General features: G+C 38.7%; 478 protein-coding genes, 2 tRNA genes, 1 other RNA gene, 2 pseudogenes, 2 riboswitches and 3 other annotated features. Of the genes and pseudogenes, 355 read left to right on the top strand and 128 right to left on the bottom strand.

The features are described 5' to 3' along the window. Nucleotides 1-93: 93 nt before the first annotated feature. The 3 genes from AC6CHS_RS14805 to erm all read left to right on the top strand — a co-directional run bounded on the left by AC6CHS_RS14805 (nt 94) and on the right by erm (nt 1,971). Nucleotides 94-489: a VOC family protein gene (locus AC6CHS_RS14805; protein ID WP_498237231.1), complete on the top strand. Its 396-nt coding sequence runs from the start codon at nt 94-96 to the stop codon at nt 487-489. A 344-nt stretch (nt 490-833) separates the two neighbouring features. Next, nucleotides 834-914, top strand: coding sequence for an RAxF-45 family protein (locus AC6CHS_RS14800; RefSeq protein ID WP_498237363.1), 81 nt, complete (start codon nt 834-836; stop codon nt 912-914). A gap of 202 nt (nt 915-1,116) precedes the next feature. Next, a complete protein-coding gene (gene erm / locus AC6CHS_RS14795; protein WP_498237229.1) occupies nt 1,117-1,971 on the top strand; it encodes a 23S ribosomal RNA methyltransferase Erm in 855 nt (284 codons plus the stop codon). Nucleotides 1,972-2,039: 68 nt separating this feature from the next. Here erm and AC6CHS_RS14790 read toward each other — a convergent pair whose 3' ends face one another. Next, on the bottom strand, nt 2,040-2,417 hold the full coding sequence (locus AC6CHS_RS14790) for a PH domain-containing protein (protein WP_498237227.1): 378 nt from the start codon (nt 2,415-2,417) through the stop codon (nt 2,040-2,042). A 322-nt stretch (nt 2,418-2,739) separates the two neighbouring features. Here AC6CHS_RS14790 and ahpC point away from each other — a divergent pair, with 322 nt between their 5' ends. From ahpC to AC6CHS_RS14770, 4 genes are all read left to right on the top strand, one after another. Beyond that, nucleotides 2,740-3,303 carry an alkyl hydroperoxide reductase subunit C gene (ahpC, locus tag AC6CHS_RS14785; RefSeq protein WP_498237225.1) on the top strand — a complete coding sequence of 188 codons (564 nt, stop codon included), beginning with the start codon at nt 2,740-2,742 and terminating at the stop codon, nt 3,301-3,303. A gap of 14 nt (nt 3,304-3,317) precedes the next feature. Then, on the top strand, nt 3,318-4,889 hold the full coding sequence (gene ahpF / locus AC6CHS_RS14780) for an alkyl hydroperoxide reductase subunit F (protein ID WP_498237223.1): 1,572 nt from the start codon (nt 3,318-3,320) through the stop codon (nt 4,887-4,889). Nucleotides 4,890-5,022: 133 nt separating this feature from the next. Next, nucleotides 5,023-5,961 carry a hypothetical protein gene (locus AC6CHS_RS14775; protein ID WP_498237221.1) on the top strand — a complete coding sequence of 313 codons (939 nt, stop codon included), beginning with the start codon at nt 5,023-5,025 and terminating at the stop codon, nt 5,959-5,961. A gap of 159 nt (nt 5,962-6,120) precedes the next feature. Further along, a complete protein-coding gene (locus AC6CHS_RS14770) occupies nt 6,121-8,052 on the top strand; it encodes a fructose-1,6-bisphosphatase (protein ID WP_498237219.1) in 1,932 nt (643 codons plus the stop codon). A 387-nt stretch (nt 8,053-8,439) separates the two neighbouring features. Here AC6CHS_RS14770 and AC6CHS_RS14765 read toward each other — a convergent pair whose 3' ends face one another. Continuing rightward, nucleotides 8,440-8,763: a nucleoside triphosphate pyrophosphohydrolase gene (locus tag AC6CHS_RS14765; RefSeq protein ID WP_498237217.1), complete on the bottom strand. Its 324-nt coding sequence runs from the start codon at nt 8,761-8,763 to the stop codon at nt 8,440-8,442. A 204-nt stretch (nt 8,764-8,967) separates the two neighbouring features. Between AC6CHS_RS14765 and AC6CHS_RS14760 the strand changes: the two genes are divergently transcribed. The 8 genes from AC6CHS_RS14760 (at nt 8,968) to AC6CHS_RS14725 (ending at nt 16,878) form a co-directional block, all read left to right on the top strand. After that, nucleotides 8,968-9,840, top strand: coding sequence for a nuclease-related domain-containing protein (locus tag AC6CHS_RS14760; RefSeq protein WP_498237216.1), 873 nt, complete (start codon nt 8,968-8,970; stop codon nt 9,838-9,840). 185 nt (nt 9,841-10,025) lie between these two features. After that, nucleotides 10,026-10,730 carry a response regulator transcription factor gene (locus tag AC6CHS_RS14755; RefSeq protein ID WP_498237215.1) on the top strand — a complete coding sequence of 235 codons (705 nt, stop codon included), beginning with the start codon at nt 10,026-10,028 and terminating at the stop codon, nt 10,728-10,730. Next, nucleotides 10,727-11,728, top strand: coding sequence for a sensor histidine kinase (locus tag AC6CHS_RS14750; RefSeq protein ID WP_498237214.1), 1,002 nt, complete (start codon nt 10,727-10,729; stop codon nt 11,726-11,728). The genes AC6CHS_RS14755 and AC6CHS_RS14750 overlap by 4 nt, the downstream gene beginning before the upstream one ends. A gap of 82 nt (nt 11,729-11,810) precedes the next feature. Further along, entirely contained in the window at nt 11,811-12,575 is a 765-nt protein-coding gene (locus AC6CHS_RS14745) for an ABC transporter ATP-binding protein (protein ID WP_498237213.1), read from the top strand. Beyond that, a complete protein-coding gene (locus AC6CHS_RS14740) occupies nt 12,550-14,445 on the top strand; it encodes an ABC transporter permease (protein WP_498237211.1) in 1,896 nt (631 codons plus the stop codon). Before AC6CHS_RS14745 ends, AC6CHS_RS14740 begins: the two co-directional genes overlap by 26 nt. A 260-nt stretch (nt 14,446-14,705) precedes the next feature. Further along, the gene (locus AC6CHS_RS14735) at nt 14,706-15,299 is read left to right on the top strand and encodes a TetR/AcrR family transcriptional regulator (RefSeq protein ID WP_498237209.1); all 594 of its coding nucleotides are present in this window, start codon (nt 14,706-14,708) and stop codon (nt 15,297-15,299) included. Between the two features lie 2 nt (nt 15,300-15,301). After that, nucleotides 15,302-16,225 carry a CPBP family intramembrane glutamic endopeptidase gene (locus AC6CHS_RS14730; RefSeq protein ID WP_498237207.1) on the top strand — a complete coding sequence of 308 codons (924 nt, stop codon included), beginning with the start codon at nt 15,302-15,304 and terminating at the stop codon, nt 16,223-16,225. 17 nt (nt 16,226-16,242) lie between these two features. Further along, a complete protein-coding gene (locus AC6CHS_RS14725; protein ID WP_498237205.1) occupies nt 16,243-16,878 on the top strand; it encodes a hypothetical protein in 636 nt (211 codons plus the stop codon). Between the two features lie 100 nt (nt 16,879-16,978). On the opposite strand, the gene AC6CHS_RS14720 is transcribed toward AC6CHS_RS14725, so the two are convergent. The 5 genes from AC6CHS_RS14720 to AC6CHS_RS14700 all read right to left on the bottom strand — a co-directional run bounded on the left by AC6CHS_RS14720 (nt 16,979) and on the right by AC6CHS_RS14700 (nt 20,555). Further along, on the bottom strand, nt 16,979-17,581 hold the full coding sequence (locus tag AC6CHS_RS14720; RefSeq protein ID WP_498237203.1) for a class I SAM-dependent methyltransferase: 603 nt from the start codon (nt 17,579-17,581) through the stop codon (nt 16,979-16,981). Nucleotides 17,582-17,626: 45 nt separating this feature from the next. After that, nucleotides 17,627-18,526 (bottom strand): NAD(P)/FAD-dependent oxidoreductase, encoded by a 900-nt coding sequence (locus AC6CHS_RS14715; protein ID WP_498237201.1) that lies wholly within the window; start codon nt 18,524-18,526, stop codon nt 17,627-17,629. A 161-nt stretch (nt 18,527-18,687) separates the two neighbouring features. Next, entirely contained in the window at nt 18,688-19,089 is a 402-nt protein-coding gene (locus tag AC6CHS_RS14710; RefSeq protein WP_036574439.1) for an Rrf2 family transcriptional regulator, read from the bottom strand. A 108-nt stretch (nt 19,090-19,197) separates the two neighbouring features. Continuing rightward, on the bottom strand, nt 19,198-19,365 hold the full coding sequence (locus tag AC6CHS_RS14705) for a hypothetical protein (RefSeq protein WP_182858822.1): 168 nt from the start codon (nt 19,363-19,365) through the stop codon (nt 19,198-19,200). A 338-nt stretch (nt 19,366-19,703) separates the two neighbouring features. Then, nucleotides 19,704-20,555: a DegV family protein gene (locus AC6CHS_RS14700; protein WP_498237199.1), complete on the bottom strand. Its 852-nt coding sequence runs from the start codon at nt 20,553-20,555 to the stop codon at nt 19,704-19,706. A gap of 315 nt (nt 20,556-20,870) precedes the next feature. Between AC6CHS_RS14700 and AC6CHS_RS14695 the strand changes: the two genes are divergently transcribed. The 9 genes from AC6CHS_RS14695 (at nt 20,871) to AC6CHS_RS14655 (ending at nt 31,367) form a co-directional block, all read left to right on the top strand. Beyond that, nucleotides 20,871-21,683, top strand: a complete 813-nt coding sequence (locus AC6CHS_RS14695) for an alpha/beta fold hydrolase (RefSeq protein WP_498237198.1) — start codon at nt 20,871-20,873, stop codon at nt 21,681-21,683. Nucleotides 21,684-21,791: 108 nt separating this feature from the next. Beyond that, nucleotides 21,792-22,538: an SDR family NAD(P)-dependent oxidoreductase gene (locus AC6CHS_RS14690; RefSeq protein WP_498237196.1), complete on the top strand. Its 747-nt coding sequence runs from the start codon at nt 21,792-21,794 to the stop codon at nt 22,536-22,538. Between the two features lie 128 nt (nt 22,539-22,666). Beyond that, nucleotides 22,667-23,317 (top strand): SDR family oxidoreductase, encoded by a 651-nt coding sequence (locus AC6CHS_RS14685; RefSeq protein WP_498237194.1) that lies wholly within the window; start codon nt 22,667-22,669, stop codon nt 23,315-23,317. Between the two features lie 351 nt (nt 23,318-23,668). Then, nucleotides 23,669-24,526, top strand: a complete 858-nt coding sequence (gene licT / locus AC6CHS_RS14680) for a BglG family transcription antiterminator LicT (RefSeq protein ID WP_498237193.1) — start codon at nt 23,669-23,671, stop codon at nt 24,524-24,526. A 211-nt stretch (nt 24,527-24,737) separates the two neighbouring features. Beyond that, nucleotides 24,738-26,666: a beta-glucoside-specific PTS transporter subunit IIABC gene (locus AC6CHS_RS14675; RefSeq protein ID WP_498237191.1), complete on the top strand. Its 1,929-nt coding sequence runs from the start codon at nt 24,738-24,740 to the stop codon at nt 26,664-26,666. A 62-nt stretch (nt 26,667-26,728) separates the two neighbouring features. Then, complete coding sequence (locus tag AC6CHS_RS14670) at nt 26,729-28,162, top strand: glycoside hydrolase family 1 protein (protein WP_498237189.1); 1,434 nt, start codon at nt 26,729-26,731, stop codon at nt 28,160-28,162. Between the two features lie 67 nt (nt 28,163-28,229). Then, nucleotides 28,230-29,672 (top strand): 6-phospho-beta-glucosidase, encoded by a 1,443-nt coding sequence (locus tag AC6CHS_RS14665; protein WP_498237187.1) that lies wholly within the window; start codon nt 28,230-28,232, stop codon nt 29,670-29,672. A gap of 210 nt (nt 29,673-29,882) precedes the next feature. Further along, a complete protein-coding gene (locus tag AC6CHS_RS14660) occupies nt 29,883-30,527 on the top strand; it encodes a hypothetical protein (RefSeq protein WP_058951293.1) in 645 nt (214 codons plus the stop codon). Between the two features lie 330 nt (nt 30,528-30,857). Continuing rightward, complete coding sequence (locus AC6CHS_RS14655; RefSeq protein ID WP_498237185.1) at nt 30,858-31,367, top strand: YehS family protein; 510 nt, start codon at nt 30,858-30,860, stop codon at nt 31,365-31,367. Nucleotides 31,368-31,433: 66 nt separating this feature from the next. On the opposite strand, the gene AC6CHS_RS14650 is transcribed toward AC6CHS_RS14655, so the two are convergent. From AC6CHS_RS14650 to AC6CHS_RS14635, 4 genes are read right to left on the bottom strand one after another with little or no spacing between them, the layout of a single operon-like run. Next, a complete protein-coding gene (locus AC6CHS_RS14650; protein WP_498237184.1) occupies nt 31,434-32,009 on the bottom strand; it encodes a Maf family protein in 576 nt (191 codons plus the stop codon). A gap of 51 nt (nt 32,010-32,060) precedes the next feature. Further along, entirely contained in the window at nt 32,061-33,341 is a 1,281-nt protein-coding gene (locus tag AC6CHS_RS14645) for a beta-ketoacyl-[acyl-carrier-protein] synthase family protein (protein ID WP_498237182.1), read from the bottom strand. A gap of 26 nt (nt 33,342-33,367) precedes the next feature. Beyond that, nucleotides 33,368-33,817, bottom strand: coding sequence for an acyl-CoA thioesterase (locus tag AC6CHS_RS14640; RefSeq protein WP_498237180.1), 450 nt, complete (start codon nt 33,815-33,817; stop codon nt 33,368-33,370). A 34-nt stretch (nt 33,818-33,851) separates the two neighbouring features. Next, complete coding sequence (locus AC6CHS_RS14635) at nt 33,852-35,600, bottom strand: class I adenylate-forming enzyme family protein (protein ID WP_498237179.1); 1,749 nt, start codon at nt 35,598-35,600, stop codon at nt 33,852-33,854. Nucleotides 35,601-35,840: 240 nt separating this feature from the next. On the opposite strand from AC6CHS_RS14635, the gene AC6CHS_RS14630 reads away from it, so the two are divergent. Together AC6CHS_RS14630 and AC6CHS_RS14625 are read left to right on the top strand one after the other, a co-directional pair. Next, nucleotides 35,841-37,664 carry a M3 family oligoendopeptidase gene (locus tag AC6CHS_RS14630; RefSeq protein WP_498237178.1) on the top strand — a complete coding sequence of 608 codons (1,824 nt, stop codon included), beginning with the start codon at nt 35,841-35,843 and terminating at the stop codon, nt 37,662-37,664. Between the two features lie 281 nt (nt 37,665-37,945). Next, a complete protein-coding gene (locus AC6CHS_RS14625; RefSeq protein WP_498237362.1) occupies nt 37,946-39,136 on the top strand; it encodes a DUF4317 domain-containing protein in 1,191 nt (396 codons plus the stop codon). Between the two features lie 184 nt (nt 39,137-39,320). Here the strand turns inward: AC6CHS_RS14625 and AC6CHS_RS14620 are convergent, their stop codons facing one another. After that, entirely contained in the window at nt 39,321-40,220 is a 900-nt protein-coding gene (locus AC6CHS_RS14620) for a 3-hydroxyacyl-CoA dehydrogenase (RefSeq protein WP_498237177.1), read from the bottom strand. Between the two features lie 192 nt (nt 40,221-40,412). Here AC6CHS_RS14620 and AC6CHS_RS14615 point away from each other — a divergent pair, with 192 nt between their 5' ends. The 3 genes from AC6CHS_RS14615 (at nt 40,413) to AC6CHS_RS14605 (ending at nt 42,935) form a co-directional block, all read left to right on the top strand. Beyond that, nucleotides 40,413-41,057, top strand: coding sequence for a YczE/YyaS/YitT family protein (locus AC6CHS_RS14615; protein ID WP_498237176.1), 645 nt, complete (start codon nt 40,413-40,415; stop codon nt 41,055-41,057). A gap of 23 nt (nt 41,058-41,080) precedes the next feature. Further along, nucleotides 41,081-42,067 (top strand): cation diffusion facilitator family transporter, encoded by a 987-nt coding sequence (locus AC6CHS_RS14610; RefSeq protein WP_498237174.1) that lies wholly within the window; start codon nt 41,081-41,083, stop codon nt 42,065-42,067. Between the two features lie 187 nt (nt 42,068-42,254). After that, nucleotides 42,255-42,935, top strand: coding sequence for a DUF7986 domain-containing protein (locus AC6CHS_RS14605; RefSeq protein WP_498237173.1), 681 nt, complete (start codon nt 42,255-42,257; stop codon nt 42,933-42,935). A 111-nt stretch (nt 42,936-43,046) separates the two neighbouring features. On the opposite strand, the gene AC6CHS_RS14600 is transcribed toward AC6CHS_RS14605, so the two are convergent. After that, the gene (locus tag AC6CHS_RS14600) at nt 43,047-43,217 is read right to left on the bottom strand and encodes a hypothetical protein (RefSeq protein ID WP_498237171.1); all 171 of its coding nucleotides are present in this window, start codon (nt 43,215-43,217) and stop codon (nt 43,047-43,049) included. A gap of 260 nt (nt 43,218-43,477) precedes the next feature. Between AC6CHS_RS14600 and AC6CHS_RS14595 the strand changes: the two genes are divergently transcribed. Then, nucleotides 43,478-44,938: a SulP family inorganic anion transporter gene (locus AC6CHS_RS14595; protein WP_498237169.1), complete on the top strand. Its 1,461-nt coding sequence runs from the start codon at nt 43,478-43,480 to the stop codon at nt 44,936-44,938. Nucleotides 44,939-44,977: 39 nt separating this feature from the next. Continuing rightward, nucleotides 44,978-45,394, top strand: a complete 417-nt coding sequence (locus AC6CHS_RS14590; RefSeq protein WP_106898483.1) for a universal stress protein — start codon at nt 44,978-44,980, stop codon at nt 45,392-45,394. Between the two features lie 389 nt (nt 45,395-45,783). Here AC6CHS_RS14590 and AC6CHS_RS14585 read toward each other — a convergent pair whose 3' ends face one another. Both AC6CHS_RS14585 and AC6CHS_RS14580 read right to left on the bottom strand, forming a co-directional pair. Next, on the bottom strand, nt 45,784-46,926 hold the full coding sequence (locus AC6CHS_RS14585) for an NAD(P)/FAD-dependent oxidoreductase (RefSeq protein ID WP_498237167.1): 1,143 nt from the start codon (nt 46,924-46,926) through the stop codon (nt 45,784-45,786). Next, nucleotides 46,910-47,362, bottom strand: coding sequence for a DinB family protein (locus AC6CHS_RS14580; protein WP_498237166.1), 453 nt, complete (start codon nt 47,360-47,362; stop codon nt 46,910-46,912). Before AC6CHS_RS14580 ends, AC6CHS_RS14585 begins: the two co-directional genes overlap by 17 nt. 126 nt (nt 47,363-47,488) lie before the next feature. Here AC6CHS_RS14580 and AC6CHS_RS14575 point away from each other — a divergent pair, with 126 nt between their 5' ends. From AC6CHS_RS14575 to AC6CHS_RS14565, 3 genes are all read left to right on the top strand, one after another. After that, nucleotides 47,489-48,043, top strand: a complete 555-nt coding sequence (locus AC6CHS_RS14575) for a hypothetical protein (protein WP_498237165.1) — start codon at nt 47,489-47,491, stop codon at nt 48,041-48,043. A gap of 16 nt (nt 48,044-48,059) precedes the next feature. Continuing rightward, entirely contained in the window at nt 48,060-48,626 is a 567-nt protein-coding gene (locus AC6CHS_RS14570) for a hypothetical protein (RefSeq protein WP_498237164.1), read from the top strand. Nucleotides 48,627-48,697: 71 nt separating this feature from the next. Then, nucleotides 48,698-49,630 (top strand): manganese-dependent inorganic pyrophosphatase, encoded by a 933-nt coding sequence (locus tag AC6CHS_RS14565; RefSeq protein ID WP_498237162.1) that lies wholly within the window; start codon nt 48,698-48,700, stop codon nt 49,628-49,630. Nucleotides 49,631-49,747: 117 nt separating this feature from the next. On the opposite strand, the gene menC is transcribed toward AC6CHS_RS14565, so the two are convergent. Then, the gene (gene menC, locus AC6CHS_RS14560) at nt 49,748-50,866 is read right to left on the bottom strand and encodes an o-succinylbenzoate synthase (protein WP_498237160.1); all 1,119 of its coding nucleotides are present in this window, start codon (nt 50,864-50,866) and stop codon (nt 49,748-49,750) included. A gap of 111 nt (nt 50,867-50,977) precedes the next feature. Here menC and AC6CHS_RS14555 point away from each other — a divergent pair, with 111 nt between their 5' ends. From AC6CHS_RS14555 to mscL, 3 genes are all read left to right on the top strand, one after another. Beyond that, a complete protein-coding gene (locus AC6CHS_RS14555; RefSeq protein ID WP_498237159.1) occupies nt 50,978-52,327 on the top strand; it encodes a dihydrolipoyl dehydrogenase family protein in 1,350 nt (449 codons plus the stop codon). 61 nt (nt 52,328-52,388) lie between these two features. Further along, complete coding sequence (locus tag AC6CHS_RS14550; RefSeq protein ID WP_058949927.1) at nt 52,389-52,541, top strand: small acid-soluble spore protein P; 153 nt, start codon at nt 52,389-52,391, stop codon at nt 52,539-52,541. Between the two features lie 245 nt (nt 52,542-52,786). Continuing rightward, nucleotides 52,787-53,182, top strand: coding sequence for a large conductance mechanosensitive channel protein MscL (mscL, locus tag AC6CHS_RS14545; RefSeq protein ID WP_498237157.1), 396 nt, complete (start codon nt 52,787-52,789; stop codon nt 53,180-53,182). Between the two features lie 601 nt (nt 53,183-53,783). On the opposite strand, the gene AC6CHS_RS14540 is transcribed toward mscL, so the two are convergent. The 5 genes and pseudogenes from AC6CHS_RS14540 to AC6CHS_RS14520 form a co-directional block, all read right to left on the bottom strand. After that, nucleotides 53,784-54,416, bottom strand: coding sequence for a type 1 glutamine amidotransferase family protein (locus AC6CHS_RS14540; protein WP_498237155.1), 633 nt, complete (start codon nt 54,414-54,416; stop codon nt 53,784-53,786). Between the two features lie 74 nt (nt 54,417-54,490). Next, complete coding sequence (locus tag AC6CHS_RS14535) at nt 54,491-55,453, bottom strand: helix-turn-helix transcriptional regulator (protein WP_498237154.1); 963 nt, start codon at nt 55,451-55,453, stop codon at nt 54,491-54,493. A gap of 63 nt (nt 55,454-55,516) precedes the next feature. After that, a pseudogene (locus AC6CHS_RS14530) lies at nt 55,517-55,918 on the bottom strand (recombinase family protein); the annotation flags it as partial. Between the two features lie 112 nt (nt 55,919-56,030). After that, complete coding sequence (yidC, locus tag AC6CHS_RS14525) at nt 56,031-56,798, bottom strand: membrane protein insertase YidC (RefSeq protein WP_498237153.1); 768 nt, start codon at nt 56,796-56,798, stop codon at nt 56,031-56,033. Beyond that, nucleotides 56,735-57,118, bottom strand: a complete 384-nt coding sequence (locus AC6CHS_RS14520; protein ID WP_498237152.1) for a hypothetical protein — start codon at nt 57,116-57,118, stop codon at nt 56,735-56,737. The genes yidC and AC6CHS_RS14520 overlap by 64 nt, the downstream gene beginning before the upstream one ends. Nucleotides 57,119-57,243: 125 nt before the next feature. On the opposite strand from AC6CHS_RS14520, the gene AC6CHS_RS14515 reads away from it, so the two are divergent. The 22 genes from AC6CHS_RS14515 to AC6CHS_RS14410 all read left to right on the top strand — a co-directional run bounded on the left by AC6CHS_RS14515 (nt 57,244) and on the right by AC6CHS_RS14410 (nt 72,356). After that, nucleotides 57,244-57,822: a GNAT family N-acetyltransferase gene (locus AC6CHS_RS14515; protein ID WP_498237150.1), complete on the top strand. Its 579-nt coding sequence runs from the start codon at nt 57,244-57,246 to the stop codon at nt 57,820-57,822. Between the two features lie 310 nt (nt 57,823-58,132). Continuing rightward, the gene (locus tag AC6CHS_RS14510) at nt 58,133-59,110 is read left to right on the top strand and encodes an ABC transporter ATP-binding protein (protein WP_498237148.1); all 978 of its coding nucleotides are present in this window, start codon (nt 58,133-58,135) and stop codon (nt 59,108-59,110) included. Beyond that, a complete protein-coding gene (locus AC6CHS_RS14505; RefSeq protein WP_498237147.1) occupies nt 59,097-59,870 on the top strand; it encodes an ABC transporter permease in 774 nt (257 codons plus the stop codon). Before AC6CHS_RS14510 ends, AC6CHS_RS14505 begins: the two co-directional genes overlap by 14 nt. A 138-nt stretch (nt 59,871-60,008) precedes the next feature. Further along, nucleotides 60,009-60,422 (top strand): CotD family spore coat protein, encoded by a 414-nt coding sequence (locus AC6CHS_RS14500; protein ID WP_498237146.1) that lies wholly within the window; start codon nt 60,009-60,011, stop codon nt 60,420-60,422. A 91-nt stretch (nt 60,423-60,513) separates the two neighbouring features. Continuing rightward, nucleotides 60,514-61,068, top strand: coding sequence for an SLOG family protein (locus tag AC6CHS_RS14495; RefSeq protein WP_498237144.1), 555 nt, complete (start codon nt 60,514-60,516; stop codon nt 61,066-61,068). 223 nt (nt 61,069-61,291) lie between these two features. Further along, nucleotides 61,292-61,666 (top strand): DnaJ family domain-containing protein, encoded by a 375-nt coding sequence (locus AC6CHS_RS14490; RefSeq protein ID WP_498237142.1) that lies wholly within the window; start codon nt 61,292-61,294, stop codon nt 61,664-61,666. A 149-nt stretch (nt 61,667-61,815) separates the two neighbouring features. Beyond that, nucleotides 61,816-62,310, top strand: coding sequence for a GNAT family N-acetyltransferase (locus AC6CHS_RS14485; RefSeq protein WP_498237140.1), 495 nt, complete (start codon nt 61,816-61,818; stop codon nt 62,308-62,310). 142 nt (nt 62,311-62,452) lie between these two features. Continuing rightward, on the top strand, nt 62,453-62,815 hold the full coding sequence (locus AC6CHS_RS14480; RefSeq protein WP_498237139.1) for a hypothetical protein: 363 nt from the start codon (nt 62,453-62,455) through the stop codon (nt 62,813-62,815). A gap of 12 nt (nt 62,816-62,827) precedes the next feature. Then, on the top strand, nt 62,828-63,004 hold the full coding sequence (locus tag AC6CHS_RS14475) for a hypothetical protein (protein ID WP_498237137.1): 177 nt from the start codon (nt 62,828-62,830) through the stop codon (nt 63,002-63,004). 9 nt (nt 63,005-63,013) lie between these two features. After that, nucleotides 63,014-63,460, top strand: a complete 447-nt coding sequence (locus AC6CHS_RS14470; protein ID WP_498237135.1) for a YrvL family regulatory protein — start codon at nt 63,014-63,016, stop codon at nt 63,458-63,460. Beyond that, nucleotides 63,460-63,819: a cupin domain-containing protein gene (locus tag AC6CHS_RS14465; RefSeq protein WP_238018765.1), complete on the top strand. Its 360-nt coding sequence runs from the start codon at nt 63,460-63,462 to the stop codon at nt 63,817-63,819. Before AC6CHS_RS14470 ends, AC6CHS_RS14465 begins: the two co-directional genes overlap by 1 nt. 20 nt (nt 63,820-63,839) lie before the next feature. Further along, nucleotides 63,840-64,364, top strand: coding sequence for a GNAT family N-acetyltransferase (locus tag AC6CHS_RS14460; protein ID WP_498237133.1), 525 nt, complete (start codon nt 63,840-63,842; stop codon nt 64,362-64,364). After that, a complete protein-coding gene (locus AC6CHS_RS14455; protein ID WP_498237131.1) occupies nt 64,361-64,765 on the top strand; it encodes a VOC family protein in 405 nt (134 codons plus the stop codon). Before AC6CHS_RS14460 ends, AC6CHS_RS14455 begins: the two co-directional genes overlap by 4 nt. A gap of 184 nt (nt 64,766-64,949) precedes the next feature. After that, on the top strand, nt 64,950-65,657 hold the full coding sequence (locus AC6CHS_RS14450; RefSeq protein ID WP_498237130.1) for an aspartate/glutamate racemase family protein: 708 nt from the start codon (nt 64,950-64,952) through the stop codon (nt 65,655-65,657). Next, nucleotides 65,650-66,078, top strand: coding sequence for a VOC family protein (locus tag AC6CHS_RS14445; protein WP_498237128.1), 429 nt, complete (start codon nt 65,650-65,652; stop codon nt 66,076-66,078). The genes AC6CHS_RS14450 and AC6CHS_RS14445 overlap by 8 nt, the downstream gene beginning before the upstream one ends. A gap of 24 nt (nt 66,079-66,102) precedes the next feature. Beyond that, nucleotides 66,103-66,828 carry an alpha/beta fold hydrolase gene (locus AC6CHS_RS14440; protein ID WP_498237126.1) on the top strand — a complete coding sequence of 242 codons (726 nt, stop codon included), beginning with the start codon at nt 66,103-66,105 and terminating at the stop codon, nt 66,826-66,828. Nucleotides 66,829-66,865: 37 nt separating this feature from the next. Next, nucleotides 66,866-67,270, top strand: coding sequence for an NUDIX hydrolase (locus AC6CHS_RS14435; RefSeq protein ID WP_498237125.1), 405 nt, complete (start codon nt 66,866-66,868; stop codon nt 67,268-67,270). Nucleotides 67,271-67,413: 143 nt separating this feature from the next. Further along, complete coding sequence (locus AC6CHS_RS14430) at nt 67,414-67,824, top strand: DUF4181 domain-containing protein (RefSeq protein ID WP_498237123.1); 411 nt, start codon at nt 67,414-67,416, stop codon at nt 67,822-67,824. A 270-nt stretch (nt 67,825-68,094) separates the two neighbouring features. Continuing rightward, nucleotides 68,095-69,246: an IS200/IS605 family element RNA-guided endonuclease TnpB gene (tnpB, locus tag AC6CHS_RS14425; protein WP_498237121.1), complete on the top strand. Its 1,152-nt coding sequence runs from the start codon at nt 68,095-68,097 to the stop codon at nt 69,244-69,246. A 110-nt stretch (nt 69,247-69,356) separates the two neighbouring features. Further along, complete coding sequence (locus AC6CHS_RS14420; RefSeq protein ID WP_498237120.1) at nt 69,357-69,776, top strand: GNAT family N-acetyltransferase; 420 nt, start codon at nt 69,357-69,359, stop codon at nt 69,774-69,776. Next, nucleotides 69,773-70,720 carry a phosphotransferase gene (locus tag AC6CHS_RS14415; protein WP_498237118.1) on the top strand — a complete coding sequence of 316 codons (948 nt, stop codon included), beginning with the start codon at nt 69,773-69,775 and terminating at the stop codon, nt 70,718-70,720. Before AC6CHS_RS14420 ends, AC6CHS_RS14415 begins: the two co-directional genes overlap by 4 nt. A 259-nt stretch (nt 70,721-70,979) precedes the next feature. Beyond that, nucleotides 70,980-72,356: an alkaline phosphatase gene (locus AC6CHS_RS14410; protein ID WP_498237116.1), complete on the top strand. Its 1,377-nt coding sequence runs from the start codon at nt 70,980-70,982 to the stop codon at nt 72,354-72,356. 68 nt (nt 72,357-72,424) lie between these two features. Here the strand turns inward: AC6CHS_RS14410 and AC6CHS_RS14405 are convergent, their stop codons facing one another. Continuing rightward, nucleotides 72,425-72,877 carry an ASCH domain-containing protein gene (locus AC6CHS_RS14405; RefSeq protein WP_498237114.1) on the bottom strand — a complete coding sequence of 151 codons (453 nt, stop codon included), beginning with the start codon at nt 72,875-72,877 and terminating at the stop codon, nt 72,425-72,427. A 149-nt stretch (nt 72,878-73,026) separates the two neighbouring features. Here AC6CHS_RS14405 and AC6CHS_RS14400 point away from each other — a divergent pair, with 149 nt between their 5' ends. From AC6CHS_RS14400 to AC6CHS_RS14390, 3 genes are read left to right on the top strand one after another with little or no spacing between them, the layout of a single operon-like run. Beyond that, complete coding sequence (locus tag AC6CHS_RS14400) at nt 73,027-73,776, top strand: phosphorylase family protein (protein ID WP_498237112.1); 750 nt, start codon at nt 73,027-73,029, stop codon at nt 73,774-73,776. A gap of 9 nt (nt 73,777-73,785) precedes the next feature. After that, a complete protein-coding gene (locus AC6CHS_RS14395) occupies nt 73,786-74,415 on the top strand; it encodes a YgaN family protein (protein WP_498237110.1) in 630 nt (209 codons plus the stop codon). A 13-nt stretch (nt 74,416-74,428) separates the two neighbouring features. Beyond that, complete coding sequence (locus AC6CHS_RS14390) at nt 74,429-74,728, top strand: hypothetical protein (protein ID WP_498237108.1); 300 nt, start codon at nt 74,429-74,431, stop codon at nt 74,726-74,728. A 51-nt stretch (nt 74,729-74,779) separates the two neighbouring features. Here the strand turns inward: AC6CHS_RS14390 and AC6CHS_RS14385 are convergent, their stop codons facing one another. Further along, nucleotides 74,780-76,279: a DHA2 family efflux MFS transporter permease subunit gene (locus tag AC6CHS_RS14385; protein WP_498237360.1), complete on the bottom strand. Its 1,500-nt coding sequence runs from the start codon at nt 76,277-76,279 to the stop codon at nt 74,780-74,782. Between the two features lie 304 nt (nt 76,280-76,583). Between AC6CHS_RS14385 and yxzF the strand changes: the two genes are divergently transcribed. From yxzF to fosB, 4 genes are all read left to right on the top strand, one after another. Then, nucleotides 76,584-76,685 (top strand): small protein YxzF, encoded by a 102-nt coding sequence (gene yxzF / locus AC6CHS_RS14380; protein ID WP_498237107.1) that lies wholly within the window; start codon nt 76,584-76,586, stop codon nt 76,683-76,685. A gap of 107 nt (nt 76,686-76,792) precedes the next feature. Then, a complete protein-coding gene (locus AC6CHS_RS14375) occupies nt 76,793-77,176 on the top strand; it encodes a phosphotransferase (RefSeq protein WP_498237106.1) in 384 nt (127 codons plus the stop codon). Nucleotides 77,177-77,251: 75 nt separating this feature from the next. Next, on the top strand, nt 77,252-77,554 hold the full coding sequence (locus tag AC6CHS_RS14370; RefSeq protein ID WP_498237358.1) for a phosphotransferase family protein: 303 nt from the start codon (nt 77,252-77,254) through the stop codon (nt 77,552-77,554). A gap of 46 nt (nt 77,555-77,600) precedes the next feature. After that, complete coding sequence (gene fosB / locus AC6CHS_RS14365; RefSeq protein WP_498237104.1) at nt 77,601-78,020, top strand: metallothiol transferase FosB; 420 nt, start codon at nt 77,601-77,603, stop codon at nt 78,018-78,020. Nucleotides 78,021-78,197: 177 nt separating this feature from the next. Here the strand turns inward: fosB and AC6CHS_RS14360 are convergent, their stop codons facing one another. Next, complete coding sequence (locus AC6CHS_RS14360; protein ID WP_498237102.1) at nt 78,198-78,347, bottom strand: hypothetical protein; 150 nt, start codon at nt 78,345-78,347, stop codon at nt 78,198-78,200. A 155-nt stretch (nt 78,348-78,502) separates the two neighbouring features. Next, nucleotides 78,503-78,913, bottom strand: a complete 411-nt coding sequence (locus AC6CHS_RS14355; RefSeq protein WP_498237100.1) for a DUF6376 family protein — start codon at nt 78,911-78,913, stop codon at nt 78,503-78,505. A 274-nt stretch (nt 78,914-79,187) separates the two neighbouring features. On the opposite strand from AC6CHS_RS14355, the gene AC6CHS_RS14350 reads away from it, so the two are divergent. Both AC6CHS_RS14350 and AC6CHS_RS14345 read left to right on the top strand, forming a co-directional pair. Then, complete coding sequence (locus AC6CHS_RS14350; protein ID WP_498237098.1) at nt 79,188-79,919, top strand: hypothetical protein; 732 nt, start codon at nt 79,188-79,190, stop codon at nt 79,917-79,919. A gap of 432 nt (nt 79,920-80,351) precedes the next feature. Next, nucleotides 80,352-81,785 (top strand): MDR family MFS transporter, encoded by a 1,434-nt coding sequence (locus tag AC6CHS_RS14345; protein ID WP_498237096.1) that lies wholly within the window; start codon nt 80,352-80,354, stop codon nt 81,783-81,785. A 129-nt stretch (nt 81,786-81,914) separates the two neighbouring features. On the opposite strand, the gene AC6CHS_RS14340 is transcribed toward AC6CHS_RS14345, so the two are convergent. Both AC6CHS_RS14340 and fbpA read right to left on the bottom strand, forming a co-directional pair. After that, nucleotides 81,915-82,220 carry a MerR family transcriptional regulator gene (locus AC6CHS_RS14340; RefSeq protein ID WP_498237095.1) on the bottom strand — a complete coding sequence of 102 codons (306 nt, stop codon included), beginning with the start codon at nt 82,218-82,220 and terminating at the stop codon, nt 81,915-81,917. A 157-nt stretch (nt 82,221-82,377) separates the two neighbouring features. Next, entirely contained in the window at nt 82,378-82,536 is a 159-nt protein-coding gene (gene fbpA, locus AC6CHS_RS14335) for a Fur-regulated basic protein FbpA (RefSeq protein ID WP_081779371.1), read from the bottom strand. Nucleotides 82,537-82,871: 335 nt separating this feature from the next. Here fbpA and csaA point away from each other — a divergent pair, with 335 nt between their 5' ends. From csaA to AC6CHS_RS14305, 6 genes are all read left to right on the top strand, one after another. Then, on the top strand, nt 82,872-83,201 hold the full coding sequence (csaA, locus tag AC6CHS_RS14330) for a chaperone CsaA (RefSeq protein ID WP_106896151.1): 330 nt from the start codon (nt 82,872-82,874) through the stop codon (nt 83,199-83,201). Beyond that, the gene (locus AC6CHS_RS14325) at nt 83,201-83,896 is read left to right on the top strand and encodes a Dph6-related ATP pyrophosphatase (protein ID WP_498237094.1); all 696 of its coding nucleotides are present in this window, start codon (nt 83,201-83,203) and stop codon (nt 83,894-83,896) included. Before csaA ends, AC6CHS_RS14325 begins: the two co-directional genes overlap by 1 nt. Nucleotides 83,897-84,148: 252 nt before the next feature. Further along, nucleotides 84,149-85,096, top strand: a complete 948-nt coding sequence (locus AC6CHS_RS14320) for a DUF4349 domain-containing protein (protein WP_498237092.1) — start codon at nt 84,149-84,151, stop codon at nt 85,094-85,096. A 421-nt stretch (nt 85,097-85,517) separates the two neighbouring features. After that, a complete protein-coding gene (locus AC6CHS_RS14315) occupies nt 85,518-85,733 on the top strand; it encodes a YdbC family protein (protein ID WP_498237090.1) in 216 nt (71 codons plus the stop codon). A gap of 33 nt (nt 85,734-85,766) precedes the next feature. Then, entirely contained in the window at nt 85,767-86,195 is a 429-nt protein-coding gene (locus AC6CHS_RS14310; protein WP_498237089.1) for an RDD family protein, read from the top strand. A gap of 105 nt (nt 86,196-86,300) precedes the next feature. Continuing rightward, the gene (locus tag AC6CHS_RS14305; protein WP_498237087.1) at nt 86,301-87,671 is read left to right on the top strand and encodes an FAD-binding oxidoreductase; all 1,371 of its coding nucleotides are present in this window, start codon (nt 86,301-86,303) and stop codon (nt 87,669-87,671) included. Between the two features lie 337 nt (nt 87,672-88,008). Here AC6CHS_RS14305 and AC6CHS_RS14300 read toward each other — a convergent pair whose 3' ends face one another. Continuing rightward, entirely contained in the window at nt 88,009-89,100 is a 1,092-nt protein-coding gene (locus AC6CHS_RS14300) for a branched-chain amino acid aminotransferase (RefSeq protein ID WP_498237085.1), read from the bottom strand. 145 nt (nt 89,101-89,245) lie between these two features. Here AC6CHS_RS14300 and AC6CHS_RS14295 point away from each other — a divergent pair, with 145 nt between their 5' ends. Continuing rightward, nucleotides 89,246-90,046: an HAD family hydrolase gene (locus tag AC6CHS_RS14295; protein WP_498237084.1), complete on the top strand. Its 801-nt coding sequence runs from the start codon at nt 89,246-89,248 to the stop codon at nt 90,044-90,046. Nucleotides 90,047-90,369: 323 nt separating this feature from the next. Here AC6CHS_RS14295 and serA read toward each other — a convergent pair whose 3' ends face one another. Further along, complete coding sequence (serA, locus tag AC6CHS_RS14290) at nt 90,370-91,956, bottom strand: phosphoglycerate dehydrogenase (protein ID WP_498237083.1); 1,587 nt, start codon at nt 91,954-91,956, stop codon at nt 90,370-90,372. A 20-nt stretch (nt 91,957-91,976) separates the two neighbouring features. Beyond that, nucleotides 91,977-93,122 (bottom strand): pyridoxal-phosphate-dependent aminotransferase family protein, encoded by a 1,146-nt coding sequence (locus AC6CHS_RS14285; RefSeq protein WP_498237081.1) that lies wholly within the window; start codon nt 93,120-93,122, stop codon nt 91,977-91,979. Nucleotides 93,123-93,430: 308 nt separating this feature from the next. On the opposite strand from AC6CHS_RS14285, the gene AC6CHS_RS14280 reads away from it, so the two are divergent. The 17 genes from AC6CHS_RS14280 (at nt 93,431) to AC6CHS_RS14200 (ending at nt 107,427) form a co-directional block, all read left to right on the top strand. After that, nucleotides 93,431-94,870: a carbon starvation CstA family protein gene (locus AC6CHS_RS14280; protein ID WP_498237080.1), complete on the top strand. Its 1,440-nt coding sequence runs from the start codon at nt 93,431-93,433 to the stop codon at nt 94,868-94,870. Between the two features lie 208 nt (nt 94,871-95,078). Next, nucleotides 95,079-96,146, top strand: a complete 1,068-nt coding sequence (locus tag AC6CHS_RS14275) for a YkvI family membrane protein (protein WP_498237079.1) — start codon at nt 95,079-95,081, stop codon at nt 96,144-96,146. Between the two features lie 141 nt (nt 96,147-96,287). Next, entirely contained in the window at nt 96,288-97,196 is a 909-nt protein-coding gene (locus AC6CHS_RS14270) for an aldo/keto reductase (protein WP_498237356.1), read from the top strand. Nucleotides 97,197-97,400: 204 nt separating this feature from the next. Next, nucleotides 97,401-97,814: a hypothetical protein gene (locus AC6CHS_RS14265; RefSeq protein ID WP_498237078.1), complete on the top strand. Its 414-nt coding sequence runs from the start codon at nt 97,401-97,403 to the stop codon at nt 97,812-97,814. Between the two features lie 73 nt (nt 97,815-97,887). After that, nucleotides 97,888-98,427, top strand: coding sequence for a P-loop NTPase family protein (locus AC6CHS_RS14260; protein ID WP_498237077.1), 540 nt, complete (start codon nt 97,888-97,890; stop codon nt 98,425-98,427). Between the two features lie 51 nt (nt 98,428-98,478). Further along, nucleotides 98,479-99,015 (top strand): helicase, encoded by a 537-nt coding sequence (locus AC6CHS_RS14255; protein ID WP_498237075.1) that lies wholly within the window; start codon nt 98,479-98,481, stop codon nt 99,013-99,015. A gap of 167 nt (nt 99,016-99,182) precedes the next feature. Further along, nucleotides 99,183-99,842: an HAD family hydrolase gene (locus AC6CHS_RS14250; protein ID WP_498237074.1), complete on the top strand. Its 660-nt coding sequence runs from the start codon at nt 99,183-99,185 to the stop codon at nt 99,840-99,842. Nucleotides 99,843-99,883: 41 nt separating this feature from the next. Continuing rightward, nucleotides 99,884-100,171, top strand: a complete 288-nt coding sequence (locus AC6CHS_RS14245; RefSeq protein ID WP_498237073.1) for a TIGR04104 family putative zinc finger protein — start codon at nt 99,884-99,886, stop codon at nt 100,169-100,171. 356 nt (nt 100,172-100,527) lie between these two features. After that, nucleotides 100,528-101,238 (top strand): CBS domain-containing protein, encoded by a 711-nt coding sequence (locus AC6CHS_RS14240; RefSeq protein ID WP_498237071.1) that lies wholly within the window; start codon nt 100,528-100,530, stop codon nt 101,236-101,238. 14 nt (nt 101,239-101,252) lie between these two features. Then, the gene (locus tag AC6CHS_RS14235) at nt 101,253-101,864 is read left to right on the top strand and encodes a 3'-5' exonuclease (protein ID WP_498237069.1); all 612 of its coding nucleotides are present in this window, start codon (nt 101,253-101,255) and stop codon (nt 101,862-101,864) included. A 351-nt stretch (nt 101,865-102,215) separates the two neighbouring features. Then, nucleotides 102,216-103,808 (top strand): fatty acyl-CoA synthetase, encoded by a 1,593-nt coding sequence (locus AC6CHS_RS14230; RefSeq protein WP_498237067.1) that lies wholly within the window; start codon nt 102,216-102,218, stop codon nt 103,806-103,808. Between the two features lie 124 nt (nt 103,809-103,932). Continuing rightward, nucleotides 103,933-104,073 carry a small, acid-soluble spore protein L gene (sspL, locus tag AC6CHS_RS14225; protein ID WP_081779369.1) on the top strand — a complete coding sequence of 47 codons (141 nt, stop codon included), beginning with the start codon at nt 103,933-103,935 and terminating at the stop codon, nt 104,071-104,073. A 24-nt stretch (nt 104,074-104,097) separates the two neighbouring features. Further along, nucleotides 104,098-104,334, top strand: a complete 237-nt coding sequence (locus AC6CHS_RS14220) for a sporulation protein (protein WP_498237065.1) — start codon at nt 104,098-104,100, stop codon at nt 104,332-104,334. A 111-nt stretch (nt 104,335-104,445) separates the two neighbouring features. Next, a non-coding RNA gene (ssrS, locus tag AC6CHS_RS14215) (6S RNA) lies at nt 104,446-104,632 on the top strand. Between the two features lie 223 nt (nt 104,633-104,855). Then, on the top strand, nt 104,856-105,227 hold the full coding sequence (locus AC6CHS_RS14210) for a VOC family protein (RefSeq protein ID WP_498237064.1): 372 nt from the start codon (nt 104,856-104,858) through the stop codon (nt 105,225-105,227). A gap of 82 nt (nt 105,228-105,309) precedes the next feature. Then, nucleotides 105,310-105,411, top strand: a riboswitch (purine riboswitch). A 136-nt stretch (nt 105,412-105,547) separates the two neighbouring features. Then, nucleotides 105,548-106,135, top strand: a complete 588-nt coding sequence (locus AC6CHS_RS14205) for a xanthine phosphoribosyltransferase (RefSeq protein WP_498237062.1) — start codon at nt 105,548-105,550, stop codon at nt 106,133-106,135. After that, the gene (locus AC6CHS_RS14200; RefSeq protein WP_498237060.1) at nt 106,132-107,427 is read left to right on the top strand and encodes a nucleobase:cation symporter-2 family protein; all 1,296 of its coding nucleotides are present in this window, start codon (nt 106,132-106,134) and stop codon (nt 107,425-107,427) included. Before AC6CHS_RS14205 ends, AC6CHS_RS14200 begins: the two co-directional genes overlap by 4 nt. A gap of 186 nt (nt 107,428-107,613) precedes the next feature. Here AC6CHS_RS14200 and AC6CHS_RS14195 read toward each other — a convergent pair whose 3' ends face one another. Then, on the bottom strand, nt 107,614-109,383 hold the full coding sequence (locus AC6CHS_RS14195) for an ABC transporter substrate-binding protein (RefSeq protein WP_498237059.1): 1,770 nt from the start codon (nt 109,381-109,383) through the stop codon (nt 107,614-107,616). A 99-nt stretch (nt 109,384-109,482) separates the two neighbouring features. On the opposite strand from AC6CHS_RS14195, the gene AC6CHS_RS14190 reads away from it, so the two are divergent. The 3 genes from AC6CHS_RS14190 (at nt 109,483) to AC6CHS_RS14180 (ending at nt 112,900) form a co-directional block, all read left to right on the top strand. Beyond that, nucleotides 109,483-110,073 (top strand): non-canonical purine NTP pyrophosphatase, encoded by a 591-nt coding sequence (locus tag AC6CHS_RS14190; RefSeq protein ID WP_498237057.1) that lies wholly within the window; start codon nt 109,483-109,485, stop codon nt 110,071-110,073. After that, nucleotides 110,070-111,290 (top strand): MFS transporter, encoded by a 1,221-nt coding sequence (locus AC6CHS_RS14185; RefSeq protein WP_498237055.1) that lies wholly within the window; start codon nt 110,070-110,072, stop codon nt 111,288-111,290. The genes AC6CHS_RS14190 and AC6CHS_RS14185 overlap by 4 nt, the downstream gene beginning before the upstream one ends. Before the next feature lie 170 nt (nt 111,291-111,460). After that, complete coding sequence (locus tag AC6CHS_RS14180; RefSeq protein ID WP_498237053.1) at nt 111,461-112,900, top strand: MDR family MFS transporter; 1,440 nt, start codon at nt 111,461-111,463, stop codon at nt 112,898-112,900. Nucleotides 112,901-112,958: 58 nt separating this feature from the next. Here the strand turns inward: AC6CHS_RS14180 and AC6CHS_RS14175 are convergent, their stop codons facing one another. After that, entirely contained in the window at nt 112,959-113,906 is a 948-nt protein-coding gene (locus tag AC6CHS_RS14175; protein ID WP_498237052.1) for a DMT family transporter, read from the bottom strand. Between the two features lie 151 nt (nt 113,907-114,057). Here AC6CHS_RS14175 and AC6CHS_RS14170 point away from each other — a divergent pair, with 151 nt between their 5' ends. The 4 genes from AC6CHS_RS14170 (at nt 114,058) to AC6CHS_RS14155 (ending at nt 116,391) form a co-directional block, all read left to right on the top strand. After that, nucleotides 114,058-115,044 carry a phosphotransferase enzyme family protein gene (locus AC6CHS_RS14170; RefSeq protein WP_498237050.1) on the top strand — a complete coding sequence of 329 codons (987 nt, stop codon included), beginning with the start codon at nt 114,058-114,060 and terminating at the stop codon, nt 115,042-115,044. Nucleotides 115,045-115,094: 50 nt separating this feature from the next. Further along, complete coding sequence (locus tag AC6CHS_RS14165) at nt 115,095-115,487, top strand: hypothetical protein (RefSeq protein ID WP_498237048.1); 393 nt, start codon at nt 115,095-115,097, stop codon at nt 115,485-115,487. A gap of 59 nt (nt 115,488-115,546) precedes the next feature. Beyond that, the gene (locus AC6CHS_RS14160) at nt 115,547-116,029 is read left to right on the top strand and encodes a hypothetical protein (RefSeq protein ID WP_498237047.1); all 483 of its coding nucleotides are present in this window, start codon (nt 115,547-115,549) and stop codon (nt 116,027-116,029) included. 131 nt (nt 116,030-116,160) lie between these two features. Further along, nucleotides 116,161-116,391: a hypothetical protein gene (locus tag AC6CHS_RS14155; RefSeq protein WP_498237045.1), complete on the top strand. Its 231-nt coding sequence runs from the start codon at nt 116,161-116,163 to the stop codon at nt 116,389-116,391. 295 nt (nt 116,392-116,686) lie between these two features. Here the strand turns inward: AC6CHS_RS14155 and AC6CHS_RS14150 are convergent, their stop codons facing one another. Further along, nucleotides 116,687-117,622: an NADP-dependent oxidoreductase gene (locus tag AC6CHS_RS14150; RefSeq protein ID WP_498237043.1), complete on the bottom strand. Its 936-nt coding sequence runs from the start codon at nt 117,620-117,622 to the stop codon at nt 116,687-116,689. An 81-nt stretch (nt 117,623-117,703) separates the two neighbouring features. Between AC6CHS_RS14150 and AC6CHS_RS14145 the strand changes: the two genes are divergently transcribed. From AC6CHS_RS14145 to AC6CHS_RS14045, 21 genes are all read left to right on the top strand, one after another. Beyond that, the gene (locus tag AC6CHS_RS14145) at nt 117,704-118,207 is read left to right on the top strand and encodes a DNA-deoxyinosine glycosylase (protein WP_498237041.1); all 504 of its coding nucleotides are present in this window, start codon (nt 117,704-117,706) and stop codon (nt 118,205-118,207) included. 850 nt (nt 118,208-119,057) lie between these two features. Beyond that, nucleotides 119,058-119,329 (top strand) — a binding site (T-box leader). 59 nt (nt 119,330-119,388) lie between these two features. Then, complete coding sequence (locus AC6CHS_RS14140; protein WP_498237040.1) at nt 119,389-120,243, top strand: SAM hydrolase/SAM-dependent halogenase family protein; 855 nt, start codon at nt 119,389-119,391, stop codon at nt 120,241-120,243. 27 nt (nt 120,244-120,270) lie between these two features. Then, entirely contained in the window at nt 120,271-120,819 is a 549-nt protein-coding gene (locus AC6CHS_RS14135; protein ID WP_498237038.1) for an ECF-type riboflavin transporter substrate-binding protein, read from the top strand. A 54-nt stretch (nt 120,820-120,873) separates the two neighbouring features. Next, the gene (locus AC6CHS_RS14130) at nt 120,874-122,577 is read left to right on the top strand and encodes an ABC transporter ATP-binding protein (RefSeq protein ID WP_498237036.1); all 1,704 of its coding nucleotides are present in this window, start codon (nt 120,874-120,876) and stop codon (nt 122,575-122,577) included. Next, nucleotides 122,568-123,398, top strand: a complete 831-nt coding sequence (locus AC6CHS_RS14125) for an energy-coupling factor transporter transmembrane component T family protein (protein WP_498237034.1) — start codon at nt 122,568-122,570, stop codon at nt 123,396-123,398. The genes AC6CHS_RS14130 and AC6CHS_RS14125 overlap by 10 nt, the downstream gene beginning before the upstream one ends. A 238-nt stretch (nt 123,399-123,636) precedes the next feature. Next, complete coding sequence (locus AC6CHS_RS14120) at nt 123,637-124,941, top strand: M20 family metallo-hydrolase (protein WP_498237032.1); 1,305 nt, start codon at nt 123,637-123,639, stop codon at nt 124,939-124,941. 2 nt (nt 124,942-124,943) lie between these two features. Continuing rightward, complete coding sequence (locus tag AC6CHS_RS14115) at nt 124,944-126,029, top strand: sensor histidine kinase (RefSeq protein WP_498237030.1); 1,086 nt, start codon at nt 124,944-124,946, stop codon at nt 126,027-126,029. 11 nt (nt 126,030-126,040) lie between these two features. Next, the gene (locus AC6CHS_RS14110) at nt 126,041-126,676 is read left to right on the top strand and encodes a response regulator transcription factor (protein ID WP_498237028.1); all 636 of its coding nucleotides are present in this window, start codon (nt 126,041-126,043) and stop codon (nt 126,674-126,676) included. Between the two features lie 192 nt (nt 126,677-126,868). After that, a complete protein-coding gene (locus AC6CHS_RS14105) occupies nt 126,869-127,801 on the top strand; it encodes an ABC transporter ATP-binding protein (protein WP_498237026.1) in 933 nt (310 codons plus the stop codon). A gap of 10 nt (nt 127,802-127,811) precedes the next feature. Further along, entirely contained in the window at nt 127,812-129,065 is a 1,254-nt protein-coding gene (locus AC6CHS_RS14100) for an ABC transporter permease (protein WP_498237024.1), read from the top strand. Continuing rightward, the gene (locus AC6CHS_RS14095) at nt 129,062-130,180 is read left to right on the top strand and encodes an ABC transporter permease (RefSeq protein ID WP_498237023.1); all 1,119 of its coding nucleotides are present in this window, start codon (nt 129,062-129,064) and stop codon (nt 130,178-130,180) included. The genes AC6CHS_RS14100 and AC6CHS_RS14095 overlap by 4 nt, the downstream gene beginning before the upstream one ends. A gap of 144 nt (nt 130,181-130,324) precedes the next feature. Beyond that, nucleotides 130,325-132,544, top strand: a complete 2,220-nt coding sequence (locus tag AC6CHS_RS14090; protein ID WP_498237021.1) for a YhgE/Pip domain-containing protein — start codon at nt 130,325-130,327, stop codon at nt 132,542-132,544. Between the two features lie 468 nt (nt 132,545-133,012). Further along, a complete protein-coding gene (locus tag AC6CHS_RS14085) occupies nt 133,013-133,495 on the top strand; it encodes a DinB family protein (RefSeq protein WP_498237019.1) in 483 nt (160 codons plus the stop codon). A 150-nt stretch (nt 133,496-133,645) separates the two neighbouring features. After that, nucleotides 133,646-134,611, top strand: a complete 966-nt coding sequence (locus AC6CHS_RS14080) for an alpha/beta hydrolase (RefSeq protein ID WP_498237354.1) — start codon at nt 133,646-133,648, stop codon at nt 134,609-134,611. Between the two features lie 186 nt (nt 134,612-134,797). Further along, nucleotides 134,798-135,838, top strand: coding sequence for an N-acetyl-gamma-glutamyl-phosphate reductase (argC, locus tag AC6CHS_RS14075; protein ID WP_498237017.1), 1,041 nt, complete (start codon nt 134,798-134,800; stop codon nt 135,836-135,838). A gap of 13 nt (nt 135,839-135,851) precedes the next feature. Continuing rightward, nucleotides 135,852-137,078: a bifunctional glutamate N-acetyltransferase/amino-acid acetyltransferase ArgJ gene (gene argJ, locus AC6CHS_RS14070; RefSeq protein ID WP_498237015.1), complete on the top strand. Its 1,227-nt coding sequence runs from the start codon at nt 135,852-135,854 to the stop codon at nt 137,076-137,078. Nucleotides 137,079-137,087: 9 nt separating this feature from the next. Next, complete coding sequence (argB, locus tag AC6CHS_RS14065) at nt 137,088-137,909, top strand: acetylglutamate kinase (RefSeq protein ID WP_498237013.1); 822 nt, start codon at nt 137,088-137,090, stop codon at nt 137,907-137,909. Next, a complete protein-coding gene (argD, locus tag AC6CHS_RS14060; protein ID WP_498237011.1) occupies nt 137,884-139,086 on the top strand; it encodes an acetylornithine transaminase in 1,203 nt (400 codons plus the stop codon). Before argB ends, argD begins: the two co-directional genes overlap by 26 nt. Next, nucleotides 139,083-140,177 carry a carbamoyl phosphate synthase small subunit gene (locus tag AC6CHS_RS14055; RefSeq protein ID WP_498237009.1) on the top strand — a complete coding sequence of 365 codons (1,095 nt, stop codon included), beginning with the start codon at nt 139,083-139,085 and terminating at the stop codon, nt 140,175-140,177. Before argD ends, AC6CHS_RS14055 begins: the two co-directional genes overlap by 4 nt. Beyond that, on the top strand, nt 140,156-143,359 hold the full coding sequence (carB, locus tag AC6CHS_RS14050; protein ID WP_498237007.1) for a carbamoyl-phosphate synthase (glutamine-hydrolyzing) large subunit: 3,204 nt from the start codon (nt 140,156-140,158) through the stop codon (nt 143,357-143,359). Before AC6CHS_RS14055 ends, carB begins: the two co-directional genes overlap by 22 nt. 184 nt (nt 143,360-143,543) lie before the next feature. After that, entirely contained in the window at nt 143,544-145,079 is a 1,536-nt protein-coding gene (locus tag AC6CHS_RS14045) for an FAD-dependent oxidoreductase (protein ID WP_498237006.1), read from the top strand. 108 nt (nt 145,080-145,187) lie between these two features. Here AC6CHS_RS14045 and AC6CHS_RS14040 read toward each other — a convergent pair whose 3' ends face one another. Continuing rightward, the gene (locus AC6CHS_RS14040) at nt 145,188-145,529 is read right to left on the bottom strand and encodes a SpoIIAA family protein (protein ID WP_498237004.1); all 342 of its coding nucleotides are present in this window, start codon (nt 145,527-145,529) and stop codon (nt 145,188-145,190) included. Between the two features lie 167 nt (nt 145,530-145,696). Here AC6CHS_RS14040 and AC6CHS_RS14035 point away from each other — a divergent pair, with 167 nt between their 5' ends. The 5 genes from AC6CHS_RS14035 (at nt 145,697) to AC6CHS_RS14015 (ending at nt 149,043) form a co-directional block, all read left to right on the top strand. Next, nucleotides 145,697-146,158, top strand: coding sequence for a GNAT family N-acetyltransferase (locus tag AC6CHS_RS14035; RefSeq protein ID WP_498237002.1), 462 nt, complete (start codon nt 145,697-145,699; stop codon nt 146,156-146,158). A 56-nt stretch (nt 146,159-146,214) separates the two neighbouring features. Beyond that, nucleotides 146,215-146,631 (top strand): cytidine deaminase, encoded by a 417-nt coding sequence (locus AC6CHS_RS14030; RefSeq protein WP_498237352.1) that lies wholly within the window; start codon nt 146,215-146,217, stop codon nt 146,629-146,631. 46 nt (nt 146,632-146,677) lie between these two features. Further along, nucleotides 146,678-147,466 carry an aminoglycoside adenylyltransferase domain-containing protein gene (locus tag AC6CHS_RS14025; protein WP_498237000.1) on the top strand — a complete coding sequence of 263 codons (789 nt, stop codon included), beginning with the start codon at nt 146,678-146,680 and terminating at the stop codon, nt 147,464-147,466. Between the two features lie 64 nt (nt 147,467-147,530). Beyond that, nucleotides 147,531-148,472 carry a DUF2268 domain-containing putative Zn-dependent protease gene (locus tag AC6CHS_RS14020; RefSeq protein ID WP_498236998.1) on the top strand — a complete coding sequence of 314 codons (942 nt, stop codon included), beginning with the start codon at nt 147,531-147,533 and terminating at the stop codon, nt 148,470-148,472. A gap of 106 nt (nt 148,473-148,578) precedes the next feature. Further along, the gene (locus AC6CHS_RS14015; RefSeq protein WP_498236997.1) at nt 148,579-149,043 is read left to right on the top strand and encodes a VanZ family protein; all 465 of its coding nucleotides are present in this window, start codon (nt 148,579-148,581) and stop codon (nt 149,041-149,043) included. Nucleotides 149,044-149,126: 83 nt separating this feature from the next. Here the strand turns inward: AC6CHS_RS14015 and AC6CHS_RS14010 are convergent, their stop codons facing one another. Both AC6CHS_RS14010 and AC6CHS_RS14005 read right to left on the bottom strand, forming a co-directional pair. After that, nucleotides 149,127-151,130: a S9 family peptidase gene (locus AC6CHS_RS14010; RefSeq protein WP_498236995.1), complete on the bottom strand. Its 2,004-nt coding sequence runs from the start codon at nt 151,128-151,130 to the stop codon at nt 149,127-149,129. Nucleotides 151,131-151,210: 80 nt separating this feature from the next. Further along, nucleotides 151,211-151,723 carry a DNA topology modulation protein gene (locus AC6CHS_RS14005; RefSeq protein WP_498236993.1) on the bottom strand — a complete coding sequence of 171 codons (513 nt, stop codon included), beginning with the start codon at nt 151,721-151,723 and terminating at the stop codon, nt 151,211-151,213. Between the two features lie 160 nt (nt 151,724-151,883). On the opposite strand from AC6CHS_RS14005, the gene AC6CHS_RS14000 reads away from it, so the two are divergent. The 3 genes from AC6CHS_RS14000 (at nt 151,884) to corA (ending at nt 154,254) form a co-directional block, all read left to right on the top strand. Then, entirely contained in the window at nt 151,884-152,504 is a 621-nt protein-coding gene (locus AC6CHS_RS14000; RefSeq protein WP_498236992.1) for an NUDIX hydrolase, read from the top strand. A gap of 162 nt (nt 152,505-152,666) precedes the next feature. Then, nucleotides 152,667-153,254 carry a hypothetical protein gene (locus AC6CHS_RS13995; RefSeq protein ID WP_498236990.1) on the top strand — a complete coding sequence of 196 codons (588 nt, stop codon included), beginning with the start codon at nt 152,667-152,669 and terminating at the stop codon, nt 153,252-153,254. Between the two features lie 43 nt (nt 153,255-153,297). Continuing rightward, a complete protein-coding gene (gene corA / locus AC6CHS_RS13990) occupies nt 153,298-154,254 on the top strand; it encodes a magnesium/cobalt transporter CorA (RefSeq protein WP_498236988.1) in 957 nt (318 codons plus the stop codon). A gap of 150 nt (nt 154,255-154,404) precedes the next feature. On the opposite strand, the gene dat is transcribed toward corA, so the two are convergent. Beyond that, nucleotides 154,405-155,277 (bottom strand): D-amino-acid transaminase, encoded by an 873-nt coding sequence (gene dat / locus AC6CHS_RS13985; RefSeq protein ID WP_498236986.1) that lies wholly within the window; start codon nt 155,275-155,277, stop codon nt 154,405-154,407. A 435-nt stretch (nt 155,278-155,712) separates the two neighbouring features. Here dat and AC6CHS_RS13980 point away from each other — a divergent pair. From AC6CHS_RS13980 to murG, 9 genes are all read left to right on the top strand, one after another. After that, nucleotides 155,713-155,786 (top strand) — tRNA-Gly (locus AC6CHS_RS13980). A gap of 144 nt (nt 155,787-155,930) precedes the next feature. Next, nucleotides 155,931-157,634, top strand: coding sequence for an ABC-ATPase domain-containing protein (locus AC6CHS_RS13975; protein WP_498236985.1), 1,704 nt, complete (start codon nt 155,931-155,933; stop codon nt 157,632-157,634). 16 nt (nt 157,635-157,650) lie between these two features. Next, a complete protein-coding gene (gene queG / locus AC6CHS_RS13970; RefSeq protein WP_498236983.1) occupies nt 157,651-158,799 on the top strand; it encodes a tRNA epoxyqueuosine(34) reductase QueG in 1,149 nt (382 codons plus the stop codon). 67 nt (nt 158,800-158,866) lie between these two features. Beyond that, nucleotides 158,867-159,715 (top strand): amidase domain-containing protein, encoded by an 849-nt coding sequence (locus AC6CHS_RS13965; protein ID WP_498236981.1) that lies wholly within the window; start codon nt 158,867-158,869, stop codon nt 159,713-159,715. Between the two features lie 68 nt (nt 159,716-159,783). Beyond that, entirely contained in the window at nt 159,784-160,257 is a 474-nt protein-coding gene (gene trmL / locus AC6CHS_RS13960) for a tRNA (uridine(34)/cytosine(34)/5-carboxymethylaminomethyluridine(34)-2'-O)-methyltransferase TrmL (RefSeq protein ID WP_058950763.1), read from the top strand. A 433-nt stretch (nt 160,258-160,690) separates the two neighbouring features. Beyond that, nucleotides 160,691-163,558, top strand: a complete 2,868-nt coding sequence (locus AC6CHS_RS13955) for a 2-oxoglutarate dehydrogenase E1 component (protein ID WP_498236979.1) — start codon at nt 160,691-160,693, stop codon at nt 163,556-163,558. Then, nucleotides 163,545-164,849: a 2-oxoglutarate dehydrogenase complex dihydrolipoyllysine-residue succinyltransferase gene (gene odhB, locus AC6CHS_RS13950; RefSeq protein ID WP_498236978.1), complete on the top strand. Its 1,305-nt coding sequence runs from the start codon at nt 163,545-163,547 to the stop codon at nt 164,847-164,849. Before AC6CHS_RS13955 ends, odhB begins: the two co-directional genes overlap by 14 nt. A 251-nt stretch (nt 164,850-165,100) precedes the next feature. Continuing rightward, nucleotides 165,101-166,285: a NupC/NupG family nucleoside CNT transporter gene (locus tag AC6CHS_RS13945; protein ID WP_106896219.1), complete on the top strand. Its 1,185-nt coding sequence runs from the start codon at nt 165,101-165,103 to the stop codon at nt 166,283-166,285. 185 nt (nt 166,286-166,470) lie between these two features. Next, nucleotides 166,471-167,544, top strand: coding sequence for an undecaprenyldiphospho-muramoylpentapeptide beta-N-acetylglucosaminyltransferase (murG, locus tag AC6CHS_RS13940; protein ID WP_498236977.1), 1,074 nt, complete (start codon nt 166,471-166,473; stop codon nt 167,542-167,544). 100 nt (nt 167,545-167,644) lie between these two features. Here murG and AC6CHS_RS13935 read toward each other — a convergent pair whose 3' ends face one another. Genes AC6CHS_RS13935 through AC6CHS_RS13925 form a run of 3 tightly spaced genes read right to left on the bottom strand, consistent with a single transcriptional unit; the run spans nt 167,645 to nt 171,406 of the window. Continuing rightward, entirely contained in the window at nt 167,645-168,784 is a 1,140-nt protein-coding gene (locus AC6CHS_RS13935) for a Ger(x)C family spore germination protein (RefSeq protein WP_498236975.1), read from the bottom strand. Beyond that, the gene (locus AC6CHS_RS13930; protein WP_106896222.1) at nt 168,774-169,895 is read right to left on the bottom strand and encodes a GerAB/ArcD/ProY family transporter; all 1,122 of its coding nucleotides are present in this window, start codon (nt 169,893-169,895) and stop codon (nt 168,774-168,776) included. The genes AC6CHS_RS13935 and AC6CHS_RS13930 overlap by 11 nt, the downstream gene beginning before the upstream one ends. An 8-nt stretch (nt 169,896-169,903) precedes the next feature. Continuing rightward, nucleotides 169,904-171,406, bottom strand: a complete 1,503-nt coding sequence (locus AC6CHS_RS13925; RefSeq protein WP_498236973.1) for a spore germination protein — start codon at nt 171,404-171,406, stop codon at nt 169,904-169,906. A gap of 877 nt (nt 171,407-172,283) precedes the next feature. On the opposite strand from AC6CHS_RS13925, the gene AC6CHS_RS13920 reads away from it, so the two are divergent. The 6 genes from AC6CHS_RS13920 to AC6CHS_RS13895 all read left to right on the top strand — a co-directional run bounded on the left by AC6CHS_RS13920 (nt 172,284) and on the right by AC6CHS_RS13895 (nt 179,546). Further along, a complete protein-coding gene (locus tag AC6CHS_RS13920) occupies nt 172,284-174,032 on the top strand; it encodes an ABC transporter ATP-binding protein (protein WP_498237350.1) in 1,749 nt (582 codons plus the stop codon). Continuing rightward, nucleotides 174,032-176,065 (top strand): ABC transporter ATP-binding protein, encoded by a 2,034-nt coding sequence (locus tag AC6CHS_RS13915; RefSeq protein WP_498236971.1) that lies wholly within the window; start codon nt 174,032-174,034, stop codon nt 176,063-176,065. Before AC6CHS_RS13920 ends, AC6CHS_RS13915 begins: the two co-directional genes overlap by 1 nt. Before the next feature lie 28 nt (nt 176,066-176,093). Next, nucleotides 176,094-176,912, top strand: coding sequence for a S1C family serine protease (locus tag AC6CHS_RS13910; RefSeq protein ID WP_498236970.1), 819 nt, complete (start codon nt 176,094-176,096; stop codon nt 176,910-176,912). Between the two features lie 66 nt (nt 176,913-176,978). After that, nucleotides 176,979-177,695: a PRC-barrel domain-containing protein gene (locus tag AC6CHS_RS13905; protein WP_498236969.1), complete on the top strand. Its 717-nt coding sequence runs from the start codon at nt 176,979-176,981 to the stop codon at nt 177,693-177,695. A 355-nt stretch (nt 177,696-178,050) separates the two neighbouring features. Then, complete coding sequence (gene sigI, locus AC6CHS_RS13900; RefSeq protein ID WP_498236967.1) at nt 178,051-178,782, top strand: RNA polymerase sigma factor SigI; 732 nt, start codon at nt 178,051-178,053, stop codon at nt 178,780-178,782. Then, the gene (locus AC6CHS_RS13895) at nt 178,779-179,546 is read left to right on the top strand and encodes an anti-sigma-I factor RsgI family protein (protein ID WP_498236965.1); all 768 of its coding nucleotides are present in this window, start codon (nt 178,779-178,781) and stop codon (nt 179,544-179,546) included. Before sigI ends, AC6CHS_RS13895 begins: the two co-directional genes overlap by 4 nt. An 89-nt stretch (nt 179,547-179,635) precedes the next feature. Here the strand turns inward: AC6CHS_RS13895 and AC6CHS_RS13890 are convergent, their stop codons facing one another. Further along, the gene (locus AC6CHS_RS13890) at nt 179,636-179,872 is read right to left on the bottom strand and encodes a YhdB family protein (protein WP_498236963.1); all 237 of its coding nucleotides are present in this window, start codon (nt 179,870-179,872) and stop codon (nt 179,636-179,638) included. 191 nt (nt 179,873-180,063) lie between these two features. On the opposite strand from AC6CHS_RS13890, the gene AC6CHS_RS13885 reads away from it, so the two are divergent. The 8 genes from AC6CHS_RS13885 to AC6CHS_RS13850 all read left to right on the top strand — a co-directional run bounded on the left by AC6CHS_RS13885 (nt 180,064) and on the right by AC6CHS_RS13850 (nt 186,923). Beyond that, nucleotides 180,064-180,753, top strand: coding sequence for a YhcN/YlaJ family sporulation lipoprotein (locus tag AC6CHS_RS13885; RefSeq protein WP_498236961.1), 690 nt, complete (start codon nt 180,064-180,066; stop codon nt 180,751-180,753). Nucleotides 180,754-181,017: 264 nt separating this feature from the next. Then, complete coding sequence (locus AC6CHS_RS13880) at nt 181,018-181,659, top strand: class I SAM-dependent DNA methyltransferase (protein WP_498236959.1); 642 nt, start codon at nt 181,018-181,020, stop codon at nt 181,657-181,659. Nucleotides 181,660-181,673: 14 nt separating this feature from the next. Beyond that, nucleotides 181,674-182,135, top strand: coding sequence for an S-ribosylhomocysteine lyase (locus AC6CHS_RS13875; protein WP_498236957.1), 462 nt, complete (start codon nt 181,674-181,676; stop codon nt 182,133-182,135). A 41-nt stretch (nt 182,136-182,176) separates the two neighbouring features. Next, entirely contained in the window at nt 182,177-183,097 is a 921-nt protein-coding gene (locus AC6CHS_RS13870) for a PLP-dependent cysteine synthase family protein (protein WP_498236956.1), read from the top strand. Nucleotides 183,098-183,108: 11 nt separating this feature from the next. Next, the gene (locus tag AC6CHS_RS13865) at nt 183,109-184,242 is read left to right on the top strand and encodes a bifunctional cystathionine gamma-lyase/homocysteine desulfhydrase (protein WP_498236954.1); all 1,134 of its coding nucleotides are present in this window, start codon (nt 183,109-183,111) and stop codon (nt 184,240-184,242) included. Nucleotides 184,243-184,559: 317 nt separating this feature from the next. Beyond that, nucleotides 184,560-185,930: a dipeptidase gene (locus tag AC6CHS_RS13860; RefSeq protein WP_498236952.1), complete on the top strand. Its 1,371-nt coding sequence runs from the start codon at nt 184,560-184,562 to the stop codon at nt 185,928-185,930. 21 nt (nt 185,931-185,951) lie between these two features. Further along, nucleotides 185,952-186,707 (top strand): (S)-benzoin forming benzil reductase, encoded by a 756-nt coding sequence (locus AC6CHS_RS13855; RefSeq protein ID WP_498236950.1) that lies wholly within the window; start codon nt 185,952-185,954, stop codon nt 186,705-186,707. Nucleotides 186,708-186,794: 87 nt separating this feature from the next. After that, entirely contained in the window at nt 186,795-186,923 is a 129-nt protein-coding gene (locus AC6CHS_RS13850) for a YjcZ family sporulation protein (RefSeq protein ID WP_081779363.1), read from the top strand. A gap of 40 nt (nt 186,924-186,963) precedes the next feature. On the opposite strand, the gene AC6CHS_RS13845 is transcribed toward AC6CHS_RS13850, so the two are convergent. Both AC6CHS_RS13845 and AC6CHS_RS13840 read right to left on the bottom strand, forming a co-directional pair. After that, nucleotides 186,964-188,607 carry a putative ABC transporter permease subunit gene (locus AC6CHS_RS13845; RefSeq protein WP_498236949.1) on the bottom strand — a complete coding sequence of 548 codons (1,644 nt, stop codon included), beginning with the start codon at nt 188,605-188,607 and terminating at the stop codon, nt 186,964-186,966. Beyond that, a complete protein-coding gene (locus AC6CHS_RS13840; protein ID WP_498236947.1) occupies nt 188,600-189,328 on the bottom strand; it encodes an ABC transporter ATP-binding protein in 729 nt (242 codons plus the stop codon). Before AC6CHS_RS13840 ends, AC6CHS_RS13845 begins: the two co-directional genes overlap by 8 nt. A gap of 141 nt (nt 189,329-189,469) precedes the next feature. Here AC6CHS_RS13840 and map (AC6CHS_RS13835) point away from each other — a divergent pair, with 141 nt between their 5' ends. After that, the gene (map, locus tag AC6CHS_RS13835) at nt 189,470-190,234 is read left to right on the top strand and encodes a type I methionyl aminopeptidase (protein ID WP_498236945.1); all 765 of its coding nucleotides are present in this window, start codon (nt 189,470-189,472) and stop codon (nt 190,232-190,234) included. A 20-nt stretch (nt 190,235-190,254) separates the two neighbouring features. Next, nucleotides 190,255-191,016 carry a cobalamin-binding protein gene (locus tag AC6CHS_RS13830; protein WP_498236944.1) on the top strand — a complete coding sequence of 254 codons (762 nt, stop codon included), beginning with the start codon at nt 190,255-190,257 and terminating at the stop codon, nt 191,014-191,016. 169 nt (nt 191,017-191,185) lie between these two features. Here AC6CHS_RS13830 and nhaC read toward each other — a convergent pair whose 3' ends face one another. Next, the gene (gene nhaC, locus AC6CHS_RS13825) at nt 191,186-192,562 is read right to left on the bottom strand and encodes a Na+/H+ antiporter NhaC (protein WP_498236942.1); all 1,377 of its coding nucleotides are present in this window, start codon (nt 192,560-192,562) and stop codon (nt 191,186-191,188) included. Between the two features lie 490 nt (nt 192,563-193,052). On the opposite strand from nhaC, the gene AC6CHS_RS13820 reads away from it, so the two are divergent. Together AC6CHS_RS13820 and AC6CHS_RS13815 are read left to right on the top strand one after the other, a co-directional pair. After that, nucleotides 193,053-193,736: an AzlC family ABC transporter permease gene (locus AC6CHS_RS13820; RefSeq protein WP_498237348.1), complete on the top strand. Its 684-nt coding sequence runs from the start codon at nt 193,053-193,055 to the stop codon at nt 193,734-193,736. After that, complete coding sequence (locus AC6CHS_RS13815; protein WP_498236940.1) at nt 193,733-194,026, top strand: AzlD domain-containing protein; 294 nt, start codon at nt 193,733-193,735, stop codon at nt 194,024-194,026. The genes AC6CHS_RS13820 and AC6CHS_RS13815 overlap by 4 nt, the downstream gene beginning before the upstream one ends. Nucleotides 194,027-194,061: 35 nt before the next feature. On the opposite strand, the gene AC6CHS_RS13810 is transcribed toward AC6CHS_RS13815, so the two are convergent. Beyond that, a complete protein-coding gene (locus tag AC6CHS_RS13810) occupies nt 194,062-194,928 on the bottom strand; it encodes a cation diffusion facilitator family transporter (RefSeq protein ID WP_498236938.1) in 867 nt (288 codons plus the stop codon). 249 nt (nt 194,929-195,177) lie between these two features. Here AC6CHS_RS13810 and AC6CHS_RS13805 point away from each other — a divergent pair, with 249 nt between their 5' ends. Continuing rightward, nucleotides 195,178-195,411: a hypothetical protein gene (locus AC6CHS_RS13805; RefSeq protein WP_106896241.1), complete on the top strand. Its 234-nt coding sequence runs from the start codon at nt 195,178-195,180 to the stop codon at nt 195,409-195,411. Between the two features lie 153 nt (nt 195,412-195,564). On the opposite strand, the gene AC6CHS_RS13800 is transcribed toward AC6CHS_RS13805, so the two are convergent. Continuing rightward, entirely contained in the window at nt 195,565-196,476 is a 912-nt protein-coding gene (locus AC6CHS_RS13800; protein WP_498236936.1) for a zinc dependent phospholipase C family protein, read from the bottom strand. A gap of 379 nt (nt 196,477-196,855) precedes the next feature. Between AC6CHS_RS13800 and fumC the strand changes: the two genes are divergently transcribed. Further along, on the top strand, nt 196,856-198,241 hold the full coding sequence (gene fumC / locus AC6CHS_RS13795) for a class II fumarate hydratase (protein ID WP_498236934.1): 1,386 nt from the start codon (nt 196,856-196,858) through the stop codon (nt 198,239-198,241). Nucleotides 198,242-198,396: 155 nt separating this feature from the next. After that, entirely contained in the window at nt 198,397-198,600 is a 204-nt protein-coding gene (locus AC6CHS_RS13790) for an alpha/beta-type small acid-soluble spore protein (RefSeq protein ID WP_058951323.1), read from the top strand. Nucleotides 198,601-198,689: 89 nt separating this feature from the next. On the opposite strand, the gene AC6CHS_RS13785 is transcribed toward AC6CHS_RS13790, so the two are convergent. Further along, nucleotides 198,690-199,790 (bottom strand): ABC transporter ATP-binding protein, encoded by a 1,101-nt coding sequence (locus AC6CHS_RS13785; protein WP_498236932.1) that lies wholly within the window; start codon nt 199,788-199,790, stop codon nt 198,690-198,692. 92 nt (nt 199,791-199,882) lie between these two features. After that, a complete protein-coding gene (locus AC6CHS_RS13780) occupies nt 199,883-200,782 on the bottom strand; it encodes a PucR family transcriptional regulator (protein WP_498236930.1) in 900 nt (299 codons plus the stop codon). A gap of 157 nt (nt 200,783-200,939) precedes the next feature. Here AC6CHS_RS13780 and AC6CHS_RS13775 point away from each other — a divergent pair, with 157 nt between their 5' ends. Together AC6CHS_RS13775 and AC6CHS_RS13770 are read left to right on the top strand one after the other, a co-directional pair. After that, nucleotides 200,940-201,299: a YlbF/YmcA family competence regulator gene (locus tag AC6CHS_RS13775; protein ID WP_036574100.1), complete on the top strand. Its 360-nt coding sequence runs from the start codon at nt 200,940-200,942 to the stop codon at nt 201,297-201,299. Between the two features lie 167 nt (nt 201,300-201,466). Then, the gene (locus AC6CHS_RS13770) at nt 201,467-202,279 is read left to right on the top strand and encodes an enoyl-CoA hydratase (RefSeq protein ID WP_498236928.1); all 813 of its coding nucleotides are present in this window, start codon (nt 201,467-201,469) and stop codon (nt 202,277-202,279) included. A gap of 48 nt (nt 202,280-202,327) precedes the next feature. Here AC6CHS_RS13770 and AC6CHS_RS13765 read toward each other — a convergent pair whose 3' ends face one another. Then, nucleotides 202,328-202,513, bottom strand: coding sequence for a YhzD family protein (locus tag AC6CHS_RS13765; RefSeq protein ID WP_498236926.1), 186 nt, complete (start codon nt 202,511-202,513; stop codon nt 202,328-202,330). A 371-nt stretch (nt 202,514-202,884) separates the two neighbouring features. Here AC6CHS_RS13765 and AC6CHS_RS13760 point away from each other — a divergent pair, with 371 nt between their 5' ends. From AC6CHS_RS13760 to AC6CHS_RS13730, 7 genes are all read left to right on the top strand, one after another. After that, the gene (locus AC6CHS_RS13760; RefSeq protein ID WP_498236924.1) at nt 202,885-203,784 is read left to right on the top strand and encodes an ABC transporter ATP-binding protein; all 900 of its coding nucleotides are present in this window, start codon (nt 202,885-202,887) and stop codon (nt 203,782-203,784) included. Then, nucleotides 203,777-205,027 (top strand): ABC transporter permease, encoded by a 1,251-nt coding sequence (locus AC6CHS_RS13755; RefSeq protein WP_498236922.1) that lies wholly within the window; start codon nt 203,777-203,779, stop codon nt 205,025-205,027. Before AC6CHS_RS13760 ends, AC6CHS_RS13755 begins: the two co-directional genes overlap by 8 nt. Before the next feature lie 291 nt (nt 205,028-205,318). Then, nucleotides 205,319-206,542, top strand: a complete 1,224-nt coding sequence (locus AC6CHS_RS13750; RefSeq protein ID WP_498236920.1) for a metallophosphoesterase family protein — start codon at nt 205,319-205,321, stop codon at nt 206,540-206,542. Between the two features lie 10 nt (nt 206,543-206,552). Next, the gene (locus AC6CHS_RS13745) at nt 206,553-209,513 is read left to right on the top strand and encodes an ATP-binding protein (RefSeq protein ID WP_498236918.1); all 2,961 of its coding nucleotides are present in this window, start codon (nt 206,553-206,555) and stop codon (nt 209,511-209,513) included. Nucleotides 209,514-209,566: 53 nt separating this feature from the next. Further along, nucleotides 209,567-210,118 (top strand): GbsR/MarR family transcriptional regulator, encoded by a 552-nt coding sequence (locus AC6CHS_RS13740; protein ID WP_498236916.1) that lies wholly within the window; start codon nt 209,567-209,569, stop codon nt 210,116-210,118. A 156-nt stretch (nt 210,119-210,274) separates the two neighbouring features. Beyond that, nucleotides 210,275-211,222, top strand: coding sequence for a 3'-5' exoribonuclease YhaM (gene yhaM / locus AC6CHS_RS13735; RefSeq protein ID WP_498236915.1), 948 nt, complete (start codon nt 210,275-210,277; stop codon nt 211,220-211,222). 71 nt (nt 211,223-211,293) lie between these two features. Continuing rightward, on the top strand, nt 211,294-211,491 hold the full coding sequence (locus AC6CHS_RS13730) for a sporulation YhaL family protein (protein ID WP_498236913.1): 198 nt from the start codon (nt 211,294-211,296) through the stop codon (nt 211,489-211,491). A gap of 68 nt (nt 211,492-211,559) precedes the next feature. On the opposite strand, the gene AC6CHS_RS13725 is transcribed toward AC6CHS_RS13730, so the two are convergent. Continuing rightward, nucleotides 211,560-212,444 carry a peptidylprolyl isomerase gene (locus AC6CHS_RS13725; RefSeq protein WP_498236911.1) on the bottom strand — a complete coding sequence of 295 codons (885 nt, stop codon included), beginning with the start codon at nt 212,442-212,444 and terminating at the stop codon, nt 211,560-211,562. 541 nt (nt 212,445-212,985) lie between these two features. Continuing rightward, nucleotides 212,986-213,534, bottom strand: coding sequence for a DUF3267 domain-containing protein (locus AC6CHS_RS13720; RefSeq protein ID WP_036574072.1), 549 nt, complete (start codon nt 213,532-213,534; stop codon nt 212,986-212,988). 149 nt (nt 213,535-213,683) lie between these two features. Here AC6CHS_RS13720 and AC6CHS_RS13715 point away from each other — a divergent pair, with 149 nt between their 5' ends. Beyond that, entirely contained in the window at nt 213,684-214,049 is a 366-nt protein-coding gene (locus AC6CHS_RS13715) for a DUF1878 family protein (protein ID WP_498236909.1), read from the top strand. 37 nt (nt 214,050-214,086) lie between these two features. On the opposite strand, the gene AC6CHS_RS13710 is transcribed toward AC6CHS_RS13715, so the two are convergent. Then, nucleotides 214,087-214,572: a GbsR/MarR family transcriptional regulator gene (locus tag AC6CHS_RS13710; protein WP_498236907.1), complete on the bottom strand. Its 486-nt coding sequence runs from the start codon at nt 214,570-214,572 to the stop codon at nt 214,087-214,089. Between the two features lie 347 nt (nt 214,573-214,919). On the opposite strand from AC6CHS_RS13710, the gene AC6CHS_RS13705 reads away from it, so the two are divergent. From AC6CHS_RS13705 to AC6CHS_RS13690, 4 genes are all read left to right on the top strand, one after another. Further along, entirely contained in the window at nt 214,920-216,122 is a 1,203-nt protein-coding gene (locus AC6CHS_RS13705; RefSeq protein ID WP_106896256.1) for a quaternary amine ABC transporter ATP-binding protein, read from the top strand. After that, a complete protein-coding gene (locus tag AC6CHS_RS13700; protein ID WP_058951206.1) occupies nt 216,112-216,963 on the top strand; it encodes an ABC transporter permease in 852 nt (283 codons plus the stop codon). The genes AC6CHS_RS13705 and AC6CHS_RS13700 overlap by 11 nt, the downstream gene beginning before the upstream one ends. A gap of 226 nt (nt 216,964-217,189) precedes the next feature. Beyond that, nucleotides 217,190-218,089 carry a glycine betaine ABC transporter substrate-binding protein gene (locus AC6CHS_RS13695; protein WP_498236905.1) on the top strand — a complete coding sequence of 300 codons (900 nt, stop codon included), beginning with the start codon at nt 217,190-217,192 and terminating at the stop codon, nt 218,087-218,089. A 113-nt stretch (nt 218,090-218,202) separates the two neighbouring features. Further along, nucleotides 218,203-219,135, top strand: coding sequence for a glycine betaine ABC transporter substrate-binding protein (locus tag AC6CHS_RS13690; RefSeq protein WP_498236903.1), 933 nt, complete (start codon nt 218,203-218,205; stop codon nt 219,133-219,135). A gap of 269 nt (nt 219,136-219,404) precedes the next feature. On the opposite strand, the gene AC6CHS_RS13685 is transcribed toward AC6CHS_RS13690, so the two are convergent. The 3 genes from AC6CHS_RS13685 to AC6CHS_RS13675 all read right to left on the bottom strand — a co-directional run bounded on the left by AC6CHS_RS13685 (nt 219,405) and on the right by AC6CHS_RS13675 (nt 221,003). Continuing rightward, nucleotides 219,405-219,770 (bottom strand): YtxH domain-containing protein, encoded by a 366-nt coding sequence (locus tag AC6CHS_RS13685; protein ID WP_498236901.1) that lies wholly within the window; start codon nt 219,768-219,770, stop codon nt 219,405-219,407. A 120-nt stretch (nt 219,771-219,890) separates the two neighbouring features. Next, nucleotides 219,891-220,412: a tryptophan transporter gene (locus AC6CHS_RS13680; protein WP_036574051.1), complete on the bottom strand. Its 522-nt coding sequence runs from the start codon at nt 220,410-220,412 to the stop codon at nt 219,891-219,893. Nucleotides 220,413-220,571: 159 nt separating this feature from the next. Next, nucleotides 220,572-221,003, bottom strand: a complete 432-nt coding sequence (locus AC6CHS_RS13675; RefSeq protein WP_498237346.1) for an HIT family protein — start codon at nt 221,001-221,003, stop codon at nt 220,572-220,574. Between the two features lie 533 nt (nt 221,004-221,536). Here AC6CHS_RS13675 and AC6CHS_RS13670 point away from each other — a divergent pair. Together AC6CHS_RS13670 and AC6CHS_RS13665 are read left to right on the top strand one after the other, a co-directional pair. Next, entirely contained in the window at nt 221,537-222,283 is a 747-nt protein-coding gene (locus AC6CHS_RS13670) for an ABC transporter ATP-binding protein (protein ID WP_498236900.1), read from the top strand. Further along, nucleotides 222,276-223,487 carry an ABC transporter permease gene (locus AC6CHS_RS13665; RefSeq protein ID WP_498237345.1) on the top strand — a complete coding sequence of 404 codons (1,212 nt, stop codon included), beginning with the start codon at nt 222,276-222,278 and terminating at the stop codon, nt 223,485-223,487. The genes AC6CHS_RS13670 and AC6CHS_RS13665 overlap by 8 nt, the downstream gene beginning before the upstream one ends. A gap of 71 nt (nt 223,488-223,558) precedes the next feature. Here the strand turns inward: AC6CHS_RS13665 and AC6CHS_RS13660 are convergent, their stop codons facing one another. Beyond that, nucleotides 223,559-224,731 (bottom strand): M20 metallopeptidase family protein, encoded by a 1,173-nt coding sequence (locus AC6CHS_RS13660; protein ID WP_498236898.1) that lies wholly within the window; start codon nt 224,729-224,731, stop codon nt 223,559-223,561. A 218-nt stretch (nt 224,732-224,949) separates the two neighbouring features. Then, nucleotides 224,950-225,387 (bottom strand): ferritin-like domain-containing protein, encoded by a 438-nt coding sequence (locus AC6CHS_RS13655; RefSeq protein ID WP_498236896.1) that lies wholly within the window; start codon nt 225,385-225,387, stop codon nt 224,950-224,952. A 101-nt stretch (nt 225,388-225,488) separates the two neighbouring features. Between AC6CHS_RS13655 and AC6CHS_RS13650 the strand changes: the two genes are divergently transcribed. The 7 genes from AC6CHS_RS13650 (at nt 225,489) to AC6CHS_RS13620 (ending at nt 231,028) form a co-directional block, all read left to right on the top strand. Then, nucleotides 225,489-226,139, top strand: a complete 651-nt coding sequence (locus tag AC6CHS_RS13650) for a phosphatase PAP2 family protein (RefSeq protein ID WP_498236894.1) — start codon at nt 225,489-225,491, stop codon at nt 226,137-226,139. 89 nt (nt 226,140-226,228) lie between these two features. Further along, nucleotides 226,229-227,473 (top strand): MFS transporter, encoded by a 1,245-nt coding sequence (locus AC6CHS_RS13645; protein WP_498236892.1) that lies wholly within the window; start codon nt 226,229-226,231, stop codon nt 227,471-227,473. 44 nt (nt 227,474-227,517) lie between these two features. Next, the gene (liaF, locus tag AC6CHS_RS13640) at nt 227,518-228,279 is read left to right on the top strand and encodes a cell wall-active antibiotics response protein LiaF (RefSeq protein WP_498236890.1); all 762 of its coding nucleotides are present in this window, start codon (nt 227,518-227,520) and stop codon (nt 228,277-228,279) included. Between the two features lie 12 nt (nt 228,280-228,291). Continuing rightward, on the top strand, nt 228,292-229,329 hold the full coding sequence (locus tag AC6CHS_RS13635) for a sensor histidine kinase (RefSeq protein ID WP_498236888.1): 1,038 nt from the start codon (nt 228,292-228,294) through the stop codon (nt 229,327-229,329). Nucleotides 229,330-229,352: 23 nt separating this feature from the next. After that, nucleotides 229,353-229,985 (top strand): response regulator, encoded by a 633-nt coding sequence (locus AC6CHS_RS13630; protein WP_498236886.1) that lies wholly within the window; start codon nt 229,353-229,355, stop codon nt 229,983-229,985. A gap of 129 nt (nt 229,986-230,114) precedes the next feature. Beyond that, nucleotides 230,115-230,549: a disulfide oxidoreductase gene (locus AC6CHS_RS13625; protein WP_498236884.1), complete on the top strand. Its 435-nt coding sequence runs from the start codon at nt 230,115-230,117 to the stop codon at nt 230,547-230,549. Next, nucleotides 230,549-231,028 (top strand): thioredoxin family protein, encoded by a 480-nt coding sequence (locus AC6CHS_RS13620; protein WP_498236882.1) that lies wholly within the window; start codon nt 230,549-230,551, stop codon nt 231,026-231,028. Before AC6CHS_RS13625 ends, AC6CHS_RS13620 begins: the two co-directional genes overlap by 1 nt. A 175-nt stretch (nt 231,029-231,203) precedes the next feature. On the opposite strand, the gene AC6CHS_RS13615 is transcribed toward AC6CHS_RS13620, so the two are convergent. Beyond that, nucleotides 231,204-231,698: an antibiotic biosynthesis monooxygenase family protein gene (locus AC6CHS_RS13615; RefSeq protein ID WP_379554377.1), complete on the bottom strand. Its 495-nt coding sequence runs from the start codon at nt 231,696-231,698 to the stop codon at nt 231,204-231,206. A gap of 294 nt (nt 231,699-231,992) precedes the next feature. Here AC6CHS_RS13615 and AC6CHS_RS13610 point away from each other — a divergent pair, with 294 nt between their 5' ends. The 4 genes from AC6CHS_RS13610 (at nt 231,993) to hemY (ending at nt 237,789) form a co-directional block, all read left to right on the top strand. After that, nucleotides 231,993-234,155: a transglycosylase domain-containing protein gene (locus AC6CHS_RS13610; RefSeq protein ID WP_498236880.1), complete on the top strand. Its 2,163-nt coding sequence runs from the start codon at nt 231,993-231,995 to the stop codon at nt 234,153-234,155. Between the two features lie 165 nt (nt 234,156-234,320). Next, a complete protein-coding gene (gene hemE, locus AC6CHS_RS13605; RefSeq protein WP_036576407.1) occupies nt 234,321-235,355 on the top strand; it encodes a uroporphyrinogen decarboxylase in 1,035 nt (344 codons plus the stop codon). 89 nt (nt 235,356-235,444) lie between these two features. Then, entirely contained in the window at nt 235,445-236,380 is a 936-nt protein-coding gene (hemH, locus tag AC6CHS_RS13600; protein WP_498236878.1) for a ferrochelatase, read from the top strand. Next, nucleotides 236,380-237,789: a protoporphyrinogen oxidase gene (hemY, locus tag AC6CHS_RS13595; protein ID WP_498236877.1), complete on the top strand. Its 1,410-nt coding sequence runs from the start codon at nt 236,380-236,382 to the stop codon at nt 237,787-237,789. Before hemH ends, hemY begins: the two co-directional genes overlap by 1 nt. A gap of 602 nt (nt 237,790-238,391) precedes the next feature. Here the strand turns inward: hemY and pepF (AC6CHS_RS13590) are convergent. Continuing rightward, on the bottom strand, nt 238,392-240,206 hold the full coding sequence (gene pepF / locus AC6CHS_RS13590; protein WP_498236875.1) for an oligoendopeptidase F: 1,815 nt from the start codon (nt 240,204-240,206) through the stop codon (nt 238,392-238,394). Nucleotides 240,207-240,744: 538 nt separating this feature from the next. Further along, on the bottom strand, nt 240,745-240,873 hold the full coding sequence (gene yhfH, locus AC6CHS_RS13585) for a protein YhfH (RefSeq protein WP_081779362.1): 129 nt from the start codon (nt 240,871-240,873) through the stop codon (nt 240,745-240,747). 99 nt (nt 240,874-240,972) lie between these two features. Here yhfH and AC6CHS_RS13580 point away from each other — a divergent pair, with 99 nt between their 5' ends. From AC6CHS_RS13580 to AC6CHS_RS13560, 5 genes are all read left to right on the top strand, one after another. Further along, entirely contained in the window at nt 240,973-241,704 is a 732-nt protein-coding gene (locus tag AC6CHS_RS13580; RefSeq protein ID WP_498236874.1) for an MBL fold metallo-hydrolase, read from the top strand. 74 nt (nt 241,705-241,778) lie between these two features. Further along, a complete protein-coding gene (gene lplA, locus AC6CHS_RS13575) occupies nt 241,779-242,774 on the top strand; it encodes a lipoate--protein ligase (protein ID WP_498236873.1) in 996 nt (331 codons plus the stop codon). A gap of 182 nt (nt 242,775-242,956) precedes the next feature. Next, entirely contained in the window at nt 242,957-243,091 is a 135-nt protein-coding gene (locus AC6CHS_RS13570; RefSeq protein ID WP_498236871.1) for a hypothetical protein, read from the top strand. A gap of 182 nt (nt 243,092-243,273) precedes the next feature. Further along, on the top strand, nt 243,274-244,812 hold the full coding sequence (locus tag AC6CHS_RS13565) for a long-chain-fatty-acid--CoA ligase (RefSeq protein ID WP_498236870.1): 1,539 nt from the start codon (nt 243,274-243,276) through the stop codon (nt 244,810-244,812). A 225-nt stretch (nt 244,813-245,037) separates the two neighbouring features. Continuing rightward, complete coding sequence (locus AC6CHS_RS13560) at nt 245,038-245,565, top strand: competence protein ComK (RefSeq protein WP_498236869.1); 528 nt, start codon at nt 245,038-245,040, stop codon at nt 245,563-245,565. Here the strand turns inward: AC6CHS_RS13560 and AC6CHS_RS13555 are convergent. Continuing rightward, nucleotides 245,513-245,902: a YhjD family protein gene (locus tag AC6CHS_RS13555; RefSeq protein WP_498236868.1), complete on the bottom strand. Its 390-nt coding sequence runs from the start codon at nt 245,900-245,902 to the stop codon at nt 245,513-245,515. The two genes, AC6CHS_RS13560 and AC6CHS_RS13555, sit on opposite strands and share 53 nt — an antisense overlap. Nucleotides 245,903-246,287: 385 nt before the next feature. On the opposite strand from AC6CHS_RS13555, the gene AC6CHS_RS13550 reads away from it, so the two are divergent. The 4 genes from AC6CHS_RS13550 (at nt 246,288) to addA (ending at nt 255,097) form a co-directional block, all read left to right on the top strand. After that, a complete protein-coding gene (locus AC6CHS_RS13550; RefSeq protein ID WP_498236867.1) occupies nt 246,288-246,944 on the top strand; it encodes a TVP38/TMEM64 family protein in 657 nt (218 codons plus the stop codon). 58 nt (nt 246,945-247,002) lie between these two features. Continuing rightward, on the top strand, nt 247,003-247,554 hold the full coding sequence (gene lepB, locus AC6CHS_RS13545; protein WP_498236865.1) for a signal peptidase I: 552 nt from the start codon (nt 247,003-247,005) through the stop codon (nt 247,552-247,554). A gap of 301 nt (nt 247,555-247,855) precedes the next feature. Further along, nucleotides 247,856-251,347, top strand: coding sequence for a helicase-exonuclease AddAB subunit AddB (gene addB, locus AC6CHS_RS13540; RefSeq protein WP_498236863.1), 3,492 nt, complete (start codon nt 247,856-247,858; stop codon nt 251,345-251,347). Between the two features lie 15 nt (nt 251,348-251,362). Continuing rightward, nucleotides 251,363-255,097, top strand: coding sequence for a helicase-exonuclease AddAB subunit AddA (addA, locus tag AC6CHS_RS13535; RefSeq protein ID WP_498236861.1), 3,735 nt, complete (start codon nt 251,363-251,365; stop codon nt 255,095-255,097). A gap of 70 nt (nt 255,098-255,167) precedes the next feature. Here addA and AC6CHS_RS13530 read toward each other — a convergent pair whose 3' ends face one another. The 6 genes from AC6CHS_RS13530 to AC6CHS_RS13505 form a co-directional block, all read right to left on the bottom strand. After that, entirely contained in the window at nt 255,168-255,386 is a 219-nt protein-coding gene (locus AC6CHS_RS13530; protein WP_106896281.1) for a spore germination protein, read from the bottom strand. A 90-nt stretch (nt 255,387-255,476) separates the two neighbouring features. Then, the gene (locus AC6CHS_RS13525) at nt 255,477-255,848 is read right to left on the bottom strand and encodes a spore germination protein GerPE (RefSeq protein WP_498236859.1); all 372 of its coding nucleotides are present in this window, start codon (nt 255,846-255,848) and stop codon (nt 255,477-255,479) included. Nucleotides 255,849-256,012: 164 nt separating this feature from the next. Beyond that, on the bottom strand, nt 256,013-256,189 hold the full coding sequence (locus tag AC6CHS_RS13520; RefSeq protein WP_058951230.1) for a spore germination protein GerPD: 177 nt from the start codon (nt 256,187-256,189) through the stop codon (nt 256,013-256,015). Between the two features lie 12 nt (nt 256,190-256,201). Beyond that, the gene (gerPC, locus tag AC6CHS_RS13515) at nt 256,202-256,759 is read right to left on the bottom strand and encodes a spore germination protein GerPC (protein ID WP_498236857.1); all 558 of its coding nucleotides are present in this window, start codon (nt 256,757-256,759) and stop codon (nt 256,202-256,204) included. Nucleotides 256,760-256,835: 76 nt separating this feature from the next. Continuing rightward, nucleotides 256,836-257,054: a spore germination protein GerPB gene (locus AC6CHS_RS13510; RefSeq protein ID WP_498236855.1), complete on the bottom strand. Its 219-nt coding sequence runs from the start codon at nt 257,052-257,054 to the stop codon at nt 256,836-256,838. Nucleotides 257,055-257,068: 14 nt separating this feature from the next. Beyond that, nucleotides 257,069-257,284: a spore germination protein gene (locus tag AC6CHS_RS13505; RefSeq protein WP_036573977.1), complete on the bottom strand. Its 216-nt coding sequence runs from the start codon at nt 257,282-257,284 to the stop codon at nt 257,069-257,071. A gap of 279 nt (nt 257,285-257,563) precedes the next feature. Between AC6CHS_RS13505 and AC6CHS_RS13500 the strand changes: the two genes are divergently transcribed. After that, on the top strand, nt 257,564-258,742 hold the full coding sequence (locus tag AC6CHS_RS13500) for a DUF418 domain-containing protein (protein ID WP_498236853.1): 1,179 nt from the start codon (nt 257,564-257,566) through the stop codon (nt 258,740-258,742). Between the two features lie 113 nt (nt 258,743-258,855). Here AC6CHS_RS13500 and AC6CHS_RS13495 read toward each other — a convergent pair whose 3' ends face one another. Continuing rightward, a complete protein-coding gene (locus AC6CHS_RS13495) occupies nt 258,856-260,049 on the bottom strand; it encodes an ornithine--oxo-acid transaminase (RefSeq protein WP_498236851.1) in 1,194 nt (397 codons plus the stop codon). A 204-nt stretch (nt 260,050-260,253) separates the two neighbouring features. Here AC6CHS_RS13495 and AC6CHS_RS13490 point away from each other — a divergent pair, with 204 nt between their 5' ends. From AC6CHS_RS13490 to AC6CHS_RS13465, 6 genes are all read left to right on the top strand, one after another. After that, on the top strand, nt 260,254-260,619 hold the full coding sequence (locus AC6CHS_RS13490) for a YisL family protein (RefSeq protein ID WP_498236850.1): 366 nt from the start codon (nt 260,254-260,256) through the stop codon (nt 260,617-260,619). 141 nt (nt 260,620-260,760) lie between these two features. Further along, nucleotides 260,761-261,201, top strand: a complete 441-nt coding sequence (locus AC6CHS_RS13485) for a hypothetical protein (RefSeq protein ID WP_498236848.1) — start codon at nt 260,761-260,763, stop codon at nt 261,199-261,201. A gap of 152 nt (nt 261,202-261,353) precedes the next feature. Further along, the gene (gene map / locus AC6CHS_RS13480; RefSeq protein WP_498236846.1) at nt 261,354-262,094 is read left to right on the top strand and encodes a type I methionyl aminopeptidase; all 741 of its coding nucleotides are present in this window, start codon (nt 261,354-261,356) and stop codon (nt 262,092-262,094) included. 74 nt (nt 262,095-262,168) lie between these two features. After that, nucleotides 262,169-262,597 carry a MarR family winged helix-turn-helix transcriptional regulator gene (locus tag AC6CHS_RS13475; RefSeq protein WP_498236844.1) on the top strand — a complete coding sequence of 143 codons (429 nt, stop codon included), beginning with the start codon at nt 262,169-262,171 and terminating at the stop codon, nt 262,595-262,597. A gap of 211 nt (nt 262,598-262,808) precedes the next feature. Continuing rightward, the gene (locus tag AC6CHS_RS13470) at nt 262,809-264,329 is read left to right on the top strand and encodes an MFS transporter (RefSeq protein ID WP_498236842.1); all 1,521 of its coding nucleotides are present in this window, start codon (nt 262,809-262,811) and stop codon (nt 264,327-264,329) included. Nucleotides 264,330-264,588: 259 nt separating this feature from the next. Then, nucleotides 264,589-266,076: an alpha-amylase family glycosyl hydrolase gene (locus AC6CHS_RS13465; RefSeq protein ID WP_498236841.1), complete on the top strand. Its 1,488-nt coding sequence runs from the start codon at nt 264,589-264,591 to the stop codon at nt 266,074-266,076. 67 nt (nt 266,077-266,143) lie between these two features. Here AC6CHS_RS13465 and AC6CHS_RS13460 read toward each other — a convergent pair whose 3' ends face one another. From AC6CHS_RS13460 to AC6CHS_RS13450, 3 genes are all read right to left on the bottom strand, one after another. Beyond that, the gene (locus AC6CHS_RS13460) at nt 266,144-267,016 is read right to left on the bottom strand and encodes an SDR family oxidoreductase (protein ID WP_498237343.1); all 873 of its coding nucleotides are present in this window, start codon (nt 267,014-267,016) and stop codon (nt 266,144-266,146) included. A 162-nt stretch (nt 267,017-267,178) separates the two neighbouring features. Continuing rightward, a complete protein-coding gene (gene yppF, locus AC6CHS_RS13455; protein WP_498236839.1) occupies nt 267,179-267,373 on the bottom strand; it encodes a YppF family protein in 195 nt (64 codons plus the stop codon). 258 nt (nt 267,374-267,631) lie between these two features. Beyond that, nucleotides 267,632-268,498, bottom strand: a complete 867-nt coding sequence (locus tag AC6CHS_RS13450; RefSeq protein WP_498236837.1) for a DegV family protein — start codon at nt 268,496-268,498, stop codon at nt 267,632-267,634. Between the two features lie 125 nt (nt 268,499-268,623). On the opposite strand from AC6CHS_RS13450, the gene AC6CHS_RS13445 reads away from it, so the two are divergent. Together AC6CHS_RS13445 and AC6CHS_RS13440 are read left to right on the top strand one after the other, a co-directional pair. Beyond that, on the top strand, nt 268,624-269,466 hold the full coding sequence (locus tag AC6CHS_RS13445) for a YitT family protein (RefSeq protein WP_498236835.1): 843 nt from the start codon (nt 268,624-268,626) through the stop codon (nt 269,464-269,466). Between the two features lie 15 nt (nt 269,467-269,481). Next, nucleotides 269,482-269,901 (top strand): putative periplasmic lipoprotein, encoded by a 420-nt coding sequence (locus tag AC6CHS_RS13440; protein WP_498236833.1) that lies wholly within the window; start codon nt 269,482-269,484, stop codon nt 269,899-269,901. Between the two features lie 95 nt (nt 269,902-269,996). Here the strand turns inward: AC6CHS_RS13440 and AC6CHS_RS13435 are convergent, their stop codons facing one another. The 4 genes from AC6CHS_RS13435 to AC6CHS_RS13420 form a co-directional block, all read right to left on the bottom strand. Further along, nucleotides 269,997-270,260, bottom strand: coding sequence for a NifU N-terminal domain-containing protein (locus AC6CHS_RS13435; RefSeq protein ID WP_498236831.1), 264 nt, complete (start codon nt 270,258-270,260; stop codon nt 269,997-269,999). Between the two features lie 204 nt (nt 270,261-270,464). After that, nucleotides 270,465-270,662 (bottom strand): DUF3813 family protein, encoded by a 198-nt coding sequence (locus AC6CHS_RS13430; RefSeq protein ID WP_498236829.1) that lies wholly within the window; start codon nt 270,660-270,662, stop codon nt 270,465-270,467. 1 nt (nt 270,663) lies between these two features. Beyond that, nucleotides 270,664-270,813: a hypothetical protein gene (locus AC6CHS_RS13425; protein WP_498236827.1), complete on the bottom strand. Its 150-nt coding sequence runs from the start codon at nt 270,811-270,813 to the stop codon at nt 270,664-270,666. 121 nt (nt 270,814-270,934) lie between these two features. Then, nucleotides 270,935-271,768 carry a Cof-type HAD-IIB family hydrolase gene (locus tag AC6CHS_RS13420; RefSeq protein ID WP_498236826.1) on the bottom strand — a complete coding sequence of 278 codons (834 nt, stop codon included), beginning with the start codon at nt 271,766-271,768 and terminating at the stop codon, nt 270,935-270,937. 137 nt (nt 271,769-271,905) lie between these two features. On the opposite strand from AC6CHS_RS13420, the gene AC6CHS_RS13415 reads away from it, so the two are divergent. Then, a complete protein-coding gene (locus AC6CHS_RS13415; protein ID WP_498236824.1) occupies nt 271,906-272,667 on the top strand; it encodes an alpha/beta fold hydrolase in 762 nt (253 codons plus the stop codon). 39 nt (nt 272,668-272,706) lie between these two features. Here AC6CHS_RS13415 and AC6CHS_RS13410 read toward each other — a convergent pair whose 3' ends face one another. Beyond that, a complete protein-coding gene (locus AC6CHS_RS13410) occupies nt 272,707-272,841 on the bottom strand; it encodes a hypothetical protein (RefSeq protein ID WP_498236822.1) in 135 nt (44 codons plus the stop codon). Nucleotides 272,842-273,054: 213 nt separating this feature from the next. Between AC6CHS_RS13410 and AC6CHS_RS13405 the strand changes: the two genes are divergently transcribed. Together AC6CHS_RS13405 and AC6CHS_RS13400 are read left to right on the top strand one after the other, a co-directional pair. Then, a complete protein-coding gene (locus AC6CHS_RS13405; protein ID WP_036573941.1) occupies nt 273,055-273,366 on the top strand; it encodes a metal-sulfur cluster assembly factor in 312 nt (103 codons plus the stop codon). Nucleotides 273,367-273,493: 127 nt separating this feature from the next. Next, nucleotides 273,494-273,652 carry a hypothetical protein gene (locus tag AC6CHS_RS13400; RefSeq protein WP_182858817.1) on the top strand — a complete coding sequence of 53 codons (159 nt, stop codon included), beginning with the start codon at nt 273,494-273,496 and terminating at the stop codon, nt 273,650-273,652. A gap of 45 nt (nt 273,653-273,697) precedes the next feature. Here AC6CHS_RS13400 and AC6CHS_RS13395 read toward each other — a convergent pair whose 3' ends face one another. Next, complete coding sequence (locus tag AC6CHS_RS13395; RefSeq protein WP_498236820.1) at nt 273,698-274,510, bottom strand: undecaprenyl-diphosphate phosphatase; 813 nt, start codon at nt 274,508-274,510, stop codon at nt 273,698-273,700. 358 nt (nt 274,511-274,868) lie between these two features. On the opposite strand from AC6CHS_RS13395, the gene AC6CHS_RS13390 reads away from it, so the two are divergent. Continuing rightward, nucleotides 274,869-275,219 (top strand): hypothetical protein, encoded by a 351-nt coding sequence (locus AC6CHS_RS13390; RefSeq protein WP_498236818.1) that lies wholly within the window; start codon nt 274,869-274,871, stop codon nt 275,217-275,219. A gap of 66 nt (nt 275,220-275,285) precedes the next feature. Here AC6CHS_RS13390 and AC6CHS_RS13385 read toward each other — a convergent pair whose 3' ends face one another. Then, complete coding sequence (locus AC6CHS_RS13385; RefSeq protein ID WP_498236816.1) at nt 275,286-275,462, bottom strand: YjzD family protein; 177 nt, start codon at nt 275,460-275,462, stop codon at nt 275,286-275,288. 115 nt (nt 275,463-275,577) lie between these two features. Between AC6CHS_RS13385 and AC6CHS_RS13380 the strand changes: the two genes are divergently transcribed. From AC6CHS_RS13380 to AC6CHS_RS13355, 6 genes are all read left to right on the top strand, one after another. Next, a complete protein-coding gene (locus AC6CHS_RS13380) occupies nt 275,578-276,201 on the top strand; it encodes a hypothetical protein (RefSeq protein WP_498236814.1) in 624 nt (207 codons plus the stop codon). An 86-nt stretch (nt 276,202-276,287) separates the two neighbouring features. Then, nucleotides 276,288-277,247, top strand: a complete 960-nt coding sequence (locus AC6CHS_RS13375) for a BMP family ABC transporter substrate-binding protein (RefSeq protein WP_498236812.1) — start codon at nt 276,288-276,290, stop codon at nt 277,245-277,247. A gap of 221 nt (nt 277,248-277,468) precedes the next feature. Then, entirely contained in the window at nt 277,469-278,407 is a 939-nt protein-coding gene (locus tag AC6CHS_RS13370) for a beta-ketoacyl-ACP synthase III (RefSeq protein WP_498236810.1), read from the top strand. Nucleotides 278,408-278,455: 48 nt separating this feature from the next. Beyond that, on the top strand, nt 278,456-279,694 hold the full coding sequence (gene fabF / locus AC6CHS_RS13365; protein ID WP_498236808.1) for a beta-ketoacyl-ACP synthase II: 1,239 nt from the start codon (nt 278,456-278,458) through the stop codon (nt 279,692-279,694). A gap of 365 nt (nt 279,695-280,059) precedes the next feature. Beyond that, a complete protein-coding gene (locus AC6CHS_RS13360; RefSeq protein ID WP_379554451.1) occupies nt 280,060-280,266 on the top strand; it encodes a YuzI family membrane protein in 207 nt (68 codons plus the stop codon). A gap of 80 nt (nt 280,267-280,346) precedes the next feature. Further along, entirely contained in the window at nt 280,347-281,108 is a 762-nt protein-coding gene (locus AC6CHS_RS13355; RefSeq protein ID WP_498236806.1) for a YjbA family protein, read from the top strand. A gap of 47 nt (nt 281,109-281,155) precedes the next feature. Here the strand turns inward: AC6CHS_RS13355 and trpS are convergent, their stop codons facing one another. Continuing rightward, nucleotides 281,156-282,151, bottom strand: a complete 996-nt coding sequence (gene trpS / locus AC6CHS_RS13350) for a tryptophan--tRNA ligase (protein WP_498236804.1) — start codon at nt 282,149-282,151, stop codon at nt 281,156-281,158. Nucleotides 282,152-282,204: 53 nt separating this feature from the next. Then, nucleotides 282,205-282,379 (bottom strand) — a binding site (T-box leader). Nucleotides 282,380-282,792: 413 nt separating this feature from the next. On the opposite strand from trpS, the gene AC6CHS_RS13345 reads away from it, so the two are divergent. The 9 genes from AC6CHS_RS13345 (at nt 282,793) to AC6CHS_RS13305 (ending at nt 289,071) form a co-directional block, all read left to right on the top strand. Beyond that, on the top strand, nt 282,793-283,053 hold the full coding sequence (locus AC6CHS_RS13345) for a metal-sensitive transcriptional regulator (protein WP_036573907.1): 261 nt from the start codon (nt 282,793-282,795) through the stop codon (nt 283,051-283,053). A 129-nt stretch (nt 283,054-283,182) separates the two neighbouring features. Then, nucleotides 283,183-283,662 (top strand): DsrE/DsrF/DrsH-like family protein, encoded by a 480-nt coding sequence (locus AC6CHS_RS13340; protein WP_498236802.1) that lies wholly within the window; start codon nt 283,183-283,185, stop codon nt 283,660-283,662. A 95-nt stretch (nt 283,663-283,757) separates the two neighbouring features. Then, nucleotides 283,758-284,057 carry a rhodanese-like domain-containing protein gene (locus AC6CHS_RS13335; RefSeq protein ID WP_498236800.1) on the top strand — a complete coding sequence of 100 codons (300 nt, stop codon included), beginning with the start codon at nt 283,758-283,760 and terminating at the stop codon, nt 284,055-284,057. A 14-nt stretch (nt 284,058-284,071) separates the two neighbouring features. Then, a complete protein-coding gene (locus AC6CHS_RS13330; protein WP_498236799.1) occupies nt 284,072-284,644 on the top strand; it encodes a sulfurtransferase TusA family protein in 573 nt (190 codons plus the stop codon). Between the two features lie 11 nt (nt 284,645-284,655). After that, a complete protein-coding gene (locus AC6CHS_RS13325; RefSeq protein ID WP_498236797.1) occupies nt 284,656-285,786 on the top strand; it encodes an MBL fold metallo-hydrolase in 1,131 nt (376 codons plus the stop codon). Between the two features lie 18 nt (nt 285,787-285,804). Then, nucleotides 285,805-286,032, top strand: a complete 228-nt coding sequence (locus AC6CHS_RS13320) for a sulfurtransferase TusA family protein (protein ID WP_498236795.1) — start codon at nt 285,805-285,807, stop codon at nt 286,030-286,032. A gap of 46 nt (nt 286,033-286,078) precedes the next feature. After that, nucleotides 286,079-286,864, top strand: coding sequence for a sulfite exporter TauE/SafE family protein (locus AC6CHS_RS13315; RefSeq protein WP_498236793.1), 786 nt, complete (start codon nt 286,079-286,081; stop codon nt 286,862-286,864). Nucleotides 286,865-287,115: 251 nt separating this feature from the next. Beyond that, on the top strand, nt 287,116-288,321 hold the full coding sequence (locus tag AC6CHS_RS13310; RefSeq protein ID WP_498236791.1) for a putative glycoside hydrolase: 1,206 nt from the start codon (nt 287,116-287,118) through the stop codon (nt 288,319-288,321). Nucleotides 288,322-288,477: 156 nt separating this feature from the next. Next, entirely contained in the window at nt 288,478-289,071 is a 594-nt protein-coding gene (locus AC6CHS_RS13305; RefSeq protein WP_036573890.1) for a GNAT family N-acetyltransferase, read from the top strand. A gap of 168 nt (nt 289,072-289,239) precedes the next feature. Here the strand turns inward: AC6CHS_RS13305 and AC6CHS_RS13300 are convergent, their stop codons facing one another. Both AC6CHS_RS13300 and AC6CHS_RS13295 read right to left on the bottom strand, forming a co-directional pair. Further along, on the bottom strand, nt 289,240-290,610 hold the full coding sequence (locus AC6CHS_RS13300; protein ID WP_498236789.1) for an ammonium transporter: 1,371 nt from the start codon (nt 290,608-290,610) through the stop codon (nt 289,240-289,242). A gap of 28 nt (nt 290,611-290,638) precedes the next feature. Beyond that, complete coding sequence (locus AC6CHS_RS13295; RefSeq protein WP_036573887.1) at nt 290,639-290,980, bottom strand: P-II family nitrogen regulator; 342 nt, start codon at nt 290,978-290,980, stop codon at nt 290,639-290,641. A 394-nt stretch (nt 290,981-291,374) separates the two neighbouring features. On the opposite strand from AC6CHS_RS13295, the gene spxA reads away from it, so the two are divergent. From spxA to pepF (AC6CHS_RS13275), 4 genes are all read left to right on the top strand, one after another. Then, nucleotides 291,375-291,770, top strand: a complete 396-nt coding sequence (gene spxA, locus AC6CHS_RS13290; protein ID WP_036573885.1) for a transcriptional regulator SpxA — start codon at nt 291,375-291,377, stop codon at nt 291,768-291,770. A gap of 388 nt (nt 291,771-292,158) precedes the next feature. Then, nucleotides 292,159-292,866: an adaptor protein MecA gene (gene mecA, locus AC6CHS_RS13285; protein ID WP_498236788.1), complete on the top strand. Its 708-nt coding sequence runs from the start codon at nt 292,159-292,161 to the stop codon at nt 292,864-292,866. A 109-nt stretch (nt 292,867-292,975) separates the two neighbouring features. Beyond that, on the top strand, nt 292,976-294,181 hold the full coding sequence (locus tag AC6CHS_RS13280; RefSeq protein WP_498236787.1) for a competence protein CoiA: 1,206 nt from the start codon (nt 292,976-292,978) through the stop codon (nt 294,179-294,181). A 135-nt stretch (nt 294,182-294,316) separates the two neighbouring features. Further along, on the top strand, nt 294,317-296,134 hold the full coding sequence (pepF, locus tag AC6CHS_RS13275; protein WP_036573881.1) for an oligoendopeptidase F: 1,818 nt from the start codon (nt 294,317-294,319) through the stop codon (nt 296,132-296,134). A 41-nt stretch (nt 296,135-296,175) separates the two neighbouring features. Here the strand turns inward: pepF (AC6CHS_RS13275) and AC6CHS_RS13270 are convergent, their stop codons facing one another. From AC6CHS_RS13270 to AC6CHS_RS13255, 4 genes are all read right to left on the bottom strand, one after another. Further along, a complete protein-coding gene (locus AC6CHS_RS13270; protein ID WP_498236786.1) occupies nt 296,176-296,454 on the bottom strand; it encodes a hypothetical protein in 279 nt (92 codons plus the stop codon). A gap of 248 nt (nt 296,455-296,702) precedes the next feature. Then, the gene (locus tag AC6CHS_RS13265) at nt 296,703-297,599 is read right to left on the bottom strand and encodes a ClpXP adapter SpxH family protein (RefSeq protein WP_498236785.1); all 897 of its coding nucleotides are present in this window, start codon (nt 297,597-297,599) and stop codon (nt 296,703-296,705) included. A gap of 17 nt (nt 297,600-297,616) precedes the next feature. Continuing rightward, on the bottom strand, nt 297,617-297,997 hold the full coding sequence (locus tag AC6CHS_RS13260) for a globin domain-containing protein (protein WP_498236783.1): 381 nt from the start codon (nt 297,995-297,997) through the stop codon (nt 297,617-297,619). Nucleotides 297,998-298,137: 140 nt separating this feature from the next. Next, entirely contained in the window at nt 298,138-298,716 is a 579-nt protein-coding gene (locus AC6CHS_RS13255) for a CYTH domain-containing protein (RefSeq protein WP_498236781.1), read from the bottom strand. Nucleotides 298,717-298,899: 183 nt separating this feature from the next. Here AC6CHS_RS13255 and yjbM point away from each other — a divergent pair, with 183 nt between their 5' ends. The 3 genes from yjbM (at nt 298,900) to AC6CHS_RS13240 (ending at nt 301,351) form a co-directional block, all read left to right on the top strand. Further along, nucleotides 298,900-299,508: a GTP diphosphokinase gene (gene yjbM, locus AC6CHS_RS13250; protein WP_498237341.1), complete on the top strand. Its 609-nt coding sequence runs from the start codon at nt 298,900-298,902 to the stop codon at nt 299,506-299,508. Nucleotides 299,509-299,540: 32 nt separating this feature from the next. After that, nucleotides 299,541-300,344 (top strand): NAD kinase, encoded by an 804-nt coding sequence (locus AC6CHS_RS13245; RefSeq protein ID WP_498236779.1) that lies wholly within the window; start codon nt 299,541-299,543, stop codon nt 300,342-300,344. Nucleotides 300,345-300,478: 134 nt separating this feature from the next. Further along, a complete protein-coding gene (locus AC6CHS_RS13240) occupies nt 300,479-301,351 on the top strand; it encodes an RluA family pseudouridine synthase (protein ID WP_498236777.1) in 873 nt (290 codons plus the stop codon). Between the two features lie 20 nt (nt 301,352-301,371). Here the strand turns inward: AC6CHS_RS13240 and prpE are convergent, their stop codons facing one another. Further along, the gene (gene prpE, locus AC6CHS_RS13235; protein WP_498236776.1) at nt 301,372-302,112 is read right to left on the bottom strand and encodes a bis(5'-nucleosyl)-tetraphosphatase PrpE; all 741 of its coding nucleotides are present in this window, start codon (nt 302,110-302,112) and stop codon (nt 301,372-301,374) included. Nucleotides 302,113-302,545: 433 nt separating this feature from the next. On the opposite strand from prpE, the gene mgtE reads away from it, so the two are divergent. Both mgtE and AC6CHS_RS13225 read left to right on the top strand, forming a co-directional pair. After that, complete coding sequence (mgtE, locus tag AC6CHS_RS13230; protein ID WP_498236774.1) at nt 302,546-303,928, top strand: magnesium transporter; 1,383 nt, start codon at nt 302,546-302,548, stop codon at nt 303,926-303,928. Between the two features lie 122 nt (nt 303,929-304,050). Continuing rightward, nucleotides 304,051-304,623 (top strand): CotO family spore coat protein, encoded by a 573-nt coding sequence (locus AC6CHS_RS13225; RefSeq protein WP_498236772.1) that lies wholly within the window; start codon nt 304,051-304,053, stop codon nt 304,621-304,623. A 42-nt stretch (nt 304,624-304,665) separates the two neighbouring features. Here AC6CHS_RS13225 and AC6CHS_RS13220 read toward each other — a convergent pair whose 3' ends face one another. Beyond that, nucleotides 304,666-305,124 (bottom strand): CotY/CotZ family spore coat protein, encoded by a 459-nt coding sequence (locus tag AC6CHS_RS13220; protein ID WP_498236770.1) that lies wholly within the window; start codon nt 305,122-305,124, stop codon nt 304,666-304,668. Between the two features lie 192 nt (nt 305,125-305,316). On the opposite strand from AC6CHS_RS13220, the gene AC6CHS_RS13215 reads away from it, so the two are divergent. The 3 genes from AC6CHS_RS13215 to AC6CHS_RS13205 all read left to right on the top strand — a co-directional run bounded on the left by AC6CHS_RS13215 (nt 305,317) and on the right by AC6CHS_RS13205 (nt 306,245). Continuing rightward, nucleotides 305,317-305,529 carry a hypothetical protein gene (locus AC6CHS_RS13215; protein ID WP_498236768.1) on the top strand — a complete coding sequence of 71 codons (213 nt, stop codon included), beginning with the start codon at nt 305,317-305,319 and terminating at the stop codon, nt 305,527-305,529. A gap of 167 nt (nt 305,530-305,696) precedes the next feature. Then, nucleotides 305,697-305,903: a hypothetical protein gene (locus AC6CHS_RS13210; RefSeq protein WP_498236766.1), complete on the top strand. Its 207-nt coding sequence runs from the start codon at nt 305,697-305,699 to the stop codon at nt 305,901-305,903. 87 nt (nt 305,904-305,990) lie between these two features. Next, nucleotides 305,991-306,245 (top strand): hypothetical protein, encoded by a 255-nt coding sequence (locus AC6CHS_RS13205; protein WP_106896329.1) that lies wholly within the window; start codon nt 305,991-305,993, stop codon nt 306,243-306,245. A 191-nt stretch (nt 306,246-306,436) separates the two neighbouring features. On the opposite strand, the gene AC6CHS_RS13200 is transcribed toward AC6CHS_RS13205, so the two are convergent. From AC6CHS_RS13200 to AC6CHS_RS13175, 6 genes are all read right to left on the bottom strand, one after another. Then, entirely contained in the window at nt 306,437-307,141 is a 705-nt protein-coding gene (locus tag AC6CHS_RS13200) for a YetF domain-containing protein (protein ID WP_106896330.1), read from the bottom strand. Between the two features lie 130 nt (nt 307,142-307,271). After that, on the bottom strand, nt 307,272-307,694 hold the full coding sequence (locus AC6CHS_RS13195) for a GNAT family N-acetyltransferase (RefSeq protein WP_106896331.1): 423 nt from the start codon (nt 307,692-307,694) through the stop codon (nt 307,272-307,274). After that, nucleotides 307,691-308,209, bottom strand: coding sequence for a YjcG family protein (locus AC6CHS_RS13190; protein WP_106896332.1), 519 nt, complete (start codon nt 308,207-308,209; stop codon nt 307,691-307,693). Before AC6CHS_RS13190 ends, AC6CHS_RS13195 begins: the two co-directional genes overlap by 4 nt. 128 nt (nt 308,210-308,337) lie before the next feature. Beyond that, nucleotides 308,338-309,063, bottom strand: coding sequence for an alpha/beta hydrolase (locus AC6CHS_RS13185; protein ID WP_498236763.1), 726 nt, complete (start codon nt 309,061-309,063; stop codon nt 308,338-308,340). 124 nt (nt 309,064-309,187) lie between these two features. Then, nucleotides 309,188-311,008, bottom strand: coding sequence for an ABC transporter ATP-binding protein (locus tag AC6CHS_RS13180; protein WP_498236761.1), 1,821 nt, complete (start codon nt 311,006-311,008; stop codon nt 309,188-309,190). Then, on the bottom strand, nt 310,998-312,728 hold the full coding sequence (locus tag AC6CHS_RS13175) for an ABC transporter ATP-binding protein (RefSeq protein WP_498236759.1): 1,731 nt from the start codon (nt 312,726-312,728) through the stop codon (nt 310,998-311,000). Before AC6CHS_RS13175 ends, AC6CHS_RS13180 begins: the two co-directional genes overlap by 11 nt. Before the next feature lie 187 nt (nt 312,729-312,915). Here AC6CHS_RS13175 and AC6CHS_RS13170 point away from each other — a divergent pair, with 187 nt between their 5' ends. Continuing rightward, a complete protein-coding gene (locus AC6CHS_RS13170; RefSeq protein WP_036573837.1) occupies nt 312,916-313,104 on the top strand; it encodes a hypothetical protein in 189 nt (62 codons plus the stop codon). A 13-nt stretch (nt 313,105-313,117) separates the two neighbouring features. Further along, nucleotides 313,118-313,369 (top strand): spore coat protein, encoded by a 252-nt coding sequence (locus tag AC6CHS_RS13165; RefSeq protein ID WP_036573835.1) that lies wholly within the window; start codon nt 313,118-313,120, stop codon nt 313,367-313,369. Between the two features lie 45 nt (nt 313,370-313,414). On the opposite strand, the gene AC6CHS_RS13160 is transcribed toward AC6CHS_RS13165, so the two are convergent. Beyond that, nucleotides 313,415-314,053 carry a hypothetical protein gene (locus AC6CHS_RS13160; RefSeq protein WP_498236756.1) on the bottom strand — a complete coding sequence of 213 codons (639 nt, stop codon included), beginning with the start codon at nt 314,051-314,053 and terminating at the stop codon, nt 313,415-313,417. A gap of 204 nt (nt 314,054-314,257) precedes the next feature. On the opposite strand from AC6CHS_RS13160, the gene AC6CHS_RS13155 reads away from it, so the two are divergent. From AC6CHS_RS13155 to AC6CHS_RS13140, 4 genes are all read left to right on the top strand, one after another. Further along, nucleotides 314,258-314,330: transfer RNA gene (locus AC6CHS_RS13155), tRNA-Val, on the top strand. Nucleotides 314,331-314,590: 260 nt separating this feature from the next. Beyond that, nucleotides 314,591-314,839 (top strand): hypothetical protein, encoded by a 249-nt coding sequence (locus AC6CHS_RS13150; RefSeq protein WP_498236754.1) that lies wholly within the window; start codon nt 314,591-314,593, stop codon nt 314,837-314,839. A 34-nt stretch (nt 314,840-314,873) separates the two neighbouring features. Then, on the top strand, nt 314,874-315,224 hold the full coding sequence (locus AC6CHS_RS13145) for a hypothetical protein (RefSeq protein ID WP_498236752.1): 351 nt from the start codon (nt 314,874-314,876) through the stop codon (nt 315,222-315,224). Between the two features lie 18 nt (nt 315,225-315,242). Continuing rightward, nucleotides 315,243-315,509, top strand: a complete 267-nt coding sequence (locus AC6CHS_RS13140; RefSeq protein WP_498237339.1) for a DnaA N-terminal domain-containing protein — start codon at nt 315,243-315,245, stop codon at nt 315,507-315,509. A 13-nt stretch (nt 315,510-315,522) separates the two neighbouring features. Here AC6CHS_RS13140 and AC6CHS_RS13135 read toward each other — a convergent pair whose 3' ends face one another. Continuing rightward, nucleotides 315,523-316,068: a GNAT family N-acetyltransferase gene (locus AC6CHS_RS13135; RefSeq protein ID WP_498236750.1), complete on the bottom strand. Its 546-nt coding sequence runs from the start codon at nt 316,066-316,068 to the stop codon at nt 315,523-315,525. Between the two features lie 706 nt (nt 316,069-316,774). On the opposite strand from AC6CHS_RS13135, the gene AC6CHS_RS13130 reads away from it, so the two are divergent. The 3 genes from AC6CHS_RS13130 to AC6CHS_RS13120 are packed head-to-tail and all read left to right on the top strand — an operon-like array spanning nt 316,775 to nt 318,875. Next, nucleotides 316,775-317,107: an ArsR/SmtB family transcription factor gene (locus AC6CHS_RS13130; protein WP_498236748.1), complete on the top strand. Its 333-nt coding sequence runs from the start codon at nt 316,775-316,777 to the stop codon at nt 317,105-317,107. A gap of 18 nt (nt 317,108-317,125) precedes the next feature. Continuing rightward, nucleotides 317,126-318,385, top strand: a complete 1,260-nt coding sequence (locus AC6CHS_RS13125; RefSeq protein WP_498236746.1) for an NAD(P)-binding domain-containing protein — start codon at nt 317,126-317,128, stop codon at nt 318,383-318,385. 7 nt (nt 318,386-318,392) lie between these two features. Then, nucleotides 318,393-318,875 (top strand): GNAT family N-acetyltransferase, encoded by a 483-nt coding sequence (locus AC6CHS_RS13120; RefSeq protein WP_498236744.1) that lies wholly within the window; start codon nt 318,393-318,395, stop codon nt 318,873-318,875. A 59-nt stretch (nt 318,876-318,934) separates the two neighbouring features. Here AC6CHS_RS13120 and AC6CHS_RS13115 read toward each other — a convergent pair whose 3' ends face one another. From AC6CHS_RS13115 to AC6CHS_RS13105, 3 genes are all read right to left on the bottom strand, one after another. After that, a complete protein-coding gene (locus AC6CHS_RS13115; RefSeq protein WP_498236742.1) occupies nt 318,935-319,750 on the bottom strand; it encodes a TraX family protein in 816 nt (271 codons plus the stop codon). Nucleotides 319,751-320,070: 320 nt separating this feature from the next. Beyond that, on the bottom strand, nt 320,071-320,373 hold the full coding sequence (locus AC6CHS_RS13110; RefSeq protein WP_498236740.1) for a hypothetical protein: 303 nt from the start codon (nt 320,371-320,373) through the stop codon (nt 320,071-320,073). 408 nt (nt 320,374-320,781) lie between these two features. Continuing rightward, a complete protein-coding gene (locus tag AC6CHS_RS13105) occupies nt 320,782-321,519 on the bottom strand; it encodes an SDR family NAD(P)-dependent oxidoreductase (protein WP_498236739.1) in 738 nt (245 codons plus the stop codon). 161 nt (nt 321,520-321,680) lie between these two features. On the opposite strand from AC6CHS_RS13105, the gene AC6CHS_RS13100 reads away from it, so the two are divergent. The 12 genes and pseudogenes from AC6CHS_RS13100 to AC6CHS_RS13045 all read left to right on the top strand — a co-directional run bounded on the left by AC6CHS_RS13100 (nt 321,681) and on the right by AC6CHS_RS13045 (nt 330,209). Next, complete coding sequence (locus AC6CHS_RS13100; protein WP_498236737.1) at nt 321,681-322,286, top strand: TetR/AcrR family transcriptional regulator; 606 nt, start codon at nt 321,681-321,683, stop codon at nt 322,284-322,286. 241 nt (nt 322,287-322,527) lie between these two features. After that, entirely contained in the window at nt 322,528-323,052 is a 525-nt protein-coding gene (locus AC6CHS_RS13095) for a sigma-70 family RNA polymerase sigma factor (RefSeq protein WP_498236735.1), read from the top strand. Then, nucleotides 323,042-323,893, top strand: a complete 852-nt coding sequence (locus AC6CHS_RS13090) for an LCP family glycopolymer transferase (protein WP_498236733.1) — start codon at nt 323,042-323,044, stop codon at nt 323,891-323,893. The genes AC6CHS_RS13095 and AC6CHS_RS13090 overlap by 11 nt, the downstream gene beginning before the upstream one ends. Before the next feature lie 139 nt (nt 323,894-324,032). Then, nucleotides 324,033-324,509 (top strand): GNAT family N-acetyltransferase, encoded by a 477-nt coding sequence (locus AC6CHS_RS13085; protein ID WP_498236731.1) that lies wholly within the window; start codon nt 324,033-324,035, stop codon nt 324,507-324,509. Between the two features lie 72 nt (nt 324,510-324,581). Next, a pseudogene (locus AC6CHS_RS13080) lies at nt 324,582-325,555 on the top strand (phosphotransferase enzyme family protein). Then, entirely contained in the window at nt 325,546-326,007 is a 462-nt protein-coding gene (locus AC6CHS_RS13075) for a GNAT family N-acetyltransferase (protein WP_498236729.1), read from the top strand. The pseudogene AC6CHS_RS13080 and the gene AC6CHS_RS13075 overlap by 10 nt, the downstream one beginning before the upstream one ends. Before the next feature lie 112 nt (nt 326,008-326,119). Further along, on the top strand, nt 326,120-326,557 hold the full coding sequence (locus AC6CHS_RS13070) for a VOC family protein (protein ID WP_498236727.1): 438 nt from the start codon (nt 326,120-326,122) through the stop codon (nt 326,555-326,557). 53 nt (nt 326,558-326,610) lie between these two features. Continuing rightward, complete coding sequence (locus AC6CHS_RS13065; protein WP_498236725.1) at nt 326,611-327,150, top strand: nucleotidyltransferase domain-containing protein; 540 nt, start codon at nt 326,611-326,613, stop codon at nt 327,148-327,150. 397 nt (nt 327,151-327,547) lie between these two features. Then, nucleotides 327,548-328,054 carry a GNAT family N-acetyltransferase gene (locus AC6CHS_RS13060; protein ID WP_498236723.1) on the top strand — a complete coding sequence of 169 codons (507 nt, stop codon included), beginning with the start codon at nt 327,548-327,550 and terminating at the stop codon, nt 328,052-328,054. Between the two features lie 74 nt (nt 328,055-328,128). Beyond that, nucleotides 328,129-328,923: a class I SAM-dependent methyltransferase gene (locus AC6CHS_RS13055; RefSeq protein WP_498236722.1), complete on the top strand. Its 795-nt coding sequence runs from the start codon at nt 328,129-328,131 to the stop codon at nt 328,921-328,923. Continuing rightward, entirely contained in the window at nt 328,923-329,570 is a 648-nt protein-coding gene (locus AC6CHS_RS13050; protein ID WP_498236720.1) for a uridine kinase family protein, read from the top strand. The genes AC6CHS_RS13055 and AC6CHS_RS13050 overlap by 1 nt, the downstream gene beginning before the upstream one ends. A gap of 117 nt (nt 329,571-329,687) precedes the next feature. Further along, nucleotides 329,688-330,209 carry a GNAT family N-acetyltransferase gene (locus AC6CHS_RS13045; RefSeq protein ID WP_498236719.1) on the top strand — a complete coding sequence of 174 codons (522 nt, stop codon included), beginning with the start codon at nt 329,688-329,690 and terminating at the stop codon, nt 330,207-330,209. A gap of 156 nt (nt 330,210-330,365) precedes the next feature. Here the strand turns inward: AC6CHS_RS13045 and AC6CHS_RS13040 are convergent, their stop codons facing one another. Beyond that, a complete protein-coding gene (locus AC6CHS_RS13040; protein WP_498236718.1) occupies nt 330,366-331,493 on the bottom strand; it encodes a CAP domain-containing protein in 1,128 nt (375 codons plus the stop codon). A gap of 448 nt (nt 331,494-331,941) precedes the next feature. Here AC6CHS_RS13040 and AC6CHS_RS13035 point away from each other — a divergent pair, with 448 nt between their 5' ends. The 11 genes from AC6CHS_RS13035 (at nt 331,942) to AC6CHS_RS12985 (ending at nt 345,454) form a co-directional block, all read left to right on the top strand. Next, nucleotides 331,942-332,451, top strand: a complete 510-nt coding sequence (locus AC6CHS_RS13035) for a DUF3231 family protein (protein WP_498236716.1) — start codon at nt 331,942-331,944, stop codon at nt 332,449-332,451. 140 nt (nt 332,452-332,591) lie between these two features. Then, nucleotides 332,592-333,386, top strand: coding sequence for a pyrroline-5-carboxylate reductase (gene proC / locus AC6CHS_RS13030; RefSeq protein WP_498236714.1), 795 nt, complete (start codon nt 332,592-332,594; stop codon nt 333,384-333,386). Nucleotides 333,387-333,523: 137 nt separating this feature from the next. Continuing rightward, on the top strand, nt 333,524-333,928 hold the full coding sequence (locus AC6CHS_RS13025) for a hypothetical protein (protein WP_498236713.1): 405 nt from the start codon (nt 333,524-333,526) through the stop codon (nt 333,926-333,928). A gap of 140 nt (nt 333,929-334,068) precedes the next feature. Next, a complete protein-coding gene (locus tag AC6CHS_RS13020) occupies nt 334,069-340,137 on the top strand; it encodes a lamin tail domain-containing protein (protein ID WP_498236711.1) in 6,069 nt (2,022 codons plus the stop codon). Nucleotides 340,138-340,361: 224 nt separating this feature from the next. Further along, a complete protein-coding gene (locus AC6CHS_RS13015) occupies nt 340,362-340,697 on the top strand; it encodes a hypothetical protein (protein WP_498236709.1) in 336 nt (111 codons plus the stop codon). A 48-nt stretch (nt 340,698-340,745) separates the two neighbouring features. Then, nucleotides 340,746-340,943, top strand: a complete 198-nt coding sequence (locus AC6CHS_RS13010) for a hypothetical protein (protein ID WP_498236707.1) — start codon at nt 340,746-340,748, stop codon at nt 340,941-340,943. Nucleotides 340,944-341,064: 121 nt separating this feature from the next. Next, a complete protein-coding gene (locus AC6CHS_RS13005; RefSeq protein ID WP_498236705.1) occupies nt 341,065-342,036 on the top strand; it encodes a peptidoglycan DD-metalloendopeptidase family protein in 972 nt (323 codons plus the stop codon). Between the two features lie 129 nt (nt 342,037-342,165). Beyond that, complete coding sequence (locus AC6CHS_RS13000; RefSeq protein ID WP_498236703.1) at nt 342,166-343,854, top strand: DUF2207 domain-containing protein; 1,689 nt, start codon at nt 342,166-342,168, stop codon at nt 343,852-343,854. A 528-nt stretch (nt 343,855-344,382) separates the two neighbouring features. Further along, a complete protein-coding gene (locus AC6CHS_RS12995; RefSeq protein WP_498236701.1) occupies nt 344,383-344,646 on the top strand; it encodes a YesK family protein in 264 nt (87 codons plus the stop codon). A gap of 30 nt (nt 344,647-344,676) precedes the next feature. Then, nucleotides 344,677-344,838, top strand: coding sequence for a hypothetical protein (locus AC6CHS_RS12990; protein WP_498236699.1), 162 nt, complete (start codon nt 344,677-344,679; stop codon nt 344,836-344,838). 13 nt (nt 344,839-344,851) lie between these two features. Continuing rightward, complete coding sequence (locus AC6CHS_RS12985) at nt 344,852-345,454, top strand: hypothetical protein (RefSeq protein WP_498236698.1); 603 nt, start codon at nt 344,852-344,854, stop codon at nt 345,452-345,454. Nucleotides 345,455-345,495: 41 nt separating this feature from the next. Here AC6CHS_RS12985 and AC6CHS_RS12980 read toward each other — a convergent pair whose 3' ends face one another. Continuing rightward, complete coding sequence (locus AC6CHS_RS12980; RefSeq protein WP_498236696.1) at nt 345,496-347,052, bottom strand: ABC-F family ATP-binding cassette domain-containing protein; 1,557 nt, start codon at nt 347,050-347,052, stop codon at nt 345,496-345,498. A 172-nt stretch (nt 347,053-347,224) separates the two neighbouring features. Between AC6CHS_RS12980 and AC6CHS_RS12975 the strand changes: the two genes are divergently transcribed. The 7 genes from AC6CHS_RS12975 to AC6CHS_RS12945 all read left to right on the top strand — a co-directional run bounded on the left by AC6CHS_RS12975 (nt 347,225) and on the right by AC6CHS_RS12945 (nt 355,009). Next, on the top strand, nt 347,225-348,829 hold the full coding sequence (locus AC6CHS_RS12975; RefSeq protein WP_498236694.1) for a BCCT family transporter: 1,605 nt from the start codon (nt 347,225-347,227) through the stop codon (nt 348,827-348,829). Between the two features lie 587 nt (nt 348,830-349,416). Then, nucleotides 349,417-350,169: a CPBP family intramembrane glutamic endopeptidase gene (locus AC6CHS_RS12970; protein WP_498236692.1), complete on the top strand. Its 753-nt coding sequence runs from the start codon at nt 349,417-349,419 to the stop codon at nt 350,167-350,169. Nucleotides 350,170-350,233: 64 nt separating this feature from the next. After that, a complete protein-coding gene (locus tag AC6CHS_RS12965; RefSeq protein ID WP_498236690.1) occupies nt 350,234-351,172 on the top strand; it encodes a WD40/YVTN/BNR-like repeat-containing protein in 939 nt (312 codons plus the stop codon). Continuing rightward, nucleotides 351,159-352,022: a hypothetical protein gene (locus AC6CHS_RS12960; RefSeq protein WP_498236688.1), complete on the top strand. Its 864-nt coding sequence runs from the start codon at nt 351,159-351,161 to the stop codon at nt 352,020-352,022. Before AC6CHS_RS12965 ends, AC6CHS_RS12960 begins: the two co-directional genes overlap by 14 nt. 23 nt (nt 352,023-352,045) lie before the next feature. After that, nucleotides 352,046-352,882, top strand: coding sequence for an alpha/beta fold hydrolase (locus tag AC6CHS_RS12955; protein WP_498236687.1), 837 nt, complete (start codon nt 352,046-352,048; stop codon nt 352,880-352,882). Nucleotides 352,883-352,935: 53 nt separating this feature from the next. Next, on the top strand, nt 352,936-353,802 hold the full coding sequence (locus tag AC6CHS_RS12950) for a thermonuclease family protein (protein WP_498236685.1): 867 nt from the start codon (nt 352,936-352,938) through the stop codon (nt 353,800-353,802). A 112-nt stretch (nt 353,803-353,914) separates the two neighbouring features. Beyond that, entirely contained in the window at nt 353,915-355,009 is a 1,095-nt protein-coding gene (locus AC6CHS_RS12945; RefSeq protein ID WP_498236684.1) for a glycerol dehydrogenase, read from the top strand. A gap of 48 nt (nt 355,010-355,057) precedes the next feature. Here the strand turns inward: AC6CHS_RS12945 and AC6CHS_RS12940 are convergent, their stop codons facing one another. Beyond that, a complete protein-coding gene (locus AC6CHS_RS12940) occupies nt 355,058-355,624 on the bottom strand; it encodes a cupin domain-containing protein (RefSeq protein ID WP_498236682.1) in 567 nt (188 codons plus the stop codon). A gap of 182 nt (nt 355,625-355,806) precedes the next feature. Between AC6CHS_RS12940 and AC6CHS_RS12935 the strand changes: the two genes are divergently transcribed. Beyond that, nucleotides 355,807-356,775 (top strand): MsnO8 family LLM class oxidoreductase, encoded by a 969-nt coding sequence (locus AC6CHS_RS12935; RefSeq protein ID WP_498236680.1) that lies wholly within the window; start codon nt 355,807-355,809, stop codon nt 356,773-356,775. A gap of 65 nt (nt 356,776-356,840) precedes the next feature. On the opposite strand, the gene AC6CHS_RS12930 is transcribed toward AC6CHS_RS12935, so the two are convergent. Continuing rightward, complete coding sequence (locus AC6CHS_RS12930) at nt 356,841-358,085, bottom strand: MFS transporter (RefSeq protein WP_498236678.1); 1,245 nt, start codon at nt 358,083-358,085, stop codon at nt 356,841-356,843. Between the two features lie 65 nt (nt 358,086-358,150). Beyond that, nucleotides 358,151-358,411, bottom strand: a binding site (T-box leader). Nucleotides 358,412-358,641: 230 nt separating this feature from the next. On the opposite strand from AC6CHS_RS12930, the gene AC6CHS_RS12925 reads away from it, so the two are divergent. The 6 genes from AC6CHS_RS12925 (at nt 358,642) to AC6CHS_RS12900 (ending at nt 364,872) form a co-directional block, all read left to right on the top strand. Continuing rightward, nucleotides 358,642-359,157: a hypothetical protein gene (locus AC6CHS_RS12925; protein WP_498236676.1), complete on the top strand. Its 516-nt coding sequence runs from the start codon at nt 358,642-358,644 to the stop codon at nt 359,155-359,157. A 559-nt stretch (nt 359,158-359,716) separates the two neighbouring features. Next, a complete protein-coding gene (locus AC6CHS_RS12920) occupies nt 359,717-360,742 on the top strand; it encodes a C45 family autoproteolytic acyltransferase/hydrolase (RefSeq protein WP_498236674.1) in 1,026 nt (341 codons plus the stop codon). A 66-nt stretch (nt 360,743-360,808) separates the two neighbouring features. Next, the gene (locus tag AC6CHS_RS12915) at nt 360,809-361,378 is read left to right on the top strand and encodes a nucleotidyltransferase family protein (RefSeq protein ID WP_498236672.1); all 570 of its coding nucleotides are present in this window, start codon (nt 360,809-360,811) and stop codon (nt 361,376-361,378) included. 274 nt (nt 361,379-361,652) lie between these two features. Next, nucleotides 361,653-363,482: a MotA/TolQ/ExbB proton channel family protein gene (locus AC6CHS_RS12910; protein ID WP_498236670.1), complete on the top strand. Its 1,830-nt coding sequence runs from the start codon at nt 361,653-361,655 to the stop codon at nt 363,480-363,482. After that, entirely contained in the window at nt 363,472-364,164 is a 693-nt protein-coding gene (locus AC6CHS_RS12905; RefSeq protein ID WP_498236668.1) for an OmpA family protein, read from the top strand. The genes AC6CHS_RS12910 and AC6CHS_RS12905 overlap by 11 nt, the downstream gene beginning before the upstream one ends. 168 nt (nt 364,165-364,332) lie before the next feature. Beyond that, nucleotides 364,333-364,872, top strand: coding sequence for a 3D domain-containing protein (locus AC6CHS_RS12900; RefSeq protein ID WP_498236666.1), 540 nt, complete (start codon nt 364,333-364,335; stop codon nt 364,870-364,872). Between the two features lie 120 nt (nt 364,873-364,992). Here AC6CHS_RS12900 and AC6CHS_RS12895 read toward each other — a convergent pair whose 3' ends face one another. From AC6CHS_RS12895 to AC6CHS_RS12885, 3 genes are all read right to left on the bottom strand, one after another. Beyond that, on the bottom strand, nt 364,993-365,484 hold the full coding sequence (locus AC6CHS_RS12895; protein WP_498236664.1) for a methyl-accepting chemotaxis protein: 492 nt from the start codon (nt 365,482-365,484) through the stop codon (nt 364,993-364,995). Next, entirely contained in the window at nt 365,474-365,905 is a 432-nt protein-coding gene (locus AC6CHS_RS12890) for a PAS domain-containing protein (RefSeq protein ID WP_498236662.1), read from the bottom strand. The genes AC6CHS_RS12895 and AC6CHS_RS12890 overlap by 11 nt, the downstream gene beginning before the upstream one ends. Before the next feature lie 304 nt (nt 365,906-366,209). Next, the gene (locus AC6CHS_RS12885) at nt 366,210-367,046 is read right to left on the bottom strand and encodes an aldo/keto reductase (protein ID WP_498236660.1); all 837 of its coding nucleotides are present in this window, start codon (nt 367,044-367,046) and stop codon (nt 366,210-366,212) included. A gap of 236 nt (nt 367,047-367,282) precedes the next feature. Between AC6CHS_RS12885 and AC6CHS_RS12880 the strand changes: the two genes are divergently transcribed. Then, nucleotides 367,283-368,062: a Cof-type HAD-IIB family hydrolase gene (locus AC6CHS_RS12880; protein ID WP_498236658.1), complete on the top strand. Its 780-nt coding sequence runs from the start codon at nt 367,283-367,285 to the stop codon at nt 368,060-368,062. Between the two features lie 205 nt (nt 368,063-368,267). Next, a complete protein-coding gene (locus AC6CHS_RS12875; protein ID WP_498236656.1) occupies nt 368,268-368,879 on the top strand; it encodes an HD domain-containing protein in 612 nt (203 codons plus the stop codon). 25 nt (nt 368,880-368,904) lie between these two features. On the opposite strand, the gene AC6CHS_RS12870 is transcribed toward AC6CHS_RS12875, so the two are convergent. Continuing rightward, the gene (locus AC6CHS_RS12870) at nt 368,905-369,525 is read right to left on the bottom strand and encodes a helix-turn-helix transcriptional regulator (protein WP_498236654.1); all 621 of its coding nucleotides are present in this window, start codon (nt 369,523-369,525) and stop codon (nt 368,905-368,907) included. Between the two features lie 167 nt (nt 369,526-369,692). On the opposite strand from AC6CHS_RS12870, the gene AC6CHS_RS12865 reads away from it, so the two are divergent. Together AC6CHS_RS12865 and AC6CHS_RS12860 are read left to right on the top strand one after the other, a co-directional pair. After that, nucleotides 369,693-370,313, top strand: a complete 621-nt coding sequence (locus tag AC6CHS_RS12865; protein ID WP_498236652.1) for a superoxide dismutase — start codon at nt 369,693-369,695, stop codon at nt 370,311-370,313. 223 nt (nt 370,314-370,536) lie between these two features. Further along, nucleotides 370,537-371,082 (top strand): NADPH-dependent FMN reductase, encoded by a 546-nt coding sequence (locus tag AC6CHS_RS12860; RefSeq protein ID WP_498236650.1) that lies wholly within the window; start codon nt 370,537-370,539, stop codon nt 371,080-371,082. A gap of 35 nt (nt 371,083-371,117) precedes the next feature. On the opposite strand, the gene AC6CHS_RS12855 is transcribed toward AC6CHS_RS12860, so the two are convergent. Further along, nucleotides 371,118-371,744 (bottom strand): metal-dependent hydrolase, encoded by a 627-nt coding sequence (locus AC6CHS_RS12855; RefSeq protein ID WP_498236648.1) that lies wholly within the window; start codon nt 371,742-371,744, stop codon nt 371,118-371,120. A gap of 68 nt (nt 371,745-371,812) precedes the next feature. On the opposite strand from AC6CHS_RS12855, the gene AC6CHS_RS12850 reads away from it, so the two are divergent. From AC6CHS_RS12850 to AC6CHS_RS12840, 3 genes are all read left to right on the top strand, one after another. Then, nucleotides 371,813-372,022 (top strand): hypothetical protein, encoded by a 210-nt coding sequence (locus tag AC6CHS_RS12850; protein WP_498236646.1) that lies wholly within the window; start codon nt 371,813-371,815, stop codon nt 372,020-372,022. Between the two features lie 160 nt (nt 372,023-372,182). Next, nucleotides 372,183-372,974, top strand: coding sequence for a YtvA family blue-light photoreceptor (gene ytvA, locus AC6CHS_RS12845; protein ID WP_498236645.1), 792 nt, complete (start codon nt 372,183-372,185; stop codon nt 372,972-372,974). Nucleotides 372,975-373,339: 365 nt separating this feature from the next. Continuing rightward, on the top strand, nt 373,340-374,479 hold the full coding sequence (locus tag AC6CHS_RS12840; protein ID WP_498236643.1) for a glycerate kinase family protein: 1,140 nt from the start codon (nt 373,340-373,342) through the stop codon (nt 374,477-374,479). Between the two features lie 450 nt (nt 374,480-374,929). On the opposite strand, the gene AC6CHS_RS12835 is transcribed toward AC6CHS_RS12840, so the two are convergent. After that, nucleotides 374,930-375,820, bottom strand: a complete 891-nt coding sequence (locus AC6CHS_RS12835; protein WP_498236641.1) for a TetR/AcrR family transcriptional regulator — start codon at nt 375,818-375,820, stop codon at nt 374,930-374,932. A 193-nt stretch (nt 375,821-376,013) separates the two neighbouring features. Between AC6CHS_RS12835 and AC6CHS_RS12830 the strand changes: the two genes are divergently transcribed. The 13 genes from AC6CHS_RS12830 to AC6CHS_RS12770 all read left to right on the top strand — a co-directional run bounded on the left by AC6CHS_RS12830 (nt 376,014) and on the right by AC6CHS_RS12770 (nt 391,736). Continuing rightward, on the top strand, nt 376,014-377,501 hold the full coding sequence (locus AC6CHS_RS12830; protein WP_498237337.1) for a DHA2 family efflux MFS transporter permease subunit: 1,488 nt from the start codon (nt 376,014-376,016) through the stop codon (nt 377,499-377,501). A 179-nt stretch (nt 377,502-377,680) separates the two neighbouring features. Further along, complete coding sequence (locus AC6CHS_RS12825; RefSeq protein WP_498237335.1) at nt 377,681-378,277, top strand: lysophospholipid acyltransferase family protein; 597 nt, start codon at nt 377,681-377,683, stop codon at nt 378,275-378,277. Nucleotides 378,278-378,448: 171 nt separating this feature from the next. Next, the gene (locus AC6CHS_RS12820) at nt 378,449-379,462 is read left to right on the top strand and encodes an NADP-dependent oxidoreductase (protein WP_498236639.1); all 1,014 of its coding nucleotides are present in this window, start codon (nt 378,449-378,451) and stop codon (nt 379,460-379,462) included. 487 nt (nt 379,463-379,949) lie between these two features. Beyond that, on the top strand, nt 379,950-380,669 hold the full coding sequence (locus AC6CHS_RS12815; protein WP_498236637.1) for a GntR family transcriptional regulator: 720 nt from the start codon (nt 379,950-379,952) through the stop codon (nt 380,667-380,669). 112 nt (nt 380,670-380,781) lie between these two features. After that, the gene (locus AC6CHS_RS12810) at nt 380,782-382,131 is read left to right on the top strand and encodes a M20/M25/M40 family metallo-hydrolase (protein WP_498236635.1); all 1,350 of its coding nucleotides are present in this window, start codon (nt 380,782-380,784) and stop codon (nt 382,129-382,131) included. A 37-nt stretch (nt 382,132-382,168) separates the two neighbouring features. Continuing rightward, nucleotides 382,169-383,707, top strand: coding sequence for an ABC transporter substrate-binding protein (locus AC6CHS_RS12805; protein ID WP_498236633.1), 1,539 nt, complete (start codon nt 382,169-382,171; stop codon nt 383,705-383,707). Nucleotides 383,708-383,758: 51 nt separating this feature from the next. After that, the gene (locus AC6CHS_RS12800; RefSeq protein WP_498236631.1) at nt 383,759-384,676 is read left to right on the top strand and encodes an ABC transporter permease; all 918 of its coding nucleotides are present in this window, start codon (nt 383,759-383,761) and stop codon (nt 384,674-384,676) included. An 11-nt stretch (nt 384,677-384,687) separates the two neighbouring features. Then, on the top strand, nt 384,688-385,629 hold the full coding sequence (locus tag AC6CHS_RS12795) for an ABC transporter permease (RefSeq protein ID WP_498236629.1): 942 nt from the start codon (nt 384,688-384,690) through the stop codon (nt 385,627-385,629). A 1-nt stretch (nt 385,630) separates the two neighbouring features. Further along, complete coding sequence (locus AC6CHS_RS12790; RefSeq protein ID WP_498236628.1) at nt 385,631-386,617, top strand: ABC transporter ATP-binding protein; 987 nt, start codon at nt 385,631-385,633, stop codon at nt 386,615-386,617. After that, nucleotides 386,614-387,627, top strand: a complete 1,014-nt coding sequence (locus AC6CHS_RS12785; RefSeq protein WP_498236626.1) for an ABC transporter ATP-binding protein — start codon at nt 386,614-386,616, stop codon at nt 387,625-387,627. The genes AC6CHS_RS12790 and AC6CHS_RS12785 overlap by 4 nt, the downstream gene beginning before the upstream one ends. Before the next feature lie 19 nt (nt 387,628-387,646). Continuing rightward, the gene (locus AC6CHS_RS12780; protein WP_498236624.1) at nt 387,647-388,774 is read left to right on the top strand and encodes an NAD(P)/FAD-dependent oxidoreductase; all 1,128 of its coding nucleotides are present in this window, start codon (nt 387,647-387,649) and stop codon (nt 388,772-388,774) included. Nucleotides 388,775-388,798: 24 nt separating this feature from the next. After that, the gene (locus tag AC6CHS_RS12775; protein WP_498236622.1) at nt 388,799-390,967 is read left to right on the top strand and encodes a malate synthase G; all 2,169 of its coding nucleotides are present in this window, start codon (nt 388,799-388,801) and stop codon (nt 390,965-390,967) included. 4 nt (nt 390,968-390,971) lie between these two features. Further along, the gene (locus AC6CHS_RS12770; protein WP_498236620.1) at nt 390,972-391,736 is read left to right on the top strand and encodes a fumarylacetoacetate hydrolase family protein; all 765 of its coding nucleotides are present in this window, start codon (nt 390,972-390,974) and stop codon (nt 391,734-391,736) included. A gap of 233 nt (nt 391,737-391,969) precedes the next feature. On the opposite strand, the gene AC6CHS_RS12765 is transcribed toward AC6CHS_RS12770, so the two are convergent. Beyond that, entirely contained in the window at nt 391,970-392,899 is a 930-nt protein-coding gene (locus AC6CHS_RS12765; protein ID WP_498236619.1) for an LCP family protein, read from the bottom strand. Between the two features lie 190 nt (nt 392,900-393,089). Between AC6CHS_RS12765 and AC6CHS_RS12760 the strand changes: the two genes are divergently transcribed. The 3 genes from AC6CHS_RS12760 (at nt 393,090) to AC6CHS_RS12750 (ending at nt 396,243) form a co-directional block, all read left to right on the top strand. Next, nucleotides 393,090-393,722: a DUF1232 domain-containing protein gene (locus AC6CHS_RS12760; protein WP_498236617.1), complete on the top strand. Its 633-nt coding sequence runs from the start codon at nt 393,090-393,092 to the stop codon at nt 393,720-393,722. Between the two features lie 12 nt (nt 393,723-393,734). Beyond that, nucleotides 393,735-394,907: a rod shape-determining protein RodA gene (rodA, locus tag AC6CHS_RS12755; RefSeq protein ID WP_498236616.1), complete on the top strand. Its 1,173-nt coding sequence runs from the start codon at nt 393,735-393,737 to the stop codon at nt 394,905-394,907. Nucleotides 394,908-395,070: 163 nt separating this feature from the next. Next, nucleotides 395,071-396,243 (top strand): hydroxymethylglutaryl-CoA synthase, encoded by a 1,173-nt coding sequence (locus AC6CHS_RS12750; protein ID WP_498236615.1) that lies wholly within the window; start codon nt 395,071-395,073, stop codon nt 396,241-396,243. An 89-nt stretch (nt 396,244-396,332) separates the two neighbouring features. Here the strand turns inward: AC6CHS_RS12750 and AC6CHS_RS12745 are convergent, their stop codons facing one another. Beyond that, the gene (locus AC6CHS_RS12745; protein ID WP_498236614.1) at nt 396,333-397,784 is read right to left on the bottom strand and encodes an aldehyde dehydrogenase family protein; all 1,452 of its coding nucleotides are present in this window, start codon (nt 397,782-397,784) and stop codon (nt 396,333-396,335) included. A 162-nt stretch (nt 397,785-397,946) separates the two neighbouring features. Between AC6CHS_RS12745 and AC6CHS_RS12740 the strand changes: the two genes are divergently transcribed. The 7 genes from AC6CHS_RS12740 (at nt 397,947) to AC6CHS_RS12710 (ending at nt 402,712) form a co-directional block, all read left to right on the top strand. After that, nucleotides 397,947-398,600 carry a YjbE family putative metal transport protein gene (locus tag AC6CHS_RS12740; RefSeq protein ID WP_498236613.1) on the top strand — a complete coding sequence of 218 codons (654 nt, stop codon included), beginning with the start codon at nt 397,947-397,949 and terminating at the stop codon, nt 398,598-398,600. A gap of 31 nt (nt 398,601-398,631) precedes the next feature. Further along, on the top strand, nt 398,632-399,132 hold the full coding sequence (locus tag AC6CHS_RS12735) for a GNAT family N-acetyltransferase (protein WP_498236612.1): 501 nt from the start codon (nt 398,632-398,634) through the stop codon (nt 399,130-399,132). 77 nt (nt 399,133-399,209) lie between these two features. Further along, nucleotides 399,210-400,067 carry an aminoglycoside phosphotransferase family protein gene (locus AC6CHS_RS12730; RefSeq protein WP_498236611.1) on the top strand — a complete coding sequence of 286 codons (858 nt, stop codon included), beginning with the start codon at nt 399,210-399,212 and terminating at the stop codon, nt 400,065-400,067. 59 nt (nt 400,068-400,126) lie between these two features. Continuing rightward, nucleotides 400,127-400,471 carry a DUF6176 family protein gene (locus AC6CHS_RS12725; protein ID WP_498236609.1) on the top strand — a complete coding sequence of 115 codons (345 nt, stop codon included), beginning with the start codon at nt 400,127-400,129 and terminating at the stop codon, nt 400,469-400,471. A gap of 79 nt (nt 400,472-400,550) precedes the next feature. Continuing rightward, the gene (locus AC6CHS_RS12720) at nt 400,551-401,297 is read left to right on the top strand and encodes a sulfite exporter TauE/SafE family protein (protein WP_379554669.1); all 747 of its coding nucleotides are present in this window, start codon (nt 400,551-400,553) and stop codon (nt 401,295-401,297) included. A 142-nt stretch (nt 401,298-401,439) separates the two neighbouring features. Beyond that, nucleotides 401,440-401,934 carry a DUF2243 domain-containing protein gene (locus AC6CHS_RS12715; protein WP_498237333.1) on the top strand — a complete coding sequence of 165 codons (495 nt, stop codon included), beginning with the start codon at nt 401,440-401,442 and terminating at the stop codon, nt 401,932-401,934. Further along, nucleotides 401,927-402,712, top strand: a complete 786-nt coding sequence (locus AC6CHS_RS12710) for a cytochrome c oxidase assembly protein (protein WP_498236607.1) — start codon at nt 401,927-401,929, stop codon at nt 402,710-402,712. The genes AC6CHS_RS12715 and AC6CHS_RS12710 overlap by 8 nt, the downstream gene beginning before the upstream one ends. 3 nt (nt 402,713-402,715) lie before the next feature. Here AC6CHS_RS12710 and AC6CHS_RS12705 read toward each other — a convergent pair whose 3' ends face one another. Then, nucleotides 402,716-403,372 (bottom strand): cupin domain-containing protein, encoded by a 657-nt coding sequence (locus AC6CHS_RS12705; protein WP_498236605.1) that lies wholly within the window; start codon nt 403,370-403,372, stop codon nt 402,716-402,718. Nucleotides 403,373-403,553: 181 nt separating this feature from the next. Between AC6CHS_RS12705 and AC6CHS_RS12700 the strand changes: the two genes are divergently transcribed. From AC6CHS_RS12700 to AC6CHS_RS12685, 4 genes are all read left to right on the top strand, one after another. Continuing rightward, complete coding sequence (locus tag AC6CHS_RS12700) at nt 403,554-403,769, top strand: hypothetical protein (RefSeq protein WP_036573662.1); 216 nt, start codon at nt 403,554-403,556, stop codon at nt 403,767-403,769. A 2-nt stretch (nt 403,770-403,771) separates the two neighbouring features. Further along, on the top strand, nt 403,772-404,089 hold the full coding sequence (locus tag AC6CHS_RS12695; protein ID WP_498236603.1) for a YolD-like family protein: 318 nt from the start codon (nt 403,772-403,774) through the stop codon (nt 404,087-404,089). A 74-nt stretch (nt 404,090-404,163) separates the two neighbouring features. Further along, a complete protein-coding gene (locus AC6CHS_RS12690; protein WP_498236601.1) occupies nt 404,164-404,955 on the top strand; it encodes an endonuclease/exonuclease/phosphatase family protein in 792 nt (263 codons plus the stop codon). A 209-nt stretch (nt 404,956-405,164) separates the two neighbouring features. Further along, complete coding sequence (locus AC6CHS_RS12685; protein ID WP_498236599.1) at nt 405,165-405,980, top strand: ZIP family metal transporter; 816 nt, start codon at nt 405,165-405,167, stop codon at nt 405,978-405,980. An 81-nt stretch (nt 405,981-406,061) separates the two neighbouring features. Here AC6CHS_RS12685 and AC6CHS_RS12680 read toward each other — a convergent pair whose 3' ends face one another. Continuing rightward, on the bottom strand, nt 406,062-406,661 hold the full coding sequence (locus tag AC6CHS_RS12680) for a hypothetical protein (protein WP_498236597.1): 600 nt from the start codon (nt 406,659-406,661) through the stop codon (nt 406,062-406,064). A 302-nt stretch (nt 406,662-406,963) separates the two neighbouring features. Here AC6CHS_RS12680 and AC6CHS_RS12675 point away from each other — a divergent pair, with 302 nt between their 5' ends. Continuing rightward, complete coding sequence (locus tag AC6CHS_RS12675; protein WP_036576358.1) at nt 406,964-407,221, top strand: transcriptional regulator SplA domain-containing protein; 258 nt, start codon at nt 406,964-406,966, stop codon at nt 407,219-407,221. Beyond that, nucleotides 407,214-408,242, top strand: a complete 1,029-nt coding sequence (gene splB / locus AC6CHS_RS12670) for a spore photoproduct lyase (RefSeq protein ID WP_498236595.1) — start codon at nt 407,214-407,216, stop codon at nt 408,240-408,242. The genes AC6CHS_RS12675 and splB overlap by 8 nt, the downstream gene beginning before the upstream one ends. 21 nt (nt 408,243-408,263) lie before the next feature. Here the strand turns inward: splB and AC6CHS_RS12665 are convergent, their stop codons facing one another. Both AC6CHS_RS12665 and AC6CHS_RS12660 read right to left on the bottom strand, forming a co-directional pair. Further along, on the bottom strand, nt 408,264-408,668 hold the full coding sequence (locus tag AC6CHS_RS12665) for a TIGR02328 family protein (protein ID WP_498236593.1): 405 nt from the start codon (nt 408,666-408,668) through the stop codon (nt 408,264-408,266). 113 nt (nt 408,669-408,781) lie between these two features. Beyond that, complete coding sequence (locus AC6CHS_RS12660; protein ID WP_498236591.1) at nt 408,782-409,303, bottom strand: hypothetical protein; 522 nt, start codon at nt 409,301-409,303, stop codon at nt 408,782-408,784. A gap of 122 nt (nt 409,304-409,425) precedes the next feature. Here AC6CHS_RS12660 and AC6CHS_RS12655 point away from each other — a divergent pair, with 122 nt between their 5' ends. The 5 genes from AC6CHS_RS12655 (at nt 409,426) to AC6CHS_RS12635 (ending at nt 411,938) form a co-directional block, all read left to right on the top strand. Further along, entirely contained in the window at nt 409,426-410,082 is a 657-nt protein-coding gene (locus AC6CHS_RS12655) for a DUF4396 domain-containing protein (RefSeq protein ID WP_498236589.1), read from the top strand. 88 nt (nt 410,083-410,170) lie between these two features. Beyond that, complete coding sequence (locus AC6CHS_RS12650; protein ID WP_498236587.1) at nt 410,171-410,335, top strand: hypothetical protein; 165 nt, start codon at nt 410,171-410,173, stop codon at nt 410,333-410,335. 46 nt (nt 410,336-410,381) lie between these two features. Then, on the top strand, nt 410,382-410,789 hold the full coding sequence (locus AC6CHS_RS12645) for an ATP-binding cassette domain-containing protein (RefSeq protein WP_498236586.1): 408 nt from the start codon (nt 410,382-410,384) through the stop codon (nt 410,787-410,789). Then, the gene (locus tag AC6CHS_RS12640) at nt 410,773-411,234 is read left to right on the top strand and encodes an AAA family ATPase (protein WP_498236584.1); all 462 of its coding nucleotides are present in this window, start codon (nt 410,773-410,775) and stop codon (nt 411,232-411,234) included. The genes AC6CHS_RS12645 and AC6CHS_RS12640 overlap by 17 nt, the downstream gene beginning before the upstream one ends. A gap of 17 nt (nt 411,235-411,251) precedes the next feature. After that, complete coding sequence (locus tag AC6CHS_RS12635; protein WP_498236582.1) at nt 411,252-411,938, top strand: hypothetical protein; 687 nt, start codon at nt 411,252-411,254, stop codon at nt 411,936-411,938. 19 nt (nt 411,939-411,957) lie between these two features. On the opposite strand, the gene AC6CHS_RS12630 is transcribed toward AC6CHS_RS12635, so the two are convergent. Then, on the bottom strand, nt 411,958-412,746 hold the full coding sequence (locus tag AC6CHS_RS12630; RefSeq protein ID WP_498236580.1) for a carbon-nitrogen family hydrolase: 789 nt from the start codon (nt 412,744-412,746) through the stop codon (nt 411,958-411,960). Between the two features lie 201 nt (nt 412,747-412,947). Between AC6CHS_RS12630 and AC6CHS_RS12625 the strand changes: the two genes are divergently transcribed. The 6 genes from AC6CHS_RS12625 to AC6CHS_RS12600 all read left to right on the top strand — a co-directional run bounded on the left by AC6CHS_RS12625 (nt 412,948) and on the right by AC6CHS_RS12600 (nt 418,728). Further along, entirely contained in the window at nt 412,948-414,132 is a 1,185-nt protein-coding gene (locus AC6CHS_RS12625) for a pyridoxal phosphate-dependent aminotransferase (protein ID WP_498236578.1), read from the top strand. Nucleotides 414,133-414,183: 51 nt separating this feature from the next. Then, a riboswitch (SAM riboswitch) is annotated at nt 414,184-414,287 on the top strand. Nucleotides 414,288-414,374: 87 nt separating this feature from the next. Then, complete coding sequence (locus AC6CHS_RS12620) at nt 414,375-415,388, top strand: methionine ABC transporter ATP-binding protein (protein WP_498236576.1); 1,014 nt, start codon at nt 414,375-414,377, stop codon at nt 415,386-415,388. Then, a complete protein-coding gene (locus AC6CHS_RS12615; protein ID WP_498236574.1) occupies nt 415,378-416,040 on the top strand; it encodes a methionine ABC transporter permease in 663 nt (220 codons plus the stop codon). The genes AC6CHS_RS12620 and AC6CHS_RS12615 overlap by 11 nt, the downstream gene beginning before the upstream one ends. A 21-nt stretch (nt 416,041-416,061) precedes the next feature. Next, a complete protein-coding gene (locus tag AC6CHS_RS12610; protein WP_498236573.1) occupies nt 416,062-416,895 on the top strand; it encodes a MetQ/NlpA family ABC transporter substrate-binding protein in 834 nt (277 codons plus the stop codon). 240 nt (nt 416,896-417,135) lie between these two features. Further along, nucleotides 417,136-417,795, top strand: coding sequence for a reverse transcriptase-like protein (locus AC6CHS_RS12605; protein WP_498236572.1), 660 nt, complete (start codon nt 417,136-417,138; stop codon nt 417,793-417,795). A 264-nt stretch (nt 417,796-418,059) separates the two neighbouring features. Further along, nucleotides 418,060-418,728 carry a LuxR C-terminal-related transcriptional regulator gene (locus AC6CHS_RS12600; RefSeq protein WP_498236570.1) on the top strand — a complete coding sequence of 223 codons (669 nt, stop codon included), beginning with the start codon at nt 418,060-418,062 and terminating at the stop codon, nt 418,726-418,728. 11 nt (nt 418,729-418,739) lie between these two features. Here the strand turns inward: AC6CHS_RS12600 and AC6CHS_RS12595 are convergent, their stop codons facing one another. Further along, nucleotides 418,740-421,781 carry a hybrid sensor histidine kinase/response regulator gene (locus AC6CHS_RS12595; protein WP_498236568.1) on the bottom strand — a complete coding sequence of 1,014 codons (3,042 nt, stop codon included), beginning with the start codon at nt 421,779-421,781 and terminating at the stop codon, nt 418,740-418,742. Between the two features lie 260 nt (nt 421,782-422,041). Here AC6CHS_RS12595 and AC6CHS_RS12590 point away from each other — a divergent pair, with 260 nt between their 5' ends. Further along, nucleotides 422,042-422,605, top strand: a complete 564-nt coding sequence (locus AC6CHS_RS12590) for a sigma-70 family RNA polymerase sigma factor (RefSeq protein ID WP_058950363.1) — start codon at nt 422,042-422,044, stop codon at nt 422,603-422,605. An 89-nt stretch (nt 422,606-422,694) separates the two neighbouring features. On the opposite strand, the gene AC6CHS_RS12585 is transcribed toward AC6CHS_RS12590, so the two are convergent. Further along, entirely contained in the window at nt 422,695-423,123 is a 429-nt protein-coding gene (locus AC6CHS_RS12585) for a S1 domain-containing RNA-binding protein (protein ID WP_119577925.1), read from the bottom strand. Between the two features lie 174 nt (nt 423,124-423,297). Here AC6CHS_RS12585 and AC6CHS_RS12580 point away from each other — a divergent pair, with 174 nt between their 5' ends. From AC6CHS_RS12580 to AC6CHS_RS12535, 10 genes are all read left to right on the top strand, one after another. Continuing rightward, entirely contained in the window at nt 423,298-423,621 is a 324-nt protein-coding gene (locus tag AC6CHS_RS12580) for a PadR family transcriptional regulator (RefSeq protein ID WP_036573624.1), read from the top strand. Continuing rightward, nucleotides 423,614-424,174 carry an HAAS signaling domain-containing protein gene (locus AC6CHS_RS12575; RefSeq protein ID WP_498236567.1) on the top strand — a complete coding sequence of 187 codons (561 nt, stop codon included), beginning with the start codon at nt 423,614-423,616 and terminating at the stop codon, nt 424,172-424,174. The genes AC6CHS_RS12580 and AC6CHS_RS12575 overlap by 8 nt, the downstream gene beginning before the upstream one ends. After that, entirely contained in the window at nt 424,167-424,967 is an 801-nt protein-coding gene (locus AC6CHS_RS12570; RefSeq protein ID WP_498236565.1) for a DUF4097 family beta strand repeat-containing protein, read from the top strand. The genes AC6CHS_RS12575 and AC6CHS_RS12570 overlap by 8 nt, the downstream gene beginning before the upstream one ends. 73 nt (nt 424,968-425,040) lie before the next feature. Beyond that, nucleotides 425,041-425,235 carry a CsbD family protein gene (locus AC6CHS_RS12565; RefSeq protein ID WP_498236563.1) on the top strand — a complete coding sequence of 65 codons (195 nt, stop codon included), beginning with the start codon at nt 425,041-425,043 and terminating at the stop codon, nt 425,233-425,235. Between the two features lie 188 nt (nt 425,236-425,423). Continuing rightward, nucleotides 425,424-427,805, top strand: a complete 2,382-nt coding sequence (locus tag AC6CHS_RS12560) for a polyprenyl synthetase family protein (protein ID WP_498236562.1) — start codon at nt 425,424-425,426, stop codon at nt 427,803-427,805. 310 nt (nt 427,806-428,115) lie between these two features. After that, nucleotides 428,116-428,406 carry a helix-turn-helix domain-containing protein gene (locus tag AC6CHS_RS12555; RefSeq protein ID WP_498236560.1) on the top strand — a complete coding sequence of 97 codons (291 nt, stop codon included), beginning with the start codon at nt 428,116-428,118 and terminating at the stop codon, nt 428,404-428,406. A gap of 44 nt (nt 428,407-428,450) precedes the next feature. Further along, complete coding sequence (locus AC6CHS_RS12550; RefSeq protein WP_498236558.1) at nt 428,451-428,822, top strand: hypothetical protein; 372 nt, start codon at nt 428,451-428,453, stop codon at nt 428,820-428,822. A gap of 165 nt (nt 428,823-428,987) precedes the next feature. After that, nucleotides 428,988-429,341, top strand: coding sequence for a VOC family protein (locus tag AC6CHS_RS12545; protein WP_498236556.1), 354 nt, complete (start codon nt 428,988-428,990; stop codon nt 429,339-429,341). Beyond that, nucleotides 429,338-429,538 (top strand): hypothetical protein, encoded by a 201-nt coding sequence (locus AC6CHS_RS12540; RefSeq protein ID WP_498236554.1) that lies wholly within the window; start codon nt 429,338-429,340, stop codon nt 429,536-429,538. The genes AC6CHS_RS12545 and AC6CHS_RS12540 overlap by 4 nt, the downstream gene beginning before the upstream one ends. A 457-nt stretch (nt 429,539-429,995) precedes the next feature. Next, entirely contained in the window at nt 429,996-431,246 is a 1,251-nt protein-coding gene (locus tag AC6CHS_RS12535) for a YeeE/YedE family protein (protein WP_498236552.1), read from the top strand. A 79-nt stretch (nt 431,247-431,325) separates the two neighbouring features. On the opposite strand, the gene AC6CHS_RS12530 is transcribed toward AC6CHS_RS12535, so the two are convergent. Then, on the bottom strand, nt 431,326-431,499 hold the full coding sequence (locus AC6CHS_RS12530; RefSeq protein ID WP_081779352.1) for a YjzC family protein: 174 nt from the start codon (nt 431,497-431,499) through the stop codon (nt 431,326-431,328). 251 nt (nt 431,500-431,750) lie between these two features. After that, a complete protein-coding gene (locus AC6CHS_RS12525; protein ID WP_498236550.1) occupies nt 431,751-432,515 on the bottom strand; it encodes a hypothetical protein in 765 nt (254 codons plus the stop codon). Nucleotides 432,516-432,671: 156 nt separating this feature from the next. Here AC6CHS_RS12525 and AC6CHS_RS12520 point away from each other — a divergent pair, with 156 nt between their 5' ends. Beyond that, entirely contained in the window at nt 432,672-433,451 is a 780-nt protein-coding gene (locus tag AC6CHS_RS12520; RefSeq protein ID WP_498236548.1) for a class I SAM-dependent methyltransferase, read from the top strand. A 62-nt stretch (nt 433,452-433,513) separates the two neighbouring features. On the opposite strand, the gene AC6CHS_RS12515 is transcribed toward AC6CHS_RS12520, so the two are convergent. The 4 genes from AC6CHS_RS12515 to AC6CHS_RS12500 all read right to left on the bottom strand — a co-directional run bounded on the left by AC6CHS_RS12515 (nt 433,514) and on the right by AC6CHS_RS12500 (nt 438,841). Beyond that, entirely contained in the window at nt 433,514-434,593 is a 1,080-nt protein-coding gene (locus AC6CHS_RS12515) for a glycosyltransferase (RefSeq protein ID WP_498236546.1), read from the bottom strand. 197 nt (nt 434,594-434,790) lie between these two features. Next, a complete protein-coding gene (locus AC6CHS_RS12510) occupies nt 434,791-435,981 on the bottom strand; it encodes an NTTRR-F1 domain (RefSeq protein WP_498236544.1) in 1,191 nt (396 codons plus the stop codon). Nucleotides 435,982-436,107: 126 nt separating this feature from the next. After that, nucleotides 436,108-437,109 (bottom strand): glycosyltransferase, encoded by a 1,002-nt coding sequence (locus tag AC6CHS_RS12505; RefSeq protein WP_498236543.1) that lies wholly within the window; start codon nt 437,107-437,109, stop codon nt 436,108-436,110. A gap of 16 nt (nt 437,110-437,125) precedes the next feature. Then, nucleotides 437,126-438,841 carry a nucleotide sugar dehydrogenase gene (locus tag AC6CHS_RS12500; RefSeq protein ID WP_498236541.1) on the bottom strand — a complete coding sequence of 572 codons (1,716 nt, stop codon included), beginning with the start codon at nt 438,839-438,841 and terminating at the stop codon, nt 437,126-437,128. A gap of 230 nt (nt 438,842-439,071) precedes the next feature. Here AC6CHS_RS12500 and AC6CHS_RS12495 point away from each other — a divergent pair, with 230 nt between their 5' ends. Genes AC6CHS_RS12495 through AC6CHS_RS12485 form a run of 3 tightly spaced genes read left to right on the top strand, consistent with a single transcriptional unit; the run spans nt 439,072 to nt 441,933 of the window. Further along, nucleotides 439,072-440,184 (top strand): DegT/DnrJ/EryC1/StrS family aminotransferase, encoded by a 1,113-nt coding sequence (locus tag AC6CHS_RS12495; RefSeq protein ID WP_498236539.1) that lies wholly within the window; start codon nt 439,072-439,074, stop codon nt 440,182-440,184. Continuing rightward, the gene (locus AC6CHS_RS12490; protein ID WP_498236537.1) at nt 440,178-441,236 is read left to right on the top strand and encodes a Gfo/Idh/MocA family protein; all 1,059 of its coding nucleotides are present in this window, start codon (nt 440,178-440,180) and stop codon (nt 441,234-441,236) included. Before AC6CHS_RS12495 ends, AC6CHS_RS12490 begins: the two co-directional genes overlap by 7 nt. Before the next feature lies 1 nt (nt 441,237). Further along, entirely contained in the window at nt 441,238-441,933 is a 696-nt protein-coding gene (locus AC6CHS_RS12485; protein WP_498236535.1) for an N-acetyltransferase, read from the top strand. A gap of 98 nt (nt 441,934-442,031) precedes the next feature. Here AC6CHS_RS12485 and AC6CHS_RS12480 read toward each other — a convergent pair whose 3' ends face one another. Next, nucleotides 442,032-442,784: a cytochrome c oxidase assembly protein gene (locus AC6CHS_RS12480; protein WP_498236534.1), complete on the bottom strand. Its 753-nt coding sequence runs from the start codon at nt 442,782-442,784 to the stop codon at nt 442,032-442,034. Between the two features lie 155 nt (nt 442,785-442,939). On the opposite strand from AC6CHS_RS12480, the gene AC6CHS_RS12475 reads away from it, so the two are divergent. The 11 genes from AC6CHS_RS12475 to AC6CHS_RS12425 all read left to right on the top strand — a co-directional run bounded on the left by AC6CHS_RS12475 (nt 442,940) and on the right by AC6CHS_RS12425 (nt 454,761). Beyond that, nucleotides 442,940-443,527 (top strand): DeoR family transcriptional regulator, encoded by a 588-nt coding sequence (locus AC6CHS_RS12475; RefSeq protein ID WP_498236532.1) that lies wholly within the window; start codon nt 442,940-442,942, stop codon nt 443,525-443,527. A gap of 14 nt (nt 443,528-443,541) precedes the next feature. Further along, entirely contained in the window at nt 443,542-444,324 is a 783-nt protein-coding gene (locus AC6CHS_RS12470) for a FixH family protein (RefSeq protein ID WP_498236530.1), read from the top strand. A gap of 134 nt (nt 444,325-444,458) precedes the next feature. Further along, nucleotides 444,459-445,034, top strand: coding sequence for a TetR/AcrR family transcriptional regulator (locus AC6CHS_RS12465; RefSeq protein WP_498236528.1), 576 nt, complete (start codon nt 444,459-444,461; stop codon nt 445,032-445,034). A gap of 38 nt (nt 445,035-445,072) precedes the next feature. Next, a complete protein-coding gene (locus tag AC6CHS_RS12460) occupies nt 445,073-446,461 on the top strand; it encodes an MATE family efflux transporter (protein ID WP_498236526.1) in 1,389 nt (462 codons plus the stop codon). 268 nt (nt 446,462-446,729) lie between these two features. Continuing rightward, entirely contained in the window at nt 446,730-447,842 is a 1,113-nt protein-coding gene (locus tag AC6CHS_RS12455) for an ABC transporter ATP-binding protein (protein ID WP_498236524.1), read from the top strand. Then, nucleotides 447,839-448,777, top strand: a complete 939-nt coding sequence (locus tag AC6CHS_RS12450; protein ID WP_498236522.1) for a carbohydrate ABC transporter permease — start codon at nt 447,839-447,841, stop codon at nt 448,775-448,777. The genes AC6CHS_RS12455 and AC6CHS_RS12450 overlap by 4 nt, the downstream gene beginning before the upstream one ends. A 2-nt stretch (nt 448,778-448,779) precedes the next feature. Further along, nucleotides 448,780-449,592, top strand: coding sequence for a carbohydrate ABC transporter permease (locus AC6CHS_RS12445; RefSeq protein ID WP_498237331.1), 813 nt, complete (start codon nt 448,780-448,782; stop codon nt 449,590-449,592). 20 nt (nt 449,593-449,612) lie between these two features. Then, on the top strand, nt 449,613-450,947 hold the full coding sequence (locus AC6CHS_RS12440; protein WP_498236521.1) for an ABC transporter substrate-binding protein: 1,335 nt from the start codon (nt 449,613-449,615) through the stop codon (nt 450,945-450,947). Nucleotides 450,948-451,198: 251 nt separating this feature from the next. Then, complete coding sequence (locus tag AC6CHS_RS12435) at nt 451,199-451,951, top strand: glycerophosphodiester phosphodiesterase (RefSeq protein ID WP_498236520.1); 753 nt, start codon at nt 451,199-451,201, stop codon at nt 451,949-451,951. Nucleotides 451,952-451,956: 5 nt separating this feature from the next. Continuing rightward, entirely contained in the window at nt 451,957-452,823 is an 867-nt protein-coding gene (locus AC6CHS_RS12430) for a glycerophosphodiester phosphodiesterase (protein ID WP_498236518.1), read from the top strand. A 915-nt stretch (nt 452,824-453,738) separates the two neighbouring features. Further along, the gene (locus AC6CHS_RS12425) at nt 453,739-454,761 is read left to right on the top strand and encodes an ion channel (RefSeq protein WP_498236516.1); all 1,023 of its coding nucleotides are present in this window, start codon (nt 453,739-453,741) and stop codon (nt 454,759-454,761) included. Nucleotides 454,762-454,803: 42 nt separating this feature from the next. Here AC6CHS_RS12425 and AC6CHS_RS12420 read toward each other — a convergent pair whose 3' ends face one another. The 4 genes from AC6CHS_RS12420 to AC6CHS_RS12405 all read right to left on the bottom strand — a co-directional run bounded on the left by AC6CHS_RS12420 (nt 454,804) and on the right by AC6CHS_RS12405 (nt 459,812). Then, a complete protein-coding gene (locus AC6CHS_RS12420) occupies nt 454,804-456,336 on the bottom strand; it encodes a multicopper oxidase family protein (RefSeq protein WP_498236514.1) in 1,533 nt (510 codons plus the stop codon). A 170-nt stretch (nt 456,337-456,506) separates the two neighbouring features. Beyond that, nucleotides 456,507-457,499, bottom strand: a complete 993-nt coding sequence (locus AC6CHS_RS12415; protein WP_498236512.1) for a sodium:calcium antiporter — start codon at nt 457,497-457,499, stop codon at nt 456,507-456,509. 157 nt (nt 457,500-457,656) lie between these two features. Next, nucleotides 457,657-459,207 carry a flotillin lipid rafts scaffold protein FloT gene (floT, locus tag AC6CHS_RS12410; RefSeq protein WP_119577888.1) on the bottom strand — a complete coding sequence of 517 codons (1,551 nt, stop codon included), beginning with the start codon at nt 459,205-459,207 and terminating at the stop codon, nt 457,657-457,659. 59 nt (nt 459,208-459,266) lie between these two features. Further along, nucleotides 459,267-459,812 (bottom strand): NfeD family membrane protein, encoded by a 546-nt coding sequence (locus tag AC6CHS_RS12405; RefSeq protein ID WP_498236510.1) that lies wholly within the window; start codon nt 459,810-459,812, stop codon nt 459,267-459,269. Between the two features lie 155 nt (nt 459,813-459,967). On the opposite strand from AC6CHS_RS12405, the gene AC6CHS_RS12400 reads away from it, so the two are divergent. Both AC6CHS_RS12400 and AC6CHS_RS12395 read left to right on the top strand, forming a co-directional pair. Further along, the gene (locus AC6CHS_RS12400; RefSeq protein WP_498236508.1) at nt 459,968-460,405 is read left to right on the top strand and encodes a CBS domain-containing protein; all 438 of its coding nucleotides are present in this window, start codon (nt 459,968-459,970) and stop codon (nt 460,403-460,405) included. A 137-nt stretch (nt 460,406-460,542) separates the two neighbouring features. Further along, nucleotides 460,543-461,100, top strand: a complete 558-nt coding sequence (locus AC6CHS_RS12395; protein ID WP_498236506.1) for a flavin reductase family protein — start codon at nt 460,543-460,545, stop codon at nt 461,098-461,100. Nucleotides 461,101-461,373: the final 273 nt, after the last annotated feature.

Genomic DNA, 461,373 nt, shown 5'->3' with positions numbered 1-461,373 from the left:
ATCACAAATAAGATAAAGTGTTTTAGACATATTGTAGAACACTTACTGGATTCGGAAGAGAATAATAAAACGTTTCATAATAAGGAGGATATCATGGGTAGATTAGTACATTTTGAAATTCATGTAGATGACATGGAGCGGGCAAAGAAGTTTTATGGCGAGGTATTTGGTTGGACATTTGAAGACTGGAGCGAATATGCTGGCATGCCTTATGCTGGTGCTGTAACTGGTGATGACAATGAGCTTGGTATTAATGGAGCGTTAATGCAACGTCAGGGGCCACCTCCAGAATCAAATCAAGCGGTGAACGGCTATGCTTGTACAATGAACGTGGAGAATTATGATTTGACTGAATCTAAAATTCTAGAGTACGGTGGCCAGGTAGCTCTACCAAAGTATGCACTCCCAGGCATGGCGTGGCAAGGGTATTATACCGATACAGAAGGGAATACATTTGGTATTCATCAACCAGATGAGAATGCGAAATAAGTTAAACGAAAAGCATGGCTGATTTTGTTATTAAAAACTAGCCATGCTTTTTTATTTATTGCAACCAACATACCAATTTGCATATCCTTCTTGCTTTCTCTAGTTCGTTTGTGGATATACAAATTATCCTTATGATGATTGTTACGATTATAGTAATAAACCATTATATCACCATAAAACTGATTATCACGTTTAAAACCATAATATTTTGATTTTTCATTCTGTTTTATTTGACTCACTTTAAGAAAGGGGGTAAAATGGAATTATAACTTACATTGAGGAGGATTATTAAAAAATGATCTATTTTATCAGACTTCGTTTCCCAACTTTGAACCAGTAATTAAATACGTTCAAAGGCTCTGTTTTTTGTTTGCAGAGTAAACGGGATAAGTCTGTCCTTTTTTAATAATCTTCATTCCATATAAAAAAATATGTAATGTTTAGAAAGGCAGATTGGTCTGCCTTTCTTTATTTTTGCTTAATTTAACCTTTCTTTGTTTATTTCAAAGACTGGTTTATTTGTGACGACTTCTCACAGCCCTCTAATTAAATAAGGATTGGGTCTCTTTCCCTTTACTCTCAAAACACAGGCAGATGCTTGTGACTTTTTTGAAAGGAAGATGGAATATGACTCAAAATAAGAGAATTAGAAAAATAAATCGAAGGAAGCCACCAAACTTTTCTGGACAACATTTGATGCATAATAAGAGACTAATTCATGAGATTGTAGATCAGGCAAAAATTAGCACACATGATTTAGTTTTAGACTTAGGTGCCGGGAAAGGGGCTTTAACATTGTCTTTGAGTAAAAAAGCAAAAAAGGTATTTGCTGTGGAATATGATAGTAAATTTGTTGCTATTTTAAAACAAAAATTTATTCATAGTCCAAACGTTAAAGTTATTCATCACGATATTTTAAAAATGCATTTGCCTAAGGAACCATTTATTGTTGTTTCTAACATCCCATACTCCATAACAACACCAATACTAAAAATGCTTCTAAATAATCCTACAAGTAATTTACAAAAAGGGATTCTTGTGATGGAAAAGGGGGCAGCCAAAAGATTTACCTCGGGTCTTGTGAAAGATCCACATGTGATTGCTTGGAAAATGTGGTTTGATATTCGATATGTAAAAGATATCTCAAGAACGAATTTTTCTCCACCACCAAGGGTTGATTCTGCTATGGTTACAATAACTAGAAGAGTTCAACCGATTGTATCTTGTAGAGATTATTTAATCCTTTGGGGATTGATCGATTATGTGCTTAAAAACCCCCAATTCTCTATCGATTTAGCATTAAGGGGTGTATTTACACCACCTCAAATTAAACAGTTAAAAAGGAATCTTCGAATAAAGAATGAGGTTTCAGTTGCGACTTTATCAGAACAGGAATGGGGACTCGTATTTGAAACAATGGTGAAGCACGTTCCAAAGTTCAGATGGCCGAAGATAAACAAAGCTAAAACAACCCATTTTTAAATTCTTAAACACTAAAAACATTAAAAAGGAGTGAGCATTAAACTCACTCCTTTTAATAAGCAAAAGTATTACCCACAAGCAGCGGCCAACACCTTTTGAATATCATAAATGCTGTCATCTTTCTTAAAATTCTTTGCAACGAGTGGCTCAGCGTTTCCTGATATCCATATTTTAAGCTCTGCATCCAGATCAAAAGTCCCCGCTGTCTCAATACTAAAATGTGAGATACTTTTATACAGAATGGAGTGGAATTCTGTTTTCTTCCCAGTTAATCCTTGCTTATCTACTAAAATAAGACGCTTATCCGTAAAAATAAATAAGTCTCTTAATACTTTAAATGCTACGTTTACTTCTTCGCCATCTATAAAGAGCTTGCTAAATTCTCTCTTTATTTCACCTTTGTCAACATTCGAAGCGTTACCCAATAACCCATCAAGAAATCCCATGAAATAACCTCCACTTTTTTATTTATACAGTCCTATAAATCCACATGATAACTACATTAATACGTATGTTGAAACTACACTCTCAGTATAACAATACGTCTACATTTCTGCATTTATTCCCTGTGAAGATGTAAGGATAAACAAATCAAATAATCTCAATTATAAACTCTAAATGATAACGGTTACATTATACAAAATTGACTATAATGTGAAATATAATAAGGGGTTTCGGATATCTCTTGCAATATGAGGTAATATATATTAGTGTATGCTTTATTAGAATAACTATTATTAAAATACAACTATAGGAGGAATTTACACAATGTCTTTAATCGGATCAGAAGTAAAACCATTTAACGCAAAAGCTTATTTCAACGGTGACTTTGTAGATGTAACAGAAGAAAACTTCAAAGGTCAATGGAGCGTAGTATGTTTCTACCCAGCAGACTTCTCCTTTGTTTGCCCAACTGAACTTGAAGATCTACAAAATGAATATGCGACTCTAAAAGACCTGGGAGTAGAAGTATACTCTGTATCAACGGATACGCATTTCGTTCATAAAGGTTGGCATGACACTTCCGAAAAAATCGGTAAAATTACGTATACAATGATCGGTGATCCATCCCAAACGATTTCTCGTAATTTCGAAGTACTAAACGAAGAATCAGGTCTTGCAGATCGTGGTACGTTCATCATTGATCCAGATGGTGTTATTCAAACAATAGAAATTAATGCTGACGGCATTGGACGTGATGCTAGTGTGCTTGTTGATAAAATCAAAGCAGCACAATATGTACGTAAAAATCCTGGTGAAGTTTGCCCTGCTAAATGGGAAGAAGGCTCTGAAACACTTACACCAAGCCTAGACCTAGTAGGTAAAATTTAAGGAGTGCGATAAGCATGCTTGAATCAAACATTAAAGCACAACTAGACCAATACCTGCAATTACTTGAAAGTGATATTGTACTGAAAGTAGATACAGGTGACGATGATGTATCAAAAGAGATGCAGGAGCTTGTTGATGAAATTGCTTCTATGACTTCGAAGATTACAATCGAAAAAGCAAGCTTGAAGAGAACACCTAGCTTTAGTGTGAACCGTGTTGGCGAAGACACTGGTGTAACCTTTGCTGGCGTTCCACTTGGACATGAGTTCACATCACTAGTGCTCGCTTTACTACAAGTGAGCGGAAGAGCTCCCAAGGTAGATCAAAGTGTCATAGACCAAGTGAAAAATGTTAAAGGTGAGTATCACTTTGAAACCTATGTAAGTCTTACGTGTCATAACTGCCCAGACGTCGTACAAGCACTAAATATGATGAGTGTTCTTAATCCTGGTATTACCCACACCATGATTGATGGAGCTGCCTTCAAAGAAGAAGTAGACAGCAAAAACATTATGGCTGTACCAACTGTAACCTTAAATGGTGAAGAGTTTGGTAGTGGTCGTATGACAGCTGAAGAGATGCTTGCCAAATTAGGTAGCGGACCAGATGCAGCCGAACTATCTGAAAAAGATCCATACGACGTGCTTGTTGTCGGTGGAGGCCCTGCTGGAGCTAGTGCTGCCATCTATGCTGCACGTAAAGGCATCCGCACTGGGATTGTAGCAGAACGCTTTGGTGGACAGGTACTAGACACAATGAGCATTGAGAACTTCATTAGTGTAAAAAGTACCGAAGGACCGAAGCTTGTTGCAAGCTTAGAAGAACATGTTAAAGATTACGGAATAGATGTTTTGAACTTACAACGTGTACGTCACGTAGAGAAGAAAGATATGTTTGAAGTAGAGCTGGATAATGGCGCTATTCTAAAAAGCAGAACAGTTATTGCTTCTACTGGTGCAAGCTGGCGTAAGCTTGGTGTACCTGGAGAAGAGGAGTTCGCTAACAAAGGTGTAGCATACTGTGCACACTGTGATGGTCCATTATTTGAAGGAAAAGACGTTGCTGTCGTGGGTGGAGGAAACTCTGGAGTCGAAGCTGCTATTGACCTAGCAGGTATCGTAAACCATGTAACAGTTCTTGAGTTCTCTGATGCCTTAAAGGCTGATGAAGTACTTCAAAATAGTCTAGCTAAACTCCCTAACGTAACCGTCGTTAAAAACGCTCAAACAACGGAAATCACTGGTTCAGACAATGTGAATGGGATCAAGTATCTTGATCGTGAAACAAATGAAGAGAAGCAGATCGATTTACAAGGTGTGTTTGTCCAAATCGGCTTGGTACCAAACACCGATTGGCTTGATAATACAGTTGAAAAGAACCGCATTGGCGAAGTCGTAGTCGACAATCATGGCGCTACAACAGTATCAGGTTTGTTTGCAGCAGGGGACTGTACAGATAGTGTGTATAACCAAATTATTATCTCGATGGGATCTGGAGCGACAGCTGCACTAGGAGCTTTTGATTATCTAATCAGAAACCCGATTGAAGCAGGTGCCGTTGAAGACGAACTTGTTAACCAAGATTAAATAATTCAATATGCTAAAATAAATGACCTTAGATGAGGACGTAGTCTTTATCTAGGGTCATTTTTTAGTGGCTTATCCCGTGAAACTTTTGTAAAAGACTTTTCGTAATAAATAACGGAGGGGGGAATGTATAATGGTAGATCGATTAAATGAAGAACTTATACAGGTGAAAGCAGATCTAAGAAAAAAGAATAAATGGCAGAATCAAGTGACGGATTATGAAAGGGAACGTACTGAGATTGATAGTATTATATCCAACCTAAAGAAACAGCTTGTTGAAGAGGAAAAGGATGTTGAAAAGTTAGAGGGATTTAGTATTTCTGGAGTATTCCTAGCACTAAAAGGAAGTAAAGAAGAAAAGATTGAAAAAGAGAAGCAAGAAGTAATTGCTATCCAGTTGGAATTGCAGGAAGCAGAGAAAACGAAAAAGGAATTAGATCAAGCACTAACCGAACTAAGATATGAACTGGAAAAGTTAGGGAACGTAGAGGCAAGGTATCAGCAACTGTTTGCTGAAAAAGAGCAATATATCAAGCAAAGTAACAATTCCTCAGCGGCTATGTTAGTCCAGTTAAGTGAGCAGGAAGGCGACATAAAATCGTACGTGGTTGAACTAAATGAAGCCATAAAAGCTGGATCCTACGTAGTAGATGACTTGGAAAGTGCGCATGCCTCATTAGATAGTGCGGCAAATTGGGGCACCTTTGATATGTTTGGCGGAGGAGCTATCTCTGGAATCGCAAAACATGGTCACATAGATGATGCTACAGCAGCGATCCACAAGGCACAAACAAGCATGCGACGTTTCCAAAAAGAATTACTAGATGTAGAGGAAGAATTAGATGTCCAAATTGATATCTCAGGTATGCTCAAATTTGCTGACTTTTTCTTGGATGGAATCTTTGTCGACTTTATGGTTCAAAACAGAATAAATGAAGCCAGAGATCAAGTAAGCTATAAACAGGCTGAAGTCGAAAGGATCATAAGGGACCTAGAAAGAGAAGCAGATGCAAACAAGAAAAAACTTGAAGAGATTAGACAAGATAGACAGAATGTAATTGAAAATGCGTAGCATAAACCTCTTTTAAAGAAGTTGAATAGGCTTGTCGATAGCAACTCATTATTTTCTAAATTTGTACGATCAAATCGAGTTCACTTAGCAGGCAATTTTCAGTTATACTAGTAATAATGTACATGATAGATTTAACTGTTAAAAGGGGATGCAATCGTTTTGAAAAACAAGTTTTTGGATTTACTTGCACAACGTTATGAAAGTGAAGAAAAAGTAGTAACCGAAATTATTAACCTCGAAGCCATCCTCGACCTGCCTAAGGGAACAGAACATTTTGTTAGTGATTTGCACGGGGAATATCAAGCATTTCAACATGTCCTACGAAATGGCTCGGGCAAAGTGAAAGAGAAAATAAGAGACCGTTTTTCCAATGAATTATCTGAAGAAGAGATCACAGAATTTGCGACATTGGTTTATTATCCAGAAGAAAAACTACAATTGATTAAGAGCCATTTTGCAAATAAAAAAGAGATAAATGAGTGGTACATAAAAAAGATTGAGCATTTGATTCAGCTCGTTTCCTATGCTTCTTCTAAGTATACAAGGTCGAAATTGCGTAAAGCATTACCAAAGCAATTTGTATATATTATTGAAGAGCTTCTATATAAAACAGACGATTACACCAATAAGAAAGCCTATTATAAAAAAATCGTGGAGCAAGTTATTTCACTCGACCAAGCGGATGAATTAATTATAGGGCTCGCTTATACAACACAGCGACTGGTAGTTGACCATCTTCATGTGGTGGGGGACATTTACGACCGTGGTCCGGAACCGGATAAAATTATGGATACGCTCATTAATTACCATTCTGTTGATGTGCAATGGGGAAACCACGATGTGCTCTGGTTAGGTGCTTTTGCAGGTTCGAAGGTTTGTTTAGCGAATATTATCCGTATCTGCGCTCGTTATGATAATTTGGATATAATTGAGGACGTTTATGGAATTAACCTTCGTCCACTACTTAATTTAGCGGAGAAGTACTATGAGGATAATCCAGCATTCAGACCGAAAAGACATTCAAATAAAAAAATATCGGATCAAGAACAATCACAAATCACGAAAATTCATCAAGCAATCGCGATGATTCAATTTAAGCTGGAGAGTCCAATTATCAAAAGACGTCCTAACTTCAATATGGAGAAACGGCTAATGTTGGAGAAGGTTGATTATGAGAAAAACGAAATCACATTGCGCGGGGAAACGTATCCATTAGATAACACCTGCTTTGCAACAGTGAACCCAGAACAACCGGATCAATTACTAGAGGAAGAACAGCAAGTAATAGATAAATTATTATTCTCTGTCCGGCATTCCGAAAAATTAGGCAGACATATGCGATTCCTGATGAAGAAGGGAAGCCTTTACCTCAAATATAATGGAAACTTGTTAATACATGGCTGTATCCCGATAGATGAGCAAGGAAATATGGAAGAGATGAAGATTGAGAACAAAACTTATGCAGGCCGTGAACTGCTTGATATCTTTGAACATTATTTACGCTATTCCTTTGCCCATCCGGAAGAAACAGATGACCTTGCGACAGATATGGTCTGGTATTTGTGGACAGGTGAGCATTCCTCCTTATTTGGAAAAAGAGAAATGACGACCTTTGAGCGATATTTTATTACAGATAAGAAAACACATAAAGAAGTGAAAAATCCTTATTATTACATGCGTGAAAATGAGGAAATCTGCCACAAGATTTTAAAGGAATTTGATCTCGACCCGATGCATGGTCATATTATCAACGGCCACACACCAGTCAAAGAGATCGAAGGGGAGAACCCAATAAAAGCAAATGGAAAAATCGTCGTAATTGATGGAGGATTCTCCAAAGCTTACCAACCGACAACAGGAATCGCCGGCTACACATTATTATACAATTCCTATGGCATGCAGCTTGTCGCCCATAAACATTTCAATTCCAAACAAGAAGTATTACACAATGGAAACGATGTTTTATCTGTAAAGAGGTTAGTGGATAAGGAATTGAAAAGAAAAAAAGTGCGTGAAACCAATGTTGGTGAGAGCTTATTACAGGAGATTTCTATGTTGAAGGGTCTTTTGAAATATCGGTATATGAAGTAATGGATCTAGTAGGGGCATAATTGACAGTATATATAAATAAAATTATACTAATAATAAGAAAAAGGTATCGCGTAGCGCGAACTACCCGATACCACAACTACATCCGCATAAAGAGCGGTTAACCAAATGTTAGATATTCTAAAAAGAAGTAGCCGATACCTTGGTCAGAGGGCGGTTACTTCTTTTTGTTTAGAAGGATGATGAATGTGGCGATTAGTGTTATTCCTGCTTTTATACTCCTTGGGAAAACACTTTTTCAATTTTTTAGAAGATCAAAAATCATATCCATACTAGATGTATGTAATAGTAGAGGAAAAAATAGATGTACTTTTAATATCTAGTATTATCTGTATATGCCGATTCTAGTAAATAAGGGAATTTCATTCATCAATCCTCAACCTCAATTAGAAAGATTCTGTCAGTAAAGCCTCCTCTTTTAGCAGCTTTTTCTTTTCGTACTTTTTCTATTTCTTCAAAAGAAGCTCCATGGACACCAGCAAGTGCATGCATTAACTCTAAAACATCTGCAAGTTCTTCTAGTGCATCGGTATCTGTAGCCGATTCTTGATATTCGGTTATCTCTTCGTTTAGCTTTGTTTTCAGCTCTTCTATGTAACGATCATTTGATAAGATTTCTGTTTTGAAGTCTTTCCCAGTGTTTTTGATAATCTCTGGAATTTTGTCCCGGACTAGTTTGTTATAGGTTGGCATGGTATATCCTCCTTGTAGTGTCTATTTACTAAGTATTCTATTGAAAAAGATAAAGGGGAGCAACTGCAGTCGCCTTTTATAAATTAATAGCTAACTATGTTCATATTTACCTTGGAAAAGACGATAAAAGGAAATGACTAGATTAATATGGTTATCAGGGGTCTCCCCATAAGTAGAATATCTAAAAGATAAAGGAGTAATTGCATGCTGTTTAACATATTTAAGGGAAAAGATAAAGTAGAGAAGAAAAAGAAAAGCACCGTTAATGAGAAGAAACATGTTGATAAGAGAAAACAGAATAATGAGAGCGATAGAAAGAGAAACAATAATCAAAGGGTAGCCACGCGCAAAGGGGAAATTGGCGAACACAAAATAGATATCCAACTTTCCCAGCTTCCAAAAGATTATAAATACTTAAATGACATCATGATTGAAAATCCAAAATCCATATCTGGTTATTCTCAGATTGATCATCTCGTTATTACGCCGTTTGGCATATTCGTAATTGAAACGAAGAACTATCAAGGAACAATTTATGGCGGGAAGAATAGAAAAACATGGCTAGTAAATGGTAAATTTAAGATGTTAAGTCCTATCGTACAGAATTACGGGCATATAGAGGCATTAAAAAAGTATGTTGATGAGCAATATCACAATAAGTTTTTTTCTATTGTCTCTTTTACGAAGCGTTGTACGTTGAAAATTGATTCTGAACTAAGAGATATTCATTCTGATGAGCTGGTAATATATGATCTTTACCTATCTGAGTCCATCCAAAGAAAAGTGTCTATTAATAAATTGAAATTTAAAGAAGCTTTATTAACCGAACAAGACCAATCAGCAGTTTGCAAGGAATTTACTGAGGCAAACATTACAGATCCGAAGATTAGAGAAATGCACACAACTCGAATTAATGAAAAGAAAAATACAGAAAGAACAGAATCTCAAAAAATTGACTCGAAATGTGAGGTATGTCGGAAAGCCGTTTCTAATAAGGTAGCTACATACTGCTTATCAAATAAGAAGTTTAATGGAAAAATATATTGTTATGAACATCAAAAAACAAGTGTTAAATAGTCATTCTTATATTCACTGCTTGCCACATTTTTAGCAGGCGCAGACGAATTGTATGTTTTTTGTAACGGGTTAGCTTCCAACAAGCTCTCCCGTTTTTTTTGTCTTCATTTCCCTCATCATGGTATTTCCCGGAATTGTTATGTAAAATTGAACATGAATGAAATATGGAGCTAGGAGACATAAATATGAAAAAAATAATGATTGTGGAAGATGATATGAAAATTGCAGAATACTTATCTTCTTATATAAAAAAATACGAATATGATGTGACGGTTGCCACCAACTTTTCAGATATCATGGGCACATTTCGAGAAGTGCAGCCTGATCTTTTGTTACTGGATATCAATCTTCCTAGCTATGATGGGTATTATTGGTGCAGACAAATCCGAAAAGAGTCCATTTGCCCGGTCATCTTTATTTCTGCACGGACAGGGGAGATGGACCAAGTTATGGCAATTGAAAATGGCGGAGATGACTTTATTACAAAGCCGTTCCATCCTGATATCGTGATGGCCAAAATTAGAAGTCAGCTCAGGCGCGCTTACGGTGAATATGCGGTTAAGAATGAGGAAAGAGTGTTGGCCCAAGCGGGATTAAGTCTATATCCTGAACGGTTAGAATTACGTTATAAAAATGAAGTAGCGCAATTAACTAAAAAAGAAACAGATATCACAGAAAGTCTACTTGATCGTTATCCTCGAATTGCTGGTAGACAGGATCTGTTAGCAAAACTATGGGATGACGAGGCATTTGTTGATGAAAATACGCTGAATGTGAATATTACGCGTGTTCGAAAAAAATTTCAAGAGCTTGGGATAGAAGATGCGGTGGAAACCGTTAGAGGTGCGGGATATCGCCTACGCATTACATGGGGAGAGGAGAATGCATGAAGCTATTTCTTCGCGAAAACTTACTACTTATCGTTACGCAGCTCAGCCAATGTGTCATGATTTCCGTATTATTTTGGCTAGACGGCTATCGAGGGAAGGGTGTCATTACCTATGCAATTCTCCTGTCTATTGTGTTATTAACGGCCTTTCTTATTTACCGTTATATTAGTAGAAAAAACTTTTACCAAAGGTTACAAAATCCGATGGCGAAGCTGGATGAGTCTCTTGAAATTACGGAACAAACTCCTATTTCAGAAGCCTTGGATCAATTGTTGCTTGCGCAATTTCGTTTATACCAGGAAGAACTTCAACAGGCAGAAGAATCACAGAATGAGCACCTCCTGTTCATGGATCGTTGGGTACACCAAATGAAGACCCCGCTTTCAGTTATTGAATTAACGGCACGCACACTGGATGAGCCGGAATCCTCAAGTATACGGGAAGAAACAGAGCGAATGCGAAACGGTCTGAAAACTGTTCTTTATATGGCCAGACTTCGTACGATTACAGAGGACTTCCAGGTGAAGCCGGTTACCCTATCCAAGCTAATTCGTGAAGTGAATCAAGAAAATAAACTGTTTTATATTCGTCATGAGGTATTCCCACAACTAAAAGAAGAGAAACCTGGCATAACCGTAGAATCTGATGAGAAGTGGCTTTTCTTTTTGTTAACCCAACTCATACATAATGCGGTGAAATATTCTACAGGCAAAGCAAAACACATTGTTTTAAGCATTTTCGAGCACGAAGGAAATGCGGTTCTCGAAATAAAAGACTTTGGAATTGGCATCCCTGATGTGGATCAGAAGCGAGTTTTTAATAAGTTTTATACAGGAGAAAATGGCCGAAATTACCGAGAATCAACAGGAATGGGACTTTACTTAGTAAAAGAGGTTGCTGAAAGGTTGGAACATCGTATTGAAATGGAATCAACAGCTGGAAAAGGGACCACCATCCGAATCATTTTCTCTGAAACACAAAACCTTACATCGGTGTAATACTCGTGAAAGCATAATCGATAGTTTAAAGTACAACACGTAGACTATACTTTTGCTAGAAGCTAGAAAAAGGAGAATGATTATGCTGAGACTTTCAAAAGTAAGTAAGATATATGAAGGCAAAGTTGCTTATCGTGCCCTAACGGATATCAACTTAGAAATTGAAAAGGGTGAATTTGTCTCTATTATGGGGCCGTCTGGGAGCGGAAAAACGACCCTTCTTAATATTATTTCTACAAACGATATGCCAACAACGGGAGAAGTCGAAATAGAAGGGGAAAACCCACACAAGTTGAAGAAAAATGCCTTGGCAAAGTTCCGCCGTAATGAGTTGGGTTTTATTTTTCAGGATTTTAACCTGTTGCACACATTAACGGTGGAGGAGAATATTGTGCTGCCACTTACATTAGATGGTACTCGGGTTAAAGAAATGAAAGAGAAAGCACGTGAGATTGCGGAGAGTCTTGGTATTTCCGCAATTATGAAGAAGCGCACGTATGAAATATCTGGTGGTCAGGCGCAAAGGGTAGCCATTGCTAGGGCCATGATTCATAAGCCTAAATTACTGTTAGCCGATGAACCTACTGGTAACCTAGATTCAAAAGCATCTAAAGATGTCATGAACATGCTTGAAGAGATTAATGAGAAGGAAAAAACAAGTCTGTTAATGGTAACACATGATCCACAGGCAGCTAGCTATTCAGATCGAGTTATTTTCATCCGGGATGGGAAGCTCCATTCTGAAATCCATCGTGGGGAGAATAGACAAGCATTTTTCCAGAAGATCATTGACATGCTTTCCTTGATGGGAGGGGACGGCAATGACTTTTCGTCAGTTCGCGTTTAATAACGTCTTACGAAATAAACGACTGTATATTGCCTACTTCCTTAGTAGCATGTTCACAGTGATGGTCTTCTTCACCTTTGCCATCTTTGCATTTCATCCAGCGTTTTCCAATGGTTCCGTTAATCAAAACGCGCTATTAGGAATGGCAGCTGCGGGTGGGATTATCTATGTGTTTTCTTTCTTTTTCGTCTTATATTCAATGAGTTCCTTTCTACAGTCGAGGAAAAAAGAGTTTGGTCTTTTAATCATGTTAGGGGCTACCAATAAGCAAATACGTCTCATGGTGTTCTTAGAAAACATCTTAATTGGCTTCTTTGCAACAGTTGGCGGGATTCTGGCAGGGTTATTATTCGCAAAAGCCATCCTCCTCGTTGCTGAAAATGTCTTAATCATAAGTGAGTCACTGCCGTTCTATTTTCCTACACTTGCAGTCGTCGTAACGTTCGGAAGCTTTATGCTGCTGTTTTTCTTCATATCTGTTTTTGTATCGTTTATTCTTCGTACAAATAAATTAACAGACTTAGTGAAGGGGGATAAGCAGTCCAAAGGGGAACCGAAAGCATCGGTATTCTTATCTGTTGTTGCAGCATTGCTCCTACTCATTGGATATGGCACGGCAGTATTAGTAGAGGGGATATATGTTGTATATGCAATGATCCCAGTTATTCTCGTAGTCACACTTGGTACGTATCTTCTCTTCACGCAACTGAGCGTGTTTTTCATCCGCCGTTTTAAAAATAATACATCCATCTTTTGGCGGAAAACCAATATGCTATTATTCTCAGATTTATCGTTTCGGATGAAAGATAATGCGAGAACGTTTTTCATGGTAGCCATTATTTCTACAGTTGCGTTTAGCGCAATTGGTTCATTATATGGTTTTCAATCCTACCTAACTAAAGGGATAAAGGAGATGAACCCATTTACTGTCACGTATAGTCCGTGGCTGGATGATAGTAAGGAAATTATTGAGAAGGATATTAAGAAAATTAATGCCATATTGGAAGAAGAAAATGTTGAGGCAAAAATGGAAGATATGGAATTGACTTATTATGAAATGCCTGAAGAGGATCGTCAAGTACTTATAGCCAAGGCTTCTGATTATAATCGTTTTGCCACTTTAATAGACGAAGAACCGCTCAATCCAGAGAAAAATGAAGCGATTGTAGTGGAGCAGAGTGATGTCATGCTAGCAGAAGGAACCAAAGCCAGTGAAATCTTAATGGCATCTAACGTTCCATTAGAAGGCGGGGAAGAAATTAAACCAAGCCAAGTAATCAAATCTGCTGTATTAGGTGAACTAAACGGTTATTATGTGGTTAATGACGAGATCTACAATCAGCTTGGCACAGTTGTAAGAAGTGATCACAGTGCTGCTTGGAAGGCAGAGGATGGGCAAACGGAACAAATAATTGAAGCGGGAAGTAAATTAGATGAACAATTAGATCACAAAGCGTTTTCTGTGGAATATCAACTTTATGAAATTAATAAAGCGTTTGGCCCCATCTTATTTATCGGTTTATTTATTGGAATTGTATTCTTCGTTTCTGCCGGAAGCTTTCTTTACTTCCGTTTATTTACGGATCTGGATGAAGAGAAGCGCAAGTTCCGATCCATTGCCAAAATTGGTTTAACAGAAACGGAGTTAAAAAAGGTAGTAAACAGACAAATTGCTCTTCTATTTTTCTCGCCAATTGTAGTGGCATTAGTTCACGGCATTGTGGCACTTACTGCTTTATCTCATTTGTTTGATTACAATCTTACAGTTGAATCTTCGCTCGTGCTAGGAAGTTTCGCTCTTATACAGATTGTTTACTTCTTAATTGTACGCTTCTTCTATGTGAAGCAAGTGAAGAGAATGGTGTTTTAGACTGATTTTAGAGTTCAATATATATCTTTATCTAAAGGGAGCGTTAATCAAAAGAGGATTAACGTTCTCTTTGTTGTTGAATTTAATTAAGTAGAAAGAAAGGATGATTCACTAAACTATAGGGGGGAGTAAAAGAACGACAATAAATTTATTGATGAGTTTTTACTACCCAAATATAATTTGACACAATCCATATCTAGATATAAAATGAATTTGATTGACTGATCAATTAAATTCAAAGTGTCTTGGGAGGAAATATAATGAATAGTAGAGATTATCTAGAAACGGATGAACGGAAAAGACAAATTATTAATTCCGCCATAAGTGTGCTGACAGAAATAGGATACGTAAAAACAACGCTATCGAAAATAGCTCAAAATATAAATATTAGTACGGGTCTTATTTCGTATCATTTTTCTGGAAAAGAAGATCTTATGCAAAACACGTTAATATATCTTGTGTTAGAAGAACGGGCTTTTATCCAAGAAAGAGTTGAAAAAGAAAAATCAAACATGAATAAATTAATTACGTATATTAAAGCGAGCTTAGCTTATCAGGCGGCATATCGTGACAACAATATAGCATTACTAGAAATTGTATTTAATGCTCGAACACCTGAAAATATCCCATATTATCTAGTGGATATTGACGAAAAAGACGCATTAGATGATCTGTTAGATGAAATACTGCGCAACGGTGTAGCGGCTAAAGAATTTGTTGATATTGATCCAAAAGTTATTGCAGTTATCGTTCGAGGAGCTATATCTGGATCAATATTAAAAACTAATGATGAATTAAATCTTGAAGCATATACGGAAAAGGTAATTAAGAGTGTTAAAAGGATGGTCAATTAATTATGAAAAAATCAAACAGAGAGGTTCCAAGTGGAGTACCGTATCACCGTGTCATGGTGAGCGATAAACCACAAATCTTACGTGGCTTAATAGCTTTTATCCTTCTTATTGGTGGAATGTTTATCTTCATTTTAGGTTTCTCGCTAATCGGCGGTGAGATTGACAGTCGTGTGTTTGGACGTACTAGTCCTGTAAAAGGTGGTACAGATTATACGCCTATTTTTATGGCGAGTAATTTTCTTGCAGTTGGTCTGCTCATTCCTTGGAGCATGGTATTACAACGCTGGCTTTACGGTATGAAAGGTAATATATTGCATTCAGTTCTTTCTTCATTTCGTGCAGAACTTTTTGGGCGTGCAATATTACTCACACTCCCTATTATGACTGTATGTATTGTAACATTAAACTATTTCGCTCCCTACACTGTAACGGAATGGAATACGGATGACTTATTACTAATCCTTGCTTTAAGTATATTACTGGTGCCACTTCAAAGTGCAGGAGAAGAGTACGGCTTTCGTGGACTTGTTTTTCAAATTTCCTCCAGTTGGTTTAAAAACCCTAAAACATCTCTTATTGTTGGAATAACTATTTCTAGTTTATTGTTTGCATCTATTCATTTATCACCTAACCTTTGGTTCAACTTACATTACATTATTCTTGGTATTTCTTTCGCAATAATGACGTGGCGAACTGGTGGGTTAGAGTATGCAGTAGTAATTCATGCACTTAATAATACTCTTACTTATATCCTCGCTACGGTGTTACGAACTGATTTGTTAGCTGATGTAGACCGAACAGATGGAATGGAAGGGACCTGGATTATATTCATCCCCTCGGCTGCTAGTATTCTGATAAGTATATTTATATGGTATAAAACACGCCATACCGGTCCCGTATTAACTTCTAATAAGGATCTTAAGTAAGGAGAGGATGTATGTATATGTTACGTTCTAATAAAAGACGTAGACAGTTAAATAAAGTTAAGGAAGGAAACGGTGAGAAGTTAAAAGATTATAAGAAATGGCATATATTTACTAGAACTGTATTTTATATAAAAATTAAGAATGACAAAGATGAGTTAGTTGATTATGCTATAAATTATCCATATTTCGTTGAAGAACCAAGAGCTGAATTGTACCGCGCTGGAAAACAAGTTGCTTACTCAAAACTTCCGGCTACTTTCTCTATAGATGATGGTGTAATTGAAGTTTCTTCAGGCTCCTATGGAATTAAGAGAATGCACTATGTTGATAATGAAGGAAAAGAATATCTTTTGCACCCGGATAATAATTCAGTTAGAGGATTACGCTTAAGGCTAGAGAAAAAACACCCTACACTGAGTAAGTTAGTAGGGTGTACTTCAATCTGCCTTTTATTATTAACTGCAATTCTAGGTCTTCCTCAAATACTGGAAGGTATTACTCAAATTCCTTGGGTTTCAGATAACTTTGGAACATTTGTATCTCCAATTAATTTTAATTATATTGAAAATATCTTAATCGCGGGAATTGGAGCATTGGCTGGTGCAGAACGTGCACTTCTACTCCGCAACAAAAGATTGCTGGCTTTACTATAATCAAACTGTATACAAATTGCCTTTAGCGATAATTATTTAAGCCACTTTGAGTATTAGTCGCTATTCTTATTAAAAGTGTTAAAGCCCGCTTTATACTCTATTATTTCATGCTACTTGAGATAAACATGGAAGCATCTTGATTCATAAAAATCCGTGTTCCATGATGAAATGTCTTGATTTGAGTTGACTTAAAGCCAACTTCTGTTAAGCAATTTTTCAGCTCTTCGTGAGTAAAACCGTTGTGTACTTTTGGATGGTTAATTTTATCGTTCTTGTCAAAGTCGACAATAATAAGCTTGCCGCCACTATTTAAAACCTGAAAGAGTTGTTGTAAGATCTTCTTCGTATCCGGTATATGAAGAAGGACAAGAGATGTTAGAATGATGTCTGCCTTAAGTGCAGAAGTTTTTTGAGTAAAATCTGAGTAAACTGCTTTCGCATTGTTAACACCCCTGTTGATAATTTTCGCTTGCGCAACATCCGTCATTTGTTTAGATGAGTCCACTAGTACGATAGAATCCGCTAAGTCGGTTAATTCTAAACTAACGAGACCAGTACCACTCCCATAGTCAAGGAGGGATTTTGATTTACTGTTTATGTTTAGTAGTTCTGATTTCACTTCTTTCACAATTACGTTAGCTAATTCTATTCTTTCATCTGAATCATATCTATTTGCTAGCTGTTCAAAAACATTTTGTTCCACATTACACTCCTCCTATTCGTTCTTGATTAAAGTCTATCTCATAAGCTAAAAATCTTCTTCTGTTAAATCCATATTTACAGCTGCTGCTGTTCGACTACCATCTGCTGCAGCAAAGATTAATTGAGATGGATACACATAGGAGGCATCCCCGGCAATATGTAAATCTTTTATAGTAGTACGACCAAAATCATCGGTTTTTAATGTGCCTGATTGCTCCTTTTCACAGCCTAAGTTTTCAACGAGTTGTATATTAGGCACCATTTCAGACATGACAAAGCCGGCCCTTCGCTTTATTTCTATCCCATCTTTGAAACGAACTTTTTCAAGCTGGCCATTTTGCCCAAGAAAAGAGGAAACAGCTTGTTCCATTATCTTAATTCCTTTTGCTTCCAATTTCTCTTTTTGTTCATCATCCAGTAGAGCATGACCATTTGTACAAACAACTAAGTCCTTACTCCAATTGTAGATTGTTTTTGCATAATGAAATACGTGAGGTGATTCAGATACGATAACTAACGGCTGATCACGCTGCTCCCAGCCATCGCAATAGGGGCATACGAATAAACTTTTACCGTAAAAGGAATAGAACCCTTCAATCGTAGGAAAGATTTCGCTTACCCCTGTAGCCAAGATGACTTTTCTTGCTTGATAAACAAGACCAGAAGAATCTCGAACCTCAAATCCAGCATCCACTTTTTCAACAGAAGACACCTCTGCTTGTAAATGATCAATGGTAGGGTATCGTAATAATTCATTTGCCGCTATTGTACGAAATTCGGTTGGTGTTACACCGTCTCTTGTAATAAACCCATGTGAAGCGTGAGTTACTGCATTTCTCGGTTTGTTACCATCAATTAAAGCCACGCTGCGCCTTGCTCTTCCTAGTACTAATGCAGCATTCAACCCAGCTGGCCCTCCACCAATTATGACGCAATCATATCTCATTTATGCCATCTCCTTTGAAAGATATTAAAGACTCTTGATATCTATAATTTGCTTAAAAAAACATCCTTTACTATATAAAACACCACCTCCTCAAAAGATATTAAAGACTCTTAATATCTGTAATTTGCTTAAAAAATATGTTTACCATAACACAAAAGAAGTTATGATAAACGCTGTTCCTTTTTAACCAAATCAATCAATTTTGTTTTCCTAAGATGCTCATTCATCTTTTCCTCTGCATTTTTAATTTCAGCTTGGATTAGGCAACCGTCACTGTGGTGAAAGTCACATTCAAATAATGAAGCTGTTCCCTCTATTGCATGAATAATGTCTAAGAAATTAATTTCATCTCTATTACGGGATAATTTATATCCTCCCTGTGCACCTGAGATCGAATCAATCAAGCGTGCTTTGACAAGTTTTGTTAATATCTTGGAAAGGTATGTGGGAGAAACATCTTGAGATTCAGCTAATTGCTGAACACCAATTGGTTTATCCGTTTCTGCTTTAACTAGGAATAGCATTGTATGCAAAGCATAGTTTGTAGCCTTTGAAAATTTCATAATAAAATAGTACTCCTTTAATCGTAGACTTACAATGTCTATAATATCCGCGAACGGGTATTAAGTCAACCATGTAGTTTCGGCTTAATTTGTAGATGAACCTTTTATTTAATTATTGTATAAAAAATCCGCAATAAAAAAATAGACTACTGTACATATTATTAGACCCATGACAATAACGGATAGAATTAATAGGAAGTTTCCCAATAGCTTAATACCTTTTTGTTCCTTTAATTCTGTAAACTTAAGAAATGATTCTTTTACTTTTTCGACCATTTGGAGCTGCCCCTTTTTGGAAAAAATCTGTTACTATTGTAGCATATTATATGTATATTCTGTCGATTTTGCATGAAAAAGGTTAGAGACTATTTAAACGGAAAAGTTAACTTTATACTGCCAATTTGCAGTATAATTATGCTATTAATATGAAAAAGGTACCGAGTAGCTCGAACTACCCGAAACCACAACTACAGCCGCATAAAGAGCGGTTGACCAAATGTGAGTTATTTAAAAAGAAGTAATCGCACTGGTAAGGGGGCGGTTACTTCTTTTAGCTCAGAACAGTTTAAACTACTTACACCAATAAACCCACACGTATTTTATAATAATGCCCTCTATACTTCTATCCCCGCAACTCCAAAGCCACCAGGGCCAGAATGGGTGGATATCATTGCGCCGGCCTGCATCCAAGTTATATTTTTGAAGCCGTGTTCAATTGCGATTTCTTCCATTCTATTTTTAATATCTTCTGCAAGACCGATAGAGTAAATGAGATATAATTGCTCCCTGTTAATATCGTATTGATTGAAGTATTCTCTGATGAACTTTTCTGAAACACTGCTCATTTTTCCACGATATTTTTTATTGGACACAAGGTGGCCATCAATTAGTTCAATTCTGGGCTTTAATTTTAGCAATGCACCTCCGAGATAAGCCACATTACTTACGCGTCCACCTGCTCGTAAAAAGTCTAAGCTGCCAGGTACGAAAGCAAGCTTGGATTTCGGTATGATGGCTTCAATTTTTTCTACAAGTGAAGTTGGCTCTATTCCTGGCTCTTTTTCTAACAGTTGGGCAGCGAACATAATGATGGCAGTTAGCCCACCTGTGACATTTAAAGCGTCAATGAGGATGAGATTATCAAATTCTTCTGAAGCTATCACTGCATGTTGGAAAGAGGAAGAGGCTTTGGATGTATAGCCGATATGGACAATCATGCAATCAGGATGGTCTTTATTTATCTTTGAAAAGAATTCTTCGTATTCATGTGCATTTGTGGATGTTGTGGAAGGTATTTTTTTGGTACGATCATAATAATTATATATGTCTTGTACAGGTAAAGAACCATCTAGATAGTCCTTCCCATCCATGATGACGTGCATTGGGACAACTTGAATATTGTGGGCTGCAGCTAAATCTGCTGGTAAATCGGCTCCGCTTTCTGTCGATAAGATAATTTTTCTCATTGAATATCCTCCAAAGTCCATTTTTTCTTGATTATTCTAACTATACAAGAAAAATGGGTTAGAATACATTGATATTGTAATTAAAGGAGATTATTCTCTAATTTATCCCGTTGCAATCGTCCGTAAGACTCTCACTCAAAACATGAAGTGAAACAGTGATGTTTAAATGGGAGTAAACGGACGCTAACCCCCCGATTCGTTCAACTAACAATCAGTGGGGGAAGAACGAAAACCCCATTGATTGAAGTTTCACTTTATGAAAAAGCATTATTAGTCTTGTTACATATAATTATTTAAAAATAAGGGAGTCGTCCTATGCCATATTGTAGTGTAACTAAAGCATCAATCTATTATGAGGTGATTGGAGATGGTATCCCCATAATCATGATACATGGTTTTGGTGTTGATCACCGACTTATGAAAGGATGTATGGAACCAATCTTTCGGGAGAGGTCTGGGTTTAAAAGGATCTATTTTGATCTACCCGGCATGGGTAAAACTAGAAATTACCAAAAAGTAGAGAATGCAGATGACATGTTGGAAACCGTCTTGGACTTTATTCAACAAATCATTCCTGATCAGCGGTACCTGCTTAAGGGAGAATCGTATGGGGGATATTTAGCCCGTGGCCTAATAGCCGCTCAGCGTGAGCATGTTATAGGGCTATGCTTGCTTTGTCCCGTCATTATTCCTGAAAAAGGAGAAAGGACTTTACCCGCTCATACTATTTTACAGGAGGATGATGGATTACTATCGCAATTGACTCCACGCGAAAAAGAAGCCTTTCGCTCAGAGAACGTTGTGTTGAATAAAAAGAATTGGGCTCGTTACCGGGATGAAGTTTATGCGGGAATCATTTGTGCTGATAACGACTTTCTTGCAAAAATTGAACAGCATTATGGATTATCCACAATGCTAGAAGAAGATAGTTTTGATAAGCCAAGTACGTTTATTTTAGGAAAACAAGATGCAGTGGTCGGATATAAAGATGCTTTTCAAATTCTAGATCGTTATCAGAAGGCATCTTATAATGTACTGGAACAAGCAGGACATTATGTACAGATTGAACAAGCAGATCTATTCCAGAAATTAGTTAATGAATGGCTAGATAGATCGGTGTTGGATTGACAGATAGGTTTGCGTGTTTCTTTCAAATCTTATAAGGGAAGAATATAAAAGTGAGCATAATAAGATGCATGGGTATAACTTTTCCTATAATAAGAGGAGGAAGATAATATGACAGATTTAACAAATAAAGTTGCAATTGTTACAGGTGGAGCATCTGGTATTGGTTTAGCAACTGTTGAAGCTTTTCTAGCAAAGGGTGGGAAGGTTGTTATTGCTGATTTCAATGAAGAAGGTGGACTAGCTGCTGAAAAAGAATTAAAACAATCATATTCAGACAATGTGTATTTTGTAAAAGTAGATTCTGGAAATGAAGAGTCTGTTGAAAGCATGGTGGCTAAAACGGTAGAACATTTTAGCAGAGTAGATATCATTGTTAATAACGCTGGTATTGGTATCCAGAAACCAACTCATGAGGTAACTGAAGAAGAATACAAACAAGTTATTTCAGTTAACCAGGATGGGGTTTTCTATGGAGCGAAATACGCAATACGCGAAATGATAAAAACAGGCGGCGGTGTCGTTCTAAGCACTTCCTCTATTTTAGGCTCGGTTGGGGAACCAACTTCAATGGCATATGCTGCATCCAAAGGTGCTGTCAATCAAATAACAAAATCCCTAGCGCTGGAGTATGCTGATCAGAACATCCGGGTAAATGCCGTTGCACCAGGCTTCATAGAGTCAGGCCTTGTAAACAAAGAATCCCTGGGTGATTTTTATGATGGTCTCGTGGATAAACATCCAATTGGAAGACTAGGAAACCCAGAAGAAGTTGCACATGCTTTCGTATTTCTAGCAGAAAACGATTTTGTTACAGGAACCACCATTCTTGTAGATGGCGGTTATACTGCAAAATAACTTAACAACAGAATCCTACATTGGGTTCTTTTTTCCATTGTACGGTCAAACAGCATAATTGATTTACAGAAAGGGAAAAGGGCACAATAGAGGTAACATAACTCACAATCTTAGAAAGGGTGTAGGCATTGAAAACATTAGTAGTTGGGGCAAATGGCCAAATTGGTAAGCATCTTGTCACGTTTATTCAAGATAATGATCAACTTGAAGCTAAAGCAATGATCCGTAAAAAGGAGCAAGCAACTTATTTTGTAGAACGAAATGCAGAAACAGCAATAGTTGACTTGGAAGAAGATATTGATTCGATTGCCAAAGCTGCTGAGGGCGTAGATGCGGTTGTATTTACTGCCGGATCTGGACCGAAAACAGGGAAAGACAAAACCATTATGGTTGATTTAGATGGCGCAGTTAAAACAATTGAAGCTGCCAAGAAGTCCGGTGTGAAGCGATTTATCATGATTAGTTCCTTTGATACAAGACGGGAAGCTATTCAGGAAGCACCTGATTCCTTTGCTCCATATGTTGCAGCAAAGCATTATGCAGATGAATGGTTACGAGCAACAGACTTGGATTATACCATCATTCATCCTGGTGGACTTACGAATGAAGAAGGAACTGGCCAAATTGAAGCAGGTATGGATGTAGCTCGTGGGCAAATCTCCAGAGAAGATGTTGCGAAAGTCATTGAAGCATGCCTAGAAGATAAGAATACGATTGGAAAAGAGTTTCAAATTGTGAATGGTAGTAAGCCGATAAAAGAAGCGGTGCGGTCAATTTAGGGAACCATCACCAATTAGCAGTTGAAGTTGAAAATCCTAAGATGGATTTATATATTTAATTAAAAAAAGACCTAGTTCATATTAACCAATTACGAGTATATCTGAATATATTGACTTAGCTTGACACGCCAAATTGTGTATGATTAAATAATATTAAACCGTTTACAATTAGCAGGATTGTTACTGTTCGGCAGGCAAAACCTAAATTTGTGGAAGGGACCCTTTATGGGTACCTGTGACCAAATTTAGGTTTTTCTTTTTATAAAGTTATTTTAAGTTATTTTTTATATTCATAAATTTCTTATACTAAAAATTGTTCGGGAAAAGTCCATTTTCAGGGGAGGTGTTTATATGGACATAAAGAAGGTCTTAAATAATAACGTTGTTATAACCGAAAATGAAAACAATAAAGAGCTGGTAGTAATGGGGAAAGGATTAGCTTTCCAAAAAAAGGTTGGTCAATCGATAGATGAATTAAAAATAGAGAAAAAATTTGTACTCCAAAACACACATACTTCCGAAAAATTAGACCAATTATTAAAATACACCTCAGAAAATTATCTGGAAATCGCAACGCATATATTGGACTGTGCTCAGTCTCAACTGTCCTATAAATTAGATGAATACTTATATGTGGCATTAACTGACCACATTAGCTTTGCTGTTAGTAGACATAAGCAAGGAATTGAATTAAAAAACCCACTGTCCTATGAAATACGAAAATATTATAAGAAAGAATTTCAGATTGGATTAAAAGCTTTAAATATTATTGAAGAGCATACAGGATTCCGTATGGATGAAGATGAAGCGGCGTCTATAGCCTTGCATTTAGTAAATAGTGGGATCTCTGGAGAAAACTTAGAGGTGGCCGTCCAAGTAACAGATATGGTTAACAATATATTGAATATTGTTAAATATCATTACCAAATGGAATTAGATGAAGGTTCCATTAATTATGAACGGTTTCTAACTCATCTACGCTATTTTTCTATTCGTTTTATTAGGAAAGAAAAGTTGGAAGATACTGTTGATGATTTTCTATATGAGCAAGTGCAGCGTAAATATAACAAAGCATTTTCTTGTACAGAAAAAATTAATCTATATTTAGAGAAGAACTTTAATTGGTCTTTGTCACAAGATGAGAAAATCTATATTACTGTACATATACACCGAGTAACATATCGGCAGCGACAGACTAATGGTGAATAATCTATGAAAACGTTTTATTTTCTTGTTGACATTAATGAAATCGCATGATAAATTTAAATTGTTAATTAATTAACGCTAATTTAATAAACGTTTAGGAATGTTACCTAGTTTGGGCATAACCTGAATCAATTGGATTTACGCAGTTTCTATGTGCGTATTCCGAATTGGTTCAGGTTTTTTATTTGAAAAAAAGGGGAGAAGGTGGCAGATTATGAAATACAATCAATTGGCGAAAGACATTACTGAACATGTCGGAGGAAAAGAAAACGTTAACAGTGTTGTGCATTGTATCACGCGTCTTCGTTTTAAATTGAAGGATGAAAGTAAAGCGAATACACAAGCGTTAGAAAATATGGATGGCGTGGTAACAGTTCGTAAAAGCGCAGGGCAATACCAAGTGGTAATTGGGAATCATGTAGCCGATGTTTATAAGGCTGTCGTAAAAGAAGGTGGTTTCCAAGGTGAGCGATCTTCGGATATTGATGGCAATGAAGAAAAAGGAAGCTTATTTAATCGCTTTATTGATATGATTTCTGGAATCTTTACTCCAATACTTGGAGTGCTAGCAGCCTCCGGTATGATTAAAGGATTCAATGCTTTATTTGTTGCCATTGGATGGCTTAATGAAGAAGGCGGAACATACCAGATTCTAAATGCAATTGGAGATGGGCTATTTTACTTCTTACCAATCCTCTTAGGATATACAGCAATGAAGAAGTTTGGCGGAACGCCGTTCCTAGGTATGGTTATCGCTATGGCGCTGGTTTACCCAACTCTAGAAGGAATACCAAGTGCAGGAGAACCATTGTACACCTTATTCTCAGGAACAATGTTTGAATCACCTGTTTACATTGAATTCTTTGGTATACCAGTTATATTAATGACTTATTCCATGTCTGTTATTCCTATTATAATATCCGCATTTTTTGCAGCTAAGCTAGAAAGATTCTTTGCGAAGGTTATCCCATCGGTTGTAAGGATGTTCCTGGTGCCGATGTTCACATTACTTATCATTATTCCATTAACATTTATCATCATCGGTCCTATCGCAACATGGGCTAGTCAGTTATTAGGAACAGCTACGATTTGGGTCTATGATTTAAGTCCAATCATTGCAGGAGCATTTCTTGGTGGATTTTGGTTAGTGTTTGTTATGTTTGGTCTTCATTGGGGGCTTGTGCCAATTGCCATGAATAACATTGCTGTTGGCGGAGTGGACCCAATTCTAGCTTTAATCTTTGTCCATTCATTTGCATTAGCTACAGCAATCTTCGCTGTCTGGTTAAGGACGAAAAATAAAAACACAAAAACACTTAGTGTACCAGCAATTATTTCAGCAATCTTTGGTGTGACAGAACCAGGCATGTACGGGATTGCTTTACCTTTAAAAAGGCCATTTATTTTTACTATTATTTCGTCAGCAATTGGTGGGGCCCTATTAGGAGCTTTTGGTTCAAAGGGATATGTTATGGGAGGACTAGGAGTCTTCCAATTCCCATCTTTTATTCCTGATGAGGGTCTTAATATGTCCGTGTATGGAGCAATTATAGCGGTTGTGGTAGGATCTGTGATAGCTTTCGTCTTAACTTACTTCTTCGGTAGCATTAATAAAATGGAAGAAAGTACGATTGATACGAGCCAAGCAACAGTGACAGCAACAAATACAACAGCGGGTCAAGATTTAAGAAATGAGTTGGTTGGTAGTCCATTAAATGGAAAAATAAAGAGCTTAGAAGAAATTGAAGATACAGCTTTTGCATCAGGTGCACTAGGTAAAGGCATTGCAATTGACCCTTCTGAAGGTAAAGTGTTTTCACCAGTATCAGGTACCGTTTCAGCATTATTCCCAACTCACCATGCCATCGGTATCACATCTGATGAAGGTGCAGAACTACTAATACACGTAGGGGTGGATACAGTGCAATTAGAAGGGAAACATTTTAACGCTTATATTGTGCAAGGAGATCGTGTGAAAAGAGGACAATTGCTAATTGAATTTGATGTAGAGGCGATTAAAAAAGAGGGCTTTATTCTTACTACACCAGTTGTTGTAACAAATCATGATCAATTTGAAATGACTGGAACGAGTGAAGAACAAGTCAAATCTCAGGATCCATTGATTGAGCTAAAAATAAAATAAGGAAGAGCTGGGTCGACATCATAGATCGGCCCTTGTTCCAAACTAACTAGGAGGAATATATCATGACAGAAAGTTTTCCAAAAGGATTTTTATGGGGCGGAGCTACTGCGGCCAACCAACTTGAAGGTGGATATGGTGAAGGTGGAAAGGGTCTTAACTTAGCTGACGTCTTACCTGGTGGTAAAGCGAGGCTTGAGTTACTTGGACAAACTGGGTTTGATTTTGAAATTGATAAATCTAAATATAGTTATCCGAACCATGAGGGTATCGACTTCTATCATCGTTACAAAGAAGACATTGCCTTATTTGCAGACATGGGGTTTAAAACATATCGTATGAGTATTGCATGGAGCCGTATTTTCCCTAAAGGAGATGAATTGGAGCCAAATGAGGAAGGCTTAGCCTTTTATGACCGAGTATTTGATGAACTTCATAAGCATGGAATTGAACCATTAGTAACTATCGCACATTATGAAACACCATTACACTTGATAAAAGAATATGGTGGGTGGAGAAATCGGAAACTAGTTGAGTTTTTTGATCGCTATGTTGAAACTATCTTTACACGGTATAAAAATAAGGTTAAATATTGGTTAACGTTCAATGAAATTAATGGTGCAACACATATGCCATTGCTAGGACTTGGGTTTTCACCTGAAAGTGAAGAAACTCGTTTACAAGATAGTTTCCAAGGCTTACATCATCAATTTGTCGCAAGTGCACGAGCCGTTAAGCTAGGACATAATTTGATTCCAGGATCCCAAATTGGTTGTATGTTAATCTACGCGCCTGTTTATTCCTACGATTCAAAACCTGAGAATGTCATGCATGCTCAAGAGGAAAGTAATATATTTAATTATCTCTGTGGAGATGTACAAGTAAGAGGGGAATATCCTTCCTTCGCGAAGCGTTATTTTAAAGAAAATAATGTCGAGTTAAACATTCAAGAAGGAGATCTTGAAACCATTAAAGAAGGTACTGTAGACTTCGTCTCTTTTAGTTATTATATGTCACGGACAGATAAATTAGAAAAAACGCCAGAAGAAATGGGCCATGGAAACTTAATCGGAGGAGTCAAAAATCCATTCCTACAAGCAAGTGATTGGGGTTGGGAGATAGATCCTGTTGGTTTAAGGATTTCTTTAAATGAGTTATATGGCCGTTATCAAAAACCACTTATGGTAGTAGAAAATGGTCTAGGAGCTTATGATGAAGTGGAAGAGGATGGCTCGGTTAATGATGATTACCGTATTGATTATCTTCGCTCCCACATTGAGCAAATGGCAGAAGCAGTGGAAGATGGCGTGGATCTAATTGGTTATACAAGTTGGGGGTGTATTGATTTAGTAAGTGCATCCTCAGGTCAGTATTCAAAACGTTATGGATTTATTTACGTAGATAAACATGATGACGGTAGCGGTACTATGGAACGGTCACGTAAAAAGTCATTTTACTGGTATAAAGATGTTATCTTTTCAAATGGAGAAAATTTATAGGAGGGAAATTAATCAGTGGGGGATCTTGTCTCTCACTGATCTACATTACAGATAGAGGTGAATTGTTATGGATAAAGTAGTAAAGACTTTCCCAAAAGGATTTTTATGGGGCGGTGCAATTGCTGCCAACCAAACTGAAGGAGCTTACTTAGAGGATGGGAAGGGGTTAACGACGGTAGATCTGCTCCCAACAGGAGAAAAACGTTATTCTATTATGACAGGGAACCTACCTTCCTATTCGCCATTAGACGGAGAATTTTACCCCTCACATAAAGCAATTGATTTTTACCATCACTATAAAGAGGATATTTCGCTTTTTGCAGAAATGGGTTTTAAATCACTACGTCTGTCTATATCGTGGGCTCGTATCTTTCCAAACGGTGACGACGCGGTCCCGAATGAAGCAGGATTGCAGTTCTATGATAACGTTTTTGATGAATTGCAAAAGCATGGAATCGAACCAGTTGTTACACTTGCTCACTTTGATGTACCAGTTCATTTGGTAGAGGCTTACGGTAGCTGGAAGAGCCGAAAACTAGTAGGTTTTTTTGAAAAATATGCTAGGACAGTATTTACGCGATACAAAGATAAAGTAAAGTATTGGTTGACCTTTAATGAAATTAATATGCTTTTACATTTACCATATGTTGGAGCAGGACTTGTATTCCAAAAAGGTGAAAATGAGCAACAGATTAAATATCAGGCAGCACATCATCAGCTAGTCGCCAGTGCTATAGCAGTGAAAGCTGGCCATGAGATAAATCCAGATGCGCAAATAGGTTGTATGTTAGCGGCTGGTATGACATATGCTTATTCAAGTAATCCAGATGACGTCCTAGACGCAATGGAAAAAGATCGTGAGTCTTTTTTCTTTATCGATGTACAATCTCGTGGAGAGTATCCTGGTTATGCGAAACGGTTCTTCCGGGAAAAGGGGATTACCATACAAGCAGAAGATGGTGATGAAGCACTACTAAAAAATCATACCGTAGATTATATTGGGTTTAGTTATTATGCTAGCCGGTTAACAAGCACCGATCCAACAGTTCAAGAGAATACGACAAGTGGGAACGTATTTGGATCTATTTCTAATCCATATTTGCAGAAATCAGAATGGGGCTGGACAATTGATCCAAAAGGTTTCCGAATTACAGCAAATCAATTATACGATCGTTATCAAAAACCTCTATTTGTTGTAGAAAATGGTCTTGGAGCTATGGATGAGCCAAATGAGTCTGGCGAGATTAACGATGATTATAGGATTGACTACTTGCGTGCTCATATTAAACAGATGAGGGAAGCTATTCAGGATGGTGTTGAGCTAATCGGTTACACAAGCTGGGGACCAATTGATATCGTAAGTGCCTCAACTGGTGAGATGAAAAAGCGTTATGGATATATTTATGTAGATAGGGACAATAAAGGTGAAGGCACATTAGATAGAAGTAAAAAGAAGAGCTTTGATTGGTATAAACGAGTCATCCAATCAAATGGCGCAGATCTCGCCTAGGAATTCTATTAAAGGAAACTCCCTGTAGGAAATATGCAAACATTTCTTACAGGGGATTTTTAATTATCTATTAAAGTGCATTTCCATGTTTTTTTGAATGGCTTCTTTGCTTAAATAATAATATCGCAAAATTTACCTGTGGATTTATGGAGATATTTTTGGATATCCGTTCATACTAAAGGGGAATCCAATAAAAAGGTGGGAATCTCTATGCACTTGGAATGGTTTGATAGGGTATGTGAGGAATTGCAAGAAAGCCTTAATTCAATATGCGAAAAGTACGATGAGAATGGAAGAATGTCCATTGAGCGCGGAGCCAAGCATCCTCGTTTAGACTTTTTCACTTACAGTGGGGAAGAGGACATTGATTACTTCTGTACATTATTCTTCGATCCATATAATGAAGAGTTCTATATTCAAACGATAGACCCGGAATATGGATTGACTAGTAAAGTAGTGCTTGAAGATATAGACGATATCATGGATGCTGTTCATGAGAGCTTCCACGAGTACATTGAAGCGGATTTTATTGAAACAGATGACTCAGGTTATATTATGGACGATGAAGAAGAAACGGATGAAATATACTTTGAGGAAATTGATGTGGAATGGGAAACTCCTGAGGTTACGGCGTACTATGACGAGGATGAGGTAGAGATTTCCTATCAGTTTGGAGTTGTAGGAGAAACTGGAGATGGAGTACTTAAGCGAACAAACCGTATCTGGACAGAGGACGACGATTTGATTAAAGATGAATCTCATTTTATTTTTAGCAAGGATGAAGCTAGCACCATTATCGCTATGATCGCTAGCCATATGGACTCCCTCGCACCATTAGATGAAGGAGAAGTTTAAGATTAGCTTGTAAGCTTAGGGGAGGACCTTTGTATTGGCTCCTCCCTTTCATATGTATTTTGGATAGTCGCGTCAGTTTGTGGAAGTGCTGCGTCGCAACAAGGCGAGGTCGCGCCATAAAGAGTGAAAGTCGCGTCAGAAAGAGAAAAAGTCGCGACACCAAGGCGGAGTCGCGTCGCAACAAGGCAAAGCTGTGCCACTTTAAAAGGTTCACGTGGCAGTTTCATGTTCCCCTTTATCAGTCATAAGTCCAATCATCCAGCCATACTGTAAAACCTTTCCGTTACGTGGTAAACTAGTTATTTAACCCGACTATTAGGAGGAATGGCGATGGATATGAACAATAATGATATCCTTGTTCGTTTAAGATATGCACTTGATATAAAAGATGAGGATATGGTTAAGATATTTCAATTAGGAGACGTGGAAGTTACAAAAGAAGATGTACAGGAAATGCTCAGCAGGTTAAATGATAGCCTAAGTGATGATGAAAATGAGTATGAGCTTCCATGTGATAATCCAATGTTGGAGTCTTTTTTTAATGGTCTTATTGTACATAAAAGAGGAAAACAAGAACCAAAACCAGGCCAGCCTGAACGTCCGCCTATGATGATAAAAAACAGTGGCAGTGTTAATAATGTTATGCTGAAAAAATTAAAGATAGCGTTGAAGCTAACAACTGAGGATATGTTAGCAATTTGGGAAGAAGTAGGGGTTAACGTCTCTAAAGGTGAGTTAAGTGCATTGCTTCGAAAAGAAGGCCACAGCAATTACAGAAGATGTGGCGATAGGTATGCGAGGAACTTTTTAAAAGGACTGGGCATGCGATATAGGGGATAAGCTTATAGGTGGATTTATTCTATAAGCTTATCTCCATTAAGGGCTTGTCCTAAGGCAGCCCTTTTATTAATTTGGAAAAATGGAAAACTGCCTTAATTCTCGTACTACCTTCGAAATAGGTAGCCCAACAATTGTTGCGTAGTCACCATTAATTCTTTTGACAAACGCTGCTCCTAGGCTCTGAATCCCGTAAGCTCCAGCTTTATCGTAGGGATCAGGGGTTGATACATACCAGTTTATTTCTTCCTCTGACAATGGCCAAAATTCTACCTCTGATCGTTCCACAAAAACAAGCTCCTGTGTTGAAGAACGTATCTTTACACCAGTATAGACCTTATGCGTTTCCCCACTTAAGTCCGAAATCATATGAATAGCAGCTTCTTTGTTCTTTGGTTTTTCAAAGATTTGTTGCTTATAGGAAACGACTGTATCTGCTGTTAAGATCACTTCTTTTTCATCTAACAAAGGGATAGATTGGCTTTTTTGTATTGCTAGTTGTTCTACCTTCTCGATTGGATTATTTGTTGTAATTTGTGATTCATCAATATCTGGTGTACGAACAGAGAAGGGGAGGTGTACTTGTTTTAGTAACTCCTGTCTTCTAGGTGAAGAAGAACCGAGAATAAGTTTGGCAGTTGACATGTTAATACCTCCTACTACGTTTTCGTTTTAAAATATGCAAGAGAGCAGGGATTAACCCTGCTCCTCAGCATTATATGCCTTCCATATCAATGTGCCGTTTTGCCCACCGAATCCAAATGAATTGCTCAGTACTGTCTTAACTTGCTGTTTACGACTTTGGTTCGGTACGACATCCATTGGGGCGAGCTTATCCCGATTTTCACAATGGAGGGTGGGGGGAATAATTCCTGTTTCCATTGCTTTTATGCTAGCGAGGCTTTCGATTGCGCCAGCAGCTCCAAGTAGATGGCCAACCGCACCTTTTATCGAACTTACAGGGATAGCATCCAATTGTTTCCCAAATAAACTTAGCAATGCCTTCGTTTCAGCAATGTCTCCGGCTTTAGTAGATGTAGCATGGGCATTAACATATTCAATGTCAGCTGGCCCCAAATTAGCTGAACGTAGTGCTCGTTTCATCGCGAGCGCGGCACCTGTGCCATCTGGATGTGGGGCTGTATCGTGGTAGGCATCATTTGAGGAGCCATACCCGCCTAAAATGGCATGGATATGGGCACCGCGTGCTTTGGCCTTTTCCAATGGTTCAAGCACAAATAAAGCTGACCCTTCCCCCATTAGCATGCCCGTTCTATCTCGGTCAAAAGGACGTGACCATGTCGTTTTGTCTTCTGGTCCTTCTGTTGCGAGCGCCCCCATATCCCGTAAACCTGATAGGAAAACAGGTGACCAGAGGCAATCAGCTCCGCCAGCGAGTACGAAATCCACATCATCACGCCAAAACCAGAAAGTAGACTCACCAATCGCATGCGCTGATGCTGCACAGGCTGTTACATGAGTACTCGAAGGACCGCGTAAACCATAGTGCTTTGCAATAGTGGCTGCAGCTGCATTCGGGATGCATTTGGAAATGAGCCGAGGGCCGACACGTGAAGCTTTTCCTGTAGCTAATTTTCCAGAGCCTTCCTCTAATGACTGAATACCCCCAAAGGCTGATCCAATAGAAGTGCCGATCCGTTCTGGATCAATACTGGGAGCAATTGTTTCGCCATCTTCTCCAAGAATACCAGCATTAGACAAAGCCTCTGTTGCTGCAATAAGTGCAAGTTGGGTAAAACGATCCGTATTTTTAACTAGCTTCTTTGGTAGATAGTCTGCAGGATTGAAATCTTGAACTCTCGCACCAACGGGAGCCCACTGATGCAGTTGTTCATCTTCAACTTCTTTAACAGCAGATTTATTCGCAATTAAGTTGTCCCAAAACATAGACAGTCCTACACCGTAAGGGCTCACCGTTCCCATTCCCGTTACAGCTATTGGCATCGATTCATTCATGGTCATGCTCCTCTCTATCAAAATAATTACGCTTCTTGAAATAGCGCATATACTTCTGGGGCAAAGCGATCTATCCGGGCAGGCTTCCAATCACGTGTGACCCACATATGGACAGTGGAACCTTTTGCGAGCAACTCTCCAGTTGGTGTATCGGCTACCTTTCCTTGAGCATCATTGTTTGGGATGAGCCTTGCCTCATAATCAAACTGCAGGCGTACTTTTGAAAAATTACTTACTTTCGTATAGATGACAAGAAGATCATCATATCGAGCGGAGTTTTGATAGTTTATATTCAGATCCATTACAGGCAGTAAAAGTCCCATGTCCTCCATTTTGCTGTACGGAATACCTGCATGTCGCATCCATTCGGTTCGACCTATTTCAAACAAGTTTACATAGTTACCGTGATGGACAACGCCCATTTGATCCGTATCTTTATAATGAACACGTATTATTTCCTTATGCCAAGCCTTCATTTACATGCATCTCCCTATTTTTGAACTCTAGAAATTATTTATTTCTTGTCGCCAATCTTTCTTCGGCAATTTCCTTTAACCGGAATTTTTGCACCTTTCCAGTACTCGTTAATGGCCATTCTGTTGTTTCTATAAACCAGATATGACGAGGCACCTTGAACCGAGCGAGATAATCAGTGCACCAGCTCAAAATATCTTTTCTCTTACAATCTTCACCGGCTTTTAATTCAATGAACGCGGCACCAGCTTCTGTAGTTAAGGAATCGGGTACTCCGATAACAGCAACCTGGTCGACCATTGGATGCTTGGAAATGGCCTCTTCCACTTCACGAGGGGAAACTAATTCCCCCGATACTTTGTAAATATCCTTCGTTCGTCCAATTAGCTCAATATAACCATTTTCATCTAGTCGACCTACGTCACCTGTTAGTAACCAACCATCCTTATCGATAACTTTTGCGGTTTCTTCCGGCTTTTTATAGTAACCGTGACTAACGGTCGCGCCACGTACTGCAAGTTCTCCAACACTTCCATGGGGTAGAGTTTCTCTCGTTTCGATATCTACCGTTTTGTACTCTACATTGCTGCCATTAAATTCAGGAAGACCACTCACACCACCAAGCTTCGGTCGGCCAACTCTTGTTGTGAGTGTTTCAAGAGAAATACCAAGCTCTGTCGTTACACCAGAAGAGGCTACTTCGGACTGCCCATAGCCAGTAATGATTTCTGTCAGACCAAGTAATTCGATTGCCTTTTTCCATACTGGGATAGGGGCAGGTGCCGCACCACACCACATAGCAAATAGACTGGACAGATCATATTCTGTGAGCTTTGGATGATTCAAAAATGGAACAAGCATGGTTGGAACAAGTAGAAAGTCATTAGCTTGATATTTTTCTATCATTTCCATAGCAGATAGTGGCGAAAAAGAACGCGGTGCTACCAATAAGCCACCAACAAAGGACATAGCAAAGATCCCTTCTATCAGGTTGTAGCAATGATAAAATGGAAGTGGAGCAAACGTTACACGCCCATCCTCAATTGCCCTGCTCATACACGTGCTGTAGGAAGACCTGAGCAGCATGTCATCTGTAAGCATAACCCCTTTAGGTGTACCAGTAGATCCAGAAGTATATATGATTGCACCTACTTCATCAGGATAACGGGATGCATTCCATCTTTCCTGCCATTCCTCATCTGTAGTTAATTCAGCTTTCTTACAAAATTTCTCCCATGGAAGAAAGCGCTCGTCCAATAACTCATAATGATTCGGTAAACAAACGATTTCTTGAAGCTGAGTCTCTTCTTTAAAATACTCTTCATTTAGCAAAGCAGTTATAGAGACAGCAAGGGGATTATTTTTTGTCGCTTGATGCATGATTAAATAGCGTGCATCAGATTGTGTAAGTATGTATTTTAATTCGTTTTTGCTTAACATAGTATTTATTGGGATAAACACAGCGCCTACCATTGAACATGCAATCATGAGAGCAGGATACACGACGTCATTTTCCATTAGAATCGCAACATGGTCTCGACGCCTTACACCAAGTTTGATTAACGCTTTAGCGTAGTTCTTGGCGAGTTTCCATGTCTCTTTATAGGTAATCGAATCGTTATCTGTTTGAATATACATTCTTTCAGGATATGTAGAACAAGCTTGATAAAAGTGTGTGGCAATCGTATTACGTGGCCATTTATTAAATCTAGCATCAAGTGCTGCCCGTCTTGCAGAGATATCCTCAATAATGGTAGATTCAGTTGCATTGTCCTTTGTTGGCATAAACTGTTCCTCCTTGATATGTACAAATATTTCGAACCTAGTATTCATTATAGAACTTTCAAATATAACCTTCAAAACTTTTGAGGGAAAAAGGAAAATATTTGGATGATCTATTAGCACACAAAGCTCAAATAGTATTTTGTTAGGTGACGGTTTCATGTAAGATGAAGATATATAATTATTTGAATTGTCAGCTAGTAATCGCTGTTGTGAATATAGACAGGTGAATGGAGGGGGAAAATGAAAAAGGGTGTATATCGAGAAGTATGGGACTTAGACTCCATATTTCCGGGCGGGAGTGAGTCACCACAGTTAGTTGAACATCTACGAAGTACAGAAAGGAAGATAAAAGATTTTAACAGTAAAGTTGATAGTTTTGTAAGTCCAAATTGTATTGCTGAACCAGTAGAGGTAGCAGAGTTAATTAAATTGATTAGTGAAATTGAAATGAACGTATCACAAGCCAAATCTTTTATCGTATGCCTACTGGCACAAAATCCAAAAGATCAAAAAGCTTCTACACTAGAGGATAAAGTAGGTTATCTTAATGCTAGTTTTGAAACAAGTGTCAAAAGAACACAGCAACTCCTTCAACAAATAGAAGAGAAGTTATGGAATGAAATGTTGGATACAGAGATATTAAGTAATTATAAATATATATTAAATGAATGGCGACAAAAAGGTAGGTTACAACTATCTGAAAGAGAGGAGCGGCTAATATCTGATCTAAGGATAGATGGTTATCAAGCTTGGTATTCGTTTTATAAAACACTAATGAACAGCATAAAAGTGAAAGTCTCAATTAATGGAAAGGAAAATACATTATCAGTTGGTCAGGCTATGAATTTAAGGGCAGACCCAAATGCTGAAGTACGCAAAGCTTCTCATGAGGCATTAGAAAATGTTTGGAAAGAAAAAGAGGGATTGTTTGCACAGATTCTAAATCACATTGCTGGTTTCCGATTACAAGTGTATAAAACCAAAGGAGTCGAAAATATTTTAGAAGAGCCCTTGTTAAATAACAGAATTAAAGCAGAGACGCTAGATGTGATGTGGGGAGCAGTGGATAAACATAAAAATGCATTTACTGAATATCTAAATGGAAAGGCTGAGATTTTAGGGGAAGCAAAACTCAATTCCTATCATTTCTGGGCTCCCATTACAAATAGTGATCAGCATATTGACTACGATAAGGCTGTGAAATTTGTGACAAGTCATCTAAGCCAATTTGGTCCAGAATTAGCAAGCTTTATTTCTAATGCATTTGAAAAGGGGTGGGTGGAATCTGAAAATCGTCCAAATAAATCAGCAGTCCCATTCTGTATAGGTTTCCCACAAACAGGTGAATCCAGAGTTTACATGACTTATTCAGGAACGATAAAGGACTTGCTAACTCTTACTCATGAACTTGGACATGCCTTTCATAATTATGCTATGAAGGACGTTGATAGTATTAACAAGGAATATCCTATGAGTCTCGCAGAAACAGCTTCTACTTTTTTAGAAATGATCGTTTTAGATGCAGCAATAGATCAGGCAACCGCGAAGAAAGATAAACTGCTTTTATTAGATGAAAAATTAAAGAGAAGTGTAATGAACTTTATGAATATAAATGCAAGGTTCTTATATGAAAAGAAATTTTACGAGGAAAGAAAGCAGGGGGTTGTTTCAGCAACTCGTTTGAATAGATTAATGAAGGAATCTATGGATATAGGATATAATGGTTCACTTGGTCATATCCCTGTTCACTCGTGGGTTTGGACGCCACATTTCTATATTACGAAGTCTCCATTTTATAACTTCCCATATACATTTGGATACCTACTTTCCTTAAGTATTTATGCAAAGGCAAAAGAAAAAGGAAGAGAATTTGAAAAAGATTATCTTGCGTTCCTTCGCGATTCCGGAAGTATGTCAACGGAAGATCTAGTGATGAAACACCTCGGGGAAGATATTACTTCCGAATCTTTTTGGGAAAAAGGAATGGAGCTGTGTATGAATGATGTGAAGGAATTTATCGAGGTGCAAGCGTCCGTAAGAACCCCACTTCAAAATATGAAGTGAAACAGTGAAGTTAAGTGGGAGTAACGGACGCTAACACCCCGATTCGTTCAACTAACATTCAGTGGGGGAAGAACGAAAACCCCACTGATTGAAGTTTCACTTTATAAGATTAGTATCATGGTGGCTGAAGAACCGTTCTCTTTTGAAACACACAATTAATATTGTACAGAGATTTTCCAACTTTCATTTTAAAATATTTATCTATATAACCTAAATGGAAAATGATAGAATGGATGAACGAAGAATATATATTCGTAGTCCAATTTAGGAGTGGAATGAAGTTGAACAAAAAAGACATCGCAAATATTCGAAAGCAGTTTAAAATAAATAACGATTTGTTGAAAATAAACGATATCTTTAACGTATATATCATGAAAGAATCGAGCGAAATCTATCATCATCAGAGTGTGCCCTTTGACTTACTTGAAGAAGAACAAAAAGATTTATTTATGACCAATTTTAAAAAAGTGCTAACAGGGCAGCTTGATGAGAAATTATTTGAATTGAAATTTCAACGTGATGTAGAAGATAGTAGTCAGCTTATCTTACATCAAGGAATATTGAGTAATGATACAGAAGAATGGAAAGGCCAAATGTTGCGTCTTGTGGAAAAAATGTTAAAGGATAAGCAATATGAAATGGATATTGTGGTTACTTTTATTCAGGGTGAATATATGAAGCCTATGAAACGAAGCAATGAAGATGCAGAAGAAAGCTCACGAGATGCGGTATATTCCAATAAGTTCATTTTATGTAGTATGAATAAAACACAGGATCCGAAAAAAGAGCTGTTGTTTGACTATGTAGAAAAAGAATTTAAATATAACATCGTGGTTGACCCTGTTATTAATCTTAAGGCGCCGATTTCCGGCTTTTTATTCCCAACTTTTACAGAGAACGCTGCGGACGTAAACCATGTTCTTTACTCTGCTGGAAAAGCATATGAACTAAATTACCATTTTATTGAGGAAGTTTTGAATGCAGAAGAAACGATGACAGCAGAAGATGATAAGGTGGTATTCGAGGAGATAGTCAAAAAGGTTACCGGAGATCAAATTAATACGTCCACGCTTTCTAATGTGTATGATGAAATTCATCGGGTAATTGAAGAGCATGAGGAAGATGATGTGCCAAGGTTGGATTATAAAGATGTGGAAAGTGTCCTGAAAAGCAGTGGGATAGAGGACGTTGATACAGAAAAGGTTGAAACTGCGTTTAAGACAGTGATTGACGATGAAAAATATGAGTTAAAAGCAAGTAGCATCATTCCAAAATACAATAAAAAATCAATTAAGATTAAGACGAAAGTGGCAGACATAAAAGTAAGCCCAGAAGACTTACGATTTGTGAAACAAATTCATTTTGATGGAAAACTAAGTCTTATGATCGAATTGGAAGAGAACACAATGATTGAGGGCTTTGAAATGATCCCTGAAGCATTAGTCCAAAAAGCAAAAGTAGAGGAAGAATAACTTCCAAAGAAATCACTATCCATTTTTAGTGAAAATATATGAAAACATAAAAAATCAGAATCATAGCCAATGGTTCTGATTTTTTTATACTATTTTTCACTCAACTTCCGTAAGCAAAACATACCATAGGAGATATAAAAAAAGACGCCTATTACGTAGTACTCAAGTAACATACGCCATTCGTTTAGTTTTTTAAGAAATCAGGATCTTCAAAGCTTGGATTTGGATACTTGTAGAATCCTTCTCCAGTTGCGGTACCAAGTTTACCTTTGTCGATATACTCGGTTTTGAGCAAGTTTGCTAGCTTTTTAAACTCTTCTTTACCGGTCGCTTCGGCTTTTGCATTTACGATATTATAAGAAGTCGTAATTCCGACTACGTCTAGGATGGCGAAAGGTCCTTTCGGAGCGCCAGTAGCAATCATCCACGTTTTATCAATTGTTTCAACATCTGCTACTTCCTTAGAAAGGAGTAGCTCTGCAGCATCTAATAATGGAACTAATAGAGAGTTAAGAATGTAACCTGGTTGCTCCTTGTGTAATGGTAGTGCCACCATTCCAATTGCTTTTGCAAACTGACTTACTTCGTCAAACACATCATTATCAGTACCAGGATGCTTCATAACTTCAGCTGTGTTGTTTATCCATATTTCATTGGCAAAGTGCAAGGCAAGAAACTTTTCTGGACGACCAGTTGCCTCTGCAAATTGGCTTGGTAATAAGGTGGATGAGTTTGTTGCAAAAACAGTTCTTTCGGGAGCTACTTTTCCTATCTCATTATAAAATTCTGTTTTAATCTTTACTACCTCTGGAATTGCTTCGATAACGAGGTCTGAATCCGAAACGGCCTTCGCTAGATCAGACTGAAACGCGATACGACTGTACGCATCATTGACAGCTTGTTCTGTAGCTCCGAGATCCTTTTGATAGCGTCCTTTTAGTTTTTCAATTCTCTCTTTCGCCTTCTCTAGGGCTTCATCGTTAATATCATATACCGTAACATCGAATCCCTTAAATGCAGTTTGGTAGGCTATTTGACTACCTAATACACCACTTCCTGCGATTGTGATAGTTGAAAAATTCATGTATATTCCTTCTTTCCTATTCTGTAGAATTAATAGTATGACATAAAATATAAAAAAACATGAAGGATTTTGCTTATCATCCTTTGAAAACTATCTACACATTCATAGGAAAAATGATAAACTAAATTGGAGTTTTGATTTTTTTAAAACTGAAGATAATTTTTAATATTTTAGCAAGAGAGAAGGGGTTTTATGATAAAGACGATCCGCTGGAGTGTATTTTTCTTTGGTTTAATTCTATTCAGTATAGGTATCAGTATAGCGATAAACATGCAACATTTGGGAATTCATCCATGGGACGTATTAAATGTGGCGCTTCATGAAAAACTAGGGTTATCAATTGGGTCTTGGACGATTATTATTTCCGTAATCCTGATTATTGTCTCATGGATTCTGGACAAAAGTTATATACGACTAGGTACGTTTTTAAATGGCATTCTTGTTGGTGTGTTTGTGGACTTTTTCTTATTTCTAGATTTCTTACCACATGCTAGTGAAAGCTGGCTAGATGTCCTCGTGATTATTTCAGGAATTGTTTTAATGGGGATTGGAGGGGGAATCTACAACTCAGCTGCAGTGGGGTCAGGTCCAAGGGACGGATTTATGCTCTCCATTTCTGATAAACTCGGTGCTTCTGTAGGAAAAGTGCGTATTATAACAGAATGTTTTGTATTACTCATTGGTCTGTTGCTTGGTGGACCTGTTTTTCTTTTTACTTTTGTCTTTACATTTATTCAAAGTCCGATTTTTCAGTTTACGTATAAGCTACTGGGTGGGCATTTAAATAAAATAGAAACTTCAATGGAAGAGAAAGGCCTTCATAAAACGGGAGCCTAACATCAGAAAGGGATGGAATTTACATGAGTATCATAGAAAAGGTACGTAAAGGAAATACATCTTCGGGTATTGCTGCCCTAGGAAATGCCTTTTTGGCCGGGATAAAGGGAATAGCTGCAGCTTTTAGCGGAAATGGTTCCATGTTTGCATCCTCTATGCATTCCCTTGCCGATGCTGTAAATCAGGGGTTTGTGTTTTTTGGTAGTGTACTGGCTGAGTTTCCACCATCCAAACGATTCCCGTCAGGCTTTGGAAGAGTCATTAATATCTTTTGTATGGTCGCTGTAATTGTCGTAACCGTGATGGCTTATGAGACAATATTAAAAGGATGGCATTTATTTCAGGATCCTGAGGAATCAGATGGCTTACTGTTAAACTTTATCGTATTACTTGCTTCCTTAGTCATTGATGGATTAATTCTTTTTAAAGCGATGCGGGAAATAAGAAGTGAAAGTAAAACGGATGAATCAAGTAATGTAATAACCGTAGCTTTTAAAAATGTCCGGAAGGCATCGCCTGCTACACGACTTGTTTTTTATGAGGATCTTGTTGCAACATCAGGTGCACTCCTAGCAATGGTTGGTATAGTGCTTTCGCAGTTTTTTGGTATTTTGCAAGCAGATGGTTTAATTTCCATGTTAATTGGGTGTTTAATGTTGTTTGTCGCTTTTCGAGTGGGCTATGATAATATGATCGGTTTAATCGGAGTTTCAGCACCAGCAGAGGTTCAAGACAAGCTGACAACTATACTTTTAGACCATGAAGACGTAGTGGATATTCATCGAATCCGAATTGTACAGGAAGGCCGGCTATACCATGTTGAGGGAACGGTTGAACTAAAAAAAGGGCTTAGCCTGGCAAAAGCAGATGATATTAAGTTTGAGTTGTCCGATACGCTTTTACGCCAATCCGAAGTAGCAGATGTACTACTAGGAATTATAGAGGACGATGGGGATAAGAGTTGGGAAGAAAAAGTCAAACAGCGTAATATTCCTAAAACGGATGAGTAAGAAAACGAGATGATTCTAAACACTCATAATCACATTTCTAGTATTCATTAGGGAAAGATAACGGGCTTTTCCTTAGGGGAGAATGTTATTTTCAAGGGGTTTATAATAGCTGAAATGGGATTATACCAACCTGATTTGTAGCTTTTTTCGTGATAAGATAGGGTGAATTCACGAAGGGGGTTGCCAGGTGTTGAATAACGGCAGAAGTTTAGATGAATTACATGATACGCAGCAGTCTACAAAGGAATTACTGTTTATCTTGGATGATTTGTTCTTATTTTCCATTGAAAAGTATGACCAGTTATTGCGGAAAGAAATTGAAAAATTATTAAAGCAAATGAATGTTCCTGAAGTATTGTTTGATAAAGCTTTTCCCCAAATCATTTGGTGGCTATTATTTTGCTACCCGCAAGCTCCCCATGGTATGACCATCTACCAGGATTATTTAGAAGTACATAACAAAAAATGGACTAAGGAAGACAAGGTTGTGCAGGCACACTTGAATAGTTGGCTAAGTATCACGCTAGGGTTCTATCGCGTAATCAAGATAGATAGAAAGTATAACCGGTTATTCCACGTTCAAGACGTATTTTTAAAAGAGAAGAAAAAGGTATTTATTTTCAATGAAATATTCCAAACTCCTAAAATGGGTGAGATCATAAGCGGCATACTGTTACCTGTCGGAAATAATGTTTATACCACGCAAGGCAGGCTCTTTCATCTTCCCGTAACAATCGTACCAGAGTTTATGGGAAGGTTTCGGCAGTTTCTAGAAAGGCATAATTCCAATCTAGATTATGTTGTTCCAGCTTCGTCGTATCCCGCTCTGCTCCGTATCACTATGCAAACGATGGAAGAGAAGCTATGATAAGAAATGATCGTATGAGAGAACATCGGAAGCCCCATGTAGAAAGCCTTGCCTCGAGGCATATCAGAATTAAATTCATCCCGATATTAAGAGTTCAACATGGCAAAACATTTATGATAACTGGGAGTCAGCTGGATTGTGCTCGTAATCCCCAACCTTCGTCCCCCCAAGTGCTCTTTCCAAATCATAATCCTCGATAACATCCTGAAGCCATAGCCAACATAAGAACATGGCAATAATCGTAACTAAGATAATAACAAATACTGCAATTCTTCCTTTCATTTCTTCACCTTCTTTCACTCATTTCACATGTAAGTATACCTTGATTTTAAACGTAAATAAAGCCATCATTTATATCGAGAATGGGCCTACTACTAAAATTAAGAGAAAATAGAAGAAAATCAATAAAAAAAGACGTAAATGCCTTTTGTTTACGCATTCTTCGCGTTTTGTGAAATGTGATTAATTATGGTATGATTTCTTAGTTATCTACGGAACATGCCATAAGTTGGCTTGAATATATATGAAAAGAGGTTGAATAGTTGAAAGTAGAACAATTGAAGAATGAATGGTTTGGCAATGTCAAAGGGGATGTCCTGGCAGGTTTGGTAGTTGCACTGGCTTTAATCCCAGAAGCAATAGCCTTTTCAATCATAGCGGGTGTTGATCCAATGATTGGATTATATGCATCTTTTTGTATTGCAGTTGTAATTGCTTTTGTCGGAGGGAGACCGGGTATGATCTCTGCGGCAACAGGAGCAATGGCGCTACTCATGGTAAATCTCGTTGCGGATCATGGGTTGCAGTATTTGTTTGCAGCAACGATTCTTACAGGAATCATCCAAATCATTTTTGGCGTTTTTAAGCTAGCAAGAGCTATGAAGTTTGTACCACGTTCGGTGATGGTAGGCTTTGTTAACTCACTAGCCATTCTAATATTTACAGCACAGATTCCGCATTTCCAAGGGGAAAGCTGGATTATGTATGCACTTGTTGGACTTACCTTGGCTATTATCTATCTATTGCCTAGGGTTACCAAGGCAGTACCATCTGCCTTGGTAGCAATTATTGTCGTCACAGCAATCGTAATTTTTGGTAAAATAGACATTGGAACAGTTGGGGATATGGGTGCATTGAAACAGCAATTGCCTATCTTCTTGATTCCTTCTATTCCATTTACCTTTGAAACGTTGATGATTATTTTCCCATACTCCCTGGCTCTAGCTATTGTAGGATTACTAGAATCCTTATTAACTGCTAATATTGTAGATGATATGACAGATACAGAGAGTAATAAAAACAAAGAAAGTCGCGGACAAGGGATTGCGAATATTGTTGCAGGCTTTTTCGGTGGAATGGCTGGTTGTGCCATGATTGGTCAGTCTGTCATCAATGTGAAGTCTGGTGGTAGAGGCCGTTTATCTGCATTGGTTGCTGGATCGTTCTTAATGTTTCTGATTATTGTACTAGGCGGACTTGTTGTGCAAATTCCAATGGCTGCCTTAGCTGGTGTTATGTTTATGGTATCTATTGGTACATTTGATTGGTCCTCGATACGTAACTTGCATAAATTGCCAAGAACAGATGCAGTTGTCATGCTAACAACTGTTGCTGTCGTGCTTTACACACATGATTTATCAAAAGGTGTGCTTGCTGGTGTGGTATTAAGTGCTATTTTCTTTGCTGCTAAAATTTCCAAAGTGAAAGTTACTGATGAGTTAATGATGCGAAAACAAAAAAGAGTTTATCGTATTGAAGGTCAGTTGTTTTTTGCTTCGGTAAGTGATTTCACGGCGCAGTTTGTTTTTGCCGATACTGTTAAGGAAGTGGAAATTGATCTAAGTCGTGCGCATTTATGGGATGATTCAGCAGTAGGAGCGCTTGATAAGATTCAAGCTAAGTTTGAACAACACCACATTAACGTGGAGTTCACGGGTTTAAATGAAGCAAGTAAGAATTTAGTTCAACGTATTGGTGGATTATCAAAGGCATCAGGACATTAAAATAAGTGCTTTTATCAGAATCTGTAGAGGGTGGTTATGGTGTTTAAAAGAATACTATTGGCTGTAGATGGATCAGAGCATTCCATTCGCTCAGCAAATTATGCTATAGAGCTTGCTGAGAAGTTTAATGGAGTCATTAATGTTGTGTACGTTGTGGATGGCAATAAAGCGAAGTCAGATGTGCTACATGCAACGGACAAATTCGCCCTAGAAAAAATGCGCAATGATAAACTAAAGGCTGTTAAAGAATTATTGAATAAAACCGATATTCAATACGAGATTAAGATTTTGCATGGCGAAGCAGGTCCTACTTTAGTCAACTATGCCAACAATAATGAAATAGATGGCGTAGTGCTAGGGAGTAGGGGGCTGAACAACCTGCAGACCTTTATCCTCGGAAGCGTGAGCCACAAAGTGGCGAAACGCGTAGAATGTCCCGTATTAATTGTGAAATAGAATAGTAGATAACAAAAGATATAGAAAAAGGCTGCCGAATTGGCAGCCTTTTTTGTATTCCAAGTGGCGAGATGTTGGAAGTGAATCGAGAGATAGGCAAAGTGAATCGAGAGGGAGTCAGAGTGAATCGAGAGGGAGTCAGAGTGAATCGAGAGGGAGTCAGAGTGAATCGAGAGATAGGCAGAGTGAATCGGGAGGGAGGCAGAGTGAATCGAGAGGGAGGCAAAGTGAAACCAGAGCCCCACAAAGTGAAGCCAGAACCTCCAAAAGTGATATATCCCGATCTTCAAAAATAGCGCATCACCATAACCACCTCATCCAAATCACTATCGCTTCAACAAAAAAGGCGCCTCCAAAAAAGGAGACGCTTCACACCCATACCATTTAAACTAAAGCTTTGTAACAGCTTCAGCTACAGGATAATTTGCGGGATCAATTTCTGATTCAATTCCCTGGGCCATCTTTGCAAGCTCTGCCCCTATGTATGGCCCCATCGTAAGACCAGAGGCACCTAGTCCATTTGCGGCAAAGAGCCCAGAAACGCCAGGTATACTGCCAACTACTGGTAGAAATCCTGGTGTGACAGGTCTAAAGCCTACTCTTGTTTCAAGAACGGTCGCGTGTTCCAGTTGAGGGGAAACCTGTAGCGCTTTACTGAGCACTTCGTATAGACCACCTGCTGTTACGCTTGGATTAAAGCCTGTGTCGTCTTCTTGTGTTGCTCCGATTACGAGGCGTTGATCCTCGAAAGCGAGCATATACTGATTGGTTGGTGGCATGACAACAGGCCATTTTGCTGTATCATACCCAGTAACTTGTAGATGCATGAGTTGGGCTCGTTGTGGTTTAACATTAAAAGAGATTCCCAATGGTTTAAATAATTCTCCCATCCAGGCTCCTGTTGCAGCAATTACGGCACCAGCCTCATACATTTCATGATCCACACGTACACCGGTTACTTTACTATTATCAGCAACAAGGCTGGCATCACCCTTGACTATTTGTGCTCCAAGCTTTTTTGCTCCACTGATTAAGGCATCGCGTAGTTTTCGACCGTCAACGCGAGCAGCTCCGCTTACATGAACAGCGCCATACCCTTCGCCAATCAGAGGGAAGGCTTGTTTTGTTTCTTCCTCGTTTAATATCGTTATATTGCCAATTTCAGGTGCATCTTCTCTTCTTTTTAATGCCCTTTCCTTCATAGCATTAAGTTTCTTTTCATCTGAATGCAGGCTTATTGCACCGACCCGCTCATAGCCGGTGTCGGCCTCTCCAAGCTCTCGCAACTTGTTAATTATTTCCGGGTAGATTTTTGCTCCACCTTTAGCGAGCTGGTACCAGGCTTTATTTCTTCTCTGGGAAAGCCAAGGACAGACGATTCCTGCAGCAGCATCTGTTGCCTGACCTGTATCCTTGCGGTCAATTAGCGTAACAGCTTTCCCGTTACTAGCAAGATGAAAAGCGGTGGAGGCACCTAGTATACCGCCACCAATTACAATATAGCCTTCTTTTTCCTTATAACTTGTCGACAACTTGCTTCATTGCCTTTATTTTACCAAGATGCTCATTCTCATGCTGCAGAATCATTTCATAAACATCTCCATAGGTTTTAAAATTTCCAAACGGTAAGGTATAAGGGAGATCCTGCTTGAAAAAGTCATCTGTCAGATCTTTAATACGTGAGCGTTGTTGTTCGAGCTCTGTAACGAGTTCAGATATACTAGGTGGAGTATCTTGCCAATCTGCTGGTTTCGTTCCTGTGCCAAACAAGTCATTAAATGACTTTGGTAGATTATCGGAATGGTTTGGAAAGCCAAACAGTAGTGACTCTGGCGTTACCAACACATGCCCGATATGCCAACGGATTGTGTTATTAAAGTATGCAGGCTGTACATCAGCCGTTTTCTCGTCGATATTTTCAATAAAGCCTAATAAAGCAGAACGAGTAAGATCAAATTGCTCTGACATTTATATTCCTCCTAATAGAACATTTGATATTAACTATAAAAATAAAAGGTTCGAATGTAAAATATATTGATTTTATGAAGGGATTTTTGATCAGGTAAAGAATTAAATAGAGGAGGGGGAAAGACATTGAGAGCAATCGTCATAAGTAGAATTATATTTATTGCAGGTATTATCGTACTTCTGGCGGGTTTATACAATGCGTGGAACATGGCCAGATTTGAGGACTATTCCGGCCTTACTCCGGGAGGAACTACTTCAGTAGAATGGAGCACGTTTTTCATGATAGCCGGAAGTTCAATGATGAATGGTATTGTATTAATCGGTATAGCTGAGGTTATCCGTTTATTGGATGGTATCTTGAAGAAAGAGACAGTTACCCAAACACCTTCTCTTTCTAAACCAACCGAGCAAGAATCCGTTGTTTTCAGTCAAGAAGAAATCAACACTGGCTGGAATCTTACAATAGAAGATGAAGAAAAGATTTATGAATTGTATTCTAATAAAGCAATATTGGAAATAAGACTTGCTAACTTGGAAGGCTATTGTATCGTCAAGGTGCAAGATACAAGCAGGCCACTAAACCCGGAAATTAAAGTCGTCGACGTTGGTGGGTTTAGTGCGAAGGATGTACAAGATACGGAAAAGAGAAATAAGATTCTCGAATGGTATTATCAACAATAAAGAAGGATGAGCAGATTTGGAAACTAGTAAGAAAAAACGAAAAATCGGATGGTTTGGGTGGAGCTTGGTCATAATTTTCTCCGTGGCACTCATAGCTTCATTGTTACTCTTTTTTAACGTATTCAACATTAATAGTGTTTTTTCAATTGAGGACTTGGAGAATGCACAGAATGAGAAGGCGACAGAGGGGCAGGAAGTCGATGCGGACACTGCAAAAGAGATTGAAGAGATTCAGGAGACAGTAGGAGCGCAACACGTTGAGATAGGTGATTTTATAGCGAAGACCCATGATTTTTATAATGATAAAACAGGCTATGGGAATATTAACAGTCTTAATTGGAAAGAACAAACGGATAAAGCAAAAGAGATCATTGGAACCATTGAGAAGGAGATCGATACGGTCCAAAGTGATGCATTAAAAACAGATCTTCAAGCAATTGTGGAGATTGCAAAGGCTACTATTAGTGATGAGAAAGTGGAACAAGTTAGACATTTACACCGATATTTCCATGATCTTGATATAGCATTGAATCATTATAATGGCTCTGATAAAATTTGGAGGGTAACCGAAACATTAAAATAGTAAATCGCTATTCATCTACATAGTAGGTATGATAATCTTATAGTGGATATTGTGAAAGAAGGAGAATGAATATGGAAAAAACATTGATTTTTGGACATAAAAATCCAGATACAGACACCATTTGTTCAGCACTTGCCTACGCTGATCTTAAAAAAAAGCTTGGCGTGAATGCAGAAGCTGCCAGACTTGGAACAGTTAGCAAGGAAACGCAATTTGCACTCGACTATTTTGGTGTACAAGCACCTGAATTAATTGAAACAGTAGGATCTGACATAAAAGAAGTGATTCTCGTGGATCACAATGAATTCCAACAAAGTGTTGATAATATTAAGGATGTACGCATTGCAGAGGTTATTGACCATCATCGCATCGCGAATTTTGAAACAAGAGAGCCACTTTCCTTTCGCGCTGAACCAGTTGGATGTACAGCAACTATCTTAAATAAGATGTATAAAGAAAAAGGTGTCGCGGTATCTAAAGAGATAGCTGGACTTCTTGTCTCCGCTATCGTTTCCGACTCCCTTTTATTAAAATCTCCTACATGTACAAAAGAAGACGTCGATGCAGCATATGAATTGGCAGAACTAGCTGGTGTAAACCTAGAAACATACGGCCTTGAAATGTTACAGGCAGGAGCAGACTTGAGTGATAAATCTGTAACAGATTTACTGACAATGGATGCGAAAGAATTTTCTATGGGTGAAGCTAAGGTGGAAATTGCACAGGTAAACGCTGTTGACACGAACGCAATTTATAAATTCCAAGATGATATTGATACAGAGATTGCCCAAATTATTAAGGATAAAGAGTTAGATCTATTTCTGTTCGTTGTGACGGATATTCTTAACAACGACTCCGAAGTGTTAGCGCTTGGTAGTGGAAAAGCGGAAGTTGAGCAGGCATTTGATGTGTCCCTTGATGCTAATAACCGTGCCTTGTTAAAAGGCGTTGTGTCACGTAAAAAACAAATCGTAACAGCATTAACAGATGCCTTTACCAAATAATAAATTGTAGAGCAGACATGCTTTAAATAGCCTCGTTTCTGGCAGTTGAAGTAAAATATCTGCGCTATTTACATGTTAAAAAAGCTAATCACGAGTCAAAATCGTGATTAGCTTTTTTCATTTCTGGATAAAAGTCTCCTCGTCGACTTTGAATTGGGCTAAGGCTTCAAAATCAATGGCATGGCCGATTCCATGATCTGTAGGAACGGTGATCAATCCGTTTTCGGCGACAACCTCAGGTAGGATAATGTCTTTTTTCCAGTAGTTGTCTGAGCCGGCGTTATCTCCAGGAAAACGGAAGCCTTCCAAAGAAGAAAGGGCAATATTTTGCGCTCTTCCCACACCTGCTTCAAGCATACCGCCACACCAAACGGCAATGCCTTTTTCCACACAATAATCATGAATTTGTTTTGCTACGGTTAAGCCACCGACTCGGCCTGGTTTTATATTAATGACCCGACAGCTTTCAAGTTCAATCGCTTTTTTCGCATCTTCAAGAGAATGAATGCTTTCATCTAGACAAATGGGGGTATCAATTTCTGCTTGTAGCTTTGCATGATCTACTATATCATCATGTGCTAAAGGCTGTTCTATCATCAATAATTGAAAGGCATCCAACTCCTTTAACCTTGCTGTATCCTCTAATGTATAAGCAGAATTTGCATCAACCATGATGGGCAGGCCCGGATAGTGGTGCCGTACTTCCTTAAGGACATCAATGTCTTTACCTGGTTTAATTTTCAGTTTCACTCGTTTATACCCATTTTTCTGGCTCAACTTAATTTTATGTAATAATTCCTCTATGGAAGACTGCATGCCAATGGCAATGCCTGCTTCAATTTTTGATTTCGTCCCACCTAAGGCTTCAGCAAGTGATTGGCCTGCACGTTTGGCATATAAGTCCCAGACTGCGCCCTCTAAGGCAGATTTCGCCATGTTATTCCGTTTTATAGTTGTGAAAAGCTTCGAAACATCATCAGGGTGCTTGATCGAATTATTTAATAAGATAGGAATTAAAAAATCTCTCATTATATGACCGGTTGTGGTGAAGGTTTCCTCTGTATACCAAGGAGCTGTAAATGCAACAGATTCTCCAAAGCCTCGGTTTCCTTGTCCATCATCAATCTCTGTGATGTAAAAGTCTTTGTTTGCCACAGTCCCAAAACTTGTTGTAAAGGGTTGTTTAAGTTCCATGCTTAAATGGTGTAATGTGATTTGCTGTATTGGAATCGTCATTTAAATCCCTCCTCGTTTAAGTTTACACCTTCCCTTCATATTGAAAAAGTTTAACCTTTATAAGCAAAGGGGAAAATTATTATGCGTGAATAGTAACTAGGAGGGGAAAGCGTGACAGAGAAATTTGATGTGATTGTAATCGGGACAGGACCCGCTGGATCTTCAGTGGCAACTTCTTGTGCACAAGAAGGACTGCGCACTGCTGTTATAGATGAACGTGCTTATGGAGGTACATGCCCATTGAGGGGATGTAACCCGAAAAAGGTACTAGCGAGTGCTGCAACCATGATTGATGAAACAGAACGGATGAAAGGAAAGGGGATTGCAAAGCCTGCTAAGATTAATTGGCAGGACCTGATGGAGTTCAAGCGTTCCTTTACAGAGCCAGTTCCCGAAGCGAAGGAAAAAGGCTTTGAAAAAGCAGGAATTGAAACGTTTCATGGCCAAGCGCAATTTTTAGAGGAAAAAACGCTAAAAATTAAGGAGAAGGTCTTAGAAGGGGGAAAAATCGTTATTGCAACAGGAGCTCGCCCTGCTCCATTACCAGTTGACGGAGCGGAACACCTTACGTATAGTGAAGACTTTCTTGAACTTGATCAGCTACCAAAACGTGTTATCTTTGTGGGTGGTGGATACATTTCCTTTGAGTTCGCCCATATTGCTGCAAGAGCAGGAAGTGATGTTCATATTGTGCAACGTGGAGAACAGCCATTAAAATCATTTGACTCCGATATGGTAGACCTGTTGCAAAAAAAATCGAAAGAAATAGGGATTTCCATTCATTTAAATAGTTCAGTAAATGCAATTGAAAAAAATGATAAAGAATATATTGTAAAGGCAAGTAAAGGCGATGAAGAAGTTTCATTCCATGGAGATTTAGTCGTACATGGGGGCGGTCGCGTTCCACAAATAGACGATCTCCAGCTAGATCAGGCGGGTGTTAATCATAGCAAGACTGGGATAACCGTCAACACGTATTTACAAAGTGTCAGCAATGAACATGTCTATGCTGTTGGTGATGTAGCAGATACTAAAGGCTCTCCTTTAACACCAGTAGGAGAATTGGAGGGACAGATTGTTTCGCAAAACATTGTTTCAGATGCAAAACAAGAAGCAAACTATAATGGAATTCCGTCTGTTGTTTTTTCTGAGCCGAAATTGGCTAAAGCAGGTCTAACGGAAAAAGAGGCAGAAGACGCTAATTATGATGTAAAGGTAAACCATCAAGACATTTCGGAATGGTTTACGTACAGTCACACAAACGATGCCCCGGCTGCTGTCAAAATCATTATAGATAAAAAAACAGATTTAATTCTAGGTGCACATTTAATTGGTGGGAAATCTGACGAACTGATTAATTATTTTGCAATGGCTATTCAGATGAGTATACCAGTTGGCAAACTGAAAAGTGTTGTCTATGCTTTTCCAACTGCTGTCTCTGATATTCCATCCATGCTATAACAAATGCATAATTTGCCCCTCTTTCTCAAAAGCTAATTACTAGCTGGAAGGAGGAAATCACATGGGTGGAAAACCAAAAGGACCAAAACAGCAGGAAAAGCCAAAATTGCCACAAAGCCCGCAACAACCATATGGGGAGCCATTAAGTGGTTCAAAACAGGTTAAGAATAAAAATCATTCGCGACAAAATCGCAATGTTCATCATGATATGTAAAAAAAGTGAGTGGAATAAAAGTATCTTGGCTAGATAATACCCCGAACTATAATGCAAAATTCTTGAAAAAGATTTGCTTAGTTCGGGTTTTGTATGAAAAAAACTAGTTTAGCGTAGTGTTCTTCTCCCGAAGCGGTTTAAAAACCTATTTAGTTATTTCCCAGTCTCTTTAAGGCGATCTGTTCACATAACAGCAAAGTTCTGCTATCATTTTGTCATGCATAGTTAGGGAAGGAGTCAAGCATATGTGGAAAGATTTTAAGGAATTTGCCTTTAAAGGAAATGTTATGGATTTAGCCATTGCTGTTGTAATTGGTGCAGCCTTCAGTGGGATCGTCACATCGTTAGTAACCAATATCATTACGCCGCTTGTAGGAATACTTATGAATGGTGTGGATCTTTCGGGACTGAAATATACATTTGGTGATGCAGAGATATTATACGGGACATTCATTCAATCCATTATAGACTTTTTCGTCGTCGCGTTTTCTATTTTTCTTTTTATTCGTCTTACAATGAAATTGAAGCGCAAGAAAGAAGAGGAAGTGGTGGAAGAAGAAGTAACAAAGTTCAGTGTACAGGAAGAGTTGTTGATCGAAATCAGGGACTTGTTGCGTGAGCAGAATAAACATAGTTCTTAAAGATGATCTAAGTAACTGACTAGCGGAGCATAACAAGATTACATTCATTCTGCGCTACGAAAAATGCTCCGCTTTCCGTGGGCTCGGCCTTAAACTCGGGCCAACAGGATGTTGGTCACAAAGGCGTTGCCACAGGATGTGGCGACCTTAGCCTTTGTTCCTTTCTCTACCGCTTCTGGGGTCTTCGGACTCGTGCTGTTCCCACTGGACAAGTAAGGCTGCGACAGCGATCCATCGCACGCAGAAAATGCGATTGGATTTTCAAGGAGTCTTCGCATTTTTCTCCGCTGGATGATGTAATTAAAGTTGAAATAATTGTAAAAACAACCTACTAAGCTCATTTATATCTTAGAAAAATTATAGGTAATGATAACAAAGCAGAAGAGGTCATTAACAGAAAATATCCCTTTTAAAACTTAAGTATACAAATCGCTTTTATACAAAATCAAAAATGGTAGAAATATTTTTACGAGATGGCTTTGTAGATCTTTATAGTGGTAGGCGTCAGGAAAATGCGGATTTACAATGATAAGCAAATTCCAAATTAAAAAGCCCAACACTTCTACTAATCAAAATATAGAAATTGAGCTTTTCAGTTACTTCATTTATTTATTGAATTCATTAACTGGAAGAAGTATTTAGGTTTATGAGTCTTATTTAGGTTATACCATGAATGTAATGCATCTGGTGTAAATACATCTATTTTTTTCAGTACCTCCATTGCAAATTCGAGAGGAGCTATTCCTGATGCAGTAACTAAATTCGCATCAGATACCGCAGATTCCAACTCATAGAGCTTTTCTCCTTTATAGTTAGGACATACCATTTTAGTATATTCTAAGTTATTACTTGTATGCTTTCTAGTATCTAAGTATCCCATATTCGCGAGGCCCTCAGTTGCACCACAAATTGCAGCAACAATAGTGCCAAGCTTTAAAGCTTGGCCAATTCTTTCCAAGATAGGTTGATGAATCTCTTCACTCCAAGTAGTCCCTCCTGGTAAAATTAAAAGATCTTTATTTTCAAGAGTACATTCATCAAGGGAAATATCTGGTTTTATGCTCAGTCCTCCCATAGTAGTAATCATTTCTTTATTAGCTCCTACTGTAATTACTTTTAATGGTGCTAAATCCTTTTTGAAATATCTTCCTGAGTTTAGTTCAGCAATTAGATATCCATATTCCCAGTCCGACATTGTATTAAATACATATAGAAAAACTTTTTTTGTTTGCATCCAATAACACTCCAATCACAATTGATATAGCTATTATAATATAACTACCCTGACAGTTAACGTCAGGGTAGTTATCATTCTTGATGAAATTTTATTAATTCCGACAGAACTTCAATAAGTCTTTTCTTAAGACTTATTGGCTCAATAACTTTAATAGATTTATTGTACGGTAAAAGCAAATAAGGTACATATGTATCTACCAGATCTTTTTCAAGAAGAAAAACTGCTTCATTTGAAGTCCGTTCTTGTAAGTAATGTCCTAAAAACCAATGTTGGCAAATATCAGCCAATACACTTTTATCCCCATTAATAACCAAAGAAATAATCCCTTCCTTATCTTCTATAGTTGGAAGAAGACCTTTTATAAAAAAGTCACGTGCTGAAAAATTTTCTGGTCGGTTAAACTTACTTTCGGTTAGCGTTAGACTTTCAATACGATCTACTCTAAAACTACGGATATCATTCCTAAGATGACAAAATCCAATCACATACCACTTATTATTCCAATAGATAATTCTGTACGGATCGACCAATCTATAGTTTAATTGCTTTTCGCCACTTTTATGGTAAAGAATTTTTACTGAGTACCCGTTAGCTACGGCCTGCTCCAACTCCTTCAAAAAAGGTTCCATAGAGAGTGAATTTAATCGACTTATTACGTCAAGACTAGTTACATGTTGGTTTATCTTTGTTTCCTGCTCTTGATTTGAGTATTTACTTAGTTTTGAAATGGCCCTATTTAGTGCTTCACCTCCATAATATCCGGCTTCTTCTGCAAAGACAGCAGCGTGAAATAGTGAAGTTTGCTCCTCAAAATCAAAAAAAAGAGGGGCCTCAATAAAATTTTTCAATAAAGTGTATCCACCGTGATGTCCTGGTTCTGAAATTATAGGTACGCCACTTGTTGAAATTGTATCAATATAACGATACACAGTCCTTATATTCATCTCTAACTTTTCTGAAATTTGTTTTGCAGTAATTTTTTCACCAGAACGAAGCATCCATAGAATTGCTAACATATTGTCAATTTTAGGCATATAATTCCACCTCTATATGAAATTTATTTTCTATTCTATATTTCCGATTTTTGGTATAACTCATCAACTGTTTCTTTCCGATAGCTTTCTATATAATGAGGCCCTTGACACATTTTTAATTTCACAAATTTGATTTACCGTCATATCTCCTTCTTTATAAAGCTTTACTGCATAATTCAGTCCTGCATGATTTTTATGGTACTTCTTTAACCGACCTTTAAACTTTCCTTCTTTCTTAGCCAGTTCAATCCCTTCACGCTGCCGCATACGGATAAGATCACTTTTAATTGGTTTACACCTGCCATGACCGTAATTAAGAATTGGCTGTAGGGATTATCTTCTGATGAATCTAGCCATGTATCTTTTAAGGATTTTAAATTTGCCTTTTTACTCCGTATCGATTAATTCAAATATATCTTGCGTACTACGAGTACTCCGAGTTAAGTCCGTAACATAAATAATGTCACCTTACCAAGATGTACACTGATTTTTCTACTTATAATATAATCCTCAAAATATTTCACCCCCATGCTAGTTCTAGCATGGGGGTATGTTTAGCAACGTGCTCTCCAGTTGTTTAACTATATTTTTTCTTAGCTATAAGTGTTTGTATGATAAGGAAAGCTCCTCCTACAGACCAGTATAGTGGCAAGGCTGCAGGTGAATTAAATGAAAAAATACCAATCATGATTGGTGATAAATATCCCATGATAGCCATTTGCTTTTTCATTTCTGGTGCCATGTTAATTTGTGAAACCTTTGCCTGCAAGAAATATATAGCTACGGCAATTGCGGTTAGCAACAGATCGGTTTGTCCGAGGTTAAACCATAAAAACGAATGTGTCGCAATTTCTGGTGTCTGCCTGATCGCATAATAGAAGCCGAGTAATACGGGCATCTGAATTAGTAGCGGTAGGCAACCGGCAAGGGATGCAAGTGGATTAATACCGTGTTTTTGGTAGAGTTGCATCATTTCCTGTTGCATCTTTTTCTGTGAATCTACATCTTTTTTATCACTGTATTTCTTTTTCAATTCATCCATTTCAGGCTTAACGACGTCCATATGCTTTTTCATTTCAGCACTTTTTTTCATTTGCTTTAGCATAAATGGCATGATTAGAAGGCGAACAAGAAGCGTAATAAGAATGATAGAGAGACCATAATTATCTCCTAAAAAGTTCGCTGTTCCCTTAATAATGGTGGAGAAAGTTTCTACTAAATAATGTTGAAACCATCCAGTTGATTCTCCGTTGCCATTCCCCTGGCAACCTGCCAAAAAGATTAAAAGAATGACCCCGATAAAGCTGTATTTTTTAATAGGTGTAAATACCGATTGTTTTTCCATTGTTGTCCTCCTCGTTTTTGGTTCTGTCTGTATAACGAGAAGGAAGGAGCGTCTGTATCATCATCTGCGTCCCGGTACATCATTTTATGGGAGCGCCAGTTTCGCTTGTCAATCGTTTCGCCGATCGTAATGAGCACCGATAAAGATCGGATCATGCTCGCATGCGTATTACGTGTATAAAATTCATTTGTCTTTTTTATTGTGCCAAATTGAACATCAGCAGCTTTGTAGGAAAAATAGACAGACAGCAGAATGCTAAAGACGTACGCATACACTGGTGAAAAATCATTTGCTAGCTCCGACATAAATTCAATAAACAATGGTATTCACCCCCTTTATATTGTTTGGATATTTGGTTTATACGTTTTGTAAGCAAAAAAGTTTCATTTATTTGCTATACTTTCATTATAATACATCTATTAATTAGAAGGATAGGGGTTAATTCGTGGAAATTAGACAATATAAACCAGGCGATGAAAAAGGCTGGGTTCGCTGCCGTGCACTCTCCTTTCTTGAGACTGCATATTTTGATAATGTACTAAGAGAAAAAGAGCACTATGAGAATCCGTCTATCGAGTTAGTTGCAGTCAGCGAAGGGAAGATTGTCGGAATTCTTGATGCAGAATATGATACAACAGAGAATCGGGTTTGTACTGGGAAGAAAGAAAAAGGGGCAATGATCTGGCATATTGCCGTACATCCGGACTTTCAGCGAGAATCGATTGGCGAAAAATTATTAAAGGAACTAGAAAAAATAGCAGCCCAAAAACAAATAACGTATTTGGAGGCATGGACAAGAGATGACTTATGGGTGAGGGCATGGTATGAAAAAAATCATTTCAAGTTAGTCTCATCCTATCTCCATATATTCATGGAAGGAAACGAACTGCCAAAGATAGAAAAGAATAATAGTGAGATGCAGTTAGTGCAGGGGTGGGCCCATTATACAGGGGAAAATAAAGAAGCAGTAAAAGAAAAATTTAAGCGTGTTCATGAGTGTGTCTGTTATATAAAAACGTTGTGAGAAGGTCGTTGGTAGTTTGGTAACGGGAAGCAGGAAACGCCCTCTAGTTCTAATAGTGGTACACTACCAACTCATTCAATCCTCTAAAACTAAACACTTCACAAAACCGAGGGAACTTTTCACCTCGGTTTTCGTATGTAAACGTATAAAAATCCTCCTATCACATCCTCCCAGAAATCATACAAATGTCAGTCTTAGGAACCCTCCGTCTCCAGGCTGAATTTTTTTCGTACTAGAGATTGTCGTGTCTTATTCTGTTTTTATTTACCATGGAAATATACCAAATTAAAATGAAGAAAGGGATGAGTGAATGGACTCCATAGTTCAAGTAAGCAATGTAAAAAAGACGTATAAAAAGAGAAAGACAAAAGAGCTCGTACAGGCTGTGAACGACATTTCGTTCACAGTGAGAAAAGGGGAGATTCTCGGATTACTTGGCCCAAATGGCGCTGGAAAAACTTCTACGATTAAAATGATTTGTGGGTTACTAAAGCCTGATGAGGGGACAATCCTAATTAGTGGGATAAACAACCAGGAAAAACGTTTGAAAGCATTACAGCATATAAGTTCTGTGCTGGAAGGAAACCGTAATCTTTACTGGCGTTTAACTGTTAGAGAGAACTTGGATTACTTTGCAGGTAACAGAGGTGTTTCTAGAAAGGAAGCGGCTACACAAATTGAAGATTTATTAGCTAAATTCAATTTAAAAAACAAAGAACATGAACTTGTTAATCGTCTATCTAGGGGAATGCAACAAAAACTGGCTATAGCTGTAGCGATGCTTGCAGATAGTGATGTCATTCTTCTCGATGAACCAACACTTGGTCTTGATGTCGAGACAGGATATGAAGTAAGAGAGCTGTTACGTGGCATTGTAAAAGATTATAATCGAACAATCATCATCAGTTCACATGACATGGATGTGATTCAAGATCTTTGTGAGCGAACTGTCATTATTAATAACGGCACCATTGTTACCGATGATCGAGTCGAGAACCTCCTACGCTTATTTGAGGTTAGGTCGTACAAGGTTACTCTAGGTGCACGCTTAACCGACCAACAACATACGAAATTACTCCGATTTTTCCCAACCCTTACATACATCCCAGATACCCACCAATCGATTTTGGAAATTGACTTGCAGCGTAACGAAGAAATATATGACTTATTTGAAGTGTTAAAGACAGAAAGTACACCAGTAGAATCAATTGACCGGAAGACCATCAACTTTGAACAAATCTTTATGAAAATCGTAAAAGGGGAGGTGACAGATCATGCGCTGGCTTAATCTATTCAAAGCAAATTTAAGAAAAGAATATTTGGAGTTGAGAAGATACCTGCCAAACACGTTAGCTATGATCATTACCTTTTATGTTATTTTTCTCGGCATGTTTGCCGGGATTCAGCTTATCGGTGACCCGAGCGCTCAGGATGTGAATACTCAGTATGTAATCGTCAACTACATTTTCTGGTTTTTAGCTATGATGGTTGTCAACAACATTGGCTGGGAAATCACGAATGAAGCGATGCGTGGAACATTGGAGCAGCTGTGTATGTCACCAATGGGGATGTGGAGAATTATGGTCACGAGACTGTTTTCCTCTACCATTGTAAATATTTTTATGATTGTTGCGTTGTTGTATTTATCCATGCTGACAACCGGGCAATCACTGAACATTGATCTTGTTGCGCTCATACCTATTCTTGCTCTGTCATTGGTCAGTATGTTTGGGCTTGGTTTTATTATTGCCGGGATGTCAATTATTTTAAAGCAAGTGCAGGCGTTTTTACAGATTCTCCAGTTTATATTAGCGGGTCTGACCTTTGTCCCTCTCTCTACAGCACCATTTCTAGCGTATTTCCCATTTGTTAAAGGGGTGGATATGGTGCGGGATGTTATGATAAATGGCGCTACAATAACGCAGTTAGGTGCAGGCGATTTTATTATTTTAACGGTTAACGGAGTCGTCTATTTTATAGTTGGTCTTCTGGTTTTCCTTTATTGCGAGAACGTAGCGATGAAAAAAGGCTTGCTGGCACATTATTAAACGATTAGCATGAACCAATATCGCTTTTTAGAATGCCGTTTGGGTAAATTATTTTCCTCACTAGGTCGATGTCTTATACAATATCAGGCCAACTGTCATAGGTTATTAATGAACCTATCACAGGAAAGGGGATTTTAAATGAGACATCATGGGCATCACTGTGGATGTGGCTGCCAGAGGCCAAAGCAAGTAGTTCATCCAACGAAATATAACTGTGTTAACCAATATTCAGAGAGTGTTGTGGAGCATATTCATCCATCACACACAACGGTTATGAACCATCATTTAGTTAAGAACAAGCATGTATTTCCACACTCCACATCTGTACAAAACACGTCAAACAGCGTAAATCAGTACGGTGGATCCTTCAACGTTCCATCACCAAACCAAGTAGCAGGAGCAATGAGCCCTGGAATGGGGCCGAATAATCAAGTAGCAGGAGCAATGTATCCAGGCATGGGACCAAATGGTCAAGTAGCAGGAGCAATGAACCCAGGATATGGTAAGCATTGTGGATCAAAACAGTGGCAAAAACCAAATAAATGGTGTTAACTTAGAAACAGAGGCTGACGGTAATCATGTCAGCCTTTTTCTATAAGAGACTTTCTTTTCTCATAACAGGTTTATTGTTTGGAGGATACATATGAAGATTTTAGCTGTTTCAGGTTATAAACCTGCCGAAATAAATATATTTAAAGAAAACGATCCCCGAATTAATATTGTAAAGGCTGCAATTCAAAAAAGGCTTATCCAATTTATTGAAGAGGGATTGGAATGGGTTATCATTTCTGGTCAAATGGGCGTAGAGCTTTGGACGGCTGATATTATTTTTTCTTTGCAGGAGGAGTATGATATCAAGCTAGGTGTATTTCCGCCGTTCGAAAACCAGGAGAGTCGCTGGCCTGATCCCCTTAAAGAAAAGTATGAGGAGCTTAAGATGCTTGCAGACTTCTTTCAGCCGATTTACAAAGGTGATTATAAAGGAGCCTACCAGTTTAAGGCTAAAAACATGTGGCTAGTAGATAAAAGTGACGCAAGCCTAATCTTAATGGATGAGGAATTTCCTGGGAGCAACCGCTTCTTGTATAGTGCCGCAAAGGAAGCTGGAGAAGCTTATCCCGTATACACTATAACCCCTGCTGATCTGGACGATATTGTAGAAGAAATACGGATGGCAGACCCTGACTATTGGCAATGATTCTTTCATGGAGGGATATTGCATCGGCCGAGCGAGCGGAATTATCGGCTGAGAGAACGAGCACATCGGCCGAGCAAGCGTGATTATCGCCTGAGAGAACGAGCATATCGGCCGAGAAGCGTGATTATCGCCTGAGAAATTCAGCACATCATCTACCTGGATTAAGCAGGGATCTTTCCCTTTATAGCGAATATAATGGTGAAGCTTTTATTAGAGGGGGCTGGTGGATTTGGATAAAAAGAAAGAGCCGTTTGAAATAGAAGAAAGACTGGAGTATAAGGATCATTTATCAGAGATAATTAAAAAGGCTGAACGAGAAGGGCATTTTGAAGATCTCCCAGGAAAAGGAAAACCATTGCAACTCGGGCAAGACTATCTTAATCCTGAAGAAAAGCAACTTTATAAAACAATGAAAGATAATAATGTATTACCAAGATGGGTGGAGCTTGCAAATAAGATAGATCAACTAAAAGAGGAGCTATCCCAAATAGAAGGAAAAGAGCGGACCAAAAAAATTAAGCAGATAAATAAGCTAGTGAAAGAATACAATTTTGCTTGCCCGCCGTCTTTGCAACGAAATCGCATAACAGATAAATAAATGAGAACAGAGGCAAAATCAATTTAACGATTTTGTCTTTTTTCATATTTAACTAACTTTACTTCTTCTCGAAAAATAATAATTAGGGTACTTCCCTAAAAAGATTAATGTTATAATGTTTGAAAATATTGGAATATGGGTGGGATTGGATGGAAACGGTCATACGATTAATGGAGGAAGAGGATATCCCATTAGTACAGAATGTAGCAAGGAGGAGCTGGAAGGCAACATACAAAGGGATCATACCAGAAACGGTTCAGCGAAATTTTATTAATATGGCATATAGTGATGAGATGATGCAAAGAAGGATGAAAGCCTCGTTTTTATATATTGCGGAAACAAGCAATGAAATTGTTGGGTTTGCTAACTTTTCTCGAGTCAAAGAGAAGGGAGAAGTGGAACTAAGTGCAATCTATCTCCTCCCAAAAGCTCAGGGAAAAGGCATAGGCAGTGCATTACTTGCAAAAGGGATCCACGAGTTAAAGGGTGCGACTGAATTATTTATAAATGTAGAAGAAAACAATGAGCTCGGAAAAAGCTTTTATATCGCTAAAGGTTTTCGAGTCCATAGCACATTTGACGAGGAACTAGACGGCCATACGTTGAAGACCGTGCGAATGGTCAAAGAGATACACAAGATTTAATCGAAACCAATAATTCGTTTCAATCGTATATATACATGTTCAAGAAATATGACAATTATATAAGTAGGAATTAAATTTTCGCAATCATGCCTATTTTCGATAAGCATAGGTAAAAAACGATTTGAGAACATGGAGGGATACTTTGGCCTTAACACAGTTTATCTATATTGCTACAGGATTTGTCTCTGCTTTTATGGCAGTTTTTATAATACTTGCTTTTGTAAACGGAAAATGGAAAGAACGGCCACATCGCTTATCTTGGGCTGCTTTTGTAACGCTTTTACTTCATTGGGTAATGGTTTTGACTCAAGTATACGAACTATTTCCCTTCAATGTAGGAAACTTTTTATTTGATTTATTGTGGCTCAGCTCAGCTATATTATGTCTGTTGGCTGCATGGAAGGAAAGTAAAAATAACCAGGCAGTCGCGTGGTTTTTGGCGGGTGTTTCGGTAATCAGTCTCCTCTTTGGTTTTATTCTTGTTGGCATATCCGGTATGGAATAGGAGGGACACAAAGTGGGCTGGATAGCAGTAATGGTATTAGTTTTAGTGCCCGTTATAGTGGATGTATTATGGTTTGATATTGAACGGAAACGATGGAGCTGGTTGAATAATAGCACAAAGCTCCAACTAGCTATATTCCTGGGAGCATTCAGCGTAGTTAGTGGGGTTATCTATTACGTAATGAGTTAGGAGCGAGGAATGTTCAAGAAAAAGAATGCAAAAAAGGATGACTTAGGCGTAATAGGAAAGATATTTGGTGGGGTTTTGTTAGGCTTGTTCGTTCTCCTTTTTCTCGTTATGTTCATGGCTGTTTATTTCTTTGCTTTAGCTGGGTTATTTGCGATTTTAGGAATAGAGTACCCTTCAATATCATCATTAATAGTGTTCGTCATATGGTATTTCATGGTTGGCTTGGTATTTGAGCTGATATTTAAGATACTCTTTGTTAGAGTTGCGATTTTTGCCAAGAAATACAGGGGTATCTTATATATTCTGTTTGATAGTATTGCAGGATGGCTAGCACTTTTTTCAGTCGATGAGTTTATAACGGGCATTACTATCTCAGCACCGCAAGAGATGATGATTGCCATTATTTTGTCACTTACTGAATTTGCTATTAAAGATAAGGAGGAAGGAAAAGACTAATGAAATTGTTTCGTTTTGATAAAGAGGTGGGCACACACATCAGCCGCTATGAATCTGACTTTTGGCTATCCCGTATCCTCCGCACAGAAAATGCGAATCTACAAATTTCCTGTATGCATTTAGATGTAGATGGTGTCATTGGGTTGCATCCTGCTACGGTAGATCAGCTACTCCTCATTATGGAAGGAGAAGGAATGGTTACCGGTAGTGAACAGAAGGAAGTGAAAGTTGTGAAAGGTGAGGCTGTATTCTGGGAGGCTGGCGAATGGCATGAAACAAAATCTGAAAAAGGAATGACTGCCATTACAATAGAAGGAAAAGGAATTGATCCTGGGACGTTTATGAAGGAAAGGAATTAAGAGTAATGGAGGATGAATTTGTGCGTATTAGAATCGCGAAGCCCGGTGACGCAGCAGGGATTGCCAAAGTGCATGTTGATGCATGGCGAACTACTTATGATGGAATTCTCCCTCAGGAATTTTTAAACCGTCTTGATTATGGAAATCGAACGAACCTCTGGAATGAAAATTTTAAAACAGACACCATTTTTGTAGCAGTTAACACCAAAGAAGAGATAATTGGCTTTGCTACAGGTGGACATAAAAAGTCGCAAGGATATAACGACTTTCAAGGTGAATTGTATGCTATATATATTCTAAAAGAATTTCAAGGCATGGCCATAGGGAAAAAACTACTGAATAGGATAGTGGAATACTTAAAAACGCTTCAGATAAATTCGATGTTAGTACTTGTACTTAAAGAGAATCCTGCTGTCCAGTTTTATCATGCTATGGGTGCGCAAAAGATTGATAGTCTTACCATAAGGATTGCGGGTAAAAAGGTGCAAGAAGAAGTATATGGTTGGAACAATCTAGAAAATTTACATAAGCGAGGGATAAGATGAACTTTAATACATTTAATGCTACGCAAGTTCGAATTGCCCGTCCTACTGATCATTTTAAACAGGTAATTGAGTTTTATGAGCACGGAATAGGGCTGAAGAGACTTACGGAGTTTACAGGGCATGAAGGATACACTGGAGTGATATTGGGCTTGCCAGGGGCTGCCTACCATTTGGAATTCACGACACATACTAGTGGAAGTCCATGTCCGGCTCCCACGAAGGACAACCTACTAGTATTCTATATTCCAGAAAAAACAGAGATTAATAGGATTACAAAACGACTTAAAGATATGGGATACAGCGAAGTAGCGCCTGTAAATGGTTACTGGAAAGAGAAGGGAGTAACCATAGAAGATCCAGATGGTTGGAGAGTCGTGTTTATGAACACGAAAGGGATATAGAAAATACATCCATGAATAAATACCATATATCCTATTAGCAGCAACAGCTTTCATTCTAGCACATCTCATTGGAATGGATATTACTGCATTTGGTGTTATGGGTGACGGAGTACGTACTATGGGTAATCCTTATTTTGCTCTTTTTAATAACAAATTAAATCGTAAAGATAAAGGAGAATAATTAATGAAAACAATTGGCTTAATTGGGGGAATGAGCTGGGAATCCTCAGCTGAATACTACCGGATCATAAATGAAGAAATAAATAAACGACTTGGTGGGCTTCATTCTGCCAAAATCATCCTGAATAGTGTGGACTTCGAAGAAATTGAGCATTGTCAAAAGACTGGTGAATGGGAGAGAGCAGGCGGGATTTTAGCTGATTGTGCATCTTCTCTTGAACTGGCCGGAGCTGATTTTATTTTAATATGTACGAACACTATGCATAAAGTGGTGAAACAAATTGAATCTCGTGTTAAGATCCCGGTCCTTCACATTGCGGATGCCACTGCCTTAGCTATTCAAAATGCCAAGATCAAAAAGGTAGGCTTATTAGGTACCTCTTATACGATGGAACAGGATTTTTATAAACAAAGAGTTGAAGACAATGGGATAGAGGTAATTGTCCCTAAAAAGGCAGCACGTGAAGAGGTCAATACGATTATTTTCAATGAATTATGTCATGGAAAGATAAAGTCAAACTCGAGAGAGTATTATAAATCGGTTATTGCGGATATGGTAGAGCAAGGAGCGGAAGGCATTGTATTAGGCTGTACAGAAATCGGTCTTTTGATAAAAGCAGAGGATGCCCCAGTCCCTGTGTTTGATACAACACACATTCATGCAATAAAAGCTGTGGAAAAATCATTAGAGGTGGGTGTAGGTCGTGGATAACACTATTTGGCGAGTAGGAACAACGTATATACCTGTTCATCATGTAGAAGAATCCGCTAAATGGTATAAAAGCAATCTTGGTGCAGATATCATGTATCAAGATGAGAAAAAAGCGATTATAAATTTTGCGAACCAGAGCTTTTTCTTTGTAAAGGCTTCAGAAAAGACAACGGCCAATTTTGAGGATAGTGATGGAAACGTTCATTTCACTTTGACATTTGAAGTGGATGGGCTGGCTGCACTGGAAAGCTTGCATCAGCAGTTTAATGAAAGCGGCATAAAAATTGGTCCTATTGAGGATCGGGGACATGCGGGTAAAAACTTCATCTTCTATGATCCAAGCGGAAACAAGTTTGATAATTGGAGCGAACTAAGCCCAGATTTCAAAGAGAAATATACAGTTAATGCGGTAGATTTATAAAATAATTAAATTGGAGGATTTAACATGTTATTACATAGAGAGGTTAATGGAACCGGAGAAGTCCTTTTCTTTCTTCACACGGGACTACAAACAGGAAGCGTGGATTTTCAAGCACAAAAGGAGTTTTTTCAAAAAGATTATCAAGTCATACAACCAGACTTACGAGGCCACGGGAAGTTGGTTACAGATGAATATTTGAACATTATCCTAGATTCAGTAGAGGACCTTAAAGAAACAATGGATCACGACAACATTTTCTCCGCACATTTTGCAGGGTGCTCAATGGGTGGGCTTATAGCATTAGCCTTTGCTAAGCAATATCCCAAATACGTAAAGGGTCTCGCATTATCTGGCATTTTACCAAGAAAACCTGCTAATTGGGAAGAGATCATTGAGGAAGATAATAAGCAAGTAGCAGGGATAATAAAAAGTGAAGAAGCAATCGCCTACTTTGATGAAATACATAATGGGGATTGGCGTACCTTGCTACATTCAACGGAACACAGTGATTGGTATCCATTTGAATTGACCGGTGACCTTTCTGACTTAGAAATGCCAACATTGTTTTTAGTAGGTGAAGAAAGGGAGTTGGAAACAAAAAGTATTGAGGTATATCCAGCGATGAATGATAAGATCCACGTTTCGGTTATTCCCTTTGCTGGTCATAATGTACATTTAGAGCAGCCCGAATTATATAGTTCTATCCTTGCGTTGTTTTTAAATAATTTAAAGGCAGAAGTATTGGGATAGGATTCCTACTATGTGATTTTGAAAGGGGAAAATAAAAATGGAGTTGTGGGAGGGTGCTGCAGGAGTATGTCTAAACGAAAACAACGAATTGCTTATGGTCTTGCAAGGCAAGGAAGATGAAAAGAAAACCTGGTCTGTTCCTACAGGTGGTAAAGAGGATGGCGAGACCTTCGTTTCTTGTTGCTTAAGAGAGGTTTGGGAAGAAACAGGTTACTTGGCTGAAATAGTTGAAGAATTGATGGTAAAACAAGCGGAAATAGAGGAAATTCCAATTCAGGTGGAAGTACATTACTATGCTGTGAAAATCATTGGTGGGACTCCAACTATTCAGGACCCAGACCATCTTATCCATGAAATTGCTTGGAAATCCAGAAAAGAGTTAGAGTCTTTAGAAATATCCTTTCCGGAGGATAGAGAATTTTTACTTAGGCTAATGCGTTAGGCATTTAAGTAAATAAATGCTCACAGCATCTGTAAAAAGGTTTAGTAATTGTAGCAGCTCTAGGTTTAGGTCGCAAGAAGAAAAATAAGTAGAACGATCATGGAGTATCGTTCTTCCGGTATTCTTCTATAAGGGGGCTAAAAGTGTACAGTGATTTTAATTACGGAGAGTTCATATTAAAGGTCTTCCTGTTATTAATCATAGTGTTTGTTCTTGAACTACTGTTGAGAAAATACCTGAATAGATTTTTTCATATAAAAAAGAAATTTTTCTCCTATAACCATGTTAATAAAACACATCAAAAACTTGATTGGAGTATCAGGATTGTTTCAGTTGTTATTATTATCTACTTTACTTATCAAGGTGAGTTGAAGGAAACCATTTATACGATATTGGGTTTAGCGGTGATACAAGAATCGGTAAAAGCATTTATGGAATGGAAGTATATAAAAAGTAGAAAGTTTCATTATATAACCCTTATTGAACTTGCGTACACTGTGCTATTCATATTCCTTTTGCTACTAACAAATGGGTTTGGATTATTTAATATCTAATAAAGAATACAGGTGGGTCATGGTGTATAAGCAGATAAGCTTTTTGTGCGAGCTATTGAGAGAAAAGATGAGGTGTAGCTTGTAAAATGGTTATCTAATCCAGAAGTACTGGAATTTTATCGGTTTTGGACAAGAAGACTCCATCCTCAAGCTTAGCTAGGGTGGAGATGAATTGTCTGGTTTTCATGTATTAAATACAAATAACGAACATTTGTGCGTGTTTTTCTGATATAATAGATGTAATATTCACATAAGAAAGTTGTGATAAATATGTCTATTCACAAAGCCTATAAGTTCCGAATCTATCCAAATGCACCACAAGAAGTCTTCATTGCGAAGACGATTGGTTGCTCCCGTTTTGTGTTCAATCATTTTCTGAATCAATGGAATGAAGCTTACACGAAGACGGGAAAAGGCTTGACATACAAGGCTTGTTCCGCCCAGCTTACACAACTCAAAAAGCAACTGGCATGGCTCAAAGAAGTGGATAGCATAGCCATGCAGTCAGCGCTTAAACACTTGGCTGATTCTTATAACCGATTTTTTAAAAAGCAAAATAAAGCGCCACGGTTTAAGTCAAAGAAAAACCCTGTTCAGTCTTATACGACGAAGTATACCAATCATAATATTGCGGTTGTGGGGAACAAACTAAAATTGCCAAAATTAGGTCTTGTCAGATTTGCCAAGAGCCGGGAAATTGAGGGACGTATCCTGAGCGTTACGATAAGAAGAAATCCAAGCGGCAAATATTTTGTTTCGGTTTTAGTTGAAACAGAAGTAAAAACGTTAGCCAAAACAGGTTCTGCTGTTGGAATTGACGTCGGACTCAAAGATTTTGCCGTGCTTTCGGATGGAACAGTATATAAGAATCCGAAACATTTTCGTACATTAGTGTCCCGGTTGGCAAAAGAACAGCGTATTCTATCCCGGCGTAAAGAACTGGCGATAAAGCAAAAACGACCCTTACAGGACGCCAAGAACTATCAAAAGCAAAAGCGTAAAGTAGCGCGTCTCCATGAGCGTATCAGCAATGCACGGCAGGATTACCTGCATAAAATTTCTACTGCTATTGTCAAAAACCACGACATTATCGGTATCGAAGACTTACAGGTGCCCAACATGCTGAAAAACAACAAATTAGCAAAGGCCATTAGCGAAGTGAGCTGGTCACAGTTTCGACAGATGCTGGAATACAAAGCGGCCTGGTATGGAAAGCAAGTGATTATCGTTGCCAGGAATTTCCCGTCCAGCCAGCTTTGTTCCACACCAGATTGTGGCTATCAAAATAAAGCCGTTAAAAATCTCGGGTTGCGCCAATGGGTTTGTCCCCATTGCGGCGCACATCATGACCGGGATAAGAACGCAAGCTTGAATCTTAAAAACGAGGCGTTACGACTTCTAACTGCGGGAGCGCAGGGATAGCCTAATAACATAACTTTCGGTTGCGAAGGTGTTCTTAGGAATCCCCCACTTCAAACGTCTGTTAAGTGGGGTTCATTCAAGAGGGCAGGGATAAACCATATGATCTTCGTATGGTGAGAGAGGATTTTTACCAGAATGAACCTGAAGTAAGTAAGTGTATCGTAGTATATGAGGAAGTAGCTATTGGTTACATCCAATTTTATGAAATTACGGAGAGAACGAGCGACCTTACAGGATATGACGAAGAAGTTACATATGGAATGGATCAATTTATAGGTGAACCTAGTTACTGGGGAAAGGGAATTGGAACCAAGCTTGTTCAGTCGACGCTTGATTATCTGCAACAGGAAAAGCAGGTAGATGTCGTCGTCCTGGATCCCCACGTCACAAATTATCGCGCTATCCGCTGCTATGAAAAATGTGGTTTTAAAAAGATAAAACAACTGCCCGGTCATGAGTATCACGAAGGTGAATACAGAGATTGCTGGTTGATGGAATATCGAACAAGGAGTAGGAGAGGGAATCCATGAATGGTAAGGATATTTTAAAACGGTTTGGATTTAGTGCAAGTGAAGAACCAAAGAGTATATATGCTTTTTCCCCAGTGTATCGAATATCCCCTGAAGGGCAGGCTGACCTCATTATTAAGAAAACACAGCGCCCTTTAGAAAAAGCGGAAAGGGTTATGGAATATATACGCTTTCTTAAGGAAAACGATGTGCGTGTTGTGACTCCGATTGATTTAACAACGCACAATCCACAACAGATAGAGGATGAGGTTTATGTAGCTTATCCGTTTATTGAGGGCGATGTATATACTGGTAAAGACAACGAAATCTATGAGGCTGGTAAACTATTTGGAAAAATACACGCACTCTCACCGAAAGAGAATGACTATCAACTAAGTGTATATAATGTCTATGATTTTAATGTGGATGAAGTAGATGAAAGTATGAAGCAGATTAGCGAACATGTTGGTCAACATAATGTGGACATAAATCTCCCTTTACTCGAAAGGAAGCTTAGTCAAGCTGTTGCACAGCAAGAGGAACTAAAAGAAATTGATTTACCAAAAGTCATGACCCCACATGATTATAAAGCAAATAACTTAGTATATACACCATCGCCTTACTTAATTGATCCAGATAATGCCACGTGGATACCGAGAATTTTTGATTTAGCATTGGTGCTGTTTCTTTTTCACAACGAAATGGATAGTGCTCCTGATAAACTTTTTACACTTAATCAGTGGACTCCTTTTATGAAAGGGTATTCAGAGTTTACGGAATTAACGGAAATGGAAAAAACCTATTGGAATGCCGCGCTTGAACATGTATTTCTTGATGAAGTTATGTGGCTGATGGCAGAGGTTCCGGAGGACTGGGATAGGCCTGAACAGCGATCCCTATTCGAGAGCCTGGCCCAAACCTTGAAAGGTCTCTCGGCGTATACACTAGAAGAAATTGCTAGATAATGAAATTGGTATGCTGTTATTGTAACTGTATTCCTCTTTATCTCTATCATAGGGAAATTCTAGCATGCTTATTGAGCTACTAAAATATAAAGTAGAAATGTTTAGGAGTATAGAGTAGGAGTCGAAGGCAGACAGCTAGGCACATTGCCAGGGAACCATTTCTACTAAAAAAATTCACTGGGGATTTACCTTCTATTTATTCTCTTTTAAAATCTCTCCGTTATGCTTGTACTGAGTTAAATTTGAGAGGAGAGATGGTATGTTTAAGAAGGTTGGAGTTGTCGCATTGAGTGCTGGTCTTATTTTTTCCGGTATGGGGTCTGTTCCTACAGTAGAAGCGGGGAAGCCGGAATGGGCAGGTAAAGGAAAGCCTGATTGGTTGGAAGCTCGGAACGGAAAACAGGATGTAGAAAATGTGATTTATATGATACCTGATGGCTTTAATGCCGACTATGCTAAGAATTATCGCCTTTATAAAGGGGAAGACGCTGCATGGGATGAGCATTTAAAAGGCATGTACACCACATACTCTGCTAATTCCAGTATTACAGATTCAGCTGCAGCCGGTACAGCGATGGCTACCGGGATAAAAACGAACAATGGAATGATTGGTCTTAATCCTGAAGGAGAAGAACTGGAAACCATATTGGAAGCTTCACAAGAACAAGATATGGCAACAGGGTTAGTATCAACTTCAGCCATTACGCATGCTACGCCAGCAGCATTTGCTTCACATGTAGAGAGCCGTAACAATGAAACAGAAATCGCCAGACAACTGATTGCAAATGAAGTGGATGTCATGCTTGGCGGAGGAATGAATAATTTTCTACCTGAATCGATGGGCGGTAATCAGGAAGATATGAATATGTTAGAAGCAGCAAAAGAAAGAGGTTATAAGGTAGTTGAGACCCGGCAGGAATTAATGAATCAACATGACATAGCTTTAAATAAGGATGATAAATTATTAGGTCTATTCGCAGGTGGCGCGTTACCAGACGAATTGGCACGTGATAAGAAAGTGCAACCAAGTTTAGCGGAAATGACAGAATCTGCTGTTGAAATCCTGGAGCAGGATGAAGATGGATTTTTTCTAATGGTAGAAGGGAGTCAAATTGACTGGGCAGGTCACGCTAATGATGCTGGCTGGGCAATGAGTGAAGTAGAAGCATTTGAGGCAGCAGTAAAAGCTGCATTAGCATTTGCTGAGGAAGACGGAGAAACACTCGTCGTAATTGGTGGTGACCATGAAACAGGTGGAATGACTACAGGTATAGATGGGGCGCCGTCTAACGCGTCGCCAGAAATCTTAAAAAACGTAAATGCAACAGGTGAACATATGGCCTCTGAATTGAACGAAGGACGTACCAATGTTCAAGAAGTGTTGGAAACTTATACCGATTTGGAATGGAATTCAACTGAAATCCAACAAATACAAGAGGCAGAGGACCCTGCTGCTAAGGTAAATGAACTTACTAGTAACAAAGCAAATATTGGTTGGACAAGTAGTAATCACACATCTGTAGATATTCCACTGTACGTATATGGGCCAGGATCAGAGGATTTCACAGGGTTTCATGACAATACTGATCTACCTAAATTCATAGCAGAATCCCTTGGTGTAAGTCTGGATAATTAAGGTTGATTCAGATTGGATAAGCGTTCTGGAAGAAAAAATGCTTGGGGTTTAATCTCCCCAAGCATTTTTTACCTTTTAACATCTACTAATTCAAATCGTTCACAAACTAACAGCATGTCTTCTTTGAACTCCATTCCCATTTGCCGCAATTCATCTGTAAAGAATTTTACGTGTGCATCCTTCCAGTACTGGTACGTTCGGTCTCCTTCACCTTCAGCAATAGCAAATTCCTCTGGAACCTCATTCATTGGCATAATATCAACCTTTACAGTTTTTATAATCGCCATTGGCTCACCTTTTGAATTCAATATCACACTATAATCCTCAACAACTGGCAAAGGCTCGTTCTCCATTTCATAGAAAATTAATCCCGAGCAAGTTGCTGTTTTTACGCCATCTATAACCAGTTGCGCTAAATAATCCGGATCTGCTCCAAATTGCCAAGCTTCATAGGACTCGGGTTTTACTTGGTTTTTCAATTCCCAAAAATTATCCCAATATGATTGTGCAGCTGTATTCATGTTTCTTCCTCCTAAAAAGATGCTTGTTAAGTAGTCTGCAAGTTTTTACGTTTGTAACTAAGCATACAATACTTAATTTTATAAAAAAAGGAAATTATGAATAGAATAGCGAATAATAATAAAAAGGCAGCAGTTAGGAGTATATACATATGACCTTATATGGAGAAATGACGAAAGCAGACTGGATGAAAGCTTTACATATTAATGAAGAAAATATTCCCGCATCCTTTATTTTACACGGGGAATGGGAGCATGCATGGAACATTGGAATTTGGAAAGAGTTATTAGCAGAAGACCAATGGATCCCTACATGGAATGCCATTACAGGAAACTACAATCAAACTAGAATAGGATTTGCAAATGTGTTCGGAGGTCCTCAAGCTGCCATGATTGCGCATCGTTTTGCTATGCTTGGTACAGAAATAATGATCCAAACAGGCTATTTCGGAGGGCTTTCAAAACAAGCATCCTATGGCGACATCTTTATCGTAACAGGTGCTTATATGGAGGATGGAGTTTCTAGGTGGTATTTATCTGAACAAGATATGGTATATGCCGATCCCATGCTGGTTAATGAAGCGATTGCCTATTGCGAAGAAATGAACTATAGCTATGTAACTGGCAATATATATACCACAAGTGCTATGTTAATGGAGACAAAAGAGCTAGTGGAGGATTGGTCAAATCGAGGGTTTATTGGGGTGGACATGGAGACAGCCACGACTTTTGCGGTTGCCAGTAAATACAATCGACGTGCTGTTGGTTTACTTAATCTTTCTGACCATTTGGTACAAGGAGATACCTTGTATTCGCGTATAGCCGATTATGAGCAAATTGAAGAGAGAACCGACCAGAGAATTAGAGAAATAGCTTTATATCTTAGTAGTTTAGGAAAGTAGGGGGGAGGAATGTTACGAAAAAAAATAAAGGTAATGATTTTATTAAGCCTGCTTAGTTTGATTGCTGCCTGCTCAAGTCAGGAAGAAAACAAGGATGCGCATATTGAAGAAGGTGAACTTACAGATTACGAACGCAGTCTAACCGATTTGGTTAGTGAAAACTTCTTTGTTTATGATGTCGAAATTTTAAATGAAGATGCAAAAGAGGTCCGTCTAAAAGTAGATTATTTCCAAGAAGGTGAGCTCGTGGATACGATTGTGAACCTTGCCACTGCCGTAGATGTAGAAGAAGAGCCAGAGGCGAGGTTCGTATTTTTGAACACTTCCTCTAATGGCCAAGAAAAATGGATTGCTGCGGCTATGACAGAGAATGGAATGGCGAGTTCTACTATAGATGAGGGTCTGCCGAATATGGAAGATATGTCTGGTATGGCAGGGAGTTTAGGAGGAACAAGTTTAGAGATGAATAAGGAAGCTGTTATTGGTTCCGTGGTTAATAGTAATCAAGAAACCATCAGTACTCCGGTCAACATCGAAACAGATGAAGACTTAAAAAAGGCAACGTCCTATGAACATGTCTTTATTTTAACCGCCACCTTAATGGACTGTCATATTGGAGACGAAGGATGTCCAGAATAAGGAGCGAGCGTTAATGCGAGTAATACTAGAATTATTAAGGATTATCTTTATTTTTTTACTGCTTGGAGGATTTACATGGGAAGTATTAAATTCTATTTACAGTGCTTATGAGGGAATTGAGACTTATAAGTGGATAGGTGCAATAGGTATCTATTTAGCGCTTTTTGTATTGTATCGAAACATATTTCAATTTTCGGGTTGGTACCAAGGGAAGGGGCGGAAAAAGCTCCCACAGAATATGACGTTTGTTTTATTAGGTGCGTCAATATTGTGTATACTATTACCATTCCCAATGGAGTGCCTAGGTGGTTAAAAAAACTCCCCTGTTGGCCGTAAGGCTAGCTCAGGGGAGTTTTGTTCTGTCTTAAGATTCTGTAGCGACAGCAGGTTGATTTAATATCCCTTCTGTTTCCTTTTCTGGTTCTTTTTGTTCTGGATTGGTAGTCGGAGTATGCACCCGCTTAATGAAGAATGCCAATACAAACGCTAAAATTGCAATAAATGTTGATACTAGGAAGCTGAAATTAATTCCACTTAGCATGGACTGATTTAATATATCAGCTTGAACTTCAACAGCAGCTTGTTGAGTGGCTAAAGCACTAGGGTCGATCGCTGCACTTAACTCTGTTGCTTTTGTTTCCGTGCGATTATTCATCACCGTAATTAATAAGGCTGAGCCAATCGCACCAGAAACCTGTTGCAAGGTGTTATTCATCGCAGTTCCATGTGGGTTATCCTTCATCGGCAACTGGTTTAATCCATTTGTCATAATCGGCATCATAACCATGGACATACCGAACATGCGAATAGTATAGATTAACATGATGGTTCCGTAACTAGTATCCAGACTAAGTCTGCTGAAAGAATAGGTTGTTGCAATGGTAATTGTTAATCCAATCAGTGCTAATAAGCGTGCTCCATATTTATCAAATAATCTACCTGTGATCGGCGACATAATTCCCATTAAAATAGCACCTGGAAGCATGAGTAAACCTGAATCCATCGGAGAGATGCCTCGGATGGTTTGAATGTATATTGGCATTAGAATCATGCCGGAAAACATTGCGATCGCCAATACAATAGAAATAGTAGAAGATAATGCAAACATAGGGTATTTGAAAATCCGAAATTCGAGCATAGGATCATCCATGTTTAATTGGCGGATAATTAGACCGATTACGGAAATAGCGCCGATAGCTATGGTTCCATAAACCAAAGGATCGTTCCATCCATTTTCTCCCGCTGTACTGAAACCGTAAAGTAATCCACCAAAACCTAGACTTGATAGAATAATAGACAGGATATCAAGTTTGATATTCCGCTGTGGTGTAATGTTTTTTAGTTTGAAAATACTGTATAAAAGCGTAAAGATAGCAAAAGGTAGAACGATATCAAATAAAGTTCTCCAGCTATAATGCTCGATGACCCATCCGGACAAAGTTGGACCAATAGCAGGCGCTACGATCATAACTAGGCCAAACGTTCCCATTGCAGCTCCTCGTTTTTCAACGGGAAACGCTGTAAGCATCACATTCATTAATAATGGCATCATTACAGCAGAGCCAGAAGCCTGGATCATTCGGGCAGCAAGTAATACACCGAAAGATGGTGCGAGACTGGCAGTCAATGTTCCAATTGTGAAAAGCGTCATAGCTGTGATAAATAAACTTTTATTCGTAAATCGCTGAATAAAAAAGGCACTTGCTGGAATAAGTATTCCGTTAATCAGCATGTAACCAGTAGACAGCCATTGAACAGCAGTCGCTTTCACCTCAAACTCTTCCATAATAGAAGGTAGTGCAACATTCAGCAATGTCTCATTTAATATAGACACAAAAGCACCAATGAACAATATAGCAATCATCCCATAAGGTGGTTTATCATGGAGTTTGTTTATTTCCAATCATGATTCCTTCTTTCCTCTTAGATAATATTTATATATTTTATACCGATAGTACAAATAAATCAATAAGAAAAATTATGTTTTACAAAAACACTATAATGTAAGTAAATAAGATAAGAAATAGAAGTTGTACTCTTGTTATAAAAAAGTGTATTTGGTTTGCGGAATTCGACTTTATTCTTCTGTTTGAAGCATTTTATTTGGTTTAGGTTTGTTCGAAAGAAGGAATTATAAAGGATAGAATACTTAATAATGGAGGCTGTATATGAAAGGTTTAATTCGTAAGCTTGTTAAGTACGGACCAATTATTTATCCGATGGTAAGAAAATATATGAATAAACGAAAAGGCAAGTCATACAAAAGATGATAGAAGGTATAGGATAGCTGGCGAAAAGCCAGCTTTTTTTGTAGGAAGGAAAATGAAGGGATATTGTTGAAATGGAATACAGTAGGAAGATCGGAGGTGGAAAAAGTTTGGAAGAAATTCTGGAGCGACTAACCATCGGCACTATTGCAGATTTTAAAAAAATAATAGGTGGAAGAGACAGTGTTGTCTATAAAATTAAAACCATGAATGAAAAGAGTTATGCTGTTCGTATACTTCCATATGAAAGAGTAGAGCAGTTCAAACAGGAAGAGCACGTAATTAATATTGCGAAAAAGAACGGCATCCCTGTACCTTTAGTACATCAGGTAAGCAAAGTGGAGAAATATGCTGTCATGGTGATGGACTGGGGGAGAGGGAGAACAGTATTAGAAGAACTTTTGGAGTACCCAGAAAATGCTATAGAGCTTGGAATGAATTTTGGAAGAATGCAGCTTCAGTTACACGATGTTATGCCATCTGAAATCGGGTAATCAGAGTGGCTTTATCCAAAATCAGAAAGAGAAAAGAAACTCTACGAAAAAGCACGCTCAGTCAATGAGACGAAGATCTGTTTTTTACACATGGACTACCATCCATTAAATGTACTTGCGGAAAATAGTAGAATAACAGGAGTGCTTGATTGGATGAATGCTTCATCAGGCGATTATAGATATGATCTTGCCCGAACATATTCTATTTTAAGTGCAGAGGAAGCGAGACAATATCTCGGGATAGATCACGCTTTAGTAAAAAGATTTAGAGAAGCTTGGTTAGATGGGTATTACAGTAATAGTAAGGGAAGAGACGAGTTGAATTTGTACATACATTGGGCCAACGATAGACTGGTCAGGGAAATGAAGATTGATTAACTATGTAGCGACGAGTTTAGAGTTACACATTGAAGGAGGTATTTTAATGAAGTTAGGAAAAATAAATCATTTGCTTTTTTCTGTATCAAATCTAGAAAAATCTATTTCATTTTACGAAAAAGTTTTCGGTGCTAAATTACTTGTGAAGGGAAGAAGCACAGCGTATTTTGATTTAGATGGATTATGGGTGGCATTAAATGTAGAAGAGGATATACCTCGTAATGAAATTCAACAATCATACACACATATAGCTTTTACAATAGTGGATGAGGAATACGAAGTTCTTTATAATCGTCTGAAGGAGTTAAAGGTGAATATTCTATCAGGTAGGGAAAGAGACGAACGTGATAAAAAATCCATTTATTTTGCAGATCCTGATGGACATAAATTTGAGTTTCATACAGGAAATTTGGAAGATCGCATGGATTATTACAGAGAGGAAAAATCGCATATGGAGTTTTTTTAAAAAATGAAGTGCGGGACTTCTTTCAAAATCATTCATTGAAGTCCTGCGCTTTTATCCCACGTTAGGAAGGTGTGGTTAATCTTAGTTATGGTTAAGATTCAGCGAAGTTTATGATGAGTTCCTAGGAATAGGAAAAGCTTGCACATTCGCTAACAAGCGAATGCGAGTTTTCTGTTTTTAACTTTTGTTGTTGAATAAGTAATCCATAATCGCTTCAAATGCTTCCACATTATCTGTAATTAAAAACACAGGTAAAAGCATCATAACGAAAGCAACAGTCAGGTTAGCTACGAAGAATTTAGTAATTCCTCTTACAATCTTTCTCATTATTCTTTGCTCCCTTCTATTGTGAAATCATTATACTCCCATGTTTTATGAAATACAATGATGAAAATCCAGATTCATAATGTTCTAAGGGGAAAATAAGCATAAAGTAGTATAAAATAGAAAACCACTTCTTTTTATAAGAAGTGGTAAATTAATTAAAGGCCCAGGTTTTCTATTTGATTCATCAATCCGGTAATATTCTCGATTGTTTGATAAACGTGGGAATCTTGAAGCTGTTCAATTGCAACCTCGCCATTATTTAAGAGCTCGTTTGTAGCAGTTAGCAGCGTTTCACTTTTATTTTTCAGCTCTTGATGAATGTCTTCGGCAAACCCGGGGGCTTCTAAACGTATAAAATCTTCAATGGTTGTTTGGAGTGTTTGCACTCGGTTAGCGAGTTCTTCTCCTTCAAGTGAAGTGGATTCTTCTACAAAGCTACTTAAATCGTTTATATAATCCGTCGCTTCTGACACGTAATTAATTGAATCATTGGTCTCTTCTAGAAAAGAACAACCAGAAAGTATGATACATACTGCCAATATGGGTATAACCACAAGCCTTTTCATGTTTTTTCTCCTTTCGCCTGTAGAGGCAAAAATTGCAATTCGTTACATTACTTACACACTAGCTAACTTTAATACGTAGGTGTATAAAAAATGTTTCAGTTAATATAATCATAAGTCGAATAAAAAGAACGATCGAATCGATTTGTATTCAAGCATTTATAAGGTAAAGCGTTTAACTATAATCGGAAATGACGTCTTTCATTCATTATTTTACAAGGAGTGGGAACACTATTTTTAAGGTTTTAACTCCAAAATAAGATGAGGATGGATACAGATGAGAAAAAGATTATTTGCTCTATTTACAGTTGCTATTATGGTTGCGCTAACTTGGTTAGCTGCTCCAGCTTCTGCTTCGTACCATGACAGTGAAGTGTGGAATATGGAGGTAAAGAAGGATCATCACGATAAGGAAAGCCTAGAAAAATACAAACCGCTAATATTAATCGAAGCGAAAGAACTTGGTATCGAAACAGAGGAGAAAGAGCTTCAACAGCTTGCAAAAGAGGTCTTTGAGAAGAGAATCTCAACCATGGCTGAAGAAATGGGTATTAGTATAGAAGGAAAGGGAATTAAAGAGCTTAAAAATGAAATACACCACCAAAAGGTTATGGATAAAGCAAAAGAACTAAATATTGAGACGGATGGAAAAGAAGCAAAAGAGCTTGCAAAAGAAGTATATAAAGAAATGCTGGTGAAAAAAGCAGAAAAACTAGGTATCGAAACAGAGGGGAAAGAAATAAAAGAGCTGAAGAAAGCCGTTTTTTCTCAATCTGTCAAAAATGAAGCAACAGAATTAGGAATTCAAACAGAGAATAAGGACACACATGAAATAAAGAACGAAATAAGGAAACAAAAAATTTATGATACAGCAAAAGAACTAAATTTAGATGTTAAAGATAAAACTGCAGAGCAGCTGCTTCAGGAGATTATTTCCGACCATGCTGCGGAGGCTAAGGAGCGCAAGCTTTTCCCTTTTGGTGATAAGCCAGACATGTACCACCATTAAAACTGCAAAGCACCTTGTATAGAACAAGGTGCTTTGCAAGTTATTGCTATAATACGTACCTAGAAGGTGCAGGAGTACGAAGCAAGCACCCTAAGGTTTTCTTAGATGTTGGTTACGATGATGGAGACCAATACAAAAAAGGCTCCAATTCGTACAAATGCTAAACGTTTCTTCATTTTTATTGCTCCAATCTTTGTTGTTTTATAGGATAAATCGCACTATTGATAGCCGACTTCACATTTTATGCTAGTATAAAATATATATAACCAAAATTTCACAATCGTAAACATAATGTTTTTTCTTCTCCAAAGGCTGTGTTAACATGTGTCATGTTACAATTCTCGTTTTCTGTAGACGATTCGTGCGTTTACAGCGGTATGAAAGAGGATAGAAGCCTTTTAGGAGATATATTATAGAAAGAAGGAATAGCTTATGGTAAACGACCAAGGAACAAATCAGCCGCCTGGGGAATCTTTTAATAAGGTACCTTTGCTGATTGTGCTGATCTCGGGAGCATTCGTAGCTATTTTAAATCAAACTTTACTTGCTACGGCGCTTCCGCACATAATGGAAGATTTAGAACTAAACGCAAACACAGCACAGTGGCTGCAATCTATTTTTATGCTTGTAAACGGTATTATGATCCCTATTACAGCATTTTTAATTGAACGTTTTACGACAAGAGGATTATTTCTTACAGCAATGGGAGTATTTGCATTAGGCACAGTCATTTGTGCTGTTGCTCCAAATTTCGGTTTTTTGATGGTAGGAAGAGTTGCACAAGCAGCAGGCGCAGGGATTATTATGCCTTTAATGCAGACCATATTGTTTTTGATCTTCCCGCTTGAAAAACGTGGAGCCGCCATGGGTATGTTTGGCCTAATTATTGCATTCGCTCCTGCTATTGGCCCGACTCTATCAGGATGGCTTGTAGAACACTTCCCATGGAGAAGCCTGTTTTATGTTATCTTACCAATTGTGATAGTTGATATTATCGTTGCATACTTTATTCTAAAGAACATTACAAAACAGACTTTCCCTAAATTAGATATATTATCTATCATCCTCTCAACACTTGGATTTGGTGGATTGCTATTTGGATTTAGTACTGCAGGTAATAGTGGCTGGGGAAGTATCCAGGTTGTCGTATCGATGATTGTCGGAGCAGTGGCTTTAGTTTGGTTTATTCGAAGACAGTTAAAGCTAGAGAAGCCTATTCTAGAATTCCGCATCTTCAAATATAAAATTTTCACTCTCACAACGATTCTGGGCATGGTTGTATTTGTGGCCATGATCGGTGGAGCGGTAATCTTACCATTACTAATGCAGACTATGCTAGGATTTACAGCTTTTGAATCTGGTCTTATGCTATTACCAGGTGCGCTACTAATGGGAATCATGAACCCCATAACTGGTCGTATTTTTGATAAATTTGGTGCAAGATGGCTCGCGATTATTGGACTATCCATCCTCGTAATTACGACCTTTATGTTTACAAACTTGGATGCACAGACTACTTTCTTGTATCTATCAGTTGTCAATGTGTTTAGGATGATTGGGGTTGCCATGGTAATGATGCCTGTAACAACTGCTGGCTTAAATCAGCTTCCTTCAAACTTGATTCCGCATGGTACTGCGATGAACAATACAATGAGACAAGTATCTGGTGCGGTTGGCACTGCACTACTTGTTACAGTGATGACCACAACAGCATTGCCTGAACAAGGTGTTAGTGGCATGATTCATGGAGTTAATGTATCCTTTGTCGTGGCAGGGATAACAGCGATTATCGGACTTGTTCTATCCTTTTTCCTTAAAGGATCTCGGCCTGAAGGAGAAGGGAAGAAGATTAAAATAGGAAGCTGACGTGTTACATTTTTTATTAAGCTAGTAAGAAGGGAATATGTAGGCGAAGAGAGTTTTTTACTGTATGCCTCGTGGTAAGTATGTGTCCACAGAAGGTGTAAAAAAACTACTTGCGGAGAGAGTGTGAGGTCATTTTTGCCGGTTGAAATGGGCATTTATTTGACCGCGAAGCATTTCCTCCCGCAAGTCTTTTTTTCTTTTCTCCCGCATCATGTCTTTTTTAATTTCACTTGTTTGTACGCCTTCCTCGCGTTTGTCGGCAATTTTCATGAGGATTTCTATATCAGCAAAGGAATATTTCCTTGTTCCCCGCTTTGTTCTATCAGGGAAAATTAGTCCCCGCTCCTCGTAATAGCGTATTTTACGCTCAGATAATCCGGTTAATTCATTTACAATCCCGATGGTGATTACCTTTTTGTCTTTATACGTAGCCAAGGTGTAAACCTCCCCTGTTTCATAGTATACATGATTCAACTGGTTTTTCTACTGCTTTTAAGTTAAGTGTGTTAGGAAAACTTACATAAGATAATAATTTACTGCCATAGCGTAAAATGTACGAGAAACTACCTTGAATAGGTAGCATCTCGTACGTTTATCGCTGGTAATACTTATACATTTTTTCTAGTTCGCTTAGTGTGTGTGCTGAGGGAGCTTTTTTCTTATTTTTAAATGCATCTATTTCTACTAGTTTTTGGATGTAATACTGCTTCACTTCTTCAACAGCCTCACGTAGCTGATTTTTCATGAGCATTGTTTGACACCTCCATGAGTAGAATGATTCGTTTTACATGACCGTTAAACTCATAATAGCGACTACTCAAATTAAATTTAATTAAGTAGGGTATACCAAGATTAGGCTAGATCTCTAAAAATGTCATTTAACGTGTAAGAATATCTAACAAAGAATTCAAAAAACAGGTAAATAGATGTTAGCTTTTCTCCTCATTAGGAAATTTGTATTACTATTTAACGGGGGACACAATCATTGTATGATATGAAGTAACAGTTTGAATGTGCGCTGAGGTAGGAATTTGCCAATGATATCTAGAAGTAGTAAGGGAGAATAATTTTTAGGAGGTTTAATTGATGGCAACAATAGATGATTTCATAAAATTAGATGTAAGGATTGGAACAGTTGTAAAAGCAGAAACTTTCACGGAAGCGCGAAAGCCGGCGATTAAATTGGAAGTAGACTTTGGTGAGCTTGGCATAAAACAATCCTCCGCACAAATAACAAGACGTTATGACCCACAAGAACTTGTAGGTCGACAGGTAACGGCAGTGGTTAATTTTCCACCAATGCGGGTTGCCGGTTATAAATCGGAGGTTCTAGTTTTGGGAGGAGTACCAGAGGATGGGGATGTCGTCTTACTGCGTCCTGATGAAACGCTCCCAAATGGTACGAAGGTTTCCTAATGAGAAAAGACAAGGAACGGACTGTACAGGATGTTATTGTTTCTTGGAGTGGGGGAAAAGACAGCGCAATTGCTTTACATACATTACAACAGTCGTCTGATTTTAGAGTGGTAGGCTTGTTGTCCACTTATTCTGAGAAAAGTGGCAGACTTCCAATACATGAAGTGTTAAAGGAAATGCTTTATGCCCAAGCTTCTTCCTTAAACCTCCCACTATATGGAATAGAGATGCCTAACAGCGTGACAAATAAAGCGTATGAGAGGATTATGGGAGAGCAGTTTGAAAAGTTCATTAGTGAGGGGATAAGGGCAATTGCCTATGCTGATCTATTTCTTGAGGATATAAAGTCATATCGAGAGCGGCTTCTTAAGCAGCACGGGATGAAGGGAGTATTTCCCTTGTGGGAGGAAGATACAGCAAGTGTTGCAGGGCAATTTATTGAAGATGGATTTAAGGCTATCGTAACAACTGTTGATACAGAAGTATTGCCAGCAAATACGGCGGGACGAATGTTCAACTATCAGTTTCTAGAAGACCTATCAGTACAAGTAGATCCTTGTGGGGAGAATGGGGAGTTTCATACATTTGTCTATGATGGACCCAACTTCCAAAACGGCTTACCAATTACAAAAGGGGCACATTTCCAAACGTTTGAAGGAAAATTTGCGCATGCAGAAATTATATTGAAATCGTGATCTGTAATAGAAAGGGTTTTTTAATGAGTTTAGGCTGGTTTTTAGTTATACATCTGTTTATCGGTTTGTTTATTATTTTTTCTCACAAAAGGCTACCAAAGCCGTTTACGGTATTTTTTACTGTCTTTTTAATTATGAGTCTTTTATATACTGTGGCTGTAATGCTCAATCTTTTTGTAACATAGTTGTAACCTTTTGCTTGTGATTCCGACTAAGTAGAAAAGCATACTTATTGGAATGGGGGGATTAGGAGTGAAGAAGGCGATTTGGTTTTTGCTATGGGTAATGGTATTTTTAACAGCGTGTAGTAATGAGCAAGAAAATATTGGGGAATCAAGTGAAGATATTGCAATGGATTCTGTAGAGGAATCGATGGATGAAGCAGAAAAACAAGGTACCGAATTTTCTGAGACAGAAAACAATGAGTCAACGGAATCAGGTGGACAAGAGGCAGTGGAAGTTGAAACGAAAGAAGTAGAGGTAGAAGAAAGGAAAATCATTTATACAGCTAATTTAAGGCTAGAAGTAAAAAAATATCAACAAGCTGTAGATGAAATAGAGTCCCAAGTGGCTGACTTTAATGGGTATATTGTAGATTCCTCTACCTTTGGTTCTTCGGAAGAAAGTTCGACTAGTGGTCATATTACAGCACGCATTCCACAAGAGCGATTTCAGGAGTTTATTCAGCTTGTGGAGGAAGGAGCTGGAAAGCTGCTTGAAAGCAATGTCTCTGGTCAGGATGTAACAGAAGAATACGTTGATTTGGAATCACGCTTAAAATCGAAGCGAGTTGTAGAAGAACGGCTTTTATCCTTTATGGAAAAAGCGGAAAAAACAGAGGACTTACTCACCATCTCCAGCGATTTAGCCAAAGTACAAGAAGAAATTGAACAGGTTACAGGTAGGATGAATTATTTGCAAAACAAAGCTGACCTTGCTACGGTACAAATCGACATAGAAGAAAATAACGTTAACATTACGGGCATGAGTGAAGATGATCTGAACACATGGGAAAAAACCAAACAGCAATTTTTAAAAAGCATTAATACGATTTTAGCGGTGCTATCTGGATTGTTTGTCTTCATAGCAGGGAATCTGCCAATCCTAATTCCGTTAGGGGTTATTGCATTGGTAGTTTGGTTAGTAGTAAAAAGAAAGAGGAGCACAATTAAAAAAGAGGATAAAGGTAACTTGGTCTAATATGCTTTGCCAAAATATCGAGTTATAAGCTTCATTTTGTAGCCGGTTTTGTATGAAATTCTTTAAAGGAAAAACTACTACTTTCGTTTCTAAGTAGTAGTTTTTTCTTTATGTAAATATAAAAAGCCTTTAAGCGATAAATAAGCTTAGAGAACAGTTATACTAATCCCCTAAGAGAATTGGAATATGCTTCTAAAATTTACTATACCCACACTCATTTTATAAAATCTCAGAGCTATAGTTTCTGTTTAGCAAAGAAAGGAAATGGCCTTCCAATGGATGCCCTTACAGTATTCTTGGGATGACTTTTTGTGTTAGGATTATAATCACTACTAAATGCTGAAGCAGACTACAAGAAAGTACATAAAGGAATGGAAGTAAACATAGTTGATGTTTACCAATATAGAAAGGGTGGAACAAAATGGCAGAATTGAAATTTGAAATAGTGGAAACGATTGCCGTCTTATCCGAATCCCCAAAGGGTTGGACGAAGGAATTAAATCTAATTAGTTGGAACGGAAGGGACCCTAAATATGACATAAGAGATTGGTCTCCAGCCAAAGAAAAGATGGGGAAAGGCGTGACACTAACAGAGGAAGAACTTACTTCTTTAAAGAAGGCTTTAGAAATAAGATAATAATATAATTAGATTTTAATAGGGAGTGGTAGGATGATTTCAAATAAGCCAGCGGGTTTCTGGATAAGATTTCTAGCTAATCTAATTGATGGTGTGCTTATACTTATGCTTGCAGCAATTGTTGCAGTATTGATAGGAGAAGAGAGCTTTTGGGATTACTGGAACAATGACATGGATTCAACTTCAGAGTCTGTGGCCAATCTTTTCTATTCGATTATTTTTATCATTATATTTACTGCGAGTAAGTTTATGGGATCACCAGGAAAATTGGCATGTAGAATTAAAGTGGTAAATGTGGACGGAAGCAAAATAAGTATGTTGAAGTCCATCGGTCGATTTTTTAGCTATGTTATTTCTGCCTTGCCATTATTAATAGGTTTTATGATAGCAGGGTGGAATGAAGAGAAGAAAGCATTACATGATATGATTTGCAAAACACGTGTTGTATACCGAAATGAGTAAAGTCTCCTGTTGGGGGCTTTTTTCATTTCTGATGTATTATGGTACACTGAGAAATAGTAACAATTATTCGATTATTAAGTTTATGTTTATAGGAGTGATGGGCAAATGGGGTTTTTGGAAGCGCTTAAGGAGATAATTCCTACTGAAAGAGTATCAACAAATGAAACAATTTTGCAGCAACATAGTTCGGATGAGTCGTATCATACGCCCCATCTACCGGATGTAGTTCTCTTTCCAGAGAATACAGAGGAAGTGAGCCAAATTGTTAAATTGGCGGACGAATGGGAAGTTCCTGTTGTTTCTTATGGTCTTGGGACTAGTTTAGAAGGTAGTATGATTCCACATAATGGTGGAATCATGATTGATTTTACATTGATGAATAAAATAATTGAAGTGCGACCAGAGGACTTTCTTGTGAGAATACAGCCTGGCGTGACAAGAACACAATTGGAAAAAGAGTTGCGTAAATATGGCTTGTTTTTCCCTGTGGATCCTGGGGCGGATGCAACGCTCGGAGGCATGGCAGCAACCAATGCAAGTGGTACAACCTCTGTGAAATATGGAATTATGCGGGATAATGTACGTGACTTAGAAGTCGTGCTTCCAAATGGGAGCGTGATTCATACCGGGAATTTGGCTGCTAAATCATCTTCCGGCTATCATTTGAATGGGTTATTTGTTGGTTCAGAGGGCACATTAGGCTGCTTTACTGAACTGACGTTAAAAGTACATGGAATACCTGAACATAATATGGCGGGTAGAGCAGCATTTGATACAATCGAACATGCTGTGGAAGCAGTGATTAGTGTTCTGCAAGCTGGTATCCCTGTAGCGAGAGTCGAATTGGTAGATGAACAATCAATGCGGCAAATCAATGCATTTAGTGACACGGACTATAAAGAGGTACCAACCTTGTTTTTTGAGTTTCATGGAAATGAAACCGGTTTAGAACAGGATGTTGTTTTCACGAAGGAAATTATAGAAGATTGTAATTGTAGAGAGTTTGCATTTGAGTCAGACACAGCAGGCAGAAATCGACTTTGGGAAGCCAGACATAATGCAGCCTATGCATACCTTCACGGAAATCCCGGGAAAAAGCAAATGGTTACGGATGTTTGTTTACCTATATCCGAATTAGCAGGCGCGATAAAGGATGCCAGAGATGCAGTTGATTCATCAGGTCTATTAGGCGGAATTGTCGGACATGTAGGTGATGGAAACTATCACATCCTTCTAATGGTAGATACAGAGAATCCAGAGGATATAAAAAAGGCGAATATAGTAAATGAGCGTATTGTTCAATATGCACTTACAAGAGGAGGGACGTGTACCGGGGAGCATGGCGTTGGAATTGGCAAACAAAAATATCAGCGTCAAGAGCATGGTGGAGCACTTGATGTAATGCAGGCCATCAAGGCAACAATCGATCCGAAGGGGCTTTTTAATCCGGGGAAAGTGGTAGACATTAAGTCATAGTTTCTATGAAGTTGGCAGTGAGGCTTGCACAACTTTTAGTCTTTGGGTGAACCAACCAACTTCGGGTTCCAATCAACCAAGTTATGGAGTGAATCAACCAATTTCACGCCTCAATCGACCAAGTTCGAGTGTGAATCAACCAACTCTGCGTCTCAATCGACCAAGTCCGAGTGTGAATCAACCAACTTCACACTTCAATCAACCGAGTCATGGAGCGTATCAACCAAACTAGTGCCGCAATTAACAAAAAGCGCTAGCTACGCATCAACTGAAATATCGCTATATTAGTAAAAAAAGGCTGATACAGAAACTAATCTGTATCAGCCTTTTAAAGTTATTATTTTACTGCACTTGTTTCGTTAACTTTTTCGACCCAGCCGAAAGGATCGTGTTCACGGCCATATTGGATACCTGTTAACGTTTCATAAAGTGATTTTGCAACCTTGCCAGTGTTCCCTCCATTGATAAAGAGATCCTTATCATCCCAGCTAAGCTGGCCAATTGGTGAGATTACTGCTGCTGTTCCTGTGCCAAAGGCTTCCTCTAATGTTCCGTTCAGATATGCCTCATGTAGTTCATCAAGAGAAATTTTCTTCTCAATTACTGGGATATCCCAATGCTTTAATAATTGAATTACAGAATTTCGTGTAACACCTTCAAGGATACTTCCGTTCAATTCAGGGGTAATGACTTCTCCATTCACCTTGAAGAATACATTCATGCTTCCAACTTCTTCAATGTACTTTTTCTCCACACCATCAAGCCAAAGCACCTGTGTGAATCCCTTTTGTGCACACAACTCCTGTGCTTTCAGGCTAGCTGCATAATTGCCACCTGTCTTCGCCTCACCTGTGCCTCCTTTAACAGCGCGCACATATTGGTTTTCCACAGCGATTTTAACAGGGTTTATGCCTTCTTTGTAATACGCACCAACTGGTGAAAGAATGACAATTAGTTTGTATTGATGAGATGGAGCTACCCCGATAAACGGTTCTGTTGAGATGATAAATGGTCTGATGTAAAGAGAGGTTCCATCTGATGTTGGAATCCATTCACGATCAAGAAATACAAGTTGCTTAATAGCGTCTAACACAAATGCTTCATCTACTGGTGGGATGCAGAGACGATCATTGGAACGGTTTAGCCGTTGTAAATTCTTGTCAGGCCGAAAAAGCTGAATATCTCCCTCTGGCGTATAGTAGGCTTTTAAGCCTTCAAACACAGATTGCCCATAATGAAAGGTCATTGCTGAAGGATCAATTGTTAATGGCTCATATGGCACAATACGTGGATCATGCCAACCAACAGGTTCTGAATAATCCATGATAAACATGTGATCTGTGAAGAGTCTTCCAAACTCTAATTGATCTGTTTTCGGCTTATTTTTCTTTGTTTTGCTCTGATGTACTTCGACTGTCCATTCTTCCATGTCACTATCCCCTTGTGGTGAAAATTTTAATTTCAATAATAAGCCATATTCAGGATAAACGCAACCCTAAATTGTCAGTTTTTTCTGGCTTATGTTTTTGTTGTATAATTTAAATAGTCTATGTAGAGAGAAAAGGAGTGATTGGGTGTTAAAAGCGATACTGTTTGATTTAGATGATACTTTGCTTTGGGATGAAAAAAGTGTCAAGGTTGCTTTTGAGACAACCTGCCAGCTAGCAGAAGAGCACTATGGCATTAAGGCAGACGACTTTGAGAAAAAAGTCCGAGAGATTGCAAGAAAGCAATACGCAACTTATGATACATATACCTTCACTCAAATGATTGGTATTAATCCATTTGAAGGGTTATGGGCCCAATTTCATGATGAAGGGGAAGCGTTCGCCAAATTAAGAGAGTTGGCACCAGGTTATCAGCAGAAGGTTTGGACAAAAGCATTGGAAGCGTTTGGGGTGAAAGATACTGCGTTTGGCTCTAAGCTTGCAGAGGCTTTCCCTGAGGCTCGTAAAGCGAATGCTTTTGTGTTTGAGCAAACCTTTGAAGTTCTAGACAAGCTACATCCACATTACTCCTTGTTGTTATTGACGAATGGTTCTCCTGATCTTCAGCACACAAAGCTTTCCCTTACACCAGAGCTGAAACGGTATTTTGACCATATTGTCGTTTCGGGTGCTTTTGGTAAGGGGAAACCAGATCAAGCTATTTTTGAACATGCACTAGATTTATTGTCAATGAAGCGAGAGGAAGTAGTTATGGTAGGAGATAATTTAAAAACAGATATTTTAGGTGCGTCTAGAGCGGACATCCAATCTATTTGGATTAATCATCATGGCAAGAAGCCAACTGACGTACAGCCCTCTTTCGAAATCACGGATTTAGGGGAACTAGCTCCTTTAATTAAACAACTTGAAGGAAATACAGAGGCTTAGTAAAAAATAAGGAAGAGAACGGGACAAAAGTATTTACGCAAAAGATAAATCCGAAAGATTAGCCTTTGAAAAACCGTTTCAGAAATATACTCCGCTTTCCATGGGCGGTTGGTGAGCCTCCGAATGCTCCGCATTCTGGGGTCTCGCCTAGGCCTTCCTCCCATAGGACAAGGAAGACTTCGACAGCATTGCATCGCACGCAGAAAATCGTTTTTTGATTTTCAAGGAGTCTCCGTATATTTCTTGCGCTTATTCTAGCTATCATCCGTCTTTTGACTAAACCTTTTTGTTTGGTCCCGACCTCTTCCTGTTTTAGTGTCTATTTAAAGGTCAATAGCTGTCGCTTGGTAAATTTCTTCTAATTGTTTTAATGCTTCCAACTCTTTCGTTTCAAGATGCTTGTCGACTGTCAGCATCATTACGGCATCTCCACCAACATCTGCACGGTCCACCTGCATCGTAGCGATATTAATATTATATTGGGCAAGCAAGGAACCCATCTTTCCGATTACGCCCGGAATGTCACGATGATGGATAACTAGGATGTGGCCTTTTGGTGTAACATCTACACTATAGTCATCTACCATCACAATACGGGGGCCAAGCCCATTTAAAAGCGTACCGGCAACCCGGCGCTTTTCAGATTTTGTAACGATCTCCACGGTGAGCAAATTCGTAAATCCTTTTGTTGTCGATGTTTTATTTTCATGTATTCGAATCCCGCGTTTTTCTGCTAAATATAATGCGTTAACGTCATTAACATGTTCCCCAAGATGTCTTGTCAGAAGTCCTTTTATGGTATTCCGGGTAATGGGAGCCGTTTCAACACCTGCCAATTCACCAGAATAATAGATATTCACTTCTTCGATAACTTCTCGTGCTAGATGTATGAGAAAGGTACCTAGATTTTCTGCTAGGTTGAAATATGGTTCTATTTGATTTAGCACTTCTTTTGGGACAGATGGCAGGTTAACTGGATTTTGCACAATGCCCCCTGTTAGAAAGCGAATGACATCTTGGCAAACATCCACGGCAACATTCTCTTGTGCTTCTACAGTACTTGCACCAAGATGTGGGGTAGCAAAGACTTCTGGGAGTTCCAATAGTTTATTGTCATGAAAAGGCTCTTCTTCAAATACATCAAGTGCAGCACCGGCTACTTTTCCACTTACGATAGCTTCATAAAGTGCAGCTTCATCAATAATCCCACCTCGTGCACAATTGATGATTTGAACCCCTGGCTTCATTTGTTGAAATGCCTCCTCGTTTAATAAGTGCTTTGTTTCTTTTAGGAGGGGGGTGTGCAAGGTAATAAAGTCGGCTTGTTTTAATACGTCCTGAACGGTACCGTATCCTATTCCTAGGTGATCTGCTTTTTCTTCTGTTAGAAAAGGATCATAAGCCATTATATTCATACGCTGGCCCTTTGCCCTATAGGCCACCTCCGCTCCAATTCTACCTAAACCAATAATCCCTAGTGTTTTGTTTTTTAATTCAACCCCAACATATTTTTTTCGATCCCATTGCTGGTGTTTAAGCGAGTAGTATGCTTGAGGGATTTTTCGCGAAAGAGCCATCAGCATTGCCATCGTGTGCTCTGCTGCTGAATTTGTGTTGCCATTCGGTGCATTGACAACAACGATTCCTCGTTCTGTTGCTGCATTTAAATCAATGTTATCCACACCTACCCCTGCACGGCCAATAATTTTAAGATTTTCTGCTGCTTCTATCAGCTTGCGGGTTACTTGCGTTTGACTCCTTACCAATAATCCATCTACATTGCTAATTTTCTTCAATAGTGCTTCTGGTGTCAGGTCTGTTGCTAGCTCATAGTGGATACCATCCTGCTGGTTAAGCACTTGTATCCCTTCTTCACTGAGGGGATCTGAGATTAATACATTAAACGCCATGTTAGCACCTCCAATTTTCTTTAGGCTAAATACGTTTTTTGAGCAGCTTCTATCCCTTTACCAAGCTCAATTGTTTTCCCAATTCGGATGAGTGCCATCTCGATTAGACTAATCGTTTGCAGGACATCGGCAGGGGAACAGTACCCCATATGGCCGATGCGAAATATTTGTCCTTTGAGTTGATGCTGTCCTCCTGCAATGCTTACCTGAAATTCTTCGTCTAATATCTTTCTAAATTCTTCTGCCTTAAAATCAGTCGGCTTCACTGCTGTGACCGTTGGGGATGCGACCTCATCATTGGTGAGCAACTCAATATGGTGAGCTTTAAATGCCGAACGAGTCATTTGCATCATAAGCCTATGTCTTGCAAAAACATTTTCCAACCCTTCCGTTTCTAATAGCTGCAAAACCTGTTCGAGGCCAAATAAAAGGGACAGTGCTGGTGTAAAGGGAGTCGTGTCGTTTTTTATACTGTCACGATATCGCTTCAGATCAAGGTAAAAGCGAGGTGTATTATTTTCATCTATGCGATTCCATGCACGTTCACTTGCCGCTACAAAAGCTAATCCGGCTGGAAGCATAAAGGCTTTTTGGGACCCTGTTACTAAGATGTCGATTCCCCAATTATCCATCTCCACGGGTGCAGCACCAACGCAGGATACGCCATCTACAATCATTAGCGCATCTGAATGATGTCGTACAACTGCAGCAAGCTCCTTAACCGGGTTGAGAACACCTGTAGAAGTCTCGCAATAGGTAGCAAATACCCCTTTCAAATTAGGATGTGCCTGTAAGTATGTTTGAACATCCTTTGGGTTAATTGCTTCTCCCCATTTTGTTTCAAGGCGATGTACATGTATGCCATAAGCCTGACAAATCTTAGCGAAGCGATCACCAAACGATCCAGAAACGAGAACTAACACATCATCTCCGGGTTCTACTGAATTGACTACAGCCATTTCAAGTGCTGCAGTACCACTTCCTGTAAGAATGAGTACATCTTCTTTCGTACCAAAGATGGGTTTAAGACGGGGTCTCAGCTGTTTGATTAGCGATTTTGCCTCTTGACCCCGGTGGCCGATCATTGGTTGCCCCATTGCAAGCTGTACACTTGGTGGAATGGGACTTGGTCCAGGTATCCTTAAAAATTGCTGGTCTGCTAGCATTTACTATCTCTCCCTTGCAATCCTGAAATCCGAACAATAGGTTGGTTTTCTTATTATATCTTTCGTAAATATTTTTCAGCATAGCAGAACTAGAATGATTGTCAATAAATTTAAGCAATTTAAAAAATAATTTACTTTAATTATTTAAAGTGATGGATCTGATCAGACAAAAGAAATAAGTAAGTTCGTAAACGGAGGTCTTTTCACGTTAATAATGGAAATAATGAAGTAATTTTCTAAAATACCTTGCATTTAAAAAGATTTGGATATAGAATAATTTTTAAAATTCTTATGAAGGAGGTTCAGTGATGGTCACATTTGTAGCATCGATCTTGTTACTACTAGTAGGTTATTTCATATACGGGAAGGTGGTAGAACGAATTTTTGGCATCAACGATAGACAACGTACACCAGCCTATTCCAAACAGGACGGCTTGGATTATATGCCAATGAGCTGGTGGAAGGCAATCCTTATTCAACTTCTGAACATCGCTGGAACCGGTCCTATTTTCGGTGCAATTCTTGGAGCGCTTTATGGTCCTGTTGCTTTCATCTGGATTGTAGTCGGATCTATTTTTGCAGGAGCAGTTCATGATTACTTTTCAGGTATGCTGTCACTTCGTCATGGAGGTGCACAGTTTCCAAATATAGTTGGGAAATACTTAGGAAAATATGCGAAATCATTTATAACGGTCTTATCTATTTTATTAATGATTTTGGTTGCGGCTGCCTTCACAGCAGCGCCAGCACAGCTGATTTCACAGCTGACACCACTTAGTTTTATGGCATGCCTCGTTATTGTATTTGCTTATTTCTTATTAGCAACGGTGCTACCGGTAAATAAGATAATTGGTAAGATTTATCCTATTTTTGGCGGGATATTAATTTTTATGGCGGTCTCGATTGGGATTGGTATCTTCTTTTTTGATAATCCGGTGCCAAATTTAACCTTTCAAAATATGCATCCTGGTGAACTGCCAATCTGGCCTCTGTTAATGGTAACGATATCGTGCGGAGCGATTTCTGGGTTTCATAGTACACAAAGTCCAATCCTCGCCAGGACTCTCAAGAAAGAGAGTGAAGGAAGAAAAGTTTTCTATGGTGCCATGATTAGTGAAGGTATCATTGCACTTGTCTGGGCTGCAGCAGGAATGGCCTTTTTCAATGGAACCACAGGCTTACAGGAAGCATTGAATGCAGGTGGCCCATCAGCGGTCGTAAATGAAATTAGCATCTCTACACTTGGAGCATTTGGTGGGATCCTGGCTGTGCTTGGGGTAATTATTTTACCTATCACAACTGGAGATACAGCACTTCGCTCTTCCAGAATGATGCTTGGCGAATTAATAAATCAAATTACTAAGAAAGAAATGACAGGAAAGAAAACGGTAGCCTTACTTGTTATTCCTGTTGCTATACCAGCATTTTTACTATCAACAATTGATTACAGCTTTTTATGGCGCTATGTTGGCTGGTCAAATCAGGTCGTGGCCACATTTATGCTTTGGACTGGAGCTATGTACTTGCTGAAAAATCATAAGTTCCATTGGATTTGTAGTGTTCCTGCACTATTTATGACAGGGGTTGTCAGCACATATATTTTCTACGCCCCGGAAGGATTCCAAATGGATTACGTTGTTTCTGTGATTATTGGGGGAGCTATATGGACAGTTGTCCTCGTCTGGTTCATCATGAAACTATTGAAGCAAAAGGCAAGGAAAGATATGCGTACAGCTTATGCTAGTTAAGGTTGTGAGGGAAAATCTAAACAGATTTGGTTGTTGATACCGAATAAAAAAGCCGTGGATCTTATTAGGTCCATGGTTTTTGTTACGTAAAGGAGATTTTTTAAATTAATGTTTCGTAAAGTTTTCTAAAACTTGGCTAGAGTGATAAAATTAGCTTGGTATTGGAAACATAAAAGGGTGGAACAGCTTAGAAAGGGAAGGGCAACATATGAAAAAAACCTTACAAATAGCTGGAGCTTATATCGGTGTAATTGTCGGTGCCGGATTTGCTTCAGGGCAAGAAGTATTACAGTTTTTCACTGCTTTCGGTTGGTATGGCCTTGCTGGAACAGTTATTTCGACAATTCTATTTGCATTTTTGGGGATGCATGTACTCCAACTTGGACAGCACATGCAAACAACCTCGCATAAGGTTGTCATTTATAAAATATGCGGCAAATACATAGGGTTTTTTGTGGATATCATCTTAACCTTTTTCTTATTTGGCGTTGCGGTTATTATGATTGCAGGAAGTGGCTCGATCTTTGAACAGCAGTTCGGTATTTCTGCTATTTTGGGCAATTTCATACTAACATTACTAGTAATTGCCACGTTATGCTTAAATGTTAAAAAGATTATTTCGGTCATTAGCTTAATAACACCTTATTTATTTTTATTGATGTTTGTAATTGTCGGCTTTGCTTTATTCAATAGTGACTTAAGCCTACACCAAATGAGCGCCATTGCTGATTCACAAACAGCAGCTGCATCTAACTGGTTTGTTAGTGCAGCATTATATGTTTCTTTTAATATCGTGCTGGCTTTTTCCATGCTTATTGTGATGGGTTCCTCCGAAAAGGAAATAGGGAGCATATCAAAAGGTGGACTTTTGGGCGGAGTAGGGCTCGGTATCTTACTATTCATCATTAATATTGGGTTGTTTTTCAACATAGATCGTATATTAACAGTAGATATGCCAACACTTTTGCTTGCAACGGAGATCTCACCAATTGTTGGAGTGTTGATGTCCATTGCTTTACTCGGAATGATTTTTAATACGGCGGTCGGTATGTTGTATACCTTTACGACCAGATTTGTTAAGCCGGACAAGCCATCTTTTAAAAAGATTGTTGTTATTATTAGTCTTCTTGCATTTGCCTCAAGCTTTGTCGGGTTTACCAAACTTGTAAATACGCTTTACCCGTTCACAGGCTATCTCGGATTCGCTCTCGTAATTGCGATTATCGTTTCTTGGATAAACTGGAAGAGAAGAGGACTGTCTCGGTCAAAGAGTTAAAGAACACATAAGTAAAAAGATGAATCGTTAATCTAAGCGATTCATCTTTTTTGTATAAAGAATTTTTAGTCAATTTTCTATTCATCGTTCGAGCAAGATGCTAGAATAGAACTAAGTTGAGGAGGGATTTAGTTGAAAAAAATGCAATTAGGAACAAGTGAGCTAGAGGTATCAAACATTTCGCTAGGATGTATGAGATTAAGTGGACTTACGGATGATAAAGCAAAAAATGTTGTACATCATGCAATGGATCTGGGAATAAATTTCTATGACCATGCAGACATATATGGTGGCGGAGCCTCAGAAGAGATTTTTGCGAAGGCAGTTGACATGAATCCATCTACTCGTGAAAAAATGATCCTGCAATCAAAGTGCGGTATTAGAAATGGATTCTTTGATTTTTCAACATCCCATATTCTTTCGTCAGTAGATAGTATTTTACAGCGACTTCAGACAGACTATCTTGATGTATTGTTACTTCATCGTCCGGACGCATTAATGGAACCAGAAGAAGTTGCGGAGGCATTTTCATCACTGGAGAAAAGCGGGAAGGTACGGAATTTTGGTGTAAGTAATCACAATCCAATGCAAATTGAGCTCTTAAAAAAATATGTAGAGCAAGACTTAATCGTGAATCAATTACAGTTCAGCGTGATGCATACAAGCATGATTGATGCTGGTTTACAGGTGAATACGAAGCATCCTAATAGCGTTGACCGGGATGGTAGTGTACTAGACTATAGCAGGTTAAACAATATGACGATTCAAGCATGGTCGCCATTTCAATATGGGTTCTTTGAAGGAGTATTTATCGATAATGATAAATTTCCAGAGCTAAACAGCGTATTGGGGAACATTGCTGAAAAATACAATGTAACGAAAACGACTATTGCAGTTGCCTGGATCCTACGACATCCAGCAAAGATTCAAACAGTGGTTGGCACAATGAATACGGAGCGACTGTCTACTATAGCAGATGCATCTGAACTTGTTCTGAGTAGGGAAGAGTGGTATGAAATTTATCGTGCAGCTGGAAATGAACTGCCATAACAGTTTCTAATATAGTTTTTGCTCCCTAATTAAAAGAGGGTAGGTTAGCTAATTTCCGGTTTGGAAATTAGCTAATCACTATTTGTAGGAGTGTTGATGACGTATAGAACGTTATTTGGGTGTGATCATTTTGAGGGAAGTTCTTTTAAGTCTTGCGCATAAAATACTCTTAGTCTAGATAGTGGTTTTAGATAGGAGGTCGTTATGAAAAAACTTCTGATATTTATTGGTATCGTGCTATTTGTTGCATTTAGTTATATGGCTATTACTGATAGGTTTCCTTCTGGCTATCATGCAGATACTCCCACCGCCAAAGAGGTTTTAAGCAATAACCCTAGAGCTGATATCCTTCAATTAGATGGTCTAGTTTATTCTAATGCTTCAGATAGGGAATGGATTGACGCCAAGGAGTGCACAAAAGGTGAAATGATTGGAGAAGTCAAAAAAAGGACTACAAAAACGTGGTGGTACCAAAACTTTTATGCCTCCAATCTCCCCGTAGGGACTAAAATCTATTCACGTGATGACGAAGGATGCCAGAAAGGTGACGCCCCTGGAATGGTATTAGTAGAATATAATAATGAGTTACTCGCGTATCAAGCTTTAATTGAAGGGTAATACTGCTTCGCTATTATAAAAATCATAAAGAGAATTAATATAGAACAATTCAAATGGGGTTTGGGTGGCCGTTGTGAACAAGGTAATACCAAAAAGAATACATATTGTCGGCTCGGTTGGAAGTGGTAAAACAACATTAGCAAAAAAAATATCTTTAGAGCTAGGTATCCCCTATTACGAGTTAGATAATGTAGTTTGGATAAGGAATAAGTCTGGAGATATAAGGAGAACGGACCGAGAAAGAGAAGCATGCTTGAACAGTATCATGCAGTCAGAAAGCTGGATAACAGAAGGAGTACACACTGCGGATTGGGCAAGCCATTGCTTTCATCTTGCAGATTTAATTGTTTTCTTAGATACAAAGTATACCATCAGAGTTTATAGAATAGGAAAGAGATTCTTTAAACAAAAGCTTCGAATAGAGGAGTCGAATTACAAACCAACACGGGAAATATTTATAAAAATGTTTAAATGGAACCGGGACTTTGAGAAGAAAGGAAAAGTTAACCTTTTCAATAAGTACGGCATACATAAAGATAAAATGGTCATTATTAATAAAGCAAAATTAGCAGAGAAGTATGTGAATAATATGCGAAGCAGAGCTATCCAATAGTATTGAAGATTTGTACGCTTATTTATAATGGTGGTAGGAGGAGTGACCACAATGCAGATATACCCTGATTGTGATGCTATTACTAGAACAACAGAGGTCGGCGGGCTAACGAAATCACAGCTTATTCATAGGTTGCAACAACACTCTATTTTAATAAATAAGTATGGGGAGACGTTACTAAGAGATGAAAGATTTAGTACTTCAGAAACAAAGTACAGTCTAAAGACCGTTGAATTAAGCGTTAAGAACTTCGGATTCCCTAATGGTGCAACGATGCCCCAGATCTTCAGACAAGCGAGCGAACTTGGTCTAAATTTGTGTCCACTTGAGCTGGGTCCATATTTAAGGCTAACATATTTTGATCAGCCAGAAAGTGATAAAGGGAGAGATTCTCAACAAGGGCATGCGCCTTCTGGGTCTATTACAATAGCTTCAGAAATAGTTAGTGCGGATGATGAATTTCCAAAAGGATTTTACCTAAGGAATGTTAAGGGAGAACTATGGTTGCGGGGATACATTGCAGATGGTCTGCATGTGTGGAATCCAAAAGACCGATTTATATTTGGTGAAACCATAATTAAACGGTAAAAGATTGGCTACTTTATTAATAGCTGCTCTGAAATTTTTTAAAATAGGCAAAGTGATGTTCTTTTTCACAAACCCATTTAATTAGTTAATCAAATGTTGGAACTTGTCATTTCATACTTATTCATTAAACTCTGTAAGTTATTAGTTATATAGGAGAGAAAATATTAATGTCACAGTCACTAATTTTTGATATGGATGGAACGTTATTTCAAACAGATAAAATTTTAGAGTTATCACTTGATGATACTTTTACTTATTTAAGGTCAAAAAGTGAGTGGAATGCTGATACTCCTATTGATAAGTATCGGGAAATAATGGGCGTACCCTTGCCTAAAGTGTGGGAAGCCTTGTTACCAGATCATTCCCGAAAGGCAAGAGAAGAAGTTGACTCTTATTTTTTAGAAAGATTAGTAGAAAACATAAAAGATGGTAATGGGGCACTATATCCTAATGTTAAAGAAGTATTTCGTTATTTGAAAGAAAATGATTGTTCCATTTACATAGCAAGTAATGGTCTGGTTGAATATTTAAAAGCAATTGTGAAGTATTATAATTTAGACCATTGGGTTACGGAAACTTTCAGTATACAACAAATTGATTCGTTAAATAAATCGGATTTAGTGCAAAGTATTATAAAAAAATACGATATAACTAAGGGAGCGGTCATTGGAGACCGACTATCAGATATAAATGCTGCTAAAGACAATGGCTTAGTATCAATTGGATGTAATTTTGATTTTGCACAAGAAGGGGAGCTTTCACAAGCTGATTTCGTGATAGATGATTTAATTGAACTACAAACTCTATTACCTAATATAAGCGGGTAATAAAAATATGATAAGGGAAATGATGAGGGGGGTATTTTTTTATGCTGAAAAGGTGTGATAAATGCAATGCACCATTCAGTTGGAGTGAAATTTTGAAATCCCTATGGTGGAATTATAGACCTATTCATTGTAAAAAATGCGGTTCGGAGCATAAAATAAAAATTTCTGGTAGATTTACTTTTGTTTTATTAACTATCTTGCCAATGTTTTTTGTTGGTTACTTTCTTGCGCCTTTACATAATATTATTTTGACATTTGGAGGAGCGTTTTTCGTTTTGTTAATTGGTTCTTTCATTGCTCCTTTTCTTGTTACTTATAGAGAGTACTAATAAAGTGAACCTTCAATCAGTGGGGGTTTTCATTCTTCCCCCATTGATTGTTCGTTGAACGAATCGGGGTGTTAGCGTCCGTTTACTCCCACTTAAACATCACTGTTTTACTTCATCTTTTGAAGTGGGAGTTTTACGGACGGTTGCACCGGGATAAATATAAAACTCGCATTCGCTCGCCCTTTAGGGAATGTGTACGTTTTTCTTATACTTGGTATCTCAAAATTTCAACTGCGTCGACTATACTCTCCATTTGAAATTTTTACTTTCTCAATGTGAAATAAAAGGCGTCTCCTTTTAACTTTAACGATTTTCGTCTAAAATGGATATTATACCTTTTCCATAGGAGCGATGTTGTGTATAAGAATTCAGAGAAATTTTTGGCAACGTTTAATCGAGTAGAGAAAGAGATGAAAGCTTTAATGGTTTATCGTAAGGATATGAGTTTTTCCCGATCAGTGCGTATCCTTAGTAATTCAAATACTATCATTAGAAGATATAGCGAGGACTTACTGGAATATGCGGAGTTGCGAAATGCTATTGTACATAACAAGGTCGACATGACCCATGCAATCGCTGAGCCACATGATTCCGTTGTTGAAAGAATAGAGTTAATAGAAAAAGCATTGTCAGAGCCTCTAAAGGTAATGCCAGCGTATTCACGCGCGGTGCATACATTTCAGGAGGATGATCCACTTGAAAAACTGCTGACTATCATTCGTGAGAAAGGCATATCGAAATTCCCCATATACAGTGAAAGAGTCTTTAAGGGTCTTTTAACTCAAAAAGGGATTACAAGATGGCTTGCAGAAAACCTTGAGATCAGTCATTCGACTATAAAAGAAACAAGACTTCGTGATGTGTTAACGTATCAAACGGTTGATAACTATCAGTTTATTAGCCAGGACACCACGCAAAATGATGCTTCGGAATATTTTAGAGGTAACATTGGAGAAGGAAATCGATTGGAAGCATTACTCATTACAAAAAGTGGGGATTCCGAAGAAAAACTTCTTGGTATCATCACACCGTGGGATATCGTCCACGCACAGGAAGAGGAAAAGTAAGGAGGGGAAGCGAAATGAAATTCGTATCCATTGATTTTGAAACGGCTAATGAAAAGCGCCACAGTCCATGTGCAGTTGGGATTGTAGTAGCAAATGAAAAAGAAATTCTGGAAGAGTACTATAGCTTAATAAATCCAATTACTGCTTTTAGTCCATTCAATGTGCGTGTCCACGGTATTACCGATAGAGACGTAGAGGACGCACCGACCTTTCCGGAAATATGGCCTGTTTTAGATAAGTATTTATCGAACAATATCGTGCTGGCGCATAACGCTAGTTTTGATATGAGTGTAATTAGACAGACGCTCGATTATTTTCAATTACCGTATCCGGAGATGGACTACTTGTGTACGGCAAATATCTCCAGGAAGGTCTGGCCTGATCTAGTGAATCATAAATTAAACACGGTTGCTGCTCATCATTCCATCACTTTTGAACATCACCATGCGTTAGAAGATGCACGTGTTGCAGCGAGGATCTTTATGCAAGCATTAAGGGAATATAGTACAGATACAGTAGATTCATTTTTGGAAAGCTGCCAAATGAGCAAAGGCAGAATTTACGAGCGTGGCTATTATCCACCTAAAGCAAAACGCACCCAGCGTAGTAAACGCATTTATTTATAGCCGAGAACTACAAAGGGGTCCTGATAATGAAGCTTTCAGAGCTAATGAAAAAGATATTGCTTTTGCATCATTATTAGTCCAATCTCGATTCTAATGGAGTTTTACTTTATATTATAGCTTAAATTTTTATTAGATAATAGGAGAAGCCTTGACATAATAATTCAAATAAAACGAAATTTTAAATTGTGATCTTTTTCTCCTTCTACTCCCGTTCAGTTAGAGGGAGTTTTTACTTGTCTAAATAAAACTCTCAACCCCCGTGAGAATACCTAAGCTTGCTTTCTGGATTAGTTTGAATTAAACTAATAGAAAGAATTTTCAGTATTAAACACAAGAGAGTGGGGGATGGGTTTGGAAACAAAGGGGCAGGAACAGGTAAACCTACTATTGAAAAGGGCTAGAAGAAATACGTTGGGAGATCTGTTGGAAAGAACCAAGGAACGCAATCCCGATAAAAATGCAATCGCTTACAAAGGAGAGTGGATTACGTATTCAGAGCTTGATAATATGGTAAATCAAACTGCTAATGCCTTTGTTAATGCAGGGATGAAAAAAGGAAACCATATTGTGATCATGTCAAAAAACAGTCAGGATTTTGTGACAGCTATGTTTGCGCTGGCGAGAATTGGCGCGGTTATGATTCCTGTTAATTACATGCTTTCAAGGGACGATGTTTCCTATATATTGCACCATGCGGAAGTAACGGGTCTCATTGCTTCAGAAGAGTATGCTGCATTACTTGATCAGGCAGCTCAAGAATTGACTATTCAGTTTCGGTATCTTATGGATGTACCTGCAAGTCAGGAAGGGATCCAATCCGACTGGACAACTCTTTCCTCTGCAAGGAAGGCCGAATTAACTGTCCCTGTTTTGGCCGACCTTGATGACGATGATCTTGCCCATGTCCTTTATACGAGTGGAACAGAATCCCGACCTAAAGGGGTTATGCTGACACATAAAAGCATTATCAGTGAATATGTCAGTAGTATTATTGATGGGAAAATGGAAGATAAAGATATTGCGATTCACGCATTGCCACTTTATCACAGTGCCCAGCTGCATGTCTTTCTTGGACCGAGTATTTATATTGGATCAAGCGGAATCATTCTGAGCCAAGCTGATCCAGAAAGCCTTTTGCGTACCATTGAGGAAGAGGGAGCAACACAGTTGTTTTGTCCACCTACTGTATGGATTGCGCTACTAAGACATCCAGGATTTGATAACTATGATTTATCAACATTGGAAAAATGTTACTATGGTGCTGCTATTATGCCAAAAGAAATTTTAAAAGAGCTTGCAGAAAGGCTGCCTAATGCAAGGTTCTGGAACTTTTACGGACAGACAGAGGTTGCACCTCTTGCAACCGCACTTCAACCAGAGGATCAGCTTCGAAAGCTTGGTTCAGCAGGGAAACCAACATTAAATGTACAGACAAAGATTGTGGGGGAGAGCGGGGTAGAAGTAGCCAGAGGAGAGATAGGTGAAATTGTCCATCGCACCCCACATGCCATGAAGGGTTATTTACATGACCCTGAAAAAACTACTGAAGCTTTTCAGAATGGATGGTTTCATAGTGGGGATCTAGGCACGATGGATGAAGAAGGATATATTACGATTATTGACCGTAAAAAGGATATGATTAATACGGGTGGAGTCAATGTCTCCAGCAGAGAGGTAGAGGAAAGCCTTTATCAAATGGAAGGTGTCTCAGAGGTAGCGGTAATCAGCATCCCTGATCCTTACTGGATAGAGGCAGTAACAGCGATTATCGTCCCGAAAAAAGGGGCATCTTTATCAGAAGAAGAGGTTGTGGCTTTTTGCCGTGAACGTTTGTCTACGTTTAAAGTACCCAAACAGGTGGAGTTTACAGATGTTTTACCGAAAAACCCGAGTGGTAAAGTATTGAAAAGAGCGTTAAGAGATCAATATGGAAACATAAACTAACTAGTTCAATCAAGGAGCATCGTCTTAAACGGTGCTCCTTTTTTATTATCTGTAGACCATCGATCAACTTTAAAAAGAATAGACAGGTGAGAAAATGAAAAAGCTAGTGATAGGAGGTGTTGGGATGAGTGAGAAAAAGGACAGCTGGAGCAAACGGCGTGTAACCACAAGTGTTAATCCTCAAGGACAGACAGAGGACACTGTTGACCATCAGCCAAAGTCTCAATTAGAACAACGTGCTAAAAAGAAAAATTCTAAGATATAAGAGGTGTGCATTATCGATCATACATTGGATTACCTCAGAGAATCACTGGCTAATTATCAAGAGAATCAGATGTGTCAGCAGATTATAAACAAGCTGCAATCAAAAGCTTATGCAGGTGAAGGAGAGTTTGTCAAAGACCTTGAGGCGGAAGAAATGACCTATCTGCATGATGTGCTAGAGAATGAACTCGATTATGCTAAAAATGTTCAATACGATCAGCGTGTCAAAGAATTGACTGAGGTCTTTGAACTGCTTTTTTAGTTGGGAAGGTCAAATTACATGGTCGTATAGCAATTGGTTCCCGGTTAATTGTGAAGTAAATTAGTATAATTTTACCATTGATAAAACAGCGTAAAAAGTATAGTATATTAATACAAGCTGCAATGTACGTATTTAATTAAGTTTTAACCTCTAATGATATAATAGGGAGTTTTACATCGGAACAATAATGTCGTGCCGCCATAGTGTAGCGGAAGACAGGATGGTTTCTGCAAACACCCACTTGGTGAAGTGGTGGTTTAAAACTTTTTATAATCAATACGGCAATTGTGGCCTGTAACTAATACAATTAACCAGGATCAGTTCCTTTTGGGACTGGTCCTTTTTTGTACGTTTGTTTCTAGCCGAGAAGCAATTTTGAAACCTAAGAAAAACGTATACATTCAGGCGAGTTTTCTAACGTTTTCTTAGCGTGATAAGCATAACTTTTCCGATCCGATTATAAATAGGTATTATCCTACCCATCACTACAAGCATTAAACTAGTGATAGGAGGGGATAACGATGTCGTATTATTTTAAAGAGATTGATCATGTTCAGTTAGCAGCGCCTGTTGGATCCGAACAGCAGGCAAGGGATTTTTACGAGAAGATATTGGGCTTTGAAGAGGTGGAGAAACCGAAAGCTTTAAAGCAAAATGGAGGAGTATGGTTTCAAGCTGGTAACGTACATATTCACATTGGGGCAGAGGATGCCTTTTTACCGGCAAAAAAAGCACATCCAGCTATTCATGTTGGGAATTTGTCTGCATTAAAACAACATCTTGGAATGTATGGAATTAGCTATAAAGAGGATGAACGATTACCTGGTGCTGCGCGTTTTTATGTGGAAGATCCATACGGTAATCGAATAGAGTTTCTGGAACGGTTGGGATAGTGAAATTTAAAAGCGAAATGTTTTGAATGTTTTTTTATTTCATGATAGGGTTGAAACTGAGCTTTGACATGCTATACTAGTACCATTCTAATTTAATAGTATTCATATAATAGTGGGGATATGGCCCACGAGTTTCTACCGGTTTACCGTAAATTAACCGACTATGAGTGTAATAAATGAAAGGATTATACCTTTAACATGGTGTAGTTTTTTCGTTATCTTTCAAATGGCAAAAGCTTGAAGGGTGCGCAACTCATAGTCTGAGTGCGTCGCATCCTTCAAGCTTTTTTATTTATTTATTAGGGAAAGGAAGAGGCACCGTGAAGAGTCTAGAAAACAAGATATTGAATGAAGGTAAGGTTTTATCAGAAACGGTTTTAAAAGTGGATTCCTTTCTAAACCATCAAATTAATCCAGAGTTAATGAGGCAAATTGGCGAGGAGTTTGCAGCGCGTTTTGCAAACGCTGGTGTCACAAAAATATTGACATTGGAATCATCAGGAATTGCTCCTTCTGTTATGGCGGGTCTTACGATGAATGTTCCAGTGGTGTTTGCGAGAAAGCGAAAGTCACTTACTTTAATAAATGATTTGTATTCAGCAGAGGTACATTCTTTTACTAAAAAAGAAACAAATGAGATTTCCATTTCCAGTGAATATATCAATCAAAATGATGTCGTTTTGGTAATTGATGATTTTTTGGCAAATGGACAGGCAGTTCTTGGTTTAATGGATATTCTTAAGCAGGCAGGAGCATCACTTGCTGGTGTAGGAATTGTTATTGAAAAAGGTTTTCAGGATGGCGGTAAAATGATCCGTGAAAAAGATATCCAAGTCGAGTCATTAGCTATCATTGATTCCTTAGCAGAGGGAAACGTTACATTTCGTAAAGAGGGGGCATTAAAATGAAGACGGCAGCACTTGGGATCCAGCATGTCCTAGCAATGTATGCAGGAGCAATTTTAGTACCACTTATCGTTGGAGAATCACTAGGCTTGACCTCAGAGCAATTAACTTATCTAGTAGCAATTGATATTTTTATGTGTGGAGTAGCAACAATCCTGCAACTTCTTAACAATCGCTTTTTTGGCATTGGTTTGCCAGTAGTTCTCGGTTGTACATTTACAGCTGTTGGTCCAATGATTGCCATTGGAGGAGAATTTGGAATATCAGCTATTTACGGAGCAATCCTAGTTTCTGGACTTGTCGTTATTCTTATCAGTGGATTCTTTGGTAAATTAGTACGTTTCTTCCCACCGGTGGTAACAGGATCTGTTGTAACCATTATTGGGGTAACACTTATTCCTGTAGCGATTAACAATATGGGTGGCGGAGAAGGAGCAAGTGATTTCGGTTCTCTTGCTAATATAGGATTGGCTTTTGGTACATTAACTTTTATTGTTTTGATGTATCGATTCTCTAGTGGCTTTCTACGTTCTATCTCTATTCTCGTGGGAATTGTAATTGGTACAGTGGTTGCATCATTTATGGGGAAAGTCAGCCTTGATGCTGTCACAGAAGCTTCATTTTTCCATATCGTTCAACCATTCTACTTTGGAACACCAACATTTGAATGGTCAGCTATTTTGACAATGATACTTGTAGCGATCGTTTCATTAGTGGAGTCCACTGGCGTTTATTTTGCGCTAGGCGATATCACAGAACGAAAACTAAAAGAAAAAGATTTAACGAAGGGATACCGCGCGGAAGGTCTTGCCATTGTACTTGGAGGATTCTTTAATGCATTCCCGTACACCGCATTTTCACAAAACGTAGGTCTCATTCAGATGACCGGTGTTAAATCAATCAGAGTTATCATGACGGCTGGTATTATGCTAGTAGGACTTGGGCTTGTTCCAAAGATTGCTGCTTTAACTACTATTATCCCAACTTCCGTTTTAGGTGGGGCTATGATTGCAATGTTCGGTATGGTCATTGCACAAGGAATTAAAATGCTTGGTAGTGTTCTAACTAGTTCACCGGAAAATTCTATGATTATCGCGTGTTCAGTTGGAATGGGGCTTGGTGTTACAGTAGTTCCTGAATTATTTGCACAACTTCCAAACAGCCTACAAATCCTAACAAGTAATGGTATTGTTGCTGGGAGTATCACAGCTATCGTTTTGAACATTATTTTTAACATGCTTCCTTCAAAAAAGACTTCTGCAAACTCTGCACAACTAGTTGAAGAAAGTGCATAAAAAAGAGGTAGGTAAGTACAGTTCACGTACTTCCTACCTTTTTTCTTTATCCCGGAGCAACCGTCCGTAAGACTCCCACTTCAAAACATGAAGTGAGACAGTAATGACAAAAGTGGGAGACAACGGACGCTAACACCCCGATTCGTTCAACTAACAATCAGTGGGGGAAGAAAGAAACCCCACTGATTAACGTTTCACTTTATACCAAAGCTTTGTAAAATCTATCCATCCTAAAGCGTTAAAGTGAATACCTTTCACATAGCTCGGATAAAACGCGGATTGGATGATACGGTACAAGTGAATATGCCCATTGTTTTGCATGCTATTATCTTCCACATTCCTACATAAAGAAAGGGTATCGTCCTCGTTTTCTCCCAAGTTTTCCAGTATTTCCTTATCAGCCTTTGATAGATGGCGATTTAAAAGATTATGATCCCCTTTAAATGCAGCCAAATAAGTATATAAAACACTTTCATAGCTTAATTGTTCACCTAAGAGCAGGTCTGTTTCTTTCTCGAGAGGCAAGGAATGTAAGTATTCATACGAATGAAACTTAAGAGATACATTAATCCCTTCTTTTAGCAATACCTCTTTAATCCATTGCCCGTCAGCCTCGTTCCCCGCTCCAGTATAACTTCCTAAAATGAGTGGCTCTCCTTTGTAATCACTTTTAGCGAGTGCCTCCATACCTCTCCTCTCTGATCGAAGTGGGACACCGTGTTCAAATTGTACAAGTAGATGGGAAGCTTTTTTATGACGAGTACCACCTAACTCTCTAATCATCTTTTCAGGTGATAACAAATGGACGATCGCCTCTCTTAGTAATGGATCGTTTGCAAGAATCCCATTTTTTCTATTAAAGGTAAGAAGTTTGCTTCCACGGTCTAATGCAGTGTATTTTTCAAGGTGACGTAACTCACGTCCTTTATATGGATAATGGTAAAAGTTCAATTCTTTGCTATTTGGGACGCTATCAATAACGGTGGCATTATCGTAAAGTTTTGGGAAGAAGTAAATCTTAACTTCTTCAAGGAAAGGTCGTCTTAAAAAATAGTCATTAAAAACATGTAACGTTAATTTCTCGTGGGTATTTTCACTTATCTTATACGGCCCTGTCCCAAGAGGGAATCTTTTTCTACTAGACCTGTCGTTCGGCAGGATACTGCCACCTAATGAGGATGCCATATGTAAAAAGGAAGGACATGGCTTTTTAAACTGAAATTCAACAATATATGGTTGGAGTGCTGATACTTTATGTAAGTCTTGCACCATCCAGCTGTAAGCTGATGAGGAATGTTTGTGACGCCAAAAACTATAGCATACATCTTCAGCAGTCATCTCCTTCCCATGATGAAAACGAACCCCTTTTTGTAAATAAAACACCCATTTCGTACTGTCTTGATTTTGCTCCCAAAAATGAGCTAGATGGGGAAGGAATTCATCCGTATCTTGGTTGAATTGAACAAGTTGACTGAAGACATGACGCATAACATGATTTTCAGAACGACGGCATACAAATACTGGGTCAAGAATTGGTAGTGGTCGATAGGAAGGAAAGTGAAGCCGTGAGTCCATATCTGTAGAGCGACCTTTGTGCTCACTAAGGTAGGAATGGAAGATCCAATCAATAAACTCCCGTTGTAGTGAAGCCTTCACCTGATATTTGTTTAATAATGTAATAGCTTCGTCAATGGAATGAGGCGTGATCGTTTCTTTGGCTTGTTCAACTACAAGTAACTCGAAATTTTTTAATAGTTTGAGTGTAGAATAATTCCCTCTACCTATTCCAGCCTTCCACTTGATCCATTTATGCTCCTGTAAGTTCTGGATAATTATTTTGGCATTACGATGAGAACAGGATAGTAAATTCGCTATTTCCTTTACCGTTATAGAAACTTCTTCTTCTGTTTCATTTAAACTACGGTTAAGCACTTCATAATGCTCCAATAATTTCAACTCAACCAACCTCCGATAAAAGGGGAAATTTAATCAGATCAAGTATACACTTTTTTTCCTCTTTTCAAAAGATACAATAAATGCAGGAGGTGGATAGGGATGAAAATCGTAGTTGCGACATGGAATAAAGTAAAACTGGAACAAATTCAAATGGCTTTAAAGGAAATCCCATTAGACATCACGTCATTACCAAAAGGTATGGAGGATGTGGAGGAAACAGCAGATACCTTTAAAGGAAATGCACAACTAAAAATTGAAACGGTAAAGCGATATTACCCAAACGACATTATAGTAGGAGAAGATTCTGGCCTAACCATTGATACGTTAGAAGGATTTCCCGGAGTGAAAACAGCACGTTTTTCTCCTGGAAGTGATGCGGACCGCGCTCAATTATTAATGGATAAACTAGCAGGGGTTCCATTAAGTAAGCGGACTGCTCAATTTACCAGTGTAGTAGCTTTGGCATTCCCAGATGGGAGAGTCTTGCACAGTCAAGGTTTTATGAATGGTTGGATTGCAAAGAATCCGCGAGGTAGTTTAAAAGAGTACGGTGATATTTTTTTATTAAGTAATGACAAGGTGTTAACAGAGCAATTGGAGCACAATATCTCACCATATGACCATAGACAAATTGCCTTGTTCCAGGCAAAGCAGGATATTCTAGACTGGTTGGAAAGGAAGACAACATGAGTATAGATAAAAAGAAAGTAATTGCAATTGCTCTAATTCCAGCTGTCGCCTTATTAGGGGATGCTATGCTGTTTATTGTTTTACCTGTTTATTGGCAAGATTTTGGGTTAACCTCAATCTGGCAAATTGGCCTTTTACTATCTATTAATAGATTTATTCGGTTGCCGGTCAATCCATTAGTCGGTATGTTCTATCAGCGATTCCAGCTTCGTACAGGTGTATGGATAGCATTAATCATTGCCATCATCACAACTGCTGGCTATGGGTTATTTAAAGAATTTTGGTTGCTCTTACTTATGCGTATCTTATGGGGAGTCGCCTGGTCCTTGTTAAGGCTTGGTGGTTTCCTAACGGTCATTGAAGTAACGACAGATAAAAATAGGGGGAATTATGTAGGCTTATACAATGGGTTGTGGGGCATTGGTGGTTTAGTTGGTATGCTTGCAGGTGGACTATTAGTTGATCAAACATCTATTTTGTTTGTTACAATCTTATTTTCTATTACAGGATTACTAGCTCTGCCAGCGGTATTTTACTTTGTCCCTATTTCAAGAAAGGAGGAAAAAGATGCCGGAGACAGAAGCAAGGAAAGGAAAAAGTGGCTTAATTCTTATGTTGGTCTAATTCTTCTGACAGGAACGGTTATGGGCTTTATTGTCTTTGGCCTGTTTTCTTCTACATTAAGTACCTTAATTGAAGAAACGTATGACAACAATTGGGAGATTGCAGAAATAACAATTGGTGCAGCGACTTTAGCTGGTATTATTCAAGCAATACGCTGGGGGTGGGATCCATTTTTGGCTCCAAAGATTGGAAAAATAATGGATAGTATAAAAACGGCTCCTAAAATTTTATTGGTGCCATTGTTTATGGGAGGAGTCATGTTTTATGTTTTCGTAAACGTACACGTAATGGCAGGACTAATAATTAGTCTATTATTTTTTCAATTTCTCTCCACTATTTTCGTTACCACAACGGATACTTTAGCAGCAAGTGCAGCTTCCCAGACGGATCAAGTTAAAGTGATGACTGCGCATACGATAGTCGTGGATGTTGGGGCAGCCATGGGGCCGTTATTCGCATTTACGGTGATTGATCTATACGGTATTACACTTATTTATTATGTATCTGGCTTGTTACTTATAACTTTAGGTGTTACCTGGATGGTGTATATCAGAAGGTCTCAACGCGGAACTTTAGACTTGGATTACGGATAATACTTTGGCTATTCCTATAAGTGGCTGCAGAGCTTCTTTGCATGTAGTAATGTTGCTTTTCATGGGGATATTAACATACTAATCTAGAAAATTGACTATCTATAATAACTTCCATATAATTCACTAATACGAAGAGAATAATTCATGTTGGCGTTTTAGGAGATGATTGGTTGAGGAATGAAGAAATAAAAGATGTACAGAAAATTAACAAGCTTCCAATTGTTGCTGTCTTAATAGGTGGCGCATTTTTGGCGATATTAAACCAGACTTTGTTGGCGACGGTTATTCCGCATATTATGGAAGATTTGAATCTAACCGAAAATACGGCACAATGGGTAACGACCATCTTTATGCTAGTAAATGGGATTATGATCCCGATTACAGCTTTTTTGATTGAAACATTTACTACGAGGAAGTTATTCCTTACCGCAATGATCACCTTTGTGGTCGGAACATTAATTTGTGCCATTTCACCAAACTTTGCCATATTAATGGTGGGGAGAGTAATTCAGGCTGCTGGAGCCGGTATTATGATGCCATTAATGATGACTATCTTTTTATTGATTTTCCCTATTGAAAAAAGAGGGTCAGCAATGGGAACGGTAGGGCTTGTGATTGCTTTTGCGCCAGCGCTTGGTCCGGTGATTTCCGGTTGGCTCGTTGAGCATTATCCATGGAGAGCATTATTTTATATTATTTTGCCACTTGCTATTATAGATGTCATTATTGCTTACTTTGTGATGCGAAATATCACGAAGCGTACCTATCCAAAAGTTGATATTAGTTCGATCATTTTATCGACACTAGGTTTCGGAGGTTTACTTTATGGCTTCAGTAGTGCGGGAGATTATGGATGGTCCAATGTTTTCGTTATCTCCGCAATAGCTATAGGTGCGATATCGCTAACCACTTTTATCTTAAGACAATTCAAGTTGGTGCAACCGATCTTAGAGTTCCGTGTTTTTCAGGATAAAATTTTCACTATAACAACGGTTATTGGTATGATAGCATTTATTGGGTTAATCGGAGCTGAAACCATTTTGCCTATCTACATGCAGAATATGGCTGGATTTTCCGCTTTAGATTCGGGAATGATGATCTTACCAGGAGCATTAGTTATGGGATTTATGTCCCCAATTAATGGGAGGATTTTTGATAAGTTCGGAGCAAGGTACTTGGTTATTATTGGGCTTACTTTATTAACGGTTACCTCCTTCCTTTACACAAGATTAACGCCAGATACGACACTAACGTATATTACCATTGTCTTTGCGATTAGAATGTTTGGTATTTCCATGATCATGATGCCAGCTACTACTGCAGGACTTAATCGCTTGCCAAATCGATTAATACCACATGGTTCTGCTATGACCAATACAATGCGCCAAGTGGCAGCTTCTATTGGTACGGCAATATTAGTTACAGTTATGACAGCTTCTACTGGTGATGCTGCTTCAGCCAGTGAGATGGTGGATGGAGTTAATACTGCATTTTATGTAACGACTGTAATATCCATTATTGCACTTGTTATGGCATTTTTCATAAAAGGAACCACACCTACTGAAGATCGTGAACTTGTGAAACAACAGCAGCAACCAAACAAAGCATAAAGGACACTCCCTCCGAGGAGTTTTCTTTATGCTTTGTTTTACTTTAATCAGAAATATATTATTTTGCCTGTTTGATGATCGGATGCTTTTTACGGTTTCCAATTATGGTAACGAGGCTATGAAGTATCATGCCGATAATGACAAGGAAGATCCCGACAAAAGACAGTACACTTGGCAATGCTGCATGAAGTAGTAGTATTTCACCAAATAGTGCAAACACCACTTCCCCTGATTGCGTTGCCTCCACCCCAGCCAGTTTCTCATTATCATTTCGTACAAGCTCAGTGGCATAGAAGAATAACGCTGTAGCAATCACCCCGGAAAAAATAGCGACTATAAATGTTTGGGTTATTTGCGTCACTTCTGGCATTCCATGCGATAGGAAACCATAAATAGATACAAGAACCCAAAACGGCATGGACATGACGGTCATGCCTAAAATTCGTTGAAAGGTGTTAAGCTCTCCATTTACATGCTGCATCATTTTACGGTTTCCTAATGGATATGCAATTGCTGATACAAGAAGAGGGAGTACACATAGAAGAACACTTGTTAGTGGCACAACACTTGCATGTTCCAATTGCATGAGCAATACACCGCTCAGTATAATGAAGGAAATAAGCACAGATTGAACTGGTATCTTTTGTTTTGTATGCTTGTTAAGTATCGGTACAAGGAAAGAGCCGGCAACAATGGTAAGTTGGAATGTGGCCGCTACAAGCCAGCCTGGTCCATAAATGGTCGCAAAGGTTAGTGGAGCATAAAACAATCCAAAACCTACAGAACTCCATAATAGCCAAGGAACTGGTTTTTTAATAATATGCTGTATGACGGGTTTTACATTGCGTTGGTAACCTACGATAATTAGTAAGAGTGGTAGCATGAACATAAATCGTAATGAAGCACTCCATGCCCAGCTTCCGCCATCAAGCTCCATCGATCGGTTCAAAATAAATGTTACAGAAAAGAATAATGCAGATAGAATACCAATAATAATTGCTTTCATTCTCATCACCTCTTCATTATCATAACAAATAGGTGAAAGCATAACATGGTGTATTGAAAATAAAGTGAAAAAAATGAGTGAAGCAGGAATATGGAAAAATATGACGAATTAGTAGTATAGGTACGAGCATAATTTTGAGGTGGATAGGAAAATGGTAGAGAAGGTAAATGTGAAACATGCTTTAATTCAGGAAGACAGTGTTTATGGCCTTGCACAGAGCCAAGTTGCAGAAAAAATCAAGGCTGTACGCTTTTTAACGAGAGGCCTAAATGATACATATAAAGTAGTGGGCAAAGAATCCTGTTATGCATATCGAATTTATCGCCATGGCTGGAGAAATGAAGCTGCAATTAAATTTGAGTTGGATGCTATATTATACTTAAAAAATAATGGATATGAAGCAGTTGGACCTGTTCAGGAAACGGGTGTCCCTAATGTGGAGGAAATATTAGCCCCGGAAGGAGAGCGCTACGGTGTGCTATTTTCTTTTGCGGAGGGAGAAAGACCTGCTATTAATCCGGAAAATACATATCTTATCGGAAAATCTCTAGGTAGACTTCATCGATTGTCTAATGGATTCACTAGTAAACATGAACGTGGTTATTCAATTGATTTAACACACTTACTTGATGAGCCTGTAAGCTTTATTCGACCGATTCTGAAGGAGTATTTAGGAGATACGGCAGTCGAAGTGTTGAATGAGACAATAATGTATATAAAGGAAAAATTGGAAACAGCTAATTTAGAAACAGGTTTCTGTCATGGTGATTTCCATAACCATAATATGCATTTATATAAAGGAAAACTTCAAGTCTTTGATTTTGATAGTTGTGCGGTTGGCTACCGTGCTTATGATGTGGCGGTATCCTGGTGGAATCTCCTTCATAATTACGGGCAAGAGGAAGAGGAATGCTGGAATACCTTCTTGCAAGGCTACGAGCAGGAGTATACGCTTAGTGAGGAAAATATGAAAACTTTACCACTGTTCATAACGGCAAGAAGGATTTGGTTGCTTGGTACAATGTTGCTAAACAGGGATGTCTGGGGCACCAACTGGATTGATGAGACAGCTTTAGAGCTATTTGTCTTGCAGTTAAAGACAGATAGAATGGGCATGTCGAAGGACTGGGAATCATAAAATAGATTGCATCGGGAACAAGATTTAAAAGGTAGAAGGAGTGAATGTGAATGGATACACTTCCCAGTAGCTTTTTGATTATCTATGGTATTTTTATTATTACTGCACTTATAACCGCTATTATCAGCAATGCAAGGGACAGGCTTATCCCCTTTGCTTATATGACCATTATTTTATCTATCGCTACACCGCTATTTTCTTTCTTGTATTCGGTAGGTCGAGCAGCGAACCGAAATGAGTTGGAGCATCTTTTTCATCAAATTGGGGAAGGTCATTTTGCTGCCATTATCCTCCTTTTATGCTATGTTTATTTATTTTTTTGGCTCGGTTTATTTGTATGGCATCATTTCGGCAAAGCGATTAAGAAATATAGCTTACTACTATGGCATAAGCTGAAAGAATCGCCGTTATGGTCGAAACTTAGTAAGCAGCGTGGTGAATAAGGGATACAAAGTGTTTAAATTTAATAGGGAAAAGAAAGCTGAGTGTAAGGGGGAAGATAATGCTGAGACTGGTGTTCATACCAATATTCCTTTCTTTGTTTATTGTTGCTGGGTGTATAGATGATAGTGCAAATCTCAAAGACTATTACTTATCATTAGTGGGGGAAGGCCAGCACTGGAGAGTAAAGGGATATGAGATAGAAATAACAGAAGACTCGTTTATCGCAGGAAACGGTTTTCTTGATATGAAAGACGTAGATAGCTTTATGACAAATTCGTTTGATATCGAGGTTCGAGCGGTTATCGGAGATGTTGACCAAGTTATTCAAAAAATAGATCGGACTGGTAAAATCATTAATATTGCTGTTGAAAACACTGGTAAAATAACAGGAGATAGTTATGTAGATCAGGAGGGAAATCCAATAACATTAGAGGATATCAAAAAGGTTTACCTTGTGCTGAAATGGCATGATTTAGAAAAGAAGAAAGATTTGCGCGAACGGATTGATCTTTATCATGCAGATGAAAACAATATTTCCTAGTTAAATAAATTAATACCGAGGCTTCCCTGTATAAAAAGTTGTGAACCACCCATTAAAATTAGGTTTTTAGTCGAAGATTATAATGGACTATTATAATTTCTAACTTTTTGCAGAAGGAGTTTACTTGTTTTATGAAATGGAAGACAATACTTACATTTATCGTACTTTATGAAATGCTATTGTTTGGTGTGCCTTTCTTGGATAAGTACTTAAGCACAATCACAGCATATTTTGTTGGGGGATTGGCTACAATCGGAATCATCTACTTCCTAGAAAAAGTGTCCTTTTTTAATAAAAGAGTTCCCCTAATAGTAGGCATTATTATTCTAGTAGCGGTCGTAATTATAGGTTTATTCGTTTAGTTATATAAAATTTTCAAAATAAAAATCCTACTAAGATGAGAATAAATCTGCCTATCTTAGTAGGATAATCGCCATTCGAATAATTATCCCTAGCTCGTTCAGGGACTGCGTTATCGTAACTTGGGATAAGTACTTTCCAAGTTATTTTATCCCGGTGCAACCGTCCGTAAGACTTCCGCTTCAAAACATGAGGTGAAACCGTGATGTTTAAGTGGGAGTAAACGGACGTTAACACCCCGATTCGTTCAACTAACAATCAGTGGGGGAAGAATGAAAACCCCCACTGATTGAAGTTTCACTTTATATTAATAACGATCTTTCCTCTTGCATGATGGGTTTCACTTAGTTTATGTGCTTCTTTTACCCCGTTTTCTGTAAGAGGGAAGGTATGACCGACCTTGGAAATAACCTCGCCTGATTTAAGAAGTTCTGCTATTTCCTCGAGCTGTTCCCCGTTCTCTCTAAGCCATATAGACTCCGCTTTAATATTTTTTTCTTTCGCCAGTTCTTCATTTGGTTGTTGGACAATCGATACGAGCTTTCCACCTTCTTTTAGAACCCTAAAGCTTTTTTCCTGTACTTCTCCGCCAATTGTATCCACGACAATATCAACATCCTCTAGTACTTCTGTAAAATCGGTGTCTTTGTAATTAATAAATTGATCTGCACCTAGCTCTTTTACAAAGGATTCATTTTTTCCACTTGCAGTAGTAGCTACATATGCACCAAAATGTTTGGCAAATTGAATGGCATAGCTACCGACTCCGCCTGAGCCTGCATGTATAAGCACTTTATCTCCCTTTTTTATTCCACCAAAGTCTACCAAACACTGCCATGCAGTTAATCCAGCCAAAGGAACAGCAGCAGCCTCTTCGAATGGAATATTATCTGGGATTTTGGCAAGAAGATCTTCTTCCACCGCAGTAAATTCAGCGTACGTTCCATTTCTTGTTGTAGCTGGTCGAGCAAATACTCGATCACCTTCTTTGAATTTGCTCACATTTTTGCCGGTTTTTGCAACAATTCCAGCTGCATCCCATCCGAGAATGATAGGGAACTCAAAGGGAAGCCCCTCTTTTAGTGCTCCTTCTCTTAATTTCCAATCAATAGGGTTAATGGAAGTGGCATGTAATTCCATTAAGACTTGATTATCTTCGAGCATGGGGATAGGGAGTGTCTCTTCCTTAAGTTTATCCGCTGATCCGTATTCATTAATAACAATTGCTTTCATCTAGCACCCTTCTTTCTTTATAATAGTGTTACAATCAATATTTCCCGAAAAACAATTATTTTAGGCATGGAGGTTAGACATATGCAGGAAAAGTTGTCATCATTCGAACCGGTTTTGCCCGAGAATCCAAGAGTACTAATCCTTGGTTCAATGCCTGGTGGGCAGTCTCTCGAGAAACACGAATACTATGGAAATCCAAGAAATCATTTCTGGAACATTCTTTTTGTTTTATTTCATCAGACTCCATTACATGATTATGAAGCAAAACTGGACTTTGTAAAAGAAAAGGGTATTGCCCTTTGGGACACGATAGGGAAATGTTATCGAAGAGGAAGTTTAGATGCAAATATTATGGATGAGGAACCAAACAATATTATCGAGCTAACAGAGCAATTTCCCTCTATTAAACTTATTGCCTGTAATGGTGGAAAAGCTTATGACACGTTTAAACGTAATTTTACGATGGAACAATTAACTGGCATTGATGTCATAAAGCTTCCCTCCACCAGTCCTATTCCAGGTCGATACACAAAGACCTTTGAAGGAAAAGTGGAGGAATGGAGGAAAATTGTAGAGTATCTTTAAGTAAAGCTTGTTTACACTTTGAGGTAATGAGGGAATAGAGATGTTAAATATGTGTTACAGCTTTATTTTGAAGTAGCAGCCGGAGGCTTGTTGTGATAGGATTTAATTAAGCACAGTGGAACAGTTTGTCACATTCGTCCAGAAAAAATCAGATGAATAATTTTTAAGAATAGACAATACTATTTAAATGGCGATTTTATTTGAGCTCATTTAGTCGAACCCTCAGAAAGCGATCCGCAAGCGGCAACTTGCGGATCGGACAGCTATCCTCTGGGGGGTGAGGCGACTTCTTAAACGAAAAAGTAATGTTCCCGTCCGTCGGCAGGGTAGCTTACTTTTTTTCTCGGCTGTTAACGATTAACAATACGAGTGTGGCAAACAAAAACATCAACTCAAGAGTTGTGTCAATTGGAATCAATTTGTTCAACCCCTTTCACTAGATTTTTGTCGCCAAGTAAAAGAAGTACTTCTACAGCTTTGACCGAAGCTCACCCTGCATAGACTGTCCCTTATAGTATACAACAAATAAACCGAAAATAGCCTGAAATTTACAGAAAATGGTACAATATTCACAGGATTCTTTATATTGGGTAAAATTACCCTTTATAATGTAGTTGGGATTTAGCAATTTAATGGCTGTTCCTAGTCCTTTTTTCGCGGGACTTCAATGAGTTTTTGTAAATGTGAAAGAGTGAAGTTTTTTTGTTACATATTTCAGTCCCCGCATAGTCAATTAATGATGCAATCGGAGAACGATTAAGAAATTTTTTAGAAAATAACTTATATTTAAAAAATACACTTGCTTTTGTGGGGATTTCTGCTTATAATAACTTTAATCTTAATTTAACTAATTAAAACGTTGACGGGGAAAAGTAGGATTAGTTATTTTTCACAGAGAGCTTCAGTCGCTGAAAAGAAGCAAAAATACGAATCTGAACAATGGCCTCACGAGTTTCGTGCTGAACGTATGTCTTACACTAGTAGGTTCCGACGAGATTTGGTACTCGTTATCAATACCACAGTATATACAGGATGATGTTACCTGTCGTACTAGATGAGACTGTCTGTGTGAGCAGACGGTGAAGTAAGGTGGTACCACGTTAAACTAACCACGTCCTTATCGTTTATTCGGTAATGGCGTGGTTTTTTTATATTAGTAAACATAAATGGAGGGTGTACACATGAGTAAATTAGTATTACAAACAGATTTTGGAATTAGTGATGGGGCAGTAAGTGCAATGTATGGAGTAGCCATTTCGGTAAACCCGGCTTTACGAATATTTGACCTTACCCATGATATCCCGGAATACAACATATGGGAGGCTTCCTACAGATTATATCAAACGGTTACCTACTGGCCTGAAGAAACAGTCTTTGTATCAGTGGTTGACCCGGGTGTAGGGACAGATCGGTTAAGCATTGTTGTGAAGACAGCAGATAATCAATATATTGTAACGCCTGATAATGGAACACTGACGCATATTAAACATCATATTGGCATAAAGGAGGCTAGAATTATCGATGAGAAGATAAATCGGTTGCCAAGATCAGGAGAGTCTTATACTTTCCATGGCCGGGATGTCTATGCCTATACGGGGGCTAGGCTTGCTTCGAACATTATTACCTACGAGCAGGTGGGACCAATTATAAATGTGGAAGACATTGTAGAGTTACCAAAACCAGATGCACGAATAGAAAACGAAGCAATTATCGGGAATATTGATATACTTGATATTCGATTCGGAAATCTGTGGACCAATATTAATCGGGGACTTTTTAAAGAGGCAACCATTAAATATGGTGATTCCTTAGAAGTTACGATCACCAACAATCAACAACAAGTATATAAAAACATTATGACATTTGGCCGTTCTTTTGCTGACAGTAGACTTGGTGAGCCGCTAATTTATGTGAATTCATTGGATAAACTGGGAGTGGCACTTAACCAAGGCTCCTTTGCTAAGGCGTATCACATTAAAACAGGGGCCGATTGGAAAATAAGTATTCGAAAAACCCCGAGTATCCATTATAATTAAAAAATAAATGAAAAGGGGCAACGACAAATGAATAAAGGGTTATCAGTTAAAACAATTGTAGCGATCGGGATTGGAGCAGCAATCTATGTTATTTTAGGAAGGTTTGCCTCCATACCCATTGCACCAAATACGTATGTGGAAACAACCTATCCATTTCTCGCTTTGATGGCCGTTATCTTTGGTCCGATAGCAGGAGCGTTTATCGGATTTATCGGGCACGCTTTAAAGGATGCAGTTTCATATGGTTCTGTTTGGTGGAGCTGGGTATTGGTTTCATTGTTTGTTGGCTTTTTTATTGGACTTATTGCCAAACGGGTCAATATTGAGGCAGGGGTTTTTGCTTCCAAACAAATTCTTTTATTTAATGTGATACAGGCTTCTGTCCAAGCAGTCGGCTGGATTTTAGTAGCTCCTATCCTTGATATTCTGATCTATGCAGAGCCTGCCAACAAAGTATTTACCCAAGGTGTAATCGCAGCAATATCGAATATTGCAATGGTTGGAATTCTGGGTACATTGTTACTTGTCGTTTATGCAAAAACACGCAGCCAAAGCAATAGTCTTTCAAAGGAATAAGGCGTCTAACACATTGAACGTCGCCGAAATTAAAGATAGCCCTAGGAGTAAATAATGAAAAAAACAATTGTTTCATTTAAAGATTTTTCATTTAAATACCGGAGTCAAACAGAACCGTCACTAACAAATATTAATTTAACCATATACGAAGGTGAGAAAGTATTAATTGTTGGTCCATCTGGTTCTGGGAAAAGTACGTTAGCACATTGTATAAATGGCCTTGTTCCTTTCGCCTATAAAGGAGATATAGCAGGAAGCCTTACGATTAAAGGCAAGGAAATAAAAGAGCTAGACCTGTTTACATTATCTAAAGTGGTGGGGACCGTTATGCAAGACCCAGATGGACAGTTTATTGGACTAACCGTTGGTGAGGATATTGCCTTTGCACTAGAAAACGACGCTGTAGCAATCGAGCAAATGAAAGAGAGGGTCGAGCAAGTAGCACAGCTTGTAAATATGGAAAATTATTTAGCGTCCTCTCTCCACCAACTATCTGGAGGTCAAAAACAACGGGTTTCGCTTGGTGGGGTCATGGTCGATGATGTGGATGTACTCTTATTTGATGAGCCACTTGCAAATCTGGACCCAGCAACAGGGAAATATTCCATTGCGCTCATTGACCAAATCCACAAGGAAAGTAACAAAACGATTATCATGATTGAACACCGTCTCGAGGATGTGTTATATCGTGATGTGGATCGTATCATTGTTATAAATGATGGGGAAATCGTGTCAGATTCCACCCCTGATGAATTACTTTCATCAGCAGTATTGTTGGAGAATAATATTCGAGAACCACTATACGTTAGGGCAATGAAATATGCTGGTTGTACGATTACAGCCGCAATGAAACCAGCACATCCTGATACCATAGAAATAAATAAAGGAAAGTTACATGGTTGGTATGAGGATCGCCCTCATAAAGAACTGAATGAAAGCAGTTCACCCATCCTTGAACTTGATAATGTAACCTTTGCTTACGATACTGGAAAGACTGCCATCCAGGATATGTCCTTTACCATTCATCAAGGGGAAATGGTCAGCATAGTTGGCCAAAATGGGGCAGGAAAATCTACGTTATCAAAGTTAATCGTCGGTTTTGAAAAGGTACAGCGTGGCAAGATTCTTTTTAAGGGGGAAGATATTACGTCAGATAGCATCCACCAACGCTCTGAGCGAATTGGAATGGTCATGCAAAATCCGAACCAGATGATTTCCAAGCATTTAATCTATGATGAGGTTGCGTTAGGACTGATTAAACGGGGATTAGCGGATAATCTTATCAAAGAGCGAGTAGAGAAAACACTACGTATTTGCGGACTTTACCCTTTCCGAAACTGGCCGATAAGCGCACTTAGCTTTGGACAAAAAAAGCGGGTTACCATAGCATCTATTTTAGTGTTAGAGCCAGAGGTGCTTATCCTTGATGAGCCAACCGCTGGTCAGGATTTTCGTCATTATACTGAGATAATGGAATTTCTAGAGGGTTTAAATCGACGAGGCATAACAATTATCATGATTACCCATGACATGCACCTTATGCTTGAATACACACCCCGTGCCATTGCGATTGCTCAAGGAAAGAAGATAGCAGATGACACAGCAGTAAATGTCTTAACAAATCAAGCAGTAATTCATACCACTAACTTGAAGGTCACCTCCTTATTCGAGCTGGCTGTCCGGGCTGAGATTGCGGATCCAAGGGAGTTTGTAGCTCGCTTTATTGCCTATGATAGAGAGGTGAGAACATGGCAGTAGAAATGCTCGCCTACATAAAGAAGCAGTCACCAGTTCACAAACTTTCTGGTGCAACAAAATTAATTATTTTTCTTTGCTGGTCGACAGCTGCCATGCTCACCTATGATACGTGGATTCTTTTGGCTCTGCTTATCATTAGCTTAGTTATCTTTAAGTTATCTAAAATAAAAATAAGTGAGATTCGTTTTGTTTTATTGTTTATTTTGTTCTTTCTATTATTGAATAATATTGCAATATACCTTTTTTCTCCTCAAGAGGGAGTCAAAATTTATGGAACGAGCCATGTCCTTTGGGAAATAGCAGGCAGGTATAATGTAACATTAGAGCAGTTGTTTTATCATTTTAATATTACGTTAAAATATTTTGTTGTTATACCAGCAGCCCTATTATTCATTGTTACCACTCATCCAAGCGAGTTTGCCTCTTCTCTTAATCGTATTGGCATCCCTTATAAAATCGCTTATTCGGTATCCTTGACTTTACGTTATATCCCGGATATCCAACGTGAGTTCAGAACCATTGCCCTAGCACAACAGGCTAGAGGAGCAGACCTGTCTAAAAATGAAAAACTAACAAAAAGAATAAAAAATGCCGCAGTAATTGTGATGCCTTTAATATTCTCCAGTTTAGAAAGAATTGAAGTAATTAGTAATGCAATGGAGCTACGGGGATTTGGGAAAAAGAAAAAGCGTACATGGTACAATGCTACAGTTTTTCGCCGGGCAGATTATATTACAATCGTTACGGGTGTGGTTTTACTGATTCTCTCATTGGTCATCACGTTCCATGATGGTAGTCGCTTCTATAACCCTTTTTACTGAAGGTGAATGCATGTATTTTGCATTCACCTTTTAAGCATTAGAAGAGGTTACATATTATCTAGTAAGCAATGATGATCTGGTCGGTCAATTTTGAAGGTCCAACATAACGATATAGCATTAGCTAAAAGGCTAGCGAATGTTTTGCTAATTGAATCTTTTGGATTATGTTTCACACACTTCATATTTTCAATGTCTGATATTTTTGATATGTTTAATGAAAAGAAACGGAGGTTTTCGAATGAGCTGGAAGGATACGTTTTACGACAAATTAATGGGGTCCTATAAAGATACACTGAATTATGATGGTATCTCAGGAAAAAGAATGGCAGCACGATTTGCAGCGCTGTCGGAAATTGGCCTCACCGCAGATAATGGTTCAAACCGTCCTGGTTATTCTCATAAAGAGAAGCAGGCAAAGGATATGGTTGCAGCTTGGATGGCGGATGCTGGTCTTGTAGTCCATCGTGACGAGGCTGGTAATGTGTTCGGCCGTCTTGCTGGCAAACAAGATCATTTACCTGCTATCTTGAGTGGCTCTCATGTAGACAGTGTGCCAAATGGCGGTCATTTTGATGGGCCATTAGGGGTTCTTGCTGCACTAGAAGTAGCAGAAGCATGGAAGGAAACGGGATACCAGCCGGAAAAGCCATATGAAGTTGTCATCTTTAGTGACGAAGAAGGGGCTCGTTTCAATGGTGGCTTTAACGGCAGTGAAGGACTAATGGGCTTTGGCAATTTGGAAGATAAGAAAAAACTAAAGGATAGTGAAGGGAAAAGCTTTTCAGAGGTACTGGAGGATGTAGGCTTATCTGCAGCAAACTATCCTAAAGCGAAACGGTCTGAAGAGACGATTGAAATGTTCGTGGAAGTCCATATTGAACAAGGAAAACGCTTGGAAAAAGAAAACCTCCCCTGTGGCATTGTAACAGGGATTGCTGGTCCCTGTTGGCTTGAAGTGACGTTTACTGGGGAAGCTGGACATGCAGGTAATACACCAATGCATGACAGAAAGGATGCACTAGTAGCAGCTTCTGCGTTTATTACGAAGGTAGCCAGCTTACCATCTACTGTTAGCGATAGTGCGGTTGCAACAGTTGGAAAACTTCATGTGGAGCCAAATGGTGTAAATGTCATCCCTGGAAAAGTAACGCTTTATGTGGATATTCGAGATATTCACAAGGAGTCTCGTAATAACCTAATTGATTTGGTTAGGCAAGCTGGTGAGGAGATTGCCTCCGTTCACAACATCAAGATTACATACCATGAAACGATGCGTGTGTCGCCAGTACCAATTGATGAGAAAACGCAGGGGCTTTTGGAAGAAGCGATCCGATCTAAGGATTTATCTCCAATTCGGTTACCAAGTGGTGCAGGGCATGATGCAATGGTTGTGGGAGAAAAAATACCTGTTGCAATGCTATTCACAAAAAGCATTAATGGGGTGAGCCACCATCCTGATGAATGGTCTGAGTTAAGTGACTGTATTCAAACGGTTCACGTTCTTAAATCATTTTTAGAAAAGATCCAACAACGGGGAATGTAAACGTGAGGTTATTTTGGATTCGATTTAGTGTTCTTAGCATACTATGGATATGTATGATTGCATTGGGAAGTAAACTTGTTTCAATAAGTATTCTGTTCTTTGCGGCTTCACTTGCTGTATACTTTTTCCTGTCTGTAGGAAAATTTCCTGTTGCTCTAAACATTTTCCTTTTTGGGATTGGAATGGTGCATTTCTTGGTAGCTGGACAAGATGATGTGTTTTGGACAATGGCGCTCTTCTACTTTTATTCTTTAGACGGGATTTATCGTATTCTTAAGCCAAAATCCTTGGTTTTATTAACTGTTGGTTTACTTCTTTCGCTACTTTCTCTTACTTTACACGATCAATTGACTGTAAAAGCAATCTTGGTCCTTCTTGCTCTATATATTTTGGCAGCAAGGATTTCCATGATCATTACACAAAAAGAGGAAATGCGTCAGCTATATGATCAACTACGGGGGGAGTATCGCACTGTGAAAAGGCTGAATTTAGCAGCAGAGCGTGATGCAAGATTAGAAGAACGCACCAAAATAGCCCGAGATATTCATGATTCGGTGGGCCACCGGCTTACCGCATTAATTATGAAACTGGAAATGCTCTCCATCCAGCGAAAAACGGAGGATTATACAGAGTTAAAGCGTATGGCGACAGAGAGCCTTGAGGAAACAAGGCAGGCGGTCCGGGCCCTGAATATTGAGGAGAACGAAGGAATTGCCACTGTTGTCCATCTAATTCGTAAGCTTGAAGCAGAAAGTCATATTTTGGTGCAATTCACCGTGAAACAAGGTGTTCTCTCTGCTCCACTTTCTAATGATAAAAGCGTTGCATTATACAGGGTCATTCAAGAAGCGCTGACGAATGCCATGCGTCATGCGCAAACAAGGGAAGTACGCGTGACACTTGGTAAATCAGCTACAGGATCTATTGCATTTGAAATCGAAAATTCATTACATAAAACAACTTCTTTTAAAGAAGGCTTTGGCATATCGATGATGAGAAAGCGTGTTGGTGAGCTAGATGGGAGCTTGGAAGTGATACAGACGAACAACAAATTTGTGGTTTCGGGGATGATTCCCAGTGAGGGTTAGGGGGGATGAGAATGCAGGTTTTACTTGTAGAAGATCAAGTCATAGTAAGACAGGGGCTTAAAGTTATTCTAGAGCAGGATGAGAAAATAACGGTAGCTCATGAAGCGGCAAATGGTCAGGAAGCCATTCACATATTGGAAAAGCATCTTATTGACTTTGTAATGATGGATGTACGGATGCCTGTGATGAATGGGATTGAAGCTACAAGCGTAATTAAACAGAAGTGGCCGCATGTTAAGATACTCATTTTAACTACCTTTAACGATGATGCATATGCCGTGGAAGCACTAAGGCAAGGTGCAAATGGTTTTTTGCTTAAGACCTCAGAGTCAGCAAAATTAATCGCTGCAGTACATAGCTGTATGAACGGTGGTCTAACGTTACACGAAGAAGTGGCAGCAAAAGTGATGCCGAAATTATTAGAGCGTTCAACCGAGACACCACGACCTGAAATCTCTCTATCTGATAGAGAAATGGCCATTACAAAGCTCGTGGGTGAGGGGAAAACGAATAAAGAAATTGCCTCTGCACTATTTTTGTCTGTTGGAACGGTTAAGAACCATCTAACCCATATTTTGCAGAAAACTGGGCAGCGTGACCGCACGCAGCTTGCCATTTATGCTATAAAGCATGACATATCTGATTAACATCTAAAAGCTCTCCATCGGGTGAGCTTTTTTCACGTTAGTTTTTCTTAGGTAGAATTTTTTAAGGGTACGACAATAAAAGCCATAGTAAAGAAGTGACTTAAGTCATAATGAGAAGAAGCATTACATGACTACAGACAGTATGCTTCAGAGATATTTTATCTTAAGATTAAATGCAAGGAGGCGAGAAACATGTTGGAATTAGATGGTCTTTCTAAAAAATTTAAACAGTTTTATGCAGTGAAGAGTTTAAATATGTTTGTTGAACGCGGAGAAATCATCGGCTTACTTGGTCCAAATGGTGCCGGTAAATCTACAGCTATTTCGATGATTTCCTCCTTAGCAGAACCTACTGCTGGAGATGTCCGTTTTTATAATAAAAGCATTTTGAAAAAACCAGGTGAATTCCGTAAAATTGTAGGAATGGTTCCTCAGGAAATTGCCCTATACACGGATCTAACAGCAGTAGAAAATTTGCAGTTTTTTGGGAGAATGTACCGACTAAAAGGCTCCATTTTAAAAAAGAGAATACAAGAAATTCTTGATTTGGTTGGGCTAGCAGATAGAAAGAAGGATGTAGTACAGACCTTTTCAGGTGGAATGAAACGCAGACTTAATATTGGTGTAGCATTACTACACGACCCAGAGTTGCTTATTATGGATGAACCGACAGTGGGAATAGATCCGCAATCACGAAATTATATTCTGGAAACCGTAAAGCGACTAAATAAAGAAAGGGCTATGACGGTAATATATACGAGTCATTACATGGAAGAGGTAGAGTTTCTATGTGATCGCATTTATATTATGGACCAGGGAAACCTTATTGCATCTGGTACTAATGAAGAGATTAAACGCATTTTATCTTCAGAAAAAACCATTTCCATAAAAAGTGATCAACTCAACGAGCAATTTATCTCCACGTTGCAGGAGCACCCGCTTGTTAATCGCGTCGTGAGCACAGATAAAGAGATCACACTTATGGTAGCAAAAGAAGTTAGCATGTTTGGTGACTTAACGACACTTGCTGAGACTGCAGGCATCGAATTAACGTCTGTGCATAATAAAACGCCTACGCTGGAGGATGTATTCTTACACCTCACAGGTCGCGCTTTAAGGGATTAGGGGTGTAGGAATGATAGGACAGATTATAAAAAAGCAAGCCTTGGTACTCATTCGCAATCCCGTGCAATTGTTATTACTCGTCGGATTACCAATCATCCTGATTTTAATACTAGGCGTGGCACTAAGTAGTTTTATGAACGGAGAGAGCCCAACTATTCAAGTAAAGCTAGGAATTATAGAGCAGGAGCAAGAGGACGTTCAGTTAGAGAGGTTTAGCGAGGATAAGAAGGGAGAGCTTCCGCCGGCAGTATTAAACCAACTAAATAATATGCTACCGATAAAACGGTTGAAAGACGATATTTTTGGAAGTGATGAAGCTACAAAGTATATTACGTTAGAGGAAATATCACCAATAGACAAGGAAAAGGTCTTGGACGACAACACTTATACTGCACTGATTGAGGTTCCTGATAATTTCACATATGAAATATTGGAGTACTCCTTGTTAGGTGAGGAAAAGCAACCTTCTCTACAACTATTTACTAATACGGAACATCAGCTAGGTGTAAGCATTGTAGATGGTATTCTCACACAATATCAGGAACAGCTAACATTGCAAACATTTTTACAGGAGGAAGAGATTAATCCACAAATCCTTGAAGGAAATTTGCAAAACGTCACAGCAGATGTAATGACATTGGATCAACAGTCCCCAGTTAGCTCAAAAGATTATTATACCGTTGGGATGGCTGTAATGAACGTCTTGTTTATTGCCTCCGCAATTGGATCGATTGCATTTCTCGAGAAAAATATTTTTGTTTTTGACCGAATTATATTGGCAAACGTTTCAAGGTGGGTTTACTTTATCGGTATTCTTCTATCTGGTATGATATTTGCATTTTTACACTTGCTTATCATCTTTGGATTTTCCTGGATTGTCTTTGGTGTCACATGGCCTGACTTGCTTGGGTTTATATTTGTTACAACGGCTTATGCTGTAGCGGTTGGTGGGATTGCTGTATTACTAACAGCCTTGAGCTATCGCCTCCACTCTGAGGTAATTACTAACTTTTTCTCCAATATTCTTGTATCCTTGATGGCTTTACTAGGTGGAAGTTTCTTCCCGCTTGGAGATTCATCTGCATTTATTGCAACATTAGGAAATTTAACACCAAATGGTGCGGGAATGTCGGCCTATATTACGTTGTTGCGTGGCAATGAATTAAGTGATGTTACCGATCACTTAGCATTTCTGCTACTGTTCGGTTTTGTTTCCATTGTTATTGCAGCTTGGAGTTTTCCAAAGAGGGGGGCTGCATTATGATTGGAATACTTCTCACAAAAATACGCATGTTTATTCGCAACCCTTGGACATTTATAATTTTTACTGTTATGTCGATTGGCTTTGCTCTCATCATAGGAGGTAATGGCGCTGCTACAACCATCTCCGTGCCAATTTATGCTGAGGATAATTCAGTTAAAGGTTCAACACTTGAGAAAATACTAGAAGAGGATGAAGCATTTCGATTTAATTGGTTGAAAGAAGAAGATGAAATGCTTGAGCAAATTGAGAATGGGAAAGCGGAAGTTGGGGTAATTCTACTTGATACTTCCTATCAACTCATAGTTGGAGTGGACTCCCCAAATGCTGCCATGATTGAGCAAGCCATCCAACGAGCTTATCGGGCATATAATCTTGAAATGGCACTTTTAGAGGTTTCCGCTACGAATGCCGAGGAAGAACGTGTGTCGGTTCTTGAAGCGTTTGATAAATCGATGAATATACCCGCCTTTGAAATGGAGACAACGAGTTTCCGTAGCGGGGATGCCGTTATTTACGATAATACTTTTCAGACGTTGTTTGGCTTTACTTTATTTTTTGTAATCTATACGATTGCCTATAAGCTCCAACCAATTCTAGTAGAAAAACGGGATGGGATTTGGGATCGAATGATCTTATCTCCAGTAAGAAAATGGGAAGTGTATGTGGCCAACTTGGTTTATAGCTTTATAGAAGGCTATGTTCAGATTATAATTATCTTTTGTATTTTTCGATTTTGGATAGGTGTCGATTTTCATGGGAAATTCTTAGAAGCGCTACTGCTGATAACTCCTTATATATTTTCCATTGTCGCACTATCTATTTTGTTTACAGCAATAGTGAAGAATGTCCAACAGTTTAATGCGATTATCCCAATTATTGCAGTAAGTATGGCGATGATTGGCGGGGCGTACTGGCCGCTCGAAATTGTGGAATCTAAGATTCTAATTACAATTTCTAAGATTAACCCATTAACATATGGAATGGAAATTTTGAACGGTGTGGTACTATATGGATATACCCTTGAGGACTTATTATTCCCCATCAGTATTTTAGTGTTAATGGGAGTAGTGATGACAGGGCTTGGCATCCATCTGATGGAGAGAAGACATGTTTAAAGAGCTGGTTACCGACCAGCTCTTTTTTTTAACGTCTCATCGTGTAGAGTAGAATTCGGATAAGAAACTTGCTATAATCTTCCTTATAGCTTAATTTTACATTAAAATGAATCGCCATTCATTTGGAAAAGAAGGAATACAAAAATGAAAAACATCTTTAGAATATTTTCAAAAGACGTAAAGAACACCGGTACTAACTGGGTAGCGTTAATACTGATAGGTGGACTAATTATATTACCATCCCTTTATGCGTGGTTTAATATAAAAGCTTCCTGGGACCCATATGGGCAGACAGATCAAATTCCAATAGGTGTAGTCAACGAGGATACAGGTGCAACAGTAAGAGATGAAGATATTGATGTTGGGCAAGAGCTTGTTGATAACTTGAAGGAAAATCGATCAATGGATTGGCACTTCGAGGATCGGGATGAGGCAATGGATAACTTAGAAAACGGAGATTATTTTGCTGTTATTGTCATCCCGAAAAACTTCTCAAGTAAACTAAGTACAGTTGTTAACGACAAACCGGAGAAAGCGGAGATGGAATATTACGTTAACGAGAAAATCAATGCCATTGCCCCCAAAATCACGGATAAAGGTGCTTCCGCCATTACTGATGAGATTAGTAGTAATTTCATATCTACAGTAAATGGTGTCATTTTTGACATGTTTAATAATATTGGAATCGAGCTAGAACAGGATTTACCAGACATCGAACGATTCGAGAATTATATATTCAATTTGGAAGAAAATCTACCTGAGATTAAACAGCTTGTCGATAACTCATTATCAGATGCTAGTAGCGCAGAGGAAATGATTAACCAAGCCCAGGCGCTTGTCCCCGAGGCGAAGCGTGTTACAAACGATGGGCTGAATACTATCGATAATACGACTGCATTTTTAAAAAAAGCTGAGGACCGGCTTAATGAAGTCGCCCCACAGATTCAAGAAGACTTAGAACGTGTTCAGCAGGTAGCGGATGAAACGAACACATTTCTTAAGGAGGTTCAATCTGCTGGAATCGATTTCGGGAATGGTACTGATTTGACTAATCAATTGGATGAACAGGTAACACAGCAAATTGAGGCTATTTCATCTATTGAAGAGACGTTAAGACAAGTACAGCAACAACAAAATGAGAATGTGGAAGAAGGCGAAAATGGAGATACCCCTGATCAAGGGGCTGGAGAAGGTAACCAGGGACAGGGAAGTCAACAAATTGAGCAGGCACTACAAGAGTTGGCGACAATCCGTGCAGGTCTTGAGACAGCTCAGGAGCGTAGTAATGATGTCCGTACCTTTATTCAGGATAAGCAATCAGAAGTAGAAGCGGTTTTCAATGATCTGCAAGGCTTGGTTGAAAACACCTCCGCAAATATTGATGCGTTTGTAACAGAATACAATGAAAACATCGAACCAACAGTTTTAGCAGAAGTGGACAGTGCCAAAACAACGCTTGCTGAAGCACGTGGTATTTTGGTGGATATTCAGACTTCTATTCCTGAGGTGGAAAGAATTCTTGGAAGTACAGAGGCTGAACTTGGCGAAGGAAAAGGCATGCTGGAGAAGGTCCAGAATGAGTTTCCATATGTAAACGATAAGGTGAATGAACTAGCGGATCGTATACGGGAAATACAAGGGGAAACCGATATTGGTGAGATGATTGAACTGCTGCAAAATGATCCAGAGGCCGAACAAGGATTTTTTGCTGAACCAGTTCAGCTTAATGAAAATAAAATTTTCCCTATAGAAAATTATGGTTCAGGAATGACCCCATTCTATACGGTGCTTGCGATCTGGGTAGGCGGTTTACTACTTATTTCGTTACTTTCTACAGATACAACAAATATGGAGAGCTATTCATCAAGGCAGGTTTATTTTGGTAAGTTATTCACCTTTATGACGATTGGCTTTCTGCAATCAACTATTGTGTCATTGGGAGATATTTTCCTATTGGATGTTTCCATGGCAAGTCCTGGTTGGTTTGTACTATTTGGATTGCTGATTAGCCTCGTGTTTATGATTATTATTTACACACTCGTATCTGTCTTTGGAGATATTGGAAAGGCGATGGTCATAGTATTGCTTGTTCTGCAAATTGCTGGTTCAGGCGGTACGTATCCTGTCGTTCTTTTACCAGAATTTTTCCAAGTTATCCATCCTTTCTTGCCGTTTAGTTACGCAATTGATCTTATGCGGGAGGCGGTAGGCGGAATTGTTTGGGGTCGGGTTCTACATGATATCCTGTTCCTCGGTATCTTCGGAATGGCAGCCATTGTACTTGGGGCATTTTTAAAACAGCCAATTAATAGACAATCCAAAAAGATTAAACAAAAATCAAAAGAATCAGGACTGTTTCACTAAATCGGATTGTATAAAGTGAAACTGCAATCAGTGGGGGGGTTTCGTTCTTCCCCCACTGATTGTTCGTTGAACGAATCGGGGTGTTAGCGTCCGTTTACTCCCACTTAAACATTACTGTTTCACTTCATGTTTTGAAGTGGGAGTCTTACGGACGGTTGCTCCGGGAAATGGGAAGGGCGTCTGCTGTTGAGAGTAGTGCGCCACTTTCTGGGTTGTTGCGTCAGATCAGTGATGTGATGCGCCCCTTTCGAGGTTGGGGGCGTCAGATCGGAGATGAGATGCGTCACTTACGAGGATTGTTGCGTCAGAACGGTGGGATGCTGCGTCACTTACGAAGATTACTGCGTCAGAACGATGGGATGCTGCGTCACTTACGAAGATTGCTGCGTCAGATCATGTGATCCTGTTTACTTAACTGGTTTCGCGGCACTTTTTACTATATAAATATTAAAAAGGGAGAGGATACTTTTGAAAATAAATGATGAAGCAAGGGCAACACTGTTGAATGAGGTTTCCGAGCTAGGGGATGAGGAATTAAATAAACGCCCAAGCTCTGGTGGCTGGTCAATCGCACAGGTTATGGAGCACTTATACTTAATGGAACGCGCTGTCGTTTATAATATTCAGCATGCTCTCGAAAATGGCTCGATTAAGGAAGTTAGTTCTAAACCTATTGAACTCACGGTGGACAGGTACAAAAAAGTAGAAGCTCCGGAGTTTGTGCAACCAAGTGAATCTTCTATGACGCTTCAAGGTTTGCAACAGAAATTGCAGACGTCCCATGAGGCGTTGCGGGGGATTTATACTACTGTTGATGAAGAACGATTAGTAGAGAAAACGGCAGTACACCCAGTATTCGGTGAAATGAACTTGTCCCAATGGGTCCCCTTTGTCGGATACCATGAACAAAGGCATATTGACCAAATTAAAGAGATAAAAGAAACGCTTTAACTAAATAGACTTAGTGGAAAGGGCAGGAAACTGTCCTTTTCTTGTACATGAGAAAACTCTTCTGTAAACATGTACCAGTTCAGGCAGGGTTCAAACCGCGCTTTTTTCTAGTATAATAGAGTAATAGGAGTAGAGCAGAGAGGGGAAGACATCGTGAAGAAAAAACGTATTATTGGTATAGGTATTGGAATTCTTTCTATCCTGCTAGTAATAGATATTATAGCAAGCTATTATTTTTATAATTTAGCCATTGAGCGAAATGTAAAAGACTTCTTGCAGGGGAATGCAGACCTTGAGGTTTCAGCTGAGGCAATGGATGTATTTATAGAGGGTGACTGGCGAGAATGGGTCGATAACCAAGACTTCGAACATTGGGAAATGACTTCCTACGATGGGTTGGAGTTACAAGGATATTATCTTCCGGCAAAGGAACCTACAAACAAGACAGTTGTATTAGCTCATGGTTACTTAGGGAACGCCAGGGATATGGGGCTATACGGCCAATATTATTACGAGGAATTGGGCTACAATATTTTCACAGCTGATATGAGAGGTCATGGTAACAGTGGTGGAGATTATATCGGATTCGGCTGGCATGATCGGTTGGATTATCTAGATTGGGTGGATAGGGTAATAGAAAGAACAGGAGATGATACAGAAATTATAATGCATGGCGTTTCAATGGGCGCTGCTACGGTGTTAATGGCAAGTGGAGAAAAGGATCTTCAACCAAATGTAAAAGCTGTTGTAGCAGATAGTCCCTATACAAGTGTTTACGATATGTTTGACTATCAGTTGGAACGAATGTTTCATCTACCTGCTTTCCCTGTTTTACCTAGTACTAGTGTAGTGACGAAAATGAAGGCTGGTTATTCTTTATCAGAAGCATCCGCCCTCGAACAAGTGAAAAAAGCTGAAGTACCTATTCTTTATATTCATGGGAATGCCGACACCTTTGTACCAACCAAAATGACGGAAGAGCTATTGGAAAATACAAAGAGTGAGGCAGAAATGATTACCTTTGACGGGGCAGGACATGGAGAGGCATTTGTCACCCAAGAAGATCGGTATGTATCGAAGCTTAATGAGTTTTTGGAAAAGCATATTAAGGATTAAAGAAAAGTAAGCCTTCACTTCAAGTGAAGGCTTTTTTATTCATTAAATATGCAATCATACAGACTTATTTTGCTTAAATTTGCATAAATATAAGAAATAATTAATAAATATACTTGAAATATTGTTAGAAGATATTTATACTAATGAATAATTAAAAAATTAAGTTGCGAAGGGAGGGGTGACGGTTTGAAAAATGCGGCAATTGTTGGCGGAACCGGTTATGGAGCTTTAGAACTCATTAGGCTACTACATACGCACACAGAAATAAAGCTAGTGAAAGTTATTTCCCATTCACAGGATGGCATGGCAATTTCCTCTGTTTACCCACATTTAAAAAACATGGAGGATATAGCCCTGGAAATATTAGAAATTCCTGCGCTTCTCCAAGGTATAGACATTATATTTTTTGCCACTCCTGCTGGCATTGCAAAAAATATTATACCTGAATTAGCAGATAGCGGGATGCAATGTATCGATTTGTCTGGGGATTTGAGACTATCCTCACAGGAGCAATACAGAGCATGGTACAAAGCAGAAGCAGCGAATGAAGATTTATTGGATACTGCGGTATACGGCCTTTCTGAGATTAATCGAAGCCAAATTAAGGAGGCGACGATCCTATCTAATCCGGGTTGTTTTCCAACAGCAGCATTACTTGGATTAATTCCTGCCTTACAGCATGAACACATACATACAGAAGGAATTATTATTGATGGAAAAACAGGCATATCTGGAGCGGGAAAGACACCTTCTGTACGGACACATTTTCCAGAGAGCAATGACAATCTTACACCATATAAAATTGGCGAGCATCAGCATATTCCCGAGATTGACCAATATCTTAGCGAACACTCCAACACGGCTGTACATGCTACCTTGACTACACATTTGGTTCCGATGACGAGAGGTATTGTTTGTACGATGTACGGCAGGCTTACTGATCAGCAAGCCACTGAAAGATTAATAGACGAATATCAACATTTTTATGAGAAAGATCGGTTCGTCAGGGTGCTTCATGCAAGTGCATTTCCAAGCACAAAAGGCGTATATGGAAGCAACTTTTGTGATATTGGATTACATGTAGACACTAGAACGAATCAGCTGATTATCATTTCTGCTATTGATAATTTAATGAAGGGAGCTGCCGGGCAGGCGATTCAAAATGTAAATATTATGAATGGATGGGATGAGCGTAATGGTTTAGATCACATCCCCATGTATCCATAGAAAGGGTGAAAGCATGGTAACGATACAGAGTGAGGCAATTAAAGTATTGAAAGAGGGACATGTAACAACTCCGAAAGGCTTTACAGCAGGTGGACTACATTGTGGCATTCGCAAAAAAAGACGTGACTTTGGTTGGATTCACTCTGTTACACCTGCTGTGGCAGCAGGTGTATATACAATGAATCTATTCCAGGCAGCTCCGTTAAAGGTAACGAGACGTGCAATCAATACAACCAATCAATTACAAGCTATTATTGTAAATTCTGGTATTGCGAATGCTTGTACAGGTAAACAGGGAGACTTAGATGCAGAGGAGATGCAGAAAAACGCTGCAGCAAAGCTAAACATTCCAGCAAACCATGTTGCAATTGCTTCGACTGGACTTATTGGCAGCCCACTCCCAATGGGAAAAATAAACAAAGGGATTCACGGTATGTCTATTGATAAAGAAGCAAATCCACAGCATTTTGAAGATGCCATCTTAACCACGGATACGGTAACAAAGCATGTTGCAGTACAGCTGGAGGTTGATGGGAAAACAATTACCATTGGTGGGGCTGCGAAAGGATCTGGAATGATTCACCCGAATATGGCTACCATGCTTGGTTTTATTACAACCGATGCAGCGATAGAAGCCGAAAGTCTTCAGCTGGCACTAAAACAAACAACGGATACGACATTTAATATGATCACGGTCGATGGTGATTGCAGTACGAATGACATGGTTCTGGTCATGGCAAATGGAAAACAGGAAAATCATCCACTTAACCAATCACATCCACAATGGTCTCTATTCGTCGATGCTCTAAAAATGGTGAGTGAAGAGCTCGCCAAAATGATTGCTCGGGATGGGGAAGGTGCTAGCAAATTAATAGAGGTAAAGGTAACGGGTGCTCCGACTCAGGATGCTGCATCTCACGTTGCAAAAGCTGTGATTTCTTCTAACCTCGTTAAGACTGCTGTTTATGGCGCAGACCCAAATTGGGGAAGGATTATTTGTGCAGTTGGCTATAGTGAGCAGCCAGTGAATCCAGATAAGGTCTGTATTGAGATCGGAGAGATACCTGTAGTGAAAGAAGGCATACCAGTAGCGTTTGATGAACTGGACGGAAAGCAGTATCTACAACAAGACAATATAACATTACATGTAAATTTGCAGGATGGACCATATAAAGCGACCGCATGGGGCTGTGACTTAACGTACGATTACGTCAAAATTAATGCTTCCTATCGAACGTGAGGTGTCGAGATGCAATTACTTGTTCTTAAACTTGGTGGTAGCATATTGGAAAAACTTCCTACTCAATTTTATCGAACAGTTGGTGATCTTCTTCATAAAAAACAGTGCCTTCCTATTATCGTACATGGCGGAGGGCCAGCCATTAATCAAATGTTAGAAAGTTTGCAAATACCAAATGAAAAAGTTGACGGATTACGGGTTACTTCGCAAAGTGTTTTGGAAATAGCTGAAATGGTGATGTGTGGCCAGATTAACAAACAAATTGTATCAGAATTTCAGATAGCAGGAGTCAACGCGTGTGGTTTATGTGGTGTGGATGGCAATTTATTGCAGACTATACCTGCTGATAGAACAGGGAAATTAGGCTATGTAGGAGAGGTTGAAAAAGTTAATAAAACGTTTCTATCTACTTTCCTCGAAGCAGGTATCCTTCCTATCATTTCTCCAATCGGCACAGATAGTTATGGCCAACATTACAACATTAACGGAGATACTGCCGCCACGGCAATCGCTCAGGCACTTGGGGCGGACCTCATTTTTGTTAGTGATATCGATGGGGTCATGGAAGAGGTCAATGGACAAAAAACATTACTTTCAACACTGGATGAACAAGAAATTTACGACAAAATAGCGTGTGGCAATATTTATGGTGGGATGATTCCGAAAGTGAAAGCCGCTTTAAAAGGATTAGCAAATGGTGTAAAAAGAACAGCAATTATTAATGGGTTGAAACCTGGAGATTTAGAAGCATTTATTCATGGAGAACCGCGAGGAACTAGCATTCTATTAAGAAAGGAGAAATACGATGAGCCAGTCCATACCAGTAAATGAGCTGCCAGCTGTAATGAGTGTCTATAACCGCTTTCCAATCAAGCTTGCAAAGGGAAAAGGAAGCTATGTCTGGGATACCGAAGGGAAAAGATACCTTGATTTTACTTCTGGGATTGCGACGTGCAATCTCGGACATGTGCCTGATTTTGTTCATAAGAAACTTTCTGAGCAGCTCTCCTCGTTATGGCATTGCTCTAATTTATTTACCATACCTCAGCAGGAGGAGCTAGCAAAGCGATTAACCAACAACTCTTCTTGTGATCAGGTGTTTTTTTGTAATAGTGGCGCTGAGGCAAATGAAGCAGCGATTAAACTAGCGAAGAAATACGCAAAGGATCAAGGGAATCCGGAAAGAACGGAAATTGTCACGTTCCATCATTCCTTTCACGGCCGGACAGGCACCACGATGGCTGCTACTGCACAGGAAAAAATTCATCAGGGCTTTGAACCCATAGCTACTGGATTTCGCTATTTACCGCTAAATTCTAAAGACGCATTATCTCAAATTGATAACGGGAAAACCACTGCCGTGTTAGTTGAACTTATTCAAGGGGAAGGTGGCGTCCGTCCTGTTGAACAGAAATGGGTTACAGAGCTTCAGGAACAGTGCCGTAACTCCGATATTCTATTGATGGTCGATGAAATCCAAACAGGGATAGGAAGAACAGGAACACTGTTCGCCTATGAACAATTTGGTATAACGCCAGATGTAATCACACTAGCGAAAGGACTTGGTTCCGGTTTCCCAGTTGGCGCTATGCTGGCACGACAGCAGGTTGCCGATTCTTTTCAACCAGGCACTCATGGCAGTACGTTCGGTGGAAATCCGCTAGCAATGACCGCAGGGACTGCTACATTAGACATTATGCTTGAGGAAGAATTTCGAAAAGACGTGTTAGAGAAAAGTAGCTGGTTATTCAAGGCTTTACTTCATTTAAAAGAAAGCTTCGACAAAATAAAAGATGTTCGAGGACGAGGCTTTTTAATCGGTATAGAAGTAAGCGGCAATGCAGGAGATATGGTTTCTATCTTCAGGGGAAAAGGGATTCTTGTTCTGACAGCTGGACAGCATGTATTACGAATCCTTCCACCACTAACCGTCACTTGGGAAGAACTTAGAGAATTCATCCATACCTTTAACAGAATTTTAGTAGAGGGAGAGAACAACACAAAATGACAAAAGGCTATCTTATGCTTCAGACAGGAGAAGTGTTTTGTGGTGACTGGATTGGTGCCAAGCAAGATACCACAGGAGAACTGGTTTTTAATACCAGTATGACTGGATATCAGGAGATGATTACAGATCCATCCTATACCGGCCAAATTTTAACCTTTTGCTATCCGATGATCGGTAATTACGGTATTAATCTGCATGATTTGGAAAGTAGTGACATTGCCGTATCTGCTGTGATTATGAGTGATGCCTGTGAAGACCCGAGTCATTACCAATCTGTCGCTACAATGTCGGAAAAGCTGGAACAGGCTGGTGTGTCAGGATTGACGAATATTGATACGCGGGCGTTAGTTGCGATTATCCGTAAACATCAAACGGTTCGCGCAAGAATTGTTTCGCAACAATCCTCCACTACCTCGATGTCTTCGTGGAAGCAGGAAAGTACAATTGAACTTGTAAGAACAGTGACAGTACCCGAATATGAAGTGGTCGGAATGGGTAACATTCACATTGTTCTTCTAGACTTCGGCTATAAAAAATCAATAGTAGATGAACTGCTAGCAGCTCAATGTAAAGTAACTATTGTCCCTTTTACTACATCAGTTGAAGAGATCGAACTTATGGAGCCTGATGGAATATTAATTACCAATGGCCCTGGGGATCCCATAGAATTGGCGGCTTATTTTTCGACAGTTAAACAATTATCGGAAAGATACCCAACACTAGGTATTTGTTTGGGCCACCAACTACTAGCCTTGGCCTATGGTGGCAAAACGAAAAAAATGCCTTTTGGACATAGGGGCGGCAACCATCCTGTCAAAGAGCTGACAACAGGAAAGGTAACCATCACTTCTCAAAATCATGGCTACGAAGTCGTCGAGGAATCGATTGATAAGGAGATCTTTGAACTTACTTTCCGTAATGTCAACGACAATTCGGTGGAAGGAATCAAACATCGTACTCTTCCTATTCAGTCTGTTCAGTTTCATCCAGAAGCCCATCCAGGGCCAAGTGACGCCGCATATATTTTTCAGGATTTTTTACACCAGGTTAAAACAAGGAGGGAACAGGCATGCCAAAGCGTACACAGCTAAAGAAAGTTCTCGTTATCGGTTCTGGCCCGATTGTGATTGGGCAGGCAGCTGAATTTGATTATGCAGGAACACAAGCCTGCCTTGCTTTAAAAGAAGAAGGAATTGAAGTCGTACTCGTGAATAACAATCCAGCAACGATTATGACAGATAAATCCATTGCCGATCAGGTGTACATGGAACCCTTAACCATAGAGATACTTGAAAAAATCATTGCCAAGGAAACTCCTGGTGGAATAATTGGAACATTGGGAGGGCAGACAGGTTTAAATTTAACGGTACAATTATATGAAAAAGGGATTCTTGACCAGTATGGCGTACAGGTGCTTGGTACGCCAGTCACAGCGATACAAAATGGGGAGGATCGCCAATTATTTCGAAATCTTATGTTAGATATAAAGGAGCCAATCCCTGAGTCAAAGATTATTGAAAATCTTGAACAAGGGCTTACTTTCATCCAAACAATCGGCTTTCCTGTTATTCTCCGTCCAGCCTATACGCTTGGTGGAGAAGGAGGGGGGTTTGCACATAACGAAGCTGAATTTGCTGAGTTACTTGTAAAGGCGCTATCTCTTAGTCCGATTAACCAGGTACTAGTTGAAAAAAGCATCAAGGGCTGGAAAGAAGTTGAATATGAGGTAATGCGTGATGCAAATGATACGTGCATCATTGTGTGCAACATGGAGAATATGGATCCAGTTGGGGTTCATACTGGTGACTCGATTGTTGTCGCGCCCTCCCAAACCTTAACGGACGTACAATACCAACTATTACGAACAGCTTCTTTAAAAGTAATTCGTGAGCTCGGCGTAATAGGAGGTTGCAATATTCAGTTTGCCCTCCATCCTGAATCAAATGAATATAGAATCATCGAAGTTAACCCACGGGTTAGCCGTTCTTCTGCATTAGCCTCAAAGGCTTCAGGTTATCCAATTGCACGGATTGCAGCCAAATGTGCCGTTGGTTTTTATCTCGATGAAATTTTGAACCCAATCACCGGAAATACATACGCTTCGTTTGAGCCGGCTTTGGATTATATTGTAGTAAAACTGCCACGTTTTCCGTTTGATAAATTTACCGAAGCGGATCGTACTCTTGGTACACAAATGAAGGCAACTGGGGAAGTAATGGCAATTGATCGGACATTTGAAGGTGCATTGAATAAAGCAATCCGTTCGCTAGAGCTGGGAGTTTACAGCCTGCATTGGCCAGGAATGGAGAAGAAGACGAAAGCGGAACTAGCTAATCTACTCCACATACCGAATGATCTCCGGCTATTCGCCATTGGGGAGGCACTACATCGTAAGATCGACATAGCTGAAATCATGCGGCTGACAGAAATGGACTACTGGTTTATTCGAAAACTACAACGCATCATGGACATGGAGGAGACGTTGACTTCCTACCACTGGCCAGACACCCCCCCTGAAGTGTTAAAACAGGCCAAACGCTTCAATTTTAGCGATGAACGGATGGCTGAACTGACAGGTGCATCCACTAAGGAGCTTAGAAAAAAATATAAGGAAATTTCACTCCAACCAGCGTACAAGCTGGTTGACACATGCGCAGGGGAGTTTGATGCTATTACACCATATTATTACTCTACTTGGCATGGATACGATGAAGTGAAGTCACTAAACTCGAAGAAAAAAATCCTTGTATTAGGCTCTGGGCCCATCCGTATTGGGCAGGGCGTTGAATTTGATTACTGTGCTGTTCAAGCAACTATTGCTTTAAAGAAAATGGGCTATGAGGCAATTGTCATGAATAACAACCCTGAAACGGTAAGTACAGACTATTCCCTTGCAGATCGTCTCTATTTTGAACCACTGGCTTTAGAAGATGTGCTAGCTGTTATTCAAAAAGAGAACATTGATGGTGTGCTCGTACAATTTGGTGGGCAGACAGCAATTAATCTAGTAGATGATTTAGTGGAAGAAGGTGTGCCGATATTAGGTACAACCGCTAAAGCAATTGATAAGATGGAGGATAGAGATGCGTTTTATCATGTGTTGGATGATTTGGAAATTCCTCATATCTCAGGGGAGATTGTTTCTCGCCGCGAAGCATTAAAGCAAAGTGCTAAAGAAATTGGCTTTCCTATTTTGATCCGTCCATCCTATGTAATTGGTGGACAATCGATGTTTATAAGCTATAATGAGTCGGAGCTTCTTCACTATGTAGAGCGCATCGAAGCAGATACGAACGGACATTGCTGGCCATTATTACTTGATTCGTATTTAGCTGGAGTAGAGTGTGAAGCGGATGTGGTCAGTGACGGGCAGGATGTTATCATTCCAGGTATTTACGAGCATGTGGAAAAGGCTGGCGTCCATTCTGGGGACAGCATGATGATCTTTCCTTCTGTAAGCTTAACGCCAAGCATTAAAGAGAAAATGACACAAATAATCCAAGGTATTTGCAGAAAGGTACCGATAGTGGGCCTAATGAATATTCAATTCATTGTTTTCCAGGATGAAGTATTTGTCATCGAAGTCAACCCAAGGTCCTCTAGAACCATTCCAATCATTAGTAAAGTAACAGATATGCCAATTATAGACTGGGTAGTCCAGGTGCAAATGGGTAAGCCTTTGGCTACGTTATCTAATGAGTTAAATGTCATGAAAGAGCCGGCTCATTATACGGTGAAAGCACCTATCTTTTCAGCAGGGAAATTAAAAGGTGTGGACCATGTGTTAGGACCAGAAATGAAATCCACGGGCGAAATTATTGGGATGGGGGAGAGTCTAAAAGAAGCAATGAATAAGGTCCGTCCTGATCTAGCTAGTGAACACTTGAAAATCTTTGTTTCTATTACAGATAGGTATAAAAAAGACGCCGTTTCGCTTATTCAGCAGCTTGCGGGTAAGAATGTAAGTTTGTCAGCCACAGAAGGCACCGCAAAATACCTCGCAGCTGCTGGCTTTAATGTAGTAGAGGTATCGAATGATCAAAGCGCTATAGAAGCACACTGGAAGAAGCAAAAACCAGATGTATTACTCAACATACCAACAAAAGGAAGAGAACGAGGCAGAGCAGGATTTTATTTAAGAGAGCTAGCAACTCGATATGGGGTTACCTGTTTTACGAGCCTTGATACTGCTCAGGCAATTCTTCTGGCGGAAAAACCTAGTCAGATTGAAGTTTGTTCATTAAATGAGTATATGGAGAAGCAAATGGTTTAGTCTCTAGATTATTTATTTATTAAGAAGCGAAGTTTCGGAGCTGTCTCAAATGCTGAGGCAGCTCTTTTTATTGCGTTTACTTCCTTTATCCCAAAACCTAGTTCAGAAGTTTAGTTCATTCCGTGTTTCGCTTGCTGTGTTTACGGTAAATAACTCAGTAAAACTACTTTAGGAGGCTTATTATTTGAGAGATATTAATCAAATTCCAAGCGAAGCACGTTCATTATGGCAAGAGGATAGACGTATTGCTACCTATCCACCTTTAGATAAAGATTTAATAGTAGACGTAGTAATAGTCGGTGGTGGGATTACTGGTCTTGTTTCTGCATATCTCTTGGCAAAGGAAGGTAAAAAGATTGCATTACTAGAAGCTGGTAGCCTGCTAGAAGGTACTACTGGTTATACAACTGCGAAAATTTCCTCGCAACATGGGCCCATTTACCAGGAGATAATGAAAATACACGGCAAAGAAAAAGCCAAACTGTACTATGAGGCAAATGAAGAGGCGTTAAAATATATTCGCAAACTCCAAGAAGAGGAGAATATTGCCTGTGATTTTACTACAGAAGACGCCTACCTTTATACGACAAATGATAAGAACCTAGAGATATTAGAAAAAGAAGAACAAGCATACAACGCCTTGGGGATAAATGGGGGTGAGGCAACAGCGGAAGTGGACCTTCCTTATACGGTAAAGAATGCTCTCGTGCTGCGTAACCAAGCACAATTTGACCCTGTGAAATTTCTTCAAGGATTGCTCCCCTCCATTAAAAATAATGGTGGTTGGATTTTCGAACATACAAGAGCTGTATGTGTAAAAGGAAGTGATAAACCAACAGTAAAGACTGAAAATGGTCATAAAATAAAGTGCAAGGATGTGCTAGTAAGTTCCCATTTTCCTTTTAATGATGAGCAAGGTGCCTATTTTTCGCGGTTGCATGCACAGCGCTCCTATTCTATTGCTGTGAAGCCAGTCAAAACCCCTCCAAAGGGAATGTACCTTGCTGTCGATTCACCTTCAAGGTCATTAAGACAAGCTACTGATCCTAATGGAGAACCATTGCTGTTAATTGGTGGACAGGGTCACACTGCTGGGAAAATTGATGATTCTACATTTGCTAATTATGAAGCGTTAAAGAATTATGGAGAAGAAGAATTTGGGATCACATCCATTCCATATCGCTGGTCTGCCCAAGATTTAGTATCACTCGATCACGTTCCATACATCGGGCAAATGGTAACTGGCAAAAAGCATGTGTGGGTAGCAACAGGTTTTGCCAAATGGGGCATGAGTAACGGTGTAGTGGCTGCTTTATTATTGAAAGACCTTATTCTTGAAAAAGAAAACCGCTATGCTGCTTTGTTTGATCCAACCAGAACTGAGTTAAAAAAAGGAGCTACCTCTTTTATAAAAGAGAATACAGATGTAGCAAAAGAATTAGTTAAAGGAAAAGCACATCGGGAGGATAAAACGGTCGATGAACTGGAGCGTGATGAAGGCTCTATAGTGGTTCATGATGGTAAAAAGGCAGGCGCTTATCGCGATAAAGCTGGGAATATTCATGTAATCAAACCAACTTGTACCCATATGGGCTGTGATGTAGAGTGGAATGACGCAGAACGCTCATGGGACTGTCCATGCCATGGCTCACGCTTCTCACATACAGGCTCTGTAATAGAAGGGCCTGCGGTGAAATCCTTAAAGAAAATGGAAGAATAGATTGGGAGGATAAAATATAGTGGCTAGGGGTTGTTAAACAAATCTCCTAGCCGCTATATTTTGTACAAACTGACATTTGTTTATATGTTAATTGTTCGCTTGACCTAACTAGCCGAGCCACTCCCACGCCTCTTCCACTTCATTAGATTTAAATTGCTTTGCTTTTATGGCTTGACCGAGATTAGCAGCAGTACCAATCCACTTTTCATCACTAACAATGGCGAATTTTTGAAATTGCCTCCAATGTTTCGCGTCGAATTGCACCCCGTCTATTATACCTTTCCATGTCGTTCCATCGATATCATGTACAATAGCCAAAACATTAAATTTGTCTCCGTTAAAGCTCTGGGCAACTCTCTTATCTAGTAATGCCGCATCTTCTTTCGTTGCCTTTCCAGTAAATTCTACCGCAATACTTGAAGTGCTTTTACTTGGTAAAAAGGTAATCATAAAAATTCCTCCTCTATTTAGTATCTTGTTGCAAGCTTCCCGGGTTCTAACGAAAGTAAACTAATTTGCAGAGTGGAAGATCATATATATGAAAGAATATTCAAAACAAATGGTATATAATGTTAATATAATTGTATAAAAGCCAGCTAAGACAAAAGGGGATCAAAATGACAATTACATACCATATTTACGATTCAAATTTAGACGTCAATATTTTAGATGGACTGCAAGCATTACATAAAACCATTTTTGGTGAGGCAGACAATCTTAGTAGCAAAATGACAGGCAAGCCACCGTTAGTTATCGTAACAGGGATGGATGGTGAAAGGGTTATTGGGTATAAAATTGGATATGCGTTAGATAATAGCACATTTTATAGTTGGTTAGGAGGAGTGGATCCGCGATACCGAAACCATGGTATAGCCTCCGCTTTAATGAAAAAACAGCATGACTATTTAAAAGGAAAAGGATATAAAGTAGTTCAAACAAAGACCATGAATAAGTGGCGCGATATGTTAGTTCTTAATATTAAAAGTGGATTTGATGTAGTAGCTACATATACGGATGAAAAAGGATTACATAAAATTATTTTGGAGAAGCGTTTGTTACAGCCCACTAATACTAGTTAATGATTAGTATTTGGGAAGATTTAGACGAAGAATTAGATAGAGGGAGAAGGGGAAGCATGTTAAACGTGAAAGCATTAGAAGAGGAAGACTATGAATTGATCAAAGAAGCAGAGAAAGTCATTGAAAAGAATTATATATATGGACGCCATCACATTGGTTCGGCAGTTCGAGCTAAGTCAGGAAAGGTTTACGCTGCAGTACATTTAGAAGCAAATGTGGGAAGAATAGCTGTATGTGGGGAAGCGATGGCTATGGGGAAGTCCATATCAGAAGGGGACCATGAATTTAACACAATAGTAGCGGTAGCCCATCCTCATCCACACGAAGAGATAGAAAAATGCTGGGTCGTGGCACCTTGTGGGATGTGTCGCGAGTTAATTAGTGATTATGGGAGTAATACTGACGTCATCATCTCGTATAATGATACGTTAGTGAAGTGTAATGTAATGGAGTTATTACCAGAAAAATATTAGGCAATTAAACTAAAAGAATGGTTAACAGGACTGGGGGGTCTATAATATGCCTTATAACTGGGTAACCTGTTCACCACCAGAGGTGAGAGGTTTCGTTTTTAATCTTCTAGGTGGAATAAAAGAGGTTATAAAGGAAGACTTTATCGGTTTCTATCTACATGGTTCCTTAGCAATGGGTGGATTTAATCCAAAAAGTAGCGATATTGATATTCTGGTTGTATCTAATAAATCTCTAACTGTAAAGGCAAAAAGGGACTTAGCAAAGCTGTTACTTACAAGTTCAAATACCCCTTTTCCGTTAGAGTTAAGTGTTTTAACTATAAAACAATTAAGAGATTGGAAGCATCCCTGTCCATTTGATTTTCATTATAGTGAGTGGTGGAGAGCTGGTTATGAAAAGGATTTAGCAAAAGGCACCTCCCATTATTTAAACGACGAGATTAAGACAGATCCCGATTTAGCTGCACATATAACGATATTGAACCACAGAGGAATCTGCATAGAAGGGAACCCTATAATGGAAGTCTTTCCCTCTGTTCCTCGGTCTGATTATCTATCATCCATAATGGGAGATTTTCAAGATTGTTTAGAAGGCATCGAAGAGGACCCTATCTATTGTACGTTAAACCTCCTTAGAGTGCTTTGGTATATTAACGATGAAGTTATCTCATCAAAACAGGAAGCTGGTAACTGGGGGACATCAGCACTACCTTTGGATGTACGGTATACCATTCAAAAAGTGTTGAAGTGTTACGAGTCTACTAAAAGTAAGTATGATTTTGAGAAAAAAGAACTTTTAAGAATTAGAGACTTTATTGAGAGTTGGGTTCAATAGTTAATCTAGCTTGAATATAAATTCATCATCAAATATTTGATATGACAAAGGTGGAGGTTGAGGGGTGAAAAATAGAATTATATGTGATAAGTACATATTTACGGGGATTATACTTTTACTCATCGTTTTAGCCGGTTGTGAGAAAGAGGAAGATATTGTTACTAAATTCAAGCATCCAAAGATGGATCAAACTTTCCAGATTGTAAACGCTTATAAACTGTATGATGAGTTTATAGAGGAGGCATTAAAAGAGGATCAGCAAGAAAACATAGAAGCATTGTATGAAACAAAGGTTATGGATCCTATTTATGATCAATGTATTGCTGATGGAGAGCATAAGCAAGTGATGGATTTAGTATGGGACCAATCTTTTTCAAATCTTAGAGCTACTCAAAAACTTATAGAGGTTATTGATTCAGAGAGCATAAATGGTGCTATTAAAGAGGCATTAATAAAATCTTCTAACTTGTTACCTTCTGAGAAAGAGAATACCGTGTGTGTGTTTCCAACCGTAGGTGAGGAGTCTCCTGTTGGCTTCAATGTTGGGGCGGGAAAGATTTTACTTTTCCACAGCAATTATTTAGATGAAGAGGATTATAAAATAACTACAGCGCACGAATATCATCATAGTGTATGGACAGAGAAATTCTACGATCAGAATGATTATTCTACAGTTTTAGAGAACTTGGTTTTTGAAGGAAAAGCAGTAGTCTTCGAAGAACTCGTCTATCCTGAAATGTATTCATATTCGATTCCCGTATATTCCACTTATGATAAAAATCATTGGAAATTAATTGAAGCTGACTTAAATCAGGGGGACTCTGAGCGTAGTTTAGAAATCCTTTATGGAGAAGGGGAGCTACCTCCATACTATGGGTATAGTGAAGGCTATAAGATTGTAATAAACTACCTTGAAAAGCATCCGGATTTAGAGCCAGATGAGTGGTTGGGGATAAAAGGTGAGGAGATTTTCGAAGAGGGAGAATATCGTTCCAACTATGAATAGACCAATAGAAAAAATGTTAACTATCAAGCTTTGTTGAGTTGGACCATTAGGGAGTGGAAACGAAATGACTAAAATCTGGGGGTTGACTTACAGTAGGAGGGGGAAAATGAAGATAATTAAAGTGATTTTTAAAGTGAGCTTCGTAATTTATTTAATAGTATTGACAATGCTGCTTTTTCTTAGCAATAGAGGCTATATGTGGGCAGACCTTTCGTTACTAGAATATATAAAGAGCTCTTCAAATGTCGTCCCTTTTAAGACGATTAACACATATTTCCAAGCAATATTTGATGGTAGCATGAATTTGGATATACCGATAAAAAATCTTGGTGGCAATATATTCATGTTTTTGCCAATGGGCGTTTATATGCCATTTTTCATCACAAAACTAACTCGTGTAAGCATATTTACTACTTTTATGATTGTACTGTTGTTCATAATAGAAACCTTACAACTACTAACACGAATGGGCAGTTTTGATATTGATGATTTCATCCTCAATATGCTGGGTGCTTTGCTAGGTTATGGAATTTGGAAGACACTACCTTTTCAGAAATTTGTTAGACAGTAATAAGTAATTATTTTTTTGGAAAGTATACACAGCAAAACAGGCATACGTTAGCTCGCATGCCTGTTTTATACCTCAGTTCATTCTTATAAATACTGCTCAAACCAGCGACAGATATGATTTAGTCTTTCTTGACGCATTGCTGGTTTTCCGCTTCTACTAAGCTCATGGTTAGCGCCAGGGAAACGAACGAATTCCACCTCTTTACGCAAATGTTTCAAGGCAATGAAAAGTTGTTCGCCTTGTTCAACAGGACAACGGAAATCTAATTCTCCATGCAAAATCAATAGAGGAGTTTCTACGTTTTCCGCATATTTTAAAGGAGAAATCTCCCAAAGCTTCTCTGGATCATCCAATAGGTTAAGACCATGTTCCCACTTTGTAAAGAAGAAGCCAATATCACTTACACCGTAAAAGCTTAGCCAGTTGGAGATGGAACGTTGCGTAACAGCTGCTTTAAAGCGATTTGTATGACCAACAATCCAGTTTGTCATGAAACCACCATAACTTCCACCAGTTACACCAAGTCGATCTTCGTCAATATAGCTATAATTGTCTAATACATAGTCAACAGCTGTCATAAGATCTGTATAATCTCCACCACCATAGTCAGAGCGACAAGCATCCACAAATTCCTGGCCGTATCCATGGCTTCCTCTTGGGTTTGTGTAAAGCACGACATATCCTCTTGCTGCTAAGAGCTGCATTTCAAAGAAGAAGGTTTGGCCATACATCGCATGTGGACCACCATGGATTTCCAACACAAAGGGATATTTTTTACCTTCTGTAAAGCCATAAGGTTTTAATAGCCAGCCTTGTATTTCCTTCCCATCATCTGCTTTAACAGAAATCGTTTCGGGCTCTGCAATGGCTACTTCCTCAAGAAAAGCGCGATTGCTTCTTGTTAACTGTGTAAGTGTACCGTCTTTTTCCAAGTAATAAAAATCACATGGATTTGTAGCGGAGCTAATACCTAAAACAAAAGCTTCCGTATTCTGATCATAGGAGAAACCAAATACATGGTTATCCTTTTCATAGAGGGTGGTCAGTTCTTTATCCAAGGAAACTTCGTAAAGTCCAGTAGAACCTTGATCTGTTGCGATGAAGAACAAGCTTTTCTCATCTTTTGCCCAGACAGGTCCTGCTTCTGATTGTCCTAGGCGTGTATCGCCGATCATCAGGTCACCAAGCTGTATGTCCCAAGTTTGACTAAGGCATGTACGCTCACCTGTCTGAGGATCAAATACGTAGATTTCCGTTAGCGTTGCTCCAGCATATTCAAACCCATGGCCAAAGCTAACGATTTTATCACCACTTGGTGAGAAAGAGGCACTATGGTATCCACCTTCTCCATCCGTTAGCTTTTTACGTTCTTTTGATTGTAGGTCAAGTAAAAATAAGTCATTTGATAACTCATAATCTGCATCAGCATTTAGATTAGCTGCAAATAAAAGCTGTTTACCATCTGGTGAAATATCCTGGAAACTATGATCAGCATCATCACGTGTTAGTTGAGTAAATGTGTTGTTTTCCACATCTAATACGATAAGCTGAACTCGTTTGTTATCATGAAACCCACTGGAATCTGACTTATATTTCAGACTATTCACGATAAGTGGCTGCTTTTTCTTTGCTTCTTGTTCCTTTTGTCGTTCTTCCTTAGATTGTTCTTTTTGGTTATGTAGATCGTCATCCTTATCGAGTGAGGCATGGAAAAAGATATACTTGCCATCTTTAGACCATGTTGGGCTTGATGCACCATTTTTAAACGTAGTTAGCTGTCTTGCTTCCCCGCCTTCTGTTGGCAACATCCATAACTGAGATAATCCACTTCTAGTAGATTGAAAGACGGCTCTCTTTCCATCAGGTGAATAACGAAGGTTGCTATTTTTGACATCTCCAAAGGTCCATTGTACAGGGGTCTCGCCCTGAATGGATTGTACAAACAAATGAGAGTTGTAATCATCATTATCATTTGCTGTTGTGGAAACATAGCTATAGAAGTTTCCGTCAGGTGAAATCTGAGGATCACTGTAAACTTCTAATCTAGTTAAATCTTCTGTTTTTAATGCACGTTTTGTGCTTGTCATAAAATATCCTCCCTATATATATCGAAATTTCTGTATTTTTATATTTTAAACTATTTCGAGTGCCGAATCAAATGTTTATGTTAGGCTGTTTTCTGTAATTTCCTTAAATAGGTCTCTAGTTGGCTAGGTGAAGTAAAGACATGTATTGCTGTGTCTTCTAATTTTGAAAGACGCTCATAGACAAGTGGGGCTTTCTTTTTATTATACGTACGTACCCAGTTGAAAAACTCCCAATCAAGCCTTTCTTTACAGTCTTTCCCCATATCAGGACGAGTCTTATTATGATATTGTAAGCGCCTCTTGACGATTCCATAAAGGCAACGAAGTGTCTTGTAATGCAAAAAGATAACCGTGTCTGCCTGTTGTAAGCGAAATTCCATTGTCGCATTATAGTTTCCATCTATAATCCAATCATCAGTCTCCTGTATCTTCATCGTTTTTTCAAATAGTTCATCTCGTCCGATCGGCTCCCAATTAGGTTTCCAAAAAATTGCGTCTAGATGGTAAACAGGAATATCTAGTATTTCGCCAAGCTTTCTCGCTAATGTAGATTTGCCAGCACCCCCACTTCCAATGATTGCAACTTTCCTCATAACATAACTCCCTTCCTAAATATATGGACAAGCAAGAAGAATTATTATAACATAATTTTCTAAATATACATTCCTTTTATTTCACAATACAGGGTTTAATATTAATCATTCGATCTCGTGTTATAGTAAAGGATAATTTAAAAAGGAAGGAGGAGTTGTGATGAAGAAAGAAGAGATTCTCCACAAACTCACACACCATATCGCTGGAATCCTCGGAGCAGAAGACCTCTATAAATATGCCATCCTTCTTCCGTTGGTGGAAAAAGAAGATGGGATCCACCTTTTATTTGAAGTACGGGCAGCTAGCTTAAGAAGGCAACCTGGAGAAATCTGCTTTCCTGGCGGGAAAATAGACCCTAGCGATACAAGTGCCCAAAATGCAGCTCTTAGAGAAACCGAAGAAGAATTAGGGATAGAAAAGGAACGGGTTTCTCATGTTGTTCCATTAGATTACCTTGTTTCATCCTTTGGAATGATTGTCTATCCATACACAGGAATAATAGACAGTACTTCAGATGTGATTCCTAATCCAACCGAAGTGGATGAAGTATTTAGCGTGCCATTGCAATTTTTTCTGGATAATCCGCCAAAAATTCATTATGTTAATGTTGCAATGGAGCCAGAGGAGTCATTTCCTTTTGAGCTCATCCCTGGTGGAAAAGACTATGAATGGGGAACAAGTAAATTTGCAGAACACTTCTATGTCTTTGGGGATAAAGTTATTTGGGGCTTAACGGCAAGAATTATTCATCACTTTGTAGAAAGATTGGAGAAGACTTGAGAGTGAAAAAGTGAGACGGTCATTTCCACTTCACTCTACTATCTTTTGTTATAATTGATAGGGAATAATTTTACTAGAAAGAAGTGTAGAACATGAAGAAATTGCTTACTATTTTGCTGTTATCAGGATTAATATTAATGGGGGCTTGTTCTAAGGCTGAGGGTGAACAAGGTAAAAGATGACGCTTCGTCAGATAAAGATGTTGAGTCTAAAGAAGACAATGTGGTTTCAAAATCCTCCAACAACAAACAAGAAAATGTAGCAAAAACAAATGCCACTGACTCAGTAGACTCTTCAATAAATGAGTCCACTGATACTACTAAAACAGATAGTGATTCAGCTTCTGAAGATACTAAGGTTGGGCAAAATGAAGAAGCTACTACAAATGAGTCTCTTGGCACGGGCTTGAATGTAGAAATGTACTTAAATGAGCATTATGCCATTGAAAATACTCATTATAGCTTAGATACCTGGGAAAATGAAGAAACGGGAAGAACAGAGTATATTGTTCGCATCATGCCTAATACTGAACAATTCGGGGAAGAGATAGAAGAGGTTTTTGAGAATGGTAATCCTTATATGGCTGATGAGCGAACGGAAAATATATTTAAAGTAGCGGAGGGAATATTAGTAGATTTACCACAGTTAGATGATAAGGTTCATATTGAGTCTGTTCTTTGGAGTACTGCTGAGGACGACGAATTTCCCATTCTATTAATCCAGGATAGGGCACAAAGTACAATAAACTAATAATAGATAGTAAATAGACTCACTCCCAAAAGGAGGAATCAAGTTGATTCGGTGTGTCGGCATAACAGATGAAAATAAAATCGAAAAAGATATAACTATACAAGATGTCACCCAAAATAAATATAAATGGTTCTGGGTAGATTTTGACAAACCGACAGATGAAGAGATAAACCATCTATCCAATACATTTGAATTTCACCCTTTAGCGATTGAAGATTGTATTCAAAAACTCCAAAGACCAAAACTGGATTACTACGAAGATCATACATTTTATGTCGCTCATTCAGTACGAGAACAAGAAAGAGAAATTATTAGGGATGAATTAAATTTTTTTGTAAACGAGAATTTTATCGTAACTTTTCATCGTTCTGAGGCTAAAGAAATTACCCACGTTTGGGAAAAGCTTCATGCTGGTAGGAATACGGATGTGTGGGACACTTTTTATGTGTTTTATCAAATATTAGACAAAATTGTAGACAATTACTTTCCACTTATTTATAAGCTGGAAGATGAATTGGATTTAATCGAAAATAATACACAAGACAGATCAATGAATGATTTAATGAGTGAATTATTTGATATACGAAACATGTTATTGAATTTAAGGCATTCTGTTAATCCGATGCGCGATTTGTTATACAGGATGTTAAATTCCCATCATTTAGTTGAAATTAAAAACAGGAGGGAATACTTTTCTGATATCTATGATCACCTTTTGAAATTAGCGGAAATGGTCATGTCTAATCGGGAAGTAACTGCTGATATAAGAGATAGTTACCTTTCTCTTAACTCACATCAAACGAACAATGTTATGAAAGTTCTAACGATTATTACATCCATATTTGCTCCCTTAACATTGATAGCGGGGATATACGGAATGAATTTTGAAAATATGCCTGAATTGACGTGGAAGTATGGCTACTTTTTTTCTATTATATTAATGCTCGTCATTGCGTTTACTATGTTTCTTTGGTTTAAAAGAAAAGGTTGGTTTAAGTAACGCACAGTAGTGAAGGTTAGTTGAGCTAGAGCAAACTGCAAGTTTTTTAGTTTGAAATTTAGAAGCTATAAGTAAAATGCCGAGCGTTTACTCGAAGCCTTGTCGGTGGCTAGAGTTTAAATACGCTCGGCATTTTTAGATCTTTTAAGATTAATTACTTACTTTATCAGGTTCAACTATATTGGCATCTGCAACGTAAGCTTGTTGAAGCTGCTTTGTTATCTTACCTGGCTTGCCATCAGCAATTTGCTTATCGTCCACTGAAATAATGGGCATAACTTCCGATGTACTGCTCGATAACAGTATTTCATCAGCTGTCGCGATATCGTCCACAGTAAAGCTTTCTTCAATGAATGGTATCTCCAAATCATTAGCAAACTTTTCAACACGCATACGGACACATCCGTGCAAGATATTATTTGTAGCTGGGTGGGTGTAAATTTTCCCGTCTTTTACTAAGTATACATTGGAAGAGCTACACTCTGTTACCAATCCATTTTTATGTAGGATTGCTTCGTAGCAGCCATTTTCCTTTGCTTCTTGTTTTGCAAGTACGTTAGGTAGGAGGTTCAAGCTTTTTATATAGCAGTTCTCCCAACGAACATCCCGCTGGGTAATTGTTGCAACGCCAGCGTCCATCTTTTCTGTGTTGCGTGGTAGATCCTGCACATATGCATATACATTTGCCGGGATCCCCTCAGGAAAAACATGGTCTCTTGGAGCCGAACCACGTGTAACCTGTAAGTAAACCTTGCCGTCTTTATTCATCTTATTTCTTTCCAGTAGTTGTAATAGTAATTGAGTCATTTCTTCCTTTGTAACGGCAAGATTAATTTTCACCGCAGCTGCCGAACGAAATAATCGATCCACATGCTCTTTAAGTAAATAGTATTCTCCATTATAAATGCGAATCACTTCATAAATGCCATCGCCAAATTGAAGCCCGCGTTCTTCATAAGGATATTTCAAGTTATCTCGGTGAGTGAAGCTTGATTGTGTCATAATAATTGGATAAACAGCCATGCGATTTCCCCTCCCTAAATCTTATGCCTATTCTATAACTTCTCCGAATAGATGTAAATTGGAATTTCAAAAAAATTTATTATGGATATATTTAGTCAAATAAAAAAAGGTAAAACAGCTTTGAAGAGTTGCTTTAACTGCGTTGTTATTAGGGGTTTTCTAGTATTCTGTCGAAAAAAGTAAAATTTTCTCTTGCATTCTCTTAAAAGCCTTGCTATAATCAATAATGCATTCAAAAAAACAACGTAATCGTTGATTTGAGAATAAAATAATCTAACAATCTCATGCGGGTGTAGTTTAGTGACGAGCGAAGCTTCCGCCGAGTAACCAACGAGTTGCCTCGAAGCACAAGCAACTATGAGTAAGCTAGAAGATGTAGAGGCAGTCTGACTTATAGAACGTGTACTATTATAAAATAATAATCTTATATTTCATGCGGGTGTAGTTTAGTGGTAAAACCTCAGCCTTCCAAGCTGATGATGAGGGTTCGATTCCCTTCACCCGCTCCATACATATGTCTTAACGCAGTGTTTCGTAATCTAACTTACGGGGTGTTGCGTTTTTCATTTGTCTAAAACTTATCCCCTCACTTGAATCAGGGGTTCCCCCATAGTATCCTTAAGGCAACTATTGAGAAATTGAGGGATTGATATATGAAGGATTTAATTCAACAATTAAAACGGATTGATAATAAAGGATATAAAGCATACAAAGATTTACAAGGGAAATATAGTTTTCCAGACTTTGACCTGTTTCTTGATTATGTACAAGGAGACCCATTTGCATCTCCGTCTCGGCTGCGAATTATGATTCCAAAGCAAAAGCGGGGAATTAATCAAGAATGGCTGCAAACAGCTTCTAGAAAAATAGCGGCAGAGGATGCGATTGCACGTAGTGTCGGAAAAGCAGTAAGTAAGAATGAGATTTCAATTAAAGGCTCAGGGAAAAGCGGTAATATTTTCTTTGACCGACCTGGTCAGGAGGTATTGGAGAGAAGTGCTGTACAACTTACTTCAGATACAATCACCATCTGTCTATCGGTCGGACTTCCTGCAAATGGCAGAAGGATTAATGGGAGAGAGGCAGAAAAGTTATTTACGAAGGCTATCCCTGAGCTTGTTAGAAATTCGGTTTTTACTATTACCGATAAAGTGATTACCGAAGCTATAGAACTTGCAGACCAACAGGAAGCAATTCGTGAACAAATGCGGCAGCATAACTGGATTGCTTTCCTAGCAAATGGCTCGATTTTACCTAGAGAGAGTGGCATTAGCAATCGGCCTATGAAGCAAGCAGTTCCTTTTCAAAGCCCCGCACAATCTGAGGTGAAGATTTCTATCCCACATAGGGAAGAACCAATCCGTGGGATGGCAATAGAAAAAGGTATCACATTAATTGTGGGCGGCGGCTATCACGGTAAGAGCACAATGCTTCAAGCAATTGAGCGTGGTGTATATTATCATTCAAAGGGTGATGGAAGAGAATATGTCCTAACAAATCCGGATGCCGTGAAAATTAGAGCAGAGGATGGCAGGAAAGTAACGGGGGTTAATATATCTCCATTCATTAATAATTTGCCACATAAACAGCTAACAACGTTCTTTTCCACCGAAAATGCCAGTGGAAGTACCTCACAAGCTGCAAACGTGATGGAGGCACTTGAAGTTGGTGCTACGACATTACTAATCGATGAAGATACGAGTGCCACTAATTTTATGATTCGGGATCACCGCATGCAAAGGTTAGTAAAAAAAGATCAAGAACCTATTACGCCATTTATTGATAAAATTAAGCAAATGGATGAACAACTAGGCGTATCTACTATATTGGTTATGGGTGGATCAGGTGATTACTTTGCAGTAGCCGACAAGGTGATTATGCTGGAATCATACCGGCCTGAAGATGTAACAGAAAGAGCAAAGCAAATAATGAATAATTCGCCGCTTGAACGAGATTTGGATGTTACGGAGAACTTTGGAAATGTAACGGAACGCTATTTTATGCCCCAATCATTACAGACTCAAAAGGGGAAACGTGCTAAGGTACAAGCAAAAGGACTTTCCACTATATTGATGGGATATAATGATATACAATTTGCTGACACGGAACAGTTGGTGGATCAATCCCAAACGAGACTGATTGCAGATATTATTCTGTATCTTGATCAAAGAAATGTATTGGGCAATAAGTCGTTAAAGGAAGTTGTGCAATATATTGATGATCAGTTGAATCAAAAAGGAATCGCGGCATTCAGCCCATTTAAGAATCAGCATCCAGGGGATATTGCGAGACCAAGAAAGTACGAAATAGCTGCAGTGATCAACCGTTTACGCACAGCGGCTGTGAAACACAATTAGAAAGGAGGCGGAGCCAATGGATACAGCGCAGCTTAAAAAAGATATTATTGCTTACAGTAAGAAAATAGGTATTGATAAAATTGGCTTTGCCTCTGCCGATGTGTTTGGAGAATTAAAAGAAAGATTGCGCAGACAGCAGGAGTTATCCTACCAATCAGGCTTTGAAAAAGGAACCGTTGAGGAACGAACTGAGCCTGAAAGATTATTGCCTGAAGCAAAGTCAATCATTTCGATAGCACTTGCATATCCATCGCGTATGAAAGGTGCTCCAAAGAGTACAAAGGAAGAGAGGCGTGGCCTTTTTGCCAGAGCTTCTTGGGGAACGGATTATCATGTTGTCATGCGTGACCGCTTAGAAAAGCTGGCAGCGTTTATTAAAGAACAGGTTCCAGATGTGGCTAACCGGTTAATGGTTGATACAGGGGAACTTTCAGATCGTGCTGTAGCAGAACGTGCCGGCATTGGCTTCAGTGGAAAAAACACTTCCATCATCACACCTGAATTTGGTTCATACGTTTATTTGGGTGAAATGATTACCAATATTCCATTTGTGCCAGATGATCCAGTTGATGACAGTTGTGGGGAATGTACGAAATGTATTGATGCTTGCCCAACTGGTGCCATCGTACAGGGCGGCCAATTAAACGCACAGCGTTGTATTGCATTTTTAACACAAACAAAGGATTTTCTGCCCGATGAGTTCCGTACTAAAATTGGTAATCGAGTATACGGTTGTGATACATGTCAGGTTGTCTGTCCTAAAAATCAAAAGATAGACTTTCATATTCATCCTGAATTTGAGCCAGAGCATGACGTATCGAAGCCGGTGTTAAAACCAATGTTGCGTATCTCTAATCGAGAATTCAAAGAAACCTTTGGCCATATTTCTGGTTCTTGGCGAGGTAAAAAGCCTATCCAGCGCAACGCATTGATAGCACTAGGACATTACAAAGACAAAACAGCTGTAGAGGACATCATCAAGGTCATGCGCACTGACCCTAGACCTGTGATCAGAGGAACGGCTGCATGGTCTCTAGGGAAAATTGGAACAGAAGAAGCATATATGGCAATAAGAGAAGCAATGGAAACAGAGCAGGATGAACAGGTGCAGGTTGAGATGGAAAAAGGCATGGCATTTCAAGAGGTGTATCAAGCCAAGACATAATTGTTCATTATTATTGTGGTTTTTGACAAGTCCCCTCCCCATATAGTAATGGTGGAGGGGATTTTTTATGGAGAAATTAAAAGCATATTGGTTGGATTTTTTACAGGAAGAACGTGTGGAAGAAAGCTGGTGGGAAAGGAAGAAAGCGTGTTGTGAAAAACGAGGCGCAAAGATCGTACGTGTGGAAGGGAAGGGACATTTATTCCGAAAGTTTCGGTACGATAGCGACACAATGTATGAGTACCGACTTCACTTTTCTTATCTTACGAAGCAGAAAGATAAGCTATATTTGGAAGAGGAGGTAATTCCATATACCTTTAAAATGGAAAAAGGCTCTATTGTGGAACATAAGAGGGGCGGCTCACCAAAGGTAAAGCCACCTTTATCGATTTCTCCGAATGCGAATCGTACGTCAAACCAAGAACGAATGCGTTTTACTTATGATCGACTGGCGGCTGTTCAATACGCTGAGCGATGGTGGAACAGTTATAATCCCAATTTTCGTAAATTTGAGGTGGATTGCACAAATTATATATCACAGTGCCTATTAGCTGGTGGAGCTCCCATGCGTGGAGCACCAGTCAGAGAACGAGGCTGGTGGTATAACCAGGATAGCTGGAGTTTTAGTTGGGCCGTAGCTCATTCAATGAGATGGTATTTAAGTGGATCGACGGATGGCCTGCAAGGAAAAGAAGTTAGCTCTGCAGAAGAATTGGCGCCTGGAGATATCATTTGTTATGACTTTCAGGGGAATGGCAGATGGGACCATAATACAATTGTGGTAGCAAAAGACGCAGCAGGAATGCCACTTGTTAACGCACATACAGACAACAGTCGAAACCGGTACTGGTCTTACGAAGATTCTACAGCTTGGACGCCTGATATACAGTATAAATTTTTTCGCATTGGTTCGTAGTAATGCTATAATAAATAAGCTACTCCCAGACGAGGGGCAGTTGATTATCGAACAAGGAGATTAGATCAGTGAGTATACATGTCGTTTTATTTCAGCCAGAGATTCCTGCAAACACTGGAAACATAGCGAGAACTTGCTTGGCAACTGGAGCAACATTGCATCTTATTCACCCACTAGGCTTTAGTACAGAGGATAAAATGTTACGAAGAGCAGGGCTGGATTACTGGAAAGATGTGGATGTTCAAGAACATGCTAGCATAGAGGAACTATATGAAAAGCATCCTAAAGGTTCCTACTACTATATAGAAAATTTTGGTACAAAGCATTACACAGATTATGATTACAGTAATGACAAAGATGATTTATTTTTTGTATTTGGAAGAGAAACGAATGGCATTCCACACGAATTGCTTGAAGGCAAAGAAGATAGATGTCTACGCATTCATATGAATGACAAGGTTCGTTCATTAAATTTATCTAATACTGCTGCTATCATCGTTTATGAGGCTTTACGTCAACAAGGTTTTCCAGATCTCACATAAAAAAACCGCCATATTGGCGGTTTTTTACTGATCTTTTTTTGGTACGGCTGGTTTTGATTCGTATCCAGATGTGAACATTGATGTCATAAATGTTAAGATAACGCCAATTAAAAGTGCAAGCTTCATTGTTATGCCTCCTTATGTAGGTAAAAAGAGCGTCTTTTTGATTATGTCCCTATTATAACGAATTATGATTATAATGTGAACTAATGCAAGTAATTTGCTTTCAGATTTTTAGAAAAGACATGGCTTTTCAAGCTCTAAATAGACGGAAGATTTTAATAATAGTAAAGGTTGGAACATTATATTGTTTCAGTATATAAAATAGGGTATATTAGTTGATGAAAGTCATTTAACAGTTCTATAATAGAGTGAGTGTTAGAAAACCGTTTACATTACGAGTAATGTTAACTTCTAATGGGGGTATAAAAACGTGGCACAGACGGAAGAATCTAATCAAAGATTCTGGGCAGAATTTCATGGTCCAAATATGGGGTATGTAGAAGAACAATATGATCTGTATAAAACAGATCCAGATGCAGTCGATCATTCCATAAAGGAAATGTTCGATCAGTATGGAAAGCCAAATTGGATATCAAACAATGCAGGAGCAACAGACCTGCCAACAGGTTCTCAAGGTTCCATGCACGATGTAAAAAAACTAACCTCAGCTATGAAACTTGTTGAGGCTATTCGCCGTTTCGGTCATCTAGAAGCGGATATTTATCCGGTAGGTTTACACAAAAAGCGAAATTCAAATTTAGTACAGCCTGACACTTATGGATTAAGTGAAGAGGATCTAAAACAAATGCCAGCTAGCTGGTTATGGGAAAAGGCACCGAATCACGTTGAAAACGGCCTTGATGTCCTTCATGAACTTAAAAAATACTATTCTGGAACGATCACATTTGAATATGATCATATTAATAACGAAGCTGAGCGCGCGTGGTTACTTGATCTAATTGAGACAGGTAAGGCACGGCTTGATCTTTCTGATGAAGACAAAAAGCAGTTACTTGGACGCTTAGTGGATGTTGAAGGATTTGAAGGATTCCTACAAAAAACGTTTGTTGGTCAAAAGCGCTTCTCTATCGAAGGATTGGAAGCAATGGTGCCAATGCTTGATCAGATTGTAAAATATGCAACCGAAGATAAAGTTGAAAATATTATGATGGGAATGGCTCACAGGGGTCGACTTTCTGTGTTGGCTCATGTGCTAGGCAAACCGTTTGATAAAATTTTCTCCGAGTTCCATCATTCACCAGACAAGGAATTAGTTCCATCTGAAGGCTCCATGGGAATTAACTATGGCTGGACAGGTGATGTTAAATACCATTTTGGTGCAAAGAAAGAAGTAAAAAAGGGTGAAGAAACAGCAACCCGAATAACACTTGCACATAACCCGTCACATCTTGAATTTGTTAATCCAGTAGTGGAAGGCTTTGCCCGTGCTGCACAGGATGATCGCTCTAAAGCCGGATACCCGGAGAGAGATTTAAATAAAGCGATTCCAGTATTAATTCATGGGGATGCTGCATTTATTGGGGAAGGTGTAGTTGCTGAAACTTTGAACCTTAGTGGGCTTCCTGGTTATGCCACAGGTGGTAGCTTGCATATCATCGCTAATAACTTAGTTGGGTATACGACAAATCAGGATGATGGACGGTCCACACGTTATGCAAGTGACTTAGCTAAAGGGTTTGAAATACCGATCATTCATGTGAATGCAGATGACCCAATAGCATGTGTGTCAGCAATTAAAATTGCATACGAATACCGCAAGAAATTCAATAAGGACTTTCTCATTGATTTGGTCGGCTACCGCAGATACGGTCATAATGAAATGGATGAGCCGAGAACAACCCAACCAGGGCTGTATCAGGATATCGACCAACATCCGACAGCTGCGAATGTATTTGCAGAGGTGTTAAAAGAGAAAGGTGTAATAGAAGAAAAAACCTTTAAGAGTATGCTAGAGAATGTAGAAGCGCATCTCAAAGAAATCTACGACGGTATGAAAGAAAATAAAACCGGTAAGGCAGAAGTAAAATGCATGCCAAAAGCGTTGGAGAATACTTTAGAAACATTTGAAACTGCGGTAGAGCTTGAAGTTCTACAAAGTTTGAATAAAGGGTTATTGAAACGGCCAGAAGGTTTCAATGGTTTCAAGAAACTCGAAAAAATTCTAGACCGTCGTGGTAAAGCTATGGAAGAAGGCGGTAAAGCAGATTGGGGAACAGGTGAAGCTCTGACTTATGCTTCAATACTTCGCGACGGCATCCCAATAAGGCTAACTGGACAGGATTCCGAACGTGGAACATTCGCGCATCGACATGTTGTTCTCCATGATGTAGAGACTGATGAGAAGTATAGCCCAATGCATGGACTTGAAGTAGCTAATGCGTCATTTGACATTCGTAATAGCCCATTGTCAGAAGCTGGTGTACTCGGTTTTGAGTATGGTTATAGTGTTCAATCACCAAATACGCTGGTAATCTGGGAAGCTCAGTTTGGAGATTTTGCTAATGCTGCGCAAGTTATTTTTGATCAATTTATTTCTGCTGCACGAGCAAAATGGGGAGAAAAATCGAATATGGTAATGTTATTGCCACATGGTTATGAAGGTCAGGGGCCAGAACATTCCAGTGCAAGACTTGAACGTTTCTTGCAAATGGCAGGAGAGAATAACTGGATTGTGGCAAATGTTACCTCGTCGGCGCAATTTTTCCATTTGCTTCGTAGACAGGCGGCAATGCGCGGTCGTGAAGAAGCAAGACCTTTAATACTCATGACGCCAAAAAGTTTGCTACGTAATCAACGTGTTTCTGCTGAGCCGAAGGAATTTACAGATGGTAAGTTTGAGCCATTACGACAGCAACCTAATCTTACGCTTAGTAAGAAAAAGACGAAGCGACTACTAATCGGATCAGGGAAGATAATGGTAGATATAGAAGAGGCAATGGACAATGCAGAGGAATCCTTTGATTGGCTAAATGTTCTTCGTTTAGAGCAGATCTATCCATTCCCTAAAGAAGAATTGGAAAAGAAACTAGTAGAATTACCGAATCTTGAAGAAATCGTATGGGTCCAGGAAGAACCGATGAACATGGGTGCCTGGGATTACGTTGATGACTATCTAAGAGATTTACTGAAAAAAGGGCAAGAATTACGCTATATTGGTCGGCCGCATCGGGCTGCTCCTGCAGTAGGGGTACCAAACGTCCACAAAGCAGAACAAAAACAACTTGTACAAAAAGCAATCAACCCGTCTAAAGGAGGAGATTCCAATGAAAGAAATTAAAATACCAGAACTTGCTGAATCAATTACAGAAGGTACAATCGCTGAATGGTTAGTAAAAAAAGGTGACAAGATTGAAAAAGGCGACCCTGTAGTTGAACTAGAAACAGACAAAGTAAATGTGGAAGTAAATGCAGATTATGCAGGTGTCATAACGGAAATCCTTAGAGAAGAGGGCGATGATGTAGAAGTCGGGGATGTTATTGCCAAGGTGGATGAGAACGGCGAAGCTGGCGGGGATCAAGAAGAGGAAGAACCAAAAACGGAAGAAGCTTCAAAAGAGGAAAAGAAGGAATCCCCTAATAAAGAAAGTGACTCGAAAAAGGAAAGTGATTCAGAAAAAGAAGAACCTTCTAAGAGCGAGAAAAAGGATTCTTCGTCCACTAAAAGCAAAAACGGCGATGTTATCGCTTCACCAGCAGCTAGAAAACGAGCTCGTGAATTGAATATTGATTTAAGTGAAGTCAGCCCTAGAGATCCGCTTGGTCGTGTACGTCCTGAAGATGTCGAGGCTGCTGCCAAAGGTTCAAGTAAGAAGGAAGAAAAGAAAACAGAAAAGAAAGAAGCAACCTCACAAAAAACCGAGTTTGATAAACCAGTAGAACGAGTGAAAATGTCACGTCGTCGTCAAACCATTGCAAAGCGTCTAGTTGAGGTACAGCATGAAGCTGCGATGCTAACAACTTTCAATGAAGTAGATCTAACAAATGTTATGAAGCTACGCAGTGATCGAAAAGAGAAATTTATTGAAAAACACGGCGTAAAATTAGGCTTTATGTCCTTCTTTACAAAAGCAGTAGTAGGGGCACTAAAAGAATTCCCATTATTAAACGCTGAGATTCAAGGCAATGAATTAGTCTTAAAGAAATTCTATGATATTGGTATTGCGGTATCCACAGATGACGGACTTGTTGTTCCGGTTGTACGTGATGCAGACCGTCTTGATTTTGCCGGAGTAGAAAAAGAAATTGGTAATCTTGGTAAAAAAGCACGCGACAAAAAACTTGCGATGGAAGACTTGCAAGGTGGTTCCTTCACGATAACAAATGGAGGTACATTCGGTTCCATGCTTTCTACCCCTATTCTTAATGCACCACAGGTTGGGATTCTTGGTATGCATAACATTCAGAAGCGAGCTATGGTCATGCCTGATGATTCAATCGAAGTTCGACCAATGATGTACTTGGCTCTATCTTACGATCACAGAATTGTGGACGGTAAAGAAGCTGTTCAATTCCTGGTACGTGTGAAAGAATTACTAGAAGATCCATATGATCTATTACTAGAAGGTTAATTGTTTAATAGGCAAACCCGTCAGCTTAGCTGGCGGGTTTTTTTTTATGTGATAGTAGAAAGATTTAAATAAGGTTTTCTCTATTAGGCAAGAAAAATTGTTAATTCGCTGGCATTTAGGGAATGATTAAGTAAGATAAGCGAAATTAACAGAAAATATAATCAGTTGATTGACGTCTGACGTCTTGGTACAATATCCATTGTAATAAGGGAAATGAAAACAGTTACATTTAGAAAGGAAGGGTAAAAAACGTGGGAATTATTTTAGGGGTTTTAGCAATAATCGTTGTGCTTGGTTTGGCATTTTTAATGTCTAACGATAAGAAAAATATTAATTATAAAGGCATTGGAATAATGTTGCTCTTGCAACTATTGACAACCTGGTTTATGTTTAGTACCAATATTGGACAAGCCATTATCAATGGAATTGCAGCAGGATTTAACAAACTAATTGAATTTGGTACAAAGGGAGTTAATTTTGTCGTAGGCGGCTTAATGGTCGAAGAAGGAGGAAGCGTATTCTTCTTTAATGTCCTGTTACTTATTATCTTCTTTGCGACCATATTATCTGTTCTAACTTATTTGCGAATTCTACCACCAATCATTAAATACTTTGGCGGGTTAATCTCAAAGATAACAGGTCTTCCCCGTGTCGAATCATTTAATGCCGTAAATAGTATCTTTTTCGGTCAATCGGAGGCATTAATCGCTATCCGCTCACAATTCCATCACCTGACTGCAAATCGTCTTTATATCGTGAGTGCATCAGCTATGGGTTCTGTTTCTGCCTCTATCGTTGGCGCATACTTGCAAATGCTCCCACCAGAGTATGTTTTAGTCGCACTTCCTCTTAATATGTTTAGTGCGCTCATGCTTGCATCCATTATTGCACCTGTAAAAGTGCCAAAGGAAGAGGACAAAGTTGATGTGAAAAATGTTACAAATGATAAAAGTATCTTTGAAGCAATGGGAAATGGTGCACTAGAAGGTGGTAAAATTGCCCTTATCGTTGCAGCAATGCTTATTGCATTCATCGCATCACTTGAATTGGTTAACTGGATTATTAGTTTTTCAGGTTTAACATTACAGGAATTACTTGGTTACGTTCTTTATCCAATCGGGATACTTATGGGAATTTCTCCGGATGAAGTACTTAGAGCAGGTTCCGTAATGGGTACAAAGATTGTGACAAACGAATTTGTTGCCATGCTTGAATTCCAACCAATGATTGCTGAAATGTCAGAGAAAACAGTCGGAATTGTATCTGTATTCCTAACTAGCTTTGCTAACTTTTCCTCCATCGGAATCATCGCAGGTACCGTAAAAGGAATTGACAGTGAAAAGGCAGTAAGCGTATCAGGGTTTGGATTGAAACTACTCATCGGAGCAACACTCGCATCCATCCTATCCGCAACAGTAGTAGGGCTATTCCTATAAGATGTATTTTTGTGACGGTATGCAAATTATTTTATGAAGCGCAAAAACATCCTAAAATAAGACAGGCGTCCATTTAATTTCAAATGGATGCCTTTTTTTACTTTCATTTTGCCCCGGTTTTTAATACCATAGTAGAGACTGTACAAAATCTTAAGAAGATTTATGAACATAAAGGAGAACAAAGCATGAAAAACAAACGAATCCTATTTACTGGTGGAGGTACTGCAGGGCATGTGATCGTCAACCTAGCCTTGATCCCTTATTATCAGGAAAAAGGGTATGACATTGATTATATTGGCTCAAATGATGGTATAGAACGCAATCTAATAACGCAGCTCGATGGGGTCAGTTACCATCCGATTTCCACAGGTAAGCTTAGAAGATACATTTCCAAAGAGAACATAAAAGACCCGTTCAAAGTACTGAAAGGTGTTGCACAGGCAGCGCGCATCATGAAAAAACGAAAACCGTCAATTATTTTTTCAAAAGGTGGTTTTGTTTCCGTACCTGTAGTCTTAGCAGCAAAAATGAGAAGGATCCCAGTCGTTATTCACGAATCTGATTACACACCAGGCCTTGCGAATAAAATCGCGATTCCTTTTGCCCGTAAGGTATTGGCAACTTTTCCAGAGACAATGGAATACTTACCAAAAGAAAAGGCTGAGTATGTTGGTGCGGTCATTCGTGATGAATTATTTGAAGGAAAAAAGGAAGCAGGACTGGCATTTGCAGGCCTATCATCAGCTAAACCTGTTCTACTTATCATGGGGGGCAGTGGTGGCGCGCAGAAAATAAATGAAACAATTAGGAATTCGCTCGATCACTTACTTGAAACCTTCCACATTATTCATATTTGTGGAAAAGACAAGGTAGATCCTGCCTATAAGAGAAAAGGATACGCTCAATTTGAATATGTTAATGAAGAATTGAAAGATGTTTTCGCAGCAACTGATTACGTTCTTTCACGTGCAGGTTCAAATGCTATCTTTGAATTCCTCGCATTACGAATTCCAATGCTGCTAATCCCATTATCAAAAGAGGCAAGTAGGGGCGACCAGATTATTAATGCCCAATCCTTTGTTAAAAAGCGCTATGCAAGAGTGTTAGAAGAAGAGAATCTGACAAATGCAACGTTAGTTCATGAACTAAACCAATTAAAAGAATATTCCTCAATTATGACAGATACCATGAAGGAGTATAAAAGTGAAAAGGCAAAAGACCGAGTAATAGAAATTATCGATGAAGTGCAAAGAAAATAAATGTACTGTAGTATAGTATGAAAAAGCCAACGGAATTCGATATGAAACTTCGAATAATCGTTGGCTTTTTTTCTAATATATTATATTTGGTTCGCCCAGCTTATTGAATAGTACCAAAATGGACTAGGTTAACATCAACTTGAAAATCTACAGTTATTTCAGGGAACTTCTCTCTCCACTCTTCCACAGTCAGCTTGTTATTATTTTTTATTCTGTATAATCTTCCATAACCAATAGGATCAGCATTTAGTTCTTGCACCTTTTTAAACAGTGCTTCATATTTTTTCTTAATTGCTTTCCCCAATTCCTCTTCAATAACCTTTGCTACCTTTTCATCTTTGACTACAAGCTGCTCAGAGGCTTCATGTAAATCTACATCAATATCTACATGTGAACGAAAGCGTAGCTGATCTGGGTCTGTTATTTCGCTCGTTGTTTTTCCCTTAATACCAATCCGTACATGCATACTTTCGCTGTTCGGATCTATCGGCTCCGTATCTCCTAGATACTTTTCCAATGGAGCTCTCGGGATCTCTAACTCAATTGGAGCAAAGTTGACACGCTTTTGTGTCAAGTTTAGAAGGAGCGCTTCATCCAATGTTATATTACCGACATATTTATCACCTTGAAATATTCCCAATGCGGAGAGTCGAGGAGAATCGCCGTCCATTGTGAGAAGAGGAAGGAAGGGATCCTGTCCGACGTCAAAATAAATATGTGTGAAATCATGTAAGGCTACTTCTGGAATGGAATCTTCCAAGCCTTCCTGTCTTATCAGCCCGTGAAGAAATTGCCCAATGTCCATGGACGTATCTGACTGGCCAGCCTCAAGCATTTCTTTTGCGGTCGTATCACTAACTGCAAGCAACATGGTATCAGATACCCTAGCATCACGAGTTAAGGTATTAAGATAATTTATTATTCCCTTCTCTGCAATTTCTTTCCCGTATAGTTCTAAGCGGATTTGCCCAGGGGTCAAGGCATAGCTTGATTTGTTGTTTGCTTGCTCACGGGATTCTTTAATCGTGTGCCCTGTTCCTGATAGTGTTTTAGAGATCATATCTGTTTGAGCATTAAATTGAAAGATGATCAAGGTTGTTTCCAGTTCACTTGGTTTTTCTTCTGAAATATCAACGCCTCGCGTATGGATGATTCCTAATTTTTCCAGCTGGGTTGAATCAACACATGAAGTAAGCAAACAAAGAATAATGCAAAGGAAGAAAAGTCTTTTAGGCCTCATTCTTTTCACCCCTTTTATGTTGTTTCCATTTTTTCTTTATTAGCACGATTGGTAGTAACAAAAATGGATATACATACACTAGCCAAAATCCCAATTCATTTATCTTATCAATTATCCATTGAATTTGAAAATGCTCATCAAGTAACCAACAACCAATTAACAGTGGAACAGCAAGTGCATAAATAGAAACTTTTTGAGGTAGCTTGTAAATCCGTTTTATCCCATAGGTTGCCCCCCACAAAAGAAGGATAATATTCGGAATGATAACCATCATCCATTCTGCTACCACCACAAAATCCAATCTTTCAATAAAGGAAAATTGTTGAAATTTAAATAATGATAGTAGCGTCCATTCACGTCTTGCCACTTGCTCGCCATTAAAAAAACCAAGCGTTATGATGGTTGTAATCATAACGAGTAGGCCAGACCATATTGCTGCCAAGTATATAGGGAAATGCATTCCTTTTTTATTCTGAATAAAAGGATAAATTAAAAATAGGATTTCAATACCAAAAAACGTATAGGACGTGGCACGAGCGCCTTTTAATAAATCGGGAAGGGGAGTTTGAAACATTGGAAGAAAATGATCCCAATCTATTTGAGCAGCAGGTTCAATCAATAAGAGTAATAACCAATGTGTAAGGGCAAAAAATAAAAAGCAAACCCCAACCATGATACGTAAACCGCCCAATGTACTATATACAGCCAATATAATCATAAGTAATCCCATTACCAGGGGACTAAGGGTTGGAAAGATAAAAATCCTGACAACCTCTATATACGTAATGAGTACGGAGAAAAGAGTGGAGACAAAGTATATAATATAGACACTGCTTAATAGGTTTCCGAGCCATTTCCCGAACAGGTCACGATGTATACCAAAAATGTCTGCATTTTCGTACTGTTTCAAAATAAGAATCATGACAAAAAGGACAACCAAGATAGAAGTAACCGCTATAAGAACAGATATCCACGAGTCTGCTCCAGCCTCAAGATAAATAAACCTTGGTACCCCCATTACCCCCACACCTAATTGTAAGGAAGAGATAATGAAGAATAGGTAAAATGCGCGAATACTTAAATTAGCTTTTACTTTCACGTTTATATCCAATCCATCACCTACTCGTCAATATCTTTTTTCTTATGTGCCTTCTTCTTATTAAATCGAACCCTATCCTTAGGTCGGAAAGAAAGAAATCTCTTACCCTGAAATTGTTGGGGAAAGCGAATAAGTACTTTATTGAGGTCCACCATGCGGAACGGGTAAATTGGCGTAAGATAAGGTCTTCCGAGAGAAGTTAATCTTAATAAATGAATAATTAGGAAGCTGATACCAAAGACAATCCCCATAATGCCTAAAATACCGGCTAGTATAATCATAGGGAATCGTAATACCCGAATAGAAGTCCCCATTAAATAGCTAGGTGCGGTAAAGGAAGCGAGCGCACTAATCGTGATAAAGATGATAAGAATATTACTTGTAATCCCTGCTTGTACGGCTGCAGTTCCAACGACTACACCACCCACAATACCAATGGTTTGACCTACCTTCGTTGGGAGCCTAGCACCTGCTTCACGTAATAATTCTATTAAGAGTTCAAGAAGCAGTGCCTCAAATATTGGAGGAAAAGGGACATTTGCCCTTGATTGTCCAATTGAGATAAGGAGCTGTGTCGGGATAAGTTCATAATGAAACGTTACAGATGCAACATACATTGGGGTGAGCATGACAGATATAAACATAGAAATAAACCGCAATATTCTTAGGAATGAGCCGGCATTCCAACGCATGTATAAATCCTCAGTCGATTCAAAGAAGCTGAAGAATGTGGTTGGGGCTAATATTGCCGCGGGGCTGTTTTCTACGATAACGCCAATACGCCCCTTATTAATCGCATAGGAGGCACGATCAGGTAGCTCCGTTGAATAGAATTGCGGGAATATCGTAAACGAGGAATCCTCCACATATTGCATGAGTACATTAGCATCCTCTACCTCATCAACTTCGAGATCCTGAAGCCGCTGTCGCATTGTGTTAACGTCTGTTTCGTTTGCAACGGACTTTAAATAAATAAGTCTGGCTTCCTTTGGTGTCCTTTTGCCTAACATAATCTTCTCAAAAACGAGATCTGGAGAGCGCATTCGCCAACGTAATATATTTAAGTTCGTAACCAAAGATTCAGTGAAGGCAACCTGTGGACCGATAACAACAGACTCTGTTTCGGCTTTGGTTAGTGATCTCTGTTCAATGTTTAGCATTAAATAAGAAACTACTTGTTTTTCCCCTTCAATATAAACAAATACATGTCCGTTGATGAGGTTCGTTAGTAATTCCTCCAACTTGTCCATCTTTTGACCTGTGTTTAAGGGTACTTCGTTCAATATCGATTCAACGGTCCACTCTTTTTGGGAATCCAGAAGAGTTTTGAGCAGCATGTTTTCTATTCTCTCTGAATCCACTTGGTAGGAGAGATAGAAGACAGCAAGCTTTTGGCCAGCGTTTTCAAAGATGGAAAAGCTTAGATCAGTACTATTTTCAAACTGGTCTTCTAGAGTCTGTTTTAACTTTTCCGCCTTAATGGGAAAGAATGAATTGGTGGCTTTTCTTTTAGCTTTTTTCATAATTCCTCCCGTAATCGTCCAGTGCTAATAATTTATGAAGATAGTATGTGAGGAAAAACTACTATCTATGTGCGATATCTTATAGTTCACTTGAAAGAAATGTTTAGTAGTCTAAAGACTCATTTTTTAGAAAATTACAATCAAATATTGTTTGTTTTTGTCGGTTCCTGTATCATGAAAAGCAAGGAAATAGTGAGGGGTGAGGATTTGAGTGAATTGATCCGTAATTGTCGATTGTGCAAAGAGCCAATGGAAAGCAGTCCATTTATGATGTGCCCTGCCTGTCTTACTGAAAGTGATCGAGTCCAGAGTTTCATTAGAAAGCACCCGTTAGCATCGATGGAGGAGATATCTCGCTCGACCAAGGTCCCTTCAGTTAAATTGGAAAGAATGCTCCATCTTGGAATCCGTATTAAACGCGAGAGCACCCATTTATAGCTCTGTGTGTTTTACGAGATTTCGAATAAAGACATTCCGTTTAAATAGAAATTGACCAAAATTAAAAAAAAGATTGACTTTAAATTTTCCTAATACTATAATTATTGAGAACAAATAAACCAAAGGAGGTCATGATGATGAAAAACATCATTCAAGCAACGCAACTTAACCCAATTAAATATGTGACCTCTACCGTATTTTGCGGGAAAGTATTCTAACTTTTACATACTTCTTTGTAGATATTAAAGGTCACAACTGTCTGTGGCCTTTTTGTTTTAGGGATAGGTATGTTACTACATATCCCATCGAAAGCATGTGTCGTCATAGGCGCATGCTTTTTTGTTGTCATTACAAAGATTGATTAGGAATACGAGTAGAGGAACTTTTGTTGGAAAGAACACATCAGAAAGAAATTAAAGAGAGATTAGAAGGTGATGGAATGTTTCAGGTTTTTAAGAAATTAGACTGGTTTTTTAAGCATTATTGGAAACGCTATTTATTTGCAATTTTAGCGCTCATTGTAGCAAGTGCAATAGGTCTTATACCGCCTAAATTAGCTGGGTATACAATTGATCAGATTCAATTCGATTCGATGACAACCCAACTTTTAACTGCATTAATAATTGGATATTTACTTTTAATCATTATCCATTATGCAATATCATTTTTATGGGATTATACGCTATTTAGCGGAGCAGTTATTCTAGAACGCTGGAGTAGAAGCAACTTAATGGATCATTTTACTAAAATGACGCCAACATTTTTTGGGAAATACCGTACAGGTGACCTTATGGCTAGAAGTACCAATGATTTAAAAGCCATTAGTCTTACAGCGGGGTTTGGTGTTTTAACATTAGTGGATTCATCGGTTTTCATGCTGATGCTTGTAGCCATGATGGGATTTACGATTAGCTGGAAGCTCACTCTTGCTGCATTGCTTCCGTTGCCAATTATGGCAGTGATTATGAATAAATATGGTGCTGTCATCCATGCACGGTTTACGAAAGCCCAGCAGGCGTTTGGAGAAATGAATAATGATGTTCTCGAGTCAATTCGTGGAGTCCGGGTAATTCGTGCTTTCGTACAGGAAAAGCAGGATTTAAAGCGATTTGAGAACATGACAGATGATGTATATGTGAAAAACATGGAGGTTGCTAAGATTGATGCGCTTTTTGAGCCAACCATGAAAATTCTTGTAGGGCTTTCTTATACAATTGGACTTGGGTATGGTGCCTTTTTGGTTTTTGATAATCAAATGACGCTTGGTGATCTTGTGACCTTTAACGTATATTTAGGAATGTTAATTTGGCCAATGTTTGCGGTTGGGGAGCTTATTAATATACTGCAGCGGGGTAATGCATCGCTTGATAGAGTGAATGAGACAACTGGCTACAAGGCTGATGTGTCAGATCCGGCAACACCAAAAACCGTAGATGCAGTGGAATCACTCGTTTTTGAAGGGGTGACATTTTCCTATCCAGGAACAGAAACAAAGCAATTGAATAATGTTTCATTACACGTAAAGCGTGGCGATACCATTGGGATTGTCGGAAAAACTGGTGCAGGGAAGACGACGCTCTTCAAATTACTCCTAAGGCAATATCCTGGCATGCAAGGAAACATAAAAGTTGCAGACGTAGATTTAAAGGAACTTTCACTTGCTCAAATTCGTTCTTGGATCGGCTATGTGCCACAAGACCAAATGATGTTTTCTAAATCTATCCGAGAGAATATCCAATTCGGTAAATCGGACGCAACAGACACCGAGATCTTCCGCGTGATGGAGCTAGCACACTTCCTTAATGACATGAAACAACTTCCGAATGGTTTAGATACACAGGTTGGAGAAAGTGGTGTAACACTATCAGGTGGTCAAAAGCAACGAGTAGCTTTAGCGCGAGCCTTTATTAAAGATCCGGAAATCCTCATATTGGATGATTCCATGTCCGCGGTGGATGGCAAGACAGAAGCAAATATTATTGAACATTTACGTAGAGAAAGAAAAAATAAAACGACCTTTATAGCTGCGCATCGTATGTCTGCTGTAACACATGCCGATCACATTATTGTACTTGATAATGGCGAAATCGTGGAACAAGGGTCCCATACAGAACTTATGTTAACAGATGGCTGGTATAAGCAGCAGTATGTCCAACAGCAGCTTGCAAAGGCAGGGGTGAACGAATAATGAAACAAAGTACAGAGAAACGACTGTTTCAATACGCATTACAATATAAAAAAGGTATTATCATTGGCTTTATCTGCTTAATTATTGCGGTATCGCTGGAGCTTGCTGGTCCTTTAATAGCCAAAAAAGTAATTGACGATCATATTCTTGGAGTTGAAGGAACCTGGCAAAAGGTGGAAAGGCAAGAGGATAAGCAAACAGCGTCTTATAATGGGCAGTTTTACAAACGGGTTGATAGGCTGGAAGGTTCTGACCAGACAATTGGAAATCCCGTAACAATATTTCAAATCGGTACCACTTATTATTTTGTTGGGGAAGAAATTCCACTTGAAGGAAAACGGACTGTCGATGGGGAGACAATCACAATCACGACAAGCTCTGGAGAAGAGACCTTTACAGGTGAAAAATTATCGCTAACTGAAGTATATCCGTTTTTTAAACCGGAGCAGGGACCAATCATGTGGCTGCTTGGATTATATGTCGCATTACTATTTATTGCTGGTTTCTTTCAATTTTATCAAACCTTTCTTTTACAGAAATCATCCAATCAAATTGTTCGGAAGATGCGAAACGATCTATTCGCCCACACTCAACGCATACCCGTCAATTATTTTGTTGATCAACCTGCTGGGAAAGTAGTGGCGAGGATCACGAATGATACAGAAGCTATTCGCGACTTGTATGAGCGTGTGCTGTCTATTGTACTAACAAGCATTATATATATGGCAGGAATATTTGTCGCATTGTTTATTCTTGATGCAAAGCTAGCTCTTATGTGCCTATTCATTATCCCACTTATATTTGGTTGGATGAAGCTATATAAGCATTTTGGGAGCAAGTATAATAAAGTTATCCGTTCCACGATAAGTGAAATTAATGGGAATATAAGCGAAGCGATTCAAGGAATGCCGATTATTCAGGCGTTTAGTAGAGAGAAGAAGACAAAAGAAGAATTTGAGGTGCTTAACAATAGGCATTTTACCTATCAACGAAAGCTAGTTAAGCTAAGTGCGCTAACCTCTTATAATCTTGTTACCGTGTTTCGAAATTTAGCTTTCGTAGCTTTTATTTGGTATTTTGGTTCCGCTTCATTAGACCCGACAAGTATTATATCTATTGGGATGCTCTATGCGATTGTCGATTATCTAACAAGATTATTTGAACCTGTAACCGATATAGTGAATCAGCTACCGTTAATCGAACAGGCACGTGTCGCTGGTGGAAGGGTTTTTGAATTGCTTGACCATCCTGGTGAAAACGTCATGGATGATAATGTATCCCGATATCGTGGTAATATTTTATTCGATCACGTATCATTCGCCTATAATGAGAAAGATTACGTCTTAAACGATATTTCCTTTTCAGTGAAGGCTGGTCAGACAGCAGCGTTTGTGGGTCATACAGGGTCAGGAAAAAGCTCTATTATGAATTTGCTTTTCCGTTTTTATGATCCACAGAAAGGCACAATTACGATTGACGGGAAGTCGACACAGGAGTGGTCACGGCAGCAGGTGAGAAGTCATATGGGAATTGTATTACAGGACCCATTCTTATTTACTGGCACTATCCTTTCTAATGTGACGATGAATGATCCCCGTATTAGCAGGGAAACAGCCATAAATGCTTTAAAAGCAGTGGGGGCCGACCGCTTTATTGAAAAGCTTCCAAATCGTTACGATGAAAAAGTAACTGAAGGAGGAGGCACTTTTTCGCTTGGTGAAAGACAACTATTATCCTTTGCTAGAGCATTGGCGTTCGATCCGGCCATTTTAATTTTGGATGAAGCAACTGCGAATATTGATACGGAAACAGAAAACGTCATTCAGCAAGCCTTGGAAGTGTTGAAGCAAGGGAGAACAACGCTTGTTATTGCACATAGACTTTCGACTATACAGCAAGCAGATGTTATATTTGTATTAGACAGCGGTACGATAAAAGAACAGGGGAACCATAATAGTCTCCTTCAGCAACAGGGTGCCTACTACCAAATGTATCAAATGCAGCAAGGGATACTTGAAGAAACCGCAGGATAGGAAAACCGCTTGAAACACGGGGTGAGGTATGGATCGAGATAGGGAAGAGCAAGAAAAAGCGGGTATTATAGATGAAGATTTATATGAGGAAATTGATGACGAAGAGCTTTATGAGCTTGTGGAAGAAGAACGAAGAAAAGCCTTAGAGAGAGCGAAGTCCAAAGAGGATGATGATACACCAAAACGTCCTTTTCCAAAGTGGGTATTTTGGGTAATTGCGCTAGCTTTAGCCTTCAATGTTTTTGCGTTAATTCCCCAGACTTTTTCTATCCCGGCAATTGATTTTCTCATCACATCTGCAAAACTTTCCACTGATGAGGACATACGAAGCTATAAACAAGCGGTGGTCGTTGTAGAAACAGAGGATAGTAAGGGTACTGGGTTTGCAATAAACCAGGAAGGGACGATTTTGACAAACCATCATGTGGTAGAAGGAGAAGACCACGTAACGGTTGCTTTTCCGGATGACGGGTTGTTTGAAGCAGAGGTGGTGGAAACTAACCCTGCGATCGACTTAGCGGTATTAAAGGTCGAGGAGGAGGACCTTCCGTCACTTAAACTAGCAGATGACCCAATTCTTGAAGAAAATACACCTATTACATTTATTGGTAATCCTTTGCGGTTTAATGGAATAGCAAATCAAGGAACTATTCTGGGTCACACCAGGCTTAGCGACTGGGAACGGGAAGTGGTAATGATAAAAGCACCTGTTTACCGAGGAAACAGTGGTAGTCCTGTCATTAACGAAGAAGGTGAAGTAATTGGGGTGATTTTTGCAACTTTAGATCATGAGACAGAAGGCAAGGTAGGGCTTTTTATCCCCGTTACGTATTATCATGAGATGTAACCTCCTGTTTCATCCGCACAGTTTGGGGGTATTTATACTGTAAACGTCTTAAGGAGGCGAAATTACATGTTATTTTTTACTTCCGAACTAAAAACATACAATATCCATGCAGCAGATGGTGAAATGGGTAAAGTAAAGGATCTATATTTTGACGACGAAAAATGGGCTATTCGCTATGCAATTGTAGACACGAGGAAATGGCTTCCAGGCCGCCGTGTACTCCTCTCCCCAACTTCGTTTATTACGCTTAATGAAAATGATAAGCACCTAGAGGTAGAGTATGATAAGGAGAAGGTACGTAATAGTCCTTCCATCTCAGAAGAAAGTGCAGTTTCAAAGGATGTAGAGGATAGTTTAATTGGATACTACGGCTGGAGCAGATACTGGACAGGCAATATGCTTTGGGGATCTAATGATCGACCTTTGGCACAATTTCCTCCTGCTGAAGAACCACAACCAGAGGTGTTTGATCAGCAATTAGAAGCACAGAGTCAATATAATCTGCGTAGTGAAGACGAGACGATAGAATTTAAAGTGCATGCCGATGATGGCAAAATAGGTACAGTCGCTGATATGGTCTTTGATTCAGAATATTGGAAGCTACGTTATCTCGTCGTACAAGATAGTGAAACGTACACGAAAGAACAATACTTTGTCTACCACACAGATCAAATTGAGACTGTTGATTGGTTTGAACGAGATATTTATATTAAGGGAACATTAGCCGAAACAAAAAATGTTACCAAATATAATTCAAAAGACATGATACTCACAAGTTTATAAAAGGTAAACATAAGGGCCTTTCAGCATCGATTGCTGAGGGGCTTTTTTATTTTCGAAAGCAGGTAGGCATTTAGGCGCAGGTAAATATTCACTGACGGTCGTGGTGGTAATTATATTTTAAACAAAATGTAATTGTTTTGAGATAGCAACAGTGTATACGGTACGGTAAGATTAATCAGACTGAAATTTTAATTCTATTATAAAATAAGCTGGTGACAATAAAAATGACAACTTACCGAACTCAAATAAATGAAATATATAAATATACAGTTCCTGTGCATAAGAAATACTTTATGGTTACACCCAAAAAGAAACAAAAAAAATCGAATTTTATAATGCCTGGGGGTGTTCTAGGTTGATAAAAGAGCAGTCGTTAAAAGACAAACCTCTAGAAGAAATGATCTCCTCTGTTCAAAGGGGAGATATGCATACACAAAACTATCTTTTAAAGACGTATCAACCATTTATTGCAAAGTGTGTTTCCGAAGTCTGCAAGCGATATATTGACCCCAAAAGAGATGACGAATTTAGCATTGGCCTTTCAGCTTTTAATGAGGCGATGATGTCTTACTCTTCTGATAAAGGAAGTTCTTTTTTATCCTTTGCTAAATTGGTTATAAAACGGAAGGTTATTGATTATATTCGCTATATAAAAAAACGCCCTGCGCCAATCTCCCTTGATGAGACATTTGATGCGGAGCAAATGGACAACCCCTTGGAAATTGCGGCTGTGAAAGAAAAATATCAAGAAGAACAGGACGCTTGGCATAGAAAAGAAGAGATCGCAGACTATAAAGAAAAACTAGCGGCTTATAAGCTTACGTTTGCCGAGTTGACAGAAGTCTCGCCTAAACATAGGGATGCACGTGAATCAGCTGTAAAGACAGCCAGAACTTTGTATGAAGATCCTGAACTGCGTTCGTTTGTTTTTAGTAAGAAAAAGCTTCCTATCAAACAACTGGTACGAAAAGTGGATGTCAGCAAGAAAACATTGGAAAGGAACCGTAAATTTATACTTGCTGTATTTATCGTACTGACGGAAGATTACTTGTATCTGAAGGATTATCTTAAGGGGGTGGGTCAGTGAAAAAAGGTATTGTCATGGAACACCGGCATACATACACCATCGTAATGGATAGAGATGGTACCTTTCATAAAGCAAAGCCAGTGAAACATGTAGACATTGGGAATGAGATTCCATTTGAAATATATCGAGCAGAAAAAAGAGGCTATATTTTCTTGTTGCGTAAGGTTGGTCAAATACCTGGTCGACTTATTGTATTGGTCTGTGCGCTGCTCTTATTTGTATTGCCAATTTATTTTGTATTGGCAAATAATAAAACGCTAGCCTATTTAAGCATTGATATAAAACGAAGCTTCGAACTAGAAGTAGATAACAAATTTCATGTTCAATCAATACGCTATCTTAACGAGGATGCAGAACAGGTAGGTATGAAATTATCGCAATATAGGGATAGAAAGATGGAAACTGTTATTGAAAAAATTATGGAACAAAGTGAAAAATCAGGTCTTGTTGGGGAGAAGAAAGATATGCTGATAGGCGTTAGTTATCCTGATGAACACCATGGAAAAAATAGGCTTTTACGTAGTTTAAATGCCTTTTCGCAAAAACGAGATGATAGCTGGGGTATTACTGCATTTCACGTGCCGCATAGTGTACGAAAATCTGCTGAGAAAGCGGGTAAACCAACAAATGAAAAATTGGCTGAAATGATTAACCAGGCGGAATCCTCTCACAACTCTACAAGCGCTTTGAATCTGAATGACGAAGAGAAAGCTATTATTCATTCCTTTTATTTCGAAAAAAACCGTCTTTCAGAAGAAAAGTGAAGGGTGAAATAGGTTCTGGTTAGGTAAGTCTTATAACTCGCCAATAAAAAAGGGCTGCGATTCCATTAAATAGGAATCGCAGCCTTTTGTTATATTTCCATTATAGGTACTGGATCGTACTTCATGGCATGGTCTACATAATACAGTAAATTATCGTGGGAAGACATGATTTTACTTTGGTCAAGGGAATAATGATAAGCGTGTAGGAATAGTTGTATTTTCTTTGAAAGCATATCATCCTTGGTACGCACCATTAAAACAAGCAAGTCATCCCATTGGCCCCACAGTGTGAAATACAATGCTTTATCGTAATCAGGAATATCCATTCATACCCCTCCTTAATTGTAAGGGTTATATTTATTGTCCCCGCATTTTATATATATTGTCTGAAACAAAAATGGTGTCGTTGCCATATTAAGGTTCTTTAAAAAAGCATAAAAATTTTGGGATATTCGTGGGAATAAGTAAGAGAAACTGTTACATACTAACACCAAATGATAAGGAGGTAGAAAAACAGATGAAATGGAAACTAATTACTACAGTTACAGTGCTTACCGTAGCTCTTGCTGGTTGTGGAGATTCTAATGGAAACCAAGAAGACGCTACTGGTGATAACAATGTAGAACAAACAAGATTCAATAATACAGGTGAGGGAATGAATGGGGACCGTAGCTATGAAATGGCGAGGGACTCAGAACGCGATCAGAATCGAAATGCTGGAGATGGCCAACAGGAATATGAGGTTTCAGAAGAAGCCGCTGATAAGATTAAAAGTGAAATCGATGAAATTGATCAAGTTTATGTATTAACGACAGAAAATAATGCGTACGTTGCTGCAGAGGTGAAGAACCAAGATGGTAACGGAAATGGAAACAATACGGATACTAACAACGGTGGTAATAATGGTACTGGCGCAAATGACGACGATAATACCGGCGTAGAGAATACGGATACTTACGATAATGATACCAACGCAGGAAATGGTAATGGTAACGGTGAAGAAGTATCAGACGAAGTAAAAGAAAAGATTTCTGAGATTGTAAAATCCGTTGACAAGGATATCGATAATGTATACGTATCAACCAATCCAGATTTTAGAGATCTAACCAATAGCTATATTGATGATATGAACAATGGTGAGCCAATTGAAGGATTTTTTGACCAATTCGGTAATATGGTAGAACGTCTCTTCCCGCAAAATAACTAACAATAAAAAGAAGTAGCACGTGATATCGCACCCCAAAAGTTAGAGTAAGAAATCTAATTTTTGGGGTGTTTTTGTATGGTTAAATGGTGTGTTGCTACGTTTTTTATAGATATTATTATTTGAACATTGCAATGATTAAATTAATTTATATTGGAGAAAAGATGCTTTTTAAAAACGGTAACATATGATATTGTAATACATATAATTCTTACTATACCAAGTGTAATACTATGAATTAATTATTTTTAAAGGAGTGTAGGGGTTATGGGGCGGGAATTTCTTGACATTTTTACAGATTGGGCAGATACCTATGACGACAGTGTTGCAGGGGATGATCCCGAGTATGCTGCAGTATTTGCCAATTATGATGATATATTAACGGAGGTGGTTAGACACGCCTCTGGAACGGTAGTGGAATTTGGCGTGGGAACAGGAAACCTCGCTGCAAAACTTCTGGAAAAAGGAAGTGAAGTGGTAGGAGTTGAGCCTTCCAATGAAATGCGCAGTATTGCTGTAGCAAAATTCCCTGAGCTGACTGTGCAGGAAGGAGATTTTCTAGATTATCCAAATCTTCCTCCCAATGTGGAGACCATTGTAAGTACGTATGCTTTCCATCATTTAACAGATGAAGAGAAAGATGTTGCAATTAAACAGTTCTCCGCTTTACTGCCTGCAGAAGGTAAGATCATATTTGGTGATACAATCTTCCAGTCGGAGGCACATAAGCAAAATGCGATCGAGGATGCCAGAAAGAAGGGGTTCACAGATTTAGCTGAGGACCTTGAGAGAGAATATTATACAACAATTCCTGTAATTCAAACTATTTTCAATACACACAAATTTGATGTAACATTTAAACAAATGAATGATTTTGTTTGGCTGATAAAGGCTGAGCGAATGAAATAATGGAGGGGATCATTATGGCAGAAAAAATGAATGTGGAAAGCTTCAATCTGGATCATACGAAAGTAAAAGCACCGTATGTACGTTTAGTAGGTGTGACAGAGGGTGCAAATGGAGATAAGGTATATAAATATGATATTCGGTTTAAACAGCCGAATAAAGAACATATGGAGATGGCTGGGCTTCATTCAATCGAGCATTTAATGGCAGAAAACATTCGAAACCATATGGATAGTGTCCTTGATATTGGTCCGATGGGATGTCAAACAGGTTTTTATTTATCCGTTATTAATCATGATAACTATGAAGAGATTTTAAATACATTGGAAAAAACACTACATGACGTATTAGAGGCTAATGAAGTGCCTGCATGCAACGAGGTGCAATGTGGCTGGGCTGCCAATCACAGCTTAGAAGGTGCTAAGGAAATAGCCAAGGAAATGCTCGCACATCGAAGTGACTGGCACGAAGTATTTTAAGGTAGGGTTAAACCCGACCACAAAAAGGAAGGCGAAGATACATGGCGGTGTATGCTTCTGTACAAGATTTAATCGGGAACACCCCTTTATTAGAATTGAAACAATTTGATTTACCGAAAGATGTAAAACTCTATGCCAAGTTGGAATTTATGAATCCTGGCGGTAGTGTAAAAGACCGCCTTGGAGTTTCTTTGATACAGGATGCACTTGAAAAAGGTGTTTTACAGCCTGGCGGTACTATTATTGAACCTACTGCTGGGAATACTGGCATTGGCTTAGCAATGGCTGCCATTACCTATAATCTGCACGCAATTTTCTGTGTTCCAGAGCATTTTAGTAAAGAAAAGCAAACCATTATGAAAGCATTAGGGGCACGTATTGTACAAACTCCACAGGAGAAAGGCATGGTTGGTGCAATTAAGAAGGCGGAGGAACTCTCTAAGGAGATACCCGGCAGTTTTTGTCCCCAACAATTTTCGAATCCAGCTAATCCTGCAACCTATTATCATACATTAGCACCAGAGATTTGGCGTGAACTTGAAGGGAAAGTCGACATTTTTATCGCAGGTGCTGGTTCAGCAGGGACCTTTATGGGGAGCAGTCGCTTTTTTAAAGAAAAAAATCCAGCTGTCCATACGGTAATCGTAGAACCGGAGGGATCTATTATTGCGGGTGGCAAGGCAGGATCACATCGAACTGAGGGAATTGGGATGGAATTTTTCCCTAGTTACTTTGATCGTTCCTTCATTGATAAAGTATATACGGTAACTGATGAAGATGCCTTTGACATGGTGGGTCAGCTGGCTCGTAAGGAAGGACTGCTTGTTGGCAGTTCCTCTGGCTCCGCCATGTTAGGTGCATTACAGGAAGCAAAGAAAGCGCGACCTGGTACAACTATTGTGACGGTCTTCCCAGATGGTAGTGATCGTTATATAAGTAAAAATATCTATGACAACGTGTGAGGAGAATCGAGATGCGACCAAAAACTAAAATGATACATGGTGGGATAACAGGTGATGAGAAAACGGGCGCTGTATCCGTGCCAATTTATCAGGTAAGTACCTATAAACAGGAAAGCGCAGGTAATCACAGTGGGTTTGAATATTCTCGTACAGGAAATCCTACTAGACATGCGCTAGAAACAGTCATTGCAGATTTAGAGAATGGGACAGCTGGATTTGCCTTTGGCTCAGGTATGGCCGCAATCACATCTGTTATGATGCTATTTGATGCTGGAGATCATGTTCTTTCAACAGACGATGTGTATGGTGGGTCTTATCGTCTCATGACAAATGTTCTTAACAGATATCAGCTTCAACATTCATTTGTAGATACAAGCAATGCTAAAGCAGTAGAAGAAGCCATTACAGATAAAACAAAGGCCTTATATGTTGAAACACCGACTAATCCCCTGTTGAAAATAACAGATCTTAAACAAATGGCGACTATTGCGAAGAAGCATAATTTGCTCCTCATTGTCGATAATACGTTTGCAACGCCGTATTGGCAGCAGCCATTAGATCTGGGGGCAGATATCGTGCTTCATAGTGCAACAAAGTATATTGGTGGGCACAGCGATGTAGTAGCAGGGCTTGTGGCTGTTAACTCTACGGAACTTGCTGAAAAAATTCACTTTATCCAAAACTCAGTAGGGGCTGTTTTAGGACCACAGGATTCTTGGCTATTAATGCGCGGAATAAAAACCCTTGCTCTAAGAATGGAAGCAATTGAAGCAAATACTAAAAAACTGGTTGCGTTTTTAGAGCAACATCCTAAGGTCGAAAAGGTCTATTATCCTGGCCTTGAAAACCATGAAGGGCATAACATAGCGGAAGAGCAATCTACTGGATACGGTGGCATGGTCTCATTTGATGTAGGAAGTGAGACAGCGGCAGATAAACTATTAAGCCGGGTTCAATATTTCACCTTGGCGGAAAGCCTTGGAGCTGTGGAAAGCCTAATTTCGATTCCGGCCAAGATGACGCATGCATCTATCCCGCGTGATAGACGAAATGAGTTGGGGATCACAGATGGCTTAATCCGCTTATCCGTCGGGATTGAAGATGCAGAGGACTTGCTAGAGGATTTAAAACAAGCTTTAGGATAAATATAGAGGCTGGCACTAAAGTGTTTTAGTGAAAAGAAGATCCGAACTATGATTTTTTTATTCAATCTAGTTTGGATTTTTCTTTTGCTTGAAGTAGTAGCGTACAGCGTAGGATACACCCAACTCCGGCGGGATAATTAGGGATCCTATATCACGTCAAGTTTTTACTGATAAAATGAGTATGTTTCTGCATCTTTTTTTTGCTCATTTTTAAGAGAACTGGTGAGATCCAGTCCTCCTTAATCAGTGTAATGGAAGTTATTTGAGTAACTATGCTAAAATAAGTACCAACATGAAATTTTAGGAGGAGTAATACGATGAGCCAAGAGGTTTTGAAGTATTTACAGGATAATCAGCAACGTTTGCAAGATAAATTATTTGAATTTTTAGCTATCCCGAGTGTGAGTACAGATAGCGCACATAAACAGGACATTCACAAAGCAGCGGATTTCATTACTACATACTTACAGGACATTGGATTTGAAAATATAGAAAAGCAGGAGACGGGTGGACACCCACTTGTTTATGCAGAATATAACGGCGCAGGCCCTGAAGCACCTACCGTACTGTTTTATGGTCACTACGACGTACAGCCTGCTGATCCACTTGAATTATGGGACAGTGATCCGTTTAAACCAGAGATTAGGAAGGAGCGAATTTTTGCCAGAGGATCTAGTGATGACAAAGGGCAAGTATTTATGCATTTGGCTGTCTTTGAAGCTTACATGAAAACAGAAGGTAAATTGCCACTAAACGTAAAAGTATGTATTGAGGGAGAAGAAGAGATCGGTAGTGAGAACTTATATAAAGTCCTTCATGAGAAGAAGGAACAGTTCCAAGCTGACTTTGCCGTAATTTCAGACTCTGGGATGGTAGAAAAAAACCAGCCAACTATACTTTATGGATTAAAAGGGTTTACTGGCATCGAAATTACAGTGAATGGACCGGATCATGACCTACATTCAGGCATGTACGGGGGTGCTATCCGCAATCCACTGATGGCGCTGAGTCACATTCTTTCTTCCATGAAAAATGAAGAGGAAGTTGTTACGGTTGAAGGTTTCTACGATGGTGTTGAGCCTCTGTCTGATGAAGAAAGGGAATTGATTGACCAAGTTAAGGGAGAAGATTATGTACAAGCAACGGGTGTGCCGGAAACCGTTTCGGAAAAGGGCTATTCAGCCAAGGAACATACCATGGCACGTCCTACTTTTGAAGTAAATGGCATGTATGGGGGCTATCAAGGAGAAGGTACCAAAACGATTATTCCATCCTCTGCCACAGCAAAAATTACATGCAGGCTTGTACCTGGACAAGATCCAGAGCGAGTACAGCAATTACTTGAGGAACACGTCAAAAACGTTGCTCCTGCAGGTGTAAAAGTTGAAGTGAAAAAGGAAAAGTTGTCTGCAAAAGCATATAAAGTGGATCCAGATCATGCTTTAATTAAAAAAGCGGCAGCCAGCTACACGAAAGCATTTGGCAAAGAGACCGTTTATGTTAGAATGGGTGGCTCTATACCTGTTGTGGAATGGATGGAGGCAATATATCAAATGCCAATTGTTTTACTAGGCTTTGGGACACCTGATGATAGATTACATTCTCCAAATGAAAGCTTCCCATTAGATAGTTTTCATAAAGGAATGGAAACATTAGCGTACTATTGGAATGAAGTAAACGATAAATAATGAAACATTGGGGGTTATCTAATGAAGTATGCCATTGTAACAGGTGTATCTAAAGGATTAGGGTATTCTGTCGCAAAACTTTTACTTGAACAGGAAATCCATGTCATGGGGATTTCTAGATCGGAAGCTAGCGGACTTAACAAACTTGCTGAGGAAAATAATGTGACTTTTCAACAATTCCAATGTGACTTAGGTGATGTAGAGGCAGTGGAAGAGACTTGCAGTAAAATAAAAAATCAGTGGAGTGAGGGAATTAGCGCCCTTTATCTTGTTAACAATGCTGCTGTAATTGACCCTGTTGATCAGGCTATGAATACGAAAAGCAGTGAATTGGCATATCATGTACAAGTTAACACGATCGCGCCAATGGTGATGACGAATTTATTCTTGAAGGAAGCATCATCTAAAGGGTTCTCCTTTATCGGCGCTACTGTTACCTCTGGAGCAGCAGAACGTCCAATTTCCGGCTGGAGTGCTTACTGCAGTACAAAAGCGAGTATTAATATGTACACCCAAACAGTTGCAATCGAGCAAGATGAGAGGGGAACAGGAAATAAGGTGTTTGCATTTAGTCCTGGGATTATGGATACAGGAATGCAAGAGAAAATTCGCGCTGCTTCACCAGAAGAATTTACCGATGTTGAAACATTTAAGTCCTACAAAAAAGATAAAGCATTAAAGGATACAGACACAGTAGGCGGAGTTTTAGTTGATATACTTACAAATGAAGCGAATCTAGAAAATGGAAAGATTTATAACGTAAAAGATTTCTTATAATAAAATGCGCCCATTCTTTGCAAATTCCCTCCCAAAAAGCGTCTAGCAGCATAAAGTATATTAATCGGCAAAAGAGGAGGGAAAGCAATGAGTAAAGGTGAAGGCTACGGCAGCGGTTTTGCGCTGTTAGTTGTATTGTTTATTTTATTGATCATTATCGGAACTGCTTATACTGGTGGTGGCTATGGCGGCGGCTACGGCGGCGGTTTCTATTAATAAGTAAAAAATGCAGAGGAGATATACTCCTCTGCATTTTTTATATGGTTTGATGCTGTCCCTGCTTAATTTTATGATGGATGAGGCTATGGATCACGACGATTGCGATAACAACTAGTACAAATAGGATAGCTGCTGTCATATAGATGCTGTTTACAAAATCTAAATTCCATATTAACAGTACCAAAATACCAAAGATGCCTAGCTGCACCACAATACCAATTAATCCAATCATCCGTGACTTAAACACTTCCTGCTCATCTGTCCAATTTAGTTTAGGCTGTAAGAAGTCAAGAAACGTTCCGAGTGCACTACTAAACCAGCTAGCCAATAATACGAGTGGCAGCCAAATGAGAAAAAGCGTCCACTCTATTTTTATAATAAAAATGAACAGTATAACGGCTAATCCGATAACGAATAAATTAATAAACCAGGCTGTGGCGATTTTACTTAGCAAGATCTGTTTCGGGTTAAGTGGCAGGAATAAGTTTGCATGCCATGACTTCCCTTCCCTTGATATGCCGGAAATAGATGTAGCGTTTGAGCCGACAATGAGTAAAGAACCTAAAAATAGAATGAGGAGGCCATGCTTTCCTGATAACCCATCCAAGAAGCCACCTATATTTCCACTAGATGAATCCATAAATAATATAATAATAAGAAATATTGGAGCAAATAAGCTCGTTATCACACATTGTGTTAGAAAAGTAGGTGTTCGAAATATAATTCGCATCTCTTTTTTGATGTAAGAGAGCCAGATAGGAGTTACGGATGTTTTTCTAGAAAGTTTTGCACCCGAAAAAGTTGATTTATTAGCAGTACCCATTCCAAGTACTCCCTTAATATAAAGCAGCTGTCCGACCCAGATAAAAATAAGCAACGCACATGCATGAAGAACTACTCCAGCAATTAAGGATAAAAAGCCACTCCATAAACTGGAAGCAGTCATCATCATGGTTCCAAAATAAGCTGGTGGGTAGAAGGCAGTAATCCAGCGTAATAGCCCGTCTTGTTCCTGGATAAACATTGCCGCGTTTTGCATGAGGGCATCTACATCCGTATTTAAGCGAATTAAAACATTAATTAAAACGATAAATACTAAAGATGATATACCAGCAATTACTTTGGAACGATCTTTGTTTTTTGCGATATTAACAAAACGCATGATAAACATGAGAATTATACCGGCCAAAGTAAACGGGATGATTGGCAACAAAACAAAGGTGATTATTCCCGCAATATAATATAGGATAGGTGCAGCACTTACGGTACCATAGATAAAGAATACAGGTAGAAAGAATAGTGCGACAGTCCCATATAAATAAATCATTGGTCCAGCTGACTTTGCCAGCAATAGCTGATAAGGTTGCACCGGAAAAGGGATAAAGGAATCAATATCTTCTGCAAAATAGAAAGCATTCAGTATTGTAATAAAGCTTACAAGTAAAAGCACAATGTGTACTGAAAGAAGCAAGATGCCGACGATAAGAGACTCTTGTCCTAATGGTTCAAGCACATTATAGAAAGCGGTAAGTGCACTTCTAACAATAGAAATATAAACGAATGCCATCGGGAGAAGAAACAATAAGGCAACGATCCATAATATCGTTTGGGAATTCTTTTTGCCTACTCTGGAATACTGCATTTTCAACATAATTCTAATTAGCTTCCATGTTTTACTCATTGCTAGTCAGCTCCAGAAAAACCTGTTCTAAGCTTTGATCATCAGATTCATACGTTTCTTTCATGTCTTGTAAAGTGCCATAAAATAATAGTTCCCCATCGTTAATGATCGCGACCTCATCACATAGTTGTTCGACGACTTCCAACCCATGACTTGAGAAAAAGACCGTTTTCCCCTTGTTTGCATGTTCCCGCATCATTTCTTTTAATATGTAGGCAGATTTAGGATCAAGTCCGGTTAATGGCTCGTCTAATATCCAAATAGAAGGATCGTGAAGCAGAACGCCTGTCACGATGATTTTTTGCCGCATGCCGTGTGAATAGGACTGAATGTAATCATCCAAAGAATTATAAATAGAGAATTGCTTTGTTATTCGTTCTATGCGTTCCTGTCTTACTTCTTTAGGGACTTGATAAATATCAGCAATAAAATTTAAATACTCTAATCCTTTTAACCTGAGGAACAGATCTGGCCTGTCAGGAACATAGCCAAAAATACTCTTGGCCTCCAATGGGTTTTTTTCGATATCAAACCCGTCTAATGAGATGGTTCCTTCATCGATAGGGAGTACTCCTGTCATCATTTTGATGGTGGTGGATTTACCAGCACCATTGGGACCGAGAAAGCCAACTATTTTCCCATCTGGTATGGAAAGGTTTAATTGGTTAATGACTTTTCTCTGACCAGAAAAATGCTTGCTTACTTCCTTTATTTCGATCATACTTTCCCCTCATTTCTATTTGCTTTTATGAATATTATATTGTATGGTACACTTTATGATGGCAGCTAATAAAAAAACATTTATGGATAGTTTAACATATTTAATAAGGAAGTTTGTGGAAAGAAGAGAGGAAGATGCGAGTTGATTACAAGAAAAAGTGCGCGTGAAATTGAGAAAATGCGAGCAGCTGGAGATATCTTAGTGCAATGCCATAAAGAGATAGCGAAAATGATAAGGCCTGGAATCAGTACAATGGAAATTGACACGTTTGCTGAGAAGTTCATGCGTGATCATGGCGCAATCCCTGAACAAAAAGGGTACAACGGCTACGCCTATGCTACTTGTGCATCTATTAATGATGAGATTTGTCATGGTTTTCCGCGTGATGAAAAACTTAAAGACGGTGATATTGTCACCGTTGATATGGTAGTAAACCTTGATGGTGGTTTGGCTGATTCAGCATGGACGTACGCCGTTGGAGAAGTAGATGAAAAAGGTAAGCATCTTATGGATGTAACAAAAACTTCATTATATAAAGGAATCGAACAGGCGCAGTTGGGGAGTCGCATTGGGGACATCGGTCATGCAATTCAAACATATGCTGAAGCAGAAGGTTTCTCCGTTGTTCGAGATTTCACTGGACATGGAATTGGACCGACCTTACACGAAGAACCACATATCCCACACTTCGGCCTTCCGAATAAAGGATTACGTTTGAAAGAGGGCATGGTTATCACCATCGAACCTATGATTAATGAAGGAAGCTGGCAGAGCCAAATGGATTCTAATAATTGGACCGCGCGAACAGTTGATCAAGGCCGTTCAGCTCAATATGAACATACGATCGTTATTACTAAAGATGGACCTGTGCTACTGACAGATCAAGGGGAAGAAAGAAACGTATAATAACGATTGGTGGGATAACAATGCGTATTGTGTCCATTTGTCCGAGTAATACAGAAATTCTTGATTATCTAGGTAGAGCCAATTTACTTGTTGGTGTAGATGATTTTTCTGACTGGCCACACGCAGTAAGAGAACTGCCTAAGGTCGGACCTGATTTATCAATTGACATGGATAAAGTTGCTGCATTAGAGCCAGATCTTGTGCTTGCTTCTTTAAGTGTTCCTGGAATGGAAAAGAATATCGAGGGACTGGAGGCATATCGGTTACCATATCTTATCCTTAATCCAAATTCATTACATGATATTGCAGAAGATATTGAAACAGTAGGTCATGCAATTGGCGAGTCTCAGCTCGGAATCAAGAAAAAAGCAGCTTTTCTCGATGAAATAGACCAGCTACGGCATGAAGGAGAAGCAGATGCTGACCGCCCCAAACTTTATTGGGAATGGTGGCCAAAGCCTGTCTTTACACCGGGTGCTGTTAATTGGCTAACAGAGATTAGTGAATTAGCAGGTGCCCAGAACATTTATGCTACCGAACAAGTGGCAAGCTTCCAGACCGAGTGGGAGGACGTAAAGGCAAGAGATCCAGATCATATTTGTATGGTGTGGGTTGGGATTAAAGAAGAAAAAATGAGACCAGAACTAGTTATGCAAAGACCTGGGTGGGACATGATGAGTGCAGTACAAAATAGAAACATTCACGTTTTAGAAGAATCGCTCTATTGTAGACCATCACCCCGATTACTGGAAGGCTTGAGAAAACTAGTGAAAATTTTATAAAGTGAAACTTCAATCAGTGGGTGTTAGCGTCCGTTTACTCCCACTTAAACATCACGGTTTCACTTCATGTTTTGAAGTGACAGTCTTACGGACGGTTGCACCGGGATAAATCAAACAAAGGCAAAAACGGGAGCATAACCTCGTTTTTGCCTTTGTTTTTACTTCAATCTTATAATCGGCGCTCTCTGCTTTTGTTACTACCCCCGAAAATCATGGTAATGATGGGGCTTGCTAAGCAGAAAAAGGCGAATGGTAAGTAACTTAATACTGGAACGCCGAGTACATCTGCGATAAAGACCCCACAAACACTCCAAGGTACTAATGGGTTGATTACAGTTCCTGCATCCTCTAGGGTTCGAGACAATGCTTTCCTTGGAAGGCCGACCTTTTCATAAAGGCTTTTATACGTTTCCCCCGTCAGCATAACGGATAAATATTGCTCCCCGACAAATACATTAACACCAATTGCGGTAGCGGCAGTCGAAATAATAATCGACCTGACCCGTTGGAGCCTCTCCTGTAGAGCTAATAGTATGCTTGGTATAATACCTGTCACAAACAATAAACCACCAAAGCCAAGAGCTAAAATAACAAGAGAAATGGTGAATAACATGCTGTTAATGCCACCCTTCGTCAATAGCTCATTTACCGGTTCAAAATTGGTAGAAGCAGTATAGCCACCGAACCAAATCCCCCAGATAGATCCCCATGGAATATGATGGACAAATCCTGCGATAAGGGTTGCTGTTATGCTACTAATCCCTAAGGAGAGAAACGCAGGTATCTTGAAAATAGTACAAAGTACAATGACAACAAGTGGTAACCATGATAGCCAATGAATTAAGCCAGTTCCTTGTAGTGCATTTTGATAATCTGTAGCACTTTGTAAGGAGATCGTTTCATTTGGTGAAAGAATGGCAAATAAAATAAATGCAATAATAAACGCAGGGATTGTCGTTAAACTAATATGTTTAATGTGTTCAAATAAATCTACGCCTACAATTGTAGAGGCAAGATTCGTTGTATCAGATAGAGGCGACATTTTATCACCGAAGAATGCCCCGGAAACAATAGCTCCTGCTGTAATGGCTAAGGAGGTATCCATTGCGCTAGCCATCCCGATAAAGGCAACCCCAATCGTAGCAGTTGTTGTTAAAGAGCTACCTAAGGACACCCCGACTATGGCAGTGACAGCAAAAACTATGGCGTAGAACCAAGTTCCACCTATAAATTGAAACCCAGTATTAATAAGTACAGGTATTGTACCGCTTATAATCCAACTGCTTATTAGTACACCAATAAGCAAGAATAAAAAGACTGCACCCATACCAGTACGGGCTCCTTCCACCATCCCCTCCTGAATATCTGAAAAGCTAATTCTCTTAATTAAACCGTATGTGATAAGTAAGAATATCCCAAGCAGAATAGGAATATGCGGTGAGCTTTCCAATTTAATAATAAAGAAGCTAATAAGTGAAATAAGAACAAGGAAAAAAAGTATGGATTCTATTAATGCTGGTTGATGTTTTGGTTTTATGGGAAACATGGTATATCCTCCTTTGTTTTTGTAATGGTTATGAAGATGACATCAGTCATCCTGATAAATAACGGTACGTCGTTCCTTCCTAGCTAAAATATTCCAAACGAACAAAAAAGCCTCGCCCCTGTAATAGGGACGAAGCTTTACTCCGCGTTACCACCCTGATTGCCAACACATGAGTGCTAGCCTCTCAACCTGACTATCCGCTCTATATGAATGTGTAATTCGATCTTTTTCTGCCAGGACTTACACCAACCGCCCCGTCTCTTTTTGCTGCCTAAAAAAGATTTACTTCGCATTCCGGATAAATTATTCTTTTTTCATTTGTAGATTACAATGACTATACATGCTGTAAATATCTTTTGTCAATAAAAAATTAAATCCTTTCTCAAAAGAAAATTATCCGATATAATAATTAGAATTATCATTCATAAAGGAGGCAAGAGATGTGGCAACAGATGCAGCGAACAGTGTAACAACGAGTACGAAAAAACAAATGATACATAAGGGGGTAGCTGCGGGCTTCCCGATCATGCTTGGATATCTACCAATTGCTATTACATATGGCGTACTTGCTAAACAAGCAGGAATGAGCTTAACGGAACTAACACTAATGAGTGTGATGGTTTTCGCTGGAGCAAGTCAATTTATGGGAGTAAATATGATTGCAGTTGGAGCGGGAGCATTAGAAATTATGATTGCTACATTTGTCTTAAACTTTCGCCATTTTGTCATGAGTTTATCGTTTATGAATCGAATGCGGGGTGTTGGTCTGCGATGGAAACTACCTTTATCTCTAGGACTGACAGATGAAACCTTTGCTGTATCTGCACTCCACCCAGACGAAGCAAAAGAGGAAAAGGGGTCTTGGTTTTATTTAGCGCTTATTTTAACAGCTTACTTTTCGTGGATTGGCGGCTCCTTTCTTGGTGGGGTACTTGGAGAAGTTATCCCAGATCAGCTAAGCCAGAGCATGGGGATCGCGCTATATGCAATGTTTATTGGCCTACTGATTCCTTCGGTTAAAAAGGAATGGAAGGTGGCAATCATCGCAATTATAGCCATGTTAATAAATGGCCTTTGTGTTGAACTTGGAATGAGCTCAGGCTGGGCAATCGTGCTAGGTACAATTATTGGCGGAATGAGTGGGATCTTTCTAATGAAGGAGGAAGAACAATGATACTTTTTATTTTACTTGGTATGGCAATCGTAACCATGATTCCCCGGATGATACCTGCATTTATCGTAGATAAGCTTCAGTTTCGAGATTGGGTAAATCGCTGGCTCAACGCTATTCCATACGCAGCCCTCGGGGCATTAATATTTCCAGGTATAATGACAATAAAACCCGATCAGCCACATGTTGGACTGATCGGGGGACTGGTGGCAATTGGGTTAGCCTATATTGGATTAAATGTCATATTAGTTGTTTTTGGCGCGATTGCAACGGTCTTTTTGCTTACTTTTTAATTTTCTTTTAATCATGTGTAAATATCATATTAGACTTATTGAAATGGCTCAATGTGAATATGCGCATGCCTAATATTATGCTCATTATAGAGATGCTGTTCAATTCTTACTGTAATGTCATGGCTTTCTTTTACATTTAAATGGGAATCAACAAGAATCGTTATATCGATGAATGGCTGATTCCCTAGTACTCTACCTTTAACATGTTTAACTGATTTAACATCCGGCTCCATCTCTACACTGGACCGGATTTTTTTTATTTGTTCCGTATCAAATCCATCTGTCAGGGAGTGTGTTGCATCTTTAAAGATATCCCAGGCCGTTTTACATATTATCAATCCAACCAGTAATCCTGCTAGAGGGTCAAGCCAAAATAGACCAAATTGGGCTCCAATTATCCCTACAAAAGCACCGATACTGACCAAGGCATCTGAACGGTTGTCCTGAGCCGCAGCATAGAGCGAACTGCTATTTATTTTTTTTGCCAGATTTGCATTGTATAGATAAACAAGCAACATAATGAATGCTGCACCTAGGGCTGTCCATGCTGTAACCATATCTGGCTTTAGGGAGTTTCCTTCCAATACATTTTTAATGGTACTGAAAATGACCTGTATCCCTACGAACATCATAACGAACGCGGCAAAAAGTGAAGCAATCGTTTCTGCGCGAAAATGGCCATAATGATGATTCTCATCAGGTGGTTTACGAGATATTTTTAATCCGATTAATACAGCAACTGATGCAATAACATCTGTTGAATTGTTAAGCCCGTCCGCACGAAGTGCATCTGAGTCCCCTGCATAGCCAATTATGAGCTTAAGTGTTGCTAGAAAAATATAAGCAAAAATACTAAGCCAGGCCCCTTTTTCTCCGCGCTTTAAGTTATCTGAATGGTTCATGAAATATCCTCCATTAATGGTTCTTTCGCTAGTACATAGTTTAACAAACCGCGTTATGGTGGGTCTAGAGAAACATTGAAGCATGAGGGTATATGTATTGCAAGCAGGGAAGTAAGTTTGCCAAAGCAAAAAATGAAAGGTCCTCTAACTACTGTTACCTAAACCAGAAAATTTATGTTTTTGCAAATAATAGTTGAAATTATTCTAAAAATTTAGGATAATAGAAAAAAGGAACAAGGGGGCTATTCCATGAAAAAGGAAAAGCTAATCTATAAATATAAACGATACGAAGGAAAAGTATCTTCAGCGAGAAAAGAGATACCATTTGAATTTAGGCTAACATCCCGAATGATCCTTGATGAAATTTGTTTTCAATATAACAAACAAATAATAGAAACGTCGATTAACCAAGCAATTGCAGATGATAACAAAGAGAAGTTTATGGAGAGCAGTGAAGCGTTTAAACAATTTATTTGGGAATAAGGGTTTTGAGTATTCTCCATTATTGAACGTGGGAAACACTACTATTAAATACACTAGCCGGACGATCCTTCCAAGTGAAATGTGGATTCGTTCGGCTAGTTATATTTTGTGGGGTATACCTTTAGGAGTTGTTAGCACCAATAAAATTTGGCCTTAGACAATTGGGTCACTGTATTTATTTTCTAGCCCTCGTTCTAATGGCAACCCTGTGTCATAGGAAATATTAGCAATCCTCCTCGATAATTCCATCGCAGTGCGTTCTTCTTGCTGCCAAAAATGTAGCACCTCTGATAAAATTTCTACTCCTTCTTCAAAACCTTCGTTATACAATGTAATAAAACTTTTGTTGCTTGCTTCTTTTGTAGCAGGATGATACCAGGTTGTGTTTTGAAGGTTTAAATAGTCAATGTTATCCCGTATTGGCCGATGTGAATAGGAAGATATTAGAGAATGAAATAATTTATTTTTCCAGCCATAAGGATCAGAGAGCAATTTTAGAGCAAAGCGCATATCCTTATAGGAAGCTTCAATATATCCTGGTTTCTGATCGGAAATATCTGGGTAATGCCTTTGTATTAAAGTGTTTAGAAGTTCGCTAATTTCCTTTTTAAAATTTGCTCCAACATCGATCTCTTTATAAACAGGCATTTTCCATGTCTTTTGATTCAGATACTTTTCCATCATAGCAGTATCAATTCGTATCTCCAGCTTTTGATGCTTACTTCCTTCATAACCTGCTCGGTAATGGATATACGGGTGGGTGTTTCGATCAAGGATATGATGTGTTACAAAGCCAAATACATAGGCACGCATTTCTTCGCTGCCTCGTTTAGCTTCTGTAATAAGGTCCATTAGAAAAGCCCCACAATTCTTCGTATGTAATGCCATACCTACTTCATGGACAGGCTCCTCCTTGACCCAAGGCCAGAAGTTATAATAGAAAAAAGGATCAGGGCCCTGCGCACCCAACTTCATATATTCCTTATGTTTTAGAAAAGCTAGAGGCTCCTCAATGGCATCTACAACTTGTTCGCAAAATAGAATATGTGTCCAACTGTTTGGCATACAAAAAACTCCCTTTTTACCGATTTAGCTTAGATACTTCCAATAAAGTGAAACTTCAATCAGTGGGTTTTCATTCTTCCCCCACTGATTGTTCGTTGAACGAATCGGGGTGTTAGCGTCCGTTTACTCCCACTTAAACATCACTGTTTCACTTCATGTTTTGAAGTGGGAGTCTTACGGACGGTTGCATCGGGATAAATTAGCCTGTTTTATCGTTCGTCTTTATAATCAGTATAAAAGAAAACGAACGAAAAAGGGAAACTGTTTTACTATATTTTCACGTCTCACCTTTTTGTTAACGCTTTTTTTCTTCTGAAAATTTGGTACAATGGAGGAAAGATGAATTGATTAATGCATACATAGGGGAGGAAGAATAAACATGGATTACCGTATAGAAAAAGATACTATTGGCGAAATAAATGTACCAGCTGATAAGTTCTGGGGTGCTCAAACACAACGAAGCAAGCAAAACTTTCCTATTGGAAATGAGAAAATGCCAACTGAAATTGTTAAAGCGTTTGCTATATTAAAAATGAGTGCAGCTAAGGGCAACCATGACCTTGGTTTAATGGAAAAGGAAAAAGCTGAAGCAATTGCTTATGCAGCACAAGAGGTAGTAGATGGGAATCTTAATGATCATTTTCCACTTGTAGTTTGGCAGACAGGAAGTGGAACGCAATCAAATATGAACGTCAATGAAGTTATTGCCTTCGTGGGGAACAAATGGCTAAAAGAAAAAAATAGTGACCTTGTCTTGCATCCTAATGATGATGTAAATAAATCACAAAGCTCGAATGATACATATCCTACAGCCATGCATATTGCATCTGTCTTAAAAATGGAGGATACTGTGTTACCAGCTGTAAAACAGCTTAAATCGACCCTGAAGGAAAAAATGGAACGATTCCATGATATCGTCAAAATTGGACGTACACATCTTCAGGATGCAACACCATTAACACTTGGCCAGGAAATTAGTGGATGGCATCGCATGCTTGAGAAATCGGAACGAATGATTGAAGAAAGTACAACCTATTTAAAGGAACTTGCAATAGGTGGAACTGCTGTCGGGACGGGACTGAATGCCCATCCTGAATTTTCTCAGCGTGTTTGTGAAAAAATCAATCAATTTACCGGGAAAGATTTTATTTCAGCGCCAAATAAGTTTCATGCGCTAACAAGTCATGATGAAACTGTATATGCACATGGTGCCCTAAAAGCACTTGCGGCTGATATCATGAAGATCGCTAATGATGTACGCTGGCTTGCAAGTGGACCGCGCTGTGGAATTGGTGAGATTACAATTCCTGCAAACGAACCAGGAAGCTCCATTATGCCTGGTAAAGTAAACCCTACACAAAGCGAAGCTGTAACAATGGTTGCTGCACAAGTAATGGGGAATGATGCTACAATTGGCTTTGCAGCAAGTCAGGGGAATTTTGAATTAAATGTATTTAAGCCAGTTATTGCCTATAATTTTCTACAATCCTGCCAGCTTCTAGCAGACAGTATTCTTTCCTTTGATGAGAGATGTGCTAGCGGAATTGAAGCAAATGAAGAGGAAATAGCAAAATATCTAAATGATTCTCTAATGCTTGTTACGGCACTAAATCCGCATATAGGGTATGAAAATGCTGCTAAAATTGCTAAAAAAGCATTCGCAGATAATGCCACGTTAAAAGAAACGGCAGTTGCTTCCGGATTGCTGACCGAAGAAGAATTTGATAAGTATGTAAACCCAGCTGATATGACTGGACCAAGATAAGCTAAATAGAGACGAGAAACCCTAATGCCTCGGCATTAGGGTTTTTTTAAATAGCGTTCATAACGTAAGTGGAAACTACCCTACAATTTACCAATTAAAAGAAGTAATAAGTTAGGCAGATCTGCTCACACTATAATTACAGGAGGTGATAAACAATGGCTAACAACAACAATTCAAACCAATTGCTTGTACCTGGTGTACAACAAGCACTAGATCAAATGAAAACTGAGATTGCTCAAGAATTTGGCGTTAACTTAGGTGCAGATACAACTTCACGTGCTAACGGTTCTGTAGGTGGAGAAATCACCAAGCGTCTTGTACAAACTGCTCAGCAACAAATGAATGGACAACAATTTTAATATGAATGGTATGAGGGAAAAGCGCTGCTTTTCCCTCTTTAATTTGTATTTAAAACAGGGAGCAGACCTGCTGCTCCCTGTTCTACGTATTATAATTTAATTCTTGCTTCACTATCGGCATCAAAGAAATGAGCACTGTTCATATCAAATGCCAATTCCATCTCTTGACCGCCTTGTATGTCTGTACGGGAGTCAACTCGTGCAACGAAATCCTGATCAGCTACTTTAGAGTATAAGTAGGATTCTGCACCCATTAGTTCGGCTACATCGATAGTCGCGTTAATTTTGCTTCCTGGAGTAGATGAGATAAAAATAGGTTCATCATGAATATCTTCAGGACGCACACCAAGGATAATATCTTTACCAATGTATTTTTGATCACGTAAACCTTTCAACTTTCCTTCAGGTATTTTTATTTTTACATCACCCATTTGAAACTCAGTCTCAGTTAGTTTACCTGAGAAGAAGTTCATAGAAGGTGAGCCAATAAAGCCACCAACGAAAACATTTTCCGGATTGTCATATACATCTTTTGGAGCCCCAACTTGCTGGATAATACCGTCTTTCATTACAACAAGTCTTGTCGCCATCGTCATTGCTTCTGTTTGGTCATGCGTTACATATATTGTAGTTGTTTGCAGACGCTGATGTAATTTCTGAATTTCAGCACGCATTTGTACACGTAACTTAGCATCAAGGTTTGATAAAGGCTCATCCATAAGGAATACTTTAGCATCACGCACGATTGCACGACCAAGTGCAACACGTTGGCGCTGACCACCTGATAGAGCTTTTGGCTTACGATCTAGATATGCTTCTAAGCCTAGAATTTTTGCTGCGTTTTTAACACGCTTTTCGATTTCATCTTTTTTAAATTTACGAAGTTTCAAGCCGAAAGCCATATTGTCATATACGTTCATATGTGGGTAAAGTGCATAGTTCTGGAATACCATTGCAATATCCCTGTCTTTTGGAGCCACATCATTCATTTTCTTTTCATCTATAAATAGAGAACCGTCTGTTATTTCTTCAAGCCCAGCGATCATACGAAGGGTTGTAGACTTACCGCAACCTGATGGTCCAACAAAGACGATAAATTCCTTGTCTTTTATATGTAGATTAAAATCCTCTACTGCTACCACTTTTTTATCGTATGACTTTTGGATGTGTTCTAGTTTTAATTCAGCCATTCTATTCCCCTCCATTTTTGAAAACGCTTTATTATCTTTATTATAGAAAAAGTCTGTCCGTATGAAAATGGCAAATATGCACAAAGATCTACTTATCCTTTGTGCATGTTTGCCAGTAATGCTATATAAACAGCCATTGCCTCTCGAAAATCACGAACATCAATGCCGGTTTTTTCTATAAATTTATCCAAACGATACTGCAGGCTGTTACGGTGCATATATAGCGTTTTAGCAGCAACAGAGACATTTAGATTACATTGAATAAAAGTTTCAATTGTTTGGAGAATGTCTTCATCATCTGAAAATTCTTGTAGAATTGCATTCGAGAGCTCTTTACGAAAGCTTTCGTTTGTTTGATCAACCAATAAAAATGGGATGGATTCAGAGAAGGATAACACAGACTTGTCTGAGTATGTGAAAGCTGTACGTGCACTTGAAAGTATCGAGCTATAATGTTCTCCCGTATTGGTTAATTGTTGTGTATAAGGTCCAGCAAAAAAGTGAATATTGACATACAAATCGCTCATGAGGACATCAATAATCTGTTCATATGAAATGCTTTCATCATCATTCTCAGCTTTCTCTTCAATGATAATTCCTTCCTGCTCGTTCTCCCAAAGTATCGGCACAGGAGAAGAGAAAAATTCATAGAGCGATTCTTTAAATGATTGAGGATCCATTTGATCTTCTCTAATAGAGAAATAAACAAAGCGAAAAGGGCAGGCCGTGACATTGCCAGATGCGTCATCTGTTTCAATTATATTTCTCCATTTTTTTTCGGCCTCTGTAAGCGCGGGAAAACTTGCTTGGTATGGTGTGAGAAATGCCGACAGAAGAGTGAGGTCCCTACCTGACAGCTCCTCCTTCAGTATGCCAATCACTTGATCTTGTTCGAACCGAAACCACCTGTAGTTTTCTTCATTAGCTTCTTTTTTGTTTAAATTTTGGTGAAAAATAATGGATGGAAAAATGTTTTGTAGCTGCTCTAACATATGAAAACCTCTTTCTCATGACCTTGTTATAATTATAGCAATGATAACATGATTAAAAAATAAATTATTGGATTTTTGCCTCATCTTTCTATCGCTATACATGAAACTAATCGTTTGTTATAGTAGGTAGAGTAAGAAAATCGGAGGAGGATTTATTTTGCCTAACATTTATGACAGTGCGTATGACTTAGAAAAAGCGATACGTGAAAGTGAAGAATTTAAGAGCTTAAAACTTGCATATGATGCAGTAATGAATGATGCAACTGCAAAGCAAATGTTCGATAATTTCCGTGATACCCAAATGGCTTTACAGGAGAAACAAATGCAAGGTCAGGAAATTACAGAGGAAGAAGTTGAGAAAGCTCGTCAGGTTGTTGAGCTTGTCCAACAGCATGAAGACATCTCTAAATTAATGGAAGAAGAACAACGATTAAATACGGTAATTAATGATGTAAGTCGCATTATTACGAAGCCATTAGAAGAATTATATGGCGCGCCTGAGGATACGCAACAATAATTTTATATCGATAAAAAGCCCACAATTTTGTGGGCTTTTTTTACGTAAAAATTTTATCAAGTAAGCAATGAAAATTTTAAAGTCGCAGCTATGAAAAACGTACATATTGATTAAAGAACGAGACTTGCGAGTTTTTCTAAGTCGGGAAGCAGGAAGTTGCATCCTGAATGGCGAAGGAGATAGAAAGACTTTTAAAAGGGGATGGAATGATGAAGTATGTAGTAATGGAGGAAAAGGGCGATATTACTCATATCTCTTTAGACCGTGCAACAAAATACAACGCTTTAAATAAAGAGATGTTGGAGGAGCTCGTGGTTGCAGTTAAGCGTGCTAAGAATAGTAAAGCGAAGGTGATTGTTTTATCAGGGAAGGGAAGCGCTTTCTGTTCTGGGGGAGATATTCGTATGATGGAAGACTTTTCAGATAAGATGTTTTTTGATGGGGTCATGGGATCCATTAAAGAATTAGTGATGGAATTATATACGATGCCTAAAATCGTTATTTCTGCTATCCATGGAGCTGTTGCAGGCTTAGGACTTAGTATTGCACTAACGGCTGACTATGTCGTCACGCAACGAGACGCAAAATTAGGCATGCTATTTATCGGTATAGGGTTGCTGCCAGATGGAGGCGGTCATTTCTTTTTACAGCAACGAATCGGAATTCAAAGAGCGAAACAATTTACTTGGGGGATGCAACAAATTGATGGACAACAAGCAAAGGAGATAGGTTTAGTGGATATGTTATCAGATGAGCCGGCGATAGATACAGCAAATGGTCTGGCAGAAAAACTACTTAAATCCCCGCTAATTGCTATGCTAAAGACAAAAGAGCTATATCATTCTCGTGAAAAAGAAAGTCTCGCCTCCTTTTTAGCTGATGAACAACAAGTACAGTGGGAGCTTAGGCAAACACAAGACCATCAAGAAGGTGTGCGAGCCTTTTTAGAGAAAAGAAAACCAGTTTTTAAAGGAGAATAAAGACCAACAGTCTAGAACTGTTGGTCTTATTACAATAATGTGGAAAATTTATCGGTGAAATAGAATTAGCTTTGCTTCTGGTGTGACACATCGATACGTGTGTTCCTGGAAGCCGGCTTCCTCTAATCTTGCCTGCCCAACAGTTTTTGCTTCATCGTCTGTTGGAGCGGTAAATGATTCATCTAACAGTTTCTCACCGGATTGATCAAATACAGTTAAAGCATAAGTACGCATTTTTTAAGTCCCTCCCTATGTATTGAACGTCTTTTACTTATATTCTGTATATACCCTAAAAATCCTTTTTTGCACATAGGATAACAAAAGGTTTTGAACTCGATAAATTAACGTAAGAAAAGAGTATAGGAATAGGGTTATTCGCACGACTATACAATATACCTTTCACTAAGTATATAGAATCAATGTTTCTTTAAGGGGGAAATGAAAATAGCAGTTGTCAGGGTACCCCCGTCTATGCTATTATATCGATGAGCGATATATCGTGTTGCGATGTATTTGCCGAATTTAAAGATGATTTTTGCAAAAGTAAAATCATTGAAACAATACATTGAGAAAAAACGTACTACTTAGTAGAGGGGGAATGAAAGGTGACACTTGTATTAAAAAATGTAACAAAACAGTTTGGCAGTCATAAAGCTGTGGATAACCTTTCTCTGGAAATTCCGGAAAGTGAAATGTTCGGGTTTTTAGGAGGGAATGGAGCAGGTAAGACAACAACCTTCCGAATGATCCTTGGTTTGCTTGATCGGACCGATGGTGAAATCTCCTGGAATGGGGAGAGAATTAATTATGGTAAAAGCCATCTTATTGGGTATCTACCTGAAGAGAGGGGTCTATATCCAAAGCTAACAGTTAAAGATCAGCTTATTTATTTGGGGAAATTACGTGGTATGAATAAAAGCGGCGTTGTGAAAGAATTGGAAAGCTGGTTGGAACGTTTTAAGGTTCCGGAGTACATGAATAAAAAGGTAGAAGAGCTTTCCAAAGGAAACCAACAGAAAATCCAATTTATTTCTGCTATCATCCACAAGCCAAAATTATTAATCTTAGATGAGCCTTTTTCAGGACTGGATCCAGTCAATGTTGAAATGTTAAAAGAGGCTGTAGTTGATTTAAAAGAAAAAGGCACCTCGATTGTGTTCTCATCACATCGAATGGAACATGTTGAAGAACTATGTGAACATCTATGTATTTTACATAAAGGGAAACCAGTTGTTCAAGGTTCTCTAAGGGATATCAAGCGCTCCTTTGGTAGGAAAAACCTCATCATCCGTGGAGACGAGGATTTTGCTTTTCTAAAAGATCATCCTGGTGTGATCAGCTACAAAAAATACATGGATGGCTGTACAATTCAAATTGAAAACGAAGACGTTTCACAAACAATTTTCTCTGTTCTTCAAGGAAAAGGCTTTATCCGCAAATTTGAATTAGAAGAGCCATCGCTGAATGATATATTTATTGAGAAGGTTGGTGCATCTTATGAGTAAATTCTGGATTATTATGTCCCATACCTATATGAGTCGAATTAAGACAAAGTCTTTTATTATTAGTACCGTGATTACACTTTTATTCATTGTCGCAGCTACGAACTTCCAAACGATTATTGATGCATTTTCTGATGGTGAGAATGACCAGTTTGCAATAATTGATGAATCAGGAGAACTTTATGAACCACTGCAACAAGGAGTACAGGCGGCAAATGAAGAAATAGATGTATTTTTATTTGATGGTTCAGAGGAAGCTGCGAAAGATGCAGTACAGGATGAAGAGTATCAAGCATTAATTGTCTTATCTTTAAATGAAAATGGCTTACCCGAAGCGAATTACTATGCAAACAACATTTCTGACTCGGGTAATAAAGCCTTTATCCAGCAACAAATGCAGCAAATAAAAGTAGCTTATGCCACACAGCAACAAGGTGTTGACCAGTCGACACTCGCAGAAATTTCGGCACCGGTTACCTTTAATGCTGTGGCACTTGATACATCGGCTAAAACAGATGAAGAGTTGAGTCAAGCAAGAGGGATAGTTTATGTCATGTTATTTTTACTTTACATGGCTGTCATTACTTACGGAAATATGATCGCAACAGATGTCGCCACAGAAAAGTCCTCACGCGTCATGGAAATCCTTGTGTCGAGTGCTCCCCCGGTAACGCATATGTTTGCCAAAATAATTGGTATTGCGCTTCTAGGCCTAACACAGGTCATTCTATTCCTTGGAGTCGGGTACGCGATGATCCAAGCTAATCAGGATAATATGACTGGCGGGTTTTTCTCGGTCTTTGGGTTAGGTGATGTGTCCATCTCTGTGTACATTTATGCTATCGTATTTTTTGTTCTAGGCTATTTGCTTTACGCAACATTAGCAGCAATGCTCGGTTCGCTTGTTAGCCGAATAGAGGATGTACATCAACTAATCATGCCAATGATCTTTTTAATTATGATTGCATTCTTTATTGCTATATTTGGTCTAAATGCACCTGAATCAGAATTAATCAAAATTACGTCGTTTATTCCATTCTTCTCACCAATGATCATGTTCTTAAGAGTGGGAATGCTCGATATTCCAATTTGGGAAATCGCACTATCTATTGGCATTCTTATAGGCACCATCGCGTTATTAGCAATAATTGGAGCTCGTGTATACAAAGGCGGCGTTCTGATGTATGGAAAATCAAGTTCATTAAAGGACTTCAAAAAGGCGCTGGCCTTGTCGAAAAAAGAATAGCTACGAGCTACCTAGTCATGTTCAAGCTATATGAGAGCGGGTTCGAATTTTAAAGTGAAATTCGAATTCGCTCGTTTTTTGTGAAGTTTTATCTTGTCAGCACCATCGCCCGAGAACGAGAGAACATCACCCCAGAGCGAGAGAGCATCGCCCGAGAGCAGGAGAATATCCCCCGAGAGGAAGTCAGCATAACTCGAGTCCTTTATTTCTAAACGTTATTATACGCTTATGAAGGTAATAGAACGTGCATTCTGTTTAGGGGTTTGCTAAAATAGAAGACGAGGTGAAAAGATGAAAAGCATTAGGTTCCTTCACGCAGCAGATCTGCACTTAGACAGTCCGTTTATAGGGCTGGCGCATGCGCCAAAGTCAGTTCTTGATTCTATAAGAGAAAGCACATTCCTTGCACTTGATAACCTTGTGCAGACAGCTATTGAAAAACAAGTCGATTTTGTATTAATTACCGGAGATTTGTTTGATAATGAAAAACAGAGTTTAAAAGCACAAATTCGCTTAAAGAAGGCTTTTGAGTTACTCGCTTCGCAAAATATTATGGTTTATTTATCTTATGGCAATCATGATTACATAAAAGGAAATATCCATCCGATTACTTATCCAGATAATGTATGTATCTTTCCAGATGAGCAGGTGAGATCTTTTGTTCATTATAAGGAAGGTCAATCGGCTGCAAAAATATATGGATTCAGTTATGAAAATAGGGCGGTTACAGAGGGCAAGGCTGGTGAATATATGATATCGGACACTACAATTCCCTTTCATATCGCGATGTTGCATGGCAGTATACAGTCGAATACAGACCATGACATGTATGCGCCTTTCCAACTAAGTGAACTGGTGGAAAAGGATTTCCATTACTGGGCACTGGGGCACATACATAAGCGGCAAGTACTGAAGGAATCCCCTCCTGTTATATACCCTGGTAATATACAAGGGAGGCACCGTAAGGAAACAGGTGAGAAAGGCTGCTATATTGTTGAGTTATCAGCATCCTCGTGCGAAACGCAGTTTATCCCCCTTCAGGCAATCCAGTTTTCCAAGCTATCAGTTAATGCTACTGCCTGTTCAGAAATTCATCAGCTGGAACAAGAAATCCAGAAAGCCTGCCGTCAATTAGTGAAGGAGCTTCCACAAATGGTTGATCTTTCTATTGTCGGAGACCAGAAAAGATTAGCTGCATGGGAACAGGAAGGTTTATTAGAGGAAGTAATTGAAATCTCTAATGCTTCCATGCAATCAGAGTTGCATTGGTGTCACATATTCCGTTATCGTCCGGAAGTTGACTATAGTACGATTGACCCTTTCTTATATGAAGGGGACCACTTCATAGGCGAGTTAGTCAGACAAATAGAGGAGGCGTCCATTCAGCCTTTCCTCAACGATTTATATAAACAGAAACAGGCAAGAAAATACGTTGAAACATTATCAAAGGAAGAAGCGGAACAAATTAAAAGTGAAGCTCAACATATTTTGATCAAAGGTTTAATGGAAGAATGAGGTGAGAAGAATGCAAATCGAAAAGGCAACCATATATGGCTTTGGGACATGGGTGGATAAGACCATTGAATTTCCTGAATTAGGTCCTGTCGTAGTATACGGAGAAAATGAATCAGGGAAGTCAACATTACAAGCATTCATCTTATTTATGCTATTCGGCCTCTCACCGAAACAGCGAAACTTCTATAAACCGAGGACTAGCGGAAAAATGGGAGGGAGGCTGACGGTGATCGATCCGGATGCAGGCAGGATCACGATTGAAAGATTAGATACAATGCGCAATGGTGCAGCACTTTGTTATGCGGAACACGGAGCTGAATATGATGAAGCCTGGTTAAAAAGTAGACTGAAGGGGATGACAGAGCAAACATATCGATCCATTTATTCCTTCTCAGCAAGCGATCTAGCAAATCTTCCAAAAATGAAAGAAGAAGACTTGGGGGAAGTTCTATTAGGAATTGGGTTGACGGGATCTACTGCTATCCACTCACTTGAGACTAGCCTTGAAAGCCAGATTAACAGACTGTATAAGCCTTCTGGGAAAAAGCCACTCATTAACGACCAGCTAAGCAAGCTTGATGCCCGCTCCAATCAATTACAATCCGCAAAAGCATACGAGGCAACCTATAGGGAGAAAAAGGAGAAGATCCAAACACTTTACGATACGATAGAAGAGACGCAACAAAGACTGCAAAAGAAAAAAGCTATGTTGTCCTTAAATGAACGAAAGCTCCAAGCTCTTCCAGATTTAAAAAACTATGAGTCGGTAGTAAAACAGTTAGAACAGTTCCCTAAAAAAGTTCCTTTCCCCGAAAATGGAATGGAACGAATGCAACAGGTGAAGGATAAGCTGTTGCCAATAAAAAGTGAACACGCTTTGTTACAGGAAAATCAAAAAAAGTATGGTGAGACGCTTTCTTCTCTGAATGAAAACTTTAAAGAGGTAGATGGGGAGAAGCTTCAATATGCTTACAAACTAAGAAAACAGGCAGAAGAATACCTTGCAGAAAAAAAAGAGATTATCAATATTCAAAAGCAAAAAGAACAGATTGAAGACCAAGTGGAACAAGAATTGGATCAGTTACATATTGATTTGAATAAGGAAATGCTACATGAAATAAACCTTCCTTTTCATACAGAAAAAACTTGGAGTCAATTGAAAACAGAGCAGGATACGTTAGCTATTGAACAGTCGAAGCATGTGGAAGAAAGCCATCAGCTGAAAAAAGATCGAACACGTCTTTTGTCCCAAGCTGAGAGTCTTGAAGAGAACCTCCTTTCTGAGGAAGGTGTGACAGAGCTAAAAAGTAAAATTTATGAATTAAATTCTAACAGCACAGAAACGTTTTCTGATATCGAATTAAGGTCAGATCAGAATACTTGGGAAAAGTGGAAGCAAAAGAAGAAGAAAACCTATCAGGCTGTGTTTTTTTACAGCTTAGGACTAGCCATACTCCTAGGTGTTATTGGTACAATTGTAGAAACTTACACATACTACATGTTTGCAGGTGTTTCTCTCATTGTTGGGGTGCTACAGTGGTGGTTAGGGAAGCAGGCGCTAACTGAGGTCGAGGCGTTTACAAATGCTAAGGAAAATACTTCAGTAACAATGGTAGAAAAAAGAGAGGCTGAACAGCAACTGCTAAAGCACGAGAACGTTTCTACAGAAATTGCTACATTAGAGGCTCAATTAAAGTCTCTTGATCATACCTTTGCTGGATGGCAAGAAAGAGGGGAACAACTAAAAGACAGACAAACTCTCCTGGATAAAAAAATAGAAAACGAAAGGCAGCACTATTCTTTTCTATTAGAAATTAATGTAATCTATTGGCCTGATGTCTACCATCACCTAAAACATCTCATTCGACTATCTAGGGAGGAAGATCGTCTTACAAAAACCTTAAACCAACTAGAGAGTAAACAGCAAAGATTTTCTCAAGAGCTAAATGTGTTTTTAAGTTCAGTCATAAAGGGAACAGTAGATAAAACGCAGGAAAACCTGTTAACATTACTCGAGGAGTGGATACAAGGTTACGAAAAGAATGATAGCCAACTGCTGCATTATCAGCAACTTTACAAAGAAACAACGGAGCAGCTTCACCATGCAGAGAAAAAGCTTTCCATATATGAGGCCGCGCATATGGAACTATTGCAATATGCAGAGGTGGATGGAGAGAATGCGTTTTATAAGCGTGCAAATCTTCTAGCTGAAAAAAAACGATTGCAAGAGACTTCAGCTAGATTAGAGGAACTACTTCAACCATTCTTACATGAAGAAAACGCACAACATAGTCTTGTTACCTCAGAAGAAACAGAAATGGTAGAACATATTAATAGAGAAAAACAGCGAATTACTATGCTAGAAAATGATTTGGAAAATCAACGTCAGTTAGTAGCTGATGTGAAAGCAGAGATCTCACAATTAGAAGCTTCTGGGGAGTATTCAGAATCCCTACATGTCTTTTCCATGGAGAAAGAAGAACTACATCAATCAGTTCGAAAGTGGGCAGTCATTAAAACAGCGAAAGAGATGCTTGTAGAAACAAAGCGACGATATAGGGATAAATATTTAACCAGAGTAATGGAAAAAACGAGTGAATATTTCCAATTGTTAACAGGTGAAAAATATCAAAACGTATATGCTCCCGTGGAGGGGAAAGTTTTTCAGGTTGAAACAACTGACCATGTTCGTTTTACAGTTAACGAACTATCACAAGGGACAAAGGACCAACTATATATTTCCCTTAGACTTGCGATTAGTGAGATTATGAGTGAAAAGCATCGCTTACCTTTTATTTTAGATGACGCGTTTGTGCACTTTGATTCAACACGAACAGAGCGAATGTTTCAACTTATTAAAGCTCTGTCAAACAAGCAGCAAATTTTACTTTTTACGTGTAATGAAGATTTTATAAAATATTTTGAATTAGAAAATATTATTCAACTGAAAAATTCTGTTCGCATAAACTGACAAATAATGATAAACTATTTGCAGATTAATAATTGCAAGTGGAGGGACATCCATTGCCTGAGAAGAATATAACAACTGATTGGGATAAATATGACGAAACGATTGAGAAATTTATTCAGGTGATTGCCAAAAATATGAACCTTTATGGCATCACATCTTCCGTAGGCCGCTTATACGGTGTGCTTTACTTTGCTGATCAACCAATGACCTTGGATGACATGCGCGATGCGCTTGAAATGAGTAAGACAAGCATGTCTACAGGGGTTCGGGCTCTCTCAGACATGAAAATGGTTGAGTCTACGTTTAAGAAAGGTATTCGAAAGGATTTATATAAATCAGAAGAAGATTGGTATAAATCGTTCACTTCCCTTTTCGGTAACCGTTGGAGACAGCACACGGAAACAAATATAGAAGAGGCAGATGAAGCAATTGCTGAACTAGAAGAAATCATTCAAAGCACAGAAGATGCCGAGTTGAAAGAGAAGATTCAAGATGATATTGAACGGTTACGTTATGCGCAGAATTATTATGAATGGCTGATGCAGTTTATTCAGGTCATTGAATCTGGGAAAATATTTGATTATATTCCTAAAAATAATAAGTAACAGCTGGAGATTGACATAATGAAGGCTTTTTGGCCTATTTTAAGTCAGTCTTCTTTTTTTAATGAAAGATATATAAAAGAATGTGCGGCTGTCTAGGTTCGGGAAGAAACTAGTTCAGTTCACCAAGCGCTTTTCTTATAATACGGGGGGAAGAGAATGAATAAAGGTATAGGTTATGCAAGTGTTGGGGAAGCGATCGACAGTTTTATGCTTATTAAGGAAGCTTCAAAGGGATTGACTAGTGGAGGGAAGCCGTTCCTTACACTGATCCTAAGAGACGCCACAGGAGAGATTGAAGCAAAGTTATGGGACGCTACAAAGGAAGATGAAGCATTATTTATCCCGGAAAAAATTATTAAGGTATCAGGTGAAGTAAATCAGTTCCGTGGGAAACCGCAATTAAAAATTCTCGCGGTGAGGCCGGCGCAGCCGACAGATGACGTACATGTATCAGACTTTGTTGAAAAAGCACCGGTGAGTAAAGATATACTTATGGATAAATTGACCGAGGCCATCTTTGAGATGAAGAATCCTACGTTACAACGAATTACGAGAGCATTTATTAAAAAGTCTCAGGAAAATTTACTTTTATATCCAGCTGCAACAAAGAATCATCATGAATATGTGTCTGGCCTGGCCCATCATATTGTCAGCATGTTGGGGATAGCAAGACAAATACATCAATTATATCCAGAAGTAAATAAAGATTTGCTGTATGCAGGCATTATTCTACATGATCTAGGGAAGTTAAGAGAATTGTCAGGAATGGTTACTACATCTTACACCATTGAAGGGAAATTGCTCGGGCATATACCAATCATGGTAGAAGAAATTGGTTTAATGGCAAGAGAATTACAAATTGAGGGAGAAGAAGAGATCCTCATCTTACAACATTTAATTTTGTCCCATCATGGTAAAGCAGAGTGGGGTAGTCCCAAGCCACCTTTAGTACGAGAAGCAGAGATTTTACACTTAATTGATCTAATGGATGCGAAGATGAATATGCTAAATCGAGCGTTAGACAAAGTAAAACCAGGTGAATTTACTGATCGGTTGTTTGCCATGGATAATCGAGCATTCTACAAGCCCTCATTTGAAGAATAAAGATATCGGTCATTATTTAAACTTCTAGAACATATATATCTGATAGAGAATATGGACAAGGAGGCCGAATAATGATACTAGGAGTACCTTGGTGGGTTTTTATGCTGGTTATTCTAATTTTTTTGAGTGGATATATGGCAATGCGCGCAATGCTGGCAGAGAGAAAGCTGGAACAACAATTTATTGAAAAAGAGGGAAAGGTATATATGGACCGTTTAGAAGCGGAAAGAGTGAATAAACAACAGCAAAAAGAGCATATATCAGATTAAATAGAATTAAAAGAGGATGCCCATTCGTATGAGCATCCTCTTTTTGAAAATTCTTTTTAATGTTGGATTTAGCCTTGAGCTTCCTCTTGTTCAGGCTCTTCAAAGATATCTTCCAAACCATCAACTTTAATATCTACTTTAGCATCCTTAATCAAACCATTGATTTTTTCTTGTGCTGCGGTTGGATCCATTTTTTGCGTTACAAGTTCACGACGAAGATCATCTTTCACATCTTCAAATTCACCGATGCTTTCTTCTTTTTCGCGCTTGTCATTTACGCGGATAATATGGAATCCGTGCTGTGATGCAACTGGATCACTGATTTCTCCTTTTTCAAGGCTGTATGCAGCATCTTCAAATTCAGCAACCATCTCGCCTGCAGAGAAATACCCGAGATCTCCGCCTTCTTCAGCTGATGCTTCATCAGTAGAATATTCTTTTGCTAAATCAGCAAAGTCTTCGCCATTGTCTAGCTTTTCCTTTACTTCATTTGCTGTTTCCTCATCAGCGACAAGGATGTGTGATGCATCAATTTCTGTATTTTTACGATCATACAATTCTTGAAGCTCTTCATCAGTTATTTTAATATCTTCTGATACAGCAGCTTCTTGTAACAAGCTAATTTCAATAACGTCGCGGAAAGCATCTTCACTTCCGAATTGTTGTTTAACCGCGTTTTCGTATTGATCGCCTAACTCTTCTTTCATTTTTTCAATTTCGCTGTCTACCTGTTCTTCTGTAACATCATACTTGTCCTGCAAAACTTCAACAGTAACCAACTCACGAAGTACATCTTCGCCATAAGTGTCTTTAAGCTTTTGATAGAAATCTTCTTTTGTAATATCCCCGGCAGCGGTTTCTACGACTACTTCTGAATCTGCTTCGTCAGAGTTACAAGCAGACAGAGTCAGAATACCTGCTGTCAGTGTTGCAGCTATTGCTAATTTTTTCAATTATGAACACTCCTAATCTTTTTCTTGCGTTTTGTTTTTACTATTGATTAATATAACATATTTTATGTAAAAAAAATATAGTTCTATTGTTAGGTTAAGCCATGACATTCAACACTCGAAGGTAGGAGCATACGAGTAGGATAAGAACCATAATGTTAATCGTTCGAAATACCTTTCTTTGTTTTAATATTTCCATTTCCATCTTTTTGCAGAATCTATCTGTAAGAGAATTAAATATAAATAAGACAAAAGCTGCGAAAAGTAAATACATGATAAGCATAATCGACCTCCTCGTTCCCAGTTAACAATGTAAAAGTGCACACTTCCTTCTAATTATCCTATTCCTAACTTTAACAAAAGATTATCAATCTGAACAGACCAATCCTCTTAGCTGTTAAAGAAATCGGTATATAACTCCATGTTTCTATTAGTAAAGAAGTGTTCTTGTCAGGGTTATGATTGGAATTGTATCATTTTAATATAATAAAGAACCTTTTGCCAAGAAAAGAATCTACAAAAAAAGATCTGGGATTTCCAGATCTTAAAGGTGCTTTTCCTTTATCAGTATGTCAAAGCCGTCTTTCCGACTATCGATGAAACAACTCTTAGGGGCTTTACCAATATGATTTACATAAAGAAAATCAAGATATGACATGCCGATATGCACAGATGTAAACATTAGGATATAAACGGAATAATCAATGAACAAATAGCTCGCAATAATTCCCGGGATGCTAATTAAGATAGTTGGTGCAATTGCTACTATGAGTGAGACTTTTTTTGTCAGATGGAATTTCGTATAATAGTTAAAAACAGGTAATCTTTTATTTTTTAATTTAAATATTATTTTTAATCGCTTATTTAGTATAATCAATGGTAGGATATGCATTAGTGAATGCAATGCAGGTAATAACAATAATGCCAATATGAAAGGCAAAAACCCTGCTTCGTCAACTTTATTTGTACCTTGAGCAATTGTAATAGGCACATAAAGAAAAATGAAGGATAACAAACCGATCAAAAATGACAAAAGGTATATTCGATTATTCCCAAGTTCTTTCGTAAGGTTAATGGATTTCCAGCAATTCATTTTTGATCCCTCCAGTATCTTCTTGATGAGACTTTTAATCCTTCATGAATAATAGTACGATTGGAGAGAAAAATCAATAGTTTTTTGTGCATTTTTATAAAAGATTTACAGCGGAGCTTTAACGGTGTTGGAAAAGGGGGTTCAAGAGGTTGGGAAGAACGGAATATAACGACAATGCTGCCTTTCATCTGCAACTGCTTTCTAAAGTGATTGATCTTAATAATTTTCCTATGATAAAGATGGTGTTAGAGAACAATGTGACAGACACAGAGTATAACGAATTACTCCAATTATTGAGCAGGTTAAATGAAAAGTATGAAGTACAACAAGAGGAAGGCCTTCTTGACTACAGTTCACTTCTTATTGAATTTGCTGGAATGCTGAGTGAAAAGCTTGATCCCGACGCAACAATTTATGCATTAATAAAAGAAGGGTATTACCCCTCCTTAATGGCAGCATTTATAAAAATTATTGAAAAAGACAAACGTAAATATAAACGAGGGAGAAATTATTAATCCTTCGTTTATATTTTTTTATTTCTATTATTTAGTTTTAATCTTGTTTCATTTGCCTGAACAGAAGCTCGACCTGTGTATGGAAGAAAATGATGTCCTGTAGCTTATGACTTATCTGCTGGAGTTCCGGTGTCTCTCCTTTGCTTAATTCTCTTTCAACCGAATTATTGGTTTCCTCTAGTGCATCCTTTTGATGAATCGTAGCATCAATCCATTTATTTATATAGGAATTCATGAACGATTTGAACAATTGAGTGTTTGCTTGATATAAGTCTTTACGTACTCCCTTTTTCCAGACTCTTGTAACGAGGTTTAAGTCGGATAACGTTCTCACATTAGTGCTCATAGATGTTTTGCTTTTTCCAAGCGCCTCACTCATTTCATCTAATGTAAGTGGTTCTTCATATAAATATAGATAGGCAAATAGTCTCGCCTCTAATGGAGTAAGATCAAACATTTCGAGTGTTTTAGAGAATTCCATCATAATTTCACTTGTTACATTTTCATTTTGAGGTTCTTTCATAAAATCCTCCTAAGTCATGATATATAAAGGGTACACTAAAAAAAGTTTATTTAAAAACAGCACATCTACTAGCATTTTTAAGTAAATGGAAGTTATTTAAAGGTAATGCATCGTTAAATTCATACAGTTTAAACTGTACGTAAAAAATGTACAAAACTAATGAAATTTAAAGTTTGTATTGTAATAAAAAAACCTATATAGTATTTAGAGTAGACCAACGCGGTACGGCTTCATGGAAATCAACAGATTGGGTTTCTGGCTGGTTTCTAATGCTTGTACACGGACAAACAATAGTTATAAAGTAGTGGTCCAATAATAATAGTTAGATTAAAGGTGAGGTGAATAATTTGCCAGTAATTGAAGCAAAACAGTTATCAAAAGTATTTGGTAAGAATCCAAAACAAGCATTAAAACTGTTAGATAAAGGTGCTTCCAAAGAGCAAATATTAAAAGAAACCGGAAATACAGTAGGGGTTAACCGCGCTTCCTTTTCAGTAGAAGCTGGTGAGATATTCGTCATTATGGGGTTATCTGGTAGTGGTAAGTCTACCTTGGTTCGTTTAGTTAATCGTTTAATTGAACCAACAGAGGGAAGCCTTTATATCGACGGTGAGAATCTTGCTGGGATGGATAAAAAATCCTTACGTAGAGTACGTCGTGAAAAACTGAGTATGGTATTCCAGAAATTTGCCCTTTTCCCATTTCGTACAATTCTGGAAAATGCGGAATACGGCTTAGAAATTCAAGACGTTCCAAAAGAAGAAAGACAGAAAAAAGCGACAGAGGCATTGGAAATGGTTGGACTTGGTGGCTATATACACCAAAAGCCAAATCAATTATCCGGTGGTATGCAGCAACGTGTTGGGTTAGCCCGCGCTTTAGCTAACGATCCAGAAGTCCTACTTATGGATGAAGCATTCTCTGCGCTAGATCCACTTATTCGTAAAGAAATGCAGGATGAGTTGCTTGATCTGCAAACTACAATGAAGAAAACTATCCTATTTATTACACATGATCTGGATGAAGCTCTCCGTCTAGGCGATCGTATTGCCTTGATGAAAGATGGCTCTATCGTACAAATAGGTACGCCAGAAGAAATTTTAGTTAATCCTGCTAATGACTATGTTGAAAAATTTGTTGAGGATGTTGATCGTTCTAAAGTATTAACGGCGCATAACATTATGAAACGTCCTGAAACAGTTAACATTGATAAGCATGGTCCTAGGGTTGCATTGGAGCGTATGCGTGAAGAAGGATTATCAAGCATGTTCGTAACGGACAGTAAACGTAATCTAAAGGGTTATATTACTGCTGATGACGCTTCAGAAGCTCGTAAAAAAGAAGTGGGTAATCTACAGGAAATCTTGAAAAATAATATTCCAAAAGTAGATAGAGATACCTCACTAAAAGAAATCTTTGATATCATTCATGATTCTCCAATTCCAGTCGCAGTGGTAGAGGAAGGTAAACTTGTAGGAATCATTGTGCGCGGCGCAGTTATAGCTGCTCTTGCTGGGGAAGGCGAGGTGAACATAGACGATGTTAAATAATATGCTAGATTTCATTCCAGAAATTCCGGTTGCGGATTGGACAGAAACTTTTACTGATATTTTAACAGATACTTTTTCATTCTTGTTTGAGCCAATTAAAGAACATTTTGGGAACTTTATGGATTTTGTTTCAGAGTCACTTACAGCAGTACCACCAGTTATCATTATTCTTTTAGTTGCAATTCTTGCTTTCTTTATTTCAGGCAAAAAGATTGGGCTTGCGGCATTCTCCATTGTTGGTCTGTGGTTCATTTATAACCAGGGCTTATGGGAACACCTAATGAGTACATTTACACTTGTATTAATTTCAAGTCTATTATCTATCATAATTGGAGTTCCAATTGGGATACTCATGTCAAAAAGTAAAACAGCAGAATCAATTATTACACCGATTTTGGATTTCATGCAGACAATGCCTGCGTTTGTATATTTAATACCAGCGGTTGCCTTCTTTGGAATAGGGATGGTACCAGGGATCTTCGCATCACTAATTTTCGCAACGCCACCAACAGTCAGATTTACTAATCTAGGTATCCGTCAGGTGTCAAGTGAGTTAGTGGAAGCTTCTGAGGCATTTGGTAGCACTGGCTCCCAAAAACTATTTAAAGTGGAACTTCCAATGGCAAAAGCTACAATTATGGCTGGTATTAACCAGACTGTGATGCTAGCACTATCCATGGTTGTTATTGCATCCATGATCGGTGCACCAGGATTAGGAAGGGAAGTGCTTTCTGCACTACAACGTTCGAACGTTGGTAACGGCTTTGTTGCTGGTGTTGGGATCGTTATCCTTGCAATTATCATTGACCGTGTTACACAGAATTTAAACAAAAAGAAATAAAGTGAAACTTCAATCAGTGGAGGTTTCTTTCCCTACTGATTGTTAGTTGAACGAATCGGGGTGTTAGCGTCCGTTTACTCCTACTTGAACATCACTGTTTCACTTCATGTTTTGAAGTGGGGTTTTTACGGACGGTTGCTCCGGGATAAACAACTAAGCTGTTGGTATCTTTTCTTAAGAAAAGTCCATATATATTTCATTACTAAAAAAGGGGAGATTTTGAGTTATGGTTAAATTTAACTGGAAACGTTTAGGCCTTGTAACAGGTCTTTCATTATCATTGGTTGCTGCTGGTTGCGGTTCAGATGATGAATCATCAGATGGTGGATCAGAAGAAGGCTCTGTAGGTGAAGGAAAAGAAGTAGAACTAGCATACGTAGAATGGGATTCTGAGGTAGCTTCCACGAATGTTATCGGGAAGGTATTGGAGGACCAAGGCTATGATGTAACATTAACACCACTTGATAATGCCGTAATGTGGGAAGCTGTTGCAAACGGCGAAGCTGACGGTATGGTAGCAGCATGGTTACCTGCAACGCATAAAGGGCAGTTTGAAGAATATGGTGACCAGGTTGTTGAACTTGGTACAAACCTTGAAGGCGCAAAAATCGGGTTAGTTGTTCCAGAATACATGGATGTAAATTCTATTGCTGACCTTGATGAAGAAGCTGATAAAACAATTACTGGTATTGAACCAGGTGCTGGAGTTGTAGCATCAGCTGAACAAGCACTTGAGGATTATGACAATCTAGAGGGCTGGGAAGTACAAACGTCTTCTAGTGGTGCAATGGCTACCGAGCTAGGAAATGCTATTGAAAATGAAGAAGATGTTATTGTAACTGGATGGACGCCACACTGGAAATTCCAAGCGTATGATTTGAAATATCTTGAAGATCCAGAAGGTTCATTTGGTGAGGCAGAGACCATTGACACAATGGTACGTGAAGGCTTAGAAGAAGATCTTCCAAATGCTTACAAGATTCTTGACCAGTTCAACTGGACTACAGATGATATGGAGTCTGTAATGCTTGATATCTATGACGGCGCTTCTCCTGAAGAAGCTGCTGCTACATGGGTAGAAGACAACCAAGACAAAGTAGATGAATGGTTGAATGGTGTAGAATAATCCTAGCGATTAGGGAACAAAAAGGCTGGTACATCATGTGCCAGCCTTTTTGTTTTAAGTATTAATTACCATAGTATTTAGCAATACAACACTGAAGGGATGGCTTTAATTTTATGTTGAAAAATCCGAAAAAACAATTAACATTGATAATGGGTATGTTACTCGTTTTGTTTCTAGCTGCATGTGGTTCAGGAAACGACAGTGAGGAAAGCGGAGAAGAAAGTTCCGAAGGCTCAGTGAACATTGGAGAGAAAGTAGATTATACGATTACTGGTATTGAACCAGGTGCTGGAATCTCAGTTACTACAGAAAAAGCTATTGAAGAATATGAGAACTTAGATGGCTGGCAGGTTGAGCAATCTTCAACAGCAGCAATGGTTACAGAGTTGGAGAAAGCGATAAACAATGAAGAACCAATTGTTGTGACAGGATGGAATCCGCATTGGATGTTCACAAAATTTGATAACCTAAAATATCTTGAAGATCCACAAGGGGTTTATGGAGAAGTGGAGCAAATCAAATCGCTCGCGCGAAAAGGCTTAGAAGAGGACAAACCTAATGCCTATAAACTGATCGATCAGTTTAATTGGACAGTTGAAGATATGGAGGGTATCATGTACGAATCCTCGGACTCTGGAGAAGATATAGCGACGGTTGCTAAGCAATGGGTTGAGGACAATCCGGATAAGGTAGCAGAATGGACAGAAGACGTTGAAGACGTTGATGGAGTTTCCGTAGAGCTTGTTTCCACGCCGTGGGATTCCGAACGCGCATCAGCAAATGTAGTAGCAGAAGCATTAAAACAAAAGGGCTTTGAGGTAACGATCACTCCTGTAGACGTGGCCGTTATGTTCGAGGCAGTAGCAAACGGAGATGGAGACGCGACAATGGCAGCTTGGATGCCACAGACTCACGCTGATTTCTATAAGGATTTTAAGGATGACTTTGTAGATCTTGGCGCAAACCTTGATGGGGCTAAAATCGGACTTGTCGTTCCAGAATATATGGAAGATATTAATTCTATTGAAGATCTAGAAGCTAAATAGTCTCACTTTAATTGCTGGGGCATATCTCATTTAACTTCAATAAGAACAAAAAAACGCGCTTGGTTTATAAATATTCACCAAGCGTGTTTTTTTGTGCTATATAAGCAACACTTTTTTTACCCCGGTGCAACCGTCCGTAAGACTCCCACTTCAAAACATGAAGTGAAACAATGATGTTTAAGTGGGAGTAGACGGACGCTAACACCCCGATTCGTTCAACTAACAATCAGTGGGGGAAGAACGAAATCCCCACTGATTGAAGTTTCACTTTATGGATTTTTAGTTTTCATTTTTTCTTCAAGGTCTTTCAGGCTCAATTCAATTTGTTCCAGATATTGATGAATATTTTCCTGGTGAGGCTCTACCGTATCTTTCCATTCCTCAACAGATTTCTTCATTTCTTGTGTTAATTCTTTGACTAAAGCTGCACCTTCTTTTGATGTCTCAGTCAATTGTTTTCTCAATTTTAAGCCGTCTTGTTTTAAATTCGCGATCATGTCTTTCAATTCCGTACCTTGGTTTTTCACACGGCTACGGACATCGCTACCAGAAGAAGGGGTGGTAAGTAGGGTTGTAGCAGCACTTATCGTACCACCAACCATTAATCCTAATAATAATGATTTTACATTTGCCATTTAAATACGCTCCTTTCCCAACACTTACATATAGTTTTCCTCTTTTTACTGTTACATCAAACATTTTACTTATGTATTTCTAAAAAATCCTCTGACAAACGAAGCTGCCAGAGGATTTTCTTACAATGATGTTATAGGCTGTGACCTCTTCAAAATCCCCTCAACGACTGGATAAATCACAATCATAATCAATGTGTTCACAGCGGCAGCAGGGAGTACAACCGTAAGCATTCCTGCTATAAATCCACCTTCCATTGCGCCAAGGAAGAATAGTACAACGCTAAGGAAAATTGCGCCACTAATCATTGTCCCGATCGCGGTCAAAACAGGGGCACTTATTTTATTATTAACCTTGTTCTTAACAAATAGAAATAAAATCAAAAATAGCATTGCTGTAATTGGCTTATCAATCAAGTTGGCGATCTGCCCACCAGGCGCCTGTGTTGTTAATGCGGAAATAGCACCTGTCGCAAGTGCAAGTAGCACCACATACTTTGGTTGTGGAAATAAAATAATTCCTAGAAACATCATGGATAACAGCATATCCGGCTTTACTCCGAAAAACACTCCCGGTATAACAGTATGAAGCACTGTCCCGATTCCCACCAATAGTGACAAAATAACTAAAACCTTTGTATTCATTTTACCTCTCCTCTTCTCTGCTTTCTCAGCTACATGTACTATCATGTTACATTCCTCAACTGTACACTCATTGTCAGCTGCAGAAATGTACTATAATTATACCAAATACATGGGCAAATAAAAAGTACTACTTTTCAACTCACTTGGAAATGATTCATGTTACATTGCATTTCCAATCTCATTGGCTATTTTCGTTAAATCTTCTGATGTATACTCTTCTGAATGCACAGTCCAATTGGATTTATAGCCATCCCCGTCCCCATATCTAGGAAGTATATGAATGTGCAAATGGAAGACAGACTGATCTGCGGGTTTTTCATTGTTATTCAAAAGGTTCATTCCAATGGGATTATAGGCCTTCTTAATTGCGTTGGAAATTAATGGAACACGGGCGAATAGTTCACTCGCTACTTCCGGCGAAGTTTCGTAAATATTTTTTGTATGTTGTTTTGGTATGACAAGGGTGTGGCCTTTGGTAACCTGGCTAATATCCAGAAAAGCATAAACATGCTCATCCTCATACACCTTGGCAGAAGGAATATCTCCGTTAATTATTTTACAGAAAATACAATCGTCATGAGTCATTGCTATTTCACCCCTTCGTTTAATTATCTTTTATTGTATAGAGGATGCGGGCTTATTGCAAAGAAACAGGCATCACTCACAAAGAGCGATGCCTGCGCTAAGAAGGGCGAAGGGGTGTAACGAAAATGCGGGGACTTCGTAAACGGTACAGTTTATGCATGAGCATGAACGATTGGTTACGTAAACCTTTTTGTCAATATCTCAGTATTTCTCTGAGATAAGCTGGCAAAAGTGTTTATTACATTTGGTTACCTTTCGCAAACACCTCATTTGCTAAATTCACAAATTTTAGATTAGATTTCGATCACGAACACCTCGTTCAGTGTGAAACTTCTTTCGCTACTCGATCACTAACACCTCATTTGTGGTTTAAGTGAAATGATTGGATTGGAAACCTCCGCCCTTCTAATACTAGTTTGCAACCAGATTAAAAAAATATGCAGGACATGCACGTTTTTTGTCAAAATTCAAGGTACAGTTTACTTTGGCATTCATTCCAGGTAGTGATAAAATAAAGAAGATGAAGAGGAGGAACCGTTGTGGAATCATTGTTACATATCGAGAATTTACATGGGGGATACACCCATAAAAATGTTTTGCATGGTATCTCATTTGATGTTTATCCAAAGGAGATTGTTGGATTAATCGGCCTTAATGGTGCTGGGAAAAGTACGACTATTAAACATATCATAGGGTTAATGCAGGCTAAAAAAGGGTCTGTCTCGGTTCACGGAAAAACATTCCAAGAGAATCCAGCGTCTTATCGAAACCAACTTGCCTACATACCGGAAATGCCCATATTGTATGATGAGCTTACGTTACACGAGCACTTGAAATTAACGGCGATGGCTTATGATATTTCTGAAGAATTGTTTGAAAAGCGACTGCCACCATTGCTAAAGGAATTTAGGATGGAGAAAAGGCTAAATTGGTTTCCGGTTCACTTTTCTAAGGGAATGAGGCAAAAAGTGATGATCATGTGCGCCTTTCTCATTGAACCGCCACTCTATATTGTGGACGAGCCTTTCGTCGGGCTGGATCCACTTGGTATTCAATCCTATCTTCAGTTAATGGATGAAATGAAGGAGAATGGGTCTGGGGTATTAATGTCAACCCATATTCTTGCTACAGCTGAGCGTTATTGTGATCGTTTTGTTATTTTGCATGAAGGAGAAATCCGAGCAATGGGAACATTGGAAGAGCTACGTAATAGTTTCAATATGCCTCATGCAACATTAGATGATTTGTATGTACAGCTTACGAAAGAAGAAGATAGCCATGTTTGATTCTCATGATTTTTATAAAAAGCGACTTTCTGTTCACATCAAAGAAACAAGTCGTTACTTGAAATACATTTTCAATGGTCATATTGCTGTGGCAATGTTGTTTTTTATTTCGGCACTTGCTTATTACTACCAACAGTGGCTTGTAAGTTTGCCCGATGACTTCCCCACAGCAGGTATTATGGGGGTGGCCCTTGGACTGCTTGTAAGTTATAGTCCTGTTCGTACATTACTTAAGGAGCCTGACCTTGTTTTCTTAATTACCGCGGAAACTAAAATGCATGCATATTTTCGAAATGCGCTCATTTACAGTTTTGTTATCCAATTATATCTCGTTCTCTTAGTAGCAGCAGCGTTTGGACCACTTTATTTTGCATCTTTTCCTGACAGGAGTGGACAAATATATCTTTTGAGCATTGCAATTGTGCTAGTGTTCAAAGTAGGAAATTTAATTGCTAATTGGTGGATGTTGAAGGTTCGCGAGCCAGGTACAAGAAGGCTTGATCTAGCGGTGAGAACTGTACTAAACGTAGTCGTGTTTTATTTTATTATTAGTGGTAATATGCTGATGGCAGGGATCACATCTGTAATGTTTGCATTTCTTTTTCTGTATGTTTTGAATGTATCTCGAAAGCAGGCAGGCATTGTTTGGGACCTCCTTGTTGAAAAGGATCAGAACCGAATGCAGACCTTCTATCGAATCGCAAATATGTTTGCAGATGTTCCTCAGTTGAAAAATAGAGTAAAAAAACGACAATGGCTTGTTTCTCTCGTAAGCAATCTTTCGGTGGATAAAAAGAATACGTTTGATTATCTATACCGAATTACCTTTATCCGTAGTGGAGATTACCTCGGTATGTATATACGCTTAATTGTTATTGGGGGATTATTCATCTATTATATTCCGAACATATGGATGAAAATGATTTTTGCAATACTATTTCTGTATTTAAGCTGTTTTCAAATGATGACGATTTATCAGCATCATCGAACGAATATATGGCTCGATATTTACCCGGTTGAGACGAAGCCAAAACAGCAAGCTGTTATGAAATTATTGTATCAGCTATCTATTGGACAAGCTGTGATTTTTTCCCTAGTCTTTTTATTTACCCAAGCTTATATTGGATTTGGCATTACATTGCTTGGCGGAATACTTTTTAACTTCCTATTTATCAATAGCTATGTAAAAGCCAAGCTCGTGTAAATAAAAGCGGAGCACCATTTAAAATGTCAAAAATCCCGACCACCGTTTTTGCTGGTGACGGGATTTTTTTATTAAGGGCGTTCCTGGTACGCCATATAGGCTGTAATTAAGGTTTTCGCTGCGATTGGTAAGGCGCGTTCGTCGATATCAAATTTAGGATGGTGATGAGGATACGGATTTCCTTCTAGGTTTGCTCCTGTAAAGAAATAAGCACCAGGTTTGTGTAAGGTGTAATAAGCAAAATCTTCTCCACCCATTACAGGTACAACTGTTTCACGAGTATGAATATCGTGTATTGCCTTGCTTGATTCCAGAACAAGTTTTGCTTCTTCTGCATGATTGATTAACGGAGGATAGCCCTTTGTATAGTCAAATGTATAGTCCGCATCATTAGAAATACAGACACCTTTAATAATTTTCTCCATTTCCGCTATAAGGTTTTCCTGTATTGCTGGATTTAGATAACGGACAGTTCCAGTCAACGTTGCTTTATCTGCAATTACATTAAAGGCTTTCCCTGCTTCGAATATTCCTACTGTTACAACAGCTGTGTCTAGCGGATCAAGCCTACGGGAAACGATCTGTTGAAGCTGGGTAATAAGCTGAGCTGCAATCACGATGGAATCCTTTGTTTCATGTGGGTAGGCGCCATGACCACCTAATCCTTGAATTGTAATAGTGAATCGATCGGCACCTGCCATAAAAACATCCTCAGATGTCTGTAAAACACCAAGAGGGGTTGTAGCCCATAAGTGTGTCCCAAATACTGCATCCACATGATCGAGGGCGCCAGATTCCACAATCGGCTTTGCTCCACCGGGTGCATACTCTTCTGCATGCTGATGTAAAAATTCAATTGTACCTGGAAGTTCATCTTGAAATTGTTGCATTGCTTTAGCTAAAGCGAGCAAAGAAGCTGTGTGTCCATCATGACCACATGCATGCATGACACCGTCCACTTTGGATTTATAAGGAACATCTTTTTCGTCTTGTATCGGTAATGCATCAAAATCTGCTCGTAATGCAATGGTTTTACCTGGTTTCCCACCTTTTAATGTAGCAATTACTCCATTGCCGCCCACGCCTGACTTGTAAGGAATACCAATGTTTTCGTAGTAATCTGCTATATACTTGGCTGTTTTCGTTTCCTTAAAAGATAATTCTGGATGTTGGTGTAAGTATCGTCTGGTTTTTACCATCTCATCATACAATTTGTCTATGGCTGCATGGATGTCTTGTAGCATTTAAATCCCCCTCGATGAATTTAATTTCTAACTATTATAACATTTCAGAGCAAAAGTGGGGACGTAAATCCTAAGTCAGGCTTGTTAAGTAAGAATTGATAGAAATCCAAACTAAAACAATTTTGGGGAGAGAAGGTTAAAACCCCCATCGGCCAAATTAATACGGCCAATGGGGGCAAGTGATCATCTATACGATTTAAAACTACTTTCGTAGCTGTTTACTGGGATAAACGCGGATCTTCTAATAAACGTTCAATTTCTTCTTTGTGATGTGTCTCATCAGAAATAAGATCTTCTAATTTTACAACAAGCTCCGTGAAACCAAGATTTTCTGCTTGTTTTTTTCGTTCCTCGTAACGCTCGATTGTGTCAGTTTCAGATTGAAGAGCTGCTTTTAACAGTTCCTTCACTTCAGTAGGTTGTGGAATCTCAGCTGCCTTGGTTGTTGGGGTGCCCCCAAGTGATTTAATTTTCTCTGATAAATAAAGGGCATGGCCAAGTTCATCATTAATCTCCGCTTCAAAAAATGGTTTTAATGCAGAACGATAAAGTCCTGTAACTACAGAAGCGCTGTACGTATATTGAATGGCAGCACCATATTCATTAGCTAAGTCCACGTTTAATCCATCAATTAATTGTTGTAATTCTTTTTCCATTTTAATCCCGCCTTTTATATTTTTTATCTGTTTATATCTTTCCCTCCTCAGTGTTTTTGAAACTACATTTAAGGTATCATAAAGAGAGGAGGGATAAATGAATGCGATCGAAGAAGAATTATCTATTACTTGTATTACTTGTTGCAGTAGTAGTGATGATAGGTTTGTGGATAACGAAAATTTTAAATGGAACATTGCCATATATGGACCAGTGGACAAGAGATCCTGTAGAAGGTCTTGCAGTAGATTCCCAATTCTATACTGTTTTCCGTTGGATAACGGAATTAGGATCATCTCATTTCGTAATCCCTCTTGTTGTCATAATGGCAGTTATTCTTTATTGGAAGTACCGAACGATTTTACCTGTTTTGGTATTCGCTGGTGGCACTTGGGGCGCTCACGTAATTAATGTGTGGATTAAACATGTAGTGCAACGTGAAAGACCCAGCATTCTTGTTGCGGCAAATGCTGAAGGATACAGTTTTCCATCCGGACATGCGATGATATCGATGGTTTGTTATGGCTTACTCGCTTATTTTATCGTCCAGCTTGTAAAGAAGCCAAAAGCGAAAAAGTTAATTCAAGGCGGACTTGCCTTTTTAATCCTCTTAATAGGGATAAGTAGGTATGTCATCAATGTACATTATCTAACAGATGTCATGGCAGGTTTCATACTTGGGTATCTCTGGGTGCTCGTTATGATTTTCCTTTACGAAAAACTTAGACATAGACAAAAAAAGATTCAGTCTTAAGACGGAGTTAAAAGCAATCCGCAGACTGTCCCCCTCACTCAATTGTTTTTGTATGATAAGTAAGAGATGAATTGAGGGAGGTAGTTTTAATGGATGTATCAGTCCGTACGCAGGAAGCCTTACACGTACCATTAATGAAAAATCGTAACTTTATTTTATTGTTTTTAAGCGCATTTCTATCTTCACCTGGTTATTATGTCTATTTAATTGGGGCGGAATGGTTAATGCTCTCGCTTAGTGAAAACCGTTTTTATTTCGGAATGCTCTTTCTAGCAGCTTCTATCCCTAGGTTGTTGTTGCTATCTTTTGGGGGGGTAGTTGCTGATCGAGTTAACAAGCGACTCATTTTGTTTATATCAGATTTATCACGGGCTGTTTTAATTCTCATCCTGATCCTTATTTTAATAACGGACTCTGTCACGGCATGGCATCTTATCACGCTTGCTGCGTTATTCGGTATATCGGATGCATTCAGCTACCCTGTTATAAACTCCTTGACCCCGATGGTTTTGGAAAAGAATCAGCTACAAAGGGGAAATTCTTTAATTCAAATGACTGCGCAAATCAGTCCGATAGCTGGGCCGGCTTTAGGTGGAACTCTAATCGCTGTTCTTGGTTTTACAGGCGTATTTACTGTAGCCATGTGCATGTTATTTATTGCTTCTATTATCGTATTGTTTATCCGTTTGAAAAAAGAAGATACAGAGGAAAGAACAATCCAAACACCTTGGGCTGATTTAAAGGAAGGGCTCGTATACGCAAAAAAGAATCAACTGATCGTTTCTATCGTTTCCGTATCATTCTTTCTTAATTTTTTCTTTACAGGGCCGTTTACCATTGGAATACCGATTATCGTGAAGGACATTTTTCATGGAAGTGCTGTCAGTCTGGCAACCGTTCAAATGTCGATGGGTATAGGAGCATTAATGGGAGCTGTATTTTTGGCGGTTGTCTCATTTAAAAAACCAGGTATAGCAGTAATTCGCGGATTAATCGGACTTGGTATTATTTACACTTTTATTGGTACGTCTACAATATTAGGGATGACAGCAGCGTTGGTCTTTGTCATGGCGTTTGCCATGCAGATTGTAAACATACCTATTATGACAATGCTTCAGCAGACAACAGAGAAGCGCATGCTTGGCAGAATAATGAGCTTGCTGATGACAGTATCATCAGGATTGGTCCCTGTTTCCTATGCAGTGACGTCTTTATTAATTGCAGTAGGTGTCCAAATACAAGTCATTATAATTGTAAGCGGGTTAGTCATAACAGGAATTGCGCTAAACACGATTAGGAATAAACGCTTGAAGGAATTTGTAGTAGAGTCGTAAGAACAGTATTTTTAAACAAAAAATTAGGAAGGAGGGAATCGTATATGAAAAGTTTTATACGTTATTTTCTAGCAGTATTGTTAATTGCTTTAGGCATCATGCTAGTTCTCTCTAACATTGGATTAATTGCATTTGATTTTAACGCAGCCTGGCTCTATATATATCCTACCTTCTTTGTGGTGATTGGTTGCAAATGGCTATTGGATTATTGGAAAAGAAGGGGAGGGAGCTGGATCTTTGGATCATTGTTCCTTGTGGCCGGTTCCTTGCTGCTTCTTGATAGATTTGAATATATCTCGTTTACATTGGGAGATATATTTAAATTGTGGCCACTTCTTATTATTTATGTCGGTTTTCTCTTAATTGGGAGAAAGAAATACTTTGTAACATATAATAGTAAAGACGAAGAATTCTATACAGATAAATCCCAGAAATCCCATAATTCTTCTTTCTTCTCTGTCGGCAGTTATGAGTACACGTCTCCTAACTGGAAACTTGAACCTATGAACTTGAATAACATGGCAGGTGACTTCTACTTTGACTTTTCAAAGGCTTTCATTCCTGAAAAAAGAACACCCGTCTCCATTAGCTCGCTGGCAGGTGATGTGACTATTTTAATACCGGAGGATGTGCCATTTAAAGTACATGCTTCTGTTAAAGCAGGGGATATTGAGGTGGTTGGAAAAAATGTGGATGGTATAAATCGATCTCTCGACTATGAAACAGAGGATTACGAACACGCCGTACAGAAAATTGATTTTCATATTCGTTTAAAGGCCGGTTCAATTAGAATCGACTATGTATAAGGGGCGCTAAACATGAATAAACGTTTTTCGAGTATACGATATAGTTATATACGCTCCCATTTATACGGTGTATTTCTTACAACGGTAACTATTTTGTCAATATTGCTCTCCATCTATGTCTTAATCGAACCAGAATGGTTAACGCCGCATAGTATTTTTCTCTTCATTTCTTTATATTTTGTACTAGCCATCATTATTTCTCTATATACTGGTTTTAAATCAAGTGGGGATATGAAGGAACGACTTGACTATTTGTCTGTCCTCATTACACAGTTTGCTAATGGTAACTATCAATCTCGTGTTTATTATAACGAAGGAGATGAACTGGCGAGAATCGGTAATGAAATGAACGAACTTGGTGAGAAGTTGCAAAATCAGGTGAAATCCTTGCAGCGAATGGCCGATGAAAAAGCAGATTATGCAAAAACAGCACATAAAGCTGCTGTAATCGAAGAACGCCAACGATTAGCCAGGGACCTACATGATGCTGTAAGTCAACAGCTTTTTGCTTTAACAATGATGTCAGAAGCGGCATTAAAGCAACTAGATAAAAATCCTGTAACAGCTAAAAAACAAATGGAGGAAGTCGCGAAATCTGCGCTACAATCTCAGACAGAAATGCGGGCACTTCTGTTGCATTTGCGGCCCGTTCATCTATCGGGCGATTCATTATCTACTGGTGTTAGTAAATTAGTAGAGGAACTGAAGCAAAAGAGTAATACACGCTTTCAACTGGCAATAGAAGAGGATTTAGCACTTACAGAGACGATAGAGGATCACGTGTTTCGGATTATCCAGGAAGCGCTCTCCAATATTTTACGTCATGCGAACGCTACAGAAGTTAGACTAGATATTGCCACGCGTGCTAAAGAATTGTTTATCCATATCCGCGATAATGGAAAAGGATTTGATGTGAATCATAGAGTAGAAAAAAAGGCATCCTATGGGTTAAAAACGATGCAGGAACGTTCCGAGGAGCTTGGTGGGACATTTGTTCTTCGATCTGATCAAGACGAAGGGACTCATATAACCATTCGCATACCGTGCTAAAAATGGGAGAAGGGAAGAATAACATGATACGTGTAATTGTAGTGGATGATCATCAAGTAGTACGTAAAGGAATTATTGCTTATTTACAAACTGATGAAGAAATTGATGTAATTGGTGAGGCTTCAAGTGGTAATGATGGCGCTGAACTAATTTTAAAAGAAAAACCAGATGTTGTCCTCATGGATTTAATGATGGAGAATGGTACGGGTGTTGATGCAACCAAGCGCATTTTAAAATCAGATCCCTCGATTAAAATTATTATTCTAACAAGCTATTATGATGATGAACAGGTCTTTCCTGCTATTGAGGCAGGTGCGTTTAGTTATCTGTTGAAAACCTCCTCTGCGACCGATATTCTTGCAGCTATAAAAAAAGCAGCTATGGGAGAAAATGTGATTGAACCGAAAGTTGCTGGAAAAATGTTGTCGAGTTTTCGTACGGAAGAGAAAAAGCTGCATGATGCTTTGACGGAAAGAGAAAGAGAAGTGCTGCTTTGTATCGGGAACGGAATGACGAATCAGGAAATAAGCGAGAAGCTATATATTGGAATAAAGACGGTTAAGACACATGTTAGTAACATTCTCTCCAAATTGGAAGTCCAAGATCGAACCCAGGCAGCAGTGTATGTACATAAACAGCAATTAATGAAAGAATAGAAGAATAGTGGACGGAGTAAAGACAGAAGTAAGATTTAAAAAGAATTTGAAAATAAGACGATCCCTTTGTTTTTTTCTCTCCGCATTTGTATAATACCAATGTAACGATTAAATGAGAGGATTTAAAAAATGACTAATCTAACGAAGAAAGCGGAAAATCTGTTACTACTCATATGGGCGCAGGCTTTTATAGCCCTTGCAGGTAGTTTGTTTTTCTCCGAAGTGATGGGATATACCCCATGCGAATTATGCTGGATTCAACGTATCCTTATGTATCCGTTGGTCATCATATACGGAGTAGCTGCATTTAAAAAACAGGTATCTATTGCCCTACCAGGTTTAATTTTAAGTGGGATAGGTATGTTTGTTTCTCTTTATCATTATCTGGTTCAAAAGCTACCTGCCCTACAGGAAGCCGGTGATGGCTGTGGTTTAGTTCCATGTAATGTGGCTTATGTTAATTACTTCGGATTCATTACCATTCCGTTCCTTGCCGGGATCGCGTTTATTGTTATCTTTGTATTACATTTGCTATTAATCAAAGAAATAAAGGAGAATAAATAATGCAAAAAAAAATACTCATTTTTGTAGGAGTAATTGTTCTATTATTTGCAGGTTTATATTTTGTTATAGACTATAAGAATAACCAGACAGTGGAAAACAATGATAATCCTTATGGAGATAAAAAACTTGAGCAAAGCACAATTGACCAGCTTGATGATCCGAATTATGGGAACCAAATTATGCCTGATGAGCTTAGTGAGAAAGTAGAAAGTGGCGAGGCTGTAACGGTCTACTTTTATGATCCACAATGTGTACACTGCCAAAACACCACTCCTTACCTTGTACCATTGGCTGAAGATAATGGTGTGGACATGAAGAAATTGAACCTACGTGAGTTTCAGGATCAGTGGAACGCATACGGCATAGAATCTACGCCAACCCTTATCCATTTTGAGAATGGAGAAGAGCAGGCAAGAATTGTGGGACAAAGACCAGAAGAGGAATTCCAGCAATTTTTTGACCAATATGTAATAAAGTAGAATATGTAATAAAGTAGAATACAAGCTTGACCCCCGCTACGGGGAATATTTCGTTGGATGGTATTTTTATATTATAATATCAAAAGAAAATGACCGGATGAAGGCTTGAAAACTACCTGAATGTTTTCAAGTTTTCGTCCGGTCTTTATGTTTTTAAACCGATCAATAGCCTTTCTTACTCTTTATCAAACATATGGTAGGTGGTAATGAAAGGTTTATCGGCATAATAAGCAGGTGGTTTTGTTGCTTGACCTTTGTGTGATTGCTTAAACTGCTCGGAGTTTTTCCAGTTCTCGAAGTCCTGTTCTGACTGCCACTGTGTGAATACTACATAGGTGTTCCCTTTTCGTGGTTTTAAAAAGCGAAATGCTTGAAACCCTGGCATCATGTCCACGTCGTTTCCTCGTTTCTTAAAGCGCGCTTCAAAGGAAGCCTGCCCATCCTCTATCACGGGAATGTTGTTCATTACAACATAGCCGTCATCTGAAATGTCACCTTTTTCAATAAGGATGTCGTACTCCCGTCCAGCACTAAAGACACTTTTCTTGCTTCCTTCATAATAAGCTAACCCATTACTATTGCTAGTCATAAAATGAAACGGAATATCCTTATGCTTTTCATCTAGCTTTAAAAGAAAATCAATGGTTCCGTTCGTCATAAATGCTTTCATGGTTTTTCACCCTTCCTTCCATCACTATTATTATATTACCCTATGAATACAAGAATTAGTCAAATAAAGTGAAACTTCACTCAGTGGGGGGGTTCATTCTTCTCCCACTGATTGTTAGTTGAATGAATCGGGGTGTTAACGGCCGTTTACTCTCACTTCATGTTTTGAAGTGGGATTCTTACGGACGGTTGCACCGGGGTGAATTATTTAAAATAATTATTAAGTGATATGAAGTATTAAACTTTAAGAATGTAGGAATCTGTCGTATAATGGGATATGTGTAGAGGTGAACAAATGAAAAAGGAACGTACTGGTATTAAGAGGGGTACTCCCAAGTATGTCAAAGGAATTCTCTATAGTTTTATTGCTATCTTGGTCCTGAGTTTGATTGGTTTTGTCCTTATTTTATATGGTGGCGGTTTAGTAGTGGACGAAGAAGCATTTCTCCTTGACTCCACATCCACCATAGAATTGGAAGATGGGACGATTATCGGGAGACTTTATAACGAAAATCGTGAACTAGTGTCGATAGACAAGATTCCGGATCATGTCAAGAATGCATTCGTTGCTATTGAGGATAGACGTTTTTATGACCATGCAGGTGTTGATATACGGTCTGTAATGCGTGCGCTTGTCCGAGATATTGTAGCCATGGAGAAAGTGGAAGGGGCAAGTACTATCACGCAACAACTAGCAAAGAACTTATTTCTTCATCATGATAAAACATTGATGAGGAAAACGAAAGAAGTAATGGCAGCCATATATATGGAACAGCGCTTCACCAAAGATCAAATATTAGAGCTATATTTAAATGAAATTTACTTTGGCCAGGGCGTCTACGGTGTTGAGACAGCGGCAAAGTTCTTCTTTTCAAAGCCGGTAAATGAATTGACTGTGGAGGAAGGCGCTATGCTTGCAGGGCTTGCTAAAGCACCGAATGGCTATTCACCAATTGATCATCCTGACAGAGCATTAGAACGAAGAAATGTTGTATTGCGCTCAATGGAAAATGCCGGATTGCTTTCTACTGAAAAGAGACTGCAGGCTGAAAATCGTGATTTAGGGTTACAATTAAATGAGAGAAAAACAGAACCTTCTTCAGACAGTTATGTGGATTTAGTAATGAAGGAAGCCGCGGAAAAACATGGTTTGTCGATTAAGGAGCTAAAACGCGGAGGCTATCGAATACTCGTAAACATGGACTCGAAGGCTCAGCGTATTGCTTACCAGCAGTTCCAAAATGATGCTTATTTCCCAGGAAATACAGAAGGAACTGAGGGGGCTTTCGTCATGATGGAACAGGACACAGGTAAAATTGTGTCAGCACTTGGTGGAAGATCCTATCAGTTAGGAGAATTAAATCGAGCTTCGGTTGTGAGACAGCCTGGTTCAACAATAAAACCGATAGCTGTATATGGTCCTGCGCTAATGCAAGATAACTATACACCATATACGCTCATACCTGACCAGGCATTAGATTACAATGGGTATACTGCCACAAATGCAGATGGACAGTATGACGAGTCTGTTTCCATCTATAATGCACTTAAATATTCAAAGAACGCGCCAGCTGTATGGTTGCTTGACCAACTAGGTGTCTCTTATTCAAAGGAGTATTTGCAGAAACTAAACCTTTCGATTGAAGATGATGGTTTGGCCATCGCATTAGGTGGGCTTGCAGAAGGCATTACGCCATTAGACCTGATGGATAGCTATAGTGCTTTTTCAAGGAGTGGCAAAATGGTGGACTCCCATACAATTGAGCGTATTTATAATTCAGATGATGAACTTCTATTTCAAGCGGAAACGGAAGAGACAGAGGTGTTTACCGAGCAGGTAGCATGGGATATGACCGAGATGCTTTTAGAGACGGTGGAGACAGGCACAGCGACCGCAGGAAGTTTTTCTAAAGAACTTGCAGGGAAAACAGGCACCACACAGCATCCATTTGTTGAAGGACAAGCCAAGGATGCATGGTTCGCAGGATATACACCGGATTATGTGATGGTAACATGGATGGGCTATGATCAGTCAGATGAGGACCACTATTTAACAGGAGGAAGTGCTTATCCTACAGAGTTAACAAAAGCAATATTGACAGAGATGGATAAGATAGAACCCTTAACGGAGGCCTTTACAAAGCCGAAAAATGCAGTAGCTCTTGAAAAGCCAATTGAGTTACCAGTTATAGAAAATCTAAAGGCATCGTATACATTTGGCGGATTCTCACTCGTGCAAGCGAAACTCACATGGAAAGGCTCTAATGATAATCGTGTCGTTTATCGAATATATCGAGTAGAAGATGGCATCGATGAGCGGGTTGCAGAGGTAGAAGGCCAATCTGAATATACGATAAGCAATGCCCTGTTTCAATCAAAGCAGTACTATATTACAGCATATGACCCTCTTACAAAGCTCGAGGGAAAGAGGTCCAATATAGTAGAGTTATCCTGGTAATTTAGACAAATTCATGACAATCAAATGGCTTTGCTATACAGCCGGGAAATTAATCGCTATAGTTAATAATGGATTATGAGAGCGGTTTTTATTCTGCTTACAATCGGAATATATGATTCGATTATGGAAGATAATTATTCTTATGGTGGATAAAGGATGGATAACATGGCCAAAACAATGAATGACACGTTAATTAAAGCTTACAAGGGTGAAGAGACGAGCCATACACCAGTTTGGTATATGCGACAGGCAGGGAGATCACAGCCAGAATATCGTGCGCTGAAGGAGAAGTATTCTTTATTTGAAATAACGCACCAGCCAGAGCTTTGTGCATACGTGACACGCTTACCTGTTGAAAATTATGGTGTAGATGCGGCAATTTTGTATAAAGATATCATGTCTCCACTCCCTGCATTAGGAGTGGACGTAGAAATTAAAAGTGGGATTGGTCCAGTAATACACAATCCTATTACAAATTTTCAGGATGTAGAAAAATTAGGAAGTATTAATCCAAAAGCAGATGTCCCGTATGTGTTGGACACGATTCGTTTATTGACAGAAGAGCAACTGGACGTTCCTTTAATTGGCTTCAGCGGGGCGCCATTTACGTTGGCTAGCTATATGATAGAAGGTGGGCCATCGAAAAATTATAATAAAACAAAAGCATTTATGTACACCGATTCTGCAGCTTGGTTTGCTTTAATGGATAAGCTTGCTGATATGGTAATAACGTATGTAGAGGCGCAAATCGAGGCAGGAGCAAAAGCTATTCAAATTTTTGATTCTTGGGTTGGCGCCTTAAATGCTTCCGATTACCGTGTATTTATAAAACCGGTAATGACCCGTATTTTTTCCGAATTAAGGCAGCACGGTGTGCCACTCATAACGTTTGGTGTTGGAGCAAGACATCTTCTGATGGAATGGAACGACTTACCAGTAGACGTAATTGGCCTTGATTGGCGTACATCTATTACAGAAGCACGTGAGATTGGTGTAACAAAAGTACTTCAGGGGAATTTAGATCCTACCTTACTTTTGACTAAATGGGAAACCATTGAAGATCGAGCAAAAGCATTAATCGACGAAGGAATAGCAGATGGAAACCATGTATTTAATCTTGGACATGGGGTAACTCCAGATATCAAACCGGAAACCCTAAAAAAACTAACAGAATATATTCATAGATATTCCAAAAGATAGATAAATACATCACTTATTCGTATCAACTTTCCTTAGTGGAAGGGTTAACTTTATAAAGAATTGTCAATTTTAATAGAGAGGTGCTTAACATGGGAAAACAAAAATTAGGTTTACTTGTAATGGCTTATGGAACACCATACAAGGAAGAGGATATTGAACCGTACTACACACATATACGACATGGAAGAAAACCTGCAGAAGATGCGCTCCAAGATCTTAAGGATCGTTATAAGGCAATTGGGGGTATTTCTCCACTAGCTAAAATAACTGAACAGCAGGCAAAAGCATTAGAAGCCAATTTAAATGAAGCGCAAGATGAGTATGAATTTAAAGCATATATTGGCTTAAAACATATTGCACCGTTTATCGAAGATGCGGTAGATGAAATGGCCAAGGATGGAATTAAAGAAGCAGTATCTATCGTGCTTGCACCACATTACTCCACATTCAGTGTGCAGTCATACAATACCCGTGCCAGTGAAGAAGCATCAAAGCATGGCATCACCATTGAATCAGTGGAAAGTTGGTACAATGCTCCAGGCTTTATCAAACTGTGGTCAGACCGAATTGGCGCTATTTTCTTTGAAATGACACCAGAAGAGCGAGAAAAAGCAGTTTTAGTTGTTTCTGCTCACAGTCTTCCAGAGAAAATTTTGCAAAACGGTGATCCGTACCCGGAACAGCTTCGCGAAACAGCAGAGTTAATTAAGGAAGAAACAGGAATTAAAAATGTAGAACTAGGATGGCAAAGTGAAGGGAATACCCCTGATCCTTGGCTTGGGCCAGATGTACAGGATCTAACTCGTGAGCTGTACCATAATAAAGGCTATCGCTCCTTTGTTTACGCTCCAGTTGGATTTATTGCAGACCATTTAGAAGTTCTGTATGACAATGATTACGAATGTAAAGTGGTATGTGATGAACTCGGCGCAAACTATTATCGCCCGGAAATGCCTAACGATAACCCGCAATTTATTACTACGCTCGCGGGTGTGGTGTTGCAAAAAGTGAAGAGTGAAGTGTAATGGGTCGAACTAAATCCATTGTAATTGTAGGTGGCGGGATAACTGGTTTATCCGCTGCCTATTATTTGCAGAAGACCATGAAGGAGCAAGGACTTTCGCTAAACATCAAGTTAGTGGAAGCATCTGACCGGCTGGGCGGCAAAATTAAAACAATGAAACGTGATGGATTTACAATTGAGCAAGGACCCGACTCTCTATTAGCGAGAAAGGCACCAGCAGCTAAGCTTGTGGAAGAATTAGGATTACATGATCAAGTGATTCGAAATGCAACGGGTCAATCCTATATTCTTTTAAAAAACAAGCTACATAAAATGCCAAAGGGAACTTTTATGGGTGTCCCAAAAGAGATTGGCCCATTACTTAACTCTCATCTCCTTTCAGGTAAGGGGAAGTTTCGTGCAGTAGGGGAGAGATTTATCCCAAAAGGAAAGCAGGAGGGGGATCAATCCCTAGGAGAATTTTTCCGACGCCGATTTGGGAATGAATTATTAGTGAACCAGATTGAATCCTTGTTATCTGGAATTCATTCTGGTGATATTAATCAAATGAGCCTTAAAGCAACCTACCCAAACTTTTATGAACTCGAGCAGAAGTATGGAAGTGTAATGAAGGGCTTGAAAAAAAGCATGCCAAAGCCGGTTAAAAGCGATCAGACTAAGGCATCTGGTGCCTTCTTTTCGTTTAAAAATGGTTTAGAAACCATGGTACATGCATTACATGATACGTTAGATGAAGGGACAGTAAAACTAAAGACGGCTGTTGACCATATTGAAAAGAAAGAGCATGGTTATCATATCCTATTAAGTGATGGGGACGTGCTTCAAGCAGATGCTATCATTATGGCAACACCTCATTTTACGGTACCAAAGATGTTCAGCCAGTATGATTTCTTTAAGCCTTTCCAGGAAGTACCTTCAGTCTCGACAGCAAATGTCGTGCTAGCCTTCGATCAATCTGCGATTAAGCGAGATATTGATGGGACAGGCTTCCTAGTTACCCGAAATAGTGATTTTCGGATCACTGCATGTACATGGGCCCATAAGAAGTGGCCAAGTACAGCACCAGATGGGAAGATACTGCTTCGTTGTTATGTTGGAAAACCAGGTGATGAAGAAATCGTGGACTTATCAGATGAGGAAATAACAGACATTGTACTGAAAGATCTAAAGAAAACAATGAAGATTAAAGCAAAACCAGAATTCCGTGTAATTACAAGATGGAAAGATGGACGGCCACAATATACGGTTGGACATTTAGAGAGGCTTGCCGAGATACGAAATAAAGCCCAAGTGCATATTCCTGGCGTTTATTTGGCAGGGTGTTCGTATGATGGTGCTGGCATTCCGGATTGTATTGAGCAGGGAGAAAAAGCAGTAGAAGACGTATTGGATTTTTTGAGAATGGCCTAATACATTAACATTTGAGATATGAAAAGAAGCTCCAGTCAAAGACCAAGCGGGCTTCTTTTTTCTATTGAAATAAAAAAGGCCAGTTTTAACCAAACTTGAATTGTTTTTATTTTCTGTTAATATTAAGAGTAACATTAACACTGTAGAGGTGAGAGAATGGACTTTAATATAGTTGGATTTAGTTTTTGGATGTTGGTTTGTGTCGCTTCTATTTTATTAATTTATGGCTTATGGAAAGGATCATCTAAACTATTAATCATAAGTTCCATTGCATTCCTGTTGCCAACACTTTACTTTATCGGAGCAGAAAATTGGTTCAAATTTCTTGTACTTATCCCCCTATTTCCCTTGATCATTGCTTATTTCACAAACAAGAATGTAAAAAATACTTGATTTCCATCTCTTTAAACTCATTTATCTGCTTCTCATTTTACTCAGGTAATCCACTCTTTACAATATAGATAACTCCGCATATAATAAATTCCTACATATTTAGATTGCACACAAAAGTCGCATACCACATTGTATGCGACTTTTTAAGTGTTATTAATGTCACAGTTGCTTCATTCTAAGACTGGAAATCAATTTAAGATTTAGTAGATTTATTTATAGCTTTCCTCTAACTGATCGACAAGGGATCCGACAAAAGCAACAGCTTTTTTAATGGCATCTGGTTTAGACATATCAACCCCAGCTTGTTTAATAAGATCAAGTGGTTTTAATGTGCCACCAGCGCGGAGGACATCTAGCCATTTGTCTACAGCAGGCTGTCCTTCAGTTTGGATTTTTTCTGCCATAGCAGTAGAAACCGTAAGGCCCGCAGAATACGTATATGGATATAGTCCCATATAATAATGTGGTTGACGCATCCACGTAAGTCCTGCACCTGCATCAAATGTTACGGTATCTCCCCAGAATTTCTCAAGTGTCTCTCTTTTCTGCTCTGTTAGCACATTCGCTGTAAGTGGTGTTCCTTCTTCTGCCAAATCATACACTCTACGCTGAAACTCTCCTTCAAGAAGGTGTGTAACAAAGTTATGATAATATGTTCCCAGTAATTGCGTAATGACCCAGCGTTTCATCCGTTTATCATCTGTTTTGTTCATTAAATGATTTGCCAGTAGCAGCTCATTAATTGTAGACGGTGCTTCTACGAAATATGTGGAAGGGCGAGTATTAAGAAGGGATTGATTCTTCCCAGCTAAATAGAAATGTCCAGCGTGCCCAAGCTCATGGGCAAGTACGAAAGCCCCGCGCATTGTATCCGTCCATGTAACTAAAATATAGGGGTGCACACCATAAGGGCTAGAGCAAAAAGCACCTGTCGCTTTTCCAACATTATCAGCAAGGTCAACCCAACGATCATGAATTCCTTTCTTCATAATCTCCGTATATTCAGGCCCCATGACTTCCAACGCTTCTAAGATGGTAGACGTCGCCTCTTCATACGTTGTAACGGGAGTAAACTCAGGGTCAAGTGGAGCTTTGAGGTCACAGTATTGCAGTTCCTCTAATCCTAGTTTATCTTTCATTAGCTTTGCATAGCGTTGCATATGCGGAGCCAACTCATTCTGGATAACGTCCAACTGATTATGATACATTTCCTTGGTAACTTGCTGGGATTGGAGTAGCATATCTGTAACGGAGTCATATGAACGCAATTTAGACATGGTTACCTGTTTGGTTACCTCAGTAGCGTACGTTGCTGCAAACGTATTTTTGTATTGGTTAAGTGTGTTGGTAAAAGATTTGTATGCAGCTCGGCGTGTTTCCGTATCAGCGGATAACTCGTACCGATCTTCATACAACGCAGCAGACATTGGGTGTTCTTTACCGTCCTTATCTGTAATAGAGTCAAATTGCATATCAGATGATTTGGTGCGTCCATAGACCATGTATGGTGCATCATGGACTTCACTTAATGCTGCAAGTGTTTCTTCGATCTCAGGAGCTAGCGTATAAGGCTTTCTTTCTAAGGTATCCTGCAACATTTTTTCATATGTTTTTAAGGCAGGCTCGTCCTGTAAGAATTGTGAGATTGTCTCATCTGATAATGTTAAGAGTTCAGATTGGATAAAGGATAGTTTAGTGCCAATGGAAGCCATGGCAGCAGAAACCTTTGCCGCATCTCGTTGGTTATCAGGATCTGAACCATCCGCACTTGCGCGAAGACTAGCGTATGTAGCAACACGAATAACACGTTGTTGATAAGCTTCTAGTGTTTCTAAACAAGAAAGTAGTGTTCCGGCGTTATCCCCTAATTTCCCTTTATAGGCTGTCACGTTTGTAACGTCTTGCTGTACAGCATCTAGTTCTGTTTCCCAGTTTTTATGTGTTGTAAATAGGTCAGTTAAATCCCATGTTTGTTCTGTAGGTACTTCTGAACGTTTTAATCGATTTGTTGTTCCTGTCGTCATTTTGTATATTCCCCTTTCTGCTATCATGATGTATGATATGCGATAGATGTTCATTTATCCCGGAGCAACCGTCCGTAAGACTCCCACTTCAAAACATGAAGTGAAACCGTTAAGTTTTTAGTGGGAGTTAACGGACGTTAACTCCCCGATTCGTTCAACTAACAATCAGTGGGAGAAGAATGAAAACCTCCACTGATTAAAGTTTCACTTTATTTCGTTACTCTAAGTAATTATAATATATTGTAAGCAGAAATGATAGAATTATCGCTTAATTTAAAAGTCTTTTCAGTTTGAAAAACGTATTACTTGTTATTATGGATAGCAAGGAGGGGAAGGTATTAAAAAAAAGGTTCTAATAGATTGTTTAATAACTAACAATCAGTGGGGGAAGTATGAAAACCCCCACTGATAGCAGTTTCACTTCATTAAAAAGAGGAAAGAATGAAAGGTACCAGAAAAAAGCAGCTATGAAGCGATAGCTGCTTTAAACTAGATAGATTAGTAAGTGTTATAGTACAGTGGAAAAGAGTAAAATTATTTATCTTGCGGGATGATCACATTCGTCACATAGATTACCATAACAGTCGGCTTGTTCTACCATGTCTAGCCCACATTGACTGCACTTCTTCTTTGGCAGATTGCGAAAGAACTCCATAACTTTAAACATATGTGAATCCTCCTTTGCTAAGATAATGTTATTGTATTATAACAGTATGAAAATTGTCAATACTGTGTTACAACAAAATGCAAAAAAGGATGTGTCGTTATGAAATTAACTGTAATAGGTTTCTGGGGAGGATATCCTGCCCCAGGTGGTGCAACGTCTTCTTATCTGTTAGAAAAAGACGGGTTTTCTTTATTGATCGATGCAGGAAGCGGATCATTATCTAAGCTTCAACAGTATATACCAGTGACAGAGCTTGATGCCGTTATTTTATCTCATTATCATGAGGACCATGTGGCAGATATTGGTGTGCTTCAGTACGCAAAGCTAGTAAATTATTATGTGAACGGTGCTGATGGCATTCTTCCAATCTATGGGCATGTGTTGGATAAAGAAGGATTTGCTACCTTGTCACACGAGTACACAGAGGGAAAAGCTTATCAGCCAGATGAATCTGTAGATATTGGGCCATTTCAAATAAGTTTTCTGCAAACCGTTCACCCGGTTCCGTGCTTCGGAATGCGGATAACAGACGGTGAGCATACGATAGTATATACAGCGGACAGCAGTTTTAAAGAAGAGTGGATCCCATTTTCAAAAGGGGCTGACCTACTGATAACGGATTGCAACTTTTATGCTACACAAAATGGAGCGAGTGCTGGACATATGACGAGTAAAGAAGGTGGGAAAATAGCGGGAAACGCTGGAGTGAAAACTTTAATGCTAAGCCATCTTCCTCAATATGGAGACACGAAGCAATTAGTAGAAGAAGCAAAAGAGCAATACAATGGAACTGTATTACTTGCGAAAGAAGGATTAATTTGGCAAGCTTAAACCTTATTTTTGATTTAGCGAGATAGATGCCTTAAACTTAATGGTGGATATATCCTATTGGGAGGTTAATTGGTATGAAGTTTATAGATAATAAAGGAATTACAGATCCAATGGTAAATCTGGCATTGGAAGAGTATGTACTACAGAATTTTGGAGAGAACGATACATATTTGCTATTTTACATTAACAAGCCATCTATTATCATTGGGCGCAATCAGAATACCATTGAAGAAATTAATACAAGCTATGTTGATGAAAATGGTATTAAGGTTGTTCGCAGACTTTCTGGCGGCGGTGCTGTGTACCATGATGAAGGGAACTTGAACTTCAGCTTTATTACCAAGGATGACGGCAATAGTTTCCAAAATTTTGCGAAGTTCACCCAGCCGATGGTAGAGGCTTTAAATAAGCTTGGGGTGCCAGCTGAGCTACAAGGAAGAAATGACTTGGCAGCTAATGGACGGAAGATATCTGGCAATGCTATGTTCTCAACCAAGGGACGGATGTTTAGCCATGGGACATTAATGTTCGACTCAGAAATCGAGAACGTTGTGTCTGCTTTAAAAGTGAGAAAAGAAAAAATTGAATCAAAAGGAATTAAATCCATTCGGAGCCGTGTCGCTAATATTTCCGAATTTCTTGAAGCGTCTCTAACTATGGACGAGTTTAAAGAAACCATTTTAAAACATGTTTTTGATGTGGAAGACATTGCAGATGTCCCACAATATGAATTAACAGAGGAAGATTGGAATAACGTAGAACAAATTTCCAAGGAACGTTATCAAAATTGGGAATGGAACTATGGTAAATCACCTTCCTTTAATATTCAAGAGTCCCATAAGTTTGATGCAGGTCTCGTTGATGTTCGTCTTGATGTGAAAAAAGGGATTATTGAAAACTGTAAAATCTACGGCGACTTCTTTGGGGTTGGTAGTGTGGAAGTAATTGAGTATAAACTAAAAGGCGTTCGTCATGAAAGAAAATCAATTGAAGAAGCCTTAGCCGGTGTCGATGTGCCGCATTATCTTGGGAAAATTACAAAAGAAGACTTTATTAATTTAATCTATTAAGAGAAAGCTCACCTCAGTGAGCTTTTTATAATTGGAAAAATAGGAGGAGGCGCCAAAGTGAATCGAGAAGCTGGTGAAGTGAATCGGGAGTGTGCCAAAGTGAATCGGGAAGCGATTAACTGAATCGGGATTGCACCCAAGTGAATCGAGAGGCGGGTGAACTGAATCGAGAGTGTGCCAAAGTGAATCGAGAGGCAGGTGAACTGAATCGGGAATGCGCCAAAGTGAATCGAGAAGCAGGTGAACTGAATCGAGAATGCACTAAAGTGAATCGAGAGGCGGGTGAACTGAATCGAGAGCTACCAAACCAAATCTAAAAATGCCGTTAACAAACCACTTAATTTTTCAATAGATCCTTTTTAATTGTCAACAATTTCAAAATTGCTTGAAAACAAATTAAGGCTACTTTATAATAAAGACAAGCATAAAATATAAAACTATTTTTTTGGTAACTTAATGAATGACTATTCATTCACCACTATTTAAGGGAGGTTTATTTGTGAATATCAGTGATCAACTATCGATTACAGCAAAGGAAAACCCGGCAAAGATAGCGTATATTTTCGAGGGGAAGGAAACAAGCTACTTAGACTTGGAAGGTGCCGTACAGCGGTTTGCTTCCAGTATGGAGGCTTTAGGTTATAAAAAGGGGGACCATATTGCCTTGATCGTAGGTAATTCACCATATTATGTAATTAGCCTATATGGTGCCTTAAGACTTGGCCTCGTTGTTATTCCGGTAAACCCTATGTACACTGCGAATGAGTTGTCCTATATCCTACATAATGGAGATGTGAAAGCGATCATCACCATGGATGTAATCCTTGAGAAACTGGCTTCTATTGATCAAGATTTACCTAGTGTAAAACATTATATTTCCTGTGATTCAGGAGCTGGGATAACAGTACAGGAAAATTTATTACTACCAATAATGAAAACGTTTTCTGAACTGGTGGGAAAAGGCGAAGGGGATTTCGAGAGGCCGGTATTAGATGATGAAGATACGGCAATTATTCTGTACACCTCTGGTACGACAGGGAAGCCTAAAGGTGCTGTTCTCTCTCACGGAAATATTTATTCAAATGCCAAGGACGTAGCAGATTATCTAGGGATTAATGGGAAAGACCGCATGATTGCAGCTCTCCCAATGTTCCATGTTTTCTGTTTGACTGTATCGCTAAATGCGCCATTGATGAATGGAGGCACCATTCTAATTATCCCTAAATTTTCACCCGCGGATGTACTACGTGTAGCCAATGAAAGGGAAGCTACCGTTTTTGCTGGTGTACCGACAATGTATAATTATCTTTTACAGGCTGTTAAAGGGCAGAGACCAAAATTCGGAAAGGTTCGTCTATGTATTTCTGGTGGTGCCGCAATGCCGGTATCTTTATTGGAGGCATTTGAAGAAACATTTCAAATCCAATTATCAGAAGGTTATGGTTTATCTGAGGCGTCTCCCGTTACCTGTTTTAACCCAATTGATCGTCCCCGGAAAGCTGGCTCAATTGGAACGAGCATCTGGAATGTGGAAAATAAAGTGGTCGATTTGTTTGGTGAGGAAGTGGAAACAGGTGAGGTGGGTGAACTCATTGTGCGTGGACCTAATGTCATGAAGGGCTATTATAAAATGCCTGAGGAAACAGAGGTAGCTTTAATGGATGGCTGGCTTTATACCGGGGATATGGCACGGGTTGATGAAGACGGTTATTTTTATATTGTCGATCGAAAAAAGGATATGATCCTTGTTGGAGGATATAACGTGTATCCAAGGGAGGTAGAAGAAGTCCTTTATACACATCCAAATGTCATAGAAGTTGCGGTGATAGGGGAGCCTCATCCCGAGAGTGGAGAGTCTGTGACTTGCTTTGCCGTAGTTGATGATCCAGAGATCAGCGAAAAAGATTTAATAGACTTTTCTAAAGACCATCTTGTTAACTATAAAATTCCAACAAGAATTGAATTTCTTGAAGAACTCCCGAAAAACACAACTGGAAAGATACTAAGAAGAAGTCTCAAAAGTAGCGTAAATAGTTAAATGAGACAGAATAATTGAGAAGATAATTGTAACTATAACTTTAAAAATGAACAATGATAAATAAATAACAGTCTCTGTGGCAAATATAGCGGCAGGGACTATTATTATGGATAAAATTTAAATTTTTCTCATAAATTGGTCTTAATGTCTTTATTTATTTGTAATAGTTTGGTAGATTTATTATTAAGCCACTTTCTTTCACTGTTTAGTGAAAGGATGATATGTATGTTTTTTAATGAAGACATCTACGCTCCTACACCTGAAATTACCCCACTCACAATGGCTCTCCTAACTGAAGAGGATGCAGCCGGTAACCTTGTCACTTATGTAATGGAAGAACAGAATGATTATACAGTGGCAGTACCTGCAAGCAAAGTAATGGACCATGCCTGTAAATTCTTTGGGTCCAGTCTAAAAGGAAGACAGGATGGGACACGCGATATTTGTGGAATTACCCATAAGGCCCCTATCTCCGTAGATCCTCTCAGTGGCATGTACTTCTTTCCTACTACTTCACCATCAAGTAAACAATGTTCCTGGATTGCCCATTCGCATATTGATCATATTCTTGACGCCGCAGGGCAGGGAACAGAGATTATGTTCAAGAATGGAAAAAAAGTGAATTTATCTGTTTCCTATGGTTCCATGCTAAACCAGGTTCAGCGCACAGCCCAATTCCGATATTTGCTAGATAATCGCATTAGGTTTTTGCAGAAACAGGTTTCGGAAAAGGCGGCAGAGACTTTTGCATAAGCTCCTGTATAATAGCATGCACCTTTTTACGAATCGCTGGGTTAAAATAATTCCGTTTTTCCTCTCTGCCCTGGCAAATAAAGAGAAAGGAAGAGAAGGAATCATTTTTGTGTAAGGTCACCACCTCTATTTTCCTTTTATTCATTTGTGTACGTAGCTCCCTCCGTTCGGCACTTGCTACTGTCGTCATGGTCTCCAAAAGCTCCATATAGGGTTCCTTAATTTTAAACGCACCTCTTTCAATATGCTGTATATCCTGTTGTATCACCACGATCGCCATTGAAAGAAATAGAAATCGTGAGGCTATATGCCGCTCTTCCTCTGTAAGATAGCGCATGGTCTCCCCTCCGAATAGAACATTTGTTCCTCTATTATATGTTAAAATGAAGAAAAAATACAACCAAATTATTAAAGCAGGAAAGAAAGTGGCTGTTTTCCTTTTTATACCTATGCATTTTACGTCGTTTCCATTAAAATAAAAGTAGAAATAGGCATATAAATGGAGGTTATGCAACCATTTGTATGGGAATAGTGACATAGTAGAAGAAACTATACGGACTAGGTAAACATATTTATCTCGCCTATACTGGGCAGTAAGGTTTCCACTTCAAGAATTCGAGGGATCAACTACCAGTAAAGGTTCATTCAACTAACTTTGGCGGGGGAGGTAAGAACCCTACCTAAGAAGTTTCATTTTATACATAATGAGGAGATTTCACTAAATGGACGCCATAAACACTGCACTAACTGATTGGAGAATGATGTTTGAAGAAGACAGGTTGGATGAATACATCATGCACCTGCTCGGCGAATACGAACAGCTTGGCCCACTACCAGGTATTTTATTACCTTTCATAGAAGCATTTCTTCCCTTTTTGCCTCTCGTCGTATTTGTCTTTGCAAATGCTGCTGCCTATGGATTGCTTGAGGGATTTTTATTATCCTGGGCTGGTTCAAGTCTCGGAGCTATTCTTGTTTTTTTGATAATCCGAAAGCTCGGGAAAAGGTCTTTTTTTGGGAAAATCAGAAAGAATAAACAAGTGAAAAAAGTTACAACATGGCTGGAAAGGCATGGATTCGGACCTCTATTTTTGCTGACCTGCTTTCCGTTTTCCCCGTCTGCTGTAATTAATGTGGTTGCAGGTCTATCGAAAATTAGTATTCAACAGTTCGTCCTTGCTGTGCTTTTAGGTAAATCGGTTATGATCTTTTCCCTAGCGTATATCGGTTCAAGTATCACGGAGTTTGCTAAAAATCCAATGCGTACTATTATTGTAGGAAGTTGTATTGCCATTTTTTGGATCGTGGGGAAAATTATCGAAAAAAGTCTGGAAAAGAAGGCGCTGCTAAAAGAAGCGAAGGAACTTGAAAACGATTAAAACACCGCCAAACAGGGTATGAATATGATAGAAGAAAAACCCTGGAGGCTTAATTACGATGAAAAAATGGAGACTTCGTAAGCTAATCCCCGTAATATTGATCGTAGCAGTGTTGGTTATAGGATTACGCTCTTTACTGTTCGCTAGCTATGTAGTTGATGGTGAATCCATGCAACCAACCCTTTATGATGGAAATCTGCTTATGGTAAATAAAGTAATTTATGATTTGACACAGGCCGAACGTTTTGATGTCATTGTATTTCATGCAAATGAGGAAGAGGATTACGTGAAAAGGGTGGTCGGCCTACCCGGTGATGAAATTTCCTATGAGAATGATAAACTTTACATTAACGGCAAATACGTGGAGGAGCCATTTCTCGAGTCATATGTAAAGGCAAGTGAAACAAAACCGTATACGTCAGATTTTACATTAGACGAAGTTACGGGTGAAAAAGTAGTGCCTAAAGGAAAGCTTTTCGTTATGGGAGATAACAGGCAGGATAGTCTTGACGGTAGAGCGTTTGGTTTTATCTCGCAAGAACAACTTGTTGGGAAAGTAGATATTAAATATTGGCCATTGAACAAAACAAGTTTAAGTCTTGGCAAATAGCTAGGAGCTTCCATCTTTGGTAAAATAGAAGGTGGAAGCTTTTTAAGTTATCCTTTAGATAAATTGGACGGATTGTTTTAGGAAATTTAATATAGAGGGCTGTGTATTATGACCAGCCCTTTTCTTAATATGAGAGTTTTACGCTAGTGTTTACACAATGTAAAAACATAATTTATAGCTAGGAAGCCATGACGACTTAGTTGAACTTTTGTAATTGCAAGGATAAGGAAAACATACACATTCGCTAAAAGAGGAGCGAACGCGGTTTTATCTAATAAATAGAAAATGGGGGAGAAGAATTATGGGACTCCGATTTTTAGCAGGAAGAGCGGGCACAGGAAAAAGTGGTAGAACGATAGACGAGATAAAAGCGAAACTACAGGAAGACCCACAGGGATCGCCTATTTTTTATATTGTGCCAGACCAAATGACATTTCAGCAGGAATATGAGTTATTCCATGATAAGGAGATGGTTGGCAGTATCCGCGCACAGGTTTCTAGCTTTTCTAGACTAGCCTGGCGTGTATTTCAAGAAACGGGGGGCGGAACTAGACAATTTATTAGCTCTGTTGGCGTACAGATGATGCTGCGTAAGATTATTGAGGAGAAACAGGGTGACTGGCGTGTCTTTCAAAAGGCCATTGAAAAACAGGGCTTTTTAAAACAACTGGAAGTTATGATCACGGAATTCAAGCGTTATAACATTACCCCTGAATCCCTTCATCGGCAAATGGATGACATCAACCAATATGTTCATAAAGAGCCCGGAGAAGAAGCACTTGTTAACAAATTAGATGATCTTCAATATATTTATGAAAAATTAGTTACCGCACTGCAAGAAAATTATATAGACAGCGAAGACCAGCTCCAGCTTCTAGCAGATAAAATCCATGAAGCTGCTTCTTTAAAGCAGGCGGAAATCTATATTGATGGCTTTCACCAATTCACTCCGAATGAGCTAAGGGTCGTTGAGGCATTGATGAAGCAATGCAAACGGGTGACCATCGCTCTAACGGTCGACCGTCCCGAGGAGACGGAGATTTCGGAACTAAGCTTGTTCTATCAAACGACCGAAACGTATCACGTAGTGAAGCAGATAGCAGAAGAGAACGGAATTGTTCAGGAAGAAACGGTTGTGTTAGAACCGAAGTATGGAAGATTTCAAAGTCGGCCATATTTTGCCCATTTAGAACGTCATTTTGATACTAGACCAGCTCCCAGCTACGATGGAGACGTTCCGATTAAAATTAGGGAAGCAGTTCATCCACGGGTTGAAGTAGAGGGAGCAGCACAGGAGATCATACGTCTTGTAAGAGAAGAAAACTATCGCTATCAGGACCTCGCTGTTTTCCTGCGTGAGACAGACACATATCATGATTTGATTAAAACGGTATTTAGTGATTATGACATACCTGTATTTATTGATGAAAAAAGAACGATGTTAAATCATGCATTAATTGAACTGATTCGCTCTGTTTTAGATATGGTAGAAGGAAATTGGCGGTACGATGCTATTTTCCGAGTGTTAAAGACTGGCTTTATTCCTGCAACCGATACCGAATATCCCCTGACAGCTGATGCAATTGATGAACTTGAAAACTATGTGCTGGAATATGGCGTTCGTTCGAGAGAGCGTTGGATGGGCAAGGAAGAGTGGGTGTTCCAGCGTTTCCGGGGATTTGATGAGACAGCACAGACAGATACAGAGAAGGCAGTCCAAACCCGTGTTAATAAATATCGCCAACAGGTGGTACAAGCTCTACAGCCATTTGATGAAGCGATAAGACAGGCAACAACCATACGAGAGAGGGCGATAGTCCTTTTCACTTTCTTGGAGGAAATAAAGGTCCCATCCACACTTGAAAAAATGCGAGATGTATATGATGAGCAAGGAGATGTTGAAAAGGGCCGTGAACAAGATCAGGTTTGGACAGGGATACTACAGCTACTGGATGAGATTGTGGAAATGGCTGGAGATGAAACCATGACATTGGATACATTCAGGGCAACGCTGGACGCAGGGTTTGAGACCCTAACCTTTGCACATGTGCCCCCGACGATTGATCATGTCATCGTGGGAACTATAGACCGTTCGAGAATTAGCGGAATTTCCTGCACCTTTTTACTTGGCGTGAACGAAGGAGTTTGGCCAATGAAACCTCAAACTGATGGCATGATTAGTGAACAGGAAAGGGAATTGCTTGCAAACCATGGTCTACAGCTCGCTGATGGTAGTAAGCGCCAATTACTCGATGATTGGTTTTATATGTATATTGCCTTCACAGCTGCAAAGGACAAACTATATGTCAGTTATCCGCTTAGTGATGGGGAAGGGAAGTCAAAAATGCCCTCCCAGCTCATTAAACGAATAGAGGATCTATTTCCAGTTTGCTGTGATCATTTGTTACTACAGGATCCTGAAGAGCTTGTGGAGGCAGAGCGCTTTATTACAACGCCTGTGAAAACAAGATCTGCTTTAACTGCCCAGCTTGCGCGTAATCGTAAAGGATATCCGGTACAGCCTGTGTGGTGGCATGTATTGAACTGGTATGTAAGCCATCATGACAAATACAGCACAACGTATAATGTACTGCAAAGCTTATATTACGAGAATAGGCCACTAGATCTTTCTTCCAAAACAGTGCAAGAGCTTTATCCGAAACAGGTAAAAGCAAGTGTATCTAGATTGGAAACCTATTATCGCTGTTCCTATCAGCATTTTGCCAAGTATAGTCTCGGGCTTGAGGAAAGAAAAACGTATAAACTGGATGCTCCTGATATCGGGCAGCTTTTCCATGAGGCATTAAAAACAATTACGGAGTGGATACGGACCGAAGGGAAAGACTTTGCTCAGTTGTCTAAGCAAGATACCGATTCCTATGCACAAAAAGCAGTAACCAATCTAGCGCCAATTCTACAGCATCAAATATTGCATAGCTCCAATCGTTATAAATATATTCAACAAAAATTACAGGAAGTCATTGCCCGAGCGGCCTTTGTGTTAAGTGAGCAAGCGAGACAAAGTAATTTTTCTCCAGTGGGTTTGGAACTAGCATTTGGTGCAGGACAGACGCTTCCGCCACTTAATTTGCCATTGCCGAATGGGTATGAGTTACAACTCCGGGGAAGAATTGACCGGGTAGACAAGGCGTTAAATCAACAAGAATTATACTTGCGAATCATCGATTACAAATCTAGCGCAAAAGGGTTAAACCTAATTGAAGTATATTATGGCCTAGCCTTACAGATGCTCGCTTACCTAGATGTTGTTTTATCCCATTCGGAACAGTGGCTTGGGTCAAAGGCAACGCCTGCTGGGGTGCTTTATTTCCATGTTCATAACCCAATGATTTCAGGGAATCAGAAACTGCACGACGAAATAATTCAAGAAGAACTCTTTAAAAAATATAAAATGCAAGGTTTACTCTTGTCGGATGAAGAAATTGTTAAAATGATGGATACATCCTTGGATTCTGGTTCGAGTCAAATTGTACCTGCTGGGATGAAAAAGAATGGTGGTTTTTATAACTATTCAAAGATTGCTGACAACGAAACATTTTCCAGTCTCCAGTCGCACATTCATCAGTTGATGATGCAGGCAGGAATCGATATGACAGCGGGTGGCGTACACTTGAATCCATACCAGCATAAACAGAATGTGGCGTGTACGTACTGTCCTTTTCAGTCTGTGTGTCAGTTTGATCCACAATTAGAGACAAATAATTATCGTAAATTATCAGATATGAAAGACGATGAAATACTAGAGAAAATTCAGCAGGATCTCACACGTTAGGGAGGAGGAAGTAGAATGGTTAAATGGACCAAAGAGCAGGAAGAGGCTATCTATACAGGAGGAAAGGATGTTCTTGTTGCCGCAGCAGCCGGTTCTGGAAAAACAGCGGTACTCGTAGAGCGGATTATCCAAAAGCTATTAAATAAACAGCATCCTGTGGACATTGATTCTCTTCTTGTTGTGACGTTCACCAATGCAGCAGCACAAGAAATGCGCAATCGAGTTGGCGAGGCCTTAGAAAAGGCGTTGGCCGAAGAGCCGCATTCTCAGCATTTAAAAAAGCAAGTCTCCTTACTACAACGAGCTTCTATCTCCACATTGCATTCTTTCTGTTTAGATGTGGTGAGACAGTATGCGTACTTGCTTGATATCGATCCATCATTTCGGATTGCGAACGATATGGAAGCAGATTTAATTAAGCAGGAAGTAATGGACGACTTATTTGAACAATGGTACGGCGAAGAGGGAAGTGAACAGGCGGCTTTCTTTTCTGTCGTCGATCGATTTTCCAATGACCGCAGTGACGCAGAGGTGGAGGATTTGATTTTAAACCTGTATACCTTCGCCGTGCAAAATCCAAACCCTGACAATTGGCTAGACCAGCTTGCTGACACCTATGCTGTCTCTGAAAGTTGGGAAGAAAATACCCTTTCGTGGCTAACCATTATGAAACGGGAGGTTCGCAGCCAGTTTAATGCAATGGAAGAAGAGATGCAACTGGCCATGGATATGACAAAGGAAAGTGATGGGCCATACCAATATGCAGAAACCATTGAGTTAGATTTAACAGGATTACAAGAAGCGAAGGCTCATTTAGAGGACTGGAATATGCTCCAAGAGTATATGGTGAAAAGCACGTTTGCCAAGCTATCCTCAAAGAAAATGGATTGTAATGAAACGAAGAAAAAGAAGGTTAAAGCGTTACGCGATAGCTACAAAAAACGATGGAATGATATGAAGCAAGGATGGTTTAGCCGTAATCTCGAAAGCCATGTGGAGGACATGAGGGAACTTGCACCTGTGATCAGAAAGCTAACAGAGTTGGTAAAAGCGTTCAAAGAAGAATTTTCTAAACAGAAAAGAGAAAAAGCAATTGTAGACTTTTCAGATCTGGAACATTTTTGTCTGCAATTGCTTATGGAAGAACCAACAACACAGGATGAACCAGTACCTTCCCAGGTCGCCATTCAGTTTCAGAAGAAGTTTAGTGAGCTGCTTGTAGACGAATACCAAGACACAAACTTAGTACAAGAAACACTCTTACGTCTGCTCAGTGATCAAACTGGACCAGGGAATATGTTTATGGTAGGAGATGTAAAACAGAGTATTTATCGTTTCCGACATGCTGAGCCGACCCTTTTCATTGAAAAATACAAACGCTTTGCCAAGGAAGAAGAACAGGGACAGCGTATCGACCTTGCAAGCAATTTCCGAAGCAGAGAGGATGTTTTGGTTGGAGCAAACTATATCTTCCGACAGATCCTTGATGAAACAGTGGGAGAGGTAGATTATGACCAAAACGCTGAACTAATCTATGGAAATAAAATGTATGACATGTTGCCGCACACAGAACCAGCACCAGAACTGCTTATCATCGATCGAGAAGCAGAAGAGGAAAAAGATGACGATAGTGGAGCAGAGGATTATCGTGATTTGGAAAAGGCCCAAATTGAAGCAAGAGCCTATGCCGAGAAAATAAAAGGCTGGATCGGACAGAAGCACACGGATCCCTTACAAGTAGTTGACAAGGCAACCCAAACACAACGGGATATGCAGTATCGTGATGTCGTAATACTAATGCGATCCATGACATGGGCTCCAACGATTGCCGATGAGTTAAAAAAGCAAGGGATCCCCGTATATGCCGAAATCTCAACTGGATACTTTGAGGCCATTGAAGTAAAAATAATGATCAGTTTATTAAAAGTGATTGATAATCCAAGACAGGATATTCCCCTTGCATCCGTCCTTCGGTCACCAATTGTTGGCTTAACGGAAGATGATCTAGCCTCCATTCGGCTTGCTGGCCGAAACAAGGGTTTTTATGAAGCCTTAATGCAGTTCAAAAAGGAACAAACAGGACCTGTTGCTGATAAGTTAGAACAGTTTTTAATTAAATTAAATGCTTTCCGTATGGCCGCAAGCCAAGGGGCGTTATCAGATTTAATTTGGGATATTTTCCGGGAAACTGGCTATTATGACTTTGTTGGTGGGATGCCTGGTGGAAGACAACGTCAAGCTAATTTAAGAGCGTTGTATGACAGGGCGAGGTCCTATGAAAATACCTCTTTTCGTGGTTTGTTCCGTTTTTTACGTTTTATTGAGCGTATGGAAGAGCGAGGAGATGACCTTGGAGCGGCTCGTGCATTAAGTGAACAGGAGGATGTGGTTCGAATTATGACCATCCATAAGAGTAAGGGGCTTGAATTTCCTGTTGTTATCCTTGGTGCAATGGACAAGCAATTTAACTTAATGGATCTAAACCAAAAGTACTTGCTGCATAAAGATCTTGGTTTTGCTAGTAAATATATTGATCCTGTGAAACGTATCACATATCCGACATTGTTTTTCCAGGCCTTGAAGCAGGAAAAACTTCGTGAGTTGCTTGCAGAAGAAATGCGGGTCCTCTATGTTGCCCTAACACGTGCGAAAGAAAAACTTGTCATGATAGGGAATGTTGCTTCCTTCGAGAAAAAGCGGCAGAAGTGGGAGAAAATGCTCGACCATTCGGAATGGGTGCTGCCCGCACATTATCGTATGGAATCCAAAACCTATTTAGACTGGGTGGGGCCTGCACTAATCCGTCATCAAACAACAGAGATATTGCGAGAAGAAGAACTACAGGATGCTGTACTTGATGAAATACGTGTTGATCCTTCCAGCTGGAATGTAAATGTAGTACATGGTAGTGAATTAGCCAACCTCGATGAAACGAATGACGAAACAGAGCTCTCATTGCGTGAAAATCTGGAAGCATGGCAACCTGTTAAAGTCGATGATGAGCAATTAGCTGATACTGTTGATGAGCGACTATCCTATCAATATCCTTATATAGAGGCTTCAAAATCAAGGGCGAAACAGTCCGTCACGGAAATAAAAAGACAGCGGGAGCTGAAGGATGAATATAGCGCAGACCAGCTTGTTACACCATTTAAAGCACCGATTGCAAAAAGGCCACTTTTTATGCAAAAAGAGAAAACCGTCACTGCAGCTGAAAAGGGGACAGTGTTACATACTGTAATGCAACATATCCCTTTAACAAAAGCCTTAAACCGCTTGGAGATAGAAACATTTATTGAAGAATTGGTTGAGAGAGAAAAGCTGACACGTGATGAGGCGTTTATAGTGGACAAGACTGCTATTGAACATTTCCTCCAAACGGATATTGCGCGCTTTATGATGGAAGCACCTATGGTAAGAAGAGAGGTCCCCTTTAGCCTGTCTCTCCCGACAAGTGAAGTATATGCCAATTGGGAGAATCCTATAGAGGAGAGAGTTTTGGTGCAAGGTGTGATTGACTGTCTAGTCCCATATGGGGATGGTTGGATTATTTTGGATTATAAATCAGATGCCATTCATGGCGAGATGACTGATAAGATGAAACAAAAGTTGATTAATCGGTATAGCACCCAATTAAAACTTTATCGACATGCCATAGAGAAGATTTGGAAAAAACCTGTAAAGGAAACATACCTCTATTTCTTTTCCAAACAGCAATTGATAAAAGTACCTATAGAAGAAAAAAACTAAACTCTTAGTTTTCAAGTTAGAGCATAATATGAGGAAGGAACAGGAGAATCTCAAAGAGGTTCTCCTGTTTTTATGCATTTGCAGTTACATTTTGGTCGTTAACATCAGGGTCAAATGGATTAGTAGAACTTACACCGTTATTCGTACAAATAAAGTCACCGGTATTTAGTGACCCAGAACCGGAGTTTGTCTTTGACGTGCTTTTCGGAGAGAGGTAAAATGCATCACCAAAATTCACAACTCCGCCGCTGATACTGTTGATTTTTAGTGGTCCGACAATTGATGGCATATCAACACCTACTATTTAAAAAATTGCTTAAGACAGTCTATGCAACCATGTTAAAAATGCAACCTATTTAAATGGAATTTTGTAAAATAACTAATCCATAAGTTTACGAAAGTGCTTTAACCAGGCAACTGCTTCTAAGTGGCGTAAACTGCCAACTTGCATAATAGAAGAAGTAGTTACCCCAACGACTTTGACACGTTGAACATGTATATTCTCGTTATGTTGGTATGTTTTCATTTGCACGTTGTTTTTATTTGATACAACAATTTTAGGTTCCATTTTAAAAAGAGGGTAATCTTCGAAGAATAGCTCATCCTTTTTAGTAAAATAGGAACCTTCCTTTTGTAAAGCAATCCCTCTAGATATTTGCTTTGAGGTTTCAGTGTCTCCAATCGAAAGAATTCCACTGAAGTTTACGGTATTAACCTGTATTTGATTGACAGAAGCGATTCTCCTGTTCATGATTTTCTCCTTTATCCCGCCTAAACTGGCAGTAAGCCCCCCACTTTGAGAATGTAAGGGAAATCAAGGATCCTAAATGGGGGATCAACTGCCAAGAAAGGTCAGATTCGTTTAGCTAACATTTGGTGTGGTGGGTAGGGAAACCACACCAATGAAGTTTCACTTTATACCCCGGATAGCGGTACAATGTTCCCAACTGTGTAGGACTCAGGAGGGGTGTCGAAGAAAGAATTCATTGTCATTGCTTCACTGTCACCAATCAAAAAAACAGATGAAGCCGAAACATTTTCTAATTCTATGTTCCCGACATTTAGCCCCCAATTATGCACTTCAAATATCATGTTTTTCCTCCTTTAATCTGATGATTGCATGTATACAGTTAGAGAGTGGTGAATCTCTTCTTTAATATGGCTACTTATATATTCGCGCAGAGCGGAATCGTTGGATCCGATCTTTTCATCTGCAGCCTTCTTTTCATAAAAGGCAATTCGACTCGGGAGCTGCTTGATGATATCCTGTAGCAAAATACCTTGATAGGGCTTATCTATTTTTCTATCATATTCTTCGGAAAGATTGCGAATGAGTGCAGGCCCTTCCTGTTCAACAAAGTTGGACAGTTCAGAAACTAACTGTTGTTTGAAAGGTTGTGTGACTTGTGGTAACGACTGATCAGGCATGCTGAAATCTTCCATATCCTGTGGAGACATGCCAATATGGAGCGTCCCATTTAAGTTCTCTATTTTTAACTGATCAAATTTATATTCAATTTTTTCAATTCGATTTGTCTTTTGTTCGTTCAGGTTTGATTGTAACTGCTCTAGCTTTTGGGTGAGCTCCTGAATTTTTTTATCCTGCTCTTGTACATAACCACTAAGATTATTAAGATACGTAGTCCAATCTGAGCCATTCACAGGGCGTCCCTCCTTAGCCTGGTTATAGACGAATGCCTAGAATCAGTTTATGCAAGAAAGGAGGAGTCGTGCATGCTTAATCAGACAGTGGGATGATTGGACCGGCTTGCTGGGATGCTTCGACTGCATCTATTGCTTCCGCTTCTTCGGCCACTTTGGTAAATTCACCAGTATTATAGACGGCTGACTGGGTCTGAAAACTCCCGGTGCTGCCAATTTGCAAGACAGATGAATTCGTTACGACACCTACTTTTATCATATAAATACTAATTGATTGATGTACCGTTATATTCATTATAGCTCCCCCATTTAAGAAGTAATGGATTGGTCTACTTGGTCTGGATCATAGACGTAGGTAGTTGAATTAGCCAGATTAACTCGAATTCCGTCGCCTGAATTGAAGGAGCCACCACCGGCATAGGTTTTTGCACTACTCTCAGGGTTCATTGAATAGACATCCCCGATATTGAAAATACCGGATGAAGAAACGTTAATGACTTTCACTGCCCCCACCTTTGCTGGCATATGATCTCCTCCTTTCTCTTTAGGTTATGCCTATTTCTTGAAAATGTTGAAGGAATATAAGGCCCCAGTGGAGTATTCCTATATAAGAGGTTGTTCAAAAAGTCCGGTAAAAATGACACATCGAATTTCTTCGTTGGCTTGCTTTTCCATTCCTCACGTATTAATTACATACGTTCCGGTATTCAAAGCTACACCGCCTCGAACTTCTTGGTCCTTTATAACCTCCTTTTGAACACATGCTATAATAAGAAGTACACAAAGGAAAGAAGGGATAGAAATATGGCACAATATCCATCTCCTCTAAAGGAAACAAATAGATTACAATGGATTGATGAAGCAAGAGGGTTCGCCATATTCGGTATATTTGTCGTAAATATTGGCGCATTCAATGCTCCTTACTTTTTATATGGGGGAGCAGAGACAGCTTGGACATCTTCAATTGACCAATCATTGAGGCTTATAATAGATATCTTTTTTCAAGCAAGCTTTTATACATTATTCTCTTTATTGTTTGGCTTTGGAATTCAGCTCATGAAGGAAAGACTTGAGATGAAATCATTATCGGCATATCCAATTCTAGGTAGAAGGTTAGGAGCACTAATATGCTTCGGTCTCGTCCACGCATTTCTAATCTGGCACGGAGATATTTTGCTTACCTATGGATTAATTGGTTTGCTACTTTTAGCTTTTATAAACGTAAGGGGGAGGACAATGCTGAGTTGGGCATTCCTTCTAATGGGAATGACGGTTGGGCTGCTTAGCATTTCCTTATACCAATTCCGTGAATATATCGGACAACCTAATCTTTTTGCTGCAGAACAGGCACTTTCCAACTACCAAAGTGGCAATCTCATTAAAGTATGGGAACAAAATTATGTAGATTGGCTTTATGCAAACGAGGGGATAAGTTATCTATTATTAATAGGAACACTGTTGCCTTTGTTTTTAGTTGGCATGTTCATCGCCAGACAACGGTGGTTACACGAACCAAAAAAACATCAAGCAACATTGCGTAGGGTATGGTTTGTTTCACTTCTCATGTTTGCTGGCTTAAAAGCGGGGCCATATTTATTTGGTAATCCAGCTTGGTTTTCCATGATACAGGATAATATTGGTGGTGCGTTTTCTGCACTGTTTTACATTATTTCTATAACTTTTCTTTCTCAAATGGAAGGGGCAAAAAAGCTTCTCTTGCCTTTTCGATACGTCGGACGTATGGCGCTTTCCAATTACATAACGCAGTCCCTCGTCTGCTTCCTTGTATTCTATCTCTTCCGATTATACGGAGCCATGACCCCAGTGGGATTAATGCTTATGGTCCTGGTCGTTTATAGCATGCAGGCAGCCTTTAGTAAATGGTGGCTCACACACTATCGATTCGGTCCTCTTGAGTGGCTTTGGCGCAGCATAACCTATAAAAGAATCCAGAAGTTACGGCGAACAGAACAAGGGAAGTAAAAGGGTAGACAGATGGGGCAAAATAATTATATAAATAAAGACGAACGATTATAGAAATAATCTAATCGTTCGTCTTTATTTTATCACTCGAATTTATATGACGTTAACGTTTCTTATGCTTTAAGTACTTCTTTAATATGGCCAATTGCCCAGTCTAAGTCTTCTTTTTTAATTGTAAGAGGTGGGGCAAAGCGAATCACATTCTCATGTGTTTCTTTGCATAATAAGCCTTTCTCTTTTAGCTGTTCACAGTAAGGGCGTGCTGATTCAGTCAGTTCAACCCCAATAAATAATCCTTTACCACGCACTTCTTTAATTATTGGATTTTGGATCGACTTTAGTTCATCCATCATATAATTACCTAGTTCAAGAGAACGTCCTGCAAGATTCTCTTCCTCCAATACTTCCAGAGAGGCAATAGACACAGCACAGGCTAATGGATTCCCTCCAAATGTAGAACCATGGGATCCAGGATTAAATACGCCAAGAATGTCCTTATCTGCCACAATACAAGATATTGGAAATACTCCGCCACCAAGTGCTTTTCCAAGGATTAAAATATCAGGTGTCACATCTTCCCAGTCACAAGCAAATAGTTTACCACTTCTTCCAAGACCAGCTTGGATTTCATCGGCAATATAAAGGACATTGTTTTCCTTACATACTTCTAATGCTTCCTTTAAAAATCCTTCTGGAGGCATCACAATACCTGCTTCCCCCTGAATAGGCTCAAACAAGAACCCAGCAGTACTTTCATTGATTGCAGACTTTAACGCCTCAATGTCTCCATAAGGTATAATTTTAATACCAGGAAGCATTGGCCCAAAACCACGTTTATACTCTGCCTCAGATGATAGTGATACCGCTGTCATTGTTCTACCGTGGAAATTTCCTTCACAGGCAATAATCTCAGCTTTATCTTCTGATACACCTTTCACATCGTAGGCCCATCGTCTAGCAGTTTTAATTGCTGTTTCTACAGCTTCTGCGCCTGTATTCATTGGTAATGCTGCCTCTTTATTTGTTAGTTTGCAAATTTTCTCGTACCACGGGCCAAGCTGATCATTGTGAAAAGCGCGAGATGTTAACGTAACAGAGTCAGCCTGCTGTTTCAACGCTTCAATAATTTTTGGATGACGATGACCTTGATTGACGGCCGAGTACGCACTTAGCATGTCCATATAACGATTTCCTTCTGGATCTTCCACCCAAACACCCTCAGCATGGGAAATAACAACAGGAAGCGGGTGGTAATTTTTCGCACCATACTCCTGTGTTTGATCAATTATTTCTTGACTGTTCTTCATTTTCTAGCCCTCCCTGTAAAAGTACAATTCAAAACTAAGTATACCAGTTTTTTCTGTATTTTACTTACAGTTTAAAATGTTCTATAAAATGTCTGTTCCCAGATAGGGGAGATGTAAATCCTTTTTAAATGAAACTTTCTCCCTTACATGATATGATAGCGGTAGTTAAAATTAAAGATGGATGAAAGTGGAAGGAGTGTTTGCATGGCACATATGCATATTACCGCATGGGCATTAGCATTAATTCTATTAATCGTAGCATTAATCATGTACAAGCAGGGAAAGGCAAAACCCGGAAAAATCACACACATGATCTTACGCTTGGATTACTTATTTATTCTTTACACTGGAGGGACATTGCTCTCCAATTACTTCAGTGGAAGTGACATGCTTCCCGAGGCAATTGTAAAAGCAGTAGCAGGCCTTTGGGTAATCGTCTCCATGGAGTTAATTCTTGTAAAAACCTCCAAAGCAAAACCGGCAAAAGGGGCATGGATTCAATTAGTTATCGCCCTGCTTATTACTTTAATTCTTGGTTTTGGACGTTTGCCATTAGGAATTCTTCCATAAGAAAAGCAGTAAAAGCTGTTCTTTGTTTAAGACAAAGGACAGCTTTTTTTACTGCAAATCTATTTGATTGAAACTTTTTACTAAGCACTTACGTATATAAAGTAGTTGGAATATTTTGCGATTAGGGGAGGTGCCATTAGGATGAAACGGTTCGTGTTTATATTACTCTTCGTTTTATTGTTCGTATTTGTAGCAGGTTGCAATGCAAGCGATGGATTATCTGGCAAAACATTCAACGTTTCTGAACCCGCAGTAATTCAAGAGCAAGCAGATAGTCCAGATAAATATCAGTCTATAATGACATTAGAGTTTTTAGATGGAGAAGTATTCACTAATTCTATTAATAATGGAGAAGGAACATATGAATTAAAAGAAGATGAACTTCTGGTTCATTTTAAAAATGACAATGAGAATTTAGCAATAAACTTTACAGTTAAAGAAAGTAATAAAGATTTCAGCGATTATTCTGCAGTAATTAATGATGTTAATTATGAAATTACGGATTCAAATAAAATAAGCCACTTTGAAAATTTGTCTTATAAATTAAGTAATAATAAATCAATGGAATTCATAAAAAAATAGCAAGAAAACACCAAGTCGATTTCTATCCTGTAGGATTCGACTTTTGTTATGTTAAACAAATAAGCTATTTTGAAGTAAATACCATTCCGTTTATGCTAGAATCTAATTGGAATGATAATCATAAAATAATGTAAAAAAAGTGAGGACTCACGATGATAGCAAAGACTGAAGAAGATTTTAATGGATTAAAAGAAATAGGTAAGATTTGTGGAGCAATTCGGGATGAGTTAGTCCGTTGCACCAAACCAGGCGTTACGACAAAAGAGCTTGATGGAATTGCTGAGAGAATGTTCGAAAAAGCAGGAGCTTTTTCTGCCCCAAAGGGAGAATACGATTTTCCTGGCCATACATGCATTAGCGTAAATGCAGAAGTTGCGCACGGTATCCCCGGGGAACGGATCATTCAAGAAGGTGACCTTGTAAATGTTGATGTTTCAGGTTCGAAAAACGGATATTTCGCCGATACCGGGATTTCCTTTGTGGTTGGGAAGGGAGAGGTGATTTTACAGAAAATATGTGACGTTGCAAAAGAAGCTTTCGACGCTGGACTTAAAAAGGCAAAGCCAGGTTCGAAAAAAAGCGCGCTCGGAAAAACTACACACAATGTAGCAAAACAGCATGGTTTAACTGTAATAAAAAATCTTACTGGACACGGCATTGGGCGTTCTATACATGAAGCACCAGACCATATTTTCAATTACTACTCTCGTTGGGACGACGAAATTTTAAAAGAGGGTATGGTAATTGCCTTTGAGCCCTTTATCTCTACATTGGAAGAGGAAGTTTACCAATCTGATGATGATTGGACCTATCTAACTGATGAAAGCTTTGTGGCACAATATGAACATACGATTATTTTAACAAAGGAAGGTCCAATTATTACTACCTTATAAGAATATTAAAGCCGCAATAAACCACGGCTATTTCTAATATAAAGAATAACCAATATTAACTGAGGGGGGATATTTTGAAACAGAACTCACTCCAAAGTATTGAATATCAAGTTGCCTTATTAGTCCGTCTTACAACAGCTCATAGCCCGAAGTTGGGTAGTCTGGACCGTTCTGAATACCTTATATTGTATGAATTGCAAAAAAGCGGGGCTTTAGGAATCAATGTACTGGCTGAACAATTAATGGTAAGCATTTCCACCGCTAGTCGACAGGTCAGTAATCTGGAAACGAAAGCATATATTACCAGACATGCAGATCCTAAGAATCGACGCATTAGCCTTTTGCAAATTACTGAAGAAGGAAAAGCCGCATTACGTAAGGTACAGGAGGCGCGTGCTACCGGTTATGATGAGATTCTTAAAGAGTGGTCTCAAGAGGAACTCGAACAATTGGAAATGAACTTGGAGCGCCTTAATCAGTCTTTTAAAAGTTGGAAGAAATAATTTTTTTAACAGATATTTGGGCATGATTATTCAAGAGCGAATGATCATGCTTCTTTATTATTCTGGCAAATATAACTTTCGTTGGGTAGGATGAAGAAAAGTTGGTCAAGCTATATTTTTTTTGGCTTATTTATTGTATAATACAACTTGCTCAATACAAATTAATTTACTAAGAAATCAATGTTTCTTGTAATTCATGGGAGGAAAATAGATGAGTCAACAGATTCATACAGTAAAATCAGTGAAAGGTAAAACTGCGATACCTCAATATTTGGTTATCTCTTTCCTGACGATATTCGCAATAGGAGCGCAGTATTTTTCTAATCTTTCTTATGTTTTAAATCAGGGAGTAATTCAAAGTGGTCTCCACATAAGTTCAGATCATTTACTTTTCCCCTCTATTTTGTCAAATCTGGCATTTGCCCTCGGTGTACCACTCGGTCCTGCTTTTACCAGGAGATTAGGGCTACGTAAGAATTATCTACTGTTCACTTTAGTATTCTTATGTGGTTCGGTTATTGATATGATGTCTACAGGAATTGTGACATTGAGTATAGGTCGGGTAATTCAGGGGATTGGATCAGGTATTTTATTTTTAACAATCCTACCAGTTAGTTTAAGATCGTTTCCGAATAAAATCAGAAACCTATTTCTATTTATGATTATCACTGGATTGTTCGGCGCTAGCGCTCTCGGAGCACTATGCGGTTCGTTATCTTTGTACACAGATGCATGGAGATGGCTGTTTTTACTAAATGTCATTGCATCCCTGCTATGCTTCATCATTGGTTATTTCCGATTGCCGAGACAAGAAGAGCAAGCGCAGGATCAAAGCCTATTGGATAAAAGAGCAGTAGTGCTGCTTTGTTCCACCATTCTGGCACTCGCAGTGCCATTGTGTAATTTGACTCATAACGGATTTTCATCCATTTATGTATGGCCATTTCTTAGTATCGCAATCTTATTGCTAGGCCTGTTTATTTATGTCGACCTAAAAGCAGAAGCACCATTGGTTCCTTTTCGATCACTAAAGTCTGCAAAGCCTGTCTCCGGAACAATCATGGCTGTCGTTTCCCATTCTTCTCTAATCATTGCTATTGCTGGTATCAATGGTTTTCTGCTTAATAATATGGATCTTTCATACATGAATCTAACTTATTTTTATTTTTGGTTCCTTGTTGGCATTATAGGAAGTGCTATTCTTAAAACGCTGCTCTTTGATAAATTCGGGGCGGGGGTTTTAGGAATTTTAGGATCTCTTGTGGTGATATATGTGAGCTTCCAATGGCGAGTGATTGGGATAGACATTTCTCTGCCATTCTTATATTTTCAAATCGCATGTCTTGGATGTGGAGTAAGTATGGTTCTTGTATCAGGGGCTTTGGGAACGGCTTTAGCAGGCGATATCCATAAAGCATCCCATCGGTCTGCTACATTGCACTCTATTCGCAATTTTATAGGTGCGACGCTTTCTCCATTTATTGGCTGGCTCTTGCTTAGACAGAACACAATCCATTATCAAAAAATTAAAGGGAATTTAAACGTGGAAGATTCGTCCAGGCAGTTGGAAGTGGGCTTTAAAAAATCTGCTATACTTGGTGCTTACCATGACCTGTTTACACTTTTACTCATCCTCGGAATCATTATGCTTCTCGCATCAGGCGCAAAAATGATCACCGGGAAAGGGAGACCACTCGTTAAGAAAGAAAAACAAATGCTTCAGAGTGAGTAAACGAAGGTCATTAAAAATTTTCACGACTCAAATTATAGAATCGTCTTTAAACCTTAATATGATTAGGGTTTAGGCGATTCTTTTTTTACATTCAACATATAGAAGGGTGAATTATTAAAAGGTGAATCTTGACAATCGCTGTTCACTTTCAATCCTTCATTCATGAATTATTTTTAACAATCAGGAGTCAAGCATTGACTATTTGTTTAAATAGCGAATAATAGGACAAGAGAAAAGCTATGTTGGAGGAAGTAATAATATGAAAAAAGTTATAGGTTTGTGGTTGGGTATGGTTGTCTTATCGATCGGCTCCCCTATCTCGATATCAGCTGATAAGGTGGATCGGGAGTTGGATGAGGAAATTATATATTCGATTCTAGTTGATCGTTATAATAACGGAGATGCCGATAATGATGAGCAGGTTAGACGAGAAGATCCTCATGCATATCAGGGAGGAGATATACAGGGGATAATCGATAAATTGGATACATATGAAGAATTGGGTTATACCACGCTTGTATTATCCCCATTAATGGAAAACGCACCAGATGGATATCATGGCTATTGGGTGGAGGATTTTTATGCTGTTGATTCCCAACTTGGAACGTTGGAAGATATTCAGAAACTGGTTTCAGAGGCACATGAAAGAGACATTAAGGTTGTAATGGAGTATGTCACGAATTATGTAGCCACAAGCCATCCTCTTGTAGAAGATCCTGAAAAACAGGATTGGATAAAAGACGACCAGGCTCCTGACACACCATGGGGGGATAATGTTATCTCGCTTAATCAGGAAAACCCTAAGGTAGAAGAGATGCTTATTGATGCAGCAAGTTTCTGGGTTAATGAAACAGGAATAGATGGCTTAAAGCTACACGCTGCTGATCAATCATCCCCAAATTTCCTAGAAAAATTTACGGAAGCAATGAAAGAAATTGATGAAAATATTTACTTACTAGGTGATGTACTAAACAACGATATAGTAACCGCAGATCTGCCACAAGGCACTGGTATACAGAAATGGGATGATCCTTCGTTAAGAGCTACGATTGTATCAACTTTTTCTGAACCTGGAAATGCAGTAGCTGATATATATGAACAGCAAGAGGGAAGCGATATCGGACTCGTCTACGTAGATGATCAATCAACCAAACGTTTTACACAGGTATTTTCGGAAAATGGGCGAAATGCCTTAACGACTTGGTCACTTGTTCTAACGTATATGTATATGACACCAGGCACACCATCGCTATTTCAGGGATCCGAACTACCTATGTATGGGTCAAGTACAGAAGAAGTTCAGGAAATGGTGAAGTTTAATAGCGGGGATCCTGACTTAACGGAGTTTCATAACCGTATTTCATCACTGAAAAAGCAATTCCCTGTATTTTCACATGGTGACTTTGAGCTGGTTGAGTCGAGTGGTGCGATGAGTATTTTTAAAAGAAGTTATGATAATCAAACTGCTTATATTGCGATAAATAATGGGGAAGAGACAGAGACTGTAACATTATCAGACATTGATCAAGATAAGCAGCTAAGAGGTTATCTCCATGATGATACAGTGCGTGTAGGAGATGATGGCGCATTTAAGGTAGGACTTTCTAGAGAGAGTGCTGAGGTGTATATCGTTCAAGAAGATACGGGTTATAATTGGTTGTTTATCGGCTTTGTCGTTGCAGTATTTATCGTATTTATAGTAGGGATAATAATCCTTAGCAGAAAGCAAAAAAGAAAGAGTGTCTAAATAAACACCCTTTAAGCGCAGTCTTATAAAAAGTCTGACTTAAAGGGTGGTTTTCATTTAACATGTTTTATCCATTCAGAACGGTGCCACCATTCACATGTAACATTTGCCCACTGACATAACTGGAATCCTCTGATGCTAAATAAACATAGGCTGGAGCCAATTCCTGCGGCTGTCCAGGCCTTTTCATAGGGGTCTGGCCACCAAAATTGTCCACTTTTTCTTCTGTGAAGGTAGAAGGGATAAGTGGTGTCCAGATTGGTCCTGGCGCTACACCATTGACGCGAACCCCTTGATCTGCTAGTGCACTAGAAAGGGAGCGTGTAAAGGAAGTAATGGCTCCCTTTGTTGCAGAATAATCAATCAGGTCTTTACTTCCCTGATATGCTGTAATGGAAGAGGTGTTTATAATAGAACTACCTTTTTTTAAGTTAGGCAATACAGCCTTTGTGAGATAGAACATACTGAAAATGTTCGTGCGAAATGTCTTTTCCAGTTGTTCGCTCGTGATGTCCATAAAGCTCGCTTGGGGGTGTTGTTCAGCTGCATTATTAACTAAGATGTCGATCTTCTTAAATTTCTCCATCGTCTCCGTTACTGCAGCTTCACAAAATGATTGATTGCCAATGTCTCCACTGATAAGCAAGCATTTTCTTCCTGCTTGTTCTACTAATCGTTTTGTTTCTTCTGCATCCTCATGTTCATCTAAATAAATGATTGCAACATCTGCGCCTTCTTTAGCAAAATGTAGGCTTACTGCTCGTCCAATCCCACTATCTCCACCTGTAACAAGGGCTACCTTATCTTTAAGTTTATTGCTTCCCTGATAATTCTCACGGATATACTCAGGTTCTGGATTCATTTTCGATTCAATTCCCGGCTGTTTATTCTGGTGTTGCGCCGGAGGTGTTTCCTTACCATTCTTTTTTTCCATTCCCATTTCAATAATTCCTCCTTCAACCATGTTTCGTATTAACTATCTTCCCCGAAAGTTTATAAACAAACCATGGAAGGAGAACTTGGCCTGTTACAGTTTAGTCTCTAAGCAATAAAGGAATGGAAAAAAAGACGTATTCACAATAGCTCGAATACGTTAGTTTACTTATACCCTATGGAATTGATCATGAGAAGACACAGCGCCTTCTTTATTAAGAAAGCGATAGATTTCTTTATAAACTAGAAGGTCAATCTCTTGGGAAATATATTTCATCTGGTAATAGTCTAGCAAAGCATGAATGGAATCAGGTGCATGGCTTCGATCATTTTCATAGCTAGTGACCAATGTATTCATCAGCATCTTGTCACTCCTCCGTAATGTTGTCCACTCTGTTTTACACTATATGAGCAATAGGAGGTTTTCATGTGGAAATGTTGACGAAGTGGCTTTACGGTAAATAAGCAAAAGTGTGACATGAAGTTCATTATGTAAGTATTATATAAGTATTTTAGGCTATGTTGTTATTATAGATAGCCACGATTTGTCTCAATGGAAGCAGGTAGGTAGGGGACGAAGATAGGAAAATAAAAAAGGTCTGACCGAAGCAGACCTTTTTTATTACTTAGGAGAAGAATTTAAAAAGAATAGTGCGATCGTTCCTGGACCTGAATGAGCGCCTATAACGGACCCAACCATTTCGATTACAATGTCTTCTTTGGCTGTTCCAAATCTTTCTTGGATTAGGCTGGAAAGTTGTTCAGCTCTTTCAAGGTCATCACCATGGCTTATACCGATAAGTTGGTTCGTAAAGTCTGTTCCGCGTTCCTCCATAATATCGAGCATGCGGTTAAACAGCTTTTTCGATCCCCTGATTTTTTCTAATGGTACAAGTTTACCATCTTCAACATGAAGGATTGGTTTTATTTTTAATAGGGAACCGACAAATGCAGCAGTTTTACTAACCCGACCGCCGCGGTATAAATATTCTAGGTCATCCACAGTAAAAATATGTTCCATATGGGTTGCATGGAATTGTGCAGATTGAATAATGTCTGTTGCGCTAGCTCCATTCTTGGCAGCCTTGGCTGCATAGAGAACTACAAGGCCGTAGCCAATCGAAGCGCATTTTGTGTCCACCACATCAATTGGGGCGTTAGGATAGGTTTCTTTTACTTCTTGAAGCATCATTTTGGCTGTTTGATATGTACCTGAAAGCTCTGAGGAGAATGCCAGATATACCAATGGCTCGTTTTTCTCAGCATAGGCTGTAAATAAATTATGGAATGTCTCTGGAGAAACCTGAGAAGTTTTTGGGCTTTTTCCTTGGCGCATGGCGTCATAAACAGTCTTTGGCTGAATTTCAACATTGTCTTTGTATTCTTTCTCATCCAAATGAACAGTTAATGGTACCATTTCAATGTCAAATTCGTTATAATGGTTCATTGACAAATCTGTTGCTGAATCAGCAAGAATTTTTACCAACATTGTATCACCTGCATTTCTATCATTATTTCTTCTAGTTTATAGCTAGTCATCATGTTAGTCAAAACAAAGTTACAACGAAAATATTTTCCCTTCCACGAAGGTAATAAGCTTGAAGGAGGTTAGGCATGTTTATTTTTGAAGCAAGACGTATTATTATTGTGATTTGTGGGGCTTTGTTAAATGCAATTTCCCTAAATTTCTTCTTAATTGGAGCAAATGTTTATGCTAGCGGATTTACTGGAGCTGCACAGCTTGTTTCCAGTGTGTTTAATGATTTTCTTAACATTGGTGTAAGTACAGGTATTCTGCTATTACTCTTTAACGTACCAGTTGCCATACTAGGTTGGTTTAAAGTTGGGAAAGGATTTACAGTTTATAGCGTGATATCCGTACTATTTACCTCTTTATTTCTTGAATTCATACCGATTATCGGTTTTTCGGAAGATATTATTTTAAATGCTGTATTTGGTGGGGTGATCGCTGGTACAGGTGTAGGGATGACATTAAAGGTTGGTGCGTCCACAGGTGGTATGGATATTGTTGCAATGGTTCTTTCTCGAATGAAGGATCGGCCAATCGGCACATACTTCCTAGCACTTAATGCGGTCATTATTGCACTGGCAGGTATTTTATACGAACCAGAAAACGCGCTTTATACGCTTTTAACATTATATGTTACGACACGAGTGATTGATGCACTCCATACACGTCATGAAAAAGTAACAGCTATGATCATTACGCATAAGGCGGATGAATTGCAAAGGGAGATCCATAAAACCATGGTGCGTGGAATTACGATTCTTCCTGCAAAAGGTGCCTACACGAAATCAGATAAAAGCATGATGTATCTTGTGGTAACTAGATATGAATTATATGACCTTGAACGGATCATTAATGAAGTAGACCCAAATGCGTTTACTAATATTGTACAAACAACAGGAATCTTTGGTTTCTTCAGAAAAGATTAGACAGGAGTAATCGAGATGAAAAAATATATCATAATTGCACTGGTTCTTCTTCTAGTGGGGTGCAGTAATGAACAGCAAACGAATGACAGTGTCGAGAAAAACGAAGAAGGCCGGGGTGCTGATGCTTCCGTTAGTATACGTAATGTAGAGGTAGAAATAGATGATGCTCTGCAAGCGACGATTACGGGAGAAGTCGCAATTGCAGGTAGTGATTTATACTATCAGTTAGAGCAAGGAGATGTGGTCCTGATTAGTGAAGCAAAAGTTGAATTGGATTCGAACCCACATGGAATGAGCCCTTTTGAGTTACTTTTGCAAGTGCCGGAGGAGGCATTATCAGGAGATCAGGCTCCTATAGTGAAATTTTACGGGAAAGACCAGTCAGGGGAAGAAGTTAACCCGAATTATGTACCAATAGATCTGAAATCGAAGTAAAAAAATCTATTGAGTGTTTGTAATAGACAGGATGTAAGTTGGTACTAAAACGTAAAAAAAAGAGGTCAGTGCGGACACTGGCCTCTTTATGTATATTAATAACCATGTTTCTCAATTACTTTTGTAACTTCTGGTGTTAAGGTGTCCCACTCTGCATCAAACTTCTTGTTTACTGTAATAAAGTTTTGATAGCCGAAAACATTATCGACACTATCAAGCTCCATTAAGTCGTTCAGAATAGCATGCTCACTTTTATTACCAGGCATTACGGAAATACTGCTCGTTCCTTCAAAAATTAATTTATCCGTCGTAAATTTTAATGCATTGGGATTAGGTGTTGCCTCTGCGCGTATACTCATCAAAATTCCTCCTTAATCATCATACTTAGCTATATTTTAGCAGAAACTGACCAGATAAAAAAGAAGAAAGCAGACTGCCCTAGTGGAAGGCAGTCTGCCTAATGCTGTGAGGTGAAGTATCCCGTGTCCCGATGGGAAGTTTGCTTAAAGTAAATCCTTTTCATCAACAAATGAATCGGGGATTACCTTCACAAAAAACAGAGGTTACTGTAATTGATTATGCTGTTTTAATTGGTTCTCCAATTGCTGTAGTTGTTGCTTTTCCTCAGGACTCGCTTCATTATATGCAGCTTGGATAGCATTTTGTGCAGCCTGTTGATCTCTAGCAGTTGTAGAATTTCCTTGCATGTTCATCATATTGGCTACAGCATCTTTAGCTTGTTGAAATAGGTTGTTTTCCAATTTAAAACCCTCCTACAGTGTGATTGTCTGCTTCTTCTTGCTTTCTTTCCACATCGGAAAAAGTAGATCGGTACGGAAATCGTTCTGCATGTTTTTTTACAGAATCAGCGCTCTGATGGCTGAATCGCTTTGATTTACTCCGTTTCCCCATGGTAACTCCTCCTAAGAAAAACATTGTAATACATAGCTTGTTCAGGAAGTAGAAAAGTGAACGTTGTATATAACGTTCACTAAGTAGTATGGTTCTTATTGCAATTAATATAGAAGGAAATTTAAACCGATTTTACCTTGAGCTTTAAATAGTTCTTCAAGAAATCACCGATTCCTTCGTTTTCATTTGTTGTTGTTACATGGTTGGCAATGTTTTTAAGTTCATCAATGGCATTACCCATTGCGACGCCTACACCAGCATATTCAATCATTTCCAAGTCATTATCTTCATCCCCAAAAGCAATCACTCTGTCTTGCGGTATATTATAATAATGCGCTATTTTTTGCAGCCCTACTGCTTTATTCATTCCTTTTTTTACAATCTCAATGATATTCCATGGGGCACCCCATTTACGGTGTTCAATTAACTCTGCATGGTAATCATCTAAATGACTTCTAAGTTCTTTAATATGAGTTTCCTTTGGATGGATCAGCAAGGAGGTAGGATCCTCTGTTAAATTTTGCTGAAGGTTTCCAATTGTAAAAGGAGAATCATTTTTTGACGATTGGAAAATATCGATAATATCTTTGTTATAACTATCAAGGTATACATCGTCTTTTACCTCTGCCAAAATATTATGTACATCAAGATCATAACAGGCATCGATAATTTTATGTGCGGTTCGGATAGGCATAGGGCTATGTAATGCGTCCCATTTTGAATCTGTAGGGTGGTGAATCAAAGCTCCATTAAAATTAACCATTGGGGTATCAAGCCCTAGCTCATGATAGTAGGAAATACTTGCACGGTGTGGTCTTCCAGTGGAAATCACCACGATATGGCCTTCTTCCATAGCAGTCAATACGGTTTGTTTTGTCTGGGAGCTAATTTCTTTTTTGTCTGTTAGTAGGGTTCCGTCTAAATCCAATGCTATTAAATGTCTTTTATTTTCCAATTATTTCACCTCATCTGTCATTAGTTTATAAGTGATTTTCTTTTCTGTAAAGGGTTAGGTGAGTCCATTAGTTGCAATCGTTGTATTTGTGGGCGTAAAATATATAATTATTAAACAAATTAAGGAGACATGGTAAGATGATCGGAATAATTGAAGAACAGCTTAATGAAATACCTTCCCTAATTATAGCAGACACAGCAAAAAAAACGGAAGCCTTGCCAACGGTCGTCTTTTTTCATGGCTTCACTAGCGCCAAGGAACACAATCTTCCCATCGCCTATATGCTTGCAGAAAAAGGTTACCGTGTAATCTTGCCTGATAGTATGTACCACGGTACTCGTGAGCAGGGTGTTAATTCTATGCAAAGAATGGTGTCTTTTTGGGATATCGTAATGAAAAATGTTAAAGAATTAAGTGTGATCAAGGATGTTTTGGATGAGAGGAATCTTATTTTAAATGGCCGAATTGGAATTGCTGGAACAAGCATGGGCGGGATTACAACGTCAGCTGCATTAACCCAATACCCTTGGATTAAAGCTGCAGCTGTATTAATGGGTTCACCCAAGCTAAGTATTTTTGCCAGGTCCCTTATTGACGGATTAAAGGAAAAAGGTAATCTACCTGTTACCGATGAAACCATTAACCAGCTTTATCAACAGCTTGAGCTATACGATTTATCCAAACAGCCAGAGAAATTAAACCAACGTCCATTATTCTTTTGGCATGGTGTTAACGATCCAGCAGTTCCTTTTGATCATTCTTACAATTTTTATCAGGACGTTAAAAAACAGTATGAGAATCAAGAGGATATCCACTTTTTAAGAGAAGAGAATCGTGGGCATAAAGTTAGCCGATACGCTACTTTGGAATCAGTGAAATGGCTACATAAGCATGTTTAAATGTAAGGTAGAAAAGTCTGTGCTATGGGTCTATAGTGTCTAGGTCAGGCTAACAAAGTAGTGAGGGTCGTTTTTAGTCGGTGTTCCTGGTAATGGTGCTCTGCGCTTTTTCTTGTCTAGCATAGTGAACCCAGCGACTAGCGTAACTTCCTTCACCTCCGTACAATAAGGCAACATCGGTTCCCTCCGGGTCACCGTGTTTTCTTTTCGCTTTCCAAGCATAAGATTCCCTATGATTTTACAGTGGTTAAAATCAAGTTCATCTAATCTTCTACGGTTCAGTCCAGTTCGTACGTCGCTAAACGGTTGCTCTAGCTTTTCTTTATGATTTAAAATTTTACGGAAATATGTTTAAATATAGATAGAACTTTAGAAGGAGGTAAGGGTATGGACGAAGCATTAAAGGAAAATATGATGGGTGCCTTGGAAAATGTTATTGACCCTGAGCTGGGTATTGATATTGTTAACCTTGGTTTAATATATGATGTAGAGCTTAATGAAGAAGGACTTGCTACCGTAACAATGACACTTACAGCAATGGGTTGTCCTCTTGCCGGACACATCGAGCAGGATGTGCGTGCGGCATTATCCGACATTCCAGAAGTGAAAGACATTAATGTCAATATTGTATGGAACCCACCTTGGGGCAAAGAAAGAATGTCCCGCTATGCTAAAATTGCATTGGGAATCCCTGATTGATCATATCAAGTAATATACCCCATAATAAGGCCGCTATCTTAGGGACTTATATGGGGTATTTCTATGTTTGATAATAGAAGTCTCTTTGGGCATACTATAACTCATAACGCTTCTAGGAGGTTATAGCATGTCTGAAGAAAATAAAAACAAAAATAAAGACAAGGGTAGACAACGAAATGCCCTAAAGTATGATACAGAGCCTGAACGAAATCGTGAAGACGTCGAGTTCTCCGAAGATACGGAATTTCTGAACCTCAATGGGAAAAGAAATAAAAGAAATCGATAAAAAAACCTGCATCTCTCCTGAAAAGGGGAGGTGCAGGTTTTTTGTTTAGATAAATAATATGACCAAGATACCAACAATAAAGCAATAAAAAGCAAAATATTTTAAATTACCTTTCGCCATAACGTTAATAAACCATTTTAGTGCGTAAAAGGATGCTACAATAGAAGCCATAAACGCGATTAGATATGGTATTGCCATTGCATCAAAATCAGGGTCAGTGATGATATCTGTAAAGGACATCATTGTAATCCCTAAGCTTACTGGAATATATAGCAAGAAAGAAAAGCGAAGTGCTGTTTCTTGCTTCATTCCTACAAGCATTGCTGCAACAATCGTCGCGCCAGAGCGGCTAATCCCTGGGATTAATGCAACAGCTTGCGCAAACCCTACGATAAGCGCATCTTTAACCCGTATATCGCCATCATTTTTCTGTCCTCGCAGATTACGGATAACCCATAAAGCTGCACCAGTAAGTAGCAAAGTATAACCTACAACAATTGGCCTACTAAGCGTTTCGCTAATGATATCTTCAAAAAGTAGTCCTAGTATACCTGTTGGAATCGTTGCAATGATCAGGAAGAGGATGAACTGAAAGTCACCTTTTGCCTTCTCCTCACGTTTGGTTATATAAATAATCCCATTCTTAACAAGTCGAATTATATCGTGCCGAAAAATTAATAGTACAGCAATAAGCGAACCGAAATTGACGAGTATTTCGAAGGATAATCCTTTAATCTCTAAGTCAAATAAATTTTTTAAAATAACGATGTGCCCACTTGATGAAATGGGAATTGGCTCCGTAAATCCTTGAAATAACCCTAATATTAAATATTTAATTAATGTCCACAGTTCAGTCATGTTTTTCATTTCCTCCTTGGAAATACTTTTTACTTTAGAGTTCTTATCTCAGTTCCATCAGTCAAGTTGCTACTTGTGCCCGGAGGATCCGCATCATGTAGGACAGGTCGTTCTCAGGGGGCGTTCCCTCACAAGGCTCTTCGCTTTTGTTCGTCTAACTTAGATCCCCAAAAGCTAGGCAACTTCCCGTAGTGCCCTGCAATAAGTTATCATTGGTTCGCATGCTCACCTTGATTCCTTTATCTCGGTTGCTCTTTCCCAGTTGCTATGCTTTTAGACGGGTCTCCTCACTTTTGTTCTAACCTAGTCACATACCCAAGGGCTATTGAATAGTCTAGATTGTGAGGAGGTTGTTAAAATGAATCATAATCAACACCATATATACGACTTATGTAAAAAACATATGCATGCTTATGTGCTTGCCGAAATGGTTGACGGTACAAATGTAGATGGAATTATTACTGGTCTAGATGACGAGTATGTATACTTTGCTGTACCGCTGGAACCCAATGAACAACAAATGCCTACCTATCAACACCATGGATCGTCAGATGACTACCGCCAATTTGGCTATGGTCCTGGTTTTGGCTATGGCGGATATCCTGGATATGGATTTGGACCAGGTTACGGATACGGAAGACCACGTTTTAGAAGGCTTGTCCTGCCATTGGCAGCACTTACGGCATTAAGTATTCTTCCATGGTATTAAAATGTAAATAAATAAACCCTTGCCCATTCTGCATGAGGCAAGGGTTACTCTTTCCAATATTGTTAATTATTTTTTATCTGCCTTTAAAGCAACTTCGCCAAGTAGAAATACAAATACTGACAAAATAGCAGCAAATACAACGGTGCTCGTTAAATCAAATTGTTCGCCACCCATACTGGATAGAACATAGGATAGCACTCCACTAATTAGTAAAGCCCAAACGATTGTCCATATGTAACGCATTGTTAACACCTCATTTTTTATGCATAGTTCGTACATTTTGTATATATTTTATCAAATAGATGGTTAATTGAAAAGCTATTTCTTTATCATTCGCTTTCATTAAGGAGGTTTTTTTGTGACGTATTTAGTGTCTCCAAGCAATCACTGGTTAGGTTATCACATGGTAGAACATCTTTTAGAACTCGGTTTTGAGGTTCACGGGCAAGAGAATGAGCAAGATTCAGATGAGCTTACTTTATTTTTTGGTAGGAATAGTTCTTATGCCCTTTTTAATCCTGAAAAGAAGTATAAAACAGCATATATATTCAGCGATTATAACGATAGATTAACTACTAACACGGTACATACCTATGTATTAAACAAAAATGGTCCAAAAAACTCTGGTAAAAGCCACACTTGTATTCATGTGCCGATTTTATTTGGAGAGTGGATGCCGATGGATAAACACGGAATGTATTGGAACAACTCATATGTTCGTTTTGATTCTATCTTATTTCAAAAGGAATCAATCTATATAAAAGATTTTATCGGGGAGCTTGTGGATTGGGATAGAAAAGGAATTGCAATCCGGGAAGATCTCAATGTTCGGTCATTCCGTTCTGGAGAAAGCTCGAAGCTTAAACTTGAAAATTCTATCTATCTTCGGGACAATATACCTATTGAGGGAAAATTGGAAAAAGTGTTACAGCATTATCAGGAAAATAAGATTCAATATGATAATCTATATGATAATCTTTAAATTTTACGAAGAATAAATGGACGTTTTAAAAAAGATTCATGTAGTATAAAACTAGTTAAAACTTTTATTATGATAGGAGTACGCCCATGACTAGAGGACTAATTTTCAGGCTTGTGCTATTTATAGGGCTAGTGTTCACTCTAGCTGGATGCAGTTCAAATGAACAAGAAATACAAAATGTTGGGATGCTCTTGGATGGTTCGATTAATGATCAGGCATGGGGGAGCAAAGGTTACGCAGGTCTGTTGGAGATTGGAAACAGCTATGATGTAGATGTATTCTACAAAGAAGATATTACAACAGAACAGCAGGTAGTAAATACGGTAGAAGAGTTTGTTCAAGACGGAGTAAATCTAATATTTGGTCACAGTAGTATTTACGGAAAGTACTTTGTAGATATTTCAGAAAGCTACCCAGATGTACATTTTGTCTATTTTAATGGTGGGTATGTTAGTGATAATGTTACAAGTCTCAACTTTGATTCCCATGCGATGGGTTTTTTTGGGGGGATGGTGGCTGGAAAAATGACTTCAAATGATTATGTTGGAATTATTGCTGCTCATGAATGGCAGCCAGAAATTGAAGGGTTTTATGAAGGTGTGAGATATGAAAACCCTCGTGCGGAAATTAATATGAATTTCATAAACGATTGGAATGACACCGAAACAGCAGAAGAAATTTATGAACAGGTTATTCAAACTGGTGTCGATGTAGTTTATCCTACAGGAGATGCTTTTAGTAAGGAAATTGTGGAGAAGGCAGCTCGGGATAACTTGTTTTCCATTGGTTATGTATCAGATCAATCAAAAATTGGAGGCCAGCACGTTCTCACAAGTACGATTCAGCATGTGGACAAGCTATATATGCTTGCAGCTGATTTATATGAAGAGGGCGAATTGGAAGGTTCTATTCAAACATATGACTTTCAGGATGACGTGATTTCTCTAGGACCATTTAGTTCAGCTGTGCCGGAAGACTACCAAGAATACTTAACTAGGGTAGTGGAAGAATATAAAAAAACTGAATTTTTACCTAATGAACAATAAAACATAAAACAATTATGGTTGTTTTTTACCGTTCAAATACCCTTTCTTTACTTTTTCTATACTTGGAAACTTAGCTGGGAAATTGCTTCATACTAAGCTTATTGGCGTTTTTTAAAACTTTTTTTCGTTGCAGTAAACTTGCAAGAAGGAGTAAAATGCATTAAAATTAGTACCAAGTCATAAGAATTGATAATAAAACTACATTTTGAGGAGTTGTATATATGGGTGTTGGTGTATTAGGTACAGGTCATTATCTACCAACCAAAGTTGTAACAAATAAAGACATGGAGAAGTTGGTGGATACGACAGACGAATGGATTAGAACAAGAACTGGGATTGAAGAAAGAAGATTTGCTGAAGATGATATTGATACTTCTGACATGGCTTTTTATGCAGCAAAGCAAGCATTGGAAGAAGCTGATGTAACGGCGGATGAGATTGATCTTATTCTAACAGCGACAGTAACGCCTGATACTCCTTTCCCTTCAGTATCGTGTATGATCCAAGAAAGACTAGGAGCGAAAAATGCTGCCGCTCTGGATGTAAGTGCTGCATGTTCTGGATTCATGTATGGTATGATTACTGCTAAGCAATTTATTGAAACAAACGCTTATAAAAAGATACTAGTAATTGGAGCAGAGAAACTATCCAAAATTACGAATTGGGAAGATCGTAGTACCTGTGTTTTACTCGGAGATGGCGCAGGAGCTGCCGTTATTGGTGAAGTTTCAGAAGGTAAAGGGATACTTTCCTTTGAATTGGGATCAAATGGAGCAGGTGGCAAGGAGCTCTATCAAAATAAAGAGGATCTCCTAGTGATGAATGGTAGAGAGGTATATAAATTTGCCGTACGTCAAATGCCTGAATCAACAGTGAATGTAATTGATAAAGCAGGCCTTAAAAAGGAAGATGTCGATTATCTCATTCCACATCAAGCAAACATCCGTATAATGGAAGCTGCTCGCGAACGTTTAGAAATCTCGGAAGATAGAATGGCAACGACCATTAAAAAATACGGAAATAATTCAGCGGCATCTATTCCAATGGCTTTATCAGAAGCTGCAAAAGACGGTAAAATTAAAGATAATGATATCGTAGTTTTAGTAGGCTTCGGCGGCGGATTAACATGGGGCGCTGTTGCTATACGCTGGGGAAAATAAATAGGTGTTAACAAAAACTGACACCGTTATGTATAGGAGGTTTATCAAATGGAACAAAAAAGAGTAGTTATTACTGGGCTTGGTGCAATTTCCCCATTAGGAAATAATGTAGATACAATGTGGGAAAATATTGTTGCAGGCAAATCTGGAATTGGTCTTGCTACAAAAGTAAATATAGATAATTTTCAAGCTAAGGTTGCAGCAGAGGTGAAAGATTTTGACCCAACTGCATACATGGATAAGAAGGATGCTCGAAAGATGGATCCATTCACTCAGTACGCAGTTGCTGCATCCAAGATGGCTGTAGAAGATGCCAAATTGGAGATTAATGAAGACAATGCACACCGTGTAGGAGTTTGGATTGGTTCTGGTATTGGTGGCATGTCGACATGGGAAGATCAGCATTCGAAGTTTATTGAAAAAGGACCAAAACGTGTAAGTCCATTTTTCGTGCCAATGATGATCCCAGATATGGCTGCAGGACAAGTATCCATTCAACTTGGAGCGAAAGGAATTAACTCTTGTAGTGTTACAGCTTGTGCTTCAGGAGCCAATTCAATTGGTGACGCATTTAAGGCAGTTCAGCGCGGGGACGTTGATTACATTATTGCTGGAGGTACAGAAGCGCCGATCACCAATATGTCATTTGCTGGGTTCTCTTCTGCAAAAGCATTGTCCTTAAACGAAGATCCTAAAAAAGCTAGCCGTCCATTTGACAAAGAACGTGATGGCTTTGTAATGGGTGAAGGCTCTGGAATTATGATTCTGGAATCACTTGAAACAGCTTTGGAACGTGGTGCGCACATCTATGGAGAAATTGTTGGATATGGCGCAACAGGAGATGCTTACCATATTACAGCACCTGCTGAACACGGCGAAGGGGCTGCAAGAGCGATGCAAATGGCTCTTGACGATGCTGGACTATCTCCAAACCAGGTAGATTATATTAATGCACATGGTACAAGTACAGCATTAAATGATAAATTTGAAACGGAAGCAATTAAAACAGTGTTAGGAGATCATTCTAAACATGTTGCGGTTTCTTCAACAAAATCGATGACTGGCCACCTACTAGGTGCAGCTGGTGGGATTGAAGCATTAATTTCAATCAAATCCATAACGGACAGCATCGTACCTGCAACTATTAATTATGAGAATCCTGATCCAGACTGTGACTTGGATTACGTACCGAACGAAGCAAGAAAACAAAATGTGGATGTAGTTATGAGTAACTCTTTAGGATTCGGCGGTCACAACGTAGCACTTGTATTTAAAAAATATCAATAATCCGAAAAACTGACTGAACTTATCAGTCAGTTTTTTTATTTATGGAGGAATAGTTGCATAGGGAGGAGGTAGGGATTTTTATCGAGAAGAAATGTAGAAGAGGTGCATCGCGGGAGAGTGATCTAACATCGGCCGAGAATGAGTGCGCATCGCTAGAGAAAGAACTAACATCGGCTGAGAAGAAGTGAACATGGCTAGAGAGTGATCTAACATCAGCCGAGAAGAATTCTACATCGCTCGAGAGCGACCATTCGGGAACAGCTCATCCATTCAATTAAACAAAACAACTAATAAGAAATCATGCTTTCCCATGGACAAGCATATACATTTTATAAAAGCTTGGACAAGTATTGGTGGGGGATAAGATGGGCTATATTTTTGTTTTTTTAATAGGTTTTGGCTTAGCGGTAAGTGGAGGGGTCACGATTATCGCGTACTTGAACTTTTTACCTGCTGGCATCACTTGGATAGAGTACTTTATCTTTATTTCGGGGAGGATGGAGTGTTACTTTCTCCCCGTTGGAATGGTCTTAATGGCTTTTGTTGTATACCGTTACCCAAACGCCTCTTAAATCTTGTAATGGCTTAGAATAAATTTCTTTATGATGGTCATAATGTATTCTAAGTTCAGTTTTAGAAGTGAGGGTTGTTTATGTTGTATATGCACGATGTTTGGGTAAACTGGTTTGAAGGCGAAGAGAATGGCTATAATGTGTGTTATTTTCATGAATGGCGGAAAAATGACGGAATTGAGCTGCTTGATCAGGTACCATTACTTTACATAACAAAAGAACTGTTTCATTATATTGAGAATGATATGCACGACTTGCCACGCCCTTTGCTGGATTCCATCTACAAAAGAGCATATGTGCGTAAAGGGCAGGAGCGTAATGTATTGGACTATGCCTGTATTGTTTCGGATGGAGCAGACATCCTGGTTTTTGATACCATTGGCTATGAAATTCCGATTCGTAAAAGTAGACTGATTCCACGACAGGAACAGCTTGTCTACGATATGATCAAAAACACGAAACCACAATCCTACAAGTTTGATTCAAAGGCATACCAAAAGGAATACCATATGCTTTCGATGTCCCCAGACCTTGTCTTTGGATTGACGAGAAAAGAGCGGCAATTGAAGCATTTGTTGATGATGGGACTTGATCAGCTTCGCACCACAAACAATTTAGAAGAATTACGTTATTGGCTAACTGAATGGGATCCCAAGAAATACCCATACATTCGCTTTATGGATGAAGATGAAGTGTGGGGCGCATTATATACAGGAGTAAAAAAAGGGTGGAGTCACGCCCATGAAGATCTTTGTGGAAAGTTGATTAAAGGCCAACCTTTCCTTGAGAAAATTTGGGAAGTGGAGAACGGCCAAACAGAAAATATTTCAAAGCAGAAATAGTAAGAAGCCGATTGATAGTATGTGATCAATCGGCTTTTGTGTTTCTGTTATTTCTTTTTCTTCACACGGCCTAATCCCATTGCTTTTTTAGCTTTGGAAACCATCTTATTAGCATGGTAAGATGCTTTTTCGGCACCTTCATCTAAAATGGTATCCAACTCCTCGGATTGAAGCAATTCCTCGTACCGTTCTTGAATAGGCTGCAACAGAGCGATCACTGCATCCGCGACACCTTGTTTGAAATCTCCATATCCCTTTCCAGCATATGCTTCTTCCAATTCGGCAATGCTTTTACCTGAGCAGATAGCGTGTATCGTTAGCAAGTTCGACACACCCGGCTTGTTTTCTTTATCAAACTTCACAATACCTTCTGAATCCGTTACTGCACTTTTGATTTTCTTCTCTATTTTCTTTGGCGTATCCAGCATAGAGATGAAACCTTTTTCGTTCGAGTCGGATTTACTCATTTTCTTCGTCGGCTCTTGTAGTGACATAATCCGTGCTCCAACTTTTGGAATGCGAACTTCTGGGACAGTAAAGATATCATTAAAACGATTGTTAAAACGTTGAGCCAGATTTCTAGTCAGCTCTAAATGTTGTTTTTGGTCATCGCCAACAGGGACGATATCTGTGTTGTACAGCAAGATATCTGCAGCCATTAAGGAAGGATAGGTGAGCAATCCAGATGAGACCGCTTCTTTTCCAGTTGACTTATCCTTGAACTGGGTCATTCGTTCTAGCTCTCCCATGTAACTGATAGATTGTAGCATCCATCCCAGCTGTGTATGGGCAGGGACCTCAGATTGAACAAATAGTGTAGCTTTGTTGTGATCAATACCAGAGGCTAAATATAATGCTGCTAGGGAGCGAATATTATTTCGCAATGTTAAGCGTTCCTGAGGTACGGTTATTGCATGCTCATCCACAATACAGAAATAACAGTGATGATCCTCTTGAAGTTGAACAAACTGCTGAATCGCTCCTAGATAGTTACCTAAGGTTAACGTACCACTTGGCTGAATGCCGGAAAAAATTGTTTTCATGATTCTATCTCCTTTGAAAAAAGTCATTAAAAAAAGCCCATTAATCCCTCTGAAATAGGGACGAATGAACCGCGGTGCCACCCTTATTATTCTGCAAATGCAGAATCACTTTAACTGTTAGTTAGCTCGAAAGTCCAATTCCAATTCACCTTGATGCTTGTTTCCACCAGCCACAAGCTCTCTAAAAATCAGTGGGTAATTGTACTACGCCTTTGTCATAGCTAAAGTTATTAATTTGGTTTCATTATATATTTCTTTGTTTGGAAGTGCAAGTATGAATCTGCATAGTTCAAGCGCAAGTGAATCTGAGGATTTATATTTAATCTACTAGCTTACTACTTAAACTTTTTCCTATGTGTCCATTATTCAGTTACATAATGGTGTTATTTACCAATAAAAATCTCTTTTTTACTAAAGGTTAATGGTTGACAATATACCTGTGCGGGTATATTATAGGTGACAAGTTGTTATGATATATAAACCAATAAATTAAAATTACTTATAGTAATTTTGTATATAAACCACTTTCAACTTGCATTGCATTAGTTTAAGATTGTAGTCTCTAACTATCTCCTAAGTAGAAGAGAGGCATATCAGGTCCTTTGTCAGTCAGAAATCAAAAGAGGAAGGAGTGAAAACAAATGGAGTATGATACAAAAGTTAAAAACAGAATGAAGCGTATTGAAGGACAAGTTAGAGGACTATTAAAAATGATTGAAGAAGAAAAAGACTGTCGTGATGTTGTGACGCAAATGACAGCAGTAAGGAGTGCTTTAGACCGTACAGCTGCATTAATTGTTAGCACAAATCTAGAGCAATGTATTCGTGAGGAAAAGGATAAAGGAGAAAGTTCAGAAGATCTGATTAAAGAGGCTGTTAATTTATTAGTAAGAAGCCGATAGTTTAAAAGGATTGACAATTTATTTTTAAGTCTTTAACCTGAGAATAGGGTTATTAGTTATATAACTCTATTTTTTTAAACAAAACATATACCCCTACGAGTATATGTATATAATGAAGGAGAGAAGGATATGTCCGATAAAAAGAAAACAACAATCGTATTATTTAGTGGGGATTATGATAAAGCAATGGCAGCCTATATAATTGCTAATGGTGCTGCTGCTTATGATCATGAGGTTACCATTTTTCATACTTTCTGGGGACTGAACGCACTTCGAAAAGAGAACCTAATTCCATTAAAGAAAGGATTTATGGAGAAGATGTTCGGTAAAATGATGCCGAGAGGTGCTGATAAAATGGGGCTTTCTAAAATGAACTACTTAGGAATGGGGCCTAAAATGATTAAGCAAGTAATGAAGAAACACAATGCTATGACATTACCTCAATTAGTGGAAATGGCGCAGGAACAAAATGTGAAAATGATTGCTTGTACAATGACAATGGATTTACTTGGTTTGCAACAGGAAGAATTGTTGGATGGTATTGATTATGCTGGGGTTGCAGCGTATATTGGTGATGCTGAACAGGGCAATGTAAATTTATTTATATAATTTTTTTATAAAAATTAATACCCCTGGGTGTATAAGGTATATAAGAATGGTGGTAAGAAAGGAAAGAACTAAACAACATGGAGGGAGAAATAATAATGAAGGAAATTACTACAAAAGAATTAGCGAAGAAGTTAAAGGAAGAAGAAACATTGAGCATAATCGATGTAAGAGAAGAAGATGAGGTTGCTCAAGGTAAAATTCCTGGTGCACTTCATATAGCTTTAGGACAAATACCTGAACGATTAGATGAAATAGATAAAGAGCAACAACATTTTATTGTTTGTCGTTCTGGCGGAAGAAGTGGCAAGGCCTGTGCATTTTTAAGGGATCAAGGTTATGACGTTACCAATATGGTAGGTGGCATGCTTGCTTGGGAAGACGAAGTAGAGAAATAAAAGGAGGAGATCATATGAATATAACTGCAAATGAAATTTTAAATGCAAAAGGGTTGGCATGTCCTATGCCGATTGTGAGAACGAAAAAAGCTCTAACAAACTTGGAACCAGGTCAAGTAATTGAAGTGCAAGCAACTGATAAAGGTTCTACAGCTGATATAAAAGCGTGGGCAGATAGTACAGGGCACCAGTATTTGGGAACACTAGAAGATGGCGATGTATTGAAGCATTATTTAAGGAAAGCAAGTGAGGAAGAAACAAAAGAAGATACAAAATACGGAGCTATCATGGATTTGAGAGTACTTCGTAATAAAATAGATGCTGGAGAGTCCCTTGCTATTGTCGATGTCCGTGAACCAGCAGAGTTTGCCTTTGGTCATATACCTGGCGCTAAAAATATACCCCTCGGGGAACTAGAAGAAAGACTTACCGAGATGGATCATAACGAAGAACTACACATTATTTGCCGTACAGGAAGCCGTAGTGATTTAGCTGCGCAAAAGTTGAAAGAAAACGGCTATAAAAATGTGAAAAACGTTGTACCTGGTATGTCTAACTGGGAAGGTCTTACAAACAAAAATAACTAGGAGGGAAATGTATGGCTAAAACAATTTCAACTAAAGCTCTAGCGAAAAAAGTAATTAATCATGAGAAAACGTTAATTTTAGATGTACGCAATACAGATGAATTTGATAATTGGAAAATTGAAGGTGGTAAGGTAGAGGTCGTTAACGAGCCGTACTTCAATCTATTAGATGATGTTGAACCAGTTTCTAGTAGGTTAAAGAAGGATAAAGAAATAATTGTTGTCTGTGCAAAAGGTGGCTCGTCTGAAATGGTGGCTGATTTATTAGAAGAAGCTGGGTTTACAAATGCTTACAGCCTAGAAGGTGGTATGAAAGCATGGAGTGAACATCTAGAGCCAGTGAAAATTGGTGATTTAACAGCTGGCGGTACGTTGTATCAATTTGTACGTCTAGGAAAGGGTTGTCTATCTTATTTCATCGAATCGAACGGGGAAGCAGCTATCATCGATACGGCTCGAATGACAGATGTTTATGAAAAATTTGCCAAAGAACATGGAGTGCAAATTAAACACTTGATAGATACACACTTACACGCCGACCATATTTCTGGGGGCCGCAACCTAGCTGAAAAAGTAGATGGCACATATCATCTACCACCTAAAGATGCTACTGAGGTGACGTTTGAATATGAGCCATTGGAAGAAGGAAATGACATTATTGTAGGAAATACTGCAGTAAAAGTGCAGCCATTATACTCACCAGGTCATACAATTGGAAGCACATCTTTTATTATTGATGATACGTATTTATTAACGGGTGATATTCTATTTGTGAAGTCAATTGGTCGTCCAGACTTAGCTGGTTTGGCAGAAGACTGGATAGGAGATCTCCGTACTACACTTTATAAGCGTTATAAAGAACTTTCCGATAATTTAGTTGTGTTACCAGCACACTATTCATTTGCAGAAGAATTAGGTGAGGGTGGTAAAGTATCCGCTCGTTTAGGTGACCTATTTAAGAATAATTCAGGTTTACAGGTTGATGATGAAGGTGTATTCCGAAAAATGGTAACTGAAAATCTTCCACCACAACCGAATGCTTATCAGGATATTCGTAAAACAAATTTGGGGCAAATTAACCCACAACAAGAAGAACAAAAAGAAATGGAAACAGGACCTAACCGGTGTGCGGTTGAAGGTTAATATAAGGAGGTAAAAAGAATGGAAGCAAATAAAGTATTAGATGCAAAAGGATTAGCATGTCCAATGCCGATTGTAAAAACGAAAAGAGCAATGGAAGAACTTAACACAGGGGAAGTACTAGAGGTTCATGCAACTGATAAAGGGGCGAAAAGCGACCTCACCTCATGGGTGAACTCAGGTGGCCATGAACTCCTGAAAGACGCTGAAGAGGATAATATATTAAAATTTTGGATTAAAAAGGGATAGAAGGAGACCCATTACTATGGGTCCCTCCTATTAGGAGGGGTGCATTATGGAATACAGTGTTATTTTTATTATAACAATTTTTTTGATTGGTTTTATTGGTTCCTTTGTTTCAGGAATGGTAGGAATCGGTGGATCAATCATTAAATATCCCATGCTATTATATATCCCATCCCTAATTGGTTTAACGGCTTTTACTGCGCATGAAGTTGCTGGGATTAGTGCAGTTCAAGTTTTATTCGCAACAATAGGTGGTGTTTGGGCATACCGTAAAGGGGGGTATTTAAACAAAACGCTAATTATTTATATGGGAATAAGTATTTTACTTGGAAGTTTTATTGGTGGATACGGATCGCAGTTTATGACGAACGGCGGAGTAAATCTTGTTTATGGATTGCTAGCGACTATAGCTGCAATTATGATGTTTATGCCCAAAAAGGGAATTGATGATATCCCGATGGAACAGGTTACGTTTAACAAGTGGGTGGCATCATTTCTAGCCTTTTTAGTTGGTATTGGGGCAGGGATTGTAGGGGCAGCAGGAGCATTTATTTTAGTGCCAATTATGCTTCTGGTTTTAAAGATCCCTACAAGAATGACCATTGCAACATCTTTGGCTATAACGTTTATTTCTTCGATAGGTGCGACAACCGGTAAACTAATGACTGGACAAGTATTGTTTATACCTGCCTTGATCATGATTATTGCAAGTTTAATCGCCTCACCTTTAGGAGTACATTTCGGGAAAAAAGTGAATACGAAAATTTTACAATGGATTTTGGCAATCTTAATTTTTGGTACCGCAATTAAAATTTGGCTAGAGATTGCTAGTTAACATAAAACCAATCTCCCGTGAAGTTGGTTTTTTGATAGCTTTATACAGAACCCGTTTGAGTATTTGGGATCCACAAAAGGGTCAGCTATTCCTGCGTTACCAAGTAGAAAAATTTCTAAACAGGTTATTGTATCTCCCATTAAGGGTAATAGTTACCAACCGACTTTTCGACAAATTCTAGTATAATCCTTCCAATTTTAACAGGTAATCCTTTATACTAGATTTAAATATAAAAATGGGAGATTGATAGGATGGGGAAAAAACTACTAACGATTACAACGATGATGACGCTTCTACTGCCAAGTGTGCTCTCCATAGACACTGTAGCTGCAGAAGAAACGGTAAGCTCTCATAAGGAACGGCAAACGAGCATTAAGCCCTTAGCAATTGATAACATGAAGCGATTTACATATGATTCAGGTTACGAATTTGAATACCCTGATGCGGTTCGCGGTCTTTATGTTACAGGAAATTCAGCAGGCGGAAGTCGTTTTGAGTCCTTAGTGGACATGATTGAAAGTACAGACCTTAATGCAATGGTTATTGATGTAAAAGAAGATAATGGGAATCTTACATTCAAACCAGAAGAAGGTTCTCCGTATGAAGACATCGCCAAGAATTTCATTGATGATCCTGAAGCAATGATGAATACGCTAGAAGAGAAGGGGATATATCCTATCGCGAGAGTTGTAGTGTTTAAAGATTCGGTTCTAGCAAAAGAAAGACCCGAACTTTCCTTTAAGGAAAATGGCAAGGTTTGGGTTAATGGAAAAGGGGAAGCATTCGTAAGTCCTTTTCAAAAAGAAGTATGGGAGTATAATGTAGGCATTGCGAAAATGGCTGCAGAGATGGGCTTCCAAGAAATCCAATTTGACTATGTTCGTTTTCCAGAAGGCTTTGAAAGTAGAGATGACGAATTAGAATATTCCATGGGGGATTATGCGGAATCTGATATGAATAATATCAAGAAACGTGTACAAGCAGTGACAGACTTTGTTGCTTATGCAAAGGAAGAAATGTCCAATTATGATGTTGATGTGGCTGTTGATATTTTCGGTTATGCTGCAACGATTGAAGAAGCACCAGGCATTGGGCAAAACTTCTCCAAAATTTCTAACAATGTGGATGTCATCTCCTCGATGATTTATCCAAGCCATTGGACTTCTTATTTTGGTATTGAAGTTCCAGATAAAGAGCCTTATAAGCTTGTGAAGGAGTATGCCAAGGTAGAGAATGAAGTGCTAGGTGCATTGGAAGAGCCACCAGTATCACGTCCGTGGATTCAAGATTTTGAAGCACCATGGCTATATAGTGGTCCAACGAAGCAATATGGTAAAGCAGAGGTTGAGGCACAAATTAAGGCATTGCATGAAAGTGGCATTAATGAATTCTTGCTTTGGAATTCAGGAAACAGTTATACAGAAAACGTTGATTATAAAGTTGGATATAAAGAATAAAGTAAAGCAGCTCTCTTCCTGACAGAGAGCTGCTTTTCGTATGGCTTTAAAACAAACGGACAAAATATATGCAGACGTACATTTTTGGTAACGATTTAACAAAAGCAAGATTATTCGTTATACTAGAGAGGACTACTAAAAATAAGGAGTAGATCAATGAATTGGTATGAAAAGTTAAATAAGTATTTTCCGGTAGAAGAGATGAAATCAAAAAAGCATATGGAGATGCTTTTAAAAGAAAAGGGGGATGTCTACTACAAAGACGAAAGCCCCAAGCATGTTTTAATGTATGCAGAGTTTGATTCGTTTCTCTTTATCGATTATCTATGGGTATCTGCAGCAACGCGCGGTCAAGGAATTGGCCATAAGCTAATTGATAAGCTAAAGAAGAAAAACAAGCCGATTATCCTAGAAGTTGAACCTGTAGATTATGAGGACACAGATACAGAAAAGCGTCTGCATTTCTATCATAGGGAAGGCTTTACTCATGCACAATCAATAGGGTATAACCGTCGTTCATTAGCGACAAATGAGGAAACCCCAATGGAGATATTATTCTGGTCTCCAAACAATGAAACAGAAGAAGTTATTTTTGAACAGATGAAGAAAATGTATGAAGATATTCATACGTATAAAGATGAAGAAATATATGGGCGTGCATATCAGCCGGTGGATGAAGTGCTGAGCTACGATGAAGACAATGCCCGGGACGATATTTTAAAAGGTCTAGGAACAACTGAAAAAGCGTAAAGCCTAAATATGTTTAGGTCTAAATAAAATAAAATGAGCAAAGGCCGAACAGTATTCGATTCTCACTAAAGATTCGAATGATTGTTCGGCCTTTGTATTCCCTTTTTCAATATTATCTTTTTTATGTGCCCATTATACGTTTAAGCCACAATTCATCTAATCTAGTTTTTATGATGATTTTTTTTCCGTACGCCCCACTGATAGATTGTTAAGCCGATCTGCTAAGCCAAGTCCATTCTTTAATGGTAAAGCCTCGTCTGTTAGTAAAGTTTCTTTTAATTCATATGCGTTAGAACCGTGTTCTGCAAAATCAAGTCCTGCAATTTCTTCTTCCTCCGATACACGTATAGAAGAGAAGCGGGTAATGATGAAAGTGAATGCTCCTACAGTTAACATGGTCCAGGCAATAACTGCGAGCACTCCAATTAACTGTATTCCTAACTGGGAGAAACCATTACCATAAAATAATCCTGTAGAGGTGGAGAAGAGTCCAACCGCAAGCGTACCCCAAACCCCACAGATGCCATGAACGGTAATAGCGCCAACTGGATCGTCAATTCGTAACTTCGTATCTAGAAAACGTATCCCTTCTACGAGTACCACCCCGGAAATTAATCCGACCAGAATAGATCCTGCAAGGGAAATCTCTGCTGTACCTGCAGTGATACCAACTAACCCAGCGAGTACACCATTTAATGAAAGAGAAGCATCAACACGTTTAAAACGGAATTTTGTATAAGCAGCAGTGGAGACTAAAGCTGCAGAAGTGGAAAGAAGTGTTGTGCCGATTACCATTGGAACAAGCGTTGGATCTGCGGCAAGTGTGCTTCCCCCATTAAAACCAAACCAGCCAAGCCAAAGTATAAACACACCCAGTGCGCCTAATGGAATGTTGTGACCTGGTATGACATTCACTTTCTTACCTGTATACTTTCCAATACGTGGTCCAAGGAATAATACTACAGTTAACGCACCAACTGCGCCTGTTAAATGTACTACTGTAGAGCCAGCAAAATCACTGAAGCCTAGATTTGTTAACCAACCATCACCCTGCCAGATCCAATGTCCAACAACTGGGTAGATAACGCTTGTCATTGCTATGACAAATAAAATGTAACTTCCCAGCTTCATACGTTCGGCAACAGCCCCTGAAATTATTGTTGCACATGTAGCAACAAACATAGCCTGGAATACGAAGAATCCAATATTTTCCACACCGCTTAATAGAAAGCCATCTACACCAATTATAGAACCGGCAGTTGTTCCAAACATTAGTCCATATCCGACCACAAAGAATAGTATGGATGCAATACTTATAGTTAAAAAGTTTTTCATCAGAATATTAAGTGAATTTTTTGCGCGAGTAAAACCTGACTCAACCATTGCAAATCCAGCATGCATGAAAAACACTAAAAATGCTGCGAACATAACCCACACTAGGTCAACTGAAATTTGCAAGGATTCGGTAGTTGGTGCCGCATAGACTGGAGATGCAACTAAGAATAGGAATAGTGATAATAACAAACTTTTCTTTAACATGATTCGTCCTCCTTTTTAAGATATGGATCTAAATAACAGCTTCGTTGCCGCGTTCTCCAGTGCGAATTCGAATTACTTCTTCGACCGAAGAAACAAAGATTTTCCCATCGCCGATATTACCAGTACTGCAGGTCTCCAGAATAATGGATACAATTTCATCAAGCTGATTGTCCTCTACAATCATTTCTACCTTGATTTTCGGTAGTAATTGTATTTGGAAAGTGGTCCCTCTAAACACACCAGTTTGCCCTTTTTGTTTTCCGGTTCCAGCTGCTTCCGTAACGGTTAATCCGCCAATTCCAATAGAAGACAATGCATTACGCAATGGTTGGAACTTTTCAGGGCGGATAATTGTTTCGATCTTCTTCATCTTTAACACACCCTTCTTTTATGATGTTAGGAAACCTAACACAGTAAGTTATGTTACTTATCATAAAAGGAAATATGGCAAAATGCAAGTACTTTTCTATAAGTTTTTTGAATATTTAAAAGTAACCGTTTACACGGTTTACGATTGAACTGATAATTTTTTCATGTAAGTGGTTTATTTGAAAATGTTTTGGGGTACCTTACAAGTAACGAATTAAAAACATTTCATGAACAATTTATTAAAAAACCCTATTTTCTCGTATACCCTCTACCTTTCGCTTGACAAATGTAGTATAATTTACATAAAGGGTTAATTAAACTTATTTTAATTTAATAAGTTGTTCAATGTTATGAAATGAATTCAACCCACTTTAGAATGAGGAGTGAAGTTTTATATGGTAACACTTTATACCTCACCAAGTTGTACATCTTGCAGAAAAGCAAAAGCATGGTTAGAAGAACATGATATCCCGTTTACGGAACGTAACATATTTTCCGAGCCATTATCATTGGATGAAATAAAGGAAATTTTACGTATGACGGAAGATGGAACTGATGAGATCATATCAACACGGTCAAAAGTCTTTCAAAAACTGGACGTTAATATTGATCAATTACCAATGAAGGATCTGTTTAATTTGATCCAGAAAAACCCTGGATTATTGAGAAGACCAATAATCTTAGATGAAAAGCGTCTGCAGGTTGGGTATAACGAAGATGAGATTCGCAGATTCTTACCAAGAACAGTGCGTACATTCCAGTTACGTGAAGCGCAACGTATGGTAAACTAATCGTAAAATAAAAATGAATAATAAAAACGCGGTTCATTTTAAATGATCCGCGTTTTTCATGGTGTGCAGGTTTTTTGGTGCAATTTTGAAAACGTTATAATATTGTCAAAAAATTCATCGTGACAAATGAGGGGAAATAGTTTAGAATATGTTACTAACTATTTCTAATATATAGGCATATTAATTTCCAAATACTTATGTAGTATCATACAATGAGAGTAGGAAATCATCCTTCCATATAACCTTCCATATAAGGGGAATATGCTAATTAGCTAATGGTTAGAGACAGGCTATTTTGGGTAATAGAAATACAGGGTTTATTTATATAGATTAAGGTGAAGCTATCTCTTCCACCTATAAACTATGACCAGAAGGGAGAGAACTATCGATGGAAATAGAAAGAATTAATGAGAATACGGTGAAATTTTATATTTCTTATATGGACATTGAAGACCGTGGTTTCGAAAGAGAAGAAATTTGGTATAACCGTGAGCGCAGTGAACAGCTCTTTTGGCAGATGATGGATGAGGTAAACTATAAAGAAGGTTTCAATGTGGAAGGTCCATTATGGATTCAAGTCCAAGCATTGGAAAAAGGCCTAGAAATTATTGTAACGAATGCGAATATATCCAAAAATGGCGAAAGCATTCAGCTTTCTGAAGAAGATGGCAATACTTCCGGTTTCTCAGTAAATAAAAACATTGAAAACATGCTTGAAGAAAAGTTCGGTAAAACAAATGAACTAGACGATGAAACAACTGAAGAAGAAGGCAATGAAGAGCTAGAAGCAGCCAACCTATGGATTATCGTCAAATTTAAGGATTTTGAAGATGTTATACAACTAAGTCACTATTTTGAGAACTTTGAAGGAAGTGCTGAAGAGACGCTTTATCACTTTGATAATGCATATTATCTCTATCTTGAATTCTCACAAGATTTATTAGATGAGAATGCTCAGGAGGATATTATCAGTCAGGTATTCGAATTTGGAAAGGATTCGGAACTAACAATCCATCTCCTTGAAGAATACGGTAAGAGAATATTTGAAGAAAATACGTTTGAGCAAGTACGTAAGTATTTTCCAGCCAAAGCATAGACACTCTGTAATTGGAGTGTCTTTTTTTGTTACGTACTTTTCTTAGCATCCTTATGGCAGTAGTGAATATTTCTATTATTTAAAGAAGGAATTACTCCATTAATGTCGAATGAAGGATGGTGAGGAGGTGATTTATCGGATGCTTCAGGCTAAATCAAGTGGGGGAGAGCTCATCACACTTGCCACCCTGACATCGGCTGATCTCAAGCAACTTAAATTAGAGAAGCAGACATTTACTTGTCCTGCATGTGGAAGCAGGGTAATCGCAAAGGCCGGTAAAAAAAAGATACCCCATTTTGCCCACCATCATGCTGATGCCTGTATTACTTCAGAGAATGGAGAAAGTGCCTATCATGAACAAGGGAAACTTCTGCTATATCAATGGTTGAAGGCCCAACAGCTACAAGTAAAATTAGAAGCCTATTTACCAGAAATTCAGCAACGCCCGGATATTTTATTGACGGTCGGCAAAAAAATGATTGCGATTGAATTTCAATGTGCTCGAATCCCGCCAGAAGTTATCATTAAACGTAATAACGGCTATAAACAAGCAGGAATTACCCCGATTTGGATTATGGGGGAGCAGCTACTAAAACGAAAATCAACAAACGGTTTTAAACTGGATGCTTTCCTACAGCTATTTATACACCAATTTACTTCGGCAACCCCACCGATTATTTACTTCTTTTGTCCACATACAACTCAACTTATCAACTTAATGGACATATATAGTATAGGTAACGGCCTTGCTTTTGGATTAATTCAAATTCGTACGCTTCAGACCATTCAGTTTCCTGAACTATTTCATTTTCGTAACTTCGAGAGACAAACACTGTGGAGGTTATGGAAAAAAGAGAAAGCGTGTTTCAGGATAAGGCCAATAAGGCAGTTCGGTTCAGAGTCGAAATGGCATAAATGGCTCTATGAAAAAGGCCTACATCGTGATTTTCTACCCACTATCGTCCACATCCCAGTGCTTTCTCAGCATTTTATGAAGCAGCCTCTTTGGCAATGGCAGAGTAAGCTCGTGATCGAGGTACTGTCTCCTCTGCCACTCGGTGGAACAATTTTTCTTAACAGACTCATTGCCGTGCTAGGGCAAGTGCAACACCCCCAAGGTATCTTTCCGCTCATTAAGCACTTCACAAATCCAGTTACAGAGTATATGCAGCTCCTTTGTCAGCTCGGATACTTTCGCGAAACGACTCCTAACCAATACCAGAAGCTCAGCCCCATATCCTTTTTTTCCTCTGTCGAAGACGCTATCAAGGCGGATAATGAATTGACTCTACAGTTCTTAAGAAAAGTTTGGTAAAATAATTTCGGGACACTAAGCAAAATACGAGCATTATTCCGCTTGAATTCGATATACTAATTATAGTGGGTTTATAATTAGGGCTCCTATATTGATTTGTAGAACTAGTTAAAGAGATAAAAAGGAGGAATATTAGTGGCTAAATCGACAAAAGAGTTACCAAAACGTAATGAACTTCCGGTAAATTTGACTTGGAAACTGGAAGACATTTTTGAAACTGATCAGGCATGGGATGAAGAATTGGCACAACTACAAAAGGATATTCCGCAAATAGCAGAGTTCCAAGGTAAATTATCTGATTCTGCTGACAGTTTGTACAACATGCTACTGCTACAAGATAAATTATCTCAACGTCTTGGAAAGCTTTATACATATGCGCATATGCGTTACGATGAGGATACAACCAACTCATGGTATCAGGGTTTAAACGCAAAAGCGGAAAATGTATTGACACAAGCTTCAAGTGAGATGAGCTTTATCGTACCGGAAATTTTGGCTATGGAAGAAGGAAAGGTTGAGGCTTTTCTAAAGGAAAATCAAGGTTTGCAAGCTTATAAGAAAACACTTGATGAGATTACAAGACAACGTCCTCATGTTCTAAGTCAAAAGGAAGAGGCATTGCTAGCTGAGGCTTCAGAGCCGATGTCTAGTGCTTCACAGACATTTGGTATGCTAAATAATGCTGATTTGACATTCCCTCGTATTAAAAATGAATCAGGGGAGGAAGTCGAGCTAACTCATGGCCGCTATATTAGTTTTCTTGAATCTAAAGATCAACGCGTCCGTGAAGAAGCATTTAAAGCAATGTACGGCAAGTATGGTGAGTTTAAAAACACTTTCGCTTCCACTTTAAATGGTAACGTTAAAAAAGATAACTTTTATGCAAAAGTGCGCAACTACAACTCTGCAAGAGAAGCTGCATTGGACAATAACAATATTCCTGAGCAGGTATATGACAATCTTGTGGAAGCTGTAAACGAAAAGCTACCATTGTTACATCGCTATGCTGCACTTCGCAAAAAGGTAATGAAATTAGATGAATTGCATATGTATGACCTATTTACACCACTTGTGCAAGATGTCGACATGGAAATTCCATACGAAAAGGCTCAGAAAGTCGTTTTAGAAGGATTAGAGCCACTTGGTGAAGAATACCTTAACATTGTTAAAGAAGGCTATGAGAACCGTTGGATTGATGTAGAAGAAAATAAAGGTAAACGTAGCGGTGCTTACTCTTCAGGAGCGTATGGTACAAATCCATATATTCTGTTGAACTGGCAGGACAATGTGAATAATATGTTTACACTTGCGCATGAGCTTGGTCATTCTGTGCATAGCTATTATACAAGAAAGAATCAACCGTATCGTTACGGAAATTATTCCATCTTCGTTGCAGAAGTTGCTTCTACATGTAATGAAGCATTACTTAATGATCATTTACTAAAAACAACAGAGGATGAAAAGGAAAAACTATACCTGTTAAATCATTTTCTGGAAGGATTCCGTGGAACAGTTTTCCGTCAAACAATGTTTGCAGAATTTGAGCATGATATCCATGTGCGGATGCAAAATGGGGAAGCGTTGACAGCTGAGAGACTAACAGAGCTTTATTATGAGCTAAATAAAAAATATTTTGGAGATGCAGTTGTATCTGACGAGGAGATCGGACTTGAGTGGGCCCGAATCCCACATTTCTATTACAATTATTATGTATACCAATATGCTACAGGCTATTCTGCAGCTACAGCACTTGCTAACAAAATCCTAGCTGAAGAAGACGGGGCAGTGGATCGCTATCTTAACTTCCTGAAAGCTGGAAGTAGTGATTATCCAATCGAAGTCTTAAAACAGGCAGGAGTGGATATGACATCTAAACAGCCTATTTTAGACGCGCTAGATGTCTTTGAAGAAAAGCTGAATGAAATGGAAGAACTATTATCCCAACAAAATTAAGCAAACAAAAAACAGGATGGTCAAATGATCATCCTGTTTTGCTATCTCATCCCACGATAAACCTTTTTATTTGTAAATGAATAAACGGTTAAATAGATGCAAATAAATAAGATTGGTAATGTAAGGTAAAGAGGGATGACGTTCATTAAACCGAGGATATTTAAAAAGAATGCGAACACGGTCAGGACAAGGAAAAAAAAGGGAAATAAGCCTTGCACAGTAGGTCCTCCTAGCACATTTTTATTTTGTTTGCATATTATAATGCTTATGTTTTTTAGACGTAATTTAGAAGTGTGACACTTCTGTGAAAATGTGAACATACTTATTGAAACATACGAGCAGACTTGGTATAGTTAGTTTGTAAGATGAGAACAAACAAAACCCCTTTGTTTGAATCATGAAACTTTCTCCCATCCCCCTTTGTTTATTTATACAAAGAGAGATATAGAGGATATACGCTGCCCCGTATATCCTCTATTTTTATAAATCGTCCCAGCCTGTAAAAAAAGGAAGGAGAGAGGCATTTAGTCATACATAAAAAAATAAGCCTTTAAAAAGGCTTAAGTCTTTATCGGTTACCGACATATTTCCAAAAAGAGCCGTATTTAACAGGGATTCTTTCTACAATTTGTTTCAACTGCAGTTTTTTCATTTCTTTTTCTGTTTGTGCCTGACTCCAGTCATATACAACAGAAATTTCTTTACTACCGACGATATTATAATGTGCTAGAAAATCTTCAAGTGATGGCTTCTCTGATGGAATAGGATGAATGCGTAAAATTTCTTGTAATACACGTACATAAATTTCATACGGATAGAGCCCAGAAACCTTAATGCCTTGTTCTTCTACCATTTGGTTAAAGAAAACGATCGTTGGGATATAGTCAACTTCCATTTCTTGGGTTAACTTAAGGTCACATTGAAAGGCTTTCTTTGCAGAAGAGGAGTATAAATCACTTTGGAATTCTGCTGTATCTAAATTCGCTCTTTCTGCACATTTCAGGAGTACCGATTCATCTGAAATGTTCTGTTTATTTAAAAATGCTTCTTCTTGAATTTTTCGTAGGAATTGTCTTCCAGCCTTTTTCCCTTGCAGTTCCGCTGCTTTAATAGCAATGGAAGCAAGCCACGGCGAAGTGACTGGATTATCAATCCACAAATCACCGTCACAGCTCATTCCTGTTCGTTTCGCAGTTTTTTCCCATATATCCCTTAGGCGTTTAGGTTTATCAAATTGATCTCTATTTAATGTGTTAATATGGCCACTTACGATAGGACGAACAGTGAAAAAACGACCGTATTCAATAGAAAGCTTTTTTATATAAGGCTCCAGCGCCCAGCATTCTGGACAAAGAGGGTCAACGAAAACATACATCTCAATTGGTTTTTGCAGAACATCAAAAAAGCTGTAATTTCCCGATGTGTTGGCATGTGTTGAGCTAAGCTCTGTTTGATTCCAGCTCACATCGATTCTCCTTTCTGTTATTCTGGTGTGTTCATCATGTGGTTAGCAGTCATCGTTAATTTTTCATATATAGCTGTGCGATATGGTTCCTCTATTTCAGCTTCGACTAATGCTTGCGCCATGCATTCTAACCAGGCATCACGTCTTTTGGGAGTTATTTTAAAAGGTAAGTGCCTTCTTCTAAGCATAGGATGCCCACGTTCCTCCAAATATAATGAAGGCCCACCAAAAAACTGGGTTAAAAATAATGTTTGTTTTCTTGCTGTTTCTGTCAGATCTTCCGGGAATATAGGGATAAGTTCCGTATTAACGGCGACACGCTTATAAAACGCATTGACGAGTCGTTCAATGGCCTCATAGCCACCAATTGCCTCAAACATTGTTCCAGGTTCTCTCATCGAAAATTCCCCTTGCTATTATAAAAGCTTCTAGACCATCCCTATAAAAGATGCGTTAGTGCTTTTGATTTGAAGTTTGTATATATTGTAGCAACGGAAGGGATTGTGGGCAAATAATCTGATTGTATTAAGCCTTTAAGCTATTCTTTTGTACGTAATGATTGAAAGAATCTCTGTATTTTATTAGGTGTTTTTCGCTCAGGTATGGCAAATTGTTTAAGTAGCGACTGAAACACGGATCTGCCAACTTCCTCTGACGGTGCTTCAAGCTCTAGTTCATAATCTGCCTGCCCGTTATACGTACTATAATCAAGTACAAGTAAGACATCACGATACGGAATTTCTCGTCGAACTGTTGTCAAGGCACCAAAGTACGTTAGGGTAGATGGTGTAATATTCCATTTATCTAGCTGTTTTTGCGTATGCTCTTTTGCTATTGGCTTTCCACTCAACCACTTATCCACTTCCTCTTCGGACAAGGTATCATGGGTCTCCAGTAATCCTGTCTCATTTGGTTCCTTTAAAGTAAGTTGGTAAGCTCCTTGCTTCTCTCTAATTCGCAGTGCTGCTCCATTCTCTTTCAAACGAAAATCTTTTGTTTCGAAATAGTAATTTGTTTGTGTTTTACCTTCTATTGAAAAAGGAAGCATATTTAATAGTAACTCGAATTCTTTTTTTGTTAGTATATTTTTATATTCAATCTCAATTTCCTGTGTCACACTATTCTCTCCATTATTTTAAATTGGTTAGTATTGATTATGGCTAATGCGAAGCAAATATGCAAAGATTAGCCATTGTGTTAGATTATGGTACAATAGGATGGGAATTATATCCTGACGATTCGTACATAGAGCTAACGGGCTTTATTGCGCGATTTAGAAGAAAATCAGGTGGTGTTAATTGTGAATTGGGGAGCGTTACTTGCACCTTATATACAGGTAGTAGAGGAATTAAAGGTAAAACTTAAAGGAATACGAAAACAGTTTGAATATGAATCAAGGCATTCACCAATAGAATTTATTACAGGTAGAGTTAAACCTGTTCCAAGTATTTTGGAAAAAGCTGAAAGTAGACAGATTAAAATGACTGATATTGAACAAAAAATACAGGATATTGCAGGGTTACGAGTGGTCTGTCAGTTTGTTGATGATATTTATACCATTGTAGAAATGCTCCGAAGTCGTGATGACCTTTCGATTATAGAAGAAAAGGATTATGTCTCAGAGAAAAAGGACAGTGGATACAGATCCTATCATTTAATTATCGAATATCCTGTAGAAACCATTGATGGTAGAAAAATTCTTATGGCAGAAATTCAAATTAGAACATTGGCTATGAACTTCTGGGCAACAAATGAGCATTCCTTGAATTATAAGTATAAAGGCAGGATACCAACTGAGGTGAAAGAAAGATTACAACGTGCAGCAGAAGCGGCTTTTAAGCTCGATGAAGAAATGTCTAAAATAAAAAGTGAAGTGCAAGAAGCCCAGAGAATGTTCCATAGGAAATAATAAAGCCTGATTTCAATAAGGAGGATGAATACATGAAGTTTGTTATTGTATCAAAGGGCGATGAACGTTCAAATAAACTGAAGGCAACGATGAAACAGTATTTGACTGATTTTGATTTAGAATATGATAAAGAAGAACCTGAATTGGTTATCTCTATTGGAGGGGACGGCACGTTTCTTGAAGCATTCCACCGGTATATTCATCGATTGAGTGAAACTTCGTTTATTGGAATACACACAGGACACCTAGGGTTTTACGCAGATTGGGTCCCTGAAGAAGTGGAAAAATTGATTATCGAGATTGCTAAAACTCCTTTTCAGATTGTCGAATACCCATTATTAGAAGTGACGATCCGCTCAAAGACAGGCGAAAGCAAAGACACTTTTCTTGCACTTAATGAAGCGACGATTAAAACAGCAGACGGATCCGTTGTGTTTGATGTAGAAATAAAGGGAGAGCGGTTTGAGACCTTCCGTGGGGATGGGCTTTGTATTTCTACACCTTCTGGAAGTACGGCATATAACAAAGCACTTGGGGGAGCAATCATTCACCCATCTCTCGATGCGATCCAGTTAACAGAAATGGCATCTATTAATAACCGTGTTTTCCGTACGATTGGGTCACCGTTGATCTTACCGAAACACCATCCATGCATCTTACGACCAACCGTTGATCGTAGTTTTTTAATTGCAATCGACCATTTTACAACAAATTACACCAATGTAGAATCTATTCAGTGTCGGGTAGCTGAAGAACGTATTCGCTTTGCGAGATTTCGCCAATTCCCATTTTGGAACAGAGTACGCGACTCCTTTGTAGCAGAAGAGAATAGCTAGGGTTATGAAATCTTGGCCCATAACATTTGATTTCACGCATAAATAGTGATTTAATTTGAGATTTAATAGCAACTACAAAGTAAATAAATACAATCTTACACAAAGATTTCTTGCAATGAAGGAGAAGCATTAAAATGGAATGGATTATTAGAAAAATACATGAAGGATTACTTATTCGCACATACCTACAGCGGGAACACGGGTTTTCGAGGCGAATGATTAAATCTATTAAATTTAATGGAGGAAACATCCTCGTTAACGGTACAAACCAGAATGTAAGGTATGAATTGAAAGAAGGCGACAAGCTAGTAGTAGAATTTCCCCAAGAAAAAATTGGTGCTTATATGGAACCTGAAGATACACCGCTATCCATCGTATACGAAGACGATGCTGTGCTCGTCTTGAACAAAGCGGCTGGAATGCTCTCTATCCCGTCTTTACAACAGCCTACAGGAACAGTTGCTAATGCATTACTTGGCCATTACAAAAACCATGACGTCACGAACACGGTTCATATTGTGACACGTTTGGACAGGGATACCTCCGGACTTATGCTAGTGGCTAAAAATAGTTACAGTCACTCCCGGTTATCAGCTTTCCAAAAGGATGGAAAAGTGAAACGTCAATACCAGGCAGTCGTTGAGGGAGCCCCTTCAGACAAAAAGGGTGTAATTAATGCACCAATTGAGCGTAAGGAAGACTCTATTATAGAGCGAATGGTACGTGAGGATGGCAAACAGGCCATCACCCACTATGAAATAGATAGGGAATTCGCCCACTATTCCTTGGTAAGAATTAAGTTGGAAACAGGACGCACACATCAGATCCGTGTTCATTTCAGTTATGTTGGTCACCCGTTAGTAGGCGACACCTTGTATGGGGGAGATGACAAATGGATCGGTAGACAAGCATTACACTGTCATGCGCTTAGCTTTAAACATCCTATAACGAATGAGGACATGCATTTTCAACAGGAACTGCCGCAAGACATGAAACAGCTTCTGTAAAGAGAAGCTATCTAAATTATTTAATCGAAGTAAGTAAATTTCTCTTTCATTAAAGGCTGTTTTGATGGAACATTCACAACTTCTTTTTCAGGTAGTCGAAAGGCACTTAATGCATTGCCAAATACACAGCCTGTGTCAATATTAATCGTGCGATGGACGATTCTTGGTGACATGACAGGTGTGTGTCCATAAACGATCCAGTCTGTGCCCTCATATTCTTTTGCCCAGTCTTTTCTTACAGGCCTGCCATCCTCTGTAAAGTCACCGGTAATATCTCCATAAAGTACGAAGGTTTTGACCTTTTTATCTGTACGACCAATATATTCCTCTTTTATGCCAGCGTGAGCAACGATAGCTTTCACCATAGGTATCTGCAGATATAATGGGGCGTTTTCGTATAATGTAATAAATTTTTGTCTAACTTCTGCTTGTTCTTCTTTAGTAAGCTGATTGTATTCTGCTACAGTTGTCTCTAAACCATGCCGCTGCTGAACTTTATTTCCGAGAAAAAAACGATAGAGCTTATTGCAATGATTTCCTGGTACATAATGACCTTTTTTCTTTATAATAACAAGGTGGTAGACAAGCTCGATAACCTTTAATGATTGAGGGCCACGGTCAGTAATATCACCTAGGAATATAGGAATCCTTCCATCGGGGTGGCTATACTCCTTTTCTTTTTGATAGCCAAGCTTTTCAAACAAGTTTTGTAGTTCTTCATAACAGCCATGCACGTCTCCGATAATATCTACTTTTTCCATTATACCCATCCTTATAATTTTTCTTGCTTTCCTGCAAAAATTGGATTATCATAAATCGCGTCCCTGCTAACTAATCTAAAATGTAATTGTCATTTATCCCGGTGCAACCGTCCGTAAGACTCCCGCTTCAAAACATGAGGTAAAACAGTAATGTTTAAGTGGGAGTAAACGGACGCTAACACCCCGATTCGTTCAACGAACAATCAATGGGGGAAGAATGAAAACCCCCACTGATTGAAGTTTCACTTTATTATATCCATTATTTAGTTAGAAACCAAATTGTTTTAATGCTACTTTACAGGGAAAATAAATATTAGACTTTTTTTATCACAAAATAGAATAGAAAGTCAGTGTCGAATGCAGAATTGCCAAGAATAAGTAAGCTTCTAGAAGAAGGGTAGCTTGCTTTTTCAAGCGGAAGGAATGTTTTTCAATGGAATCTAATAATCGCTATGACGAAGAATACGAAGTACAATATGAAGCACACTGGAAAAAGTTACAGCATGCATTAGAGCATGAAAAAATAGAAGAATTTCGAGATGAATTTCTAGATATGCATCCATATGATCAAGCGAAATTCTTTATGGAGCAGGAAAAATCTTACCGTATGCAAATTTATACTTATTTGTCTCCAGAAGAGCTTGGGGAAGTTATGGAAAATGTCGATCTTGAAGATACAACCTTGATCGTGGCCGAAATGGACCCGAGAATGTCATCCATGATGCTTTCTGAAATGTCGGCAGATAATGCGGTTGATATATTAAATGAACTGGACAAAGACCAGGTTGCAAGCCTACTGACAATTATGGATAAAGAGGCAGCTGATGAAATCAAACAGTTGCTTCATTATGAAGAAAAAACCGCTGGTAGTATTATGACGACAGAGTTTGTCTCCACATACAAGCATTATACTGCTGATCAGACCATGAAACTATTGAAAGAAGAAGCCCCTGATGCGGAGACGATCTATTATTTATATGTGGTTGATGAAGATAAGCGATTAGTCGGTGTCCTTTCACTTCGGGACTTAATAGTTGCGTCTGAGGAAACATTAGTGGAAGAAATGATGAATGAAAAGATTGTTGCTGTTTCCGTTGCAAAGGACCAAGAAGAAGTTGCTCAAATGATTCGTGACTATGATTTTCTTGCAGTTCCGGTTGTAGATTTTCAAGAACACCTACTAGGAATTATTACGGTCGATGATATCTTGGACGTTATGGAAGAGGAAGCTAGTGAGGATTATTCTCGCCTTGCTGGTGTAACGGAAGCCACAAGACATGCTGACAGTGCCCTTGTCACAGCCCGAAAAAGACTTCCTTGGCTAGTCATTCTGCTCTTCTTAGGGATGTTTACTGCCAGTCTCATTGGAAGGTTTGAGCAAACGCTCGAGCAAGTTGCTGTTCTAGCAATCTTTATTCCGTTAATTGCCGGAATGGCTGGAAATACTGGTACACAGGCATTGGCTGTAGCAGTACGTGGTCTGGCAACAGGTGATTACGGCAAGCAGGGCAAGACCAAGTTGATAATGCGTGAAGCAGTAACGGGATTAATTACTGGTACGGTTTGCGGAATTGTCATCACATTGGTTATTTATCTCTGGAAGGGAGATATTTTCCTTGGCTTGCTAGTCGGGATTTCTATTCTTGCCACCTTGATTGTAGCGACACTAGCTGGTTCACTGGTCCCAATTATTATGGATCGCTTTAATATTGATCCTGCCGTAGCATCTGGTCCGTTTATTACAACAATTAATGATATTATCTCCATCCTCATTTATTTTGGAATGGCAACAGCCTTTATGAGATTGTTAACTTAAAGGAAAAAGAGCACTCTTCTACAGAGTGCTTTTTTGTATGTTTAAGCAATTATTCCGTTAAAATTCATTCACACATTTATAAAAATGGGTTCATATAATGAGAAAGGAAGGAGTGATCACGAATGGCAAAAAAACGATTTGCGAAAGACCCCTTGCTTTACATTCACCAGCCAAAAGAAAGTAATCCAAAAGCTCCCATGCAATATACTTCTTATACAAATGCAGAAAAGAAGCACCAGCTAACATCAGAGCAGAAACCAGTTGAGCAAAAGCAGAAAGAAGTTCTGGGGCCGATCAGTACTCATGCTAGGCGTCGCAGCTTTTTAGAAGAACAGGCACTACAGCAGGAAAAACGGAAGAAGGTTGAACCAGAAGTTAAAGAAAGTGTGGAACAAAAACATGAGGAAAAGATCCCTGAGCTAGTCGAGGAACCTAAAAGTCCTGAAACAGAAACAGAAAAAAGGGAACGTCCTAAGTTTAAAGATATGACAATTGAAGAGAAGGTGGCTTACTTCGTGTCGACACCCAGCTATGCTCCACAAATGCGTTGTGAAATTAGAACAGGAGAAAGATCCTACCGGGGTGTCATAACCGGATCTGAGGACAACTATGTATATATAAGAGTAGGCAACAGGAAACAAAGTACAAAGATTAACCTAGATGACATCAAACATATAAAATTATTGGGATTTTAAAAAAGGTCCGAGGATATAATCCTCGGACCTTTTTTGCTTTCCTTAGTTAAGTGCATTAACTGCAGGAAGGCATGTTACGTGGCAGAAGCAATTAAGATCTACTGTCATGCAAATACCAGTCGCGCGCAGTGGCTTTGTTTCTTGTTCCACTGGATTCTTCGGACATGGATTTTCATCACCAGGATCTCTTAGTAGTTCTAGAACTGCACAACAATCATCGGTAATTTTCTTCACTCTAAAGTAGAAGGTACCTACAACGTAACCGATGTTGCTTGGATGTGCACCGTATCCTTGGAATGGTTTGCAGTCTCCTTTACAGTAAAGGATTACCGGAACTGTATCTAAACCATTGCCGTTATCTGTTTCCCCCAGTAAGTCCGTAATGGACTGTTCGCAGCTCGTGTCACAACAATTTTCAATGACGTCATTCTGTGCCTCAACTATTTCACTAAGAATATCGCAAACACAGTTTCCTGTTTCAAAATCTTTTCCACAACCCATGAATTATTACTCCCTTCAAAAATGAAATTGACTCATTTGTCTTTACTAGAGTATGTGTTTTCGCATAGATGGTGTGGGCATCCATCCTAAAAAATCTAGATATTTATCCGTATAAACGGGCGAATGTCTACACCAGCCTAATTTTGTAACATAGACTAATAACGAACATACATGAAAAAGGAGTGGAAGCTAGTGTCTGAGAGAAAACAAGTCATTCATGTGAAAGACCTTGTTATAAAGGCGGATAACGTTTATATAGAACCAAAGAGACCGCATCATCGAAATCCATTTTTTGGCGGAAGAACACAAGAAGAAGCAGAAGATGTACACCACGAAGATAGGGAAGACTTTGAGAATGAATCAGATGAGAAAGACGGAAGAAGAGATCCTTTCGCTTGGTTCTAAATGAAACTGGCAGCTATTTTGTAGCTGCTTTTTATTTTACGTTTGGAAAGCCTGAAATTCTATTCTGAAAGCGATGATGACGTCGTTGAAATTCTAAAATTTCAAGTATAAGAAAAATATACACATTCACTAAAAGTCGTTTATCTAAAGACAAAGGAGGGCTCTAGATGAAACTATCTGAACCCAGGTGGCTTCAACACATTCGAGATATTGAAAAACATCTTGAAAAAAATGAAAAATGGCTAAAACAACCGGAGTCTAAATTTAACCAATTTAATAAGGAAGCTGAAGCTTGGGAGAAAGGATATTTAGCTAAAATCAGCGATGTAGAGAAATTTGCAAAAGAATTGGAGAAGACAATGGAGAAATTGTAGGAATACTTCTTAGAGAGAAGGGTATATATAAATAACTAACCACTAAGATAGCTTACTTCTCAAATTTATTATAAAGGAGGCGCTTATATGGGCTATATTCTTCCAATCTCCCATTACCAATACAATGATTACCAAAACCGGATTACGGAAACAAAACCAAATCCACACTATATTGAAAGACCTTTCAAAGTAATTTTAGAAGAACAGCATCAACGTATCGAAAAAGAATATGAACGTCTAAATGGCCCAGTACAGCAATCTCCTTCAAAAAAAGATATACATGCTAATAAGTTTTTTGAGCAAATTACCGGTAAAGGTAAGAATTTTAGTGCAGGTGTTTAATCTTTTATATTCAACGAAGAGAGTCTCGTGGAACGGGAAATATCACATGTAATCAGTCAAAAGGCAAATGATTAAGAATATTTCCTACGCTAATTAGAATGCCACTTCTTCAAGCATCAGAAAAATCCGAACTAGATGGAAAAACATCCTAGTTCGGATTTTTCTTTAACTAAAGCATTTTTATTGCATTCTCATTTAAATCGCTTATGTCCTCGGTTTGTAAATGGAAGTAGGAATAGTTGCTTATCCTTTATGTATTCTGCGTAGAATACTTCCTTCGGGCTTGAATAGTCTTGTTTATGCAATTCTTCGATTAACCATTCCTCTGTGAGATTTTTTTCCTTCAGGTTATCAAAAATAATTTCACCATCATTAATAAGTGTCGTGGCAAGGTGGACATCGTGTGTTGCTACTTTCAAGTCCTGTTTTGTTGGTGTTTGTTGAGCAGCTTTTTTTAAAACAGAGACCTTACCATTTGTTTCTAATATAGCATATTCTACATCCTGTATAGAAAACACATCTTTTTCGCGTAACAAATGTTGAAGGTGATTTAAGTCAAGTTTACTTTTCTTCATAGTATCTCTGATAAGCTTACCTTTATAAATAATAATATCAGGACTTCCTTCCAAGAAAGCACGAGAACTTTTCCACTTTTGGGTAATGATCTCTGTTAAGTATAACAACGCTCCCCATAAGCTAATAACAAAGGCAATTTCTGCAATTCCAGCTTCTTTATCAAATAAGGCATTCCCAACCAGTTCCCCAAGAATTAGGGCTGAAATAAAGTCAAATGGTGTTAACTGATTAATTTGTGTTTTCCCTAGTATCTTCGTGAGTGTAAAAAGAGCTACAAAGCCGAAAAGAGTGTCGGATAACATGGAGAGATAATTATTCAATGGCGGCGCCCCCTTATAGGCATTTAAACCTTAACCTACCCGAAAAAGAGAATCTTATTCATATAGTAATCTGTTAGATAAAGGTTAAAACAGAAAGAGGCAATAAAAAAACACCTCACTGGGAGGTGTTTTACAAGTCTTTTACCATTGTTACATGTGGGATTCCGGCATCCATAAATTCTCCGGAAATCGTTTTGTAACCTAGACGCTCATAAAAGGGGAGTGCTTGGGTTTGCGCATTAAGTTTTGCCTTTTTATATCCCTTGGATAAGATGATGTCTTCCATGGCAGCAATCATTTGCGAACCAAATGCTTTACCACGGTGTTCCTTTAGTATACAAATTCGTTCTAGTTTTCCGTATTCCTCTACGAAGCGCAGTCGACTAGCGGCGATTGCTTGATCATTTTCATAGCCTACAAGATGTGTTGCCGTTTTATCATGTTCATCCAGTTCTTCCTCCGGTGACACCTTTTGTTCTTTTACAAAAACCGTCATACGTACATGATAAGCTTCTTTTAATTGTTCGTCTGTTTCTACAACGTTTATATTCAAACTTTTTCCTTTCCGAATACAAAGGAGTCGTGGACAGTCCATGAACCATTATCCAGTTGGTAAAGAAGCTGGAAACGATCTACTTTATCCTCTAAGTCAAAGTTTTTCATCTTTAGGCTACCGTATACATCGGAATATTCTTCAGTGGATAGCTTCTGGGCAATCGTAATATGGGGAACAAAGGCAAATTCCTGATTACCTGGAAGGTTACCACGGTTCATTTTCTCAAACAAATCGATCAATTCCTGCTTTGGTTCTACTTTTAAATAAATCGTATTTGTCACTGGCGCAAAAGTACTTACTTTTCGAATGTTTACTGTAAATGGTTCCGTATCATTTGCAATATGCTTCAACTCTGTCACAAACTCATGGACAGTTTGTTCGTCAGCATCAAAGGCTTCCTTCAGCGTAATATGCGGTGGAATTAATGCATAATGTGGGTCATAACGCATTCTGTATGAATTTGCTTCATCTTGTACAGCTTTTGATGGGAAAATAGCTATTCCATATTTCATTATGAAAACCTCCTCTATATTTTGACGACTGTATCTTTTTAAGAACCAGCTTAGTGTACCTTATATTATAACAAAATTAAAAGGAACAAGGTAATTATTTTTATATTTTTCAGCAAAATCGTTTAAGGTTATGCGAACATAGTGGTAAGTAAACGTTTCATATCCTGCTGCCAGTATTTCCAAGTATGCTCTCCATCTTCTAGCTCATGATACACATAGCTAAGCCCTTTTGCAGTTAATAGCTCATGTAACTTTCGATTCGGTTCAATAAAGTCAAGGGTTTGCCCATCTGTTGTATCAACTGCCGTTTCCGCTGTACCAATCGTATGATAGACATCAATCCCATGAATAGATGTAGCTTCCTCAACTGCCTGCAAGACCGTTTCATCTACATAGGGTGACTGCATAACGACTTTGCCAAATGTATGCGGATATTTTAATGCGGTCATGAGGGCAAGTGTACCTGCTAATGAATCTCCTATTAGTGCTCGTGATTGACCCATATGGTAAGTCGGGAGCAAGTCATCTAGCAGAGGAACGACTTCATGTACCAAAAATTTAATATATGCCTTGTTCTGTTCCCCGTTTGGATGATATTTTTCTCTGCGATCATATTTGTCCTTGTAATGGATTCCGACAAAGATGGTATTACTTATTTCATGAGAAGCATGAAGACGATCACTAAGGGTAGCAATCCGCCCCATTTGGTAATAATCATTTCCATCCTGCATGATACAGATATTATATTTGTATAATGGTGAGAATGATTCTGGCTGATAGAGTTTTAAAATCATCGTTTCATTTAAATAGCTACTTTCGATTTGCTTTTCTGTCATGGAGCCTTTTCTTCCCAATTTGAACCCCCCAATATTTAAAAGTCGGATACTTTTCTCTTTAAGGAAGTCATACTCGAGCATTTCGGTTTCTGATTCCCTACTATTTCTTATTGTAAACCAATGGGTTCGTATTATAAAAGGTTCAGTTTGCCTTCTCGAGTAACTGGCCTTTATAAAGGTTGTAATAACTTCCTTCAAGTTCAAGTAAAGATTCATGGCTTCCTTGTTCGAGAATTTCCCCGTGTTCCAGCATTATGATCTTATCTGCTTCCTGAATAGTGTTCAAGCGGTGGGCAATAACAAAGCTCGTTCTGCCTTCCATCAATCGTTTAAGAGCCTCTTGAATCTTTAATTCTGTAATAGTGTCGATATTACTTGTCGCTTCATCCAGTATCAGAATGGATGGTTCTGCAAGCAATGCTCGGGCGATGGTGAGCAATTGTTTTTGTCCTTGACTAATTCCACTACCAACCTGGTCGAGCATCGTATCATAGCCATCAGGTAATTTTTCAATGAATTCATGTGCATTCGCATCTTTTGCGGCTTGCACTACTTCCTCATCCGTTGCTTCAAGGCGACCATAGCGGATGTTTTCCCTAATGGTTGCATGGAAGAGGAAGGAATCTTGTAAGACAAAGCCCATATGCTGGCGTAGACTAGAACGCTGGATATCTTTTAATGCATTTCCGTCAAGCCGAATTTCACCTTCATCATAGTTATAGAAGCGGGAAATTAAATTGACGATAGTCGTCTTACCAGCCCCAGTATGCCCAACGAGGGCAACTGTTTCGCCAGGTGCAGCTTCAAAGCTAATATCGTTTAGAATTTTACTGTCTTCGTAACCGAAGGAAACATGGTCAAATTCAATTTTCCCTTCCGTCTCTGATAGCTTTATTGCACTTTTTTCATCGCTTTCCTCTTGTTTCTCGTCAATAACTTGAAAAACTCGTTCCGCTCCAGCGATGGCGGATAGCAGAATATTAAACTGATTGGATAGTTCATTTAAAGGCCGGGTAAACTGCCTTGCATATTCTGTGAAAATAACGATAATCCCAACGGTTATAAGACCATTAATTGCAAGTATTCCTCCAACAAGGGCAATAAGAGCCATGCTCAGGGCATTAAGTGAATTCATTACCTTTGGAATAAAGCCGGCAATGGTTAATGCCCAAAATCCAGAATGATTTAATTTCTGATTGCGCTCTTCAAATTCTCTGATGACGCGTTCTTCTTGAGAGAAGCTTTTTACAATATGCTGACCCGAAACGATTTCCTCCACATAGCCATTCACTTCACCTAGATTTTTTTGTTGTAATTTATAGAGCGGTCCTGTTCTTCTTGTGATCCAGCGAATGCTGAAAAACATGGCAGGGATAATCGACATGGTCACTAACGTTAATAATGGGCTCAAATAAAGCATTACGCCAACAGTTCCAAATAGGGTCAATACACTGGAAAAAATCTGGATGACCGACTGGTTCAGGGTATTGTTCACATTATCAATATCATTGGTAACACGACTCATTAATTCGCCATGCTGCCTTTTATCAAAATACGAAATTGGCAGGCGATGAAATTGATAAAATAAATCGGAACGCAACGAATAAACGGTGTTCTGTGCGATATCTACCATCCAAAAGTTTTGTAGAAAAATGGATAGGGAGTGGAACAGGAATATAACAACGAGCCAGATTAGCAAAGTGGCAAGTCCTGAACTTTCTTTTGTGACAATAAAGTCGTCAACTGCCATCCCAATCATATAAGGGCCAAGTAGGCTGAGGCCAGAACTGGCCACAACCATTAATATCACTAGGAAAAGCTTGAATTTTTCTCTGGCGAGGTAAGACCATATCCGTTTAAGCGTCCCGCGCGCATCCTTCGCTTTCCGTGCTTTATCTTCCTTTATCGTATCAACAGGAATTTTTTCATATTGAAAAGGCTGCTTTAATGAATTATTTCGCATATGCGTACTCCTTTCCAAACTGGGATTCCACAATTTTTTTATATAGTTCAGAGGTTGCGAGCAGCTCTTTATGTGTTCCGATAGCAAGCAACTTGCCTTCATCTATTAACAGAATACGGTCAGCACGAATAGCAGTAGAAATCTTTTGGGTAATGATTAGCATGGTGCATTGGTACGTATCGATTGCATCAAGTAAACGAGATTCTGTTGCTAAATCTAGGGCACTTGTACTGTCATCAAGCATTAAAATATTTGGTTTTCGAATCAATGCACGCGCAATGGAAATCCGTTGCTTCTGTCCACCTGAAAGATTGACACCCTTTTGCCCAACGCGGGTCTCATACTGATCATCCAGACCAATGATGGTGTCATGAATTTGAGCATCCTTTGCTGCCTGAACGATTTCTTCGGTCGTAGCCTGATCTTTCCCCCAAGCAATGTTGTCTTTCACGGAACCAGTAAACAGAAGTGGGCTTTGCGGCACATAACCTATGCTACCGCGCAGTTCATCAAGCGAATAATCGGTAAGCTTCTTGTCATCCACAAGGACGGTCCCGCCTGTTGGATCATAAAGCCTTGGGATGAGCTGGAATAAAGAGGTTTTACCTGCTCCGGTGGAACCAACAACAGCGAGTTTCTCCCCTGCAGCAACCTCAAAAGTCATTTGTTTTACAACCGTTTCTTCCGTCTCAGGGTATGCAAAGGAAACATCCTGAAATGCTACAGAGCCTTTACTTACATGGACACCATGGTTTACCGTATCGGAATCCTTTAAATCCACTTCCAAATTTAATACCTCACTTAGACGTTCAGCTGATGCCTTCATCCTAGAAAATGCCATGATAATAAAGGTAAACATGGAAATGGCCATAGAAACACGGAGCGCGTAGTTAACAATTGCCACAACATTTCCGACAGAAGTATCCCCAGCAATGGCCTGAGCGTTTCCAAACCAAATAATGAAAATGAGGCTTAAATTCATTACAAATAACAATACCGGCATGGATGACTCCACAAATCGGAAAGTAAAACGAGTGCGATCAGCAAGTTCTTTGTTTGCCGTAGTGAAACGTTCTTCTTCATGTTTTCTACGGAAAAATGCCTTGATTAACCGCATGCCGGCTAAATTTTCTTGCATGACCCGGTTTACTTTGTCGACGCTTTTCTGTACTTTATCGAAAAGACCACTCGCAATCTTCAGTATCCATAAAATAAATCCAATTAGTAGCGGAACCGTAACAAGGAAAACAAGGGATAACTTGGCATCCACGATAAATGCCAGTGTCACACCACCAATGACAATCAGTGGTGCTTTTGAAATAATGCGTAAAATCATAAACACCGTATTCTGTACCTGACGCACATCATTTGTAAATCGGGTGACAAGTCCAGAAGTGGGGTACTTATTTAAATTAGCAAAAGAAAATTCCTGTATTTTAGCAAATAATCTTTCCCTTATGTCATGGGCAAATCCCCAACTGACATGGGAGGAATAGAAGGAGTTAATAATGCCGCTAACAAAGCCGATTAAGGATAGACCGATCATAATGCTGCCCCACATCACAATATTATCGATATCCTGGTTAACCACCCCGTCATTAATCATTTTTCCTAAAAATAGCGGTAGTAGCAATTCAGCAGCCAATTCTACAAGCATTAGCAATAACGCTGCAACGGCTGCCAGCTTATACGGTTTAATAAAAGAAAAGACTGTTCTCATGTTGACTCTCCACCTGTCATTAAATAATCCAATATTCTTCCTATTATAATAGGAAAGTATGTTTTTATCCACTCATTTATTTCGTGTTTCGAAATAAAATGAACAGCTCAAGAGAGGGACTTTTTATGCATAGCCTTTTCAACGCTGGGAAAGATAGATGTGTATTTCCAAGAAAGGGGCAATCACAATGAATAACCAATTAACAGAACTCGAATTGGAAAATCTGCGTCACATTATCGGTGGGCATGGCATGATCGCAAATAAGCTTGAAGCTTATGCACAAAATTGTACGGACCCACAGCTAGTTTCCATCTTGCAACAAGATGCACAGGATGCAAAAGCAGCACAGCAAAAGCTTATGACATTTTTAGGATAGGGAGGAATTTTACATGCTTTCAGAAAAAGATATCGTAAATGATTATTTGGCAGGATTAAATGCTAGTCTTACAGGCTATGCAGGGTATATTAGTGAATCAGACAATGAACAATTGCGCCAAACACTAATTCAACTACGTAACCAGGACGAACAGCGCCAACGCAATCTATATAATTACGCAAGTCAAAAAGGGTACTACCAACCAGCAGCACCAGCAAACCCTCAAGTCGTACAGCAAATCAAAAGCCAACTCACCCAACAATAGTAGGGAAGGGAGCGGGACAGCAGGAGGATGCTGTCCTGTTTTTCATTATTCAGGCGGGAGTTTGTAAGTCACCTCTCCTTGTGCATTTAAAAATTCTAACTTTGGCACATCATGTTCATCAATTACCATACGAATACGTTGATTTCCACTTTTGTCATTTAAATGTATGGTAACCTCTCCGTTTTTATTTTTCCCCATAAAAGCTCGCTCAGCATTCCCTTTAAATAATTCCGCCAACTTTTCATGCTGATTTTCTTTACTGTTATCACTTTTTTGAATTTTTTCGGACTCCTTAATTAGTTCAGGAAGTGGAGTGGAAGGGCGATCAAAAATAGAAAAACCATAATGGCGTTCCTCATTCTTTTCGACATACCTCATTTGTACTACTTGATCTTGTTTAAATTGATCAAAGGTTAGAGAGGCAGAAACCGTTTCATTACCATTCTTATCCTTGCCATTTCCATAGATAAGTCCGCCACATTCATCTTCATTTTGATTATAAAACATTATGCCTGAGATAGGATCTTTTTGTCTGTGTCCGGGGAGAATATCTTCTCCATCCATAAGAACTGGTGGAATGTTATCTTGGTTGAAAAGCGACATTTTGACCTTGCCAGCAGGATCTACAATATTTAATCGTTCGACATTTATTTCTTTAAAAGATTCTTTCTTGTTATTTGACATATATAGTACTCCTTCATTTTATAATTGGCATATTATTACCGTTCTGTGTGAAGGCAGGGAAGTCCTCTATGTATCAGGACTTTTATTTAGAAAAAGCATAAAATGTTGGGCTAGATTGGGTTGCGCGAAAACTATCATCCTGCGCTATTCTTAGTATTGACAGATAGAAAGATATTTTATATAGTAGATTTACTGCAAATACACGATTCCGTAGCTCAGCTGGGAGAGCGCTACCTTGACAGGGTAGAGGTCGTTGGTTCGAGCCCAATCGGAATCATCGTTATAAACGCGCTGTTATAAAAGGCTTTTCCCCCATATGAGAGGAAAAGCCTTTTATCATTCATATATCAAATTGCCGACATTTTGCCGACCAGTTCCTATTTTTTATTGTTTACTTCCGTTTATGGAGTTGAATGAATCGTTTCCACCAGTTTTTTTAAAGGCTCTCTAGATTGTACGCCTTACCATTGCATCACATAGTAAGAAGTTAATGAAACTCCATCAAAATTAGAAAAAGACGATATCAATTTATCAGTTTTGGCTAATGCACAAGAAGTGGAAATGGTATTTGAGGATCCATCCATGGTAAATAAAATCAAATTTGAAGATGGAAGTTCTGCTGAGTATATAGATTATGGTTTTAACCAACAAATTGTTTGGAAAGATAGTGAGACAGAAGTAACTTATATTATCAATGTTAATATGCCAGATGAAGAAGGGACTGGTAAATTAACAGAAAAAGAAATGTCTAATATGATAGGTTCATTTAAATCTATAAAAGAATGATCAAAATTAAATTTATAACTATATGGGGGTGTCTATGAAGAATCTAATTGCTATTGGTATATTATTATTTTCTATATTAGGTTTAACTGGGTGTAATGATTATCAAAAGGATGGGTTGGTATCAGAAGAAAAAGGAATGTATTCTTTATATGTAGTTGGCGATGACGAAATAGATATAAAATTGGAGAAGGAATCAGAAATTGATTCTGTTTTCAGAATACAGATCGAATCTAATTATGATAACGCCAAAAATGACACACCATATTTAGAAATAGATAAAAATAAGCCTAACTATTATTTATTTAATACAAAGGATTTAGTTTTTCAAACAACAGCCTATGATAAACTAGTGAAGTATTTAAAAGATAATCCGGAACCTAAGTAATTTTTAATTCATCTATAAATTGAAGAAAATAAAATAGAAGATGATCATAGATGGGAAAAAATATTAGAATTGATATCTAGTAATATCTCCTCTGATTCCTATGAAACTTGGTTTGCACATACCAAAGCGAGCTTTACAGAAAAAACACTCACCATTTACTGTGTAAATATATTTCAGCGGGATTGGGTAAAAAGTCACTATCTAAACCTTATCACTACAACGTTGATTGAGGTGATTGGGAAAGATTTAGAGATAATTGTTACAACAGAGAGTGAGGATTTATAAATTACCTCACTCTCTATGTATAATTCGAATTGATTTTTACATAGTCAGATTTTAGCATTCCAAATACAATACTATCGGTCCACTCATCTTTATTCCAAAAGTCTTGTATAAAGTGAGCTTCTTTTCTCATTCCCACCCTTTTACATAATTTTTCTGAGGCTATATTCCGTGCATCTAGACTCGCTTGAATACGGTGAACTTTTACAGTTTCAAATAAGTAGTTTATCAGTGCAAAAACAGCCTCTGTTGCATAACCTTTCTCCGCCACTGATTTTGAAAATGTATAACCAATTTCAACAGTATCTTTCATACCTGTGTACCAGACAGATAGATCGCCAATTACTTTAGAGTCCACCAAAACCGCTAAATTCAAAGCACTTTCTTTTGTTAATTGATTATTATTTAATTTCTTATTAAACTTCTGTTTTTTATCTTCGTGAGTCCATTTGTCATGTAACAGGTATCTGCACGTTGAAGCATCTTTAAAAATTTCATAGACACCATTAAAATGATGCTTTTCAAATGGTTTAATCATTAGTCGTTCTGTTTCAATTTTCATTAGAACACTTCCTTAAGATAAGAATATCCAACACTACTCAAACGGTAGACATTGATAAAGCGGTTTGAATACAATGCCGCTATAGATTCTATGGCTAAAATGGTAATAGATATAGTTCCATCCGTTTCTAAGCTAGTGTTATTAGATTGTAAACATATGTACGAATTAGAGTTATTAAAGTTTCGCAATTAAACAATTTTACCCAGTTATTTAAAGAGACCGATATAGTACTGTAATGTAAGGAAGGTGCCAGTTAGTGGAACACTGAATCAAATGTATTTTTAACTATGAGACCTGTCCAATCTTTTTCTATCTATTTTCATATAGTGTTAGAAAGAAGGGAGGGTATTTATTATGTGTAGTTGCAGTTCCTGTCAAAAGCATCAAAGTCATGAATATGGGTGTCACAAAAAGCAAGGTCGTAATCATAACCAAGACAACTCTAGAAGAAATAGTTATTTTGATCATCCATGGTTTCACACTACTGCTTTTTGCTCTTGTCGAAAGAAAAAGTTTCATAGTTTTTGTCATAGAGATTACTAAACTATTAATTTATTGGCCTCTTATAGGAGGCTTCTTTTTTTGCCATTTTTCATTATCTTTAGTTCAATTCTTTATAAAGGAAAGCATATCGCTTTTAAATCAAATTATTTTGATATATGATGTGATTATAAATCAAGGTAATTTGATGTAAGGAGGTTAGAACATGGAGGTTAAAGATCTTAAGCTAAGTGATTATCAAGCGATCTTTAAAGCATTAGCTGATACGAAGCGGTTGGAGTTGCTTCAATTGTTGGCTGAATCACCAGAGGAATCCATTTGTGTTTGCGACTTAACCGATGCTTTCGATATGGCACAGTCAAAGCTTTCCTACCATTTGAAAATTCTTCTAGATGCTGAGTTGATTACGAAAGAGAAAAAGGGAACATGGAATTATTATGGGCTGAACCCGTCAATGTTGAACCATATACTATCAGAGGAGCTTTGTTGCTTATTCAGAGGTCCAGCAAAAAGTAGTGAAAATAGATGTTCAAATTAAATCAAAGGGGTGCGTATTATGAGTAAACAATTACCTGTCGTAATTATTGGTTCCGGTCCTGTCGGTTTAGCAGCCGCAGTACACTTAGTTGAATATAAAATACCTTTTAAAATTTTCGAAAAAGGCGAAACCGTTGGCAGTAACATCCTAGAATGGGAACATGTACAACTTTTTTCTCCTTGGGAGTACAATACGAATCAAGCAGCAATACAGTTATTGCAAGAATCTGGCTGGCAACATCCGGATAAAGATAAGTTACCAACAGGTAAAGAGTTAGTAGAGGAATATCTTCAACCATTATCGGAATTAAAAGTGATAAAAGATAATTTGCAATACAACGCAGAAGTTATTTCAGTTACAAAAGATGGTGCTGACAAATTAAAATCTGATAGCCGAAACGAGAGGCCGTTTGTAGTCCATTTTAGAAATGGAGCTTCTTTAGGCAAGACAAAAGCTTCAGCCGTTATAGATGCTAGTGGATCTTGGCAGAACCCTAATCCACCATATTCTGATGGTGTATGGCTTGATTCTCTAAGAGAATCAGTTCATACAAATATTCCAGCAGTACAGCAAAAACCAGAAATTTTTAAAAATAAGCATACTGTCGTAATCGGTGCTGGCCATTCCGCTTTAAACTCACTAATGAATCTCGCGGAGTTGAATGAAACTTATCCAGCCACAAAAATATCTTGGGTTTTAAGAAGAGAATCTCCTATATCTGCATTTGGAGGAGAGGATCAAGATCAGCTTGAAGCACGCGGTGCTTTAGGGGAAAGTGTACACAAGCTTGTACAACAAGGAATTGTAGATGTATTAGCTCCCTTTCATGTAGAGGATATTAAGTATAGTGGCTCTCACTATACACTTACCAGTAGAGAAGGTGAAGAGGTCTCCGTTGACGAACTCATCGTGAATACAGGTGCACGACCTGATTTTAGTTTTCTTCGTGAAATAAGATATGCGGTTGATCCGGTAGTTGAAAGTACACCGGCATTGGCACCTTTAATTGATCCAAACCTGCATAGCTGTGGAACAGTACGTCCTCATGGGGAAGAACAGTTAAGACACCCAGAAGCTAATTTCTATATAGCGGGCGTGAAATCGTATGGTAGAGCACCAACATTCTTAATGACAACAGGATACGAGCAGGTTAGATCCATCGTGGCATCCATTGCTGGAGATGTTCAAGCAGCAAAACAGGTGAGATTAAAATTGCCAGAAACAGGTGTTTGTAAGACGAATATTATTCCTACAAAGCAGCAGAATTGCTGTGATTGATAAGGTTATGTCATCCATTCAAGTGCGTGAGATGCATAGAAGTGATTGGGAACGTGTAAGGGACATTTACAAGATCGGGATTGAAGGTGGAATAGCTACCTTTGAAACCAAGGCTCCTAACTGGGAAGAATGGAACAAGAGTAAATTAACGTACGGTAGACTAGTTGCTGAAATAGAGGCTAATGTGGCAGGATGGATAGCACTAACTCCCTACTCTTCACGCCAAGTATATAAAGGTGTGGTTGAATTAGGTATATATGTAGATCCTGACTATCAAGGAAGAGGAATTGGTTCTGCATTAATTGAATCTTTACTAAAAATTTGTCAAAAAGAGGGAGTATGGACAATACAAGCAGGAGTTTTCCCTGAGAACATTGCAAGTTTGGCTTTACATCAAAAGTTTGGTTTTAATATAGTTGGCAGAAGAGAGAAAATTGCACAGTTACATGGGGAATGGAAAGATGTATTCCTGCTAGAAAAGAAAATATGAATTGCTTTAGTTTAAGTTAATGGAAGTAAGTTATTGGAGAATAACCGAACCTGCCTTTTCTACCTCAACCATAGTCCAATAAAGTACAGTATAACAATATGTACAGGGTAAAAAATATAAAAAAAATATTTTAGGCCTCTACCCTTTTTACCGTTATATAGTAATAGTAGTGGCAATGCAAAAATCATCATCCATTGGTATTCTCCGAATGGGAGTAAAACAGAAAGAATTGCTACCCTTAAAACTTTTACTTTTTGAATAACTATAAAAATAATTAGGCAGAACAACGAGTAACTAATTGTACTTTTTACTCTATCACCGCCCGACAAATAAAAAATTATTCCTAATACAATAAAGAGTATACTTCCTTCCATAAATATAACGTTACCAAATAATGAACCCAGAAATTGATAAGTTGGATTTACGTCTGCTGGGGCGAACAGTTTATATTCTTCAACGATGAAATAAAATGCAAAAGTAGAAAAGAATTGCCAAACAAATAGTAAAAAGATAGACTTTATTCTTTTATTTTCTATTAAAAAGATAACAAATGCAATGAAAAATAATGGAGCAAAGAAATTATTCATAATGTAATATTCATGGTTTTCAATAGTCCCCATTTTAAAAAGGAAATACAATTTTTGATTTATAGACAGGTTGAGGAAAGCCATGCCAACAGTAAAAGTATATAATCGAATAAGGTAATTTCTTTTATTCGATGTATTTTTGTAACCAATTACTATACAATAAATAAAAACAGGAGCAGCAATTCTTCCTATCCAACGATACCATTCAGGGGCATCCGGGATAAAATAACCGATATGGTCGATAAGCATTGCAATGAGTGCTACAATTTTTAATTTGGTATTCGTCATTATAAGACTCCTTTATACCTGACAGAATCATAAAATAAAACGCCAATATAAGATGGCGTTTTATTTATCTTATTATTAACCTAGCTCAAAGATAAAGTGCGGTTTACTATCTTTGCACATAACCTTCAAAATTACTAGGGGAATCGAACTTTAAAAAGTAGTCTTCTGAGTGATCTAATCGACTTGGATAAGCGTATCTTGTTGACCAGGCATTGACATAATACGTTTTTACTTTACTACTCCATAAAGTTCCTTTTTTATATAAATCAACTTTTAACTGATTGGATCTATGAAAGTTTTTAATCTGTATTTTATAAGAACTAAATCCAGTAAAATTTTTTATTGGTATATAAATTTGAAACATCAGCCTTACCAGCAAAAGTCATCCTTCCGCTGTTCACTATATTGTGAGAAGATCCAGGTTCGTAAAGTCCGAATGTTGAAAAAACAGCGTCTTCTGAATCTTCACTTACTGGTTCTTCAGTTGATACCCCGACATTCTCGGTTGTTGATTTTTGTTCACTCTCCCCATGCTTTACTTCATAGCTAGTCTCTGCTGAAGCTATACTAAATGAAGAAATAACCATAAATACAGCTAAAAATACTGCGGTCAATTTTTTCATTTTTTTAACTCCCTTATAAGTTCAATATAATCTTATCATCCAAATTTTTCTGTAGTTTTAAAATAATGTAAATTTAAGGTAAGGTTTCTGTAAAAGATAGCACTTTTTAAATCCACCTGTCCCTGGTCATCCATTTTTATTAATCAAATAATGCCACTCATTTGCTGAGTAGAGTTTTACAGTTTACTACGCGGTCATAATAGGAGATTATCATCCGATATATCAATTGGATTACCATTGTTAGCTTAGCTTCAATAGCAAAAATACCAATAACGCAACCTGACTATCTTATGTAATGTTAGCTTGTGTTCCATTTATTAAATATAAGGGAAATATATACTTAACTGCGTACAAAAAAATCAGTGGGAAAGGCCCCCCACTGATTCTAGATTATTTCATTATGTTTGATTATTGTGCCGTATACCCACCATCAACAGTAAGGCTGTTACCTGTCATATATGAAGAATCATCACTTGCCAAGAATAACACAGCTTTTGCCATTTCTTCTGATTTGCCAAGTCGTTTCATCGGTGTAATGGAGGATAATTCTTTTTTGCTTTCCTCTGGAATGATAGGTGTGTCAATAAAGCCTGGGCACAACGCATTAATGCGAATGTTTTTCTGTGCATACTCAAGAGCCAGGGAGCGTGTTAGATTAATAACCCCAGCTTTTGCAGCGTTGTATGCTGCACTTCCTGGTGAACCGACCCAGCCATACATAGAAGCAGTATTTACAATGGTACCGCCACCACTTTCAAGCATTCCGCGGATTGCTTCACGCGCTACTAAAAATACGCCGTCTAAGTCAACGTTTACTGTGTTTCTCCATTCACTGTAATCTAAATCATGAGATGAGTGGACACGGCCAATTCCCGCATTGTTGAATACGATGTCTACTTTACCGAACTTGGTAGTAGTTTCTTTAAAAACGTTTGCTACTTCTTCTTCACTTGTAATATTAGCTTTCACAAAAAGAGCTTCTGCACCTTGGGCTTGTAATTCTTCCTGGAATGCTTTTCCTTTTTCTTCATTTAAATCCACAAGTACAACTTTTGCACCTTCTGAAACAAATAATTTTGCTGTTGCTGCACCTATCCCGGATGCACCCCCAGTAATTATTGCTACTCTATCTTGTAGTTTACCCATAACAGATTCCTCCAGTATAATAGAAATATAGAATGTATTAATTTATTGTTTACAAATTAATTCTAGTCTCTTATTATTCCTTAACCAATCATTATTTTTTTGATAAGTGTTGAATTAATAGACATTTTTTATAAAAGTGTCTTTGTTTTGGAGGGTTTTAAATGGATGAAAAACTTGAAATGAAATCTCAGCGGAAAAATCGAACAAAGGAACATCTTAAGCAGTCCCTTATTGAACTGATTAAAGAAAAAGGATTTCATGCAGTGTCCGTAAAAGACATCGTGGACCATGCATCTTATAACCGAAGTACTTTTTATGTACATTATCAAGATAAGTTTGAGCTAACAGCTGACTTAATGGATACCATGCTTGATGGGCTAGAAGAATCAGTGGGCAAACCTTTTGTGACGGGTCGCACGGTATCGACAAAGAAACTAGATACCGAGTCTTTTAGCATTGTTTCTTATATATACGAAAACAGGCATTTTTTTGAGTTAATTAAATTTGACGATACGATACCAGGATTACATACCAGATTCCCACAGACCATTTTAAAAATTTATCAGGAAAAATTCACTTTTGAGACAGTCAATCATGTCCCTGTAGACATGGATTATTTCACACGCTATACTGCTTATGGTTTTTATGGGCTTCTTATTAATTGGATCCAACAAGGTTTTCAAGAGACAAAAGAAGAATTTATTAATGAAGTGATTAACTTAGCAAGAACACATATGGAAACCATTAAGTATGTCGGAAATGACTAAACTGAGGTATTTAGTTAAAAAGAATATTTCTTGTAAGTCTTTTTCTAACATCTACTAAACATCTTTAATTAATAAACTTACTTATGTGGTGAACTAAAATTCCTTTCCCAGTAACTACAATGGAAAGGAGTTTTTTGTGTAACTAAAAAAATCAAATCCTATATACAGAATATGAAACCATTGTTCAATGGTTCTCGTCTAAAGGCAAAATTATAGAAAGAGGTTGGAAAAGAGGGCAGCTATGGAAAGTTCAAAAGAGGAGATTTTAGAAGAAGTGATGATAGAACATGGGGGTGAATTGGTACGATTGGCATTTAACTATGTGAAAGATAACGAAACTGCCAAAGACATGGTGCAAAATACCTTTATCAAGTGTTATGAAAACCTGGATAATTTTCGTTCAGATTCTACAATAAAAACTTGGCTGTATAGAATCACAATTAACCAGTGCAAAGACTATTTAAGAAGCTGGCATTATAGAAAAGTACATGCAAGAAGTCTTGTGGGAAGTGCTTTTACCTCCTTGTTACCTTCCACAGAAGAGGAGGTAATCAAAGAGTCAGAACAAGAAGAAATGAAGAAATTAATTTTTTCTTTGCCAAGGAAATATCGGGAAGTTATCTTTCTATTTTACTATAAGTCTTTTTCACTTGGTGAAATATCAGAAATAACGGACCTCAATATCAATACTATTAAAACTAGGCTCAGTAGAGGGAGACAAAAATTAAAAAATTTAATGGAGGAGGCAACTATCTATGAAGGATAAAGATAAAAAGCAGCTATTTTCCTATTTGGATGATGAAGGTCTGACCTTTACTAAAGAAGACCGGGCCAAAACGTTAAATAAAATTCATAAAAAAGAGCGTGAAAAACAAAATAACACCAGCCAATCTAGGAGAATAAACCGTTTAGGACCTATATTGGGCAGTGTAGTAGTAATAATTTTAGCAATTGGTTTACTTATACCAACTCTCTATAGTCAAGAAAGCGCAGATCAACAACAAGCATCCCAACAAAATGACTTGTCATTTTCTGCTTTAGTAATAGGGGAGAATCCAGCAAGTCATAGAAGTGAATTTAACATTTTAATGACGTACAACAATAGCGACAAGAGTGTGAATCTAGTTCCAATACCTCGTGATGCATATGTTGAAATACTTAATGCAGAAGAAGATAGCCTAGAGAAAGATAAGTTAACGCATGCATATGCTTTTAGTCGATCACCTGAAGCAGTCTTAGCAACTGTATCGCACCTTTTCGATTTTCCTATTGATTATTATTCGGTAATCCAAACAGAAGAAATTAAGAAAACTTTAGGGATTAGTGAGGGTGTGGAAAGAAAAGAAGTTGTTAAAGAGGATCGTGTTGGAAAACTAATTAAAGAACAGTTATCGATCTCGCAATTTAAAGAACTAATTAACGGAAGTCAATCCAATATCCCAACTGAAATATTTAATAAATTTGATAATAATTTGGATTCCATTCAAGTGATTGATATGGAAGAGGGGATAGAGGAGAAGATAATTAACGGAATATACTACAAAGAGATAAATCAGAATGTGCTTGAGGAAATTTCTCAAAAGTTAAAGCAGCATTTGGGTGAATAGGGATGATATAGACTGTGTTAGGAAGGGGTGGAAAACTCTTCCTACACAGTTTATTTTTTGTGTTAAACTATACCATAAATAATTACGCTTTCATTTTGTTGACAGCAAAGAAATTAATATATGGAAGGAGGTTGCCAGATTGCTAAACTTACAAAAGGTGCGACCAGTAGAAGAAGATGTACTACAAAATATTATGCAGTTTTATATTTATGAATTTAGTAAATACATTCCTACTATTAGTTTGGGGGCAAATGGGCAATACGATCCGTTTAACTTAAAAAAATACTGGGATAATGATAATTTTCATGCTTTTTTTGTAAAGTTAGAGGATGAGCTGATAGGGTTCGTTCTGATAGAAAGTTCAAAAGTGTCAAGTCCGAATACAATTAAAGAGTTTTTTATAATGGCTAAACATAGTGGGAAAGGATACGGGAAAGAAATTGCCTCAAAACTATTCAACATGTTTCCCGGGTTTTGGAAAATTACTCAAATAGAAAATAACAAGTCTGCACATACATTTTGGCATAAAGTGGTTAAGGAATTTACTAATGGTAATTTTATGGAGTTTTTGAAAGATGGGAAGTTTACTCAAGAGTTTAATACTCTACGACAATAGTTAAACTTTTTTAAAGCAAGAGCACTTATTCCATCAGAGCAAAAGTTTAGTAAGAGAAAGGAAAATAAAAATATGGAGCAGAAGATACTTCGTTTTCTCATGAAACGTATCAGGAAAATTTCAAGAATATTAAATCAGTAACAAACGAAATGTTTAGGTGTACTACAAATGATGGTGATTACTTCGCAAAGGTAACCAATTATAAAAGTTATGAGGAACAGTTAGAGAAAATTAATTATACAAACTTCCTGTTTAAAGAAGGATTAGGGGTTTCTCCCGGAATACTTTCTTCAAATAATAAGTTCGTAGAAAAAGTAACACTTCAAAACAAGGAAGTATTAGTCGCCCTTTATAAAGCAGCTCCAGGAATACATTTACCAAGAAAACAATGGAATGCCACTGTTTTAAAAGAATTAGGTCGGCAAATAGGGAAATTACATCGTCTTTCGAAACAATTTGAAGAAATATATTCACCAAAATATATTAAAGATTGGCATGAAAATGAGGAGGACGCCTTTCTCAAGTATATTCCTAAAGAAGAATACTCGATCAGATCGATTGCGGAAGAGGTTTTAACTACTATAAAAGAGCTGCCAAAAAATGATTCGGATTTTGGGTTACTACATGGGGACTTGTGGCTTGAAAACATACTGGTTGATGATGGATTGAAAATGACTATGATCGACTTCCAGGATTGTGAGAAACATTTTTATCTATATGATTTAGCGGTTCCGATATATAGTGCCCTAGAGTATTCCTTTGTTGGTGGAGATAACATAGTTGACTATGCAGAAAATATAACAAAGGCAATATTAGATGGCTATCATGAAGAAAATGAATTAGCTCAAGGAATGTTAGAACATCTTCCCCTATTTATTAAATTAAAAGAAGTGTTTGAGTACAGCTTAATGCATATGTACTGGGATATAGAAAACCTAACTGAAGATCAGATAAGAATAATAAATCATTTTAGGATAAGAATTGAACGAAAACATTCCCTTCTAAGTAATAAAACAAATTTTAACGGAGGGCTTATATGGAAATAACTCAAACGAAGGATTTTAACTTAGTTGCCAAATTAAACAAGCCAGTCCATGATCTACATTATTCACTCTATCCGAATTACTTTAAGGAATATGACTACAAAGCAGTTAAAGAAGAATTTAAAAAACTAATGGAAAAGAAGCAATTTGTTTTCTTGCTAGTAGAAGATAATCAACAAGCAGTTGGTTATGCTTGGATAGAAATGAAAGAATATCCGGAAAGCGCCTTTAAAAAAAGTTATAAAGTTGTTTATGTACACCAAATCAGTATACTTTCTACACAAAGGAAAAAGGGTTTTGGTACCAACTTAATGAATTACATATATAAGTTAGCAAGTGAACAAGGCATAGATAAAGTCGAGTTAGATTACTGGGTGGACAACATAACTGCAAAGGATTTTTATGATAAGCAGGGCTTTGTTAAGTATCGGGAAGTTGTATATAAGCAACTATAATCTTCATCGTACGAAGAGGTTAAGCTATTTATTTCTAGATTATTCTCTTAATAAAAGGTTATTGCTCCGCATTGTAGAAATAAATAAAGATAACTTAGATGGGGGTTAAAATATGAATAGACTAAATTTAGTAACGCTTGGTACGAGAGATATTGTAAAATCCCATAATTTCTTCAAGGAAATAGGATTTGAGACTTCAATTATGGGTCCTGAATCTGATCCAGCTATCATCTTTTTTAGAAATGAGGGATCTAGGATTGCATTATATCCTCTTGAAGAACTTGCTAAGGATATAAATAATGAAAACCCGCCAGCTTTGTCAGATGGTTTCCCAGGTATAACATTGGCATATAACGCCAAATCAATGGGAGAAGTTGATAAAGTTTTTAAAAGGGCAGAGTTAGCTGGTGCTAAAATTATTAAAGAACCTAAAGAAACAGATTGGGGCGGTTATAGTGGTTACTTTACTGATCTGGATGGCTATTTCTGGGAAGTAGCATACGGAGAAGACTGGGAATTTGATGAATCTAATATGTTGGTTATAGATTAAGAAATGGACCAGGGCTTTTCATTTCCCTTAATCAAAGGTGGGTTGAAGGATTCATGACACATAAAGACGTTGATCAACAAAGTGAACTGCAGTTGAGGGTATTAGGGGAAATACGTACAATTTGTAAGATGATTGAAATCAATTTCTGGTTACGTGGAGGTTGGGCAATTGACTTTTTGCTCGGTAAAATTACGCGTCTACACGAAGATATTGATTTAATAACGTGGGTTCATCATCGCGAACATTTAGAAGATGAACTTGTAAAAGCGGGATATCAGAAGGTTTACCTTAGAGAGGAGTTTCGTGATAGGCAATCTGATTTTCGAAAAGGTAATGTAGAGTTATCATTTTGCTATATATCCCGTTTGAAAGATGGGGAAATTGTGCTAAATGGATTACCTGAATGGGTTTGGCGAGAAGATTCTTTGTCCTTGGAAACCTATACATTGAAAGGCGTTTCTTCTCGTGTTTTGAACCCAAGACAACTTTTAGAGGAGAAAGAAGTTTATGAAGGGATAGGTCGGCCATATCGTCAAAAGGACACTATAAGTAAGAAAATGTTAACCGAAATAATAAGGGATACCATGGTATAGATATATTTATTTATAGCGAATGCATTACGCAATTAGATACTTTGTTGGATATTGAAACACAAAGCTGTTTAACCCATTTATGATTTCCTTTTAGAGTAAAAAGAAGCTAAAAATAATGAAATTCCAAGACAAAAGAAGGATAAAGATAGGAATTGCTCTTTTAATATAATTGCATTGTTAAGATTTTGAAAAAATAAAATTGTCCCAAGTACAAAAAATAAAATTCCTAAACCAACGTTTATCCTTCCGAATAGAGTTAGATTTTTCACCGGTTATATCTCCTTTTCTTTAATAGGTTATAAATCCATTTAGTATCCTTACATACGTAATTGATGGTTTCACGCTAAGAGCTTTTTCTACGACTTAAAAAGTGCATTTTAGAGATGGGAGAGATTTAGTGATACGATTAGCGCAGCAATCTGACGCGGAAGCGATTATGGATATAAAGAAGGAAATTATTCTATTAGAAAAGACATCAAAGTTTTTCATAACATCTCCAAACGAGTTACCAGATGACATTAACTTAGAAAAAGAGAGAATACAAGAAAGTCGTGAAAAAAATAATCTTTTTGCAGTTTATGAAGTAGAAAGGGCAGTTGTAGGTTTCATGGTCTTTAAACGTTACGATCTTACTCGTTTACATCATGCTGGTTCGTTAGGGATGGGGATTAGAAATGCATATACCAATCAAGGGATTGGTACGAAACTCTTGGAGTACCTTATTAACTGGGCGAAAAAGCAGAAAGGGTTAGAAAAAATTTGCCTTGGAGTTACTTCATCCAACCAAAGAGCAATTCATGTTTACAAGCATATAGGTTTTATAGAAGAAGGTATTCAGAGAAAACAAATTAAGTATGAAGATGGGACCTATGGAGATGACATATTAATGGCTTATTATATTTAATAGTGTTGCTGCTAGTTGATCAGTTTTACCAAATCAAAAACTCCAGCAATATAGAAAAGAAAGGAGAATACTCATTGAGCGAATGGAAGGAACTAACACAGGATTCAAAATTAAGATGGGAGAAGAATGCGGAGCATTGGGATGATTATATGGGGGAAGAGAGTAATCGATTTCACCGGGAACTTATCAGACCCTCTACTGAAAAATTATTAAAGGTAAAAGAAGGGCAAACGATATTAGATATTGCCTGTGGGAATGGAAACTTTTCAAGAAGGCTAGCACAATTAGGTGCAAAAGTAGTTGCGGTGGATTATAGTTCCAAGATGGTCGAACGAGCAAAAAAGCGGTCTAGGGAATATCTAGCCCAGATTGAATACCGTGTTTTGGATGCTACGAGTTATGAAGAATTAAATGAACTAGGGCATCAAAAGTACGATAACGCCGTAGCCAACATGGCATTGATGGATATTGCTGACATTAACCCGTTGATAGAATCATTGCATAAGATGTTAAAGCCAAATGGGGTCTTTGTCTTTTCTATTACACATCCAAGTTTTCAAACGCCAGGAGTAAGAACGATTCATGAGTCGGAAGATATTAACGGCGAAATCGTTTCTAGAAATAGTATCCAATTATTTAAGTATCTTACTCCAGAAGCCTATGAAGCTATAGGAATAAAAGGGCAAGATACACCGCATTACATGTTTCATAGACCTATGACGTACTATACGAAGTTATTTTTCAAAGCTGGATTTGTATTAGATGGATTAGAAGAACCAAGTTTTAAAATAGAAAAGGGAGATAGTCAATTTGAATGGAATGAGATTCCTCCTGTCGCTATATTTCGTTTTAGAAAAGTGACTGAATGATGGACAAACTAATCCAAGAAATCGTACATTGGGTTCATAATTCAGATAAAAAGCTAATTATTGGGATTTCGGGCCATGGAGCCGCTGGAAAGACTACATTCACTCAAAGGTTGATGGAAAAAATAGATTGCGAGATAAATTATCTAAATACAGACCCATATATAGTGAGTTCTAGTTTGAGAAAGTATGCAGTGATTGACTATGCGGAAAAAGGGACCTTACATCGGTTTAAAATGACAGCCTGCCATCCCGCAGCACACCATGTATCTTCCTTAGAAAGAGATGTACGTATGCTAAAGGGAAATATGGATATTCGGACGCTTGGCACTCCTTATTCTGAGGCTGAAGTCCTTCCTTCGCAAAGAAAATTAACTGTAGTAGAAGGTATGAGTGTTGCGTTTGCAAATCCTGAATTGTTTGATCTTCTCATTTACTTTTATACAGATTCTGAGACAGAGCTTGAGAGAAGACTCGTACGAGATATTAAGGAAAGAGGAATAGATATTGCTTATCTAAAGCAATCGCATAATGAGCGACGTATTCAGTATGAACTATTTATGCACCCATACCGTAGTCATTTTGACATAATCATTAAAAGCTCAAAGGATACATTTAAGATAAAAAAGACGTGGAAAAAGCAGTTATGAAATAACACTTCACCAATCAATCTTGATGAGATTGAGGGAATGGAAAGAACATATAGCTGAAACATACTAAGAATTTTGTTAAAATTTTAATTAATACAATAAGAGAGGGGTCATTGAATGAGAGACAACCTATATATTCGGCCAGTAGAGAAAGAAGACTTAGAATTCATTCATAAAATGCGAATAAATCCTGATGTAATGGATTACTGGTTCTCAGAGCCTTATACTACACTGGAAAAGTTAAAGAAAAACTATGAGCAGCAGCAAGATAATGAAGCATTTAGACAGTTTATTCTTTATCATTCTAATGAAAGAATCGGTTATCTTGGTCTCTACGGTATTAATTTCCGTCATCGTTTCGCGCAATTTGCTATTATGATCGATCCAGATCATCAAGGTAAAGGATATGCAACAGATGCCACAAAATTAATGGCGGACTATTGCTTTAACCAATTAAATCTACGTAAACTATCTTTACAGGTCATTAAGGTTAATGAAAAAGCCATACATATTTATAAAAAAGTAGGTTTCCAAGTTGAAGGGGAACAAAAAAATCATTATTTTGTTAATGGCAGTTATCAAGATGCATATACGATGAGTGTATTACGTGAAGAGTATGTGAATCAGCGAAGTTATTAATATTTTGGGGCTAGAGTAGGAATTGAAAATTAAACATTAGTACCATGAAAAAAGGAAGGATCAAGGCTTTTTACTTGGTCCTTCCTTTATGATTTATAGAGTAGAAACTTCATTTTATTATATAAAGTTAGTCACTGAGGGAATTGTGCAGCCTGCCTATTCTGTAACAAAGTTCTCTGTATAATACGGTCTATTATTTTCACCAAAGGATACGCCTACAGCGAGGGTTTCGTAGTTTTCCTGTAATATATTTTCCCTATGTCCAATTGAATTCATTAAGCCTTCATGGGCAAAAATACTGCTAGGTTGGCCAGTAGCAAGGTTCTCCCCTGCGGTTCGAAAAGCAATGTCATCCTCGTCCATACGATCGAATGGGGATTGGCCATCTAGGTTTGTATGACTAAAGTAATTGTTTTCTGCCATATCTGAACTGTGTTTCTCTGCAGTTTTTTGTAAAGGTTCGTTCCACTCCAATACAGGGAGCCCGTGAACAACTCTAACGGCATTTGTCAGATCAAATAGTTGGTATTCCATACCTTCTTTTAATTCACCATCTGGATTTGTATAATATGCGTTCTTTTGTTGTTCGAGCTCTTCACTAATAATTTGTACAGCAGTGACGGTGTTATTCTCATGCTTATCATAAAAGATGGTCACGTAATTTTCGTCAATCAGAAAAGTGTCATATTCCTCGTCGCTTTGAATTTGATATCGAACAGCACCTTTTCTTATTGCGGTAAGTGGATCTCCAAGCGCAGATAATACAGACTCACGGTTACTGTCAAAAGCAATGCCCTCTTCAGAGGTAAGTAAGTCCTGATTCGTATATAATCCGGCAACCTTTCCCTCTTCATCGAAAGCCGCCATAAAGAAGTTATGGTAATTCTCATGATATGACAACCACTCGACCCCATATTCATTAACGGTAGATCGCTGTGGTTCTTCGGTAATCTCTTCGACTTTGGATCGATCATCTCCTATTTCTACATTGTGTATGGAAAATGATTGTTCCTCTGGAGCTTCTAAATGGGGCTTCTCAGCTCCAGGTTCTGAAGATTGTGGTGCCTCTTGTTCTCCCTTAATATTCCCAACTAGATCCTGAAATCCTTGATTGATCGATTCTATAGTGGCAATGACAGTGGGATCTTGTCTTATGTTATTTATATCGGTGGAGATTTCTTCATATACACCGGAAAAGCCAGAATGCTGAAAATCTTCCCCGTAAAAATGCCAAAATCCCCACGCTATAAGCAATAAGGCTATAATATTTCGTAATTTAGGCATATATATTCACATCCTGAGCAAAGTTCAAATTTAACAAATGTATTAAGTACCATCAGTATGAACAAAAGAGCAACATATTAGAAGTAATTTGTTTTTTAAAACCTAGTACATTGTAATTGATGTTTCCCTTTTTTTCTACTATTTAAAGCAAGTCTTCAATGGTTAATGAAAAGTCAGGGGGAGTTTTTAAAAAACTTTATAAAGAAGTAAAAAGGATGACGATAACTGGAAGAGTTTGTAAAGGGACTTGTTGGATTTGTTAATTACGAATTAAAGTAGGGACGGTAACATAAGGCACATCTAACTTAATTGTTAAAATAAGAAAAACGGCTAACCGCTATTATCCGCATTCTGTTGTATGAATGGATAATATGTTCCACATAATACCACAATATAGGTGTGCAAGAAATAAGGATGCACCTAAACCAATATTGTAAGGAGGATTAAGATGGGTATTTTAAGTGGTAATCCACAAGAAGAACCGATGCATTATGGTGAAGTGTTCAGTTCATGGGAATATCTAATGGTTTTGAACAAGACAATAGCAGATCATCAGATGTTAATGAACCATGTCGGAGATGGGGACTTAAAGAAGCTTCTTAAGGAGGCAGTTGAACAAGCCCAGCAAGAGGCAAAGCAAGTTTCTGAAGTACTTACGCAAAACGGTGTGGGACTTCCTCCAGCTGCTCCAGAGCCACCAAGTGTAGATTTGGAAGACATTCCAGTTGGAGCGCGCTTTCAGGATCTTGATGTGGCAGCAGCAGCTTCTGCAAAGGTGGCAGCGGGACTTGTAGCCTGCAGTCAGATAATGGGTACTTCGATTCGTGAAGACATCGTCATGATGTTTGGACAATTTCACATTAATAAAGCAGCATTAGGTGGGAAGTTTTTAAAGCTAACAAAGGAAAAAGGATGGCTCGTTCCACCACCACTCCACCATGCTTCGAAAAGTGACTAATTCTTAAGTTTCAAGGCCTTCACGTCATTGTGAGGGCTTCTTTTTTGCCATTCAGCTAAAACTTAAATAGCCATTTGCCCAAAAGCGGACCCTATACTAAAATATATAGGTATATAGAGAACAGGGGAAAGGATTTTTAGATGAAGAAAAAGATCGGATTTATTGGCAGTGGAAATATGGCGGAAGCGATTATTGGAGGAATGGTGAAGGCAGGTCATCTACCTGAACAAATTGTTGCCTCAAATCGGAGTTGGGATAAACTGCAGCTACTTGAAGAAACGTACGGGATTCAAACAGTGGAAAGCAATCAAGATATTGCAACTCTATGTGAAATTGTCTTTCTTTCTGTTACACCAGATAAGTATCCTGCCGTGATTGAAGAAATTAGGGATCGTATTCAGGATGAAACAATTGTCATTCTTATTGCTGGAGGACAGGGCATTGCAGAGAATGAAGCGCGATTTGGAAGAAAAGTGAAGTTAGTAAAAGCAATGCCAAACACTCCAGTCCTTGTGGGGGAAGGTCTGACAAGTCTTAGCTTTAATACCTTTATAAATGATGAGGAGAAGCAGGAGGTTGTTGAATTATTTAATAGCATTGGAAAAGCAGAAGTGATTGAGGAGAAGTTGATGGATACAGCTAGTGCAGTTGGAGGCTCATCTCCTGCATTTATTTATATGTACATAGAGGCATTAGCAGATGCCGCAGTATTATATGGGATGCCGAGAGAGAAGGCGTACAATATTGCAGCACAAGCTACCTTAGGCGCAGCAAAAATGGTATTGGAAACAGGCGAGCATCCAGCTAAATTGAAGGATGAGGTATGTTCTCCTAATGGCACCACCATACAATCTGTAGCTAGCTTGGAAACAAGCGGTTTTCGGGATGCTATAATTCAGGCAGTTAGGTCTAATATGGAAAAAATGGGACACTAAAACTCCCCCTCTCATTCATCCAATTTATGGTATTCTTTATGAAGAGGCTTTAACATGCTGGAGAGGTGATAACGGGGATGCAGTATTCGTATGCTGGAAAACGTGAAGTTTTAGTCTGTTTGTCAATTCTTTTTTTTATGAGTACAGTTAGGGATATTAATATTTTTGGATGGTTCTCATATTTTTCAATCCTTTTTACAGCCTTTATATTCGCAAGTGCTTTTATTCGTTATTCTTGCAACATTGACGAGGAGTCTATTATTTATCACATCATGTGGATGGGGCTTACCCTCTATAAAAAACGAGTGACACCAAACCAAATAAGCCAAATAAAGTTTAAACGATATGGTTGGGCATCAAAGGGGGCAGTTGTCCACACGCATAAGGGTTTTAACATCCGGCTTATCGATTTTATACCAGTAAAGCTATATGAAGATTTAGGTGATTTTTCTGATAAGCATGCAATTCCTTATAAAAAGTCAAAGGATTATCAAATACTCGAAAAATTAGGTCGGGATAGAAAAAAACAAATATCTGAATAAAAAGTATTGAAAGAGCCTGTGTGAATATACGGGCTCTTTTTTACTGTTTTTTTCCTTTACAAGAATTTCACATTAAATAAACTCCTCATTAATATTTGAAATTTATAATTAAATAGACAACTGTAAATGGAGGGAAGAGAATGAAGAAAAAAAGGGTACATAGTTTTTTGGCAGCAGTTACAGCTACATTCTTATTTGGTTCAACCTTGTTACAACCAAGCTCAATTGCACTTGCAGCAGTAGACCTACCGGATGGAAAGAAAACAGATCAAAGTGGAGAGGCAGTTAGCATGGACAAGCCTGCTGAGAATGAAGACACCACCAAACCATCATTAGATACAACCTCTATAACTTTTCAACATGAACAACCTCCTAGTATTACAGACGCTAAAAATCATGACATAACAGTCAGTATTCCCAACGTAGAGAATGCCCAATTATATTACAAATCAACTGAATACTCTCAGCCAGTGCGAGTAGAGATGACTAAGACGGAGGGAGATACTTTCACAGCCTCCATTTCAGCAGCCGCTTTTTGGGCTGAAGATATTGCTTATTGGTTTACAGCGTCCAATGATGGGAACAAAGCCGAATCGGATGTCTATACTGCCAAAATAGACAAGCAGGTGGATAGAGAGGGCAGTTTTGCGTCAAATCTTTTCATTACAGAAGCCAATCTGAATGAGGAACCATTTATAGAAATCTACAATAATACAGACCAGTCATTAGCACTTAAAGATTTTCAGCTTTTCATAGGGAATGAAGAAGTCCTTTTTCCTGAAGAAGCCAACATATCTCCACAGAAAACAGTAGTTGTCTGGTTTGCCGGCAGTGATGCGGAAATTAGTACTTTTAATAACTATTACGGAACAAACCTGGAGAAGAAGGATATATTTATTGTTAACACACCTATTACTTCACGTGATGTCCAGTTAAAACTTATGGATAAGCAATCAACGAAAACTATAAGCCAAGTAAATTATTCTACTAGTAATGATGCAACAAGTCAGCTTTTTTATTATAGCAACGCGGAAATGAAGGATGGGGGAGCAACAGAAATTGCTACTCCTGGATTATGGATAGCAGATCAAGTTCCTGTCCAACCACTTATAATCCAATCACTAGAAGGTGCAGATAAAGCAAACGAGTCAGAAGATGAGAATTCGGAACAGGAAGCTAAGTCTTCAACGGTGGAAGAGAAACCAGAACAGGATGAAAAACAATCCCAATCTGTAACACAAGCAACTGAGCAGGTAATTGAACATCAGAATATAACAAAGATTGACGGGAAACTAGACTTAACAATTGAAGCAACGATTGAAGAAGCTGCTGAAGTTAGAATAGCTTACCAGACTGGGAAAGGAATGGAAGAAAAGGAACTTCAACTTACAAACGAAGGAGAGTCCGACCAATATACGGTAACAATTCCTAAGCAACAACTGTGGTCGCCAAATTTCAGTTATCGTATAGTAGCAACTATGAATGACGGTGCTACTTACAGTCTTCCAGAATCTGGGCAATATGAGGCAGAGGTTACGGTAGAAGGCGAGACAAATGCACAGGAAGTTCCAGGAATCCTCATTACAGAGATTACACCAGATACAGAGAATGTAAATGGAGCCGATGCGTTTGAGTTTATCGAAGTCTATAATAATTCCACACAACCTATTAATATGCAAGATTATCAGGTTAATTACCGATACCCGACAAATACAACAGATCAAGTTTGGAACCTTACTGACGATAAGGTTATTCAGCCACAAGAAAGCTTTATAGTCTGGATAAAAAATAGTGGAAACAAAGCATTGGGTTTAGCCGATTTTAACGACTATTACGGATTGGGTATGAAAGAAAGCCATGTTACAGAGGTTCAAAGTGAAGGAATGGCTAACGGAAGTGAGCGCACACTTGTCATTGCGGATAAATTCTCAAATGAGCTAGTTTCTGCTACGTACAATGAGGATGGAGATGATACCAAACCAGATCAAGGTATAGTTTATTCCTATCCGCACCAGGGCAATGCGATGACAAAAGCAGGGATTGGTGAAACCATAACACCTCTTTCCATTATTAATGGACAAGCTCCAGAAACGCCAGTTTTAGTAGATGAAGAGGAAGCCGCCAAGCCTGTAATAGAGAGACCAAATTTCTCTATAACGGACGAGACGATTACATTGGACGTACGCATTACGTCTGAGCAGGAAATTCTAGGTGCCAATTTATCTGTACAGCAAAGTGATGAGACAGATTATGAAACATGGAGCATGGAAGCATCCGAATCTGATATGTCAGTTTATACGGTGGCCATACCGCGGGAAGAAATTTGGAGTAATCGTGTTAGCTTTTTTATCACCGCAGCAAACCAGGTTGGTGAGACGAGTACAGAACCAGTTAAAATAGATGTACCTAGTGAGCCTATCAATTATCAAGAAGTTCCTTCAATACTCATTACCGAAGTGGTACCTGATACAGCAAATGAAAATGGAGCAGATGGCTATGAGTTTATTGAAGTTTATAACAATACAACCGAAACAGTAGACTTTAATGATTATATAATACGATACCGTTACCCCAATGTTGGTGCGGAAGGTGACTTACTTTGGGGTCCTCAAGATAGTCAACAGGTGTCGATCCCATCTGGAGAATCTGTTGTTTTCTGGGTTATAAACCAAGGGAATGCAAATAAAGGTCAGGAAGATTTTAATGCTAACTTTAACAGCGAACTTATAGAAGGAGAAAATTTATTTAAAATATACAATAATGGAATGGCTAATGGCAGTGAACGTACTTTAGTTGTAGCTACCAAAACGGGCACTGAACTTTCCTATGCTAAGTACAATGATGAAGCTGGGGTGGATGATACAGCCCCTGATAAAGGAATTTTCTATCGTTATCCAACAGACGGGGGATTATATTCTACTAAAATTAGCGCTGGAAAGTGGGAGGCAACGCCGGGTGTTGTAATACCTGAGCAGGTACCTACTGAAAAAGTGCAGCTTCCAGTAGATACAGAAAGTCCAGTAGTGGAAAATACTACTACATCGGAAGCCATAACATCTGAGGAGCCTGTAATACTTTCTGCTAAAGTAACGGACCAGATTGATGTTAAATCTGTGTTCCTCTATTATCGTGCAGATGAAAAAGACGATTTCCGAAAGATAAGCCTTGAAAGACAAGGTAGTAATCATTATGCACATATGGTTTATGAACCGGAATTGATCGGCAAATCAGCGTTAGAGTATTATTTTGTTGCTAGTGATGGGAAGAATAAGACAACAACCGAAACAAACAAGCTTCCAATTGAGAATCCTAACATTGAAGAAGGGCTTCGTCTCAATGTTGAGGACGGAACATTATTATCAGGAGAACACACAATTAAAGCAACAACTGATGAATATAGCTCACAAACTGATCTGTATATAGATGGTCAACACGTTACAGATACGTTTATGGCAATGGAAACAGAAGCCTATTTTGCTTTCGATGTAACAGAAACAAACATCTATTTCAAAAATGGTGTGACAATGGGTGACGAAATCCTGGAAGTTTTTGATGACACGTATAATAGTTTTACAACGTTAACAATTCCTGTTTCTGCGGAAAGGTTGCAGGTTGGAGACAATACCATTACGATTCGTGCAGGTAACAAGGTAGGTCCATTTGATGAAACTTCTCAAGAAAACAGGGATGACTTCACTATTAAAAACATTAGGCTTGTACTTTCGGATGGTACAACCATTTATGATCCAAACTACGCTGATCCAAACAGAAACTATCCAATTGGAGATAGTCCAGGTAAGGATCCAATCTATGACTTTACTTTTATGCTTGGGGAAGAGCAGTTTACCTCCACAGCTTATCTTTTTGATACTAATAGCGTAGAAGATGGCGAGCATAACATTAAAGCTATTAACAAAGAAGATGAAGTAGAAGCAACTGTAGTGATAGATAACACGAGCCCAGTGCTTGAACCTACTATTGTAGAAGGGAAGAGTTATAAGGGTGATTTTGTTATCAACACTGATGCCACCGATGCAGGAAGTGAAGTAGACGAGATTACCGCCCAATTGGATGGTAAGTACATTTCCCTGCCATATGAAACGTCGTCTGCTTTATTAGATTCTGGTGAACACCAAGTTATCTTCCAGGCAACGGATGCTGCCGGAAATACCACAGAGGAAAAAATCAACTTTAAAGTGGTTGAGGAGCATCCACTTCTACCTGACTGGCTTTCGAATGATCCAGATAGCACTAAGGCGAATTTATCCGTAACGGTTAATGATCCTACCGAGGACACAATGGACGTTGCCTTTTACAAGGCATATCAATATACGGCTGAAGATTCTAACCTAGTTATCTCTGAAAATGCTACGGATACAGAGCCACCAAATGGCTACTTACCAGAAGGAGAAGTGCGTCTTAGCGAGAAACAAAGAGAAGCATTGAAAAAATTAGACGGGAATGAACTGTCAACAGAGTCAGATTTGCAATTTCCTTATCATCGTTTTGATGTAACAGTTGATGAAAATGTCGATGAAAATGATGAAATTGAAGTTGTGTGGGATGGCTCTTCCCTTCCAGGTCGAAAGGTAACCATGTACGCATGGAATTATGCGACAGATAACTGGGACGCGTTAACTTCCAAAATAGCTGGCGAAGAGGCATTTCAGTTGATTGGCTCTGTGAGCGGAACGGAATACGTGCAGGACCAAAAAGTCAGCGTAATTGTCCAGGATCAAATCGCTGATATCGGGGAGAATTTCAGTTTTGTTTGGATGGCTGATACGCAGTACTACTCAGAAAGCTATCCATATATATATGAGAAACAGGTAAACTGGATTGCAGAAAACCAACAGGAACACAATATAGAATATGTATTTCATTCTGGTGATTTAGTTAACGTCCATGACGATTTTGAACAATGGGATGTAGCGGATCGATCCATGAAAGTACTAGATGACGCTGATATTCCTTACGGTGTAGTAGCTGGTAACCATGACGTTAATAATAAAGAACGTTATTACGAGAATTACTCCCAGTTCTTTGGTGAATCTCGATTTGCAGACAAATCGTATTATGGGGAGTCCTTCCAAGATAACCGTGGTCACTATGATTTAATTTCCGTAAATGGAATGGACTTTATTATGGTGCATCTTGGTTGGGGCATAGAAGAAGAGGGAATTGATTGGTTAAATGAGGTGTTACAAGCACATCCGAACCGTAAAGCGATTCTCAATGTACACGAATATTTACTTGCTACAGGGAATAGGAGCCCTACAGGTGACTTGCTATTTGAGGAAGTTGTCCTAAAAAATGATAATGTATTTGCTGTATTGTGTGGACACTACCATAATGCCCAAACATTAATTGATGAAATCGATGACAATGGGGATGGAAATCCAGATCGTACGGTATATCAAATGCTTGCCGACTATCAGGGAGGTCCTGAAGGTGGACAAGGATATATGAGACTAATAAATTTCAATATGGAAGAAAATAAAATTGATGTACAAACCTATTCTCCTTACCTTGATGATTATAATTATTACAATTCAGAAGAATTCCCTGGCAAAGATGAATTTTCTTTCAACTTTGACTTAGCAGCCCAAACGAAAAAAGTTGCAACAGATTATGTTGAGGTGAATGTGTACACAGATGAGCTAATTGGAAATGTTACGGATGTGCCAAGTGGTGAAACAGCCTCCGTGACCTGGGATGAATTGGATCCAAATAGTGAGTACTTCTGGTATGTAGAAGCAACAGATCAATATGGTGGTAAGCAACGTTCGGACATTTGGAATTTCCTCACAGTGGATGGGGTGATAGTAGAACCGGAAAATCCAGAAAACCCACAAGATCCGAGTGAGGGTGATGATGGGAATACTGGAAAAGACGAAGAGAAGCCTGGAGAAACAGAGGACCCTGGAAATCAGGAAGATCCGAATGTAGAAAATCCTTCTGCTGATAACGATCATGATGATAAAAAAGATGAAGATGAACAGCCAAAAGATCAAAATTTATCTGATGATCATCCGACCATAGAGAACACAACCCACCATGATGGTAAAACTGGTGGATCTGCTTTGCCAAAAACGGCTACGACAATGTATCATTATCTTCTATTAGGGGCTATCACTCTTTTAAGCGGAATTGGTATTTGGATGGTTTCTTATTACCGCAAAAAGTACTTGATCGGAGATGTAAATTAAGAAGGTATAGGCTTGTCTTTTATAACCGTAGCCCTTTGAGGGTTGCGGTTTTTTCTTTTAAAAGGCTTCCATTTTTATTTTTTGTTTAACAAATGTTTTATTATCTTTGCAGGATTGCTCTAGTACGACATTAGATATCCAATTAGTATAAGGGAGATGATTCTTATAGTGTATCTATCCAATTATCAATAATCTTGGTATGATAAAAATAGAGGGGGGACATTATGAGGAAGCAATTCGTTTACTTATTCATTGCAGTACTGGTTTTCTTCGGTATAAGCCAGGCGACAATATTGGTGCAACATTTACAGCAATCTGCTTCCTCAGAGGAGACAGTTTCAGCATTTAAAGATGTGCAACAGATAGAAATTGCCCACATCACAAATGGAGTTGTCTCTTCAGATGTTGATAAAGCAGATCATCCCCCTTCACTGCCACTATTCTTAACAAGAGCAATTCCAAGGGTTAAGCTCTTAACAACAGAATTGCTTTACCCTGATAGACCAAGATATACGTGGCACATCCATATAAAAAAATACCATTCCAATTACCTCTCCTAGTTCTTCTTATTTCTTGTCAGAAAATAAGAAGAGAAGAGGAAACGATAGATGAAGCAAACAGACAAACCATATTGGAGAGAGACAGTTGACTGCTTTCTCTCCATTGCGATATATATGACACTATTTTTTAGTTCCTTCGTTATAGGTGGCCATTTAACCGGAACAGACTGGCTTGGTTATTTCGACCATTTCACATGGGCATTAAACACAGAGTTTTTTAAAGATCTCATACAGTCTTGGAAATAAAAAGGAAGACCCGGAAATTTAAATTCCGGGTCTTCCTTATTTGTTAGGTTCGAGTCATGGACGAAACTTTCATCTCACTTATTCGTATTAATCGTTAAACACCATTGAAAGGAGTGGGAATATGAGGACGTTTGTAAAAATAAGTATAGGAGTGTTATTTATAATCGGAATGGCAGCTTGTAGTAATAAGGAAGGCAATTCGGATAAAGTAGAGGAGAAGGATGAGACAATGACAGAAGCCATAGCAGCAGTAGATTTCCCAAAGCAATTTCTTTCAGGTAATTATGAGCGGATCTATAACCAGTTTAGTGAGTCTTTTAAAAATGAAGTGTCATTGGAGGAGTTTATAGGAATCGGAGAGCAGTTTAATGATGGAGTGGAAAGCTATGCTTTAATTTCTGAAATGAGTCTACCAGAAGTGGTGGAATATCAATGGATTAGCGAAAAAGACAAAAAGGGAATCAGGGCTTATTTTAGTGAAGACCTAACAATTGAGGGGTTACAAGTATTAAACATTACAGCAAACTTAGAAAGTGATGAAGTATATACAAAGAACACCTACCACATGCCAATCAACGAACCATGGTTTACCTTTTGGGGTGGCACAAACGAGCTCGTTAACTACCATTATGCACATGAACCTCAGCGCTATGCCTATGACCTGCTGATGAAAGAGGGGAATAGCACCTTTGAAGGTGATTCCACGGCAAATGAAAACTACTTTGCATTCGGAAAGGATGTAGTAGCACCTCTAGAAGGTGTGGTAATTTCAGTGGAAAATGGGGTTGCAGAGAATACTCCTGGTGTTGACACAAATACTGAACAGCCTGCCGGGAATCATGTAATCATCAAGCATGAGAATAATGAATATAGTGTGCTAGCGCATTTCAAGAAAGATAGTGTTGTAGTCAAAGAAGGACAGGAAGTAAATGCCGGAGAATTGCTTGGTTTAGCCGGAAATTCTGGAAATTCAAGTGAGCCACATATTCATTTCCATGTTACCGACAGTGCTGAATGGGAAAATGCTACCTCTCTCCGCATTAAATTGAATGTTGAGGAGCCTATCCGTGGGGAAGTAATTGAAGGTTTTTAAGTTAATAGCTTTATTAAAACCTTCCAATCGGGAGGTTTTTATTTGGTGCTGTCGGTCTCCGTTGTGAAACATTATGAAACTTTTTACTAGCTAATTCGTATTGCATAATAACTAGAGGGGGCGGAGAACGTGAAAAAAATAAGTATATTCCTCACCATATTAGCGGTCCTTTTCATTTTTCCTATCGAGGCACTGGCCGTTGAATACTCCATAGAAAAAACACGAATTGATGCGTATTTACAGGAGAATGGAGAAGTTCATGTCACTGAAACGCATACCTATGCGTTCGAAGGAGAATTTAATGGCATTACCCGATTACTCATCCCAAAAGAGGAAACGGCTATTTTGGATGTTTCTGCTAAAGAGGGAGATCGAGCGTTAGATGTGGAACAACAAGACAATGAATATCGTGTTTATCGCAGTGGATCGGATGAGAAAATCACGGTTGATCTATCCTATACAATTGAAAATGGAATTGAAAAGTATACGGATGTTGCACGATTTGACTGGCCGTTTTTCGATCGAAGCAACGAATCCGATTACATTCAGATGGATGTATATGTTCATCCACCTCAACCGACAGAGGGAGTCATCGCGTATGGTGAGGATGAAGCTGCTGGCTCAGAGAGCGTAGAGGAAGAAGGTGTCGTCCACTTTAACATGGGACATGTCGATAGTGGGGAAAATGGCAACATTCGAACAGCCTTTGATGCTTCCCTCTTTCCAAACGCCACTTTAACAGAGGATAAAGCAATGCGAGAAGAAATTCTTGCTAAAAAAGAAGAACTAGATGAGAAGCAGGCTGCTTATGAAGCAAGAAAAGACTTCTTCACTACCATTTCTCCTTTTATTATTGGTGCTCTTGCCATTTATTTGTTAATACTAATTATTTATACAGTTCGAAAAAGAAATGCCGTCCAGCAAGAGGTTGAACGTCGTTTTGGTACTGCATATTTTGTGCCAAAAGAAGAAATGAGCCTCCCAGCTAACATTGCGTACATGAATGCACGCTTGGTAAACGAAAAGACACTGACAGCTGCATTACTAGATCTTGTTCGTAAAGGCTTTGTGAAACATGATAATGAGGAACACTTTACTGTTATGGAACGCAATACCGATCACAAACATGAATCCCTATTATTGAGTTGGTTGTTTGATAAGATTGGAAGAAATGGAGAATTCACTCTTAAACGTTTAAAGGCATATACGAAAGACAAGAAAAATCATAAAGCATATCGTGATGATTTCCATAAGTGGAAGCAAGCTGTTTTGGAAGAAATAAAAGCAAATAAATTAAAATCTATTAAAGGGAAATTACGTATTGTAGTTGGTATCTCTTCGCTTTTATTGTTACCGTTAATTATTTTATTCGGTATATATGGATTATTCCTTAGCTTGGCTATTATGATTGTCTTTTTCGGAACTTTCCTCAGTTTTGCTTGTCTATACTCACCACGCACGGTGAAAGGGGTACGAATCCATAAACAATGGAAGAGCTTCCAGGCAAAATATCCTTCTTTACAAGAGCAAGAATGGGAAGAATTACAAGATGATGAACAAAAGCGTGCCTTTATTTATAGCCTCGGTACAAATAATAAACATGTTAATAAAGCAAGTGACAAGATGATGAAGGGGACACCCCAATTCAACAGTGGCACTCAAACTGATTTTGTCATGTTTATGGTAATCGCCGCTGCAATTAATCACAATTTTAAAGAAGCACATACAACAGCAGCGGCGGCATATTCCTCTAGTGGTGGAACACCAGGTGGAGGAGCAGGAGTTGGCGGTGGCGGCGGGGGATCCGGCGCGTTCTAACAGGTCATAATTTGTGACCTGTTTTTTAAAAAGTAGCAAACAGCCGACCGATACTTTTTGTAACTTAAATTATTTTCAGATATTATCTAACTAATAGAGGCAGAGGTTATCATAGCCAAACATTTAGTTACCAGTTTGTGGATTTGTAAGCCAGAATTATAAAAGTGATAGAAGAAGTAATTAATGAGAATAAATAAGTCTCTGTTTACTACATTAGTATACTTCATTGTTGCGACACTGCTATGTACTGTTCCTATCTATCTCTGTACTGTATTTATCCTTACTTTATTAGACTTGGGGAGTCCAATTTTAAATATAATGGAGTCTATAAAATGGTCACTAAAAATGATGCTTTTTCCCTCGTTAATTGTCCTGCCAGTATACTTAATTGTGTTAAGCGTCTGCATCCACTATCAAAAAGAGGTGGACAAGGTAAAATATTTCGTACTTGTACTCTTAGTCTTTATCGGCATCTTTTTATACTACTATTATGTTGCGAGAACATAATCACCTGGTGGAGGTTATGCAATGAGTGGATTACTTGAGTTTATTGTTGTAACGCTAGTAATTGGTGTTGCTATATTTCTATTAAGTACATTGTTTAAAGAAAAGGGTATACTTATTGCAATGGTTACGAGTTTACTAAGTATAATCCTAATAGTTTATGGTTTCATTGAAGGTGGCTTTGGGGGAATGGGGATGGGATATATAGGTACATCTGCTTTAATTGCCTCAATCATCGATTTATTTATTCTTATTTTCATTATGGCTAAGAAAATGGCTAAAGAGTAATCCAGTTCACTATTAAAAGGAGAGGTTACTATGGAAGATTTCATAATGATTTTGTTTGCTTTTTTGGTTATGATGGCAATTAGTTCGTTTTTGAACATCATGCTTAAAACTACGAAGAAAAAGGATTGGCTAATTTCCTTTCTTTTGAGTGCATTTTTATCCATTGTCTTAGTAATGTTTTTAGGGAGTTAGGAGGAGCAACACAATGCTATTATCTACGGTTATTCTAGGGTGGATAGGGATTGGTGTATTTGTTACGACCCTTCTTATATTCATGAAGCTAATCAAAAACAAGGAACATGGATTACTTCATTTATTAATGGGATTTATGTATGCTATGTGGCTACCATTACCTTTCGCCTTATTTTATTTACTAGAGCAAGGGCTCCTTTTTACAGGAAGTATTTTTGGGTTCGTTTATTTACTAATGCTTGTTATCACAATGGGTTTTCAAGCGGGCCATATTGTACATGTCGTAAAGCAGGAACAAACTGAAACATGGAATGAGCGGGCAACGTGGTTGCTCGAAACATTGTCAAGTCCTTTTGAGGGGTTAGCAAATGTCTTCAAAAGTATTTGGTCTATTTTCCTAGCAATATCATTTTGGATAAACGGAGAACCATGGATGGCCATATTGATGTGTCTTTTTAGTCTTATGATCATTTATAACCTGAATAACATGATTAACGTAAGCACAATAAAACAAATCAAACTCTTGGAAAAGTTGAAGCCAAATCCGTTCATTTATAACATAGAGGCATTGCTATTTTTCTTAACTCTTATGATCTACGTTACAATGCAATTATAAAAAGAGCACCTGTATTGAATCAGGCGCTCTTCGCGTTTTTACTAAAATGCTTTTGTTGTCCAGTCTTCGCAATTCCAGACTTCTGTTACAATGTCTTCATAAAAATCTGGCTCGTGGGAGATAAGTAAAACACTTCCCTTAAACTCTTTAAGCGCACGTTTTAACTCTGCTTTAGCATCTTTATCTAGGTGGTTGGTTGGCTCATCGAGTACGAGCAAATTGGATTCCTGATTTAACAGTTTGCAAAGGCGCACCTTCGCTTTTTCTCCCCCGCTTAAAACCTGTACCTTGCTTTCAATGTGTTTGGTAGTAAGGCCACATCGAGCCAGAGCGGCCCGCACTTCGTATTGATTCATATGAGGGAATTCATCCCAAATTTCCTCGATGCATGTTTTTTTACTAACGTCTTTCATTTCCTGCTCAAAGTAACCAATGTGCAGATGCTCACCTAGCTCCACGCTACCAGACAGAGCAGGGATTTCACCAAGAATGCTTCGCAGTAAGGTTGTTTTTCCAATTCCATTCGCTCCTGATAGGGCAAGCTTTTGTCCACGTTCCATTGTTAAATTAAGTGGACGGGACAGAGGCTCTTCATAGCCAATCACGAGATCACTTGTTTCAAACAAATATCTGCCTGGTGTACGTGCCATTTTAAACTCAAATTGAGGTTTTGGCTTCTCGGCATCTAGCTCAATTACTTCCATCTTATCAAGCTTTTTCTGACGGGACATTGCCATTTTACTTGTTGCCGCGTTCGCTTTATTTCGTGCAACAAAGTCTTTCAGATTGGCAATTTCTTTTTGCTGTTTTTTATAAGCAGCAGTCTGTTGTTGCTTCTTCATTTCATACACACGTAAGAATTCATCATAGTCACCAGGATATCGGGTGAGCTGTTGATTTTCCATGTGATAAATAAGATTGACGACACTGTTCATAAAAGGAATATCATGTGACACAAGGATAAAAGCATGTTCATATGCCAATAGGTATTCCTTTAACCAGACAATATGCTCTACGTCTAGATAGTTTGTCGGTTCATCCAAAAGCAAAATATCGGGTTTTTCAAGAAGTAATTTAGCAAGTAGCACCTTTGTACGTTGTCCGCCGCTTAGATCATGAACATCTCGCTCCAAACCGAAGTCATCAAGTCCTAGCCCGTTTGCTACCTCATCGACTTTTGCATCAATAATATAAAAATCGTTGTTGGTTAAAGCGTCTTGTATACGACCAGTTTCCTCAAGAATTTCCTCGAGTTCTTCTGGCTCTACTTCTCCCATTTTGGCATACAGATCATTCATTTCTGTTTCCATATCGTATAGATATTGAAAAGCCGTCCGCAGTGCATCACGTATGGTCATGCCTTTTTTAAGAACAGCGTGCTGGTCTAAGTAGCCAACGCGTACGTGTTTTGCCCAGCTTACCTTTCCTGCGTCGGGCTCTAATTTTCCTGTGATAATGTTCATAAAAGTAGACTTTCCTTCTCCATTTGCACCTAGAAGTCCAATATGCTCACCTTGCAACAAACGAAAAGATACGTCTTCAAATATCGCACGGTCACCAAACCCGTGGCTTAAGTTATTCACTGATAATAAACTCATGTAAAAACACCTTTTCTTTCTAAAGATTCCATTTCCCATTATAGCGGTCCTCAAGGAAAAAGGATAGGGAGCAAGGAAAAAATAAACAGATTCTTATTGGTTTAAGCAAGCAACCTGTGTGGTAAAAAAGTAGTATGCAGTAATGTGATCGAAATAATGGAGGTAGCATAACATGGAGAATAATAGTGGGAAAAAGAAAAAAACACATTTAATAGACTATCGGATATTTGCACCAGCCTTATTAATTGTTATTGCGATTTGTATTCCGTTAGTCATTTATGAACAGAGATCACTAGAAGTGCTGAATAGCATTTTTAATAGTATTGTAAATAATTTCCGTTGGGGCTATCTATGGTACGCTATTATCTTAGTAGCAGCAGGGTTATTCTTTTCTTTTTCAAAGTATGGAAAGGTAGTACTCGGCGATCCAATGGAAAAACCCAGGTTTACTTTATTTGAATATGCGTCCATTTTGATAGCGATGGGATTAGGTTCAACGATTATGCGCACAGGTATGGTAGAGTGGGCAAATGTTGCAATAGATCCACCATTTGGGGTGGAAGCAGGATCTACAGAAGCGCTACTATGGGGAAACACATACGCCATGTTTCTTTGGAGCTTCCAAACGTTCGCTGTCTTTGTAATGGCAGCCCCAGCAATGGCGTATATTTTGCACGTTAGGAGAAAGCCGCTATTCCGGATTTCCGAGGCATGTCGTGTTATTTTCGGCGACAAATTTACAGATGGTTTCGGGGGAAAAGTGCTTGATGTTATTTTCCTAGTCAGCATCCTTTCCGGCGCAGCTGTTACATTAGGACTAGGCGCGCCAATTATTACAAATAATCTATCTGAATTACTTAACATAGAGGTAACTTTTACACTTACTTTAATAGTTACGGTTATATGGGTACTGCTGTTTTCTCTTAGTGCCTACTTAGGAATAGAGCGTGGTATTAAACGTCTAAGTACGTTAAACATGTATTTGGCCGGAGGGTTCGCGTTATTTGTTATGATCCTTGGTCCTGGAATATTTATTCTAAACTTCTTCACAGAAACAATGGGTTCTCTTATTTCCAATTACGTTGACTTATCACTCTATACAAACTCGTTGAATATGGAAAGTACTACACGAGTGGAAAGTAATACAGTTTTCTGGTTTGCTTACAATTTAACATGGGCGATGCTACACAGTGTGTTTGCCGCAAAAATCTCACGCGGGCGTACGATTAAAGAAATGATCTTAACATACTTGTTGGCACCAACTTTAATTTCCTGGATAGCGACAGGTATTCTAGGTGGGTTAGGAATTCAACGTTTTCTAACAGGTGATGTAGATGTACTCAATATCGTGAGTGATAAAGGTGAAATGGCAGTTATACCGGAAATTTTATCTTCACTGCCACTAGAAAACGTAGCATTGGTTATCTTTATCGTAATTGCAACCATATTCTTGACGACTACATTAGATTCAACAACGTATACGATTGCCGCTTATACTGGCACACAGAATATGAGTAAGTCAGAACCACCTAGAACTTTACGTATTATTGTTGCAGCAATTATTACAGCGTTAGCGCTTGTTCTTATGCGTGTAGGAGGTCTTCCTCCACTAGAGGTGGTTTCTGGGCTGATGGGACTTCCGATCATTGTCCTTCAGTTACTGACCATCTTTGCAGCGAAGAAAATGATTGATGAAGATAAAGCATTCATACACAATGTAAGGAAGAAGGACGAACCACAAGATAAGAAAAGAAAGTATAGTAAAGTAGATAATTAAGACAGAGGGCTGGGACATAACGTCCCAGCCTTTTTTTAAAACGCGAACGTTAAAGTAAGAAAAAAGACTGTTTAATCACCGCTACAGAAAAAACTCCGCTTTCCGTGGGCACGGCCTTAGTCTCCTCAGAAGCCAAAATCGCTTCTTGTGGTGCCTTCGGACTCGTGCTGTTCCCACTGGAGTCTCCGCATTTTCCTTCGCTAAAGTGTGAACAAGGTACAAAAAAATTAGGGACTATCCGGAAGTATTCGAACTTTTTCTACAATACTTCGTTTGAGCAGCCGTTTTTTTCTTGTTTAATTTACTTTTACCCATCCTCTTTTTTTGCACGTTAGGGTATAAAATTTTAGCAGGAAGCAAAGGCAATGTAGGCGAATGTATTTTTTCTAGGTTAAAAATAACATTTTCTTATATAACAAATTTAGGGAAGTGTTAAAATGTATGTAGTCTCGCTTTTTTGTTCTGCAATACAAAGAAGAGAATAGGATACTTTTAAGATTATAAATTCTGGAACACAGTGAAAATATGAAACAAAGAGCATAATATCCAATATATTGAAATTTATAATGAAAGGGAAGTGCAATTTATTGAAGAATGCATGGATTGTTTCCTTTATACGCGTTCCTTTGCTTATTAGCATGTTGTTGGTTCTCTTTGTCGTGTTAAAGCTGTTTGGACTGGAACTTCCTTTTCCATTTCTTCCTGACCTTTCAACCATTTATTTTACTGTTGTAAACGTGCTCTGTTACTTCTTTTTAAAGCGAGTGTTAAAAAAAGAGGGGCGCTCGTTTAATGAATTAATTGGTTTTCGGAGGGAGCTATTAGGAAAGGATATTTTATTCGGTTTCTTATGGCTGTTTGTTTTATACATACCTTTCGTGATTGCAGTTATAGCAACGATGTTTTTGATATATGGGGTGGATTTTGTTGACCATTTCCAAACCGTTTTTGCAGGTGATATAGAGAGCCCTGCGTTTACACGTCCAATGTGGTTGATGTGGTCTGCAGCTGTTGTCTCGCTGATCTTTCCTTTTCTTAATGCCCCGATAGAGGAGTTAATGTACCGTGGTTATGCACAAACGGTGTTTAGAAAATATTATAGTAAACTTTGGGTAGCTATTTTAATTCCATCCATTGGTTTTGCATTGCAACATGTTATGCTGGCTGCAAGTGTGCAAGGAGCTTTCGTCTATGCTGTTGCCTTTTTCGTGTGGGGAGCCGGTAGTGGATTTATTTATTATAAACAGAAGAGATTGTTTCCCCTTATTGTTTGCCATTTCATTGTTAACATAGCATTCAGCGTATTCCCTATTATTTTTCTTGTATTTAATATCTATTAAACAATGTCTGGAGCAGCAATTCGAAATATAAAGCAATTTATTATAGGAAAAAGGAGTCTTTACAGTGAAATATTTCATCCTAAGTGTGTCTGGTCTTATGTTGCTAGTTATGATTGTTGTAACTTTAAATCAGCAAAATTCTGAGAAAGTAATAGAAAGACAGCCTGAGGTCTCAAATCAACAAGATAATCAAGTACAGAGTGAGCAAGAGCCAGAACAAGATTCCCTCTATGCAATAAATAATGAAAAGATCAGTTATACTTTGCAAAACGAAGCGCTCCACATTACATATAACCAGGGTGAAGAATGGACTGAAGTCCCGATTGAGAAAGATACTTTGTTTAGTGGGGAATACAATGGAAATAAGCAAGAGCTGATAGAGGGCAGCTATATCTTGACTGATAAACGTGTGGCTTTTCTTCACACTCAAGGAGAAGGTGTAGGAAGTAAACCGGTCCAACTAACCTATTCTCTTGACAAAGGGGAAACATGGAAGGATACCATTGTATCAGAGTTGTTTCCTCCTTTACGCTTTAGAAAAGTAGACTTTCCAGATAGTCAGTTTGGGTATGCCATTTTATCAGGTGATCGGACGATGTCTTTTGAATATCACCAAGTCTTTTTAACACAAGATGGTGGGAAAAGTTGGGAAGAAACAGCAACACCTGATACGCAGAGTTTAATTTCAGACGGAGGCTTTATCAGTGAATCAACAGGTTTTATGTCCTATGGCACCATTAATCCTGCGAGTCCGAATTTATATGTTACGGAGGATAGCGGAACCACTTGGGAAAAAGCAGTATTTACAATACCTGCAAGATATCAAGAAGTGTTTGTCTCGGCTGAAATTCCGACAATAGAAGAAGAGCATTTAACCGTACTGGTAAACCAAGGACCAAACGGTGATTATCAAGGTGGAAAGGTGAAAGGGGAGTTCGTTTCAGTGGACAATGGAAAGACGTGGGAATTTCAATCGGAGGTAGAGCCGAATGAAACAGAATAATAGAAGTGGCTTTAAGATAATCGGGTGGGTTTTATTTTTCTGTGCTGTTGGCTTTTTCTGTGTACAGATGGGATATCTTCTTGTCCATGAGCGGTATAATGTAGAGTACGTTGATAATCGGTTATTTTATCTTATCAATAGTTTGTGGGCCATGTGTCTAGCATTATCCATCTTGCTTTTGCTTAAAGTTAGCAAAAAGATAATGATAACCATCTTTGTTGTAATGTTCCTCTTTATGGTAGGAAATGGAATTCTGCTTGTTGGAGATAACAAGGAAACCAAAAATATAACAAGTCTCTCCCCGGATTGGAAGCATGTTCTGTCAATGAAACAAGATGTGGAAACAGGTCAAACAACATACTATCGCTCCTATTATGGCATTTTGGCCCGACCAAAAGAAGTTCTACCTAATGAGGTAGCAGGAGATGTTTCGGTAGAATGGCTGGCGAATGACGTAGCAACATTTACATATGAAGCTACTGACGATTCCGTACAACAATTTATTGCAACCTATGGTGATCGTGGGAATGGCGGGTCCTATTATTATGTGGGAGCACAAATACATGGTCAATGGCAGGCTAAAGATGTTCAGATAGTAAGTGATACAGAAGGGATTTCTGTTAAAGAAAACGGTGAAATAGAACTTTTTTCATGGGAGAATATTGAGCAATTTGGAACACTCGCTATTAGTTTGAAACGGAATAATGGAGTAGTTTGGAGTATAGCATTAAATGAAAACTTTGAGGTTCTTGCAGATGCCTCTAAACCAACTGTCGGAAATATTACATTATATAAGGCTAGTTTAGAAAACAGTGAACCAATTTTATTAGATTTTAAAACCACGCGTTAAAATATTCTGGGGGCTAGAAATGAATGAAGTTCAAAACAAGTGATGGATTAGAGTTGTATTATGACATTAGTGGAAAGGGCGCTCCTTGGCTATTTCTGCATGGGGGACCGGGATACTGGAGTAAATCGTTTCAACACTATGCAAGGGATTTGCTAGAAGAAAATTTGCAGATGATTTACTTGGACCAGCGGGGATGTGGAAGATCTGAGCACAGTCTTATACAAGACTATTCCTTAGAGAGAGTAGTTGAGGATATAGAAGCGTTACGCATTCATTTGGGGATCGAAGAATGGTTGATTATGAGTCACTCTTTTGGTGGAATTATTGCAGTAAATTATGCCAGCAAATTTCCCAACAGGACTAAAGGGATGATCTTATCAAATGTAACCCTACATATGTTAGCTTCTTTTCAACATCAGATTATAAGAGGAGCTTCTTTATTAAAAAGAAATGTGCCAGAAATGGATACATTGAGTTTAGAATCATTTATGGAAACCTATTTCGAAATGCTCACTAGTTTGTTAGAAAAAGATGTTTATTTTTCGTTCCAATATTCCGATTTAGAAATGAAGAAAGAAGTAGACTTAATAGACCAAGTTGGTTTAAATAGTGATGTAAAGTTCCAGCAATTTGTGTTTTCCTCAAAAGATTATTTTCGAGATTTTTCATTGATAACAAAGACAATTACAAAACCAGTGCTGATTATTGCTGGGGAAAATGATCACGCAGTGGGCCCAACTCATCATCAATTATTTCAATTTAGAAATAAGAAAGTAAGAGTATTAAAGGGCAGGCATCATCCCTATATAGAAAATCAGGTGGAATTCAAAAAAACCATCCTTAAATTTGTGTGCGGATAGTTTTGTAGACGTTATCGGAAAATATTACTTCAAAGCATACAGGGAGGCACAGCATGAAATTACATATATACATAAAGAAAGTTATGATTGCCGCATTTTTGTTAGTTATTGTTGTAGGCTGTGGAACAATCGAGGACTCGGGGGCAAATGGAACATCAGAAGAAACTGAAAAGCCTATAGAGGAAGACGGGAACGAAAAGGAAGCCGAGCAACAGGAAAAAGAGGTTGAGAATGAAAACCATAATAAAGGGACTGGCACACAAGAAGAGCCTATGGAAGGGGCTGAAGTGAGCAGAGTGGTAGATGGCGACACGGTCAAAGTGATCTATAACGGAAAGGAAGAAACGGTACGCTTGCTGTTAGTAGATACACCAGAGACAAAGCACCCATCCAAGCCAGTCCAGCCTTTAGGACCTGAAGCGAGCAGTTTTGCAAAAGAGAGGCTGGAAGGGAAACAGATAGAGCTCGAGTTTGACGGGCCTGCTAGGGATAAATATGACCGACTCCTTGCTTATATTTGGGTAGATGGTGAGATGTTTAATCAAACACTGCTAGAACATGGGCTAGCCCGTCTTGCATATGTATACGATCCGCCTTATACACATTTTGAGGCATACATGAAAGCACAGAATAGGGCAAAGAATAATGAACTTGGTATTTGGAGCAGAGAAGGATATGTGACAGATGAAGGGTTTTATTATCAAGATGAGGAAGAGAAATCTGCAAACAATAGAGATAAAGAGCCCGAGGCTTCAAATAAAGTAAGTTACGACCCCAATGGCCCTGACAGGGATTGTGGAGATTTTGATACCCAGCAGGAAGCACAAATATTTTTTGAGGCAGCTGGGGGACCAGAAAAAGATTCACATCGCTTAGATGGAAATGATGACGACGGATTGGTTTGCGAGAGTCTGCCATAGGGTAACATAAATATTGGTGTACACTTAAAATATGAAGAGTTTGTGAAGTTTTGAACAAACGGTGGGGAATAGTGGTATACTATAAGCATAAATAACATGAAGGAGTGATTAGATGTCTGAGATTGTATTTGTTTCACCTAGTAAGTATATCCAAGGAAAAAATGCTTTAGAGAAAATTGGGAAACATGTTAAGGAAACTGCAACACGAAAACCTTTAATCCTCTCTGACGAAACGGTATGGGGAATAACAGGAGAAGCTATTGAAAAAAGTTTTAAAGAAGAAGAATTGGCCTATCATTATGTAGAATTTAATGGAGAAGCATCTTGGAATGAAATAAACAGAATTACGGATGAAGGAAAGAGAGAATCAGTAGACGCCGTAATAGGTGTCGGTGGTGGTAAAACACTTGATACTGCAAAAGCGATTGCTGATCAATTGGACACAGGTGTAATTATTGTTCCTACTACAGCTTCCACAGATGCACCAACAAGTGCTTTGTCGGTAATTTATTCTGACAAAGGGGTATTTGAATCCTATAATTTTTATAAGAAGAATCCAGACCTTGTGCTGGTTGATACAAAAGTAGTAGCAGGCGCACCACCAAGATTATTTGCTTCAGGTATTGCAGATGCTATGGCGACATGGGTGGAAGCAAGAGCTGCGATTAAGAGTAACAGTGATACCATGGCTGGTGGGAAGACAAGCATTGCTGCCAAAGCTATTGCGGAAAAATGTGAAGAAACACTATTTGCATATGGACAAGCAGCCTATAAAGCAGTAAAAGAAGGTCTTGTAACCCAGCATGTGGAAGCTATTGTAGAGGCAAATACATTGCTGTCTGGTTTAGGATTTGAAAGTGGTGGATTAGCTGGAGCACATTCCATTCATAACGGTTTTACAGTATTAGAGGGAGATATACACCATCTAACACATGGCGAGAAAGTTGCGTATGGAACACTCGCACATCTTGTATTAGAATTACACCCAGAAGCGGAAATTAGAAAATATATTGACTTTTATCAATCACTTGGCCTTCCGACAACGTTAAAAGATTTGCATCTGGATAATGCATCCTATGAAGATCTTGTTAAAGTTGGCGAAGCAGCAACAAGTGAAGCAGATACAATGGGCAATCTTTCTCCAGCAATTACCGCAGAAGATGTGGCAGATGCTCTTCTGGCAGTAGACCAATTAAGTAAGTCATAAGTGAATAAAACAGATCAGGGATGAGTTCCTTGATCTGTTTTTATTTGGTTAGGAATGATGATAACCTGATTCAGATGCCATTGCTTGTGATTTCGTTTCGTGAACAGTGCCAAATGGGTGCTCTGGAGGAGCATAGATGGAATACAATTTCAGTGGTTTGTTACCAGTGTTTGTAATGTTATGCCAAAACCCTGCTGGAATAAAGATAGCATCATCATCAGACACACGGCGTTTGAACGACAGGTTATCTTTCTTTTTGCCCATTTCGGTTAAGCCACGACCCTGTTCAATGCGCAGAAATTGATCTACATCTCGATGTAGCTCTAGTCCAATGTCCTCTCCAACTGGAATGCTCATTAACGTAACTTGCAGATGGTCTCCGCTCCATAAGGCAGTACGGAAGGTATTGTTCTGCTTGGTTGCTCTTTCGATATTGGTAACAAAGGGTTGGTGACCATAATCTTTTAGTGTAATTCTCGGAAGATCACTTTGTGGCCAATTATTTCCATAGTAATCAGGATAATGACGAACAGCTGGATAATAAGTGTATTCAGGTGGGAAAGCATTATAGTGTGTAGCAATAACATGTGGATGGGGATAAGGGTAATAATACATAGACTTCAATCCTTTCACATTTTGCTCTTATAGTATGTAAGAGATTGGGTAAATGTCATTGAAAATTGTGTAGAAGTAATGTCTATAGTTGGCTCGATTATAAAGCATTATAGTAGTATGAGCGTTTATCTTTCCTTCCGCTACGTAATAAGGGAAAATGGAACGAAAAAGGGGTTTAACGGATGCGGTTAGGTGTGTTAGATCAGATGGCACAGCCAAAGGGTATGAGTGCAGAAGAAATGGCTGTGCGTACAATAGATTTGGCTAGATATGTAGAAGAATTGGGCTATGAGCGATATTGGTTTGCAGAACATCACGGAACAAAAGGTCTTGTTTCTAGTTCTCCAGAAATCATGATGGCTGCTATTGCAGGACAAACGAAGAAAATAGCTGTAGGAAGTGGTGGTATTTTGCTGCCGCAATACAGTGCATATAAGGTTGCAGCTCAGTTACTACAGCTCCAAGCTCTTTACCCTGGAAGAATTGAAGCTGGCGTAGGGCGTTCACCTGGTGGAAATGAAACCATTCGGTCGTTATTGGCTGATGGGAAGCCGAACCAAATGGCTGAATACCCAGAAAAACTACAAAATCTCCTGCGTTTTATACAGGGAGAAGGAAAAGTTAGAGCGGCTCCACGCACGGAAGTGGCTCCTAGCTTATTTAGTCTCGGATTAGGAGAGAATAGTGCAGAATTTGCAGCAGAACTAGGGATAGGCTATGTTTTCGGTCACTTCATAAAGCCTGAAAGGGGAGAAGCGAGCCATCAACAATACCGTGAAATGTTTAAACCTGGTCTCTTCCCATCCCCTGTAAGCAGAACAGCGGTCTTTGTAGTATGTGGTGAAAACGATGCACATGCTGAGGAGTTAGCGCGGAGCCAGGATCTCTGGCTCCTGCAGGTGGAAAAGGGGTTGGATAGTCGTGTTCCTAGTGTGCAGGAAGCTAATGAGAAACAATTAAGTGTGTCAGAGGAAGAGAAGATACAGTTTAATAGACGCCGAATGATTATTGGTGGTCCAGAAAAAGTTAAATCAGAGCTCCTTCGGTTATCAAAAATTTATAAGTGTGAGGACTGGTTAATTTTAACCAACCTCTATGATTTTAAAGAAAAAGAGCGGTCGTATCAAAGGATTAAGAAATTGTTCTCTTAAGAATCAAAACGGAAGGAACATGGGGGTATAGCCATGTTCCTTTTTACTAAAGATTTTAATTGCCATCATTGGTCTGAGATATGGGACTGGAAAAATCTCCTCCTTGAAGGGGATACACTGGCACCAAGCAAGACAACCGACAACGCTAACATGAGGAATACGCCCAGGGTGACAGTCAACCGAATTGATATGAATAATGTGGCTACACCCATGAAGCCAGTTGCAACAATTATCAAGATTGCTTCCAGCAAATTATAGAAGCTTCCAATCCGTCCCATCATATCAGTTGGGATGTGATGCTGGTAGAAAGTAAGGAAACCAGTGTTAGCAAAAGAGATGAAAAAGGCAAGAATAAAGAAGCCTATCCCGGCTATTAGAAAGTTAGTGGAGAAGGCATACACAATATATCCAGTTGTAACAAATACAGATCCACCTCCTATTAAAAGGGAGGTTTTTAGTTTTTGTACAATTATTGTATTAATACTAGCTCCTATTATAATGCCAGTCCCAGCTATCGTAACCAGAAATCCGTATTCACTATCTGATAAGAAGAGGACTTGTTTAGCAAAGGCAGCCTCCAGTGAATCCACTGCACTTGCTAAAACCATCATGACGGAACTGAATAGAAAGTATATAAGAAAAATATATCGATTCGTAAGGCTGAAAGTTAAAACTGCTTGCCAATCTTTTGTTAAAATTTCTATTGTATTAGATTTTTCTTGATCTTCGCCAGAAACGATCTTCCCTTTCTCAAGATCAGGAAGTATCCATGTTATAAGTCCTGCAATTATTAAAGCGAACCCATTGATGTAAATAGCCAATGGTGGTGTTCCTATAAAAAACAGAATGCCGGCAACAGCAGGACCAACTAAAAAAGCCCCTGATGTAACAAAACTATGAATAGAGTTAAAACGTTTACGTTTTTTAGGTGGAATTAATTTTGTCATATAGGCCATAGAAGCTGGTTCAAACATCGAAGCCGCCATATTTATGATTAATACCGTCACATAGATAAGCGGAAGAGATGTTGCAAATAAGGGGAGAAAGCCAATGACCATCCCTCTAAATAAATCTAGTCCCATCAATAATCTCCGTTTGTTCATTCGATCGATAAGGCTGCCGGCCCAGAAATTCGTGAGCAGGACGGCCAATGGTTTTATTAAATATAGGCCGGTTACGGCTAGAGCGGAGCCTGTCATATTTAAGACAATAAGATTCAGTGAGATGAAATAAACCCATTCTCCAATGTTTGATATGCCAACCTTTAACAAAAATAGAAAGGGATACTTGCTATTAGACTTTGCCTTCATTCTTCCTCTACTCCTTTCAAATAAAAAATGCAAAATAAAAAAATCTCACCCCCAAGACGTAATGTCTTAGGGACGAGATTTAAAATTCTAAATCGTGGTGCCACCCCAGTTTGCTAATATGTCACCATATTAACCTCTTCAAGTACGGCAAAGCTTGCTTTGCTTATACTTTAGCTCTGTAACAGGAGCGCCTGTCACGCTATCATGTATCAATCCAGCGTGCTACTCAGAGTCTTGTTTCAATGAATAAATACACACTCCTTTTCAGCGACCGGAGCTCTCTGTTGTGCATTGGCTTCATTTACTTTTCTCGTCATCGTCTTTTTAAATAATTTTAGATAGTTTAGCATGGAACGGAATGAAGCGCAATCCTAAATTTTACCTTAATTATTTATCTAACAATCACACCACACCATATTGCATTGATGCATTGTAGTCCATAACCAACCATCCTCATTCTTCTTGTGATATGGTAAACTGATAATAGTTAAAGGATCTATTTGCAGGACAATTATAACGAGAAGGGAACATTTTTATGTTTGGCAGATTAATATCAATGATTTATCTTAAAGCAATTCGATTCTTTGTTCATTCTGTTTTGAAGAAAAGAAGCAGGAAGGAAAAGGACTATAAAGAGGTAAACAAGGTTTTGAAATCCTTGCATAAGAGTCTTTTAGAGAATGAGCAGTTGAATGAAGATTTTACCGAAGGGCCAGAGCCTGTTCAGAATAAGAGTTCTAAGGAGTTAATAGCAGCATTTATCGCGGTTCGCGAAAAGAGAGAGGAAGAAGATTTCTACATAGAGGTAGGTAGAGCCTGGGTTAAGGATCTTGGAAGCAGAAATCTGAAAGCGTCGTTCATTTGTGTTTTAGGCTTTTTTGCTGTTTGGTTTGGTGGCATGTTACTAAGTGAATACATTAGTGGCGTAATTGGAATGATATATATTTTGGGAACATTAATTTTTCCTATAATTGGTATTTATTATGCATTTAGAGGACAACGTGCTTTAAAATGGGTCCTAGCAGCAGTGAATATTTTCAACCTTTTGACAGCTATGCAAATAATTCACTGATGTGCACACATATATCCTGACATTCCGTAGCTTTTCCCATCGCCAGTAAAAGAGTGTATTTACTCACTATTCGTGGTATACTATTTACAAATAAGCATAATGTATAAAAAACCGCTCCATGCTGGACACATGGAACGGTTCCAATAGACCAACCCCATAAGGGGGCGGTACACTCAGAGAAGTAATCCCTCAGCGCCTGGCTAAAGCACATGAGGGGTTATTTTTTTTGGTTCTTGTCAGACATGATAAACGCAATAAGCATCCCGAAGGATATCATTAACGTTAACACCGATTCAATCCCCATTGGCACCACCTCCTTTTTAGGAATTGTCCTAAAAAGAGAAGCGCACCAACCCCCTCATGTGAAGCCAGTCTATTGTCTTTTAACTATATCATAAATAGGACCTTCTTTGGTCAAGGTAATGATGACTTGTGTTCTTTTCCTAAATAGTTGTTAGTTGAAAGTATACCTATCCTTAAGGAGCATAACAAGACAGGAACTCCTGCCTTGTTGTTCGTATAATGGAATTAAATAATCGAACCAAGGAGACGAAAAATGATGAGTTCATTTACTGTGGATGTGCTTCAGGTAAGGAACAGTTCTTATCAAATAGGAAGGGATTTAGGGGAATTTTATCGTAACCGACCAATATTGAATACATATGATTCGATAACAAAATCAGCTATTGACGAGGAAAGTATGAAGTCTGTATACACCGCATTGGCACCACACTTACTGGAAGAGCTGACGGGAATAGCAGATGGTTTGAATATCTCCTTTAGCAAGGCTGCAGCTATGTTCAGTGGGTATGATGTTCCGAAAACGAAGGCGATGGGATGCTCTGCAATTATTACAAAAGAATATTATGTGAGAAATTATGATTTTTCACCGGAATTCTATGATAGGCTGTTCACACTTAGTCAGCCAAAAGAAGCGTTTGCTACAGCGGGATATAATCTTCTTCTATTAGGGAGACACGATGGTGTCAACCAGGAAGGATTAGTGGCAGGGCTACATTTTGTTAGCAATCAATCATATACCAAAGGGATTTCAGCCTGGTTAGCGGTCCGTATGGTTTTGGATACTTGTAGTACTGTTGATGAGGCTACTCAATTATTAAAAGAGATACCTCATGCTGCTTGCTACAATATTTCCATCGGTGATCGATTTGGTGATTTTGCTGAAGTGGAGATTAGCCCTGACTGCGTGATGGTAAGACGTGGAGAGAAAACGCTCTCCTGTGTAAATCATTTTCAGGAGCAGACAATGCGAAAGAAAAACAGGGATATCATCACCGGTTCGATTCAACGAAATGCTTTTTTACGTGGATTAGAAGCGGACCTAATGACCCATGAGGAAATGTTTAATCTTTTTAAGAATCCTACTTCACCGCTTTTTTTCACTGATTATCAAAACCTGTTTGGAACCCTACATACCTTCTCCTATTCTTATAAAAAAGCGAAAATCCTTATGACTATTGCTAAAAGCGAGGGGGTCTTAGAGATAGATTTGAAAGAGTGGGTCAAGGGTGTGAATTTAGATGTACAGAAAATGAATGGATTTATTGAGGAAGACGAAATTTGAGAAACAAACACCTCCTACTATGTTAAACTAAAAATAGAACAAACGATCCGTATAGGGGGTCTCCACATGGTGAAAACCGAACAAGATATAATAAAGCTTATACAAGATGACAAAGAAATGATGCGAATACTGAAAATAGCTAAAAAGCTAGATTTGCCGAATTGGTGGATATGTGCCGGATTTGTACGTTCCAAAATCTGGGACACATTACACGGTTTTAAGAAGACAACTCTCCCAGACGTAGATGTTATCTTTTTTGATAAAACCAACATAGATGAATTAGAAGAAAAGAAACTAGAAGCGAAGCTGCATGAAATGCTTCCTGAAGTTCCCTGGTCGGTAAAAAACGAAGCGAGGATGCATATGGTAAATCACGTTGCGCCATACACATCTTCAGAAGACGCTATTTCTAAATTTCCAGAAACAGCCACAGCCCTAGGGGTGAAGCTAAACCATGAAGATCAAATTATTTTAGCCGCTCCTTGTGGAATTAAAGATGTAGTAGACTTAAAGGTGAAGCCAACCCCGTATTTTGCCGAAAGTAGCGATCGGAAGGCCATTTATAAAGAGAGAATTAAAAAGAAAAACTGGCAGTCTATTTGGCATAAGATAGAAGTGCATTCTCATGAAGATTAAGTAGGCTAATTTAGTACATCATATGCAATGGCAGTCAGGTAGTTTAGGATCTTATTTGTTATAGGTCTCTATAATATCATAGTAGTATTTTTCGTCAGGATAACATTGGTATCCTGACTTTTTTTGTGTTCAAAAAAATCTCATTTATAGTACTGGAATTCTTTCTTTGATCTAACTTGTACACATGTTTCTCCTTTTTCCTGAATAGCAATAGAAGAAGAGAATTTCAAGAGAATGACCTAGAAAAAATGCAAGCTACAAGGAGGAAAATAAAATGGTGCAAGCCATTCTTGAGATGTTTACAAGTGAGCAGAAGGCGGAAGCAATATTAGCTAACTCAATGATAGAAGCCATTTTTATTCTTTTGTTTGGCCTTTTTATCATCGCGGTGCTACTTCATATTACATTGTTTGGGAAACTGAAAAAGGTACGGAATTACGTGAAAGACACAAATCGATTAGATATTGATCCATTACAAGATTTCCAAGAACAATTTCACAACAAGCAGGGAGAAGGTGTGAAGGCAGAAACCTTCGTGCAGGAAAAGTTTTCAGGTTGGCGCTTTTTTCAAGTGCCTGTTGTAAGTTTAATTAAGATGATTCAAATGACCGTGTCTGTCTTTATCTTACTTGGGGTATTGGGGACGTTTATCGGGCTTACCTCATCTCTTGGTAGCATTAATATCGATGATAGTGATCTGGTTGAGGGAGTTGCTGGAGTTCTGGCGGGCATTGATGTGGCCTTTTACACGAGTATTGCAGGGATGGGCTTCTCATTAATAATGACGCTACTCATTAAAATAATGAACACAGAATTTATCTTAACGGATATCATGCTCATGACAGAATCCAGTCTGGAAGGGACAGAGCAGAATAACATGGGGCGACTAATTGGTGTTTCAGAAGCAATCAATCAATCGATCCTCAGCCTGCAGAAGACAAATCAACAATCCTTACAAGGCATTGAAGCTTCATTTACTGGATTTAAGGAATATACTGCTGGATTACAACAATCGGCCAAGGACTTGGCGGCCTTTAATGATGGCTTATCGGAGAACCTTGAGGAATTTCAAGGGCTATTTCAACAAATGAAAGACGTAACAGATGACTTTTCCGAAGGGACAACCAACCTTAATAAAAACTTCGATTCACTATTTTCTTATTTTAAAAAGATGGACACTAAAAACGAACGAATGGTAAAAGCGTTTGAAAACACGTTTGAAAAAATGAAGGAAGTTTCGGATTCACAATTGAAGACATTACAACAATTCGAATTGTCTGTGGGAGAGATCAAACAATTTACGTCCACACTTCTGGGAGAACAGGAAACAATGCATACTTCATTTGAAAGAATTCAAGAAAAAAGTGGTGAATTAGTTAATGCGATGGATCATAAAAATAAGGCTTTTCAAAGAATTTTTGGTGAGGATCTATCTACGAAACTATCGGGTGTTATGACTTATCTTGGAGAGCTGTCTCGAGAATTTGACAAGATGGGCTCATCGATTGTGAAACTTCCTGATGCATTGGAAGTTATTAACCAGACGCAGGCAGAGTACAAGCATCTTCTCTCAGATCGCTTTACCGAACTGAAGGAATTTAATCGGACCTTTAGTCAACATTTGAAAAACCATTCGAGTGAATCAATGACATATGAAAAGCACATGCAAGATGCTGCAAATACTTTTGAACAAATCGGGATGAAAAACAATCAACTCATTCAAGATATGAATGCAACGATCAGCCAGATGAACAATGGATTCCGTCAAAGAGAGAATCAGATGGAGGCAAGTGTCGGAATATTGAAAGACACGCTATCTAACTATGTCGGCAATCTCGAAGGCTCGCTTGGAAATAAATTGGATAGTTTGCTGCAAAGTTTTGGTCGGTACGTTGAGCAGACAAATGACTCGATACGTAGCGAGTTTAAAGAAGTCCAACGTATTACCGAAGCGACGCACCAAAGTAATGGCAGATTTATTCAACAAACACTTCAAGAGATTAGCAGGGAGCTTCAATCGATAAATCAACGTCGAACCATTCCTCCGCAGCAGCAGTCAGGTAACTGGAGCAATGGAATAGGAATGAACCAAAATGACTTCTAAATATCAACGATTATTTAAAAATGAACAAGAAGAAGGGCACTTCTGGCCATCATTTACTGATCTGCTAACAACTATTCTACTATGTTTTATGCTGATTTTTATTTGCATGATGGTTATTAAATCGCTGCAAATTGAAGAAATGAAGGAAACCCTTGATCAGATTATGGGAGTTAGAGCCAAGCTTGTAAGTGAACTGAAAGAAGAATTCAGTGACGCTGCAATGGGTGTTGAGGTAGATGAAAAAACGGGGGCAATTATATTTAATACAGAAATTCTATTCGATTATGGAGAAGATGAATTAAAACCCCAGTCTTTTAAGTTCTTGGATGAATTTGTTCCAAAGTATTTAGATGTTTTGCTACAGAGTGGCTATGAAGAGTACATTGCTGAAATCATTATAGAAGGACATACCGATCGGGATGGCAGTTATTTATACAATCTGCAGCTTTCCCAGGATCGTGCCTATAGTGTTGCTGACTATATTATGAGTGAAGACTTTCCATATGAGAACATTCAGCAACATGTCGGAGAAAAGTTAACAGTAAACAGCAAATCCTATTCTGACCCAAGGACGGATGAAAATGGCGATTATAGTGCCGAGGATTCCCGCAGAGTGGAGTTTAAATTCCGACTAAAGGATGAGGAAATTCTAGATAAAACGAGAGAGATTTTAGGGAACTAGCTTTGCTTTTTTAGGTGACAGACCTTCTAAAAGTTTATTTTAAACCTATTCCGGGTAAGCAATGAGTTGTATGGCAGTCTTTCGTCATATAGGACAAATTACCTTATCAGCAGGAAAAAGGTAGGAGGGTTTCACATTCGAAAGGTATTATTAAGCGCCGCACTTATATTGGTAATAACATTCGCGCTTTCAGAGCAAGTACAAGCCGATGAACAACATATCATCACATTTCCTCTTGTGGAAAATTTAATGGGGGAGAATGAAAATGCTGAGGTGATGTCGCCACTAGTCGCGTCCCAATCATTTATTGAAAGTGCAGTATTTACCCCACTGAAGAATTCAACAAATAATGAGGAGAAGGAAAATGAGCTGAATACAGAAACATTCATCGTAACCGCCTATACTGCTGGGGAAGAGTCAACAGGTAAATCACCCAATCACCCAGCTTATGGGATTACCGCATCGGGTAACCTAGTAAAAGAAAATGAAACATTAGCTTGTCCTGCTTCACTCGATTTTGGGACAAGGCTGTATATACCAGAACTGGATGAAACATATACTTGTGAGGATCGTGGCAGTGCAATTAAGGAAGGGCGTCTAGATGTGTATATAGAAAATTTGGAAGAAGCGATCCATTTTGGAGTACAGAAGCTTGATGTTCAGATTATAGAGGATAAGAAAGATCGACAGTTTGTGTTTGATGGTTAAAAAGGAGAACTTTCCTGAATGGTGAGTGCCATATCAGGGAGTTCTTTTTTAAAATCACTCTTCAATTAATTAAAACGAAAGAAGGCATAAAAAGAAGCCTCCTTAGTTTGGAGGCAGTTGTTATAATAGTTCAGCAAATTGTTGCGCTTGTACATCTAATTGTTTGGAGGAGGCGGTTAGGTCTTTAAAATCCTCTACTGTTGTTTGGACTTTTACTTGTCCTTCCATAATATGTTCTTGAACATCCTTTGTTCCAGCACTTATGGTGTTAATTTCAGATGTGATTCGTTCGATATTATCGCGAATTTGAGTAATGGATTTTTCTACATTATTAGATAGCTTACGGACTTCCTGTGCTACAACATTAAATCCTCTACCATGTTCTCCCGCCCTTGCTGCTTCAATTGCAGCATTTAACGCAAGTAGATTCGTTTGAGAAGCAATAGCTTTTACGGTTTTAACAATTTCTTGAATCGATTGTGTCTCTTTCTGTAGTTGTTCTAAATTCTCTGTGTTTATTCCAGATACATTTGTAATGCTACCAATTAATGATAAAAGATCTTCGGAGCGCTCAATACCTGCTGAAGCTTTAGAATTTAGATTAGTAGACATGAGGTTTAGTTGGTCTCCAACTTCTAATGGCTTTGTGTTTGTCTGTAATATCAGTAGCTACTTTTGATACGCCGATAATTTTCGTCTGTGTCTCGTCAAAAATTGGCATATAAGTTGCTTCAAGCCAAATCCGTTTATTATCTTTCCCCTTTCGTTCAATTTTGTCTTGAAAGCTTCTCCCTTTCAGGATGTTATTCCAGAAGTGCTTATAGTCTGGACTATTGGCGAAGTCAGAAAAGCAAAGTTCTTTGTGATGCATTCCTAGCATTTCATCTGTCGTATAGCCTACCGTTCTAGCAAATACATCGTTTACATAAGCAACACGATAATCAAGCCCAAACCGGATAATGGCTAAATTTTCCTCAATTGCTTTGACTACGTGCATGTCTGTTACTTGCTCCGTTTCTTTAGTATGTATCATAGAAAACACCCTCCTAATTCGGGCTACTGTAAAAATTTGTATACATTTAAAATAAGGTAGTTAATTTAAAGCAGTCCAAAAGGGGAGTCTCCTTATTTCTTAGCGTATTCTATTTTCATCGAGCCTGCTAATTTAATCTCGTTCTTATGTCCCAGTATCATTTACCTAATCATGAATTGAATAAACCTGAATTAAAAATAATTATTTTAGTTCGGCCAGGTCTATTATATGGCAAAGCTCATATACGAATTCTATACATAAAAAAGCGTCATTCATTAATGAATGACGCTCAACTATTTTTCTATTAGAATTCTTCATAGACTGCTGGGTCTTGATCCTTTAACCTACCATCTGGGCGAGTTAGCTGTGAGATAGTAGTCATTTCTGATTCACTTAGAGTGAAATCAAAAATGGAAATATTTTCGAGTTGTCGGCTAGGTGAAGCAGACTTAGGAATTGGAATGGATCCTAGTTGGTGATGCCATCGTAAAATCACTTGAGAAATAGTCTTTTGGTGCTTATCAGCAATCTTGCCAATTGTTTCATTTTCCAGCACGGCGCTGGCTCTTCCCAGAGGACTCCAAGACTCTGTTTTTACATTATTCTCTTCATGCCATATACGTTGCTCCTCTTGATTAAAAAACGGATGTAGTTCAATTTGGTTCATGCTTGGTAGCACACCAGTTTCTTTATTCAGTCGTTCAAGGTGCTCTGGTAGGAAATTACATACACCGATGGAACGAATAAGTCCCCATTTCTTCGCATCAATCAGAGCTTGCCAAGCTTCAACATAGTGCCCTTGCTGAGGGTTTGGCCAATGGATTAAATAAAGGTCGTAATAATCAAGTTTAGCTCGATAAAGCGACTCTTGAATTGTTGTAACAGCTTTTTCGTATGGTTGGTAGCGGCCCGGCAATTTTGACGTAACAAGTAATTCTTCTCTTGGTACAGAGCTACGACGAATTGCTTCCCCGACGGTGCCTTCGTTTTCATAGTTATAAGCTGTATCAATTAGCCTGTATCCAGTACTAATAGCGCTAGTAATCGCGTTTACTCCTGCGTTGCCATTTAGCTTGTACGTTCCAAATCCAATTTCGGGGACAGTTAAACCATCATTAAGCGTTACTTCAGGTATGTGCATATTCTTCGCTCCCTTTCATTATTAGAAATTACTAAAGCTTTAGTCAATCTATCTCATGACCGATTTGATAAGGTCATGTTTGTTATTATTAGACTATCACTATCTATTAAACCCATTCAACTAAATAGATTGAAAATAACTACGATTTGGGTGCAATTACTTGACTTGAAAACCCTTCCATAGTCTATGCTAATTGTGATGAAAAATAGTATATAGGAAAAGGTGGAGGGGTTAGCATGCTAGATAGACACATCGTATTTTTTGATATAGATGGTACACTTCTTAACGAAGAAAAAGAACTTCCCAAAAGTACGAAAGAAGCCATCGCTGCTTTGAAGAAGGCGGGACATGAGGTTGCAATTGCTACAGGAAGGGCGCCGTTTTTTTTCCAAGCCTTGCGTGAAGAGTTAGAAATTGATACATATGTATGTTTTAACGGTCAGTATGTAGTTTATAAGGGGGAGGTAATTCATCGAAATCCTTTGAATAGCGAATTATTAGAGGACTTAGCAAAAGTATCACTGGCAAAAGAAAATCCGATTGTTTTCATGGGTGAAGAAGAAATGAAGGCAAACGTTCCAGATCACGAGGCCATAAATGAAGGCTTGGCCACCTTAAAAGTAGATATGAACTTAGAACATGATCCAACATACAACAAAGGAAGAGATATCTACCAATCCTTATTGTTCTGTGAAGAGAGCGAGGAGAAATTTTACGAAGAAAAGTATAGTGCCTTTAACTTTGTACGTTGGCACCCGAGATCAGTGGACGTTGTACCTGCTGAGGGATCAAAAGCGGTAGGAATAAGAAAAGTTACCGACTTACTAGATATACAACCTGAAAATCACGTCGCGTTTGGAGATTCATTAAATGATTTGGAGATGTTGACTGAGATTCCGAAAAGTGTCGCAATGGGGAACGGTCATTCTCGTGCAAAACAAGCTGCAAAATATGAAACAGCAGCTGTGGACGACGACGGAATTTTAAAAGGATTACAGATGTTAGGGCTTTTGTAATTTATCCCAGTGCAACCGTCCGTAAGACTTCCACTTCAAAACATGAAGTGAAACCGTTAGTTTTAAGTGGGAGTAAACGGACGCTAACACCCCGATTCGTTCAACTAACAATCAGTGGGGGAAGAATGAAAACCCCCACTGATTGAAGTTTCACTTTATACGCAAAAAGCTTTGTCTAACCAAGAAATAATAGGGGAGAAACAGGATGAAGAATACATTAAAGGATGTTATGCAGGTGATTAAGCTTGCAGAAAAGCTGAAATACGAACTCCGTCACAGTTGGCTAAGCAATGGAAGGCGTGAGAGTGTTGCGGAACATACATGGCGACTATCCTTAATAGCAATACTCATTGAGCCATTAATGGAAGAAAAGCTAGATACAGCAAAGTTATTAAAAATGGTTATTATTCATGATCTCGTTGAAGCAGAAGCAACCGATGTGCCGGCGTTTGATACACTGGATAATGAGGAAGTAAAAGCATTAAAACAAGCTCGAGAGTTACAGGCAATTGATCATCTCCGAGACATGCTTCCTCATGAACTAGGATTCGAATTACATCAATTGTGGATGGAGTTTGAAGATAAAAAGACCCTTGAAGCTAAAACTGCCAATGCACTTGATAAGCTTGAAGCGCAAATACAGCATAACGAAGCTTCTATCGACACATGGCTTCCGGTGGAACACAAAATGAGTTTTATGCTTGGCAAACATGCAGATTTTCACCCCGTTCTAAAGGAATTAAAGGAGCTAATTGTAGAGGAAGCAGATGAAAGGCTGAGAGAAGCAGGAATCGAAACAGATACATTAAAAGCATAAAATAAGGGAATGCCCGGTGGGGAGCTTAAAAGCTGATTTGAAACCTACAATGGTCATTCCCTTCCGTTTTACAGCTTGTCCGTTTGACGTTTTCTGTTTGTAAGACATTTTTAAACATGGAAGTTTCACATTTACATGCTACTTTGTATTCTTTTGCGACAGCCATTATCGGACAATTGTACTCGATGAGCTCGTAGCTATTATCATCTATCTTGGTAATGTCAGCCATGTATCCTTTTTCATTTTGGATAGTCTGAATTTCTTGCATTCTCTCTTGAGGCGATTTTTTCTGCATACGTAAAGTATATTCCTTCGTCAAACGTTTTTCCCTGTTTTGAAAAAGCTGTTCAACAGATTTGCTACCATAAAGTGCTTGTATGTCTTGCAGAAATTCTACACTTAATCCTTCATAGCTTTTAGGAAAAAGCATTTCTCCTTTCGCTGACAAAGTGTAGCTCTGAACAGGTCTCCCCATTGGCTTCCTGATTTCTTCCGTAGCAATAAGGCCATCTTTTTCCATGACCGATAAATGTTTCCTAACAGCCATGTCGGTAATTTCAAGGCGTTCTGACAAGGCCCCGACCGTCATACGAACTTCTCTTTTTAAAAGATCAAGAATTCTATCCTTGGTTGTTTTTAGTTGCATAGTGCCACCTCCTTAAGTCTCTTGTATAAACTATTTCTGTTATTGGTTCATAATTTCATCAAGCATTTTAGTTGCGATGCCAATTTGATTAGGGTACGCTTTATTTAAACTTATTATACTTTATAGTATAAAAAGTATAAACTATTTCGATTAGGGAGGAAAGTAACATGGCTAAATTTGAATTACCTGCACTAACTTACGCACACGATGCACTAGAACCTTATATTGATGCAAAAACAATGGAGATACATCACGGGAAGCATCATCAAACATATGTAACCAAACTAAACGTTGCCTTAGAAGGGCATCAAGATCTTCAGGGAAAATCATTGGAAGCATTGCTTTCTGATCTTAATGCACTGCCTGCAGAAATACGCACAGCGGTAAGAAATAATGGTGGAGGCCATTTAAACCATTCTTTATTCTGGGAGGTTATTGCACCATCTAAAGAAGCATCAGCACCAGAAGGAAAGCTTGCAGAGGCAATGAACGATGCTTTCGGAAGTATCAGCAGCTTCGAGCAAAAATTTGCAGATGCAGCAACAACCCGATTTGGTTCAGGATGGGCTTGGCTTGTTGTAAATTCAAATAATCAACTGGAAATTACGAGCACACCAAACCAGGATAGTCCTGTTATGGAAGGTAAAACACCAATTCTTGGTCTAGATGTATGGGAACATGCTTATTATCTAACATATCAAAACAGAAGACCTGAATACATTGAAAACTTCTTTAATATTATTGACTGGCAAACAGTAGCCACAAAGTTTGAAGCAGCTACAAAATAAAGTGAAACTTCAATCAGTTGGGGGTTCTATCTTCCCCCACTGACTGTTAGTTGAACGAATCGGGGTGTTAGCTTCCGTGTACTCCCGCTTAAACATCACTGTTTCACTTCATGTTTTGATGTGGGAGTCTTACGGACGGTTGCACCGGAATAGAATAAGGTGTTAACATGCACCTTATTCTGTACATATGCTTTACAAGAAACGACGACAGGAGGGATACACGTTGAAGCTTACAGGAATATCCGGTTCAGTGGTAGGTGAAAAAACGTCACAGGCCGTACATGATGTGTTAATGACAGCTAAGATGCTTGATCCATCGCTTGAAACTGAATTAATTGATTTAAAGGAATATGATGTAGAAATGGTACGGGGGTTTCCATTAGCAGGATATAATCAAGATACTTGGGATGTTGTAAACAAGGTCATGACAGCGGATGCGCTTGTCATCGGTTCACCAATTTACCAAGCATCGATTTCTGGGGTTCTCAAAAATTTATTTGATCACTTACCTGTCGATGCATTTAAAGCAAAGGTTACGGCAATGGTTACAACGGGTGGGGTAGAAAAACACTTTCTTGTCTCCGAATATCAGTTGAAGCCTATTCTCTCCTACTTAAAAGGAATGGTTCCGACTTACAGTGTTTTCGTTCATAATGACGATTTTAATGATGACAATGAAATTACAAATCCAATTGTAAATGAACGAATATCAAAACTTTCTGAGGAAATACTTCAGCTTCATAATGCCTTACAGCATAAAAAGGGCTGATCCGCCATGGACCAGCCTTTTTTCTTAAGTTCATTTTAAAATTCTTTTGAAGAAAGTGGCAAAAATAGTTTGACTCCTCTTTTATTAAAAGGGAGGAATTTACTGTCTGTTACTAGATGGCTTATATAACCTGCCAGACAAGTTTTTTGAACACCAATTAGTCCTATTGACAACTCTAATCGATAGGCAATGTATCCAACGAAAACTACTCCAAGCAACGAATGCGTATAGCTGCGGTGCGATACTACTGAAGCGATAAGTATAAAGATACCAAGCAAAAGTAACCATGTCTCCTGTAAAGATAGACCAACCGCAATCACAGCAATCCCAGTCAGTGTCAGCATATGCTTTTGTTTAATAAATGAGGCAAATACGAAAAGTAAAAGACCAATTCCCAACCCAATGTATTGGTTTGTGCCAGCGCCTTCATACATACTGTAAGCAACCATTAAGATACCAATTAGCTGGGCCACAGATTGAAACAGTTTATGAGAAAGTGTAATTCTCCCACGCAGCTTTCCATCAATATCAAGGTCTGGGAGTAAGCCTGCTACCACTCCTATACTCACCAGGAGAGCAGTTTCGGTTGGTGTAGCCGTATAAGTGTTTGCTACGATAAATCCTGTTGCTGCTCCAACAGCAGCGTGTGCAGTTCCGTTCATGTTGTATTTCCCTTCTTTATGTAAATTATCCCATCTTATAGTGTACAACAAAATGTATGTTCTGTTTAGTGAAACATAAAGTAAGGAAAACAGATAATAGAGAGAAGGAGCCAGTTGAGGAAGAGGCTGTTTTTGTAACTATTCGCGTTCTTCGGTCGAAGACAGATCATGCGTATCAAATTCTTATTCAAAAGAATCAGTTGAAGCATTTTGAGATTTGCAAAGCTCCAAAGCCTATCAGCTTCCACATAAAAGAAGAGGAACAAAATGAGGGCTGAATAAAGAAAATGGTGATCTGGGTGAAAAGTCCTATCATTATCCTGATAAGACGAAGCGATAGGAATCGTTACGAATAAGTCTACAGAATCATAGACAATTTAACATTTGTTCGATAATATGATAGATAAAGGGTACTATAATCATAGAGGTGGAGCCAGCGTGACTAAAAACATTCAAAGTAGACGATATCTAATAGAACAAGCAATTAATTATACAGGAGTTGGCTTAATTATTACAGACCCGACGATGGAGGATAATCCGATTGTTTTTGCCAATCAAGATTTTTACAAACTAACCGGGTATTCAGAAAGTGAAGTAATTGGTAGCAATTGCCGTTTTTTGCAGGGAGAAGAAACAGATGAGACAAGCTTGCAGGCAATACGGAATGCCATTTTGAAGGAACAGCAGATTACCTTACAATTATATAATTACAGAAAAGATGGAACGGGCTTCTGGAATGAGTTATCTATTGATCCTATGTGGGTGGAGGAAGATCAGAAGACATATTTTGTTGGGGTGCAAAAGGACGTTACCCAAGAAAAAGAGTATGAGAGACAGCTTGCCCAGCATTTGTTAGAAATCGAACGAATCTCGACCCCAATTGTTCCGGTACAAGATAATGCTTCAGTTCTTCCTTTAATTGGTAAAATGGGAGAAGAACGTTTAGATACTATTATGAAATCCGTATCAAATTACCTCGAGCATTCTGACCATGATTATTTAATTATCGATCTTTCAGGCTTGTATGAAGTTGATAGGAATACCGTAGCTAGATTTTTGAAATTTCACCAATTTATATCACTGATGGGTAAACAATTGCTCGTTGCAGGGATCCGCCCTGACATGGCTGTACAGACTGCTACAATTCAGGATAAATTTAGAAATATGAAGACTTTTAAGAGTGTGCAAACAGCCATGGAATATATTGTCCGGGCTACGGAAAATAAATAGCGTATCTTGAACTTGGACCCTCATTTTAAAATGGGGGTCCTTTGTAATAAAAAAGGAGTGAAAGAGAAGCAGCATAAAACGTAAATGTTGGTTCTTTATCGCTATAACTTTATCTGGTGTCTTATTAGTAAGCGCAGATTCTATTAAGTTATTTAAGGATAATGGTGCCTATAAAGATTTTACTGGATTAAGAAGTACTATTGCGATTTCTCCTGATGATAAACAACTTAACTTTCCTTTTTAACATACCGAGATGTTACGGCAGTCAGTTACATAGCTAACACTAATGAAGAAGACGTCAAGCGGGGTGCAGAATTTCCCCGGAAATAATGATGATGTTAAGGTAGGAGGAAGGGTGACAAATAATGAAGGCTGTCATTGCGGTCGATTCATTTAAAGGGAGCATTTCATCAATTCAAGCGAGTAAAGCCATTACTGAAGGCATAGCCAAAGCAGACCCTAAAGCGGAGATTGTTTCTCTTCCAATGGGAGACGGAGGAGAAGGTACAGTAGAGGCAATCGTTCATGCTACAGGAGGCGTCTTTAGAGAAAAGTTAGTAACCGGTCCGCTCCATGATAAGGTTATGGCTACTTATGGGATAAGTGGAAACGGTCAAACAGCAATTATCGAAGTTGCTTCAGCTTGTGGACTTACGCTTTTAACAAAGCAACAGCGAAATCCATTGCTAACCACCACATTCGGTGTGGGAGAATTAATAATGGATGCAATAGAACAAGGTTGCCGTGATTTTATTATCGGGCTCGGAGGCAGCGCCACCAATGATGCTGGAATTGGTATGTTACAAGCGCTCGGAGTTCAGTTTCTTGATAGAAGAAAAAATGAAGTTGGGTTTGGTGGTGCACAGCTCGCTCTGATTGAGAAAATTAATATAACAGGAATACATCCTATTCTGACAGAATGTAGCTTTCGAGTAGCATGTGATGTGGAGAATGAGTTGTATGGAAAGGACGGCGCAGCTGTCGTTTTCGGTCCACAAAAAGGTGCGACGCTTGACATGGTGAAAGAGCTGGATAATGGGTTGAAGTATTTCGCCTCTGTCGTTAACCGTGAAACAGGCTTAATCATCCATACGGTTAAAGGAGGGGGAGCGGCTGGAGGACTTGGGGCAGCTTTTTATGCATTCCTTAATGGCAAATTAGAGTCTGGTATTTCCCTTGTAATGGAGCATGTGAAGTTGGCCTCTTACATAGAAGGTGCAGATCTTGTCATTACAGGGGAAGGAAAACTGGATAACCAAACAGCTTATGGGAAGGTGCCTATGGGAGTAGCCGAGTTAGCTAAACAATATGGCGTTCCAGCTATTGTAGTAGCCGGGGCCATTACCGAGGATATTGCCAGCTTACATGAACATGGGATTACTGCTTGTTTTTCGATCATCCAAGAACCGACGCCCCTAGATGAATTGATGAAAGAACAGACTGCATACCAGAATTTAATGAAAACATCCGAGCAATTTATGCGACTAATAACTGGATTAAGATAACAAAGGCTAATATAGGGAGTTACTTCATGAGTGATTTCCTTTATCCTGCTTAGATTTACATAAAGAAGGTTAACGACAAATACTATAATAACTGTAGCAAACAAACTGAGAAAATTCTTTAAGAGGATTCCTAACATTATGATCATGCTAGTGGTGTATACGGCCACGTACTGTTGGGATTCAGCATAACGGTGAAAAGATTTTCTCTATAACGTTTAAACGTTGTCTTACACCAAGTTTTTTAAAGCGATAATATGGTGAAAAAGAATTTGGGTATTTTGCAAGCCCACCAAAATTACCAATGAGAATGGCAAAGATAGAAGATATTCATTCTCTCTTAGGCTTATAAATCAATAGTTTAATTTTCTGATAAATAATTCATGAAAGAGAGCCGCCTGTATTTAGACGACTTTTAGATGGTAACGGATGAGGAAAATTCTTCTCTTTCTTTTAACCATTATTCACTGTATCAACATAGCTCCAAAGTCTAGATGCAATTTCTCTTGCCTCTAACTCATCAGTTGTTCCTGTGAAAGCATTGGTGAAGGCGCGTGTTACTGTTTCAATAAGATAGATGCGAGGACTGTCTGCAGTTAATTCTTCCATTAGAAATTGGATACATTGTTTTCCGTCGACATTTGCTTCATCAGATAGCTTTTCTGTAAAACCAGTAAGCTGCTCCACCACTTGGTCCCTCGAATATTTCTTGCTATTAAGACTTCGTTTTAGTGAAACTACGACATCTTCATTTAGAAGGGTGTCTTGGTTAGCGACAAGCCCTGGTATGATAGCATCCATCCGACGTAAAACATATAAAACCAGTGTGTCCACTTCTCCTAAGTTATTACTTGCCGCGGCCCAAATATGAAAAATTTGCTGCATCATTCCGAGTAATAATGCGGCTCCATCAAGTGCATAAGGGGACGCTTTTTCTCCATAAATATCAATTAATCTTTCAGAAAGCCAGAACAACTCTTTTAAATGGTTCTTTTTTACAAAATCACGTAACTCCTGATCACCAGAATGGAAAATGGCTTCAAACAGCATGAATAGATTTTCTTCACGGTTGATTTGCATCCGGACTGCAATCTGCTTAGCAAGAATGTGTTTGTCGGACTTCTTTTCACCAATTAATAATTCTCTTCTTCTTACAAAGGTTTCTTCATTTACATATTCCAAAATGGCCACAAGGCATTCATTTTTTGACGTGAAATAATTATAGAAGGTTCCTTTAGAGATTTTTGACCCTTCCAAAATATCTTGTACGGATGTTGTGCTAAATCCTTTTTCGATAAACAGACGTTGTGCTGTTAATAAAACTTGTCGCTTACGCTCATTCATATAATCACCTTTAGACTGTTAGTATAATATAATTTTAACTTAAAAGAACTATCTAATCAATTCCCTTGTTAAAAAAGGAAATTTCCTCTTGCCAAAAGTGAACGGAGGGTATAAAATAATCAAGTGTTGAACTTCAAGTACAAATTTTATACAACGAGTATGAACGGGGGAATGAACGTTGGATATAAAACAAATGCATGAAAAACCTCCTTATGGAATGATTGCCATTCTATTTATTGGGGCTTTCGTAGCTTTATTAAATAACACATTATTGAATGTAGCTCTACCGACCATTATGACAGAATTTGATGTATCACCATCAGTCGTTCAATGGATTACCACAGGATATATGCTGGTAAATGGAATTCTGATCCCAGCAAGTGCCTTTTTTATTCAAAAATTCACTAATAGAAGGCTGTTTCTTACTGCCATGACGCTATTCTCTATAGGGACTTTGTTGGCAATGTTGGCGCCAAGCTTTGGAATACTTGTCCTAGCTCGGATGATACAAGCATCAGGCTCAGCTGTGATGATGCCATTACTAATGAACGTAATGCTTACAGCTTTCCCAGTGGAAAAAAGGGGAAGCGCCATGGGGATTTTTGGTCTAGCGATGATTACAGCTCCAGCGATTGGCCCTACTTTGTCCGGCTGGGTAATCGAGCATTATGATTGGCGCGTATTATTCGGTATTGTCTTACCATTTGCCTTGTTTACTTTAGTGTTTGCTTTTATAAAACTTAGTAATATAACAGAAAATCGTGAGGTACGTTTAAATATACCTTCCCTAATCCTATCTAGTATAGGGTTTGGAGGTATCCTATACGGCTTTAGTATGGCGGGTGAAAAAGGCTGGGATGCTTTAGAAGTCTATGGAACTATTACTGTTGGAGCTATAGCGCTCTTCGGTTTCATCTGGCGACAATTACACATGGATGAACCAATGCTGGAGTTCAGAATATATAAGCACCCAATGTTCGCATTATCATCAGCTATCTCGATTGTCCTTTCCATGTCAATGTTCTCGGCAATGATCTTAACGCCATTGTATGTACAGACTATCCGTGAGATTTCGCCATTCCATTCCGGTTTGCTTATGCTGCCAGGCGCAATTGTAATGGGAATTATGTCCCCTATTATGGGACGCTTGTTTGACAAGTTTGGTGCAAGAATACTTGCGATCATCGGTTTATCTATTACGGTTCTTACAACTTATTTATTTAGTAATTTAGATCTTGAATCGGGTTATTACTATATTATGTTACTTTATACCATTCGGATGTTTGGTATCTCCATGGTCATGATGCCGGTTATGACCAACGGGTTAAATCAGTTACCAATGAGAGACAACCCACACGGTACGGCAATGAACAGTACTATCCAACAGGTTTCTGGTGCAATTGGCTCTGCCTTACTTCTTACTGTTATGAACAAACGAAGTGAAACAGCAGGAAATGATCTACTAGACCAAGCGATGGCATCTGGGAATGTACCGCAAAGCACCGACGGAATGGCAGCATTTAAAATGCAGCTTGCAAATGAGGCTATGCTAGAAGGAATTAATTTCACCTTCTTCGTTTCCACATGGATTGCAGTCGTTGCACTGCTTCTCGGTTTCTTTATTAAACGGGTTACACCACCTAAAACAGAATATGAGGAAGTTGAAACGCCTGCTTCCTAATGATGAAACCAGTATCTTATTAAAGGTACTGGTTTTTATTTTGATTTCATATTATTATAAGAAGGGCATTTAGTAGGATTCTTGAGGAATTTTAACGTTTTTTGTGAAAATAGTACCAGGTGCTAATAGTTTGTGTTAAAATGAAACAAAGAAACAAGCAGGTAAGGAGAGAGAGCATGATATACACATTTGCTGCTAATCTTGTTAAACTTATATTAACTTTATTTGGTAGACTGAGGATCCACCAAAAAGAAAACATCCCAAAAGGGAAAGATGGATATGTTATTGCTTGTACGCATACTGGTTGGGTAGATATTCTCTGGCTAGGAGTTTCCATGCTACCAACTAAAATACATTATATGGCTAAGAAGGAGTTATTTAAGTCTAAAGGACTGAAATGGCTTATGGAACACCTTAATGCATTTCCAGTTGACCGAGAAAACCCAGGGCCGAGTACGATTAAGGTACCTCGAAGACTGCTTGCAGAAGGCAAAGTGGTTGGAATCTTTCCGAGTGGGACAAGAACTAGTGAAGAGGTTCCCTTAAAACGCGGTGCTGTTACTATTGCTGGGCATTCTAAAGTTCCAATTCTTCCTGTTGCTTACACAGGGCCAAATAATTTTACTGACTTGTTTAAACGGGTGAAACCCCATATTATTTATGGTGATCCAATATATTTGCCAGAGGACATGTCTAAAAAAGAAGGCATGGAAGTAATGATGGAGCAGTTAAACGTAGCGTTAAACCAATTACAGGAACAATTAAAAGAAAAATAATGATGCGAAGGACAGTACCAGCTGAGGTACTGTTCTTTTTTGCTCATCGGATGTATATATAAAATGCTACTGGTGGAAATTAGGAGACACTATCCTAATGCTTAACTTTTGATAATTGGGGAAAACAATTATAGTGGTTAAAAGTTTAAATTACTAGGGGAGGTAGATTCAATGACACAACAACAACTTATTCTTCAAGAACGCCCTAATGGGTTACCTAATGATAGTACCTTTCAATTTAAAGAGGTAGAGGAGGGCACCCCAAAAGATGGAGAGGTATTATTAAAAACACTTTATGTCTCAGTAGATCCATATATGAGGGGAAGGATGTCAGATGCTCCTTCGTATGTCGACCCATTTAAAGTCGGGGAACCACTGACTGGTGGTGTGGTCGCGCAAGTTGTAGAGACAAAAAGTAATCAGCTGCAAAAAGGTGATATTGTTAGAGGAAATTTAGCATTTCAGGAGTACAATGTAGAAAAATCAGACCAGGTTAATAAAGTACAAACAAATGGGTTAGATCCCAGTGCTGCTCTTAGTGTACTCGGTATGCCTGGCTTAACCGCCTATTTTGGTATGATGCACATTGGAAAGCCTAAAAGAGGAGAAACAGTTGTGATATCTGGAGCAGCAGGAGCTGTTGGGCAGGTAGCAGGGCAGCTAGCTAAACAGGCAGGTGCCAAAGTTGTCGGTATTGTCGGTTCTGAAGAGAAAGCTAACTATATAAAAAACAAGCTAGGCTACGATAAAGCCGTGGAATATAAAAAAGAAGATTTTGGAAAACAATTAAAAGATGCCTGTCCTGATGGCATTGATGTATATTACGAAAATGTTGGGGGCGAAATTTCTGATCATATTTGGCCGATGCTAAATACATTTGCGCGTGTACCAGTTTGTGGTGCAATTTCCTCTTATAATTTAAAGGAAGGGGAAAAGGATATCGGTTTACGGGTACAGCAATTTCTTGTTAAGTCTCGTGTTCTCATGCAAGGATTTATTGTTGGTGATTTCTCTGATCATTACGCTGACGCATATGAAGAATTAGCAAATGCTGTGAGTAAGGACAATCTATACTATGAAGAAACGATTTATGAAGGCTTTCAAAAGATCCCAGATGCATTCCTTGGATTGTTCTCAGGAAAAAATATTGGCAAACAGCTTGTAAAAGTTTCAGATCCTGAATAAAGAACTATAACAGGCCAAAGGTTGCCAGAAAAGGGCGACCTGGATTTTAAAATAAGGAAATAAACGACATCCCGGGCATACAATTGCTCGGGATGTTTTTTATGAAACTATTTGAAAACTCTTCTACTCTCTTCTATAAGCCTAAAAGAATATGGAAAGAGTTCTAGTCGGATCTTGGAAGCAAGGGAAGAGGGGGAAGATGACGTGGTTACAAGAAAGCAAGCCAAAAAGCAATTTGTTGTTTCAAATGTAGTTGTCTTTAAACTGTATAATCAACCTTCTTATCTTTGGTAAATATCGGTAGAACAGGAGACTGCTTCAATTATTTTACAATGTAAGGGTTTTAATTTTCTGATTTTTATGTAATAATTAGATTTTTAAAACAAATTATAAATATACAGTTGACTTCATAAAAAAATGAGACTATACTTGTCAACAATAAACAAATATTTAATATAATATTATAACTTTTGATAGGGAGTATAGCATGAAAGTAGACAAAGATTTATCTATACCTTTATATGATCAAGTGAAACATATATTGGAAGCTAAGATTACAAGTAAGGAATGGGACGTCGGGTATCAACTCCCGACCGAAAAAAAGCTTGCAGAGACATTTAATGTTAGTAACATCACGATCAAACGAGCCATTCATGATCTAGTACATGAGGGATTGCTCTACAGACAAAGTGGTAAAGGTACTTTTGTTAAAACGAAGGATGAAACTAATTTAACAAGACTTGTTTCTTTAAGGAATGAAGCTTGGGAAAACCAGTATCATCCTCACCGGACGTTGAACCTTAAGGCTGAGAAGGCATCTTCTGATATTAAAAGAAAACTTGAAATGCAGGAAGATGAAGTCTATAAAATTCATAGAATAAAGTTAAGAGAAGACATTCCGGTAGCAATAGAATATTCCTATATACCAGTACATCTCTTTCCCGGACTACTCGAAAATGATATGGAAAAAGAACTACTCTACAATTTGTTTACCCAGACTTATCATAAGAAGCTAGGAAAAGCAAAAGTATATTTCTCAATTATTTTTGCTGACAGCTATGAGGCAGAATTATTACAACTCCCAGTCGGAGAACAATTATTTTCACTTGAACGTTATACAGTTGACGAAGAAGGAACTGTAATTGAGTATTCACGATTTATTCTAAAACAAGAACAATCTAACTTTTACTTAGAAATAGATTTGTAATTTTTTTGAAGAAAAATATCTAAATATTATCATTTGGCGAAACTATATAAAAATATTATAACTTTATAATGTTATAATATTATATTTTATATACTGAAAAAGGAGGGATTGTGTGGAAAAACTTTTTCAACAAATAGAAGAACATGCATCCTTGTATCAACATTGGTTGTTATCCATGTGTAATCAACCAAGTATTTCTGCACAAAATATAGGGATGCAGGAGATGAAGGAGTTGGTGATACAGCTTCTGGAAGATTTGGGAGCAGATGTGGAAGAAGTTTTGACTGCCGGATATCCGATTATTTATGGACAGATCAATAATGGAAGTAAAAGAACTCTGACTTTTTACAACCATTATGACGTGCAGCCTCCAGACCCATTAGCAGAATGGATATCTGAGCCGTTTAAAGCGAGAGTTGAAGATGCACAGATCTTTGCAAGAGGGGTAGCAGATAATAAAGGAAATATAGCGGCACGAATAGCAGCAGTACACGCCTATCAGAAAGTTCATGGCGATTTACCGGTTAATGTGAAATTCATTATTGAAGGGGAGGAGGAGGTTGGTAGTCCTAACTTAAAAAAATTTGCATTAGAGAATCCGGAAAAGCTAAAAACAGATGCCATGATTTGGGAAGGGGGCATGCGTAATGTTCATGACAAACGGCCGCATATCAGCTTTGGAGTGAAAGGGATATGCTTTGTAGAGTTGCGAGTTAGGGGGGCAGCTTTTGATCTTCATTCGTCAGAAGGGGCTGTAGTTGAAAATCCTGCATGGCGTCTAGTATGGGCGTTGAGTACATTAAAGAATAAGAATGAAAAAATACTAATTGATGGGTTCTATGACAATATTTTAGAACTAACAGAAAAAGAAAAGGCTTTTTTTCAAACGATGGATTATGATGAAGAGCATACAAAAACTCATTATCAAATAGATAATTTTCTTACTGGTGTAACTGGAATAGAGTTGAAGGAGCGTTTAACGGCCGCCCCAACCTGCACAATCTGTGGTTTGGTGGCAGGGGATAGTGGACAAGGAGCCAAAACAGTACTTCCATCAAGGGCCAAAGTGAAGATTGACTTTCGAATAGTACCTGGGCAGACTCCGAAAATGGTGATAGATTTGTTGCGTAAACATTTGGATCAACACGGCTTTCGAGATATTGAAATTGAGCAGCTTGCTGGACTACTCCCATTTAATTCGAACTCGGAGCATCCGTTTGTTGATACGGTTATTAACAGTATGAAGGAAGTGTACGAAGAGCCACCTATCATCATGCGTAATCTGGCAGGCTCCAGCCCAATGGAAAAATTACTTGCTAATACTGAGATACCTGCTGCCCAGATTGGCGTTGCAAACACAGGGTCAAACTTTCATGGGCCCAATGAGAATATTTATATAGATGATTTTATAAAGGGGATAAAGGCTACGGCAAATGTCATGCGGCATTTTGGTGATGTTTAGCTATTAATAACTGAATAATCAAAATAGGGGGATGGAAATGAAAAAAATAAGTACTTTTAGCATTGGCTTACTAATTTTAGTTATCATGACACTTGTAGGCTGTAGTAATGAAGGAGAAACAGCAGGAGGAAGCGAGGACGACAGTAATACTCTTGTCATAGCACAAGCTGCTGACATTCCGTCAATCGATCCACAAAATTCTTTAAGTACTACAGGGGACCGTGTCCATCGTAATATGTTTAGCCGATTATTTATGTGGGATAACGAACTGGCATTGCAAGAGGACCTTGTGGACACGTATGAACAAATCGATGACGAAACTTGGGAATTTACTTTAAAAGAAGCAACTTTTCATAATGGAGAGGCAGTTACGGCGGAGGATGTAAAATTTAGTCTGGAGCGCGTTATGACGGATGAAACTTTAAAGGAATATCCATACTTTAAACAATTGAAGGAAGTAACCGTAAAAGATGAGCAAACGGTGGAAATTATTACAGATGGACCAATGCCTACTCTATTGAACCTTCTTGCGAAAAGTGGGTCCGATATACTTCCAAAAGCTTACTTTGAGGAAGTAGGAATAGAAGGATTCCAAGAGAAACCAATTGGGTCAGGACCTTATCAGTTTGAAGAATGGATTCGTGATGATCGTGTAACACTGGTGCCGTTTGAAGATTATTATGGTGATAATCCTAAATGGGATAAAGTTGATGTACGTGCTATTCCAGAAAGTTCTACCAGAGTTGGTGAATTGCTGACAGGTGGGGTAGATATTGCAACAGATATCCCGCCGAACGAATGGGAGCGTGTTGAGTCAGAATCAGGGGTTGATTTGATAAATGGTGAAACAACCAGAGTAAGCCTTTTGATGGTTCGCACAACGGAAGGGTATGTAACCTCTGATCCAAAAGTTCGGGAAGCTATTGATCTTGCCATCGATCAGCAGGCAATTGTGGATTCAGTTCTTCAGGGTACAGGAGTCCCGGTTCGAACCAGGGTTCCAGAAGGCGTATTTGGAACAAACCCTGATTTAACAAATACACGGGTTTATGATGTAGAAAGAGCAAAAGAACTTCTAGCAGAAGCTGGACATCCAGACGGCATTGATATTACTTTTACTTCATCAAGAGGACGTTATCCATTGGATAGTGAAGTAGCACAACTAATTGTAAGTATGTTAGGTGAGGCAGGCATCAATGCAGAACTGAAGTTACTTGAATCAAGTGCGTTTTTAGATGAATATAATTCAAAGTCGAACGAAGAATTAATTATGATTGGTCTGGCAGATGGTTTGCTTGATGCATCTTATTCCCTGGTTCACTATACCGAGGAGAGAGCGGCAGGTCAGACGGATTATAAAAATGAAGAAGTCGAGGAACTATATAACGCTGCAGGTAGAAATTTAGACGAGGAGGAGCGTAAAGAACAGTATCAATTAATTCAGGAAATCGTTGCTGAAGAGAGACCACATATTTTCCTTTATCAAAATGCTGTGAACTACGGGGTTAGTGAAGACATTACCTTTACACCACGTTTGGACGAAGCAATCCGTTTTGATGATCTAACGAAAAAATAATGACAGGGGGAGTCGCCTGGCAAACGTCGGCTCCCCAAAAGGAGACTCGATATGAAGAAGTATCTTGTGAAACGCCTGCTACAGATCATTCCTGTCCTATTTATCATCTCTTTTGTTGTATTTGTACTAGTATATATGGCAGGGGACCCCGTTGCTTTAATGTTGCCAGAAGATGCTTCGGAAAGTGATCGGGAGGCAATGCGAGCGGCACTTGGACTGACTGACCCATTCTATATTCAGTACTTACGCTTCGTGGGTGATCTAATCCAGGGTAATTTCGGCACATCTTTCCGTTATAACCAAGATGCGCTTCCATTGGTATTAGAAAGGTTGCCAGCAACATTTGAGCTTGCTGCTGCTTCTATGGTAGTAGCAACACTAATGGCGATTCCACTAGGCATTTATTCTGCACGTAAACAAAATACATTAGTAGATTTATTTATTACAGGAGGTTCTGTGTTAGGGAAAGCAATGCCGAACTTTTGGTTGGGCATTCTCTTAATTTTATTGTTTGCAGTCAACATCCAATTTTTCCCTGTTTCTGGGAGAGGTACCATCGTACATATGATTCTTCCCGCTATTACTTTAGGAACGGGGATTGCAGCAGAAATGACAAGGCTTATCCGTTCCAATATGCTAGAGATTCTTAACCAGGACTATATTAGGACTGCAAGAAGTAAAGGTGTTTCTAGTAATATATTAGTTTATAAACATGCTTTTCGTAATTCCTTGATCCCTGTTGTCACGATAATGGGTTTACAAGTTTCACATTTAGTCAGTGGGGCACTCATAACTGAAAGTGTATTCTCTTGGCCAGGAATTGGTTTATTGCTTGTCCAAGCAGTAAATGGGAGAGATATGGCAGTAGTTCAAGCTGCGGTGTTTGTCATCGCATTGCTTGTTATCATTGTGAATTTAATAACGGATTTAATTTATAGATTACTGGACCCAAGAATAAATTATTCATAAGGAGGTGCATCATGCAAGGAAATGCTGAAGCAAAAACAGTAGGGGAAATTCGACCAACACTGCGAAAGGTAAAGGCCTCCGGAGGTTTTAAACGCTGGTGTCGTCTCCTCTGGCAAAGTAAGACAGGAACAGTTGGATTCTTTATTGTGCTAATCGTTGTGTTGGTAGCTATTTTTGCCGATCTTATAGTACCACATGACCCTGCGGAGAATAATTTATCGGCTATGCTGTTGCCACCTTTTTGGATGGATGGTGGGTCTACTTCCTATTTACTTGGGACAGATAATCTTGGAAGGGACATTTTTAGCAGAATTATTGTAGGTACGAGGGTTTCCTTATTAGTAGGTATCTTTTCCGTGGTACTAGCAGGAATCATTGGCTTACTTGTGGGAGTAGCGGCAGGATATTACGGTGAGTGGGTAGATACTATTCTTATGAGGATTGTAGATTCATTTCTTGCCATACCAAGCATTCTATTTATTTTAGTAGTTTTAGCAGTCTTTGAACCTAGTATTATGACCTTAATAGTGGTCATTGGTCTAACCAATTGGGTATCTTATGCTCGTGTAGTAAGAAGTGAAGTATTGAGTGTGAAGGAAAGAGATTTTGTACGAGCCTCCCACTCTATAGGAACTAAAAACACTACGATTATTAAAAAACATATTGTACCAAACATCATTTCTTCTTTTATTGTTATTTCGGCATTAAGTGTGGCAACTACGATTATACTTGAGGCATCACTAAGCTTCCTCGGATTAGGGATTCAGCCACCAGACGTATCTTGGGGAGCCATGCTAACTGATGGACGGAATTATCTGGCTACTAATTGGTGGATCGCGACTTTTCCTGGAATTGCTATAACGATCACAGTACTGGGCATTATTTTCCTCGGTGACTGGTTACGAGATGTGCTAGATCCTCGAAACTACTTCAGTAAAAAGGGAGGAGCTTAGAATGACAGATAACTTATTGGAAGTTAAAAATTTGCATACGCATTTTTTTACCGAGAATGGCGTAATTCCTTCTGTAAACGGCGTATCCTTTTCGGTCAAAAAAGGGGAAGTCATTGGCATTGTTGGAGAATCAGGATGTGGGAAGAGTGTCACATCCTTATCTATTCTTCAACTTATTAATAAGCCTGGAAAGATTGTGGAGGGCGAGATTAGGTTCCATGGTAAGGACTTAACGACATTCTCAGAAAAAGATATACGTAAAATACGTGGAAATAAAATTTCAATGATTTTTCAGGAACCTTTAACTTCTCTAAACCCTGTGTTCACAGTTGGTCATCAGATTTCCGAGGCAATCCGCCTACACCAAAATGTAGATAAGAAGGAAGCAAAGCAACGGAGTATCACTCTTTTAAGCAAAGTAGGAATGGCTAATCCAGAACGACAGTATCATTCCTTTCCTCACCTGCTTAGTGGTGGAATGCGGCAACGTGTGATGATTGCTATGGCGCTCTCATGTAACCCTGAACTACTCATTGCTGATGAGCCGACCACCGCATTAGATGTCACCATTCAGAAGCAGATATTAAAGTTAATGAAAAATCTAAGTAATGAGCTTAATACCTCAATTATTTTGATAACGCATGATCTAGGTGTTATTGCAGAAATGGTGGACAGAGTTGTTGTTATGTATGGAGGAGAGATTGTTGAAGAAAATGACGTATACAGTCTATTTGAAAATCCGAAGCATCCATACACAAAAGGTTTGTTGAACAGTACACCTAAAATACACCAACTTAAAGAAAAACTGCAATCAATTGAAGGGAATGTACCAACGCCAGATCAACTACCGTCAGGCTGTAATTTTCAAGATCGGTGTCCATTTGCAATGGAGAAATGCCGAGAAATATCGCCAGACCTAGTTGCTTCTAGTGATGGATCTTCCGTCCGTTGCTGGCTATACCAGGAAAAGGAAGTGGTAAATGTATGACACAACAGGTGCAAGGCAAACAAAGTACAATAAAAGCTCCATTACTTGAAGTAAAAGAGCTTTCAAAGCACTTTGTTGTATCTACTAATCTATTTGGGAAGCCGAAGGAAAGCGTCAAAGCAGTGAACGGGGTGAACCTATTACTGGAAAAGGGTGAAACACTTGGCATTGTCGGGGAATCTGGATGTGGCAAATCTACCATGGGAAATACCATTCTAAGGCTTATTGAGCCCACCAAGGGCAGCGTTTTGTTTGAAGGGAAGAATGTGTTAAACATGACGCGAGCACAGCTGCAGGAAATGCGTAAAGAGGTTCAAATGATTTTTCAAGACCCGTTTTCTTCCTTAAATCCAAGGATGCGAGTATTTGATATTATTGCTGAACCTTTGAGGACCCATAAAGTAGCAAATGGGAAAGAATTACAACGGAGAGTTTATGAGCTTTTAGATCTGGTAGGACTTGATCAATCACAGGCAGATCGTTTTCCCCATCAATTTAGCGGGGGACAAAGACAGCGAATTGGGATTGCTCGGGCTATTGCTTTAAATCCAAAATTAATCGTTTGTGATGAACCCGTTTCTGCTTTGGATGTTTCGATTCAAGCACAAATATTGAATCTATTATTAGAGTTAAAGGAAAAATTACAGCTAACTTTAATATTTATTGGTCATGGGATCCCTGCTGTTAAATATATCAGTGACCGGATTGCTGTGATGTATATGGGAGAAATTGTGGAAATGGCTGACAAGGATAGCCTATTTTCAAAGACGCGCCACCCATACACCCAAGGACTTATTTCTGCAGTTCCGATTCCGGACCCTTCTTTAAGAGAAGATTCGGAGGATGTAATACTTGAAAAGGATTTACCCGATCAGCGCAATCTGCCAAAAGGTTGTAGTTTCTACTCGCGTTGCCCATTTGCGATAGAAAAATGTAAAGGGGATAAGCCGAAATTGAAAGCAAATGAAGAAGGACATCTTGTGGCCTGTCATTATCCATTGCATGCATAAATAGGGAGGAGAATAAAATATGAAAGTCGTCGTAGTTGGAACTGGAATTGTGGGATCAAGTGCAGCTTATTATCTTGTCAAAAATGGAGTAGAGGTTGTGATGGTAGACCGAATTGAGGACGGGAAGGCAACTTCTGCGGGTGCTGGGATCGTCTGTCCGTGGATCTCCCGAGTAGATGATCCAGATTGGTACCAAATTGCGAAACGCGGTGCCAGATTTTATCCTAATCTCATTGCACAGTTAAAACAAGATGGTGAGTCAGAAACGGGATATAAAAAAGTGGGAGCGCTCAGCGTAAGCTCAGACCCTGCCAAACTAGACGAAGTTGAGGAACGGGTTAGAAAGAAACAAGAAGACGCTCCTGAAGCCGGTGAAATTAAAAGATTAGATGCAAAACAAGCTCAAGCAATGTTTCCTGCCCTTGCTGATGACTTGGAGGCTGTTTTTGTATCTGGTGCCGCCCGTATTGACGGTAGTTATTTACGTGATGCCTTAAAACGTGCGACTCAAAAACATGGTGCGCGTTTAATTGAAGGAGAGGCATTCCTCCAGACATCAGAAAAAGAAATAACGGGTGTTACTGTAAATGGCGAGACGATTACAGCCGATAAAGTACTTATTACAGCAGGTGCCTGGGCGCCAGAACTATTAAAGCCACTAGGGCTTGAGCTGGCGATGGAGCCACAACGTGGACAGATTGCCCATATTAATCTACCTGAACAGGATACGTCAGACTGGCCAGTTGTTTTACCACACACTAGTCATTATATGTTGGCATTTGATGATTCTCGTGTTGTTGCCGGTGCTACAAGAGAAACTGGATCTGGATTTGATTATAGATTAACAGCTGGAGGAGTGCACGAAGTATTGGGAGCCGCTTTAGATGTTGCTCCTGGTTTGAATGAAGGAACATTGAAAGAAGTGCGTATTGGTTTTCGTCCGATGGGACCAGATATTCTGCCATTAGTAGGAGCAGTGGACGCCATTACAGGGCTATACATGGCAAATGGGTTGGGAGCATCTGGATTAACGATGGGTCCTTATGTTGGCACATTGGCAGCAGAGTTAATGATGGACGAACAAATAGAAGTGGATATGAGCCCATATCAGCCAATGCGAGCAATCACAGTAAAAGAACCAATCTAACATGTACATGAGAGGTTGATAGTAATGGCGAACTATAAAAAAATAGGAACATTACAGGTGGAAGAGGGGTTATATGATTTTCTTCACAAAGAGGTCTTTGTAAACATTGGCCTTCATTACAACAAATTTTGGGATGATTTTTCTCATCTAGTTAGTGAGCTGACACCTGTAAATGATGAATTACTTAAGGAAAGGGATCAATTCCAATTAGCGATTAATAATTGGCATATTGCCAACCCTACGTTTAATCAACAGCAATATAAGCAATTTCTTGAAGGAATTGGATACTTAGAAGAGGAACCTGAAAAAGTGAAGGTTACCACTGATAACGTGGACGATGAGATAACTGTTGCAGGGCCACAATTGGTTGTTCCTGTAAATAATGCTCGCTATGCTATTAACGCTGCCAACGCTCGATGGGGAAGTCTATATGACGCATTATATGGGACAGACGTAATTTCAGAAACGGATGGTGCTGAAATAAGATCTAATTACAATCCTATACGAGGAGAAAAGGTAGTAGCGTTTGGACGAAGCCTTTTAGATCAATTTCTTCCATTGGATAAGGGAAGTCATCACAATGTAACGGACTATCATATTAGGGGAGAAGGCCTCATTTTCACACTGGAAAATGGAGGGAGCGCTTCATTAAAGGATCCCTCCTTATTCCGCGGGTACCTTGGAAATAAGGAGAATCCTACTTCTATTCTATTTAGACATCATGGTCTCCATATTGAATTGGTACGCGATGAAAAGGATCCGATCGGCAGTCGAGATAAGGCTAATGTAAAGGATATTATCTTAGAAGCTGCACTTACTACTATCATCGATTGTGAAGACTCCGTTGCAGCAGTTGACGCAGAGGATAAGCAGGAGGTCTATCGGAACTGGCTTGGGCTAATGAATGGTCACTTAACAGCTTCCTTTAAAAAGAATGGCAGTACGATTGAACGGCGTTTGCATGAGGATCGAGAATATATCGGGTTACGTAATGATAGGTTTACCCTTAAGGGGAGATCATTATTGTTTATCCGGAATGTTGGTCACTTGATGACAACTGATGCCATATTAGACGAAACTGGTAAGCCGGTTTACGAAGGTATACTAGATACCGTTGTCACCAGTCTTATTGCCCTGCACTCAATGAATGGAAAAGAGAAATATGCCAATTCAGAGTTAGGCTCTATATATATTGTTAAGCCTAAAATGCATGGTCCTAAGGAAGTAGCATTTAGTAATACATTGTTTAACCGTGTAGAAGATATACTTGGCCTAACACGGCATACGATTAAAATCGGTGTCATGGATGAGGAAAGAAGAACTTCCCTTAACTTAAAAGCATGTATTAAGCAAGTAAAAGAACGTATTGTATTTGTAAATACAGGATTTTTGGATCGTACTGGCGATGAAATTCATACGTCTATGCTTGCCGGACCCGTTCAAAGAAAGAATGGCATGAAGCATACGGAGTGGATTAAAGCCTATGAATCATCGAATGTCTATGCTGCCCTTTCAAGTGGGTTCCCGAAAATTGCACAGATTGGGAAGGGTATGTGGGCTGCGCCAGATCGAATGAAAGCAATGCATGAAGAAAAAGTGGTTCATCCACTATCTGGTGCTACAACAGCATGGGTCCCATCACCGACAGCTGCCATACTACATGCTCTTCACTACCACCAAGTGGATGTTTTCAAGGTTCAAGAACAGCTTCTAGCGAAGACCGAGCGATTTTCCTATCGTGACGAGCTCTTAAAGATACCTATTATGACTGAAAAATTGTTAACTAAAGAAAACATTCAACAGGAATTAAATAATAATGTTCAAGGGATACTTGGGTATGTTGTCCGCTGGGTGAATCAGGGAATTGGTTGCTCTAAGGTACTTGATGTTCACAATGTTGGTTTAATGGAAGATCGTGCTACTCTTCGAATATCCAGTCAGCATATTGCAAATTGGCTGCACCATAGAGTTTGTACAAAAGAACAGGTCTACGATACATTCAAGAATATGGCAAAAGTGGTTGATCAACAGAATCAGCTGGATGCTTCCTACGAGCCAATGGCAAATAACGAAGCAAATTCGATTGCTTTCCAGACCGCATGTAAGCTTGTCTTCGAAGGAGATAAGCAGCCAAATGGCTATACAGAACCTATTTTGCATGCGGGAAGGAAAGCAAAAAAGAAGAGAGGGTGAAAATGTGAAATTTGTACGATACAAAGATAAAAATCAAGTGTTTCAAGGCGTTTTGGAAAAAGACAAAATCATCCAAATCTCTGGGGACCCCTACAGCAATTGGAAGAAAACATGTGTGGTTCACCAACTTAGTGAAGTGAAGCTACTTGCACCACTCTTACCAAATCAAATTATAGGTATTGGGGCGAATTATGTAGCAAGTGAAGAAGAATTACCTAGTGACCCTGTACAGCATCCAGTATTCTTTTTTAAGCCAGTATCTTCCGTTATTGGCACTGATGAAAACATTGTCATACCAAAGCAGGTTGACAATGTGAAATTTGAGGCAGAATTGGCTGTGGTTATTGGGAAAGAGATTAAGCAGTTACAACCAGAAGATCCTGTAGAACCGTATGTATTTGGGTATACAATCGCAAACGATGTTACAGCACCGGACATGTTTCATCCAGATGGCCACTGGACCATTGGAAAAGCCTTTGATACATTTACGCCGATCGGTCCAGTAGTAGAAACGAAACTTGATTTAAACAAGGTTCGAATTGAAGCCACAGTGGGCGGTGTGGGGAAGCAAAATAGTCCAACACGTTTAATGATTGTCACCATTGAAGAGATGATTCGTTACTTATCTCATGTGATGACATTACAGCCAGGAGACGTTATCTTAACGGGAAGTCCTGTCGGTGCAGAAATGGTTGGGGAAAATATAATGGTAGAGTGCACCATTGAAGGCATAGGGACATTACGTAATGAAACGAAAGTTAGTTATTAGATGAAAACTTGGTAGTTTCTCTGTTATGAGAATTGGTACCGAGCCAGCATAGTAGATTCTAACTTTCGTGGATCAGTACCTAACCACAAAACTTGAATTTTTTCTATAATAAAAGAATTTACTTTACAGGTGCTATTCCGTATTACACGTGAAATAGCACCTTTTATTTTCTTAGAAATTCGCTATCAGTTAAATTCACGTGCGTCTTTCATTTAATAGCTCAGAAAATTTTTCTATCTTGATAAAAAGCCCTTTAAGGCTTGTTTATTTTGATCAAAATCTATATCTAATACAGCCCCGACATTGACACGTTGGTTTGTGAAAGATCCGTCAACTGGTAGTCTCAATGTCTCGACATCTTGATTTGAAGTTAGTAACCCTTTTCCAATTGAAAATAAAATATTATTACTAATATTTGTATCAACATAGCCTGTTGCTATACCTAGTGTCTTAGGTAATTTTACTATACTATTCACTGAAATTGCCTCATCTTTTAGTTTTGACAGGACTTCCTGCTGGCGTCTTACCCTTCCGAAATCACTTTCACTATCTTTCCGAAAACGTACATAACCTAAAAGTTCCTCGCCGTGTAAAGTTTGTTCTCCTTTTTCTAGCGTCATTCCAATATTCTTTGACATTTTTTTTGCTACATTTATATTTAGACCATCTGGTGCAATTAAATCTACTATTTTAGGGAACCCGTTAAAGTCGATAATCGCATAATAATTTATATCTGTATCAAAGTTTTGTTTAATTGTTTGTCTAAGTAGTTCGGGGCCGCCAAAAGAATATGCTGCATTTAACTTATTCATTCCGTATCCTGGGATGTCTACATAAACATCGCGCATTAAAGATACTACTTTTACTTCATTCGTATTTTGATTATAGTAACCAATCATTAAGGTGTCTGAGCGACCTTGCTCTCCCTCTCTTGCGTCTGATCCTATTAAAAGCACCTTTACTTCTCCAAACTTTACTTCCTCTCCTGCAAAGTCTGTATGCACTGCTTCGCTATCCGAGGAATTTTCCTTTTTTGCTGCGGATAAACCTTGATTAAACTGAATGATGTTATATGTAACTACTCCTCCAATTATTAGAACGAAAGTAAGGATACTAAGCTTTATTCTTCTCTTTAATTTTGATTTCTTTTTTAATCTCCCCATGTAAATGACACTCCTTGTATTAATGTATGTAAACTATATGATAATGTTGACAAAATGTCAAAATGCTAATTCCTTGTTAAATTAGTATGTAATTAAATGATTGTTTAATATATTGACAAATTGTCAACGATGCTGTAAATTGCGATATAGATGAGGTATTCAAGACAGAATAGGTAGGTGGACATAAAAAATGACTACAGAATTTGGTGGATTTTTAAAAAAACAATTACAGATAAACGGTCTCACGATGCGTAAATTTAGTGAAATGACCAATATAGAAACTTCTAGCATTTCTAGAATTATTAATGGCAAGAGGAAAGCTAACATTCATCATTTAAGAGTTTTTGCTCAAGCCTTAAATATGCCAATAGAGGAGCTTATAAGGGTTGCTGGTTATGCTGATTATTCTATTTCTACTAATAATGAGGGAAAAGTAGAAAAGCATATCCAACAACTAATGCAGGTTATAGAAACTTCCGATATGGACCACCATGAATTTTCAATTGATCGTTTGGAGAAACAGTTGAAAAACCATCGACAACATGCAATAACAGAAGAGGGGAAAGAAACGATAAGAGAGAAATTTAAAAGTAAGATAAAGCGTATTGGTGCTGCAGGACCGTTTATTCAGCAATTAGAAAAAATGTATGAGCAGTTCACTTCTGGGAATGTAACGATAAAGCATCAACTCGCAATGGGCGGAGCTCTGCTATACTTTGTTTTGACATTGGATTTAATCCCCGACTACCTCTTTCCAATTGGATATATAGATGATGCTATCGCAGTTCAATTAACTATGAGCATACTGGCTAAACAAGGATAAGGTTTGACGTTTATGAACTCAAAAAAACATGTAATTGATTATACATTAATATTTATTATATTTTGTTTCTTCCTATTTAGTTTGATAGCAGTTTATAGTGGTTCGGGACAATATGAGTCGGCGGACTCTTTTTATTTTTTGAAACGACAAATATTTTGGTATGTATTGGGTTTTGCTGTTTTAGCTATTTTTGCGCTATTTGACTATGACCTAATAAAGCGATGGAGTTTTTATTTATACCTATTTAGTGTGCTATTACTTATTTATGTACATTTTTTTGGTGTGATTAAAAACGGTTCACAACGATGGATTAACTTTGGTTTATTTGAATTACAACCTTCTGAGTTTTTGAAGTTTTCTCTTGTTCTATACCTTGCGACCATTTTTAATAAAGTTGGTAACAAAAGGCTCTCATTTAAAAAGAGTATACCGATTATAATAAAAATTGGCATTGTAACCCTTGTTCCATTCGTTTTGGTGTTAGTACAGCCAGATTTGGGTTCTGCCATCATGGTAGGAATGACTGCCGCTACTATGGTGTTTATATCGGTTATTTCGAGCAAGATGGTTCTGCTTATTCTTCTTGGAGTAATCGCGCTAGTTTCTGTAATTGTATGTCTCTACTTTGTTGCACCAGAATTATTGATGCAAATCTTTAAACCCCATCAGCTATCTAGAATTTACGGTTGGTTAGACCCTGAACATTTTCCTTCCAACTCTGGATATCAGCTGAAACAAGCAAGGATGGGGATAGGGTCAGGGCAGTTAACTGGAAATGGTTTTAATCAAGGAGTGCAAATTCAAAGTGGAAAGGTTCCTGAGGCACATACAGACTTTATTTTTGCGGTGATTGGTGAAGAATTCGGCTTCATTGGTGCTTGTATTTTAGTATTTCTTTATTTTTTTCTAATTTATCGCATGGTACTAGCTACTTTAAATGCAAAGAACCTTTTTGGAGCATACATAGGAATAGGAATTATAGCCTTAATTGCTTTTCAAGTTTTTCAAAACATTGGAATGACAATCGGATTAATGCCAATAACCGGGCTTGCCTTGCCATTTATAAGTTATGGAGGTAGTGCATTGTTAACTAACATGGCAGCGATCGGTCTCATACTCAGTATTCAGATGCGAACTAGGAAACATAATTTGTTTGATAAAGGTTTTTCGAACAACTCCGATTAAGGCGTTGAAGAGACGTTAAATGAATACTCTGTACACATGAATTGTTTTTGAATAGAAAAAAGTATATTATTAATCTTATATTGCATTAAACTTGAAGGACTTCATTTTTGTGAAATACATCACTTGTAAAATAGTAGAAATTTAGTAGCAAAGGAGCAGGACATTGAAAATAGGAATTGATAAAATCGGTTTTTACGCACCACACTTATATGTAGATATGAATAAACTAGCAATTGCAAGAGACGTGGAACCTGCTAAATTCACGATAGGCATTGGACAAGAAGAAATGGCGTTTGCCCCAATGACACAGGATACGGTAACACTTGCAGCCAATGCTGCCTTAAATATTTTAGATGAAGCGGATAAACAAAAGATTGACTTTGTTATTTTCGGTACAGAAACAGGTATCGACAGCTCAAAAGCATCAGCTGTTTATGTGCATGATTTGCTTGGGATAAATCCTGATGCACGTAGTATTGAAATGAAACAAGCCTGTTATGCAGCTACGGCAGCCATCCAAATGGCTAAAGGGCATATTGCGTTAAACCCAGAAAGCAAAGTATTGGTACTTGCATCTGATATTGCCCGATATGGACTTCGTACTGGTGGGGAAGCTACCCAAGGTGCGGGAGCGGTTGCCATGTTAATTAGTGCCGACCCGAAAATACTTGCGCTTGAGGAGAAAAGTGCTTACCATACGAGTGATGTAATGGATTTTTGGCGCCCTACTTATACAGATAAAGCACTCGTTGATGGTAAACTATCGAATGAACAATACATTGAATTTTTTGCGAAGGTTTGGGAGCAATATAAAGCAAAAACAGATGTTTCCTTTTCTGATTTCGAAGCAATTTGCTTCCATCTCCCATATACGAAGATGGGGCAAAAAGCATTAAAGCCCCTTTTACCTGAGACAGATGAAGTTACACAAAACAGATTGTTAGAAAATAATGAGGCAAGCAAAACGTATAATAAACGTATTGGCAATATTTATACCGGCTCACTCTACCTCAGCCTGCTATCTCTATTGGAAACAAAAGAGGATTTGGAAGAAGGAGCAAGAATTGGGTTATTCAGCTACGGCTCTGGTGCTGTAGGCGAATTCTTTTCCGGTATTTTGCAACCAGGCTTTAAAAGCGCTCTGCAACCTACTAGGCATAAAGAAATACTTGATTCTAGAAAAGAAATTGATGTTGCCGAATATGAGGAACGATTTAATAACACCCTTCCAACCGATGGCTCTACTCTAGAACTAGATAAGGAAGATGATCCTTCTTCTATCTACCTAGCTGGAATAAAAGACCATATGCGTCAGTATATAAATGATAATAGATAGTACTTTTACAGGTGCTTACTGTTTAATCAAAGAAAATCCCAAGATACATGACACGTATCTTGGGATTTTTGTTCTATAACAAAATCTTATTAAAATGGATACTCTCGATTTTCTGCTTGTACACTAATCCATTGAGTTGTTGTGAATTCATCCATTATCCATTCGCCATTAAAGCGTCCGATGCCTGATTGCTTTTCACCACCGAATGGCATATGAGCTTCATCATTAACTGGCATATCATTAATATGGACCATACCAGTTTCAATTCGTTTGGCAACTTGCATGCCACGATAGCGATCTTTTGTAAAGATAGACCCACTTAATCCATAAGGGGAATCATTGGCAACTTTAATTGCCGTTTCTTCATCTGATGCACGAAGAAGGGAAGCCACAGGTCCGAACATTTCTTCTTTCGCTGCGGGCATATCGTTGGTAACTTCTGATAAAATAACTGGTTTTATAACATTTCCCTCTGTCTTAAATTCTGTGTGGAGCTTGGCACCTTGATCGATTGTACTTTCTACAAGCTCTTGTATATGCTCTATTTGTCCTTGGTTAATAATTGGTCCGATTAACACATCGTCCTCAGCAGGGTCGCCTGCCTTAAGTCTTTTTGCAGTTTGTGTGAAGGACGAGACAAAGTCATCGTAAACACTATCATCTATGATAATGCGATTCAGAGATAGACAAATCTGTCCTTGATGAAGGAAAGAACCGAAAACGGCTGCTTCGGCTGCTTTCTCAATATCTGCATCCTTCAAGACAAGCATTACATTATTTCCGCCAAGTTCAAGAGAGGTCTCTTTTAAATGTTTACTTGCAAGCTGAGCAATATGCTTTCCTACCTCTGTCGACCCTGTAAAAGAGATGAGTTTAGGGACTGGGTGCTCAACAAATTCATCTCCGATCTCAGATCCACGTCCAGCTACTACATGAATGACGCCATCCGGAAAGCCTGCTTCCTGTAGTAAATCAGCAATTAACAAACCGGATGTTACTGGTGTGTCGGAGGATGGTTTTACTACTACCGTATTCCCTGTTGCCAGTGCTGGTGCGATCGTACGCATTGCTAGATGGAATGGGAAATTCCACGGACCGATTACCCCAATTACGCCCTTAGCAGAGCGGAAGGTGTAATTTTCTTTCCCTTCTGTATTAGAGGCCCCCGTTGTGCCTTGCATTCTTGTTGGGAAGGAAGCTGATTCACGGATAATTTGGATCGCTGACTGAATCTCAACTTCTGCTTTAACTTTACTGCTTCCTGCTTCTTTGATAAGCCATTCAACAATATGTGCTTTATTGCCTTTTATTGTCTCGATTAAGTGAAGCAAATATTCCTGTTTTTTAGCTGGTGTCATTGCCTCCCATTTTGGTTGGTAGGCAGCAGCTGCTTCATATGCTTGATTAAGATCTTCCGGATTTGCTGATTGAATGGTTCCTAAAGGTTCCCCGTTGTATGGATTATAATTCTCAACCTTTTTACCAGAAGACCCTGTCGTCCATTTTCCATTAATAAATAGTTCAGTATATTGGTTTTGCATTTAGACTCAATCTCCTTTCCGTCATTATAATGTTATTTCCCTAGGTACGATACCTGCAAACACGGAGGGGATGTCAGAGGAGAGATAATGCTCTTTGTCTGGTCTGTCTCCTCCCCTAGAATCATAGGCTATCCATAGGAAATAGATTGGGGGAGACTAGTTATGGAGATCATAGAGCCATTACTAAAGATACTGCTTGTCAATATTATTCTAAGTGGAGATAATGCTGTCGTCATCGCGATGGCAAGTAGAAAATTACCAGACCACGTCAAACGGAAGGCTATCATTTGGGGAACGTTTGGGGCAATAGCATTCCGCATTCTATTCGTCTTTCTTGTGCTCTATCTTTTGAAACTGCCGTGGATACACCTGGTTGGAGGTTTGCTTCTTTTGTTCGTAGCTTATAAATTATTGATGGACAAGCCGGATGATCATCAAATAAAGGTTGGCAGCTCCCTGCAAGAGGCGATCACAATTATTATTTTTGCGGATATTTTAATGAGTCTGGACAACGTCCTAGCTATTGTGGCCATTTCCAATGGCCAGTTTTTGCTAATCATGATTGGTATAATGATTAGCATTCCAATTATTCTTATGGCCAGTGGTCTAATTATGAAAGCCATGGAACAATATCCAAGTATCGTATATGGAGGGACAGCATTACTGGCGTGGACCGCGGGAGAAATGATAATGAAGGAGGAAAGAGTGGCCCAGTTATTGGACATCTTATCTTTTCCCAAATCTATATTTCTACTTGCTCTCATTTTTCTTGTTCTAATCATTGGTGGAATTCGTCGGAGAAATCAGATAACATGATAGAATAGAAGAAAAGGAGGTGTTTTTGAGAATGATTGAAACGGATAGACTACTTCTAAGACCGTACACTGAAGAAGATTTAGATTTCTATGCAGGATTATGGGCTAATTCGAATATCGTGCGTTACATTGGAAAAGGAAAAACGAAAACATTTGCAGAAGCTAAAGATAGTTTGGGACACTGGGTTTCGGAGTATGAGTATGGGTTTGGATTGCAGGCTGTTAAACTAAAAGCAGAAGATAAGCTGATAGGCCATGCCGGTCTGGTGAGACAAACAATTGAAGGAAAGGAAGAAATAGAAATTGGGTATTGGTTACTTCCAGATTATTGGGGGAGAGGACTAGCTAAAGAGTCGGCTATTGCATTACGAGAATATGGATTAGAGGAGAAAGGGTTAAGCAAGTTAATTAGCTTGATTAATCCGAATAACCCCGCATCCATTTTCGTTGCTAAAAAGGCAGGGCTGAGCTATGAGAAAACATTAAGGCTTTCTGAAGGGGATACGTTAGTATATTCGATCAAGAATGCTTAGACAGTTCTCCTCTTCATTAGGTTCGTATATCTAGCGTTTTATATGACTTAATTTTGTTAGGAAAGGAGTAGGGTTAATTGTTAAATCGCATTTTGGATAAATTCGGGCTACAGGTTCAATCATTTCTTGAAGTAGATGATTCGCATAGCTCCACGGTTTATAAATGTATTTTACATAATGGCGAAACTGTTTATTTAAAAATACCTTTTACAAGATTAAAGTACCAAAGAGAGTTAGAGGCTTATATTATTTTAATGGGCAAGGTCTCTGTCCCGGAATTGTTAGATTATTGGTCTGGTGATGAGGATTGCCCAGGAGCTCTTTTATTATCTGAATTACAAGGCAACCCATTAACACCCAATGTAACTAAAGCAGCAGCCTATCGTGTTGGGGAACTTCATGCCTCCGTTCATGAAATTCAGCCGCCTGATGGTTTAAAGGGAATTGAAAATGAATTTGTGAACTGGTCTACTTTTATAGAAGAAAAGTTTTATAGTTTTGCAGAAGATGTAGAAAAAGTACTTGAGGAGCGTTTATACAATATAGCTATTAAGAAATTTGAAAAGATGAAACGAGAGCTTCCTAAACCAGACGGCCCAAGTTTTATACATATGGATTTTCGCCCAGCAAACATCATTGTGGATGAGAATAATGATGTTGGCGTTATTGATTTTGAAAGTGTACGATTTGGTTCAACAGAAGTTGATTTCACCAAGTTGCATCGTGATTTTTTGCGCTTCGATGTTACATTATATAAAGCCTATCAAGATGGCTACAACAGTGTGAGGCCGTTAATTGATTTAGAAGCAGTCCTGCCTTTTTATCAGTTCACAGATGCTTTTAATAGTATCGGTTGGTGTAAACGACGTGGAATTGAAAAGAATGCTTTATTTCTTGAAGAAAATCTCGCGATTTTAAAAAGGCTTGTTCAGTAGTGTGGGAATTTTCGGCTATGATATTCTTATTTATTTAAATAGCGGAGGTGGAAAAGAAGATGAATACAGAGTTGACTAGGTTTCGAGTCAAACAAGGTGCAGAAGCGAATGTAGACGAATGGATGAACTTTCTCCGCGAGCATATGCAGGATGTACTCTTAACTTTAGATAGTGAAAAGATGTACGTGGAAACAATTTTTCGGGAGACTGTTGATAGTAGAGAGTATTTGTATTGGTATTCCATACAAGGGGAAAGTGGACAGGAAGTGGAGGAATCCACCCACTGGATTGATAAAAAACACCTTGAGTTTTGGGATATTTGCATTGATCCTGATTATAGGCCTGTTGATCTTAAAACAGAGGTTGTGATGATTCCGGATAAAGTGAAAGACAATATGATTTAGTGGAGAATTCACTTTTTTATACATAATAAACATTATTAACTACCCTAAAAGTAATAGTTTAACAGCAGGAGGCAGTACGATGTTTGAACTGACGTTATTGGAATGGATTTTGGTAATCTTTTGTGCGCTTTGTATTGGTTTTTCAAAGTCAGGATTGCCTAATTTAGTTATATTGGTTGTCACATTACTTATGTTTGTCTTCCCTGCAAGAGATTCTGTCGGTATTCTGTTGCCGATGCTCTTAGTGGGGGATTTTTTTGCAATTATTTATTATCGTAGAAATGTAAAATGGAACCATTTAAAAGGGTTAATTCCGTGGGTGTTAATTGGGATTGTTGCGGGTTACTTTGTACTTGAACATGTAAATGATGCGCAACTAAAGCCGTTGATTGGGATTATTGTGCTTGTCATGATCACCCTAAATTTCGTGCGGGAGCGATTCGGTACGAAGTTTAATACTTTATTACCTAACTCATTGGGTTTCACGTTGCTGATGGGGATTCTGGGCGGTTTTACCACTATGGTAGGAAATGCTGCTGGAGCAATCATGACAATTTATTTATTAGTGAAGGGGCTACCTAAGAAGGAATTTGTTGGAACGGGAGCGTGGTTCTTTCTGTTTGTTAACCTCATTAAGGTACCGTTCTATGTCCATCTGGAGCTCATTACAGTAGAATCAATTTCGTTTAATGCATGGTTAGTCCCTGCTATTATTCTAGGGGCGTTTATTGGTATTAAGGTACTACCAATTATTCCGCAAAAAGTTTTTACTATCCTTGTGTTAATTTTGGCGGCCCTTGGAGGAATTAATCTACTTTTGAATTAGCTTTACTATTTCGATTAAAGCTTAATCCGAACCACCGAACTTATGACAGTATCTTCGGCGGTTCGGATTTTTTGTATTCCATTGAATGAACGGGGTACTACAGGGGTATACAAGTAAAAAGCTTGAAATCGAGGTGGATATTATGGATACGGAAGATCATGCGAAGATGATAATAAAGTATGCCGGTCGGAATTTGTTATCTGGTATATTATTTGGCTTAGGAATTGCTGCTTTTATTGATGAAACAGTATTCCATCAGTTACTGCGATGGCACCATTTTTATGATAAGTCTACGACAGATATTGGTCTTATTTCCGATGGGCTTTTCCACGCATTCAGTTGGTTCGCTACCATTGGTGGTCTTTTTATGTTTGCGGATCTGCGGCGCAGACGGGCACTTTGGCTAAAACGTTGGTGGGGCGGGTTGCTCCTGGGAGCAGGTGCTTTTCAATTATATGATGGATTGATTCAACATAAGGTAATGGGACTGCATCAAATTCGTTATGTTGATAATGTTTGGGTTTATGACATAGTTTGGAACGGTGTTGCAATCTTCATGATCTTGGCTGCATTGATCATTCTTTTCCAAACAAGAAAAAAAATGAATGAGCTCAAGGAGTCGAGTTCGGATGCATAACGGAATACAAGGAGTGTGGACTATTATCGTTCTAGCTCTATCTATTGCTGGGATTGCTGTTTATTGTCTAGCAGGCTTTCTTTCCAACCGAAAAAGCCATTTACAACCATGGGCAATGTCCAGATATATTCTCTGGACTTTAGGAATAATTGCAGCCACTTGTGCAGTCATAGGGTCTTTAGCAGAATGGGCCCACACAAATTTTACTGCACATATGCTGGGCCATCTCCTACTCGGAATGCTTGCGCCACTTTTATTGGTACTCTCTGCACCAGTGACTTTAGTGCTTCGAGCGCTTCCTGTCAGGCAGGCGCGTTTCATTGCCAATTTCTTAAAAAGTTTCCCTGTATCGGTGCTTAGCAATCCGATTATTGCTTCCATATTAAATATAGGAGGACTATGGCTGCTCTACACAACAAATTTATATCACTTCATGCACCATAATCTTCTCGTTTATTTGCTTATTCATTTTCATGTATTTGCAGCTGGATATTTATTTACAGCAGCGATGATTTATATCGACCCGACACCTCATCGCTTTTCTTATTTATATCGTAGCATTGTCCTCGTGTTTGCTTTAGGAGCACATGCGATTCTGTCTAAATATATATACGCACATCCTCCAATTGGAGTCCCCACTCACGAGGCAGAGGCAGGAGGAATGTTAATGTATTATGGTGGGGATGCGATTGATTTGGTGTTGATTTTTATTCTCATGTCACATTGGTACCGTTCTGCTGCACCACGCCAAGCGTTGGCAAAGTTCGAAACTGTCTAGGCATTAGAAATGATTTTGCCCCTGTGGATAATACCCGCCATAGTAAGTGGAGGAATTTTCGTTTCTAGAATAAGTGTGTTTTACAGGCTGTTGATTGGCATATTGTTGTTTTACTTGGTTCTGTTCACATTCATCTGTTGGCCCAATAATAATGGTTTCATTGTTAAGTGGAGAAAGTGTTTTGCGTAACTGATCAGCATTCAGGCAATACGTATGTGCCAGTACTTCAACTGGTGTCTTTGTCAGAATGTCAGATCCAAAAATATACTCAGGATACGGGGCGTCAAATATGGCCAACAAATGTGTTTGGTCTGTTGTTGCTTCCTCCCAGTGCCACCATCCTTGAGGGATGTTAGCCACTTGTCCAGGTCTTATGGTAATGTTGCTGACCTCATTATTAAATGGGTTAATAAAGGATACACGTGCTTCACCGGAAATACAATAAACGAGTTCGGCGGCGTTCTGGTGATAGTGTGGTTCTACAACTCGCTTATCACTTAAGTAAATATCTAGTAGCGAAACATTTCCTAAAGTATTCAGCACATCTCTTCCTAATCGGTTAATGTAATTCTGTCTGTTCCTTGTAAATAGTCGATTTTTATTCAAATCGGCAAAATATGTGTCATTCTCACTTGTGTAATCCATGTATGAGACTGTCATGCGATAACAACTCCCCGTCTTCGTTTTTCCCTCCCAGTTTATGCCTCATAAATTGAAGTCGTGACAAACGCGGAATTTTCTCTTCAAATCTTTTTCCAGAAATTTTCATGCATATTTTTTTGCTAATGTGGTAAAATAAGAACAGATGTTCTGAACAAACGTTCCGGAAAGGATGTTCTCAATGAATGGAGTATTCAAGCGTTCGATGGAAACAAAACAAAAGATTGTAGTGTTCTATATGGATGGAAATCAACAGATTACGCAACGTTTTATTCGTGTGCTAAAAATGGATGATACACTAGTTCTTGCTTATTGTTATTATCGAAAAAGCGTACGCACTTTTAAACGCGAAAACATCCTTTCCGCTGGACCAACCAAGAAGAAAGTGGGGGCATAACAATGAGTGTCAATGACAGAGGTACGATAAAATGGACAGCGATGATGCTGCCAGAGCATATAGAATTACTAAAAAAGATGTGGGCAGAGCAGGAGTTTAAGGAAAAACCGATGCTTTCCGAGTACCAGATGGAAGAGATTAATTTACAGCTTCAACTTGCATTGGCGAACGATTTGACCATTGAATTGGAATATTTCCGAGACCATGATTACCGAAAAATAAAAGGCAAGCTACTTGGTGTTGATGTTTTGAATAGGTTTGTGAAAATTAATCAGGAGTATTTGCCGCTTGATCATTTGACGGGAGCCTGGATTGATTAACGGTTTTAGTTTCTGGTTGTGAAACGAGAAGGGTAATTCTATACTGATAGTATCATAGCTAAGGGGGAAGCTACATGCAAATCGGTGTAATGAGCTACAATATTAGGTGCCTGACAAGTGAGGATGGAACGCCACATACATGGGCGGAAAGACTACCAGAAGTAATTAAGGTAATCAAGGATAAAAATCCAGATTTTATAGGAATCCAAGAAGCAGTACCACAGCAAATGAGCGATCTAGAAGCAAATCTGTCCGACTATCAGTGGATCGGGGAGGGAAGAGATGGCGGTGAGAAAGGAGAACGATCTGCGATTTTTTTCCGAAAAGCTACTTTTGAAGCAATCGATACAGCTACATACTGGTTATCAGAGGACCCGGAGGAGCCTGGATCCAAAGGGTGGGGGAGTTCCTGTCCGCGAATTGTGTCATGGGGAAAATTCCGTAGTCTAGATAATGGAGAGGAACTCTATATCCTAAATACACATTTTGATCATATAGCTTCCAAAGCACGAGAGAAGGCTGCAGCATTACTGGGGGAAAGATCTGGTTTGAGTGAAGGATTGCCTACCGTATTAACAGGGGACTTTAATGCGAATCATGAAAGTACTCCTTTCCAAATTCTAAAGGAGAGTGGCTATCTAAACCTATGGGAAACCGCAGAGGAACGAAAAAATGACACACTGGGAACGTTCAATAATTTTCACGATCCTACAGGTGGAGGGAAGGAATTCCGAATTGATGGGATATTGGCAAAAGGAGAGGTCACAGCTCGTTTTATAGAGGTCGTTAATACAAGAAATGGAGATCAATTCCCAAGTGATCATTATCCGCTATATGCTGTGTTAGAGGCAGGAGGAAATGCTTAACATGGTAAGGAGCAGCTACTATGCTGCTCCTTTACGTTTTTATAAAGCCTTATTTTGCATATCACCTATTACCTTCCCAAATTATTTACTCGAGATCATCCTCTTAGTACGATATTGTTTACAAATCCCGTCAGATAGGAATAGTATTAAATTAGCAACATAGACTGACATTTAAACAAGGCATTGCAGCAGAGAAAGGAGCACTAATTATGCTAGACTACTTCCTATCATTGCACCCAGTTGTCCAAGCAGGGATTGCGACATTATTTACTTGGGCTATGACCGCACTTGGGGCTGCACTCGTATTTACAACTAAAAATTTTAATCAAAAATTAATGGACAGTATGCTCGGATTCGCGGGCGGGGTTATGATAGCGGCCAGTTTTTGGTCTTTACTTTCCCCAGCGCTAGACTTGGCAGAAGAAAATGGCTCCATTACCTGGGTACCCGCAGCAGTTGGATTTATGCTCGGGGGCATTTTTCTATGGGGAATTGATAAAATTTTGCCACATTTACATCCCACCTCTCCAATGAGTGAGGCCGAGGGATATCAGCCCAAAAAGAAAAAGCGTAGTACGTTACTTGTTTTGGCGATAACCTTGCACAATATTCCAGAAGGATTAGCGGTTGGGGTTGCCTTTGGGGCTGTGGCTGCAGAATTTCCATCTGCTTCAATTACAGGGGCAATTGTTCTTGCATTAGGTATTGGGATACAGAACTTTCCTGAAGGGCTAGCTGTCTCCATGCCACTACGAAGAGAAGGTATGTCCCGCCGTAAGAGCTTTATGTACGGTCAGTTTTCCGGGATGGTTGAGCCAATTGCCGGGATTATCGGGGCGATGGCTGTTACCTTTATACAGCCGCTTCTTCCTTATGCATTAAGCTTTGCAGCAGGAGCGATGATTTTTGTTGTAGCAGAAGAGGTAATTCCTGGTTCGCAGGAAGAAGGAAATAAAGATCTTGCAGTGATGAGTTTAATGATTGGGTTCACCATCATGATGATACTTGATGTTGCCCTTGGATAAGGCAAAAAGGAGCTTGGTTACCCAAGCTCCTTTTGTATGGTTTGATGATAGCCCCTGTTGATACGATGTGTTTATAAAACTTTAAAGACTGATTTCTTCTATTTTCTTGAATACTAAAGAATAGGTTGCTTTTATGTGTTCATTTGTCTTTTCGTCATTATACAAACCAAACCCCAATTCTCTTAATGAGCCATTATCAGAGTCCTTCATCACACCAGTAGCAAACATGTTACCAGGCGCCCATTCCCAAGACTGACTATACTCTGTATCTTTTAATGTAAAAGGAAGATGGCTATTAGCGGATATAAAAAAGACCGGGATATCAGAATTCAGGTAAATATCTGCATATTGACTGTTGGAGGCTTGGAAAAGTCTTTCTTTCATAACAAAGACGGCATCGTAGTTCACCATTTCACCTTTTGCCAATTCCTCAAATGATATTTCATTAAATTCCACCTGTTTTTCTCTGATCTGAGGAGAAATTCCAATCACTGCAACTTTTAAAGTTTTCCCATTATACAATTCAAATTCTCCGGTAATAGAATTATCCAAAGGATTTGTTCCTTGAGCACTTTCAGCATTACTTCTATTCGATTCAGTAGATATTCCGTTGTTCGTTTCACTCTTACATCCCACTAATATAAATCCAATTATGATAAATAAGATTAAACCCTTTTTCATAAACACCCTCCTACATAAATTTATAATTAGTTTTTTATTAGACTTACTAAACCCGCGTTAGGGAAACGATAATTTCACAATATTTCTACTTTATTTCACCATAGCTCCTTGGATATGGTTATGACTAACTAAATTTACTAAGTCCATTGCCTGTAGTCAGTTCTCCTCCATATAAACGATCATCTTCTACTATGCTACGTACCAATGTATAACTTTCTCATTTTACTACTAAAAAAAGCTAACTCTCATAATTTCACAGAAAGTGCGGATAATGAATAGTAAAAAGGAAGAATGGTGAAAACATGCATATAAATGAATCCTATCAACCTGGAGAGGTTGTTTATATTATTATCCGCAATCCCCATGCCCAAGACGTGGCACATGTGCAACAGGCTGCTGTAGTTGAAAATCCAGATCAAAACGGTGAACTTGCACTATTTATACACGAGACTTATTTTCCATTAACAGAGGAGTTTGCGGTATACAAAAGTGCTGAAGAAGCAGAGGAAGCATATCAGGTTGCTTTTGGACTACCGGAAACAGAGGATTATTATGGTTAAGCCTTTTGTGCCGCAACTTGTATACGTAGAGCCACGAGCTATGGAATATCCGCTTGCCAAGGAGTTAATTGGAAAGTTTGAAAAGATGGATATTGAGATAAGGGAAACAACATCTCATAACCAAATTCGTAACTTACCTGGTGAGAATCATTTTCAAAAATACCGGACAGCAAAATCAACGCTCGTGCTCGGTATCCGGAAAACACTTAAATTTGATACGTCAAAGCCATCTGCAGAGTATGCAATTCCCTTTGCAACAGGCTGTATGGGACATTGCCATTATTGTTATTTGCAAACAACGATGGGAAGCAAGCCATATATCCGATCGTATGTAAATGTAGACGAGATCTTTGATGCAGCAGAGGAATATATGCAAGAAAGGGCCCCTGAATTCACCCGGTTTGAAGCATCTTGTACTTCCGACATCGTTGGAATTGATCATCTGACACACACATTGAAAAGAGCAATTGAATACTTCGGAAAGTCTGAGCATGGCAAGCTCCGTTTTGTTACGAAATTTGCGCATGTCGATCATTTGCTAGATGCAGAGCATAAAGGTAGGACGCGTTTCCGTTTTAGTGTAAACGATGATTATATTATTAAATATTTTGAGCCAGGGACGTCCCGCTTGAAAGAACGTATTGAAGCGGCAGTAAAGATTGCTGAAGCTGGATATCCACTCGGTTTTATCGTTGCTCCAATTTATTTGCATGAGGGTTGGAAAGAAGGCTATAAAGAGATGTTTGAAAGGCTGGAAGCGGCCTTGCCTGCAAAAGCCACGAAAGAATTAACTTTTGAATTAATTCAGCATCGCTTTACCAAGCCTGCCAAGCGAGTCATTCAGGAAAATTACCCGATGACAAAGCTTGAGCTCGATGAATCAAAACGAAAGTGGAAATGGGGAAGATACGGAATTGGCAAATACGTATATCAAAATGAAGAACAGGAAGACATTAAAGATACGCTTGGTGGCTATATCAACCACTACTTCCCTGATGCTAAAATAGAATATTTCACATAAAAAAATGAAACCTGCCAGCCTTTACTGGTGGGTTTCATTTTTTCGTGGCAAATCAATTCCTTTTTCACTCAGGTTATCAAGACAGTCCTTTAAATAGACAGGGGTATGCTCTGGATAGAGTGGTCTTTCTAGTTCGTCTACATGCTCGTTTCCATAAAGGCTATTTTCATTATGTGCTTCAGAAATCTTTCCTCTATAAAAAGGATCTTCCCATAAAGGATCGACCCGATATCCTCGTTTTTGCATCTCCCTCATAATTAATTGATGGTAGATAAACAGACGATATGGTGAATAATCGAATACATAATTTACTGTAGAATGTGGCTTACCCCAACCATTACCTCTAAGAGCACAGCATTCGCGGTGCTGTCCAAGCAGCTGTTGTCTAGGCAGGTGGGGTATTAAATTTTCGTGCCAAAGTCGCATGGTGATTCCTCCTGGTGTGGTGTTTGTTATAGTTTAACGATAGACAAAGATGATTTGCAACTAGATCGTGTCCCATGAGACTCATTATTTGTTGTAATCCTTACCTGCTATTCCTAACTAGAGAACAAAGCTTGAAAATAGTTATACGTACGAAGTTGTTCTTCATTAGATACACGCGGAACGAAGGAGCCTCCTATCCGATGAAGAAATTGTCCATAAAGCTCCATCATTTTCAATTGCTGTAAGGCCATTTCTACGTGAACATTTCGCACGTTTTGGTTTTGCATCATTAAAGCAGAAGTGAAATTCGTATTGGCCATATCTTTAGCTGACGTATGTGCCTCCCTGGCAATCCAGTGGTCAGCCTGGCTAATTCCGAAATGCCCCATGGAATTTTGTTCAAGCAAGGTCATATTGATTGGAGCAAGTTCTACATAAGTCGTATGATAAGGGTCAATTAATTCAAGCATAACCCGCACATGATCAGACATCATATTGTATTGTAGGGAGAGGATTCTGATAAGTTCAGTACTTGTGGCTATTTCCTGATACGTTCGTAATTTTTGTAGCATTCCCTCATGTGCCATTAAATGATCTGACATGAGTCCAACGTCTACAGCTGGTAAATGTTCCATATGCTCACCTCATAAAATAGGTTAGTTCCCTATAAATTATGGTGGGAGAGTAAAGTTTGTTCATCCCATTGTTTAGAAAGATTACAAAGTTGGGTAGAAAACTATACTATGAGGTGAAAATGATGTTAACTACTATATCTTGGATCGCATTATCCATTGGAATAATAAGTTCCGCCATTATTATAGTGGATGTTATCAGGCATCCTCAGCACATGAAAGTAATGAACTTGGTGTGGCCGATAAACGGATGGTTTTTTGGACCATTCGCACTTTGGGCTTACTTTAAGTGGGGACGTCTAAATGCAAAAGACTCAGAGCGTGAAGATCGACGGAAAACGCCTGCAAAGGTCTTTGTGTCGACAAGTCATTGTGCTGGGGGATGCACAGTAGGGGATGCAGCAGGTGTGCCGTTTGTGGCACTAACTGGTTTCACGATAGTAGGTTCCACTTTGTTTGCACATTATTTGGTTGAATTTATCCTAGCATATTTAGTCGGAATTATATTCCAATATTATGCGATCTATCCAATGAACAAAGATCTTGGTAAAAAAGGTGCGCTTAAGTCAGCGATAAAAGCAGATTCCGCTGCACTTATTGCATTCGAAATCGGCATGTTTGGCTGGATGGCAATCGTTCATTTTGTTCTTTTTGCGGTGTCACCAAAACCTGATACTGCTGTATATTGGTTTATGATGCAAATTGCCATGATACTCGGTTTTCTTACAAGCTATCCAGCCAACTGGATACTTGTTAAAAAAGGAATTAAAGAAGTAATGTAGATTAAATGTCCCAATTAATGGGGCATTTTTCCATTCTAGGCAGGATTTTTTGGGGAAAACAAGAAATGTATAGATGAGGAGGTTGCCCATGGAAATTATCTTTATGTTTGTAGCGGGATTTATTGTTTTTCTTATCGCCCTTATCACCATTTTTAGAAGTGCGATATTCAGAATAAAAGAACCAGCAAAGCAGAATGAGGAGAGAATTAGTCAACTGGAGAAACGCTTAGAAAAACTAGAAACAAGAAAATAAATGAGTTTAGGAAGCATGGCAACATACATAGGAGAGAAGAATGCGTATGATCGAATTAAAAGATGTAGACGTTAAAATAGATGAACAGGTTATTTTAAATAATGTTTCCTTACGTATAAAGGAAAAGGAATGTGTGGCTGTTATTGGAGAGAACGGGTCAGGAAAAAGCCTATTCTTAAAGCTTTTAGCAGGCGTTGTTTCTCCAAGCCATGTGAAAGGGGATACTAAAAAGTATGGATTTGTCCCGGAAATCCCTCCAAAATCACTCCATTTCACTGCCAAGGAATACTTAATACATATGGGGAGAATAGAGGGAATGAGTAGGGAGGAACTTAAAAAAAGCGTAACACTTCTTTTTAAGCAATTTAATTTCAACTTCCATCGAGATTACATTTGTAGACTTTCTAAAGGCAACAAACAAACAAAAAATAAATCTTATGCAAAGTTTGCTTAAGGAGCCGTCTATCCTTTTACTTGATGAGCCGCTTTCTGGTCTAGATCCCGATTCGCAGGAAATCTTATTACAGTATCTAAAACGGTTGAAGGAAAAAGGCACTACAATTATTTTCACTTGCCATGAGGGCTTATTAAAAGAAAATTTGGCGGATCGTATTCTTCTTGTCGAAAATAAACAGGTGAAAGAAGGGGGGATGAAAACAGAAAAAACGTATCGTACGATTCAGTTTTCGGGAAACCTTGATAAAATTTCTCCTCTAATTAAAACGACACTAGATATGCAAACTTTACGAAGACTCCAAGATGGAAGCTATGAGATAAATGTAGAAGCTACCAACAGTGATAGACTACTTTTAACAATTATTAACCAGGGTGGAAAGATAGAATTTCTATCAAAAACGCAGAATATAAGTGGACAAACAGAAGGCCAGGTGAGATTGTGAAAGCACTCGTTTCCTATATGTTAAAAGACTATTTAAGGTCCTACTTATATGTGCCGCCTGTCAGTTTATTTTGCTTGTGGACATTTGTTGCATATACATACGTTCCTAACCCGGTTTTCAGTAGCTATGCTGTTTCATGTGCAGTCCTGTATTTTGTCGCGGCCTGGTTCACGATAACCCTGGTCAATAGAGAGGATGCAACCCAGCTCCATATTACAGCTGTACATGCAAAGAGCTTTATTACTGTATTTATTAGCAAATTAATTGGCGTTATGATTATGAATAGCTGTCTTATCATAATAGCTGTTCTATATCCAATTTTGATTGGTGCTTTCCATAGGTCTATTACAATGTGGGACGTAATGGTAGCAATTACTGCACATTTCCTTATTTCTTTCCTCAGCGTCGCCGTGTCGCTTTATTTCACAAAAATATGGAGCAGAAGGATACTCAGCACTTGGCTGTTACTTGTGTTGATTTTAGTAACCTCACTTGTTAAAGGTGGCGTGGTAGACAGTCTTCCAAGTGGACTTTCTTATGTTACATGGATTTTCCCTCCTTCTTTTGCAATAATGGAGGTGCTCTCCCAGGATACTATAACAGCGAATGGCCAGCTGTTTTTCACTTTTATCTACATACTTGGTTATGTATCTATATTAACTGCAATTTTTTTGGTTTTAGTACGAAAAAGAACGCCTTTCTAATTTGAAAGGCGTTCTTATCTTAATATCTGTAGATATCCGGCCGACGATCAGAAAAAATCGGAATACGCTGTCGAACATCATCTACTTGCTCTACATCCAATTCACTGTATAGGATGGTTTCTTCGTCGGCAGCTTCTTCCAGGATTTCTCCCCAAGGCCCAATAACCATAGAATGACCACCAAATTGATTGTTAGGATCAGCACCAACTCGGTTGCAGGCTACAACATAGCATTGATTCTCAATAGCTCTACTGATTAGCAAGGCTTTCCAATGGTCTATTCGTTTTGCAGGCCACTCCGCAACAACATATAAAACCTTCGTATTATCAAGCATATGTGTTCGGATCCATTCTGGAAAACGAATATCATAGCAAATAACACCTGCAGATTTTATTCCGGCCAATTCGAAAATACCATCCTCACTACCTTCAACCAAATACTTTTCCTCATCCATCAATCTAAATAGATGCGCTTTTGCATATTCCTTTACGAGTTCACCATTTGAATTGATAACGAACATGGAATTGGTTACGCCACGTTCTGTGCGCTTGGCAACAGACCCTGCTACAAGATGCACGTCATATTTCTGGGCAAGTCTAGAAAGGAAGGAGAGGGAACGTTCTCCATTAGAGTCGGCAACCTCCTCTAAACGGGTGAGATCATAGCCAGTTGTCCAAAGCTCGGGTAAAACCACCACATCTACTTTCTTATTTTTAAAACTTGCAAACTTGCTTTCTACCTTTTCTTCATTTGCTACCGGGTCTCCAAATGTAATGTCTATCTGCAACAAGGCAACAGATAATGTCATAAAACCAACTCCTTTATAAAGCAAGGGTAAGCTACCAGCCTGATCGTAATATAAATGCACGATGTTATTGGTGCTTATTATCCCATCGCCTCATTTTCCTGTCAATTAACCTGTTCCTTTGGTAAGTGTAGCTTTACAAACGGTGTAAATTTGGCTAACATAGATAATTAGAATTTTAGAATTATTAGAGGTGAGAAAACCGTGCAAAGCTTTCCAGTATCAGATACCTTGAAACGCCTGCCAGAGCAGTTTTTTGCCAAATTGGTAAAAAAGGTACAAGCATTAAGCAGCGAGGGACATGATGTTATTAATCTTGGCCAGGGGAATCCTGATTTGCCAACGCCAAACCATATAGTAGAAGAATTAAAGACAGCAGCGGATAATCCTGTCTATCATAAATATTCTCCGTTTACAGGTCATGCTTTTCTTAAAGAAGCGGTGGCAACCTTTTACAAGCGGGAATACGATGTGGATATTGATACAGAATCAGAGGTAGCGATTCTTTTTGGTGCCAAAACAGGACTGGTTGAAATTAGCCAATGCCTGTTAAATGCAGGAGACACAGCATTATTACCTGACCCTGGCTATCCAGATTACATGTCCGGAATTGCCATGGCTAATGCAAATCCAGTTTTTATGCCATTGTTAGAAAAAAATAATTTTCTACCAAATTATCAACAACTAAATCAAGCTGACCTTGAAGCAGCAAAGTTACTATTTTTAAACTATCCAAACAATCCGACTGCCGGTGTTGCAAACAAGGAATTTTTTGATGAAACAATTGAATTAGCAAAACAGAATGAAATCTGTGTAGTACATGACTTTGCATATGGGGCTATTGGCTTTGATGGAAAGAAACCGCAAAGTTTTATGCAATCAGCTGGAGCAAAGGATATTGGGGTAGAAATGTATACCTTGTCTAAAACGTATAATATGGCTGGTTGGCGTGTTGGTTTTGCTGTTGGAAATACTTCCGTGATAAAAAGCCTTAATCTAATTCAGGATCACTTATACGTTAGCTTGTTTGGCGCTGTGCAACAAGCAGCAGAAAAGGCTTTACTTGGTGATCAAACGGCTGTAGATGAATTAGTAGCTACATATGAGAGTAGACGCAATGTGTTTGTAGAAAAATTGCAGGAAATTGGGTGGAACGTTCAAGCGCCACGCGGTACATTCTTTGCATGGCTTCCTGTCCCAGAAGGATATACATCAGAGGAATTTGCTGACCTCCTTTTGGAAAAAGCACATGTTGTCGTAGCACCAGGTAACGGCTTTGGTGAAGCGGGAGAGGGCTTTGTGCGAGCTGGATTGCTAGCTGATGAAGATCGACTTGCTGAAGCCGCAGCTCGAATTGGGAAGCTAGGAATATTTAAAACTAGCTATTGACAAAGCGGAATTCAGAGACTATGATAATCATTATGCTAACAATATGAATATTTCTTATCTAGAGTGACGGAGGGAAAGGCCCGTAGATGTCACAGCAACCTTCCATTTGGAGTGGTGCTACTTCCTTCAGAATGATTCATTCTGAAAGATAAGTGTGAGATACTTGTAATCGACACCCTCTTTCATGATGAAAGGGGGTTTTTTGATGGATTGGATTTACAGGCGGAATTGGAGTGAACGTTATGATTAAGGTAGAAAAGGTAAGTAAGGTCTATGAAACAAAGTCCGGCCAAGTCGTTGGTGTGGATAATGTTTCACTGGAAGTACCTAAGGGAGAAATATACGGCATTGTAGGATATAGTGGTGCAGGAAAAAGTAGCCTAATTCGCTGTATGAATATACTAGAACGGCCAACTTCAGGAAAAATAATAGTGGACGGTGTTAATTTATTAGAGCTTTCCCCAAAGAAGTTACGAGAAGCACGACAGTCAATCGGCATGATCTTTCAAGGCTTCTATCTAGCCTCAGCTAAAACCGTATTCGATAATATCGCATTTGCCTTAAAGGCGGCTGGAGTAGCTCCATCACAAAGGAAGAAGCGGGTAGAGGAGCTGCTTGAATTAGTTGGCTTAACAGATAAAATAAATCATTACCCTGCACAACTAAGTGGTGGACAGAAGCAGCGTGTTAGTATTGCGCGAGCCCTTGCAAACAATCCTAAGGTCTTACTATGCGATGAAGCAACCTCAGCATTGGATCCGAGCACAACAAAATCCATTTTGCAGTTATTAAAGAAAATTAACCAAGAGCTTGGGATCACCATCGTTTTAATAACCCATGAAATGGAAGTAGTGAAGGAGATTTGTGATACATGTGCTGTTATGCAGGATGGAAGAATTATTGAGCAAGGACCATCTTATAACATTTTTGCAAACCCACAGGAGGAACTGACAAAGCAGTTCATTGATACCATTTTGAACTTTGATTTACCAGCAAAGTTGCTTGAAGCCTGCAAAGGTACCATTCTCCAATTACAGTTTCGCGGTAACTTAGCGAGTGACGCCGTAGTGTCAGATATGCTGCAAAAGTTTCAGGTCAGTGGCAATATCCTTCACGGCAAGGTGGAGTACATAAAAGAGACGCCTTTAGGCATTTTCATTATGGAACTGTTAGGAGAAACGGACGAGGTGGCTTCTGCTAAGCATTATTTAGAAGAGCGGTTAAAGCAAGTGGAGGTGATCCAGCATGCTCGATAGAATAATAGAGATCCTTCCTGAGTTGAACACGGCTTTCTTTGAAACCTTGTTGATGGTGGGTATAGGCTTACTCGTCGCCTTGATTCTTGGGCTCCCTATCGGTATATTGCTGTATGTAACAGACAAAGGACTATTCTGGGAAAGCCGGATTGCAAAAGGAATAATTGGTATCATTGTGAATTTAGTTCGTTCTGTACCATTTATTATTTTGCTTGTCTTTCTATTCCCTGTTACAGATATCATCGTCGGACGTATTACTGGTCCACTTGCAGCTTCTGTTTCTCTATCGGTTGCGGCCATTCCTTTTTACGCTCGGATTGTAGAATCTGCTGCAAGAGAAATTGATAAAGGGGTGATCGAAGCTGCTATTGCCGTAGGGGCATCTCCATGGTTAATTATCAAGGATATTATTCTCCCTGAAACAAAGCCTGGACTTATCAGTGGGTTGACGATCACCGCAATTAGTTTGATAGGATATTCTGCCATGGCTGGAACCATTGGCGGTGGCGGGATTGGTGATTTAGCCATTCGCTATGGCTATTACCGGTATGACGACACGGTAATGATTACAACAGTTATTGTATTAATTGTGTTGGTACAGCTTATTCAATATCTTGGTGATTTTATTGCCAAGACTGTAAATAAAAAATAAAAACATGATGGAGGCACAACAATGAAAAAGGCACTTATATCAATTACGGCATTATTATGTATTCTTTTACTTGCAGCGTGTGGGGATGATGAATCTGGAGCAGGGGATAATGAGGGTGAGTCTAAGTCGATTAAATTTGGGGCTACTGTGGGGCCATACAGTGATATGGTAACAAAAGCTCTTGCGCCATTATTAGAAGAAAAGGGCTATGAAGTAGAGAACCAAGAGTTTACCGATTATGTACAGCCAAACAATGCTTTATCAAGAGGAGACATTGATGCGAACTTATTTCAGCATACGATCTATTTAGAAGCCTTTGCAGAAGAAAACGATATGGACCTATCGTCTGTGATTGCTGTTCCTACAGCGCCAATGGGCTTATATTCTAATACTTTTGCAACTACGGATGAAATTGCTGAGGGAAGTACTATTGCTATTGCAAATGATCCTACCAATCTTTCTAGAACATTATTAATGTTGCAAGATCAGGGGTTAATCACTATAAGCGAAGAAGTAGACCCATTAAAAGCTTCTATTAAGGACATTGTGGAGAATCCAAAGAATCTTGAATTCGTTGAAGTGGAAGCAGGACAACTGCCACGTCTAGTGGATAGTGAGGATGCTGCTGCAGTTCCAGGAAACTTTGCCCTTGCTGCCGATATGGATCTGCTGGATGCGCTGGCTCTGGAAGAAATGCCAGATAATTACCGGAATGTTGTTGCGGTTAATACAGATGATCTTGATGCGCAATTTGCCAAAGACATTAAAGAAGTTATCGAATCAGATGAATTTGAACAAATTATTGATGAGGAATTTCAAGGCTTCGGGAAACCGGGCTGGATGACTGAAGAATAATCACTTTTAAGCCCTATTGTGCTAAAGCATGATAGGGCTTTTATTACATAATTGACTTTCAGGGGATTTGAAATGGTAACAAGTATAAGGAAGTGTGGAGAAATAGTCTGCTATGTGCTATCCTCGTATTATAATTTTGGGAAAGAAATAATTCGTGATACTCGAAGCCTAACGTTCATAAATTTAGGGAATATAGGAAGGCTAGAGAAGAAGTGCGATATGGAGAATGGAGGTTAGCAGGTGAAAGGAATTATTTCATTTACTTACCGTACACCAAAGGGTGCAGATACTGTTCTATACTCAGATGAAATGCGTGCGGCAAAAGCATTGTTATTAGCAGAAGACATGGAAAGAACAGGAAGAGCTAATGATATACAATTCATTGATACGCACGAATATAGCTGGAATTTAAAAGAATTACGCAAGCAGTTGGAAGAGATAAAAACAGAGCCACATGATGTGAAAATATACTTTGACGGTGGCTATGACCTAAAAACGAGAAAATCGGGCCTAGGATGTGCCATTTATTATGAACAAAATGAAAAAGCTTACCGTCTTCGAAGAAATGCACTTGTAGAAGAGCTTGAATCAAATAATGAGGCGGAATATGCTGCCCTTCACTTGGCTGTAAAGGAAGTGGAGGAATTAGGTGTGCACCATATGCCTATAACCATTATTGGGGATTCACAGGTCGTTATAAATCAACTTAGCGAGGACTGGCCTGTCTATGAGAAAGAGCTAGCTAAATGGGCGAACCGTATTGAGGACAAACTAGAAAAACTAGGCTTAGAGGTAGAATTTGAACTCGTTTCTCGTAAAAAAAATCGGGAGGCAGACCAGCTCGCTACCCAAGCACTAAAAGAAGTTAATATTTCTAGCCTAAAAGAAATGGACGGGTAGAGAATCGAAAAAAGGCAAATCCTATGGGTAAACTAGGGTTTGCTTTTTATAATCTGTTTCAAGTGAGGAGTTGGTAACAGGGTGATAATTAAATGTAAAAATTACTAGACTAAATAAAAATTCTATTTTCCACGCATCGCTAATTCTCCTTAGGAGGATAGGGACCTTCCCTTCCATTTTATTTAGCACACTTCATGTATAGAACTTGTACAGTAATTAAGGATAAACTTATTAAGTAATTTATCAACGTTAGAAGGTGTCTATATGGTCAAACTATTAATCATCGGTCCACCAAGTGTTTCTACGCACAAATTGTACAGCAGGGTGTCGAGAGAAGCTGATATTAACCTGATAGGAATTGTAGAAAACGAGAGCGAGATAAAGGATATAATCTCAGATGATCAACCCGACCTTATTTTAGTTCACTATGCTGAGGAGAGGCTGTACTTAGCTGAAACAATAAAGAACTCCTTCCCAGAAATGAAGCTAATGTTTGTATTATCCTCGAATAGAAAGGATGTTATTTTCTATGGATTAAAAATAGGTGTGGTGTCCTTTATCCTTAATAATGTAACACCACATTGTCTCGTTCAGTCAATTAGTAATGTGTGCGAAGATCAGCATGTCGTATCAGGAGAACTTGTAAGAACATTACTAGTCAATATCCGGACGGAGGATTTTTTTGAAAAGCAACTTTTCAATCATAAGCTTGGAAAGCATTTTTCTTTGTCACGCAGAGACAACGAAATTGCCTTTTTGGTTTATAAGAATAAAAAAAACATAGAGATCGCAGAGTATCTAAAGCTAAAAGAAAAAACAGTACGTGACTATGTCAGTAAGATATATCGTAAGTTTGGGGTTAGAAAAAGAACGGAGCTTATACAAATCCTTACAGAAATCATGCAAATAGAAGAAAAATTGTTGGAGAAGTAAGGTTGTTTCTCCTAGCTCCGATCACTTGAAACGAAAAATGAAACAATGGTACCTTTCGCTTGTTCGCTTTTAATAGTTATTCCTTCGCCAAACAACTGTCTTAGTCGTCTATCTGTATTGTATATTCCCACACTTTTTCGCTCCCTAGGGTTATGTTTTGTGAGGCGTACCTGTTGTTCAGAGTTCATGCCAACGCCATCATCCATTATAGAAATCCTTGTGAAACCCTTATATGCTTTTATGCTAATTGTTACGGTACCACCTTCAGACTGTTTTAAAATGCCATGGTTTATTGCATTTTCAACTAATGTTTGAATGGAAAGAGGAGGCAATTTCACTTTAATTCTTGCATCCACATCCCATTCTACATTAACACGATCACCAAACCTCGCCTTTTCAATTTCAATGTAGGAATGGACAAGCGCTAATTCCTCTTCTAGGCTAACGAGGGCTTCAGTATTTTTAAATGCAAAACTAGTTTGGATAAATTGAATGAAATGATCTAAAACATACCGCATTTTTTCTTCATCTATTTCCATTAGATACATAATGGAATTTAAGGTATTAAACAAAAAATGAGGCTTAATTTGTGCTTGAAGCCAAGCCGCTTCCATTCGCATATGTTCCGCAATGGAAGTTTTCAGCTTTACAAGTACATCTACGCGAGCCCTTAATTCTAGTGGATCCACCGGTTTGACAATGTAATCATTGGCGCCAGAAGCAAAGCCAGTAGACAAATCCTCTGGACTGTTTCTTGCTGTTAGTAATAGAACTGGCAACTCAGAAAGCGTGTATTGCTCTCTAACTTTTTTCGCTAATTCATAACCAGACATATATGGCATCATGACATCACTAATGAGCAAGTGGAATGTTTCGTTTTTTAATTTTTCCAATGCATCTGCTCCACTAAGAGCAGTTGTTATTTCATATTGTTCGGAGGCTAATATGTTTTTTAGCACACGCAAGTTGATTGTTTCATCATCCACTACGAGTAGCTTTGCTACTTCTGCGTATAGGATAGGGTGTTTCGTTTCTGCGTCTTTTGAAACAGCATGGGAAATAACTGGAAGGTTAGGTGTTTCAACAACAGAATGTTCCTCCTTTGCTAATGGCAAAGAGAAGGAAAATACCGATCCTTTATGCAAGGCAGAGTGAACCTCAATCTCCCCACCATGCAACTTAACTAATTGATGGCTGATGGTTAGTCCTAAGCCAACTCCACCCCTAACTTCGTTGACACCTTCCTCTATACCCTGCTCATATGGCTTGAAGATGGTATGTATTCGCTCCTCTTTCATGCCAATTCCAGTATCCGCAACAGATATAACCACTTTGTTATCCATGTAATTGGTAGAAATGGTAATGGTTCCTTTATCCGTATACTTAATTGCATTATGAAGTAAGTTGACGAGAATCTGAATCAGCCTATTTTCATCAGCTAGTACTGGTTGAACATCGCCCTGAACATCAGTTTGTATCTGGACTGGTCTATCTTCAAGTAAATACTGCAGCATGTCAACAACTCCTACTGTAACAGCTTCTAAAGGAAGTGGTTTCAACTGTAAGGTTACCTTATTCTCTTTTATTCTGCCCAAATCGAGCAGGTCGTTGATCATATAGGACATCCGCTTTCCCACCGTTATAAGTAGTTCCATATTTTGATAGTCTTCTTGATTCAATTTATTTTCTTTACTATGCAACACAGAATGCGCAATATTAATCATGCTGTGTAATGGATTACGTAGTTCATGTGAAGTATTAGCAAGGAATGCGTCCTTTCGCTTGTCCACTTGGATAAGTTCTTCGGAAAGCCCCTGTATACGATGTACGTTTCGTAAAAAACGTTTTAACCAGAAAGCGGAGAAGAGAAATATTGTAATTAAAAGATCAACAGGATAGAAAAATCGTTCAATTGTTGTGTTGCTATAAATAATGGCCCATACGACATTGTTTGTGATCGCAGCAGCACTTAGCAACAAGTACAAAACATCTTCCATTCGATTCCTGGCTGCTTTAAAAAATTGTATGGTAATAAAGCAGGTAGTAGTAAGTAAGACAATACCTAAAAGAAAGCGCAGACTTAGTATGTAGGTGACCGGTGCTAAAAGAATGAACCCTACATACAACAAATAAGCGGATAAAAACCATTTGAGCATTTTGTTAGCGTATTCTGGCAAAAAATGCTTGAAGAATAGAAGCATAAACGAAGCAATACTTGTATACACCAGGAAGAGTATTTTTACACTGCTTTCATAGGTGATAGGGATAAGTTTTAGAAGGAATTTATCTACATCTAAAAGTACCATGAGCATTGCATTTATAAGTAACAGAAAAAAGTACAGTAAGCTTTTTGGTCTTTTTCCAACAAAGTACAAGAAAGCAATAAAAATAGCAACAGCACCAAGGACAGTCAGAACAATGATCTGACTAATAACCGAAAACCTAGTCTCTTTGTTTATAGCCGAAGCATGTCCAAATTTCACAACTCCTACTTCTGATGATCGTATTGGATAGTTTCCGTGGGCAACGTGTACGATAATATCTATCGTTTCTTTATTCGATCGAAAAAATACAGTATAGGGGACCTTTTGGGCAATATAATCAGAAGGGTTCACAGATGGGTTACCAGAACCACTAATTTCCTCTCCATCAATAAACAGTTTAGTTGCAGATTGAATAACAGGCATACGAAGTCCATAATCAGTCGTTGTATCAGAAGGGGGGAGAAGGATTCGTAAATGATACGTGCCTACTGTATAAGTGGACCCAAGCGGAATGTTATTCCATCCATTAGGGAAAGTATTATATGTTTCACCATCTTGAGCCTGCTGTAATGCACTTTGATCCAATAACACATCCGGATAAAACGTCCATTCCCCCACTAGTGGGGTTGTTTGTATTTCTTCCAATTGGCCTTGTCTTAAGTCAAGCACACCCTCTTGTGCTTCAGGGTGGTGAGTAGTTGAATAGATACTGCCCCAGAACAGACGAAAGACCGTTAATACAAGTAGAAAGAAAAGAATTATAATCAGTATCATGGAAGGTTTTTTCATATGTAAGCTCCGTCTATATGAATTTATTAAAATAGGGAAATATTAACTTATGGTTATGATAATATAATAATAACAAGAAGCAATAAACATTGCTATATGGAATTTAGTAGTAAAAGGATAATTCTCTGTGGGGAAAAGATGGTCTGAATGTGGCATTTTACCTATGTAGTCTCATCTTACTAATAAAATCAGAAAATGATGCCCCCTCCTTCCTTTATTTTTCGATAGTAGAGTAAAGACAGTTATTTGGAGGGGTATAAGTGACTAAAAAAAGGCTGGAAGCATTTGAAGAGATAGTGAAACAAAATGAACGCAGGATACACTTTCATATTCATCGATTAAATCTATCCGATCCACATAAGGAGTATTTTCAAGAAGGGCTTTGTGCTATGTGGAATGCCTATGAGACGTACGAGCCTGATAAAGGGCCGATGGCAACTTACTTTAACTATACAATACGTAATAGGCTAGTTGATTTAGCTAGAAAACAGGGAAGAGAGAGTCGAAATCAGCAGAGTGCATGTAAAGAAATAAAAAAACATGCAAATGATGGTAATCGTATAAAGCGAGCAGAAGCTTCTAGTGAGATACTTTCCAATTTGGATGAGGAGAGAATAGGCATTCATGTATGGGGGATTTTAAAGCAGGAGCTTACTGACAACCAGTGGAAATGGGTTTACTATTACATTATTAGTTGTATGAAAATAAAAGAAATTGCTATCCAAGAACAAACATCGGAAGAAGCTGTGAAAAGTTGGGGCAAGCAAGTTAGGAAAAAGTTACGTAATAACGATTTCCAAAAACGATTAAACTTGTATGGATAGCGTGTCGCCACCAAAGTTGAAAAATGTATTTTTAATTAATAAAAAAGCAAGCCATCAGCCGGCTTGCTTTTATCTATGTCATGAAGTTTTTATCCGCGTCTTCCGCCTCTGCCACCACGTTTTGTATCAGTGTTGCGCTTAAGCGTGGATAAATTCTCTTCACTTGATTTTAAGAATTTAGCCATCTTGTCTTCAAAGCTTTCCTTAGGTTTAAATCCACCCTTTGGACGGAAATCCTTCGAATTACGATCTCTACCTTGGCGAGATGGACGCTGACCTTCTGGCTTATCAACAGCTTTCTTAATAGATAATGCTACTTTACCTTCTTTTTCACTGATGATTTTCACTTCTACTTCATCGCCAACAGTTAAGTGATCATTTACATCTTTTACATAACTGTCTGCTACTTCACTAATGTGTACCAGACCGGTTTTTCCACCAGGTAATTCAACAAATGCTCCAAAATTAGTAATCCCTGTTACTTTTCCTTTGACTTTACTGCCTATTTCAATTGACAAAAAAGTTCCCCCTTATGATTTATAAGCAACTTATTATAACAAATATCTACGTTTTTATCAAATAACGAAAAAAGTATAAAATAGTACCTTGCATTAATTAGTAGTTAGTTGTATATTAAGTATATCGAGGTACTGTTCTATAAACAGTAGTAAAGAAAGAGGTGTGACTGGGAAGTGAATATACAATTTAAAAAAGGAGCCCTTGAGCTTTGTGTACTTGCCTTATTGGATAAACAAGATCGATATGGTTATGAATTAGTTCAAAGGATTTCTGACAATATTGCTATATCGGAGGGTTCCGTGTATCCGTTATTACGCAGACTTACCAAAGAAGCTTATTTTACGACCTATTTACAGGAGTCGAAAGAGGGACCTTCTCGCAAATATTACCATTTAACAGACCAGGGAAGGGATTATCTCCATCAATTAAATGAAGAATGGAAAGCATTTACTGAAGGTGTAAATGAATTATTAAGGGAGGTTGTTAGCGATGAGTAAAGAAGCTTTTATGAAAAAGTTAGAATGGGCATTGAAAAAATTACCTACTGCTGAACGTCAGGACATACTAGAAGATTTTCATGAACATTTCCATGTCGGAATGCAGGAAGGGAAAGACGAAGCTGAAATTGCAGCTGCTCTTGGCTCTCCTAATCAAATTGCTAAAGAACTATTGGCAACGTATTATTTAGATAGGGTTGGAGAAGAATCGAATGTCGGGAATGTCTTTAGAGCAGTTTGGGCAGTAATAGGGTTGGGATTTTTTAATCTCGTTGTAGTGCTTGGACCATTTATTGCAGTGTTAGGATGTATTGTAGGGGGATGGACTGTGGGTGTTGCTTTTATTGTGTCACCTATTCTTGTTCTACTTAATGTCCTCATTTATCCAGATACTTTTAGGCTATTTGATTTATTCGCTTCTATTGGACTTACAGGACTTGGCTTATTCATTTCAATTGGGATGTTCTATGCAACGCGATTTATTGTGAAATTATTTATCCGCTATTTATCCTATAATGCCAAATTGGTGAAAGGTGGTTTAAAGCATGCCTAATTTTAAAAAGATCAGTATTATAGCATTAATTCTGTTGGGAATCGGGGTTATTGGTAGTGTGGTAACCTTTGCATCAAGTGATCGATCTGCAATCTCAGAATCAGAGAAATTATCTGGGCAAGATGTGGAAAAGGTGGATGTTCAATTAAATAACCAAAAACTGTACGTGAAACCAAGCAAGTCTGATGAGATTATTGTAGAGCTTGAAGGAAAAGGAAATAATCCAGAAAAAGAACGTTTACAGGCTGAAGTAGAAGGTGACACCTTACTTGTGAAAACGAGAGAGCGTGATAGGAAAATGTTCCGTTTTTTTGACTGGGGAGACAGCATGACCCTATCGATATACTTACCAGAAAAAGAGTATACTGCCTTCCAGGTTGATATAAATAATGGAAGTATTAATGTGGAAAATATACAGGCAAAGGACTTTATCGCCAGCACGGATAATGGAAAAATCATGATCGAAGACGTCCTTTCCGAGCGTATTGACGTTGAATCTAATAACGGTAAAATTGAACTCGATAACGTGGAAGGCGAGTTACATGGTAAAACAAACAATGGTGCGATCTCACTTGTTACGGAAAGTTTAGACCGTCCTATTCAACTAGCTTCTGATAACGGCAAAATTAAAATTAGATCCAATCAGGAGCCAACCAATGTAACATTTGATGTCCGAGTTGATAATGGAAGCATTAATATCTTTGATGACTCAGATTGGGATACAGTTGTCGGAGATGGGGAAAATCGAGTTAAATTAACAACACATAACGGGAGTATTACAGTAGATCGCTAAGTTCCAGCATAGTTTTTAACATGTTTAATTATCTTCTATATCGGAAATACGTTCTGTAAGGAGCGTGGTAAACATGAGTAAAAACGGATCTTCAGATAAAGTTAAAGGAGCAATTAGTAAAGCAAAAGGCGAGACAAAAGATCAGGTAGGTAATTTAACAGATAATAAAAAAATGCAGGCAGAAGGAAAAAAAGATAAAGTTAAAGGTGAATTTCAAGACACTGCTGGTGAAGCAAAGCAGAGCAGTGACAGTCGTTATGAAAGGTAATGAACGAGCGGAGTCGATGAGGCTTCGCTTTTTTATTTTTTTAAAATAAATATATTTCAAGTAGCAAAAGTATCAAATAAGAGCTTTTCAAATAAATTGCTATAATAATAAGGTATATTCATGTACATTTTGTTAGTATTATAAATAAATAGGAACGAAGAGAAATAAAGAAGATGAGGGAACTTCATATGAGAGAGGAAACACGCACATCACCTAATTTAAGAGAAGTTAATTACGCAATGCATGAAAAGAGAGCAACAGCGTATTTTCAACATCTTACAACCCATTTGGAAGGGAAGCAACATCTTACAGCATTAAAAGAAGATTTTATTATCTGGAAGCGACAACATGTAAAACGTTTTTCCTTTACCTCTAAATATTTTGATGAGAAAAAAAGAAAGCACCTACTACAATATCATCACTACATACAGTGGCTTGATAAAAGAGGGAAGCTTTATGACTATTTGGACCGTAGCATTTCCTACATTTATATGCGAGACATTGGAAGAGCCTTGTATGACAAAGAAACAAAAGAAAAAGTCGGTCGTTCTGTCGAAAGCATCCGTCAGCAGATATTGGGTGAAAAGGACAACAACCAGCTGAGCGCATTTAACATGGTTGAGATCTACCGTTGGGCCCAAAAAGAGAATGTGGAATCAAGTTTAATCTGGGTAATAGATAAATTAAAGGATATAACCGCAACCATTCCTAAAGAGCTTGATCCAACGGAAACAAGGAGGAAACTGATTAAAATTATAGGCGGTGTCGTCATACAAGAGCTGGATGAATTGGATGCAAGTGTTCTTCCGGCCACACGTGCAAAACGGCTAGACCGTGCCATTCGACTTGGCTATGCGTATGGACTTACTTACCCTTTTATTGATGACATATTGGACTCGAGTTTACTTACAAACGAAGAAAAGAAAGACTATGCTGCAATTATACGCCAGACCCTGTTAACAGGGGTGGTACCAGCATTGTCTGTCTGGCTTAAACAGACCTACCCGTTTATGGAATTTGTCCATACCGAATTAAAAGACGCCTTTGAATATATAAGAACACAACATTCTAAGGAAGCTTGGGAAAGTTTTCTGGAACAATCCTTTGTTTTCTTCCAGTCACAAGAACATGATCGAGAAAAAGATTTAGCTGTAGACACCTATACGAACAGTGACCTGTATGTCCCAATTATTCTTAAATCAGCGTCCTCCCGTTTGATTGTGCGTTCATTAATAGACGCTAACGAGGATCAGCAAATAAATGAACAAACATTTTATTATGGTATTTATAACCAGTTGTCAGATGATTTTGCTGATATGTTTACTGATATGGAGGCAGGGTCAGTCACTCCCTATACGTATTATTTTAAGTATCAGGAAAAGCGAAAAGACTTGATTAATCCTTTCGAATTGTATTGGACAGTCATCTCCTATCTCATCCACCATGTTTATCAATCAGATGATAAAACACGAGAAGTTATCCTCTCCAGAGCAATTAATGGCTTAAAACGATTTAAGAAAAAGTGGGGAGAACAAAAGTATGAAGAAATAATGAAGCTTTGTGGTGTTGAGCTCGAATTTAATGATGAAATTCAGCTTATGGTCAGGAAAGCAAAAGATGTGGAGTTTTTTGATAAACTTCTGCGTGATCATATGATAGACGACTTAAAAAATGAAAAGAAGGCAAAGGAAGCATTCACTGATTCAGTTAGAAAGATACGTGCTACGATCAACAGTATGTTACCACTCACACATTCTAGATCCGACTCCTTATTTGATGATCCCATCACAGAGGCAGCGAATTATAGCTTGGAAAGTGGAGGCAAAAGACTACGCCCTGTGATGACATGGGTAATGGCAGTGGAAGAGTATAATATGGATCCAGCTTCAATTGCGCCTCTTTTAAAGTCTCTTGAATACATGCATACCGCCTCGCTAATTTATGATGATTTGCCAGCACAAGATAATGCTTCCTTACGCAGGGGCCGTCCCACTCTTCATGAAGTGTATAATACAGCAAATGCTGAGTTAGCAGGAATTTTCCTGACCCAACAAGCCGTTGCCAATCAAGCATCGCTTGCTGGATTTGATCAAACCGCAATTCTTCAACTTATATACTATTCCTCCATAGTTGCTACAGATATGTGCAGGGGGCAGGCGATAGATCTTAGTTCTAGAGGGAAAACTCTGACAATTGATGAACTTACAGAGATGTGTTTTTATAAAACTGGAATTGGCTTCGAAGCCTCTTTAATCATGCCGGCTATACTGGCTGGTAAAGATGAGTTTGAAAAAGAAAAATTAAAGCTTTTCGCCAAGCATGCCGGCATAGCTTTTCAGATTAAAGACGACATTCTAGATGTAGAAGGTGAAAGTACCCAAACCGGCAAAAACACAAGGCAAGACTTGGAAAACCATAATGCCACGTTTGTCTCTGTTCTTGGGCTTAATGGAGCCAAAAAACTGTTGTGGGACCATTACTGTAATGCAGCGGAAGCATTACAGGGTATTAAGCAAAACAGTACCTTTTTAAAGCATCTATTAGATTATGTGATTAACCGAGAAAATTAATGACGAATGGACTTCTCCAGAGATTGGGGAAGTCCTTTTTTATATTAGGAAACGTAGCCCGAAATTAAGTTAGTAACGTTCCGCTTCGAGAGTAAAGCAAGGACTATTCATTTGTTCTGCAAGTAAGGATCGTAATCTTAAACACCATCTCATAACTTTTACTTGGCAGGAAATCTTTAAGTAGGAATGGAAGTATAAAATAGAAATATAAGTTTAATTTGAAGTTCAACTGTAGAAAAGGAAGACTAGCTAATAGCTTAGATCTGTAAGAAGTAAAAAAGTAAAAACGCGCTTAGAAGGGATATTTAAAATGAAAATAGCTAAGAAAAAGGCAGTAACCCAAGAGCAGTTAGAGGCAGTTAGTAAAGCTGTTCGTTACATGAAGGAAAATCTTGAAGAAAGGATAATACTGAATGATTTAGCGGGAATGGTAGGTTACAGCCCCTTTCATTTCTCTAGAATGTTTAAACATGTCACAGGCATATCACCGCGACACTATCTGTCAGCTTTGCGTATTGAAGAAGGGAAAAAGCTACTTGCAAATTCCTCAGTGCCCCCATCAGTTATTAAGACCTTATTATCAGTCGGGTTTCAAGTGTAGGTTCTTTCAGTAGAAAGTTTAAGCAATTTGTTGGCTTATCACCTATGCAATTCAATAAAAGAGTGAAAGAACTACATCAATTTGTTAATGAGTATAATGGGGAGCGAGGACAGGTACAAGACTGTGCACGAATTAAGCCATCAAATCTTTTGGTCCACATTAAAGCTCCAAAGGATTTTAAAGGGCTTATTTTTATTGGACTTTTTCCAAGACCAATCCCAGATCAGGAACCTATCTTAGGGAAGGCCATCACACATAAACAAAGATATTGTTTATTTGAAAGCATTCCTGAAGGTGTTTACTATGTTTTAGCTGCAGCAATAAAAAAGAGCTTTAACCCATTAGAATACTTTATTTTAGACAATGCTTTAAGAGGAAAGCACGAAATTCCAATTAGCTTTGAAGAGAAAAAATAGAGAACTTGAGATCACGCTGAGACCTCCACTGCCAAATGACCCTCCGATCTTAATTAATCTGCCAAAGTTATTGTTTGATCAAGTTAAAAACAAAGCAAACTAGGAGAAGTAGTGATTCCCTTTTCGATTATAATACTTATATAACAATATAGGAGGAAAATAGAGATGATGAATAAAATCTGTGTAATCACTATAAAGGTAACTGACTTAGAAAGGGCACTTCGTTTTTATACCGAGTTACTCGATTTCAAAATTTCAAAGCGTTATGGTGACACTATTGTCACACTTGAGCAAAGAAGTATACCGCTTGTTATTGAGAAAACAGAAGAACAGCAAGTGGCTGGTTCTGGGGTGTTATTTGCAATACAAACAGAAGACTTAGATAGAGATATTATAACATTACGAGCTGAAGGGGTTAACTTTCAATTTGAAACGTATGAAGACTGTCCGCCAGGTAAGTATAATGTGATGGAAGATCCCTTTGGGAACCAAATTGAACTTTTGGAGTTTGTATCATGATTTTGAAAGTAACAATTCAATTTAGGGTTTCTAATTATAAAGAAGGACTACAGTATTATAGTTCGATATTTCAAAAAGACCCTGATTTTGTTCCTCACGAGGGTTTTGCAGAGTGGGAGATTATTCCTGGTTGCTGGCTTCAAATTGCCGAACGAGAGCCGGTAGGAGAGAACGGTCCATATCCTCAACTTGGATAAAGAGAGAGGGACTGATAAAAGAGTGTAGAGTTGGGGAATTTGAGATATATTCAAGAAATGAGGTTCCTGTTAAATTGGCTACATTTTCTGATCCGTGGGGAAATCAAATTGGATTATTTGAATACATAAACAAGGAAGAAGAAGCGAAGTTACAATCTAGGTTGCGTTTATGAGAACAGGATCTTTAGGTTGATAAAAGATTATTAAGTTATATATATTAAAAGTGAACGAGTTTTGAAAAAATAAATGTCAATGTTATCCATTTTGGGCAAAATTCAAAATGGATTTTTTATGAGTCTCTAGTCCTTGAAAGTATCTTCTGTCTATCTTGAACTCAAACCTAGACTAAATGATTAACTGTAAGCAAATTTATTTCATTGACATAAATTTATTCAGGACGTATTATAATAAAATAAATATTAATCCCGACTAAATTAATCGGAAAAGGGTGTATTATATGTCAACTTATGTTCAACCAGTAAATGAAGTGAAGGATCCTATAAAAAAAGAAGATTCTAATTTAAATAAGCCTCAAACACCACAAATCATCGGTGGATTGGTTGTTAGTGCAATTCTCTTAGTCTATTTATTATTTAGCCAGGAAGCCGTGCAACCGTTATTACTTGTCATTGGTATCTTGCTTGGCTATACATTATTTCATGCACGTTTTGGTTTTACCTCTGCATTCCGCAGACTAGCATCAGTTGGAAACGGGCAAGCCTTACGTGCACATATGCTTATGTTGGCAGTAGCTGTAACCTTGTTTGCACCTATTTTAGCCTTCGGACTTTCTTTCTTTGGCGGAGAAGTATCTGGTTATGTGTCTCCAGTAGGTATTAGTTTACTGGTAGGTGCCTTTTTATTTGGTATAGGTATGCAGCTTGGTGGTGGATGTGCCTCGGGAACATTGTATGCTGTAGGGGGCGGAAGATCGGTTATGTTTGTAACATTACTGTTCTTTATTGTCGGTTCCACGGTGGGAGCATATCACCTTCCTTTCTGGACAGAGGATCTACCTTCGTTTGAGCCAGTCTCATTGGCAACTTCCACTGGGTTGGGTTATGGTGGCGCATGGGCAGTATCCATTCTACTTTTTGGTGTAATTGCTTGGATTACACTAGTAATTGAAAGAAGAAGGAAGGCTCCGAAAATGGCTCCCCTACCTTCAACAAGTGGCTGGAAAAGAATATTTAGAGGCTCTTGGCCATTATTTGCTGCAGCTATTGTTCTTGCAGTACTTAATGCTTTAACCCTTATGACACGTGGTACACCTTGGGGAGTTACCTCCGCATTTGCGCTATGGGGTTCAAAGGTTGCGCAGTTTTTTGGTGTTGATGTTGCAAGCTGGGGTTATTGGCAAGGTAATGTTGAAGCCCTAAATGCATCGATCTTTACGGATTCAACCACCGTCCTTAATTTAGGCGTTATTTTAGGTGCCTTTTTGGCATCAGCTGCTGGAGGTTTATTTAAATTTTCCAAACTGAACCTTAAAAATGTCGCTGCAGCAATTATCGGTGGTCTGTTGATGGGATATGGTGCACGTCTTGCTTTTGGGTGTAATATTGGAGCGTACTTCGGTGGCATTGCATCCTTTAGTCTCCATGGTTATATTTGGGGAATTCTAGCACTTGGAGGAACATTTGTAGCCTTGTATTTACGTCCATTATTCGGACTCTCTGTTCCAAAATCGAAAGATTCCTTCTGTTAGTATTGAGAAGTCAATGATACGGTTATAAAAAAAGCACTATGCCTGTTATTTCGGCATAGTGCTTTTTTACATTTAATCATTATTTTTCTCTAGTCCACACTCTGTTTTGATTCATCGTTTCTGGAAACTTTTCGCCGGCTTTTAACTCTATAAATTGAGGATCATTGACATTACTTCCTGTTTCCCCAATTTCACGGTAGATACCATTGTTTGGCACCTTTTGTCCTGAACGGAAATGGCTGTATTCACCCATAACTACGCCTCCTTGTTAACGGTTTTTCTTAGTATATCAAGTTATACAGTCATCATACATGTATCCCGGTGAAACCGTCCGTAAGAATCCCACTCCAAATCATGAAGTGAAACAGAGATGTTAAGTGGGAGTATACGGACGCTAACGCCCCAATTCGTTCAACTAACAATCAGTGGGGGAAGAACGAAAACCCCCACTGATTGAAGTTTCACTTTATATATAGTTTTAAAGCATTTTAACTAGTAAGGGAATTAAGATACAGAGGCGGTCATTTCCAGCGCATCAAGTGGTACACGGGTTGTATGAAGACGATAGATCATATTATCCTCCTGCCACCTTACGTCCACTGATACCTCTTTTCCGCCTTGAGGGTAATCTATATAGACAATCCCATTTTCATCGGGAGCGGGGAGCATATGGGTCTCAAGGTACTCCACTATTTTCCTTGCAATACCAGCATGATCCATCTCATCCTGAGTTAGAGAACTAATACTCAATAACCAATTGCCTTCTTCCCAACTAAAATACTGATGTCCGGTTGCTCCCTCACCATACCCGGTGATCTCGTGCCCTAGATTAACTGCACCTTCTTCAAATGGACCTACTTTTTTCTCGTTAGAGAATTCCTCAATGGCTTGTATAGCATCTCCTGAAGAAGCGTATTGTTTACCGGAAAAACTGCCGACTTTTTCGGATTCCGCGTTATAGGCTACTTTGTACTCCTTCTCTTTATTTATTTCAATAGAAGGACTCACTTCCCTCTCTGGAAATGCAGTGGGTAGTTTAACTTCAGACGCGGACATTTTGAGCTCATTTTCATAGGAACTTGATTTTTCCTTATTCTCTTTTGTATTGGAATCTGACTTTTGATCTGTGGTTTCTGCGTTGGAACTTTCTTCTGCGGATGAGTATGATTCTGTATCCTTTGACGTTTCGGTGGTTTGCTCCTCATCACCACTACATGCGCTAATGAAAAGCGTAAGTATACCTGTAAGGAAAAATAATCGTAACTTCATTATCATTGTCAGTCCTTTCTGGATGTTTCTTGAAATCTTTTCCCTAGTGGATAAAATCTAAACAGACGATAAGCAACAGTTATCAATAAGGATATCTAATAAGTATTATATTTATCCAGATGAAATCGGTAAAATAAAGAAGGGAGGGAGAAGCTGATGGCGATTCATTTTCATGACGAGCAAAATAAAAATAGCTACACAACAAGGGTAGCAGACAAACAATGGATTACATTAATAAAAGAATTATTAAATGGGCAATTGATTCAGCAGGCAGCTGATATTGGTTGTGGGGGAGGCATTTATAGCAAAGCTCTCTGTAAACTTGGTATACCAAAAGTGGTTGGTGTGGATTATTCTGAACCAATACTGGCGGCTGCACGTGAAAATTGTCGTGACTACCCACAGATTCAATTTTTACATGGGGATGCCAATGCACTAAACATAGCTCCTAATAAGATGGACTTGGTGCTTGAAAGGGCATTAATTCACCACCTATCTGAATTAAGGAGCTGTTTTACTGAAGCAAATAGAGTGTTGAAAAAAGGCGGAGTGTTTATTATTCAGGACCGTACTATGGAAGATATCTTTAAAAAAGGAAATGACGAGCATATAAGAGGATGGTTTTTTACGTGCTTCCCTCATCTTAAGGAAATAGAAAATGCTAGACGCTTTGCATCAAATGAAGTGAGAACCACCCTTGAGGAAACTGGCTTCAAAATTGTGGAGGAGAGAAAGCTTTTGGAGACAAGGCGAGTTTATAAATCGAAAGAAGCTTTGGGGGAGGATTTAAGGCAGCGGACGGGTCGATCTATCCTCTTTGAACTTTCTGATTCACAGCTTCAAGTGTTAGTAGATTATATTAGCAGCCGTTTACCTATGGATAAAGAGATAAGGGAAAAAGATTATTGGACAGTGTGGAAAGCGGTAAAAGTCTGATCGAAACTCGTCTTTTTTGTTAACTATGTAGCTAAACTCACTCTAAGTGAGTTTAGAGGAACTTAGTTATTAATTAATTTTTTTTCAAGCAATTCTTTGTTAAATAGTATCTTTTCATCGTCTGGCCTGTAATGTCTTGCCTTTTCATTATGTTCATATGCTTTGTCAAATTGCTGAAGATTATAATAGCAGACACATAGTTGTAAATGGGGATACCATGTTGCATACACGGGGTAGGTGAAACTCCATCTGTTTGGGTCATCTTCTAGCTCAATCGCAGTTTTGTACCAATAAACCGCCTGGTTGTATTCGCTTTTTTTCTGATAATGATAGCCAATACGACTGCATGATTCGGGGCGAGGTGTCTTAGAAAAACGAAAGGATTCGTAAAGGGAAGCAATTTCCTTATCTGGCTCATCCAAATAACGGTAACAGTCTGCGCGATTAATGCAGGCATAGACTTTATCTTCAATCCATCCTTGCTCCGTTTCAATATTTTTCGTATAGCTTTCAATTGCCTGTTCATAATGGCCATTTTCCCGTAACTCATTACCATAATAGAAATGGTCCCTAGCAGTAAATGTTTCTTTGTTTTCAATCTTTTTTTTATATATGGAAAGGGTTCGGCCAACAGCATGATGCTCCTTTTTATGGGTCACACCAACGTCAGAGGTGATGATCTTCCCGTGTACATTTAAATAATTGTGTGCATCTCCTTCCCAACGATATTGACGTTCCGTTTTTAATAAGCGATGCGTTCTATATTTTAAGGTCACATTTCCGTACGTGTCCATAGCAGCATTGTAATACATAGAAACAGAATCAACAGATGGATCAAGTTCTTCTTTTAGTTTTTTTAGTTTTTTTTGATCTTCCTCCAAGACTACATCATCAGCGTCTAAATAAAGAATATAGTCCTTCGTAGCATACTTAAATGATTCGTTCCGTGCATCTTTAAAGCTCCCCGTCCATTCAAAAAAATATATTCTATCCGTGTATTTTTTCGCTATCTCTAGTGTTCGATCTGTTGAGCCTGTATCCACAATATTTATCTCATCTACAATATCTTTAACGGTGTCGAGACACCTTCCTAATAATTTTTCTTCATTCTTCACGATCATACATAGACTAATGCTTACCATACCCTTCACTCCTTTTCACTTCCTGAACATTTCACATGTACTAATATATTCAAAATTCTTTTATAAAGATTGGATCAGCATCTTCTTTTTAAGAAAGAGTGCGTACATTTTTTTTAGTGAAACCAAATACAATACTGAATACTTTTCCAACGTGTGAAAAAGAAGGTACTTTGAGTAAAGTACCTTCTTGAGTAAACTTAAGCTCCAGTTGGTCCAGTTGGTCCAGTTGGCCCGGTAGGCCCAGTCGGTCCGGTTGGCCCCGTGACGCCAGTAGCACCCGTAACACCCGTAGGTCCGGTAGGTCCCGTGACGCCAGTAGCACCCGTAACACCCGTAGGTCCGGTAGGTCCCGTGACGCCAGTAGCACCCGTAACACCAGTCGGTCCGGTAGGTCCCGTAACGCCAGTAGCCCCCGTAACGCCAGTCGGTCCGGTAGGTCCCGTAACGCCAGTAGCACCCGTAACACCCGTAGGTCCGGTTGGCCCCGTGACGCCAGTGGCACCCGTAACACCCGTAGGTCCAGTAGGCCCCGTAACGCCAGTAGCACCCGTAACACCCGTAGGTCCAGTAGGCCCCGTAACGCCAGTAGCACCCGTAACACCCGTAGGTCCAGTAGGTCCCGTAACGCCAGTAGCACCCGTAACACCCGTAGGTCCAGTAGGCCCCGTAACGCCAGTAGCACCCGTAACACCCGTAGGTCCAGTAGGTCCCGTGACGCCAGTGGCACCCGTAACACCCGTAGGTCCAGTAGGCCCCGTAACGCCAGTAGCACCCGTAACACCCGTAGGTCCAGTAGGTCCCGTGACACCGGTAGCGCCAGTAACACCCGTAGGTCCAGTAGGTCCAGTAGGTCCAGTAGGCCCTATTGGCCCGGTAGGCCCCGTAGGTCCTGGTGTTCCTCCTCCACCTTCACCATCAAAATCAAGTAGAGCTACGTCATCAACTAAGACGGTAGAAGTAAGAAAGCTTCCAGAAGGTTTACTGATTTCGACTCTAGCTTGTGTTGCGGTTTCAGGTGCCTCTTCTGTAACATGGTAAATTTCCTGCCAGTTGCTACTAGAAGCATCCGGTAAACTTCCTCTAACAATTTCTACATCCAGCCCCAAACCTACTTCCAGATTCAACTCATTTAAGAAATATACACGAAGAATAAGTCGGGGACTGGCAAGCGTGCCGAATCTACCTAAGGAAACGAGAAGTTGAAAACTATCACCAGGAGTAATCGGTACCACCTGGCTAAGACTCGATGCAGCTACACCGCTTCTTAGTACAGCTGCATAACTTCCAGAGTGGGGATTTGAGGTTGTAACATAACTATTTTGGGCACTCCATTCTTGTAGAGTACCAGATTCAAATCCACCATTTAATAACAAATTTGTAACAGCCATTTTAATCCTCCTTTTTCAATAGTAAGGTTCCAATTAAGGAACTCTATATATCCTATGTGCGATAGAAAATATTGAGTGAGTCAAACTATCTGATATGAGCGCACATTTATACTTAATAGAGTTAACTTAGATTATTGATTCATTAAGGAGGGGGGAGACGTAACGTAAGAATTGTTCAGCGCGTTTTTGGTTGTTATGATTTGAATGAACTAGTTGATAGCCATTTCTAGCAATACGGACTCTCTCCTCTTCATTGGCAAGATAGTAGGCCGTTTTTTCCGAAATGTTTTCAGTAGTGCATGCGACAAAGTTCTCTCCATCTACGAAACCTAATGCTTCCACGTCTTCATTCGTTTCCGCGAGCAATAGTGTGTTACAGGCGGGTGCTTCGAAAAATTTTAATACGGCGACACCACCAACATCACTCCGACTGCCGCATGTATAAAAAATCTTGGACCGATTCAGCTCTTTAGCGTATTTTTTATTAACCATTAAATGGTTTGACTGTCTTACTAAATGGCCGGGATGTGGATGAAAGACAAAACGAGGATCATCGCGCATCTCATTAAAAACAGCATCACGGAAAGCATACCTACCTTTTGAGGGGACTTTTATTGGTAATTGGTGCTTTCCTTGATTAGCTTTACTCACATAAACTAGCCCCATAAGCAGTGCGTCAATCGATTTATCTAGCTTCCAATCCTTCATCACGTCTGGATTGATTGCCCAGGGAAGCCATCGTAATTTATCTTCATATTCAGGGAAAACACGTAGAAAGGGATGCATCGTAGCAGAAAAGACTAAATCGATCTTGTTTTCCTCAATATACTTTTTTCTTTCTTCTGGTCTCCAGTGAAGATCTATCACATAGCAACCTTTTGGTATCTCCACATCTCTTAACCCATCAATTTTGGGTGATAGGCCATAATTCCACGCTATATCATAGTGAAAAATAAAATCTGGTTTTACTTGAATATTTTGTATAATATCCCCAATGTCTCCATCGTCATGCCAATAATGGACCTCCGCTACGTTTTCGAAGGCTTTAATGGTATCCATTTTAGGTTTATGCTTCGGGTACATCCAGAATGGTTTAACCAACACGAGTATAATTGGTTTCTTTTGCAACTTACTTCCTCCTTTCTTATAAATGCCAGTGCACCGTATTATCAGGGATATAACTGGAAGGGACCGCAGATTTGATATCCAAAACAATAGACTTCTCCTTCAATATATTGTTTAGTTGCCCCCAATCAAAAACATTATGAGGGACAGTGATAATGACGATATCTGCTTTTTCCAATTCAGGAAATGGTGTGCTGCTTATTCCATACATATCCTTGACCGTACTAGAATCAATATGTGGATCACATAATTGCACGGATAATCCCAGGTGAAGAAGTTTTTCTAATATGGAAAGAGCCTTGGAGTTTCGCATATCTCCGATGTTTTCTTTGAAGGTCGCTCCAAGAAGCGTTATTTTTAAATCGTTAAAAGAAAACTGATGCTGAATGATCTGTTGCATTACTGTATTCGTTATATGGTCGACCATCGACTCGTTCACTTCTCTTGCGGCAGTTAAAAAGCCTGGCTCATAACCAGCTAACCTAGACTTGTGAATGAGGTAATAGGGGTCAACCCCAATACAGTGCCCACCTACGAGTCCCGGGGTAAACGGTAGAAAATTCCACTTCGTACCGGCTGCTTCTAAAACATCCAGAGTTGGTACGTTTAGTTGATTAAATATATGTGACAGCTCATTCATAAAGGCGATGTTAATGTCACGTTGGGTGTTTTCTACTACTTTTGCAGCTTCAGCTACTTTAATAGAACTCGCTTTATACACGTTTGCTTCGATGACACCTTGGTAGAGATGATAAAGCCACTCGGTTACGTAGACACTCTGACCTGCTACGACTTTTGGGATCGTTTTAAACGTATGCTCCTTATCACCTGGGTTAATTCTTTCTGGAGAATAGCCAATAAAAAAATCCTTACCTACTTTTAAGCTGGATGTTTTTTCTAAAATTGGGTAACAAATTTCCTCCGTGGCACCCGGGTATACGGTTGATTCGTATACGACAACAGTTTCTGGAGTCAGGTTTTCTCCTATTAACTGGGAAGCTGCCTCCAAGTATGAAAAATCTGGTTCATTGGAAACTGAAATAGGAGTTGGCACGGCGACCACAATACATGCACAATTACGAAGATTTTTGGCATCTGTAGTGAACTTGATCTGTGCTTGGGCTAAGGCTTCCGCAGAAAATTGTTCGGACGGATCTTTTCCGCTTCTTAATTTCGCTATCTTTTTATCATCTACGTCAAACCCTATTACATGATGTTTTTCTGAAAACCCTACTGCAACAGGGAGTCCAACATATCCCAGACCTACCACGCCAATCGTTTCCATTTCATTTAATAAGATCTCTTTTCTAACCGTGCCATGGGAGAGGGGGTGGACCAAATACCGTAAAAGCTGATTAACTAATTTATCACCGGCAAGTTCTGTGTTTGTCTTGAGATTAGAATGATTGCGGATCACCAACTCAATGGTAGAGTTGCTTCCTTTCATTACTGATTGCAAACCCAACTCTTCAGTCGGAGTGTTACCTGCCATTTCGTCACGGATTAAAAACAATTGATTAATCTTCAGACTACTTGACTGAATTTTTTCAATTAGCCAAAAATTGGACTGCTTGGCCGATTGCCTACCAAATAAAAACAGAATGATAGAAACAGCACCGTGCTTGTCATCGAACTCTGTAATTTCAAATCCTGTTTTGACTAATTTTTGAGATACATAGTGTGACAATTGACTGGTTTCACCAATTATTATTAAGGGGTCAAAATTTGTTGTCATAAACATTATCCTTTCAGCAAATCTAATATTTGTATATGCCGTAGGACAAGGGAGTGTTCGGGAGAGGTAGCGAAAAGAGGCTCTTTCATATTAAATGGATGAGTTGGCTGATAGGCCTGTGCAAGTGCATAATTCTTCTACTCCGTGGTAGTTGCCGTTCAATGTGGTATAAACCTTGAATACGATGTTAGGAAGTTGATTGATTAACTATTATGTAAAGGAAGATGCTTATGATCCCAATAACTGATCCCAAACGGCAATTTGCTGCCTTGGAAGCAGATATCTTTAAAAAAATGAAGAATGTCCTAGAGATGGGTAATTTTATTTCAGGAGAAAATGTAAAAGAACTTGAAACTGCTATAGCGGATAGACTAGGAGTAAAAGAGGCTATTGCAGTTGCCAATGGAACGGATGCGCTCGTGCTCACATTGCATGCATTTGGAATTGGACCAGGAGATGAAGTGATTACTACACCGTTTAGTTTTTTTGCGACTGCTGAAGCGATAAGTAGAGTTGGTGCAACACCAGTCTTCGCAGATATTGACCACACTACTTTTACTCTTGATCCAACAAAGGTAAGTGAGAAACTTTCTAAGAGAACGAAAGCTATTTTACCAGTTCACCTTTTCGGTCAGTCAGCAGATATGCAAGAATTAAATAATGTGGCTAAACAACACGACCTTCTTGTAATCGAAGATGCTTGCCAGGCTTTTGGGGCGGTCTATCAAGGAAGAGAGGTTGGTAGTTTAGGAGATGCTGCATGTTTTTCGTTTTTTCCTACGAAAAATTTATCGACAATAGGCGATGGAGGAATGGTAACAACCTCTGACCCAACAGTAGCAAAGCGAATTCGGGAGTTAAAAACACATGGCAGTAACCGAAAATACTATCATAACGAAATTGGATATAACAGCAGGCTGGATGAAATCCATGCAGCTATTTTACTATGCTGTTTACAACATATAGATGACTGGAATGAGAAGCGTAGGGAGTGGGCTGTTCGCTATCGGCAAAGGTTACAAACCTTAACCTGTATCAAGCTTCCAACCGCTAAAGCAGACCGTCAGCATGTTTATCATTTATACGCTATCGATACAGATAAGCGCGATAGTTTAATAGAACATCTGACCTCAAAGAAAATCCAAACCGGTATTTATTATCCGCAGTGTATTCATTTACAAAAGGCTTACGAACATTTATCTTACCGTGAAGGTGATTTTCCAATAGCAGAGAAATGCTCAAGGCGGTTACTTGCGATGCCGTTATTTCCATTCATGACAAAAACAGAACAAGATGAAGTAATAGCTGCTTTAGAGGAATTCCAGGTGATGCAATCATGCTAAAAATCGGCATTATTGGCTGTGGATATATAGCAGGAAAGCATGTATCGACTATCACAAGGATAAATGGGCTTCAATTAGCCGCAGTAAGTGACATTAATCCAGAAAGCATGGATAGGATACTGGTAGATTATTATAGACAACTCGGTAAGAAACGGACGGTCTCTCGCTATGTGGATTATGAGGCATTACTAGCTGATCCTACAATTGATATTGTGGTGGTAGCATTGCTCTCTGGGCTCCATGCTACTGTTGCAAAGCAGGCAATCAAGCAAGGTAAGCATGTTATTTTAGAAAAACCAGTGGCTCTCTCCATAAAGGAAGCAGATGAACTACTAGCCTTGTCACAAAAGACCGAAAGAAAGGTGCTTGTTTGCCATCAGTTACGTTATCGTCCGCTTCTACAAAAACTTCAAGAAATGGTGGCGGAAGGAGATTTTGGTAAGCCATATTTTGCTGTAAGTTCGCTTCGTCTTCATAGATCACCTTCTTATTACCAAAACTCAAATTGGAAGGGCACCTGGGATAAAGATGGGGGGATGCTTGTTAACCAAGGAATTCATATGGTAGATCAGCTTCTTTGGACAATGGGGCAAGTGAATTCGGTCTACGGAGAACTTGGTAAAGCTATACAGACGAAGGAAACGGAGGATATCGCGACAGGGATTTTACAATTTAATAGTGGTGGCAGAGGTTTAATTGAAGCAAACACTATAACTACTCCGAAAAACCTCGGGTATCAACTGACTGTTTTTGGGGATAAGGGGTCTTTTTCCATCGGTGGAAAGCAGTTTAATCAACTAACCCATTATTATTCGGAAAAACAACAGGATGTAGATGACCTTTTTGCTTTAGCAGCAGACATGGATGAACATTATTACATGTATCAAGATTTTATTGGGGCTATTTTAGATAACAGGCAGCCAAAGGTATCGCTGGTGGAAGGAAAACAAGCGTTGGAAGCAATATTTGCTTTATACCGAGCACATAGGTTGAAGTCACCTATCGATTTGCCTCTAAAGGACTTCAGTACAAAAGAAATGGGAGGAAAATAAAATGATAGACGAGACAGCGATAATAGCAGAAAATGTAAAGATTGGTAGCTATGTAGTTATAGAGAAGGATGTGTTAATTGGCAATTACGTTGAAATTGGCAACCATGTGACGATTAAAGAAGGGACAATTATTGCAGATAATACAGTAATAAGTGACTTTAGCCTACTAGGTAAATCGCCAGCTAGCAATAATAAAATGGCAAGAAAGCCAGCGGATGATCTAGAGCCTTTGTATATTGGGGAAGATGTAAAAATTGGTACCCATTGCTGTTTATATCGAGGTTCCACCCTCCACTCAGGTGTTTTAGTAGCAGATATTGCAAGTATTCGTGAGCATGTAATCATTGGGGGAAATAGTATTGTTGGAAAAAATGTGATGGTAGAAAATAACACCTTAATTGGAAAAAATGTCACAATTCAAACGGGTTCTTATGTTACCGCACATATGGTTATTGAGGATAACGTATTTATTGGTCCATGTATGTCCAGTAGCAATGATAAATACATGGCTTCCCGTACGAAAAGATTACAAGGCCCTACCATAAAAAAAGAAGCGAAGATTGGAAATAATGCTTCTTTGCTTCCTGGTGTAGTGATCGGAGAAAAGGCGATTGTAGGTGCAGGTGCAGTTGTAACAAAAGATGTCCCAATTGGTGCAATGGTGGTAGGGAATCCAGCGAAGGAAATAAAAGGATAACCATGATCCATTATAAGGGAAGCGCATCTCTTCAATTGGAGAGATGTACATATCGTTTACTTTCGCTACGCCAAATTTTTAAATCGTTTTTATCGGTACTAAGCCCATTTCATCATGCTGAATTTATGGATTATGATCATAAGCAGCCCTGCTAGGAATTGATCGAAAGCTGGTGGTAGAAGCAGCAAAGATATTTCGGAACCTGGAGGCAGACATAGTTGGGCCGCCAAATGAGAAGCTATTGGGGAATGTACATGGCTAAAAAACGCTCCGATTATCAAAAGAAAGCAAGCTGGCATAATCCCTACACTATTCCAAAAACCAAACCTATTTTTATTTGCCGCTGATAGAGAGGTAGCTAATGGGGCCCAGCAAAAAGGTGCCCACATTCCCATTGATAATACAAATAATAATAAAATATATCCCATATGCAAGGCAGAGTGGTCCATTAAACTGTGCATAATAGAAGGAAAATGGTAAAGAAAGAAACATAAAGCAAACAAAAAAAGGCTAATTATAGAAGTCGAAATAGATTGCATCGGCGGCTTTTTACTTTTAAAAACGTTAAAAGCAGGAAAACTCATGAGCAAAAGCGGAACGCTGACAAAATACAGTAGCGCCATTTGAACCATATGCAAACTAATCAAACCATAGCTAATTGCTGCAAGAGGACTGCCATATGCTAAGTAAATAACACCCATGGCTAAACAAAAAGACTGAAACTGTATACTACTAAATGTATTGCGAAACTGTATGTAAAAGGATAGATAGATTATAATTAAACTAGACAGAAATAGGAGTAAAGGTATGCTCCATAAAGTTTGTCCCTCAAGCAAAAGCTGAATATTCATTATACCCCTCCCTGGAATAGGTTAACTCCAAAAACAAGAGTGCCCCACATCATCCTATTCACAAATAATTCATATTATTCATATTGAACAAAAGAGACGGTCATGATAAAGTGTGTTATAGATTGTGCTATTTTGTTATAAGGCGAGGGAATGCTATGTTACCTTTAGAACGGAAAAAGCGGATAAGATCATTAATTGAAAAAGAACGACATATAAAAATTGCGGAGCTAAGCAACAGATTCGGCGTCTCAGAAATGACGATTCATCGTGATCTTAAGCCACTCCTTGAGGAAGGATGTATAGCCAAGACATTTGGCGGGGTTTCATGGAAACAGGATGGACAGGAAGCTAACAAAAAGGTCCAAGGTTGCGTTTATTGTGGGCGAGGATATAGTGAAAGGTTGGCTTATCGATTGATCTTATCTAACAATCGAATGGAACCAGCTTGTTGTGCCCATTGCGGCCTTCTGCGTCATAGTCAAATGAGTGGGGAAGTAATGCAGGCCATTTGTTCCGACTTTCTAACCCATACAACAATTAGTGCTCCACTATCATGGTTTGTCATGGATACCTCTGTTCATATAGGGTGTTGTCATCCACAAGTGCTAACCTTTGAATGGAAAGAATATGCAGAGAAATTTGTAAAAGGTTTTGGGGGGCATGTCTATTCGTTTGAAGAAGCAAAAACCGTGTTGGTGCAAAAGATGAACGGGGGACAGAATAATTGTCATTCCCAGAAATAAAGGAGAGTTGAACATTGAAAAAACTGATTTGGATGGCTTCGTTTTTTGTGTTATTGTTCCTAGTTGCATGTGGAAGTGAAGAAAATGCGGATCAAGCGGAAAGCGAAGAAGAACTAGCAACACTTGATGTGGAATTTTTGGTACCTGAAACAGTAGATGCGGAAGAAACCATTGAATTAAAAGCAACCGTTACATATGGTGAAGAGAATGTCACGGACGCTGATGAGGTAGTATTTGAAATATGGGAAAAAGGAAAAGAAGATGACAGTTGGGAAGTAAAGTCGACTAATAATGATGATGGAACATACACTGCCGAAACTTCTTTTGATCAGGATGGTGTTTATGAAATGTATGCCCACACAACTGCCAAGGAGTTACATACCATGCCGAAAAAACAAGTGAAAGTTGGAAGTGGGGAAGCGTCCACAGAAGAAGAAAATGATCGTGAAACAACAGAGCAGGAAGAAGGACATGATCATGATCACAGCCATGGTGCAGCCGCGGATGGGTTCAACATGCATTTTGTCATGCCAGAGGATGTAAAGGTAGAGAAGGACGTGGAGCTTGTAACACATTTACAAATGGATGAAGAGGCAATGGAAGAAGCAAGCGTGCGTTATGAACTTTGGTTAGATGGGGCTGAAAAACATAGCTGGGTTGATGCTGAGGAAGGTAATCCCGGAGAGTATACTGCCCACCACCTATTTGATGAAAAGGCGACTTATCATGTTGTTGTACATGTAGAAAATGAAGAAGGTTTACATGAACACCAAGAACATGAAATAGAAGTGAAATAGATAATTGATGATATGCTTAGAGCTTTCACTGAAGAAGGCTCTTTTTTATGTTTCAAAACAACATCAGTGAGATTGCTATTATTTTTGAGACATGATATAATCTGCTGACGAACGATCGTAAGGGAGTGTGGGAAATGAGCTCGGATAATATAAAGGAAGCAGCACTAGGCTTATTTGCATTACATGGTTATGAAGGTACATCTCTTGCGCAAATAGCTGAGCAAGTAGGAATGAAAAAGCAATCAATCTATTCACATTTTAAAGGAAAAGATGAACTTTTTTTAGCAATAGTAAACGATACATTTCAAATTGAAGTTGCTCGAGAGAAAAATTACTTAGATGAACATTTCACAGAGCCATTAAAGGATTGCTTACTCAAATCTTTACGTGGATACGTGGACCGTTATCAATATGATAGTAGACTTAAATTTTGGCTGCGAGTTTCTTTCTTCCCCCCAGCCCATCTATATGAGCAGATCAATCTATATAGCTATAGCTATATAGATAAGGTAGATTCTTTTTATTTGGAACGATTCAAGAAAGCTTCCTTAGAAAGGGAAATGGAACACATTAGTCCGGAAACAGCCACCATGGCTTACTCGGCACTTGCTGATTCTATTTCGGTTGAATTAGTCTATAGCGGGGTGGAGCGAACAGAAAAAAAGCTTTCAGCAGCGTGGGAGGTTTTTTGGAAAGGAATCTCTAGTTAAACTAACTACAAGATATAGCATTATGGAGGAAGTATATTATGTATCATGCAGAAACATGGAAGGAAAAGGCAACGTTATTAATATCTATTTTATGGCCAATCATGGTCACCCAACTAAGCTTGTATGCTATGAATCTGGTTGACACGATGATGTCGGGCAGAGTTGGTACGAATGATCTAGCGGGTGTAGCGATTGGTTCAAACATATGGTTGCCAATTTTTACAGGAATAAATGGTATTCTTCTCGCTGTTACGCCAATTATCGCTCAATTAATGGGACGGGGGCAGAAGAAAGAAATAACGTATTCGGTTATGCAAGCACTCTATTTAGCGACTGGTCTCGGGGTCGTAGTGTTACTTATTGGAAGTATTATATTGAAACCGATATTAAAGACCATGGGGCTGGAAGCTGGTGTCGAGCATATCGCAATGCATTATTTGATCGGGCTTTCAATCGGAATTATTCCTTTATTCCTATCAAACGTGTTGCGTAATTTCTTTGATGGACAAGGTTTCACGAGAATTACCATGTTTATCACAATCATGGCTGTGCCCTTTAATGCACTACTGAACTATGGTTTTATTTTTGGTAATTTTGGTTTGCCTGCTCTTGGAGGAATAGGTGCGGGATATGCAACGGCTATTACGTACTGGATCATATTATTCCTAAGTATTTTGATGACTTTTCGGATTAGCTCTGTGCGTAATTACCGTATTTTTGTTGACTGGGTAAAACCATCCTTAAAAGCTTGGAAGAAGCAGCTAGGAATTGGTGTACCTATTGGTTTATCCATCTTTTTCGAATCAAGTATTTTCTCTGTCGTTACCTTGTTGATGGGGACCATGTTTACAGCTGTTACGGTAGCTGCGAACCAGATTGCATTAAGTTTTACTACTCTTATGTTTATGATCCCACTTAGTATCTCGATGGCATTAACAATTGTTGTCGGCTATTCTGTCGGCGGAAAAAAACTGCAGGCAGCCAAGCAGTATAGTGTGATGGGGGTGCTTGGTGGAATCTTATTTCTAGCCACAGGGGCAGTGTTCCTTTACCTATTCCGTGAACCCATTGCCTATCTTTATACAGAGGATCCAGAAGTCGTGGCAATGGCAGGCCAGTTTTTCATTATCGCTATTTTTTATCAAATTTCTGATGCAACACAGGCAGGATTACAGGGAGCCTTACGAGGTTATACAGATGTAAAGATACCTTTCATCATAGCGCTTATTTCCTATTGGGTTATTGGTATTCCTTCCGGATATGCTTTGTCAGCCTATACAGACCTTGGTCCATTCGGCCTGTGGGTCGGAATCACTTTAGGCCTTACCTGCGCAGCAATCGGCTTCTTCACTCGTTTACGTATTGTGCAACGGCGACTTGAAAAGGAATTTAAAAATACCGTAATGACTAATGGAAAACAAGGTTAAAAGTTTAGTATTACAAAGAAAAAAAGCTTATGCATCCACTAAAAGAGGAACAAATATGAGTTTTTCCAAAAAGTGCATTAATAATGAATAGGTTGACAGGCAGTGATATTGCAGGATATCGCTGCCTGTTTTTTTATGATTTTCAATTGTTAAGTAACTATAAAGCGTTTAAAGTAGCTGTAAATTATGGGTGAATATTTTGTAAATAAGCACTGTTTTAAAAAAACATGTGTTTAAATGAAAGGGAGAAGGAGGGGAAACTTTTGTTATGAATCAGGTTGAGTTATTGGAAGTTTCTAAATCGTACGATAAGCAACAGTCTGTCTTGAATGGAATTAATCTATCTATAGAACAGGGTGAGTTCTTTGTTCTGGTAGGGCCTTCAGGATCTGGGAAAAGTACGCTGTTACGCATGATCGCTGGGCTGGAAGATATTACTTCAGGAACATTGAAAATTGGAGAAAGGACTGTTAACCATTTGCCTCCAAAAGATCGGGACCTGTCGATGGTTTTTCAAAATTATGCTTTGTATCCACATCTATCAGTTGAACAGAACATTTTGTTTGGGTTACGCGCCAAAAAAGTGGATAAGCAGGAACAACAACGCAGGTTAAAAGAAACAACTGAAATGATGGGGTTAAGTGATTTACTCAAGAGAAAGCCGAAGGAACTGTCTGGTGGACAGCGCCAGCGGGTTGCACTTGCAAGATCTGTTGTAAGTGAATCTCCTCTATGCCTTATGGATGAACCATTATCCAATTTGGATGCAAAATTACGTGCCCATATGCGTATGGAAATTCGCCACCTCCATAAGCGGCTAGGACTGACTATGATATATGTTACCCACGACCAAGTAGAGGCCATGACAATGGGCGATAGAATCATGGTGTTAAATGATGGAAAAATTCAGCAAGTTGGAGAACCAATTACAATGTATAATGAGCCGGCTAATTTATTTGTTGCATCATTTATCGGCTCTCCCAGAATGAACCTAGGTAAAGCTGTATTAGCTGATCAACAACTAGTAGTGGAAGATTTTCTGCATTTACCTGTCAATGCAGCCGATTTAGCTTCTATCCCGGAAGGAAAAAATGTCACTGTCGGAATTAGAGCAGAACATATTTTTCCAGGCACAGCAGAAAATACAACATACGTATTGGAAGTAATTAACGTAGAACAACTGGGTAACGAAACATTAGTAACATTTGAAATTGGTAAAGAGTTATGGACGGCAAAATGGATGGGGCAATGGAATATACATGTAGGAGAACAGACACCTATACATATCCCGATTAGCAGGCTAAACTTTTTTGATACAGAAAGCGGAAATTTAATTAAAGCTTCCTCTACAGTAAGGGAGCAAGAGGTTGTGGCTATATGAGTGAGGCAGCACTTCAAACAAATGAACTCTCCACAATTGATTTCCAAAAGATAAAAAAAAAGCAGCGCCTACTCAGTTTCGGGAAAGGGATGCTTTTCCTACTCCCTTCTATTACTCTGTTCAGTATATTTCTATTTTACCCGATGTTTCGAACGGTTTACTTAAGTTTCTTTTTAACCGACAGTAGTGGGGCACCGACTGTATTTGTCGGACTAGAAAATTTTATAAATATATTTACATCTCCTTTATTTTTAAAAAGCTTGAAATCTACTTTTCTATTTGTGTTATATACTGTCCCAGGAACTATCATCATTAGCTTGTTTTTAGCTGTAATCGCTAATGAGAAGTTAAAAGGTGTAGGATTCTTTCGGATGATTTTTTCTTCAACTATGGGTATTTCAGTAGCAGCTGCATCTGTTTTTTGGCTGTTTCTCTTTCACCCTACAATGGGATGGCTTAATCAAATTCTGGCAGCATTTGGGTTTGATGCGATTGGCTGGTTAACTGATCCAAACTGGGCATTGTTGTCTGTGTCTATATCCACAATTTGGATGAATGTAGGCTTTACGTTTCTCATCTTGCTAGGTGGGCTACAATCTATTGATTCTTATTTATATGAAAGTGCAGATATTGATGGATCAAGTTATTTCTACAAGCTGAAAAGAATAACAATCCCAATGTTGTCGCCAACATTATTCTTTGTGATAACAGTCTCGCTAATTAATTCATTTCAGACTTTTGGGCAAATTGACATGCTTACAAGAGGTGGACCTCAAAATGAAACAAATTTAATCGTTTATTCAATTTATAGAGAGGCTTTTGTAAATTATCAGTATGGTACAGCCAGTGCGCAGGCTGTTATTTTGTTTGTTATCATCCTGCTAATGACACTGTTGCAGTTTAAACTCGGTGAAAGGAAGGTTCATTATCAATGACCATGCCGATTAGCAAGAAAATCGTTTTCTATTTTTTACTCATCACTTCAGGATTGCTTTTATTTGCTCCGGCAATCATGGCATTTCTTATGAGTTTTATGTCCAGTCAGGATATTATGACAGGTAAAATCATACCGGAAAGCTGGACACTAGATAATTATCTCAAGGCATTTGAACAGTTTCCGCTATTAAACTATTTACTAAATAGTCTTATTGTATCATTGCTTATTATGACAGGGCAGGTAATTCTATCAAGCCTAGCAGCATATGCATTTGTTTTTCTTGAATTTAAAGGTAGGGATGCACTGTTTTATATCTTTATTGCAACCATGATGATCCCATTTGAGGCGTCCATTATTCCAAATTTCCAAACCATTCGCGACATGAATTTGCTTAATTCCTATACAGGATTATCCTTACCATTCTTTGCGCTAGCATTTGGAACTTTTTTGCTCAGGCAGAACTTCAAACAAATTCCAAAAGAGTTAAAAGAAGCAAGTGAGATATCCGGAATGGGAGATTTTAAGTTTTATTTGACTGTGGTTCTACCTCTAGCAAAAACAAGCCTGGTTACGTTAGGGGTATATGGCTTCCTTACTGCTTGGAATATGTATCTATGGCCATTGCTTTCAACAACAAATGACACAGTCAGAACCGTTCAAATTGGTTTGAAACAGCTACAATCTCAAGAACAACTGAATGAATGGGGGGTTATTATGGCGGGAGGTATTATCGTTGTTCTTCCCACTCTCATTCTATTATTTCTCGGTCAGAAAAAATTGCAAAAAGGCTTGGCAGAAGGTGCACTTAAATAATTATAAAAAGGAGAATCGATATGAAAAAAATAGTACCCTTTATTTTAGTTATCTTTATATTATTATTAGCAGCATGTAACTCATCTGATGGAGAAGAAGGGGTGGCCGCTAAATCTGATGATGGTAAAACAATTGTAACATTCTGGCATTCGATGGGGGGACAAGCACAAGAGGCATTGGATGAAGTAGTAGAATCATATAACAGTTCCCAAGATAATGTGCAGGTAAATGCAGAATTCCAAGGTACTTACGAGGAATCTTTGCCAAAGTTCCATACAGTTGGTGGGACAGATGAAGCGCCTTCCATTATACAGGTACAGGAAATTGGGTCTATGTCTATGGTAAACAGTGGAAATATCGAGCCTATCCAAAACTTTATTGATAAAGATAGCTATGATATGAGCGGACTAGAAGAAAACATTGTCAATTATTATAAAATTGATGACCAATTTTATTCCATGCCTTTTAATTCATCCACACCTGTAATGTATTATAACAAGGATGCATTTGAAGAAGCAGGATTAGACCCCGAATCTCCTCCAGAAACATATGAAGAGGTAGAAAAAGCCAGTAAGGCAATTATGGAAGCCAATTCTGAAATGAAAGGTTTCGCCTTGCAAGCCTATGGTTGGTTATATGAAGAACTACTCGCTAATCAGGGTGGTATCTTGATGAATAATGAGAATGGGCGTGCTGATACACCAACAGAAGTAGCATTCAATAATGAGCAAGGTAAGTCAATATTCGATTGGGTTAAACGGATGATGGCCGATGGCACTTTTGCTAATTATGGCACCAATTCCGATAATATGATTGCAGGATTTCTAGGTGGAGATGTTGCCATGTTCATGCAGTCTTCTGCAAGCGCGCGTAACGTAATTGACAATGCTCCATTTGAGGTAGGAGTAGCCTTTATCCCATATCCAGAAAAAGAAGAACGCGAAGGGGTTGTCATTGGCGGTGCCAGCCTATGGATGTCTAAAGGAAAACCTACCGAAGAACAAGAGGCGGCATGGGATTTTATGAAATATGTACAAACACCTGAGGTTCAAGCTAAGTGGCATGTTGGAACTGGCTATTTTGCAATTAACCCAGATGCATACAATGAGCAAACAGTATTGGATGCATATGAAGAGATGCCACAATTGAAAGTAACAGTGGAACAATTGCAGGCAACCACTCCTTCCATTGCAACACAAGGAGCTTTAATGGATATGATCCCAGAAGAACGTAAGATTATAGAAACAGCTCTTGAATCTGTATACAACGGTGCTGATGTAGACGAAACATTTAATAATGCAGTTGAAGAAGTGAATGCTGCAATTGAACAGGCGAACAAAGCAAGAGGAGAATAAAGAAACGGAAGGCTGGGACACAAGGATGTTGAGATAGTAAAAGCCGAATGGTTATGTGAAGACTACTAACTATTTTCGTATACGTTCCTCGTGACAGCTTTAATAGGCTCATGACACACACACAATACTGAGAAGTTTTTTCCATAGCATTGATTAAGAAAGTCCCTTAATGCTCTCATTAAACCGTTCGTCTTACAGATGTCAGTGAAACCTTTTGTCCAAGTCTTTATTTAAACTGGAGGTACGAAGAAATGACAAAAATATATGGTCACCGAGGGTGTATGGGAACTTTCCCAGAAAATTCATTAATTGGCTTTTCGCAGGCTGTTCAAGTCGGCGTGGATGGCCTAGAATTGGATGTTCACTTAACAAAGGATGGGGAAGTGGTAGTTATCCATGATGAGACATTAGATAGAACAACAAATGGAAGTGGCTTGATAAGGGATCTCACCTTAGAGGAAATAAGACAATACAGTACAGGAATACGCTTTTCCCACATGCCTGATTTTACGAATGAATGGCGAATGGAAAAAGTTTCAACATTGCAAGAGGTTTTGGAACTTCTCGATCCCTATGATACGGAGCTGAATATTGAATTAAAAACCTATATAGAGCCATATAAAGGATTGGAAGAACGTGTGAATGACATAGTGGAAAAATATGAGTTTGGAGGAAAAATTGTCTATTCATCATTTCACTTGCCAACTTTAATGAAGATGAAGCGGATTAATTCACAAGCAAAAATCGCCTGGCTGATTAACCATCCTGTTAGTCGCCCAGAAGACTATATGGAAGTCTTTGAATTAGAGGCCTTTCATGTTTCCACAAAAGTCGTCTTACAGCAGGCAAAAAGGTGGAAGACACTTCTTCCAAAGCTGCGTGTCTGGACGGTGAACGAAAATAATGATATTAAGCAACTCTTGGACCTTGGTGTAGGTGCACTGATTACAGACTACCCGGATAGAGCAATATTTTACCGAAGTGAACGAAAGATATATAAGTAAATAAAATGCGAGATATTCTTCAGAAAGAAATAGTGAAGAGGACAGCAGGATTGCTCATGATCGTTAGCTTATTATTATTGTTATGCTTATATACAAATAAAAAGTTGGACGTGTCATCAGCTATAAATGAAACAACTGAAATCTATGCCCACCGAGGCGCAAATGATAGGTTTAATGAGAGCACCTTGTCTGCGTATGAAATTGCTGCAGAAGACGGGGTAGATGCGCTAGAGATAGATCTTCGCATGACAGCAGATGGGAAACTTATTGTTATGCACGATAAAACAATTAATCGAACAACAGAAGGACAGGGTGATGTTTTATCTTATAAGCTTGAGGAGCTAAAACAATTTGAAACAGTGGACGTATTCAACCAGGAGACAACAAGAGAAGAAATCCCATCACTCGAGGAAATTCTGCAAAAATTCAGAAGTACCGAACGCTATTATATTGAAACACGACTAGTTGAAGGTGAGTCCAAGATGGAAAAAGAGCTGGTCAAGTTATTAGCTAAATATAACCTCCTTGACAAACAGCATGTTATGCTACAATCTTTTTCTGAAGAAAGTCTACAAAAATTAAATGAATTGGCTCCCGATATACCGAAGACCCTGCTTTATGGAAAAGGAAAGTTCGATTTATACCGCGCTAGTTCAGTTAATTACCAAGCTATTGGAATAGAATCAACAGATGTAACATTAAAAGCAGTTAATACTCTTCATAATAAGGGGAAAGAGGTTCATGTGTATTTTACAAACGATAAGACACAGAAAGAGCAACAAAAAAGAGTAAACTATTTTAATGTGGATGGGTACTTTACTGACTATATTCACTATACAAAGGAATTAACCAAACCTGATAAGGGGAAATAATACAAGAAAACCGCATTATACCAAAACGGTAAAGTGCGGTTTTCTTGTAATTTTTTTGTATCCAAAACTAAACAACATGCCGGAGGATGTAATAATTTTTCCAAATATTATTTATCGTTTATCTACAGAAGTGCCTCTTCCACCGTGTTAAGCATTTTTAAATCGTCAATAAGGTGGAGATGAATGGTGGTTGGCGATAGCCAAACAGACAATGTCATCGCATGATGAGAACGAATCTTCTAAAAACGAGGTGCATCATGCTATTGGAGGGGGACGTTATACGTTGTATATTCTATTTTTAATGTTCCAGAGGGAAATGAAATTATTGTTATCTATTGAAATAGATTGGGCTTAGTTAATAAAGCACCAGTTTTCATCCAATTTCAACTGTTGCTGCAAAGTGAACTGAAAAAAAGGGGAGTTATGTTGCAGATTTCCTGGGAGTCTATAGAAGCCCTATTTAAAATATTGGATTACTGGTGAAGATGGAGATTATAAGCGAAATCATAAACTTGAGAAGGAATACCCAGCAAAGGCCAATAATTTACCCCCTTTATTAATTCGTATTTACCTACCAAATGCTGCGGAGCTAAAAAAATGTCTAGAGGATAATTAGCATCAGTTAGATATCTTTCCTTAGACTATAAAGCTCAAAATAGTCAGCTTTTTTTGTTACGCTTTTTGATTAGATAGTTATTATTTACTTCTTACTAAAGTAATTAAAACGCGATCCATATTTAGCTAGTCGGATTATTTTTATGTCCAAGGTACTTCAAATGAGAGGTCCATTATATATTCCAGTCCATGGTAAAAATTTCAGTATGTTTTTTTCTTATTGAAGAGTGTTGTGAGAAAAAGCTATACTAGGTAAAGAGACATCGTGAAAAATGTCGGAGAAGAAAGGAAGGGTTACATATGATTTTTTTTAGAAATCTATTTGTGAAAGTAGTTCGGTTAAATAACTGGTTCTTTATACTGGCTACTTTAACCTTAGTACTGGCAAGTAGCTATTTTATATACTACTTAGAGCCCGATACGTTCGTTAGTCCTTTTGAAGGGCTATGGTGGACAATGACCACCGTAACAACGGTTGGGTATGGGGATGTATCGCCAGTCACGGTTGCGGGTAAAGTTTTTGCCATGTTTTTATATATTGTAGGGATTGGCTTAATGACTATTTTCATCGGGAAAGCAATTGATTTTTTAAGTATTCGAAAGCGGTTAAAGGAGGAAGGGAAATTGGATATTACTACAGAAGATCACATTATTCTTATTAATTGGACGAAAAAAGCAAGTATTACACTTGATGAAATACTACGTACCTTTCGAAATGTCCGCATTGTAGTAATAGATGAGAGTGTGAAAAAAACTCCTCTATTGCATGAACAAGTAGAATTTGTAAGTGGAAATCCAGCAAATCGAGATGTTCTCATGCAAGCTAACTTACTTAAAAGTAAATCTGTTATGATTTTTTCTCCAGAAGATACAACTATAAGTTCTCAGGCAGATGGTCAAACATTACTTATCGCAACAATTCTGGAAGGAATAGGAAAAGAGTATGACCAAAACATTTACACGATTTGTGAAGTTACTGATTCTAAACATATCCAGGCATTTAAAAATGTTTCAGTTGAAGAATACATAACACCGAATGATACCGTCGGAAACCTAGCTGCAAGGTCTATTTTGTTTAATGGCTCAAGCGAAATCATCAGGCAGCTGACAAGCAATCAAGGTTTCGATCTATACTCTATTGAAAAGAAGAATAAATGGGTGACATATCAAGATGCAAAGAACGATCTAACTCAGCAAGGTGCTTTACTTATTTCCGATGGAAGAGATTTAACTATAATGAATCGATTAGACCATCAAATCCCAGCAGATGCAAGATTGTTTATTATTTGTGATAAAGATGCTTATAAAAAAGTAATAAGTTAGCGGAAAAGAGAGGTCCTGCATATGCAGAACCTCTCTTGTTATTTATTCCTCATCAGCTTTTATCACCTTAAATGGTCGCATCATATCATAATCTTCATGTTCTAATATATGACAATGCCATACATAGTCACCTGTATAAGGGCTGAATTTCGCAATAACTCTTGTTAGCTGACCTGATGGTGCAGCGATTGTATCTTTCCAGCCGCGCTCGTTTGGTAGGGGAGGGGTCGCTGGTCCCGTATATACAATACTTCCATCCTCATTGTACTTTGCTAAATCAAATGGTTGTCGGTCTAACACTTGGTACTGCACTAGGTGTAAATGGATCGGATGAGTGAAATTGGTCACATTCATAAATTCCCAAATCTCAGTCGTATTTAATCGAGGTTTTTCTGTTATAGGATCATGCCATTTTTTGTTATCCAGTAACAGAAGAGGTCTTCCAAACTCATCTTCGGAACCGATTAACTTAAGTGTCCTTATAGCTTTTATCTGGTTTCCTTTCAAAGATTTTATTGTGGATAATGAGTTAGGGATTTTACTAGTATCTTTACCTTTTTGTCTTTTATTCACCCGGAATTGCATGACATCATGTGTTTCATCTTCAGGGTCCGCTCCATCTCCAAGGTCATTCTTCAAAAGAAGGTTTTTCCCTTTGAGTTGAGAAAAATCGATGATAATATCTGCTCGCTCAGCTGGTTCCAAGGTTAGGCTGCGTAATTCTATAGGTTTTCGCAATAGGCCACCATCTGAGCCAATTTGCAAAATAGGGTGGTTGTTATCAAAATACAATTGATACGTCCTAGTGTTGGAAGCATTAATTATACGAAATCGATACTTTCTTGGTTCGATTTCTTTATAAGGCCATACTTTCCCGTTAACTAGAATTGTTTCCCCTACATATGCAGGAACTATGGACGGATTTGGGAGTTCGGGTGAAGCGTCTTCAGGCTGGGTTGGATATTTTAAAGAACCATTTGAGTGGAAGGAACGATCTAGTAACAGTAAAGGGATTTCATATTCACCTGATGGGAGATCCATGTTACTTTCTTTTTTATCGCGTATAATATATGCTCCTACTAGCCCAGCGTAAACGTTTAATCTAGTGATGCCCATTGCATGGTCATGATACCACAATGCAGTCGCACGTTGATTGTTCGGATACTCATAAACTTCTCTTGTGAATACAGGGCCAGTTTGCTTAAAGTCTTTCGTAAACCACGCTTCTGGATATCCGTCACTTTCTGGCTTAGTCACACTCCCATGTAAATGGGTAACTGTTCGCACAGTGGGTTGGCTAATTAAGTTATGAATGGACGTGTCGACTGGAAGTATATGTCTTCCAGGCAATTTGTTCATCCATTTTACATGGGTAGTTTCACCTTGCATCACTTCAAATGTTGGGCCAGGAAACTTGCCATCATACCCCCAAAGTCTTGTAGGTGGTAAATCCCGGTGTAATTTTTGAGTGAACTCCTTCATTTCCACCTCATAGTATGAATTTTTTCTGGCACTTTTCTCAGGCTTTTTGGTTTCCATAATCGGTAATGGATCAATGAACTTTCTGAGTTTCATATTTTCATCTCCAATATAAGGTCATTACTCCATTAGATGTTATAGATCAGTTCCTTGCATGAGCAAATCCCCTATATTCAAGTTGTTTATTGGAGGAGATAAGTAGGGAAAAATCAATAACCCCTCACTAGTAATGTCAACAGGTTTGGGGTTATCTTGTACTTATGAACTTAAATTACAACCATACCGACTACAATAACATAGCTAATTACTGCAATGACAGATGGAAGGACATAGGTCGCAGAATTCCTTGTTCTGTCTCGTTTTATAATTACCATTGTCAGAATGGTTAAAATAAAACCGATTAAAGACATATATATTAGTTCATTGCTTGAATCTTGCCAGATGCTTCCTTCGGTATAAAAAGGATCAGCAAGTGCAATAACCAAAATATTAAACAGGTTACTACCGAGGATTGTGCCTATTGCCATATTTACATTAAAAAGTCTTAAGGCCATATATACACTCATTGCATCAGGAATAGAAGAGGACAAAGCAACAAGGATACTTCCTATTGCGGTCGCACTAATCCCCGTATTCTGAGCTAACGCATCACCAGAGAGGGAAAGTGCTGTACCAGTAAACAATATGAGGACGGAGAAGAGGATAAACTGACGTACAGCGCGTTTTACGCTGACATTTTTCTTCTCTGTATTATTCTGAAACTCCTCAGGTGATCGTTGCTTTCTGGAGATTATCATTATGCCCATAATGTATACAAGAACAATTACAACACTAAAGAATCCAATATTAAAGAAAGCCCATGTATTCTTAATAGCGAGAGCACCGACAGTGGTCAAACAGAGTGCTAGTGCTACAAATCCTGTATGAATATGATGATCTGAAACATCTAAAAAAAGTCGTTTACTACGAAAGTGTAGGTCTAATACAAAGAGAACAAAGAAGTTAAATAAAATACTCCCCAAACCATTTCCTACCGCAATACCTGCATTTCCGATAATACCAGCAGAAACGGTTACCGTTAATTCAGGTAAGGAAGTGGCAACTGCTAAAAGAAGTGTCCCTGCCAATACACCACCTAATTTCGTTTCTTTGCTGATGGTGTCAGCATGACTGGATAGTCGAGTGGCTGCGTATGCTGAAAGGCTTGCAGCTAGAATGAAAATAAGGATTAAATACCAGATAAAATCAACACCTCTCATAAATACTCTTTTGTGTATTCTCGAAACCAGTTAAACGTAAACATTCTATCGCAATTTTCACCATGTAGTAGAAGGTTTAGAGATAAAAACAAAAAAGGAAAAAGCGTTGACCAGGTGGACTGATCAAACGCTTTTCCATATTTAAATCCAAAGTTATTTAGTTATGATTTGACTCATTATGAGCCAATTGCTTTTCTTGTTGGTTTTCATAACGAATACGATCTAAATCCAGATCATCAGAGTTATGCTGCTGTTTCCCTGTTATATTTTCCAATAGCTCTTTAACATCAATCCCAGATGAAGCTTTTAAAGATTCCTGTAGGGTGGACATAAGGTTCGTTGCATATCCACTTACTTTATTTGCTCCGCCATCGCTACCACTACTTCCAGTATCAACAACTGTTAGTTTATCAATATTCGCTAATGGACTTGCAACTTCTTTAGCGTATTCAGGAAGCATCTTCGTGATCATATCAAGAATTGCCGCCTCGCCATATTGTTCGAAGGCTTCCGCAATTTTACGTTTTGCTTCCGCTTCAGCAAGTCCCTTCAAGCGGATAACTTCTGCTTCAGATTCACCCTGTGCTCGCTGGGAATCAGCCTTAGCCAAACCATCAACACGTACGCGTTCTGCTTCTGCCTTCGCTTGTGACTCAATTCTATACTGATTGGCATCAGCTTCTGCAAGCTGTTTGGCTTTGTCAGCTACTGCAGCTTGTTCTACAGCATAACGGTCCGCATCTGCCTTTTTCTTAACTTCAGAGTCATACTGTCTTTCCCTACGCAGAATTTCTTTTTCTTCTAACTCAATTTGCTTTTGTCTCTCAATAATTTTTATTTGCATCTCTTGTTCTGTAACTTCCTGCTTGGAGCGAGCAGTTTCCAGGTCATAAGCTTGGTCAGCACGTGCTTTCGCTGCGTCCTGATCTTTACGGTAATCAGCCGTTTTCAGTTGATTTTCTTTTTCTGCTTCGGCAATTTCAGTTGCCCTTTCCAATTCAGCCTTTTGTGCGTCCTTGGCCGCCTCGGCTCGTTTAATGCGTGTTTCTTTATCTGCCTCAGCAGTTGCGATATCAGCATCACGCTTAACCTGTGCAATTCGTGGTTTACCAAGTGATTCTAAATAGCCATTTTTATCTTTTACATCTTTAATAGTAAAAGAGACGATGATAAGCCCCATCTTTGCAAGGTCTTGAGACGCTACTCGCTGTACTTCCTGTGAGAACTTATCGCGATTTTTGTATATTTCTTCTACAGTCATGGAACCTAAAATGGAACGCAGATGACCTTCCAGCACTTCTTTTGCCTCATTTTCTCGGTCTTCCTTTGATTTCCCGAGGAATTGTTCAGCAGCTGTAGCAATTTCACCAATAGACCCACCAATTTTGATAATTGCAGTACCATCAGCCATTACAGGTACTCCCTGTTCTGTGTACACTTCAGGAGTGGTAACTTCTAATTTGCTTGAAAGTAGGCTGAGTGGTTCTGCCTGCTGGAATACCGGTAGCACAAATGCACCACCACCTCGTATAATCTTTATTTTGTTACCTGACTCATCTACATGTACATTCTTTCCTCCTAGATAGCTACCAGTAACAATTAATGCTTCATCAGGTCCGGCAGTACGGTATTTTGCTACAAATACCCCAATAAGTGCTATTACTAAAATAACTGCAATCCCGATGACAATCCAAATTCCTTCAAACATGTCGCTTCCCCCTTGTTCTATATTATATTAAGCAAACGTCACCAAGTGGTTTCGTTCGATTAAACTAAATCATGCGCATCAAGTTCGTTCTCATATGGAACGACATACAAGACGCCTTTTTTTACTTCTAAAACTAAAACTTTTGCACCTTCTGGGATAACGTTGTTATCAAATCCAGCTGCGGGTTTAGAGATTACTCCGCTTTTGCTCTCTATTACGATCTCACCAAAACCGTTTTCGGGAATAGGGATGATTATTTTTCCCACTCTTCCTTTAAGGGAGTCTTCTGTATAGCTAAGGGATTCCTCTGCAGAAGAGAGAGGAATAAGTACAAAGATATTAAGTAGCGTGTCGAGAAGAAATGCAATACCTGCTGCAAGAAGTAAAATAAGAATGCTGGATAAGGATGTAATACTTTCTAATACATAACCTGTGGCAGAAAGAAATGCAAAAAACGAAAGAATTAATACAGGATTCAAAAAGCCAAACGTGTCTCCAATACCTTCTAAAATATCTCCAAAAAATAAGTAAAGAATGGTTAATCCTCCAGCTATTAAAAGGATGATTAAGTAAATACTTTCTATCGATGTGCCGAAAAGCGTCATATGCATCAGCCCCCCTTAATTTGTTCTCTAATTGTATTACGACTAAAAGAGTAAAAGGTTTCGAAAATGGAAAAATTTTCAGGACTTATTGTAAAAACTACCTTTCATAAAATAACATTTCCAACACATTCTATGGTAGAAGGGGAGGGATACACATGCACCAGCAATTGCGCAACATTATGACCTCAGAAGTATTTACTGTTAGTAGTACACAATCCATTCAGGATGCAGCAAAAATAATGAGCGATAACAATATTGGAGCAATTCCAGTAGTTGACCAAAGCGGGAGCATGGTAGGTATTGTTACAGACCGCGACATAACCTTGCGTTCGACAGCGCAGGGTGAAGCAGCAAACACACCTGTAGCTGAGGTAATGACTGCTCAAAAAATTGTCCAAGGTACTCCAGATATGGATGTTCACGAAGCAGTACAACTTATGTCGCAACAGCAAATTCGTCGTTTGCCGGTTACGGAAAACGGGCACGTTATTGGAATGGTAGCACTTGGTGATATCGCTGTAGATAATCAGTATAATGATGAAGCAGAGCAAGCTTTATCAACTATCTCTACACCTTCAGCACCACAAAAATAAACAGAAGAGCGCCAGCGGATATGAATCCTTGGCGCTCTTTTAAATTTACTTTCTAAAAAAAGAAAGCGTGAATAATCAAAATGCTTTTCAATTTTCTTCGTTATGATATGCTTCATATAATAGAAGGAGGTCATCGCTTGAGGAAACCAACAAAAGGTACAGTTATGCATAGTTATCCAGGGATGGTAGCTCTTGTTACTGCCTATAATGAAGGAAATCACAATATTATGGCTGCTGGGTGGCATTCTTATATTTCCATGGATCCACCAATTTATGGGGTAGCGATTGGGAAGGAACGCTATACTTATAGTTTAGTAAATGAATCTGGGAGCTTTGCGATTAACTTTCTTCCATATGAAAAAGCTGCAAGTATTCAAGGAACCGGAAGTATATCAGGTATCGCACATGACAAGTTTGAGTCTCTGGGATTACCTTATGAAAAGGGGATAACAATTCCGGCTCCTATTTTAGTCGATGCGTATGTAGCTTATGAATGTAAGGTAATAGATCGAAATACATATGGTGACCATGACTGGTTTGTGGGAGAAATCACGCAATGTTATCGAGACGATACTAAGTTTCTTGATAATGGTCTACCGAATTTAAAAGAAATCGACATACCACTCTATTTAGGGAGGTCATCCTATATCAGAATAGATAATAAAAGTGAGGTCGAAACATTTTTAAAAAAATAATGTTTAAAGTTCTACAAAAGGGGTATATGTATAAGTATAGCCCTTATTAAGTCAAACCGGGTTCGATAGTTTTGTATTCCATAACAGTTTAAAAGAAACAAACTTCCTGTTATTTCCATGAAGAAACTGTTGACACCTTGGTTGAAAAGATGCTATATTATTCAGGTCGCCAAATGCGGCAACGATCATCAACAGCTTTAAAACGTATAAAATTAAAAAAAGTTGTTGACAGGTTGGATTGAAAAATGGTAAGATATAAAAGTTGCTTTTAAA

The organism is Oceanobacillus sp. GQ8 (assembly GCF_059758495.1).
Note: the sequence above shows the minus strand (reverse complement) of the source record. Positions and strands in the feature narration are given on the sequence as shown.

What these genes read in the sequence shown, in the direction of transcription:
- AC6CHS_RS14805 (WP_498237231.1), top strand. Translation starts at nt 94, where the DNA reads ATGGGTAGATTAGTACATTTTGAAATTCATGTAGATGACATGGAGCGG.
- erm (WP_498237229.1), top strand. Translation starts at nt 1,117, where the DNA reads ATGACTCAAAATAAGAGAATTAGAAAAATAAATCGAAGGAAGCCACCA.
- AC6CHS_RS14790 (WP_498237227.1), bottom strand. Translation starts at nt 2,417, where the DNA reads ATGGGATTTCTTGATGGGTTATTGGGTAACGCTTCGAATGTTGACAAA.
- ahpC (WP_498237225.1), top strand. Translation starts at nt 2,740, where the DNA reads ATGTCTTTAATCGGATCAGAAGTAAAACCATTTAACGCAAAAGCTTAT.
- ahpF (WP_498237223.1), top strand. Translation starts at nt 3,318, where the DNA reads ATGCTTGAATCAAACATTAAAGCACAACTAGACCAATACCTGCAATTA.
- AC6CHS_RS14775 (WP_498237221.1), top strand. Translation starts at nt 5,023, where the DNA reads ATGGTAGATCGATTAAATGAAGAACTTATACAGGTGAAAGCAGATCTA.
- AC6CHS_RS14765 (WP_498237217.1), bottom strand. Translation starts at nt 8,763, where the DNA reads ATGCCAACCTATAACAAACTAGTCCGGGACAAAATTCCAGAGATTATC.
- AC6CHS_RS14760 (WP_498237216.1), top strand. Translation starts at nt 8,968, where the DNA reads ATGCTGTTTAACATATTTAAGGGAAAAGATAAAGTAGAGAAGAAAAAG.
- AC6CHS_RS14755 (WP_498237215.1), top strand. Translation starts at nt 10,026, where the DNA reads ATGAAAAAAATAATGATTGTGGAAGATGATATGAAAATTGCAGAATAC.
- AC6CHS_RS14750 (WP_498237214.1), top strand. Translation starts at nt 10,727, where the DNA reads ATGAAGCTATTTCTTCGCGAAAACTTACTACTTATCGTTACGCAGCTC.
- AC6CHS_RS14745 (WP_498237213.1), top strand. Translation starts at nt 11,811, where the DNA reads ATGCTGAGACTTTCAAAAGTAAGTAAGATATATGAAGGCAAAGTTGCT.
- AC6CHS_RS14740 (WP_498237211.1), top strand. Translation starts at nt 12,550, where the DNA reads ATGACTTTTCGTCAGTTCGCGTTTAATAACGTCTTACGAAATAAACGA.
- AC6CHS_RS14735 (WP_498237209.1), top strand. Translation starts at nt 14,706, where the DNA reads ATGAATAGTAGAGATTATCTAGAAACGGATGAACGGAAAAGACAAATT.
- AC6CHS_RS14730 (WP_498237207.1), top strand. Translation starts at nt 15,302, where the DNA reads ATGAAAAAATCAAACAGAGAGGTTCCAAGTGGAGTACCGTATCACCGT.
- AC6CHS_RS14725 (WP_498237205.1), top strand. Translation starts at nt 16,243, where the DNA reads ATGTTACGTTCTAATAAAAGACGTAGACAGTTAAATAAAGTTAAGGAA.
- AC6CHS_RS14715 (WP_498237201.1), bottom strand. Translation starts at nt 18,526, where the DNA reads ATGAGATATGATTGCGTCATAATTGGTGGAGGGCCAGCTGGGTTGAAT.
- AC6CHS_RS14710 (WP_036574439.1), bottom strand. Translation starts at nt 19,089, where the DNA reads ATGAAATTTTCAAAGGCTACAAACTATGCTTTGCATACAATGCTATTC.
- AC6CHS_RS14705 (WP_182858822.1), bottom strand. Translation starts at nt 19,365, where the DNA reads ATGGTCGAAAAAGTAAAAGAATCATTTCTTAAGTTTACAGAATTAAAG.
- AC6CHS_RS14700 (WP_498237199.1), bottom strand. Translation starts at nt 20,555, where the DNA reads ATGAGAAAAATTATCTTATCGACAGAAAGCGGAGCCGATTTACCAGCA.
- AC6CHS_RS14695 (WP_498237198.1), top strand. Translation starts at nt 20,871, where the DNA reads ATGCCATATTGTAGTGTAACTAAAGCATCAATCTATTATGAGGTGATT.
- AC6CHS_RS14690 (WP_498237196.1), top strand. Translation starts at nt 21,792, where the DNA reads ATGACAGATTTAACAAATAAAGTTGCAATTGTTACAGGTGGAGCATCT.
- licT (WP_498237193.1), top strand. Translation starts at nt 23,669, where the DNA reads ATGGACATAAAGAAGGTCTTAAATAATAACGTTGTTATAACCGAAAAT.
- AC6CHS_RS14675 (WP_498237191.1), top strand. Translation starts at nt 24,738, where the DNA reads ATGAAATACAATCAATTGGCGAAAGACATTACTGAACATGTCGGAGGA.
- AC6CHS_RS14670 (WP_498237189.1), top strand. Translation starts at nt 26,729, where the DNA reads ATGACAGAAAGTTTTCCAAAAGGATTTTTATGGGGCGGAGCTACTGCG.
- AC6CHS_RS14665 (WP_498237187.1), top strand. Translation starts at nt 28,230, where the DNA reads ATGGATAAAGTAGTAAAGACTTTCCCAAAAGGATTTTTATGGGGCGGT.
- AC6CHS_RS14660 (WP_058951293.1), top strand. Translation starts at nt 29,883, where the DNA reads ATGCACTTGGAATGGTTTGATAGGGTATGTGAGGAATTGCAAGAAAGC.
- AC6CHS_RS14655 (WP_498237185.1), top strand. Translation starts at nt 30,858, where the DNA reads ATGGATATGAACAATAATGATATCCTTGTTCGTTTAAGATATGCACTT.
- AC6CHS_RS14650 (WP_498237184.1), bottom strand. Translation starts at nt 32,009, where the DNA reads ATGTCAACTGCCAAACTTATTCTCGGTTCTTCTTCACCTAGAAGACAG.
- AC6CHS_RS14645 (WP_498237182.1), bottom strand. Translation starts at nt 33,341, where the DNA reads ATGAATGAATCGATGCCAATAGCTGTAACGGGAATGGGAACGGTGAGC.
- AC6CHS_RS14640 (WP_498237180.1), bottom strand. Translation starts at nt 33,817, where the DNA reads ATGAAGGCTTGGCATAAGGAAATAATACGTGTTCATTATAAAGATACG.
- AC6CHS_RS14635 (WP_498237179.1), bottom strand. Translation starts at nt 35,600, where the DNA reads ATGCCAACAAAGGACAATGCAACTGAATCTACCATTATTGAGGATATC.
- AC6CHS_RS14630 (WP_498237178.1), top strand. Translation starts at nt 35,841, where the DNA reads ATGAAAAAGGGTGTATATCGAGAAGTATGGGACTTAGACTCCATATTT.
- AC6CHS_RS14620 (WP_498237177.1), bottom strand. Translation starts at nt 40,220, where the DNA reads ATGAATTTTTCAACTATCACAATCGCAGGAAGTGGTGTATTAGGTAGT.
- AC6CHS_RS14615 (WP_498237176.1), top strand. Translation starts at nt 40,413, where the DNA reads ATGATAAAGACGATCCGCTGGAGTGTATTTTTCTTTGGTTTAATTCTA.
- AC6CHS_RS14610 (WP_498237174.1), top strand. Translation starts at nt 41,081, where the DNA reads ATGAGTATCATAGAAAAGGTACGTAAAGGAAATACATCTTCGGGTATT.
- AC6CHS_RS14600 (WP_498237171.1), bottom strand. Translation starts at nt 43,217, where the DNA reads ATGAAAGGAAGAATTGCAGTATTTGTTATTATCTTAGTTACGATTATT.
- AC6CHS_RS14580 (WP_498237166.1), bottom strand. Translation starts at nt 47,362, where the DNA reads ATGTCAGAGCAATTTGATCTTACTCGTTCTGCTTTATTAGGCTTTATT.
- AC6CHS_RS14565 (WP_498237162.1), top strand. Translation starts at nt 48,698, where the DNA reads ATGGAAAAAACATTGATTTTTGGACATAAAAATCCAGATACAGACACC.
- menC (WP_498237160.1), bottom strand. Translation starts at nt 50,866, where the DNA reads ATGACGATTCCAATACAGCAAATCACATTACACCATTTAAGCATGGAA.
- AC6CHS_RS14550 (WP_058949927.1), top strand. Translation starts at nt 52,389, where the DNA reads ATGGGTGGAAAACCAAAAGGACCAAAACAGCAGGAAAAGCCAAAATTG.
- mscL (WP_498237157.1), top strand. Translation starts at nt 52,787, where the DNA reads ATGTGGAAAGATTTTAAGGAATTTGCCTTTAAAGGAAATGTTATGGAT.
- AC6CHS_RS14540 (WP_498237155.1), bottom strand. Translation starts at nt 54,416, where the DNA reads ATGCAAACAAAAAAAGTTTTTCTATATGTATTTAATACAATGTCGGAC.
- AC6CHS_RS14535 (WP_498237154.1), bottom strand. Translation starts at nt 55,453, where the DNA reads ATGCCTAAAATTGACAATATGTTAGCAATTCTATGGATGCTTCGTTCT.
- yidC (WP_498237153.1), bottom strand. Translation starts at nt 56,798, where the DNA reads ATGGAAAAACAATCGGTATTTACACCTATTAAAAAATACAGCTTTATC.
- AC6CHS_RS14510 (WP_498237148.1), top strand. Translation starts at nt 58,133, where the DNA reads ATGGACTCCATAGTTCAAGTAAGCAATGTAAAAAAGACGTATAAAAAG.
- AC6CHS_RS14505 (WP_498237147.1), top strand. Translation starts at nt 59,097, where the DNA reads ATGCGCTGGCTTAATCTATTCAAAGCAAATTTAAGAAAAGAATATTTG.
- AC6CHS_RS14500 (WP_498237146.1), top strand. Translation starts at nt 60,009, where the DNA reads ATGAGACATCATGGGCATCACTGTGGATGTGGCTGCCAGAGGCCAAAG.
- AC6CHS_RS14495 (WP_498237144.1), top strand. Translation starts at nt 60,514, where the DNA reads ATGAAGATTTTAGCTGTTTCAGGTTATAAACCTGCCGAAATAAATATA.
- AC6CHS_RS14485 (WP_498237140.1), top strand. Translation starts at nt 61,816, where the DNA reads ATGGAAACGGTCATACGATTAATGGAGGAAGAGGATATCCCATTAGTA.
- AC6CHS_RS14470 (WP_498237135.1), top strand. Translation starts at nt 63,014, where the DNA reads ATGTTCAAGAAAAAGAATGCAAAAAAGGATGACTTAGGCGTAATAGGA.
- AC6CHS_RS14465 (WP_238018765.1), top strand. Translation starts at nt 63,460, where the DNA reads ATGAAATTGTTTCGTTTTGATAAAGAGGTGGGCACACACATCAGCCGC.
- AC6CHS_RS14455 (WP_498237131.1), top strand. Translation starts at nt 64,361, where the DNA reads ATGAACTTTAATACATTTAATGCTACGCAAGTTCGAATTGCCCGTCCT.
- AC6CHS_RS14450 (WP_498237130.1), top strand. Translation starts at nt 64,950, where the DNA reads ATGAAAACAATTGGCTTAATTGGGGGAATGAGCTGGGAATCCTCAGCT.
- AC6CHS_RS14440 (WP_498237126.1), top strand. Translation starts at nt 66,103, where the DNA reads ATGTTATTACATAGAGAGGTTAATGGAACCGGAGAAGTCCTTTTCTTT.
- AC6CHS_RS14435 (WP_498237125.1), top strand. Translation starts at nt 66,866, where the DNA reads ATGGAGTTGTGGGAGGGTGCTGCAGGAGTATGTCTAAACGAAAACAAC.
- tnpB (WP_498237121.1), top strand. Translation starts at nt 68,095, where the DNA reads ATGTCTATTCACAAAGCCTATAAGTTCCGAATCTATCCAAATGCACCA.
- AC6CHS_RS14420 (WP_498237120.1), top strand. Translation starts at nt 69,357, where the DNA reads ATGGTGAGAGAGGATTTTTACCAGAATGAACCTGAAGTAAGTAAGTGT.
- AC6CHS_RS14415 (WP_498237118.1), top strand. Translation starts at nt 69,773, where the DNA reads ATGAATGGTAAGGATATTTTAAAACGGTTTGGATTTAGTGCAAGTGAA.
- AC6CHS_RS14410 (WP_498237116.1), top strand. Translation starts at nt 70,980, where the DNA reads ATGTTTAAGAAGGTTGGAGTTGTCGCATTGAGTGCTGGTCTTATTTTT.
- AC6CHS_RS14405 (WP_498237114.1), bottom strand. Translation starts at nt 72,877, where the DNA reads ATGAATACAGCTGCACAATCATATTGGGATAATTTTTGGGAATTGAAA.
- AC6CHS_RS14400 (WP_498237112.1), top strand. Translation starts at nt 73,027, where the DNA reads ATGACCTTATATGGAGAAATGACGAAAGCAGACTGGATGAAAGCTTTA.
- AC6CHS_RS14395 (WP_498237110.1), top strand. Translation starts at nt 73,786, where the DNA reads ATGTTACGAAAAAAAATAAAGGTAATGATTTTATTAAGCCTGCTTAGT.
- AC6CHS_RS14390 (WP_498237108.1), top strand. Translation starts at nt 74,429, where the DNA reads ATGCGAGTAATACTAGAATTATTAAGGATTATCTTTATTTTTTTACTG.
- AC6CHS_RS14385 (WP_498237360.1), bottom strand. Translation starts at nt 76,279, where the DNA reads ATGATTGCTATATTGTTCATTGGTGCTTTTGTGTCTATATTAAATGAG.
- yxzF (WP_498237107.1), top strand. Translation starts at nt 76,584, where the DNA reads ATGAAAGGTTTAATTCGTAAGCTTGTTAAGTACGGACCAATTATTTAT.
- fosB (WP_498237104.1), top strand. Translation starts at nt 77,601, where the DNA reads ATGAAGTTAGGAAAAATAAATCATTTGCTTTTTTCTGTATCAAATCTA.
- AC6CHS_RS14360 (WP_498237102.1), bottom strand. Translation starts at nt 78,347, where the DNA reads ATGAGAAAGATTGTAAGAGGAATTACTAAATTCTTCGTAGCTAACCTG.
- AC6CHS_RS14355 (WP_498237100.1), bottom strand. Translation starts at nt 78,913, where the DNA reads ATGAAAAGGCTTGTGGTTATACCCATATTGGCAGTATGTATCATACTT.
- AC6CHS_RS14350 (WP_498237098.1), top strand. Translation starts at nt 79,188, where the DNA reads ATGAGAAAAAGATTATTTGCTCTATTTACAGTTGCTATTATGGTTGCG.
- AC6CHS_RS14345 (WP_498237096.1), top strand. Translation starts at nt 80,352, where the DNA reads ATGGTAAACGACCAAGGAACAAATCAGCCGCCTGGGGAATCTTTTAAT.
- fbpA (WP_081779371.1), bottom strand. Translation starts at nt 82,536, where the DNA reads ATGCTCATGAAAAATCAGCTACGTGAGGCTGTTGAAGAAGTGAAGCAG.
- csaA (WP_106896151.1), top strand. Translation starts at nt 82,872, where the DNA reads ATGGCAACAATAGATGATTTCATAAAATTAGATGTAAGGATTGGAACA.
- AC6CHS_RS14325 (WP_498237094.1), top strand. Translation starts at nt 83,201, where the DNA reads ATGAGAAAAGACAAGGAACGGACTGTACAGGATGTTATTGTTTCTTGG.
- AC6CHS_RS14315 (WP_498237090.1), top strand. Translation starts at nt 85,518, where the DNA reads ATGGCAGAATTGAAATTTGAAATAGTGGAAACGATTGCCGTCTTATCC.
- AC6CHS_RS14310 (WP_498237089.1), top strand. Translation starts at nt 85,767, where the DNA reads ATGATTTCAAATAAGCCAGCGGGTTTCTGGATAAGATTTCTAGCTAAT.
- AC6CHS_RS14305 (WP_498237087.1), top strand. Translation starts at nt 86,301, where the DNA reads ATGGGGTTTTTGGAAGCGCTTAAGGAGATAATTCCTACTGAAAGAGTA.
- AC6CHS_RS14300 (WP_498237085.1), bottom strand. Translation starts at nt 89,100, where the DNA reads ATGGAAGAATGGACAGTCGAAGTACATCAGAGCAAAACAAAGAAAAAT.
- serA (WP_498237083.1), bottom strand. Translation starts at nt 91,956, where the DNA reads ATGGCGTTTAATGTATTAATCTCAGATCCCCTCAGTGAAGAAGGGATA.
- AC6CHS_RS14285 (WP_498237081.1), bottom strand. Translation starts at nt 93,122, where the DNA reads ATGCTAGCAGACCAGCAATTTTTAAGGATACCTGGACCAAGTCCCATT.
- AC6CHS_RS14280 (WP_498237080.1), top strand. Translation starts at nt 93,431, where the DNA reads ATGGTCACATTTGTAGCATCGATCTTGTTACTACTAGTAGGTTATTTC.
- AC6CHS_RS14275 (WP_498237079.1), top strand. Translation starts at nt 95,079, where the DNA reads ATGAAAAAAACCTTACAAATAGCTGGAGCTTATATCGGTGTAATTGTC.
- AC6CHS_RS14270 (WP_498237356.1), top strand. Translation starts at nt 96,288, where the DNA reads ATGCAATTAGGAACAAGTGAGCTAGAGGTATCAAACATTTCGCTAGGA.
- AC6CHS_RS14265 (WP_498237078.1), top strand. Translation starts at nt 97,401, where the DNA reads ATGAAAAAACTTCTGATATTTATTGGTATCGTGCTATTTGTTGCATTT.
- AC6CHS_RS14255 (WP_498237075.1), top strand. Translation starts at nt 98,479, where the DNA reads ATGCAGATATACCCTGATTGTGATGCTATTACTAGAACAACAGAGGTC.
- AC6CHS_RS14250 (WP_498237074.1), top strand. Translation starts at nt 99,183, where the DNA reads ATGTCACAGTCACTAATTTTTGATATGGATGGAACGTTATTTCAAACA.
- AC6CHS_RS14245 (WP_498237073.1), top strand. Translation starts at nt 99,884, where the DNA reads ATGCTGAAAAGGTGTGATAAATGCAATGCACCATTCAGTTGGAGTGAA.
- AC6CHS_RS14235 (WP_498237069.1), top strand. Translation starts at nt 101,253, where the DNA reads ATGAAATTCGTATCCATTGATTTTGAAACGGCTAATGAAAAGCGCCAC.
- sspL (WP_081779369.1), top strand. Translation starts at nt 103,933, where the DNA reads ATGAGTGAGAAAAAGGACAGCTGGAGCAAACGGCGTGTAACCACAAGT.
- AC6CHS_RS14210 (WP_498237064.1), top strand. Translation starts at nt 104,856, where the DNA reads ATGTCGTATTATTTTAAAGAGATTGATCATGTTCAGTTAGCAGCGCCT.
- AC6CHS_RS14200 (WP_498237060.1), top strand. Translation starts at nt 106,132, where the DNA reads ATGAAGACGGCAGCACTTGGGATCCAGCATGTCCTAGCAATGTATGCA.
- AC6CHS_RS14190 (WP_498237057.1), top strand. Translation starts at nt 109,483, where the DNA reads ATGAAAATCGTAGTTGCGACATGGAATAAAGTAAAACTGGAACAAATT.
- AC6CHS_RS14185 (WP_498237055.1), top strand. Translation starts at nt 110,070, where the DNA reads ATGAGTATAGATAAAAAGAAAGTAATTGCAATTGCTCTAATTCCAGCT.
- AC6CHS_RS14175 (WP_498237052.1), bottom strand. Translation starts at nt 113,906, where the DNA reads ATGAAAGCAATTATTATTGGTATTCTATCTGCATTATTCTTTTCTGTA.
- AC6CHS_RS14170 (WP_498237050.1), top strand. Translation starts at nt 114,058, where the DNA reads ATGGTAGAGAAGGTAAATGTGAAACATGCTTTAATTCAGGAAGACAGT.
- AC6CHS_RS14165 (WP_498237048.1), top strand. Translation starts at nt 115,095, where the DNA reads ATGGATACACTTCCCAGTAGCTTTTTGATTATCTATGGTATTTTTATT.
- AC6CHS_RS14160 (WP_498237047.1), top strand. Translation starts at nt 115,547, where the DNA reads ATGCTGAGACTGGTGTTCATACCAATATTCCTTTCTTTGTTTATTGTT.
- AC6CHS_RS14155 (WP_498237045.1), top strand. Translation starts at nt 116,161, where the DNA reads ATGAAATGGAAGACAATACTTACATTTATCGTACTTTATGAAATGCTA.
- AC6CHS_RS14150 (WP_498237043.1), bottom strand. Translation starts at nt 117,622, where the DNA reads ATGAAAGCAATTGTTATTAATGAATACGGATCAGCGGATAAACTTAAG.
- AC6CHS_RS14145 (WP_498237041.1), top strand. Translation starts at nt 117,704, where the DNA reads ATGCAGGAAAAGTTGTCATCATTCGAACCGGTTTTGCCCGAGAATCCA.
- AC6CHS_RS14140 (WP_498237040.1), top strand. Translation starts at nt 119,389, where the DNA reads ATGAGTAAATTAGTATTACAAACAGATTTTGGAATTAGTGATGGGGCA.
- AC6CHS_RS14135 (WP_498237038.1), top strand. Translation starts at nt 120,271, where the DNA reads ATGAATAAAGGGTTATCAGTTAAAACAATTGTAGCGATCGGGATTGGA.
- AC6CHS_RS14130 (WP_498237036.1), top strand. Translation starts at nt 120,874, where the DNA reads ATGAAAAAAACAATTGTTTCATTTAAAGATTTTTCATTTAAATACCGG.
- AC6CHS_RS14125 (WP_498237034.1), top strand. Translation starts at nt 122,568, where the DNA reads ATGGCAGTAGAAATGCTCGCCTACATAAAGAAGCAGTCACCAGTTCAC.
- AC6CHS_RS14120 (WP_498237032.1), top strand. Translation starts at nt 123,637, where the DNA reads ATGAGCTGGAAGGATACGTTTTACGACAAATTAATGGGGTCCTATAAA.
- AC6CHS_RS14110 (WP_498237028.1), top strand. Translation starts at nt 126,041, where the DNA reads ATGCAGGTTTTACTTGTAGAAGATCAAGTCATAGTAAGACAGGGGCTT.
- AC6CHS_RS14105 (WP_498237026.1), top strand. Translation starts at nt 126,869, where the DNA reads ATGTTGGAATTAGATGGTCTTTCTAAAAAATTTAAACAGTTTTATGCA.
- AC6CHS_RS14100 (WP_498237024.1), top strand. Translation starts at nt 127,812, where the DNA reads ATGATAGGACAGATTATAAAAAAGCAAGCCTTGGTACTCATTCGCAAT.
- AC6CHS_RS14095 (WP_498237023.1), top strand. Translation starts at nt 129,062, where the DNA reads ATGATTGGAATACTTCTCACAAAAATACGCATGTTTATTCGCAACCCT.
- AC6CHS_RS14090 (WP_498237021.1), top strand. Translation starts at nt 130,325, where the DNA reads ATGAAAAACATCTTTAGAATATTTTCAAAAGACGTAAAGAACACCGGT.
- argJ (WP_498237015.1), top strand. Translation starts at nt 135,852, where the DNA reads ATGGTAACGATACAGAGTGAGGCAATTAAAGTATTGAAAGAGGGACAT.
- argB (WP_498237013.1), top strand. Translation starts at nt 137,088, where the DNA reads ATGCAATTACTTGTTCTTAAACTTGGTGGTAGCATATTGGAAAAACTT.
- argD (WP_498237011.1), top strand. Translation starts at nt 137,884, where the DNA reads ATGAGCCAGTCCATACCAGTAAATGAGCTGCCAGCTGTAATGAGTGTC.
- AC6CHS_RS14055 (WP_498237009.1), top strand. Translation starts at nt 139,083, where the DNA reads ATGACAAAAGGCTATCTTATGCTTCAGACAGGAGAAGTGTTTTGTGGT.
- carB (WP_498237007.1), top strand. Translation starts at nt 140,156, where the DNA reads ATGCCAAAGCGTACACAGCTAAAGAAAGTTCTCGTTATCGGTTCTGGC.
- AC6CHS_RS14040 (WP_498237004.1), bottom strand. Translation starts at nt 145,529, where the DNA reads ATGATTACCTTTTTACCAAGTAAAAGCACTTCAAGTATTGCGGTAGAA.
- AC6CHS_RS14035 (WP_498237002.1), top strand. Translation starts at nt 145,697, where the DNA reads ATGACAATTACATACCATATTTACGATTCAAATTTAGACGTCAATATT.
- AC6CHS_RS14030 (WP_498237352.1), top strand. Translation starts at nt 146,215, where the DNA reads ATGTTAAACGTGAAAGCATTAGAAGAGGAAGACTATGAATTGATCAAA.
- AC6CHS_RS14025 (WP_498237000.1), top strand. Translation starts at nt 146,678, where the DNA reads ATGCCTTATAACTGGGTAACCTGTTCACCACCAGAGGTGAGAGGTTTC.
- AC6CHS_RS14015 (WP_498236997.1), top strand. Translation starts at nt 148,579, where the DNA reads ATGAAGATAATTAAAGTGATTTTTAAAGTGAGCTTCGTAATTTATTTA.
- AC6CHS_RS14010 (WP_498236995.1), bottom strand. Translation starts at nt 151,130, where the DNA reads ATGACAAGCACAAAACGTGCATTAAAAACAGAAGATTTAACTAGATTA.
- AC6CHS_RS14005 (WP_498236993.1), bottom strand. Translation starts at nt 151,723, where the DNA reads ATGAGGAAAGTTGCAATCATTGGAAGTGGGGGTGCTGGCAAATCTACA.
- AC6CHS_RS14000 (WP_498236992.1), top strand. Translation starts at nt 151,884, where the DNA reads ATGAAGAAAGAAGAGATTCTCCACAAACTCACACACCATATCGCTGGA.
- dat (WP_498236986.1), bottom strand. Translation starts at nt 155,277, where the DNA reads ATGGCTGTTTATCCAATTATTATGACACAATCAAGCTTCACTCACCGA.
- AC6CHS_RS13975 (WP_498236985.1), top strand. Translation starts at nt 155,931, where the DNA reads ATGAAGGATTTAATTCAACAATTAAAACGGATTGATAATAAAGGATAT.
- queG (WP_498236983.1), top strand. Translation starts at nt 157,651, where the DNA reads ATGGATACAGCGCAGCTTAAAAAAGATATTATTGCTTACAGTAAGAAA.
- AC6CHS_RS13965 (WP_498236981.1), top strand. Translation starts at nt 158,867, where the DNA reads ATGGAGAAATTAAAAGCATATTGGTTGGATTTTTTACAGGAAGAACGT.
- odhB (WP_498236978.1), top strand. Translation starts at nt 163,545, where the DNA reads ATGAAAGAAATTAAAATACCAGAACTTGCTGAATCAATTACAGAAGGT.
- murG (WP_498236977.1), top strand. Translation starts at nt 166,471, where the DNA reads ATGAAAAACAAACGAATCCTATTTACTGGTGGAGGTACTGCAGGGCAT.
- AC6CHS_RS13935 (WP_498236975.1), bottom strand. Translation starts at nt 168,784, where the DNA reads ATGAGGCCTAAAAGACTTTTCTTCCTTTGCATTATTCTTTGTTTGCTT.
- AC6CHS_RS13925 (WP_498236973.1), bottom strand. Translation starts at nt 171,406, where the DNA reads ATGAAAAAAGCTAAAAGAAAAGCCACCAATTCATTCTTTCCCATTAAG.
- AC6CHS_RS13920 (WP_498237350.1), top strand. Translation starts at nt 172,284, where the DNA reads ATGTTTCAGGTTTTTAAGAAATTAGACTGGTTTTTTAAGCATTATTGG.
- AC6CHS_RS13915 (WP_498236971.1), top strand. Translation starts at nt 174,032, where the DNA reads ATGAAACAAAGTACAGAGAAACGACTGTTTCAATACGCATTACAATAT.
- AC6CHS_RS13910 (WP_498236970.1), top strand. Translation starts at nt 176,094, where the DNA reads ATGGATCGAGATAGGGAAGAGCAAGAAAAAGCGGGTATTATAGATGAA.
- AC6CHS_RS13905 (WP_498236969.1), top strand. Translation starts at nt 176,979, where the DNA reads ATGTTATTTTTTACTTCCGAACTAAAAACATACAATATCCATGCAGCA.
- AC6CHS_RS13890 (WP_498236963.1), bottom strand. Translation starts at nt 179,872, where the DNA reads ATGGATATTCCTGATTACGATAAAGCATTGTATTTCACACTGTGGGGC.
- AC6CHS_RS13885 (WP_498236961.1), top strand. Translation starts at nt 180,064, where the DNA reads ATGAAATGGAAACTAATTACTACAGTTACAGTGCTTACCGTAGCTCTT.
- AC6CHS_RS13880 (WP_498236959.1), top strand. Translation starts at nt 181,018, where the DNA reads ATGGGGCGGGAATTTCTTGACATTTTTACAGATTGGGCAGATACCTAT.
- AC6CHS_RS13875 (WP_498236957.1), top strand. Translation starts at nt 181,674, where the DNA reads ATGGCAGAAAAAATGAATGTGGAAAGCTTCAATCTGGATCATACGAAA.
- AC6CHS_RS13870 (WP_498236956.1), top strand. Translation starts at nt 182,177, where the DNA reads ATGGCGGTGTATGCTTCTGTACAAGATTTAATCGGGAACACCCCTTTA.
- AC6CHS_RS13865 (WP_498236954.1), top strand. Translation starts at nt 183,109, where the DNA reads ATGCGACCAAAAACTAAAATGATACATGGTGGGATAACAGGTGATGAG.
- AC6CHS_RS13860 (WP_498236952.1), top strand. Translation starts at nt 184,560, where the DNA reads ATGAGCCAAGAGGTTTTGAAGTATTTACAGGATAATCAGCAACGTTTG.
- AC6CHS_RS13855 (WP_498236950.1), top strand. Translation starts at nt 185,952, where the DNA reads ATGAAGTATGCCATTGTAACAGGTGTATCTAAAGGATTAGGGTATTCT.
- AC6CHS_RS13850 (WP_081779363.1), top strand. Translation starts at nt 186,795, where the DNA reads ATGAGTAAAGGTGAAGGCTACGGCAGCGGTTTTGCGCTGTTAGTTGTA.
- AC6CHS_RS13845 (WP_498236949.1), bottom strand. Translation starts at nt 188,607, where the DNA reads ATGAGTAAAACATGGAAGCTAATTAGAATTATGTTGAAAATGCAGTAT.
- AC6CHS_RS13840 (WP_498236947.1), bottom strand. Translation starts at nt 189,328, where the DNA reads ATGATCGAAATAAAGGAAGTAAGCAAGCATTTTTCTGGTCAGAGAAAA.
- AC6CHS_RS13830 (WP_498236944.1), top strand. Translation starts at nt 190,255, where the DNA reads ATGCGTATTGTGTCCATTTGTCCGAGTAATACAGAAATTCTTGATTAT.
- nhaC (WP_498236942.1), bottom strand. Translation starts at nt 192,562, where the DNA reads ATGTTTCCCATAAAACCAAAACATCAACCAGCATTAATAGAATCCATA.
- AC6CHS_RS13820 (WP_498237348.1), top strand. Translation starts at nt 193,053, where the DNA reads ATGATACATAAGGGGGTAGCTGCGGGCTTCCCGATCATGCTTGGATAT.
- AC6CHS_RS13815 (WP_498236940.1), top strand. Translation starts at nt 193,733, where the DNA reads ATGATACTTTTTATTTTACTTGGTATGGCAATCGTAACCATGATTCCC.
- AC6CHS_RS13810 (WP_498236938.1), bottom strand. Translation starts at nt 194,928, where the DNA reads ATGAACCATTCAGATAACTTAAAGCGCGGAGAAAAAGGGGCCTGGCTT.
- AC6CHS_RS13805 (WP_106896241.1), top strand. Translation starts at nt 195,178, where the DNA reads ATGAAAAAGGAAAAGCTAATCTATAAATATAAACGATACGAAGGAAAA.
- AC6CHS_RS13800 (WP_498236936.1), bottom strand. Translation starts at nt 196,476, where the DNA reads ATGCCAAACAGTTGGACACATATTCTATTTTGCGAACAAGTTGTAGAT.
- fumC (WP_498236934.1), top strand. Translation starts at nt 196,856, where the DNA reads ATGGATTACCGTATAGAAAAAGATACTATTGGCGAAATAAATGTACCA.
- AC6CHS_RS13790 (WP_058951323.1), top strand. Translation starts at nt 198,397, where the DNA reads ATGGCTAACAACAACAATTCAAACCAATTGCTTGTACCTGGTGTACAA.
- AC6CHS_RS13785 (WP_498236932.1), bottom strand. Translation starts at nt 199,790, where the DNA reads ATGGCTGAATTAAAACTAGAACACATCCAAAAGTCATACGATAAAAAA.
- AC6CHS_RS13780 (WP_498236930.1), bottom strand. Translation starts at nt 200,782, where the DNA reads ATGTTAGAGCAGCTACAAAACATTTTTCCATCCATTATTTTTCACCAA.
- AC6CHS_RS13770 (WP_498236928.1), top strand. Translation starts at nt 201,467, where the DNA reads ATGGCGAAGGAGATAGAAAGACTTTTAAAAGGGGATGGAATGATGAAG.
- AC6CHS_RS13765 (WP_498236926.1), bottom strand. Translation starts at nt 202,513, where the DNA reads ATGCGTACTTATGCTTTAACTGTATTTGATCAATCCGGTGAGAAACTG.
- AC6CHS_RS13755 (WP_498236922.1), top strand. Translation starts at nt 203,777, where the DNA reads ATGAGTAAATTCTGGATTATTATGTCCCATACCTATATGAGTCGAATT.
- AC6CHS_RS13750 (WP_498236920.1), top strand. Translation starts at nt 205,319, where the DNA reads ATGAAAAGCATTAGGTTCCTTCACGCAGCAGATCTGCACTTAGACAGT.
- AC6CHS_RS13745 (WP_498236918.1), top strand. Translation starts at nt 206,553, where the DNA reads ATGCAAATCGAAAAGGCAACCATATATGGCTTTGGGACATGGGTGGAT.
- yhaM (WP_498236915.1), top strand. Translation starts at nt 210,275, where the DNA reads ATGAATAAAGGTATAGGTTATGCAAGTGTTGGGGAAGCGATCGACAGT.
- AC6CHS_RS13730 (WP_498236913.1), top strand. Translation starts at nt 211,294, where the DNA reads ATGATACTAGGAGTACCTTGGTGGGTTTTTATGCTGGTTATTCTAATT.
- AC6CHS_RS13720 (WP_036574072.1), bottom strand. Translation starts at nt 213,534, where the DNA reads ATGAATTGCTGGAAATCCATTAACCTTACGAAAGAACTTGGGAATAAT.
- AC6CHS_RS13710 (WP_498236907.1), bottom strand. Translation starts at nt 214,572, where the DNA reads ATGAAAGAACCTCAAAATGAAAATGTAACAAGTGAAATTATGATGGAA.
- AC6CHS_RS13700 (WP_058951206.1), top strand. Translation starts at nt 216,112, where the DNA reads ATGTTAAATAATATGCTAGATTTCATTCCAGAAATTCCGGTTGCGGAT.
- AC6CHS_RS13695 (WP_498236905.1), top strand. Translation starts at nt 217,190, where the DNA reads ATGGTTAAATTTAACTGGAAACGTTTAGGCCTTGTAACAGGTCTTTCA.
- AC6CHS_RS13690 (WP_498236903.1), top strand. Translation starts at nt 218,203, where the DNA reads ATGTTGAAAAATCCGAAAAAACAATTAACATTGATAATGGGTATGTTA.
- AC6CHS_RS13685 (WP_498236901.1), bottom strand. Translation starts at nt 219,770, where the DNA reads ATGGCAAATGTAAAATCATTATTATTAGGATTAATGGTTGGTGGTACG.
- AC6CHS_RS13680 (WP_036574051.1), bottom strand. Translation starts at nt 220,412, where the DNA reads ATGAATACAAAGGTTTTAGTTATTTTGTCACTATTGGTGGGAATCGGG.
- AC6CHS_RS13665 (WP_498237345.1), top strand. Translation starts at nt 222,276, where the DNA reads ATGTTTGATTCTCATGATTTTTATAAAAAGCGACTTTCTGTTCACATC.
- AC6CHS_RS13660 (WP_498236898.1), bottom strand. Translation starts at nt 224,731, where the DNA reads ATGCTACAAGACATCCATGCAGCCATAGACAAATTGTATGATGAGATG.
- AC6CHS_RS13655 (WP_498236896.1), bottom strand. Translation starts at nt 225,387, where the DNA reads ATGGAAAAAGAATTACAACAATTAATTGATGGATTAAACGTGGACTTA.
- AC6CHS_RS13650 (WP_498236894.1), top strand. Translation starts at nt 225,489, where the DNA reads ATGCGATCGAAGAAGAATTATCTATTACTTGTATTACTTGTTGCAGTA.
- AC6CHS_RS13645 (WP_498236892.1), top strand. Translation starts at nt 226,229, where the DNA reads ATGGATGTATCAGTCCGTACGCAGGAAGCCTTACACGTACCATTAATG.
- liaF (WP_498236890.1), top strand. Translation starts at nt 227,518, where the DNA reads ATGAAAAGTTTTATACGTTATTTTCTAGCAGTATTGTTAATTGCTTTA.
- AC6CHS_RS13635 (WP_498236888.1), top strand. Translation starts at nt 228,292, where the DNA reads ATGAATAAACGTTTTTCGAGTATACGATATAGTTATATACGCTCCCAT.
- AC6CHS_RS13630 (WP_498236886.1), top strand. Translation starts at nt 229,353, where the DNA reads ATGATACGTGTAATTGTAGTGGATGATCATCAAGTAGTACGTAAAGGA.
- AC6CHS_RS13625 (WP_498236884.1), top strand. Translation starts at nt 230,115, where the DNA reads ATGACTAATCTAACGAAGAAAGCGGAAAATCTGTTACTACTCATATGG.
- AC6CHS_RS13620 (WP_498236882.1), top strand. Translation starts at nt 230,549, where the DNA reads ATGCAAAAAAAAATACTCATTTTTGTAGGAGTAATTGTTCTATTATTT.
- AC6CHS_RS13615 (WP_379554377.1), bottom strand. Translation starts at nt 231,698, where the DNA reads ATGAAAGCATTTATGACGAACGGAACCATTGATTTTCTTTTAAAGCTA.
- AC6CHS_RS13610 (WP_498236880.1), top strand. Translation starts at nt 231,993, where the DNA reads ATGAAAAAGGAACGTACTGGTATTAAGAGGGGTACTCCCAAGTATGTC.
- hemE (WP_036576407.1), top strand. Translation starts at nt 234,321, where the DNA reads ATGGCCAAAACAATGAATGACACGTTAATTAAAGCTTACAAGGGTGAA.
- hemH (WP_498236878.1), top strand. Translation starts at nt 235,445, where the DNA reads ATGGGAAAACAAAAATTAGGTTTACTTGTAATGGCTTATGGAACACCA.
- hemY (WP_498236877.1), top strand. Translation starts at nt 236,380, where the DNA reads ATGGGTCGAACTAAATCCATTGTAATTGTAGGTGGCGGGATAACTGGT.
- pepF (WP_498236875.1), bottom strand. Translation starts at nt 240,206, where the DNA reads ATGACGACAGGAACAACAAATCGATTAAAACGTTCAGAAGTACCTACA.
- yhfH (WP_081779362.1), bottom strand. Translation starts at nt 240,873, where the DNA reads ATGTTTAAAGTTATGGAGTTCTTTCGCAATCTGCCAAAGAAGAAGTGC.
- AC6CHS_RS13580 (WP_498236874.1), top strand. Translation starts at nt 240,973, where the DNA reads ATGAAATTAACTGTAATAGGTTTCTGGGGAGGATATCCTGCCCCAGGT.
- lplA (WP_498236873.1), top strand. Translation starts at nt 241,779, where the DNA reads ATGAAGTTTATAGATAATAAAGGAATTACAGATCCAATGGTAAATCTG.
- AC6CHS_RS13560 (WP_498236869.1), top strand. Translation starts at nt 245,038, where the DNA reads ATGTTTTTTAATGAAGACATCTACGCTCCTACACCTGAAATTACCCCA.
- AC6CHS_RS13555 (WP_498236868.1), bottom strand. Translation starts at nt 245,902, where the DNA reads ATGCGCTATCTTACAGAGGAAGAGCGGCATATAGCCTCACGATTTCTA.
- AC6CHS_RS13550 (WP_498236867.1), top strand. Translation starts at nt 246,288, where the DNA reads ATGGACGCCATAAACACTGCACTAACTGATTGGAGAATGATGTTTGAA.
- lepB (WP_498236865.1), top strand. Translation starts at nt 247,003, where the DNA reads ATGAAAAAATGGAGACTTCGTAAGCTAATCCCCGTAATATTGATCGTA.
- addB (WP_498236863.1), top strand. Translation starts at nt 247,856, where the DNA reads ATGGGACTCCGATTTTTAGCAGGAAGAGCGGGCACAGGAAAAAGTGGT.
- addA (WP_498236861.1), top strand. Translation starts at nt 251,363, where the DNA reads ATGGTTAAATGGACCAAAGAGCAGGAAGAGGCTATCTATACAGGAGGA.
- AC6CHS_RS13530 (WP_106896281.1), bottom strand. Translation starts at nt 255,386, where the DNA reads ATGCCATCAATTGTCGGACCACTAAAAATCAACAGTATCAGCGGCGGA.
- AC6CHS_RS13525 (WP_498236859.1), bottom strand. Translation starts at nt 255,848, where the DNA reads ATGAACAGGAGAATCGCTTCTGTCAATCAAATACAGGTTAATACCGTA.
- AC6CHS_RS13520 (WP_058951230.1), bottom strand. Translation starts at nt 256,189, where the DNA reads ATGATATTTGAAGTGCATAATTGGGGGCTAAATGTCGGGAACATAGAA.
- AC6CHS_RS13510 (WP_498236855.1), bottom strand. Translation starts at nt 257,054, where the DNA reads ATGAATATAACGGTACATCAATCAATTAGTATTTATATGATAAAAGTA.
- AC6CHS_RS13505 (WP_036573977.1), bottom strand. Translation starts at nt 257,284, where the DNA reads ATGCCAGCAAAGGTGGGGGCAGTGAAAGTCATTAACGTTTCTTCATCC.
- AC6CHS_RS13500 (WP_498236853.1), top strand. Translation starts at nt 257,564, where the DNA reads ATGGCACAATATCCATCTCCTCTAAAGGAAACAAATAGATTACAATGG.
- AC6CHS_RS13495 (WP_498236851.1), bottom strand. Translation starts at nt 260,049, where the DNA reads ATGAAGAACAGTCAAGAAATAATTGATCAAACACAGGAGTATGGTGCG.
- AC6CHS_RS13490 (WP_498236850.1), top strand. Translation starts at nt 260,254, where the DNA reads ATGGCACATATGCATATTACCGCATGGGCATTAGCATTAATTCTATTA.
- AC6CHS_RS13485 (WP_498236848.1), top strand. Translation starts at nt 260,761, where the DNA reads ATGAAACGGTTCGTGTTTATATTACTCTTCGTTTTATTGTTCGTATTT.
- map (WP_498236846.1), top strand. Translation starts at nt 261,354, where the DNA reads ATGATAGCAAAGACTGAAGAAGATTTTAATGGATTAAAAGAAATAGGT.
- AC6CHS_RS13470 (WP_498236842.1), top strand. Translation starts at nt 262,809, where the DNA reads ATGAGTCAACAGATTCATACAGTAAAATCAGTGAAAGGTAAAACTGCG.
- AC6CHS_RS13465 (WP_498236841.1), top strand. Translation starts at nt 264,589, where the DNA reads ATGAAAAAAGTTATAGGTTTGTGGTTGGGTATGGTTGTCTTATCGATC.
- AC6CHS_RS13460 (WP_498237343.1), bottom strand. Translation starts at nt 267,016, where the DNA reads ATGGGAATGGAAAAAAAGAATGGTAAGGAAACACCTCCGGCGCAACAC.
- yppF (WP_498236839.1), bottom strand. Translation starts at nt 267,373, where the DNA reads ATGCTGATGAATACATTGGTCACTAGCTATGAAAATGATCGAAGCCAT.
- AC6CHS_RS13450 (WP_498236837.1), bottom strand. Translation starts at nt 268,498, where the DNA reads ATGTTGGTAAAAATTCTTGCTGATTCAGCAACAGATTTGTCAATGAAC.
- AC6CHS_RS13445 (WP_498236835.1), top strand. Translation starts at nt 268,624, where the DNA reads ATGTTTATTTTTGAAGCAAGACGTATTATTATTGTGATTTGTGGGGCT.
- AC6CHS_RS13440 (WP_498236833.1), top strand. Translation starts at nt 269,482, where the DNA reads ATGAAAAAATATATCATAATTGCACTGGTTCTTCTTCTAGTGGGGTGC.
- AC6CHS_RS13435 (WP_498236831.1), bottom strand. Translation starts at nt 270,260, where the DNA reads ATGAGTATACGCGCAGAGGCAACACCTAATCCCAATGCATTAAAATTT.
- AC6CHS_RS13425 (WP_498236827.1), bottom strand. Translation starts at nt 270,813, where the DNA reads ATGGGGAAACGGAGTAAATCAAAGCGATTCAGCCATCAGAGCGCTGAT.
- AC6CHS_RS13415 (WP_498236824.1), top strand. Translation starts at nt 271,906, where the DNA reads ATGATCGGAATAATTGAAGAACAGCTTAATGAAATACCTTCCCTAATT.
- AC6CHS_RS13405 (WP_036573941.1), top strand. Translation starts at nt 273,055, where the DNA reads ATGGACGAAGCATTAAAGGAAAATATGATGGGTGCCTTGGAAAATGTT.
- AC6CHS_RS13400 (WP_182858817.1), top strand. Translation starts at nt 273,494, where the DNA reads ATGTCTGAAGAAAATAAAAACAAAAATAAAGACAAGGGTAGACAACGA.
- AC6CHS_RS13395 (WP_498236820.1), bottom strand. Translation starts at nt 274,510, where the DNA reads ATGACTGAACTGTGGACATTAATTAAATATTTAATATTAGGGTTATTT.
- AC6CHS_RS13390 (WP_498236818.1), top strand. Translation starts at nt 274,869, where the DNA reads ATGAATCATAATCAACACCATATATACGACTTATGTAAAAAACATATG.
- AC6CHS_RS13385 (WP_498236816.1), bottom strand. Translation starts at nt 275,462, where the DNA reads ATGCGTTACATATGGACAATCGTTTGGGCTTTACTAATTAGTGGAGTG.
- AC6CHS_RS13375 (WP_498236812.1), top strand. Translation starts at nt 276,288, where the DNA reads ATGACTAGAGGACTAATTTTCAGGCTTGTGCTATTTATAGGGCTAGTG.
- AC6CHS_RS13370 (WP_498236810.1), top strand. Translation starts at nt 277,469, where the DNA reads ATGGGTGTTGGTGTATTAGGTACAGGTCATTATCTACCAACCAAAGTT.
- fabF (WP_498236808.1), top strand. Translation starts at nt 278,456, where the DNA reads ATGGAACAAAAAAGAGTAGTTATTACTGGGCTTGGTGCAATTTCCCCA.
- AC6CHS_RS13360 (WP_379554451.1), top strand. Translation starts at nt 280,060, where the DNA reads ATGGGCTATATTTTTGTTTTTTTAATAGGTTTTGGCTTAGCGGTAAGT.
- AC6CHS_RS13355 (WP_498236806.1), top strand. Translation starts at nt 280,347, where the DNA reads ATGTTGTATATGCACGATGTTTGGGTAAACTGGTTTGAAGGCGAAGAG.
- trpS (WP_498236804.1), bottom strand. Translation starts at nt 282,151, where the DNA reads ATGAAAACAATTTTTTCCGGCATTCAGCCAAGTGGTACGTTAACCTTA.
- AC6CHS_RS13345 (WP_036573907.1), top strand. Translation starts at nt 282,793, where the DNA reads ATGGAGTATGATACAAAAGTTAAAAACAGAATGAAGCGTATTGAAGGA.
- AC6CHS_RS13340 (WP_498236802.1), top strand. Translation starts at nt 283,183, where the DNA reads ATGTCCGATAAAAAGAAAACAACAATCGTATTATTTAGTGGGGATTAT.
- AC6CHS_RS13335 (WP_498236800.1), top strand. Translation starts at nt 283,758, where the DNA reads ATGAAGGAAATTACTACAAAAGAATTAGCGAAGAAGTTAAAGGAAGAA.
- AC6CHS_RS13330 (WP_498236799.1), top strand. Translation starts at nt 284,072, where the DNA reads ATGAATATAACTGCAAATGAAATTTTAAATGCAAAAGGGTTGGCATGT.
- AC6CHS_RS13325 (WP_498236797.1), top strand. Translation starts at nt 284,656, where the DNA reads ATGGCTAAAACAATTTCAACTAAAGCTCTAGCGAAAAAAGTAATTAAT.
- AC6CHS_RS13320 (WP_498236795.1), top strand. Translation starts at nt 285,805, where the DNA reads ATGGAAGCAAATAAAGTATTAGATGCAAAAGGATTAGCATGTCCAATG.
- AC6CHS_RS13315 (WP_498236793.1), top strand. Translation starts at nt 286,079, where the DNA reads ATGGAATACAGTGTTATTTTTATTATAACAATTTTTTTGATTGGTTTT.
- AC6CHS_RS13310 (WP_498236791.1), top strand. Translation starts at nt 287,116, where the DNA reads ATGGGGAAAAAACTACTAACGATTACAACGATGATGACGCTTCTACTG.
- AC6CHS_RS13305 (WP_036573890.1), top strand. Translation starts at nt 288,478, where the DNA reads ATGAATTGGTATGAAAAGTTAAATAAGTATTTTCCGGTAGAAGAGATG.
- AC6CHS_RS13300 (WP_498236789.1), bottom strand. Translation starts at nt 290,610, where the DNA reads ATGTTAAAGAAAAGTTTGTTATTATCACTATTCCTATTCTTAGTTGCA.
- AC6CHS_RS13295 (WP_036573887.1), bottom strand. Translation starts at nt 290,980, where the DNA reads ATGAAGAAGATCGAAACAATTATCCGCCCTGAAAAGTTCCAACCATTG.
- spxA (WP_036573885.1), top strand. Translation starts at nt 291,375, where the DNA reads ATGGTAACACTTTATACCTCACCAAGTTGTACATCTTGCAGAAAAGCA.
- mecA (WP_498236788.1), top strand. Translation starts at nt 292,159, where the DNA reads ATGGAAATAGAAAGAATTAATGAGAATACGGTGAAATTTTATATTTCT.
- AC6CHS_RS13280 (WP_498236787.1), top strand. Translation starts at nt 292,976, where the DNA reads ATGAAGGATGGTGAGGAGGTGATTTATCGGATGCTTCAGGCTAAATCA.
- AC6CHS_RS13270 (WP_498236786.1), bottom strand. Translation starts at nt 296,454, where the DNA reads ATGTTCACATTTTCACAGAAGTGTCACACTTCTAAATTACGTCTAAAA.
- AC6CHS_RS13260 (WP_498236783.1), bottom strand. Translation starts at nt 297,997, where the DNA reads ATGAGAGAACCTGGAACAATGTTTGAGGCAATTGGTGGCTATGAGGCC.
- AC6CHS_RS13245 (WP_498236779.1), top strand. Translation starts at nt 299,541, where the DNA reads ATGAAGTTTGTTATTGTATCAAAGGGCGATGAACGTTCAAATAAACTG.
- AC6CHS_RS13240 (WP_498236777.1), top strand. Translation starts at nt 300,479, where the DNA reads ATGGAATGGATTATTAGAAAAATACATGAAGGATTACTTATTCGCACA.
- prpE (WP_498236776.1), bottom strand. Translation starts at nt 302,112, where the DNA reads ATGGAAAAAGTAGATATTATCGGAGACGTGCATGGCTGTTATGAAGAA.
- mgtE (WP_498236774.1), top strand. Translation starts at nt 302,546, where the DNA reads ATGGAATCTAATAATCGCTATGACGAAGAATACGAAGTACAATATGAA.
- AC6CHS_RS13225 (WP_498236772.1), top strand. Translation starts at nt 304,051, where the DNA reads ATGGCAAAAAAACGATTTGCGAAAGACCCCTTGCTTTACATTCACCAG.
- AC6CHS_RS13220 (WP_498236770.1), bottom strand. Translation starts at nt 305,124, where the DNA reads ATGGGTTGTGGAAAAGATTTTGAAACAGGAAACTGTGTTTGCGATATT.
- AC6CHS_RS13210 (WP_498236766.1), top strand. Translation starts at nt 305,697, where the DNA reads ATGAAACTATCTGAACCCAGGTGGCTTCAACACATTCGAGATATTGAA.
- AC6CHS_RS13205 (WP_106896329.1), top strand. Translation starts at nt 305,991, where the DNA reads ATGGGCTATATTCTTCCAATCTCCCATTACCAATACAATGATTACCAA.
- AC6CHS_RS13190 (WP_106896332.1), bottom strand. Translation starts at nt 308,209, where the DNA reads ATGAAATATGGAATAGCTATTTTCCCATCAAAAGCTGTACAAGATGAA.
- AC6CHS_RS13180 (WP_498236761.1), bottom strand. Translation starts at nt 311,008, where the DNA reads ATGCGAAATAATTCATTAAAGCAGCCTTTTCAATATGAAAAAATTCCT.
- AC6CHS_RS13175 (WP_498236759.1), bottom strand. Translation starts at nt 312,728, where the DNA reads ATGAGAACAGTCTTTTCTTTTATTAAACCGTATAAGCTGGCAGCCGTT.
- AC6CHS_RS13170 (WP_036573837.1), top strand. Translation starts at nt 312,916, where the DNA reads ATGAATAACCAATTAACAGAACTCGAATTGGAAAATCTGCGTCACATT.
- AC6CHS_RS13165 (WP_036573835.1), top strand. Translation starts at nt 313,118, where the DNA reads ATGCTTTCAGAAAAAGATATCGTAAATGATTATTTGGCAGGATTAAAT.
- AC6CHS_RS13160 (WP_498236756.1), bottom strand. Translation starts at nt 314,053, where the DNA reads ATGTCAAATAACAAGAAAGAATCTTTTAAAGAAATAAATGTCGAACGA.
- AC6CHS_RS13145 (WP_498236752.1), top strand. Translation starts at nt 314,874, where the DNA reads ATGAAGAATCTAATTGCTATTGGTATATTATTATTTTCTATATTAGGT.
- AC6CHS_RS13135 (WP_498236750.1), bottom strand. Translation starts at nt 316,068, where the DNA reads ATGAAAATTGAAACAGAACGACTAATGATTAAACCATTTGAAAAGCAT.
- AC6CHS_RS13130 (WP_498236748.1), top strand. Translation starts at nt 316,775, where the DNA reads ATGGAGGTTAAAGATCTTAAGCTAAGTGATTATCAAGCGATCTTTAAA.
- AC6CHS_RS13125 (WP_498236746.1), top strand. Translation starts at nt 317,126, where the DNA reads ATGAGTAAACAATTACCTGTCGTAATTATTGGTTCCGGTCCTGTCGGT.
- AC6CHS_RS13120 (WP_498236744.1), top strand. Translation starts at nt 318,393, where the DNA reads ATGTCATCCATTCAAGTGCGTGAGATGCATAGAAGTGATTGGGAACGT.
- AC6CHS_RS13115 (WP_498236742.1), bottom strand. Translation starts at nt 319,750, where the DNA reads ATGACGAATACCAAATTAAAAATTGTAGCACTCATTGCAATGCTTATC.
- AC6CHS_RS13110 (WP_498236740.1), bottom strand. Translation starts at nt 320,373, where the DNA reads ATGAAAAAATTGACCGCAGTATTTTTAGCTGTATTTATGGTTATTTCT.
- AC6CHS_RS13105 (WP_498236739.1), bottom strand. Translation starts at nt 321,519, where the DNA reads ATGGGTAAACTACAAGATAGAGTAGCAATAATTACTGGGGGTGCATCC.
- AC6CHS_RS13100 (WP_498236737.1), top strand. Translation starts at nt 321,681, where the DNA reads ATGGATGAAAAACTTGAAATGAAATCTCAGCGGAAAAATCGAACAAAG.
- AC6CHS_RS13095 (WP_498236735.1), top strand. Translation starts at nt 322,528, where the DNA reads ATGGAAAGTTCAAAAGAGGAGATTTTAGAAGAAGTGATGATAGAACAT.
- AC6CHS_RS13090 (WP_498236733.1), top strand. Translation starts at nt 323,042, where the DNA reads ATGAAGGATAAAGATAAAAAGCAGCTATTTTCCTATTTGGATGATGAA.
- AC6CHS_RS13075 (WP_498236729.1), top strand. Translation starts at nt 325,546, where the DNA reads ATGGAAATAACTCAAACGAAGGATTTTAACTTAGTTGCCAAATTAAAC.
- AC6CHS_RS13070 (WP_498236727.1), top strand. Translation starts at nt 326,120, where the DNA reads ATGAATAGACTAAATTTAGTAACGCTTGGTACGAGAGATATTGTAAAA.
- AC6CHS_RS13065 (WP_498236725.1), top strand. Translation starts at nt 326,611, where the DNA reads ATGACACATAAAGACGTTGATCAACAAAGTGAACTGCAGTTGAGGGTA.
- AC6CHS_RS13050 (WP_498236720.1), top strand. Translation starts at nt 328,923, where the DNA reads ATGGACAAACTAATCCAAGAAATCGTACATTGGGTTCATAATTCAGAT.
- AC6CHS_RS13045 (WP_498236719.1), top strand. Translation starts at nt 329,688, where the DNA reads ATGAGAGACAACCTATATATTCGGCCAGTAGAGAAAGAAGACTTAGAA.
- AC6CHS_RS13040 (WP_498236718.1), bottom strand. Translation starts at nt 331,493, where the DNA reads ATGCCTAAATTACGAAATATTATAGCCTTATTGCTTATAGCGTGGGGA.
- AC6CHS_RS13035 (WP_498236716.1), top strand. Translation starts at nt 331,942, where the DNA reads ATGGGTATTTTAAGTGGTAATCCACAAGAAGAACCGATGCATTATGGT.
- proC (WP_498236714.1), top strand. Translation starts at nt 332,592, where the DNA reads ATGAAGAAAAAGATCGGATTTATTGGCAGTGGAAATATGGCGGAAGCG.
- AC6CHS_RS13025 (WP_498236713.1), top strand. Translation starts at nt 333,524, where the DNA reads ATGAGTACAGTTAGGGATATTAATATTTTTGGATGGTTCTCATATTTT.
- AC6CHS_RS13020 (WP_498236711.1), top strand. Translation starts at nt 334,069, where the DNA reads ATGAAGAAAAAAAGGGTACATAGTTTTTTGGCAGCAGTTACAGCTACA.
- AC6CHS_RS13015 (WP_498236709.1), top strand. Translation starts at nt 340,362, where the DNA reads ATGAGGAAGCAATTCGTTTACTTATTCATTGCAGTACTGGTTTTCTTC.
- AC6CHS_RS13010 (WP_498236707.1), top strand. Translation starts at nt 340,746, where the DNA reads ATGAAGCAAACAGACAAACCATATTGGAGAGAGACAGTTGACTGCTTT.
- AC6CHS_RS13005 (WP_498236705.1), top strand. Translation starts at nt 341,065, where the DNA reads ATGAGGACGTTTGTAAAAATAAGTATAGGAGTGTTATTTATAATCGGA.
- AC6CHS_RS12995 (WP_498236701.1), top strand. Translation starts at nt 344,383, where the DNA reads ATGAGTGGATTACTTGAGTTTATTGTTGTAACGCTAGTAATTGGTGTT.
- AC6CHS_RS12990 (WP_498236699.1), top strand. Translation starts at nt 344,677, where the DNA reads ATGGAAGATTTCATAATGATTTTGTTTGCTTTTTTGGTTATGATGGCA.
- AC6CHS_RS12985 (WP_498236698.1), top strand. Translation starts at nt 344,852, where the DNA reads ATGCTATTATCTACGGTTATTCTAGGGTGGATAGGGATTGGTGTATTT.
- AC6CHS_RS12980 (WP_498236696.1), bottom strand. Translation starts at nt 347,052, where the DNA reads ATGAGTTTATTATCAGTGAATAACTTAAGCCACGGGTTTGGTGACCGT.
- AC6CHS_RS12975 (WP_498236694.1), top strand. Translation starts at nt 347,225, where the DNA reads ATGGAGAATAATAGTGGGAAAAAGAAAAAAACACATTTAATAGACTAT.
- AC6CHS_RS12960 (WP_498236688.1), top strand. Translation starts at nt 351,159, where the DNA reads ATGAAACAGAATAATAGAAGTGGCTTTAAGATAATCGGGTGGGTTTTA.
- AC6CHS_RS12955 (WP_498236687.1), top strand. Translation starts at nt 352,046, where the DNA reads ATGAAGTTCAAAACAAGTGATGGATTAGAGTTGTATTATGACATTAGT.
- AC6CHS_RS12950 (WP_498236685.1), top strand. Translation starts at nt 352,936, where the DNA reads ATGAAATTACATATATACATAAAGAAAGTTATGATTGCCGCATTTTTG.
- AC6CHS_RS12945 (WP_498236684.1), top strand. Translation starts at nt 353,915, where the DNA reads ATGTCTGAGATTGTATTTGTTTCACCTAGTAAGTATATCCAAGGAAAA.
- AC6CHS_RS12940 (WP_498236682.1), bottom strand. Translation starts at nt 355,624, where the DNA reads ATGTATTATTACCCTTATCCCCATCCACATGTTATTGCTACACACTAT.
- AC6CHS_RS12935 (WP_498236680.1), top strand. Translation starts at nt 355,807, where the DNA reads ATGCGGTTAGGTGTGTTAGATCAGATGGCACAGCCAAAGGGTATGAGT.
- AC6CHS_RS12930 (WP_498236678.1), bottom strand. Translation starts at nt 358,085, where the DNA reads ATGAAGGCAAAGTCTAATAGCAAGTATCCCTTTCTATTTTTGTTAAAG.
- AC6CHS_RS12925 (WP_498236676.1), top strand. Translation starts at nt 358,642, where the DNA reads ATGATTTATCTTAAAGCAATTCGATTCTTTGTTCATTCTGTTTTGAAG.
- AC6CHS_RS12920 (WP_498236674.1), top strand. Translation starts at nt 359,717, where the DNA reads ATGAGTTCATTTACTGTGGATGTGCTTCAGGTAAGGAACAGTTCTTAT.
- AC6CHS_RS12915 (WP_498236672.1), top strand. Translation starts at nt 360,809, where the DNA reads ATGGTGAAAACCGAACAAGATATAATAAAGCTTATACAAGATGACAAA.
- AC6CHS_RS12910 (WP_498236670.1), top strand. Translation starts at nt 361,653, where the DNA reads ATGGTGCAAGCCATTCTTGAGATGTTTACAAGTGAGCAGAAGGCGGAA.
- AC6CHS_RS12905 (WP_498236668.1), top strand. Translation starts at nt 363,472, where the DNA reads ATGACTTCTAAATATCAACGATTATTTAAAAATGAACAAGAAGAAGGG.
- AC6CHS_RS12895 (WP_498236664.1), bottom strand. Translation starts at nt 365,484, where the DNA reads ATGTCTACTAATCTAAATTCTAAAGCTTCAGCAGGTATTGAGCGCTCC.
- AC6CHS_RS12890 (WP_498236662.1), bottom strand. Translation starts at nt 365,905, where the DNA reads ATGATACATACTAAAGAAACGGAGCAAGTAACAGACATGCACGTAGTC.
- AC6CHS_RS12885 (WP_498236660.1), bottom strand. Translation starts at nt 367,046, where the DNA reads ATGCACATACCTGAAGTAACGCTTAATGATGGTTTAACTGTCCCCGAA.
- AC6CHS_RS12880 (WP_498236658.1), top strand. Translation starts at nt 367,283, where the DNA reads ATGCTAGATAGACACATCGTATTTTTTGATATAGATGGTACACTTCTT.
- AC6CHS_RS12875 (WP_498236656.1), top strand. Translation starts at nt 368,268, where the DNA reads ATGAAGAATACATTAAAGGATGTTATGCAGGTGATTAAGCTTGCAGAA.
- AC6CHS_RS12870 (WP_498236654.1), bottom strand. Translation starts at nt 369,525, where the DNA reads ATGCAACTAAAAACAACCAAGGATAGAATTCTTGATCTTTTAAAAAGA.
- AC6CHS_RS12865 (WP_498236652.1), top strand. Translation starts at nt 369,693, where the DNA reads ATGGCTAAATTTGAATTACCTGCACTAACTTACGCACACGATGCACTA.
- AC6CHS_RS12855 (WP_498236648.1), bottom strand. Translation starts at nt 371,744, where the DNA reads ATGAACGGAACTGCACACGCTGCTGTTGGAGCAGCAACAGGATTTATC.
- AC6CHS_RS12840 (WP_498236643.1), top strand. Translation starts at nt 373,340, where the DNA reads ATGAAGGCTGTCATTGCGGTCGATTCATTTAAAGGGAGCATTTCATCA.
- AC6CHS_RS12835 (WP_498236641.1), bottom strand. Translation starts at nt 375,820, where the DNA reads ATGAATGAGCGTAAGCGACAAGTTTTATTAACAGCACAACGTCTGTTT.
- AC6CHS_RS12830 (WP_498237337.1), top strand. Translation starts at nt 376,014, where the DNA reads ATGCATGAAAAACCTCCTTATGGAATGATTGCCATTCTATTTATTGGG.
- AC6CHS_RS12820 (WP_498236639.1), top strand. Translation starts at nt 378,449, where the DNA reads ATGACACAACAACAACTTATTCTTCAAGAACGCCCTAATGGGTTACCT.
- AC6CHS_RS12815 (WP_498236637.1), top strand. Translation starts at nt 379,950, where the DNA reads ATGAAAGTAGACAAAGATTTATCTATACCTTTATATGATCAAGTGAAA.
- AC6CHS_RS12805 (WP_498236633.1), top strand. Translation starts at nt 382,169, where the DNA reads ATGAAAAAAATAAGTACTTTTAGCATTGGCTTACTAATTTTAGTTATC.
- AC6CHS_RS12800 (WP_498236631.1), top strand. Translation starts at nt 383,759, where the DNA reads ATGAAGAAGTATCTTGTGAAACGCCTGCTACAGATCATTCCTGTCCTA.
- AC6CHS_RS12795 (WP_498236629.1), top strand. Translation starts at nt 384,688, where the DNA reads ATGCAAGGAAATGCTGAAGCAAAAACAGTAGGGGAAATTCGACCAACA.
- AC6CHS_RS12790 (WP_498236628.1), top strand. Translation starts at nt 385,631, where the DNA reads ATGACAGATAACTTATTGGAAGTTAAAAATTTGCATACGCATTTTTTT.
- AC6CHS_RS12785 (WP_498236626.1), top strand. Translation starts at nt 386,614, where the DNA reads ATGACACAACAGGTGCAAGGCAAACAAAGTACAATAAAAGCTCCATTA.
- AC6CHS_RS12780 (WP_498236624.1), top strand. Translation starts at nt 387,647, where the DNA reads ATGAAAGTCGTCGTAGTTGGAACTGGAATTGTGGGATCAAGTGCAGCT.
- AC6CHS_RS12775 (WP_498236622.1), top strand. Translation starts at nt 388,799, where the DNA reads ATGGCGAACTATAAAAAAATAGGAACATTACAGGTGGAAGAGGGGTTA.
- AC6CHS_RS12765 (WP_498236619.1), bottom strand. Translation starts at nt 392,899, where the DNA reads ATGGGGAGATTAAAAAAGAAATCAAAATTAAAGAGAAGAATAAAGCTT.
- AC6CHS_RS12760 (WP_498236617.1), top strand. Translation starts at nt 393,090, where the DNA reads ATGACTACAGAATTTGGTGGATTTTTAAAAAAACAATTACAGATAAAC.
- rodA (WP_498236616.1), top strand. Translation starts at nt 393,735, where the DNA reads ATGAACTCAAAAAAACATGTAATTGATTATACATTAATATTTATTATA.
- AC6CHS_RS12745 (WP_498236614.1), bottom strand. Translation starts at nt 397,784, where the DNA reads ATGCAAAACCAATATACTGAACTATTTATTAATGGAAAATGGACGACA.
- AC6CHS_RS12740 (WP_498236613.1), top strand. Translation starts at nt 397,947, where the DNA reads ATGGAGATCATAGAGCCATTACTAAAGATACTGCTTGTCAATATTATT.
- AC6CHS_RS12735 (WP_498236612.1), top strand. Translation starts at nt 398,632, where the DNA reads ATGATTGAAACGGATAGACTACTTCTAAGACCGTACACTGAAGAAGAT.
- AC6CHS_RS12725 (WP_498236609.1), top strand. Translation starts at nt 400,127, where the DNA reads ATGAATACAGAGTTGACTAGGTTTCGAGTCAAACAAGGTGCAGAAGCG.
- AC6CHS_RS12720 (WP_379554669.1), top strand. Translation starts at nt 400,551, where the DNA reads ATGTTTGAACTGACGTTATTGGAATGGATTTTGGTAATCTTTTGTGCG.
- AC6CHS_RS12715 (WP_498237333.1), top strand. Translation starts at nt 401,440, where the DNA reads ATGGATACGGAAGATCATGCGAAGATGATAATAAAGTATGCCGGTCGG.
- AC6CHS_RS12710 (WP_498236607.1), top strand. Translation starts at nt 401,927, where the DNA reads ATGCATAACGGAATACAAGGAGTGTGGACTATTATCGTTCTAGCTCTA.
- AC6CHS_RS12705 (WP_498236605.1), bottom strand. Translation starts at nt 403,372, where the DNA reads ATGACAGTCTCATACATGGATTACACAAGTGAGAATGACACATATTTT.
- AC6CHS_RS12700 (WP_036573662.1), top strand. Translation starts at nt 403,554, where the DNA reads ATGAATGGAGTATTCAAGCGTTCGATGGAAACAAAACAAAAGATTGTA.
- AC6CHS_RS12695 (WP_498236603.1), top strand. Translation starts at nt 403,772, where the DNA reads ATGAGTGTCAATGACAGAGGTACGATAAAATGGACAGCGATGATGCTG.
- AC6CHS_RS12690 (WP_498236601.1), top strand. Translation starts at nt 404,164, where the DNA reads ATGCAAATCGGTGTAATGAGCTACAATATTAGGTGCCTGACAAGTGAG.
- AC6CHS_RS12685 (WP_498236599.1), top strand. Translation starts at nt 405,165, where the DNA reads ATGCTAGACTACTTCCTATCATTGCACCCAGTTGTCCAAGCAGGGATT.
- AC6CHS_RS12680 (WP_498236597.1), bottom strand. Translation starts at nt 406,661, where the DNA reads ATGAAAAAGGGTTTAATCTTATTTATCATAATTGGATTTATATTAGTG.
- AC6CHS_RS12675 (WP_036576358.1), top strand. Translation starts at nt 406,964, where the DNA reads ATGCATATAAATGAATCCTATCAACCTGGAGAGGTTGTTTATATTATT.
- splB (WP_498236595.1), top strand. Translation starts at nt 407,214, where the DNA reads ATGGTTAAGCCTTTTGTGCCGCAACTTGTATACGTAGAGCCACGAGCT.
- AC6CHS_RS12665 (WP_498236593.1), bottom strand. Translation starts at nt 408,668, where the DNA reads ATGCGACTTTGGCACGAAAATTTAATACCCCACCTGCCTAGACAACAG.
- AC6CHS_RS12660 (WP_498236591.1), bottom strand. Translation starts at nt 409,303, where the DNA reads ATGGAACATTTACCAGCTGTAGACGTTGGACTCATGTCAGATCATTTA.
- AC6CHS_RS12655 (WP_498236589.1), top strand. Translation starts at nt 409,426, where the DNA reads ATGTTAACTACTATATCTTGGATCGCATTATCCATTGGAATAATAAGT.
- AC6CHS_RS12650 (WP_498236587.1), top strand. Translation starts at nt 410,171, where the DNA reads ATGGAAATTATCTTTATGTTTGTAGCGGGATTTATTGTTTTTCTTATC.
- AC6CHS_RS12645 (WP_498236586.1), top strand. Translation starts at nt 410,382, where the DNA reads ATGATCGAATTAAAAGATGTAGACGTTAAAATAGATGAACAGGTTATT.
- AC6CHS_RS12640 (WP_498236584.1), top strand. Translation starts at nt 410,773, where the DNA reads ATGCAAAGTTTGCTTAAGGAGCCGTCTATCCTTTTACTTGATGAGCCG.
- AC6CHS_RS12635 (WP_498236582.1), top strand. Translation starts at nt 411,252, where the DNA reads ATGTTAAAAGACTATTTAAGGTCCTACTTATATGTGCCGCCTGTCAGT.
- AC6CHS_RS12630 (WP_498236580.1), bottom strand. Translation starts at nt 412,746, where the DNA reads ATGACATTATCTGTTGCCTTGTTGCAGATAGACATTACATTTGGAGAC.
- AC6CHS_RS12620 (WP_498236576.1), top strand. Translation starts at nt 414,375, where the DNA reads ATGATTAAGGTAGAAAAGGTAAGTAAGGTCTATGAAACAAAGTCCGGC.
- AC6CHS_RS12615 (WP_498236574.1), top strand. Translation starts at nt 415,378, where the DNA reads ATGCTCGATAGAATAATAGAGATCCTTCCTGAGTTGAACACGGCTTTC.
- AC6CHS_RS12610 (WP_498236573.1), top strand. Translation starts at nt 416,062, where the DNA reads ATGAAAAAGGCACTTATATCAATTACGGCATTATTATGTATTCTTTTA.
- AC6CHS_RS12600 (WP_498236570.1), top strand. Translation starts at nt 418,060, where the DNA reads ATGGTCAAACTATTAATCATCGGTCCACCAAGTGTTTCTACGCACAAA.
- AC6CHS_RS12595 (WP_498236568.1), bottom strand. Translation starts at nt 421,781, where the DNA reads ATGAAAAAACCTTCCATGATACTGATTATAATTCTTTTCTTTCTACTT.
- AC6CHS_RS12575 (WP_498236567.1), top strand. Translation starts at nt 423,614, where the DNA reads ATGAGTAAAGAAGCTTTTATGAAAAAGTTAGAATGGGCATTGAAAAAA.
- AC6CHS_RS12570 (WP_498236565.1), top strand. Translation starts at nt 424,167, where the DNA reads ATGCCTAATTTTAAAAAGATCAGTATTATAGCATTAATTCTGTTGGGA.
- AC6CHS_RS12565 (WP_498236563.1), top strand. Translation starts at nt 425,041, where the DNA reads ATGAGTAAAAACGGATCTTCAGATAAAGTTAAAGGAGCAATTAGTAAA.
- AC6CHS_RS12560 (WP_498236562.1), top strand. Translation starts at nt 425,424, where the DNA reads ATGAGAGAGGAAACACGCACATCACCTAATTTAAGAGAAGTTAATTAC.
- AC6CHS_RS12555 (WP_498236560.1), top strand. Translation starts at nt 428,116, where the DNA reads ATGAAAATAGCTAAGAAAAAGGCAGTAACCCAAGAGCAGTTAGAGGCA.
- AC6CHS_RS12550 (WP_498236558.1), top strand. Translation starts at nt 428,451, where the DNA reads ATGCAATTCAATAAAAGAGTGAAAGAACTACATCAATTTGTTAATGAG.
- AC6CHS_RS12545 (WP_498236556.1), top strand. Translation starts at nt 428,988, where the DNA reads ATGATGAATAAAATCTGTGTAATCACTATAAAGGTAACTGACTTAGAA.
- AC6CHS_RS12540 (WP_498236554.1), top strand. Translation starts at nt 429,338, where the DNA reads ATGATTTTGAAAGTAACAATTCAATTTAGGGTTTCTAATTATAAAGAA.
- AC6CHS_RS12535 (WP_498236552.1), top strand. Translation starts at nt 429,996, where the DNA reads ATGTCAACTTATGTTCAACCAGTAAATGAAGTGAAGGATCCTATAAAA.
- AC6CHS_RS12530 (WP_081779352.1), bottom strand. Translation starts at nt 431,499, where the DNA reads ATGGGTGAATACAGCCATTTCCGTTCAGGACAAAAGGTGCCAAACAAT.
- AC6CHS_RS12525 (WP_498236550.1), bottom strand. Translation starts at nt 432,515, where the DNA reads ATGAAGTTACGATTATTTTTCCTTACAGGTATACTTACGCTTTTCATT.
- AC6CHS_RS12520 (WP_498236548.1), top strand. Translation starts at nt 432,672, where the DNA reads ATGGCGATTCATTTTCATGACGAGCAAAATAAAAATAGCTACACAACA.
- AC6CHS_RS12515 (WP_498236546.1), bottom strand. Translation starts at nt 434,593, where the DNA reads ATGGTAAGCATTAGTCTATGTATGATCGTGAAGAATGAAGAAAAATTA.
- AC6CHS_RS12510 (WP_498236544.1), bottom strand. Translation starts at nt 435,981, where the DNA reads ATGGCTGTTACAAATTTGTTATTAAATGGTGGATTTGAATCTGGTACT.
- AC6CHS_RS12500 (WP_498236541.1), bottom strand. Translation starts at nt 438,841, where the DNA reads ATGACAACAAATTTTGACCCCTTAATAATAATTGGTGAAACCAGTCAA.
- AC6CHS_RS12495 (WP_498236539.1), top strand. Translation starts at nt 439,072, where the DNA reads ATGATCCCAATAACTGATCCCAAACGGCAATTTGCTGCCTTGGAAGCA.
- AC6CHS_RS12490 (WP_498236537.1), top strand. Translation starts at nt 440,178, where the DNA reads ATGCTAAAAATCGGCATTATTGGCTGTGGATATATAGCAGGAAAGCAT.
- AC6CHS_RS12485 (WP_498236535.1), top strand. Translation starts at nt 441,238, where the DNA reads ATGATAGACGAGACAGCGATAATAGCAGAAAATGTAAAGATTGGTAGC.
- AC6CHS_RS12480 (WP_498236534.1), bottom strand. Translation starts at nt 442,784, where the DNA reads ATGAATATTCAGCTTTTGCTTGAGGGACAAACTTTATGGAGCATACCT.
- AC6CHS_RS12475 (WP_498236532.1), top strand. Translation starts at nt 442,940, where the DNA reads ATGTTACCTTTAGAACGGAAAAAGCGGATAAGATCATTAATTGAAAAA.
- AC6CHS_RS12465 (WP_498236528.1), top strand. Translation starts at nt 444,459, where the DNA reads ATGAGCTCGGATAATATAAAGGAAGCAGCACTAGGCTTATTTGCATTA.
- AC6CHS_RS12460 (WP_498236526.1), top strand. Translation starts at nt 445,073, where the DNA reads ATGTATCATGCAGAAACATGGAAGGAAAAGGCAACGTTATTAATATCT.
- AC6CHS_RS12455 (WP_498236524.1), top strand. Translation starts at nt 446,730, where the DNA reads ATGAATCAGGTTGAGTTATTGGAAGTTTCTAAATCGTACGATAAGCAA.
- AC6CHS_RS12450 (WP_498236522.1), top strand. Translation starts at nt 447,839, where the DNA reads ATGAGTGAGGCAGCACTTCAAACAAATGAACTCTCCACAATTGATTTC.
- AC6CHS_RS12445 (WP_498237331.1), top strand. Translation starts at nt 448,780, where the DNA reads ATGCCGATTAGCAAGAAAATCGTTTTCTATTTTTTACTCATCACTTCA.
- AC6CHS_RS12440 (WP_498236521.1), top strand. Translation starts at nt 449,613, where the DNA reads ATGAAAAAAATAGTACCCTTTATTTTAGTTATCTTTATATTATTATTA.
- AC6CHS_RS12435 (WP_498236520.1), top strand. Translation starts at nt 451,199, where the DNA reads ATGACAAAAATATATGGTCACCGAGGGTGTATGGGAACTTTCCCAGAA.
- AC6CHS_RS12430 (WP_498236518.1), top strand. Translation starts at nt 451,957, where the DNA reads ATGCGAGATATTCTTCAGAAAGAAATAGTGAAGAGGACAGCAGGATTG.
- AC6CHS_RS12425 (WP_498236516.1), top strand. Translation starts at nt 453,739, where the DNA reads ATGATTTTTTTTAGAAATCTATTTGTGAAAGTAGTTCGGTTAAATAAC.
- AC6CHS_RS12420 (WP_498236514.1), bottom strand. Translation starts at nt 456,336, where the DNA reads ATGAAACTCAGAAAGTTCATTGATCCATTACCGATTATGGAAACCAAA.
- AC6CHS_RS12415 (WP_498236512.1), bottom strand. Translation starts at nt 457,499, where the DNA reads ATGAGAGGTGTTGATTTTATCTGGTATTTAATCCTTATTTTCATTCTA.
- floT (WP_119577888.1), bottom strand. Translation starts at nt 459,207, where the DNA reads ATGTTTGAAGGAATTTGGATTGTCATCGGGATTGCAGTTATTTTAGTA.
- AC6CHS_RS12405 (WP_498236510.1), bottom strand. Translation starts at nt 459,812, where the DNA reads ATGACGCTTTTCGGCACATCGATAGAAAGTATTTACTTAATCATCCTT.
- AC6CHS_RS12400 (WP_498236508.1), top strand. Translation starts at nt 459,968, where the DNA reads ATGCACCAGCAATTGCGCAACATTATGACCTCAGAAGTATTTACTGTT.